Source organism: Nannocystis pusilla (assembly GCF_020073745.1).
Taxonomy (GTDB): domain Bacteria; phylum Myxococcota_A; class Polyangia; order Nannocystales; family Nannocystaceae; genus Nannocystis; species Nannocystis radixulma.
On sequence record NZ_JAIRAU010000005.1, the window covers coordinates 1 to 354,346 of the forward strand.

The 354,346-nt window shown below is 69.7% G+C and carries 285 protein-coding genes and 6 pseudogenes; 143 read left to right on the forward strand and 148 right to left on the reverse strand.

All coding sequences use genetic code 11. The annotated features are described in order from the left end of the window. Window positions 1–927 precede the first annotated feature (927 nt). The 7 genes from K7C98_RS07900 (at window position 928) to K7C98_RS07930 (ending at window position 6,532) form a co-directional block, all read left to right on the forward strand. Window positions 928–2,199, forward strand: coding sequence for a pectinacetylesterase family protein (locus K7C98_RS07900; protein ID WP_224190961.1), 1,272 nt, complete (start codon window positions 928–930; stop codon window positions 2,197–2,199). After that, window positions 2,196–2,672, forward strand: a complete 477-nt coding sequence (locus K7C98_RS07905; RefSeq protein ID WP_224190962.1) for a hypothetical protein — start codon at window positions 2,196–2,198, stop codon at window positions 2,670–2,672. The genes K7C98_RS07900 and K7C98_RS07905 overlap by 4 nt, the downstream gene beginning before the upstream one ends. 141 nt (window positions 2,673–2,813) lie before the next feature. After that, window positions 2,814–3,677, forward strand: coding sequence for a dienelactone hydrolase family protein (locus tag K7C98_RS07910; RefSeq protein WP_224190963.1), 864 nt, complete (start codon window positions 2,814–2,816; stop codon window positions 3,675–3,677). Between the two features lie 137 nt (window positions 3,678–3,814). Continuing rightward, the gene (locus K7C98_RS07915; RefSeq protein WP_224190964.1) at window positions 3,815–4,285 is read left to right on the forward strand and encodes a hypothetical protein; all 471 of its coding nucleotides are present in this window, start codon (window positions 3,815–3,817) and stop codon (window positions 4,283–4,285) included. Window positions 4,286–4,308: 23 nt separating this feature from the next. Further along, the gene (locus K7C98_RS07920) at window positions 4,309–4,467 is read left to right on the forward strand and encodes a hypothetical protein (protein WP_224190965.1); all 159 of its coding nucleotides are present in this window, start codon (window positions 4,309–4,311) and stop codon (window positions 4,465–4,467) included. Window positions 4,468–4,758: 291 nt separating this feature from the next. After that, complete coding sequence (locus tag K7C98_RS07925) at window positions 4,759–5,652, forward strand: PAS domain-containing protein (protein WP_224190966.1); 894 nt, start codon at window positions 4,759–4,761, stop codon at window positions 5,650–5,652. A gap of 70 nt (window positions 5,653–5,722) precedes the next feature. After that, window positions 5,723–6,532, forward strand: a complete 810-nt coding sequence (locus tag K7C98_RS07930) for a hypothetical protein (RefSeq protein WP_224190967.1) — start codon at window positions 5,723–5,725, stop codon at window positions 6,530–6,532. 9 nt (window positions 6,533–6,541) lie between these two features. Here the strand turns inward: K7C98_RS07930 and K7C98_RS07935 are convergent, their stop codons facing one another. Beyond that, a complete protein-coding gene (locus K7C98_RS07935; protein ID WP_224190968.1) occupies window positions 6,542–7,084 on the reverse strand; it encodes a YaeQ family protein in 543 nt (180 codons plus the stop codon). 82 nt (window positions 7,085–7,166) lie between these two features. Here K7C98_RS07935 and K7C98_RS07940 point away from each other — a divergent pair, with 82 nt between their 5' ends. Both K7C98_RS07940 and K7C98_RS07945 read left to right on the forward strand, forming a co-directional pair. Then, the gene (locus tag K7C98_RS07940; protein WP_224190969.1) at window positions 7,167–8,249 is read left to right on the forward strand and encodes a hypothetical protein; all 1,083 of its coding nucleotides are present in this window, start codon (window positions 7,167–7,169) and stop codon (window positions 8,247–8,249) included. 95 nt (window positions 8,250–8,344) lie between these two features. Continuing rightward, window positions 8,345–8,917: a hypothetical protein gene (locus K7C98_RS07945; RefSeq protein WP_224190970.1), complete on the forward strand. Its 573-nt coding sequence runs from the start codon at window positions 8,345–8,347 to the stop codon at window positions 8,915–8,917. Between the two features lie 28 nt (window positions 8,918–8,945). Here the strand turns inward: K7C98_RS07945 and K7C98_RS07950 are convergent, their stop codons facing one another. The 3 genes from K7C98_RS07950 to K7C98_RS07960 form a co-directional block, all read right to left on the reverse strand. Then, entirely contained in the window at window positions 8,946–9,656 is a 711-nt protein-coding gene (locus K7C98_RS07950; RefSeq protein ID WP_224190971.1) for a siderophore-interacting protein, read from the reverse strand. A gap of 182 nt (window positions 9,657–9,838) precedes the next feature. Continuing rightward, complete coding sequence (locus K7C98_RS07955; RefSeq protein ID WP_224190972.1) at window positions 9,839–11,284, reverse strand: ferritin-like domain-containing protein; 1,446 nt, start codon at window positions 11,282–11,284, stop codon at window positions 9,839–9,841. Window positions 11,285–11,329: 45 nt separating this feature from the next. Beyond that, window positions 11,330–13,417 (reverse strand): ATP-binding protein, encoded by a 2,088-nt coding sequence (locus tag K7C98_RS07960; protein ID WP_224190973.1) that lies wholly within the window; start codon window positions 13,415–13,417, stop codon window positions 11,330–11,332. Between the two features lie 374 nt (window positions 13,418–13,791). On the opposite strand from K7C98_RS07960, the gene K7C98_RS07965 reads away from it, so the two are divergent. Beyond that, complete coding sequence (locus K7C98_RS07965) at window positions 13,792–14,556, forward strand: SDR family NAD(P)-dependent oxidoreductase (protein ID WP_224190974.1); 765 nt, start codon at window positions 13,792–13,794, stop codon at window positions 14,554–14,556. Window positions 14,557–14,745: 189 nt separating this feature from the next. After that, the gene (locus K7C98_RS07970; protein WP_224190975.1) at window positions 14,746–15,231 is read left to right on the forward strand and encodes a hypothetical protein; all 486 of its coding nucleotides are present in this window, start codon (window positions 14,746–14,748) and stop codon (window positions 15,229–15,231) included. Window positions 15,232–15,283: 52 nt separating this feature from the next. Here the strand turns inward: K7C98_RS07970 and K7C98_RS07975 are convergent, their stop codons facing one another. Continuing rightward, window positions 15,284–16,609, reverse strand: a complete 1,326-nt coding sequence (locus K7C98_RS07975) for a radical SAM/SPASM domain-containing protein (protein WP_224190976.1) — start codon at window positions 16,607–16,609, stop codon at window positions 15,284–15,286. 57 nt (window positions 16,610–16,666) lie between these two features. Between K7C98_RS07975 and K7C98_RS07980 the strand changes: the two genes are divergently transcribed. Continuing rightward, window positions 16,667–18,640 carry a glycosyltransferase family 39 protein gene (locus K7C98_RS07980; RefSeq protein ID WP_224190977.1) on the forward strand — a complete coding sequence of 658 codons (1,974 nt, stop codon included), beginning with the start codon at window positions 16,667–16,669 and terminating at the stop codon, window positions 18,638–18,640. A gap of 153 nt (window positions 18,641–18,793) precedes the next feature. On the opposite strand, the pseudogene K7C98_RS45450 reads toward K7C98_RS07980, so the two are convergent. From K7C98_RS45450 to K7C98_RS08005, 4 genes and pseudogenes are all read right to left on the reverse strand, one after another. Continuing rightward, window positions 18,794–19,611: pseudogene (locus K7C98_RS45450) on the reverse strand (type IV toxin-antitoxin system AbiEi family antitoxin domain-containing protein). Window positions 19,612–19,646: 35 nt separating this feature from the next. After that, complete coding sequence (locus K7C98_RS07995; RefSeq protein ID WP_224190980.1) at window positions 19,647–20,951, reverse strand: serine hydrolase domain-containing protein; 1,305 nt, start codon at window positions 20,949–20,951, stop codon at window positions 19,647–19,649. Between the two features lie 15 nt (window positions 20,952–20,966). Next, window positions 20,967–21,524, reverse strand: a complete 558-nt coding sequence (locus K7C98_RS08000) for a hypothetical protein (protein ID WP_224190981.1) — start codon at window positions 21,522–21,524, stop codon at window positions 20,967–20,969. 10 nt (window positions 21,525–21,534) lie between these two features. Further along, window positions 21,535–22,092: an RNA polymerase sigma factor gene (locus K7C98_RS08005; protein ID WP_224190982.1), complete on the reverse strand. Its 558-nt coding sequence runs from the start codon at window positions 22,090–22,092 to the stop codon at window positions 21,535–21,537. Window positions 22,093–22,207: 115 nt separating this feature from the next. Between K7C98_RS08005 and K7C98_RS08010 the strand changes: the two genes are divergently transcribed. Both K7C98_RS08010 and K7C98_RS44655 read left to right on the forward strand, forming a co-directional pair. Next, entirely contained in the window at window positions 22,208–23,314 is a 1,107-nt protein-coding gene (locus K7C98_RS08010; protein ID WP_224190983.1) for a hypothetical protein, read from the forward strand. Window positions 23,315–23,347: 33 nt separating this feature from the next. Then, entirely contained in the window at window positions 23,348–25,162 is a 1,815-nt protein-coding gene (locus K7C98_RS44655) for a MutS-related protein (RefSeq protein ID WP_224190984.1), read from the forward strand. Between the two features lie 254 nt (window positions 25,163–25,416). Here the strand turns inward: K7C98_RS44655 and K7C98_RS08020 are convergent, their stop codons facing one another. The 4 genes from K7C98_RS08020 to K7C98_RS08035 are packed head-to-tail and all read right to left on the reverse strand — an operon-like array spanning window position 25,417 to window position 31,664. Beyond that, on the reverse strand, window positions 25,417–26,886 hold the full coding sequence (locus K7C98_RS08020; RefSeq protein ID WP_224190985.1) for a hybrid sensor histidine kinase/response regulator: 1,470 nt from the start codon (window positions 26,884–26,886) through the stop codon (window positions 25,417–25,419). After that, window positions 26,883–27,479 carry a chemotaxis protein CheB gene (locus K7C98_RS08025; protein WP_224190986.1) on the reverse strand — a complete coding sequence of 199 codons (597 nt, stop codon included), beginning with the start codon at window positions 27,477–27,479 and terminating at the stop codon, window positions 26,883–26,885. Before K7C98_RS08025 ends, K7C98_RS08020 begins: the two co-directional genes overlap by 4 nt. A 7-nt stretch (window positions 27,480–27,486) precedes the next feature. Further along, the gene (locus K7C98_RS08030; protein ID WP_224190987.1) at window positions 27,487–28,308 is read right to left on the reverse strand and encodes a CheR family methyltransferase; all 822 of its coding nucleotides are present in this window, start codon (window positions 28,306–28,308) and stop codon (window positions 27,487–27,489) included. Further along, window positions 28,305–31,664 carry a response regulator gene (locus K7C98_RS08035; protein WP_224190988.1) on the reverse strand — a complete coding sequence of 1,120 codons (3,360 nt, stop codon included), beginning with the start codon at window positions 31,662–31,664 and terminating at the stop codon, window positions 28,305–28,307. Before K7C98_RS08035 ends, K7C98_RS08030 begins: the two co-directional genes overlap by 4 nt. A gap of 479 nt (window positions 31,665–32,143) precedes the next feature. On the opposite strand from K7C98_RS08035, the gene K7C98_RS08040 reads away from it, so the two are divergent. The 3 genes from K7C98_RS08040 to K7C98_RS08050 all read left to right on the forward strand — a co-directional run bounded on the left by K7C98_RS08040 (window position 32,144) and on the right by K7C98_RS08050 (window position 35,277). Continuing rightward, window positions 32,144–33,016, forward strand: coding sequence for a TIGR02587 family membrane protein (locus tag K7C98_RS08040; protein ID WP_224190989.1), 873 nt, complete (start codon window positions 32,144–32,146; stop codon window positions 33,014–33,016). Beyond that, the gene (locus K7C98_RS08045) at window positions 33,013–33,405 is read left to right on the forward strand and encodes a hypothetical protein (RefSeq protein WP_224190990.1); all 393 of its coding nucleotides are present in this window, start codon (window positions 33,013–33,015) and stop codon (window positions 33,403–33,405) included. Before K7C98_RS08040 ends, K7C98_RS08045 begins: the two co-directional genes overlap by 4 nt. 267 nt (window positions 33,406–33,672) lie before the next feature. Beyond that, the gene (locus K7C98_RS08050) at window positions 33,673–35,277 is read left to right on the forward strand and encodes a hypothetical protein (protein WP_224190991.1); all 1,605 of its coding nucleotides are present in this window, start codon (window positions 33,673–33,675) and stop codon (window positions 35,275–35,277) included. Window positions 35,278–35,427: 150 nt separating this feature from the next. Here the strand turns inward: K7C98_RS08050 and K7C98_RS08055 are convergent, their stop codons facing one another. Genes K7C98_RS08055 through K7C98_RS08065 form a run of 3 tightly spaced genes read right to left on the reverse strand, consistent with a single transcriptional unit; the run spans window position 35,428 to window position 36,854 of the window. Next, window positions 35,428–35,832 (reverse strand): hypothetical protein, encoded by a 405-nt coding sequence (locus K7C98_RS08055; protein ID WP_224190992.1) that lies wholly within the window; start codon window positions 35,830–35,832, stop codon window positions 35,428–35,430. Beyond that, complete coding sequence (locus tag K7C98_RS08060) at window positions 35,816–36,361, reverse strand: RNA polymerase sigma factor (RefSeq protein ID WP_224190993.1); 546 nt, start codon at window positions 36,359–36,361, stop codon at window positions 35,816–35,818. The genes K7C98_RS08055 and K7C98_RS08060 overlap by 17 nt, the downstream gene beginning before the upstream one ends. A 13-nt stretch (window positions 36,362–36,374) precedes the next feature. Beyond that, complete coding sequence (locus tag K7C98_RS08065; RefSeq protein WP_224190994.1) at window positions 36,375–36,854, reverse strand: hypothetical protein; 480 nt, start codon at window positions 36,852–36,854, stop codon at window positions 36,375–36,377. Between the two features lie 605 nt (window positions 36,855–37,459). Here K7C98_RS08065 and K7C98_RS08070 point away from each other — a divergent pair. Together K7C98_RS08070 and gcvH are read left to right on the forward strand one after the other, a co-directional pair. Next, window positions 37,460–39,130 (forward strand): DUF4215 domain-containing protein, encoded by a 1,671-nt coding sequence (locus K7C98_RS08070; RefSeq protein ID WP_224190995.1) that lies wholly within the window; start codon window positions 37,460–37,462, stop codon window positions 39,128–39,130. Between the two features lie 317 nt (window positions 39,131–39,447). After that, window positions 39,448–39,828, forward strand: coding sequence for a glycine cleavage system protein GcvH (gcvH, locus tag K7C98_RS08075; RefSeq protein ID WP_224190996.1), 381 nt, complete (start codon window positions 39,448–39,450; stop codon window positions 39,826–39,828). 43 nt (window positions 39,829–39,871) lie between these two features. On the opposite strand, the gene K7C98_RS08080 is transcribed toward gcvH, so the two are convergent. Next, entirely contained in the window at window positions 39,872–40,789 is a 918-nt protein-coding gene (locus tag K7C98_RS08080; protein WP_224190997.1) for a LysR family transcriptional regulator, read from the reverse strand. A gap of 57 nt (window positions 40,790–40,846) precedes the next feature. On the opposite strand from K7C98_RS08080, the gene K7C98_RS08085 reads away from it, so the two are divergent. Further along, window positions 40,847–41,848, forward strand: a complete 1,002-nt coding sequence (locus K7C98_RS08085; RefSeq protein WP_224190998.1) for an aldo/keto reductase — start codon at window positions 40,847–40,849, stop codon at window positions 41,846–41,848. Window positions 41,849–41,854: 6 nt separating this feature from the next. Here the strand turns inward: K7C98_RS08085 and K7C98_RS08090 are convergent, their stop codons facing one another. Continuing rightward, complete coding sequence (locus K7C98_RS08090) at window positions 41,855–43,150, reverse strand: metal-dependent hydrolase family protein (protein ID WP_224190999.1); 1,296 nt, start codon at window positions 43,148–43,150, stop codon at window positions 41,855–41,857. Between the two features lie 681 nt (window positions 43,151–43,831). Between K7C98_RS08090 and K7C98_RS08095 the strand changes: the two genes are divergently transcribed. From K7C98_RS08095 to K7C98_RS08105, 3 genes are all read left to right on the forward strand, one after another. Then, window positions 43,832–45,358: a coproporphyrinogen-III oxidase family protein gene (locus K7C98_RS08095; protein WP_224191000.1), complete on the forward strand. Its 1,527-nt coding sequence runs from the start codon at window positions 43,832–43,834 to the stop codon at window positions 45,356–45,358. Window positions 45,359–46,341: 983 nt separating this feature from the next. Then, window positions 46,342–46,869 (forward strand): hypothetical protein, encoded by a 528-nt coding sequence (locus tag K7C98_RS08100; RefSeq protein ID WP_224191001.1) that lies wholly within the window; start codon window positions 46,342–46,344, stop codon window positions 46,867–46,869. 437 nt (window positions 46,870–47,306) lie between these two features. After that, complete coding sequence (locus tag K7C98_RS08105; RefSeq protein WP_224191002.1) at window positions 47,307–48,197, forward strand: hypothetical protein; 891 nt, start codon at window positions 47,307–47,309, stop codon at window positions 48,195–48,197. A gap of 14 nt (window positions 48,198–48,211) precedes the next feature. On the opposite strand, the gene K7C98_RS08110 is transcribed toward K7C98_RS08105, so the two are convergent. The 4 genes from K7C98_RS08110 to K7C98_RS08125 form a co-directional block, all read right to left on the reverse strand. Beyond that, entirely contained in the window at window positions 48,212–49,324 is a 1,113-nt protein-coding gene (locus K7C98_RS08110) for a M20/M25/M40 family metallo-hydrolase (protein ID WP_224191003.1), read from the reverse strand. 188 nt (window positions 49,325–49,512) lie between these two features. Beyond that, on the reverse strand, window positions 49,513–50,895 hold the full coding sequence (locus K7C98_RS08115; RefSeq protein ID WP_224191004.1) for a Ca2+-dependent phosphoinositide-specific phospholipase C: 1,383 nt from the start codon (window positions 50,893–50,895) through the stop codon (window positions 49,513–49,515). Window positions 50,896–51,439: 544 nt separating this feature from the next. Continuing rightward, entirely contained in the window at window positions 51,440–52,780 is a 1,341-nt protein-coding gene (locus tag K7C98_RS08120) for an aminotransferase class V-fold PLP-dependent enzyme (protein ID WP_224191005.1), read from the reverse strand. A gap of 155 nt (window positions 52,781–52,935) precedes the next feature. Then, entirely contained in the window at window positions 52,936–53,640 is a 705-nt protein-coding gene (locus K7C98_RS08125; protein WP_224191006.1) for a phytanoyl-CoA dioxygenase family protein, read from the reverse strand. 101 nt (window positions 53,641–53,741) lie between these two features. On the opposite strand from K7C98_RS08125, the gene K7C98_RS08130 reads away from it, so the two are divergent. Next, the gene (locus K7C98_RS08130) at window positions 53,742–54,968 is read left to right on the forward strand and encodes a hypothetical protein (protein WP_224191007.1); all 1,227 of its coding nucleotides are present in this window, start codon (window positions 53,742–53,744) and stop codon (window positions 54,966–54,968) included. A 70-nt stretch (window positions 54,969–55,038) separates the two neighbouring features. Here K7C98_RS08130 and K7C98_RS08135 read toward each other — a convergent pair whose 3' ends face one another. After that, window positions 55,039–55,350: a hypothetical protein gene (locus tag K7C98_RS08135; protein ID WP_224191008.1), complete on the reverse strand. Its 312-nt coding sequence runs from the start codon at window positions 55,348–55,350 to the stop codon at window positions 55,039–55,041. A gap of 215 nt (window positions 55,351–55,565) precedes the next feature. On the opposite strand from K7C98_RS08135, the gene K7C98_RS08140 reads away from it, so the two are divergent. Together K7C98_RS08140 and K7C98_RS08145 are read left to right on the forward strand one after the other, a co-directional pair. Next, entirely contained in the window at window positions 55,566–55,781 is a 216-nt protein-coding gene (locus K7C98_RS08140) for a helix-turn-helix domain-containing protein (protein WP_224191009.1), read from the forward strand. A 266-nt stretch (window positions 55,782–56,047) separates the two neighbouring features. Then, the gene (locus K7C98_RS08145) at window positions 56,048–58,651 is read left to right on the forward strand and encodes a tetratricopeptide repeat protein (protein WP_224191010.1); all 2,604 of its coding nucleotides are present in this window, start codon (window positions 56,048–56,050) and stop codon (window positions 58,649–58,651) included. A 104-nt stretch (window positions 58,652–58,755) separates the two neighbouring features. On the opposite strand, the gene K7C98_RS08150 is transcribed toward K7C98_RS08145, so the two are convergent. Beyond that, the gene (locus K7C98_RS08150) at window positions 58,756–59,511 is read right to left on the reverse strand and encodes a hypothetical protein (protein ID WP_224191011.1); all 756 of its coding nucleotides are present in this window, start codon (window positions 59,509–59,511) and stop codon (window positions 58,756–58,758) included. 497 nt (window positions 59,512–60,008) lie between these two features. On the opposite strand from K7C98_RS08150, the gene K7C98_RS08155 reads away from it, so the two are divergent. Then, the gene (locus K7C98_RS08155) at window positions 60,009–60,440 is read left to right on the forward strand and encodes a cupin domain-containing protein (protein WP_224191012.1); all 432 of its coding nucleotides are present in this window, start codon (window positions 60,009–60,011) and stop codon (window positions 60,438–60,440) included. Between the two features lie 129 nt (window positions 60,441–60,569). On the opposite strand, the gene K7C98_RS08160 is transcribed toward K7C98_RS08155, so the two are convergent. The 4 genes from K7C98_RS08160 to K7C98_RS08175 all read right to left on the reverse strand — a co-directional run bounded on the left by K7C98_RS08160 (window position 60,570) and on the right by K7C98_RS08175 (window position 63,417). Beyond that, a complete protein-coding gene (locus K7C98_RS08160; RefSeq protein ID WP_224191013.1) occupies window positions 60,570–61,112 on the reverse strand; it encodes a hypothetical protein in 543 nt (180 codons plus the stop codon). A gap of 20 nt (window positions 61,113–61,132) precedes the next feature. Beyond that, on the reverse strand, window positions 61,133–61,708 hold the full coding sequence (locus K7C98_RS08165; protein WP_224191014.1) for a serine hydrolase domain-containing protein: 576 nt from the start codon (window positions 61,706–61,708) through the stop codon (window positions 61,133–61,135). Window positions 61,709–61,789: 81 nt separating this feature from the next. Beyond that, window positions 61,790–62,260, reverse strand: a complete 471-nt coding sequence (locus K7C98_RS08170) for a hypothetical protein (RefSeq protein ID WP_224191015.1) — start codon at window positions 62,258–62,260, stop codon at window positions 61,790–61,792. Between the two features lie 245 nt (window positions 62,261–62,505). After that, window positions 62,506–63,417, reverse strand: coding sequence for a hypothetical protein (locus K7C98_RS08175; protein WP_224191016.1), 912 nt, complete (start codon window positions 63,415–63,417; stop codon window positions 62,506–62,508). Window positions 63,418–63,677: 260 nt separating this feature from the next. On the opposite strand from K7C98_RS08175, the gene K7C98_RS08180 reads away from it, so the two are divergent. The 10 genes from K7C98_RS08180 (at window position 63,678) to K7C98_RS08225 (ending at window position 75,888) form a co-directional block, all read left to right on the forward strand. Further along, window positions 63,678–63,938, forward strand: coding sequence for a hypothetical protein (locus K7C98_RS08180; RefSeq protein ID WP_224191017.1), 261 nt, complete (start codon window positions 63,678–63,680; stop codon window positions 63,936–63,938). 1,124 nt (window positions 63,939–65,062) lie between these two features. Then, a complete protein-coding gene (locus K7C98_RS08185; RefSeq protein ID WP_224191018.1) occupies window positions 65,063–66,607 on the forward strand; it encodes a prenyltransferase/squalene oxidase repeat-containing protein in 1,545 nt (514 codons plus the stop codon). A 1-nt stretch (window position 66,608) separates the two neighbouring features. Next, window positions 66,609–67,490, forward strand: coding sequence for a terpene synthase family protein (locus K7C98_RS08190; protein WP_224191019.1), 882 nt, complete (start codon window positions 66,609–66,611; stop codon window positions 67,488–67,490). Window position 67,491: 1 nt separating this feature from the next. Further along, a complete protein-coding gene (locus tag K7C98_RS08195) occupies window positions 67,492–68,883 on the forward strand; it encodes a cytochrome P450 (protein ID WP_224191020.1) in 1,392 nt (463 codons plus the stop codon). A 145-nt stretch (window positions 68,884–69,028) separates the two neighbouring features. Then, window positions 69,029–70,525, forward strand: a complete 1,497-nt coding sequence (locus K7C98_RS08200; protein ID WP_224191021.1) for an ATP-binding protein — start codon at window positions 69,029–69,031, stop codon at window positions 70,523–70,525. Next, complete coding sequence (locus K7C98_RS08205; protein ID WP_224191022.1) at window positions 70,522–70,965, forward strand: response regulator; 444 nt, start codon at window positions 70,522–70,524, stop codon at window positions 70,963–70,965. The genes K7C98_RS08200 and K7C98_RS08205 overlap by 4 nt, the downstream gene beginning before the upstream one ends. 118 nt (window positions 70,966–71,083) lie before the next feature. Continuing rightward, window positions 71,084–72,256 (forward strand): hybrid sensor histidine kinase/response regulator, encoded by a 1,173-nt coding sequence (locus K7C98_RS08210; protein WP_224191023.1) that lies wholly within the window; start codon window positions 71,084–71,086, stop codon window positions 72,254–72,256. Window positions 72,257–72,293: 37 nt separating this feature from the next. After that, window positions 72,294–73,481: an ATP-binding response regulator gene (locus K7C98_RS08215; RefSeq protein WP_224191024.1), complete on the forward strand. Its 1,188-nt coding sequence runs from the start codon at window positions 72,294–72,296 to the stop codon at window positions 73,479–73,481. Window positions 73,482–73,699: 218 nt separating this feature from the next. Further along, the gene (locus K7C98_RS08220; protein WP_224191025.1) at window positions 73,700–74,134 is read left to right on the forward strand and encodes an MgtC/SapB family protein; all 435 of its coding nucleotides are present in this window, start codon (window positions 73,700–73,702) and stop codon (window positions 74,132–74,134) included. Window positions 74,135–74,316: 182 nt separating this feature from the next. Continuing rightward, window positions 74,317–75,888 (forward strand): PQQ-binding-like beta-propeller repeat protein, encoded by a 1,572-nt coding sequence (locus tag K7C98_RS08225; RefSeq protein WP_224191026.1) that lies wholly within the window; start codon window positions 74,317–74,319, stop codon window positions 75,886–75,888. Window positions 75,889–75,945: 57 nt separating this feature from the next. Here K7C98_RS08225 and K7C98_RS08230 read toward each other — a convergent pair whose 3' ends face one another. From K7C98_RS08230 to K7C98_RS08240, 3 genes are read right to left on the reverse strand one after another with little or no spacing between them, the layout of a single operon-like run. After that, window positions 75,946–76,239 (reverse strand): hypothetical protein, encoded by a 294-nt coding sequence (locus K7C98_RS08230; protein WP_224191027.1) that lies wholly within the window; start codon window positions 76,237–76,239, stop codon window positions 75,946–75,948. After that, window positions 76,236–77,387: a serine hydrolase domain-containing protein gene (locus K7C98_RS08235; RefSeq protein WP_224191028.1), complete on the reverse strand. Its 1,152-nt coding sequence runs from the start codon at window positions 77,385–77,387 to the stop codon at window positions 76,236–76,238. The genes K7C98_RS08230 and K7C98_RS08235 overlap by 4 nt, the downstream gene beginning before the upstream one ends. Further along, window positions 77,387–78,028 (reverse strand): hypothetical protein, encoded by a 642-nt coding sequence (locus tag K7C98_RS08240; RefSeq protein WP_224191029.1) that lies wholly within the window; start codon window positions 78,026–78,028, stop codon window positions 77,387–77,389. The genes K7C98_RS08235 and K7C98_RS08240 overlap by 1 nt, the downstream gene beginning before the upstream one ends. A 241-nt stretch (window positions 78,029–78,269) precedes the next feature. On the opposite strand from K7C98_RS08240, the gene K7C98_RS08245 reads away from it, so the two are divergent. Both K7C98_RS08245 and K7C98_RS08250 read left to right on the forward strand, forming a co-directional pair. After that, window positions 78,270–79,739, forward strand: a complete 1,470-nt coding sequence (locus K7C98_RS08245) for a hypothetical protein (RefSeq protein ID WP_224191030.1) — start codon at window positions 78,270–78,272, stop codon at window positions 79,737–79,739. Between the two features lie 231 nt (window positions 79,740–79,970). After that, window positions 79,971–80,345: a cupin domain-containing protein gene (locus K7C98_RS08250; RefSeq protein ID WP_224191031.1), complete on the forward strand. Its 375-nt coding sequence runs from the start codon at window positions 79,971–79,973 to the stop codon at window positions 80,343–80,345. Window positions 80,346–80,804: 459 nt separating this feature from the next. Here K7C98_RS08250 and K7C98_RS08255 read toward each other — a convergent pair whose 3' ends face one another. From K7C98_RS08255 to K7C98_RS08270, 4 genes are all read right to left on the reverse strand, one after another. Further along, window positions 80,805–84,038, reverse strand: a complete 3,234-nt coding sequence (locus tag K7C98_RS08255) for a peptidoglycan DD-metalloendopeptidase family protein (protein ID WP_224191032.1) — start codon at window positions 84,036–84,038, stop codon at window positions 80,805–80,807. A gap of 20 nt (window positions 84,039–84,058) precedes the next feature. Beyond that, complete coding sequence (locus K7C98_RS08260; RefSeq protein ID WP_224191033.1) at window positions 84,059–85,414, reverse strand: formylglycine-generating enzyme family protein; 1,356 nt, start codon at window positions 85,412–85,414, stop codon at window positions 84,059–84,061. A 240-nt stretch (window positions 85,415–85,654) separates the two neighbouring features. Next, complete coding sequence (locus K7C98_RS08265; protein ID WP_224191034.1) at window positions 85,655–86,044, reverse strand: peptidoglycan-binding domain-containing protein; 390 nt, start codon at window positions 86,042–86,044, stop codon at window positions 85,655–85,657. A 259-nt stretch (window positions 86,045–86,303) separates the two neighbouring features. Then, window positions 86,304–86,693, reverse strand: coding sequence for a carboxypeptidase-like regulatory domain-containing protein (locus tag K7C98_RS08270; protein WP_224191035.1), 390 nt, complete (start codon window positions 86,691–86,693; stop codon window positions 86,304–86,306). Window positions 86,694–87,045: 352 nt separating this feature from the next. Between K7C98_RS08270 and K7C98_RS08275 the strand changes: the two genes are divergently transcribed. Further along, window positions 87,046–87,384 (forward strand): hypothetical protein, encoded by a 339-nt coding sequence (locus K7C98_RS08275; RefSeq protein ID WP_224191036.1) that lies wholly within the window; start codon window positions 87,046–87,048, stop codon window positions 87,382–87,384. Window positions 87,385–87,965: 581 nt separating this feature from the next. Here the strand turns inward: K7C98_RS08275 and K7C98_RS08280 are convergent. The 5 genes from K7C98_RS08280 to K7C98_RS08300 all read right to left on the reverse strand — a co-directional run bounded on the left by K7C98_RS08280 (window position 87,966) and on the right by K7C98_RS08300 (window position 91,979). Beyond that, complete coding sequence (locus K7C98_RS08280; RefSeq protein WP_224191037.1) at window positions 87,966–89,153, reverse strand: acyl-CoA dehydrogenase family protein; 1,188 nt, start codon at window positions 89,151–89,153, stop codon at window positions 87,966–87,968. A 142-nt stretch (window positions 89,154–89,295) separates the two neighbouring features. Further along, window positions 89,296–89,991 (reverse strand): hypothetical protein, encoded by a 696-nt coding sequence (locus K7C98_RS08285; RefSeq protein ID WP_224191038.1) that lies wholly within the window; start codon window positions 89,989–89,991, stop codon window positions 89,296–89,298. 64 nt (window positions 89,992–90,055) lie between these two features. Beyond that, window positions 90,056–90,697, reverse strand: a complete 642-nt coding sequence (locus tag K7C98_RS08290) for a hypothetical protein (RefSeq protein WP_224191039.1) — start codon at window positions 90,695–90,697, stop codon at window positions 90,056–90,058. Between the two features lie 48 nt (window positions 90,698–90,745). Next, window positions 90,746–90,886, reverse strand: a complete 141-nt coding sequence (locus tag K7C98_RS08295) for a hypothetical protein (RefSeq protein WP_224191040.1) — start codon at window positions 90,884–90,886, stop codon at window positions 90,746–90,748. Between the two features lie 154 nt (window positions 90,887–91,040). Continuing rightward, on the reverse strand, window positions 91,041–91,979 hold the full coding sequence (locus tag K7C98_RS08300; protein ID WP_224191041.1) for a hypothetical protein: 939 nt from the start codon (window positions 91,977–91,979) through the stop codon (window positions 91,041–91,043). A gap of 199 nt (window positions 91,980–92,178) precedes the next feature. Between K7C98_RS08300 and K7C98_RS08305 the strand changes: the two genes are divergently transcribed. Beyond that, window positions 92,179–92,727 (forward strand): hypothetical protein, encoded by a 549-nt coding sequence (locus K7C98_RS08305; RefSeq protein ID WP_224191042.1) that lies wholly within the window; start codon window positions 92,179–92,181, stop codon window positions 92,725–92,727. Between the two features lie 525 nt (window positions 92,728–93,252). Further along, complete coding sequence (locus K7C98_RS08310) at window positions 93,253–93,807, forward strand: ferredoxin (RefSeq protein ID WP_224191043.1); 555 nt, start codon at window positions 93,253–93,255, stop codon at window positions 93,805–93,807. Window positions 93,808–94,108: 301 nt separating this feature from the next. Here K7C98_RS08310 and K7C98_RS08315 read toward each other — a convergent pair whose 3' ends face one another. Further along, window positions 94,109–95,248, reverse strand: a complete 1,140-nt coding sequence (locus tag K7C98_RS08315; protein WP_224191044.1) for a DUF6183 family protein — start codon at window positions 95,246–95,248, stop codon at window positions 94,109–94,111. Window positions 95,249–95,716: 468 nt separating this feature from the next. Between K7C98_RS08315 and K7C98_RS08320 the strand changes: the two genes are divergently transcribed. Beyond that, on the forward strand, window positions 95,717–95,965 hold the full coding sequence (locus K7C98_RS08320) for a hypothetical protein (RefSeq protein WP_224191045.1): 249 nt from the start codon (window positions 95,717–95,719) through the stop codon (window positions 95,963–95,965). On the opposite strand, the gene istA is transcribed toward K7C98_RS08320, so the two are convergent. Further along, window positions 95,925–97,430, reverse strand: a complete 1,506-nt coding sequence (istA, locus tag K7C98_RS08325) for an IS21 family transposase (protein ID WP_224191046.1) — start codon at window positions 97,428–97,430, stop codon at window positions 95,925–95,927. The two genes, K7C98_RS08320 and istA, sit on opposite strands and share 41 nt — an antisense overlap. A 306-nt stretch (window positions 97,431–97,736) precedes the next feature. Here istA and K7C98_RS08330 point away from each other — a divergent pair, with 306 nt between their 5' ends. Next, a complete protein-coding gene (locus K7C98_RS08330; RefSeq protein WP_224191047.1) occupies window positions 97,737–97,943 on the forward strand; it encodes a hypothetical protein in 207 nt (68 codons plus the stop codon). 684 nt (window positions 97,944–98,627) lie between these two features. Beyond that, the gene (locus tag K7C98_RS08335) at window positions 98,628–99,005 is read left to right on the forward strand and encodes a hypothetical protein (RefSeq protein WP_224191048.1); all 378 of its coding nucleotides are present in this window, start codon (window positions 98,628–98,630) and stop codon (window positions 99,003–99,005) included. A gap of 453 nt (window positions 99,006–99,458) precedes the next feature. On the opposite strand, the gene K7C98_RS43420 is transcribed toward K7C98_RS08335, so the two are convergent. The 6 genes and pseudogenes from K7C98_RS43420 to K7C98_RS08360 all read right to left on the reverse strand — a co-directional run bounded on the left by K7C98_RS43420 (window position 99,459) and on the right by K7C98_RS08360 (window position 102,716). Then, window positions 99,459–99,581 (reverse strand): hypothetical protein, encoded by a 123-nt coding sequence (locus K7C98_RS43420; RefSeq protein WP_263429340.1) that lies wholly within the window; start codon window positions 99,579–99,581, stop codon window positions 99,459–99,461. 186 nt (window positions 99,582–99,767) lie between these two features. Then, window positions 99,768–99,938 carry a hypothetical protein gene (locus tag K7C98_RS08340; protein WP_346660273.1) on the reverse strand — a complete coding sequence of 57 codons (171 nt, stop codon included), beginning with the start codon at window positions 99,936–99,938 and terminating at the stop codon, window positions 99,768–99,770. 88 nt (window positions 99,939–100,026) lie between these two features. Then, window positions 100,027–101,265: a tyrosine-type recombinase/integrase gene (locus K7C98_RS44660; RefSeq protein WP_224191240.1), complete on the reverse strand. Its 1,239-nt coding sequence runs from the start codon at window positions 101,263–101,265 to the stop codon at window positions 100,027–100,029. A 39-nt stretch (window positions 101,266–101,304) separates the two neighbouring features. Continuing rightward, window positions 101,305–101,547, reverse strand: a pseudogene (locus K7C98_RS44665) (helix-turn-helix domain-containing protein); the annotation flags it as partial. Between the two features lie 193 nt (window positions 101,548–101,740). After that, complete coding sequence (locus K7C98_RS08355; RefSeq protein ID WP_224191050.1) at window positions 101,741–101,947, reverse strand: hypothetical protein; 207 nt, start codon at window positions 101,945–101,947, stop codon at window positions 101,741–101,743. Window positions 101,948–102,083: 136 nt separating this feature from the next. After that, window positions 102,084–102,716 carry a hypothetical protein gene (locus K7C98_RS08360; protein ID WP_224191051.1) on the reverse strand — a complete coding sequence of 211 codons (633 nt, stop codon included), beginning with the start codon at window positions 102,714–102,716 and terminating at the stop codon, window positions 102,084–102,086. Window positions 102,717–103,010: 294 nt separating this feature from the next. Between K7C98_RS08360 and K7C98_RS08365 the strand changes: the two genes are divergently transcribed. Then, on the forward strand, window positions 103,011–103,400 hold the full coding sequence (locus K7C98_RS08365; RefSeq protein WP_224191052.1) for a hypothetical protein: 390 nt from the start codon (window positions 103,011–103,013) through the stop codon (window positions 103,398–103,400). Between the two features lie 953 nt (window positions 103,401–104,353). Here the strand turns inward: K7C98_RS08365 and K7C98_RS08370 are convergent. From K7C98_RS08370 to K7C98_RS08460, 19 genes are all read right to left on the reverse strand, one after another. Then, window positions 104,354–104,641 carry a hypothetical protein gene (locus K7C98_RS08370; protein ID WP_224191053.1) on the reverse strand — a complete coding sequence of 96 codons (288 nt, stop codon included), beginning with the start codon at window positions 104,639–104,641 and terminating at the stop codon, window positions 104,354–104,356. A gap of 9 nt (window positions 104,642–104,650) precedes the next feature. Then, window positions 104,651–105,097, reverse strand: a complete 447-nt coding sequence (locus K7C98_RS08375; RefSeq protein ID WP_224191054.1) for a hypothetical protein — start codon at window positions 105,095–105,097, stop codon at window positions 104,651–104,653. 28 nt (window positions 105,098–105,125) lie between these two features. Continuing rightward, window positions 105,126–106,019, reverse strand: coding sequence for a peptidoglycan-binding protein (locus K7C98_RS08380; RefSeq protein WP_224191055.1), 894 nt, complete (start codon window positions 106,017–106,019; stop codon window positions 105,126–105,128). A 1-nt stretch (window position 106,020) separates the two neighbouring features. Beyond that, window positions 106,021–106,299, reverse strand: a complete 279-nt coding sequence (locus tag K7C98_RS08385) for a hypothetical protein (RefSeq protein ID WP_224191056.1) — start codon at window positions 106,297–106,299, stop codon at window positions 106,021–106,023. Beyond that, window positions 106,296–114,992 (reverse strand): SNF2-related protein, encoded by an 8,697-nt coding sequence (locus tag K7C98_RS08390; RefSeq protein ID WP_224191057.1) that lies wholly within the window; start codon window positions 114,990–114,992, stop codon window positions 106,296–106,298. The genes K7C98_RS08385 and K7C98_RS08390 overlap by 4 nt, the downstream gene beginning before the upstream one ends. Next, window positions 114,989–116,176, reverse strand: a complete 1,188-nt coding sequence (locus K7C98_RS08395) for a hypothetical protein (protein WP_224191058.1) — start codon at window positions 116,174–116,176, stop codon at window positions 114,989–114,991. Before K7C98_RS08395 ends, K7C98_RS08390 begins: the two co-directional genes overlap by 4 nt. 11 nt (window positions 116,177–116,187) lie before the next feature. Further along, complete coding sequence (locus tag K7C98_RS08400) at window positions 116,188–117,279, reverse strand: hypothetical protein (protein WP_224191059.1); 1,092 nt, start codon at window positions 117,277–117,279, stop codon at window positions 116,188–116,190. 3 nt (window positions 117,280–117,282) lie between these two features. Then, window positions 117,283–117,471: a hypothetical protein gene (locus K7C98_RS08405; protein ID WP_224191060.1), complete on the reverse strand. Its 189-nt coding sequence runs from the start codon at window positions 117,469–117,471 to the stop codon at window positions 117,283–117,285. Beyond that, entirely contained in the window at window positions 117,468–119,312 is a 1,845-nt protein-coding gene (locus K7C98_RS08410) for a hypothetical protein (RefSeq protein ID WP_224191061.1), read from the reverse strand. The genes K7C98_RS08405 and K7C98_RS08410 overlap by 4 nt, the downstream gene beginning before the upstream one ends. Continuing rightward, the gene (locus K7C98_RS08415; RefSeq protein WP_224191062.1) at window positions 119,309–120,352 is read right to left on the reverse strand and encodes a hypothetical protein; all 1,044 of its coding nucleotides are present in this window, start codon (window positions 120,350–120,352) and stop codon (window positions 119,309–119,311) included. The genes K7C98_RS08410 and K7C98_RS08415 overlap by 4 nt, the downstream gene beginning before the upstream one ends. Beyond that, a complete protein-coding gene (locus tag K7C98_RS08420; RefSeq protein WP_224191063.1) occupies window positions 120,349–121,245 on the reverse strand; it encodes a hypothetical protein in 897 nt (298 codons plus the stop codon). Before K7C98_RS08420 ends, K7C98_RS08415 begins: the two co-directional genes overlap by 4 nt. A 41-nt stretch (window positions 121,246–121,286) precedes the next feature. Beyond that, complete coding sequence (locus tag K7C98_RS08425; protein ID WP_224191064.1) at window positions 121,287–121,973, reverse strand: hypothetical protein; 687 nt, start codon at window positions 121,971–121,973, stop codon at window positions 121,287–121,289. Window positions 121,974–121,988: 15 nt separating this feature from the next. Next, on the reverse strand, window positions 121,989–122,855 hold the full coding sequence (locus K7C98_RS08430; RefSeq protein ID WP_224191065.1) for a hypothetical protein: 867 nt from the start codon (window positions 122,853–122,855) through the stop codon (window positions 121,989–121,991). 30 nt (window positions 122,856–122,885) lie between these two features. Then, the gene (locus K7C98_RS08435) at window positions 122,886–123,644 is read right to left on the reverse strand and encodes a hypothetical protein (RefSeq protein ID WP_224191066.1); all 759 of its coding nucleotides are present in this window, start codon (window positions 123,642–123,644) and stop codon (window positions 122,886–122,888) included. Window positions 123,645–123,781: 137 nt separating this feature from the next. Further along, complete coding sequence (locus tag K7C98_RS08440; protein WP_224191067.1) at window positions 123,782–124,120, reverse strand: hypothetical protein; 339 nt, start codon at window positions 124,118–124,120, stop codon at window positions 123,782–123,784. Beyond that, window positions 124,117–124,599 carry a hypothetical protein gene (locus tag K7C98_RS08445; RefSeq protein WP_224191068.1) on the reverse strand — a complete coding sequence of 161 codons (483 nt, stop codon included), beginning with the start codon at window positions 124,597–124,599 and terminating at the stop codon, window positions 124,117–124,119. Before K7C98_RS08445 ends, K7C98_RS08440 begins: the two co-directional genes overlap by 4 nt. A gap of 12 nt (window positions 124,600–124,611) precedes the next feature. Further along, a complete protein-coding gene (locus K7C98_RS08450; protein WP_224191069.1) occupies window positions 124,612–125,427 on the reverse strand; it encodes a hypothetical protein in 816 nt (271 codons plus the stop codon). Between the two features lie 1,021 nt (window positions 125,428–126,448). Beyond that, on the reverse strand, window positions 126,449–127,189 hold the full coding sequence (locus tag K7C98_RS08455; RefSeq protein WP_224191070.1) for a hypothetical protein: 741 nt from the start codon (window positions 127,187–127,189) through the stop codon (window positions 126,449–126,451). A gap of 636 nt (window positions 127,190–127,825) precedes the next feature. Continuing rightward, the gene (locus K7C98_RS08460; RefSeq protein ID WP_224191071.1) at window positions 127,826–128,719 is read right to left on the reverse strand and encodes a hypothetical protein; all 894 of its coding nucleotides are present in this window, start codon (window positions 128,717–128,719) and stop codon (window positions 127,826–127,828) included. 747 nt (window positions 128,720–129,466) lie between these two features. Here K7C98_RS08460 and K7C98_RS08465 point away from each other — a divergent pair. Then, on the forward strand, window positions 129,467–130,135 hold the full coding sequence (locus K7C98_RS08465; protein WP_224191072.1) for a hypothetical protein: 669 nt from the start codon (window positions 129,467–129,469) through the stop codon (window positions 130,133–130,135). A 148-nt stretch (window positions 130,136–130,283) separates the two neighbouring features. Continuing rightward, window positions 130,284–131,114 carry a PP2C family protein-serine/threonine phosphatase gene (locus tag K7C98_RS08470; protein WP_224191073.1) on the forward strand — a complete coding sequence of 277 codons (831 nt, stop codon included), beginning with the start codon at window positions 130,284–130,286 and terminating at the stop codon, window positions 131,112–131,114. A gap of 30 nt (window positions 131,115–131,144) precedes the next feature. On the opposite strand, the gene K7C98_RS08475 is transcribed toward K7C98_RS08470, so the two are convergent. Together K7C98_RS08475 and K7C98_RS08480 are read right to left on the reverse strand one after the other, a co-directional pair. Further along, a complete protein-coding gene (locus K7C98_RS08475) occupies window positions 131,145–132,680 on the reverse strand; it encodes a serine/threonine-protein kinase (protein ID WP_224191074.1) in 1,536 nt (511 codons plus the stop codon). A gap of 95 nt (window positions 132,681–132,775) precedes the next feature. Next, on the reverse strand, window positions 132,776–133,666 hold the full coding sequence (locus K7C98_RS08480) for a hypothetical protein (protein WP_224191075.1): 891 nt from the start codon (window positions 133,664–133,666) through the stop codon (window positions 132,776–132,778). A gap of 134 nt (window positions 133,667–133,800) precedes the next feature. Between K7C98_RS08480 and K7C98_RS08485 the strand changes: the two genes are divergently transcribed. Next, the gene (locus K7C98_RS08485) at window positions 133,801–135,519 is read left to right on the forward strand and encodes a hypothetical protein (RefSeq protein ID WP_224191076.1); all 1,719 of its coding nucleotides are present in this window, start codon (window positions 133,801–133,803) and stop codon (window positions 135,517–135,519) included. 3 nt (window positions 135,520–135,522) lie between these two features. Here the strand turns inward: K7C98_RS08485 and K7C98_RS08490 are convergent, their stop codons facing one another. Then, window positions 135,523–136,398 (reverse strand): hypothetical protein, encoded by an 876-nt coding sequence (locus tag K7C98_RS08490; protein ID WP_224191077.1) that lies wholly within the window; start codon window positions 136,396–136,398, stop codon window positions 135,523–135,525. Between K7C98_RS08490 and K7C98_RS08495 the strand changes: the two genes are divergently transcribed. The 5 genes from K7C98_RS08495 to K7C98_RS08515 all read left to right on the forward strand — a co-directional run bounded on the left by K7C98_RS08495 (window position 136,397) and on the right by K7C98_RS08515 (window position 138,098). Then, a complete protein-coding gene (locus K7C98_RS08495) occupies window positions 136,397–136,594 on the forward strand; it encodes a hypothetical protein (protein WP_224191078.1) in 198 nt (65 codons plus the stop codon). The genes K7C98_RS08490 and K7C98_RS08495 overlap by 2 nt on opposite strands. Before the next feature lie 125 nt (window positions 136,595–136,719). Next, window positions 136,720–136,896: a MerR family transcriptional regulator gene (locus K7C98_RS08500; protein WP_224191079.1), complete on the forward strand. Its 177-nt coding sequence runs from the start codon at window positions 136,720–136,722 to the stop codon at window positions 136,894–136,896. 13 nt (window positions 136,897–136,909) lie between these two features. After that, window positions 136,910–137,242, forward strand: a complete 333-nt coding sequence (locus K7C98_RS08505) for a hypothetical protein (protein WP_224191080.1) — start codon at window positions 136,910–136,912, stop codon at window positions 137,240–137,242. After that, the gene (locus K7C98_RS08510) at window positions 137,230–137,880 is read left to right on the forward strand and encodes a hypothetical protein (RefSeq protein WP_224191081.1); all 651 of its coding nucleotides are present in this window, start codon (window positions 137,230–137,232) and stop codon (window positions 137,878–137,880) included. Before K7C98_RS08505 ends, K7C98_RS08510 begins: the two co-directional genes overlap by 13 nt. 8 nt (window positions 137,881–137,888) lie before the next feature. Continuing rightward, window positions 137,889–138,098: a helix-turn-helix domain-containing protein gene (locus K7C98_RS08515; protein ID WP_224191082.1), complete on the forward strand. Its 210-nt coding sequence runs from the start codon at window positions 137,889–137,891 to the stop codon at window positions 138,096–138,098. Window positions 138,099–138,287: 189 nt separating this feature from the next. Here K7C98_RS08515 and K7C98_RS08520 read toward each other — a convergent pair whose 3' ends face one another. The 4 genes from K7C98_RS08520 to K7C98_RS08535 all read right to left on the reverse strand — a co-directional run bounded on the left by K7C98_RS08520 (window position 138,288) and on the right by K7C98_RS08535 (window position 142,422). Further along, the gene (locus tag K7C98_RS08520; RefSeq protein ID WP_224191083.1) at window positions 138,288–139,130 is read right to left on the reverse strand and encodes a hypothetical protein; all 843 of its coding nucleotides are present in this window, start codon (window positions 139,128–139,130) and stop codon (window positions 138,288–138,290) included. Window positions 139,131–139,142: 12 nt separating this feature from the next. Beyond that, window positions 139,143–140,207: a DUF4150 domain-containing protein gene (locus tag K7C98_RS08525; protein ID WP_224191084.1), complete on the reverse strand. Its 1,065-nt coding sequence runs from the start codon at window positions 140,205–140,207 to the stop codon at window positions 139,143–139,145. Between the two features lie 8 nt (window positions 140,208–140,215). Further along, on the reverse strand, window positions 140,216–141,151 hold the full coding sequence (locus tag K7C98_RS08530; protein WP_224191085.1) for a hypothetical protein: 936 nt from the start codon (window positions 141,149–141,151) through the stop codon (window positions 140,216–140,218). A gap of 77 nt (window positions 141,152–141,228) precedes the next feature. Further along, entirely contained in the window at window positions 141,229–142,422 is a 1,194-nt protein-coding gene (locus K7C98_RS08535) for a DUF2169 family type VI secretion system accessory protein (RefSeq protein ID WP_224191086.1), read from the reverse strand. 275 nt (window positions 142,423–142,697) lie between these two features. On the opposite strand from K7C98_RS08535, the gene K7C98_RS08540 reads away from it, so the two are divergent. The 18 genes from K7C98_RS08540 to K7C98_RS44670 all read left to right on the forward strand — a co-directional run bounded on the left by K7C98_RS08540 (window position 142,698) and on the right by K7C98_RS44670 (window position 177,449). Continuing rightward, window positions 142,698–144,002 carry a vitamin K epoxide reductase family protein gene (locus tag K7C98_RS08540; RefSeq protein WP_224191087.1) on the forward strand — a complete coding sequence of 435 codons (1,305 nt, stop codon included), beginning with the start codon at window positions 142,698–142,700 and terminating at the stop codon, window positions 144,000–144,002. Between the two features lie 309 nt (window positions 144,003–144,311). Then, window positions 144,312–145,094: a hypothetical protein gene (locus K7C98_RS08545; protein ID WP_224191088.1), complete on the forward strand. Its 783-nt coding sequence runs from the start codon at window positions 144,312–144,314 to the stop codon at window positions 145,092–145,094. Window positions 145,095–145,205: 111 nt separating this feature from the next. Next, window positions 145,206–146,219, forward strand: coding sequence for a TlpA family protein disulfide reductase (locus tag K7C98_RS08550; RefSeq protein ID WP_224191089.1), 1,014 nt, complete (start codon window positions 145,206–145,208; stop codon window positions 146,217–146,219). An 11-nt stretch (window positions 146,220–146,230) separates the two neighbouring features. Then, entirely contained in the window at window positions 146,231–147,679 is a 1,449-nt protein-coding gene (locus K7C98_RS08555) for a hypothetical protein (protein WP_224191090.1), read from the forward strand. 19 nt (window positions 147,680–147,698) lie between these two features. Beyond that, on the forward strand, window positions 147,699–148,772 hold the full coding sequence (locus tag K7C98_RS08560) for a DUF4215 domain-containing protein (RefSeq protein ID WP_224191091.1): 1,074 nt from the start codon (window positions 147,699–147,701) through the stop codon (window positions 148,770–148,772). Window positions 148,773–148,812: 40 nt separating this feature from the next. Beyond that, window positions 148,813–150,411 (forward strand): serine/threonine-protein kinase, encoded by a 1,599-nt coding sequence (locus K7C98_RS43430; protein WP_346660270.1) that lies wholly within the window; start codon window positions 148,813–148,815, stop codon window positions 150,409–150,411. 6 nt (window positions 150,412–150,417) lie between these two features. Next, entirely contained in the window at window positions 150,418–151,548 is a 1,131-nt protein-coding gene (locus K7C98_RS08580) for a hypothetical protein (protein ID WP_224191093.1), read from the forward strand. Between the two features lie 182 nt (window positions 151,549–151,730). Next, window positions 151,731–157,253 (forward strand): DEAD/DEAH box helicase, encoded by a 5,523-nt coding sequence (locus K7C98_RS08585; RefSeq protein WP_224191094.1) that lies wholly within the window; start codon window positions 151,731–151,733, stop codon window positions 157,251–157,253. Then, window positions 157,250–159,277: a 3'-5' exonuclease gene (locus K7C98_RS08590; RefSeq protein ID WP_224191095.1), complete on the forward strand. Its 2,028-nt coding sequence runs from the start codon at window positions 157,250–157,252 to the stop codon at window positions 159,275–159,277. The genes K7C98_RS08585 and K7C98_RS08590 overlap by 4 nt, the downstream gene beginning before the upstream one ends. Window positions 159,278–159,367: 90 nt before the next feature. Further along, window positions 159,368–160,387 (forward strand): ParA family protein, encoded by a 1,020-nt coding sequence (locus tag K7C98_RS08595; protein ID WP_224191096.1) that lies wholly within the window; start codon window positions 159,368–159,370, stop codon window positions 160,385–160,387. Beyond that, a complete protein-coding gene (locus K7C98_RS08600; protein ID WP_224191097.1) occupies window positions 160,384–161,289 on the forward strand; it encodes an SIR2 family protein in 906 nt (301 codons plus the stop codon). Before K7C98_RS08595 ends, K7C98_RS08600 begins: the two co-directional genes overlap by 4 nt. A gap of 113 nt (window positions 161,290–161,402) precedes the next feature. Next, window positions 161,403–164,222 carry a helicase-related protein gene (locus K7C98_RS08605; RefSeq protein ID WP_224191098.1) on the forward strand — a complete coding sequence of 940 codons (2,820 nt, stop codon included), beginning with the start codon at window positions 161,403–161,405 and terminating at the stop codon, window positions 164,220–164,222. A 12-nt stretch (window positions 164,223–164,234) separates the two neighbouring features. Further along, complete coding sequence (locus tag K7C98_RS08610) at window positions 164,235–168,950, forward strand: Eco57I restriction-modification methylase domain-containing protein (protein WP_224191099.1); 4,716 nt, start codon at window positions 164,235–164,237, stop codon at window positions 168,948–168,950. A 16-nt stretch (window positions 168,951–168,966) separates the two neighbouring features. Then, a complete protein-coding gene (locus K7C98_RS08615) occupies window positions 168,967–170,901 on the forward strand; it encodes an AAA family ATPase (protein ID WP_224191100.1) in 1,935 nt (644 codons plus the stop codon). Window positions 170,902–170,912: 11 nt separating this feature from the next. Further along, entirely contained in the window at window positions 170,913–172,991 is a 2,079-nt protein-coding gene (locus K7C98_RS08620) for a hypothetical protein (RefSeq protein ID WP_224191101.1), read from the forward strand. Between the two features lie 4 nt (window positions 172,992–172,995). After that, entirely contained in the window at window positions 172,996–174,594 is a 1,599-nt protein-coding gene (locus tag K7C98_RS08625) for a DUF2357 domain-containing protein (RefSeq protein WP_224191102.1), read from the forward strand. Continuing rightward, entirely contained in the window at window positions 174,591–176,393 is a 1,803-nt protein-coding gene (locus K7C98_RS08630; RefSeq protein WP_224191103.1) for a phospholipase D family protein, read from the forward strand. Before K7C98_RS08625 ends, K7C98_RS08630 begins: the two co-directional genes overlap by 4 nt. 135 nt (window positions 176,394–176,528) lie before the next feature. Continuing rightward, the gene (locus K7C98_RS44670) at window positions 176,529–177,449 is read left to right on the forward strand and encodes an HNH endonuclease (protein ID WP_224191104.1); all 921 of its coding nucleotides are present in this window, start codon (window positions 176,529–176,531) and stop codon (window positions 177,447–177,449) included. A gap of 273 nt (window positions 177,450–177,722) precedes the next feature. On the opposite strand, the gene K7C98_RS08640 is transcribed toward K7C98_RS44670, so the two are convergent. The 4 genes and pseudogenes from K7C98_RS08640 to K7C98_RS45455 form a co-directional block, all read right to left on the reverse strand. Further along, a complete protein-coding gene (locus K7C98_RS08640; RefSeq protein ID WP_224191105.1) occupies window positions 177,723–178,667 on the reverse strand; it encodes a tyrosine-type recombinase/integrase in 945 nt (314 codons plus the stop codon). Beyond that, window positions 178,664–179,203, reverse strand: coding sequence for a helix-turn-helix transcriptional regulator (locus K7C98_RS08645; protein WP_224191106.1), 540 nt, complete (start codon window positions 179,201–179,203; stop codon window positions 178,664–178,666). The genes K7C98_RS08640 and K7C98_RS08645 overlap by 4 nt, the downstream gene beginning before the upstream one ends. 470 nt (window positions 179,204–179,673) lie before the next feature. Beyond that, window positions 179,674–179,874 carry a helix-turn-helix domain-containing protein gene (locus tag K7C98_RS08650; protein ID WP_224191107.1) on the reverse strand — a complete coding sequence of 67 codons (201 nt, stop codon included), beginning with the start codon at window positions 179,872–179,874 and terminating at the stop codon, window positions 179,674–179,676. A 416-nt stretch (window positions 179,875–180,290) separates the two neighbouring features. Next, window positions 180,291–180,596, reverse strand: a pseudogene (locus tag K7C98_RS45455) (hypothetical protein); the annotation flags it as partial. 212 nt (window positions 180,597–180,808) lie between these two features. Between K7C98_RS45455 and K7C98_RS08660 the strand changes: the two are divergent. Then, window positions 180,809–182,164 (forward strand): hypothetical protein, encoded by a 1,356-nt coding sequence (locus K7C98_RS08660; protein WP_224191108.1) that lies wholly within the window; start codon window positions 180,809–180,811, stop codon window positions 182,162–182,164. Here the strand turns inward: K7C98_RS08660 and K7C98_RS08665 are convergent. From K7C98_RS08665 to K7C98_RS08675, 3 genes are all read right to left on the reverse strand, one after another. Beyond that, entirely contained in the window at window positions 182,158–182,769 is a 612-nt protein-coding gene (locus tag K7C98_RS08665) for a hypothetical protein (protein WP_224191109.1), read from the reverse strand. The genes K7C98_RS08660 and K7C98_RS08665 overlap by 7 nt on opposite strands. 1 nt (window position 182,770) lies before the next feature. Further along, window positions 182,771–183,418 (reverse strand): ParA family protein, encoded by a 648-nt coding sequence (locus tag K7C98_RS08670; RefSeq protein WP_224191110.1) that lies wholly within the window; start codon window positions 183,416–183,418, stop codon window positions 182,771–182,773. Between the two features lie 782 nt (window positions 183,419–184,200). Further along, complete coding sequence (locus tag K7C98_RS08675; protein WP_224191111.1) at window positions 184,201–184,776, reverse strand: hypothetical protein; 576 nt, start codon at window positions 184,774–184,776, stop codon at window positions 184,201–184,203. On the opposite strand from K7C98_RS08675, the gene K7C98_RS08680 reads away from it, so the two are divergent. Beyond that, complete coding sequence (locus K7C98_RS08680; protein ID WP_224191112.1) at window positions 184,775–185,659, forward strand: hypothetical protein; 885 nt, start codon at window positions 184,775–184,777, stop codon at window positions 185,657–185,659. The genes K7C98_RS08675 and K7C98_RS08680 overlap by 2 nt on opposite strands. A 7-nt stretch (window positions 185,660–185,666) precedes the next feature. Here K7C98_RS08680 and K7C98_RS08685 read toward each other — a convergent pair whose 3' ends face one another. From K7C98_RS08685 to K7C98_RS08700, 4 genes are all read right to left on the reverse strand, one after another. Beyond that, window positions 185,667–187,004, reverse strand: coding sequence for a hypothetical protein (locus tag K7C98_RS08685; RefSeq protein ID WP_224191113.1), 1,338 nt, complete (start codon window positions 187,002–187,004; stop codon window positions 185,667–185,669). Window positions 187,005–187,343: 339 nt separating this feature from the next. After that, complete coding sequence (locus K7C98_RS08690) at window positions 187,344–188,228, reverse strand: hypothetical protein (RefSeq protein WP_224191114.1); 885 nt, start codon at window positions 188,226–188,228, stop codon at window positions 187,344–187,346. A gap of 8 nt (window positions 188,229–188,236) precedes the next feature. Further along, window positions 188,237–189,817, reverse strand: coding sequence for a serine/threonine-protein kinase (locus tag K7C98_RS08695; RefSeq protein ID WP_224191115.1), 1,581 nt, complete (start codon window positions 189,815–189,817; stop codon window positions 188,237–188,239). Between the two features lie 19 nt (window positions 189,818–189,836). Beyond that, on the reverse strand, window positions 189,837–190,586 hold the full coding sequence (locus K7C98_RS08700; protein WP_224191116.1) for a hypothetical protein: 750 nt from the start codon (window positions 190,584–190,586) through the stop codon (window positions 189,837–189,839). 577 nt (window positions 190,587–191,163) lie between these two features. Between K7C98_RS08700 and K7C98_RS08705 the strand changes: the two genes are divergently transcribed. The 3 genes from K7C98_RS08705 to K7C98_RS08715 all read left to right on the forward strand — a co-directional run bounded on the left by K7C98_RS08705 (window position 191,164) and on the right by K7C98_RS08715 (window position 193,603). After that, a complete protein-coding gene (locus tag K7C98_RS08705) occupies window positions 191,164–191,412 on the forward strand; it encodes a MerR family transcriptional regulator (protein ID WP_224191117.1) in 249 nt (82 codons plus the stop codon). A 248-nt stretch (window positions 191,413–191,660) separates the two neighbouring features. Beyond that, entirely contained in the window at window positions 191,661–192,563 is a 903-nt protein-coding gene (locus tag K7C98_RS08710) for a hypothetical protein (RefSeq protein WP_224191118.1), read from the forward strand. A 515-nt stretch (window positions 192,564–193,078) separates the two neighbouring features. Then, complete coding sequence (locus tag K7C98_RS08715) at window positions 193,079–193,603, forward strand: hemerythrin domain-containing protein (protein WP_224191119.1); 525 nt, start codon at window positions 193,079–193,081, stop codon at window positions 193,601–193,603. 57 nt (window positions 193,604–193,660) lie between these two features. On the opposite strand, the gene K7C98_RS08720 is transcribed toward K7C98_RS08715, so the two are convergent. From K7C98_RS08720 to K7C98_RS08745, 6 genes and pseudogenes are all read right to left on the reverse strand, one after another. After that, window positions 193,661–195,265 (reverse strand): B12-binding domain-containing radical SAM protein, encoded by a 1,605-nt coding sequence (locus K7C98_RS08720; RefSeq protein ID WP_224191120.1) that lies wholly within the window; start codon window positions 195,263–195,265, stop codon window positions 193,661–193,663. Window positions 195,266–195,504: 239 nt separating this feature from the next. Further along, window positions 195,505–196,401 carry a hypothetical protein gene (locus K7C98_RS08725; protein ID WP_224191121.1) on the reverse strand — a complete coding sequence of 299 codons (897 nt, stop codon included), beginning with the start codon at window positions 196,399–196,401 and terminating at the stop codon, window positions 195,505–195,507. 390 nt (window positions 196,402–196,791) lie between these two features. Continuing rightward, the gene (locus K7C98_RS08730; protein WP_224191122.1) at window positions 196,792–197,886 is read right to left on the reverse strand and encodes an AI-2E family transporter; all 1,095 of its coding nucleotides are present in this window, start codon (window positions 197,884–197,886) and stop codon (window positions 196,792–196,794) included. Between the two features lie 433 nt (window positions 197,887–198,319). Continuing rightward, window positions 198,320–199,480 (reverse strand): carbonic anhydrase, encoded by a 1,161-nt coding sequence (locus K7C98_RS08735; RefSeq protein WP_431312827.1) that lies wholly within the window; start codon window positions 199,478–199,480, stop codon window positions 198,320–198,322. Then, a pseudogene (locus K7C98_RS08740) lies at window positions 199,472–200,568 on the reverse strand (SulP family inorganic anion transporter); the annotation flags it as partial. The gene K7C98_RS08735 and the pseudogene K7C98_RS08740, both read right to left, overlap by 9 nt. A 142-nt stretch (window positions 200,569–200,710) precedes the next feature. Continuing rightward, window positions 200,711–201,613 (reverse strand): bestrophin family protein, encoded by a 903-nt coding sequence (locus K7C98_RS08745; RefSeq protein ID WP_224191123.1) that lies wholly within the window; start codon window positions 201,611–201,613, stop codon window positions 200,711–200,713. A 463-nt stretch (window positions 201,614–202,076) separates the two neighbouring features. On the opposite strand from K7C98_RS08745, the gene K7C98_RS08750 reads away from it, so the two are divergent. The 5 genes from K7C98_RS08750 to K7C98_RS08770 all read left to right on the forward strand — a co-directional run bounded on the left by K7C98_RS08750 (window position 202,077) and on the right by K7C98_RS08770 (window position 210,674). Continuing rightward, on the forward strand, window positions 202,077–202,355 hold the full coding sequence (locus K7C98_RS08750) for a cation transporting ATPase C-terminal domain-containing protein (protein ID WP_224191247.1): 279 nt from the start codon (window positions 202,077–202,079) through the stop codon (window positions 202,353–202,355). 337 nt (window positions 202,356–202,692) lie between these two features. After that, window positions 202,693–206,778, forward strand: coding sequence for a chemotaxis protein CheB (locus K7C98_RS08755; protein WP_224191124.1), 4,086 nt, complete (start codon window positions 202,693–202,695; stop codon window positions 206,776–206,778). Window positions 206,779–207,181: 403 nt separating this feature from the next. After that, the gene (locus tag K7C98_RS08760; RefSeq protein ID WP_224191125.1) at window positions 207,182–209,263 is read left to right on the forward strand and encodes a copper-translocating P-type ATPase; all 2,082 of its coding nucleotides are present in this window, start codon (window positions 207,182–207,184) and stop codon (window positions 209,261–209,263) included. 84 nt (window positions 209,264–209,347) lie between these two features. After that, window positions 209,348–209,803 carry a WS/DGAT domain-containing protein gene (locus tag K7C98_RS08765; protein ID WP_224191126.1) on the forward strand — a complete coding sequence of 152 codons (456 nt, stop codon included), beginning with the start codon at window positions 209,348–209,350 and terminating at the stop codon, window positions 209,801–209,803. A gap of 721 nt (window positions 209,804–210,524) precedes the next feature. Then, on the forward strand, window positions 210,525–210,674 hold the full coding sequence (locus K7C98_RS08770; protein ID WP_224191127.1) for a hypothetical protein: 150 nt from the start codon (window positions 210,525–210,527) through the stop codon (window positions 210,672–210,674). A gap of 381 nt (window positions 210,675–211,055) precedes the next feature. Here K7C98_RS08770 and K7C98_RS08775 read toward each other — a convergent pair whose 3' ends face one another. Beyond that, window positions 211,056–212,495 carry a phospholipase D-like domain-containing protein gene (locus K7C98_RS08775; protein WP_224191128.1) on the reverse strand — a complete coding sequence of 480 codons (1,440 nt, stop codon included), beginning with the start codon at window positions 212,493–212,495 and terminating at the stop codon, window positions 211,056–211,058. A 389-nt stretch (window positions 212,496–212,884) separates the two neighbouring features. Between K7C98_RS08775 and K7C98_RS08780 the strand changes: the two genes are divergently transcribed. Both K7C98_RS08780 and K7C98_RS08785 read left to right on the forward strand, forming a co-directional pair. Next, window positions 212,885–213,757, forward strand: a complete 873-nt coding sequence (locus K7C98_RS08780; protein WP_224191129.1) for an acyl-CoA desaturase — start codon at window positions 212,885–212,887, stop codon at window positions 213,755–213,757. A gap of 227 nt (window positions 213,758–213,984) precedes the next feature. Next, complete coding sequence (locus tag K7C98_RS08785) at window positions 213,985–215,094, forward strand: chemotaxis protein CheB (protein ID WP_224191130.1); 1,110 nt, start codon at window positions 213,985–213,987, stop codon at window positions 215,092–215,094. Window positions 215,095–215,283: 189 nt separating this feature from the next. Here the strand turns inward: K7C98_RS08785 and K7C98_RS08790 are convergent, their stop codons facing one another. Then, window positions 215,284–215,946 (reverse strand): NAD-binding protein, encoded by a 663-nt coding sequence (locus K7C98_RS08790; RefSeq protein WP_224191131.1) that lies wholly within the window; start codon window positions 215,944–215,946, stop codon window positions 215,284–215,286. A 143-nt stretch (window positions 215,947–216,089) separates the two neighbouring features. Here K7C98_RS08790 and K7C98_RS08795 point away from each other — a divergent pair, with 143 nt between their 5' ends. Further along, window positions 216,090–217,535, forward strand: coding sequence for an IS1380 family transposase (locus K7C98_RS08795; RefSeq protein ID WP_431312826.1), 1,446 nt, complete (start codon window positions 216,090–216,092; stop codon window positions 217,533–217,535). 239 nt (window positions 217,536–217,774) lie between these two features. Here the strand turns inward: K7C98_RS08795 and K7C98_RS08800 are convergent. The 29 genes and pseudogenes from K7C98_RS08800 to K7C98_RS08945 all read right to left on the reverse strand — a co-directional run. Then, a pseudogene (locus K7C98_RS08800) lies at window positions 217,775–218,800 on the reverse strand (cation:proton antiporter); the annotation flags it as partial. A gap of 199 nt (window positions 218,801–218,999) precedes the next feature. Further along, window positions 219,000–219,194: a hypothetical protein gene (locus K7C98_RS08805; protein WP_224191133.1), complete on the reverse strand. Its 195-nt coding sequence runs from the start codon at window positions 219,192–219,194 to the stop codon at window positions 219,000–219,002. A gap of 433 nt (window positions 219,195–219,627) precedes the next feature. Further along, a complete protein-coding gene (locus K7C98_RS08810) occupies window positions 219,628–220,887 on the reverse strand; it encodes a tyrosine-type recombinase/integrase (RefSeq protein ID WP_224191134.1) in 1,260 nt (419 codons plus the stop codon). A 193-nt stretch (window positions 220,888–221,080) separates the two neighbouring features. Beyond that, window positions 221,081–221,425, reverse strand: a complete 345-nt coding sequence (locus tag K7C98_RS44675; protein ID WP_346660272.1) for a helix-turn-helix transcriptional regulator — start codon at window positions 221,423–221,425, stop codon at window positions 221,081–221,083. Window positions 221,426–221,597: 172 nt separating this feature from the next. Next, window positions 221,598–222,191, reverse strand: a complete 594-nt coding sequence (locus tag K7C98_RS08820) for a class I SAM-dependent methyltransferase (RefSeq protein WP_224191135.1) — start codon at window positions 222,189–222,191, stop codon at window positions 221,598–221,600. Beyond that, on the reverse strand, window positions 222,178–222,651 hold the full coding sequence (locus tag K7C98_RS08825) for an XF1762 family protein (RefSeq protein WP_224191136.1): 474 nt from the start codon (window positions 222,649–222,651) through the stop codon (window positions 222,178–222,180). The genes K7C98_RS08820 and K7C98_RS08825 overlap by 14 nt, the downstream gene beginning before the upstream one ends. 61 nt (window positions 222,652–222,712) lie before the next feature. Further along, on the reverse strand, window positions 222,713–223,564 hold the full coding sequence (locus K7C98_RS08830; RefSeq protein WP_224191137.1) for a hypothetical protein: 852 nt from the start codon (window positions 223,562–223,564) through the stop codon (window positions 222,713–222,715). Then, entirely contained in the window at window positions 223,557–224,843 is a 1,287-nt protein-coding gene (locus K7C98_RS08835; RefSeq protein WP_224191138.1) for a hypothetical protein, read from the reverse strand. The genes K7C98_RS08830 and K7C98_RS08835 overlap by 8 nt, the downstream gene beginning before the upstream one ends. A gap of 78 nt (window positions 224,844–224,921) precedes the next feature. Next, on the reverse strand, window positions 224,922–225,518 hold the full coding sequence (locus K7C98_RS08840; protein ID WP_224191139.1) for a hypothetical protein: 597 nt from the start codon (window positions 225,516–225,518) through the stop codon (window positions 224,922–224,924). Then, on the reverse strand, window positions 225,515–225,805 hold the full coding sequence (locus K7C98_RS08845) for a hypothetical protein (RefSeq protein WP_224191140.1): 291 nt from the start codon (window positions 225,803–225,805) through the stop codon (window positions 225,515–225,517). Before K7C98_RS08845 ends, K7C98_RS08840 begins: the two co-directional genes overlap by 4 nt. A gap of 2 nt (window positions 225,806–225,807) precedes the next feature. Beyond that, a complete protein-coding gene (locus K7C98_RS08850; RefSeq protein WP_224191141.1) occupies window positions 225,808–226,020 on the reverse strand; it encodes a hypothetical protein in 213 nt (70 codons plus the stop codon). Next, entirely contained in the window at window positions 226,020–226,697 is a 678-nt protein-coding gene (locus tag K7C98_RS08855) for an SDH family Clp fold serine proteinase (RefSeq protein WP_263429347.1), read from the reverse strand. Before K7C98_RS08855 ends, K7C98_RS08850 begins: the two co-directional genes overlap by 1 nt. Window positions 226,698–226,707: 10 nt before the next feature. Next, entirely contained in the window at window positions 226,708–227,061 is a 354-nt protein-coding gene (locus K7C98_RS08865) for a hypothetical protein (RefSeq protein WP_224191142.1), read from the reverse strand. A 32-nt stretch (window positions 227,062–227,093) separates the two neighbouring features. After that, the gene (locus K7C98_RS08870; protein ID WP_224191143.1) at window positions 227,094–227,987 is read right to left on the reverse strand and encodes a peptidoglycan-binding protein; all 894 of its coding nucleotides are present in this window, start codon (window positions 227,985–227,987) and stop codon (window positions 227,094–227,096) included. A 2-nt stretch (window positions 227,988–227,989) separates the two neighbouring features. Beyond that, window positions 227,990–228,199: a hypothetical protein gene (locus K7C98_RS08875; protein WP_224191144.1), complete on the reverse strand. Its 210-nt coding sequence runs from the start codon at window positions 228,197–228,199 to the stop codon at window positions 227,990–227,992. Between the two features lies 1 nt (window position 228,200). Beyond that, window positions 228,201–228,395, reverse strand: a complete 195-nt coding sequence (locus K7C98_RS08880) for a hypothetical protein (protein ID WP_224191145.1) — start codon at window positions 228,393–228,395, stop codon at window positions 228,201–228,203. Beyond that, entirely contained in the window at window positions 228,392–236,383 is a 7,992-nt protein-coding gene (locus K7C98_RS08885; RefSeq protein WP_224191146.1) for an SNF2-related protein, read from the reverse strand. The genes K7C98_RS08880 and K7C98_RS08885 overlap by 4 nt, the downstream gene beginning before the upstream one ends. Before the next feature lie 165 nt (window positions 236,384–236,548). Next, window positions 236,549–236,944, reverse strand: a complete 396-nt coding sequence (locus K7C98_RS08890; protein WP_224191147.1) for a hypothetical protein — start codon at window positions 236,942–236,944, stop codon at window positions 236,549–236,551. Window position 236,945: 1 nt separating this feature from the next. Continuing rightward, entirely contained in the window at window positions 236,946–237,728 is a 783-nt protein-coding gene (locus K7C98_RS08895) for a hypothetical protein (protein ID WP_224191148.1), read from the reverse strand. Window positions 237,729–237,739: 11 nt separating this feature from the next. After that, on the reverse strand, window positions 237,740–239,674 hold the full coding sequence (locus K7C98_RS08900; RefSeq protein WP_224191149.1) for a hypothetical protein: 1,935 nt from the start codon (window positions 239,672–239,674) through the stop codon (window positions 237,740–237,742). Continuing rightward, complete coding sequence (locus K7C98_RS08905) at window positions 239,647–239,964, reverse strand: hypothetical protein (protein ID WP_224191150.1); 318 nt, start codon at window positions 239,962–239,964, stop codon at window positions 239,647–239,649. Before K7C98_RS08905 ends, K7C98_RS08900 begins: the two co-directional genes overlap by 28 nt. A 52-nt stretch (window positions 239,965–240,016) precedes the next feature. Continuing rightward, entirely contained in the window at window positions 240,017–241,030 is a 1,014-nt protein-coding gene (locus tag K7C98_RS08910; RefSeq protein WP_224191151.1) for a hypothetical protein, read from the reverse strand. Next, window positions 241,027–241,872, reverse strand: coding sequence for a hypothetical protein (locus K7C98_RS08915; protein WP_224191152.1), 846 nt, complete (start codon window positions 241,870–241,872; stop codon window positions 241,027–241,029). The genes K7C98_RS08910 and K7C98_RS08915 overlap by 4 nt, the downstream gene beginning before the upstream one ends. Further along, the gene (locus K7C98_RS08920) at window positions 241,869–242,624 is read right to left on the reverse strand and encodes a hypothetical protein (RefSeq protein ID WP_224191153.1); all 756 of its coding nucleotides are present in this window, start codon (window positions 242,622–242,624) and stop codon (window positions 241,869–241,871) included. The genes K7C98_RS08915 and K7C98_RS08920 overlap by 4 nt, the downstream gene beginning before the upstream one ends. A 46-nt stretch (window positions 242,625–242,670) precedes the next feature. Then, window positions 242,671–243,396 carry a hypothetical protein gene (locus K7C98_RS08925; protein WP_224191154.1) on the reverse strand — a complete coding sequence of 242 codons (726 nt, stop codon included), beginning with the start codon at window positions 243,394–243,396 and terminating at the stop codon, window positions 242,671–242,673. A gap of 9 nt (window positions 243,397–243,405) precedes the next feature. Next, window positions 243,406–244,053 (reverse strand): hypothetical protein, encoded by a 648-nt coding sequence (locus tag K7C98_RS08930; RefSeq protein ID WP_224191155.1) that lies wholly within the window; start codon window positions 244,051–244,053, stop codon window positions 243,406–243,408. Window positions 244,054–244,149: 96 nt separating this feature from the next. Next, the gene (locus K7C98_RS08935) at window positions 244,150–244,560 is read right to left on the reverse strand and encodes a hypothetical protein (RefSeq protein WP_224191156.1); all 411 of its coding nucleotides are present in this window, start codon (window positions 244,558–244,560) and stop codon (window positions 244,150–244,152) included. Further along, window positions 244,557–245,003, reverse strand: a complete 447-nt coding sequence (locus tag K7C98_RS08940; RefSeq protein ID WP_224191157.1) for a hypothetical protein — start codon at window positions 245,001–245,003, stop codon at window positions 244,557–244,559. Before K7C98_RS08940 ends, K7C98_RS08935 begins: the two co-directional genes overlap by 4 nt. 13 nt (window positions 245,004–245,016) lie before the next feature. Further along, a complete protein-coding gene (locus tag K7C98_RS08945; protein WP_224191158.1) occupies window positions 245,017–245,589 on the reverse strand; it encodes a hypothetical protein in 573 nt (190 codons plus the stop codon). Window positions 245,590–245,899: 310 nt separating this feature from the next. On the opposite strand from K7C98_RS08945, the gene K7C98_RS08950 reads away from it, so the two are divergent. The 8 genes from K7C98_RS08950 (at window position 245,900) to drmC (ending at window position 263,843) form a co-directional block, all read left to right on the forward strand. Beyond that, entirely contained in the window at window positions 245,900–247,165 is a 1,266-nt protein-coding gene (locus K7C98_RS08950) for a hypothetical protein (RefSeq protein WP_224191159.1), read from the forward strand. A gap of 190 nt (window positions 247,166–247,355) precedes the next feature. Then, window positions 247,356–250,898, forward strand: a complete 3,543-nt coding sequence (gene drmD / locus K7C98_RS08955; protein ID WP_224191160.1) for a DISARM system SNF2-like helicase DrmD — start codon at window positions 247,356–247,358, stop codon at window positions 250,896–250,898. Window positions 250,899–251,395: 497 nt separating this feature from the next. After that, window positions 251,396–252,913, forward strand: coding sequence for a hypothetical protein (locus K7C98_RS08960; protein ID WP_224191161.1), 1,518 nt, complete (start codon window positions 251,396–251,398; stop codon window positions 252,911–252,913). 11 nt (window positions 252,914–252,924) lie between these two features. Next, window positions 252,925–257,103, forward strand: a complete 4,179-nt coding sequence (locus K7C98_RS08965; protein ID WP_224191162.1) for a DNA methyltransferase — start codon at window positions 252,925–252,927, stop codon at window positions 257,101–257,103. Continuing rightward, on the forward strand, window positions 257,100–257,708 hold the full coding sequence (locus tag K7C98_RS08970; protein ID WP_224191163.1) for a hypothetical protein: 609 nt from the start codon (window positions 257,100–257,102) through the stop codon (window positions 257,706–257,708). The genes K7C98_RS08965 and K7C98_RS08970 overlap by 4 nt, the downstream gene beginning before the upstream one ends. 35 nt (window positions 257,709–257,743) lie before the next feature. Next, on the forward strand, window positions 257,744–261,175 hold the full coding sequence (drmA, locus tag K7C98_RS08975; RefSeq protein WP_224191164.1) for a DISARM system helicase DrmA: 3,432 nt from the start codon (window positions 257,744–257,746) through the stop codon (window positions 261,173–261,175). After that, window positions 261,175–263,040 (forward strand): DUF1998 domain-containing protein, encoded by a 1,866-nt coding sequence (gene drmB, locus K7C98_RS08980; protein ID WP_224191165.1) that lies wholly within the window; start codon window positions 261,175–261,177, stop codon window positions 263,038–263,040. The genes drmA and drmB overlap by 1 nt, the downstream gene beginning before the upstream one ends. Continuing rightward, window positions 263,037–263,843, forward strand: a complete 807-nt coding sequence (drmC, locus tag K7C98_RS08985) for a DISARM system phospholipase D-like protein DrmC (protein ID WP_224191166.1) — start codon at window positions 263,037–263,039, stop codon at window positions 263,841–263,843. Before drmB ends, drmC begins: the two co-directional genes overlap by 4 nt. 21 nt (window positions 263,844–263,864) lie before the next feature. Here the strand turns inward: drmC and K7C98_RS08990 are convergent, their stop codons facing one another. After that, entirely contained in the window at window positions 263,865–265,715 is a 1,851-nt protein-coding gene (locus K7C98_RS08990) for a serine/threonine protein kinase (protein WP_224191167.1), read from the reverse strand. Between the two features lie 156 nt (window positions 265,716–265,871). On the opposite strand from K7C98_RS08990, the gene K7C98_RS08995 reads away from it, so the two are divergent. After that, window positions 265,872–268,124: a type VI secretion system Vgr family protein gene (locus tag K7C98_RS08995; protein WP_224191168.1), complete on the forward strand. Its 2,253-nt coding sequence runs from the start codon at window positions 265,872–265,874 to the stop codon at window positions 268,122–268,124. Between the two features lie 112 nt (window positions 268,125–268,236). Here the strand turns inward: K7C98_RS08995 and K7C98_RS09000 are convergent, their stop codons facing one another. Further along, a complete protein-coding gene (locus K7C98_RS09000; RefSeq protein ID WP_224191169.1) occupies window positions 268,237–268,866 on the reverse strand; it encodes an FG-GAP repeat protein in 630 nt (209 codons plus the stop codon). A 448-nt stretch (window positions 268,867–269,314) separates the two neighbouring features. On the opposite strand from K7C98_RS09000, the gene tnpA reads away from it, so the two are divergent. From tnpA to tnpC, 3 genes are read left to right on the forward strand one after another with little or no spacing between them, the layout of a single operon-like run. Further along, window positions 269,315–269,656, forward strand: coding sequence for an IS66 family insertion sequence element accessory protein TnpA (tnpA, locus tag K7C98_RS09005; protein ID WP_224191170.1), 342 nt, complete (start codon window positions 269,315–269,317; stop codon window positions 269,654–269,656). Then, complete coding sequence (tnpB, locus tag K7C98_RS09010; protein ID WP_224191171.1) at window positions 269,653–269,985, forward strand: IS66 family insertion sequence element accessory protein TnpB; 333 nt, start codon at window positions 269,653–269,655, stop codon at window positions 269,983–269,985. Before tnpA ends, tnpB begins: the two co-directional genes overlap by 4 nt. Before the next feature lie 30 nt (window positions 269,986–270,015). Continuing rightward, complete coding sequence (gene tnpC, locus K7C98_RS09015; protein ID WP_224191172.1) at window positions 270,016–271,716, forward strand: IS66 family transposase; 1,701 nt, start codon at window positions 270,016–270,018, stop codon at window positions 271,714–271,716. A 30-nt stretch (window positions 271,717–271,746) separates the two neighbouring features. On the opposite strand, the gene K7C98_RS09020 is transcribed toward tnpC, so the two are convergent. After that, window positions 271,747–272,916, reverse strand: coding sequence for an FG-GAP repeat protein (locus tag K7C98_RS09020; protein WP_224191173.1), 1,170 nt, complete (start codon window positions 272,914–272,916; stop codon window positions 271,747–271,749). A 585-nt stretch (window positions 272,917–273,501) separates the two neighbouring features. Here K7C98_RS09020 and K7C98_RS09025 point away from each other — a divergent pair. Then, window positions 273,502–273,852, forward strand: coding sequence for a hypothetical protein (locus K7C98_RS09025; RefSeq protein WP_224191174.1), 351 nt, complete (start codon window positions 273,502–273,504; stop codon window positions 273,850–273,852). 35 nt (window positions 273,853–273,887) lie between these two features. Here the strand turns inward: K7C98_RS09025 and K7C98_RS09030 are convergent, their stop codons facing one another. The 4 genes and pseudogenes from K7C98_RS09030 to K7C98_RS09045 form a co-directional block, all read right to left on the reverse strand. After that, on the reverse strand, window positions 273,888–277,949 hold the full coding sequence (locus K7C98_RS09030) for a DUF6531 domain-containing protein (protein WP_224191246.1): 4,062 nt from the start codon (window positions 277,947–277,949) through the stop codon (window positions 273,888–273,890). A gap of 30 nt (window positions 277,950–277,979) precedes the next feature. Next, window positions 277,980–278,555: pseudogene (locus tag K7C98_RS45460) on the reverse strand (PAAR domain-containing protein); the annotation flags it as partial. Window position 278,556: 1 nt separating this feature from the next. Then, window positions 278,557–279,834, reverse strand: a complete 1,278-nt coding sequence (locus K7C98_RS09040; RefSeq protein ID WP_224191175.1) for a hypothetical protein — start codon at window positions 279,832–279,834, stop codon at window positions 278,557–278,559. A gap of 35 nt (window positions 279,835–279,869) precedes the next feature. Continuing rightward, entirely contained in the window at window positions 279,870–280,430 is a 561-nt protein-coding gene (locus K7C98_RS09045) for a hypothetical protein (RefSeq protein ID WP_224191176.1), read from the reverse strand. Between the two features lie 413 nt (window positions 280,431–280,843). Between K7C98_RS09045 and K7C98_RS09050 the strand changes: the two genes are divergently transcribed. The 4 genes from K7C98_RS09050 to K7C98_RS09065 all read left to right on the forward strand — a co-directional run bounded on the left by K7C98_RS09050 (window position 280,844) and on the right by K7C98_RS09065 (window position 286,173). Beyond that, window positions 280,844–282,520, forward strand: coding sequence for a serine/threonine-protein kinase (locus tag K7C98_RS09050; RefSeq protein WP_224191177.1), 1,677 nt, complete (start codon window positions 280,844–280,846; stop codon window positions 282,518–282,520). 68 nt (window positions 282,521–282,588) lie between these two features. Continuing rightward, the gene (locus K7C98_RS09055; RefSeq protein WP_263429349.1) at window positions 282,589–283,782 is read left to right on the forward strand and encodes a vitamin K epoxide reductase family protein; all 1,194 of its coding nucleotides are present in this window, start codon (window positions 282,589–282,591) and stop codon (window positions 283,780–283,782) included. A gap of 23 nt (window positions 283,783–283,805) precedes the next feature. Beyond that, window positions 283,806–284,801 (forward strand): hypothetical protein, encoded by a 996-nt coding sequence (locus K7C98_RS09060; RefSeq protein ID WP_224191179.1) that lies wholly within the window; start codon window positions 283,806–283,808, stop codon window positions 284,799–284,801. A 157-nt stretch (window positions 284,802–284,958) separates the two neighbouring features. Beyond that, window positions 284,959–286,173 carry a TlpA family protein disulfide reductase gene (locus K7C98_RS09065; RefSeq protein ID WP_224191180.1) on the forward strand — a complete coding sequence of 405 codons (1,215 nt, stop codon included), beginning with the start codon at window positions 284,959–284,961 and terminating at the stop codon, window positions 286,171–286,173. Here the strand turns inward: K7C98_RS09065 and K7C98_RS09070 are convergent. Continuing rightward, window positions 286,170–287,378, reverse strand: coding sequence for a hypothetical protein (locus K7C98_RS09070; protein ID WP_224191181.1), 1,209 nt, complete (start codon window positions 287,376–287,378; stop codon window positions 286,170–286,172). The two genes, K7C98_RS09065 and K7C98_RS09070, sit on opposite strands and share 4 nt — an antisense overlap. Before the next feature lie 132 nt (window positions 287,379–287,510). On the opposite strand from K7C98_RS09070, the gene K7C98_RS09075 reads away from it, so the two are divergent. The 3 genes from K7C98_RS09075 (at window position 287,511) to K7C98_RS09085 (ending at window position 291,657) form a co-directional block, all read left to right on the forward strand. After that, a complete protein-coding gene (locus K7C98_RS09075; protein ID WP_224191182.1) occupies window positions 287,511–289,073 on the forward strand; it encodes a DUF4215 domain-containing protein in 1,563 nt (520 codons plus the stop codon). Then, window positions 289,070–290,620, forward strand: a complete 1,551-nt coding sequence (locus K7C98_RS09080) for a DUF4215 domain-containing protein (protein ID WP_224191183.1) — start codon at window positions 289,070–289,072, stop codon at window positions 290,618–290,620. Before K7C98_RS09075 ends, K7C98_RS09080 begins: the two co-directional genes overlap by 4 nt. A gap of 866 nt (window positions 290,621–291,486) precedes the next feature. Next, window positions 291,487–291,657, forward strand: coding sequence for a hypothetical protein (locus K7C98_RS09085; protein WP_224191184.1), 171 nt, complete (start codon window positions 291,487–291,489; stop codon window positions 291,655–291,657). Here K7C98_RS09085 and K7C98_RS09090 read toward each other — a convergent pair. After that, a complete protein-coding gene (locus K7C98_RS09090; protein WP_224191185.1) occupies window positions 291,654–291,980 on the reverse strand; it encodes a hypothetical protein in 327 nt (108 codons plus the stop codon). The genes K7C98_RS09085 and K7C98_RS09090 overlap by 4 nt on opposite strands. Before the next feature lie 359 nt (window positions 291,981–292,339). Here K7C98_RS09090 and K7C98_RS09095 point away from each other — a divergent pair, with 359 nt between their 5' ends. Genes K7C98_RS09095 through K7C98_RS09110 form a run of 4 tightly spaced genes read left to right on the forward strand, consistent with a single transcriptional unit; the run spans window position 292,340 to window position 297,065 of the window. Next, window positions 292,340–292,990: a hypothetical protein gene (locus tag K7C98_RS09095; protein ID WP_224191186.1), complete on the forward strand. Its 651-nt coding sequence runs from the start codon at window positions 292,340–292,342 to the stop codon at window positions 292,988–292,990. Between the two features lie 12 nt (window positions 292,991–293,002). Beyond that, window positions 293,003–294,523: a serine/threonine-protein kinase gene (locus tag K7C98_RS09100; protein ID WP_224191187.1), complete on the forward strand. Its 1,521-nt coding sequence runs from the start codon at window positions 293,003–293,005 to the stop codon at window positions 294,521–294,523. A gap of 8 nt (window positions 294,524–294,531) precedes the next feature. Continuing rightward, entirely contained in the window at window positions 294,532–295,365 is an 834-nt protein-coding gene (locus tag K7C98_RS09105; RefSeq protein WP_224191188.1) for a hypothetical protein, read from the forward strand. Window positions 295,366–295,391: 26 nt separating this feature from the next. After that, window positions 295,392–297,065 (forward strand): hypothetical protein, encoded by a 1,674-nt coding sequence (locus K7C98_RS09110; protein ID WP_224191189.1) that lies wholly within the window; start codon window positions 295,392–295,394, stop codon window positions 297,063–297,065. A gap of 7 nt (window positions 297,066–297,072) precedes the next feature. On the opposite strand, the gene K7C98_RS09115 is transcribed toward K7C98_RS09110, so the two are convergent. From K7C98_RS09115 to K7C98_RS09130, 4 genes are all read right to left on the reverse strand, one after another. Next, window positions 297,073–298,161 (reverse strand): hypothetical protein, encoded by a 1,089-nt coding sequence (locus K7C98_RS09115; RefSeq protein WP_224191190.1) that lies wholly within the window; start codon window positions 298,159–298,161, stop codon window positions 297,073–297,075. Window positions 298,162–298,614: 453 nt separating this feature from the next. Next, complete coding sequence (locus K7C98_RS09120) at window positions 298,615–300,072, reverse strand: glutamine synthetase family protein (protein WP_224191191.1); 1,458 nt, start codon at window positions 300,070–300,072, stop codon at window positions 298,615–298,617. Window positions 300,073–300,308: 236 nt separating this feature from the next. Further along, window positions 300,309–300,563 (reverse strand): TerB family tellurite resistance protein, encoded by a 255-nt coding sequence (locus tag K7C98_RS09125; RefSeq protein WP_224191192.1) that lies wholly within the window; start codon window positions 300,561–300,563, stop codon window positions 300,309–300,311. A gap of 68 nt (window positions 300,564–300,631) precedes the next feature. Next, window positions 300,632–302,533 (reverse strand): site-specific DNA-methyltransferase, encoded by a 1,902-nt coding sequence (locus K7C98_RS09130; RefSeq protein ID WP_224191193.1) that lies wholly within the window; start codon window positions 302,531–302,533, stop codon window positions 300,632–300,634. A 127-nt stretch (window positions 302,534–302,660) separates the two neighbouring features. On the opposite strand from K7C98_RS09130, the gene K7C98_RS09135 reads away from it, so the two are divergent. Together K7C98_RS09135 and K7C98_RS09140 are read left to right on the forward strand one after the other, a co-directional pair. After that, window positions 302,661–303,236: a hypothetical protein gene (locus tag K7C98_RS09135; protein ID WP_224191194.1), complete on the forward strand. Its 576-nt coding sequence runs from the start codon at window positions 302,661–302,663 to the stop codon at window positions 303,234–303,236. Between the two features lie 78 nt (window positions 303,237–303,314). Then, window positions 303,315–304,133: a hypothetical protein gene (locus K7C98_RS09140; protein WP_224191195.1), complete on the forward strand. Its 819-nt coding sequence runs from the start codon at window positions 303,315–303,317 to the stop codon at window positions 304,131–304,133. A gap of 131 nt (window positions 304,134–304,264) precedes the next feature. Here K7C98_RS09140 and K7C98_RS09145 read toward each other — a convergent pair whose 3' ends face one another. After that, window positions 304,265–305,533: a flavohemoglobin expression-modulating QEGLA motif protein gene (locus K7C98_RS09145; RefSeq protein WP_224191196.1), complete on the reverse strand. Its 1,269-nt coding sequence runs from the start codon at window positions 305,531–305,533 to the stop codon at window positions 304,265–304,267. 235 nt (window positions 305,534–305,768) lie between these two features. Here K7C98_RS09145 and K7C98_RS09150 point away from each other — a divergent pair, with 235 nt between their 5' ends. After that, window positions 305,769–306,281, forward strand: a complete 513-nt coding sequence (locus K7C98_RS09150) for a hypothetical protein (RefSeq protein ID WP_224191197.1) — start codon at window positions 305,769–305,771, stop codon at window positions 306,279–306,281. A gap of 104 nt (window positions 306,282–306,385) precedes the next feature. Here K7C98_RS09150 and K7C98_RS09155 read toward each other — a convergent pair whose 3' ends face one another. After that, window positions 306,386–307,924, reverse strand: coding sequence for a YifB family Mg chelatase-like AAA ATPase (locus tag K7C98_RS09155; protein ID WP_224191198.1), 1,539 nt, complete (start codon window positions 307,922–307,924; stop codon window positions 306,386–306,388). 241 nt (window positions 307,925–308,165) lie between these two features. Then, window positions 308,166–308,474 (reverse strand): SCP2 sterol-binding domain-containing protein, encoded by a 309-nt coding sequence (locus tag K7C98_RS09160; protein ID WP_224191199.1) that lies wholly within the window; start codon window positions 308,472–308,474, stop codon window positions 308,166–308,168. A 188-nt stretch (window positions 308,475–308,662) separates the two neighbouring features. On the opposite strand from K7C98_RS09160, the gene K7C98_RS09165 reads away from it, so the two are divergent. The 10 genes from K7C98_RS09165 to K7C98_RS09210 all read left to right on the forward strand — a co-directional run bounded on the left by K7C98_RS09165 (window position 308,663) and on the right by K7C98_RS09210 (window position 319,835). Next, window positions 308,663–309,529 carry an SDR family oxidoreductase gene (locus K7C98_RS09165; RefSeq protein WP_224191200.1) on the forward strand — a complete coding sequence of 289 codons (867 nt, stop codon included), beginning with the start codon at window positions 308,663–308,665 and terminating at the stop codon, window positions 309,527–309,529. Window positions 309,530–309,542: 13 nt separating this feature from the next. Continuing rightward, a complete protein-coding gene (locus tag K7C98_RS09170) occupies window positions 309,543–311,171 on the forward strand; it encodes an acyl-CoA carboxylase subunit beta (protein ID WP_224191201.1) in 1,629 nt (542 codons plus the stop codon). 61 nt (window positions 311,172–311,232) lie between these two features. Next, a complete protein-coding gene (locus K7C98_RS09175; RefSeq protein ID WP_224191202.1) occupies window positions 311,233–312,390 on the forward strand; it encodes an acyl-CoA dehydrogenase family protein in 1,158 nt (385 codons plus the stop codon). Between the two features lie 6 nt (window positions 312,391–312,396). Beyond that, the gene (locus K7C98_RS09180) at window positions 312,397–313,227 is read left to right on the forward strand and encodes an enoyl-CoA hydratase/isomerase family protein (protein WP_224191203.1); all 831 of its coding nucleotides are present in this window, start codon (window positions 312,397–312,399) and stop codon (window positions 313,225–313,227) included. Then, a complete protein-coding gene (locus K7C98_RS09185) occupies window positions 313,224–315,218 on the forward strand; it encodes a biotin carboxylase N-terminal domain-containing protein (protein ID WP_224191204.1) in 1,995 nt (664 codons plus the stop codon). Before K7C98_RS09180 ends, K7C98_RS09185 begins: the two co-directional genes overlap by 4 nt. A gap of 18 nt (window positions 315,219–315,236) precedes the next feature. Then, complete coding sequence (locus tag K7C98_RS09190) at window positions 315,237–315,569, forward strand: addiction module protein (RefSeq protein ID WP_224191205.1); 333 nt, start codon at window positions 315,237–315,239, stop codon at window positions 315,567–315,569. Window positions 315,570–315,591: 22 nt separating this feature from the next. Continuing rightward, window positions 315,592–315,984 carry a type II toxin-antitoxin system RelE/ParE family toxin gene (locus K7C98_RS45465; RefSeq protein ID WP_224191206.1) on the forward strand — a complete coding sequence of 131 codons (393 nt, stop codon included), beginning with the start codon at window positions 315,592–315,594 and terminating at the stop codon, window positions 315,982–315,984. Further along, window positions 315,866–316,732 (forward strand): 3-keto-5-aminohexanoate cleavage protein, encoded by an 867-nt coding sequence (locus tag K7C98_RS09200; RefSeq protein ID WP_224191207.1) that lies wholly within the window; start codon window positions 315,866–315,868, stop codon window positions 316,730–316,732. The genes K7C98_RS45465 and K7C98_RS09200 overlap by 119 nt, the downstream gene beginning before the upstream one ends. A 142-nt stretch (window positions 316,733–316,874) precedes the next feature. Continuing rightward, window positions 316,875–318,011 carry an acyl-CoA dehydrogenase family protein gene (locus tag K7C98_RS09205; RefSeq protein WP_224191208.1) on the forward strand — a complete coding sequence of 379 codons (1,137 nt, stop codon included), beginning with the start codon at window positions 316,875–316,877 and terminating at the stop codon, window positions 318,009–318,011. Window positions 318,012–318,047: 36 nt separating this feature from the next. Further along, the gene (locus K7C98_RS09210) at window positions 318,048–319,835 is read left to right on the forward strand and encodes an AMP-dependent synthetase/ligase (protein WP_224191209.1); all 1,788 of its coding nucleotides are present in this window, start codon (window positions 318,048–318,050) and stop codon (window positions 319,833–319,835) included. A 21-nt stretch (window positions 319,836–319,856) separates the two neighbouring features. Here K7C98_RS09210 and K7C98_RS09215 read toward each other — a convergent pair whose 3' ends face one another. Then, entirely contained in the window at window positions 319,857–321,446 is a 1,590-nt protein-coding gene (locus K7C98_RS09215; RefSeq protein WP_224191210.1) for a glycoside hydrolase family 10 protein, read from the reverse strand. A gap of 175 nt (window positions 321,447–321,621) precedes the next feature. On the opposite strand from K7C98_RS09215, the gene K7C98_RS09220 reads away from it, so the two are divergent. Beyond that, window positions 321,622–322,137: a hypothetical protein gene (locus K7C98_RS09220; RefSeq protein WP_224191211.1), complete on the forward strand. Its 516-nt coding sequence runs from the start codon at window positions 321,622–321,624 to the stop codon at window positions 322,135–322,137. A gap of 9 nt (window positions 322,138–322,146) precedes the next feature. Here the strand turns inward: K7C98_RS09220 and K7C98_RS09225 are convergent, their stop codons facing one another. After that, a complete protein-coding gene (locus K7C98_RS09225) occupies window positions 322,147–323,982 on the reverse strand; it encodes a UbiD family decarboxylase (RefSeq protein ID WP_224191212.1) in 1,836 nt (611 codons plus the stop codon). Between the two features lie 70 nt (window positions 323,983–324,052). Beyond that, a complete protein-coding gene (locus tag K7C98_RS09230) occupies window positions 324,053–324,973 on the reverse strand; it encodes a hypothetical protein (RefSeq protein WP_224191213.1) in 921 nt (306 codons plus the stop codon). 279 nt (window positions 324,974–325,252) lie between these two features. Here K7C98_RS09230 and K7C98_RS09235 point away from each other — a divergent pair, with 279 nt between their 5' ends. The 4 genes from K7C98_RS09235 (at window position 325,253) to K7C98_RS09250 (ending at window position 331,219) form a co-directional block, all read left to right on the forward strand. After that, a complete protein-coding gene (locus K7C98_RS09235) occupies window positions 325,253–326,119 on the forward strand; it encodes a nitrilase-related carbon-nitrogen hydrolase (RefSeq protein ID WP_224191214.1) in 867 nt (288 codons plus the stop codon). Between the two features lie 99 nt (window positions 326,120–326,218). Further along, window positions 326,219–327,592 (forward strand): dihydropyrimidinase, encoded by a 1,374-nt coding sequence (gene hydA, locus K7C98_RS09240; RefSeq protein ID WP_224191215.1) that lies wholly within the window; start codon window positions 326,219–326,221, stop codon window positions 327,590–327,592. Window positions 327,593–328,099: 507 nt separating this feature from the next. Continuing rightward, window positions 328,100–329,278: a hypothetical protein gene (locus K7C98_RS09245; RefSeq protein ID WP_224191216.1), complete on the forward strand. Its 1,179-nt coding sequence runs from the start codon at window positions 328,100–328,102 to the stop codon at window positions 329,276–329,278. Between the two features lie 834 nt (window positions 329,279–330,112). Beyond that, on the forward strand, window positions 330,113–331,219 hold the full coding sequence (locus tag K7C98_RS09250; RefSeq protein ID WP_224191217.1) for a DNA-methyltransferase: 1,107 nt from the start codon (window positions 330,113–330,115) through the stop codon (window positions 331,217–331,219). 97 nt (window positions 331,220–331,316) lie between these two features. Here K7C98_RS09250 and K7C98_RS09255 read toward each other — a convergent pair whose 3' ends face one another. The 3 genes from K7C98_RS09255 to K7C98_RS09265 form a co-directional block, all read right to left on the reverse strand. Beyond that, entirely contained in the window at window positions 331,317–333,653 is a 2,337-nt protein-coding gene (locus K7C98_RS09255; protein ID WP_224191218.1) for an ATP-binding protein, read from the reverse strand. A gap of 354 nt (window positions 333,654–334,007) precedes the next feature. Then, entirely contained in the window at window positions 334,008–335,150 is a 1,143-nt protein-coding gene (locus K7C98_RS09260) for an acyl-CoA dehydrogenase family protein (protein ID WP_224191219.1), read from the reverse strand. A gap of 22 nt (window positions 335,151–335,172) precedes the next feature. After that, on the reverse strand, window positions 335,173–335,652 hold the full coding sequence (locus K7C98_RS09265; RefSeq protein ID WP_224191220.1) for a thioredoxin family protein: 480 nt from the start codon (window positions 335,650–335,652) through the stop codon (window positions 335,173–335,175). Window positions 335,653–335,712: 60 nt separating this feature from the next. Here K7C98_RS09265 and K7C98_RS09270 point away from each other — a divergent pair, with 60 nt between their 5' ends. The 9 genes from K7C98_RS09270 (at window position 335,713) to K7C98_RS09310 (ending at window position 343,020) form a co-directional block, all read left to right on the forward strand. Continuing rightward, window positions 335,713–336,531: a L,D-transpeptidase family protein gene (locus K7C98_RS09270; protein ID WP_224191221.1), complete on the forward strand. Its 819-nt coding sequence runs from the start codon at window positions 335,713–335,715 to the stop codon at window positions 336,529–336,531. Between the two features lie 152 nt (window positions 336,532–336,683). Continuing rightward, window positions 336,684–338,342, forward strand: coding sequence for a ferritin-like domain-containing protein (locus tag K7C98_RS09275; protein ID WP_224191222.1), 1,659 nt, complete (start codon window positions 336,684–336,686; stop codon window positions 338,340–338,342). A 389-nt stretch (window positions 338,343–338,731) separates the two neighbouring features. Then, window positions 338,732–338,878, forward strand: coding sequence for a hypothetical protein (locus K7C98_RS09280; protein WP_224191223.1), 147 nt, complete (start codon window positions 338,732–338,734; stop codon window positions 338,876–338,878). Window positions 338,879–338,926: 48 nt separating this feature from the next. Continuing rightward, window positions 338,927–339,742 (forward strand): mechanosensitive ion channel domain-containing protein, encoded by an 816-nt coding sequence (locus K7C98_RS09285; RefSeq protein ID WP_224191224.1) that lies wholly within the window; start codon window positions 338,927–338,929, stop codon window positions 339,740–339,742. Beyond that, window positions 339,720–340,430 carry a metallophosphoesterase family protein gene (locus tag K7C98_RS09290; protein ID WP_224191225.1) on the forward strand — a complete coding sequence of 237 codons (711 nt, stop codon included), beginning with the start codon at window positions 339,720–339,722 and terminating at the stop codon, window positions 340,428–340,430. Before K7C98_RS09285 ends, K7C98_RS09290 begins: the two co-directional genes overlap by 23 nt. A 153-nt stretch (window positions 340,431–340,583) precedes the next feature. Continuing rightward, window positions 340,584–340,757, forward strand: coding sequence for a hypothetical protein (locus K7C98_RS09295; protein WP_224191226.1), 174 nt, complete (start codon window positions 340,584–340,586; stop codon window positions 340,755–340,757). A 6-nt stretch (window positions 340,758–340,763) separates the two neighbouring features. Further along, on the forward strand, window positions 340,764–341,516 hold the full coding sequence (locus K7C98_RS09300; protein ID WP_224191227.1) for a helix-turn-helix transcriptional regulator: 753 nt from the start codon (window positions 340,764–340,766) through the stop codon (window positions 341,514–341,516). A 346-nt stretch (window positions 341,517–341,862) separates the two neighbouring features. Then, window positions 341,863–342,495, forward strand: coding sequence for a hypothetical protein (locus K7C98_RS09305; RefSeq protein WP_224191228.1), 633 nt, complete (start codon window positions 341,863–341,865; stop codon window positions 342,493–342,495). A gap of 168 nt (window positions 342,496–342,663) precedes the next feature. Continuing rightward, on the forward strand, window positions 342,664–343,020 hold the full coding sequence (locus tag K7C98_RS09310; RefSeq protein ID WP_224191229.1) for an Mpo1-like protein: 357 nt from the start codon (window positions 342,664–342,666) through the stop codon (window positions 343,018–343,020). A gap of 95 nt (window positions 343,021–343,115) precedes the next feature. Here the strand turns inward: K7C98_RS09310 and K7C98_RS09315 are convergent, their stop codons facing one another. Next, on the reverse strand, window positions 343,116–343,847 hold the full coding sequence (locus K7C98_RS09315) for a metallophosphoesterase (RefSeq protein WP_224191230.1): 732 nt from the start codon (window positions 343,845–343,847) through the stop codon (window positions 343,116–343,118). A 108-nt stretch (window positions 343,848–343,955) separates the two neighbouring features. Here K7C98_RS09315 and K7C98_RS09320 point away from each other — a divergent pair, with 108 nt between their 5' ends. Then, window positions 343,956–345,086 carry a hypothetical protein gene (locus K7C98_RS09320; protein ID WP_224191231.1) on the forward strand — a complete coding sequence of 377 codons (1,131 nt, stop codon included), beginning with the start codon at window positions 343,956–343,958 and terminating at the stop codon, window positions 345,084–345,086. A 15-nt stretch (window positions 345,087–345,101) separates the two neighbouring features. On the opposite strand, the gene K7C98_RS43445 is transcribed toward K7C98_RS09320, so the two are convergent. Next, window positions 345,102–345,227: a hypothetical protein gene (locus K7C98_RS43445; RefSeq protein WP_263429351.1), complete on the reverse strand. Its 126-nt coding sequence runs from the start codon at window positions 345,225–345,227 to the stop codon at window positions 345,102–345,104. Window positions 345,228–345,645: 418 nt separating this feature from the next. On the opposite strand from K7C98_RS43445, the gene K7C98_RS09325 reads away from it, so the two are divergent. After that, on the forward strand, window positions 345,646–347,310 hold the full coding sequence (locus K7C98_RS09325; protein ID WP_224191232.1) for an alkaline phosphatase D family protein: 1,665 nt from the start codon (window positions 345,646–345,648) through the stop codon (window positions 347,308–347,310). Between the two features lie 85 nt (window positions 347,311–347,395). Here K7C98_RS09325 and preA read toward each other — a convergent pair whose 3' ends face one another. Together preA and K7C98_RS09335 are read right to left on the reverse strand one after the other, a co-directional pair. Then, window positions 347,396–348,688: an NAD-dependent dihydropyrimidine dehydrogenase subunit PreA gene (gene preA / locus K7C98_RS09330; protein ID WP_224191233.1), complete on the reverse strand. Its 1,293-nt coding sequence runs from the start codon at window positions 348,686–348,688 to the stop codon at window positions 347,396–347,398. Between the two features lie 33 nt (window positions 348,689–348,721). Next, the gene (locus tag K7C98_RS09335; RefSeq protein WP_224191234.1) at window positions 348,722–350,044 is read right to left on the reverse strand and encodes an NAD(P)-dependent oxidoreductase; all 1,323 of its coding nucleotides are present in this window, start codon (window positions 350,042–350,044) and stop codon (window positions 348,722–348,724) included. Window positions 350,045–350,313: 269 nt separating this feature from the next. Between K7C98_RS09335 and K7C98_RS09340 the strand changes: the two genes are divergently transcribed. From K7C98_RS09340 to rlmN, 5 genes are all read left to right on the forward strand, one after another. After that, entirely contained in the window at window positions 350,314–351,111 is a 798-nt protein-coding gene (locus K7C98_RS09340; RefSeq protein WP_224191235.1) for a PASTA domain-containing protein, read from the forward strand. Between the two features lie 132 nt (window positions 351,112–351,243). Next, the gene (locus K7C98_RS09345) at window positions 351,244–351,537 is read left to right on the forward strand and encodes a heavy-metal-associated domain-containing protein (protein WP_224191236.1); all 294 of its coding nucleotides are present in this window, start codon (window positions 351,244–351,246) and stop codon (window positions 351,535–351,537) included. 66 nt (window positions 351,538–351,603) lie between these two features. Further along, a complete protein-coding gene (locus tag K7C98_RS09350; RefSeq protein ID WP_224191237.1) occupies window positions 351,604–352,398 on the forward strand; it encodes a methyltransferase domain-containing protein in 795 nt (264 codons plus the stop codon). Then, window positions 352,395–353,291, forward strand: coding sequence for a serine aminopeptidase domain-containing protein (locus K7C98_RS09355; RefSeq protein WP_224191238.1), 897 nt, complete (start codon window positions 352,395–352,397; stop codon window positions 353,289–353,291). The genes K7C98_RS09350 and K7C98_RS09355 overlap by 4 nt, the downstream gene beginning before the upstream one ends. Before the next feature lie 33 nt (window positions 353,292–353,324). After that, window positions 353,325–354,346: 23S rRNA (adenine(2503)-C(2))-methyltransferase RlmN (gene rlmN, locus K7C98_RS09360; RefSeq protein ID WP_224191239.1), on the forward strand; the 1,022-nt coding region annotated here is incomplete at its 3' end.

The following is a 354,346-nucleotide window of genomic DNA, read 5'->3' on the forward strand; positions in this document are numbered from 1 at the left end:
TCCTCCGGGCGCTCGGGCCAGGGCCTGTAATTCAGCATCGGGGGGACTACGGACATTGACCGTGGCGCCCCGGACTCATTTTCGCTCGAACGTTTTTCGCGCGCGCTCCATGCTGCGCTCGCCCCATGTCGAGCGCAATCCATTCCGTGAAAGTGAATGCTCTCAAGGGCGCCGAGATCGAGCTGGCCGTTCGCGCGCTCGTCGACGACACTGTCTCGTTCTGCCCGCTCCTCGCGCTGTCGCTGCTCGAGGAGCTCGGCGCGACCGGGCCGGTCGACGAGGCCCGGAGCGAAGACTCGCGCGCGACCCGGGCGACCTCCACGCCCCCATCGCCGCCTACCTCGTCTCGGCCCGCAGCACTCCGCCGAAGAGGAGCGTGACGTATACGCTCGAGGTCCGCGACGTCATGCTCCTCGCCGTCGGCTCGCCGGCGACATCGCAGAGACCCGCGAGTTCAGGGGCACCATCGATCTCGCCGGCGGCTCGCTCGACCATCGGAGCTCCGACGACGCCTTCCTCATCACCGGCGACGTCACCGACATCCGCCAGCTCGGCGGCGGCCCGCCGAGCTCCGACGGCCGTGGCCTCGCGCCCTCCGGCGCGCACGTGTGGAAGCGAGGCGCCTCGGGGTGGCAGGATCGGCCACCGGTCGGGTCGGCGTCACCGGCCGCTTCCAGGGGGCATCAGCCTCGGCGACGGGCCGAACACATCTCGGGGCCGGTCCGATCGGCTCGACGGCGTGTTCGGGCCCTGACGCGCCCCCTCGCGCCTCGCGCAGCCGCACGCGCCACCTCGCCTCGGCCTGCCCGCTCTGCTATGCAGTCTACTCGCCGCGGCCTCGCGCCGCGCGACCTTCCTCGAGAGACAGATTACCCGCGCATGGGGCCGTCCGCCTCGCCCGTCCCCGCCTTCGCCTCGCACATATTTATGACCACCTCGTCGCGCGTCCTCCTCGCCACATCGTTCGCGTCGCTGATGCCCGCCGTCGCCTGCTCCGACCCGGACGCCGAGGTCGACACCGGCCAGCCCGGCACCACCAGCAGCACCGGCACCTCCGACAGCACGACCGGCACCGAGGCCGCCGACCCGACCACGAGCGGCACCACCGGCGCCACCACGACCGAGCCGACCGGCGGCGACGGCGAGGGCAGCAGCACCAGCACCGGCGAGTCGGCCGACCAGCCGGGGCCCGAGCAGTACGACGGCGAGCCGTTCGACTGGAACGGCTTCGGCTGGTGGGACTGGTACGAGTTCCCCGACGCGTTCTGCCGCGACGGCAGCAACGCCGGCGCGTGGGTCCGCTACGGCGAGGGCCCCGGCCTCGTCATCTACCTCGAGGGTGGCGGCGCCTGCTTCAACGCCCTGACCTGCGCCAACAACGAGGCGAGCTACGACCCGTGGGCCCTGCCCTCCGGCGGGGTGCTCGAAGAGGACCCCGAGATCAACCCGGTCGGCGACTGGAACTTCGTCTACGTGCCCTACTGCACCGGCGACGTGCACGCCGGCGCTCGCACCGACGTCGAGATCCCCGGCGTCGAGGGCGTGCAGCAGTTCGTCGGCTACCGCAACATCGGCGCCTACCTCGAGCGGATCGTCCCGACCTTCGGCGCCGCGCCCAACGTGCTCGTCACCGGCTCGAGCGCCGGCGGCTTCGGGGCCGGCGTCAACTTCGACCGGATCGCCCGCGCCTTCCCCAAGGCCCGCGTCACCCTCCTCGACGACTCCGGCCCCCCGCTCCCCGACGACGTGCTCGCCCCGTGCCTGCAGCAGCAATGGAGCGACCTGTGGGGCTTCGACGACACCCTCCCGCAGGACTGCGACGAATGCTTCCCCAGCGAGGGCGGCGGCATGGCCGGCCTGGCCCACTGGCTCGGCAAAAAATACTCCAAGCGCCAGCTCGGCCTCGTCTCCTCCACCGGCGACCTCATCATCCGCTTCTTCTTCGGCTACGGCAACGACGAGTGCATGCCGAAGACCATCAACCTCCCCGCCGCCCAGTTCGAGGCCGGTCTGGTCGACCTGCGCGACAACTACATCGCCGACCCCGCCGGCGCCTGGAGCACCTACCTCGTCGGCGACAACGACCGCCACGTCTTCCTCTTCGGCTCCGAGTTCTCGAACACCATCGTCGACGGGGTCGAGTTCCGCGAGTGGTTCCGCCAGCTGCTCAAGGGCGACGCCAGCCACGTCGGGCCGTGAAGGACGCATCGCGCAGCTCGCCGTCGCGTTTCCGTCACCCGGCCTCCCACGTGGCCGCCGCGAAGCAAATCCTCACAGGCGATGGCAATTCGCCCATGCACTCACGACGCACCGTTATCGGGCTGCTCATGGGCCTGATCTCACTGTCATGTGAGCACAGCATTCCGGACACCAGAGGCCCGACCCTGGCCATTCTCAAGCTCAATTCGAGATCACTCCATTTGAACTACACGGTCAAGGGCCTTTGTCCTCCCGTGGTCGGTGAAAACACATGGGAGATCACCCCCGAAAGCGAGCCATTTCGCACCGACGACGCCTGGGGTCGCCCCCTGGCGCTCAGGAAGGGCTCCTCCAAAGATATGCTCGTCCTGGGTTCTTTGGGGGTGGATGGAATCCCTGGCACACATGACGACATCGAGATCGAGATCGAGATGGCCGAGGGCTGTGGAGCTCGGCTGTTTACGGTAGATTAGCTCGACTCCGACGTCCGTCCTCTATCAAGATCTTCTCTCTAATTTTGAACTTCTGTCCGAGCGCGACATCACCAGCACGGCTCCACGTTCCGCGTCGGCGCGTGCGGCGTCCCGCGGACTCGGGCATCATGCCCTGCGCGCATGACCGCCAAGAAGAAAGCCCCCGAGGGTGACCTGTCGACCTACGCCTGCGAGTCGTTCGCGCGCGGCGGCGTCGTCCACCCCGTGTACCGCAAGGGCAGCGGTCCCGCCGTCCTCGTGATCACCGAGATGCCCGGCATCTCGCCGCAGATGCTGGGTTTCGCCGATCGGCTGGTGGCGCTCGGCTTCAGCGTCGCGCTGCCGCAGCTGTTCGGGGTGCCCGGCTTCGACCTCGCGCGGGCCGCCGCGCCTGCCCGCCTGCGGAGCGCCGCGCGGGTGGTCTACGACGTGTGCGTCAGCCGCGAGTTCACCATGCTGGCGACCGGCCGCAGCTCGCCCGTCGTCGACTGGTTGCGCGCGCTCGCGGTCCACGAGCACGAGCGCTGCGGCGGGCCCGGCGTCGGCGCGATCGGCATGTGCTTCACGGGGGGTTTCGCCCTCGCCATGGCGACCGAGCCGCGCGTGCTCGTGCCGGTGCTGTCGCAGCCCTCCTTGCCGCTCGGGCTCACCGCGCGGCAGCGGCGGACCATCGACTGCGGTCCGCACGAGCTGGCCACGGTCGCCGATCGCTGCGCCCGCGACGGCCTGCGGGTCCTCGGTCTGCGCTTCCACGGCGACCCGCTCGTGCCTGCCGAGCGGTTCGCGTTCCTGCGCGAGCGCCTCGGCGACGGCTTCGTCGCCGTCGAGCTCGACCAGCGCGACGGCCACCCCGAGGAGCTGCTGAAGAAGCACCACTCGGTGCTCACCGGCGGCCTCGTCGACGAGCCCGGCGAGCCGACCCACGCCGCGCTGCAGCAGGTGCTGGCGCTGCTGCAGCGCAAACTCCTGCCCGCGCGCCCGAGCGACGAGCCGAGCTCGGCCTGATGCGCGAGCTCTGCCAGCGCCGCCCAAGCGCACCCGATCGACCGCGCTCTCGTTCTTGCCCCGCTCGGGCCGCCACCGACCGTGTGCTCGCTGCCGGCCGGCGAGCGCCCCGCCGCGCGTGCTACCCTGCCATCACCATGCCCACGAAGCTCGTCCTCGCAGCGCTGCTCGCCGGCCTCTTCACCACCGGCTGCGAAACCCAGTCCTGCACGGCGATCGGCTGCGGCGCCGCGTTTCAGGTCGAGCTCCAGCGCGCCGCCTGGCCGGCGGGCGACTACGAGGTCACCGTGGTGGCCGACGGCGAGACGATCGAGTGCAGCGTCACGATGCCGCTGCAGTGCGACGCGCCGTCCCCGTGTCCCGAGTCCTCGCAGGTGATCCTCGGCCGCGAGGGCTGCGCGCTCGAGCCCTCGGCGCACAAGCTCAACTACGTCGAGCTCGCGCACGGCAAGACCCCGAAGTCGGTCACCGTCAAGGTCCAGCAGGACGACGCGCTGCTCGGCGAGGGCGTGTACGCGCCGGCCTACAGCGAGTCGCAGCCCAACGGCCCCGACTGCGAGCCGACCTGCAAGAGCGCCGAGTCGGTCGTGCTCGCGCTGACCAAGTAACCCATATTCTTTTTAAAAAGGACATGTCCGCTCGGACATGCGCGCTCGCGCTCCACTCTTTCATGTCGGCGTGCTTCATGCGCGCCTGTACGACCCAGACGACCTCGCTACGCAGCCCGATGAACGTGCACGGGCCGTCCGAGGGGATCAAGAGCCGCTTCGAATCGGCGGCGTGCCTGTGATCACGTCGCTCTGGTAACACTCCGCGGCATCGAGCCGAATTGACAGCACACGGCGCACGACCGTCACGCTGACCCTAGCATCCCGAGACACGCGCCGACACATGCCTTGCCTTGCGAAGGGTCACGCCGCGGCGTGAGGGACTCCTCGACGGAGTGCTCGATGCGGCCGCAATCTCGATGGTCTCGGAGCACACCTGAGCTCCTGGTCCTCGAGCCGACCGCCGGTGACCGCGGGACGTCGGCTGCGTCGCGCCGTCTCGCGCGTCGGACTGCGATACATTGCCGCCCGTCATGACCGACGTCGACCCCGTCGCCGACCCCGTCGCCGAGCTCGCGCGCGTACGCGGGCGCTTCGCCGAGCTCGAGCGCGAGGTCGCGACCTTGCGCGCCTCCGAGGCCGAGCTGCGGGCCATGTTCGCCGCCATGACCGACGCCGTGCTGGTCCTCGACCGCGACGGTCGCTACCTGCGGCTGCCCGAGACCGCGCCCGGCATGGCCTACAAGCCCGCGCCCGAGTTCCTCGGCAAGCGCATGCACGACGTCCTGCCGCCCGGCTCCGCCGACGCCTTCCTCGCCGACATCCGCCGCGCGCTCGCCGAGCGCCGGATCGTCAACATGGTCTACAGCCGGCACATCGCCGGCCAGGAGCTGTGGTTCAGCGCCAACGCCTCGCCGATGTCGGACGACGCCGTCGTCGTCGTGTGTCGCGACATCACCGAGCAGATGCGCCACGAGCAGGTGCTGCGCGACAGCATCCGTCAGCAGGAGCTGCTGCGCGAGCAGGAGGCCGCGCTGCTGCAGCTCTCGACCCCGCTGATCCCGATCCGCGACGACATCGTCGTCATGCCGCTCGTCGGTCGGCTCGACGCCGCGCGCATCGACCAGGCCCAGGACACGCTCCTGCAAGGGATCGCGGCCGCGCGCGCGAAGGCTGCGATCGTCGACATCACCGGCGTACCGGCGATCGACGTCGCGGCCGCCGAGGGCCTCGTCCGGATCGCGCGCGCCGTCCAGCTGCTCGGCGCACGCGTGGTGGTGACCGGCATCCGCCCCGACGTCGCCGACACGCTCGCGTCGCTCGGCGAGCTCGGCGGCCTCGTCACGCGCGGCACCCTGCAGGCCGCCATCCGCGACGTCGAGGCGGCGCTCCGGCAGCGCCGCCCCGATCGCCGCGCGACGACCTGAGTCGCTCTGCCGGGCTCGTCGGCGACCGATTGCCCGCACCAATCACCCATGATGTCGTAACTTCGCCCGCATGCGAACGAACTTACTGAACCTACTCCTCGTCGCGGTCGTGCCGGCCGCGTGCGGCCCGGGCAAGGGCGCCACCGACGGGGCGACCGAGTCCACCAGCGAGACCGACGAGACGACCGCGCCCGACCCGACCACGCAGGCCGATCCGACGACCTCGACGACCTCGACCACCTCGACGAACACCACCGAAGCGCCGACCGGCACGACCACCCCGGACACCACCGAGGGCGCCGACCCGCCCTCGTTCTGCGCGCCCAACCCGTGCATCAACGAGATCACGTACGACTGCGAGAGCGAGGTCGGCGGCCCCTGCGTCGACCCGTGCCGCAACCTCGAGCCGACCGACTGCGGCGGCCCCGACCTGTGCCCGCCTATCGAGATCAAGACCCAGGGCTCCGACGACTACGAGGTCGTCGAGAGCGAGGCCGACGCCCTGTGCGTGCTGCAGGCCCTGCGCGACCGCACCCCCGGGCGCCTGAAGATCACCTGGGGTGACCCGCAGGGCTTCTTCGGCGACTCGGGGATCGCCATCCGCGCGACCATCAGCCTCGTCGGCAGCGACGTCGTCCGCATGGACTGGGAGTGGGACTACAAGACCTGCTGCATCGCCACCTACGCGCGGTTCCGCCGCATGCAGCTGCAGCCGGCGCAGTTCTTCGACGACTGCCTCGCCGACCCCACGACCGCGAACTTGATCGCCTGCTTCACCGCCGGCTCGACCCCGTTCCAGCCCAACCCCGAGGGCTGGCTGCCGCCGTGGCTGCAGGACGTCGCCTGCGACCTCGACCTGCCCGACACCTGCGACGAGTGACGCGCGCCCTCACGCCTCGACGAGCGACTCGCGGGTGATCGGCCCCTCGATCGACGTCCCGCCGATCGTCACGTAGAGCTGCCCGTCGGTGCGCACGAGCTCGAGCTTGCACTTGCGGTCGATGCTCGCCTCGAGCGCGTCGAGGAACGCCGGCTCGAGCCGCCACACCGCGATCGTCTCGACCTTGTGGATCGCCGCCGCCTCGCGGCGCAGCTGCGTCAGCGGCGTCGCCGTGAACAGCGACACGCGGCGGGCCGCCTTCGTCGCCTTGTGCAGGCGCTCGGCCGACGGGCTGCCGACGTCGATCCACTCGAGCAGCACGCCGGTCGGGTCGCGCACCGCGATCGGCGCGTCGTCGGTCGAGGCGATGCCGTCCTTGCTGAAGGCGATGCCCTCCGCGAGGCTCAGGCAGTACGCGATCGTCCGCGTCAGCATGAAGCGCAGGCTCTCCGACGGGTGGCGTGCGAGCCGCAGGTCGAGGTCCTCGTACACCCCGCGGTCGACGTCCGAGAGGCTGATCTGCAGGTGGTAGAGCGTCGCCGTGAGGGCCATGCGGATCCCTACCACGGCGCGGGCGCGCGCGCGCAGGCGGCGGGCGCGGCGATGCCTTATCATCGCCGCCACGAGGTCGGCGATGCAGCGAGAACTGACGGGTGCGTGGATGGTCCTGGCCCTGGCGTGCGGTTCACCGGACGGGCGCGACACTTCGGCGACGGGGCTCGCCACCATGTCCGCGGAGACGCTCGGTTCGACGACCGAGCCGGTCACCCCGACCACCGGCACCACCACGAGCACCACCGGCAGCAGCACCGGCGACGACGCCAGCAGCACCAGCACGAGCAGCGGCCCGACCGGCGACGGACCGATCTTCGACCTCGGCGCGCTCCCCGACATGCCGGTCGCTCCGCCGCTCCCGTTGCCGCAGCTGTGGTACTCGGTCGAGGATCTGCTGGTCTACATCGAGCTCGATCCGGCCGACGGCGCCGTCGCGCAGCTCGTCACCAGCACGATCGTCAACGACCCGACGATCGCCGGCGTCGTCAACTCGTGCAGCCTCACCATGCTCGAAGACGGCTCGCTGCTCGGCGGGCGCGGCGTCGACGGGCAGACCCGGCTGTTCCACATCCCGCAGCCGCCGACCGCCGGCGAGGACGTCGAGCTCGTGATGCTCGGCGACATGCCCGACGGCATCTACATCGAGGCGCTCTACACCGACTGCGACGGCCGCGTCTACCTCATGGACACCGGCCTCGACAGCGTCAGCAACACCGGCAACCGCCTGCTGCGCTTCACCGGGGACTACCTCGCCGGCGACCTCGCCTACGAGGTGATCACCGACCTCCAGGTCGCCGTCTCGGCCGACATCGACGACATGGCCCCGGGCATCGACGCCGGCGGCAAGGTGATCGACAACCCCGGCTTCGGCATCGACTCCGGCGCGATCTACAGCCTCGATTACACCACCGGCACCGGCTCGATGCTCGGCACCGGCGGCACCTACGGGATCCACACCCTCGGCGGCCCGCTGTTCGACGACGCCGTCTCGCGCCTCTACGTGCTCAGCGTCGACGCCGAGGTGTACGAGGCCGACCCGCTGACGCTGATGCTCTCGCCCGTGCTCGCCACCGGCCCGACCCTCGCCAGCGGCAACCCGCCCGGCGACACCGGCTTCGCCGGCCCGCTCACCGACTGCCAGACCGGCTTCCCCCAGGGCTAGCTCGCTCCAGGCCCTCGAAGCGTGGGCCGATATCCCATGAGCCGGGTGGCCGTTGCGAGGACACGTGGCGATGGGGCGATGCTACATTCGCCGTGATGCCCGCCGCGCCCCTCGACAGCACGCTCGCCGCGCTTGCGCGAGGGGGGCTGAGCAACGTGCTCGTGCTCGGGCTCCGTCATTCAGAGGAGCTTCCGCTGCCATTCTACCGGCCGTATCTGCTCGCGGGGTTCTGGCTCGAACTCACCGACGGGGTCGTCTGGTTCGAGAACGCTCAGGGCGTCCTGACGGCGACCCCGGCCGCGCGCCTCGAGTTGCCCGTTCGGGTCGATGGCGGCAGCGCCGAAGACATGTGCATCCTCGGCGGCGAGGGCTTCATACTCGACCCCGCCCGCGAGCCCGCCCGGATCTCCGCGCTCGAGCTGGTCGCCCAGGACGAGGACGCCCTGCGCGAGGCCAGGATCGCGGCCGTACTCCTGCGCTGCAGCGACGGCGCCGAGCTGTTCGCGCACGCCTGGTCGTTCGAGGGCGTCGCCTTCGGCCGCGCACCGGAGTACGCGACCTGGCGCGAGGAGCATCCGCACTTCGCGGACTGGGCACGCTTCCGATGGGAGGGGGCGGACACGCCGTGGACGTGGGCCTCGCGGAGGACGCTCGGAATGCGCCCCTGATCGCCCGCGATCAACGGCCGTACGGACGTCAGTCGAGCCCGATCTTGCCGAGCGACCAATAAGCCTTGTTTGCGATCGGTCGCGGCAGCGCGCGCGCCTTGAGTCCGGCGCGCACCTTCTGGATCGCCTGCGCACGTCCGGTCAGCACCAGGCTCGCGCCCGGCTCGCGCGTGAGCTCGGCTTGCAATTGGTCGACGAGCTCGGGCAGGTGCTCCTCGTCGGCTCGCCGCCGCACCAGGATCGCGCGCGAGACATCGGCCCCGAGCGCGCTCCTCAGGTCGTCCTCGGCGCCGGTCTCGAACACACACACGAGCGCTCGCCCGTTCGCCGCCGCCGCGAACGCCCGCGCCACCGCGGCCGAGGTCTCGTCGCCGAACAGCACCACGGGCCCTGCCTCCGGCAGACGGATCGATCGCTGCGGGCCGACGAAGCGGCACGGGTCGCCGACCGCCAGCCCGCGGATCCACTCTCCCGCCGGGCTCGCCGCGTGGTGATACACGAGCAGCTCCGTCGCCCCCGCCTCGGCGTCCCAGCGCAGCGGTGTGAAGGTCCGGACGTCACGGCTCGGCAACAACATTTGGAGCTTGTCGCCGGGATGGAACGTCACGCCACGCAGCCCCGGCCCCACGAGCTCGACCCCGCGGAAGCTGCTCGCGACGTCGCAGATCGCCCGCACCGTGGCGTCGCGCAGCAGCAGACCACCGAGCGCGCCGAGAAGGATGCCTTTTCCGGATGCCATGCTGATTCATAATGAAATTGAAAAGCAAAGTCAAGACAAACACACAAATTCGGGCCCAGACGGCCCGATAGCGCGGGGCACGGCGCTCGCCTCGACCCACGCCGGTCGCCGGCCGGATTTCCCCGGACGACCTCGGGCTCGAGTTCGAGCGCGACCTCGAGATGCAGGTACGCGCCGGCTCCCTACGCCGCGCACAGCCCCGCCGCGGCCGGGCGGATCATCGCATCGAGGCCGCGGCGCCACACCGCCGCGCGCAGCGGCGCGTCGACCACCCCGTGGGCGCGCAGCTCCGGCTCGCCTGCATCTTCGGACATGCCCTGAAGTTCAGCATCCGCCTGCGCGATCGCGGCGGCGAACGCCTGCTGCGCGCGTGCACGGCCGGCCGGGCCAGCCCCCTGCAGGGCCCACTGCACGAACCGCCAGCCGAGCTCCGCGTGGCGCTGCTCGTCGCCGGCGATCCGCGTCAGCACCCGGCGCAGGCCCGGGTCGTGCGCGTGCGCGGCGGCCTCGACCAGCTCGAGTCCCGCCAGCGTCTCGGCCACGCAGGCCTCTGCGATCGCCGCGGCGATCAGCGCGTCGACGTCGCCGTCTCGCGTCGCCGCGGCCGACGCGAGCGGACCAGGCCCGATCCCGGTCCCCGCATAGACACTCGCCAGCGCGTAGCCGATCCGCGCGTGCTCGACCTCGTCGGCGAGCGCCTGCTGGGCCGCGAGCACCAATTCGGGCGGCGCGCCGATCGCCAGCAGCTCGAGGATGAAGCGGGCGAACGACGCCACCGACGCGTGCTCGAAGCTTGCGACCCGGGTCCAGTGGGCCGCCAGGCGCGAGCGCAGCGCGAGCGGGGCCGACGGCGCCGCCACCAGCCCGCGCCAGTCGTCTCGCGGCACCGCCGGCGCGTGCACCGGCGCGTCGTCGACGACGAAGGGTCGCCCGCACGCCCCCTGCTCGCACTGCCAGCGCATCGACTCGAACACGCACGCGACCCCCTGGCAGTCGGAATGCGCGTCGCACTCGTCCTGCGGCGTCTGGCACGCCAGCTCGCCGATTGTCTGCGTGCAAAAGTCCTCCGGCGAGAGGGCGCACAGCAAATCACCGCAGTCGGCGTCGGTCCGGCAGCCCGCGGGGATGCACCGCGTCGCCGTCCCGATCTCGTCGCCGGCGCACTGACACACCATCCCCTCGCCGCAGTCGTCGTCGGTCTCGCAGCCGTACACGCATCCGCACGTCTCGAGCAGGTCGAACGAGAACTGGCACGAGCCGAACGGCTTCTCGGTGCAATCGTCATTGGTCTTGCACGGCCCCGTCGCGTTCTCCGGGCAATTCGACGGCGTCTGCGGCATCACGCACGCGCGGGCCGCGGCGCGGTGGACGAGGCCGTCGTCGCACCGCTGATAGCCGGCGAGCGCCGGCGGATCGCTGTGCCGCTGCATGAGCTCGACCACCTCCCCCGCGCACCCCGCTAACGCCCCCGTGGTCGGCGTCGTGATCGTCGCTGTCGACGTCGAATTCGTGCCGGTGTCGCTGTCGCCGCCGCCCGGGCTCGGCCCGCACGCGACCAGCAGGCCGAGGAGCGAGAACAGCGAGCGACGCGCAGGTGCGATGTTCGTAAGCAGCAGTTTTGAAGCCATCACGGATGAGAGCACGCGCCGCCGCACCCGTCAAGCGGACCCGGCTCATGCCGCGAGCGGCAGCTCGACGGTGAAGGTCGAGCCTTGACCCGGGATGCTGGCGACCCGGACCCGGCCGCCGTGCGCCTCGACGATCGCGCGGGCGATGAACAGTCCGAGCCCCAGGCCGCCGTAGTGGCGCGTCGAGACCGCCCGACCGAAGCGCTCGAAGATCGCGGCCTGCGCCTCGGACGAGATGCCGATTCCATGGTCGGTCAACGTCAGCAGCGCCGTATCGTCGGTCCGTCCGACCCTGATCTCGATCGGCCGACCCGCGCCGAACTTCAGGGCGTTGGCCAGCAGGTTGATCACGGCCTGCTCCAGCCGCGCGCCGTCCCACGAGCCGACGACCGGCTCCTCCACCTGCACCGTCACCTCGCAGCCCGAGCGCGCGATGTCCTCCGCGAGCTGGCGCGTCACGTCCTCCGCGAGCGCGCCGAGGTCGACCCGACCGCGATGGAGCGCGAGCCGGCCGGCCTGGACGCGGCCGACCTCGAGCAACAGCTCGACCAGGCTGGCCATCCGCTGGCTCTGACGCGTGCAGACCTCCAGCGCGCGCTTCACCAGCGGCGACGCGCCGGTGCTGAGCTGGCGACCGAGCCGCTCGATCGCCAGCTGGAGGCTCGTCAGCGGCGTCCTGAGCTCGTGCGAGGCCACCACCAGGAACTCGTCGCGCAAGCGGACCGCCTCCTCTGCCGCGCCGCGAGAGCGCCGCTCGTCGAGCAGCGCCCGGTCGCGCTCACGCTCGGCGTGGACGCGGGTCGTGACGTCGCGGAAGCTCCAGACGCGCCCGACGGCCCGACCGTCGAGCTTCTGCGGCTGCGAATAGCGCTCGAAGATCCGCCCGTCCTTCAGCTCGATGATGTCGAGGCTGTTCGCGTCGGGGTGCGCGAGCAGCCAGCGGATCCGGGCGAGGTACGCCTCGGGCTCGCGCACCAGCCCCGCCTCGAGGACCGGACGCTCGTGTCCACGGCGCCGCAACATCTCGGCGCAGCTCGGCAGCATGTCCGCCAGCTTGCGGTTGAACTGGATCAGGCGCCCTTCGCGGTCGACGACCAGGATGCCGTCCGCCGTCGAGTCGAAGGTCGCCTCGAGCAGCGAGACGCTGCTGCGCAGCCGCTCCTCGGCCCGCTTCCGTCCGGTGATGTCGGTGGAGATCAGGCAGATCGCGCAGACTCGCCCCGCCGAATCGGCGACCGGGAACTTGAGCGAGAGATACGTCTGGAGCCCCTCGCCGAACTCGAACGTCTCCTCGACCTCGAGCGGACGGTTCTCGCGCAGCACCCTCAGGTCGCTGGCGCGGAAGATGTCGGACTGCTCCCGCGAGAAATAGTCATAGTCCGTCTTGCCGCGCATGCTCTCGACATCGGCGTGCATGAGCTCCGCGAACCTGCGATTGACGAGCAACAGGCGCCCCGCGAGATCCTTCATGCAGATCACCGCCGTCGTGTTGTCGATGATCTGCTGCAGCAGCGCGCAGCGCTCCTCGAGGCAGGCCTCGGCGCGGCGGCGCTCGACGTTCTCTTGCTCGAGGCGTGCGATCAGCTGGACGTTGTCGTACGCGATCGCGCCCTGGGCAGCGATCAGCTCGAGCACGGTCAGCCGCTCGTCGGTGAACCCCCCGCAGTCGCGCTCGTTCTCGAGGTACAGCACCGCGCACACCTCGGCCGCGCGCAGGATCGGCAGACACAGCAGCGACCGGGGGCGGCAGGCGCCGAAGTACTCGTCGTGGGCGAACGAGCCGCTCACGGCGGCGTCGGCGAGCAGCACTCGCTCCCGCGTGCGCCCGACGAATTGCACGACCGACGTCGGCGCCCGCCCCGAACCCGCCAGCGGGAGCGACGGGAGCAGCTCGGTCCGCACGCCGTGCTCGTCGGCCCTCCCGTCCGCCGCGACCACGAGCTCGCCTCGCTCGACGCCGATCAGACAGCCGCGGTCCGCCCCGCTCTGCTCGAGGCCGACCTCGAGCAAGCGACGGGCGAGGCGGTCCCAGGTGACCTCCTTCGAGATCGCCTGCGACGCCTTGACGACCGCGGTCAGCGCCTCCGGGACCGCGGGGGTCGGGGAAGCGACCGTATACGCCGGCTCGCCCACGCCGAAGATATAGCGCAGCAGTCTCGCCAGCCGCAGCGGCGAGACCGCCGGCGAGGCAACGACGCGGTCGCGGAGACCCCGGCCGCCGCGACCGCCTCCCGCGATCGAGCCCGAGCGACCGCCGCCGCTGCCGCCCGCCGCGGCGCATCCCGCGAGGCCCGCGACGATCGACGGAGCGCAGAGATCGCTGCAGGTGTACCGCGAGCGTCATCTCGTCCATGGATCCGGTGTGTAGATTGTCGCCGCGTCGCCGCAGCGCGGCGCCGACGAGGGACATCGTCCCAGGATGCGGAGGATCCCTGCCCGCCGCCGTCGATCTCGACGACCCATGGCGACCGCGCCGGCGGTTATACTCGCCGCGAGGACATCACTGCATGGTATCGCTGCGAGACAGGGTCGCGCTGGTCATCGGGGGTAATTCGGGCATCGGCAAGGCGTCGGCGTTCGCGCTGGCCGAGGCCGGAGCCAGGGTCGTGATCGCGGCGCGCCGCGAGCGGGAGGGCCACGCGGTGGTCGAGGAGCTGCGGGCGCGCGGCGCCGCGGCGCTGTTCGTCGCGCTCGACGTCACCGTCGAGGCCGACATCGTCGCCGGCGTCGCCGCCACCGTCGAGGAGTTCGGCCGCCTGGACTGCGCCGTCAACTCGGCCGGCATCTGCGAGGACTTCGGCCCCGTCAGCGACGTCGACGGCGCCGCCTTCGATCGCATGATGGCCGTCAACGTGCGCGGCACGCTGCTGGGGATGAAGCACCAGATCCGGCAAATGCTGGCCCAGGGCGGCGGCGGCAGCATCGTCAACATGGCCTCGTTCCTGGCCCACGCCGCCACGCCCACCGGCTCCGCCTACGTCGCCACCAAGCACGCCGTCCTCGGCATCACCCGCTCGGCCGCGCTCGGTTACGCGAAGGAGGGCATCCGCGTCAATTGCGTCGCCCCCACCGCGATCACCGGCACGCCGATGGTCGACGACGCGCTGGCCAACTACCCCGCCGTCATGGCCCCGGTGATCGCCGCGATCCCCATGGGCCGGCCGGGCCGCGCCGACGAGGTCGGTCGCGCCGTCGCGTGGCTGTGCAGCGACGAGGCGTCGTTCATCTCCGGCCACTCGCTGGCGATCGACGGCGCCCAGCTGGCCGGTTGAGCTCGGGGGCGTGTCCACCTCGTACCTCCACCGGTCGCGCGGCTGACGAATGCATGGACAGGGCGACAGCGCATTCTCGCCCGCCACGTGTCGACCGCGGCCCCCGATTCGGCGAGAGCGCGGCGAGTGCTCGTTCACGGCGCGACGCCGACTTGACGGGCCCGCGCCCGCTCCCGTAGCGTGGCGGGCATGAAGCCTTGTTCTCGTTGCCGCCGTCACCTCCTGAGCTCCGCGTCGCCCTGCCCGTTCTGCGGTCAGGACAATCGCCAGGTCGGCGAAGGCTCGGTGCTGGCGCTCGGGCTCGGGCTCGTGCTCGCGGCCGGCGGCGGCTGCAGCACCGGCGACAAGACCACCGAGAGCAGCACGAACACGCCGACCACTGACGGCACCATGACCCAGACCACGCAGCCCCCCCCGGACGACACCGACCAGGGCGGGTCGTACTACGCCGGCCCGCCGACCGACTCCAACATCACCCTCGACACCTCGACGACGACCACCACCACCACCGCCACCGACACCGGCAGCAGCACCGGCACCGGCACCGAGACCGACACCAACTCCACCGCCGACGACAGCCTGTCCGACTCCGGCGGCTCGTACTACGCCGGGCCCGCGACCGACACCAACGTGCTGTGGCACGAGGCCGACCCGGCCAAGCGCCCGGCGCCCTGAACTTTCCCTTGCAACATGTCCTCACGGACATGTCGCACGAATCCTCTGTCTCTCACACCTCCGGACGCCCGGGCCCGCTGGGCTCGACGAGGCGGGAGATCCGCGGCTCCTCGGTGGCGACCGGCCCGTGCTGGGCCCGCAGCTCGGGGTCCTTGTGCTCGCGGACCACGCGGAACAGCGCCGTCCCGAACGCGATGTCGGGCGCCTTGCGCACGAACTCGATGCGCTCGCGCAGGCCCATGCGGTCCATCTCGAGCGCCCGGTGGTGGCAGAACGGGTTGTTGCCGGGGCGGCCGAGCACCGGCTCGGACACCGCCGTGCAGCCGGCCATGCACACGCTCGCGTAGTAGCACTCGCGGCAGTAGCCCCACAGGTCGTCGACCGTGCGGGTGCGCAGCGCGGACATCTCGGGGGCGCGGGTCCACAGATCCCACAGCCCGTGGTCGCGCCAGCTGCCGCCGATGTTCGTCGGTCCGCCGAGGCTCGGGCAGTTCTTGATCTGGCCGTCGCTCTCGATCGCGATCGTCGACCTCCCGGCCTCGCAGCCGTTGTAGTGGCCGGTGCGGCGCTTCTGCTGGCCGCGCAGGCGCTCCTCGTGCGGCCCGAAGTAGCCGAGGTTGTTGGCCGGCCAGATCCGGACCTTCAGCGCCTCGGCGCGGGCCATCACCCGGTCGAGCGTCTCGAACAGCTCGAGGTACATGTACGGCTGCAGCAGGATCTCCGGGTGGTCGGCCGCGTTGCCGTGCGGCACCGTGATCTGCAGCTGCCACGAGTGCACGCCCTCGGCCGCGACCCGCTCGAGCAGCGCCTCGAGCTCGCGCAGCGTGAACACGTTGATCTGCGAATTGACGGCCACGCGCGCGCCCGCGGCCCGCAGGTGGCGCAGCGCCGCGAAGGCCCGCTGCCAGCTGCCGGGGCGGTTGCGCACGCGGTCGTGGCTCTCCTCGAGCCCGTCGATCGACACGCTGACGCTGCAGATCCCCGCCTCGACCATCGCCTCGGCGCGCGCCTTGCCGAGGTTGTAGCCGCCGGTGGTCATGGTGGCCTCCATGCCGCGCTCGCGGATCTTGCGGATCACGAGGATGAAGTCGTTGCGCAGGTAGGCCTCGCCGCCGATCAGCACGACCTCACCGACGCCGGCCTCCGCGAGCTCGTCGACGATCTTCAGCGCCTCCTCGGTCGTCAGCTCGCCCTCGCGCGCCTGGCCCGCCCGCGGCCCACAATGGATGCAGGCCTGATCGCACGCCAGCGTGAACTCCCACACCGCGAGCCGCGGGCGCGGCGTCTCGCCGCGCGCCACCGGCAGGATCGCCCGGGTGCGGTGTGCCGGCAGGGATGAGACCACCGGCAATCGCTTTCGCACGTCGTTCAGGCTCATGCGCGTATGATAGTCGCCTTGCCTCCGCTGCGGCAGCCCGGGTATGAGAAGCCGCGCGTGACTCCGGGGCCGTCCCGTCTCGACCGCGGCTGTGACCGCGCGGCCGCGATCCTGCTGCTGGCGGTCCTCGTCGTCGGCCTCGCCACCGTCGGCGACTACGGCGCGACCGTCGACGAACCGCTGCGCATGCGCTCGTCGTGGCTGTGGTGGGACGCGTTCGCGGCCCGCGACCTGTCGCGCGTGCCCGACGACGTGCGCGCGCACTACGGCGTGCTGTTCGACCTGCTCGGTCAGCTGGTGTGGCACGTGCACCGCAACTGGTTCGGCGGCGTCGACGAGTTCCTCGGCCGCCACGCCCTGTGCTTCTTCACCGGCTGGCTCGGGCTGCTCGGCACTTACAAATTGACGCGCCGCCTGGCCCCGCAGCCGGCCCCGCTGGTCGCGCTGCTGCTGCTGGTGCTGGCCCCGCGGTGGTACGGCGCGAGCTTCACCCAGCCGAAGGACATCCCGTTCGCGACCGCGTGGGTGTGGACGATGCTGGCGATGGTGCGGGCGATCGAGCGGCCCGGTGCGCGCGCGACGACGCGGGTCGCCGCGATGACGGCGCTGACCACCGCGGTGCGGCCGTTCGGCGCGCTGCTGCTGCCGCTGTTCGCCGGCGTGCTGGTCCTCGTCGCGCCAGGCCCCGACCGCCGCGACCGCCTGCGCTGGTCTTCGGGACAGGTCGCCCTGCTGTTCGGCGCCGGCGGCCTCTTGACCGTCGCCCTGTGGCCGGTGCTGTGGACCCGCGCCCCGTGGCACGTCGTCCGCTCGATCGCCGCGCTCAGCCAGCACGCCGCCGGCTCGCCGAGCCTGTTCTTCGGGACAGTTTATCCATACGACGCCGCCCCGGCCGCCTACGCCGCGGTGTGGTCGACGATCACCCTGCCGGGACCGACCCTCGTCGGGCTGGCGTGCGGGCTCGTGTTCGCGGCGCTCGCCGCCCGCCGATCGCCGCCGCGCGCGACCTGGCTGCCGTGGGCGCTGATCGGCCTGTGGATCGCCGTGCCGCTGGTCATGCCCGCGCTGCGGCGCACCAGCCTCTACGACACCTCGCGGCAATTGCTGTTCGTGACCCCTGCCCTGTGCGTCGTCGCCGGCGTCGGCCTGACGGCGGCGGTGCGACGATTGGCCCGACGCTCGCGCCGCCTCGCGCTCGCGGCCGGCCTCGCCCTCGCGCTGAGCGGCCTCGAGGTCGTCGCGCGCATGGTCCACCTGCACCCCTACCAGCAGCTGTACTTCGGGCCGCTCGTCGGCGGCCTGCCCGGCGCCCACGGCCGCTTCGACGTCGCCTACCACGCCGAGACCTACCGCGAGGCCCTGACGTGGCTGCGCCAGAATCGGGGCAAGCGGACCCACCTGCACCTCCTCGGCAACGGCAGCAACGTCGGCTCCTATTATTGCTGGCGGCTCAACATGCAGTTCAACACCCCCGTGTTCGATTACTACGTGTCCGAGGTGCGACAGGGCTGGGAGGACATCCTGCCCGGACAGGTGGTGCACACGATCGAGCGCGAGGGCGTGCCGCTCCTGGTCATCAAGAAGGTCGAGCCGATGGCCGAGCTGACGCGCGCCTGGCTGCAGCCCGAGGCGGGCGCCGAATGGCAGGCCCACCCCGCCGCGTGGGGCCGCGTCCCGACCGAGTCGCTGCCGACCTCGCCGACCGGCAAGCTGGCGTTCGCCCTCGACTCGCCCCGGGCCCAGCGCGCCCGCGTGTACCTGCGGATCCAGGGCCGCGTCCGCGTGCGCTGGCAGGGCCAGCCGCTCGTCGACTGGCCCTACGAGCCGTTCGTCTACCGGGCCTCGACGACCTTCCCGAGCCTGATCCCCCTCGACCTCGACCTGCCGGCCGGCCGCAGCTGGCTCGAGGTCGACCTCGAGCGCGTCAACGTCGCCAAGGGCGTCGGCCTCTACTTCCCCGCCGCGCTCGAGCTGACGACCCCGACCGACACGCCGCCGCCGAGTCTTCACATTCCCGCCAGCAGCGAATGAGCGCGGGTCGACGGCCCAGGTGCGTGCTCATGTGGAAGCCGCCAGCACTTTCATCAGCCGGTCGATACGCAATGCGCGGCCTTCTGGCGACAGCCGATCGAGATTTGTCTGCTTCCACCGCACGGCAGGAGCGCTGCCTGGCGCCGGTACTGTTCAAGCAGGGGCATCGAGGTCCTTCGGGACGGTGATCAGGTACTTCGGGTCGAGCTTTCCGCCCTTGACGAGCAAGCGTTTGCCGCTGCCAAGGTCGATGCAGCTCCGGTCGATGTGCTCGAGCCAGGCATGTCGGTGACGCTCGGCGAACCAAAAGAACAACCGCTTGACTTTGATGCTCCGGCAATCGACCAGTAGCTTCTGGAGTCGGCGCGGGCTGAGCGTGCGCAGGCCTTCCACGATCATGTCGACCTGGTGGAAGCTCTCGTGCTGGGGTAGTTCGTCCAGCATTTCCAGCACGGCGCGCTCCGGAGCGGACACGGTCAGGACCCGGTCGTCTCGTTGCGCGATCCCTCGTACCCCGCGGACTGCAGCCGCTCTTCCGGACCCGAGAGGTCCTGCACGACGGCCTCAGGCATGAACAGGACTTGCGCTCTGTGGAACTCGAAGCGCTCGTTCAGCGGCAAGTTGTTGAGCCACCCGGGCGGTGGGTGGGTCCCGTAGAGATGGATCACGGCCAGGCCTCTCGCCGCGGTGTAGTGCGCAAAGCCTTGCAGTTCCAGCGCCGTGCGCCCGCCGACCACGAGGGGCTGCTCCAGCAACGTCTGCAGCGAGAGCACGACGCCCTGCCAGCTCAGGGTACCCAACGGGCGCTTGTAGGTGCCCCGGGCGGGCTGAACCAGCCAGCCTGCCGCGACATATTGGCTCCGTAGGCTCGTCGAGTAGCCGTGCTGCTCCATCCAGCCGGAATCGACGAGCAGCCCTTCGGGAAGTGTCCGCTCGAGGAAGTTCAACTTCCTGCCGATTTGCTCAGCCACACTTAGTATGTGGCGCGCAGCCGAGCGTTCCTCGCTCACGGCTCGAGCTCGATGAGCGCTCCGAGGCTCATCTGTACCAGCTGGGCCAGGAGCGCGCTGTTGTTGTGGTTCCCGGCCGCGTTGGCCGCTACCGCCACCCAGGTGCGTCGCCCTGGCACCTCGCCGACGGCCGCCCCGAAGCCGAAGTCGTTGCGCCCGGAGTACGCGTGGGCCGGCTCCCCGTCGATCGTCAGCGTGCGTGCGCCGAGGACCTCGCTGCGGAACGCGTCGCGCGTGTCCGCGTCGAACAGCACCCCGGCCTCGACCGCCGCGGACCAGCGCACGAGGTCGTCGACGGTCGACACCAACCCGCCGTTGCCCATCAGCGCCCACGACGGCGCCGGCCAGCAGGCGGGCGAGTTGCAGCCGAAGCGGTCCTCGTCGTAGCCGACAGCGACCTGTCCCTCAGGCCATATGTCGTCACCGTACAGCCCTGTGCGCGTCATCATCGCCGGGGCGAACAGGCGCGCCTGCAAGTACTCGGGGAACGGCACGCCTGACGCCTCCTCGACGACCGCGGCGAGCAAGGTGTACCCCGAATTGGAGTACGCCTCCGCCGTGCCCGGCGCGAACCGCAGCTCCTGGGCGAAGATCCGCTGCAGCGCGGTCGCGCGGTCCATCGCCTCGAAGTCGCCCTGCGTGTCGTGGTACTCGTCGAAGCCTGCCCGGTGCGTGAGCACCTGCGCCAGCGTGATCGCGGCCTTGTCGGCCGGCACCCCGTCCAGCAGCTCGCCGAGCCTGTCGTCGCGCGCCAGCAGGGCCTCGGCCTCCAGCTGAAAGATGGCCGCCGCCGTCATCACCTTCATGATCGACCCGCAGTCGAACGCGGTCCGGCTGTCGTTCGCCAGCCCGCGCTCGCGGTCGGCCAGGCCGACGCCGCCGCGCCACACCAGCGCGCCGTCGCGGACGATCGCCACGCTGCCGGAGAAGCCGCGCTCGCCCGCCCGCTCGACCTGCTCGCGCAGCCGCTCCGCGGTCGCCGGTACGCCGACCTCGGTCGTCTCGCAGGCCAGGAGCCCCAGCGCCAGCGCCTCCTCCATCGGCGGCTCACATGTCCTCTGAGCCAGCTCGCCCTTCTCCGGCGTGTACGAGCCGTCGAACTCGACCTCGATGTCGCCCGCCACGCTGATCGTCAGGCGCGAGGCCATGAGCCCGAGCTCGGCGATGCAGTCGCGGTACACGCTCTCGGCCGCCGCGATCGCGCTCGGGCACTGCGGCGGGGGCTCGTTCGCCTCGCAGGCGGCCAGCAGCGCCCACGCGGCGGCGGGCGCCCACCTCGCGCCCCGGTTGTGTCGATTCATGGCACCTCCGCGACGTCAACGAGACCCGCCGCCCGGAAGTTCCGCCCGCGCCGCGATGATCTCCGCCTCGACGCGCTCGCAGTCGACGTCGTCCGTCGCGACGTCGACGCTCAGGAAGCTGCGCGTCACCGCCACGCGACCACACGCCCCGCCCAGGTCCTGCGCCTCGCCGCCGGCGACGACCTCGAGCTCGCCGCCCATCGTCATCCGACGCACCCAGACGACCCCCAGCATCACCTCGACCACGACCCCACCGTCGCCGCGGCGGCGCCACTGCACCTGCGAGCCCGGCTCGCCGACCACCTCGACGACGCCGGGGACCTGCAGGTGCGTGCGACCCGCGGCGCTGGCCGGCGCCGGCGCGGGCGCCTCGGGCCGCAGCGTCGCCGCCCCGCCGACCAGCAGCGCGCCGACCACACCGCCGAGCGCGAACGTCCGCGCCGGGGCCCAGCCCCGGGCAGCGGGCCGTGCGGGCGCGCCGGCGTCGACGCGCTCGAGCACGCGGTCGGCGAAGCCGGGCCGCGGCGCGGGCGCGCCCCAGCCGTCGAGCAGCCGCTCGACATCCTCGGACATGTCCTTCGGGTCAGCCAACCTGCTCCTTGATCAGCAGCTGCTCGAGCCGCGCGCGCGCCCGGTGCAGGCGCGACTTCACCGTCCCGAGATCGATCTGCAGCGCCTCGGCGATCTCCTGGTACTCGAGGCCGTGCAGCTGGCGCAGCACCAGCACGCTGCGCTGCTCGGCCCCGAGCTCGGCGAGCGCGGCCTCGACGCGCTGCCCGAGCCGGCGGAACTGCGCCAGCTCGTCGGCCTCGCGCGACGGCAGGCGGTGCACCGTCTCGTCGAACGACTCGAGCGGCACGCGTTTGCGCCGCAGGTGATCGATGGCCACCCGCGCCGCGATCGTCACGATCCACCGCCGCAGGTGCCCGGGCCCGCGGTCCTCGAAGCGAGGCAGCGCTCGATGCACGCGCAAGAACGTCTCCTGCGCCAGGTCGTCGACGTCCGCGACCGGGCCGCGGAACAGCATCTGCGCCAGCACTGCGTGGACCGCGTGCTGATGCGCGACGACGAGTGCACGAAAGGCCTCGCGGTCTCCCCGCGGGGTTCGCTTCCGCACGCCGGCCTCGGGCTCGTCGGACATCAGGGGCTCGCTCCAGGTTAACGTGACCGCCACGCTCCGAGTTCCGCCGTCTCCCACAACGCGCGGACCACTGCGGCGCCGAGCCCGCAAACGCGTCCTGGGCTACAAGCGCCGCATGCTGCTTATGCATCGCTTCACCATCCTCTCCAGCCTGTGCCTCGTCCTCGCCGCCTGCCCTTCCAACGGCAGCACGACGACCGACGGCGCCTCGACCGGGCCGGCCAGCACCACAGACGGTCCCGCCACCGATTCGACCCCCGGCACGACCGACGACTCCACCACCTCCGCCGCGCCGACGACCTCGAGCACCGGCGAGCCCACCACCACCACCGAGTCGAGCACCGACGCCACCACCGACGCCACCACCGGCGCCGTCGAGTGCGAACCGGTGACCGCGCAGATCGGCCCGGACGGCGGCGAGCTGTCGCTGTGCGGCGCGACCTTGCGGGTGCCGGCCGGGGCCGTCGCTACGGACGTCGAATTCGGCATCGCCGTCGTCGAGCCGCCGGCCGAGCCGCCGTTCGAGCAGGCGTTCGCCTCGCCGGTGTTCGAATTCACCGCCGGCGCCGACGCCTTCACCCAGCCGATCGAGCTGATCCTCCCGCACGAGCCGACCGAAGGCCGGCTCGCGCTCAGCCAGTACGACGCGCTCTCGAATCAGTTCTGGATCATCGAGGCCTGCGCCGTCACCGACACCACGATCTCGCAGAGCGTGTTCCAGCTCGGGGTCTTCGCCGCGCTGCGCGGCACCTACGACTACCCCGACAGCACCAACGGCCTCGGCGGCGGCTCGATCGAGCTCGAGCTGCTCGGCATGCCCGCGAGCTTCTCGCTCGACGAGCCGGGCAACTTCGGCATCTTCTCCGACGCCGAGGACGGCAGCCGGGGCCTCACCCTCAAGGCGATCCGCGAGATCGACGGCGGGCTCGAGTCGCTGCGCATCGACTTCGGCGTCGATGCCTCGGGCGAGACCGCGACGCTGACCGCGGTCGAATGGCTGTCCACCGTCACCAGCGAGGGCTACACCTACATCGCCGATCTGATCGGCTCGGACGGCGTCATCACCCTCGACCTCGTCGACGGCGATCACTACGTCGGTGAGCTCAGCGCCGTCACCTTCGGCGGCAACCCGCAGCACGACGAGATCTTGCACGCCACCTTCGACGTGACCGTCGAGAAGTTCGCCTTCCCGCCCGAGCTCGGCTGCTTCGGCGGGGAGTGAGCGTCCGGGCCGCAGGTGCGGCATCATTCGCGGGTGTCCGACCCCCGCACCGAGTACGAGCGCCGCCTCGCCGCGCGACAGGCGCTCGTCGCCGACGCCGACGCGCAGATCCGCCGGATCGCCAACCTGCGCTTCGTCGTGTTCTCGCTGTTCGCCGTCGCCTTCGGCTTCGGCCTCGCCGATCGACCGATCATGCTCGCCGTCTCGCTGGCGCCGCTGCTCGGGTTCTTCGCCCTCGTGCTCGTCCACGAGACCGCGCATCGCCGCCGCGCTCGCGCGCTGCTGGCCGTCGAGCACTACCGGCGGGCGCTCCGGCGGCTCGCCGGCGACTGGCGCGGCGAGGGCGTGCAACACCGCGAATTCGTGCCGGCCGATCACCCCTACGCGGCCGACCTCGACCTGTTCGGGCCGGCCTCGTTGTTCGCGCTGCTCTGCACCGCACGCACCCGCGGCGGCGAGGCGACGCTGGCGCGGTGGTTGCTGCACCCCGCGGCGCCGCCCGAGATCGCCGCGCGCCAGGCCGCCGTGCTGGCGCTGCGCGAGCGCGTCGACCTGCGCGAAGACCTGGCGCTGCTCGGCGGCGACGTGCGGGCCGCCGTCGCCCCCGAGGCGCTGATCGCCTGGGGCACCGCGCCGCCGCGGATTCCTGGCGAGCGCCTCGCGCCGCTGCGCCTGCTCGCGTGGGGCCTCGCGCTCGCGGCCACCGTCACCGCGGTCCTCGCCTTCACCACCGACCTCGGATTCTTGCCGCTGCTGGCCGTCGTCATGATCGAGGCCCTGGTGATGCGCTCGCTGCGACCGGCCACCGCGGCGATCACCAGCGCGGTCGAGGGCCCGCGCCGCGACCTCGACGTCATCGCCAGGCTGCTCGGCCGCGTCGAGCGCGAGCCGACCGGCGACAGCGCCAAGCTGGCCGCACTGGCCGCGGACTTGCGCGCCGGCGAGGTCACCGGCTCGGCCGCGATCGCCCGCCTCGCCCGCGTCGTCGACTGGCTCGAGGCGCGCAAGAGCGGCCTGTTCGCCCCGATCGCCTTCGCCCTGATGTGGGAGCTGCACGGCGCGATCGCGGTCGAGCGCTGGCGGCGACACCACGGCCCCGCCATCGCCCGCTGGCTGGCCGCGCTCGGCGAGCTCGAGGCCCTCGCCGCCCTCTCCGCCTACGCCTACGAGCGCCCCGCCGACCCGATGCCGACGATCGTCGACGGCTCGCCGCAGGTCCGCGGCGAGGAGCTGCGCCACCCGCTGCTGCCCGGCTGCGTCGCCAACTCGGTCGCGCTCGGCGAGCCGCTGCGCGTGTTGATGATCAGCGGCTCGAACATGTCGGGCAAGAGCACGCTGCTGCGCACGCTCGGGATCAACGTGGTGCTCGCGCTCGCCGGGGCGCCGGTGTCGGCGCGGTCGCTCGCGCTCACGCCGCTGCAGATCGGCGCGACCCTGCGGATCGAGGACTCGCTGCAAAACGCCCGCTCGCGCTTCTACAGCGAGCTGCGGCGGCTGCTGCTGCTGCGCGACCTGGCCCGCGCCGGCGATCCGCCGCTGCTGTTCCTGCTCGACGAGATCTTCCACGGCACCAATTCCCACGACCGCAAGATCGGCGCCGAGGCGGTGCTGCGCATGCTCGTCGACGCCGGCGCGATCGGCCTGTGCACCACCCACGACCTCGCGCTCGCCGAGTCGATCGCCGACCTCGGCGAGCGCGCCCACAACGTCCACTTCGCCGACCACGTCGAGGGCGACCGGCTGGTGTTCGATTATCGCATGCGCCCGGGCATCGTCGCCCGCTCCAACGCGATCGCGCTGATGCGCGCGATCGGCCTGCTCGCGCCGCACGACGAGCCCGCGGCGTGAATCACCCTCAAGGCAGGCCGCAGCTGGACGAATCCGCGATCGAAGCTCGCCAGGGTGCCCTTTCACATCTCGTCGACGCGGTCGGTCCCCAGCGACACGCGCTCGCCGTGCCAGGCGGGCGCCGGCAGATCGTCGCCGAGCAATCCGCTGGCGGGCGGACCGGTCGGCGTCTGCCGCGACAGGTCGTGAGGCGAGCGCCGAGCGAAGCGCGCTGATTCAGCACATGCACATCGAGACATGTCCCGATGTACACCTCACCCGCCGCGGCACAGCCGCGCCACGGTGTCGAGCAGCCGCGCCAGCTTGACCGGCTTCGGGATCAGGATCGCCCCCGCCGGAGCGCGCGCGGGCTCCGACGTCGACACGACCACGGGGATCTGCGCCAGCTGTGGGTCGGCCTGCATCGCCTGGTAGACGCGGCCGCCGTCGAGGACCGGCATCACGAGGTCGAGGATCACCACGTCGGGCCGGGCCTCGTGCATCAGCGTCTGCAGCGCCTCGCCGCCGTCGGCCGCGGTGATCGCCTCGTAGCCCTCGCCGGCGAACGCCTCGCGCAGCGTCTCGCGGATCACCTCGTCGTCGTCGACGACGAGCACGCGCGTGCGTCTCGGCCCGCGGCCTGGGGCCGGCGCCGGCGGCGACATCCGCGGCAGTCGCAGCGTGAACGTCGTGCCCGCGGCCTCGTTCGAGACCACCGACACCGCGCCGGCGTGGGCCTGGGCGATCTGCTGGGCGATGTACAGCCCGAGCCCGAGCCCGCGGGAGCTGGCGCGCGAGCCGGCCTGCGAGCGGCTGCGGAACGGGTCGAACAGCACCGGCAGCAGGTCGGCCGGGATCACGCCGAGGTTCCTGATCTCGACGGCGATCCCGCCCTCGTCGTCGAACACGCGGATCGCCACCGGGCCGCCCGGGAGGCCGTGCTGGAGCGCGTTGCCGATCAGGTTGGAGAGCGCCTGGACCAGGCGGTCGGGGTCGCCGGCGGTCGTCGCGGCGCCGCGGACCTCGACCCGGATGTCGCGCTGGACATGCGTCGTGCGCAGCTCGTCGACCGTGCTGCGCACCAGCGCGGCGACGTCGACCGGCCTCCGCACGCGCGCGAACCCGAGGCCGCCGGCCAGGCGGGCCCGCGTCAGATCGACGAGCTGCTCGATCATCTCGGTCATGCGGCTGCACGACGCCGACATCCGGCGCAGCACCGCCAGCTGCCCCTCGTCGGACACCCACTGCTCGAGCAGCTCGGTGCCGTTGGCGATCGCCGCCAGCGGCGTGCGCAGGTCGTGGCCGAGGATGCCCATGAACATCTCGTTGAGGCGGAGCGCGTGGGCGTAGTCGCGGCGCTGGCGCGACAGCTCGAAGAACACGTCGGCCTTGCTCTTGAGGATCCGCGGGTCGATCGGCTTGTGCAGGAAGTCGACCGCGCCGGACTCGTAGCCCTGGAACACGCGCTCGGCGTCGCGTCCGCCGGCGGTGACGAAGATGATCGGCACGTGCTTGGTGCGCTCCGTGCCGCGCATCAATTCGGCCAGCTCGAAGCCGTCCATCCCGGGCATCTGCACGTCGAGGAACGCCAGCGCGACCTCGTGGACGAGCAGCAGCTCGAGCGCCTCGACGCCCGACCGCGCGGTGAGGATCGTCAACTCGTCGCGGCGGAGCAGCGCCTCGAGCGCGACCAGGTTCTGCTCGATGTCGTCGACGATGAGGAATTTGAGCGGTTCCGCGATCATCGCGCCTCCTGTGAATCGGCCGGCGCCGCCAGGCGCGCGAGCAAGGGACCGAGCGCCGCCGCGGGCGCGACGTGGTCGGCCGGGCCGAGCTGCAGCGCGGCCCTCGGCATCACCGGGACCGCCGCCGTCGCCGGCGACTCGACGAGCGTGAGCCCCCCGCCGCGCCTGACCCGGGCCAGCCCGCGCGCGCCGTCTTCGCTCGCGCCGCTGAGCACGACGCCGGCCAGGCGCGGCCCGTAGGCCTCCGCGGCCGACTCGAACAGCACGTCGATCGACGGCCGCGAGAACAGGACCGGCGGGTCCACCGACAGCGCGAAGGCGCGTCGGCGCTCGACGAGCAGGTGGTAGTTGGGGGGGCCGACGTAGATCGTTCCGGGCACGATGGGCTCTTTGTCGTCGGGCTCGCGCGTGACGAGCCTGGTCTTCGCGCCCAGGACCTCGACGAGGCGGCTGGGCTGGGTCGGCGGCAGGTGCAGGATCACCGCGACGGGGAGCGCGAACGCCGGCGGCAGCGCCGACAGCAGCGCCCCCACGGCGTCGAGCGCCCCGGCCGAGCCGCCGATCACGATCATCTCGATCTCGCCGCCGGACATCGTCGCATCACCGCCTCTGGTAGATCCGGTCCTCGGGCACCAGCTCCGTGAACGCCTGCGCGTGCGCCGAGAACCGCAGCGTCTCCTTGGCGCCCAGGCCGAGGAACCCCTTGCGACGCACGCTGTCGCGCAGCACCCCGAGCGCCCGGTCCTGCAGCGGGCGGTCGAAGTAGATCAGCACGTTGCGGCACGACACCAGCTCGACCTCGGCGAACGCGACGTCGGTCGCCAGGCTGTGGTCGGAGAACAGGATCGCCTGCCGCAGCTTGCGGTCGAGGATCGCCGACGAGTACTGCGCCACGTAGTAATCGGACAGCGAGGCGCGCCCGCCCGCGAGCCGATAGCTCTCGGAGAACTTGGCGAACCGGTCGAGGCCGTAGACCCCCGCCTCGGCGATCCGCAGGCTCTCGGGGTGGATGTCGGTGGCGTAGATCAGCGTGCGCGCGAGCAGGCCCTCCTCGGCGAGGATGATCGCCAGCGAGTACGCCTCCTCCCCCGTCGCGCACCCGGCCACCCAGATCTTGAGCGACGGATAGGTGCGCAGGTACGGCACCACGCGCTCGCGGATCGCCCGGAAGTAGGTCGGGTCGCGGAACAGGTCGCTGACCTGCACGGTCAAGTAGCGCAGCAGCTCGCTGAACATCCGCGGCTCGGCGAGCACCCGCTCGCGCAGCTCGGCCAGGCCGGCGCAGCGCAATTGGCCCACGGCGGCGGCGACCCGGCGCCGCAGCGACGCCTCGGCGTAGCCGCGGAAGTCGTAGTGATAGCGGTGGTAGACCGCCTCGAGCAGCTCCGACAGCGCCGGATCGGACTCGTCGCTCCCCGTCATCTCGGCATCCATACCCGCGCCAGCGACACCAGCTTGTCGACGTCGAGCGGCTTGGCGATGTAGTCGTCGGCGCCGGCGGCCAGGCAGCTGGCGCGGTCGTCGGCCATCGCCTTGGCGGTCAGGGCGATGATCGGGATCCTGGCCGTCGCCGGGTCGGCGCGGATCGCCCGCGTCGCGGTGAGGCCGTCCATCTCCGGCATCATCAGGTCCATCAGGATGAGGTCGACGCCGGGCTTGCTCTGCAGGTGCTGCAGCGCCTCCTTGCCGTTGCGCGCGATCTCCACCCGGGCGCCGCGCGGCTCGAGCACGCTCGTCAGCGCGAACACGTTGCGCACGTCGTCCTCGACCACCAGCACCCGCCGGCCCTCGAACACCGCGTCGCGGTGCCGCGCGTCCCGCAGCATCCGCTGCCGCTCGGGCGGCAGGTCGGTCTCGACCTGGTGGAGGAACAGCGTGACCTCGTCGAGCAGCCGCTCGGGCGAACGCGCCCCCTTGATGATGATCGACTGCGAGAACCGGTGCAGCTGCTGCTCCTCGGCGCGCGAGACCTCGCGGCCGGTGTAGACGATCACGGGCGGGAACCCGTACTGCTCGCCCTGGGCCATCTCCTGCAACAATTCGAGGCCTGACCGATCGGGCAGGCTGAGGTCGACGATCATGCAGTCGAAGGTCGAGGACCTCAGCTCGCGCAGGGCCTCGGCCGCCGTGCCGACCGGCACCGTCTCGACGTCGTCGGCCGCCAGCAGCTTGCAGGTGCTGTCGCGCAGCGCGACGTCGTCCTCGACCACGAGGACGCGCCGCAGCACCTGCGTCGCCTTCGACTCGAGCTTGCGCAGCGCGTCGACCAGCTGCTCACGGACCACCGGCTTGATCGCGTAGGCGACCGCCCCCATCTCGAGCGCGGTGCGGGTGTGGTCGGTGGCGGAGATGACGTGCACGGGGATGTGCCGGGTCGCCGGGTCGTGCTTGAGCGCGTCGAGCACCGACAGGCCCGAGCGGTCGGGCAGCCCGACGTCCAGCACGATCGCGCTCGGGCGCTGCTGCCGGGCGATCCGCAGCCCGTCCTCCGCGGTGGTCGCGATCACCGGGTGGAACTCGAGCTCGCGCGCGAGGCCGGCGAGGACCTCGGCGAACGCCACGTCGTCCTCGACCACGAGGATCGAGCGCGCCGGCGCGGGCACGGGCACCACGGGCGGCCCGGCGCTGCGCGGCGGCGGGGCGACGCGCGGGGCCGCCGGCAGCGGCATCGACGTGCGCGCCGCCGGCTGGGCCGGGAGCGTCAGCGTGAAGGTGCTGCCGCGGCCGGGCGCGCTGGCCAGCGTGAGCTCGCCGCCGAGGAGGCGCGCCAGGTCGCGTGAGATCGACAGGCCGAGCCCCGTGCCGCCGTACTTGCGATTGGTCGTCCCGTCGGCCTGGCGGAACGCCTCGAAGATCAGCTCGTGCTTGTCGGCCGGGATGCCGATGCCGGTGTCGACGACGGCGAACTGGATCATGCCGCTCGCCGCGCGCACCGCCAGCGTCACGCCGCCGCGCTCGGTGAACTTGAGCGCGTTCGACAGCAGGTTGCGGAGGATCTGCGCCAGCCGCGTCGGGTCGGTGTGGATCGTCGTCGGCGCGTCCGGGCGGACCTCGAGGTTCAGCACCAGGCCCTTGTCGCGGGCCAGCGGGCGGAACGCCGCCATCAGCTCGTCGGTGAGCCGCGCCAGCGACACCGGCTCGGGCCGGACCTCGAGCATCCCGGCCTCGATCTTCGACAGGTCGAGGACGTCGTTGATCAGCGTCAGCAGGTCGTTGCCCGCCGAGTAGATCGTCTCGGCGAACTTGACCTGCTCGGCGTCGAGGTTGCCCTGGCGGTTGTCGGCCAGCAGCCGCGCCAGGATCAGCGAGCTGTTGAGCGGCGTGCGCAGCTCGTGCGACATGTTGGCGAGGAACTCCGACTTGAACGCGCTGGTGCGCTTCAGCTGGACCTGCGCCCGCTCGAGGCTGTCGCGCTCGGCCGCCAGCGCCTGCGTCTGCTCCTCGAGGTGCGAGTTGATCTGCTCGAGCTCGGCCTGCTGGCCGGCGAGGCGGCCGCGCGACTCCTCGAGCGCGCGCGTCTGCTGCTCGAGCTCCTCGTTCTGGACCCGCAGCTCTTCTTGCTGGGTCTGCAGCTCCTCGGCCTGGCGCTGGGTCTCCTCGAGCAGCGTCGCCAGCCGCTCCTTGTGCTCGGCCGACTGCACCGCCAGCGCGATCATCTCGCCGACGCGGCCGAGCAGCTCGCGCACCCGCGGCGCCGCGACGCGCACGAAGCCGAGCTCGATGACCGCGCGCGTCGACCCGTCGAGCCGCGCCGGCACCACGATCACGTGCGCGAGCGGCCGCTCGTGCGTGCCCGAGCGCAGGCGCAGGTCGGCCGGTGAATCTTGCACTTGCACGAGCCGGCCGGAGCTCGCGGCGCGGCCGACCATGCCCTCGCCCTCGGCGAACGAGCCCGGCCCGGCGATCCGCGAGTCGAGCCCGAGCGCGGCGCAGCGGACCCAATCACCGCCCGAGCGGACGAAGAACGCGGCGACGTCGGCGCCGACGTGGGCGGCGAGCGCCGCCAGGCAGTCGTGGCCGATCTGCGCCGTGCTCTTCTCGCCTTGCACGATCTCCGCGACCCTGGCGTGGCCCTCGCGGATCCACGCTTCCGCCTCGAGCGTGGCGCGGGCCTGCTGTTCGGCGTCCAGCGCGGCGCCGAAGGTCCTGGCGATCGCGCGCAGCTGGTTGCGCGACAGGAACGCCAGCAGCAGGGCCACACCCGCGAGCAGGGCCACGAACGCGGTCCTCGCGGCCGCAGTCGAGCGCTCCGAGGCGGTGACGCGGGCGCGCCGCAACTCCTCCTCGGCGTCGACCGCGACCTTCATCGCCTCGCGCACGCCGTCCATCTGCAGCCGGCGCTGGCGCATCGCGTCGACGCTGCGCGCCTCGTCGATGTCGCTGGCGTGCAGCGCCGCGTCGAGCGCGGCCGCCCAGCCGTGGTAGCGGCGGCGGACCTCGGCGAAGCGGTCCTGCTGCGCGGGGCTGCCGTCGACCATCTCCAGCAGCCGCTCGAAGCTGCCGAGCGGGTCGGCGCGCTCGAGGGGCGCGAGGAACTGGCGCTCGCCCGCGATCAGATAACCGCGCAGCGCGGTCTCCTGATCGACGATCTGCAGCATCGTCGAGTTGGCGAGCGAGAGGACCTCGTTGGTGTGATTCACCCAGCGGGCGTCCTCCGCCATCACCAAGATCTGGCGGCCGAGCACCACCCCGAGCAGCACGAGCAGCGCGATCGGAGTGGCGATCGCGACCGTCAGTCGCCGGCGCAGCGCGTGCTGGTCTTCTCTCGTGAGGTTCACGCCGCGCTCCGGCCCTGCTGCGGCGCGCCGGCGAGCCCCCTGCCCGTCCGTCCCGTGCGCTCACGATGATTGCGCCACCATGCCGTGTCCAAGGCGCCCGGAGCCCGCGTGCACATACCGGGAGCGTACCTCACCCGTCGATCGACATCGTGATGCTCAATGGTCGAGGCGCCGCGCCCCGCTCCGCGCAGTGGTGACATTCCGCATGACGCGTGGACGCGAGTCCTGCGATTCGTCGCCGTGTCCGCGCCGGGGCGCCGCTGCGGCGGTGAACCCGCGAGCGGGCTCTGCCGTGACGTCTCGCCGTCATGTGCCGCCGCCGACCGGACCACCGGCGCCGCGATCGATACGCACCGCGTCGCCTCGCGCAGCGAGTCGTCGATCGTGCCGGCACGCGCGTCGTCATCGGCTCGAGCTCGCGAGCCGCGTAACGAGTGTCCCGAGACGCAGGTCGCCGTGTTAGATAGAAGCGAGGCTTCATGGGCGCTTCGGCGGCGGACGATTCGGGCCACACCCGACCTCGGCGGGCGCCCGCGGTCGCGCGGTCGTTGCAGGAGTACGGCCGCGGCGTCGCGGGCGGCCTGCTGTTCAGCCTCCCGCTGCTGTACACCGGCGAGCTCTGGCGCGCCGGCGAGGCGCTGCGCCCCGATCGGCTGCTGCTCGGGCTGGCGGGCGTGTTCATCCTCCTGCTCGGCTACAACCGGCACGCCGGGCTGCGCGCCGACGCCGGCGCGCTCGAGGTCGTGATCGACTCGATCGAGGAGCTCGGCCTCGGGCTCGTGCTCGCGGCCGTGCTGCTGGTCTTGCTCGGGCGCATCGATCTCGCCATGCCGGCCTCCGAGGTCCTCGGCAAGGTGCTCGTCGGCGGCTTGGCGGTGGCGATCGGCGTGTCGGTCGGCACGGCGCAGCTCGGCGCCGGCGGCGACGACGACTGCGGAATGAGCGGAGAGCGCGAGGACCCCAGCTTCGTCGGTCAGATGGCGCTGGCGCTGTGCGGCGCCGTGCTGGTCGCCGCCAACATCGCCCCGACCGAGGAGATCCCCGAGATCGGCGGCGCGCTGCGCGAGTGGGCGCTGCTCGGCCTGACCGCGCTCACGCTCGGCGTCGGCGCGCTCGTCCTCCACTTCAGCGACTTCGTCAACACCAGCGCGCCCGGGCGCCCGCGCGTCGACGTCCTCGTCGGCTCGCTGGCGAGCTACGTGGCCGCCATGGCCGCCTCGGCCGCGCTGTTGTGGTTCTTCGGTCGCTTCGACGGCTGCGACCTCGACGCCTGTCTGGCGCAGGTCGTCGTCCTCGGGCTCCCCACCGCCATCGGCGCGTCCGCCGGGCGCCTCCTGTTGCAACCGCGATGACTGTCCACAAAAACTGGCTCGAATGGAGCGTGTTCGCGGCCGGCCTCGCGCTGGTGCTCGCCATCGTCGGCTACCTCGTGGTCCAGCTGGTGCGTCACGGCGACGCGCCGCCGCGGCTGTCGGTCCGGCTCGGCGCCGTGACGCGCTCGGACGACGTCGAGCCGGCCCACTTCGTCGTGCCGGTGACGGTGACCAACCACGGCGACCGGACCGTCGCGGACGTGCACGTCGAGGTGACGCTGATGAAGGACGGCGTGCCGCTCGAGCGCAGCGAGCTGCACCTGGCCGAGGTCCCGCGCCGCTCGAGCCGCGCCGGCGCGTGGACGCTCGAGCACGAGCCCGCGCCTGAGCGGCTGCGCGTGCGCGTGCTCGGCTACAGCGAGCCGTGAATCCGCGCGCCGCCGCAGGATTGCCATGACATGTCCGTTTCGCCATGTCCTTCCGAACACACGCCGTCCGGGCCGGCGCGACCGCGCGTCCGGCCCGCGGCGGTCTCCCACTTCGGACCACCGACCGGTGAGTTAGCGCTCGGCGCGCGCACGAGAGCCGGCGGCCGTGCGAGTCGTCCGGGCGCCGATCGCTCGCGCGCCTGGCGTACCCTTGGCGGCGAAGCCCCTCCGGCCAGCAGGCGCCCCGGGCAGGGAAGGAACCTGTTCATGTCGACATGTCCCCGCACGTCCGCGTGGAGCGCCGCGCTGGCGCTGGTGCTCGGCGCTTGCTTCAATCCGACCGGCCAGAGCACCGACGCGACCTCCGACGCGAGCCCGCTGACCGGCGCCGGGCCGACCGAGGGCCAGACGGCGGACACCGTCGCGCCGACCACCGGCACGACGCGGGAGCCCACGACTTCGACGAGCGGCAGCGAATCGATCACCGGCGAGGTCGACCCGACGGTCGGCCCGTGCGCCTGCGAGCGGCCGACCCCCTACTGCGCCGGCGACGGCTGCGTCGGCTGCCAGGACCTCCCCGCGCACGGTCTGAGCTGCGCCGACGTCGATCCGTCCCGACCGCATTGTGACAGCAGTGGCGAGTGCGTCGCCTGCGTCCTCGACGAGGACTGCGGGCAGTTGTACAAGTGTCACCCCGAGCTGAAGACCTGCGTCGCCTGCGTCACGCACAGCGACTGCGGCGGCTCGCTGACCTGCGACGCCGGCCAGTGCCTCGGCTGCGTCACCGGCGATCAATGCCCGCCCGGGCTGCCGGTCTGCGAGGCCGGCGCGTGCCGGACCTGTCGCGCGCACGGCGAGTGCCCCGTGACCGCGTGCGAGCTCGACGTCGGCACCTGCTTCCCGCCGAACGAGACCGAGCACCACTACGTCGATCCAAAGTTGCCGTGCCTGGACAGCGCGTGCGGCCCCGACTCGCCGTGCTGCGCCGCCTACGAGGCGGTCGAGCAGGCCACCATCGAGGCGGCCGCCTATCACGTCATCCACGTCAAGGGCGGCCTGCAGACCGCGCCGATCCGGCTCTCGGCCCCGGGCAAGCGCGTCGCCATCCTCGGCGAGTTCGACGACTCCGACGTCGAGTTCGCCGTCGAGACCAACCAGGCGATCGCCCTCGGCGACGACATCGGCATGCAGTACATCGACAGCAAGCTGTTCGTCGCCGGCGTGCGCGTCAACGCCGGCCCGACGACCAGCGCCATGGTCTGCTCCAACGCCGCGCACCTGTGGCTCGACGAGGTCACCGTCACCGGCACGCAGGGCCCCGCGCTGCACACCACCGGCTGCACCCTCACGGCCCGCCGCTCGCTGTTCCTCGGCAACAGCTCGGCCGTGAGCTCGGCCGCCGGCGGCGTCGCGCGCCTCGAGAACAGCATCGTCGGCGACACCATCGGCGGCGCGCCGCTGCAGATCGTCGACGGCGGCGCGCTCCACCTCCTCTACACCACCGTCGTCGACAAGGGCAACGTCGGTGAGGGCGTGCTCAAGTGCATCACCGAGGCGCCCGTCTCGATCCGCAACTCCATCCTCGTCGGCGTCGGCGGCGAGATCCAGTGCATGCCCGGCGGCCCCTCGATCTCGCACACCGTGACCACCGTGACCGGCTGGCCCGGCGAGGGCCTCACCGAGGTCGAGGTCGACGCCGTGTCCGACCTCTTCGCCGATTACGCCGGCGGCGACTATCACCTCGGCCTGGGCGCCGCCCAGCTCGGAGCGTCGGCCCTCCGCCTGGCGAGCGACCCGCTCATCGACTTCGACGGCGAGGCCCGGCCGCCCCGCGACGGCGTCCCCGACTTCGCCGGCGCCGACCGCCCGTGAGCCCGCGCAGTCGGGCTCGGCGTCGCACGCCTGCAATATGCAGTCGCACGCCTGCGACGCCCTCCATGCAAAGACGAGCTCATGGCAGTCACGCTGGCGCTCTCGCTGCGGGCCCGGCTTTCACCTGCCCCCCAGGACAGGCGCCCGGCCTCACCGGCCGGCGCGCCGCGGCGCTCGCCCGGCCTCGGCGATCCACCACAGCAGCGGCAGCGCGACCACGATCAGCGACAGCCCCAGCGGCGCCCAGGCGAGGCGGGCCGCCAGCTCGAGGGCGCCGCGCAGGTGGCCGAGCGGCGCGAGGACGACGAACAGCTGCAACCCGACCGCCGCCGCCGCCGCGAACGTGACGATCTCGAGCGCGAGCGCCGGGACCAGCACGCGGCGCTCGCGGGCTCGCAGGTCGGCGAGCGCGTCGACCAGCGGGGCGCGGCGGATCAGCAGCGCCGGATCGACCGCGCGCGGCCGCGGGCACGGGCTGCGGGCGAGGCTGTCCATGAAGACAGCCACCGCGCGGTCGCGCGGGTCGGCGAGCTCGCGGTCAGTCGCGGGAGCCATGGCCGCGGGGTGCGAGGGCGGGAGAGAACGCATGTTGGCCTCGGGTTTCGGGTGGCAAGAGGTCGGCCAGGCGGGCGCGGGCGCGGCTCAGGAGCACGCGCACGCTCGTCGGGCGCACGTCGAGGATCTCGGCGATCTCGCGGTGGTCGTGGCCGTCGACGTAGGCGAGCCACAGCAGCGCCGCGTCGCGGCGCGGCAGCCGGTCGAAGATCGCCTGCAGGTCGCGGCCCTCGCCGGGCTCGCTCGTCCGCGGCGGCGCGGCCTCGTGGACCAGCAGCAGCTCGCGCAGGCGGGCGAGCAGGCGCGTGCGCCCGCGGTGGTGGTCGGTGACCAGGTTGGTGGCGATCCGGTACAGATACGCCCGCTCCGAGCCGGCGGCGACGCGCCCGGCCGGCAGCTGGAACAGCCGGCAATAGCTGTCCTGGACCAGGTCGTCGGCCAGCGCGCGCTCGCCCGTGAGGCGGTAGACGTACGCCCACAGGCGGGCGTGCGTCGCGGCGTAGAGCGCGTGGAATTGGGCTTCGTCCATGAATGCCCCGACTTCACGAGGCCGGCAGATCGCGGTAGGGCCCCGCTCTGCGGCCGCGGCTGCGCTCGCCGAGGAGCTCCCACCGCAGCGCCAGCTTGTGCGCCACGAAGGCGCCGCCCAGCAGCGACCCGCCGAGGCACAGCAGCAGCATCCCGGGGATCACCATGTCGATGTAACCCTCGAGCACGCCGGCCAGCACGAGGAACGCGAGCCCGAGCGCCCCCAGGGCGATGCCGCCCTGGACGCTGCGCAGCAAGCGGCGCTGCAGCGGCGGCTCGCCCTGGTCGAGCAGGCGCAGGAACTCCTGGCCGGCGACGCCGCTGAGGAATTTTTCCAGGGCCTCGGGGTCGCTGAAGCGGTCGAGGGTCCGCACGCCGAGCTCGAACCGCCGCTGGGTCTCGTGCTCGGCCCGCAGCCGGCTCTGGCGAATGATGAACCCGACCAACAAGAAGAAGGTCAGCGGGATCAGGATGGCTTCGAGTTCGACTTCCATGAGGGCTCCGTACCGCCAAGACGCCGGCCGACCCGCCGAGGTTAACAGCGCCCCTCGCGGCGGCGCGCCCGCCGGGCCGCGAAGCGGACCCTGCTCGCACGTCCAGGGGTCCTGACCCGCCCGACGCCCCGGCCCTCCCCCGTGATCCGAGCCGCCATCGCGACCGGCGAATCGCGGATTTCACGAAAATACCGCGACCTCGACGTCCGCGAAGTCCCCACACGGGCCCACGCCCGGCCGCGCGAGCTCACGCGACGGGTCGTCGGAGAGCCTCGCGCGACAGCGGGGCGGGACCAGTCGGGCCGGGGCGGTGGCCACAATGCGCCGCCTCGTTCATGCGCCTCGATCGCGCGACCTCACGGCGCCGGCCCATCCATCACACGAACGATCGCGGCGCGTCATCGCCGATACCCGGCCGCGTGCGGCGGTCCCGTCGCGTCATCGCTCGGGCGCGAGCTCCGGGCCCGCGCAATGGACTCGTCGCGGCGCCTCGGGCACGCTGGCTCGCGACGCTGACCATCTCTGTCACGACGTCGCGCTGCGCCGGCGTCCGCGGCCCGACGGGCTGTTCACACCTATCGGTATCGATCGAAAGCAGTGAGTTCATGAACACGAACGTCCTTCGTCCCATTCGCGCGCTCCGGCGGGCCTTCGCGGCCGCGTTGCCCCTGCTGGTCCTCGCCTGCGACTCCAACGTCGACATCACCGTCAACCTCAACACGTCCACCACGCCGGCTCTCGAGAGCTGCGGCGACGGGGTCCTCGACCCCGGGGAGCAGTGCGACGACGGCGGCGAGAACGGCGACGGGGGCGCCTGTCGCGTCAACTGTATGATCAACGTGTGCGGCGACGGCGACGTCGGCGCCCTCGAGGAGTGCGACGACGCCGGCTTCAACCACGACAACGGCGCCTGCCGACCCGGCTGCATCCTCAACGTGTGCGGCGACGGCCACGTCGGCCCGGCCGAGGGCTGCGACGACGGCAACGAAGACGAGCTCGACGCCTGCGACAACGCCTGCGTCCCGGCCAGCTGCGGCGACGGCATCGTCCAGCAGTTCGAGCAGTGCGACGACGGCAACGACGACGAGACCGACGAGTGCCGCAACAACTGCCTGTGGGCGCAGTGCGGCGACGGCATCGTCAACGGCGACTGGGAGGTGTGCGACGACGGCGCCGACCACGACAACGACGACGAGTGCACCGACTGGTGCACGGTCCCGGCCTGCGGCGACGGCATCACCCAGCCGATGCAGGGCGAGCAGTGCGACCTCGGCATCAACAACGACGACAGCAGCGGCCAGTGCACCGCGTCGTGCAAGCTCCCCCACTGCGGCGACGGCCTCAAGAGCCCGTACGAGCAGTGCGACCTCGGCCTCGCGAACGACGACAACGGCGAGTGCACGACCTGGTGCAGCCTGCCCGTGTGCGGTGACGGCTTCACCCAGCCGGGCGAGGAGTGCGACGACAACGACGGCATCCCGTGGAACGAGTGCACCAACACGTGCACGCTGCCGGCCTGCGGCGACCTGATGGTGTCGATCGGCGAGGCGTGCGACGACGGCAACCTCGTCGACACCGACGCCTGCACCTCGACCTGCCAGCTCGCCGTGTGCGGCGACGGCATCGTCCATGTCGGCGTCGAGACGTGCGACGACGGCAACAGCGACGACGGCGACGGCTGCAGCAACACCTGCCAGGTCGCCGTGTGTGGCGACGGCATCATCCAGCCGGGCGAGCAGTGCGACGACGGCAACGCCTACGAATTCGACGAGTGCAACAACGCCTGCATGCTGGCCCCCTGCGGCGACGGCGTCACGCAGGGCACGGAGGAGTGCGACGACGGCAACGCCAGCGACACCGACGCCTGCACCAGCGCGTGCAAGCTCGCCGCCTGCGGCGACGGCTTCGTCCAGGCGGGCGAGGACTGCGACGACGGCAACTTCAGCAACACCGACGCCTGCACCAACGCCTGCCAACTCGCAACCTGCGGCGACGGCTTCGTCCAGCCCGGCGAGGACTGCGACGACGCCAACCCCGTCGACGACGACGCCTGCACCAACACTTGCCATTCGCCGGTCTGCGGCAACGGCGTGCAGGAGGGCGCCGAGGAGTGCGACGACGGCAACATCAGCAACACCGACGCCTGCACCGAGCAGTGCAAGGACGCCGAGTGCGGCGACGGCTTCGTCCAGCCGGGCGAGCAATGCGACCTCGGCGCGAACAACGGCCAGCCCGGCCAATTCTGCTCCGCCGGGTGCGTCATCCTTCCTCCGTGAGCCGGGCCGTCACCGCGTCACGTGACGGGCGAGTCCCGGCGGAGCGCTCACGGTCCTCCGGGCTCGCCCGAGCAAGCATTCGCACGACCCCACGCCTTGCACCGGGGCGATTGGTCGCGCCTCGGCGATCACGGGCGTGCAGATCGGGGCCGCGAGAAAGCACGCCGCATGAGCGAGAACGTACCCAGGAGCGGCAATCCGCCGGGTCCGGCGCGAAGCCGGCGCAGAAGCGCGCGAGCTCGCAGGACGTGGTTCGCCGGGCCGCAAGTTTGGTGATTTCGCCCCGCCCTACTGTTAGCCTGGCCAGGGAGCCTTCGATGAGCAAAGTCCCGGCCGATCTGAAATATACAAACGAACACGAGTGGGTTCGCACCGAGGCAGACGGGACGTGGACGGTCGGCGTGACCGACCACGCGCAGCAAACCCTCGGCGACATCGTCTTCGTCGACTTGCCCGAGGTCGGCCGGACCGCGTCGACGGGCGACGCCGTCGGCGCCGTCGAGTCGGTGAAGGCGGTGTCCGAGATCTATTCGCCGGTGGCGGGCAAGGTGATCGCGGTGAACGAGGAGGTCTCCGACTCTCCCGAAGAGATCAACGAAGATCCGTACGAGGCCTGGCTCTTCAAGATCAAGCCCGAGGCGGGCGCGTCGACCGACAACCTGCTCGACGCGGCGGCCTACGAAAAGCTGATCGGCTGACCCACGAACCATCGCCGCCACCTGCACGCGGCCGCTCGCGACATCACCCCTTCGCCGCCAGCGTCCGCGCGAGCCGCTGGATGTGCGCGCGGACGAAGCGACACGGCGGGTCGTCGTCGCTGGTGACCGGCCACAGCAGCTCGATCCACGCGGTCGGAAACGCGAACGGCAGCGGCGTGGTGCGCAGGTGCGGCCGGACCTTGCGGATCTGCGCCGCGACCATCGCCGGGATGGTCGCCAGCATCGCCGTGCCGTCGATCAGCGCCCCGAGGTTGGCGAACGAGGACACCGAGCAGCGGATGTTCCGCGTCTTGCCGAACGAGTCCTCGACGACCCCGCGCAGGTCGCCGTTGTACGACACGATGATGTGCTCGCGCGCGAAGTACTCGCGCTCGCTCAACGGCTTGCGCAGGCGAGCGTGGCGCGGATCGTACAGGCAGGTGAAGCTGCCGGCGATCAGGCGCTCGCGCCGGATCGTCGCCGGCAGCTCGTCGGCGACGGTGACCGCGGCATCGAGCCCCGCGGCGAGGGCGGCGCCCACGGTGCGGAACTGGACGGGGAGCGCCACCACGCGCATGCGCGGGGCCTCGACGGCGAGGACCTGCAGCAGGCGGGGCAGCAACCACAGCTCGGCGGAGTCGGACAGGCCGAGCCGCAGGGTCCGCTCGCTGGTCGACGGGTCGAACACGGGAGCCGCGAGCGCGGCGTCGACGAGCGCTTGCAGGTGCGACGCGATGCCGACCCGCAGCCGCTCGCCGCGGCTCGTCAAGACCAGACCGCGACCGCTGCGCACGAACAGCGGCGCGCCCACGGCGGCGGTCAGCCGCCGCAGCGCCGCGCTGACGGCCGGCTGCGTCAAGTACAGCCGCTTCGCCGCCTCGGTCACGCTGCCGACCTCGGCGACCACCGCGAACACGCGCAGGAGATTGAGGTCGAGGTCCCTTCCATAAATGCCGGGCATGTGTCGCATTCATCCTATTCACTGGGAGGATGCGACGCCAGGGGCTACGTTACGGCCATGACGACTCGCACGACGAAGCTCGGTACCCACGGACCCGAAGTTTTCCCGCTCGCTCTCGGCTGCATGGGCCTCGGCGCCGGCAGCTGGTACGGCAAGCGCGACGACGCCGAGGGCGTCGCCACCATCCACGCCGCCCTCGAGCGCGGCGTGAACCTGCTCGACACCGGCGACTTCTACGGCATGGGCAAGAACGAGCTGCTGGTCGGCCAGGCGATCGCCGGCCGCCGCGACCGCGTGCTGCTCAGCGTGAAGTACGGCGGCCTGCGCGGGCCCGACGGCGCGTTCCTCGGCTTCGACGCCAGCCCGGCCGCGAGCAAGAGCGCCCTCGCCTACAGCCTGACGCGCCTCGGCGTCGACTACATCGACATCTACCGCCCGGCCCGCCTCGACCCGCGCGTGCCGATCGAGGACACGATCGGCGCCCTCGCCGAGATGGTGAAGGCGGGCTACATCCGCTACATCAGCCTGTCCGAGGTGGGCGCCGAGACGATCGCCCGCGCGGCCGCGGTGCACCCGCTGTGCGACCTGCAGATCGAGTACGGCCTGGCCAGCCGCGGGCCCGAGGCGACGATCATCCCGGCGCTGCGCGCCCACGGGATGGCGATGACGGCCTACGGCGTGCTGTCGCGCGGCCTTTTGACCGGCAGCAAGCCGACGGGCGACGACCTGCGCGCGCACCTGCCCCGCTTCAGCGGCGACAACGCCCGCAAGAATCAATCGCTCGTCGACGCCCTGCACCGCCTGGCCGCCGCCCGCGGCGTCTCGCCGGCGCAGCTGGCGATCGCGTGGGCGCGAGCCAAGGGCGCGGCGCAGGGCGTGACGGTGATCCCGACGATCGGCTCGCGCACGCCGCAGCAGATCGACGACGCGATCGCGGCGGTGGCGATCGAGCTGACGCCGGCCGAGGTCGCGGAGCTCGAGACGGCCGTGCCCGCGGCCGCGGTGGCCGGCGAGCGCTACCCGGCGCCGATGATGGCGCACCTCGACAGCGAGCGGTAGCGCCGCTCAGCGGCGGTGCACCACCCCGCCCTTCATGACGAAGCGGACCTGCCGCAGCGCCCCGATCTTCTGCGTCGGGTCGCCCTCGACCGCGACCAGGTCGGCCAGCAGCCCGCGCTTCACCTGCCCGATCCGGTCGGCCATGTGCAGCATCTTCGCGTTGACCGTCGTCGCCGCGCGCAGCGCCTGCGCCGGCGTCATGCCGTAGTCGACCATCAGCTCGAGCTCGCGGACGTTGTCGCCGTGACTGAACACCCCGACGTCGCTGCCGTTGCAGATCGGCACCTTCGCCTTCAGCGCCGCCTGAAAGCTGGCGCGCTTGTCCTTGATCGAAGCCGGCTCGGGCTGCACGCCCTTCTTCCACCCGCCGTACTGCGCCATCGCGTCGCTCGCGGCCAGCGTCGGGCACAGGTACACCCCGTGCTTGGCCATCAATTTGAACACTTCGGCGGTGCCGTGATCGCCGTGCTCGATCGTCTCCGCGCCGGCGAGCACGGCCCGGCGCATGCCCTCGGGGCTGCTCGCGTGGACCACCACCGGGCGCTTGCCGTCGCGCGCGGTCTTGACGATCCGCTGGACCTCCTCGAGCGAGAACGTCGGCAGCTCCTCGCCCTTCGGGCCCCAGCGGTAATCGCCGTAGACCTTGATCCAGTCGGCCCCGCCGGCGATCTGCCCGCGGACGACGCGGATCAGCGAATCGAAGTCGGCCTCCTCGGCACCCTGCGGCACCTGCCATTCCGGCGCGAAGCCCCTGGGCGCGTAGGTCCCGGTGGCCACGATCGCCCGCGTCGTCGCCAGCACCCGCGGCCCCGGGATGATGCCCTGATCGATCGCCTGCTTGACCCCGACGTCGGCCTCCGCCGCGCCCTCCGTGCCGAGGTCGCGCATCGTCGTGAAGCCCGCGAGCAACGTGGCCCGCGCGTGGTTGGTGGCCCGCGCCACGCGCAGCGCCAGCGGCTCGCGCAGCACCTGATCGTTCCACGAGGTCTCGTCGTACGGATGGAGCAGCAGGTGCGAGTGCCCCTCGATGAGCCCCGGCAACAGCGTGGCCCCGGGCAGGTCGACGAGCTCGGCGTCGGCCGGCGCGTGGACCTGCGCCGCGGGGCCGACGTCGGCGATCGTCTCGCCGGTGACGAGCACGACCCAGCCCTCCATCGGCTTGTCGGCGATCCCGTCGAACACGCGGGCCGGCCGCAGCAGGTACGACTTGACGACCTTCGGCGGCTCGGCGTCCGCGCGCGGTGCATGTCCGAACAAACATGTGACGAGGGACAGGACGACGAGGAGGCGCGAGGCGAGCATGGCAGTCCGGGGCGCTCCGAAGGTAGCGCGGATCGGGCGCACCGGAGCGGTCCGCGGCAGCGAGCGCTGTTTCCTCGGCCGCATGGCCCGCCCGCCCGCGACCGGGGCCGGCGACGACCCGCGCCAGGAGTGCGTGGCCGCCTCCTCGAACCCGCCGCCCGGGCTCGAGCACGTGGGCCTGTACCAGCTGCCGGGAACCTGCCCCCGTACGTCCGCCACATCGCGGACGGGCGCGGGCGGCACCGGCGAGACCGGCCCGGACGCGAGCGGTGTGGGCGAGGGCGGCCGCGGCTGCGACGCCCCTCGGCCCCCGGCCCATTCGCCGGTGGTCCAAACGGTGCGCCGCTCAGCCCGCTGGACGGCGGCGATCTGGACGATCTCGAGGTCGGTCACTCCCTTGCGGGGCGACCTGGAGATCGGGAATCAACACACCGCTCCTATCAACGACGCTCGGCGACCGGCACTCGACCCAGCCACGCTCAGCTCATATTCGCGCAAACACGCGTGCGTTTCTTCATATTTGCCATTCACCACCGCACTCAGGGTCCTGCCAAGCTGCGCGAGCGACCATCCCATCTCCGAATTCCTGCTCCGACCCACCTCGCCGCGGGCTGACTCATGGCAGTAGCGACCCGGGCCTTCCTGCCCAACGTCATCAAGTTCTTCCCGTTTCCGGAGCTCGTGCCGGCGGCGCCGCGCGTGCCTCTCGAGGAGGCCGAGCCGTGGCACCCGCCGCCGGACGTCGCCCGCCTGCGCGCCGACCCATCGTTCGTCGCGGACGGCGCGCTGCTCTACGTGCACGTCCCCTACTGCGATTTCTTCTGCCACTATTGCCCGCTCTACAAGACCCTCGCCCCGGACGACTACCGCCCCTCGGAGCAGGCACGCTACGTCGACGCGCTTTGCAAGGAGATCGCCGCGTACGCGCGCCGTGTCGCGCCGGGCCGGGTCTTCCGTGCCGTGTACTTCGGCGGTGGCACCCCGACCTCGCTCCCGGCGCCCCTCTTCCGCCGGATCATGGCCTGCATACGAGACGAGACGAACCTCGCCTCCGACGCGGAGATCACGGTCGAGGGCATCCCCACGCACTTCGCGCGGACCGATTGCGTCGCCGAGCTCGTCGGTCTGGGCGTCAATCGGCTGAGCTTCGGCGCGCAGTCGTTCGAGCCCACGGTCCGCAAGCACCTCGGGCGGCGCGACACCGCCGAGGAATGCGCCGCGGCGATCGAGCGAGCGCGGGCCGCGGGCATCGAGCACGTGAACGTGGACATGATGTATGGCTACCCGGGCCAGACGCTGGAGATGTTCGAGCGCGACGTGCTCGCCGTGAAGGCGCTCGGCCCCGACTCGGTGGACTTTTATTATCAGATGCAGATCATGGGCACGCCCTACCGGCAGATGATCGCGAAGGCGCGCCTCGGCTCCTCGGACGCGGTCATTCCCCTCGCCGGGATGCGCGCGCGCCTCCTCGATCTCTGCTCCGACTGGCTGCAGGTCACCGCCGAGTGCTTCTCCCGCACGAGCCCCGTCGTACCGCGCATCTGGTCGCACACCTTCGGCGGTGAGAGCGGCGCCGCCGAGGTGATCGCGGTCGGTCCGTCCTCGTACGGGCAGGTCGCGGGCCACTACTATTTCAATCACGCGACGCTGGGACCCTGGCAACAGGCGATCGAGGCCGGCCACCTGCCGCTTCGCGGGCGCCTCGCGCTCGGCGGGCGGACCCTCGCGCTCCGCGTCCTCTTCGGCTCCATCCTCCTCGGCCGGATCCCAGCGAGGCTCGCGGCGCTCTTCCCCCGCGATCTGCAGCGACGCATCGCCTCGTGGACGGAGGAGGGCCTGCTCGAAGCGGTGGAGAGCGGACACCGGCTCAGCCGCGCCGGGCAGGAGCGTTTCCAGATGCTCCAGTGCGCCTGCGTCCCGCCGCTCCAGGCATTCGTGATGATGCGGACCTATATGATGACGTTCGAGGAGCAGCGCAAGTTGCTCTTCAAGGATACGGACTTGCTGTATGCGCGCTCCGTCGCCGCCATGGTGCGCGGGTCGGGGCGGACGTTCGGCGGCCTGCGGGGCCTCGCGTACCGGCTCCTTCTCCGGCTCCCGGATCGCGTGCTCGAGCAGCTCGTCGCGCTCGTGCGCCGGCTCGTGGCCGGCCCTGCTCCCGACGAGAGGATCACCCTGAACGATCGGCCCCGCGCGTCGCTCCCCTGAGCCTGCAGGTCGAAGGCGACGCGCTCGCGGCTCTCCACCGCTTCATGGTGTCGGGCCTGCCGTCTTCGAGCTGCGCCACCGAGACGGCACCTCCGTCGCGGGGCCGCGGTCGAGTCGGGCCCGACCGACAGTTCGGGCCGTACGACCACGGGGGCGATTCCCCGCGCGCGCAGGCCCCTGTGCGCGTATACGACCCTCCCCGCGGTTCATGACCCGCTGTCTCGTTCGCCGCGCCTCGCCGGGCAGCGGCGCCGTCAGGTGGGGGGTCAGGCGCCCGTCCCTGTCCGGGCCCGGGCCGGCTCGACCGTGACGGTCTCTCCGTCATGTGAGTGAAACGAGTATTCGCCCTCCGCTCCGCCGGCTCGACCCATCCTTGATCCATCGAGCGGGCTCGCAGCGGCGAATCGCGGCGGAACTCCGTACGATCGCACGCATACACCATTCGCTCGCGCACCGGCGTCCGCGCGGCGGCAGTCGCAATCTTTTCGTGCTCTGCCGCAGTCCGACGGTGTTCACCGGAGTCCCCGCCCGCGCTCGGAAGCGTCCATCCTCTCCGAATGAGCAGAGCGGCCCGAATCTACATCGTTCCCCCATTGTGCCGACACGAAGATGTTCGACGTTCTCCGCGCCTCGCTTACGACGAGGGTTGTTCGCCGCTTTCACGGCAGCGGAGAAATGACTCGAGGATGCGACGTCGAGGCGGGACGGCCTCGGAACGCGACCCGTGTTCATTCCGCGGCCGCGACGACGCCGTATCGCTGCAGCGGCCGGCAGCACGCGACACGATCGGTCAGGCGAATTCGAGCAGAGGGCAATCCCCTGCGGCCTCGCGTCACCGCCTGGTCGTCGCATTCGTATCACCGTCAACAATGGTTAAACCGCTTGACACCGTCGGCGCCGACCTCTATTTACCCAGGTGCGAATCGGCGGTTGGGCCGAGCGCATTCACGGCCCGGCGGCTCGCCGGGCGGGGAGAGATCATCATGGCAGTGTCGAACGTCAGCGTCTTCCGTCCCTTCCTCACCGAGGCGCAGTGGGCCAAAGAGACCATCGGTCAGATCAACGAGTACAAGTCGCGCAATTGGGCGATCGGCCTCAACGGCGACACCGGCAAGCCCGACGGCTTCACGGTCTCGTTCGCCGAGCGCGACATGAACTTCGTCACCTACATCCGCGGCGCCGGCCTCTCGATCGGCAGCCCGGACGCGTACGGGCAGAACATCGCGATGGTGACCGCGTACATCGAGCGCGAGCGGCAGGAGGAGGTCACCCTCGTCAACAGCATCATCGCCCAGCTCGTCGACTACAAGTCGCGCAATTGGGCGGTCGGCCTGTCCTGGCCGGACGGCCAGCCCGACGGGTTCACCCGCTTCTTCGCCGTCCGCAGCCTGCCGATCTCCTACTACCTGCGCGGCAACATCTCGGTCGGCGATCCCTCCGCCTACGACGCCAACATCAAGACCCTTCAGGGCTACCTCGAGACCATCGGCAGCACACGCGTGGCGAGCTGACGCGCCTGCGGTGGCGAGCCGCGGAGATCGGCGAGTGGCGCCGAGTCGAGTAGAAGAAGCGAATGATTGCAGCGACGCTCGGAGCGGTCGATCCGGCGCTGGGAGGGCGTGGGCGAACCGGACGATTCGGCGCATCACGAACTGCCACCGAGCGGTCGCGCATCCGTCACCACGGACGGTGACGGCCAGGTCTCACGCGATGCCTGCATTCGCTATCTAAAGTCTGCGCGCGCAGCTCTCGCCGTGCTCGAGCGGGTGGCCGCCAGGCGAGGAATGCCGAACAGCGCGTCGCAGGACGCGCGAGGCGAGGCCGCCCGCGCAGATTCGCGCACGCGCAAGGCGCAGGAGGCTCGAGAGAGCGCGATGCCGCGCCGTCGCTCACGCCGCCACGGCGATCCGAGCGAACCGCGCAGTAGCGTCATGGCAAGATGCTCGCCGTGAATCACAAGCTAGCGAGCCTCTTTTCCCTGCTCCTCGCCTGCGGCGACGACGGGCCGATGAACACCTCGGCCACCGCGCCCACGACCGCGCCGACCACCAACAATCCGCAGACCACCAGCGACCCGCCGGCCTCGGACACCGACGACGGCACCAGCTCGCCCGCGACCGACGCGACGAGCACGCCGACCAGCACCACGTCCACCGGCGCGAACGCCCCGGTCTTTCTCACCCTCAGCACCAACCCCGGCGAGCTCACCGAGGGCGACAGCCTCATCGTCACCGCCATCCTGACCGACCCGGACGGCGTCGACGACATCGTCGGCGGCACTCTTTTAAACGAGGACGGCTCGACCGAGTTCGGGCCCTTCGTCGCCACCGGCCAGGAGGGCTCGTATTCCTTCATGCTCTCGTGGGCCCAGATCCACGAGGCCGACCCCATCCATTTCGAGAACATGGCGGAGAGCCGCGTCTTCAGCGCCCGCTTCTTCGATCAGGCCGCCAACAGCAGCACCAGGACCGTCGCCGTCACCCTCCAGTGCCCCGGCGGCTCGGCGTGCGGCGGCGCCTGCACCGACCTCGCCGTCGACGCGGGCAATTGCGGGACCTGCGGACACGCGTGCTCGCTCGCCTGCGACGACGGCACGTGCGGTCCGGCGTGGAGCGAGTGCATCTGGTCGGGGGACGGCTTCATGACCTGCGATCAGGTCTGCCAGAGCATCGGCGAGACGTGCGCCGAATCGCAGTGCGGAAAGGCGACCGTACAATCTTTCGGCGACCTGGAGTGGTGCATGAACGACCAGCATGCCATCGAACTCGATGAGCCCTGCGACAAGGCGCAAGATTGGGTGACCTCTGCCATCAAGTGCTGCTGCACCACCTCCGGATGAGATGAGTTCATCCTTCACATCCCGAGCGCCAGCGCGCTGGCCTCGGTGGTCGCGCGGGTCACACCCGCCGCGAACTCGAGGTCGAGGTCGGCGACCTCGTCGGGACCGGCCATGCAGTGATAGTCGAGGTTGCGGAACTCACCGGTGTCGGTGAGGAACACCGCGGGGAAGCCGGCGGCCCAGAACGCCGCGTGGTCGGAGCGGCGCAGGTCGGCGAACAGCTCGGAATTCTCCTGCCCGCCGGGCAGCTCGATGATCGCCTGCGGCAGCGAGATCCGGTCGCTCGCGGCCGCCAGCGCCACCGCGTGGTCGTGCGCCGACGCGCTGGTGACCAGGGCGATGAAGTCGCCGCGGAACATGTTCGCCTCGAGCTGCGCGTACGTCTCCGAGAACACCAGCTCGAAGCCGGCGGGCACCGTCTGGCTGTTGGGCGCGTCGGAGGTGAAGCCGATCATATCGAAGTTGAAGTTGATGACGATGTCGTCGCCGGCCGCCGTCGCGGCGGCCACGTAGGCCTCGGCGCCGATGAGCCCGTCCTCCTCCTCGTCCCAGCAGGCCACGTGCACCGTGCGCTCGAACTCGACCTTGGCCAGCAGCCGCGCGATCTCGAGGGTCGCCGCCACCCCGCTGGCGTTGTCGTCGGCGCCGCGGCAGTCCGTGATATGATCATAGTGAGCCGCCACCACCACGATCTGCTCCGGGTTCGTGGTGCCGAGGCGCCGGCCGACGACGTTGACGCCGGTGCCGTAGTCCATCAACACGACCTCGTAGCCGAGCTCCGCCAGCCGGTCGGCGCACAGGTCCTGCACGGCCTGCCAGTGCGGCGTCCCCGGCGTGCGGATGTCGGCGATGAACTGCAGGTCGTCGGCGTAGGCCTGCGGGTCGACGCAGTCCGCCAGCGCCTGCGGCGACTCGGCGCACGGGTCAGGCTCGCCCGTGGTCGGCTCGCCCGTGGTCGGCTCGGTGGTCGCGTCGCCCGTGGTCGTCGGCGCGGCTGTCGAGCCGCCGGTGGTGGTCGTCATCTCGGCGGTGGTCGACGCGCTCAGCGTGTCGCTCCCGCCCGGCTGGCCGCACGCGAGCCCGCCCAGCAGCAGGAGCCCGCAGATCCGTCGCAGATCGTTCGTCATGGCGGCGCCGAGCGTACCACGCGCGCACGGCCGGCTCCCCGCGGCTTCCCTCACACGAGCGCGAGCGCGACCTGCTCGCTCCGGCGGCCCGCGTGCTCGACGTCATCCACCCGAGGACTTCGACGTGATCGACGTCGGCGGGCCGAAGATGGGCTACGACTGGGTGCGCAACCTCGACCGGTGAGGGCTCACCAGTTCAAGTGGAAGCGCTGGGCGCCGGTGCCGTTGCAGTCGTAGTGCCACAGCTGGACGCCGTCGTCGACGCTGCTGTTCGGCACGTCCATGCAGCGCCCCTTCATCCCGACGAACGACCCGTGCTGGTCCAGGCGCCACTTCTCGCTCTCGCCGCCGTCGCACTTCCAGATGTGGTGCCGGTCCTCGAGGTCGCCGTCGCCGCCCTCGATGTCATAGCAATAGGCCGTGTTGCCCAGCGACCGCAGCTGCGTCTCGCCGGTGTAGATCCACGTCTGGTTCGGGTCGCCGTTGCACGACCACTGGATGATGTCGCTGCCGTTCTGGTACGACCCGTTCCACACGTCGAGGCACTTGTTGCTGTTGTCGTTGACGATCTCGAACTCGACCGGCACCGAGCGCCGCAGGCCGATCAGCGGCAGCTTGCCGCCGAAGGTCTCGGCGTTGCCGCGGCTGATCATCGACGCGCCCCAGCCGATCGCCAGGTACATGCGGTGGAACAGGTCGTGCTCGTAGCTGCTGCTCCACAGGTTCATCAGCTGGCGGTTGTCGTCGGCCCGCGCCGCCACGGCGTGCCAGCCCGACGGCGAGCCGACGTTGCCGCAGATCACCCACTTGTTGGTCCCGTACTCGTCGAAGTCGTTGGCGTTGCCCCACCAGTCGAAGTCGGCCGGGCTGTCGGCGTTGGGACAGACGAAGAAGTTCGCGTTGTAGTTGTAGCGGCGGACGTAATTCTCCTGCATGTCGTTCTTGTCGCCGAGCGGACCGCCCATGATGAGGACGATGACCTTGCCCTGCAGCGCAGCGAGCGACGGCCAGCCCTGGGTGGCCACGCCCTGGCGCAGGCTGTCGTAGCCGGTCCACGCGCGCAGGTCGTTGGGGCGGTACAGCTTGTTACCGAGCACCTGGGCGACCTGCGCGTGCAGCTCGTCGTACTGGGCGTCGCCCCAGGCGTACGGGCTGATCGCCTTCAGATCGATCTGCACCGTGATCGGCAGGTGCCCCGGGTTCCAGTCGCTCCAGTTGCGGATGTCGTTCAGACAGTCGCGCAGGTACCCGCCCGCGCCCCAGCGACAGTTGTTGCCGGTGTCGCTGTTCCACGAGTCGTGCTTGACCGGGAATTGCGGCACCCCGCCGACCAGCTTCGATTCGTGGATGTCGAGCTCGAGCGCGTGGAAGCCGCCCCACAGCGCCCAGTCGAGGCTCCCGAAATGCTCCCTCTGATACGTGTTGTGCGGCCGGGCGAAGTACACGTCGTTGTAAGCGTCGTTCCACGACCAACCGAGCGCAGCGGGAGCGTCCGCGCGAGCGGTCTCGGGGAGAGCGGAGAAGGCGACGGCGCCGGCGAGCAGGGTGAGCGAGACGATCTTCGAGTTCATCATGGTATTTTTGGCTAGGGAAGGAGAAAAGGGGTTCGTCGCGGCGCAGCGCTCCGTGGCGCCCGGCGCCCGACACCGGCGACGACTCGCGGTCGTACGTCGGTCCCGGGCGACGGCAGGGGCGCGTCGCCGAACGGCAAGCTCCGGGCGAGAGGACAGACCTCGCGGACCCGAATGTCGCAGCCGGATGGTGAGCGTCGGTCCCGGCGCCCGCGGATCACGGGAGGCGCGCCAGGCATGCTCCCGAGCACGTGGTGAGCGCGCGCATCCGCCTCACGCCGAAAATCGCGACGCCGGTGAAACCCGCGGCGGAGCGGGGATCTCGCGCCGACAGGCGCGGACCTCGAGGTCGATCCGGGGACACGCGTCGCGACGCCGGGCAATCATCACATCACGCTCACGACCTCCCCGCCGCGATTGTCGACACCGTGCTCACGCGCCATCGTCGGCGACGACGACGAACGGCCGGAACGGATCGGGGTCATGTCCCGCTGAACCTACCACTTCGGCGCTGCGGCTGCGCCCGTGCGCCCGCGCGCGCACATCAAGCGGACCCCGCCAGCGCATGCACGGCCGCGACGGTCGCCTCGACCTCCGCCGGACAGTTCATGACGCCGCCGGCGACGCGCACGAAGGAGACGGCGTAAGGGCTGACGGTCGCGTGGATCCTGCGCTCCCGCAGGCGCGCGACCACGACCTCCGGGGCGAGCCCATCGATTTCGAAGGCGACGATACCGGCAGCGAGCGAGGGATCGCGCGGGGTGTGAACGACGACGCCCGACAACTTCGCCAGCTCGTCGCGGAAGCTCTGGTTGAGCTCGCCGATCCGCCGGGCGACGCGGTCGCGGCCGAGCGCGCGGTGGAAGGCGATCGCCTCGGGCACGGCGAACACGTGCTCGTAGGCCAGGAACCCGCCGGGCGAGACGTGCGAGGCGCGAGTCACCGGCAGCGGCGCGCGATCCAGCCACGCCGCCCACACCGCGGGATCGGCGAAATCGAAGGTCGGCACCGTCGCTCGCACCTCGGGCCACGCGTCGGCGCGACCCCAGATGAAGCCGGTGCCGCGCGGGCCGAGCAACCACTTGTGCGCCCCTGCGATCACGAAGTCGGCGCCGAGGCGCGCCGCGTCGACGTCTTCGACGCCGACGCCGTGCACCGCGTCGACGATCAACAAGCAACGCTCATCGCCGCTGCGGCTCGCATTGACGCGCGCGACCACGCCGGCCATCTCGGCGATCGGCAGCTTCAAGCCGGTCGACGAGTGCACCCACGTCAATCCCACGGCCCGCGTCTCGGGCCGGATCGCCCGCTCGAGCCTGGCGACCAGTTCACCCGCGGAGGTGCGCGAGCTGCCGCGCGGCATCTCGTGCAGCGCCACGAAGCGCACGCCCGCGCCGGTCCGCTCGGCCGCCCTGCGGATCGACTCGTGGTGCGAATAATGGTCGTGCGCGGTGGTCAGCACCTCCTGCCCGGGCCGCAGGCGCAGGCCGGCGTACACGAGCGCGAGGCCGGTGGTGGTGTTCGGCACGAGCGCGAGCTCGTCGGCGCGACCGCCGAGGTAGCCGGCGAGCGCCGCCTTCACGTCCTCGAGCGGGCGCTCGCCTCCGGGGGCCAGCAGCAGATCCTCGATCAGCAGCGGGTTGTCGTCGATGCGCCGGCGCCAGCCCTCGATCGCCGCCCGCACCTGCCGCGGATGCGAGACCAGGAAGAAGCTGCTGAGGTGAATCCACGACGGATCGAGCGCGAACTCGTCGCGCACGGCGGACCAGTCGACGGCGCCGTCGCGCGCGCCCCCGGCGAACGCGGCCGAGCTGTCGCTCGCGGCGGCACCGGCGGCCACGCCGCTGGCGAGGATGCGGAGGAACGAACGACGATCGAGGCTCATGATCGACTCCGGCGACTCTGACGATGCGTCGAGTGTGGCCCGACGCGGGCCGCCGCGCTCGCGCGCCGTCGCGGCCCCCGCGCTCACAGCCCTGCGCGTTTGCTGCGTCCGCTGTGCCGCCGCGCCGGCGCCCCCCGCGAGCCCGTCGACCGGCGTCAGCGGCCGCGGCTGGCCACGGATTGATCGAAGGAATAGCGCGACGTGGCCATCATCCGCATGTTCTTCGTCGAGTTGATGGAAGGGGTATGAAGCACGCGCATGTCCATCAGAAAGACGTCGCCGGCCCGGCCTGACATCTCGACGATGCCAAGACCCATCGCGCGGAGGCTGGCCGCCAGATCGGTCGAGGTTCGCAACACTTCACGCAGCTCGGGGCCCGGTGCTCGGTGCGACCCCGCCAGGGCCAGCGTCGCGCCCCCGCGCGGGGCCACGTCGTCGATCAGGACAAAGGCCTGAATGCCGTGCGCGCGCTCCCCCGGCGCCGCGGCCATGTCGACGTGCCAGTTCAATCCATGCAGGGTCCAGTCGCCCTGCTGGGGCGGCGACAGCAGCAGTTGAATGCCCTGCCCGGGGGACGGCGCGCGCCCCGCCAATTCGATCATGACAGCGAGGAGCTCGCGGGTCATCAGGGCGTCCTGCAGGCCCGGGACCGTGACGAGCGACGAGAGCTTCCCGATCTGCTGAAAGGCGGGCAGGCCCTGCAGTCGATTGGACAGGCTCTTGCCGGCCCCCCAGACCTTCAATCGCTTCAGCTCGTCGAGCACTCGCTGCTTGATCGGCGCCATCCGTTTCCTCGGGTGGAAGCCATCCAGGCGCAGACAGCCTTGCTCACGGAAGATGTCGAATTGCGCTGCTTCCATACGCCTGTCGCGGGCTCGCCGGCCGAGGATAGCGAATGCTCTGCCGGGATGCTCGGCTATCGTCGGCCGCGCCGCAGGATGGGACGCGGCGAACGATTACCGTGAACAAACACACACCGTTCAAACCGCCGATTGTCGCGCCGGAGGCGCATCCTGGCAGCTCCGTCTGGACGCGAGGTTGCGGGCTTCCGGATACTTCGAGAGCGAGGACGCGAGCCACGCCGTCACCATCCCACGCCTCCACGTCACGCGAGCGCGGCGGACTCGCGCGCGCGTGGCCGACGGCGCTCGTCGTCGTCCTGATCGCCGCCTGCCTGTGGTTCTACGGCCTCGGCGCGGGCGGGACCTTCTATTTCAAGGTCGCCCAGGCCCCGCTGCGTCCCGCGGCCGACGCCCCGTACTACCGCGAATCGCTGCTGCACGTCGGCCTCGCGCACCTGCTGGGATTCAGCGGTTCGCTGGTCGCGTTCCGCCTGTTCGTCCTGAGCGCCTTCTGGGCCGCGTGGCTGTACCTCGCCGCGCTCGTGCATCGCCGCCTCTCCCCGGTTCATGCCGCGGTCGTGCTGTGCGTGCTGGCGTTTCATCCCTCGGCGATGATCGCCCACGCGTGGACGTGCCACCCGGACGCGCCGACCTACCTGCTCACCGCCCTGCTGATGTTCGCCCGCCGACCCGCCGGGGCCGCCGCAGTCGCGGCGATCGGGGCGTGGAACCACGCGGCGATGTGGCTGGTGATCTGCGTGCAGACGATCCTGCTGTGGTCCGCGTTCGCCGAGCCGCGAGCGCGCGCGCGGGCGCTGGCCGTGGGCCTCGGATACCTCGTCGGCGTCGCCAGCCTCCGAGGAGCGCTGGCGCTGAGCGGCGTGCAGATCGCCGCCGATCGCCTCGCGCTAGCGACGAGCCAGAGCGTCGCCGCGCTGGCCCGCCAATTCACCGACGCCGGCTGGCCGATCGTCTACACCCTGCACTTCGCCCACCTGCTGTGGCTGCCGTCGTTGATCGTCGTCCTCGCCCGGACCGACCGGCGCGCCGGCCTCGCCGTGCTCGCCGCGCAGGTTCTGGCGCTCGCGGCCGCCTCGGTCACCGAGGACACCACGCGGGTGTTCGCCTTCCTCGCCTGGGGCTCGCTGCTGTACGGCCTCGTGCACGCGCTGGACCGCGAGTCACCCGCCGCTCGCCGGCCGACCCTCCTGCCGTGGCTGCTCGCCGTCGCCGTCGCCGTCACGATCGCCGCGCCGAAGCTCTTCGCCTGGCGAGGCGCCCTCCACGACACCTCCCGCGCGCGCGAGCACCTGCGCGCGCTGCTGTCCGGCGCGCGCGATCGCTAGCGCCAGAGGACATGTCCTCTCAGACATAAGCAAAAGGACATGCCTGGGCAGGCATGTCCCGGAGATCTCTCTACGCCTCGACGCCCGCCCGCTCGGGCTCGTCCTCGATCGCCTCGCCGACCTCGATGCGGATCGTCTGGCCCTTCTTGCCGCGCGCCTGGGTGCGTTGCAGCAGCATCGCGCTGGCGCCCCCGGTGTTGATCCACCCCTTGTCGGACTCACGCACCGTGCCGCCCAGCCCGGTGACGATGCGCAAGGGCATCGGCGGCGTGACCCGCAAACCGTTCAGTTGCCAGTAGAAGAACGGGCTGTACCACAACGTGTCGATCGTCTCCCACTCGCCGTCCGTGCGGAAGGTGTGGGTCGTGATATGGAGCTCCATGGCTGGTCCCTCCGTCGCCGAGTATGTGATTGCGCTCCGACGCTGTCACTGCGACGGCCCGTCGCAGCCGCCTCGCGGGGCCTTCACGCGTTCGCCGCGATCGCGGCGCGGCGGACGATCGACCGGCGTCGGGCTCCGCGGCGGGACAATCGGCGTGCCGGGCGAGCCCGGCGCTTGATCCGCACCAGACCAAGGTCGCGCAGTACAAGGTCGTCATGCCTCAGCTCATCCTCGACACCTTCAATCTCGAAGCCGCTCAGCGCCGCCTCTGCACCGAGGCCCTCGACCACGCCGGCAACATCGTCGGCGCCGCCAGGCTCCTCGGCATCACCCGCCACGCGATGAAGCGCCGCATCATCAAGCTCGGCATCACCCGCACCCGGCCCGCCGAGGCGCCGGCCCCCGCGCCGTCGCTGTCGGCCTCCGCGTAGCGACGTGCAGCTCACGGGGCCCGCGCATTCCTCACCCGCGGGCCTTCGCATCGGCATTCGTCGGCTTACGACCCTGCGCCCTGGACTACTGTCACATTCGTAGAATTTGAAACATGAAGACCGGCGCCGCGCTCGCCGCCTCCGGGCTGCGCGAACGCGAGCGCCCGCGCGTGCGTCTGCGCGCGGCCCGGCGAATACCGCCAGGGCCGCGCCGACGCACCGATCGCGTGACGCGGACGCGGCGGTCCGTCACTATCCTGCCGGGAGTGACGGACCTCGCCGAGAGCGCCGCGCCAGTCGCCTCGCTCGCCGAGGCGAAGACAGTGGCCGCGGCTGCGCTCGCCGACACGGCGACGCCGACCTCGCAGCGGCCCGGCGCCGCCCTGCTCGAGCTGAGCTCGGGCGAGACTGTCGATCGCTACATCGTCCTCGCGCGGGTCGGCGCCGGCGGAATGGGCGTCGTCCACGCCGCCTACGATCCCGAGCTCGATCGCAAGGTCGCGCTCAAGCTGCTGCCCACGCGCAGCGACGAGGCCGACGCCCGCGCCCGCCTGCTGCGCGAGGCCCAGGCGATGGCCCGCCTGCAGCACCCCAACGTCGTCGCCGTGTTCGACGCCGGCGCCATCGCCGGCCACGTGTGGGTGGCGATGGAGTTCGTCGACGGCCAGGTGCTGTCGGCCTGGTCGGCGGCGGCGCGGCGCTCGTGGCGAGATGTCCTCGAGGTCATGTGCGCCGCGGGCCGCGGGCTCGCGGCGGTCCACGCGGCCGCGCTGGTGCACCGCGACGTCAAGCCCGACAACGTCATGGTCGGCGGCGACGGCCGCGTGCGTCTCATGGACTTCGGCCTGGCCCGCAGCGGCGGGCCCGAGCCGGCGTCCACCAGGCCGGGCCGCAGCGATCGCATCGACGACACCCAGGCCGGCGCGATCTTCGGGACCCCCGCGTACATGGCCCCGGAGCAGTTCGCGGGCCTGCCTGCCGACGCGCGCACCGACCAGTTCGGCTGGTGCGCCACCTGCTGGGAGGCGCTCTACGGCCAGCGCCCGTTCGCCGGCGACGACATGATCGAGCTGGCCACGGCCGTCACCGCCGGCGCGATCCGTCCGCCGCCGCCGTCGCCGGTCCCGCGCTGGCTGCGACGCGCGCTCGAGCGCGGCCTGCAGCCCGATCCGCAGGCCCGCTTCGCCTCGATGGACGCCCTGCTCGCCGAGCTCGCGCACGGCCAGAGTCGCGCCCAGCGGTGGCTGCAGCGACTCGCGCTCACGGCCGCGGTCGCGGGTGCGGCCGGGGTCTACGGCGCGCGGCAGCTCGAGTCGGCGCGGGCCGTCGCCGCCTGCGACGCCGCCGGCGGCGCGCTCGAGCGGGTGTGGAACGACGACGTGCACGCCCGGATGAGCGCCGCCTTCACCCGCGCCAGCCCGGGTCTCGCCGACATCGCCGCCTCACGCACCACCGCGTGGCTCGACCGCTACGTCGCCGACTGGCAGCAGATCCGCGTCACGGCCTGCCGCGAGGCCACCATCGAGCACGCGCACGCCCTCGACGTCGCGGCCGGCGTGGCCGCGTGCCTCGACGAGCGGCGCATCGACCTCGAGGCCGTCGTCGGCGTGCTGGTCGAGGCCGACGCCGAGGTCGTGCAACGCGCGGCACACCTCGTGTCGGGATTGACGCCGGCGTCGACCTGTCCGCTCGAGGCCCGGATCGTACGCACGCCCAGCTCGCTCGCCGACGCCGGCCTGCGCACGCGCACCGGCGAGCTGCGGCGTCGCCTCGTCCGCGCGGTCGCGCTCGAGGACACCGGCAATTTCGCCGAGGGTCTCGCCGCCGCGCGCGACGTCCTGTTCGAGGCCGAGCGGTTCGGCCTGCACGCCCTGCGGGCGGAGGCGCAGATGCGGATCGGCAACCTCCACGAGCGGCGCGGCGACTTCGCGGCGGCCGAGCGCGCGCTCGAGGACGCGGTGTGGATCGCCAGCGGCGCCGGGCACGACGAGACCGTCGCCGAGGCCGCCTCGACGCTGGCCTTCACCGTCAGCTACCGCCTGGGCCGCCACGAGGACGCGCTGCGCTGGGCGCGGCTCAGCCAGGCCGCGCTCCATCGCCTCGGCGCCGAGGACTCGCTGCGGGCCGCGCGGCTCTACAGCGTCCTCGGCACCGTGCATCGCCTGCGCGGCGACCTCGAGCGCGCCCGCGAGCTCTCGCTGCGCGCGCTCGCCATCCGCGAGTCGCTCCTCGGGAGCGAGCACCCCGACGTCGCCCGCTCGCTCAACACCCTCGGCAACGTCGCCCTCGCCGACGGCGAGTACGACCTGGCGATCCAGTATCACGAGCGCGCGCTCGCCATCCGAGGCAACGCCTACGGCGTCGACAGCCACGACGTCGCCACCTCGATGAAGAACCTCGGCGACGTCCACCTCGCCCGCGGCGCCGCCGACGACGCGTTCTACTACCACAACGACGCCCTGGCCCTGCGCGAGCGCCTGCTCGGCCCCTCGCACCCCGACGTCGCCTCGGCCCTGATCGACCTCGGCCGCACGCACCGGGCCCGCCGCGACGATCGAGCTGCCCGCGCCGCCTTCATCCGCGCCGCCGAGCTGCGCGAGCGGAGCGCCGTGAGGCCGCTCGTGGTCGCCGAGGCGTGGACCCACGTCGGCGAGGTCGACCTCGCCCTCGGCGACGTCGACGCCGCCGTCGTCGCCCTCGAGCGGGCGCTCGACCTGCAGGGCGCCTCCGGTCCGCCATCCCCGCAACGCGCCGCGACCCTCGCCGCCCTCGCCGAGGCCCTGCGCGCCCGCGGCGACATCACCCGCGCCGACGCCACCGCCCGCCTCGCCGACGACGAGGCCGCCCGCGCCCACCGCGACCGCGGCTGACATTTCTCTCGAAATATAAGCGCTGAATCGTCGGCCCTTCACCCGGCCGACGGACGGGGCACCGATCCGCGAACCGGCGTGAATGCGCCCGGTCGAGCGGACCCCTATCCGAAGCGCCAGCCGATGAACGCCCGCGTGCGAAACAGAATGAGCACACCAGGCCACGTGAAGTCGAAGGACGGCTCGACGCCCAGCAAGAACCGTCGCCGGGGACCGAGCGCCCCCTGGACGCCCGCACCGAGCGAGAGCAGAAAGAACAGCGCCGCCCGCTGGAAGTACACGTCCTTCGGGATCACCGCGATGTCGAGGCCGGTACGTATCAGCCCGTAGCCGAACACGCGCTCGTTGCTCGCGCCGATCCGGAACTCCCCGCCGAGGCGCAGCAGATCGACCGCCGGATCGCGCGGGCCCGCCAGGTGCTCGAAGAAGCCGCCCAGCTGCGCGGCGAATCGGCGGCCGCGAGCGACCGAACGCCCACCGCTCACCCCCCACGCATATTGCCGGTACCCCGGGTCCAGGACGTTGAATGACGCGATGCCCGGAGCGACGTGCAAATACGTGCCCGGCCGGCGAAAGCCCTCCGTGAGCAGGGGCGCCTCGGGCTGGGCCGGCGCGCGGGCAGGACTTGGTTTCTCGTCGTCGGTCGCGCTCGCCACGGGCGGAGGAGACGCGGCGATTTGCGCCGGCTCCCCGGTCGCCGCCGCCTCGGTGGCGTCCGGCGACTCGACGTGCTCCGCCGGCTCGAGCTCCGCAGATTCCCCGCTCTGGACCGCCGAAGGCGCGCTCTCGGCCGGGGGTACGCTGGGCGCCGATTCACCCGGCGCACGGCTCCACACGGCAAGGACGAACAGGATATGCATGTACAGAGCCGCATCGTAATCGATGCCCGGCTTTGCGTCAACGACCCACGGCCTCACGCCAGGCCCTGCCCGGCGTGATCGCATCGGCGCGACAAGGTCTGGCCGGACACCACGCTCGCATGGGTCGAGGCCAACGGGCGCACCGGCGTCCTCGTCTCGCGAGGCGACACCGCGATCGCCCTGCCGACGATCAGCGCCTCGGACGAGGGCATCGATCGGCTGGTGTGGATCCTGAATCCGACCGAGCTCGCCGCGTTCGCCCGCTCGCTGTCTGGCGCGCCGCCCCGCCTGAAGCGCTTCCGTCGCACAACCATGCGGCCGGCGGCCCGCCGCCGCCCATGGGTGCCGGGGAGACGACGCGGTGCGTCCCTCCACGTGCCTACCGCCCGGGCGGCATCGTCGCGCTCGCGGATTGAATCACACCCATCAATCTCCACGACATCGCCGGCGCCCCCTCGCCGGCAGACCCCCCATCGCTCTCACAAGGAAACGCTCCAATGCTCCACTCCAGCCAAAGACTCGGTACTCTCATCGGCCTCGCCGCGCTCCTCGTCGCCTGCGCGGGCAGTGCGAAGCTCGCTCGGCCCGACACGGCTCCTGCGGAGGCCGTCGTCACCGAGCTCATGACGAAGCCGCTCGCCGACATCCCGGGCAAGGAGGCCCTGCTGATCCGGGTCGACTATCCGCCGGGCGCCGTCGACCCCGTGCACCGTCACGACGCCCACGCCTTCGTCTACGTGCTCGAGGGCTCCATCGTGATGGGCGTGAAGGACGGCGAGGACGTCGTGCTGAAGCCGGGGGACACCTTCTACGAGGGCCCCGACGACATCCATACCGTCGGCCGCAACGCCAGCAGCACCGAACCGGCGAAGTTCCTCGTGCTGCTGATCAAGAAGCCGGGCACGCCGGTGTTGATCCCGGTCCAGTGAGCCCCGGCGGAGCGACCAGCCGCGGCCCGACCCAGACGTGGGCAACACCGGGCGCCTGGGAGCTCCGCCGCAGGTCGCTTGCCTGTCGCTTCCACGGTCGGCGCCCCGATCGGCCGGCAGCGGCGCGCTTCAGGAGATACGCGCCGCGGCCACTGCCACGAATTCCGGGTAGGGCGCGAGCGCGGACGCCAGTGCGGCGTCGAGCGCGTCGTTGCGAAACTCTGCGTCGGCGGCGGCCCGGCTCGCCGACGTGAAGAAGGCGTGACCCACGCGCAAGCTGGCGTGACTCGCGGCGACAAACGCGTCGCCGGGCTGCGCGTCGTGGACACCAGCGGCGAGCTGTTCGAGAACGCCGCCGCGTTCACGGTAGCAGCGCGCACCGCCGGTGGCGGCCACGTGCGCGACCGCGTCGAACAGAAGCACGACTGCCACGCCCGCGGCATAGGGCGGCGGTGGTGCCGCTGCTGCGAGCGTCGCGGCGGCGCCGTCGGTCACGCGAGCCAGGCGTGCGAGGGCGCCCTTGACGCTCTCGAGCGAAGGGGTGGCGAGATTGCCCTGCACCGCGACCAGCGCGACGACAGGTCCGCCCTCGATCGGGCGTGTCTCGACGGTGGACGCCACGTCGGTGTCGACGCGCCGCCCGTGCACGATGGCCCCGTACTGTCTTCCCATGGTGCTCCATCGTACCCGGATCAGGGGCCCCGCGGAAGGCGATGCTCCAATTTCTGCCGTGGCGAGCGGCGCGCTGTCACCGTTCGGCGCTCTCCCCAGCGTCGGCATAGCTCGCTTCCATCAGCGCGTCGCCGAGCTGGCCGAGCTTGGCATAATCGTAGCTCGCGTTGGTCATCACGATCACGGTGGCGCGCGGCGAGTATCTCGTTCGGGAGGCCGCTCGAATGGCTCCTCAGCCGCCGCAGCGTGAGCTTCGCCCCGGTGTCGGCGCGGTAGTCGGAAAGGTAGCGACTGATCGGCGCGTCGAGGTCGAGCTTCCCCTGGTCGACCAGCTTCATGACGACGATCGCCGCGATCCATTTCGAGATCGAGCCGACCTCGAACCGCGTGTCCCGCGTCATCGGCACGCCATGAGCGACGTCGGCCGCGCCCCGCGCCTCGAGCGCGTCGATGGTTTTGCCACGCCCCACCAGCGCGACGCCGTTGAAGCCGTCCCCCTCGACCGCCCGGTCGACGATGTCGCGGGCCGGCTCGGCGCCGGCCGGGAGCGGGAGGAGCAGGAAGAGAGCGGCGACCGCCGGGAGAAATCCTCTCATGCTCGGAACTATAATTTACACGGCGCGCGCCCGTCACACCGACCCGCGAGCAGCAGCTCGCGCCTGGGCTCGGGGGGCGCCTCAGAAGGTGCAGATGCCGACCACGACGCCGACCTGCGGCACCGGAGCACCCTCGCGGTGGGCGAAGTCGTAGCCGAGGCGGACCATCCCCGCGACGATGCCGCGGCGGCGCGAGCCGAAGCGGAGGCCCACCCGGCCCTCGGCCTCGACCATGGGCGAGAAGAAGCGGACCGCGAAGCCGCCGCCGACGCTGGCGAAGCCGCGCCCGCGCGCGCCGAAGCTCGTCAGGCCGGTGACGTGATAGCGGTGGGTGAGGAGCCCGGAGAGGTAGCGCTCGGCGAACCCGACCGACACGGTGAACTGGAAGCCCAGCGCCCACGGGCTGTGCTTCAGCCGGGCGCCGAAGAAGAACGGCAGGTTCGCGGAGGGGAAGAAGTGGAGCCCGTACGTCGGCCCCGGCAGGAACGCGAACACGAACCGCGGCTTGTTCGCCGGCGCCGGCGCAGGAGGATAGGCAGGCGGATAGGACATGTCCTGATGGACATACGCAGGCGCGGGCTGCGGGGCGGCCGAGGGATCGGCGGTCCCCGCGAGCGGGGCCGCCCCGGCGGCCGCGGGCGCGGTCCCAGGCGCAGGCGCAGGGGCGGCCGGGCCGGGAGCGGCTGCCGGAGCGGGCGCGGCGGGCGGCGGGACGGCGACGCCGGCGTCGGCCACCGGGGTCGGATCCTGCCCCCAAAGACTTGTCGAAAGAGCCATGTTCAAAAGGACATGAGAAATCATGACGCACCTCCGGCGGCGCGACGGCGGCGGCCCAGCGTGCCGATCCACAGCAGCGGCGCGAACAGCCACAGCGCCAGCGGCGACGCGTGGCCGGTCACGGCGCAGGGCGTGTAGATGAGCTCGCGGTCGTACTCGTCGCGGTCGAAGCGGCGCGTCTCGCCGCGGGTGCCGTCGGCGGCGACCGGCGTGAGCTCGAGGCCGTCGGTGGTCGGCGGCATCTCGATCGTGCCCGACCAATTGCCGGGCTCGCGGACCGCGAACACCTGGCCGTCGTCGTAGAGCACCTCGACGTAGCCGCCCTCGCGCAGCCACGGCTGCTCGAGGTCGAGCCGCAGGTCGAGGTAGCTGCCGGTCTCGCAGCAGCCCTCGTCGCCGCGCTTGAACTCGAGCTCGATGTCGTCCAGCGAGCCCGGCGCCGCGGCTGGCGTGGGGTCGAAACGCGTGCGCACGAACGTGTATTGGCCCTGCTCGTCGTTGGGCGCGGGGCCGTTGTCGTCGCACACGAGCACATAGGACCGGTCGGGGATGAGCGGGCGCTCGGGCACGTAGCGGACGATCGCGTCCGGGTAATTGTCGCCGCCGACGTACGAGGGCTCGACGTTGCAGTGCTCCGCGCCGTCGACCTCGACCGCGACCGGAATGACGTCGTCGCCGCGCTCCAGCCGGCACTCCGAGGGGTGGGCAAAGTCGTACGCGCAGCCGCGCAGCTCCCAGAATTGGGCGTCGACCGGGAACTCGGCGGTCGAGTCGCGCAGCGAGCCGGGCATCGACCACTCCGCCTCCCACGGCGGACCGTCGCACGAGAGCGCCGCCGCGGGTCGCTCCGGCAGGACGAACAGCGCTGCGCCGGCCAGCCCGGCCAGGGCTCGCGCTCGCGTCGTCGAAGAGATGTTCGCTGTGCTGTACATGATGAGCGTCACCGTTCGGACCTGGAGTCGCCGCAGGCCCCCGAAAAATTGCGAGGGCCGAAAATTGGCCACTCGCGCGGCCCTGGCGAGGTTTGGCGGGGTGGCCTGGCGGGATCGCGCACGCCCATCGCGCCCTGCGCGTCGGGGTCTGGCGGAGTTGTCCCCGCCCGCGAAGCCCGGGCAGCTCCTCGAACCTGTCTCGCCAGTCATGAACATTAGAACATGTCGAAATGGACACTCAGGACGCCGACGGCGCGTGGATGGCCGACTCGATCGACACGAGCGATGCGGGCTCTTCGAGCGAGCCGCGCCGTCGAACCCCGCTGACCCGCCGCCTCGCCCTGGCCATGACACCCGGTACACCGCCGCCCCCGCAGGAAGGCATCGGCTCGACGCGCCGCTCCTCGATCGTCGTCGAGCTCGAGCATCTGCGCCGGGCCTCGGCGCTCGCCCCGGACGACGGCGCCGCTCTGTTCATCGTCCGGCTGGGCAAATGTCATGACTGCGGACCTCTCGGGTGAAGGTGCCGCGGCGACCGCCATGGAGAGCGGGACCCCTCTCGTGAATCTCCGGGCGCGCCGGCTGGTGGGGACCCGCCACGAGAGAGCGCGTCGGCCCTGTGTGCATTTGGGTACCTCCTCGTCCGTTCTCACCGTGCACACGAGAGCGGGGCGCCCGCAATCGGGATGGACGAGCCGCTGGTGACTCCGTGGATCCAGGATCCTCATCCGACCGAGCAGCGAACGGCGCCCTCTCCGGCCGACGCGGGGCCTGCCGACGGTGATTGCGCATGGTGTGAAGCAGCCTGCTCCCGCGGTTGTGAACAGCGTACGCCGGGGGCTCCCCGACGGCGACCGAGGAACATCGATCTCCCGGTTCGTGAGGCTACACGCGCCGGGCGGCGATCTCCACCGTCCTCGCCGGCAGCAGTGCACCTGCCGATGCGGCAGGTCAGGCGGAGCGGTCGGCCAAGAGGCTCGACAAGGCTTCTCTCGGGTCGGCCCCGTCGGCATCGGGCTTCGCGCGACGCCGGGCGATTCACTCTACCATCAGCCCGCAGATTCGCGTCGCCTGCGTAGATCGGGCCGTCCCCGCCTCCTCCGCCGGGGGGCCTCGAGGTTGGCATCATGAATGACGCGGCCAGCATCTGCCATCGTGGGGCCCAGGCGGAGCGGGGGGATGCCCCGGCGGAGGACTCTCCAGAACGCGGCACCGAGCATACGAACACCCTCTGAACATTGTTCATAAGACGAATGGTTCCCGCCCTGCGACCCGTCACCTACGATTCTCACCGACGCCGCGGTGTTGGCGCTCGATTCGTGGGACGATAAAAATTGTCGCCGGAGCGTGATCCGTGAGAGCATTTCGGTCACTCTTAAGAGGAGTGACGGCGGTGGGGCGGGCCTCGGGCTCGCGGCTTCGCTGCGCTGGAGTGAAGATTAGCGTTCGGACTGGTTGCTCAACCAACATTGGACTCGCTCGACCACTCAAGCGAATCTGGATCTCACTTGACAGTTCTGAACCACCCATGCGATAGGACCATCTCGTGACAATCAACGCGCGGAGTCCTCGCGTCAGCATCATTCGGCACCAATCTCCTTCCGTCGAAGGGAACGGCGAGGGTTTACAATCATCATCGCAGCTCGTGCACCCCCTGGGTGAGCGGGTCTCGGCGTGCGTGGACCTGGCGGTGGAGCATTGCATCGCCCTGCAGCGACCCGACGGGTCGTGGGAGGTGGCGCCGGACGGACGGATCTTCGAGACTGCGCTGGCGGGATACGCCCTGGCCCACACGCCCGGGCGGCTCGATCGGGCCGCGGTGGCGCGGGCGCGGGCTTGGGTCGAATCGGCGGCGCCGCAGGATCATCACCCCGTGTCTTTTCTATTGGAGGACACGCTGCGGCGGATCCTCGTCGGCGCCGGCGGGGTCGTCGACCTGACCGCGCCCGAGCTCGACGCGCCGGTGCTGGCCAGTCGGACGATGTTGCTGCACACGCTGGCCTTGCACGCCGGGCTCGAGGTGCGGGCCCGCAGGTCCGAAGAGGAACTGCGGGAGGTGGTCGCCCGGGAGTACGAGCGCTGCACGCAGGCCAAACACAAGCAGTGGAGCAAGGTCGAGCTGATCGCGCTGCACATCCTGCTGCAGGCGCGAGCCGGTCGACAGACCGCGGTCGAGGCGGCGGGCTTCGACCTGGTCCACGTGCAGGCGCCGCGCTCCGGGTTCTTCTTCAACCCGATCAGCACCGCCCTCGCCTACATCGCCCTGTGCATCGCGGGGCCGACCTCGGACCCGTGGTTCGTGCTGCGATCGCAATTGCTCGAGCATCAACAGGCCGACGGCAGCTGGCGCTTTTGTACCAGCGACGTCTGGGACACCTCGCTGCTCGTCCGCGCCTTCGCCGGGCACCCCACATTCGTGGAGACTGCCCTGCAACCCGCGCTCGACTTCTTGCAGGCGACCCAGAACGTCGACGGCGGCTGGCCCTTCCGCTCGGGCGTCGAATCCGACAATGACACCACCGGCGCGGTGATGCTGGCGCTGCGCGGCACGCTGCAGGGGGAGCGCACGCGGGACCGGGCGCTCGCCTATCTCGCGCGGGTGCAGATGGACAACGGCCTGTGGCGCACCTGGCAATTCCGCGACGACCCGCCCGTGGAGGACGTCGTGGCGCACGTGCTGTCGGCGCTCGACGCTTACCGCGGGCGTCACCGGATCGCGGTGACTGCGGCGCGGCGGTGGCTGGCGGCGGAGGTCGAGCGGCGGGGGGTGTGGTCGGCCAGCTGGTACCGCGGGGAGCCGTACGCGGTGGCGGAGATCGGGCGCGCGCTCGGGCCGGACCACCCGCTGGCGCGCCGGGGCGTCGACGCGCTGGCGGCCAGGCAGAACGACGACGGCGGCTGGTCGCCGGAGGACGGCGGCCCGAGCACGGCCAGCGCGACCGGTCTGGCCTTGCAGGCGCTCGTCGATCGCCACCCCGCGCGGGTCGATCGGGCCCTGCAGTACCTCGTCGACACGCAGCGGGCCGACGGGACCTGGCCTGGCACTCCGGACATGTTCGGTCCGCGCCCGCTGCTCAGCCACTTCACCACGCACACCCAGGCCTTCGTGGTCGGCGGGATCATGGCCGTGCTGCGCCGCAATTGGCCGTGGCAGCCGCGGGTCGCCGCGGTCCCGGAAGGAGCGGCGTGACATGAGCCGGATCGCCGCCGCCGTCGACCAGGCCATGTTGGCCCGCATCATGGCCTGGGCCGCCGACTTCGAGGACTTCGCCGTGCACCACGCGGCCGACGGGCTCTACGTCGCCGAGGCCTGCGTCGACCCCGACGTCGACGGCCGCGAGGAGGTGTTCGCCATCGCCCTCGTCAGCGCCTTCTGGTTCTGGTTCGACGATCGCAGCGACAAGTTCCTGCGCGAGGCCGAGACGCCGGTCGACTGGGACACGCTGATCGCCTACGGCGACGACGAGCCGCCGGTCGGCGCCGCAGACACCCCGGAGGTCCGCTTCTTCCAGCGCCTGTGCGACCTGCTCGCGCCGCTCGCCGAGCGCCCCGACGACCACCGGTGGTTCCGCGTCGGCTCGGCCAAGGTGTTCCGGGCCATGTTCGCCGAGGAGCGGATGTCGCGCGACGCCGAGGCGCGCTCGCTGGTCGAGTGCATCGAGACGGGCGCGCACAGCACCACCCTGCCGAGCATCCTCACCGCGGCCTATCTGGTGCGGCGGCTCGATCGGCCGCGGCGCCTCGACGACCCGCGCGTCGCCAACATCGAGCGCTACCTCTACCTCTCGCAGCGGCTGCTCAACGACCTCAAGAGCGCCGAGAAGGAGCGCCGCGAGGGGCACGCCGGGCGCGTGTCGAACTCGGTGCTCCTGCTGGAGCGCGACCTCTCGCCGGCGCAGGCGCGCGCGTTCGTCGAGGCGCAGCGGCGCGGCTACGAGCGACTGCTGCAGCACAACCTCGATCGTCTCGGGACCTGCGATCCGTTCGCGGCCACGCTGTCCCGGCTCGTCCGTTGCATTCAACGTTGGTACGCCACAGGGCCGCTCCGCTTCGAGACCGACCCAGCGAGGTGACATGAATACGATCCTGCATCCACGAGCGGAGCAAGCGCTCCGATTGCCCGGTCCTGTCGGCTACCCGTTGGTCGGCGCGCTCCCTGCCATCCTCCGCGAGGGGATCTTCGAGTACGTCGAGCGCTGCTGGCGAGAGTACGGCGATCTCTTCCAGATCCCCACCGGCGGCCGCAGTCGGATCATCTTCACCGCCCACCCCGACGCGATCGAGCGGATCCTCCACGGCGCTGTCGACAATTACTACAAGGGCAAGGGCTACGACCCGATCCGTCCGCTCCTCGGCAACGGCCTCGTCACCAGCACCGGCGATTTCTGGGTCCGTCAGCGCAAGCTGACCCAGCCGGCCTTCCACATGGACAACCTGCGACGAATGGTGCCGGTGATGGCCCGCTGCGTCGAGGACATGATCGGCGAGTGGGAGGCGCGCGAGCGCGACGATGCGGTGATCGATCTGCACGCCGAGATCATGCACCTCACCCAGCGAATCGTCGGATTTACCCTGTTCGGCATGGACCTCAGCGATCGCGAGGCGGCCTCGTCGCGGGCGGTCACCGACAGCCTCGAGATCGCCGGCCAGCGGATGAACCGCGGGGCGCTGGCCCTGCCGCTGTCGGTCCCGACGCCGGCGAACCTGCGGTTTCGCCGGGCGCTGCGGACCCTCGACGGCATCGTCTACGACATCATCGGGCACGCGCGGAAGGCCGGGCCCGAGTCGCAGCCGACGCTGCTGCGGCTGCTGATGGAGGCCCGCGACGACGGCACCGGCGACGGCATGAGCGACCAGCAGCTGCGCGACGAAATCGTCACCCAGTACGTCGCCGGTCACGAGACGACGGCGCTGATCCTGACCTGGACGCTGTGGTTCCTCGGCTCGCACCCGGACGTGTACGCGAAGGTGTGCGAAGAGATCGCGGGGCTCGGGTTGACGGGCGCACCTACCATCGAGGACCTCGATCGACTCACCTACACGCGAATGGTCTTCGACGAGGTCATGCGCCTGCGGCCGCCGATCTGGGCGCAGACTCGGGTGAGCCGCGAGGACGACATCCTGCTCGGGTACCGGATCCCGGAGGGCAGCTTCGTCATGTTTTCGGCCTATTTCTGCCACCATCACCCCGAGTTCTGGGACGAGCCGAGGGCCTTCCGCCCCGAACGATTCGCGCCGGAGAAGGTGCGGGCTCGCCACCGGTATGCACACATCCCATTCAGTGCGGGGGCGCGCGCGTGCATCGGCAAGCGTTACGCGATTTACGAGCTGAGCACCGCGCTGGCCCTGATCCTCTCGCGATTCCGAATCGACGTGTTACCGGAGCAGAGCGTCGGAATTCGCCCGACCGCAACGGTGCACCCCGATCGCCCGATCTACGCGCGCTTGCGCGGTCGAGGCCGCTGATCGCCGGCCCGGGAGACGGCGATGCGGCAATCATCCGGTCGCAAGCGCGCCGCGCACTGCGACTCACCGCACTCGAGCGCGAGGGTTCGGTGCTTCTCGAGCCCGCGGAACGCTGGTATAGAGGACGGACGTAAGGGAGGCTTCGTTGCCCGACTACTCCGCGCTGTTTGCCCTCGCCCACGAGCCGTTCATCTGCGTCGATAGCGAGGGTCGGATCGCCGCGGTCAATCAGGCCGCCGCGCAATTGTTGGAGGGCACGAGCGCCGAGTTGGTCGGTCAATCCTTCTCCGATCAGGTCCATCCCGAGGATCGGGAGCGGGTCGCTACCGGGCTGAGGACGGCCGGCGAGGGCGGGACGGCGCAAGAGCTGACGTGTCGCCTGCGCTGCGCCGGCATCAGCCCTCGCCCGGCGGTGCTGCGGTGCGGCCGCGACGGTTCCCACGATCTGGTGGTGGTCGCGGTCCGCGAGCTCACCGATCTCGACGAGCTGCGCCACCAGCGGGACGACGCCCGGCGCCGGCTCGCCGCGGTGTTCGAGACGATGCACGACATCGTCTTCACCACCGACGAGCACGGCATCCTCAACGGCGTGAACCGGGTCCCGCCCGGCCTCACGCTGCAGCAGACGCTGGGCACGCCGATGCTGGCGTTCGCCGCCCCGGAGGAGCAGGAGCCGATGCGCGCCCGCTACGACGCGGTGCGCGAGACGGGCAAGCTCATCACGTACGAGACGGTCGCGCTGTACCCCGACGGCCGCAAGGAGAACTACGCCAGCCGCCTCGGTCCGATCATGGACGGCGACCGCTCGATCGGCGTGGTGCTGATCACCCGCAACGTCACCCAGGAGCGGCTGGCCGAGGAAGCCAAGCGCTACGCGGAGCAGCAGCTGCGCGACTACATGCAGCAGCTCGAGCGCAGCAACCGCGAGCTCGAGCGGTTCGCCTCGGTCGCGTCGCACGACCTGCAGGAGCCGCTGCGCAAGATCCAGGCGTTCAGCGACCGCCTGCGCGACAAGTACGAGCCCGAGCTGGGCGAGACCGGCCGCGACTACCTCGAGCGGATCCGCAGCGCCGCCAAGAGGATGCAGGATCTGATCAACGACCTGCTGATGTTCTCGCGGATCTCGGCCAAGGAGCAGGCCTACACGCGGGTCAACCTGGGCAAGATCGCCAAGAGCGTGCTCTCCGACCTCGAGGTGCGCATCGAGGAGAACGAAGCCGAGGTCAAGCTCGGCGAGCTGCCGACGGTCGACGCCGACCCGGTGCACATGCGGCAGCTGCTGCAGAACTTGATCGGCAACGCGCTGAAGTTCACGCGGCCCGACGTGCGACCGGTGGTCGAGGTGACCTCCGAGCCCCTGCCGGACGCCGAGCGCGGCCCCGACGACCCCGAGATGGTGCAGATCCACGTCAAGGACAACGGCATCGGCATCGAGCCGCGCCACCACGACCGGATCTTCAGCATCTTCGAGCGCCTGCACGGGCGCGGCAAGTACGAGGGCACCGGCGTCGGTCTGGCGGTGTGTCGCAAGATCGTCGAGCAGCACCGCGGCTCCATCAAGGTCGCGAGCGTGCCCGGGGAGGGGACCACCTTCACGATCGTGCTGCCGCTCCGGCAGCCCGAAAGGAGCCAGCGGACGTGAGGACGCGTCGACCGATCACCATCCTCATCGCCGACGACGACCCCGAGGATCGCATGCTCGCCGAGGAGGCGCTCCGCGAGAGCCGCCTCGTCAACGACATCCGCTTCGTGGACGACGGCGAGGACCTGCTCGAGTACCTGCAGGGCCGCGGCAACTACGCCGGCGGCGACAACCCGCGGCCCGACATGATCCTGCTCGACCTCAACATGCCGCGCATGGACGGCCGCGAGGCGCTCAAGGTGATCAAGGGCGACCCGGAGCTGCGCCGGATCCCGGTGGTCGTCCTGACGACCTCCAAGGCCGAGGAGGACATCTACCGCACCTACGACCTCGGCGTGAATTCGTTCATTATCAAGCCGGTCACCTTCGACTCGCTGGTCGACACCATGAAGGTGCTCGGCGCTTACTGGTTCCAGATCGTCGAGACGCCCTCGACGTAGCGGCTCCCTCGCCGCCAGGCGGTCGGCCGACTTCATGGGGCCGGCTGTCCACGTCGTGACCTGTCCGCGCCCCGCGGTCGCCGGAACGGGGGTAGTCTGGCGGGCGAGGCCGGCGACTATGAGGCAACGAATTTCGGTGCTGCTCGTCGAGGACGACGAGGACGACTTCATCATGACGCAGGCGCTGCTCTCGGAAATCGACGAACCGGACTGCTCCCTCACGTGGGCGCAGACCTTCGAGGAGGGGCTCCAGCGCCTCGTCGACGGGTCGTTCGACGTCTGTCTCCTCGACTACGCGCTCGGCGACCGGACGGGGATGGAGCTGCTGGCGCAGAGCGCGAGCGCCGGCGTCGAGGTGCCGATCATCTTCCTCACCGCGCAGGACCAGCGCCGGCTCGACGTCGAGGCCACGGGCCTGGGCGCGGCCGACTACCTGGTGAAGAGCCAGATCCGCGCCGACCTGCTCGAGCGCTCGATCCGCTACGCGCTCGAGCGGGCGCGCTCGATCTCGGCGCTCCGACTGTTGAACCGCGAGCTCGAGCTGACCCGCGACCAGGCCGTGCGCGCCAACCAGGCCAAGAACGACCTCCTCACGGCCGTGAGCCAGGCCTACCGCGAGTCGCTCGGGACCATCATCGCCTGCACAGACGCGATCGAGGCCCGCCTCGACGGGCGCGACGCCGTCGCGGAGGGCTACGCCCGCGACGCCCGCGAGGCGTGCAGCACGCTCGCGCGGCTGTTGTCGGACGTCCTCGACCTCAGCACCAGCGCGAGCGAGGAGCCGGCCGTCCAGCTGCGGCCCACGGCGCTGGCGCCGTTCGTCCAGGAGGTGGTGGCGGCGATCCGCCCGCTGGTCGGGCACAACGACAACACGCTCGAGGTCAGCTGCGCCGACGACGTCGGCTCGATCGAGACGGACCCGGCGCACCTGCGGCGAGTCCTGCTCACGCTGCTCGGCAACACCTGCAAGTTCGCGCGCCGCGGCCGCATCCGCCTGTCGATCGCGCGCCAGCCGCAGGACGGGGTCGACGGCGTCGAGCTGGCGATCCGCGCCAGCGGTCTGTGGATGACGTCGGCGCAGCTCGAGCTGTTGTTCGCCAGCATCCCCCAGGCCGACGCCGGCGTGGCGCCGCGGGGCGACTGGGCGGAGTCGGGGATCTCGGGCAGTCGGCGGGTGTGTCGATTGCTCGGCGGCGAGCTGTTCGTCGAGACCGAGGGCGTGCGTCGGTCGGTGCTGCGCGTGTGGGTCCCCGACGGGCGCGCCGTCGGAGGCGAGCATCGGCCCGCGTGACGGGCCGCGGAGGTCATGCGTGCACACATCGGTGTCGGTGTTGCTCGTCGAAGACGATCGGGACGACTATTTGCTGACCTCCGAGCTGCTCGAGGAGATCGGCGAGGGGACCTACGTCCTGCAGTGGGCCGACTCCTACGAGGACGGCGTCGAGGCGCTGTTCTCGGGCGCGCCCGACCTGTGCCTGCTCGATTACCGCCTCGGCGAGAAGACCGGGCTCGAGCTGCTGCGCGAGGTGGTCGCGCGCGGCTGCACGACCCCCATCGTCCTGCTGACCGGGCAGTCCGAGCGCTCGCTCGACGTCGAGGCGATGAAGGCCGGCGCGGTCGATTACCTGGTCAAGGGCGAGTTCGGCCCGCGTCAGCTCGAGCGCTCGATCCGCTACGCCATCGAGCGCAACCGCTCGCTCAAGGCGCTGCGCGAGCTCAACGCCGAGCTGCAGCACGCGCGCAACCAGGCGACCGCGGCCAGCCACGCCAAGAGCATGTTCCTCGCCAGCGTCAGCCATGAGTTCCGCACTCCCCTCAATGCGATCCTCGGCTACAGCGAACTCGTCCACGAGCAGCTGGTCGAGCGCGACGTCCACGAGCTCGCCGAGGACGTCCGGCGGATCCACGCCGCCGGCACGCACCTCCTGTCGCTCGTCAGCGACATCCTCGATCTGAGCAAGATCGAGGCCGGCAAGCTCGACCTGGTCACGCACGCCTTCGACCTCGGGGCGCTGGTCGTCGAGATCAACGAGGCGATCCGGCCGCTCGTCGGGCGCAACGAGAACAACTACCGCTGCCGCTGCGACGGCGTCGGCGAGATGGTGTCCGACGCGACGCGCCTGCGTCAGGTGCTGCTCAACCTGCTCGGCAACGCCTGCAAGTTCACGTCGCGCGGGACCATCGAGCTGGTGGTCGAGCGGAGGCCGGGGTGCGCCCGCGACTTCGATCCGTCGGCCGCCGATGCGCCGCTCCCCAGCGTCGAGTGCGTCGAGTTCACGATCCGCGACACCGGGATCGGCATGACCGCGGCGCAGATGGAGCGCCTGTTCACCGGCTTCTCGCAGGTCGACGCCGACGTCACGCGCCGCTACGGCGGCACCGGCCTGGGCCTGGCGATCAGCCGGCGCCTGTGCCACATGATGGGCGGCGAGATCTTCGTCGACAGCGAGTTCGGCGTCGGTTCGACGATCCGCGTGCGCCTGCCCGCGCGGCTCGTCGCCATCGTGCCCGCCTGACGAGTGGGTCGAGCGGAGCGGGTCGATACCCGCGACGCGCCATCGCCGCTGCCCGGGGAAACGACCCGCCCACGGTCGTCCGACCGTGAGATCTGGAATCCGAGTACACGCCGGCTGGGTGTCGCTCCACGGCGTGATGGAGGACGCCGCGACCGCCGAGATCGCGCGCGCGCAGGTGTAGCATCGATCCACACCGGCCGGAGTAGAGTTCGCGCCGCATGGACACCATCCTCATCGGACACGAGCTCGACTTCCTGATCCGCATCGCCGTGTGCCTGGTCTGCGGCACGATCATCGGCGTCGAGCGCGAGCTCCGCAACAAACCCGCCGGCATCAGCACGAACTGCTTCGTGATCGCCGGCGCGTGTCTGTTCACGTTCATCTCGCAGCAGGCCGACCCGAACAGCCCGGCCCGCATCGCCGCGCAGGTCGTGTCGGGCGTCGGCTTCCTCGGCGCCGGCATGATCCTGAAGGCCGCCGGCGACAAGATCACCAATCTGACCACGGCCGCGTCGGTGTGGTTCGCGGCCGCGATCGGTATGTCCATCGGCATGGGCTGGTACATCGTCGCCGCGGTCGCGACCGTCTACGCCGTCCTTGTACCGCGTATCCCGCACGTCAAGTCGTGGCTGAAGGAGACGCCGGACGAATGATCACGGGTGCAGTCCGGCCGGATCCTCGTCATGATGCCAGCACACGGGATAGCGCCGGTCGACGACTGTCCCGGGGCTGGAGAAGACGGCGGGGCGAAAGCACCCGTCTGTCGTTTGTGTGGGCTCGCGTCGCGCCGACGTTCGTCGGGATCACGCGCACGCCGCTGTGGCACGATCGCCGGGTGCCGCGTCGTCTCCTGCTCGTCGTCGCCCTCGGCGTCGCGTGCACCCGCCCGCTCCAGCCCGCGGCGCCGGTGCCAGCCGTAGGTCTCGAAGAACATGTCCGTGAGGACATTTTACAATCGCAAACCGTGCCCGACGAGGCCCCGTCGCCTGCGACGCCGCCGGCCGAGGCGCCGAAGACCCCGCCGCTCGCGCCGCTCGAGGCCAAGCCGGGCGCCAAGGTCGTGCTCGAGCTGCGCGGCTGGGAGGTCACCGCCCTGCCCGATCGCGTGGTCGTGCTCGACACCGACTTCCTCCACCTGAGCGCCCACGACCCCGTCGGCGGCGCCGAGCTGTGGCGCACCAGGGTCCAGGAGCGGGCCCGCGGCATGCACACGCTCTACAGCGTCGGCGAGCGCGTGCTCCTGCACGCCGGGAGCGACCTGATCGCCGTCGACGGCAAGACCGGCGCGCTCGTCGGTCGTCACCCCGCGGGCGGCTTCAACGGCGGCGACGACAAGTGTCACCTCGGCATCATCCAGGGCCTCGACGACGGCTTGCCCGGGCACACTCCGCTGGCGCCGGCCACCACGGTGTGCGCGACCACCTGCGAGTGCAGCCTGATGCTGTTCCGCTGCGACACCGGCGAGTCGTTCGGCGAGCGCATGAGCGGCAGCGTCACCCACCTCTATCACAGCCTCGGCGAGCCGCACGACAACGTCTGCTGGACCCCGCCGCGCCTGATCGGCCGGGTCAAGGGCCGCACCCTGCTGGCGCTCGAGCAGGACGGCGGCCGTGATTACGTCGCCAGCGCCGCCGACGACGCCGGCAAGACCCTGTGGCGCCGGCCCGAGCTCGGCGACGCGGTGCGTCGCTTCCGCCCGATCGACGGCGACCCCGCCAGCGACACCTGCTGGTCGATCGACGAGGCGGACATGTACGTCTGGACATGCTCGACAGGACAGCTCAAGTGGCGGGCCAGGTACCCCGAGGAGGACGGCCACGTGCGCACCGACGCGCGCAAGCTCGACGGCGATCGCATCCTCGTCCGCCGCCGCTCCCCGCGCGCCACCAGGGTCGAGCTCAAGACGCTCGCCGGCGGCAAGCGCCTGTGGCAGCGCGAATTGCCGGCCGACCGCGTCGCCATCACGCCCGGCGAGGATCCTGCCGGCCTCACCTGGGACAGCCCGATCGTCTACGCCTGGATCGACCCGGTCAGCGGCGCGCCGCTGCGCGAGCAGGCGATCGCCAGGGACCAAGCGCTGCTCCGCGACCCGCGCGGCGGCGGCTACTTGCGGATCGGCGGCGCCGATCACACCGAGCTCGGGCGCGACGGCCGGCTCACGCGAACTGTCCCGAAGGACATCAGCAAGTCCGTTCATCTCGGCGAGCGCCTCATCGCCACGCTCGACGAGCGACGGCTCACCGTGCTGCGCCGTCCGGGCCTGGAGCCCGTGCTCGAGTCGAGCGGCAACTTCTACCCCGACGAGGCCACCGGCGCGCTCGGCCCGGCCGCGCTGCTGCTGGTCGAGCACCGCGGTCGCGAGCCGCTCCGCATCGTCTTGCTGCGCGCGACCGACTCGGCGCCGTAGCAGGTGCCTGTACTTGCATTTGCCCGCCCGGCCGCGACTCGGCGCATGCGCCCGCGGTCAGTCATGGACGCAGCCGTGGCGGCCGTCGAAGCGGGCGTCGGCGGCCCAGAAGCCGAGCGCGACCGCGTGGACGCGCTTGTTCTGGCGGTCGATCGTGGCCCTGGCGACGTTCGGGGAGACGCGGGTCCACGCGGCGCACTCCTGCTCGGTCAGCTCCATCACGAACAGGCAGGAGCACATCTCCTTGGCCTTCTGGCGCACGGCGAGCTCGGCGTCGTTGTTGTCGTAGGCCTCGGCGTTGCACGCGGCGAGGGCGAGGGCGAGGAGGACAGGCACGGCGCGGCGGGTCACGGCGAGTCCTCCGCGGCGAGGGCGAGGGCGAGTTCGAGGTAGCGGTTCTGGTCGAACACCCCCGATTCGCGGTCGTCGGCGGTGCGCACGAGGACGAGGTCGGCGGAGGGGACGACGAAGATCGTCTGACCCCAGTGGCCGAGCCCGGCGAAGGTGTCCGGGGGCGCGGCGGGCCACCGGCGCTCGTGCGCGAGGTCGGGGACCGGCAGGTTGAGCCACCAGTGGCGCCCGGGCACGGCGTCGCCGTCGCGCAGGAAATGTTCGTAGGACTTGCCCATCTGAAACGACGGGTTGGGCTGCGTGCTGGCGGCGACCCAGCCCTCGGGGACGAGCTGCTCGCCGTCCCAGCAGCCGTCGCGCAGGAACAGGTAGCCGAAGCGCGCCAGGTCGCGCGGGGTCGCGTAGACGTAGGACGAGCCGACGTAGGTGCCGGCCTGGTCGCGCTCGAACATCGCGCTCGTCATGCCGATCGGGTCGAAGATGAATTCCCACGGGTAGTCGTCGGCGAGGCCGGGGCCGAGGGCGCCGGCGAGCACCGCGGACAGCAGCACCGAGTCGCCGGAGCTGTAGCGATAGATCGTGCCGGGGGCGTCGACGAGGCCCTGCGCGGTGACGAACGCCGCCATGTCGCCGGAGCCGACGCCGTACAGCATGGCGATCACCGACGACAAATAATAAGGGTCGTCCTCGTAGCCCTCGTTCCAGTAGAGCCCGGAGGCCCAGTCGAGCAGGTCGCCCACGGTGATGTCGCACAGCTCGGTGTCGGCGTCGTAATGATCGCAGATCGAGTCGTCGACCGTGAGGGCGCCGCGGCCGACGCCGACGCCGACCATGGCGTTGAGGAAGCTCTTGGACACCGACCAGGAGAGGTGGCGGTTGTGCCGCGCGTAGCCGCGGGCGTAGCGCTCGTAGATGATGCGGCCGCGGTGGACGATGACGACGCCGTCGGTGCGGAGCCCCTCGCGGTCCTCGTCGCGGCCGGTCAGCGTGAACAGGAACTCGTCCGTCGCCGCGACGGTCGGGCCGCTGGCGAGCGCCTCGGGCCAGTCGGCCGCCGGCCAGGTGACGCCGGCCGGACAGGCCGCGGCGGCCTCGCGGGCGGCCAGGAGGGACGCGACGGTGCAACAGGACAGGATCAGCCGCTGCATCAGAACTTGAACTCCAGGACAGGTACGATCACCTCGGTCGTGGCCGTCGCCGGCGTGGGGCGCGGCCGGCGAGTCAGCTCGGCGGTCATCGTCGCCAGTCCACTGTTGAGGAACGCCTCGCCGAGCACGATCGCGGTCGCGTGGCCGATGTTGCGAAAGTCGGCGCCGCCGACGACCGCGCCGATGAAGATCCCGAGGTGCGAGACCTGGTTGACGAGGAAGCCCGGCCAGAAGCGATCGCGGCCCGGGGCGACCGCGCGCCCGACCGCCCACTGCACGGTGTAGTTGAGGATCGGCGGCAAGAAGGCGCCGAGCACGAGGGCGCCGACCGCCGGGCCGAGGCCGTGGCCGGTCTCGCCGACGCGGGTGGCGATGAAGTAGGTCGCCGGCTGGATGATGATCGTGCTGAACACGCCCGCGCTGAAGTGCGAGAACACGAAGTTGCCGTCGCTCGGGCCGCGCTCGCGGCGGCGTCGCTCGTGACGGGAGGGCGCGGCGGCGGGGGCCGGCTCGCAGGAGGTCGGGGCCGCGGCGGCGACGGCGGTCGGCATCGGCACCGTCGTCTCCGGCTCGCGCAGCTCCCCGGCGCACGCGCCGAGCGCGAGGCAGACGGCGAGGAGAGTGGAACGGTGCCCCTGCATGCGGCCCAGGGTACCGCAGGCCGCCGTGCGCCAGAAGGACCGCCGCGCGCGGGAGGCCTTCGCGTCACCGATCCGCGGCGTCGGCGAGCCCACCGTCTTCGCGCCCGGTCGACCTCGGGCCGAGCCGGGCCCCGGGCGGCGCCGCGGCCCGATCGAGCCGGGGCCGCGGGCCACGCAGTGGACGCCGCGAAGCCGCAGGGTGTACCGTGGGTGCGTGCATCGATGTGACGATCGACTTCGCATGCCTACCGCCGCCTCCTGGCGGGCGCTCTCGCTGGTCTCGGCGCTCGCCGCCGGCTGCTCCGACGACGGCTCGGGGCAGACCGCGACGCAGGGGAGCTCGCCGGGCACCATGACCACCCTCCCGAGCACTTTGTCGGAGGGCACCACGACAGGCACCTCGACGGGCACCCCGACGAGCACCTCGACGACTTCGACGAGCACCACCGGCGACGACACGCCCACGACCACCGACGCGCTCACGACCGTGAACCCCACCGGTCCCAAGTTCGACCTCGGCGGCGCGGACCTCGGCGGCGGCGACACCGACGGGTGCAACTTCAGCCCCGACGCCGAGCTCACGGGCACGGTCTTCGCGCCGAACCTCGAGCTCCCGATCTCCGGCGCGCTGGTCTACGTCACCAGCGATCCGGTCGAGCCGCCCGTCGACGGGGTCTACTGCGCCGAGTGCGTCAAGCTGGCCTGCGACACGCCGAGCACGTTCACGGGGCCCGACGGGAGCTTCTCGTTGCCGGTGGTCTCGGGCCCGAACCAGAAGCTGGTGGTGCAGAAGGGGCAGTTCCTGCGCGTCGTCGATCTCGAGATCGCGCCAGGCGCGACGGCGCTGCCGCCCGAGCAGGTCAACCTGCCCGGGCAATGGAATCCGGCCGCGGGGATGTGGATCCCGCGCATCGCGGTGTACGACACCGACCCGGACAAGGTGAAGAACGTGCTGGCCAAGTTCGGGCTCGGCCAGGTCGCCGCCAACGGGGCCCTGATCGCCGGGACCGAGAACTTCACGCTCATCAGCGACGACACGCCGGCGTTCCTCGAGAACCTGGCGGAGATGAACAAGTACCACATCATCTTCGTGCCGTGCGCGACGACGAAGTACTGGCCGGGCGCGCCGACGGTGCCGGAGTCGCGCCGTGAGAACGTGAAGGCCTACGTCGCCGCCGGCGGCAAGTGGTACGCCACCGACCACTCGAACGAGTACATCGAACAGCCGTTCCCCGACTACCAGGAGTTCCACGCGCCGGGCATGCCGGACATCCAGCCGGCCTACAACTCCAACGGCCTGGTGGTCGACCCCGACATGCTCGCCTGGCTGCAGGCGCTGCCCCCTGCCCTCAAGGACATCGGCGGCGGCAACCCGACGCTGAACAACCTGCCGGGCATCCTGACGCGGCTCAACTACTCGGGCATCGACGTCGTCTCGCCGGTCATCGTCCAGGACATGGAGGGCAAGGACGTCGACGTCGGCCACCACACGTGGGTCGAGGGCCCGTGCGCGAGCTGCTCCGACCCGCAGATGATCCGACCGATGGCGATCACCGGTCAGTACGGCTGCGGCCGGATGATGTACAGCACCTTCGAAAACTCGAGCGACAACCACCCGGGCCTGAACCCGCAGGAGCTGGTGCTGCTCTACATGATCCTCGAGATCGGCGTCTGCTTCGAAAAGCCGCCGCCGCCGCCTCCCCCCGGCTGAAGCCGCAGGGCCCGGTTCCCGGAGGCCGGGCGACCCGTTCGCTCGCACGCCGAACGGCGGTGACCGCGAGCACGCAGTGCGCCGAGTCGGTTGCACCAGCCCGGCGCCCGAGCCATGGTTCGAGCGGGCTGGAGTCCACGGCTCGTCGTCATCGAAGAGGCCGCGATGTCGTCGGTGCCTCGGCTGCATGCGACGACCGGGCGCCGCAGCGCGGCAGAACCGAGATCTGCGATGAATGACAGCAATGCCGCGACCACGCACGTGATCAGGCCGGCGGACATCGTCTGGCACAAGACCGAGCTCGGCCGGGAGTTCTGGCTCAGCCAGGATCTGGTGGCGACCGACTATACCTCGCGCTTCAGCGCCCAGGTGACCCGTTTCGGCCCGGGCGGCGGCTCCCCGCCGCATAGCCATACGTACAACCACGCGTTCTACTTCCTGAGCGGCACCTGCAGCGTGCAGATCGGCGAGCAGACCTGGCACATCGCGCCAGGCACGTTCGTCAAGGTCCCCGCGCACGCGCAGCACCGCGTCACCAACACCGGCACGGAAGACCTCGTCTTCCTCGTCATCTACGACCCCCCCCACAGCGACGGGACGCCCTAATCCTCCGACCGTGACGTAGGGATCTGGTCGAGTTTGAACATCGCTCGGGCTTGCTCCTTGGTAAACCGCCAAGTGATCTTCCGCCGGCGGCCGCCCGATGTTCGAGTACATGCCTTCGAACACCGGCGCGAGGTCCTTCAGCGCCGCATCGACCAGCTTCTTCACCGCGCGCAGCGGGTGCCGCTCGGGGATCCTCGACTCGGGCGAAACGAGGCAGATCATGCTGGACTGAGGGGCCTTGGTGCCGCGCATACGACCAATGTACGAAATCGCGCATCGCTCGCAAGGCCTTCAGTCGGGTCTCCGGCGTGTGGTTACGCCGTCCTTTTTCAGCATCCTGCTAGCGTTCGTCGGAGACCTGCCTGGAGGTTTTGCGCGATAGTGAACCCGCGCGCTGCCAAGCACCAATCGGTCGCGCGCGCGAGCGTGCTTCAGGTCGGCGGCCCGTGCTCGTCGCCGTCAGATCGTCACCTCCGTCGTCGGCTGCCGGGCGTCGAGGTCGAGCTTGCGGCTCCCGAGCACGAGCTTGTACTCGCCGCGATCGATCCGGAAGGCCGTCTTTCCAGAGGCGTCGGTGGTGAATGAGTGCTGGAGCTTGCCCTTCTTGTTGAACAAGGCGCCGGCGGTGCGCACGCCTCCGTCGTCATAATAGACGACGACGTCGCTCCACGGGCGCGGGACCGTGACCCTCACCTTCGCCTGCTTCTTGCCGTCGTACTTGATGAACTCGTTGATCTCGACGCGATCCTCCGCTTCGGCCGGCTCCTTCGGGTAGACGATGTGCAGGTGATATTCGCCGGCCTGCAGATCGTCGAACACCGCCGTCGACTTCTTGCCGACCCGGAGCTCCCCGAATTCGCGGTCCAGGTTTGGCCCCTGGATCGTGACCGCGGCGCCCACGGCCGCGCCGCCGCTCGCCTTGCGCACCCACACCGTGAGCTGGCCGCGCGTCTCTGGTTGGCCCGCGAGCTGGGTCTCGAGCAGGACCTCTCGGTCCCAGTAGCCCCCGACGTGGGTCGGTTGTCCGACCCCCTCGACCTCCTGCAGGTAGACCTCATAATCGCCGACCGGGAGCTTGTCGAAGCGGGCCACGCCGCCCTTGTCGGTCTCCTGCCAGTCGCCGACGCCCTCCTCGTTCGACACGACGACGGTCACGGTCTGCTTCGGCGGCATCCCGTTGGCGCCGGCGACGTGGACGATGAGCTTGCCGTACGTCGCCGGGTCCAGCGGCTTGGCCGGCGGTTCGGATCCCGGCTCCGGCGCCGGCGGCGGCTTCATGCTGTCGAGGATCTCCTGATAGACGCGGAAGAACTCGATCGGGTTGTAGTGCCAGACGTGGTTCACGTCGGGCAGCACATCGCGGGCCCGGTCCCACCATTGATAGGGCTCGAGCGCCTCTGCCAGGCCCATGGTGTTGAATTGTAGCTCGTCGAGCCGGGCGAGCGTCTGGTCGAGGTCGAGGTTCCACTCGCTGCGGAATCGGCACGCGGTGCGCCGGAGCGGGCGGCAGTCCTCGCTCTGATAGAACATGAAGATCTCGGGCGCGGTCACGATCTTGTCGGGCACGAGGTCGACTCGCTCCATCAGCGTCGCCGGGAGGTCGGCGTGGAGGTCGTCGTCCTTGTCGTCGATTACGTCCCAGCCGGAGAGCAGGAGCTCCTCGGAGAAGACCTCCCAGTGGATCTCCTGGCGGAATCCGTCCTCGCCGGCCTCGTTGAAGCTGGCGGCGCGGCCGGACTTCCACAGCGGCTCGCCTCCCGTGACCCGGATGTCGAGGCCCGACACGACCTCCGCGAGCCCGAACCGGTCGAGTTTCGCCACCGCGGCCGCGAACGCCGGGTCGATCGCGTCGGCCTTCTTGGCGCTTGCCGGCGCAGCCTGATCCTGGGCGGCGAGCTCGAACGCGGTCTTGCGCAGGAACTTGTCGGTCTTCCCGCCCCTCGACACGATCCCGTCGCAGTTCGCGGGCTTGGTCGGCCACGGGTGCTCGGCCTGAAACGCCTTGATCGCGGCGTCGAGGTCGCGATCCGCGACGCTCGTCGGCTCGCTGTGCGTCTTCAGGAAGCCGAGGGTGATCAGGCGCCGCTCGACCCATTCGATGTCGGCCGTATCGGTCGACCCGAGCGCCACGTCGTGCTTGATCCGGTGCGATTCGGCCTCCTCGCGGTCGCGCAGGTCCTCCTTCGGCGCCTCCTCCTCGACCGGAGCTTCCGTGGGCGCGTCGGTCGCCAGCTTGACCTTCTCGATCCACTTGATATCGGCCGCGAGCGCCTCCTTCAGCGTGAGCGGCTGGAGGTGCATGAGGAGGACATAAATCGTGCGGTTGGGATCGGTGGCGGGCTTCTGCGGCTCCGCCGGCGCGTCGCTCGCCTCCTCGGGCGGGAAGAGGTGGCTCCACGTGTGGCCCGGGATGTCGATGACACCGTCCGGCCACTTCTCCGGGTATTTTTTATAGGGGTTCGGGATCGTCCGCTGAAACGCCTTGATCGCGTCGCCGAGCGCGGCCTCGACCTTGCCGTCGCTCAGCCGGGCGGGATCGTCAGGGGTGTAGTGCCCGAGCTCGTGCAGCCGCGCCTTGGCCTTGTTGACCGCCGCGGGATCGGTGACCTTGTAACCGACGCCGATCTTCCCGCTGTAGGTCTTCGTCGGCTCCGGGCCCGGCGTCGGCGCGTCGGAGCCCTGCTGCATGCGCTCGAAGACCGACTGCGGGACCTCGTGGCGGATCAAGATGAAGCTCGTGTGCCCGAAGATCCAGGAGCCCGACGCCTCAGTCGGCGCGAGCCGGACGGCGACGATCGTGCCGTCGCACGGGGCGTGGATCAGGCTGCCCTCGGCGGCCGGCAGATGCATCCCGCCGTGCCAGAAGTTGTTCGCTCCCAACGGGAAGTAGCCGCCGTAGGACTCGACCTCGACCTGGTGGTGACGACGCTCGGTGACCTCTGAGTCCAGCTGCTCGCCCAGGGGCTCGAAGACTTGCCGGGGCCCCCAGGGGCCGAGTTGCTCGAGCACTTCGAGGGGATCGAGCCTCGGGCTCTCCTTCTTGCTCCCGAGCTCGCGCTCCCAGGACTCCCCGCCGATGACTCTGGTGTACTTGGGGTCCCCGGTCTTGGGGTCCCGCGGCGAATCAATGACCTCGAAGTGGAGGTGAGGCGCTCCTGCCTTCCCGGTGTTCCCGACCCTGGCAATGATTTGCCCCTCGACGACCTCGTCGCCCGGCTTGACCGTGACGGACCCCTTCTCGCAATGCGCGTACCAGAACAGGCGCTGGCCCGCTCGGTCGTAGATCGCCACGGAGGTCCCGTAGCCGCTGGACTTGTCGTCCCACTCCTGCCGGTATGTGACGAGCCCGCTGGTGACGGACACGATCGGCATGCCCGCCGCGCCTTCCTTCTCCGGGAGGCTCTTGACCCCCGGCTCGAGCCACCCGAGGTCGATGCCCTGATGGAAATGAAAGTACTTGTCGCTGAGCTTGCGCGGATAGAGGAAGGCTCCACCCTCGCACCCGTTGCCCCCCTTGTTGGGGCACGTGAATTTGACCCCCTTCGTCTGGATCGCGCGGTACTTGTTGCGGCAGGTGCTGCCGAGGAGCTTGTCCGGGTCCAGCGTCGTCGGGTCGAGGTCGATGCACGGCAAGGGCCGTTTCATGACGGTCCCCGGCACCGGGTTGCGATAGATGACCCTCTTCGGCGGCATGGTCGTCTCCCCCCGTCACCTTAGCCCTGCGGCGGGACGGCGTTGACGGCGCGCGCGCAGCGGAACCCGCGCTCGTAGGACTGGCTTCTCTTCTCGCAGCCCCGAGGCAAAAACGGCGGAAACCAGGCGTCGTCCCACCCCGACCCGCGAATCACTACGTTGTCTGGGCAATCGCTCTCGTCGTCCCGTCCGGACACGCCCACGTGGGTGGCGAGCTCGCCGACGTTGCTCATCATGTCGCACAGCCCCTGCTCTGTATTGTCGTCCGGGAAGCTACAGACGCTCTTCGTGTCCCTCCCCTGGAAGAACCCGAAGCGGTCACAGACCAGCTTGCGATCGAGCCGGCCGCCCCACGAGCAGGCGTACTCGGGGTTTCGGCTCCTGGCCGCAAATTCCCACTCGACGGCGGTCGGGAGGCGTTTCCCGACCCAATCGCAGTATTTCTTCGCCTCCCAGCCCGCAACGCAATTCGCTGGGTGATTCTCACGACCCGGCTTCGGCGTGTGCAGGCCTTGAGAGAACTCGAGGTTGCACAGATGGCGATAAGCTTTGCTCGGCAACCGAGTGCTCCCCGAGAGCACGGGTTCGTTACCGCAGAATCCGGCCTTGTAGCACGCGTGGTACTGTTCCGCCGTGACCTCGGTGCGGTCGATGTCAAAGGTCTCGACGTCCACCTCGTAGGTCTTGATCTCCGGCCACCCCTCAATGTGCTCGAGGTTTCCGACCTCTGTTTGAAAGTTCGGGTTGTAGTGATCGGGCCCCGGCGGCCCGATGCGGAAGTGGCCGCCGGCGATCCGCACCATGTCGGGCCCGGGCGCCAGGGACAGCTCGCGTACGTACGACTTGCCAGCCTCGAACTCGATGTCCTCCACGAAACCCCCAAGGCCCTCGGGAGGGACGACCCGCAGGCGCAGCTTGCACGCCGGGATCGCGGTCGGCTCGGCGGCCGCGCCCGGCACCTCCCAGTCTCCGAGGAATACGGTCTGGTTCGCGGGCTTCCGCTCGGGCGTCCTGGCGATTACGGTCAGCTGCGCGACCTTCAGTCCCGCGAACTCCTGCGCGCTCACGGTGGTGAGCGCGCCGGCCGCGGCCTCGACCGTGGCGCTCGCCTTCCCGCACGGGCTGTCGACCTCGACCGTGTGCTTGCCGGACGAGACGACGAGCGGCTCCGGCGAGGTGTTGCCCCGCGGCTCGCCGTCGACGGCGATAGCGAGCCCGGACGGAACATCGAGCACGAGTCGCGTCTCAGCGGGGCCCGTCGGCCCGGCGGTGCCGGACTTCGCCTCGCCGGTCGATCCCGCGTCCGAGCGTTGCACGCACCCACTCACGGTCAGGAGCGCGAGGAGAAGGGGGGTTCGAGCGTTGAAATCATGCATGCGTGACCTCCTGGTGCTTCGTGCGCGGGATTGATCGCTTGCGTCGATTGCCAAGACGGGAAATAGTGGCAGGGATGCCGGAGCCGAAAGACCCAGATCCGAGCGAAGATTCGCACGAGCCCGAGCTCACGGAACCCGGGCTCATCGGGACCTTCGCGGCCGCTCGCTCGGACCGCGCGCGTGACACCTTCAATACGCTCGAGGTCGGGCCGCGCTGGACCTTCTCTTCCTGAGCTCGCGTCAGCACCCGTGAGCCTCCTGCAGGGCGGCGCTCGTCGGCCCGTCTAGCGCGCCCGTCACCTCGAGGCGGCGCAACGCCTGAAAGCGGCGCAGGGCCCGGTGGAAGCCCTCGTCCGGCGCCGAGGGCTCGGCGCCGTACAGGCCGAGGCTTCGCAGGCGCTGGGCGGCGCCTCGCCAGTGGTTCGCAGGTTCGAGGTGCCCCAGCGTGAACTCGTCCTTCTCGCCGCGCTCCGGGACCACCAGCGTCGCCCGCGTGACGTCGGCCGGGAGCGCGACCTCGAGGCGTCCCTCGTCGTCCGCCGAGCCCGCGTGCGTCTGGCCGCCTGCCATGAGTTCGTAGCGCGCGCCGGCCAGAGGTTTGCCGTTGGGCTGGAGCCGCAGCCGAAACATCGCCTTCGGGGCGCGTCACGCGGAAACAATGCGCGCCGTCGGTCCCGACCTCGAAGGTGCGCGGATCCGGCTGCGGCAGCGAGACGTCGTCTCCGGACGCGAGGACGTTGGGATCGCGTCCGGCCTCTCGCAGGGCGGCGTTGCCCGGGTCGTTCCAGATCATATCGAAGGGGAGCCACGTTCGCTCGGCGATGGAGCGGATGCACTCTCCTGGCTTGATCTTGTGGGTGAGCATCACTGAACGCTCGAGGTCAGACTGTCATTCGGGCGCGGCGGCGTCACGCGGGCCCGGGCTCGCCATCAGCTCGCAGACGCTGCCGTCGAGGTCCGGAAAGGACACACGACAGACGCCGGGCGGCAGACGTGTAATTCTCGCCGAGCCGAGCGAATCGGTGTAGCCGCGATGCTGGTGCCCGCCGGGGTCGGTGACGAGATAGCGCTGACCGGGGATCACCGCATCCTCGTCGTCGACGAGGCGGATCTCGATCCAGTGGGTCGCGTCGACGGACGGCTCCAGCGGGCGATCGTCGTCATCGTTCTCCGGTCGCTCTGCGCGCCGAGCCGCGGAATAACCCCACTGCCGCGGGGGGTCGACACGGACCAGGACGAGCCGACCGGAGTCGATGGCGGCGACGAGCCGCGCGAGCACCTCGCTATCGCCTCGCGGCGACGCCACGGACGCGAACTCCGCGGCGAGGAGGCGCAGCGTCCTCGCGTCGAACGCGTCAGCGAACAGTGGCGCGAGCAGAGCCGCCGCTCGCGGGCCGCGGACCGCGAGGCGGGGCGCGTCCGCTGCCACCGCGCTCGCAGGCACGAGCAAGAAGCTCGTGCCCTGGCTGCGGAACGGTCGGTGAAGCGGCATATCGTGAAGCTAGCGGGTTCTGACGGGCGTGCCAAGCGGCGGAGCGCTCCGCCGCGCGCCAACTCGGCACGAGCATCGGGACGAAAGAGGACGCGGCTTGCCCGGGTTCGCGCTCACTGCCCCTGCCTCTCGGTTGAGCTTGATCTTCGAACCCTTGATCGCCACCTCGCCGCTCGATGAGCCGCGCGCGGTGCCGCCGAGCCGCTCAGAACTGCGGGATGCGCCGGTGCCCGTGTCTGTGCCAGCGCCTGGTTGGCGCCGTGAGGCGGCGATCGTGATGGTGACGGCTGCGGCGCTGTTCGGAGGGGCGTGGTCCCTGGCGCCGATGGAGAAGCCGGGTCGTGGCGGATCTGGACGGGTGTTGCTGTCCGCCGTGCGACCGACGCCGACGCACCAGATGCTCGTGCGCGAGGCGATGATCGCCGAGGACAGAATGCGTAAGCCCGTCGTGGATGCGGCGGATGAGGGCGCGTGGTGAGGGTGGAGCGCGTCGAGGCCCCGGGCGAAGGTCTGGTGCGTGAGGCTCCGCCAGCGCCCGTGGGAGAGGTGGGGGCTCCGGCCGCGCCGCCGCCCCGCCACGCCAGGGCCGTTGCGAGCGTGGGCACGTCGGCGCAGTCGGCCGACAGCCGCGACGACAGCTGCGTCTGCAGCGGGGATGACAGGACCGCCGCGCCGTTCGCGCTCGAAGCGTTCCCACGGTTCTGCGCGCAGGCTGGCTCCTGGCTGTCACGGCAGGGCCGGACGCTCCGCCGTAGACCCGAGGGCGGCCTGCCGCGGCGTCCGGGCCCACCGCGAGGGCGCCCTGCAACGCGCGTGCGAGCGCCTCGACCTGCGAGGGGCGCGTGGGGTCCAGCCGGTCAGGCGGCTTTGGCAGGTGCCAGCCAGACCGCACGCACGGCACGCAGGCGCCCGCCCCTCGCCAGCGGGTCGCGTCGCGCAGATCGCCGCGGCGCCGCCCGGCGGCCCGACGATCATCAACGATTGTGGGTAGTGCGTCGCCGCGGGTGCCGGCGACCGGCGCGGCGAAGGCAGCTCAAATCGCGGGACGAGCCGTCGCGATCAGGGCCCCTCGTCGTCGAGCGTGCCGGCGATCTCGCGGCCGATCACGAGCCGCTGGATCTCCGAGCTGCCCTCGTAGATCCGCGCCACGCGAGCGTCGCGGTACAGCCGCTCGATCCGGTACTCGCGCGAGTAACCGTAGCCGCCGTGGAGCTGCAACATGCGGTCGACCGTGCGGCCGCAGACCTCGCTGGCGAACAGCTTGGCCATGCTCGTCTCGGCGGGCGCGTGGCCGTCGCGGTCGAGCAGCCGCGCGGCCCGCAAGGCGAGCAGCCAGGCGGCGTCGAGCTCGGTGCGGGTGTCGGCGAGCACGAAGCGCGTGTTCTGAAAGTCGAGGACGCGCTCGCTGAAGGCCCGGCGCTCGCGGGCGTAGGCGGCCCCCTCGGCGAACGCCTCCTCGGCGAGCCCGAGGCAAAGGCCGGCGATTCCGACGCGCCCGCCGCCGAGCGCGGACAGGGCGATCTTGTAGCCGGCGCCCTCGCGGCCGATCCGCTGCGAGACAGGGACCCGGCAGCCGTCGAAGTGCAGGGCGACGGTGCCGCTGGCGCGCTGACCCATCTTGTCCTCGTCGCGGCCGACGGCGAGCCCGGGCGTGCCGCGCTCGACGAGGAAGCAGGAGATCCCGCGCGCGCCGACGTCGGGCCCGGTGCGCGCGAAGACAATGTGAAGACCGGCGTGCGCGCCGCTGGTGATCCACATCTTGCTGCCGTCGAGCACGTAGTCGTCGCGGTCGAGGACCGCGGTGGTGCGCAAGGCCGCGGCGTCGGAGCCGCAGTGCGGCTCGGACAGGGCGAAGCTCGCCGGTCCGAGCTGCCCGTCCGCGTACGGCCGCAGCCAGCGGTCCTTCTGCGCCGGCGAGCCGTGCTGTCCCAGGATCCAGGTGGCCAGATTCGAGGAGGCGAGGATCACCGCGGTCGACGCACACCCGCCGGCGATCGCGGCCATCGCGAGCAAGTAGCCGACGTTGTCGAGGCCCGAGCCGCCGTCCGCGACCGGGACCTTCATCGCCAGCAGCCCGAGAGCCGCGAGCTCGGGGATGAAGGCGAGCGGAAACTCCCCCGTACGGTCACGCTCCGCGGCGCCCGGCAGCAGCCGCTCGCGCGCGAACTGCCGCGCTGTGCGCAGCGTGAGCTCCTGGTCCTCGGTGAGCTCGAAGCCAAGGCGAGCGGGACGGTCGAGCGGGTTCATGGGGACTCCTCGCGAGGGTGCGGCATGCGGGGATCGGTAGCACAAGACGCGGCCCACGGAGCGGCGATCCGCGTCGGGGATCGGCGAGGAGGCCCGCATCGAAGCCAGGCAGATCGCTGCGCCCCCGGCGGCTGGGCGCGGGTCACTCGAGCACGAGCGTCACATCGGTCGTGTCGGGATAGGAGAACGTGACCTCGACCGGCGGTTCGGTCGGTCCGAGGCGAAGCCCGTTTGTTTCGGCGATGATGCACCACCCCTCGCTCGACGCCTCGCACGAACACAAATCGGGGCTGCACGGGATGGACTTGCTATACCGACTGGCGAGCGTGTAGGTCCCGGCAGGCGCCTGCTCCTCGATCTGGCAGGACGTGGCCTCGCACCCGTCGGGGAGGCACGTGGCCGGCAGCATCGCCGTCCCGTGCACGGCCCCGGACCACGCGCTGTCGTACACCCCGCCGGGCGCGATGCGAACCACGGAGACCGGACAGACACCCACGTTCGAGCACTCGCACCCGCCGTTCTCGAGGACGTTCCGGCACGACGCCGGGCAGACGTCGGACTTGGATTGCACCACCGCGTCGTTCGCATCGCGGAGATCGTACGGTGTCGCGCCAGGGCATCCGCTCAGCGCCTCGACGAAGATGTTCGCGTCGCCGTCATTGCGCAGATGCACCGCGACCACGGGCCCGATCCCCACGTCCGACGGATCTTCGCAGACATCGCCGGCCCCTCCGCTCGTCGGCTCGGTCGGGTCCGTCACCTCCGACGTCGCACCGCTCGTCGAGCCTGTGCCGGTCTGGTCCCCGACATCGTCGCCGCACGCGATGGCGAGCGCCACGAACACCCAAATCATGCGCGACGGGAGAGCCATGCGACCATCTTGCCCGAGCCGAACGGATCCGTCACCCGGCTGAAAGCCGGCGTCGGCCCTGGGTCTGCGCCCGCAACTGCTCGTACAGCCGCTCGCCCGGGGTCGGACCCTCGGGCACCGGGTCCGGTTGCCCGGGCAGGACCACAGATACGTTCATGGAGTTGGTCGCTTCGTACCACGCGGGGAAATCGAGGACCTCGATCTGCCCGTCGCGCACGCGGAGCTGGCCCTCGCTGCTGGTGAACCGCTCGTGTCCGCCATCGGCGCTCGTCCCGAGGACCATGACCTCGACCTGAACGTACCCGTCCGGCAGCCGCGGCATGGCGATCTGCCACGGCCGATTGGTGGACTGGGCGCGCACCCGGACCTCGGGGCCGAGGACCGCGGGGAGGAGCTCCTCGCCGCGCCCATCGACGATCATCATGCCCGTGGCGAACACGAGGTCGCTGTCGGTGTTGTTGGTGATCTCGGAGGTCACGGCGGAGGCCGTGAACACGGAGCACATGACGAGATCGGCTCGCGCGCCGGTGCAGGCGTGCGCGAGCTCGAGGCTCGCCGCGCACATCGGCTCATCGACGGGCAGGACCGGCGGGGGCTCCGGCGCCGGTCGCCGCATGCACGCAGCACACGCGACGAGGACGAAGATCGCACGCGTCTCCGGGCGCCACGGCATCGCCGATCAACTTCACACACGGCCGCGCCGCTGGTCAATCGCCGCAGCTCACAGTCTCCGGCGCGCCGGCGCACGGGCGTCGCAGCGGCGGCGGTGGAGCACGGCGTCGCGCACCGTGCTGAGGATGCGGCCGGGCTTGATGCACATCTGGAGCGCGAGATCGATGGCGCGGAAGCTCGGGCCGCGCACGAGCACCTCGCGGCCGGCTGGCGGACGCAGTGCATGAGGCTGTCGAGCTCGTCGCGCTGCGCGTCGGTGACGGCGTAGGCTCCGACCGGGTCGGGCGTGACGAAGGTGGTCGGCCAGTTGCCGGTCCGGCGGTGAACGAGGACCTCGGATCTGCTCAGGGCGCGGCCATGCAGAGGCCCAGGTCGGGCGGGAGACACTCGGCGTGGAAGTCCGGGTTCACGGTGGGCCACGCGGCGCAGACGGTGCCCGGGTAGGCCGCGTCGCACGGGTCGGGTTGGCTCAGGTCGCAGACGGGAGCGCAGCAACTCTCGCCGGCGCAGGACGGGAGCATGTTCGCCGGGAGGCAGGCCGTGCCGGACTCGCAGTCGGACGGACCCACGCAAGGCGCGCCGGCTCCCGGGGCACCTCGCACGAAAGATGAGCAGAAGAACCGCGGCTCGAAGACGTACGTGGTGCAGCCCAAACCTGCAGGGCAGTCGTCGGCGAGCGGATTGCAACGGGCCGGGCACACGCCGAAGAGCTTGTTTCCATACTTCATGCACCCGCTGCAGACATCGGCGCAGGACGACGCTTCGGGCGTGCCCTCGCACAGAGGTGTGCAGCGCAGGCTGTCCTGGCCCTGCAGAAAGCCGAAGCACATGGTGCCGTCGGGGCAATCGTCGAAGAGCGCGAGCTCGTCGCTTTCACACGCCTCGCCGACGCCGGCGGGGTCTTCGTCGATGTCGGCGCACACGGCCTCCCAGCCGTCCCTGTCGTTGGGCTTGCACTTCTGTCCCCGAGGGCAGGTGTCGTTCCACGGGTCGCAGGCGACCGGCGGTGGCAGGTCGGGCTTCATCACGAAGCCCTGAGTGTCCGCGGAGCCCGTGGTGGTGGCCGGACCGGCGTCGCTGGACGCGGAGCTCGTGGTGGTGGTCGTGGCATCGGTGCCGGTGGTCGGCGAGGTGGTGGTCGCAGAGCCAGTGCTCGGGACCGAGGTCGTGGTGGTCGCGCCGGACGCGTCGGTGGTCGCGGTCTGCCCCGGGCTCTCCGGGCCGCACGCGATCACCGCGATGAAGAGGGAACAGAGTGAGATGCGAGGCTCGCGGCTCGGCATGGGTCGAAGGATCCGCCCTGGCCACGGCAAGGGCAATATGCGCGCGCTGCGGGACAAGCCGCGCCTCGTTCCGCGCCTCGGGTATCGCTGTGAGAAGCGCCCGAGCAGTCGAGGGTCCAGGTCCCGGCTGGAGGCCATCAGCATCGCGGCCAGCTCGAGGGCGATTGACGGGGGCCGCGCGCTCGCATAGGGTCGCTCCATGTGGCCTCGCCGACCGCGAACGACGGCCGTGTGCGTGTGGTTGCTCGCTACGGCCTGCGACGCGGCCCCCACGCCCCGGGGTGAACCGCGCAGCTATCCGCTGATCCACATGGAGACGACCGGCCTCACCACCGCCCTCCACGTCGACGGCAAATCGGTGACGATCGCCTGGGACCCCGCCTCGAACGAGCAGGCGCTCGCCGAGCTCGACGCGCTCCAACCCGAGACCTTCCTGGGGCTCACCCGCGGCCGCGCGCTGCACGTGGTCGGCTCGCTGTCGCCGGAGATCCATCAGACGCCGTCCGGCCCGGGCCGGCCGACCAGCGAGCCCTATCACTCGTTCACGCTGCACGACTGGTATGTCGTGCCGCCGTTCCGCCGCCTCGTGCCCGCGAGCGACGACCCGCTGGACGGCATGGTCCCGGGACCGCTCGTCGAGCAGCTCTCCCTCGAGGACTTCAGGGCCTTGCCCGACGGCCGCGCGCTCGACCCCCGAGCCCACGAGCGCGCGACGCGAGACGAGCAGCAACCTGCCGCCGCGGGCTGAGCACCCGGCAGCTCGCAGGCACACGGGCCGCGCGATCGATATCCAAGGTGGCCAGGTACCCACCGAGACAAATCGTGACAGAGGGCGGCCAGCGATGGTCGCGTTGACGGTGAGCCTCAAGAAGTCGATGGCGCCGCTGGTCGGCACTACGCCAGCGACTGCTGTCGGGAGCACTGAAGCTTTGCGAGCTGGAGGGTGATGGTAGCGGAGTCCGCGACCGTGACCTCGACCCGCTCGTTGGCCCCGTTGTCCGTGACGCTGACGGCGCGGTGCTCGGTGTCGAGTAATCAGGGGGCCATCGACGCGGACACGACGATATTACTATCCGGGATAATTTCAGCCCCGGCCACGCGGACGAGAACCACCTGCAACGCTGGCGTCGGGTCTTGCTGCTCGCTCGCATCCCTCTGGGCCGAATGTACCGCGCCGATCCGACCACGTGAGATCGCTGCAGGAACGGCGGGCCACGGCCGCGCTCACACGTCTGGAGGGCTGCGCTCGCTTGACTGCTGCACGCTTTGCGGTGTGCCCGACACGGAGGCCCCGGACCTGTTCGCTGCGGCAGAAAGTCACTGCTACGTCCGCCGCCAGCCGACTACGCCCGAGGAGCTCGAGCGGATGCTGTCGGCGATCAGCTGCGCAGAGTTCAACTGCATCCGCTATGCGGGCGATGACCCGGCGATCCTCGAGCAGCTCGCCCTGTTCGGCGAGGCCGCCGTTTGTGACTCGATGCCCCCGCACATCGCCGCCCTCCGGCGCGACCATGTCAGCTTCGAGCTGACGTCGCCGTCCGGAGCACGCGATATCCTCGCCCGCCTCGTCGACCTCCTCCAGGTGCGCGGGGTCGCCCTGCCCGTGTCCGAGCTCGCGGGCGACGCCGATCGTGCGACGCTGGCGTGTACTTGGTCGTCGGAGCTGCTCGTCCTCGAGCGCGTGCATCCCAGGGGTCGCTGGTTGCTGCGAGGCGCCTGGGGCGAGCTCCACTCCTGGCTGGCGACGCTCCCCGACTGCACCGATATCCGCTGGTACAGTCGCGGTCAGTGGGAGGCCGGTGGTGCCTGGCACGCGGCGCCTTGGTGAGGCCCCGGACATGGGTCGTTGGGGACGACATCGCCGGCTCTCGCCTGCTCTCTACATTTGTAAGCGTCCATTAGATTGCGTCTCGTGGACGCCGTGTGGTTCAGTTAAGCGATGCCGGCCTACTCGCCGAGCGCGATGCGACGGGTCGCTGCCCATCACCTGCTTGACCACCTGCGCCAGCATGTCGAAGCCGCGCCGCATGTCCTGCGGCTCCGTGCGCCGCGGCCGAGGGCAGATGACGACGATGAGCCGGTCGGCCCCGAACGCCACATGCACCGGACCGCCCCTGATCGCGTGACAATCAGTCGGTGTCGGTGCCGGCGAGCACGGCGATCGATCGACCGTCGGCGCGGACGGCCACCAGGCCGAGGTCGGTGATCACGTGATTGAACCACGGCGAGTCGCTGGTGAAGTGCGCGAAGCCGCCGGCCCGCTCGACGGCGCGGGCCTCGGCCTCGATCGCCTCCAGCGGCGCGTCCGCGGGCGCGTCGACCAGCCCGCCGAGCGAGCGCCACGCGTGCAGGCGGCCGTACGCGCCGCTGATGCCGGTGTTGTAGTCGCCGCCGTTGGCGCCGAACGCGAGCAGCAACGCGAAGAACTGCGCGACGGACAGCGCCCGGACGTCGACCCGCGTCGCGCCGGCGAGGACGCCGAGCGGCAGCGATCGCAGCAGCGCCGGACACGGCCCCTGCACCGCGCGATCGAAGCGGAACATCCGCGCCTTGACGCGGCCGTTGGACACCTCGCAGTGGCTGGTGAACACGCTGGCGATCCGCCGCCCGTCGGCTGGCTCGCCGACGGCGACAATTTCGGGGAGCGTCGCCGCCGGCGCGATCGTCGGGCCGGTCGGCGCCGACCAGCCCCAGCAGCCGAGGCCGCCGACGCGGTAGGTCGCCGCCGCGGTCTCGCTCCCGACCTCGAGCGCGAGCCGGTGCATCGGTAACGACGCGAGCGGGTGATCGTGAGCCGCCAGTGTCTTGAGGAGGACGTCGATCTCCGGTCCGGCGAGCGCGGCCCCGCGGATCACTAATTCGTGCGCCCAGCAGGCCAGCAGCGACATCAGGTCGTCGGGCACGCCGAGCGCCTCGATCGCGCGGACGAGCGCCGCCGGTCCGTGACGCGTCGCCAGCGCTCCGGCGAGGGCCCGCGCGCCGGCGTCGTGATGCTGCCGGCCGCTGCCCGCGGGCGGCCCGAGCTTCTCGTGTCGGCGCAGCGCCTCGATCGCACGCACGACCGTCGCGTCGCCGCGCACGAGGACGAGGGCTTGCAGCGTGACATCGAGGTACGTGGATCGCTGGCGCGTGAGCAGCTCGACGAGCTCCGCGAGGAGCTCGAGCTCGCCGTCGTCGACGGCCCGCTCGAGCCGCGCGAGCCACGACGACCAGGCCCGCGGATCGGCGGCGAATCGGGCCAGCGTCTCTGCCTCGGCAGTGACATCCACCGCGCGAGCATACCGGGTGCGTCACGCCTCGGCGAGCGCGCCTCGGCGAGCATGCCCGACTGGCTCGCCGGGCGCAGCTTGGCGCGGCTCGACCTCGCGGCTCAGCGGCGCGCCCTGGGCTGCTCGCCTCGGCACGCGCGCTCGCCGAGGCGCACCAAGCGACGATTCTCGCCCTGCGCTGCGAGGTACCGTTCTCCGACCCGCCGAACCGCTCGCCTGCCTCGCGCGCGAAGGTCTGCGCCCGCCAGCCGAGCCGCTGATCGTCCGTGCGGGGGGCTCGCGCGCTGCGGCTGCCTGTGCGAACCGACCGGTCCGAGCTCGGCTTGTCTCGGACCCATCTTTGAGCCGGAACAACACCCCTCGCGCCGAGAACGCGCTCGGATCTCGAACTAGTGCTCCGACCATAGCGTAGCGATCTGAACGATGAGCGAATTTGCGCTCTGGCCGAAAACCTGATCTACAGGGGTCATGCGGCGGAAGAAGCCAGTCGAATTCGGCGAGCGGCTTGATCGCGGAGAGCTGCGCGTCGCGGAGGCGCCGCTCGTAGTTCCGGCGCTTGCGTTCGACCTCCTCGATCTCGATGAGGCGCTGCAGCCACGGTTCGCGCGCGTGGGTGTGCCAGTGCGTCAGCACGCCGTGCAGCCCGAGCGCGGCGGCGCGGCGGCGGAGAGGGTCATCATGGTTCGTCGTCATCGTTCTCCTGGTCGGTGCCGGTGAGGAGGTCGTAATCGGCCAGCGCGTGCGGTCGCACGACGATGTCGCGGAGCCGCGGATCTTGGGGCTGGGCGCCGGGCAGTCGCGGGACCGCGTGCCGGTCCTGTTGCAGCAGCTGGCGGACGGCGGGGATGTGGACGACATCGCGCTGGACGCACTCGGCGATCGCCTGTTCCAGAGGACAGGCGCCGTATTCGTCGAGCAGGCGCAGGAGCTGGGCGACGGCGGTGCCGAGGTTGTGGCCCCGCTCGGCGACGCGGATCAGAAACGTCCCGGTGCTGGGCGCGGCGACGACGAGGCGATCGGTGCCGCGGTGCTGCTTGGCGGCGGCCTTGTGCTCGAGGAGCGCGCTCTCGTGGCGCGGATCTTCGACCCGCGCGCCGCGGTCGTAGCTGCGTGGGTGATCGGCGACGACGTTCACGCCGTCGACGATTCGGATCCGGTCGATGCCGGTGACGGCGATGAGCTCGCTCTCGACGTGGCGGTGCGGGACCGAGTAGTCGTTGAGGTCGAAGCGGATATAGGGCGTCTTGCCGACCTGCACGGGCACGTGCGTCTCGCACGGGAAGGACGCGTCCGGCAGCGGCAGTAGCCGCGGCTGCTCCTCGGCGAAGGCCTCGCGAACGGTGCGAGTCTGATCCTCGGGCCAGCGCCGATCCATCGCGGGGCCGTCGCAGAAGGCCTCGAGCTGGGCGTTGAGGTCGTCCAGTCCGTCGAAGGGTCGGGCCGCGAAGAAGGCCTCACGAAGGTAGCGGATCGCACGCTCGACGCGCCCCTTCTCGTTGCCTCGCCGCGGCCCGCAGGCCCGCGGGGCGAAGCGATAGTGGGTGGCGAGGTTCAGCAGCGTGGGGTTGAAGCGAATGGCGTCACCCCGTCGCTCGACCACGGCGCTCTTGAGGTTGTCGTAGAGCAGTTCTCGCGGCACCCCGCCGAGACGCTCGAGCACGTAGACGTGGCCGGCGAGGAAGACCGGCATCTGCGACCCGAGGTAGAAGCGCGCGATCAGTCGACGCGACCAGCTCAGGACGACGACGAATGCCATCAGCGGGCGCTCGGCGCGGCCGATCTTCAGCGTCCCGAAGTCAGCCCAGTCGACCTGCGCCTGCTCGCCGGGCAAGGTCCGGAGTCGCAGGTATGCCTCGCCCTTCGGGCGGGCCCGCAGTCGCGCCACGACCTCGCGCAGGCGCGACTTCTGGCCGGGATAGCCGCGCTCCCTGAGCATGACGAGCAGCCGGCTCGAGGACAGGGTCGGGTACGCGGCGAGCGTCTCGCGGATGAAGGGGAGGTACGGATCGACGATCGACGGCCGCTCGCTCAGCGTCGGCCCCATGAGCTCCTTGCGGCCGAGCACGCGACGGACGACGCTGTGATGAATCGTGAGCTGACGAGCAATGGTCCCGATCGGCCAGTGCTCCGCAGAGTGGAGACGCACGATCTCCGCCTCGATCTCGGGGGTCATGCGCTTCATCGCTCACCTCGGTCCGTCACGCGGACGCCGATCGACGCCCGTACCAGGGGACTTGGGGGCACGAGGAGCCCGGGGACGGCGCGGGCGCTGCCGGATCCATCCGTCAGACCCGCGTCCACATCGCACGCAAGCATGAGCGGCGGGCCTTGCCACAAGGCCAGGCCCTCCAGGATGTGCCGCAGCGCCAGCCTCTCCTCGCCCAGGTACGGCAGGTCCGCTTCAAGCAGTCGCCGCGATCGCGAGCTCACGGTCAGCCTCGCTCGGCTGTCCTTCAGGACAAGTTCCGAGCGCCATGGTCTTTCCAGCATGTGGTTCCTCGCTCCTGCGCGCGCCGACCACCTCCGTGGTGGTCTCGGCCGCGTCACCCCGGAGCCTGCCGACGCCCTCGCTTGCGGGAAGACCCTGATGCGTCACTTTCTGCCGGAGCGCTTCGCGGTACCGTCGCTGGCGCGCGGCGTGTCGATGGGCGCCTGCGGTGGTTTGTTGGTATCGGCGACCTGCCAGGCGCACTGACTCCCGCCGCTGCGCCTCGGCACAGACTGGCCCACAGTACACGTCACCTCGATCACACCGGCGGCACAGCACGATAAGCTGTCGGCACCGCCCGCACAGAAATGCTCGGAATCCCCGCTCGTCCTCGTCGATGGCGTCGCCACTCCGCCGCCGACATCCGCTTGCCTTCCTGAAATCGCCGCGGTACCTTCACCCCGTCGATCCTCGTCTGGCCTTTGGGCCATCTTCGACACCGAGCGCTGCGGGCTGCCACACACCGCAGCGCTCACCCTTTTCTGGACGGCTGCACCTCTCTACCCGCAGCGCCGTTCCCGTCCGCGAATTCAACCCAAGGACCAGCTGGTCTGGTTCACCCTCGGCCCGCTTGGTTAGCTGGCTTACACATCAGGCAAGAGCCGCCGAGCCGCTGCGTCACCGGTCGCATGTCTCGTCGGCGAATTCACGCGGATCCTGGCCGGCGCTAACATTACGCGGCCCGCGGTGTTTGTTCGGCGTGCCGCGGGCGAGGTGTTGTTCGCCGTGTGGGTGATCGCCGTGTGTTGCTCGGCGTGGGGGTGTTGCACCAAGCAACACCCGCGTGCCATGCAAATACTACGACCTCGGGCCGGTCGCAGGCGTTATCGTCACCGTGTTCCAGGCCCGTGCGAAGGGTTCGCCGAGCCGCACGCCCTGACAGGCCCCGTCATGGACAAGATCATCCGCTTCGCCCGTTCCTTCCCGACCCTCGCCGACGCTCCGCTCGAGCCGTGGGACCCGTTCAAGTTCGACGCGTGGGCTGCAAGTCGGGGTGGTACGACTGGCTTTCGTCGCGCGGCCTCACTGCAGCACGCGAGCGCGTGCGTGCTCGCGGTCTGGAGTACTCGGCAGGACGTCGTCGAGGCTCTGCAGAGCGCGTTCACGGAATACCGGCAACCCTACGTGCTCGAGGCCATGCATGAGCTCGCTATAGCGAGGAGGAGGTGGCGCGTCGGCGCCTTCCACGTCATCACGGCGCTGGCGGTGTGGGACGACGAACACCGTGCGGCGTTCCTGGCGTGGGCCCGCGAGCCGTGGTGGTGTTGAGCGATGGACTTCCGCACTGCCCACGACGTCCCGCTCGATCCGGCACGGGTCCCCAAGTCGAGATCGAGCCCGGCCGCGGGGCCTTTTCCGCTCCGGGAGAAGAACTGGAACAGCGGCAGAGAACGCGGTTCCACTTGGAACGCGCGGGGCGGCCTACAACCGGGCTTGAGCCACAGTTACGCGAAGAATTTGGTGAAATCATGTACGGGCGGCGCTGGACCCCCCTACGGGCTCCTTTACGGTGGGACGTCTCGAAAAGAGCCAAATTCGCTACGAGATCGAGACGAAATTCGAGACAACCGGGGGATCGCGCCATCGCGCATACGGCCTTGGGAGTACGCAGGGGCCTCCGCCGGACCAAGCCCTCGGGCCGCGGGCCCGGCGGCCGTCGAGACAAGGTCCTCCGTGTTGCGGAGGGGCGATCTGTACTTTGCGACATGCCGCCCTGGGCAACTACTGCGGGGTAACCATGAGCGCGATCCGGTGGCCGAGCAGCGGCTTGATCGCGCCATTGGGCTTCTGGCACAGCGTCGTCATGCCATCGCCGACACCGAGCTCACGATCGGCGTTCCACATGGGGAACGAACGCGCCGAGTTGGTGCCCCCCCGAGGTACGGCATGAACGTGAGCTTGGGCGCGGTCTTCCCCGCGGGGGTGATCATCAAGCCGTAGCCGTCGCCGAGGTCGGTGAGACAGGTCGGGTCCTGCGGGTCGCTCGGCTTGGCGGTCTTGGCAAACAGGTACAGCCGGTCGGTGTTGTTGTTAAGGGAGATCAGCGTGTGCTGCTGAACGGTCCACTGCTGGCTCGCCGGCGACGCGCTGGTCAGGGCGGCGTCGGTGGCCGTCGCCACAGGTGTTCTTGCTGCATGCGTTGGTGCACGCGTCAGCGTCGTCGCCGTTGCCATCGTCGCACTCCTCGACGCCCGCGTGCACGAGCCCGTCGCCGCAGCTCGCCGGCTCGCAGTTCGGCAGGCACGCGTCCGTGTCGATCTGGTTGCCGAAGTCCAAACCTACCCGTAACTCACGTCAGGAGCGTGAATTCCGGGGTGTTGCCACGAGTTGCCTTGGCGTTGCCGAAGGCGTCGGGGTCCGCGAGCGCCGCGACGGCCTGCGCCGCGAGCTCGCCCTGGTTGAGGTGGATGTAGTACTTCATGGTCGTCGCCATCCGTGCGTGGCGGGCGAGCGCCTGAAGCGCGTACGGGCTCACGCCCATGCGAGCGAGCAAGGTCAGCACGCTGTGGCGGATCCGGTGCGGACCGTAGACGGCCAGGCGCGCGAGACCCTGCGCGCGTCGCACTCGCATCCCGAGCGTGCCCTCGAGGACATACTCCCTGCGTTCCCGAGGGAAGCTGTGGGGGCTGTACTCGCCGTCCGGCACGAACACGAAGTCGCCGCGCGGGCGGTAGCCCCGCAGGGCTTCGACGAGTCGGGGCGAGAGGGGTACCACACCGTCCTCGCCCTTCGCCGTGTCTTGCAGGACGCCCCTGGAGACGCACCGCGTGACCTCCATCGTGTGCTCGCTCAGGCTGATGTCCTTCCACATCAACCCGGCGCACTCGCCGATCCGCAGCGCGCCATCCGTGAGCAGCAGGTGCAGGGCCCGTTCCTCCTCGTTCTTGGCGACCGCGATGAAGCGCTCGAGGCCCTCGCGGGAGTAGACCTCGACTTTCGGCTTGCGCTGCTTGGCCCACGTGAGCTCAGGCAGGTCGTGCCCTTTCGGGAGCTCGCCCTCGCTCTGCGCGTAGCGGAGCGCGACGGAGACCGACTCGCAGATCTGGCGCGTGTAGGAGTACGACAAGTTCAACTCCTGCCTCATGCGCTTGCGGAGACGCGAGAGGAGCTTCTCGTCGATCTCGTCCAGCCGGATCGGTCCGAGGACCTCACGAATGTGAAGCGCCCAGGCGGACTCGTAATTGAGCTTCGAGCTGTGTTTGAGCTCGGCGACGTGGCCAGCCAAGAACTGGGGCCAGAACTCCGCGAGGGTCTTGACGGTGTTGTGATTCGGATGCTTGGGACTCTCTCCTTCCTTTCTCTCGACATTGTCGACCTTGGCGGGCTCACGGCACAGCTCCCGATAGAGCTTGAACGCCTCGGCACGCCCCCACTCGGTCGCGGCGACCGCGTCCATCCCGACCGGGGCCACGATGCGGCGACGGACAGGCTGGGCGGGGTCGAGCGGGTGGGTGAGATGGATGTCGACATGCTGGCGGGTTCGGTCTTTGAAGTATGGGCGGCAGGTGACTTCCAGTTCGTCTCGCACGCTGGACTCTTTCCGCCCCCTCGCTTCCTGTTCCGCCAGCCAGCGTACGAGATCGCGCCGCGCGTACGCAATCCTGCGGCCCATGCGCAGCACGGGTGGGCCGGCCCCCTCTGAACGCCATTTCTCCAGGGTCCGCGGGCTCAGTTTGAGAAAATTCGCGGCATCCTCTGCCGTGAGGACTGCATCAGAATCGCATATGTCGAGAGATCTCTCTCGTGCAATACTCCTAACGCCCACAGCCCCCCCTTTCACCTGTTGTGGCCCACCGTCCACTGCGATCATCCGATTCCGAGCGCCATCAAACGCCGAATGCTTCCGGACGCTCGTGCCCGCGGTGGCTATCTCCGCGAGATCTAGCGAGCCGCAGGTTCTCGCGGTCACGTTCGCTCGAACAACCGAATCGGAGGATCCCCGCGACGTAGTCGATCATTACATCAAGCGAACCCAACTCCGGTCATTGTCGGGCACCGTTTGATCACTTCATCATCTCACGGGCACGATGCATCCCGTTCCGACTTCCCAGAAGGTATCCGGCGAGGCCGAAAAACACCCCGGAGATGCCCATGCCGACGAGCGTTGTCTGGGCGTTACTGGCTCGCACTTGCGCTACCGCCTGGGTGCAGCGCACCAGAGACAGCTTCAGGGTCGTTACCTCTCGCTCCAACTCTTCGATTGTCGCCATCGTCGCTTCTCTCCGTTTCTATCGGCGGTATTGTCCGCCGGACAGTACTACCCCCCCAGTGCGATACTCCTCGATGTGTTTGGGATGTGCCTCCTGACTGCTGCTCGAACGAACGCAGCTCGATCCATGGCGAGTATTACCTCCGCAAGACCCATATTCCACCGATGACGACGGCGCCGATGCTGAGGACGCCGACGCCGATCATCAGCGCCCTGCCGACGCCCTCGCCGACGGCGCCGACGCCCTCGCCGAGGCCCTTGCCGATGTGCTCGACGGCACCGAATACATGCTCGCTCGCGGCTCTGCCGGCCTCACCGAGCGCATCGAGGCGCGCACCGAGCCAGGCCTGCCAGCCCTTCGCGTCCGCGGCGACAGCGAGATCGAGCGCGTCGATCTTGTCAACCCACGCGGCGACGGGGTAGCTGCGGGCGATGAGGCTCGGTACCAGCGGGTCGGCGCCGAGGAGCAGCTCACCACGCAGGCCCCACTCGCGGGGCGCCGCCATGATGAAGTTGAGGACCTCGAGCTTGCGCGTATGGGTCAGGAGCTCGTCGATGAAGATGTTGATCTCGCCGCGGAGCGTGCGCGAGGCGTATTCATCGGCGGCGGCCTCGGTCGCGCCGTGCTTGATCGCCGTCTCGCGGCTCTCCTTGTGCTTCTGCTGAAGAAGCTGCCAGAGCTTGAGGCGGTTCGCGCGATAGTTTTTGGTCTGCGGGCTCGTCTCCATCTCCAGCAGGCCCGGCGGATCTTCGGGAGTCGGTTGTGCCATGACATGTACCTTCCGGGGCTAACCCAGCGATTGAGCAATGCAGCGGCAGCGGTCGGTGTCTACCAGGCAGCGCCGAGGCGTGCTCGGATGATGATGACTTCAGAACATCCTGTGCGCGGGCTCGTGCGGCGGCGAACCGCGGGCATCGCTCGCGGGCGAGGAGGCGTCGACGCTCGCCCGCTGCGACGTGTTGGGATCGGGACGGGCCAGTCTGACGACTGCACGGCCATCTGGCTCTTCAGACAACTTCGGCGGTGGCTCGGGGTCAGGGTGCGAGCGCGGCGGTCCCGAGATTTGCTGGCGGAAGAGGTCGCGGAGGCCGCAGAGCGCGGTCTGAAGGATTCGGTGCTGCTCTGCGGCGATCTGTGCGATCTGCTCCTGCACCCGGCTCGCGTCGTCCCTCATCGTCGCCTGGACGACGTCGAGTACCCGGCGCAGCTCCGCGCGGTGTTCGGAGTGGATGCGTTGGAGTTCGGCGCGGTGCTCAGCGTGGACGCGCTGGAGCTCGGCCCGATGCTCGGCCTGCTGGCGCTGGTGTTCCGCGTGGTGCTCGGCCTGGAGGTCGTGGAGGATGGCGTGCAAAGATTCGAGCAGAGCGGCCACCTGTTCGGCCGGGTAGCCCCTGGTGCCCGCGAGCATCTCGACGTGCTGACGAATGGGCTCGGGCGTGGGCGCCGGACGTAGGGGCGTGCTCAAGAGCGAGGCCCTGAGCGCGTCCCGCTGCGCGATGAGGGTGTCGATGTGCGCACTGAGCATATCGAGCTCGCGCTCTCCTGTCGGGTCGCCGGCTGATGGGACGGCAGCTCCATCGGTGCGAGGTGCGGCGGCGGGGCTCGTGGCCGCCGCCCCAAAGGACAGGTTCCCCGCGGTCCAGATCGGGGCGGTCACCTGCGCCGGTGAGCTGTCTCTTGGAGCAGCTCTGTTCGCGGCCTGAGCGGAGGCCGATGATGGAGCCGGGGTCGGTTGAACAGCGGCGGATCCAGGAGATGCGGGACTGGCGAAGAATCCGAGGAACGGCGCGCCAGGCGGATTGCCGGGCGCATGCTGGAATTGTGTCGCCACAGGCGCGGCGGCTGCGGGCGGACCGGGGTGTCCCATGGGCTGCACGACGTACGGATATGCGGGCTGGTGTGCCAGGGCTGGCTGGATCTGGCCGGGCGTGTCCGGGGTGAACCCCGAAGGCGATGGGACGAATGGATGCCCCTGCGTCTGTGCCGGCGCGGGCGGGGCGGCGGCGGGACCCGCGGCCTGGGGCTGCGCGAACGTGATCGGCGCGATGAACCCAAACGGCGACGCCATGTGCGGCGGGACCGGATGCTGCCCGGGCATGAGCGCCGCTGGACCGGGGTGAAACCCGAAGGGAGGGGGCTGCATCGGCCAGGGCTGCAGTGCGCCGGCGAAGCTGAGTGAGCTACCGACAGGAGCGGTCGGCGGCCGCATAACCGGAGCCTGGCCCGAAAGCAAGGCGGTGATCTGCGGCCCGTAGGGCCCGCTGAGCAAGGCGGCCAGGTCCGCGCCGGCGGCCGGCGGTGGGCTCGCGGACGCTTCCTGGCGACGCGCGGGCCTTCGTGCGGCGGCGAGCATGTGGAGGATGTTCTGCACCGAGGACGAGGGTGTCTGTTGGGACATGTCTTCTCCTACATTCGGGCTTGCCGCGCGCCGCGCAGGCCGAGGGTGTTCTGCTCCGCGACGACGGTGTATGTGCCGGGGTTGACGACGAAGATCGGGGCGCTGGGTGTGGCTACGAGCTTGAAGGTGGCGGGCTCGCCGGCTCGCTGCCGGGTGATGAGGATTTGGCCGCGGACGACGATGAACGCGAGCGCCTCACCGGGCTCGACGACCTCGACGCAATGCTCGCCGCGCGCCATGACCAGCGCGCCGAGGTTGTAGCGACCGCCGCGGACATTGGTGAGGCCGAAATGCATGGTCGTCCTTCAGGAGAGGTCTTCGGCCGACGTCGATCCTTGCGCGGGGGTACGCGAGCCTCCGCTGCGCTCGTCGGCGGGTTGTCGGCCCGACGCGGCCTCTTCCCCCGCGCACGAGCTCGTCGCCCCTCTCGCGCTCGTCCCCGCCTTCGCGCGGGCAGCGGGATCCGCCGCGCGCATGAGGCTGTGCATCAGGCTGGCCTCGACCTGGACCCCGTCGCGCATGTGCTGCAGCAGTGCTTGCCTCACCGCCGCTGGATCGGCGTCGCTCGCCAGCGCGAGCTGAGCCGAGCACAGGATGTTCGAGAACGAGGTGATCTTCGTGCAGGCGAGGTCGAGCCACAGATCGAGCGGGCGCTCGACCTGGGACGGGGGAGCCGCCTTGTCGCGGAGGTCCTTGAGATCGCGGAGAGTGATTCGCAGGGTGTGAATGATGTCGTCGAGCTGGATATACATGTTGATTCCTTGTGCCGCCAACGCGGCGTCATCGAGATTCAGAGCTGCTCATGATGAACGCGGCGGCGACACCCGCGAGTGTGAGGCCAGCGACCACGCCGCCGATGATCTTGAGCGAGGCGAAGAGGTCCGTCGATTTCGAGGGCATGCCCTCGGGGACAGCTTCGCTATTGCAGTCTTCCAACGAGCCGCAAGGGGCCTGGGCCTTGAGTGCGGTCTGGATCGCGTCCTCGGTTTCGGGGCCCCACTTGCCGTCGACGCTGATCTTGAGAGCGGTCTGCGCGGCCTTGAGGGCCTCGATCGCGGCTGAGCCCCACGCGGCGCCGACGTCGCCCTTGTAGAAACCGAGGTCGGCGAGCGCCTGGAGGCGCTGGCGCGTCTGCAGCAGCGACATGTTACTGCCGACCATTCGCTCGATGTAGTTGGTGGGGTTCAGTAGACCGGTCGGCGGCGGATCGTCCTTCCACCAGCGCGAGTTCGCGGTGCGGGCCGGCTCGGCCTTGTACGCCTCGAGGTGCAGCATGCCGTAGCCGCCCACGATCCTGCCGAGCTTGTCGCCCTTCTTGACGCGCTGGCCGTGAACGAGCCCGAACTCCTTGTGGGACCCGGCGATGACGCCGCCGAGCACGAGGAAGAGGCCCGAGTCCGTGCGCAAGAAGACGGCACGCGTGCCGTCGGTCCAGCCCTTGTCGAGGCCGGCGATCATGCCGTCCTCGGGCGCGATCACGAGAGCACTGTTCGGCGCGTCGGTGAGGTCGACGCCGGCGTGCCAGCGCTGACAGGTCTGTGTGGTGCAGCCGAAGGGGCGACCGCCGCCGAGACTCCACGTAGCGAACTTTGGCGTTACCGTCGGCAGTGGCCACGCGGGCTTGTCGGCACCGCCGGCCATCGGAATCTTCTCCCAGTCGGGCGAGCGAGCCATGTCAGTGCGTCCTCCCTTGCCCCCGGTCGCCGGCGTAGACAGCCTCCATGTCATCCACGTGGGCGTCGATGTAGACCTCGAGGAGCTCGTCGGCGGCGCGTCGCGGATCCTTCTCGGAGGTGAGGCTGAGGCCAATCGCCTCCAGCGTCTTTTGGGCGACGAGATCCGCGAGCGCGTCGCGGCGGCAGGTTTGAAAGAGGCAGCATGCGAGGACGCGGCGCTCCGGCGAGAGCGCGTCGAGCGCGGCTGCGGCGGCGGCTTTGAGATTTTCTTGCTTCACTGTGATGTCTCCGGATTGCGGTCGCGCACGATGAGCCGTCCGTCTCGAGTGCGAGGTCGGTACCCCGCGGCCATAAGCACGTCGCGCGCGCGATCGAGTTGCTCAGGATCGGTGCAAGCAAGGACTGCGAGATCGCCGATCCGTTGGATAGGAACGCCCGAAATCGGGGGCACAGCGCGCTCCAGGGCACGTACGACGGTCATCGGCTGCTCCTCGGGCACGGTGGCGAAAGCCCCTCGCGCTCGGACCTCCGACAGCATGCGGGCGACGGTGTCGCGCCCGAGTCCACGGGCGTTAAGCGTGCGGAGGCGTCGTGCGGAGACCGGCCTACTCGTGGGCGCTTGCACGATTCCGCCGGGTGGCGAGATGGAGAGCGGGGTGGCGATCGTCGGAGCAGCAATGCTCACCTGTCCTTCGGCGCAGCTTTCGGCGACCTTCGCGGCGGCGGTAGCGACATGGACTGCGACCTGGCGAAGTTGCTCGAGGGCGCGAGCGGGGCGGCCCTCGATGACCTGGCGGCGAGCGTCGTCGTAGACGGCGTACGCCTGGTTGAAGGCCACGAGCGCGTCGTCGCGGGTCGAGCCCTCGCAGAGCGGGGCGTTGAGGAGCTGGCCGGCGAGGTGCAGGAGCCGGCGCGCGTCCTCGAGGAAGGTCGGCGTCTTCTTCAGCGCGGTCTCGAGGGCGTCGACGCGGGCGCGGAGCTCGCCGGCGATGCGCTCGTCCACCTCGGCGTCGTAGACCTGATCGCCGGGGTGCAGGGTCCCGGTGCGGAGCCGTAACCGCGCGTGGTTGGGCTTGCCCCGCTCGGGCGGGAGGAGTTCGATGTCCACGCGCACCGGGCCGAGAGTGCTGTCCTTGACGAGGTAGTGGTCGGGCTCCTCGCCGCGGACGGCATGCGTGGCGACGGAGAGGGACTCGGACTTGCTGTTGCCGGCCACGCGCCAGCGCGGGTAGAACTTGTCGAGCTTCTCTCGAAATTCCTCGAAGAACTCGGTCTGCGGCCGCTCTGGCGAGTAGAGGTAGGCGCCAAGCTCGGCGGCGAGGTCGTAGAGCTGCTGCTCTTCGAGCCAGGCCATGACCTCGCGCGGGGTCGGCGACGGCGGCTCGGCGGAGTCGCGCACGAGCTCCCAGAGCTCGCGCCAGCCGGGTTGTCCGCCTCGCCGCTCGCGACCGCCGAGCTTGGCGACGCGGACGCGGAGCTGGTCGAGCAATGGAGCGAGCTCGCTGGGCTCGGAAGCGACGCGCCCGGCACCCTTGACGGCCTCGATCGCTCGATTCAGGCGAGCGAGGATGACGGACTGTCGCGCCGGACGATTCTCGTACATCAGCCATCGGACATCTTCGATGGTGAAGCCGGGCGAAAGGTCGATCGACACGACGGCGTCCTCGGGCGCGTCGTCGTTGTATGCGACGAGCACGAAGCCCTGGCCTCGGGTGCGCCCCAGGCGAAGTCGCGGATCATCGGGCGACTGGTTGAAGAGGCGGACGATCTCCTGGACGCCATCTTGCGGCCGGATCCGGGCTTGCTCGAGCGCGGGTGCGGGGCGCGCGTCAGAGCTCGACGAGGGCTCCTTGACCCGCACGGGGCGCAGCAGAGCGGCGAGACGCTGCGAGCTGAGCTCGCGCATGAAGCCGAGCGCCACGTCGGATTGACTGAACGCGTGCGTCCTCCGGTCCTTCTCGTTTCTGAGCTCGCCGCGTGCGTGGTAGATCTGCGCGCCCGTGCGAGTGATTTGGATGCGCAGGGTCGGCGAGGCTGCGGCCTTGCGCGGGCGATCGGCCCTGTAGACGACGGTGAGCGCCGGGCCGTCGAAGACGGTCTCGTGGGCGCGGAGGTCGTAGCCCGCGTCTAAGAGGTCGAAGCTCGCGGGGACACCAGCATCGAAGGTCCCGCGGGCGACGTGGGCCTGTGGGTCGGGCACGGGCTGGCCGTTCTCCCGCGGGAACTCGGGCAAGATGTCGGCACCGCGGCTGAGGGCGAGGTCGCGGACGAAGTCGAGGAAATCGGTCGCATCGGTGAGCGAGGCGATGAGTTCGGCGGACGCGATCTCGTCTGCCTTTCCGAACATGTCTCGAAGGCGCTCCTCGAGTTCTTCGACGCGCCCATCCCACGCGCTCTGGTCCTCTCCAGGCGTGACGCCGCGCCAGAAGTCCTCCTCCAGCGCGATGATCTTGTCGGCGAGGATGCGCGCGGCCTTGTCGAGGTCGTCGCCCGGGGGCCACTCGAACGCGGAGAACTTGCGCGCGATGGCGCGGTGGTAGAGCTGGCGGCGGCCCTCGCGGAGGCGCTCGGCTTTGGCGGCGTCGAGAGCCTCCTGCGACGCAGGGGGCGCTGCGCTGGGCCAATCCATCCCCTGCGCAGGCTCGTGGATCCTCTCGAACGACGGCCAGACGCCGACGAACTTCGCGCGACCGCTGTCCACCTCCGCGGCGAGGGTCTTGTTGAGCGCGAGCGGTCCGCCGTCGTGGGTGAGGAGGTAGAGGCTGCCTCGCTGCTGCGGTAGGACCTCTTCCGTGGTCTGACGAGCGACAGAGATTGAGCCGCCGGGCGGGCCGACGAGGTAGTCGATCTTGCCCATCGGCTTCGTCTCGCCGGGGAAGAGCGAGAGGACGGCAGCGTCGGCATAGAGGTGATCGCCGATCCTGTAAATGTGGGCGAGCTCCGGCGATTCGGAGGTCGCATTCGGAGCTTCGGGCGCCGTGGACTGCGAGGGAGGCATCGCGTCGTCGAACACGGACCACGTGCCGACATGCTCGACCGCGCCCGCGCCGACCAACTTTGCGATCCTGTCCGAAAGTACATCCCGGCCGCCGGAGGAGGACAACCTGTGCAACCGACCTTCTTGCTTGGGGACGATCGTGTCGTCGGTGTGGCGGGTGATCGAGAGCTTGCCCTCCGGGAAGTCCACTCCGAAGTCGCCGAAGCCGACGTGGCGAACTCCGGGCAAGACGCGGATGAAGTCGGTGTCGCCGTACCAATCGCCGGCGATCTGGTAGACGTGTCCACGCCGATCCTCGGAAGCTGCCTGCGCCGAAGCCGGCGTCGGTGCCGGAGCGGCCGGTGGCGACGGAGCGCCGGGCGGCAGCGAGGTGGGGCGCAGCGGCGAGGTGGGCGGCGGGGTTGAACCGTGCCCTGCCTCCCGCGCAGCGCGCCACAGAGCCCGGATGCCGTCCTCGGTGACGCCCCGGGCACCCGCCATCGCCATCGCGTCGCCCATGGCGGCGTGCTGCAGGAAGATGTTGTCGAGGACGCGCTGATCGATCTCCTCGTCGGTCCCGGTCGTCGGGGTGGCCGAATCGACGAACTCTTGGAGCCGGCGGGTGGCCTCGGGTGAGAGCACCTGCACGACCGTTCGGGCCGTGGATGCCCCGCGCTCTGCTGTTTCGCCGTCTGCCTCCGCTTCCTCCTCGGCGGCCTCGCGGGCCTCACGGTCCTTGGAGAGGAGGTTCTGGGGGATCTTGCGGCCCCACCAGTGCTGACCCGCCTCGCGCAGTGCGGCGAAGGCGAGGCCGCTGGTCGGGGCGAGTTGCAGGTATTGCTGCCAGCCGGCGCGCGTGGGCGGGAGCAGCGCGCCCTCGCGGAGCGCTTCGCCTGTCGCAAGGACCAGCTTGCCATCCAGCACGACAGGCGCCTTCTCCCGCGCGTAGGCGCTCGCCATCTTGTCCGCGATGGTCTCGGCGAAGCGGGGCCACCAGCGCTCGAGCCAAGCGTCGGCGGCGCCGCGCCACCCGAGGTTCTCGAACTTGCCGTAGCGGAGCGACGAGTCGATTTTCTTCTCGATCGCCTCGCCGGTCGACAAGTCGTCGTCCGCCGGCCATGCCGGACTGCCCTCGCGGGGGAAGTGCTCGGGCAGGAGCGGTGCGCCGCCGAGGAGGCCGTCCTTGTAGGCGATGACCTGCCAGCTCGGCGAGCCGGCCGCGCGTAGGCCGATGGTGTCGCCCTGCTCGTCGCTCGTCACGCGGCCGAACTCGAGGTGCTCGAACTGGTCGGTGTGGCCGGCTCGCGGCTTGGCGATCCGCAGGCCCTCGTAGACCGGAGCGCCGCCGTTCTCAGGGATCAGGACGTCCTTGTCGCGCACCGCATACATCCACGGCGCCCAGGGCCACGCCTCGGGGTCCATGCGCTCGAGGTCGGCGAGGCGCTGCTCGCCCTCCTCGCGCAGTTTGGCCGCACGCTCGGGCTCCGTGGAGCGGCGTGCGTCTGCGAATCGGCCTGCGGCCTGGCGGAGGAGGCGCGCGGACTCCTTGGCGATCTTCGCGCGAGCCTCGGCGATCTGCCTCGCCTTCTTGTCCTCGAGGAGCTTCTTCGTCTTGGTCTTGTCGCGCGAGATCATCAGCAGGATGTCCTCGGGCGTGAGCTGCTGCTGCGCGGCGGGGTTATTGGTATCGCGCGCCTGGGTCTTGATCAGGTCGGCGAGCCAGGTCGCCTTGCCGTCGATCAGGCTGAAGCGATAGCCGTCAGTCGAGCCGTCGGCGAAGTAGTAGTAGATCTGCACGGTGCCGAGCGTGTTGCCCTGGCGGACGGCGCGACCGTTGCGCTGCTCGAGATCGGCGGGCGTCCACGGCAGATCGAGGTGGTGGATTGTGCAGGTCCGAACTTGCAGGTCGACGCCCTCGTAGGCGACCGAGTTGGCGATGATGACGTCGTACTTCGGGGCCGTCTTGCTGTCGGTCGGTCGGGTGCAAGTGCCGGGCGCGGGTGGCTCGGAAGCCAGGCCGTTGAACTCGCGGGCGATCCGGATCCGGTCGGCCGGCGCGGTCTCCTCGGCGTTAAGGATGGCGATCCGCTCCCGTGGCACCCCGTGGCTGACGAGGACCTCGCGCATCCACAGATGCACCGTCGTGGGCTCGCAGAAGATGATGTGACCGCAGTGCGCGCTCGCAGCGACGCGCTTGGCGCACTCCAGCAGCTTGGGGCTCTCGTAGGTCGGCTTCGAGAGGCGGCGCTCGAGGAGCTCGACGCTGCCGTCGGCGTTCGTGACCTTCTTCTTGACGATGCCGCCCTCGAGCGCGGTCGCGTAGGAGTACCCGTCCTCGAGCGAGGCGTGGAGCGCGACCAGCGAGAGGCGGGCGAGCAGCCCGAGGATGATGTTGCTCGGGCCGTCCGGGCTCGGGTTCTCGAGGATGTACTCGATCTGCGCGACGTACTTGCGGTATCGCCGCTCCTGCTCCTCGTCCATGGCGATCGTGATGGTCTCGACCACGGCTTTGGGAAGCTCGAGGTTTACCTCGGCGGCGGTGCGGAACTCGCCGTAGGTGAAGATGATGGTGCGCAGGTCGTCGAGGTTCTTGAAGCCGGTGACGGCGGGCTTCATCGTCACGTCGAAGGCGGAGTCGAGGACCTCGCGGTACTCGATCTTGAGGAAGCGATCGATGAACTGCTCGGGATCGTGGATGCCGGCGCTGGTGAAGGCGGCCGGATCGATGAACTGGATCAGGTTGTAGAACTCGAGCGGGCTGTTCTTCGCGGGGGTCGCGGTGAGCAGCACGATGCCGGCGCCGCCGGTGTTCTTGCGCACCGCGGCGGCGCGGAAGTCGACCTGCCAGGCACGATCGCTGCCCTCGCCGCCGCCGCCCATGAACTTCGGCACGCCGTCTTCGCGCGCCTGAGGCATGTGCAGGTTCTTGAAGGCCGCTGCCTCGTCGATGACGAGCATGTCGATGCCGAGCTCGTCCCAGGCGACGCCCGGGTCGTACTCGTAGCCCTCGGGCAAGGTGAGGATCTCACGGACCCACGCGCGGACGCCGTGCTCGAGCAGCGCCCGCTCCCGCTCGCTCATCTTCTCGCGGCCCTTGCGGCTCTCGGCCTTCTCCTCGAGGTTGCGCTTGCGCAGCGCGATGGCTCGCTCCACGGACTCGACCTTGGCGATGTAATCGAGCACCGCGTTCTCGTTCATCCGCGTCCGCGCGAGCGCGTCGAAGCTGAGGACGACCACGTCGACCTGACCGCTCTGCAGCGCGATCCACTTGGCGGCGCGCTCCTGCGGCGTATCGGTCTCCGAGGTGAGGACGTCCTTGCGACGACCGCGGGAGATCCGCTTGCGCTTCGAGCCGATCACCGCGACGCGGTAGTCCGGTAACGTGCAAAGGATGTCGTCGTGCCATTTCCACACGAGCGAGCCAGGCACGAGGATGACGGGTCTGCGGACCCAGCCCTCCTGGCGGGCGCGGGCGATGATCGCCAGCGCCGTGTAGGTCTTGCCTACGCCGACGTCGAAGGCGACGAGACCGCCGCGTGCCGCGAGGACACGCCGTGCGCCGGTGATCTGGTGGGCCTTGAGCTTGGGCGCCTGGGCGCCCCAGCGGGCGATCTCGAGGGGCTCGGGGGTGAAGGTCGGGACGATGCGCCCGCGGGCAGCGCGGTTGTAGGCGTGGACGAAGCGGTCTTTGCGGGCGTCGTCAGCGGCGAGCCAGTCGCGGAACGACTTGGCCCACTGGTTCGCCAGCTCCATGCGCCGCTCGGCGAGTCGCTTCTTGTTCTCCTGGCGCTCTTCCTTGCTCGGCGGAGGGTCGTTGCGGTCTCGTTTCTCGCGTGGGGGCTGGAAGAGCGCCGGGTCGTGGTTGTAGTAGCCGAGGAACGCGAGGGTCTCTGGCGAGAGGCCGACCGTGTTCTTGCTGTCGACGTAGTCGACGCCGACCGCCTGGACGAAGCCACCCTGGCGCTCGAGTCGCACGGGGCCGTACTTGCTGTTCAGCGTGGCGGAGAGCCAGCCGGCCAGCAGCTCGACGTCGTCGTAGACGTTCTGCGGGTTGATGTCCTGGATGTCCTCGAAGACAGCAGGCTTGATGGCGTCGAGGAGTCGCCGGGTCTGGATCTTCGCCTGCTCGTCGCCACGCGCGGCGCGAGCCGCGGCGCGATCGTACCTGTCCCAGAGTTGATTGCCGGTGAGATAGGCGTCCTTCGGCAGGAGCTGATCCCAGGCGTCACCGTCGAGGTTCCACTCGGCGGAGAGCAAGGTCTCGACGATCTCTGCGCGGCCAAGTTCGCCGCCGACCTGCTTGTGGAACGCCTCGAGCTGGCCGATCGAGAGGGCGCGCTGCTGCCGGAAGAGTTGCTCGGCCTCGGCGATGACGTCGTCCGGGCGGCCGGTGTACTTCCGCTCGATCTCGGGCGGGGCTTTGAGGGCCGCGACGGTCTCGCCGGTCTTCGTGAACGCGCCGAGGATCTGCTGGGCCGCGACGAGCTCGCGCTTGTCGGCGAGCTCGCGCAGGAGCTTGTGGCGCCAGGGGTTGCCGAAGGAGGCCGTGAAGGACTCCAGCGCCGCGTGGAGCTCGGGCCAGAGCTGGGCGGCGCGCTCGGCCTCGTCGGCGCCGAGAGCGGCGAGGTAGCGGCCCACGCGACGGCCGAGGAGGAGCGCGCCGCGCACGTCCTCGCCGATGTCGTCAGGCAGGCCCTCCTCGGCGCGCGCCAGCGCCTGGTACTGCGGTGCTTCGCGGCGGATGATCGGACCGAGGATGCAGGCGGTGCAGAGCGGCCGCTCGGTGAGCTGCGGCAGCCCCGCGAAATCGCCGATCACCTGGTAGCGCCAGGTCGTCGCCGTGCCGGCCTCGTCGTCGCCGGAGAAGCTGCCCTGCTCGACGCCGAGGAGGCGCTGCGGGAACTCGGCGAAGTAGTTGCCGGCGAGGATGAACTGGTCGTCGGCGTCGACCTCGGCGAGCTCGCCACCGCGGCTGCGCCAGAACAGGATGTCCATGACGACATTCGCGCCAGGGACGAACTCGCGGCGGTCCTTGGTGTGGCTCGGGAGCCGGTAGGCGCCGGCGAGGTGATGACGGCGCAGGAGCTTCTCGCGGATCGTCCGGTTGCTGACGCCGCTCAGGAAGCCCGCGGGGACGAGGAAGACGCCGAGACCGCCGGGGACGAGGAGATCCAGCGCCCGGCGCATGAAGTAGGCGTAGGCCGTCTTCTCGCGGTAGAAGGCGTCGGTGTCCTCGAGCGCGAACTCGCCGCGGTCGCCGTAGGGCGGGTTCGAGAGGATCAGGTTGATCGTGCCGGTGTGGCGCGCGCCGTGGAGGCGGATCCACCGCTCGAATGGCATGTGAAAGTGCGTCGCCGCCGGGAATGTCGCTTCGAGCATGCGCGACGAGACCTGCGAGAACTCGACGGTCGTCCACTGCACCCGCTTGACTTCGGCGGTCGGGAAGATGCAGCGCGGCGGGCCCATCGCGCGGACGAGGCGACCGATGCCGGCGCTCGGCTCGAGTGCGCGGACGATGCCGTCGTTGCCGGCGAGCTGCGCGAGCAAGGGGCAGACGACCTCCGCGATCGCCTCGGCGACGACGGCCGGCGTGTAATATTCGTGGATCAGCCCGAACGTCTCGGGTGCCAGATCCTTGGGAAACTTGTCCTGATTGTCCTTGATCGACAGGCCGCCCCATCCCGAGTACCTGAGGACGGAGCGCCGCTCGTCCGCTGTCATCTCGACCGGCGAGCGGTTGGCGACGATGCGCATCGCCTCGAGGTTGGCGCGCGTGCGCTGGGCCCGAGTCCAGAGATCCGGCGGGAGCTCGTGCGAGCTCGCGGCGGCCTTCTTCTGCGCGCGCCGATCGAGCCAGTCACCAAGCATGGCCTCGAGCGCGCTTCGGTTCCTGCGGACGAAGCCGTCGAAGTAACGGGGCGAGATGTTGGCCGGTAGCTTCGTCCGCCAGACCGGGATGAGCTTGTCGAGGAATGCGCCGGCATGAGTGGTCATGGGGACTCCTTGGGGCTGCCGAGCCGGATGCCGGGCTCAGAGAGGAGCGCTTCGACGACGTCGAGGATGGCGTCGGTGTCCCGGGCGGTGACCCGCAGCTCGAGGACGCGGATCGCCGCGAGTACGGCGCGCTCCAAGCGGAGGAAGAAGAGATCGGTGAGCGGCTCGACCTTGTTCGAGGCCAGGATCTGCGCCACCGCGGCGGCGAGCCTGTCGAGGCTCGCACGAGTCAGTTGTTCGAGATCGTGCTGCTCATAAAGGATCTTGGCGATCAAATGCTCCTGGTCGGCGACAGGTGGAAGGATCCGCGAGCGCTGCCAGGTTCGGCAGGCAGGGCAACGAAGGTTGGTGCCGAGCGCGTACGGGCAGGTCTCGCAGGTGCCGGTCTCCGCGTCGGCGGCGACCTCGGCCGCGGCCCCCCACGCGAATGCACCTGCGCTGCGGTGCGGGGGCGAAACTGGATGCGCGGGGGCGCCTCGGGACGCCTGAGCGGCGAGAGAGACGGCGCGACGCACAAGGTCCTCAAGCAGGTGCGCCCGACGCCGATCGAGCATCGCGGACCACCGGATCGTCGGGCGGCGCTCATGCAGCACGACATGCCCGACCATGGTGCCCGGAGTGAAGTCCGGAAATCGCATGACTTCCCGGATGCACTCGTGGAAGCGCCCCGCGGCCCATTCAGGTGCTACGACGCCCTCGTACGGCACATGAATAGAGAGCGTGCTCTCCCCATCTTGATGCGCGAGGAGAGTGCCGAGGCTCTCGCTCATGATGAGGCGCATGACGTGTCCGAGCACGTCGTGCTGGTCGCCATCCGCGGGGTTCTTTCCGCAAGGGCAAGCGCCTCCGCGGCTGCACGAGCTGCAGCCGCAATCCTCCTTGCTCGCGCGACTGTCGGTCGTCGTGGGTATACCGACTTCGCCGGAGCGAGCGGCCATAGCGACGAGCCTTCCGTCCTCCGGTCCTTTTCCGCAGAAGAAGGCTGGACCGATTTGCTGCGGAAAGGCGCGCTGTACGGGCCGGCAGTGGAGTGTCGCCTGTCCGGCGGTCCTGATTCGATAACCGTCCCCGGAATCCCACACCACGATGCCGGGATCGCGCGAGGCATTGCGGATGAACTGGGCGTCGACGAACCACTCGTCGCCGGATTGGTAGTAATGCCCCTTCTCGTCGTTGGTGGTCATCGTCGGCTCCGTCAGATGTCCATCGCGGCGAGCGCCGACTTGAGCGACTCGGTGATGCCAGCGTCCTTGTCGGGGTCGACGGGTTCGTCGGCGTCCTCATGGACTTGTTCGGCCGGCACGGGCGGAGGCGTTGCCAGCTCGCGCTCGCGCCTGGGCGGACGCCTGGGCTCCGGCTCGGCGGGGGGCGCCTCGGGCTCAGGCGCCCGGGGCGTCGGCGCCGCCGAGGTCGTGCACGCCTGCCGTGCGACCTCTTCGGTCAGGCTGCTCTCCGGCTGGCTCGGGAGGCCCTTCGCGGCGTGCTCGCCGGCGAAGTTCTCGAGGTCCTCGAGCGTGCCGCAGCCGAGGTAGATGTATTTGCCGTTCTTCCATTCGTAGTACAGCGCATAGCGATCGCCCGCCACACGCAGCAGCTTGTACGCGCCGCCGCGGAAGGTGGCGCGGAAGCCCCGGCGGCCCGCGTCCATGACCTCCTCCCACTCGAGCTCGACCGCGGGGGCCTTCAGCTTGGGCGGCGGCGCGGGCTCAGACGTCTTGCCCTTGCGGTCGCTCTTGCGACGGTCGGCCTTCTCGCTGCGCTCCGCCTTCTCGCTGCGCTCCGCCCTCTCGCTGCGCTTTGGCGCCGCGTCCTCGGGCTCCGCCGCAGCGCGGGCGTCCATGGCCTCGCGCGCCCAGTCCGCCGGCGTGTGGTCGCCGCGGGTGCTCGGCGGCTCACCGATCAGGCGCTTGGCCTCGGCCTTCATGTCGGCGAGCGGGCCGCAGGCGATGTCGCGCCATGTCCCGTCGCCCGCGAAGTAGAAGAGGCCCCAGGTGCCCTTGCCGGGGCACTTGGCCTTGAGGAGCTGGAAAGTGCCGTCGCCGTGACGGGCTTCGTAGGCGGGCCTTCCCTCGCGCTCGGTCTTGCCCCATTCGAGCTCTGCGGGCGTGGGCGGCTCGCGAACCGCTGCCGGCGTGGCCTGCGTGCCGACGGCCTTGCCGTTCATCTCGACGGTCCAGGGGCCCGGCCCGCGGAGGTCGAGCTCGTGCAGCTTGCCGGTGTTGTGGTCGCGCAGGCGCAGGTGCCACGCGGTCGGGTGCAGCTCTTCGATGGTGAGTTCGCGTGCCATGGTTCACCTCGTGCGTTCGTCGTCAGAAAATTCGCGCCGCGGTCGCAACGCGACGGTCAAGAGGGCGCCGAGCCCGAGGCCGGCGGTCCCGGAGATCGCGGCGATCCATCGCCAGCGCCGCTGGGCGCGCGAGGCGTACTCGCGGAATTGGGTATAGCTGTCGAGACACTCTTGCAAGGTCGCGTCCGTCATCGCCGGGTCTCCTTCCGGTCGCGCGCGCGCCGGTACATCCAGTAACCTGTCCCGGCGGCCAGGGCCGTGCCGCCGAGGATCCCCGCCGCCCGCAAGCCGTTGCGCTGCGTCCCGCAGTCGCTACCGCACCGCTGCGGGTCGGCGAAAGGCATCGCCAGCGTGGCCTCGGGCACGATCGGCGCAGGGTCCTTGGTGGGCTCGAGCGATCCGGGGCTGAGCTTGAGGCCCAGGACGCCGGGCGGCCGATCCTGAACGCCGGCCTTGCGGAGCAGGTCCTTCCAATCCTGGCCCTGGAACTTCTCGCCGATGGGCACGTCGCTCAGATCGACGAGCCGGCGATCGGGGTGCTCCAGTAGCAGCGCTCGCATCTGATTCAACAGTGTCATCATTTTGCCGTCCTTGAACGCGTCCCAGCTCGACCTGACGTAGGCGCACTGCAAGGAATGGCGGAGGCAGTGGATCTGCCGCGCGCGCACCATGTCGAGCGTCGCCTTGATGTGCGAGTCGTACATGCTGACGAGGCAGAGCTCCCCCTTGCCGATCGCCCGTGTGAGGTTCGGGTGGAGAACACAGCCGTACATCGGGCTGAGGCCGTCGAAGCGGCCCATGTCCCTGCGGACGTGGCCCGGGAGGAGGCGGCCGTACTTGGGAGAATAGGTGGTGCCGCCGGAGACGTAGCATTGCCAGGCGCCCACGGCGCAGCCGATCGAGCTGCCGTACACGTAGCGCAGATCGTCGAAGCGCTTGCCGCCCTCGGCCCACGCCTTCCCGTTGTCGCGCAAGAAGCGGACGCCGCCGTCGCAGTAGCGCTTCCAGCGGGCGTGTAAGTCCGCGACGTGGATCTTGAAGAGGTCGAGGCTCTGCTCCTGCTGAGTGGCGAGCGCCCAGGCGGTGGCGCCGAGCCGGCCGAGGTTGATGTAGAACTGGCCGACGTCGACGACGTGCTCCTGCTTGATCGGCCAGGCGTAGCTGCGGTCGGCGTTGAAGGCGGCGATCTCGGGGCCGAACGGATCGAGGCTGACCTGAATCACGGAGGTGATCTGGTCCATGCCGGGGAGGACCCCGAGGCCCTCGCCGGGCTCGAAGATCGCTACGTCCTCCCCTGCCTCGTCCTTGCCCCCGGTGGACTTACCGGGCGCGAACGCGTAGCCGTGCTTGCGCTTGACGCCGACCCACTCATCGCCGTCGAAGCGTGGGGCGAAGATCTTGGTCCAGGCGCCACCGGCGAGGATCGGTAGGAGCGCGGTGTTGACGAGGTAGTCGTCGGTGTCCTTCGAGGGCTGCTGCAGCGGGGGCATGCGCGCGAACACGGCGCGCCGAGCCTGCTCCTCGCTGATCTTCGCGGCCTTCTGGCGCGCGGCGTGAGCCTGGCCGATGGCGACGCCGAAGCCGACGATCGCGGCGATGACCTTGCCGACCGGGCCGGTCGCGCCGAGGGCCTTCATGCCGGCGCCGAAGGCCGCGTCGGTGAGCGCCTTGAGGACCATCTCCTCGTCCATGAGGTCGGGCAGCGAGAAGCGCGTCATGACGAGGTCGATGGCGCCGTCGAGCCCGCGCAGCACACCGTTGGTCTGGAGCGCGCCGAGGTCGATCGACTCCTTCGCAGCGGTGACGATCCGGTGGACCATGTACTGCGCGCCGAGCTTGAAGTCGCGGGTGCCGATCTGGTTCTGGAGCTTGCCGTTCAGCAGCCGATCGAGGTTGGTGTCGCACGAGCTCGGGTCGCTCAGGCAGGCGACCATGGCCTCGTAGGGCGTGCCGGCGCTGGTGAAGGCGGTCGTGGCGAACGGGTGGTGCCCGAAGATCTTGGCGTAGCGGTCAGAGGTGACGTCGATGATCACGGCCGCACCTCCGCTGTTGCGAGGCCCTTCGGGGCGAAGGCGCGGAGGCATGGATCGGGGTTCTGGGCGACGAGGGCGGCGAGCGCGGGGCTGAGGCGCGTGGCGTCGCGGAGGAGCGCACGCCGCAGCGCGAAGAAGGCGGCGAAGCGGCGGACGATGTAGTTGTGGGCATTGCCCGCGAGCGGCCCGAGCGGCGTCTGCACAGTGGCGAGCTCGAGGCTCGCTTGCTCGACGTGCAGCAAGAGGCCGCGGCGATAGAGGCGGCCGGGGACGAGCCTCCTGGGGTCGTAGAGCGGGAGGTCTCGCAGGACGAGGTCGACCGCTTCGCGGAAGTGCCGGTAGCGGTAGACCACCGTGCGCGCGTCCTGGCGGAGGTTGCCCTCGGGCTGCCACATGCTCGCGCACAGGCGCATCGCCGTGACGGCGGGGTTGTGGGTGGCGGTGGCGTCCCAGTCGAGGGCCGGCGGTGTCCGATACAGCCGCCCGCCGTAGACCCATGGGAATGTCCCAAGGGACAGGAGCACGGGTCCGCCCCATCCGCACGCGGTCGTCGCTTCGACGCTGCGATTCTTGTGGAGGAGGTTCACAGGGGCGTCGTCGAGGAAGGCGCGACCGCTGAGCGTGGTGGCGCCACGGTCGAAGCAGGCGCTGCCGCGCAGCGATGCGGGTTGCTGATCGAGGAACCAGAGCTCGCTGGAATGGGCGGCGGTGTAGCCGACGAGGACGTCGTGGCGGACCTTCGCACGGGCGGAGCGGACAGCAGCCGGGATCGCCGGAGAGAGGTTCCGCGGGCGCTCGCGGTGCCAGGTCTCGAAGGTGGCCAGCGCGGCCGCATGCAGGTTCGCAGGGCCTTGCCGGGCCTTCAGCAATGCACCGGCGGCCGTCTGGAGCTGCGTGACGAACCCGAGCGTTTCGGCGATGTCTGTCCACTGGGACAGGTTGAAGAGCGACAGGGCGTCGGCGGAGCGCGCGTCGAAGTCCGGCACGAGATCGGCGACGGCCTCGAGGTCGGACCCGTAGCAGGTAGTCAGGTGGCTCATACGAGGGCCTTCGGGACGGGGAGCTGGCCGACGAGCTTCTGGAAGACAGCACCGACGCCGGGCCAGTTGTCGGCGCGCATCTTGGTGGGGATGGTGGCGACGTCACCGAGATCGATGCCGACCGTCTTGGCGTCCTCCCAAAACTGCGAGCGGATCTTGTTGTAGGTGTCGCCGTCGCGGCCGGGTGGGATCAGAAGCGAGATGCTGCCCCAGCCGACCTTGATGTCCGCGACGTCGCGGATGTCGTAGTTCTTGAGGAGGCGCTGCAGGTAGACGGTGGCCGCGAAGGCCGCGACGCGCGGGAGGAACATGATCCGCGGATCGGAGGCGAGCAGCGGTGCCTTGTCCTTGAGCTCCTGCACGCCTGTCCACAGGAAGTACGGCGCGAGCGCGCCGAACAGGCCGCCGCTGCCGAACGCGGCCGCCGCGTCGCCGTGCATGAGCGTCGGGTTGCGGCCCTTGTTGTTGTGATAGGCGTTGTAGGAATAGTTGCGCTCGGACTGCTCGCTCTCAGCGTCGCCGTTGTGGGCCGCGGGGATGAAGCGGGACTCGCGGTAGGCGATGACCGCGAGGATCCGCCCGGCGCCGACAATGCCGCTCGCCTCCTCCGCGAGCAGGAAGAGCGGGCGCAGATCGGCGGGCGTCGTGCCCCAGTTGCGACCGAGGTCGCCCTTGATGTCGGCGGCGGTCGGCAGCGGCAGCGCGCCGTCCCAGGCGATCGGGCCCGTGCTGGTGGGCTTGGGCGCCGGGATGGTCTGAGGGTCAGGCGCGGGCGTCTGAGGGGGATCCCCCGCGGGCTGCGTGGCCTGCCGGCGCGCGAAGTAGGCGCCGGCGGCGACGACGAGGCCGCCGGTCACGGCGGTGCCGAGGGCGTATCGGAGGAGTGTGCTCATGGAGTGGCCTCGTGTGGCTTTGGGGACATGCTCGAAGGGGATCAGTCGGAGATCAGGCGTGCGAGGCCGTAGACGGCCGCGCCGGTGGCTGCGGTGCCGGCGACGACACCTGCGACGCGCAGCGCCTTGGCGCTGTGCTCGTCGAGATCGCGGCCGACATCTGCGGCCTTCGTCGGCGCGCCGGCGCCGGCGGGCGTGCCACCGGCCGGAGTCGAGGACCGGGCGATGACGACCTGCGAGGGCGCGAGCTCGACGAGCGCGCCCTGGTCGCGCGGGATGCCGAAGTCGTCGGGCGGGAGGACCCAGCCGCTGGCGTCGATATGGTGCTCGATCACTGCGATGTCCCAGCTATCGAGCGCGGCGTAGAGCAGCCGCCACGGCGCGCCTTCCTTGGCGTCGCGGTCCGGCAGACGGTTGCCGTCCTCCGCGGCGTCGGGGTCGTCGTCGAGCTGCCCGAGGACGAGGAGCAGGACGGGCGGCGCTGAACCGCCGAGCGTGACCTGGATCGGCGCTGCGGGTCGTCGCACGGCCGCCCACGGCTTGCTGCCCGGGGGGACCTGCCCCATGCGAAGCGCGAAGCTCTGGCGCGCCGCCGCCGTCGCGCCGGCGTAGAGGGAGACAAGGAGCGTTTCGAGCGCGTCCTTGTGTGCGACGCGGTCGGCCTCCGAGCCGTCGGCGATCTGCGACAGCCGCAGGAGGTAGGCGATACGGTGGCGATCGAGGAGCATGGCAGGTCCTTCCGATTACTGGCTGTTCGCGTAGCGGCCGCGCAGGCGATCGCCGGGCTCGACGCGCACGACCTCGATGTCGCAGATCAGCTTCTCGCCGACGGCGAATGGGGTCGCCTCGAGCGCGATGTGATCGTCATGGCTCACGTACTGCACCGCCGACCAGCGGACATCGACGTTGTTCGGCTGCGCCATCCAGGCGCGGCGTGTTGTCGCGTCGACGACATGGAGCTTGCCGTCGTTGTTGCTGCCGGCGTAGCGGACGGCGAGGAAGCACCCGAACTGTCGAGGGTACGGGCACAGCGCGGAGAGGGGGATTGGGCCGGAGCCGACGTCGTCGGTGACGTGCAGGATGTGGGTCGACGGGTCCCAGATGAAATTCGGGATCCACGGCGTGCCGGTCAGGTTCGGCACGAAGGCCGCGCCCGCGCTGCGGATGATCCGCAGGCGGATGCGATTCGCCGCGGCGGGGCGAGTCAGCGCCCACTGCATGTGGTCGGACTCGCTGGCCTCGTTGACGACGAGATCGATCAGGCAGCGCCCGCCGTTGCGCGTGAGGATGGCCAGACGATCTTTACCGTCCAGGAGCACGTACTGGGGCCGCGGGTTGAGGCTCAATTCCTCGCGAATGAGCCCGCCCGAGTCGATGATCCGGGCGACCGACCTCGGGTTGTGTCCGCTCGCGGCGATGCCGAGGACCTTCGGGGCCTCCGGCGCGAAGAGGCCGAGGATGTCGGCGCCGACGATGCCGGCGCTTCCGGCGATGTGGCCGGTGTAGTGGCGCTGGCCCTCGACGGTGAGAGCGTCGCGCGTGAGCGTGATCGGGGTGGTGCCGTCGAGGTCGAGGTCGGTGGTCAGGCGGATTTTGATCGGTTCAGCCATGGCGATGCCTCCATTCATGCGGGTTCGTGGCTATCGCCCGCAGGTGGAGCCGTTGCAGTCCGGTTTGCAGCCGGGCTTGCACACCTCGGTGCGGCACATCTCGTAGAAGCGGTTGTTGTCGTAGACGATGACGACCTGCGCCGACTCGAGGTTGACGCCGCCGCTCCTGTTGGTGATCTCGACGGCGAGGCGCTCGAGGCTGCCGACGTCGATCGGGTCGTTCTTGTACTTGGGGAACGGGACGATGATCTGGCCGCCGTCCTTGTTCAGGAACTGGTTGCCGCGGAAGGTCGGGCCGATCTTCTTACCCGGGAGGTCATCGCCCGGCCCGAGGTAGAACTCGACGAAGAAGTCGAGGTAGTTGTTGGCGCCGCCGGCGAGGTTCATGTCGATGCGGATCTGGTTGGGCGTCCAGCCCGGCCGCGAGGGGTGCTGCATGCGGATCGTCTTGCCCGGCGTGACCGGGAAGGCGTTGACGTAGTCGCCGCCCAAGCCGGTGACGATCTGCTCGAGGTTGACCTGCGAGTCGTCGCTGTACTCGTCGATGGTGATCTTGGAGAAGTTGATGTTGGCGCTGCAGCAGACGTGGCGGACGAGACGCATGAGGACCTCGCATTGGCCCTCGAGGGACTTGCAACGCTCCTCGAGGCGGCCGTAGCAGCCGGACAGGCTGTTGGTGGACTCCGCGCAGCGCAGGACCTCGGTCCAGCGCTCGGGGCTGCATCGCAGGGCGCGGAGGAGTTGGTGGAAGACCGCCGGGTCGTCGATGGACATGGACTCGTGAGGCATGGATTCGAACTTGATCAGACTGCCGGACATGGAACTTCTCTTCCTGGGCGTGACACCGCCCGGACCGCGGGCATTGCACGCGGAGGTTGGAGGTCGGATTGTGAAGACAGCGAGCGAATGTAATGAGTGGCGCAGGTTCAGCCGCCGCTGAGCCGGCCGGGCTGGAGGCCGAGCAGCGACTCGAGATGGCGCGCAGCCGTGTCGGTGGTCGAGCTCGTGGCGGAGCTGGCCTCCGGCTGTGTCGTGGGAGCGGCCGGGGACACTTCGGGACCGCTCGGCTCGGTGCTGGCGAGGTCGTCTGGGAGCGCGTGGACAGACCACTGCAGGACGAGCACGTGGCCCGGGACGACGCTGCGAACGGCGTCGACGGGGACCTCGAGCTTGTGCTCGTGGCCGTGCGCGTCGGCGGCGTGCAGCAGCGCGGTCGGCGAGTGGCCGGTCAGCACCCGGAGCACGCGGGCGATCACCGTGTTCACGGTGCGCCTCCGTTCTGGGCGTCGGGCGCGGCCGGCAGCGGGTGCATGTACGCGTAGGCGATCGTGCCGATCGTGAACATGGTGCCGCCGACAGCGAAGAAGGCGCGGGTGGTAAGGCTCTCGTCGATGGCGGCGCCGGCCGCGATGCCGCCGAGGCCGAGCACGCCCATGACGGGGACGCCGGCGACGCGCACGTCGGCGACGCCCTGCGCGACCATGCCGAGGCCGACGCCGGCGACGGCGCTCGTGCAGATGGCGCCGAGCTGGTACCAGCGGCCGCGGCGGAACTCGGCCATCCGCTGCATGCGCTCCTCGAGCGTGCGGGCGCTGCAGATCCGCTCGACCTCGCTGGCGTCCTGGTCCGCGCGGGCGCCCTTGCGGGCGCCTCGCAAACGATCGCCGTAGCTCTGGGCGAAGCCCTGTTCGAGGCCGTTCATGAAGGCGCCGGGGGAGCCTGTTGGTTGTTGCGGTGCATCCATTCGTCTGTCTCCTTATTTGGGGTCTTGATCTTGCGGGACGAAGAAGTCGAGGACGCCGTCGAGGAATTCGCTCCAGCGCGAGCCGCGGTACTGGCGATGGGCCATGGCCATCATCTCGGCGTCGTAGGTGGCCTGCTGGTGCTGGAGCTGGTGCGCGAGCTGCTGGTACTCGAGCATGCGCCGCTCGGCCTCGAGGAGGTCGACGCTCTCCATGGCCTCCTGGAAGCGGTCCTGCAGGTGGCAGGTCTGCTCGGCCAGGCGCTGGTTGTTGGCAAGGAAGCCCTGGACTGCGTCGTTGACCTGGCCGAGGACCTGCGCCTGCACCTGCGCGGCGCGGGCATAGCTGTCGCACAGCATGTGGTGCGCGAGCTGGGCGACGGCGAGGACGTCGCGCGTGTCCTGCGAGACGGGTTGGTTCATGATGGTCTGTAGGGTCGAAGACGACGGGAGCTGCGCAGCGACGACAGCTCGGCTGCTGGGCGGACGTGCTTGGGGCGCCGCCGGGGGTGGCGGTGGCAGGGCCGACCGCGCGGCGGCCGAGGACATCGCCGCCGGACGCTCGACGACCTCGGCCGTGACGGCCTCGCGCGGAGACTCGGCCGGCGGGGCATTATCGGCGTCAGCGGGCTCGTCCTCGGCGGGTTCGGTGTAGAACTCGCCGTCGAACAGATAGCGGTACATCCGCCCGCGGTTCTTACGCGCGTGGATCTTGAGCCTCCTGTAGAACGCGACGAGGCTCGTGAACTGTTCGGTGACGAGCGGGGCGCCATCGCTGCTCAGGATCACGAGCGTGTGGACGCGAGGTTCATCGGTCGATTGTCCAGCCATCACATCCAAGGCTAATGGGCCGACCCTCCGAGGCAAGGCGAGGCGAGAGAAATTTGTCGCCGCGCCGCCCGGCTCCATTGATGGCAGTATGGACAATGCGATGTCATGAGCCTCCGCGCTGTCCCCATTGCTGTCACTGTGATGTCCGGTTCTGCGTGACAGCGACTGTCTTGTGTCGCGTGACAGCGGACTGTCCGCTGTCACCTCCGGGCGCACGCGGCCGTGTAAGCCACCGTGGCTGCATTTCCGCGGGCCGGCGCGAACCTGGGCGGCACAGCGACGGGGCGGAGGCACCACCAGGGGCGACGCGGCAATGCGGACACACGCTGTCCCGTCGAACGCCACGCGCTGGAGCGCACACTCGCGGCACCGGCCGGCAGTGTCGTGGAGGCGCGACGGCGACCTCAGTCAGGCCCCGGCCTGTCCGTTGTCGACCAGACACCTCGCGCTCGCTATGACCGGGCCGGAGCAGTCCCCGGCGGTTGTGCGGGAGGAGTGGACCGCAGTCTGGTCCATTCGAGAAAAATCCCACTTCTGACAGGTGATCGGTGGCGTGGGGTCGGCGACCCGCTAACGTAATCCACCGCATCTGCGTATGCAGGATCCCTCTCCCAGCGCTAGAGCCGAGAGAATCCGCGAGGCGGCGACCCGAGGGCTTGCCGCATGGCGACTACATCGAACCCAGCGGCGCAAGATCGAGCTGACGTGGTCGATCTGCGGCGCGGGGATCGGGGCCGATGTCCCCGAAGGTCGCTTTTGCGTGCTGCCCGTGGAGAGCGAGCCAGGGTGGGTCCTGACCTTCTGCTTCCGCGGCGAGGCTGGGTGGCGGCGGCTCGCGGAGGGACGCCGCGACGCGCTCATGCGGCGGGCCGAGGAGCTGGCGCGGCGGCCGGTGCTCGTGACGGTGCCCGATCCGCAGACCACGCCGCAGAAGTGGCGGCCGGCGGGCCCAGGCTGGTGGCGGTGCGTGGCGACGTGCGGCGAGTTCTGGCTCCGTGAGGCTGCGGACGGGGGCTGCGCGCTATTCCACGTCGACGGCGCCCTGGGCCTCTCGGCGCTCGCGGAGGGACGGCGGGAGGAGCTGATCTTCGACGCTCACTTCCTTCAGCGCACGCACGCAGGACACCGCATGGGACTCGGGCGCGGCGATCAGCGGGTCGGGTTCGAGCCCGTGCTCGTCGACAACGTGGTCGGTGCCGTCCGGATCGAAGAGGACGAGTTTATCCTGATCCACGCGGGCGTCGACGGCTTCGTGATTCTGCGGACGCGCGACGACCTCGTCGTCGTAGCGGATAGGATGGCGCTCGAGGACCTGCGCCGCGTACGGGACCCACCCAAGGTGCGGGCGCCGACAAACACTGATGATTCGCCACGCTCCGCGAGCGCGCACACGATATCGCCAGGGAACGTGGAGATCCTGAAGTGGGCGATGATGGCCCTCTCCAAGCAGTCGGTGGGCCAGAGACGAGGCGCCGGACAGGCGCGCAAGGCCTTCGCGCAGACGCCCATGGCGGCGAGTCGTCGCCCATGCCGACTCGATGGTCGTCGTGGCAGCGTGATCACCGAGCTCGGCGATTTGGCGGGGACGTGCTTGAACGGGTGCGACCGCACGCAACGCACCGCCTACACGCTGATGCACCGGCTCCTCCCGGAGCTGTTCGAGCTCGACCGTCACGTGGCTGCCTTCCGCGGCGATCGGCTCGCGGATCCCGCGGACCCGATCTGGGGACGACTGCGAGCGCTTGCGGCCGAGGCTGGTCACCGCGAGCCCGCCGCAGGGACAGATAGCGAGGAGATGCTGGAGGCCAACCGCGTCCTTCGACGCCGCAACGAGCAGCTCGAGGACGCGCTCGCAGCCGCACTACGCGCGGGCCCCATGTTGGAACTGCCGCCCGAGGCCCGCCCTCCCCACGATGCGCCCCACCGACCGACGACAGTGCCGCCGCAACCAGGATGGACAGCGGCCCGAGCGCCGAGCGCCGGAGCGGAGCCAGGCCCCGCGGGAAGGCGTCCTACAGACCCAACCCTGACGACCTTTGACGATCTGGACGACTCGGTCGCGCTCCCACGAGCGCCGACCGCGAGCCCTGGGCGGTGGGATTCACCGAAGCCAGCGTCATCGACAATGCAGGCACGCGCCTTCGAGCCGAACGCGGATACTCGTCCCTCCGCTCAAGGGTCGGCGAGCGGAACAAGGCCGCGCGATCGAACCCTCACGACCTTTGATGACCTGGACGACGAGTTCGCGCGAGCACAAACTCGACCGTCACGCGACCCGGCGAGCCCCATCACGGGGCCGCCCGCAGCGGGTCCGGCGGTGCGACCACGGGATCGATAGCGCTGTTATGCCAAGCTCGTTTCACGACCTGGCAGCGCAACGCCAAGCGATCGCGGCGGCCTACAACGTTCCATCATCGGTGCACCCCCAGGCTTCCAGACGCAGCGTCCAATCCCAGGCCCAGAAGGTGCCGGAATCCGAGCGGCGCAGGTTCCAGTAGCGTCCCTGGGTGAGCTCCAGCAACAGCTCCTTGTCGATGATCTGCTGGGCGTTGAGGAGGTAGTCGTCGGTATCGAGCGCGAGGAGGCTCATGATCAGCGACGCGACCGCGCTGCCAGGGACGGTCCAACCGCCCTCCAGGCCCGGAATCGGGATACCACCGACCCCCCCGACAAGTTCGGCGGCGGCCTCAGCGAGCTGGTTGAACCCGTCGGCTTGGTCCGACTCGAAGCAATCGTAGTTGATGTGCATGTTGCCTCCTGGGGGAGCGAGCTTGTTGTCGGCACCCCAGATGATGCCGGCCGTGGTGCCGTAGTTCTGGGTGTCCCCTTCGTCCAATTCGTTGGTGGGGGGCAGGAGGTGTAGTTCCGAGGCCGTCTCGGCTTCGGTCGTGATGATGCAGTACACGACATCGTCGGCGACGTCGTCGTAGTCCTCGTTCACGGTGAGCGAGGCGACACGGATCCGCAGGCGCGGGTTGTCGCAGACCGCGGTGGGGGGCGTTGGCTGGCCCAGCGTCCGATCGTCGACGTCCAGGGGATGCTGATCGCGGTACTGCTCCACGGAGTACATGCCGGCCCGGTGTAGAGCGCTGCGTATCCGCATTTCCAGCGCCGGGTGGGCCGATAGGCGCGACCGAAGGCGCGTGACCAGGTTCGGCTCATCCAGGAGCGGCGACGCGAGGGCGTGCGCGAGCAGGCGGACCGACGCATCGGCGCCCTCGATCCGCGCCGAGACGCGACGCAGAATGTCCTGCATCGTCAGTAGCGACATCTCCGTCATCAACTCCGGCATCGGCTCCGTGATCGTGGGCGGCTGGAGGTTCCCCGCGCAAGCCGGTGCCTGATCGCACATCGCACACGCGCCACAATCTTCGGGACAATCGGCGCATCCTTCCCATACGTCGCAGGTACCGTCGCCGCAAGCCCCCCCGGTCCCGCTCTCCCCTTCTTCCGCGCCCTCTCCACCCGTCGGATTCGTGCCCGTGACGGTGTCCGAAGTCCCGGCCGAGCTGCCCACCGAACTGCCCACCGAACTGCCCACCGACGCATCCGAAGTCGCGCCGGGGTCGTCGTTCTGGCAGGCGGCTGCGACCACAAGGATCGCGGTACCGAGGCAGGGCAGCAGTGAGCGTGGCGATGAGAACATGCTTCGATGCTTGCACTTACAGCCAACCAGTACAAGACGGACCGCCCCGCTCGCGTTCCCGTGGCTGAATCGTCGGCCCGGAACCGAAGAACACGAGAACAATGTTTCGGCGCCGAATATCTCGAGAGTCCTGCTGGGCGAAGGCGAGGCGACCGGGACGACGCTGCTCGGCGCTGACGGACCGATACGGTACGCGACTCGACCAACCCATACCTGGCCTCCTTGGCGGGGCGCAGCCTGGCTGGCGGTGTCGCTCAGGTCAGCTCTCTGTGGCGGGCACGAGCTCGTCCCGAACACTCGGCCGAATCAGCACCGGGGGAAGGCGTGAGATGGGTTCGCTGGCACGCATCGGCGGGGCTTTCGACCGTCCACGAGTTCGGGCACGATGACGCCGTGGGATTCATCCAAACCATCCAGAAAGCCCTGCAGGAGTCACTCGCCGCACAACAGCGCGCGGCCCTCGCGCAGATCCTTCGCCAGCGCGCATCGACCATGACCTTCGATGACCTCCGGCAACTCCTCTCGAGCCCGATCGGCCGGGGACTCGGCCCGATGCGGATCGCGGAGGCGTTCGGCGCACCATCGTCGGAACCGTCCGCTGCGCCGGTCGAGCCGACGCATACGTCGAAGCCGACGGCCAAGGCCAAGAAGACAGGGACCAAGCGGAAGCGCGGCAAGGCCGAGGCCGCGGCGGCGAAGGAGCAGCCGGGCGCGAGCGGCGAGCGCAAGCGGAAGCCCACCAGGGCGAAGAAGAAGGCCACACGAAAGGCCGCGCAGAAGAAGGCCGGCCGCGCATCGGCGGCACCGACGAACGCGGCAAAGCCCACCCCTCCGGGCGTGTCCCCGGAGAAGCGGGCAGAAAAGGATCGTTACGAGGCCGCGGTCCTGGCCGTCATTCGCGAGGCTGGCGACTGGATCGCCGCCGGCGATGTGCGCCCGCGCGTCGGGGGGAACGGCGAGGCGCTGCGGCTCGCGCTCAAGCGACTCGCAGAGCGCGGCGCCATCGTGCGAACCGGCGACCGGTCGAAGACGCGGTACAAGATCGCGGATCGGGCGCAGTGATCGTGCTCGAGAGCGGCGGCGGAGTGCGTGCCGCCGCGGTTGCCCCAACGTGTACCGCCGACGACGAGCCTGCGTAGCAAGGGAGTAGCGCCGCCGACCATCGACGAGGCGGCGCCGCCGCGCCCCGCAGTTGTTGTATGTTCACGCTGTGCGGACCCGTCATCACGGCGCCAGCGACGTCGGTCGACGCCGGAGCCAGAACGAGGACGCCTTCTTCGGCGCCGACGATCTCGGCCTCTTCGTCGTGTGCGACGGCGTCGGCGGGCGCGCCTGTGGCGAGGTCGCCTCGCAGATGACGGTCGACCTGATTCGCGAGTGGGTCTGCGACGAGGCCGAGCTCGTCCAGGCGGCCGCCGAGGAGGCCCGCATGGCGCGTCGCATGGTCATGCACGGCCGCTCGAGCGGCGCGTCGCAGGTCCGGCTCGGCGCCGAGACCGTCGCCCGCCTGGGCGCGCTCGTCCGCGGCGCGGTGCAGAACGCCTGCTACATCGTCCACGGCATGGGTGAGGTCGACGCCCGCTTCTCGGGCATGAGCACCACCGCGTCGGTCGTCCTCGTGGCCGGCGATCTGGCGATCGTCGGCCAGGTCGGCGACTCGCGCGTCTACCTCGCGCGCGGCGACGACGTCCGTCAGCTCACCGAGGACCACACGCTGCTCAACATGCAGGTCAAGCAGGGCCTCATCGACGCCGACAAGGCGCGCGGGCGGAAGAGCCTCATCACCCGCGCGGTCGGCCTGCGTGAATTCGTCGAGGTCGACATCACAGCCTTCCCGCTGCAGGCCGGCGACCGCCTCCTGCTCTGCTCCGACGGCCTCCACGAGTACCTCGACCGCGCCGCCGACCCCCTGATCGACCTATTCCGGCTCGACCCCCGCGTCGCCGCGCCGGCGGCGATCCGCTACGCCAACCTCTGCGGCGGCAAGGACAACATCACCGCGCTGTTCGTCGAGCTCCTCGAGGTCACCCTCGGCCGGTGATGTCCAGTTCGGCCTACCGCCGGTGCATCGCTACAGCTTGAAGCGCTCGGGTCGTTTCGGCGGGTGCTTGGCCAGCGCCTCTTCGATACAACGTCCGAGCTCACCACGCGCGGGACCGTCGTTGATCGTCACCGCCTTGCCCGGCGCGACCTCGATATCCAGCCGTGCGCCTGCAGCACTCTTGCACGCTACGAGCGCACGGCGCAGCGCGGATGATGGTGCTGTTGTATTGCGCTTCGGTGACGGCGAGTTGGCGAGGATGGTCTCGTCCGAGGTCTGCCAGGTCGACGGCGCCGTCGGCGGGCTTATGTCTTCCGCGGGGAGGACCGGCGGGGCGGGATCCGGAGCAGGTTGCGGGAGCGCTGGAGCGGATTGTGCGACGGCCGGGGCTGGTTCTGCGAGAATCGGCGGGGCTGTCTCGACGTTCTGCGTCGCCGCCGCCACGAGCGAGGGATCGGGGCAGCGAAGGACCGCAGGCAAGAGCCAGGCCGCGACGACACCGACGGCCAGGGCTGGCGCGAGGACCACGGCCCGCCGCGTCCAAAGCGACCCGCCTCGAGTCTGAGGCTCCTGCGCGTCGATCTGCTGCAACGCGTCGCGGATGGCCCTGAGCATCGAGACCGCGCTGTGGTGCCGCTCCTTGCGTGGGGCCAGCGCTCCGCGCAGCACGGCGACGAGAGGCTCGGGCATCGGCAGGGGCAGGACGATCGGCGTGAACGCCTCGTCGAGGCCGGCCGGATCGAGCGGCGTCCTGCCCATGAGCATCGCGTACCACACCGCGCCCATGGAGAAGATGTCGGCGCGGTAGTCGCCGCGTCCGCCGTTCAGACGCTCGAGCTCGATGTAGCCCTCCGTGCCGTAGATGATCTTGGATTTACTTTTGGGCTGCATCGCGATGTCGAGGCGGCCGCGCTTGTCGAGCAAGCGCGCATAGCCGAGATCGATGAGCCGCCCGCGCTCTCCGTGCGCCGTGTCGACGAGGCAATTGACGGGCGAGATGTCGCGGTGCGCGACGCCGGCCTCGTGCAGCGCGGCGAGCCCCGCGAGCAGGTCGCAGATGAGCGCAGTGGCGCGGCGCCATGGGAGCGGCTCTTCGGTGATCAGGTCGTGGACGGTCGGCCCATCCACGAGCTCGAAGACGATGAAGCGCTTGCCACCGAGCCAGCCGAAGTCCAGGGCGGGGACGAGGTTCTGGTGGCGCACTTGCGACGCGAGGCGTGCTTCTTGCGCGAAGCGCCGCGCGAGGTCGGAGTTCTTGTTGTACTCGGGGTGCAGCACCTTGACCGCGACGGTCGTGCCCAGGCGCCTGTCCTTCGCGCGGTAGAGCGTCGAGACAGTGCCGACCGAGATGCGCTTCTCGAGGAGGTAGCGATGGCCGAGCAACTGGCGGGAGAAGTCGTTGTCGAGCGGCTTGAGGTAGGCGACGTCGTGGCCTCCGTTCTCGTCGATGGTGTCGGCGGCGCCGTCATCGTCGCTGGAGTCGCTGATCCCCGCGGGGTCAGTGCTGCTCGCGGAATCGGCGGTGCCGGCGGTGCCCTCGGTGCTGGTGCCGTCGTGCTTGTCCAACTTCTCGCGCGAGAAGTTGAGGTAGACGACGTGGCCGTCGTCCTTGTCGGAGGGCCCGGCGGCCTTGTCGGTGTCGTCGGTGTCGTCGGACATGGTTAGAACTCCAGCCTGAAGCGAAGGCCAGCGGCGGGGAGGATCGATGGGCTGAGCGCGAACCGGCGGCCGTTCTTGGCGCGATACGCATCCACGGCGAGGAGGGTGCTGCCAGCGATGATGACGGCAGGGCCAGCGATGAGGAGTCCGATCGCAAAGCGATCCGCTCGTTTACCGGCTTCGGGGTCGACGGCTTGGTCTTGGGGGATACCGTTGCTGCCGTAGGTGGCGTTCAGGGCCTCGACGCGCTCGTGCAGGACGGCGCCGTGAGCGAGCGCCCCGACGCCGCCCAGACTAAGGCTGAGTCCGACGCCGAGCGTGGTCCAGCCCGCGATGCGAAGCGGACGGCGGGTCCGAGCCGGGGATGCGGCGGCCGCCCGGGGCGCCGGAACTGGCTCGGAGCTGGGCGGACGCGGCACGGGCTTGACGAGCTCCGGAGACGCCTCGGTTGATCTCGCGGCCGGCGCGTGGTCCGTATCGACAGCCGGCGCGGGTGGCGAGGCCTCGGGCTCGCAGGTCTGAAGCGTGGCGATGTCCTTCAGCGCCTCCTGCACGTCCTCGCGGTCACGCAGGCGCTCTCCCGCGGACAACGTCGCGAGCGACGCCGCGAAGGCTTCGAGCACATGCTTGGCGGCGCAGAGCGGGCGGTCGGCGCCGCCGGCCTCGTGCGCCTTGCGGTAGATCCTCTCGGCCTCGAAGGCGAGGTAGGAGCGCCGGTCAAACGCGTCGACGGGCGTGGCCTCGAATTCCTCCCGACAGGCGTCCGCCGCCGCTGCCAGGGCCCGACCCCGCTCCTGGGGATCGACTCGTCCCGCCGCGGTGTCCCGGGTGTGGCACACGCTCTCGGGCGACGGGGCCATAGCCAGGACCAGGGACAGGGTGACGGGGCTCATACAGGCTCATCCTACCCGAACCCGCCGCCGGAGAGGAGTTAGGCCATGATAATTAGATGTAAGTGGGTAACTGACCACAGATCTAGCCGCAGCGCCTCGACCGCCACCGGCGGATCTTCTGGTACCATGGGTCCATGTCGGTTCGCCGGTCTCTCGCCGCGCTCCCCTTCCTCAGTAGTATCGTTGTCGGCTGCTACGGCGACATCGAGCTGCAGGCGTGCACCTACGTGGACGACCCAACCGGATGCAGCGACGGCCCGGGGGCGCCGACAACGGTAGGGTCGACGAGCGGCGGCACCGAAGGGGGCGACACTGAAGGGGGCGGCGCGAGCGAGGGCCCCGCGCCAACGACCTCCGCGCCGGGCGTAACGACGGGAAACGCCTCGGAGACGTTCGGCACGCCCGAGACTGGCGATCCGGTCGACGATCCGCCGTGGGTCGCGGAGATCGTCTGCGACCCGGAGATCGCCAAAGAGGTCGGGCCGACACTCGTCACCTACACGGCCAGTGCCGACGCGGTCGAGGCGGAGCTGCTCGACGACGGGGTCGTGATAGCGACCGCGCCAGTAGGCGAGCCGCTCGTCTTCCCGGTGATCGGCGCCGCGACCAACAACCCCGGGAGCGAGCTGACGGTCCGCGTGCGCGACGCGGGCGGGCAGACGGCCGAGGCGTCGATCTTCCAGCCGAGCGTGGTCGGCCCGCCTGGTGGTGAGATCTGGAAGACGATCGAGCAGAACGACGGCCAGCAGAGCATGGGCGTCGGCGTGGCTCAGCAGGACGGCCTCGCGCTGTCGGCCGGCGTCGTGTGGGACGGCATGCAAGTCCTTGGCACGCTCCGCCGCTTCGATGAGGGCGGGAAGTGGTTCGGGGTGCCGGGCGCGTGGACCAAGGCACACCCGACCTGGACGGGGATCGCTCCACTCAAGCCGGAGAACGTCGGGCCCACCGCGCTCGCGGTCGACGCGGAAGGCTTCATCGTCTTCGCCGCGACCGCGATCATGCTCGGCGAGCCGCGCATGTACGTCGTGCGGTTCTCGCCCGACGGCGAGTTGGTCTGGGAGCTGCTGCACAACCCGGGCACCGAGGCGCGCGGCGTAGGCGTGATGCCGGACGGGACTATCTACGTCACTGGCGGGATCCGGACGAACGATGCACCCGAACTATGGGACATGGCGACGTGGGTCTACGGCGCCGACAAGACAGCGCATGGGGTCGACGTGTTCCGCGAGTCGAAGGCGTTGGACCCGGCGAACGAGTGGAGCGAGCGCGGCCGCGGCGTCGCCGTGCTGAAAGATGGACGCGTGGGGGTCGTGGGGACGCGCGAGATTTGGGACCCGATCACCAACAAGCTCCTTCTCCGCGGAGTCGTCCTGCTCTACGAGGCCCACGCCATCCGTGTCGGCGAGTGGAGCTCGACCGGCAACCTGGGCCTTCAAGACGCGCTGCTCGCGGTGACAGCGACGGACGACGGTCTCGCCGCCTGCGGCTACGTTCAGGCGGACCCCAACGCGAAGACACAGCTCGTCGTGCGCTGGTTCGACGACGCGCTCCAGGAGCAGGCACCGCGCGTCGAGACCTCGATGGGGGCGTCGACGTGCAACGCGGTCGGCTATGCGCGCGAGGGACGGACGATCGTAGGGGGCTCGCTCGTCGAGACCGGCTTCGGCGCAAACGCCTGGATCTTCGCTGTGGAGGATGCTGCCTCGCCGCTCGTCGAGTACCTGAAGCTGGACGGACCCACGCAGGGCACCGATCAGGTGGCCGCCCTGGCCTGCGACTACACGTGCGCGTGGACCGGCTCGCTGCAGGTCGGCAACCACTTCCAGTGGATCACCGGCATGTTCCGCGGCTGAATTTCACTGAGGGATCAGCAGCGAGCACTGCTCGAGGATCATCGCGGCAGCCTCGTCGAAGTACGGGACGTAGCTGGGGGCGCAGGTGCTGCCGAACACGCCGTGATCGGCCTCCTCTTCCGCGAGGATGCGCAGGTAGTTGGTGCCCCCCACAAGAGGCTTGCAGTGGCCCTCAGGCAACTCGTTGTCGTTCGAGATGACGAGCGTGACGATCGCGTCGCCGTTGCCCTTCTTCGCGTTCTTTATCCTCTTGTACCAGTACCACGGCTCGTAGTTCGGCATGTTCTCCGCGCCCGGCGACAAGACGATGACGGCGAGCAACGCGTCCGGGCGGATGAAGCCCGCGTTGCACCCGTCCAACATCTCCGGCTCGAACGCGGAGATCAGCGCCGTTTCCGTGATCGGCCATTGCGGCCCTGCGCCAAGGGTGGAGATGCAGTTGAATGCGTTGATGAAGTTGTCGCCCTCCTCCGACGTGATGAAGCGGTTGCCCCCCGCGAGCTCGCACCGCTTGTTCGAGCCGTCCCAGTTACCGATGAACGTCACGCCCGCCCCCATCTTCACGTCGCACTCGACGAGCTCCTCATCGCACGGGTAGTCCTCCGGCCCGCCGAAGTCGCCGCAGCCGGGCTTGGCGCAGTCGTCGCACATGTAACAGGGGGCGCAGTACGGGAGATACGCGAGCGACGCGCCGGTGACCATGATGTGGTAGTCGAAGTCGGCGAAGTCGCTCTTGATGGTGTCGATGAAGTGCGGGAACAGCTCCTGGATCGCGGCCTGATAGGGCAGCGTCTCCGCGCCGTTCGAGATGATGAACAGGAAATCGATCTTCCCCTGGCAGCCCGGCGGGTTGCCGCCGAAGTCCGGGATCGGGCCCATGTCCGGCACGCTCGTCCCGCTCGCGCTGGCGGTGCTGTCCTCGCTCGAGCCCGTGCTCGTCGAGCCACCGCCGCTGCCGCCGCTGTCGCCCGAACTGCTCGACGACTGCTCGCCGGTCGAGCTGCTCGCCAGCGGCATCGTCGTCATGGCCGGCGACGATGTGAAGCCCGTCATCGCGGACGCCTGGAGGGCCTGAAGCTGGACGAGATCCTCGAGCTGCTGAAGGCCGAGGATGGCGCCCCGCCGCGGCGCAAGGTAGCCTCGCGCCGTGCTGCTACGACCCCGAGCAAGCGTCGCCGTTGACCGGGTGAGCGCGTCGACATGACCGACCAGAGAATCGTCGATCCGGCCTTCTGCACGACCCAGGACCTCATGGAGGCCGCCGGCGTCACGACCCTCACCGTGCGCAACTGGGTCGAGCGCGGGCTGTTGCCGAAGCCGACGGCGCTTGCGCGGCGCTTGCGATGCGTGTACATGTTCCCATGGACTATACGCTGAGGAGTCAAAACAGATGAACCTTGCCCTCTTGCACACTCTCCCGCCTAACCAATGTTCAGCCCCAAACCCGGCCAGTGCGGGCCCGGCTCTCGCCGACATCGAGTGCGACGTCGTCGAGGTCAAGGCGCGCCAGCGCGGCTTCTACACCGCCGGCTTCCGCCACTACTACGTCGACTCGGCCGGGCACGTCATCCTGATCCGCGGCCCCGGCGGCGCCACCTTCCAGCGCATCGATGACCTGCCGGACGACGCCGAGGTCGACCGCAACGCGCCGGCCGATGACGTCCTGTGGCACTTGGGCACCGTCGCGGAGCTGGAGGCGGAGGGATCGTCATGCAGCCGTTGACCCGAAGCGCCGCCCGGAAGGCCGAGATCAGGCGGGATCACGAGGTCGTCAAGGCCGCGCTGAACGCGGAGCTCAAGCAGATCTTCGACGCCGCGCGCGTCGCACCCGAGATCAGCCTCCAGGACGTGTGGCTGAACGTCCACAGCGCGGCGTCGGCGAGCCAAGACGTTGCCCGGGCCCTGGAGAGCCTGCGCGGGACCCTGCTCGGCAACGGGTCCGTGAAGTACACCGACTCGGTCCCGCTGTCCGAGGTGCTGCGGTGGTTCCGTCACCGGGGGAACTATCACGGCGTCTACGACTCGCTCCGCGAGCTCGGCAACATCCTGCGCCCGGCGCTGCGGATTGTGCTGGGCCTGACGCCAGACGCCCGCATCAACGTCGCCCGCACGCTCCACCTGCGCGGCGAGCTGTGGACCTACGAGCACGACGGGCAGCTCCACGTGTTCGCGCGCCCCGACAGCACCGTCGACAAGTTGCTGGCGAGCGAGCGCCCGCGCGTGGTCGACCCGCCGCTGGAGCTGCCGTCGAAACTGAGGCTGGTCGTCGCGCCGGCTCCCGCGCTACCGAGCGAGCGCGAGCCGGACGCGCCCGTTTGTCGATCCACGCCCCGCTCGCGCGCCGTGTCGGCGCCGGGCTGAGGAGAACTATGTCGCAGCTCATCCTGGAAGACTTGAACCTCGAGGCCGCGGAGCGGCGCCTGTGCTCCGAGGCGCTCAGCACCGCTGGGAATATCACCGGCGCAGCCGGGCTGCTCGGCATCGACCGCCACGCGCTGAGGCGGCGCATCAAGAAGCTCGGCATCGACTGGCCGCCCATACGCGTGGCCGTTGCCGCCAAGCCCACCGTCGGGCAATAGCGCATTCGGGGCTGATGCGCAGCCCTGTCGACGATCGCCGTGGCGTGCTGGTACATGCTGAAGGCCAATAGCGTCAGCAGCGGCAGAACGACGGGCTCGGTCGCAAATGCGAGGTCCGGGCCGGCGAGCTTCCGCTCCTTGGCGCGCGCGTCGTCCATACGAAGGCGGCGGCGCGTCTGAGCGTCCTGCTCAGGATCTGCGGGGGATCTTGTGCCCGAAGAAGTAACGTTCGCCGGGCTCGAAGCGGTCCGGAGCGTCGCTCTCGAGCCAGGCCTCCAGGCGCGCCGCTGCGGTGAGCGGCTTGAGGTCGCCGTTCGTCTCGAAGAAGTCCGAGCAGTCGATGCCTGTGCATGCCTCGAAGCGCTGGCGCAGGTACGGCTTCATCATGTTCTCGTAACTGCTGGTGCCGAGCATCTGCAGGAAGCGCTCCGCAACCCGGCGGACGCTGAAGGGCCCGCCGAAGAAGGAGTAAGCGCTCGGCCCGCCGAGCTCGATGAGCCGGCGCTGCCAGAGCTCGCGGACCCCTGTCTCGTAGGCGAGAAACGCCTCGAGCGTGTCCTTGCGCGGATAGTTTGCGGCCGCCCCGAACTCGGGCTCGAGCATGGTGGTCAGATAGGCGGGGATGCCCTCGGCGCATTGACCGGGGAAGTTGCGATCGTAGGCCCAGAGGATAGCCTTGACTGCGGACAGACGACCCCAAAGGCCGAGTGCGTGGCACAGCTCGCACATGCTGTCGATGTCCCAAACGACCTCGAGAATGAAGGTCTCGACCGCCTGAAGATGTTCGTCGGTCCCGGCGTCGCCGAGCAGGTTGCACGCGAACATGCGAGTGGCGTGACTCTTGAGACTGGGGTAAAGCTCGAGCAGACCGTCGAGGGCCGCGAACTCGCCGCGACGGACGCGTGCGAAGCGCTCGCGGAGGATGCGCCACTCCTCGACCTCGCGTTCGACCTGCGGCGGCAGCGCCTTCCAGAGGACCGGGGTGAAGTAGCACCGCTTGCGCGGCTCCATGAAGGTGGGCACCTCGTACATCTCGTCGATCCTTTACCACGTGTCCGTCATGAACTGATCGATCTCCTGGCAGGCCAGGCAGAGCCGCTGTTGCGGCTGCAGGTTGTCGGGGTTGGTGGGGCAACCACCGTACTCCTTGGGCGTCAGGTGATTGATCCGCTCGAGCTTTCTCGCGTCCGCCTCGATCCGATCGCGCTGCTGAGCCAGCTTGTTGCCGGCGCGCTGTTGCCTCGAGAGCGTGGTGGTCCGCGCCATCGCGGCCTGCGTCGCCTGCGGATACACTGCCAGCATTTTCTGCATGAAATGACGCATCCCGTGAAGTTCGACGTCGTAGGTCTCCTTGTACCACTCCTTGTATTTATCTCGCGCTTTGTCCCACTGGCGTTCGATGTCCGTGTGTCGCACTGGATCGGGCTTGCGGAACACGTCGCAGGGCGGCGAGGGAAAGGTCTTGCCGTCGCAGGTGCACTCGGTCTTCTTCACCGAGCGCAGCAGTTTGTACTCCTCCGCGCGTTTCGGGCTGTAGTTGGGCGCTTTCGGATCGATCCTGAGGGCTTCCCGCATCGACAGGGGCTCCTCGCCCTCCTTGAAGGCGGCGGCGCAATCCCGGGAGCCGCAGCACGGGCACTGCTTGGCGGCGATCCGATCGAGCGCGAGCCGGTGCATCTCGCTCATGTTCGGGATCGGCGGCGTGCCCCCCGGGTAGCTCGCGTGGTTGCTGGTGGTGAGGTCCAGGTGCCGGCAGACGTTCTTCCCCTCGACAAGCACGTCCATCGAGTGCGCCTGGAAATACGTTTTGCCTGAGATCGTGTGCGTCAATACGCTGCCGCCGAAGTTTCGCGTGGCGGCCTCGTCCCCGAGCGGCTTCGAGGTGTAGAAGCTCTGCCCGCGGAGGGCGAGCGGCTTACCGCCGATCACCACCGCGCGGCTGCCCTGCTTGAGATCTCGGGCGAACGAGCTGTCTGGATAGGGCACCGGTATTGGACCCGTCGGAGGCGGAGGCGGGCTCAGACAGACGTCGGGGAATGCCGCCATCACCTTCGCGTCACCGGCCTTGTGCGCGATCTCCATCCCGTTCGCGTAGACCTTCTTGCCCATACCTCCTCCTATCCCGCGCTCTCGATCACCACCGCTGCGCGCCCGCCAGCCTCGTCGCCGGCGAACCCGATCGCCCGCGGTCCCGGGGCGTACTTGCGCGCCCAGCCCGCCATCGCCCACAAAAGGCCGCACAATCCCGCAGCGGCGCCGGTGTCGCCGAGCGTCTCCGCCGGCAGCCACAGCGGGAACTCGGCCTTGCGCTCGCGGAGAAGCCGCGAGACGAGGAGGGCCTGCTCCTTGAAGTAGAAGCTCTCGCCCGCCGCGTCGGAGAGCCGGAAGTCGACCTCGTGGGGGTGCAGGCCGGCCTCGAGCAGCGCCGCGCGGGCCGCTCCGAGCAGGCCCTCGGCACGCAGCGGGACGTCGTTGTCGAGCGACGAGGGCTCTCTGGCGAAGCCGAGCCCGCGGATGCGCGCCAGGGCGTGTCGCCTGTCCCCGGTCAGCAGGACGGCAGCCGCGGCCTCGCTAGGGATCACGCCGTCGGAGTTGCCCTCGACCAGCAGCCTCTGCTTTTGTGACAGGGCGAGCAGCGTGCGAGCGGTGAGTAAGGATTCGGCGGCGGCGACGATGCTCGGTCGCCCGGCACGTACGCATGCGCGGCCCTGCTCAAGGGCGACGTATCCGCCGTAGGCGCCCTCGCGGAGGACATGAACGTCTTCGGGAAGGATCCGCGTGCCGAGCGTCTGCGTCAGGACTTCGGCGAGAGAGCTGGGAGAGCTGCGCTCGAGGGCAAAGCGGCCCAGGGCCAGGAAGACGGACGGGCGCTCGAGCGCAGCGAGGCCGTTCCCCCGTGCGAGATCGGCGAGCGCGTAGATCAGCAGCTCGAGCCAGCGCTGCCCCGGTGGGACATCTTCGCGGATGACGCCCTGGAGACGCGACGTGACGATCTCTCGGCCGTCGTCGTCGTGCTGGCCGGAGAAGCTCTTCCGTGTGATCCCGGCGCGCATGGCAGCGCACGCGGACGGCCACGTCAGGCCCACGGGACAAGCCATTCCGGCCGTGCGGATGAACGTCGGGCGCTCGCTCATGGCTTGCCTCCGCGGCGCAGCCAGTCGAGGGTCGCGGACAGGCCGGCGAAGACCGGCTTACCGTCGCGGTAGCCGACGAGGGAAGCGGCTTCACGTCCCGGTCGCTCACCGACCAGGATCTCGCGGAGCGCCGTGAGCTTCTTGCGAAGCGGCACGCTCGCGCGCCATACGAGCGTGGCGAGCTCGAGGTGTGGTTCGAGCGTCACCGTGTCGAGCACCCCGCTCCGGACGACCGAGTCGTCATCGAAACGAAATTCGACGGGTACGTGCAGCGAGGGGATGACATAGTGGACCGCCTCTCGCTCGGCCATATGGATGCAGCGGATCTTCTCACCGCCCCGAAAATGCGGAAACTGCTGCTCGATCGGCGCGCACTGGAAATAGCGGCTGTCGAAGTCCTCCGGTAGAAAAGGCGCCCGCTCGTCGCGCCAACGCGCGTCGTACGTGCCCGCGAGTGCGACCCGCGGCTCCCAAGCGCGACCGACGCAGCCGAGACCGGCGGGCCCCTGGCGGTCGCGGGGCGAGGACACGGGGCGGCTCAGGAGCTCGATGTTGGGAACGGGCCGGCCCTCGATGTCTCGCGCCCTGCGACGGGGATGGAACCCCAGGCCGACGGGGTTGCGCGTCTCGACGACCACCCGCTCGGGGCCGTCGCTGTCGTCCATACCTCCGAATGCGCGGTCGAAGGTGATCGGCATCTCGGTGAAGGGAATGGCATCATTAGCCCTGATGCCCATGGCGTTCGTCCAGCGCCGATCGCCGTGAATCATGAGATCCTTGACGCGATCGTGCACTTCGAGCCGCACGGGCAACTTCTTTACAGGCCGGCGTCCAGGGACGACGGCCATTCCGACCACGATGACGTCGGTCAGCGGCTTCTCGAGTGCGAAGTCGCATTCATGACGCACACTGGTGGTCGCGGGATCGCCGTGGTGCTCGTCCGCCGCGACGATGGGCCGCTGCTCCTCCGCGAGCGTCAGCTCGCCGCGGTCGTCGGTGAAGAAGGTGCCCTTGACAACGACGACGCAGCGGTCTCTCGCATCCCGGTCGGCCGCCACACACAGGCCGGCGAGCATCCCGGTTGTGTTGGAGGCGATCTGCATCGGGGGCGGCGACAGGCATATCATGCCGTGAATCTTTCCCACACGAGGATTGGCCTCGCGCTTCCGCCCGCTGTCAGCCGCCGCCATCGTCGAGAAGCTCTTGGGCCAGCCCCGCGGCGGGCAACGTTGCCGTCTGGGTCCGCTATTTCTTCGGCCGTCCGCTCTCCCGTGACGAGGGGCGAGCGCGAGAGCTGCGGCTCGCGCCGTCGGGAGACGGCTTGAGGCCAGACCCAGCGCGGGGGTGCCGGAACTGAAGGTCGGGCGGGGCGGCAAGGCGAGCGCGAACACGCCCAGCCGGCCCAAGGGACGGCAGAACCACGCACGCCTGCCCCCTACGAGGCTTTTTCGGTATCCTCCCGGCCATGCACCCCGTCCCCGAGCCCGAGCGGCGTCTCTCGGCGATCACGGGGGCCGTCTTCTTCTGCCTCTTCTCGGTCCTCGGCGTGCTCGTGAGCGGTTTCTTGACCATCGTCAAGTTCCGGTCCGCCGTGCAGTGCGACGAGTCGTTCCTGTCGGCGTGCCAGCTCGGCTCGTGGTTCGACTGTAACACCGTTCTCACCAGCCCATGGTCGACCTGGTTTCAAGTCCCGATTTCGGTGTTCGCCACGGCATTTTACCTCGCCGGTCTCTGGCTGGCGGCCCGGCTCCTGCGCAGTCCGGACGAGCACTTGCCGGCCTCCCGGCCGCTCTTGCTCCTGTTCGGGTGGGTGGGAGTTCTCGTCATCGTCCCGCTCGCCTGGTACGCAGCCTTCGAGATCGGGAGTTTTTGCACGTTCTGCGTCCTGGTGTACCTGGTCAATCTCGCGCTCTTCCTCGCCGCGTGGCTCGCCAACCCTCGCGGTCCGATCCGCGGTCTGACGAGCCTCGCCCCGACGGGAGATGCGCGGCCGCTGCCGGTGTTCGTGACCACGGTACTCTTCTTTTCGGCGGCCCTCGCCGTGCAAATGGCGATTTACCTGCGGAATGAGGTCAACGTCGAAGTCGAGACGCAGTGCATCAAAGAGGGCGGCCGGCTCCCCAATCCTGCGCTCGTGCTCGGAGCTGCCAAGCCCGAGGCCGAGATTGCGCTCTTTGTCGACTTCGCCTGCCCGGCCTGTCGCAATGAATACCTCCACTGGAGGGACGACATCCAAGCCGCCGGCGAGCGCTACCGCCTCTCGCTGTATCACTTCCCGCGGGAGGGCGAATGCCTGGCGGGCGGCACGTCATTCAACCCCAACTCGGTCCACCACCACGCCTGTCGCGCCGCCCGGGCACTCGAGTGCGTGGAGCGCCTGAAGCCTGGCGCCGGCTGGGCCATGGCCGATGCCCTGTTCGCGGCCCACGACCAGTACGACGGCTCGCTCTTCACCGGCGCGCACCTCGCCGAGATCGCAGGCACCGCCGGCCTCGTCGTTGATGCCGACAACAGCCAGGATCCATTCTTCACCTGCATCGAAGATGACGACGCCGTCCTCCCGCGGATTCTCGAGCACGCCCGGTTCGCCCTTGCCCGAGGTCTTACCGAGACCCCGGGCACGTTCTTCATCTTCTTCCACGCCGACGGCCGCCCGTTCGAGAAGATTCCTCTCGTCAAGGGTACCAAGCGCTACCTCGACGTCGACGACTACATCATGCGAACGCGTGAAAAGGTCGAAGACGAAATCGAGAACGGCATGACGCTCTGACCCTCTATTCCCGTGCAGGCTGCCATGGATCCCCGGATCTCGACCTCCATGCCCCAACCGACCCTCTCGCCGGAGGATATGGCTGTCCGACAGCGCAGGCTCGACGAACGCGACGGCCGCCTACTCGTCGGTCTCACGGTACTGAGCGCCCTGAGCGCCGCCCTGGGCCTCGTTCTCGCGTTCCAGGTCTCTCAATACAACGCCGGCCGTCAGAGCAGCGCGGTCCCCCAGGTGTCAGTGGCGGAGTGTACCGAGGGGGAGTTGCCGAGTCGGTGCCAGCCCGGCGAAATCTGCCAGGACGGCCTCTGTGTGCCTCCAGGTGCGCCGACCCGCTGCGAGCCCGGGGCGCTCTGCGGCACCTGCGAGTGCGAGCAGCCGCTCGCGTGCGACGCTCAGAACGTCTGCGTCCTCCCGCGCAACCGGGGCGTCTGCGACGACGCGGACGTGATCAAGTTCCTCAGCGTGCTCAAGGAGAAGTGCGGCAACGCCCGGAAGTGCGAGAGCAAGGACCTCGACAAGTACGCCATCAACTACGGCGACTTCCTCAATCTGATGGTCCAGTTTCCGAGCACCCTGGCGATCCACTTCCCCGACGGCGAGCCCTCGCCGATGTCGACGCGGCGGTGGCCGCGCGCAGCGGAGAGCGAACACTACATCAATCGGATCCGCAGCGCGGCCCTGGAGGAGCTCAAGGAGGCCGATCGGGTGATCCTCGTGGGCCTCGCCAGCAGGGGGCGGAAAATCAAGGATCGCGACGTCAACACGGCGATCACGCTGCAACGCTTGATCGCCACCCAGGATCTGATCCGCAGCGCTGCCGCCTCCGTGCTCACTCCCGCCGAGGTGGACGGGATCGAGGAGAAGATCAGCTTCATCCACCTGGGCGACTGGCGGCCGATCGACGCCCGCTTCTATGGCAAGCAGTACGGCAACCGGCCGATCGCGTGGGACCGCGGCACCGAGGAGCATCTCATGAGCCTGGTGGAGCAGGGCGACGTCGCGGGCTCACCGGAGGATCTCCGCTGGCGCGATCGGCTGCTCAACCAGGTCGTCTTCGTCGTCCCGATCCCGTGCAAGCGCCCGGGGGGCTGAACCGTCATGCCGTCGCACGCTCCGCCCCCGTCCGACGATCAGCCGCGCTCCGCGGAGACGGTCGCCATCGTCGAGCTCGACACTCCGCCGAGCTCGGTCGCGGTCTCCGACGTGCCCCCAGTTCTGCGCGATCCGAGCAGCCGCTCCACGAACGTGCGCCCAGTTCAACCACCACGCGGGCTCCGATCGCGCGCTGTCCGTGCGACCTTCCTGGCCGCCCTCGTCGCCAGCCTGGCATGGGGTGTCCTCGAGATTCGCCACTGGCTCAGCATCAAGCCCAAGCCGCCCCGTGCAGGCACGACGGCGACCACCCCGAGCGCGACCGGCACAGGGCTGGCTTCGCCTTCCCCCGTCGAGGCGACGGACACCGCCGATTTCGACGACGACGATGATGCCACCTATCTGGGCCTGCGTGCCTTCTCCTTCCTTCGCACCCATGTCCGAAAAGATCAGAAGGATGGAGAGGGGCCGAGCGTCGAGCTCGCCAACGCGATTGCTCCGCAAGCGGTCACCGTGGTCAATCTGTGGGCCACCTGGTGCGGCCCCTGTCGCTCCGAGTTCGCCGGCTTCAAGAAGATGTTCGAGCTCAACCAGCGCGATCAGGCGTGGGGCGCCGAGACCCGGTTTGTCCCGATCCTCGTCGACGACGCCGAGAACGTACGCACCGCCTACGCGACGTACAGCGGCGACATGCCGAACATCCACGCCCCTCTGATCGACCTGAAGCTCGACGGCGGCGGCGTTCGCGGCGCGTTCTCCGATCTCAAGCTGCCGGCCGATACCGGACTGCCGGTCACGCTCCTCTTCGACTGCCACCGCCGACTCCGCTGGTCCAAGGCGAGCGCGCTCGACGAGGCCGCCTTCGCGGCTCTCGCCGACGAGATCGACAAACTGCGCGCCGAGCTCCGGCAGGACAAATGCAAGCCCCGGCGACCCGCCCCGGCGGAGGTGCCGAATCCTGAAGCCGCGTCGACCGATCCCCCTCGAAAGTCGTCTTGCAATCAGAACGACAAGTGCGACCCCGGCGAGGACTGCGGTCGCTGTCCTCGAGAGTGCCGCTGCAAAGACGGCGAGAAGTGCAACATCCGCCCTGACGGCCACGGCGTATGCAAAGAGAACATCTAGCCCCCCGAGCTATGCCCAATTTCCGCTCAAGACTCTCCCGCGCTGGCATCGCGCTCGTCACCGCCCTGAGCCTCGGCTCGAGCTCGGTCCAAGCAGCGGAGCCCGCCGCAAACAATCCAGAAGAGGCGCGCCGGTTCGAGGAAGCCCGTCAGCGCTACGCCGACGACCAGTATCTCCCGGCGGCCGAGCTCTTCGAGGCGCTGCATCACGACACCGGCAATTCGCTGTATCTCTATTACGCCGGGCTCGCACGCGAGGGCGCCGGCCATGACGCTCACGCCGCGTTGCACTGGCGGCGCGCCCTCAGTGCGGGTCTCGACGAGACGTTCGCAGCGAAGGCCCAGGGTCGACTCGATCAAGTCAAGGCGCGGACCACGGCATTCACCCTCACCGTGACGCCGGCTCCCCTCACGGATGGCGCCAGTCTCGAGCTGCGCTACCGCGGCGCCGGCGAGCGCCGGCCGCTCGTCGTGACGCAAGGCGACCTCCCGCTCCACCTCGAACCGGGCGACTGGACCGCCACGCTCACCGCGAAGCATCCTGGGTTCGAAAGCCTCGCCGTGCCCCTCAGCGTCGCACGTGGTACGCCGCAACTCGCGCAGGCGTTCGAGCTGCGCCCCATCGAGCACCCCGCGACTTTCGAGCTCGGACCCGAGGAGGCTGTCCGCGCCGGCATCGTGCTGACGCTGCGCGACCCCGACAATCTCGCCCCTGAGCGGCGCGAGACCCTCAGCAACGCCCGATTCACGGCTCCGCTGCGGGCCGGCGTCTGGAACTACACCCTCGAGGCGCCGGGGCATCGGAGTCAGTCCGGCACGCTCACGGTGGGACCGGGTGCCCCGCCTCTCACCATCATGCTGGCCCCTGCGACACCAACACCGCCGATGACGAGCGACGCGCTCCTCGCACCGCCGATGCGCCGCCGCCTCGCACTCGGCTACGGCATCGCCTCGATCGTCCCAGCCGTCGCCGGCGTCACCCTCACGGCGCTGGCGGCGAAGACCGATGTCCCGGCAGATCCGAACGGCAACCTCGCCGAGAACTCGCTCAAGCCCGTCAATGACCGCTTTCTCGGCGGCGGGCTCCTCCTCGGCACCACCGTCGGACTCTGGACCGGCACAGTCCTGACGGCGTTGCCCCTTCGCCGCCGCGCCTGGTACTTCGTCGTCGGGGCGGGCGGGGCGCTCGCTGTCGGCGGTCTGGCCTGGAATCTCGGCACATACGCGGCGTTCCGCGACGAGCACTTCACCGATGGCGGCCAGGGCAGCCCTTGCGATCTCTGCGGCTCGCTCTCCCCGGAGGAGTGGAAACGCGACCGCTCGCACCTCCTCGCGTCCACCCTCGTCCTCGGCCTTGGTGCTGGCCTCCTGCTCACGGCCGCGACCAACCTCATCATCGCCCGTCGCCGTCCCTCGCTCGCCCTCCGACCTGCGCCGACCGGCTTCTCGATTCGCTTCTAACCCCTCCGAGACCTCGATCATGCATCGCTCGTCCCTGTTCTCCCTCGCCGCCCTACTCACGCTGAGTGTCGCCTGCGCCCGCCCCAGGGGCGAGGACTCCTCGACGAGTTCGACCAGCACCACGGATTCGACCGCGTCGGAGACCACCGACACGACCGCGACCACGAACACGACCACGACCACCGAGACGGACACGAGCACCACGTCCACCACGACGCCCCCAGCCGAGTGCGGCAATGCGATCGTCGAGGGCGCCGAGGAGTGCGACGACGGTAACGAAGACGACACCGACGACTGCACGATGTTGTGCAAGAGCGCGAGTTGCGGCGACGGCTTCGTCCAGGCTGGCGTCGAGGACTGCGACGACGGGAACGACGACGACAGCGATACCTGCGCGTTGTGCAAGCCCGCGGCCTGCGGCGACGGCTTCGTCCAGACCGGCGTCGAGGACTGCGACGACGCCAACGCCGACGACACCGACGCCTGCGTGGGCATGTGCAAGAACGCGACCTGCGGCGACGGCTTCGTCCAGACCGGCGTCGAGGACTGCGACGACGAGGACGAGGATGATGCCGACGAGTGTAGCAACGCCTGCGAGGCTCCGCGGGTGATGTTCGTGACGAGCACGAAGTTCGACGGCAACCTCGGCGGTCTCACCGGCGCAGACGCCCTGTGCCAGGCCGCCGCCGACGCTGTCCCCGCCCTGCAAGGTAAGACCTTCAAGGCCTGGCTCAGCGACGACACCGATTCGCCGAGCACCCGACTCGACGTCAATTTCGGCGGCCGCTACGTGCTCGTGAACGATACCACCGTCGCCACCGGCTGGACCGACCTGACGGACGGGATGCTCGCCCATGCCGTTGATATGACGGAGACCGGGATGATGGTGGGTTCAGGACCATGGACCAATACGAAGGCTGACGGAACGGTGCTAGGCGCCGAACACTGCCAGAACTGGACCTTCGGCATGGTTGGACAGAAAGGCGCTTACGGCTTCACCACCGTCACGGACGCGACTTGGACGGACGCGGCGGATTCTAATTCATGCTCTGCGGCTTCACCCCTCTACTGCCTTGAGGACCCCTCGTCATGACTTGTAGCGACCACGCCCGACGACAAGAATGGGAGGACGCGTGATCCACGACTTCTCGGGCCGCACGCTCTCGCGCAAGTTCGTGCTCCACCGCCGGATCGGCTTCGGCGGCATGGCCACGGTCTACGAGGCCACGAACCTGCAGGTCGACAAGCGCGTCGCCGTCAAGGTGCTCAACCCCGAGTTCGTCACGCACGAGACCGTGTTGGTACGCTTCCGCCAGGAGGCGAGGAGCGCCGCGCGGCTCAGTCACCCGAACATCGTACAGATCCACGATTACGACGTCGACGGCGATCTTCCCTATATCGTGATGGAGTACCTCCACGGGTGCTCGCTGAGCGAACTACTCCGCCAGGGGTCCGGTTCGCTCGCCTGGCGACGCGTCGCGCTCATGTGTGCTCAGGTCTGCAGCGCGCTCCAGTATGCCCACGACCGGCAGATCCTGCACCGCGATATCAAGCCGAGCAACGTCTATCACCTGGAGGACTCCGAGCACGCGCCTGACCATGTCAAGCTCCTCGACTTCGGGATCGCCAAGGTACACTCGCTCGACCAGCACGAGCCCCACCCCCTGACCCGCCCATCGCAAGTTCCCGGGACTCCTGAGTACATGGCACCGGAACAGGCCCAGGGGCACCCTTGCGACGCGCGCACGGACATCTATGCCCTCGGCGTGATGATGTATCGAATGCTCGTGGGCCGGCTGCCATTCTATGCTGCCACGCCGACCGAGACCCTCGCGCAGCACGTCCTTCGCGCGCCGACACCACTGCGCCAAATAGCACCGAACATCGATATTCCACTGGAGCTCGAGGCGATCGTGCTCAAGGCTCTGGCGAAGTCCCCTGACCATCGGTGGAATACGGCCCAGGCGCTGCGCGACGCGCTGTTCGCCGTACTCGACGACCCTCACCGGACGCTCGTGCGCATCTCGCAGCCCATGTCGACACGCTCGTCCGCCGAGGCGCCCGCGGTCGAGGGGGTCGCTGTGCCGGCCTGGACCACCCTGCAGACCATCGAATGGCGCGACATGTTTCTGCGCCAGCGCCGAGTCGCGGGGGCCTTCACCGGCATCTCTGTCGGGCTCGGCGCCTTCATGTTCTTCTCGCTCTTTCCGCTGCCCGGCGTCCAGCTCATCGCCGGCGGCGCAGCCCCGCCTCCCTCGCCAGAGCGGCCCCGCACACGTGTCCGCCCGACGCCGCCCCCGCCGCTGGTCGCAGGCTCTCCCGTGGCAGCGCAGTCGATCGTCGCGCCCCCGCCGCCTGAGAGGGAGGCCGTCATCATTCCTGACATTCCTTCGGCCGAAAGTCCTCCCACGCCCCCCGTCACCAAGCAGCCGCCGCCAGCGGCGCGTCCACCTGCACCGCCTCCGGATCCCAAACGAAGCATCGAAGGCTTCCTGCGGCGAAGCCGCGCCAAGTTCCGCGAGTGCAGCGAGATGATCCCCTTCAACGAGCCCACCACGCTCCGGATCGACCTCACCCTCGAGCCGAGTACGGGGCGCGCCTTCGACGCCGTCGTCGCTGGCGACCTCAAGAACAAGCCCTTCGCCGTCTGCGCCGTCAAGGTCCTGCGCGGTCTGAAATATCCGCGCTACGCGGGCGAGGGCCAGCTCAAGAACCTCGAACTCAAGCTCTGAGCCGCCATGAAGCTCCTCTTACCGACGAATCTCGGGGTCGCCGTCGCGTTCGCGTCCTTGTTCCTCGCCTCACCCGCGCGCGCCGCTGCGCCGGCCCTCGGTCGCGAGGACCTGGCCCCGGTGCACAAGCTGGCAAACACGATGAAGGGGCAGCTCGAGTGCAACCCGGTCGAGCCTGGAGTTGCACCGCCCGCCGCGAATGTCGAGGCCGCGGCTGAATATGCACACATCGCCGGCATGTTCGCCTTCGCGGCTCAGCACTACCCCGCCGACGAGAAAGGCGACCGGGTCAGCCAGATCAACGCTCTGATCGACGACGCCAGCCTCGCCTACGAGCGCGCCTACGATTGCGCCCCCAGTCTGTCAAACGCCTTCTATCTCCTCCGCGCGATCGAACTGCTGGGCTCGCGGGTGGTTCACCTCGTTCAGGTCGAGAAGCTCGACGAGAGCGCTCCTCGCGTCCAGGAGCTCGTCGCCCGACGCGACCGGCTCCGCGACAAGCTGCCGTCACCGCCTCAATGTCCCGTCTGCATCAAATGCGAGACCTGCCCGAAGCCGCCCCCACCTCCGTCCGGTTATCGTGGCCTCTACACAGGGCGCCTCGCGCTGAGCCTGGGCCTCGGTGGCGGCCAGGCCCGGCTTGGCGGCGAGAGAGCCGGAGTAATCGGACATTTGACCCTGCGCACCGCCTTCGGGGCTCGATTCGTCCTTGGCAAGCAGGAGCGGCATCTCCTGACCGCTGGCCTGCATTATGCACTACAGGCTGGTCTCAGCTACGCGAGCGATTCCCTTCCAGCCGCCCGTCCGCCACGCCCTTCCGCGATCCACCAGGCCGGCCCATACCTCGAATACGCGTTCGCCCCCCACCCTCACTTCTCGGTCCACGGCCACCTATCCCTATCGATCAGCGCCGGTGTCGTCTGGTTCGAAGCCGCGGGCGGACTGCGCAATTTGGGCTTCAGCTCCCTCACTCCCGGCGGCGGCGGCGCCATCTGCACGCTCCGCGGTGTGTTATGCGCGCGCGGGCACGGCTATGGGAGCGTGCTCCAGAAGAACTCCCTCACTGGCTACGATCTCACCCTCGCTGTCGACCTGTTCCGTGTCACCGACGCGCTCCTCGCACGCCGGGACCGATGATCAAGGTGTCGATTTGCTCCGGCTCGGACTCACGCGTGCGGGTGGTCCGACGCAGAGCCAGCCCTCAAGGCGTTAGAGGGGTGACGAGGACAGGCCACTTCAAAGTGAGTTATGTCTCACAGGCAGGACACTTGGGGGGCGCCGTTGTCGCGGCTTGAGGCCTGGAGTATCCTGCCGCACTCATGGATGTGTTCACCCTGCGAGATCAGGTCCTGGACGACTACCAGGGCTACATCCGCAGCTTTTTGACTGTCCGCGACCAAAAAATCGCCGCCCTGATCGAGCGCGAACTGCGCGAGGGGCATCTGTGGCCGAAACCGCTCCTCCAGATCAACCCCGCCTTTGAGAGCGGGGACAGACTCGACGAGCTGATCGCCGACGGCACGCTGCACGCGGCATGCGACCGCATTTTTCGTGACAAGCCAGACCCTGACGTAGACCGGGGCCCACTTGGCCTCTACCGGCACCAAGTCGACGGAATCCGCGCCGGCCGGGCAGGGGATCCTTTTGTCGTCACGACGGGAACCGGCTCTGGCAAGAGCCTCTCGTACATCGTCCCGATCGTCGACCACGTCCTCCGCGAACGACAGAACGCACCCGAGCGCCGGATCCGCGCGATCATCGTCTACCCAATGAACGCGCTGGCCAACAGTCAGAAGCGCGAGCTTGAGAAGTTCCTCGAACACGGCTATCCCGACGGCCCACCCGTCACGTTCCGGTGCTACACAGGCCAGGAGAAGCCCGAGAAGCGCAAGGAGATTCTCCAAAACCCTCCCGACATCCTGCTGACGAATTTCGTCATGCTCGAGCTGATCCTCACTCGGCACGACGAACGTCGGTTGATCGACGCCGCCCAGGGTCTCCGCTTCCTGGTCCTCGACGAGCTACACACCTACCGCGGCCGCCAGGGCGCCGATGTCGCCCTTCTCGTGCGGCGCGTTCGTGAGGCGTGCCGGGCGAGCGACCTCGTATGCATCGGCACCTCCGCCACGCTCGCAGCGAGTGGCACTTGGCGCGAACAGCAGACCGAGGTCGCCCGAGTTGCCTCCTTGATCTTCGGCGCCTCAGTCCGCCCGCAGCGCGTCATCGGCGAGCACCTCCGGCGCCGCACGAGCCCGCTCGACCTCGACGACCCGACCACCCGCGCACTTCTCCGAGCCCGCGTCGAGCAAGGCCCGACCCCCAGCCTCGACGCGGAAGACCCGCTAGCCGCCTGGATCGAGAGCGCCCTCGGTCTCGATCTCGCTAGCGACGGCCGTCTCGTTCGCCGCAAACCGCGAACACTCGAGGGCGTCGCCGACGAGCTCGCCCGCGAGCTCGACCTCCCGCCGGCTACCTGCACCCGGACGCTCGCCGCCGCCCTGCTCGCCAAGACCGCCGAGGCCCGCCCGTTCTTCGCCCTGCGCGTCCACCAATTTCTCTCCAAGGGCGACACCGTCTACGCCGTACTGCAACCCCAGCAAGAGCGACACCTGACCCTGTACGCCCAGCAATTCGCCCCCGGCAGCGGCGGAGCCGAGCGGCTCTATCCTCTCGTCTTTTGCCGCGAATGCGGCCAGGAGTATTACGCCGTCATCCGGCGCTCCAATGAACAGGGCGTCACCTATCTTCCACGCCCCCGCGACCTGCCCGACAATCCCGACACAGAGATAGGCTACCTCTACCTCAATACCAGCGATCCTTGGCCTGACCATCCCGACGACCTCCCGCGTCTCCCCGACGCCTGGATCGAGTCCAAGGATGGTAAGCTCCGCCTCCGCCGTGAGCGCCGCGACGACGTCCCGCGCCCCTGCTTCGTCGCCCCCGACGGCCGCGAGGGTCACGGCGACCTCCGCGTCCACTACCTCCGGGCTCCCTTCCGCTTCTGCCTGCAGTGTGGTGTCCAGTACAGCGCCCACGCCCGCTCGGACTTCGGCAAGCTCGCGACCCTCGGCACCGAGGGCCGCAGCACGGCAACCACCCTGCTCAGCCTTTCAACGGTCCGCCGTCTCCGCCGCACGAAGGATCTCGATCCCGTTGCCCAGAAGCTCCTGAGCTTCACCGACAACCGCCAGGACGCCTCGCTTCAGGCCGGCCACTTCAACGACTTCGTCCACATCGCCATCGTTCGCTCCGCCCTGTGGCGCGCGGTCGCGGCCGCCGGCCCCGCGGGTCTCACCCACGAGAACCTCACCGACGCCGTCTTTCGCGCCCTGGGTCTTCCGCTCGCGCTCTACGCCAGCAACCCACAAGTCGAGTACCGCCAGCGCGAGGAGACCGACCGGGCTCTCCGCCGCGTCCTCGGCTACCACGTCTACCGCGACCTCAAGCGCGGCTGGCGACTCGTCGCGCCCAACCTCGAGCAGTCCGGCGTGCTCGTCCTCGACTACAGCTCCCTCGCCGAGTTCAGCGCCGACACGCCGAAGTGGACTCAGCACCACCCGGCGCTAGTCCGGGCCCACCCCGAGCAGCGTCAACAAATCTGCCGGATCCTCCTCGACCACCTGCGCCGCGAGCTGGCGATCCGCGTCGAGTACCTCGACGAGACCCGTCGTGACGCGCTCCTGCAGATGTCGAGCCAGTACCTCAACGACCGCTGGCGGATCGACGACTTCGAGCGTAACCTCGAGCTGGCCAGCGTCGCCTTCCCCTGCGGCGAGCACCCGCGGATCCGCAACCCGCGGGCGCTCTTCGTCTCCCCACGCGGCGGCTTCGCCCGCTTCGTCCGCCACAGCTTGCGGACCGAGCTCAAGACCGACGACCTTGAGCACATCCTCGGCGAGATCTTCGAGGCGTTGCTGATTCCCGGCCTGCTCGACCGCGTGCAGCCAGCCCGCGACGGTGCTCCGCCGGGCTACATGGTCGCGGCTTCGGGCTTGATCTGGCGCGCTGGTGACGGCGAGGAGCGCTCCTGGGATCCCATGCGCGTTCCTCAACCCCCCTCGCACGGTCTGCGACCGAACGAGTTCTTCACGAACTTCTATCGCGGCACAAACCACGACCTTCACACCCTCGAGGCCCGCGAGCACACCGCCCAGGTCAGCAACGCCGAGCGCCAGGAGCGTGAGAACCGCTTCCGCAGCGCCGAGCTCCCGATCCTGTACTGCTCGCCGACGATGGAGCTCGGGGTCGACATCCGCGACCTCAACGTCGTCAACATGCGCAACATCCCGCCGACCCCGGCCAACTACGCCCAGCGGAGCGGCCGGGCAGGGCGCAGCGGCCAACCGGCGTTCATCTACACCTACTGCACCGCCACCAGTCCCCACGACCAATACTTCTTCCGCCGCCCCGAGAAGATGGTCGCGGGCGTCGTCAGCACCCCACGGATCGACCTCGGCAATGAGGATCTCCTGCGAGCCCACGTCCACGCGATCTGGCTCGCCGAGGCCGACCTCGATCTCGGAGACTCGCTCGGCCAGATCCTCGACATCGCCGGCGACCGGCCGACCCTACGCCTTCTGCCCCACGTCGAGGCCAAACTCGCCGATCAGCCCGCGCGCGAACGCGCCCATTGGCGCGCGGCCACTGCCCTGCAGGATGCTCTGCGCGACTACCTCGCGCAGCGTGGCATATCCGTCGACGCCTGGCTCGGCGACATCTTCTCGAACCTACGGGACAACTTCGACGCCGCGTGCGACCGCTGGCGCAGCCTCTTCGCCACCGCGAAGGCTCAGCTCCAGCGGCAGCACAAGATCGCCGAGGATCACTCCAGGCCCGCCTTCGAGCGCGACCAGGCCAAGCGTCTGCGCGAGGAGGCCGACCGCCAGCTCAGCCTGCTCGTCGACCACGACCCGGACCAGCAGCACTCCGACTTCTACCCCTACCGCTATTTCGCCTGCGAGGGCTTCCTCCCCGGTTACAACTTCCCCAGGCTGCCGCTCTCGGCCTATCTGCCCGGCGCTCGAAAGCGCCGCCGTGGCCAGCGCGACGACGAGTACCTGTCCCGGCCGCGCTTCCTGGCAATCTCCGAGTTCGGCCCGCGCGCGTTTCTCTATCACGAGGGTTCGCGCTACGTGATCAACCGCGTACTTCTCTCGGCGGACAGCGCCGAAGGCGCCCGGCGCCTCAAGGTCCGCGCCGCCCTCTGCCAGGCGTGCGGCTACCTCCACCAGCTCACCGACGAGCCCGCGCCCGATCTCTGCGTCCGTTGCCACGCCCGCCTCGGTACGCCCTTCACCAACCTCTTCCGCATGCGCCATGTCGCCGCGCGCAGGCGTGACCGGATCACCTGCGACGAAGAAGAGCGCCAGCGCCTCGGCTACGAGCTCAAGACCGGCGTCCAATTCGCCGGTCAACGAAGCAGCCGCCCCGACGCCCGCGCCGCCGTTCTGTACGGCGAAGACAACGTCCCGCTCGCTGATCTCATCTACGGCCACGCCGCGACCGTCTGGCGGATCAACCTCGGCTGGCGTCGCCGCAAGCCCGATCAACCTCTCGGCTTCGAGCTCGACACCGAACGCGGCTACTGGGCGCGCAGCCGCCCCGACCAGGAAGACGACCCCGATCCTGACGACCCCGCCTCGCCGCAGCAGGAGCGCGTGATCCCCTACGTCGACGACACGCGCAACTGCCTGCTCCTCCGTCCGATCGGAAATGTAGACGACGCCCTGATGGCCTCGCTGCAGGCCGCGCTGAAGACCGCGATCCAGCTCCACTTCCAGCTCGAGGACCGCGAGCTCGCCGCCGAGCCTCTCCCGTCCACCGGCGATCGCCAGCAGCTCCTCTTCTACGAGGCATCCGAGGGCGGTGCCGGCGTCTTGCGCCTACTCGTCGAAGACGAGGGCAAGCGGGCCCTCGCCAAAGTCGCCGAGACCGCCCTCGAGCTGTGCCACTTCGACGTCCACGACGGCGTCGATCAGGGTCATGCCCCCGGCGCCCGCGAGCGATGCGAGGCCGCCTGCTACGATTGCCTCCTGTCGTACTCTAACCAGTACGACCACCCGATCCTCGATCGCAAGCTCCTACCTGAGCTTCTGCTCCGCTGGTCGAAGGGCCATGTCACGGTCGAGGAATCCGCCCCTCCGAGCAGCCAGGGCGAACGTACGACCTCCCTCGCCGGCCAGAGCACCTCCGACCTCGAGCGCCGATTTCTCGACCTCCTCGTCGACCTCGGTCTCGCTCTCCCGGACGCCGCGCAAAAACACCTCGCAGTCGGGCAGTGCACCGCGAGCTTCTTCTACTCGGCCCACGGCCTCGCTGTCTTCATCGACGATGCCAGCCATGACAGCCCCGCACAGGCTCGCCTCGACCAGGCCGCTATCGAGCGCCTCGAGGACGCCGGCTACGGAGTGCTGCGCTTCCACCATGCCGCGGACTGGACCGCCATCCTGCATGCCAACCCGAGCATCTTCGGCACCGGAAGCACGAGCCCGCGACCAACGACTGCACCCGCGCCCGCTGCGCCGCAGGCCCTCACGTCCGACCTCGACCTCGACCTCTACCCCAGCGCCTGGCATCCCGTCCTGCAGGCGCTCGCGGGCAGTCCCGGCGTCACCATCGAGCCCGGCAGCGAGGTTACCGACGCACGCGGTCGCGTCGTCGGCAGCTTCATCGCCACGCTCGCCCGCGGACCCGCCCTCGTCCATCTCGTCGACGGCGCGGACTCCGACTCGTCTCGCGTCAAGAAGGCCCTCGCCACCGCGAGCGCCACCGTCGTCGCCCTCACTGCTGAAGAGGCCAACCGCCTCGGTCCCGACTCACTCCTCGCACGGGTGTTCGCATGACCGCCTTCCTCTTCGCCAACAACTTCTTCCCCGAGCTCGACCACTTGAGCGCCGACGACCGCGGCGCTGTCACGACCTTCATCGGCGAGTTTCAGCGCAACCCCAAAAGTCCCGGCATCAGCCTCGAGCGCCTGCAGAACGACCTCTGGTCCGGTCGCGTCACTCGTGACCTGCGCGCGATCCTCCACAAGGACGGCGACATTTGGGTTTTCCTCCGCGTCGATCACCACGACGACGCCTACCGCTGGGCCGAGCGCCGCCGTGCAGGCCGCCATCCGACCACCGGCGCCCTGCAAGTCGTGGAGACCGTTGTCCGCGAGGTCGAGCGCCCGGTCGAGCCGGCGGCCCCACCGCTCTTTGCCGAGCGCTCCGACAGCTACCTCCTCAGCCTCGGTGTACCGAGCACGTGGCTTCCGACCCTCCGGGAAATCCGCGACGAGCAAACCCTCCTGGGCGTCCTCGCCCATCTCCCACAGGACGTCGCCGAGCTTCTGCTCCGCCTCTCCACTGGCGAGCTCGTCACGCCGCCCGAACCCATCCCCCCATCGACCCCGATCCTCGATGCACCCGCCGCCCGCCGCGATTTCGAAGTCATCGGGGACGAAGCCACCCTGCGTCGCGCCATGGAGGCGCCCTTCGAGCGGTGGATCCACTTCCTCCACCCCTCGCAGCAGGATCTCGTCACCGCAGGCTTCTCAGGCCCTGCGAAGGTCTCCGGCGCGGCCGGCACCGGCAAGACCGTCGTCGCCATGCACCGGGCTCGCCACCTCGCGCGCCAGGGCAAACGTGTCCTTCTGACCAGCTATGTCAATGCCCTCTGTGGCAACCTCGAGCGCCAGCTCCGCCAACTCTGCACCCCCGACGAGCTCGCGCGGATCCGCGTCTCCACCGTCCACAACCAGCTCCTCGTTGTTCTGCGCAAACAGGACCCCGACCTGCACTGGGCCGACGACGGCGCGATCAAGAGTGCGCTCGCCCGTGCCGCCCGTGAGGTCCCCGGAGGTTTCGACGTGGATTTCCTCGCCGCCGAGTGGGCCCATGTGATTCAGCCGCAGGGCATCGTCACGTGGGAGCAGTACCGCGACGTCCGCCGCACCGGCCGCGGCCGGGCGCTCAGCGTCCGGGAGCGCAAACAGATCTGGCAGGTCTTCGTCCGCCTGCGCGAGCACCTCGCCGGCGCACGCAAAGGCGACCGCGCCGCCCTCTGCGCCCGCGCCATCGACCTCCTCGCCTCCGGCAAGGTCGCCAGCGAGTTCGACGCCGTCCTGGTCGACGAGCTCCAGGACTTGCAGGCCGGCGAGCTCCGCCTCCTCAAGGCCCTCTGCAAGAGCCCCGGCGACCTGATGCTCGTCGGCGACGCCGGCCAGCGGATCTACGGCCCTGGCTTTAGCCTTAGTGCCCTCGGCATCGAGGTCCGCGGCCGTTCCTACATCCTCAAGGTCAACTACCGGACCACGGAGCAGATCCGCCAACATGCCGACCGCGTCCTCGGCGACCCGGTCGACAACCTGGACGGCCACACCGAGACCCGCCGCAACACCCGCAGCCTCGTCCAGGGTCCCGTCCCCACCTTCCAGGCCCACCGCAGCAGCAAGGCCGAGGTCGAGGCCGCCGCCGCCTTGGTCCGCCAGTTCATCGCCGACAAGTTCCCTGCCTCCGCGATCGCCATCTTCGCCCGCACCAACAACCAGCTCGACGCCGTCGACGCAGCCCTCGCCGCCCTCCAACTCCCCTCGTACCGCCTCCGCGATGACGACGACCGCGACAACGCAACCGGCGTCCGCCTCGGCACCATGCACGGGGCCAAGGGTCTGGAATTCCGCGCCGTGATCGTCGTGGGCTGCAGCGACAGGTACCTCCCCCACGCCGCGGTGCTCAAGGATATCCAGGACCCCAACGACCGCGAGCACGCGATCCAGAGCGAACGCCAGCTCCTCTACGTCGCCATGACGCGCGCCCGCGAGCGCCTGCTCCTCTCCTGGTCCGGCGCGCCGAGCCGTTTCCTTATTCCTGTCCCAGTGTAGGTGGCCATCTGAGTGCGGCCCTCAGAAGGCTGTCCAAACGCACAGTGTTCAATCCCGCAGATTTCGACCAGAATCCTGATCAGGAGCCAGATGCAGACGAAGAAGTCGATCGCGTTCTTCAACAACAAGGGCGGAGTGGGAAAGACTACGCTGGCCTGTAACTTCGCCGCATATGCGGCAGCGCAAGGCATTAGTGTTGCGATAGTTGACCTAGATCCGCAATGCAACGCGACTCAACTTCTCTTGAGCGACGAGCAATGGGAGGCATTGTTTGAAGACCGGTCTCGCGCTGAATCTCTCACTGTACTCCATGCTCTCAGCCACATCCGTCTCGGCGACTCTGATACCGTCACGGATCTTTCGTCGATGGAGTCGGAGCGTTTCGGAGTCCATGTCATCCCCGGCCATCCTAGCCTTGCAGTTGTTGAAGACAAGTTGAGTTCCTCGTGGTCTGAGTTCGAGCGCAAAGATCTGGGTGGCGCACGTAGAACATGCTGGGCCCGCAACCTCATTCGATCGCTAAATACATCCTTCGATCTCGTCATCATCGATGTAGGACCGAGCCTGGGCGCACTCAATCGATGCGCATTGATCGCCGCCGATACGTTCATCACTCCCATTTCCTCTGACCTGTTCAGTCTCTACGCCCTTGAAAACATTGCACTTTGGCTATCTGACTGGTTAGTAACCTACCGAGATGCCTACGACGGAGTGGCAAGGAAGATGCCCGCAGATCTTGCAAAATTTCCGGAGATCACCCGGCAACTTCCACTGACACGAGGTTATTTGGGATACACAACGCAGCAGTACGTGACCAAGACATCAGCAGGGGAGCGTCGAAAGACTCAGGCATACGAACACTTCAGGGAACAGGTCCCAGAATCAATCGAAAGTCTCACTGCAATGGGGGTCGTAAGGGAACCTGATCTCGATCTTGGCATCATTCCCAACATGTTCTCGATGGTCCCGCTCGCTCAGGCTGCGCATGCGCCTGTAAGCGCCCTGACCAAGGAAGACGGACTGCGCGGTGCACAATTCTCGCAGCAGGAAAAGTACGTCGATGAACTGAATCGCGTTTTCGCAAAGATCCTCGATCGGGCATCTCGATGAACAGCACACAATTCCGACCTGAGTGGCGAGCGGACTTCATCGAGCAAGTCGCCCGCAAGCGTTACGTCGTATTCATAGGAGCAGGCGCATCCGCAAGCTGCAAGAACGACGCCGGCCATTCTCCGCCCACGTGGGGAGAACTTCTCCTTGAATGCGCAGCGCGCCTCGCTGACTCCAACACCAGAACCACCGCAAATCAGCTTATTCATAGCGGAGAATACCTCCTAGCCGCAGAGCACATCTACGCTTCGTATCGTAGACTAGGCCTCCTGACTGATCTCTGGCGCCTGATCGAAGAGAAAGTTGACGGACCCAAGAATGCACGACATCTCCCGTCAAACGTATACAAGCAGCTGCTCAGGCTCGAGCCAGATGTCGTTGTTACCACAAATTTCGATCGCATCTTCGAACGGGCAACAGGGGGAAATGACAATTTCACCGTATTCACATGGGTAAAGAAATCAGGGCAACAAGTTACCCTGGCAGACCGCATTCGTGCAGGAGACCCGGTTCTTATCAAAATCCACGGGTGCATGTCTGAAGCATCATCGATAACCCTAACCCGCAGCCTATATGCTATTACGCGGCGCGAGGGGGCGGACACTTTTGCCGCCGTCAAAGCACTTTGCATGACCAGACCAGTGCTGTTTGTGGGCTATCGGTTGGCCGACCCAGATATTCAGCTCCTTCTGGAAGACTCGGGCGTTGGAACGTATTTTCATGCTGGTCACTATTTGATTACTGAGGAGCAACCCACCGAAGCTCATGCGAGGGCGCTCGAGAGCTCATTCGGGATTCATGTGCATTATTACCCAAAGGGAGCGCATGAAGAGCTGCCGCTCATCCTTGAAGACTTGGCGAACAAGGTAGACAGTTGGCATGCGAGCCGCCGTCTTCCGTGAAAGCAATATGAAGGCCGAGAAATGCACTTCGGGCATTGAACGGCTGGACCGCTCAGCGTTTGCATGGTTGTGGCGGTTCCCCCGCTGGGTTATCGTCTCCCGGACCCGTCCCCATGCCCTTCGCCACCGGCTCCCTAGTCCGCGCCCGCGGCCGCGAGTGGCTCGTCCTCCCCGAGTCCGACCCCGCCGCGCACCTCCTCGTCCTCCGCCCCCTCGGCGGCAGCGATGACGAGGTCGCAGGGCTCGACACCCGCCTCGAGCCCGTCGAGCCGGCGACCTTCGCGCCGCCTGACCCCGCCCGCGAGCTCGGCAACCACCGCGCCCTCACGCTCCTCCGCGACGCTGTCCGGCTGGGCTTCCGCGCCGGCGCTGGCCCCTTTCGCAGCCTCGCGCGGATCGCCGTCGAGCCGCGCCCGTACCAGCTCGTCCCCCTGCTCATGGCCCTGCGCCAGCCGACCGTCCGCCTGCTCGTCGCCGACGACGTCGGCGTCGGCAAGACGATCGAAGCCTGTCTGATCGCCCGCGAGCTCCTGGACCGCGGAGAAGTCCTGCGCACGGCCGTCCTGTGCCCCCCACACCTCGCCGAGCAGTGGCAGCGGGCCCTCCAGCAACAGTTCCACATCGACGCCGCCCTCGTCCTCGCCGGCACCGCGGCCCGCCTCGAGCGTCGCTGCGCCCCCGGCCAGTCGCTCTTCGAGCGCCACCCACACGTCGTCGTCTCCCTCGACTTCATCAAGTCCGAGCGCCGCCGCCACGAGTTCCTCCGCGTCTGCCCCGAGCTCGTCATCGTCGACGAGGCCCACACCTGCGCCGCTGGGGCGGGCGCCTCACAGCGGCGGCACGACCTCCTGCGCGAGCTCGCGCGCGACGCCGAGCGCCACCTGATCCTCGTCACTGCCACCCCGCACTCTGGCGACGAGTCGCAATTTCGCTCCCTGCTGACCCTCCTCGACCCGGCCCTCGCCGAGCTTCCACAGGACCTCTCCGGCGACGCCCACCGCCGCGATCGCGAGCGGCTTGCCACCTACCTCGTCCAGCGCCGTCGCGGCGATCTCACCGCATATCTCGGCGCCGAGTCTCGCTTTCCCGTCCGCGAGACCTCCGAGCGCACCTACCTCCTGACCCCCGCCTATCGCCGCTTCGTCGACCGCGCGCTCGCCTACTGCCGCGAGCGCGTCCGCGACACCGAGGGCAGTCGGCACCGCCAGCGGATCCGCTGGTGGTCCGCGCTCGCCCTGCTGCGCTCGCTCGCCTCGAGCCCGGCCGCCGCCGCCGCCACTCTGCGCAATCGGGCCGCCAGCGCGGACACCGACGACGCCGACGAGGCCGACGTCGTCGGTCGCCGCAGCGTCCTCGACCTCGAGGCGGACAGCGCCGAGACCCTCGACGTCGCCCCCGGCACCGCCACCGAGGAGGGCGACGAACACCCCGAGCGCCGCCGCCTCCTCGACCTCGCCCGCGAGGCCGAGAAGCTCGCCGGCTCCGACGACGCCAAGCTCGCCCGCGCCGCCGAGGTCGTCGACGAGCTCCTCAAGGCTGGTCATTCCCCGATCGTCTTCTGCCGCTTCATCCCGACCGTCGCATATCTCGCCGGCCATCTTCGCAAGCGCCTCAAGGACGTCCACGTCGAGGAGATCACCGGCGAACTCCCGCCCGAGGAGCGCGAAGATCGCGTCGATGGCCTCGACCAGCACGAGCGCCGCGTCCTCGTCTGCACCGACTGCCTGAGCGAGGGCATCAACCTCCAGGACCTCTTCGACGCCGTCGTCCACTACGACCTCTCGTGGAACCCGACGCGCCACGAGCAGCGCGAGGGCAGGGTGGACCGATACGGCCAGCCGAACCCGCAGGTCCGCGCCGTCACCCTCTACGGCAAGGACAACCCGGTCGACGGCATCGTCCTCGACGTCCTCCTGCGCAAGCACCAGGCGATTCGCAGTCAGCTCGGGATTTCCGTACCTGTCCCGATGGACACCGACGCCGTCGTCGACGCGATCTTCGAGGGCCTCCTCCTCCGCAGCGACGCCAGCACCGACCAGATCAACTTCGACTTCGCCGAGCCGCAGCGCCGTGAGGTCGAGCTCGTGTGGGAGCGCGCCCGCGAGCGGGAGAAGCGCTCCCGCAGCGTCTTCGCCCAGGCCAGCATCGACGTCGCCGAGGTCGCCGCCGAACTCGACGCCGTCCGCGAGGCGATCGGCGCCGCCCCCGACGTCGAGCGCTTCGTCCGCACCGCGCTCGCCGGCCTCGGCGCCCACCTCACCACCTTGCCCAAGGGACAGCTCCAAGTCTCCGGCCTGCGTCAGCTCCCGAGCGGCCTGCGCGACGCCCTCGGCGCACAGACCGACCTCACCGCCGTTTTTCAGCCGCCGGCTCCCCGCGGCGCCCAGGTCCTCACGCGCACGAGCCCACTCGTCGAGGGTCTCGCCGGCTTCGTCCTCGAGACCGCCCTCGACGCCGCCCGCGTCGGCGACCCGCGCTTCGCCGAGTCTGCCCGCCGCTGCGCCGCCCTGCGCACCGCCGCCGTCCAGTCGCGCACCGCCCTCTACCTCCTCCGCCTGCGCTTTCACCTCGTCCACCGCGGCCCCGACGGCCAGCTCCACGAGCTCCTCGCCGAGGACACCGCCCTGTGTGGCCTCTCCAATTTCGCGAGCGCCCCCGAGCGACTCGCGGCCGACGACCTACACGCCCTCCTGAACGCCGAGCCGAGCGGTAACATCGCCGCCGACCTCGCCCGCACCAACGTCCAGCGCGCCCTCGCCCCCTTGCCGAACGACCTGTTCGCCATCGTCGCCCGCGAGCACGGCGAGGCCCTCCTCGCCGCCCACCGCCGCGTCCGCAAGGCGGCCGGCCTCGCCCTGCGCGCCCTCAAGGTCGAACCGCACCCGCCCGACCTACTCGCCCTCTGCGTCTACCTCCCTCCGGCCCCGACCTGACCTGAAGTTCCTGTGACCCGCCTCGCGCGCAAGACCAATTTCCAATTCCCCACGCTCCGCAGCGAGGGCAACCTCTTGCCGGACGACCTGCTGCAGCGGGTCGCCGCCCAGGATCCGCGCCTCCCGGGCCTGTCCCCCGAAGCCTATCACCTGCTCCCGGGTGAGACCCTCCGCGAGGCGATCTCCCGCGCCTGGCTGCGCCTTCAGGGCGTCTGGACCAGCTTCCAGGCGGCGCTCGCACGCCTCCCGCCCGACGATCGCGCCACCACCGTCACGCGTGACCGTTGGCTCCTCCCGCTGCTGCAGGAACTCGGCTACGGCCGACTCGTCGCCGCCCGCCCGCTCGAGATCGGTGATCGCAGCTTCCCGATCTCCCACGCCTATCAACATTCCCCGATTCACCTGCTCGGCTGGCGCGTCGACCTCGATCGCCGCACCGAGAAGGTCGCCGGTGCCGCCCATTCTGCCCCCCACAGCCTCGTCCAGGATCTCCTCAATCGCTCCGACGATCACCTGTGGGCCCTGCTGAGCAACGGCCGGACCCTCCGGCTCCTCCGCGACAACATCAGCCTCGTACGCCAAGCGTACCTCGAGTTCGACCTCGAGGCGATGATGACGGGCGAGCACTTCGCTGACTTCGCGCAACTCTGGCTCGTCTGCCACCAGAGTCGCGTCGAGGCTGCGAAGCCGAACGAGTGCTGGCTCGAAAAATGGTTCCTCCACGCCCGCGATGAGGGGATCCGCGCCCTCCACCGCCTGCGAGGCGGCGTGCAGAGGACAATCGAGCTCCTCGGCAGCGGCTTTTTGAAGCACCGCGCCAACGCGCCCCTCCGCGAGTCCCTGCAATCCGGCAACCTCGACGTCCAGGATTTTTACCGCGAGCTGCTCCGCCTCGCATACCAACTAATCTTCCTCTTCGTCGCCGAGGACCGCGGCCTGCTCCTCGACCCCGCCGCGCCCGAGGCGGCCCGCGAACGCTACACCCGCTATTACGCGACCGCCCGCCTGCGCCGCCTCGCCGAGCGCCGGCGAAGCGGTCCGCACGGCGATCTCTGGCAGGGCCTCCGGCTCGTCCTCGGCAAGCTGTATGCCGGATGCCCCGAGCTTGGCCTGCCGGCGCTCGGCTCCTTCCTCTGGAGCACCCGCGCCACCCCGCACCTCGACCGCGCCGAGCTCGCCAACGAGGACCTACTCGCGGCCTTCCATGCCCTCGCGCGCGTCGACGACGAGCGCGGCGTCTCCTACTCCGTGAGCTGGCAAAGCCTCGCCGCCGACGAGCTCGGCAGCGTCTATGAGGCCCTGCTCGAGCTCCACCCCCGCCTGCACACCGAGACCGGCCTCTTCGAGCTGGCGACCGCCGCGGGCAACGAGCGCAAGACCAGTGGCAGCTACTACACCCCCGAGGAGCTGGTCGAGCGCCTACTCGACTCCGCGCTCACGCCCGTCCTCAACGCCGCGACTCTGGGCAAGCCTCGCGACATCGGTATCGCGGCGCTCCTCGACCTCAAGGTCTGCGACCCTGCCTGTGGCTCGGGCCACTTCCTCGTCGCCGCCGCCCGCCGGATCGCCCGCCGCCTCGCCTCGCTGCGCACGGGTGACGACGAACCTGCCCCTTCGGCCATGCAGGCGGCCCTGCGCGAGGTCGTGGGCCGCTGCCTCTTCGGCGTCGACATCAACCCGATGGCCGTCGAGCTCTGCAAGGTCTCCCTGTGGATGGAGGCGCTCGATCCCGGCAAACCGCTGAGCTTCCTCGAGTCCCACATTCAGTGCGGTAATGCCCTCCTCGGCGCGACGCCGGCGCTGCTCGCCCGCGGAATCCCCGAGGACGCCTTTGCCACGGTGCTCGAGGGAGACGACCGCGAGGCCGCCAAGAACTTGCGCAAGCGCGACCGCGACGAGCGCAAGGGCGCGCGCGCGACCCTTGACCTCTTCGCCGCCCAGTCCCCCGCCGCCGCCCCGACGAGCGCCGACGCCGACCTCCTGCGCACCAGGGCCCAGCAGGTCGATCGCGCCGCCGACGGCTCGCTTCCTGCCGTCGAGGCCAAGGAATCCGACTTCGCCACCTGGCAGGCGTCCCCCGAGCAACGCCGCGCCGAGTTCCTTGCCGACCTCTGGTGCGCCTCCCTCGTCTGGCCCAAGACCCCCGAGCTGATCGACGCCGCCCCGACCACCAGCGAGTGGCTGCACCTCTTACGAAAGCCCGACGGCGCCAAGCCCACGACGCTTCAGACCCTCGCCGAAGCCAAGAAGCAGTACAAGTTCTTCCACTGGCACCTGCGCTTCCCCCAGGTCTTCGCCCCTGCGACCGAGAACACGGCGCCCGACGACCCCTGCGGCTGGACCGGGGGCTTCGACGTCATGCTGGGCAACCCGCCTTGGGAGCGCGTCAAGCTGCAAGAAAAAGAATTCTTTGCCGAACGTGCCCCCGAGGTCGCCGCCGCCGACAACGCCGCCCAGCGCAAGCGCCTCATGGCCGAGCTGCCTCGCACACAGCCGGCCTTGTGGGCGGCATGGCGCGCGGCCACGCGGGCGAGCGATGGCGAGTCGTTGATCTACCGCACTTCGGGCCGCTTCCCCCTGTGCGGCCGTGGCGACGTCAACACCTACAGCATCTTCGCCGAGATCAACCTGCAACTGCTTTCACCTTGGGGTCGCTCCGGCTTCATCGTTCCGACAGGGCTGGCGACTGACGCCACCACGAGCCCCTTCATCGCTCATCTCGTCGACCGCGCCGCACTCGCATCTCTGGTCAGCTTCGAGAACTTCGGCACCACCTTCGCCTCGGTCAACAACCGCCAGTCGTTTTGCCTTGTCACGCTCTCGGCTGCACCCGTGGTCGCGATGCGCTTCCAGTTCAACGTCAACCAGCCCGACCGGGAGGTGGATCTCGGGCCCACCGAGTACACGCTCCAGCCGGCCGACTTCCGCCTGCTGAACCCGAATACGCTCAGTTGCCCGACCTTCCGCACAAAGCGCGACGCGGACATCGTGAAAGCGATCTATCGCCGCGTCCCGGTACTTTGGCGCGAAGACGCGGCTGACGGCAACCCCTGGAACCTGTCGTTCCGGGCCATGCTCCACATGGCCAACGAGTCCGGCCTGTTCAGGTCGCGCGAGGAGTTGCTGCACGACGGCTGGCAACTCCGCGGTGCGATCTTCGCCCGCGACGACAAGCAGATGCTGCCCCTTTACGAAGCAAAAATGGTCCAGCATTACGATCACCGCTTCGCGTCACTGATCGAAGGCGATCCCGGCGGCCGTCCCTCGCGCAAGTTCGAGGGCTGGTACGGCGCGGACACCAGAAACCCCGAAGAGTTCATTACTCCCCGCTACTGGGTCGACAGCACCGAAGTTGCCAGCCTCATCCACGAGTTCCCGGCCTCCTGGCACCGGGGATGGTTCATTGGCTTTCGCGACATCACCCGTAGCACTGACGCACGCACCGTCATCGCCAGCGTTGTTCCGCACACGGCTATCGGTCACACTTTGCCACTCGTACTGCTTGGGTCTGACTTCATCCCATCCTCATGCGGTTTCCTGGCATCTCTTCTGAGCTTCGCCCTCGACTACGTCGTGCGGCAGAAACTTGGCGGCACTCACTTAACGTACGGATACCTCAAACAGCTCCCGATTCTCCCTCCAAAAACCTATAATAAGGGTGTAACCTGGGACAATCGCGCGACCAAATTGAACGACTGGCTTCGCCCGCGCGTCCTTGAGCTCGCCTACACCGCCTGGGACCTCGAACATTTCGCCCGAGACCTAGGCCACGAGGGCCCACCGTTCCGCTGGGACGACACTCGCCGCTTCCTCCTCCGCGCGGAGCTCGACGCCGCCTTTTTCCACCTCTACGGAATCACCCGCGACGACGCCGCCTGGATCCTCGACACCTTCTGGGTCATCCGCCAGAAGGACGAGAAGGCCCACGGCGAATACCGCACCAAACGCGTGATCCTCGAGCGCTACGATGCCATGGCCCAGGCGATCGCCACCGGCCATCCGTACCAGACCATCCTAGACCCTCCGCCCGCCCACGCGAGCCTGACACACCCCCCGCGTCCTCCCGGCGCCCCCATCTGGCCGCTCCCACCGGCGCCGCCCGAAGTCGTCGTCGACTTCACCGCCGCCCCCGAAGAGCTCATCCCCAAGGCCACGGCAGCCAAGCCCGAGAAGCCCCGCAAGCAGCGCTCCACCGCAGCCAAGCCCGAGAGACCCGCGAGCAAACCCGCGGACGACTTCCGGCTCACGAACCCGCCGCACACCCCCCAGCTCGGTCTCACCTTCGGCGCCTCGCCGGAGCCCCCTCCGCCTCCCGCATCCGACTTCCAGCTCAGCGCGCCAGCCCCCCAACTCGGTCTCGGATTCGCATCCACAACCCCTCAGCCCGCCCTGCCGGTCACCGCCCAGGCTTCCGCCTCGACGACGACCCCGCAGCCAAGTTCCGCTCTGGATGCCGCTCCAGCAGCCCCCCCAACGTCGGCCCGGACCGACGATGACCCTCCACGCATCCGCGCCCTCCGCGACGCCGGGGGCAAACTCGCGCGTCCCGAGGTTCTCGCGGTCCTCCGCGCCCTCCACCGCGCGACTGATCCGCTCTCCAAGGACCAGATCCTCGTCGCCACCGGCATCGACGACAAAGCCTGGCCCGCCCTGATCAAGTTCCTACTCGAAGCCGACCTCGTCGCCGCCCAAGGCCAGCGCCGCGGCACCCGTTACACCCTCTGCTGACTCCAAAGGCTGCTTCATGATCAAGAGCATCCGCTTCAAGTTCGGGCCCACACCGGATGCGGAGCCCACCAGTTTCCGGCCGAGCCCCATGACCGTCATCGTCGGCCCCAACAACTCCGGCAAGAGCCTCACGCTGCGGGAACTCAAGAAGAGCCTATCCAAGGGCACTCCTGACTGGTCGAACGAGAAATGGCTCGTCCTCGCGGACATCGAGCCCGGCCTGCCCGAATCCGGACCTACACACGAAGGGATGGTGCAGGAGGTCGAGGAGGATTTCGCCTCGCTTCGCAACCTCGACCTCGGAGATCCAGGCCTCGAGTTCCTCTTCAACCTCGTCGGAGGTCGCAGCGAAGATCTCGGCGAGCTGCCACCGCTCCTACTGGACGCCGTCAAGCGAGTGTTGATGCTTCTTTCCAAGCGGAAGATAGCGATGCAGCTAGCCAGCGACGGCAAACTGTCGAACCCGATCGTCTCCATGGAGGCTCTCGTTCCGGATACGCCGATCGTCGAGCCGACGGACATGGACGATATTATCCTGGGGAAGCTCGACGAGGTCGTCGCTCTCCTCAAGCACAGCCACAAGGGTCTTCTGCACCTGCTGAGCAACGTACAACAGCGTCCAGCCGCCGAACTGATCCGTACGGGGATTGTCAACCTCCGCGGCTACTTCGAGCACATCCAGGGCCCAGTCGCTTTCCTGGACGGCAAGACTAGACTATCCTTGATTCAATCCGAGCGGACCGGCAGCCTGCGGACTCGGCGTTCCGAGGAAGGGATGTTGATGTCCCTTCGCAACGATCGCAAACAGCTCGACCGCCTGCGGAAGTATGTTTTCGAGGCCTTTGGTCGGTATGCCGTCCTCGACATCCTGGACCTACACGAGTTAAAGCTCGTACTTTCGGACGCGCCACCGCCGCCGGGTATCGAAGATCGCCTCGACGATGAAGCACGCGCCTTCTTTCAGGAATGCAACGGACTCAGCGAGTTCAGCGATGGCGTGAGAACCTACATCGGACTGCACGCTCACCTGCTGAGCCAGGATTGCAACTATGCCATGATCGATGAGCCGGAGGCGTTCCTGCATCCCCCGCTCGCCCGACGGCTCGGCGCAAACCTGACCTCGCTGGCGGCCGAACGCGGCACGTACATCTTCGCTGCCACTCACAGCCCGGACTTCGTCATGGGGTGCCTCTCGACGGGCCACCCGGTCAACATCATCCGCCTCGGCTACAAGGACGGCCGCGGTAGCGCTCGACTCCTCGACCCCGCGCGCCTTGCGGAGATGATGCAGGATCCCCTTGTACGCTCCACCGGCGCCTTGAGCGCGCTGTTCCATGAGGCGGTCGTCCTCTGCGAGGGTCCCAGCGATAGGGTCTTCTACTCGGAGATCAACGATCGCCTCGTACGGCATGATCCAGCATACCCCCGGCGCATGCAGAGCTGCCTGTTCTTGGAGGTCGGCGGCAAAGAAGCCGTCCCGAAGGTGTTCGAGCCTCTGATCCGCACTGGCGTCCCCGTCGCCTGCGTGATTGACCTCGACCTCCTGAACGCTTCGAATGTTCTCAACAAGTTACTGAAAGCTCGCGGCGCGCACGACACTCTTGTCGGCTCTCTCACCAACATGCGCGGACAGATCCTTACCATCTTCAAGGACCGCAAAGAACTCTTGAAGAGGGGCGGGCTCGCCGCGCTGACCGATCCCGCGGAACGCGAAGCGCTCCAGACCTTCCTCGACAACCTCGCTCGCTTCGGCATCTTCCTCCCCGAACGAGGAGAGGTCGAGACCTGGCTCCCCGCCCTGGAATGTCTGAACGTGGGCAAGAGCGGCTGGTTGCCCACGATCCTGGAGAAGATGGGGATGACCGACGGCGGTTTGACTCCCGCGCGGGACGATGTCTGGGCATTTCTCCGCAAAATCGCCGCATGGCTCGATCAACCACTTGCGTCTTGAAGTGAACGCCGATGCCCCCCGTCGACCTCAGCGCCCCGGCCCCCTCCTACTGGAAGATCGCTCCCGGCGAAAAGGCCGTCAACTGGCCCGATTGCCTCAAGGGCGGCTATATCTCGATCGGCTACTATGAGCTCGGCGACCTCGCCGGCCTGACCAAGGCGCAGTTCGAGGCTCGGCGCGACGATCTCTTGCAGAACGACCCCGGTTATGCGGACTTCTCGAAGTTCGGCATCAACATGGTTTGGCGCTTCGCTCAGATCCCCGTTGGCGCTCGCGTCGTCGCCAACCGCGGCCACTACGAGGTCCTCGGGATCGGCACCGTGATCCGCCCCTACTACTACGAGGAAAGCGCCGAGTTCCCGCATCGACTCGGCGTCCGCTGGGACGACACGACGCGGCGCAGTGTCGCGTTCACGCACTGGAATGCCACGCTCATCGGGCTCAGTCGTGACGATTTCCTCAAGATCCTCGCGGCGCCGCCCAGCGATGGTCAGCAGTCCGCTTCGCTCAGCATGGCGGTCCTTGGCACAGTCATGCGCCCGCGCTCCCGCAGCGCTCCGCCGCTCACCTTCGAGCGAATCACCCAGGCCCTCGCTCGCGGCGGCTACCACTTCCCCGACGAACTCGTCGCCAGCTATCTGCTCGCCCTGCAGACCAAGCGCTTCGTCATCCTCTCCGGCATCTCCGGTACGGGCAAGACCCAGCTGGCCCTTCAGGTCGGCCGGGTAATGACTCCTTCGCGGCTCGCCGCCCTCAGCGAGGACGATCCGCCGCCGAAGCTCGCCTTGACCCGCGACGACCTCGACCGCGCCCGGATCCCGCTTCATCCCGACATTCTGGCGCGTTTCCCTCGCTTCGTCGCCGCCCTCGAGCGCAACGCCGAGGTCATGCTCAGCACCCACGACGACACCCGCGAGCAGAGCACCCTGGTCGACCGACGCGTGCCGCATCGCCCCGTCCTCGTCCTGCAGGACGCCGCCGCCGAGTGGCTGACCTCCACCTTCCGCCCCGGTCAGCTCCTCGCGCTCGACATCGACGAGGACGCGACTCCACCCTCCGTCTTTCTCCTGCCTGCGTCACCTACCGATGCCGCGCGCACCGTCGAGGTCGTCACCGTGCGCCCCGACTGGACCGACCACCGCGGCCTGCTCGGCTTTTACAACCCGCTCACCCAGCGCTACCAGGCGACGCCCTTCCTGCGGCTGCTCCTCGCCGCGCGCGACGAGCTCGACCTCGCCGGCAAGCAGAACCGCCTCCCACGGCCCTTCTTCGCCATCCTCGACGAGATGAACCTCGCCCGCGTCGAGCACTACTTTGCCGACTTCCTGTCGTGCCTCGAGTCTGGCGAACCCTTGCACCTGCACGACGACCCACGCCTCGCCAGCGGCGACATCGATGGCGCTGAGTTACTCCCGACCCACCTCGAGATCCCGCGCAACGTATTCATCACCGGCACCGTCAACGTCGACGAGACCACCTACATGTTCAGCCCGAAGGTGCTCGATCGCGCCTTCGTGTTCGAGTTCAACGCCGTCGATCTCGGCGCCTACGCCCGTCCCAGCTCCCAGACTACGACGCCCCTCCGTCTCACGCGCGCGTTCCCCGATCCCTTCACATTCTCCGGCAACCCCACCCCGGACGACTGGACCAAACTCGTCCGTCTCCACGGCAACATCACGCTTCGCCCGCTTCAGGCCGTTCACGACGCGCTGCGCCGCGACAACCGCCACTTCGGCTTCCGCGTCGCCAACGAGATCGCACGCTTCGTATTGCTCGCCGCCGAACAGGCCAATGACGCAGCGCTGCAGACCGCCCTCGACATCGCGGTCCTCTCCAAGGTCCTCCCTAAGCTCCATGGCACCCAGCAGGAGCTCGGCGAGCTCATGACGCGCCTCTTCGCAATTTGCGTCAACCCCGAGGATCCGAAGTCCGCCCCGCCGATCGACCAATGGGAGCCTCTGCACGATCGGATCATTCCTCGCCAGGCGAACCTCAACCCGCTCCTGGCTAAACTCCCCCGCAGCGCCGCCAAGCTGTGGCGCATGCACCGGCGTCTAAATCAGCAGGGCTTCGTCTCGTTCATCGAGTAGGTGCATGGCCCCGCGACTGTTCAGCCCGGACGACCCGCGCACCCCGCTCGCCCATAGCGACGGCCTTCTGCGCCTCCAGGCCGAGCTGACTTACACCGTCGAGGGAGAGCCCGCCGACCTCGAGGCCATCGCTGACGCCCTCCCCCCCGACCTCACCAGGCGCTGCACCGACCGCACCTTGCAGCTCGCCTTCGGCAACGCTGTCGGCCGCTTCGACCTGCCGCACCTCGGCGCCGTCAACGTCTTCACCGGCAAGTTCGGCGAGGACGACTACACGCGCATGATCGAGCAGCTCGCGGACGAAATTGCCGAGCTCCCCCTCGAGGCCGGCACCGCCGCCCACGGCATGTTCGAACGCGACGAAGATCCCGCCCGACTGCGTTATCTCGCCTTCCTCTACCTGCGCCTGATCACCAGCGACCAGGCCCCCGCGCACCTGCAGCTCGTCCCGGCGCTGCAAGTCATCCTGCATCACCCGCACCGACGGCTCATGCGCGAGGCGCAGTGGGTTCCGCTTGAGCGCACTCGTCACGTCGACCCCGGCAGCCTCCACCAGCTCCTCACCACGCGTGCTGGCCTCGCCCGCAGCCCGAGCAACCTCGCCCTCGCCTCCGCGCTGCGTGGCCACCTCCCGACCTATGTTGAGGAGGCCGTCCCGCGGACCGACCTAGACGTACCGGAAAACCGCTTCGTCCGGCACGTCCTCGACCTCGCGCAGGATCTCGTCCGCACCTTCCGCGCCCTCGCGCGCGATCGCCCGTTGCACTTCCGCCGCCGCCTGGAGGCCGATTGCGACCAGATTGCACGCGCCTTGGCTCCGATCAACTGCCACCCGCTTTGGGCCGGGCTCAGCCCGATGGCACGGCTTCCCTTCGATTCCACAGTCCTTCAGAGCGCCCGCGGCTACAAGGACATCTTCCGCCACTACCTCCGCCTGCGCCAAAGCACCCGAGTTCCGCTTGAGCCAGCCCGCGCCGCCGAACTGCTCGAGCTCAAGGACATCGCCACCCTTTACGAACTCTGGACCTATTTCACCGTCGCTCGGACGCTCGGCGACATCCTGGGACCCCCCAGCTCAGCGAGCGGGTTCATCTGGACCGAGTTTAGCGCCAGCGCCAGGCGTGGCTTCCAGATCACATGGCCCAAGGGCCATGTCCTCTACTACAACTTGACCTTCTCACGACGCTCGGAGCGCTTCTCGTACTCGGTTCCACTCCGGCCCGACATCACCCTCGATCTTGCTAGCGGCCCGAATGCCGGCCTCCACATCTTCGACGCCAAGTTCCGCCTCTACCGCGTCGATGCTCCTCTCGCTGACGACGGCGACGTCGACCAGGCGACCTTCCGCCGCGACGACATCCACAAGATGCACACCTACCGCGATGCCCTCGGCGCCCGCACCGTCTGGATCCTTTACCCGGGCACTGTCTTCAAGTTCTACCCGACAGGCCGCGAGTACCCCCTCGCCAGCACGCCCTCGAAGCTCTCTCCAATCCCTGGGGGTGTCGGCAGCATCCCTCTCATCCCCGCCGAGCTTCTCGCCCCCGACCTAAGTGCGACTCTGCTGCACCTGCTCGGGCCCACCACAACAGCAATTCCATGACCCGTCAGCATTTGTTCGATTTTCCCGGGCACCCATCCTCCCAATTCGACGTACATGCCACGTGGTGTCGTTCGGGAAGCACGAATGCACACAAGTCACTCTGGGGCCCAGTCGAAGGTGCGGAGCATTTCATGCTGATATCCTGTTTTGTCAGCCAGAGCGGGTGGTCGGCCATCGCCCGCTTGCTCCGAGAAGAGGCAGCCCGAACGCCGAGGTTTCACGCACAACTCATCTTTTCTCTGCACGGCTTGGATCGGGTGGGCGGAGCCGGACTCCTCCAAAATTTCAAGGATTTTGCGGAGCGCGACGAACACCGCGAGCGAATCCAAGTGTTCGTCGTCGAGGACTCGCAGAAGGAACTCTTTCACCCGAAAGGACACGCATCCTATGCGGGAAGCATCGAGCGGCACTCGCGCGTCGTCGTTGGCTCGGCCAACCTTACGCGCAGCGGAATGACCCATCACGACGAGATGATGTGCGTGTTCGAAAACGAACCTCGCATTTACAGCCAGTTTTCTCGCGCGTTCGAGGCACTTCGCAAACGAGCCTGCCCTGTCCGTGGGGAGAACATCAACCGTATCGAGCGGAAGCTCCTGTCCAGGCCGGGCAATCCCTCGACTTCATCGAATACCACGCCGCGAGCAGCGACGCCTGACCCTATTCTGAACCTCGATCCCGCGGGCCCCGAGCTGTTCGTGCCGACGACTGCGTCCTTTGAGCGAACGCTGGAGTCTGTGGCCGCGCTCCTGAGACAAGGCGTCCAAGTCATCCGCAATGATCGGTATGAAGAGCTCTCCGTGTCCGTGAGCCTTCGCCGCTTCGTATCGGCCAGAATCATCCCGGGTCTCCGCACGACGGCTATCGCGGACGGTGTTTCACTATCTCGAGGGTCAGGCGTGAACGGGCTGAATGTCCATTTTACACCGGATGTGATGACGGCCAACCTTCACAAGCTCAACCGCGACCTGGGACGCCTCCTCGGGTACTTCTCGCTTGAGGTTGGCGGCCTGCGCTGGATGCCCTCAGAGTGGTGGAATCGTTTCATCGACCTCTGGGACGACTATGTCGCTTTCTACAAAGTGTCTCGAGACCACGACGACGTTGAAAGCCACCTTACGGCGCTGCGTTCGCTCTTCACCGGCAGTTCTCCCAGAACGAGCGCTCTCAAGGCCAAACTTAGGCTATCCTCCCCGGGAGGGTGGGACATTTCGGCAGCGGAGAAACTCCTGGGCACGATCCGCGAATCGGACCTACAGGACGCTGACGCGCTGAAGAGCCGGGCTTTTGGCACAATCTTGCGGCACTGTCAGGAAGACCTCAATCGACATCTAAACCTGGATTTCGTGATCGCTCAGGTCAGCCGAGCCGGGATGAGGGCCCGTCCCGACCATATTGACGCCACCCGTCTATCCCTCGCCATCGACGCTCTCGCCGATCTTGCCATGGCCGGAATCAATCACGCTTTCAAGACGGACAAGGCCGATCGAGTCACCGGCAACGCTGTTACGTCTGTCTTGGCTGCGCGGATCAAACAAGGAGTGGACCCGAGGGACGTATACAATACCGCAGCAACTTGGAAGAATGCCCTACTCAGCGAGCAAACGGAACATGCCACTCGTTCAGAACTATTGATCGCTGCATGGCAGTGTTTTCTCCGGTGGTTCCGTCTCGAGCCGGAGACCACGGACTGGCACCTTAACATTCCTCAATGGCGCCGTCCCTCGGAGAAGAAACAATCCGACATACCGGACAACAAGCGCCCTGAGAAGAGTCCAAAGCGGCGGCCGAGACAGCGGTGACAGAGCCACCCGTGTGTCGATCGGCCTTACATAGCATCCGAGCGGATTCGCTCGATTAACTTTCGAGAAGCGTTCGGACGGCAGGCATGATGGTTACAGGATGACATCCCGTCTCCCGCGGGATATCCTGGCCATGTGGAAGGCTTCGTTGCGGTCACCGACCCCAGCTGGTACGAGCGCCTGTGCAGAAAGCCGGGCCCTTGCGACGCGAACTTTTGGCGCCCTTCGACCCGCCGCTTCAACCTCGCACCTGGTACCCCCTTCTTCTTCAAGCTCAAGGCGCCCCACCACGCGATCGCGGGCTTCGGCTTCTTCGTCAGCTTCACGGTGCTCCCCGACTGGCTCGCCTGGGACACCTTCGGCGACGCGAACGGCGTCGACGATCTCGACGCCCTGCGCGCGCGCCTGCAGCGTATCCGAGAAGGCGCACGCATCGCAGCCGACCCACTCGGGCAGATCGGCTGCTGTCTGATCGCCGAGGCGACGTTTTTCTCACCCGAGACGTGGGTCGTCCCGCCCGACGACTGGTCCCCACGCACTCAGACAGGCGCCACCTACTCGCTTGACGCCGGTGAGGGCCAGCGGATCTGGCACGAGTGCCTCGGTCGCGTCGGCCTCCCCGCGAGACGCACTCTGCCAGGCGTGCCCGAGCGGCCTCGATACGGTGCACCGACGCTGCACCGGCCTCGGCTCGGCCAGGGCATCTTCCGTGTGCAGGTCCTCGACGCCTACGGTCGGGCGTGCGCGGTCACGCACGAGCACTCACTCCCTGTCCTTGAGGCCGCGCACATCCGGCCGTATGCCAAGGGAGGTGAGCATACCGTGGCCAACGGTCTCGCGCTGCGGACCGACCTGCACCGCCTGTTTGACCGCGGATACATCACGGTTGACGACAACCACCGGCTCATCGTCGGCAAACGGCTCCGCGAAGACTTTGCCAACGGACGCTCGTACTATGCGCTCCACGGACAGCCTGTAGAGACGCCCGTTCATCCCGAACTCCGTCCGGCGCCCGTGGCGCTTGCCTGGCACCGTGAGCATACGTTTCTAGGCTGAGGCCAGCGGGCTTCGTGCGGGTGATTTCGCGCGCATTCGACCGCGACGGTCGACTCACGCATTACCTACGCCCTGCCAATCACGAGATCAGCAAGGCGAAGCATGATGCCTGTCTGTTAAGGCAGCGCGGTTAACACGCACTTAACAAAAATGGGGCGCCGAGGGGCACGCAGAACCCCGTTGGAGAGCAAAGGACGGGCGTTTGACGGTTTGCCGGGTTTTAGCGGGAGGTGGCCGGCGGGTCAGAACTTGTTCCACAGGTCGCAGCTTGGCCTAATTCGCCAACGTGGCCGCGTTCTCGGCCATTTGGAGCTTTTTGGGGCAGTTTTGGGGCACGGGGTCACCCCACATGGCGGCGGCCTCCAGAGCCGCCTGCTCCCTCGCCAGGTGGATGTACTTCTGCGTCGTCGACAGTCGGGAGTGACGCGCGTGCGCCTGTAGGCGGTATGGATCCGTCCCGCGTCCGGCGAGGAGCGTCAGGCAGGCGTGACGGAGCCGATGCGGCCCCGACTTCTCCAGCCCAGCCGCCTCCTGCAGCTTGTTGAGCTTGTAGGTGATCGTATTGGGCGTGTGGTACGAGACCTGGCCCTTGAGCGGCCCCTCGCGCACCACGCGGTTCAACACGTGGTCGTCCTTGTGCCCCCGAGGCAGAGCTCGGAGCGCCGCGGACAGCTCGGGTGACATCCCGACCGGAGCGGCGACGCCCCCCTTGGGCGTGGCGTCCTCCCCGTCGCTGTAGTTGTGCTGGATCTTCATGATCCCCTTGCGGAGATCGATGTCGCCCCAACGCAGGGCTCGGGCCTCCGATGATCGGAGGCCGCCGTGGAGCAGGAGAAGCACCAGAACGGGTGCATCCCCTCCCTCCCGCTTCGCGGCATCGATGAGGCGTTCCGCTTCCTCCTCGGTGTACACGACCGGCTCGGCACGCTTCGGGGCCTTCTCCATCTTGATCTTGGGAGCATCCTCGAGCAGGGCCCAGTCCTCCGCCTGTCGCAGCGCCGCCCGGAGCTTTCCGAGCAATTCATTGCGACTCTGCGGCTTCATCTTCCCGAGCTTCGCCCGAAGCTTCCCGATCGCTTCGCGGTCGATTGCATCGAGCGGGAGATCGCCGAGGACGGGGCGTATGTAGCGGCGCCACGCAGTCGAATAGTTCTTCCGCGTGGCCGGCTTCTGCTGCGAGAGGTACTCGGCCTCGAACCTCGTCCAGAACCCTTTCAAGGTCTGGACAACCGTCTGGGTCTTCTTGACGCTCCAGGGCGCGGGAGCGGAAGCCGCAGGGATTGTCTCTTCTGCAGGATTCTCTCCTTTCTGCTCTCACCGCCCATGAGCTCGCTCCACACCTCGCGCTTGAGGGTTTCCGCCCACGCAAACGCGCCAGGCTTGTCCAGGCCCTCAGGCGCGACGCGCTTGTGACGCAGGCGCGGGAGGCCCTTGGACTTGTCGGCGGGGATGGTGAAGGTGACGAGCATTCGGGCGCTGTTCTTGTAGTTGTAGGGGCTGACGTTGATGTTCACGGCGGGGCGCTTTCCGCCGCGGGTCTCCGCCTCCAAGTCCACCAAATCTTGCCTCACCCAGCAAGAGCGGCCCCCGATCCTCCGCAGGGGCGGCAGACGCCCCCGCGAGATGGCCGCCCTGACAGCCTTCTCGCTCCGCCCGAGGATTTGGGCGATATCCTGCACGTAGAGGATCGGCGGCAGGTCCGGGCGCGAACTCACGCTGTCGGAGCAGTGTTCGCCCGCGATCGCTCCACCCATACCGGCAGGGACGTGCCTCGCCGGATGAGCAACTATATTGTAGAGACAGGTGTTATCGACGACCCCACCTTGCCCTTTACCCCTTGCCACGCCCACCTCCTGACGTGTTATTCACATCTTACGAATGCTGAGCCCGATAGCCCAGGCCACACAATGCGGAGCCGATGCAGGTCGGCGCCCGAGTTAGCGCGCGCTCTCCCCGGCCCCTGCAACCTCGAGAGCCCACTCCAAAGTCAAATCGCTATTGCCTTACTTCCATCCGTTCAGGCGATCCACAATCATCGCTCACTGGACCATTCCTATCTTCACCGTTCCATCTCTCGCACCGCGCCGGAGCTCGCGGCATGTACCGGGCATCACCGGAGCTCTTGCACGTAGGATGCAGAACAGCGAGTTCTTCGGCCGTCGAGCGTTGGCGCCTCGGTGGCCAGCCTCTCGGGTGCGGGCGTCCCGAAGTGCCGACGAGCGGTTCAGGGCGCGGCCCGCGATGGGGCCAGCATTTTGTCGCGCCAGGCGATGAGGGTCTCGCGGTGGAAGACCCAGCGATGGATCGCCCGAACGCACGGGATGTCGCCATGCTTGACCCGGCGGTAGAAGGTCGTCCGGGACAAGCCGATGATTGCCATGGCCTCGGCGGACCCGATGTACTCCCGGGTCGATTCAGCCGGCATGGGCCTCTCCTTGCGGCTTCGTGCCGCGGTGCGAGCGCACAAGGGGAGACGATGCCGCCAAGCGCCGCGCCGGTGAGCAGGCCGGCGGCGACGAGGCCGGACGCGCGGCGCAAGGCAGGATCCGCGGCGAACACCGCGATGCCGAGGCTTGCTGCCCCGAGCACACCGCACCCAATGGACGCGGCGCGAGAATCCCCGAACAACTGCGGAAGCAGCGCTGAACCCGCCATGGTCGCACCGAAGGTGCCGACCTGGCCCCAAGCAGCGCCCTCGTCTCCCAACGAGGCCTCGCTGTGCCCCTGGGATCCTTCTTCCACCTTGATGTCATCGAGGTTGCTCGCGGACTGGGAGACGACCTCGAGCGGAAAGTCGAGCCCGATCGCCAGGCGAACGATGGTCTCGAGCATGGGGTTGGCGTCGTCGCCGAGCAACGCGATGATGTGTCCGCGCGACACACCGGATCGCCTCGACAGCTCCTGCTTCGAGACGCCGGTTTGCACTCGCACTTGCTCGAGCAGGTCGATCACGTCGACGAGCGTGTTCCCGCGGGCGCCGCGGAGCTTGCACTTCGACGCTTCCAGCTCAGCCAGAAAGACCGCAAGTGGCTGCCGGCGCAGCCCTTCCAGCATCCGCGCTGTCACCATATCGATGTCAAGGCGCTCGCCCCGGATCACCCCCCGGACGTACTCAGTTAGCGTCTTGAATCCTGCTTCACTCATCATCCCCAACCTCCCGATGTGATGAGCATAGGATCTCGATCGCCGAGGTCCCGATGCCTGCCAGCGTCTATTTTCGCTCGCTGCATTATCTACCGGTCCCAATTTGCCTGAATTCGCGCGATATATGCGCGTTCGAGCGCATGACACGACGAAGCTGGCAGGTAAAAGTTCGAGGATGCTAGAGTTCCTCGATACTTGCCGAAGAGGCGATCTCCGTGTCTCCACTCAACGCCGACGGGAGCGCATCCATCATGCTCGAGATCCAGCAGCGGCTCCGCGAGCTCTTCAGGCTCCCGGCCGAAGAAGAGCCGTTCGCATATCTGCTGCGGTGCTGGCAGGCGTTCACCTCGCAGGCAGTCTCACTCGAGTGGGAACGCCACGGGAGCGACTACTACGCGTGGTGGAAGGACTTCGGCATCAAGATTGAGTCGGGGCGCGCGCGGAGCCGCGAGATGAAGCTGCGGTTTCGATGGCCGCGTGGTGGGTCTCGCATCGTCAGCCGCGGCGAGCTCCAGGCGCTGCAGGCTCGCGCGGCGCTGCTCTGCCGGCGGGGGGGCCCGCACGGCGCGCCGGTCGTCGCCGAGGCCGAGCTCGCTCGACCCGGGCGCCCTCAGCGCCGGCTGCACCTGACGCAGTTCAAAAGGGCGAAGACCCACGAGTATGCGCTCTCGCAAACGTTCGGCGCCGGCTACGAAGCGCGTGTGCGCCCGGTCGGAGCTGACCTGGAAGGCGACCATTGTCTCTTCCTGGTCAGCCCCACGGGGTCGTTTATCCTGGTCGACTTCGGGCCCGACTACAACCTGACACCGCTCGCGAACTTCTGGCGCGCCAACCTGGCCGACGAGTTCGCGGGCGACCTGCACGACGGCGACGAGCCCTTCGCCGTTCGCATCCGCGGCGTCCCGCACCGGCTCGAGTACGTCCGGCTTCCGGGACTCGCCGGATACGTGCAGACGTCGCTCGGCGAGGTTTACCTCTGTCTTTTGGGCCATAACGACGTCGCGCTCCTCCTGGTCGGCGAGGACGGGGCCCCACGGTGCCTGTTCCGAGGGACAGCAAGCCGGGCGAACGGCCTCGAGCTTCTGCCGGACGAGGTCCCTGTCGCGCTTCTGGAGCGGCCGAGACCCTTCACGCCCGAGCACGTCGCCGACGCGGTCGGTCGGCAGCCCAAACTGGACCCAGCGATCCGCGACCACCTCGCAGCGATCGTGCGCGACGCGCGGGACGAGATCGGCACCGAGTACGCGCGGCACCTGGTCTGGGCGCTCGTGGCAGCGCACGCACGGGGCCACCGGACCGCCGTGGTCGGCACCCATACGCAGGTCTTCACCTGGGTCCTCGAGCAGGGCTACATGCGGGCGCCGCCGAAGGACCGCGCCGGCCGCGGCGCATTGCACTGGCTCGCCGCCCGTTCCCCGCTGTTCGAGCGCGCGACTGTCAAGCGGATCGCGTTCTGGAAGAACCACGTCGAGTGGTTCAGCGCTCCGAGCGCGACGTGCCTCACGCGAATCGCGGCAATTTCCGCGAAGCCCGCGGAAGAAGCCCACATTGCCGGCCGTGGCGGTCAGTGAGGGGTGGCGCCCTGCTTGGCGTTCCGCGCCTTTTTTCGGCGAAGGCGCTGCCACTCCGCACGGATCGCCGAGCACACGACGTGCGTCCGCGTGCAGTCGAACGCCGCGGCGAGCGTGTTGAGGCAGTCGTCGATCTCTTCCGGAAACCGGAAGTGATGCGAGCGTGGCCGCCGTTTTTGGGTCCCGCTCGGCGGCAACTTGTAGTTATCGGAGGCTCGCCGCGAGCGTCGTCGGCTCATGTCCCCGGGCGCCTCGCCAGGAGCGCCCGCGTTCGCCCGTGACACGCCCGCCGGCCGCGTCCCGGCCGCTCCCTGTAGAAGCTCCGACTCGATCGTCGGCTCAGGAGTCGTGGCCATGTGCGATCGTTCGGAGACCGCGGTGACAGGTCTCTTCGGGACGTCTGTCGCCGTGGTGTCGAAAACGGGCCCGACGATGGGTGACTCGCCGGCTTGTGGCGCGGCTGGGGCACGAGTCTCCTCGCGGATATTCCCGTCTTCCCTCAAGGCCAGGATGGCCGCGGGATGAGCCCCTGCGGGTTGCCTCGCGTGCGCGAAGCCCGTCATGCCGTAACGAAGGCCGTCGCTCTTGGAGGGTTTCGATGCCATGTCACAGCCTCCCCCCGAAGCCACATGACACCAGCACGTCGCTGCACATCGCCTGCATCGCGCGGTCCCCTTGGGTGTCCTTGCCGTACGGCACCTTCCAAACCGGTCGGAAGTATTCGGACGCCTTGGCGATCGCCGCCGACGAAGGGATCGGCTCGTCCCGCACTGTGGCGTGCGGGATCTGGTGCGCGGCCTCGCGAAGTCCCTCGAGCGCGCGTTTGCCGATGAGGTCGCAGCGGTTCAGCACGATCATGATCGTACCCTCTGCTCGCCGCAGCGTCGTGTAGACGTTCCCCATGTTCTCCATCGCCAGGCGCCCGTCGATCGGGACGAGCCACAGATCCGCGTCCACCTGATCGACGATCTCAACGTGCGGCGGGCAATCCGCGATCACGAGGTCGAAGTTGGTGAGGTCCTGCGGCAGCTCCATCGGGCTGTAGAGGACCTGCAGGTACTCGTTGACGCGAAAGATGTGCCCGTTCATCAGGTGCTCGTCGCCGCCGGAGAGCCAGCGGCAGATGTCGCCCTGTCGATCGAGCCCGACCACGAGGGTCTTGATCCGCCGCTCCGAGGCAAAGAGCGCGAGGTGGACAGAGCAGGTGGTCTTACCGATGCCACCCTTGTTGTTATAGACGATCACACGTTTCATGCCGTCATCCTGATGATGGATACGCCTGTCCGCCAGGATTGTGTGGCCGCTTCGCGATCGCGGACCATCACGGTGCTGCCCAAACGTCCCACGCGCGCGGCATCACGATCGTGCCCAAACGTCCCAGCGAGCGCGCGTTGGGGGCCCGCTGAACGCACTGGTGACACCGCATTTCCTTGCATGGACGCACCACCGCTGTCACCTTGCGAGGTGCAAGGCGCGTTCTGCGCCGAATCTCTGCGCGACGTGACCGATGGCCGCCACGACGTCCCCGCGGCTCGTGCAGCGAAAGCCGCGCTGAGGCGTCCCCAGGAGCCCGTCCTCCTGCCGTGCGACACCCGCCCATGCGCGCCGTGCAGGCGGGTGGCTTCGTCGCTGCGCCGCACCAACTGGCGGATCGCATCCGTCGCTGCGATGCCGCGCGCAGCCGACACCCAGCGTGCGCTCGAAACTTCCAGCCGTACGACGACGAGGCGCCCCTCACCGTGCCGTCAGGTGCGCATCGATCAGCCAGCGATCGCACGTGATTCGCAGCCAGGTGACACTGCTGTTGGTCGGCGTCGTACGGCAAGATCACGCCCGGCAGGGGGGTCAGATGACAGGCAGACGCCGCATGTAGGGCCCCTCCGACGGACTACACCGGTGGCTACTATGGAGGCCACGCGCAGGGCGGCTGAGGATCCACAGGCGTGGCGCCCCCCGTCGCCAGACCGTGGCGGTGACGTTGTCGACGCGGGGGCGCCATCACGATGGCGACGAGCGTGGCCCTCAGCAGGAACCGATCAAGCACCCCTGATACTTCGACAGCCATGCGGCGCGGGCGGGCGTCGCTCTCGACGGCCGATCGCCTGCAGGACCGCCGGACGCACCGACTCGGTCCCAATCGGCAGTTCCGCCCGCAATCCTGCGGTGATCAGCCGCAGACCGTAGCCGAAGCGCGCCTCGAGGTCGCCGTCGATCATGCCCTCGACGCAAGGAAGGCCGCGCTCGAGCCCCAGCGCAGACCGGGACCCGTGCCGTCGAGGCGCGAGGCGTAGCGCGTGCCGAGCTCGCCCCAACAGGACCTCTGTCCGCGCCATGGACCGGATCGGCGTCAGGCGCGGGACAAGGCGCGGGGTCCGGTGTACGCTTGTGCCCATGCGCCGCCTCGCGCTCGCCGTCGCCGCTGCCGCACTCGCCTGCGGCACTGAAACGCCGCCGGCGTTCTCGACGGGGCCCGGCGTGACGTCCGTGACGACGCCGGACGCGTCGACCTCGACGTCCACCAGCTCGGCCGGCTCGTCGTCGTCGACCTCGACGTCCGGCGGCGCCGAGGACAGCGGCGCCGCCAGCACCGCCGGCGTCTCGACCTTCGACATGGACCCCGCGCCAGATCTCGGCGACGTGCAGCCCGAGGGGTGCAAGGGCAAGGTCGATTTCGTGTTCGTGATCTCGGCGCTCTTCACCATGCGCCACGAACAAGATCAACTCGTGGCGAGCTTTCCCGGCTTCATGGAGACCTTAGAGTCGAAGTTCGCCGGCTTCGACAAGCACGTGATCTCCGTGAACACGGACGAGTTTTGGCGGGGCCTCGGCTGTGAAGAGCCCGAGCACTGCGGGAACGAGGGCAACTGCGGCCCGTACGCGATGGACTACGTGTGCGGCTCGTACGCCGACACCGTGTTCAAGTGCGACCGAACGCGGGGCGCCGGCCTGCTCTACAACGCCGGCGCCTACGCCACGAACCACGTGTGCGAGCTCGACGGGGGGAACCGCTACATCATCGAGGGCGAGACCGATCCGGACGCGTTCGCCTGCATCGCACAGGTGGGGACCTTCGGCGCCAATTCGCCGATCGCCGACACGCTCGTCGCGGCTGTGTCCGACGAACTCAACGGCCCGGGCGGCTGCAACGAGGGTTTTCTCCGCGACGACGCCCTGCTCGTGTTCGTCCTCATCATGGACAACGAGGACGAGCAATCGATCCTGAGCGCGAAAAAAGTTCATGACGCGGTGGTGGCCGCCAAGGGTGGCGACGAGCACGCGGTCGTCGGCTTGGTGATCATCCCGCAGCCGCTAGAGGGCGAGCCCGAGCCAGATTGCGTGTACGACGACGGCGTTTGGCAGCAACACCTACGCGAAGTCGCCCAGACCTTCGACTACCACCGCGAAGGCAACATCTGCGCCGACAGCTACGACGGGTTCTTCAGCGAGGCCGCCGATCTCGTTCACGAGGCGTGTAACGCCTTCATCCCTCAGTGAGCCGCGCTCACTGCCGCACGAGCGCCGCCCGGGCGTATTGAACACCAGCGGAGGTCAGCTCGCCGACCGAGAACACTTGATCCCACGGGTCGACCGCGACGCCGTAGACCGCGGACGCCTCCGGGCCGGACGAGACTTTGTGCTCGTACACAAGACCCTTGCGCCCGAGCACGACGCCGCGAAGCACCCCGCCGACCTTCACCACGCCCCCGGCGATCACCCCGCCATGCGCGCTCACGGCGACACCGGTCCCGTACGCGACATCAGCGGCCGCCTCGGGTACCCACCAGATCCGGGCCCCGCTGGCGTCGTAGAGCGCCAGCTCGATCCGCTGCGACGTCCCGTCGCTCGTCGAGCCGTAGCCGACGACGACCACGCCGTCCGGGTGTGCCGCGGCGCCAAGATACATCCCGTGCCGCCAGCCGCCGCTTGCCTCTTGCACGCTCACCGGGTCGAGCCGCGCGCCGGTCTCAAGATCCAGCGGCACGAGGACGCCGCGTGACTCCGTCCAAACCCCGTCGTGTTCCCCAACGCTCGCGCCTGCGACCCATGCGACGCCGTCCTTGATCACCACGTCGAACGCGAGGTCGTCGAACGTGTGTTTCAAGGCTTCATTGCCGTTCGGCGCGTGGTCCCACCCCTTCGCGCTCACGACTGCGACGCCCTCGGCGGTCATGCGCCAGACCTTGATATCCGTGTCGCCGTAGCCCGAGCCCCCGAAGCCGACGGCGATGCAGCCGCCCGCGTCGTCGCTGGCGATGCCCCGCACCGTCGCCCCCGCATCGGTCGGCATCTCGACGCCCGTCGCGTGGCCCTCTGCGTCGAGCAAGAGGATCCGCGGCCGCCACTTGTTGTCCGCCTGGCGGACGTTCATCGCGACCCAGATCTCGCCGGTCGGCGTCAGCGCGACCGCATCGACCGCGCCCTCGCGCGAGTCGAGCACGATCGTTCCCTCGGCCCAGATCTCCGCCCCATCCTCGCCTCGGCGCTTCCGGATCGACGGACGCAGCGCGCCGTCGATCAAGACGGCGCCGACCTCGATCGCGTCCCCCTCGGGGGTGGCGACGACGCGCCGCGAGGTCGAGCCGCTCGGCCCGAGCCTGCCCCACGCGAGATCGCCGGGCGCGGGCGCGGCGACCTCGAACATCACCGGCGGCCACACGTGCGCGAGCGGCCCGCGCGTAGCGGTCACTTCGAGCACGTGCGCGCCGTTGTCCACGGCGCCGAAGCAGGGCGCGACGCCGGTCCACACGCCGCCGCCCTGGTCGGTGAACGGCTCCAGCTCGGCGCCGTCGAGCGTGGCGCGTAGGAGGCTCGCCCCCTCGGTCGTCACCGTCACCGGCACCGGGCCGGCGAGGTGGACTTTCGCCGGCACGTCGACCGCGAGGATCCGCGGCGGGACGAGTTCGGCGTCGCTGGCCGTGCTGCCGGCCTCGCCCGTGCTCGTCGCGTCCGTCGTGTCCTCGGGTTCGCCGGTCGCCGGGCTCGGCTCGTCGATCGTGCTCGCGTAGCCGGTCGTCTCCGCCGCTCCCCCGTCGCTGCTCGTACCTGTCCCGGCGGTCATGTCGTTGGCCACGAAGGCGGCCCACGACGGCGCGTGATCGGCACAGGCGCCGAACACGAAGAGCATGCAGAACGACAAAGCGCGAGCGCGGTTCATGGCGACCTCCGAGCGCAAAGGGGCTCAAAACGAGTATACAAGGCCAGCGCCGCCGGCGCGCGCTCTCGCGCGTGAGCCTGCGCGGGTCGGCGCGAACAGGACTGCCGCGCTTGTAATCACGCTTACACATCCGACCGCGAGCAGGGCCGGCCATGTCGCATCAAGCCGGACATAGCGGTCGTCAGCGTCGCGTGCCGCGGCCCGCTCGGCGGCCGTGTACTCGCGGCCCTGTGTGGCGTCGACGATGGCGGCGAGCTCGGCTTCCGCCTGATCCCGCCGCACGAACGCGCCGGCCATGCCCCCGAGCAGGCCGAGCCCGATTCCGCCGAGCACGGAGGCCGCGATCACGCGGCCGCGAGGTCTCCACGGCGGCCTGTCCTTCGCGCCAGGCTCGGGCCTGCTGTCCTTCGCGCCAGGTTGCGGCGCCGGTCCTTCGGCTCGCGGCCCGGTCGTCGGCGTCGGCTCGGTCGTCGGCTCGGTCGTCGGCGTCGGCTCGGTCGCCTGCGTCGGTTCGCTCGTCGGCGTCGGCTCGGTCGCCTGCGTCGGTTCGCTCGTCGGCGCGGGACACTTCGCGCCGACCTTGCCCACGAGGGCCGCGTCGGTCGCTTCCAGCTCGACCCACGAGACCCGCTCCTTCTCGCTGGCGAAGCCCCCTCGCGCGAGCAGGCCGCTCGCCACCTCGTGAGCCTCGCACAGGTAGGCGACATCGCCCGTCGTGCGGTAAAGAGCGCGCAGGCTGTCGTGGACCCCGTAGAGCGCCTCGGGAGCGTGGACACCCGGAGCGGCGGCCCGCTCGCGGTGCAGCTTCAGCGCGAGCTCGAGCTTGCCCGCGTTGAAGGCCGCGACAGCCTCGGCCTCGGAAGGCGGTGGGGCGAGCATGGTCAACACGAGGACGAGGCGCAGCAACATGGGACCTCCTACCGAGCGAAAAAGGTGTGTTGCCGCTGCCCCTTGACGACCTGGAGATCGTAGTGATCCAGGGCCTCGCGGATGCACCGCGTCTCCGGCGAGTCCGAGGCGACACCTCGAACACTGGCCGGCTCGCCGGCGGCGATAGTCGTCAAGAGCGGTTCTGCATCGAGGCTCGCGCGCTTCAGGCAGGCCCGCGCGCGAGCCTCGGCCCGGCGCATGCGGGTCGCCCACGAGGCCGGCGTGCTCGTCGATCCCGGCAACGCGGGGGGCGACGGCTCGACGGCGGGCAGCAGCTCGGCCCGCGACGGCTCGGGCGGCGGCGGCTCGACGGCGGGCGGCGGCTCGGGCCGCGGTGGCTCGACGGCGGGAGGCGGCGGCTCGAGCCGCCGCGGCTCGACGGCGGGCGGCGACGGCTCGGGCCCCGGCGACTCCACGGCGGGCGGCGCGACGGCTAGCGACGGCTCCACGCCGGCGCTCGCGGCCGCTGGCTCGACCGGCGCCGGCGCCCGCAGCAGGGTGACGGTTGCTCCGACGCCGAGGATGAACGACGCGGCCGACGCGGCGAGGACGAGCGGCAGCGAAGGTCGGCGCGCCGGGCCAGCGAGGCGGGACCGCACGATCTCGAGTGCCCGCACCAGCTCCGCCATGCTGCGGTGACGCTCGCCCACCCGCGAGACCCCGCGCCGAAGCTCGGCCACCAGCGGCCCGAGCTCGGGCGCAAACTCCTCGGCTTGGATCTCTCGGTGCCGGTACACCTCCCGGGCATACAAGGGCCGGCCGGTGATCATCTCGTACAGGACCACGCAGACCGAGAACACGTCCGTCGCCGGCGAGACCTTGCCCTCGTTCATCCATTGCGGGCACATGTAGGCCACGTTTCCGATCCACTCGACCTGTGCGGTTCGCCAGCGCTTGCCGACCGCAGTCACGTCGCGGAGGTGGGGCTGCTCGTAGTAATCCGCTGTCAGCAGGGCCGCCCCGAAGTCGATCAGGCGCACGCGCTCGCCTTCGAGGATCACGTTGTCCGGCTTCACGTCGCGGTGGATCACGCCCGCGGCGTGGACCGCCATCAACACGCGCCCGAGGTCGATCGCCAGCGCAAGCGCTCGCGCTGGCGGGATGGTTTTCTCGCGGTTCAAGCGAGCACGGATCGTCTCGCCCGAAATGATCTGCATGGTGAAGTATGGCTCGCCGGCGGAGGTCTCTCCGATGTCGTAGATCGCCGGGACGCCGGTGTGCTCAATCGCAGCGAGGGCGCGGTATTCCCTCCGAAAACGCTCCGTGAAGCTCGCGTCCGCGTAGCTCGGCCGGATCCGCTTGATCGCCACGTTGCGACGGGCGGTGCGGTCGTACGCGAGCTGAACGACCCCCATTCCCCCGGCGCCGAGTGTGCGCAGCAGCGTGTAACGCTCGGCGAAGGGACCGAGCGGCAGCGACGCCACGACCTCCCCGTCGTCCTTGTCATCCACGTCGAGCGCAGGGCTCACGTCGAGCGGCTCGACCAGGCCGAAACGCAACTCCCGGACCGGAGGGCTGGCGTCGGCGGGATCGAGCGGGGGGAACGGGCTGTCGGCGAGGGCGGTCACGGGAAAGGTCCAGGCCCTCTCAGGGAGGCGGCGGCAGCTTGGGGTAAAGGGACTCGACGTCCTGGTGTGCTTGCCCGATCAGGGGCCGATCGCCGTCGAGGTCGTCGCGGTCGGGCCAGGTGACAAACCCCCGCTCCACTGCCCCGGCCAGCCGGTTTCGACAGCGACAGCCGTTGCCGGGGTCGATGTGTTCGCAGATTGGCGTGAGCGAGTCCCTCAAGTCCCGAAGGGCGCGCCCGCCATTGGTCTTCACCGCCTCTACGGTGCCGAACACCTCGGCGATCTGGTCGTCCGACAGACCCAGGATCCAGCGAAGGACGAAAGCCGCGCGTGGGCCCGCAGCGAGGTTCCCCAGCGTGACGGTCAAGCATTTCCGCTGTAGCTCGCGCTGGAGCACATGCAGCCGACGGACGTCGCCGCGGATCCACGGGTGCTCCATCCCGAGCTGCGTCGTCCCGTCGAAGCGGCCCAGGCCCTCGTCCAAGTCGATCGGCTTCTCACGCGGCGTCATGAACCACCGCACCACCACAGCCAGCCGTGCCGTCAGCGGCGACGTGGGTTCCAGGCGCGGGTTCTTGCCCTTGCCCAGGTGATCGCGCCGGCCCCACACGCCAGACGGCTCCGCGGTACTCTGAAGCATCGCGCGCCCCGCTTGCTGCGAGCCGGCCATCCAGGCGGCGAACAGCACCACAAGCGGGTGTTCGCTGTCTGCGGCGGCCTCGTGAGGGGTTGCGGCGGAGCCCGAGGCTTCAAGGGTCGGGGTTTCCATCGACGTCCGATGTTGCAGCGGAAGCGCGCTTCCGTCCAGCCGGCCGGCCGGCTGGGGAGCGGACGCGCACCATGGCCGGGCCAGGAGCGGCTATCTTCAGTCTATCATCGGTCCATCCTCTGTTCAACCGCTGTTTGCGTGCGCTGCCGCGATGCGCGCACCCGCCCACAGACCGAATAGTTCGCGGTTGCGCGAGGAGCAGGCCGGCACCGTGACCGAGTTTTCGAGGAGCTGGCCTCACGTCCATCACGGGGAACGGACCCGTCGCCGACCGATTCGAGCTGAACGCGGATGCTTTCGGCGTGAGCCGAGCAAGAACGTGTGGCCCCGCGAGTTGGCGCGCCTCTGGCTCGCAAAACTCCACGGACGCCGCCTGCGCCGGGGAGTGATGTCCCAAGTTTGCGGAGGCGTGCCGCGGGCGAAAATCGCAGCGCCCGCCGAGCCGCAGACAACCCCCACGCGAGCCCAAGCACGCCCGCCTGTCGCGTCATCTCACGACCGGCGGCCGCCGGCTCGATCTCCCGGCTCAAGCCGGAACCCTTGCGGCAGCGTCGACGCGTCCGGTACCGTCCGCCCGGTGTCCTTCCCGCTCACAACCGAGGAATTGGCGAAAATGGCCAACCTCACCGTGCCCACCATTCGGGAATGGCGAAAGCTCGGGCTGTTCGTCGGGATCAAGACGACGAAGAAGGGCGGAAGCGGTGGGGTGCGGATCTTGTGGGCGGCCTCGGCTGCGGACAGGGTGGCGGAGATCGTGAAACTCAAGGGCGAGGGTTGGGGTACCGACGCACTGCGCGAGAAGTTCGCGGCAGAGGCGCAGGTGTGACAGAACGGGCTCATCGAGGTCGAGGAGGTAGAGCGCCAGCGCCAGAACTACGAGCGGCGTCTCCGCACGTGAGGCGTCAGCCTCGCAAGAGCCGGCCGCGTCTTTCATGGCCGCAATCGACGCCAGCCCGTGGCTCCGCCGCGACACCCAGCAAGCCCGAGCTCGGACTGGCTCTGCAGCGATGAGCGGTCAGCCGCGCTCGCGCAGCTGGCCCGCCGGTCAGTGGCCCACACGGCTTCGCCAGGCGAGTGGTTGAGGTCGGGCGCCGGGACATCCGAGCGGCCGCCCATGATCTCAGCGAAGCGATCGCGGGCGGGGCCCTGGACAGCCTCACCGAGGAAGAGCGGGTGCGTCGTATCGGCGAGGCCAGCAATACCTACGTGCAGGCGATTTCGGCCGCGGTCGGGCGGGCGCTCGGCGAGGACCTCTCGCCGGCGGTCATGAAGAGCGCCGAACGCGTCGTCTCGGCCGCCGTGGCCGGAGCGCTAGATCCGGAGAACCAGCGGCTCACGCGGCGATTCATCGACGACCTGACGCGGAGCACCATCGCCGGTTTCACGCGGTCAACCGCGCAGGGTCTGCGAGACGACCTCGGGCCAGCGCTCGGCGAGGTCGTCGCCAAGGACCTCGGCCCGGCGGTACAGCGAGTGGTCGAGGATAACCTCGGCCCCGCCATGCGAAAGGTGATTGAGCAGGACCTGCGGCCCGCAATGCTGGCAGCGACGGCTGGGGAGCACGGGGGCGCATCCGGCCTGTTCGCCCGCGTCCTCGCCAAGCAACTCGTGCTCGGGGTCAACGACGGCATGAGCGAGCTCGGCATGTCCCTCAGCCCGAATAAGCAGGACGGCCTCGGGCTCCTGGGGTGGCTGGCGCTCGGCCTCGGCGTTCTGCTGCTGATCGTGAGCGGCCTGCTCGTCCGCATGTTCTACGTCCGCCGGTCCCTCGCGCAGGAGCGCGCACGCAGCGAGGAGCTGCTGCTCAGCGTTCTGCGCGCGATCCAGTCCCCCACCGAGGATCCGAATGTGCTGCCGGACCTCGACACGGTGCTCTCACGCGCCCGCCAGTATATCGAGGAGCGCGACCGCAATGCTTCCTATCTGGCAACCCTGGTGGCTCGCGCACAAGTCCCGTTCCGCAAACCCGGCGCGTGATGCCCAACGGAGCGATGTCGATCGGCTGGTGGCGAGCGTGGAGCCTCAGGTGCGTCCTCGATGGGCGCGTCGTCGGCGAGGAGCATGCCGAGGAGCTGCATCGACAGCCGCCCCATCGCCCCTCGGCGACCTCCGCGACCTCTTCTGCCTGCTGCCGTCCTCGCACTCTGCGCCCCACCCTCGACAACGGCCGTGGAGCTATCAATCTTCGGGGCGCCCCCCGCGCACAGTCCCAGCGACCGCGACAGGTCGCCTCAATTATCGAGATCGGTTGTCCCGCAGACTCTACCGAATCACGCCGTCGTGGTGAAGTCGCCGGCGCGCGAGCGGCGGCTAGCGACCGGCCTCTTGCGGCGCCGCAGTCGCGCTTGCCGGAGCGATGCGACTGCGCCCATGCTCGTAGTCCCATGCGAAGTTTGCCCTCCTTCGCACCAGGGGGCCGTGGCAGCCGCGAGAACGCACCGCGGACCGGGTGCGCCCTGGGTTCGTGATGGGGCGGCCGAGCCGGGTGCCTCGTGGCCCGACGGCGCACTGAACTGGAGGCTCCTGTCATGGTATCGATCTTTGAACACCTGCTCGCGGATCATCGGCGGATCCGACAGACACTGGTCCAGCTCCGCGCCGTGATGCTCGACGGCGATCCACAGGAGCACCTGCACCGGCTCCTGCGCCAGTACACCGCCCACGCGCGGGCCGAGGAGCAAGTCTTCTACAGCTACCTGATCCACGCGAAGGGCTTGCAACAGCGGGCTCTCCGGGGGATCGAGGATCACCTGCGTCTCGAGTCGCTGCTGCGGGAGATCGAGCCGATCGCGCGCGACGATCCGCGCTGGAACACCATCCTGGTCTCGCTGTGCGAGGCGCTCGAGCAGCATCTGCGCGACGAGGAGCGGAACATGTTCTCGCTCGCGCGCAGCGCCCTCAGCGACCGCGAGGCCGCGGAGCTCGGCGCCCGCTTCGTCGCCGAACGGGCCCGTCTGCGCCGCGACCTCGGGGCCCTGGGCGGGCCCGCCGCTCGCGCGGCGGCAGCGGGACGTTGAGCGCAGCGCTCGGGCCGATCGCGGCGCTGGCGTGCGCCCGGCGCAGGACGACCTCGCTCACCATGCGCCCGCGTCCGCCGTGGTCCGCGAAAGTCGCGCCCTCGCGCGGCCGGCGTCCGGCCGCGACTGACGGACCTCGGCGAGGGCACGCTCGATCCGCGGCAGCAGGTCCGCCTCGGTGTAGCGAATCAGGTGCTCGCCCTGGATCGCCTTGACGATCGCCCACGGCACGAATCGCGGCGATCGCCGGAGGGCCTCGGCGACGAGCGACCAGAACATCTGGCGGCGTGGGCTGGCGACGCCCAGAGTCGTGAGCGCGCGGGCGAGGATCGGGATCCAGTTGCGCTGGTGGTAGAGGACCGCCGGCTCCGGCAGCATCGCCAGCGCCGCCCGGCAGCGGCGCAGGTAGCCGTCGACCGAGTAGAGCTCGCGCAGGAGGTCGGCGTAGCCGGCGAGGAGCGCCTCCTCGTCCATCACCGGCACGAAGTTCGGGCGGGTCATCTGATCGCCGCCGGACTCGTGTCGCAGACGGCCCTCGGCCTCGAGGCGTCGCCACAGTTGGGTGTCGGGCAGCGCGGTGAGCAGGCCGACCATCGCCAGCGGGATCGGTGCGTCGGCCAGGAACTGCCGCTGCACCTCGAAGGCCGACGCATCGTCGCTGTCGAACCCGACGATGAAGCCGCCCATGACCTCGAGGCCGGCGCGGGTGAGCGCCTCGACCGCGGCGACCAGATCGACGCGGAGGTTCTGGGTCTTCTGCGTCTCGGTCAGCGCCTCGGCCGACGGCGTCTCGATGCCGAGGAACACCGAGGTGAAGCCGGCCGCGATCATCGCGCTGACCAGGGCAGCATCGCGGGCGAGGTTCAGGCTCGCCTCCGTGTACAGCTCGAACGGGTGGCCGTGGGTCTCCTGCCACGCGCGCAGCTCGGGGAGGAGCTGGCGGACCCGTTTGATGTTGCCGATGAAGTTGTCGTCGACCACGAACACCGCCCCGGTCCAGCCGAGCTTGCGCAGCGTCTCGAGCTCGGCCACGAGCTGGGCGGGCGTCTTCGTCCGCGGCACCCGGCCGAAGATCTCGATGATATCGCAGAACTCGCAGCGGAACGGGCACCCGCGCGAGTACTGCACGCACATCCCGGAGTAGGCCGAAAGCTCGAGGAGGTCGAATCGCGGCACCGGCGACGACGTGACGGACGGACGCGCGTCCTTGCGGAGGGGCACCAGGATCTGCCTCGCCCCGTCGACCGGCCGCCGCGCTGCCCGGGGTGCGATCAGGGCCATCAGTTCGGCCTCGCGGTCCTCAACCTCGCCGCCGAACACGACGTCGGCCTCGGCGAACTCGCCCGGGGACGTGCTCGCTGCCGGACCGCCGACCACAGTGCGACGACCCAGGGCGCGAGCCCGCCCCACCACCGCGCGCATCGACGGCGCCTGGATCAGCATGCCACCAACCAGCACGGCATCCGCCCACATCAGCGCCTCGTCGTCCAGCCGCTCGACGTTCATGTCGACGAGCCGGAGCTCCCACTCCGCCGGCAGATGGCTCGCTACCGTGACGAGCCCGAGCGGCGGCAGCGACGCGCGCTTGCCCACGATGCGGAGGCTGTACTGGAAGCCCCAGTAGGTCCGGGGGAACTCTGCGTAGACGAGGAGGATGCGCATGCTGGCTCCTTGAACGAGAATTCGGAGCGACAAGCCCGGCAGGTGGTCGGCGAATTGGTCAGAACTGGACGGCCAATCCGCCGGGCATGAACCGCAAGCGCGCTACTTCGCGCTCCTTCTTGTGGCGGACGATCAGCGTGATGCATGAGCGAAACAGCATAATGCGCTCTCAGTTGAATGCCGTGTGGTCTTGCGGGGGGATGGGTCTGCCGGGTCGAGCCGCGCGATTCAGGCGAGACTCAGCGCATTGAGCTGCGATAGGACGAAGTGGCCGCCAGCGCTGCGCGCTTCGAGTTGTGTCGGGCGCCCAGCACGACGCCTGCGACTGCCGCCGCCAAGCCGAGCAGCATCGCCAGAGTCAAGCCGAGCAGCCCCTTACCGACGGCGTCGGCAGCCTCGAGCGCCTTCTGGCCTGCGGCTTCGACCCATTCATCGTAACGCTGCTGGATCGACCCCGCAATGTCGGCCGCCTCGGCGGGCGACAGCGCAGTACTCCGCGCCAGCGCGTCGACGACGATCTGGCGATCCATCCGCCCCGCTTGGATCGATGACCGCAGGGCCTCTCGCGTGGCCGTCATCAGTTGTTCGCTCGTGATCGGCGGCATGCCGTCGGCTTTCAGGCGCTGATTCACCGGAGCCAGCAGTTCGTCGGGCGCCAGCCCGAGGACCTCCGGGGTGATCTCGTTCGCCGCCCCGACCGCCCCCATCGCGCCGCTCGCAGTCGCCGATGCCACGGTCGCACCCGCTACGAACGCACCGCCGACGATCGAGCTCAGCATCGTCCACAGGAGACTGATCGACGCGACGGTCGTCAGCGTCCAAATGATGGCACCATGGATGGCGCCGGTCATGCGGTCCAGCGGCCCGGAGAGCCGGCCCGTCGCCAAGCCGCCGACCAACAGGGCGATGATCGGAGCGATCAACGTCCAGATGCCGGCCCCGATCCCGACTCCCCGTAGGGTGCCCATATCCTCGGGGTTGATGGCGATGAGTCCGACGGACATCCCCAGCACGTGAAGAAGGAGCCACATACCCGCCGCCACGAACGTACCGGCAAATATGGCCCCCCAGCGCATTACAGGCGCCACAGGCGCCGGATGCGGCCCCACGGTCGAGATTGCATCGTCGTGGCTCATACGCGAGTCACTAACACGTGAGCACGTAGATGCAAGAACGATGGCAGCAGCGCCGACAGCGCGATTGACTGTGCCAGAGGCTCACCCGACTCATGCGGGCGACTCTCGCCCCGCTCGCCCGCCTGGGAGCGTTGCGATCGCCCGGCGTGCGGGCACGCCGACACGTTCTGCCGGCCGCGCTGCGGACTTCCGGTGTGTCACGCCATCGATGAATCGCCGCGTGAGCAGATGGTTCTCCGGCGCAGCGCGCCGATCATGGCAGCGGCGGCGATGCCTTCGATGCTCTTTGTGACGGCAGGCGAGATGTCCTCGCCGAACGCCCGCCCGACCTGGATGTCTGCTCCTGCGGCAGGCGGCGCAGGCGCTCTTTGGTCAGCGGCTCCGGGGCCATCAAGGATGGTCGGCCGGACGGCTGAACTCGGCGGATGAAGCCGGGGCATCTCCGGGGTGACGAAAGGCTTCAAAGAGCGAGAGGGCGATTGCCAGCACCACCGGCCCGAGCACGAGGCCGATGAGCCCGAAGAGCTGCAAGCCGCCCAGCACCGCGAAGAAAATGAAGAGTTCGTGCAGCTTGGCCCGCTTGCCGACGAGCCGAGGTCGCAAGAAGTTGTCGACCAGGCTGATGACGAAAATGCCCCAAAGGGCGAGCAGGACGGCCTTGATCCAGGCGCCGGACACGGCGAGGTAGATCGCCGCCGGGATCCAGACCACGAACGCGCCGGCTATCGGGATGAGCGACAAGAAGATCATGGCCACGCCCCAGATGATGGCCGAGGGCACGCCCAGCACAGCGAAAGCCACGCCGCCGAGGACGCCCTGAAGGGTCGCTATGACGAGCACGCCGTTGACGCTAGCTCCGACGACTTCGCCGATCCGCCTCAGGATCGCGCGACTCTGGCGGTCGTGCAGCGGGATCGCGCTCGCCAATGCGTCGCGCACCATCCTCCCGTCGCGAAACAGATAGAACATGACGAACACGACGAACAAGGCCCGAACGAACAGGCCGAGCACGTTGCCGAGGACGCCGAGCGTCCTGTTGGCGAGCTCCAAGCCGAGATTTCGCAGCTGTTCGCTGATCTGCTGACGGATCTGCTCGAGGTCGACGTGCCGTCCCAACCACCGCATTGCAGGCCCGGTGAGCTCGGACTCGGGGTCGAGGAGCTGGCCGAACACCGTCTGCAACATCCCGACCGCGGGCATGATCTCGCGGACGATCGCCCAGATCACGAGACTTATCGGCACGCCGATCGCCACGACCACGAACAGGGTCATCAACGCCGCGCTCAGGTTGGGCCGCTTCGTGCGCGCGAGGATTCGCCGGTGCACAGGATCGAAGGTGAGGATCAAGACGCCGGCCCACAGGAGCACGTCGACGAAGGGCTTGAGCATCAACCAACAGAGATAGAGCGCGCCCACCACCGTCGCCAGCAAGATAAGCCAGCGAGCCTGCTCGCGGCGGTCCAGGTTCGTTTCTGCTTCATTCATCGGCACCCGTCGCCTCCTCGGCCTCAAGGGCTCGGATCGGTCGCGGCGGCTGTCGCAGGCCGTGACGGCCGCTCAGCGACCTCGACGCCCGAAGCTGGCGGCGCTGCCGGAGCGGAAGTGGTGAGCGCGAGCGTGGTTGTGATGAGCGCGGCATGATTCTCCACCTCAAGCCCGTTTGGCGGCGCAAGCTCAATCTGGCAAGATCGGTTGGCGAAGCTGGCGCGCCGGGGCTCGGGGGCCCTGGGTACGCTGTGCTGCACGGATCGCCCGAGCTCGCTGGCGAGGCGCCGCGGCGACCGCCGGCGCTCCCGCCGCTGGCGCACGACCTCTCACCGGTCCGGCACGTTTCGCTCCGCCGGGACTGATCTTTTTCGGCGAGTCCGCCTCCCATAACTCGATGACCTCCGCACCCGCGGTCGCGTGAAGCGTCGGCTCAGCACCGATGGGCAGACGCAGACGAGCGAATAGGCGAGACGAGCGGCACGAACTGCTCCGCGACGTCGTCCCACGCGGACAGCGCGCCCGCCCCGATGTCGTAGTACCAGCCGTGCAGCCGCAGCTGCCCGGCGACGAGTCGCTCGCGCACGATAGGGTACGTCCGGAGATGCTCGAGCTGGAGCACGACGTTGGCCATCGCGGCATCGCCCGGCGTCGCGTCGTCGGGCAGCCGGGCGAGCAGTGCCGCGGCCGGGCGGAGCCATTCCGCGACCGACGGCATACCCACCGCAGGATCCCGCGCGAGCAGTGCCGTCATCGCGCCGCACCCCGAGTGCCCGCACACGACGATCTCGGTGATGTGAAGGCGCGTCAGCGCGTACTCCACGGCGGCGCCCTCGGCGGGCATCGCGGCGCCGCCGGACGGCGGCACGATGTTGCCGAGGTTGCGGACTTGGAGCAGTTCGCCCGGGTCCGTCGAGGTGAGCAGCGTCGGGACGACCCGGCTGTCGGCGCAACTGACGAACAGGGTGTGTGGGTCCTGCGCCTTTGCGAGCCGCTCGACGAGCAGGCGGCGCCGGCCGGCGCTCTGCTGGAAGCGGCGCACGCCGGCGATCAGCCGCTCGATCGGTCGAGTCACCCGGCCCGGGTTGAGCAGCCGCAACACGTCGATCTCGGTGGCGGCGATGCGTGCGGCGACGCGACCGCTCGGGTCGGCCGCGACGAGCTGCGCGACGTGCGGCTCCGCCACGCCCACGAGCGCGATCGGCGTCCCGCGCGCCTCGATGTCCGCAAACAACCGCGCGAGCAGCTCCGCGCCCGCTACGTCCAGCGCCGTCACCTGGCGCAGCTCGAAGATCATGGCCTCGCCGGCGGGAAGCAGCTCGATCTTGGCCCGGAGCGCCTTGACGTACAAGGACGACATGCGCGTGAGCGATCCGCGGAGTATCACGCGAGTCGTATCGGGGTGATCGGCGGGTTCGAGCTCCGCCTTGACCTGACTGATTCGGAACGCCGCGATCGCGAGCGCCGCCACGAGGCCCGTCTGGACGCCGAACAGCAGGCCGCCGAGCACGATCGCCGCGAAGGCGATGGCATAGATCGCGGCTTCGGTCCGTGATGTCCGCAGCAGTCCGACGAACTCGCGCGGGTTCAGCATCCGCAGCGCGACGGCGAGGAGCACCCCCGCGAGCGCGGCGAGAGGGATCCTGCCGATCGCCGGCGCGAGCGCAAGGACCGTCGCGAGCAGGGCGACGGAATGCACGACGGACGCCCGACGAGTCCTGGCTCCGGCCTGGACGTTGAGCTCTGTGCGATGATTCCGCTGATCGGGAGTCCGCCGAGGAACGCGGCGGCGAGGTTGCCGAGTCCCTGGCCGATGAGCTCCTGGTCGGGGTCGTGATGTGTGCCGGGGACCAGCTTGTCGGCCGCTGCTGACGAGAAGAGCGTCTCGATCGACGCCAGGGCGTAGATCACCAGCGACGCGGTGAGCAGCGACAACAGGCCCTCGACCGGGAACGCGGGCGATTGTGGCGCGAGGAGCGACGGAGGGAGCGCGTCGATCGTCGGCGCATCGAGGCGCATGCTCGTGGCGAGCAGCGTCGGGATCACGACGGCGACGAGCGCTGCGGGCACCCGCGGCAGCCACCAGGGCAGGAGGACGCTGAGCGCCGCGGCCGTCGTGCTCAGCACGATTGCCGACACCTCCGTGTCGCCGACGTGCCGGCCGATGTGGCGCACGACGTCGACGACATGCGAATCGTCGGGCGGTGGCAGGCCGAGCGCCCGCGGCAATTGCCCGATCAAAATGATCGCGCCAACGCTCGCGGTGAATCCCGCGACGACGGGAATGGGTACGAACCAGACGAGGTGTCCGAGTCGGAACACCCCGGTGACGAGTTGCAGGACGCCGCAGGCGAACACGGCGGCCATCACTCCGCCGACCCCGTGCGTCTCGGCGATCGCGGCGGTCAGCACGGCCGTCACCACGGCCGGACCGCTGACGGAGAGGCGCGTGCCGCCGAACAGGGCACAGATGACGCCTGCGACGATCGCGGTGACGAGCCCGGCGTGGGGCGTGACGCCGGATGCGAGCGCGATTGCGAGGGACAGTGGCGCCGCAGCGCATGCGACGGTCACGCCGGCGACCAGGTCGGCGCGGAGGTGCTCCCGCGAAAACAACGGCGGCCACTCGTGCCGCAGCAGGCTGCGCAGCCCCAGGTCCCAGCGGGGACGCAGCCATTTCATCGCGGGCTCCTCCGGGTGCCGTGACGGCGGAGTGCCTCGTGCAGGCAGCGGCTTCGCGGGGCTTCGGCTCGACGCGTCCTGTGCCGGGCCGAGCTCGTCGCTCGCGCATGGCGGTCGCTCGGCTTCCGTTCGCCCGCGGGAATCATGCTTCGGGGCATTCGTCGTCCGCGAGCAGCGTCATCAAATCGGCTTCGATCGTGCCGCAGATCGCTCGCAGGGGCAAGTGGCTCGCGCGTCCGGTGTCGAAGGGGTTCTCGAGCTCGTGTCCGATCTGGTCGATGGCGAACAGGAGATACGCGACCAGCATCGTGAGCAGCGGCCTCATCCAAAGTTGGGAGATCTCGAGCGCGAGCGGCAAGGCGAGCAAATAGAGGAGGATGAACCTGCGGAGCTTGATGCTGTGAACGCGCGGGAGCGCGGTCCGCAGGATCCGCTCGCAGCTGCCGACGTGGTCGATGAGCGCCGCACGCTCGCGGTCGATCGCAAGCATGGCGAAGCCGTCGAGGCCGCCCTGCTCTCGAGCCTGGCGCAGCTGCCGGGCGAGCCGGCCGGCGACGCGGATCGGCTTGTGTTCGGCGGCGAGCAGCTCGCGGACGGCCCGGGGATCGCCCAATAGCCGCTCGAGCGCCTCTACGTCGCGCTCGCCCGTGAGGTTCTGACGGGCAGCGTGACAGAAGGACGCGGTCCACCGGATGAACTGATGGCGCCAGACGCGATCCTTGGGTCCGTATGCCAACGCGCCGATCGCGAGGTTGCGCGACTGGTTGACGATCCCGCCCCACAGCTTCCGCGCCTCCCACCAGCGGTCGTATCCGGTGCCGGTACGCAGCGTGAGGAGCAGCGCGAGAAATCCGCCGGTGTAGCCGAGATGAATCGGGTCGGCTCCCGCCCAGTGGTACCGTCGGTGGACGAGCGCGACGAGGAACGCGTACGCGCCGAACAGCGCGATCCTCGGCAAGATCTTCACCGTGATCGCTCCCCGCCAGGCGAGCGCGTCCTGCCAGAACGCGAGACTCTTTGTCGGATTGGGCTGGGCCTTCTGCACGAGGAGTAACTCCCCCGGCGAGCGCGGGGAACGGTCGACGACCGCGTCTGCGACTCCAAGTGTGACCAAGCAATCCGATGCGTCCAGCGCCGAGGCACGGAGCGATGCATCCGTTCGTCGCTCCGCCCCGACGTGCAGCACGAGCGAGCAGCGGTCCCGCATCCGCCGCTCGGGCCTTCTCCAGACCTGGACGCAGAGCCCGCCGAGGCCCGCGCGAGCACCTCATGATCCGGGGATCTGCGGCGTGCATGGGAGCCTATCGGCGCAGCAAACGCCGTGGAGCTGGCCGCGCAGCCTGACGGCACGACCGTGTCGCCGTGCCGCGCGGACCCTCGCGCCCATGCAGGGATCGGCCTGCTCTTGCTCTTCGGCGCGTTCGTCGGCTCCCACGAACTCACCGTGCCGCTGGGCCCGTTCGTGGCTGGGTTCGGCCGCCCCACGACGCACGGTCCACGGCCGCGGGTTGGCCCGCCTCGACGGGGGCGGCTGGCAGCGCATCGTCGCCGAGGCCGGCGTGTTCGCCCGGGTCTCACCGCAGCACAAGCTGCGCATCGTCGAGGCCCTGCAGGCCCGCGGCGAGGTCGTGGCGGTGGCCGCCGTCGTCACCTGCGTGGCTCTGCAACTCGCCGCGGTCTACTGGCGGCCGCTGCAAGTCGTCTTGCACACCGTCCCGCTCCGGGGCGTCGACTGGGCGCTGGTGCTCGGCTGGCCCCGGTGGCGACGGTGGAACTCGTCAAGCTGACCGCGCGAGGAGCCGCTCGTCGAGCGCAGGTCGGCGAACGTGACGACGCGGAAAGGTCCTGAGCGACCGGAACAGTCTGCGGCGTGCAAGTGACGCCATGTCTTCGTCGACTCGAGCACAGCTTTTTTCGCCTGGGGCGTGCGAGCCCCGCCTACGGACGCGGGGTCGACCATCCTTCGCGTCTTTGTTGCGGTTGCGCCCCTGTCGACGGGGCTCGCACGCGAAAGCGGCCTGAGCCCTGCGTCCGCGCTTTCGATTGCGTCGGGGGACATCCGCGTGCTATGCGATCGGGTTGCTCTGCTGCACGCAGACGACTGACCCCCTCGAGGAAGTGCACGTGCCGACCTCTATTCGCCTCGGCAGTTCGGAGGAACGCTCGGCTCTCGTCCCCGTCGTCGGTATCGGCGCCTCCGCCGGCGGCCTCGAGGCCCTTGAGCAACTGTTCGCCCACGTGCCGCCCGAGCCAGGCGTGGCCTTCGTCGTCGTCTCGCACCTCGCCCCGCACCTCCCGAGCCTCATGCCCGAACTGCTCGCCAAGCAGACGGCGCTGCCGGTGAGCGCGGCAGAGGACGGAGCGCCCGTCGAGCCCGACCACGTGTACGTCATCCCTCCGAACGCGGCCCTCACCCTCGAGCGCGGCGCGCTTCGACTCGAAGCGCGAGACGACCGCACCAACCTCATCGACACGTTTCTCCGCTCTCTGGCCGAGGAGCGAGGAGAGCGAGCGATCGGCGTCATCCTCTCCGGGACCGGCAGCGACGGCAGCCTCGGCCTCAGGGCGATCAAGGAGCACGGCGGGGTGGCGATGGCACAGGACCTCGCTTCCGCGAAGTACGACACGATGCCCCGCACCGCGATCGACGCCGGCCAGGTCGACTGGATCCTCCCGGTCGAGGCGATGCCCGCCAAGGTGATGGAGTACGTCGCACGCATTCAGAACACCAGCGCACGCCCGGCCGACGGCGCGCACGACCCGACCAGGGCCGGCGAGCACGACATGCTGATGAATCAGCTGTGCGCGCTCATCCACCGCAGAACCGGGCGCGACTTCAGCCGCTACAAGCGTTCGACGATGGAACGACGGGTGCAGCGGCGAATCCACGTGCTCCAGCAGCGCTCGCTGGAAGATTACGTCGACCTGTTGAAGAACACGCCCGCGGAGGTCGATCGGCTGTTTCAGGACCTGCTGATCAGCGTGACCCAATTCTTCCGCGATCCCGAGCTGTTCGAGGCGCTGGCTCGGGACGTTTTGCCGCGGATCCTCGCGGACAGGCCGACCGACGACCCCGTGCGGGTGTGGGTCCCCGGTTGCGCCACCGGCGAGGAAGCCTACTCGATCGCGATGCTCCTGGCGGAGGCGCCGAAGACGGCGGCCCTCGGCGCCAAGATCTTCGCCACCGACATCGACGACGAAGCGCTGGAGATGGCGCGAGCCGGGCGATACCCGGAGACGATCGCGGACCGAGTCTCCCCGGAGCGGCTCGAACGATTCTTCGCTCCCCGACCGAACGGGGGCTGGCAGGTCCGCAAGGAGATCCGGGACATGTGCGTCTTCTCGACGCACAGCATCATCAGCGATCCACCGTTTTCACGGCTCGACCTGATCTCGTGCCGGAACGTGCTGATCTACCTCGAGAGCGATCTGCAGCGGACCGTCATTCCGTTGTTCCACTACGGTCTCCGTCCGGGCGGCTTCCTTTTGCTCGGACCGTCCGAGAACGTCACGGCCCACCCCGAACTGTTCACTGTCGTCGATGCGAAGCAACGGATCTTCCAGCGGAAGGAGGCGAAGGTCTCCGTCAGGTTTCCGGTCGGGGGGCTCGGCCTGTCCGGTCGTCGGATCGCCGAGGCGCCGCAGGGCTATGAGCCGGCGGCCCGGGATCAGAGCCTCACCCGGACGCTCGAGCGCCTGATCCTCGCCGTCTATGCGCCCCCCGCCGTCATCGCCCGCGGTGACGGCCGGATTGTGTTCGTCTCGGGGCAGACGCGAAAGTTCCTCGAGCTCGCGCCGGGCGCGGCGGGGATCAACGTGCTCGAGATGGCCAGCAAGGAGCTCCGGCCGCACTTGCACGTGCTGCTGCGCGAGGCCAACAGCAAGCGCCAGGAGCGGATCCAGCGCGGTGTCTCGCTCCCCGTCGACGGCCGCATTCAGCCGGTCGACATCGTCGTCCGGCCGCTCCTCGAGCTCGGCGCGGACTCCGATCTGTACGCCGTGATCTTTTACGAGGCAGGCGCCTCCCTGAGCTCCGAACAGGCGGAGGCCGATGGCCGCACCCCCGCGATCGGCGACGCGCACGCCGTGGCGCTGGAGACCGAGCTGCGCAGCACCCGGGAGAACCTGCAGACGGCGGTCGAGGAGCTCGAGGTCGCGAACGAGGAGCTGAAGTCGACCAACGAGGAGCTGCAATCGTCCAACGAGGAGCTCCAGTCGGCCAACGAAGAGCTCCAGACCTCGAAGGAGGAGCTGCAATCGATCAACGAGGAGCTCCATACCGTCAACGCCGAGCTGAGCCGCAAGCTCCAGGAGCTCGACAAGGCCAACAGCGACCTGCAAAACCTGTTCACCAGCAGCCGGATCGCCACCGTGTTCCTGGCCGGCGACCTCACCATCAAGCGCTTCTCGCCCGAGGCGAGCCAACTGTTTCGGCTGATCGACAGCGACGTCGGGCGAGAGATCACCGACATCGTCCCGAAGTTCGCCGGCGCGGACCTCGTCGCGGACGCCGAGCGGGTGCTGCAGACCCAGTCCCCGTTGCAACGCGAGGTCCACCTGCTGGACGCGGATGTCTGGTACCTGCAGCGGATCCAGCCCTACCGCACGACCGACGACGTGGTCATCGGGGTGGTCATCACATTCGTCGACATCACCGATCTGAAGTCCGCCAGGGACTCGGCGCGCCGGCTCGCGGCGATTGTGGAGTCGTCCCACGACGCCATCCTGGCGCTCGATGACCGCGCGGCGATCGTGACCTGGAACCACGGCGCCGAGCTGATGTTCGGTCACACTGCGAAGGAAGCCGTCGGGCGAACGATCGACTTCCTCGCCGCTCCCGACGAATCGTCGCCGTTCGCCTCGGCCTTTGGCGCGGCCCTCCGCGGTGAGCGCAGTCCGCCGATCGAGGCGTTCTTGCAGCGAAAAGACGGCTCGCCGGTGCGGGTGCTGGCGAGTCTGTCGCCCATCACTGACACCCAGGGCAGCCGGGCCGCGGTCTCGTGGATCGCGCGCGACATCACCGAGCATGCGCGCGACCGACAGGCCCTCCGCGAGAGCCAGAAGCGCTTTCACGAGGTCAACGCGGCGGACCGGAAGAAGACCGAGTTCCTCGCGCTGCTGGGCCACGAGCTGCGAAACCCGCTCGCGCCGATCCGCAACGCGATTCATTATTTGCGGCGGGCCGTGCCGGCCCCCACCCCCGAGATTCAGCGGGCGGTGGACATGGTCGATCGCCAGGCCGCGCACATGGCCCGGCTGATCGACGATCTGCTGGACGTCTCCCGGATCTCCAGCGGGAAGATCCTCCTCAAGAAGCGGCGCGAAGACCTCGTCGCCGTGGTCCGCACCGTCGTCGAGGATCACCGCGCCGAGGCGGCCCGCGCCGGTGTCTCCGTGCAGTTCACCGCCCGCGAGCCTCTCCCGGTGAACGGAGACGCCGTACGGCTGTCGCAATGCATCAGCAATATCCTCGGCAACGCGTTCAAATTCACCGACCCCGGCGGTCGGATCTCGGTCGTGCTCGAGCGGCGAGGCGACACCGCGGTCGTGCGGGTGAGCGACAACGGCGTCGGCATGGACCCCGAGACCCTGGTCAGGGCCTTCGAGCCCTTCGCGCAGTCCGACGTTCACCTCGCACGAGGGCGGGGCGGCCTCGGCCTCGGCCTGTCGCTCGTCAAGGCGCTGGTCGAGCTGCACGGGGGCACGGTCACGGCGACGAGCGCGGGCCAGGGTCGTGGTACGGAGGTCTCGATCCGTTTGCCCCTCGTGGCTTCGGCTCCGCCCGACACGGAAGCGGACGCGCCGGAGCTCCCGGGCGGCCCCGACGATCGGCGGCGCGTGCTCGTGATCGAGGACAACGAGGACGCCGCCCAGAGCCTCGGCATGTTGCTCGACATGTGGGGTCATACCGCCGCGATCGCCGACTCGGGCGCAGCAGGGGTGGAGGCGGCGCTCGCAGATCCACCCGACGTGGTCCTGTGCGACCTCAGCCTCTCCGGCTCCATGGACGGCTACCAGGTGTGCCGGGCCCTCCGCGCGGCCTCGTCGACAGCAGGCGCTCTCATCATCGCCATGACCGGCCACGGCCTCGCATCGGACACGGAGAATGTCAAGAAGGCCGGCTTCGATCTGCATTTGATCAAGCCGGTCGACCCCGAAGCGCTCGCGCGAATCATCCATGCCTCGCCGCTCGTGCATGCGCCCGGCTGACATCGGCAGAAAGCGTGGCGCCCCTCCGCGGGCCCGCCGCGCCGGGCCCGACCGCGCGAGGCTCACGACGGCGCCACGCGCTGCCGGGCTCTCGCCCTGCGGACGACGATGTATCTGACGATCATGCCGAGCGCCGAGTACTCGACGCGATGCCACCGCCGAGCTTGCGGTCGGCTGCCTTGCCGCCCACAAGAACCTCATGGCACGCGTGCCAGGAAATCCGGCGCCCCGAGCGCCCTCTGCGGGTCGGGACCCGATCCCAGGAACATACACCTGCACCAGCCATGCGGAGGTGCGCCAGCCGGCCCGGGGGACCTGCCCCAAGTGCGGCGTGCCGCTCGAGCCAGTCGGGTCCTCGGCCGCCCTGAGTCGCCTCGAATGGGTGTGCCCGGTGCATTCGCACATGCTCCGAAGCGAGCCCGGCATCTGTTTCCTCTGCGGCACGGCGCTCGAGCCGCGTGGGGTTCCTCGCCCGGGGATCGAAGAGAGTGGCGATCTGCGGGCGACGAAGCGACGATTGTGGGTCGCCGCGCTGCTGACGATCCCGCTCCTCCTCCTCGCGGTTCATGACCTCTCTTCGACGCGTGCGGCGCTTCAGTGGCCCGGCACCCCGGTGCTTGTCCAGGTCGTGCTGGCGTCGCCGGTGTGCACGTGGGCGGCGTGGCCGTTCTATGCCAGGACGGCGCTGGCGTGGCGCCGCCGCCGCCTCGATGTCTCCACCCTGGCGGGGCTCGGCGCAGCGGTGGCCTATGGCTACAGCCTGGTCGCAGCGTTCGTGCCGCAGATCTTTCCATCCGCGTTCCGGGACCAGGACGGGCAGGTCGCCGTGCACTTCGCGGCCGCGTCTGTCTTTGTCACGCTCGGGCTCCTGGGACGGGTGTTGGAGCTGCTCGCCCGCCACCGGCCCGGGGCTGCGGTCCGCAGGATGCTCGACGTGGCGGCGCAATCGGCCCGCCGGCTCGCCCAGGACGGCCGCGAGGAGGAGGTCCCGCTCGAGGTGGTCCGCGTCGGCGATCGTCTGCGGGTCAGACCCGGCGACAAGGTCCCGGTCGACGGCATCGTGCTCGAGGGGCACAGCTTCGTCGACGAATCGATGGTGAGCGGTGACCCGATTGCGGCCGAAAAGCACGCGGGAGACTTCGTCATCGGCTCCACTCGCAACGGCGGCGGCCCGCTCCTCGTTCGCGCGGAGCGAGTGGGCGCGGACGTGTTGCTCGCGCGCATCGTGGCGATGGTCGCCGAGGGCCGGCGAACTCGCGCGCCCATCCAGCGGCTCGCCGACGTCGTCGCCGCATACCTCGTGCCGGTCCTGGCGGGCCTGGCGGGCCTGACTTTCCTCGTGTGGGGCGCGTGGGGTCCGGAGCCACGAATGACCTACGCCCTGATCCATGCGGCTTCGGTGCTGATCGTCGCCTGTCCGTGCGCGCTGGGACTGGCGACGCCGATGTCGATCATGGTCGCGACCGGACGCGCAGCGACCGCCGGCGTGCTGTTCAAGAACGCCGAGGCGATGGAGATGATGCGGCGCGTCGACACCCTCGTCGTCGACAAGACGGGCACGCTGACCGAGGGGAGGCCGAAGCTCGCCGCGATCGTCGCCACGGCGGAGATGGACGAGGCAGGGATCCTGCGGCTCGCGGCGAGCCTCGAGCGCGGCAGCGAGCACCCGGGGGCGGCGGCGATCGTCGAGGGGGCAGCATCCCGCCGGCTCGAGCTCGCCGCCGCGGAGCAGCTCACGGCCATACCGGGCGAGGGCGTCACAGGCGTCGTCGACGGACGTCGCGTCGCGGTCGGCAACCTGGCGCTGATGCGCCGCCTCGGCGTCGCGCTTGGATCGAACGTCGAGCACGCCCATACGCTCCGCGGCGAGGGACACACCGTCATGCTCGTCGCAGCCGACGGGGCGATCGTCGGCCTCGTCGATGTCAGCGATCCGATCAAGGCGAGCACCCCGGAGGCGATGGCGGAGCTGCGCGCCGAGGGTCTCCGCGTGGTGATGATCACCGGCGACGATTGGACGACCGCCGACGTGCTGGCGCGCGAGCTCGGCATCGATGAAGTCATGGCCGGAGTGGAACCGGATCAAAAGGCAGGCGCAGTCGCCCGACTGCAGGCGCAAGGTCGGCGCGTCGCCATGGCCGGCGACGGCATCGACGACGCGCCTGCGCTGGCACGCGCGCAGGTCGGCGTCGCAATGGGCACAGGTGCGGACCTGGCGAGGGACAGCGCGGACATCACGCTGGTCAAGGGCGACCTCCGCAGCGTCGTGCGTGCGCGTCGGCTCAGTCGGGCAGCCGTCGGCAACGTCAAACAGAACCTGATCCTCGCGTCGGTCTACAACGCCGCGGCCGTCCCGATCGCCGCAGGCATTCTTCACCCGGCGTTCGGACGCTCGCTCGACCCCGGCGTCGTGCTCGCGGTCATGTTGCTGAGCTCGGCCTCGGTGATCGTCAACGCGCTCCGGCTGCGTCGGCTGAAGGTTTGAACAGAGTGGGGCGCCAGGCGCTGGGACGCACGTTACGACGCGTCGCACCTCGCGCCGCTGCTTGACGGCGAGCAACCGTGCGACATGGCCGCCCGCTGGCGCGCGCAGGATTCGCGGCCACACTTCGCCGCGGACGCGTCCGATGCAGCGAATGACCGGACTCGACGCGAGCTTCCTTTACATGGAGTCGCCGTCGGTGTCGATGCACAGCTATTCATGAACCAGGTGCTGCCCCGCCTGCCGCGACCGCCGGTCAACCTCGTGATCTCGAAGGTGCGCGGGGCGAGGGAGACACAATACCTCGTCGGCTCCGCGCTCGACAGCGTCTACCTCGGCGGGCCGCTGCTCGAACAGATCGGACTCAATCTGACGGTTTGGAGCTACCGCGACACGGTGCATCTCGCCGCGGTCGGTTGCCCCGACACCATCCCCGATCCCCGCCTCCTGCTCGCAGAATGCGAGCACGCGCTCGCCGAGCTCGTCGTCGCGGTCCAGCGCTCAGGGCCGGAATGCGGTCATCTCGTCATGTCCCATGAGTGAAGACGAAGATCTCATAGCGATCCTGTTGCTCTCGGTGCTGACGGCGCTCGCCACGGGCACCGGCCTGTCCGTGGCTCAATTTGCGCTGACCCTCGGCAGGCTCACGCCGACCCGGAGCCTTGAGGCACGCCTGGTCGGCGCGCCGACCCGGAGGCGCCGCGACGACGCCTCGAGTCCGCTCGCAGAGGGGCATCGGCGCGATCGGGCGAGGACGAGGCCATGGTCAAGAACTCAGCAGCGTCGCAAGAAGACCGGGCGGCCTTCGCGGCCTGCGGGACCAGCCCTCGAGAGGGAGCCGATAATTCGCGTCGTGAGGATGCGCGGTTTCCAGTATTCTGTGAATAGGGAGCTGATTTCATGCAGTTCACCGCTGGCGGGAGCGCCGCGCGAGCTTTGGGGTTTGACTTTCCATCCTATCCCTCGAAAACTCGCAATGACTCGCGGCCTTGAGACCGCTGCGGCGAAGCGGTCGAACGGGACGAACGATGTGGAATTTTTTCATCCGCGTGCTCATGCGGGTCTGGGCCTCGTTGTGGGCCAGTAAACCTCCGTTGGAAAGCCGGCGAAGCGCTCGGCGCCTGCGGGAAGCCCAGTACGGCCGGGCCCTGCTTGCGGCGGAGTTTGCAAGGCGTCGCATAGGCCGCTACTGACGGCCTACGAAAGTCAGGTCATGTTCGGCAAAATTCGACGCAGGTACAGGCTCGCCGCCGCCGAGCAGAGGATGACGGTCGCCGAGGGCGAGTTGACAGTTGCGATGGCCGAACTCGTCGTCACGGAGCGGGCCGAGAAGCAGATCGTGGGGGAGCGGCTGCGCAACGCGATGGCGGAGCTCAACGCGGCACGAGACGAATTGTCCCAGCTCATGCGATGACGATGCAGCGGTTTCGGCTGTCGGCACAAACGAGCTCGTTCCGGCGACGTTGATGGTGCAGTGCCTGCTCTACTGCGACTTCGTTCGAGCCGGCGCGGGCGGCGAAGCATCGTGAAATCTCCGGCCACCCGCAAGCAGAGTCGCTGACTGCGCTCGGGCCAGCGACTCGCCGGCTGGGCTCGCGGAGGTTGCCCCGACCGGAGCAATCTGTCCTTACGGGCGACAGGCGCAGGTGGTGTTCCTTGTCGCGGCGGCCAGTTGGCTGGCGGCCTCGCGGCTTGGTGCGAGGGGTGTCCGCGTCCGGCTTGGAGCCCCCGATGCGCGGCGGGGAGCGTGGTGCCCCTCCGCGGTTCCGCCGCGCCGGGCCCGACCGCGCGAGGCTCACGACGGCGCCGTGCGTCGCCGCGATCTCGCCCTGCGGACGACGCCGATGTATCTGACGATCACGCCGAATGCCGACCACAGCGCGAGTGCGGCGAGCGGCCAGGCCAGCGCCCGCGGCCAATACAGAGCGACCCCTGCGGTGGCCAACAGCACCAACGCCCCCCCGAGCAAGATCCCCGCCTCCGAGCTCCCGAGGACCCGACGATTCGTGATCGCGGCGCCCACAGTATTCGCCAGGCGCAAGGCACCCGCGGCGGCGCCTCCAGACCCCGCGCTCGGCCCGGACCCCTTGGCCTGACCGCGGCGGCGCGAACGGAGCACGACCTCGGTCGCCCCGCGGAGGTCCTCCTCGTACTGCGCCTCCATGCGCCGCGCGAACGCCTCGTCCTCGAACGCCACGTCGAGCTCGCAGTTTCCCATCCAGCTGGCGATGTTGAGGTTGCTCGAGCCGACCCGCGCCCAGCGGCCGTCGACCACCGCCGACTTCGCGTGAAGCATCGGCCCGTTCCACTCGTAGACGCGGACCCCGGCCGCGAGCAGCGAGCGAAAGCCCGTGCGTGACAGCGCGCCGACGACCGGCAGGTCGCTCGAGCCCGGCACCAGCAGGCGCACGTCCACGCCGTCGCGTGCGGCGGCCGCGAGCCCCTGCACGTACGGTGAAGTGCCGATGAAGTATGCGTCCGTCAGCCACAGCGTCCGCCGGGCCAGGGCCGTGAGCATCTGATCGAGGCGATAGAGCCCAGCCGTGCTCGGTAATGTCGCCACCACGCGCACGGCGGTGTCGCCCGCGATCGGCGGCGTCTCGCAGAGGAGCGACAACCCAGCGGGCAGCCTGTCCCCGAGGCTCGCCCAGTTGTCGGCGAAGGCCACCGCGAGGTCGCGGACCGCCGGCCCGCGCAGGGCGATCCCGGTGTCCCGCCAGGCCGCCATCCCGCGTGCCGGATCGCCGAGCCACTCCTTGCTGATGCACACCCCCGAGACGAAGCCGACCTCGGCGTCGACGACCAGCAGCTTGCGATGATCGCGGGAAACCCATCCGAATGGACTGGCGACGCTGAACGGGTTGTACGTGCGGACCTCGCCCCCGACCATGCGCAGCGCCCTCCAGATGTGATCCCGTGATTTGCCGAGGCATCCCAGCCAGTCGCGGATCACGCACACTCGGACGCCCGCCGCCGCGCGTTCGGCCAGCGCATCGCGGAACTCACGGCACAACGCGTCGTCGTCGAAGATGTAATTCTCGAGGAGGATCGACGTGCGCGCCGCGCGAATCGCCGCCAGCCAGGCGTCGAAGTTGGCCCGGCCGTCGATCAGCAGTTCGACGGCGTTGCCCTCGATCAAGGGCGCACCGGCGACCCGGCTGAAGGTCTGTTGCGCGAGCAGGCGAACTGCCGCCTCTTCGCGAGAGGCAGGCGCCACGGGTCGGTCGGCAGTCATCGTCATGATCATGATGGAGAACCGGCCGAGCGCGCCCCGGTGAGCGGTTCGCGCACGCCGCGAGGCGTGCAGCGGACGCCGTGCGGGACCGCTGCGCTTCACCAGCCATGCGCTCCACTCGATCCGCAGACCGCGGGTTTGGCGCCCCGCTCTCCCTCGAGCGCAAGACCCGCCTTCATGACTACAAACGGCGGGGTCCTGTCTTTCGAATCAGATTTCGACTCAACCAAGTCTTTCTGTCTGCGGCGCCCGCTGCACAACCTCGAATCGGCGACCTCGACGACACAACGGCGACGCGTGGTTACGCAACGACGACGGGCGCGGCAGCGGTGGTGACGCACAGTGAGGGTACTTTGCCGATGCCCGATCAAGCGCTCCCGTCGATATCCATGGACCCGGCCCTGCACCGCGAGCGAGGCTACGACTGGGTGGGCTTTATCCCCTTCATCTCGGTCCACTTGCTCTGCTTCGCCGCGCTGTGGACCGGCGCGCGGCCGATCGACTGGATCGTGTGTGCGGTGCTCTACTTCGTCCGGCTGCTCGGCGTGATGGCGGGTTATCACCGCTATTTCTCGCACCGGACGTTCAAGACCAGCCGGTGGTTCCAGTGCATCCTGGCGATCGTCGCCGAGAGCACGATGCAGAAGGGCGTACTATGGTGGGCCGCGCATCATCGAAACCATCACAAGTACGCCGACGCGCCGCGGGACGTGCACTCGCCGGTGCAGCACGGATTTTGGCACTCGCACGTGCTCTGGCTGGCTGAGCGCGGCAGTGAGGTCCGGGCGCACCATCGGGTCCGCGATCTGGCCAAATTCCCCGAGCTCGTCTGGCTCGACAAGCACTGGCTGGTGCCACCGCTGGGCCTCGGGCTTGTCGTGTGGCTCGCGCTCGGGTGGTCCGGCCTGTTCGTCGGCTTCTTTCTCAGCACCGTCCTCGTCTGGCACGCGACCTTCCTGGTGAACTCGCTCGCCCACGTCGTGGGCAAGCGGCGCTTTGCCACCGCTGACACCAGTCGAAACAACTGGCTCATCGCCCTTTTCACCCTCGGCGAGGGCTGGCACAACAATCATCATCACTACATGGGCGCCGCGCGCCAGGGCTTCTACTGGTGGGAAGTGGACGTGACGTTCTATGTCCTGAAGTGCCTCGAGTGGTGTGGAATCGTCTGGGAGCTCCGACAGGTCCCTGACGCCGTACTCGCAGAAGGGCGCACCTCGAACTTGAACCAAAGGCTCCGCGGTGACGCGATCGGTCGCTAGCCGGTGGCCCCGGGGGACCACTGCCAAGCGCGTATCCGATGAGCCCGGTCGATGCGCGGGCCGGCACACGCTGTCGTTCGACGGCGGCGCGATTTGCGGCGGCCGCCGCAACGGGGCGACTCGCGCGCCGGGGGTGGACTCACGTCGCCGTAGATCGGCATTCGCCGGCAGGGCCGGGCGGTGGGCGCCAGGCTCGAAGAGCGGCGCAGCGGACGCCACGGCTGGTCATGCCGTCGGCGACGGCGTGGCTGCAGATCGGTGGCATCCATCGTATTCACTACACTTCCCCCGGAGCAGTTATGGAACCGAGTTCGAGCATCATCGTCGTCGGGGCGTCCGCCGGCGGCGTCACGAGCCTTGAGCAGCTCGTGTCGGGTCTGCCGACGGACCTCCTGGGCGCCGTCTTCGTCGTCCTGCATATCCCTCCGGATGCAGTCAGCCGTCTGCCCCAGATCCTGAGCCGGAGTGGGCCGCTGTCGGCCGTCCATCCGCAAGACGGGGACAGGATTCGGCCGAGGCAGATCTATGTCGCGCCGCCCGACCACCATCTGCTGATCGACGGCGACCGGATCGGCGTCAAGAAGGGCCCACGGGAGAACCGCTTCCGCCCCTCGATCGACGCCTTGTTCCGTTCGGCTGCGTACACGTATCGCACCCGGGTCATCGGCGTTGTCCTGTCGGGTGTCCTCGATGACGGCACCTCGGGGCTTTGGAGCATCAAGCGGCTCGGCGGCATCACGGTGGTTCAGGACCCCGAGGATGCCGCTCATAATGCGATGCCGCTGAACGCGCTGGAGCAGGTCGAGATCGACCACTCCCTGCCGGCCCGCGACATGGGACCCCTGCTCGCTCGTCTGTCGCGCCAGGGGCCCGCGGCTGCGAGTGAAACTGCCCGCGACCCCGACAGGCAGATGGAGATCGAGGTCGCTGTCGCCGGCGGCGGCAATGCATTCGCGCGAGGTATCATGGAGTGCACGGAGTTGAGCCCGTTCACCTGCCCCGAGTGCCACGGCGCTCTGGTCGAGCTCAAGGAAGGTAACGTGACGCGGTTCCGTTGCCACACCGGGCACGCCTTCAGCAAGAGCGCGCTGCTCGCCGGTGTCACCGAGGCCGTGGACCACAGCCTCTGGCAAGTGACCCGGGCGCTCGAGGAATGCGTGATGTTGCTCGAACAGATGGCTCGGGACCTCCAGGAGCGCGGCCAAACCGCCGAAGCCGACCGGGTGCTCCGGAAGGCACGTGATACCGAGCGGCGTGCAAGCGCGCTACAAGTGATCACGCTGCAACACGAACATCTCAGCGAGGAAGCGTTGCGCGATCCGCCCGAGGCGAAGTGACGGCGCGGGGAGCCGTTCGACGCCGACTGCCTGCGCGCGGCGGATCTGGGCTATGCAGATCGGCAGAGACCACCCCACATGAAGCACACATGGCGGGCGCTTCATCGCCATCCCGGTAATTGTTCGGGCTGGCCCACCTGGCGCGCAGACGCGGGGGGCCGCTGACGCCCCGGTCCACTTCGACGTCGATCAGCCAGCGTTCGTAGCGGGCGAGCTCGGTTTGTTGCGATCGACCTGTAGCGTCTCCGCGGCGGCCTCCGCGAGGTGCTGGGGGGCGCCGAAGCAGTTGAGCGCGTAGCGGATGAACCCGAGCGCGACCTCCCGCTCGGCGACGACCACTCGCGCCACCCCGTTGCGTTCGAGGTAGTCGCGCTCGGCGTCGCTATGCGTGCGCACCACCATGTCGATCCGCGGGTTCTGCCGCAGGGCGTGCTCGACAATAAGCCGAGCCTGCAGCGGATCGGAGGTAGCGACCATGAGGAGTCGGGCGCGCTCGATGTGCGCATGCACGAGGATCTCGACCCGGGTCGCGTCGCCGTAGATCGCCGGTACGCCGCGTCCACGCAGTTCCTCGACCGCTTCGCGGTTTTGCTCGACGACGACGTGCGGAAGCCCCTGGCGCGCGAGCTCCCTGGCGATCGGCTCGCCGACCTTGCCGTATCCGATCAGGACCACATGGTCGTGGAGCGCCTGCGGCTCGACGGCCGGGGGCAGCTCGGCGAGCGGGCCCGCTGGGCGCTCGAGCCACCGTACCAGGCGCGGTCGCTTCTGGATCGCGCGCTCCATCGGGCCGATCGCTGCGAACACGAGCGGGTTGAGGGTGATCGTCAGCAGCGCCCCGGCGAGCAGCAATTGTTGGCCCGCGATCGGGAGCAGTTGGAGCTCGACGCCGAGCCTGGCGAGGATGAACGAGAACTCACCGATCTGAGCCAGGCTAGCCCGGATTTCTCACCACGGATAGGAATTCCGGCCGTACTTCCCGAGTTAGAGCGGGTGTGAAACGAGATGCTCTCACCAAGTGGTACGGCCGGAACGCGACAAGGTGTATCCGCGCCGAGTTCGATTTTCAACCTGCCGGTCGACGCCGTGTCGAGGCGGCGTTCGACGCGGGACGGGTCAGCTCGGACGGCGGTCTGCTGCTGCTGCGCGAGCTGACCAAGAGTTCAGGTGTGTTTCGAAGGTTTGCGTCCTGCTTCCGGGACCACCGCGATCCGAGCCGCATCGAGCACACCGTCGAGGAGCTGCTTGCGCAGCGCGTGCTGGGTCTGCTGTGCGGCTACGAGGATCTGAACGACCACGACACACTCCGCGACGACGCCTTGCTCGCGCTGGCGGTCGGCAAGGCCGATCCGACTGGCGAGCAGCGCAAGCGGGAGCGCGACCGGGGTCACGCGCTGGCGGGCAAGAGCACACTGAACCGCCTGGAGCTGGCGACGCCGAGCGTCGCGGGAGACGAGCGTTACAAGAAGATCAGTTACGACGACCACGCCATCCAGCGCCTCTTCGTCGATACCTTCCTCGCCGCGCACGCTGAACCGCCGGCGGAGATCGTCCTCGATCTCGACGCGACCGACGACCCGGTGCACGGTCAGCAGGAGGGCCGCTTCTTTCACGGCTTCTATGACGGCTACTGCTACCTGCCGCTGTACGTCTTCTGCGGCGACTTCCTCCTCGGTGCCGCGCTGAACACCGCCAACGAGCAGCCGGCCAGCCACGCGGTCGAGGAACTCGAACGGATCGTCGCGCAGATCCTCGCGCGCTGGCCAGGCGCGCGGATCATCGTGCGCGGCGACTCGGGCTTCTGTCGGGACGACATCATGCGCTGGTGCGAGGATAACGGGCTCTTCTTCGTCCTGGGCTTGCAGAAGAACTCTCGCTTAATCGCGGAGATCGACGACGACATGAACGAGGCCCGCGCCATCGCCGAGCGCACCGGCAAGAACGCACGTGTCTTCAAGGATTTCCGATACGAGACGAACCGGTCCTGGTCCTGCGAACGTCGCGTGATCGGCAAGGCCGAATACACGACCGACAAGGAGAACCCGCGCTTCGTCGCCACCAACCTGTCCTGCGACGAGTACGACGCCCGCGGCCTCTACGAGGACCTGTACTGCGCCCGCGGCGACATGGAGAACCGGATCAAGGAGCAGCAACTCGGCCTCTTCGCCGACCGCACCAGCGCGCACACGCTGCGGGCCAATCAACTGCGCCTCTGGCTCTCCTCGGTCGCGTACATGATCCTGAACGAGCTCCGCCGAATCGCCCTCGCCAGCACCGAACTCGCGCACGCCCAGGTCTCCACGATCCGCACGCGGCTGCTCAAGATCGGTGCGATCGTCACGACCTCGGTCCGCCGCATCTGCGTTTCCCTCAGCTCGGTCTTTCCCTTCCAGCATGTCTGGTGGCGAGCCCTCGACAACCTCCGCCGAGCTCACTCATGAAACGCTGACGGCCTCGACAACATCCCGCGTGATGGATGCGCCTCTCTGCGCAGGAGGTCGTCTGTCCTCATGGACATGTCGCTCGGAAGGCGCCCGCCGGACTTGTAAGCCGGCATACAGCTCGATCTCGCGCGCTCGCCGTCCGTCGCTTGCGGCTCATGTCACCGCCGTCCGAGCGCCCCGCGCCAGGTCGACGGCGGCCGCTCAGCAGGCTCCGCTGTGCGTGGTGAGAAATCCGGGCTAGCGGCCACAATCAACGCCGTCCGGAGCGGGTAGCGAAACGCGAGCACGATCCCGAGCGCCACGATCGACTTGCCGAGCAGGACGATCAGCACCACATACAGCACATGGAGGGGCTGCTCGAACACGATCGCCGGGTCGAACAGCATGCCGACGGAGACGAAGAACAGCACCGCGAAGGCATCCTGCATCGGCAGCGCGTCCGCGGCGGCCTGACGGCTGATGTGCGACTCGCTGATCACGACGCCCGCAAAGAACGCTCCGAGAGCGAACGACACGTCGAATAGCGTCGCGGCGCCGACGGCGATGCCGAACGACAGCGCGAGCACGCTGAGCGTGAACAGCTCGCGTGACCCGGTCCGGGCGACGAAAATCAGCAGCCATGGCGCAGCGCGGCGGCCGACATAGAACATGAGCACGAGGAACGCGAGCAGCTTGGCGAAGGTCGTCGCCAACGCGACGAGCAGCCCGACCTCGTCCGGGCCGCCGCTCGCGCCGCCGAGCGGGCCCGAGAGGGCGGGCAGCAACACGAGCGCGAGGACCATCGCCAGATCTTCGACGATAAGCCAGCCGATCGCTATCCGGCCGTCCGCGGACGACAGCAACTCGCGTTCCTCGAAGGCGCGCAGCAGCACGACGGTGCTGGCGACCGAGAGCGCGAGCCCGAACACCAGACCGGCGCCCCACGACCAGCCCCAAGCGAGCGTCAGGCCGACTCCCATCGCGGTGGCGGCGAAGATCTGGACCACCGCGCCGGGTAACGAGATCTTCCGGACGGCCAGCAACTCACGCGGCGAGAAGTGCAGGCCGACCCCGAACATCAGCAGGATCACCCCGATCTCGGCGAACTGATCGGCGACCTCGGCGTTGCCGACGAAACCGGGTGTATACGGGCCGACTGCAATGCCGGCCAGCAGATAACCGACCAACGGCGGGACGCCGACGCGGCGCGCCGCTAGCCCGAGCAAAAAGGCGAGGCCGAAGCCGGCCGCCATCATCGCAATGAGTGTCGTCTCGTGCTCGATGACGTCTTCGTGGGCGACGGCGGCAGATATGCAACCGCTGCGCGGCCCACTCGCGTGTGCTGGCGGCAGCGTCCGCGCCGCCGCCGCGTACAAGCGGAAGATCGTCGGCCAGACCGACCAGGCCAGCGAGGGGCAGATCGGCGCCATCCTGCCCAAGGAGCGCCTGTACAGCTCGCTGTTGTCGACCTGGAGGCGACCGTCAGCGTCCGCACCTGCGATACGCGGTCCGCACGAAACCGAGCTCGAAGTCCCCGCACCCCGCGAAGCCCTCGAGCTCGGCCTTCACGAAGTCCGGCAGCCAACCCTGGCCACGCTCCTCGATGCGCGCGAGAAAGCCTGCCAGGTGCCGGCATACGAGCACCGCCGCATCGCACGCGTGGGTCGGGCGCGGCATGTAGGTGCCAGGCCTCGCGCATGCGGGCATGCCGCCCACCCCTGCATTTCGCTCGGCCGGGCCCGGCAGCTCACCAAGTCGGCGAGATTGAAACGGAAGCGCCTGCGTGGCCGACCTCCCCGGTCAGCGGCCGGCCACCCGGCCCGTGCGCTGGACGGCCCTGCGACCCGCACGGACGTGTCCCCCCCATCCGCCCAGCATGACGACTGCAGGGCTCGCCGGCCGGGACTATTACCCGAAGTCGTCCGGGTTTTGGGGCAGATTTGTGGCAACCAGAGGCACCCAGAGGCAACCCGTGGCAAGTCGCCCTCCCCGCCCAAGCCCCTCCGGGTGGAGATCCGCGGCGTTTTGGCAGCGGAGGGGCTTTTGGCGAGGACGGCTCAGAACTTGTTCCACAGATACTGATTCGATTGTCACGAGCGATTAACGCTAATCACTTGTGATCCCTTCGCTTTTTGGGCCTTCCCTTACCGACGTGTGGCCGGGTCCGAGGCGCCCGTGACGGATCCGTGACAACTGGCGCCGCCGACGCCCGCGCCTTCTGGAGGGCCGTCACCGCCCGCCCCTGCGCGTCGCCGGTGTCGTGGAGGTACGCGGCGACCGTGGTAGCCAGGTGTTGATGGCCGAGCAGCTTCTGGACCGACACGAGATCGGCGCCGCCGGCCAACGCCGAGGTCGCCGCGGAGTGGCGCAGAGCGTGAGCACCCTTCGTCGGAAGCCCGACCATGGCCTGCACGCGCCCGAGTCGGTGGCGGACCCCCGATCGGCTGATCCGACCACCGTCGCGTCCCTCGAACAACGGGGCACCCTTCATGCGTCCCTCGACGAAGGGCACGAGCACGGCCGTCAGCCGTTCGGTCATAGACAGCGTGCGCGTCTCGCCGCTCTTCGGCGGTGTGACCTCCCCAGCCGGACTTACCGATCGCTCGACTCGGAGCGTGCGATGCTCGAGGTCCACGTCACGGATCTCGAGCCCGATGAGCTCACCGACCCGCAGAGCCGTCTCGCCGCCCACGAGGTAGAGCGCCGTGTACTCGGGGCCCAACTCCGTGGCGGCGGCGACGAGGGCTTCGAAGGTCGCGTCGTCGTACGCCTTCGGGATCGGTTGCTGACGATCCCTGATCTTCTCAAGCTCCTCCGGCGGGGTGGTCCGCAAACGCAACGCATGGCAGCGCTTCAGCATCATGCCGAAGACGTTCATCGCCTGATTGATGGTCGTGGCCGCGTAGCCCTTCGCCCGCATCGCCGCGCGGACCCTGCTCGCTTCGGCCTCTCCCGACGCAGCCACCGGCTCATCGCCCACGATAGCGACGACATGCTCGAGCTTGAGCCGCTTCGCCTCGATCGTCGAGGCAGCATTGCCTCGACCTGCACAGTCGGCGAGGTAGGTCTCCACGGCCTCCCGAATGGTGGTGGGCCGCTTCTCCTCCTGCGCCTGCTGAACCGCCGCCTCGCGCTCGACCTTCTCCTCGACGGCCTTCGTCTTGCCGTCTCTGCTCTGCGGGGGCAGCCTCCCGGCTTCGATCTCTCGGCGGACCTGCTCGCCCCACCGTAGGGCCGCCGACTTGCTGGTGATGGATCGCGGCGCCGTGTACCGGTACCGCTTCGCCTTGAGCGCGCCGAGCGGCATGGCCTTGATGTCTACCTGCCAGGCAGGCTCCTTCGTGTCCGTTCGCTGTCGCACCTTGATCATCTGCGCGTCTCTTTCCGCGCAGCCCTGCAACTGAGGTAACTCAGGGCAGGGCCGCAATCAAGCACGAGTTGATCAATCCTGAAAAATCGGTAGAGAATGAACGCGCCGGCAACTCGGCTGCCAACCGAACTGCCGCGCAAGTTTGAGCTTCGTCAGGGCTACTGGAGCCTCGTCCAGCCCCTCCCTCCAGCATCTAACCTACCGCTCCATGCCGCTCCCCGAGCTGGGCGAGCCATTTCTCGAGGTCGGTTCTGCGCCATCGCACGCCGAGTCCCGGGACTTTGATGGGGGGCGGAAGTTGGCCGCGAGCCCGCATGTTCCTCACCTGCGCCTCGGTCGAGCCGATGAGTTCGGCGACCTCCGCGGCTCTCAACAACGCCGAAGAAGAGCCACCCGCTTGCTTTGCGCCCCCTTTTGCGGGAGCGGTCAATAAGCTTCCCGCTCGATCATATCCTGTCTTCACGCCCACCTCCCAATCGCTCACGTGCCGTTCGCGCCTTACTTCCTCCGAACACTCAAGCCGATCCCCACACCACACAGTATGCCGAGAGCACCTGACACAGCGGCGCAGACCAGGGCCCGGTTCTGGTCGGCGATGCCCAGCCGGTGCAGGTCCGCACGGGCCTGGCGGAGCTGATCGGAGAGCGCCCGGGCCTCAGCCCGCGCGAGCTCGAGGGCCTGCTCGATGTTGGAGGTCGTAGCCATGGCCGTCATTTCCGTCCCTTCGGCCAGAACGCGGCCGCGAACGCGAGGCCCAGCGCGCCGGTGACGGCGAGCTTCTCCTCGAGGGCGACCGGCTTCATGTCGACGGCCTGCGCCCCGGCGACATTGCTGACGGTGCCGCGCCAGCGCGCGCCAGGGTACAGGCGCGCGGTCAAAGTCCAGGGCTGCACCGTCACGACGAACACGTTCTCGGCGCTACCGGCAATCCGCGCGATCTCGCGGAGGGCGGCGTGCAGATCCGACACGTACTCGAGGACGCACGAGACGAACACGACCGCCGAGTCGTCGGGGATGTCGGCGACCGGGCCCTTGGTGATGTCGGCGACGATCGTGATCGGGCAGCCCGGGCAGCCGTTCATGTCGATGCACACGTCGCCGCAGCCGTAGGCCCGCATGAGACGGGTGTGCATGCCCGCGTCGGGATCGCCGATGACGACGAGCCGGCGTCCGAGAGCCGTGGCGCGTTCGGCCGCCATTTGGAAGGCCGTCGAGCGCTCCCGGAAGCGGATGAGCGCGGCCGTCCCTTCGACCAGCCCGACGTAGCCGAGGACGACGCGCGCGGCGAGTTTAGGCAGCGACATGGCGGGGCTCCTGGTTGGCGTTGGGAACGGCCTGTGCGCGTGCTAGGGCGGGAAGCGCCGCCTCCCACCGGCGCTTGTCACGGATCGCCATCGAGTCACGGGGGCGCGAGGCGCAGCTCCAGGACCAGCCACGCACCGCGGCGACCTCGCGCCAGCTCGCCGCGCCGAGCGATGCACCTGGCTCGGAGGACAGGGTGTAGGTGACGAGGCGCCGGTAGCCGAGGGCATGCGCTCCCCGGCGGCACGCGGACAGCAGCATCGAGCAGGCGTTACGCGCGCCGTCGGCGCAGACCCGCGTCACCTCGGCGGTGTGGCCATCCTGCAGCTCGCGGGCGCGCCGACGGCGAAGAGCCCGCTGACCGGTGGCGCGAGATGGCGGATCGGGAAGAGCGCGCACAGGTGCACCGCGTCGATCGTCGTGCCGATACCGCTCACAGGGTTTGTAGAACGCGATGACCATCCCCACTCCTCCCTTCGCGCCGCGCCGGCGCATGTCGTCTGTGCTCGTCGTCGTCCCGGGCTCACCGACGCGCGGCGACCAGGACCGCCGTCGTCAGGCCGAGGACGGCGATCCCCGCGACGACGTAAGGGGCCCACTTCAAGATCGTGGCGATGCCCTTCGCCGCTTCGTTGGCTCCCGACGCGACTTCGCCCGCCGTCTCCGCCGCCGTCGCGGCGGCTGATTCCACGGTCAGGTAGAGCTGGCTCAGCGGGTTGTCGCGCAGGAAGTCGACGTCCCAGGTGCGTATCGCGTCGGCCCAGCCGAACTTGATCTTCTCCCAGGTCTCGTCGTCGGACGGGTCGTCGTGCCAACTGCCGTCGTGGGTCGGACCCTGGTTCTCGATCAGGATCGAGACCGGCGGCGGGTTGCCATCGTGGGGCAGCACCGTCAGCCACGGGTCCCGGAACCACTCTTTGGAGATCCCGCGCATCGTCGTGATAAACAGGTCGCGCGCGTCCCCCCGCGCGCCCGCGTACGCATCTGCCTCGAAGGCTCGCACGAGGTCCGTCAGCGGCTCGCGATCGGCGGGCGCGATGAACTGGAGCGTCTGAAGGCGCGCGCGGAGGTCGCGGACCGGGTTGTCCAGCGCGCTCTCGAGAGCGTGTTTGATCGCCGGGGCTTTGCCGTCGTCGGTGCGCAGCAGCCACTTCGGGTGGAGCCTCGACAGGATTCCCTCCTGTTGGATCTGCGCGCCCCAGCGGGCGTCCTTGTCGGCATGGGCCCTGGCGATGCCATCGGGTGAGGCCGAGCTCATCACGGCGTTGACGATCAGCAGCGCCTCCCACTTGCGCGCCTCAAGCTCGTCGGGCGTGAGCGTCGTGAGCTCGTAGACCTTCTTCGCCAGGACGGCGACGTCCTTGTTGTCAGCCATGGACCGCGTCCGCTCCCTCGGGCTGCGCCTCGCCGTCAGTGTCCTCGCCCCCCGCGTCCGTGCGCGCGACCAGGACACGCATCACATGGAGCTCGTGCTCGACCCGGGTGAGACGCGCGGCGCTCTGCCGGTGTTGCGCCTCGTTTTCGTCTCCGAACGCGCCGACGAGTTCGACGGCGCTGGCGACTTCGTCCTCGGTCGCCGCGAGCAGTAGCGGCTCGGCGACATCTTCGATCCGCTCGACAGCGCCTTCGGCCGCGGGCAAGCGCTCGGGCATGTTCGTGTGCGCGGGTGCAACCGGCGGCTCTTCGACCGTGGGCGCATCGATGGCGGCTTGCACGGGCGAAGGGACAGGCTCCATCGTCTGCGGTGGCACCGCGCGCAGGGGCAGCGGCCGTCGGGCGGCGAGAAGCTCGCGAAGCCGCTCCCGCAGGGCATCGAGCTCGAACTCCGCGCGAGCGAGACGTTCGTCGATCTCGGCCTGGTGTGCCACCATCCTGCGGCGCAGCGCGGCGAGCTGGTGCTCGACCATCTCGATCAGCGAGGGGCGGGAGACGGCGGGCTCGGGCGACCTGGGCGCACTCGTGGGCGGAGAAGCGCTCGCGGTGGCCTTGGCGGGCTCGGGCGACCTGGGCGCACTCGTGGGCGGAGAAGCGCTCGCGGTGGCCTTGGCGGCCTCGCGGGCTTCGCGGGTGAAGTCCGCCCGAAACTGTGGCGGGCGCAAGGCGGATGCGTCGGTGGTGTTCGCGGCGGCCTCGCTGGCCTTGCGGGTGAAGTCCGCCCGAAACTGCGGCGGCTCCGTGAGCGCCGGCGCTGTCATCGTCGGTGCGGTCGGCTGTGTCGCCATCCTTGGGGCTGGCGGCGTCGATGCGGCTGGCGGGCGCGTCGGCGACACGGCTGGCGGCGCCGTCGATGGGGCCGGCGAGGACGTCAGCTCCGCCTCGGTGGTGATCTTGAGCCCGAAGTGCTCGGCGAACTTCTGCAAGAGCACCGCGGGGTCGGGGTTGTTTACGAGCAGCTCGGCGGCCTGCTTGGCCTCCTCGGTGCCGCCCATCAGCTGCTCGAGCGCCTCCTCGATCCCCGGGATCCGAAGGCCCGACTGCTGCATCACCTGATCGAGTGTCGTCGGCCTCGTCTTCCCCGCCTCGCTGGCGAGCCGCTCGTCGCGGCTCTTGCCCGCCTCGATCAGCGTGTTGGCGATCAAGAGCGCCCACGAGATCGCACCTTGCATGGTCGGACTCAGAGCCGGCTTCAGCTCGACACCGTCAAAAATTCTCATGACTATCCTCCTTCCCTCCTTGCCCGTCTCCCGCGCGCGCCGGCGGCCGAATTCCTGCGCGCTCGCTCCTCGGGCCCGTTACTCCCTCGTCGCCGCCACGACGATCGTGGTGGCGCTGATCATCGCTGCGGCGCTGGCGAGCCACGGGGCCCACCGTCGCAGCGACCAGGTCTGCTCCTTCGCTTCGGAAATCGTGGAGGTCGCCGGCTCAGGGGTCAGTGCCTTCCCTGCCGCGGCTTCTGTGGCGCCCAGCGCTGCGGCCCAAGATGTCGCCCAAGCCGACCACTGCGCGTCGTCCTCGGCAACTTGCGGGCTCAGGGGCCCGAGCTCGGTCCAGGTTGGTCGCGGGTATGCGCTGTCGATCAGCTCCGTAACCGCGTCGCTCCGCTGAAACAGCCGCTCGCCGGCTGTGCCCCAGTCTCGGCCGGCGGTTAGGAACTCGAGCAGTGCCGGGACCGGCGCGAGCGTCAAGAGCTCCGACATGAAGGCGCGGATGTCCCCGCGGACAGATCTCGCGGCGACCTTGCGTGCCTCCTCGTCCTCGAGGCCGAGCATCCGCGCGCCGGCCACCGCCTCCTCGTACCGAGCGCGGACCACCTGCCACATCCTGCGGCGGGAGTGCCGGAAGCTCGCCGTCTCCGGCGCGGCCTCCATCTCGCTCGCATCGACGGTCAAGGCGTACCTCCCGTCCGCAGCATCCGCAAGCCGACGACCTGATCCTTGGCGACGACGCAGTAGGTCCCCGGGCTCGTCAGCCACACGGGCTCGCCGAGGCGCGGCGTCAGGTGCAGGCCGACCCGCGCCCCGACGCGCTGGCGCGACACTGTCGCGGTACCGCGTAGCACGAGGAACACGGCCATGCCGCCCTCGTCGATCGTCTCGATGAAGGTCTCACCGCGCATCAGCACCAGGGCGCCGACTTGGTGCCGGCCCGTGAGCAGGTTGAGCATCGAAAACTGCACCGCTACTCCCTCCCCCTGCGCAGGCCGAGGACGTAGCCGATGCCCACGCCGACGATCGTGCAGAAGACGCCGGTGGTGATCGCGCCGGCGACGACGGCCTGCCGCAGCTCGGACGCCGAGCATAGCGACTCGCTCAGCACTTCGACACGCGGCTCATCTTCACCCGGCGCCTCGCAAGCCGCCTTCACGACAGATTGATCAATCACGCCCGACATCACCACCACCTCTTTCGAGACGCATCGACCATCTCGGCCCACGAGCGCGCCGCCGGGCCGACCGGAAGACCGAGCGCCTCGACCTCGGGCCGGCGGATCGGCCATTCGTGCGGCGCGTGCTCTCCCATGAACACGCCCATCGCGCGCTCGATCGCGGACTCGCCCGCGCCGGTCAGCCGCGCCGTCAGCGTGTCCCGCACGTAGCCGGCCATGGCGACCTCGTACTCGCGGGCGAGCGCGGCAATTCCGTTCGGCGGTTCGTCGTCGGGCAGGTGCCGGGCCCGCTGGCCGTGGACGATCGGGTCGACCGCCGAGAGCGACGCGCTGCGACCCATCTGGAGCTGCCGTGCGTTGAGGGCGATCAGCGTGCCGCCCGATAGCGCCATGTAGGGGACGATCGCCGTCGAGCGCTCGAACTCCCGCAACGCGTTGGCGATCATCACGCACGACGTCACGCACCCGCCGGCGGTGTGCAGGAGCAGCGTGACTTCGTCTCCGCGGAGCTGCTCCATCACCCCGAGCACGTCCTCCGCCACGCCGACGTCGATCACCGGCGTGACGATCGGGATGATGCTGGACGGCAGCGCTCGTGCTCGCGGCCGGCTGCGCAGGAGATAGCCGGCGCCGACCAGCGCTGAGCCGGTTACGAGGGCGGTGAGGAGGATCGCACGGTTCATGGCCAAGACCTCATTCCCGGCGGATGTCGACGACGACCTCGACTGCGCATTGAGCCGATGCATCGAACCACCACTCCTCGTCGAATCGGTCGAGTGATTCGTTGGCGTCTGGATCATCCGCGGCTACGACGATCTCCACAACTACGCCGTCATCCACGGCGGTGTATGTCCCGGAGCTGGGGCATAGCCGAAGTTGCTTGACCGCGTCTCTCCTGAAGAAGCGCGGGACTTGCTCCGCGATCTGCAGCAGTAGCGGAGCGAGCGTCGGGTGCCTGCTCAAGACGCCGGCGAGGTGCTCGGGTTGCAGGCAGGAGAACGCCGACAGGTCTGTCGAGCAGAGAGGCGTGCGGTGCTGTTCCTCCATGTCTTTTCCTCCATCCATCCGCGAGCCACGCGCTACTGCTCGCGCGCTCGCATCGCTACCGCCAAACCCACGGCGACGCCGACGAAAGTCGCCCCGCCGATGATCCACCAGCCGAGTCGGCCGATGGCGCTCAGAGGATCCGAGCTCGCACCCCCTGTGACCGCGCTGCCGCTCGAGGGGCTGCACTCGTCGGCGGAGCAGCCCTGGAGCTTGGCCAGGGCGCGCTGGATCGCGTCCTCTGTCTCGGGGCCCCACTTGCCGTCGACGCCGATCCCGAGGGCCGCCTGCGCGGCGCGGAGCGCCTCAGTGGAGGTCGCGCCCCACGTCGCGCCGACGTCGCCCTTGTAGTAACCGAGGGTCTTGAGCGCCTCGTGTCGCTGCCGTGTCTGGAGCAGCGATACCTTGTCGCCGACCATCCGCTCGACATAGTTGGTCGGGTTCAGCAGGCCGTCCGGCGGCGGCTCGGTCCTCCACCACACGGAATTCGCGGAGCGCGTCTCGGCGGCGTAGGTCTCGAGGTGGATCATCCCGTAGGAGCCGAGCACGCGCCCGAGCTTGTCGCCCTTGCGCACCTGCTGGCCGGTCGTGATGCCGTACTCCTTGTGCGAGCCGGCCTTGAATCCCCCGAGCACGAGGAACAGGCCCGAACTGGTGCGCAGGAACGCCGCCTTGGATCCCTCGCTCCAGCCGCGATCGATGCCGACGACCAGCGCGTCCTCGGGCGCGAGGATCAGCGCTCCGTCAGGCGCGCCGGTGAGGTCGACGCCCGCGTGCCACCGCTCGCACTTGTCGGTCGCGCAGCCGTAGGGCCTGCCGCCGCCGAGGCTCCAGGTCGCGAACTTCGGCGTCACGGTCGGTAGCGGCCACGCGGGTTTCGGGTCGCCCTGTGCCATCGCCAGCTTCTCCCACTCGGATGAACGGGCCATGGTCAGCGCCTCCTCCGTGATCCGACGAGCGCACCGAGCAGGCCGCCGAGCACGAGGCCGGCCGTCGTGGCGATCGTGGCCTCGTGGACGATCTTGCGACGGATGGTGTAGATCGCGTCCCCGTAGTTGGCATCGAACGTTCGCTGCTGGTCGGTGGCGTCGAACAGCACGTTGTCGAGCTCCGACTGCGACCTTGTGAGTGTATCGGCCATCTCACCGCCTCCCGATCTGGTAGCCGACGCTCAGACCGAGGCCGAGCGCGAGCGTACCCGCGAGGATGTTGAGGCCCATCCGCAGGCCGTGTATCTGCCGGAGGTCCGTCGCCAGCCGCTCATGGAGGCGCCGTTGCTCGCCGCGGAGCTGCTCGAGACGCTCCTGCGTCCGCTGCATGAATTCCTGGTCGGTCATGGTCTCTCCTCCACCTGGCCGCCGGTGATCGCGGCCTTGTCTTCGGGGGTGACGGGCAAGTGCGGCGGCGTGACGGCGATGTCGATCTGGCCCTCGCCGCAGCTCCGGGCGATCTCGGCCGCGGCGGCGCTGATTCGCCGAAGTGCCTCCTGCATGCGGCGGACCGCGTCGACGCTGAGGCCGTCCAAGAGCCGGCGGCGAGCCGTGTCGTAGTACTGCTTCGCCTGCTCGAAGGCGGAGCTCGCCCGTGCCTTGACATCGCCCTGGCACGGAGGCGCGTCGAGCATGACCGCGGTCCAATACAGGAGCATGCGGACGTCCTGAAGCGTCTTCGGCGCAACGACGAGGTTGTGATGGAAGGCGCGGAGCTTCCGGTACAGGTGGTCGAGGACGGCCACGTCGCGGCCGCGGAGGTGAACGAGGGCGCCCGGGGTCAGCCGATCGGTCGGGTCATCAATGGCCACGGTGCCGTGGGCCTCGTCGCCGCGCGTGACCCGGATCGTTCGCATCGAGGCGCGGTCGCCTTCCATGACCCGCTCGAGGATCGTGTCGCGGCCCGAGATGTCATAAATCGCGTTCTCCGGCACGCGCAGCACGCCGTCAACTTCGTCGACCTCGGCGACCTCGAACGTGTCGAGGACACTGTCCCACAGCTCCTGCATCAGCCGAGCGACCGGGACCGGCTCGACGCGGGCGCGAGCGAGGATGTCACCAGCGTCCATCAGGTGATGCGACTCGAGCCAGGTCTGGAGCTCCTCGGCGCTGATCCCGGACGGCACGGCGAATTCCTCGAGGGCGCGTGCGATCTCCTGGTAGCCGTCCGTTCGGCGCAAATCGCGGCTCAGGTCGGGATGCGCCCCGAGGGTATCGAGCGCGGCGTCGAGGATCCGGCGAGGCGGCCGCGCGGCGGGAGCTGCATCGCGCCCCGTCGTCTTGGCGCCTTTACCTGCTGTGAGCTTCTCGGCGGCCTTACGCGCCCGTTCGATGATCGGCAGGTAACTCTTGCCACTGGCGATCGCCTCGTCCACCTGGCGGAGGTACTTGACATGTTGTTTGACGGGCAAGCCGAGCACCTTGATCGCGCTGCGGGCCTCCTCGTGGGTCCGTTCGACCGTCCGCGCCGGCGGCTCAGAGCGCTCGCCCTCATCAGGCGCGTTGGTCGTTCTCGGGTCGAAGACGACGCGCCCCTCGCTCCACACTCGGCCGTTGTACGAAACTTGGTATCGCTGGCCATCCGACAGGATCACCTCTCCAGAAGGAAACGTGGACGCTCCCTCACCGCTGGCATCGACCGCGGCGCGGTACTCGTGGCTCGCCTCGTCGAGCGAACCGACGCGCTTGCGAATGTCGATCGCCCGGATCGTCGACGTTGCGGCACGCTCAATGCGGAGGGTCATCGCCGCATCCCCCGCCTCGGCGGTCTCCTGCGTCAGCGAGCGAGCGCGGCGCCAGATCGCCAGCATCGCCGTGTCGTCGAGCGTCTGTCCTTTTCGCTCCTCTCGCATGATCGCCTGCACGACCTTGTGCGCGTCGACCAGGTCGCGCTCGAGTCGGGTCAGCGTCTCCGCGTCGACCTCCGGCGCGAGGAAGAGTCCGTCCGGCAGGACGACACGAGCCGCGAGGAGCTGGCCGCCGTGTCCGATGACGTTGAACGATCGCGCGCCGTTGCCGGCGAGGCTCACCACGTATCCGCGACCCCGCAGGATGCTCGCCTCGGCGCGCAGGACGGTGATGACTTCGGCAGTCTTGGCTCCCTCCATCGCCTGTTTCTGACGATCGGCCTTCCCGACGCCGCCCATCATCAGGGCATCGGACATGGCGGCCCGCTGGAGGAACAGGTTGTCCACGACCCGCCGGTCGACATCCTCGGGCGGCTCGGAGCGGTCCTGCCTGGCGTCTCGATCGAGCAGCGCCTGCATCTGCTCGCGCTGCTCGTCGGTCAGGCGTGGCCTCTCCGATGAACCCGACGCACGACCCTCGCCACGCTGCTCTTGCTTCTGGTCGTAGGTCGTCGTGAAGGACTGCTCGTGGAGCGAGCGACGAAACGCCTCGTCGTCCGCGTAGCGGCGATACAGCTCGCCGTGCTTCTCGGGGTCCTCGTTGAACAGCGCGAGCATCACGCGGCCGAGGGCCTTGTCGTGTTCGATGCGCGCGTTCTGGGCGTCCGAGTGCTCGCGGGCGTTGCGGTACGCTTGATCCTCGAGCAGGCGCGGCACGATGAGCTCGCGCAGGAGGTTGCGCTCCTTCGAGAGCAGGTCCTGCGGGACCTTGCGGTCCCACCACGCGAGGCCGATGTCCTTCAGGTTCGTAAAACTCTCGCCGCTCGCGGGCGCGAGCTCGAGGAAGCGCTGCCAGCCGGCGCGAGTGGGCGGCAGGATCGTCGCGCCGCGGATCTCCGCGCCCGCGGCGATCGCCAGACCCTCCTCGTCGACCACTGGCACCTTCTCGCGGTGGTGCGACTCGGCGAGGCCCCCGGCGATCTCCCTCTCGAAGCGAGGCCACCACTTCTCCAGCCAGGCGTCGCTGGCGCCGCGCCAGCGCAGGTCCTCAAACTGCATGTAGCGGAAGACCTCACGGATCTTCTTCTCGATCGCCGCGGCGGTGCGCGTGTCGTCGTCGTCGGGCCACATCGGGCCCCCGTCGCGCGGCATCTCGCCGGGCGCGATCGGCGAGCCGTTCAGCGTGCCCGTGTAGGCGACGAGCTGCCAACCCGGCGAGCCTGCGGCGCGCAGGCCGATCTTGTCGCCCTCCTCGGTACTGACGATCTGGCCGAACTCGAGGTAGTCGAACTGGTCCGGCGCGCCGGCGCGGGGCCGGGCGACGCGCAGGCCCTCGTACACGGGCGCGCCCCCGTTCTCGGGCACGATCATGTCGACGTCGCGGGCGGCGTACATCCACGGCGCCCACGGCCACGCGTCGGCGTTGACCGACTCGAGATCGGCGAGGCGCTGCTCGCCCTCGTCGCGTAGGCGGGCTGCCCTCTCGGGGTCGGTGGCCGCTCGGGCGTCGCGGAAGCGGGCGGCGGCCTGGCGGAGCAGCCGCGCGGCCTCCCTGGCGATCTTGGCGCGCGCCTCCTCGACCTGGCGCTTGCGCTTCTCCTCGAGCAGCGCCCGCGTCTTCTCCTTGTTGCGCGAGATCATCAGGACGATGTCCTCGGGCGTGAGCTGCTGCTGCGCGGCGGGGTTGTTCGTGTCGCGGACTTGCGACTTGAGCAGCTCGCCGAGCCAGCCGGCCTTGCCGTCGATCAGGGAGAAGCGGTAGCCGTCGGTGCTGCGGTCGGCGAAGTAGTAGTAGATCTGCACCGTGCCGAGGGTGTTACCCTGGCGCACGGCCCGGCCGTTCCGCTGCTCGAGGTCGGCCGGCGTCCACGGCAGGTCGAGGTGGTGGATCGTGCAGGTCCGAACTTGAAGGTCGATCCCCTCGTAGGCGACCGAGTTGGCGATCACGACGTCGTACTTCGGCGCGATCGCGCTGTCGGTCGGGCGCGCGCAGGTGCCGGGCGCGGGCGGCTCGGAGGACAGGCCGTTGAACTCGCGGGCGATGCGGATCCGGTCGGCCGGGCCGGTCTCCTCGGCGTTGAGGATGGCGATCCGCTCGCGCGGGATTTCGTGCTTCACCAGCACCTCGCGCATCCACTGGTGGACCGCCGTCGGCTCGCAGAAGATGATGTGGCCGCAGTGCGGGCTGGCGGCGACTCGCTTCGCGCACTCGGTCAGCTTCGGACTCTCGTAGACGGGCCGCCCGAGACGGACGGTGACGTCGACCGGCTCACCGTCCTGGTAGACGCGCTTTTGGGCCGTGCCGCCTTCGAGCGCCGTCTTGTAGGAGTAGCCGTCCTCGAGCGCCGCGTGCAGGGCGATGAGCGACAGGCGGGCGAGGAGGCCGAGGATCGCGTAGCTCTCGCTGCCCTCCGGGTTGGGGTTGTCGAGGATCTTTTCGATCTCCGCGACGTAGCGGTCGTACTTCGCCTCCTGGACCTCGTCCATCTGGATCGTGATCGTCTCGACCAGCGGGCGCGGGAGCTGGAGACCGACCTCGGCGGCGGTGCGGAACTCCGCGTAGGTGAACAGGATCGTCCGCAGGTCGTCGAGGTTCTTGAAGCCCGTCACCGCGAGCTTCTTCGTCGGATCGAGCGTCGAGTCGAGCACCTCGCGGTACTCGATCTTGAGGAAGCGGTCGATGAACTGCTCGGGGTCGCGGATCCCAGCCTTGGTGAAGGCGGCCGGGTCGATGAACTGGATCAGATTGTAGAACTCGAGCGGGCTGTTCTTCGCCGGCGTCGCGGTCAGCAGGACGATGCCGGCGCCCCCGGTCTTGCGCCGCACGGCGGCCGCGCGGAAGTCGAGCTGCCACGCGCGGTCGGAGCCCTCGCCACCGCCGCCCATGAACTTCGGCACGCCGTCCTCGCGCGCCTGCGGCTTGTACAGGTTCTTGAAAGCGGCCGCCTCGTCGATGACGAGCATGTCGACGCCGATGTCGTCCCACGAGACGCCGGGGTCGTACTGCCAGTCCGAGGGCAGCGCGAGGATCTCCTCGACCCACGCACGCACGCCGTGCTCGAGCAGCGCCCGCTCGCGCTCGGACAGCTTCTCCTTCTGCTTGGCGTTCTGCGCCTTCTCCTCGAGCGTCCGCTTGCGCAGCGCGATCGATCGTGCGACGGCCTCGACCTGCTCGACGTAGGCCATCACGGCGTCCTCGTTCATCTTCGTCCGCGCGAGCGCGTCGTAGCTGAGGATGGCGACGTCGGCCTGGCCGGTTTGGAGCAGGGTCCACTTCTTCGCGCGCTGCTCCGGCGTGTCAGTCTCGGAGGTGATGACGTCCTTGCGGACGCCGCGAGTGATCCGCTTGCGCTTCGAGCCGATCACGACGACGCGGTAGTCGGGCAGCGTGCAGAGGATGTCGTCGTGCCACTTCCACACGAGCGAGCCCGGCACGAGGATCACGGGGCGGCGGACCCAGCCCTCCTGGCGCGCACGGGCGATGATCGCCAGCGCCGTGTAGGTCTTGCCGACGCCGACGTCGAAGGCGACGAGGCCCCCGCGCTGCGACAGCACACGCCGGGCGCCGGCGAGCTGGTGGGGCTTCAATTTCGGCGCGCCGGAGCCCCAGCGGGCGATGTCGAGCGGCTCGGGCGTGTAGGTCGGGACGATGCGGCCGCGAGCGACACGGTTGTACGCGTGGACGAGCTGCTCGCGCCGGCCCTCGTCGGCGGCGACCCACGCTTTGAATGACTCCTCCCACTGCTTCGCCAGGGCGAGCCGCCGCTCCGCGAGGCTCTGCTTGGCAGCCTTCCGCTCTTCACGACTCCGCGGCCCGGCGTCGCGGTCGCGCTTCTCTTGCGGGGGACGGAACAGCTCGGGATCGTGGTTGTAGTAGCCGAGGAAGGCGAGGGTCGCGGGGGAGATCGCGGGCGCTTTCTCGCTGGTGTAGTCGTGGCCCTTGAGCTGCACGAAGCCGTCCTTGCGCTCGAGCTCGATCGCGCCGTAGCGGCCGTTGAGGGTGGCGGAGATCCAGCCGGCGACGAGGTCGAGCGGGACATAGCCGTGCTGCGGGCTGATGTCGGTGAGGTCGTCGAAGACGGCCGGCGCGATCGCCTCGAGCAGCCGCCGCACCTGCACCTTCGCCTGCTCGTCACCCTGTGCGGCGCGGGCGGTCGCGCGGTCGTGCCGGGCCCACAGATCATTGCCAGTCAGGTACGCGTCGCGCGGGAGGAGTCGGTCCCACGCCTCGCCGTCGAGGTTCCACTCCGCCTCCAGGAGCGCCGCGACTGCGTCCGCCGAGCTGAGCGAGCCGCCCTGCTGCTTGTGGAAGGTCATGAGCTGCGCGAGGGTCAGCGCGCGCTGCTGGCGGAACAGGGCCTCGGCCTGCGCGACGACGTCGTTCGGCTGCCCGGAGAATTTCGGCTGCACCGCGGGCGGCTCGCGCAGCGCGGGGGCGATGCTGCCGGACTTCTCGAAGGCGTTGAGGAGGTGCTGGGCCGCGGCGAGCTGGCGGCGGTCCGCGAGCCCGCGCAGGGCCTTGTCCCGCCAGGGGTTGCCGGCGGTCGCGGCGAAGTCGCGCAGCGCCGCGTGGAGCTCGGGCCAGAGCTGCGCCGCCCGCTCGGCCTCGTCGGCGCCGACCGCCGCGAGGTAGCGACCGACGCGACGGCCGAGCTCGAGCGCCGGCCGCAGGTCGTCCTCGACGTCCGCGGGGATCGCCTCATCCTCGCGTGTGACCTTTTGAACAGGTCCGACCTCGCGCTGGACGATCGACGTGAGCACGCAGGCCGTGCAGATCGGGCGCGGCGTGAGGGCGGGCAGGCCGGCGAAGTCTCCCGTCACGGTGTACCGCCAGCTCCGCGCCATGCCGGCCTCGTCGTCACCGGCGAACGCGCCGTCCTCTCTGCCGAGGATGTGGTCCGGGTGGTGCTTGAAGTAGTCGCCATCGAGGATGAAGTCGTCGGCCTGGTCGACCTCGGTCAGCTCGCCGCCACGGCTGCGCCAGAACACGACGTCCATCACGACCGCTGCGCCGGGCACAGTCTCGCGGCCCTTCTTGTCGTGGCTCGGCAGGCGGAAGGCGCCGAGCAGGTGATGACGGCGCAGCAGCTTCTCGCGCAGGCCGCGGTTGAGGTTGCCGCTGAGGAAGCCCGCCGGGATCAAGAACACACCGACGCCGCCCGGCACGAGCAGGTCGAGCACGCGGCGCATGAAGTAGGCGAAGGCGCGCTTCTCTTTGTAAAATTCGTCGGGGTCCTCGCGGGCCATCGCGCCGCGCTCCCCGTAGGGCGGGTTGGAGACGACGAGCCCGATCGTGCCTCGGTAGCGCGGGCCCTCGCTGACGACCCAGCGCTCGAACGGGCCGTGGTACACGTCGGCGTCGGGCCGAAGCGCGCGCAGCAGCGTCGAGCTGACCGTGGAGAACTCGACCGCGGTCCAGGCGATCTTTTTAATCTGGCCGCCGGCTTCGAGCTCGAGGCAGCGGCGCGGGCTGAATGCGCGGATCAGCCGGCCGATACCGGCGCTGGGCTCGAGCGCCCGGACGACGCCGTCGTTGCCGGCGAGCTCGGGCAGGAGCGGGCACAGGGTCTCGGCGATCGCCTCGGCGATCGCCGTCGGCGTGTAGTACTCGTGGATCAGGCCGAACGACTCCGGCGTCAGTCCGGGCGGGACCAACTTCTTGACGTTCTCGATCGAGAGGCCGCCCCAGCCGGAGTACTGCGCGAGCGCCCGAAGATCCTCGGCCGTGAGTTCGCCTGGCTCTTTGGACAGGGCGAGCCGCATCGCCCGGAGGTTGGCGTCGGTGCGCCACGACTTGTCGCGCAGGTCCGGCGGGGTCTCGATCTCAAAGGGCGCACTTTTAGGTCGGGCGCCGGCGGCCCGCGCACGCGTCCACAGCGCGGCGGCGTAACGATCGAGCCGCGCCGCGTCGGCGATCCCGTCGCGGAGCTGGGCGACCCGCTCCTGCACGGCCTTCAGGTCGGCGCGCAGCCTCTCGTCGGAGCCCTCGGAATAGATCGGGTTGAGATGAAGCTCCCCCGAGGCGTTACGTACGATGAAGGGCGAGCCGGACTCAAGAATCACCAGGGCGGGCCGGCGCAACAGCAGCGGGACAGCGTCCCATCCGATCTGCCGGAGGAGGATCGCCTCGGCGCGGATCTCGGCGAACTCGACGCCGAACGCGACCGCCCCTTCCTGGCCGTCCGGGCCGGGGTCGCGCGCGAGCATCTTGTCCATCCGCTTCATGATCCGCTTGATCACGGCGGCGTCGGGCTCGGCGTCCTTCGGCCGCTCGCGCGCGGCGAGCTTCGCGTAAGCCGCGAACTCCTCGGCAGTCTTCGGCGGCTCGCCGCGCTTCATGCGGCGCAGCATCATCGCGCGGGCGACGACGGCCTCGAGCGCGTCACGGTTGCGCTGGATGAAGCCGTCGATGAACTCGGGCGAATAGCTCGGCGGCAGCTTGGCGCGCCAGCGCGGCAGGAGCTTGTCGAGGATGACAGCAGGGGTCATGGGGATCTCCGTGTGCGAGGAGGAAGGAAGGCGACTGGCCGCCGTCAAGCGGCGCATGCGTGCATCCAGAGGGATTCAGCGAAGCGCTGCAGGCGCTCCTTGGTGTCGGGCTCGGTGTCGATGGTCTCGTGACATTCGATGATTTCTACTCGGCCCGGGTCTCTCCTACGAATGCTCTTCGCCAGCGGCGTGCTTGAGGCGGCAGGGGCCGCAGCCGCAGGTCTTGCCGCAACCGCCGCAGCCGGTCTTCGCCGGCGGTTCGCCGGGCCAGGTGTCGAAGGTGCCGCCGGGCTGGACGAGGCCCTGGGAGAGCCAGGCAGCTCGCTGGGCCTTGAGGCTGGCGCCACCCTCGGCGGACAGCTCGTAGAGAGCGCCGCGCTGGCGCGGGAGCTCGGGGCGGTCCTCGACGCGGGCGCAGTGAACCGCGCCGGCGCCGACCATGACGCGCCAGCCGTCGTGCTGCGCGACGACCTCGTGCGCGTCGGCGAGGTTGAAGACGGCCTGGCTGTCGACGTAGCGCCGGCCGCCGATCTTGTAGATGGAACCTGGCTGATTGGACATGTCAGTCGTCCTCATCCTCGTCGAGCACGGCGTCGAGCTCGCTGCTGAAGCTGCCCATCAGCTCCTTGTCCTGGGCCGCCTTGCTCGGGCCCTCCGGCTCGGGCTTCGGGGCGGCCGGCTTCTCCTCGGTCTTCGGCGCGGGCTTCGAGGGCTTCGGCGCGGCCTGGATCTCCTCGTCCCTCACACGCTCCCTCAGCGGCGCCGGGCAGGCGCGAGCGACCTGACCCGCCGTGACGGGCCCGAACTCGGACTCGGGCCAGCCGGCGTCGTGGAGCTCCTGCGCGCGCTTCTTCGCCATTTCGACCTTGCGGAAGCAGCCGATGTGTTGGGGCCAGGTGCCCTTGAGCTCGTAGAACAGCGCCCACTGCGTATCCTTGGCGATCAGCGCTTTGAACTGACCTGCGGCGGAGGGGGCAGCGAAGCCGTCGTAGTCGTGATCCTTGACGGGCGTCCACTCGAGCGACGTGCCGCGGCCGCCGCTCCGCGATCCCGCCTTGGGTGAGGCGCGGAGCTTCTTCGCGGCGGCTTTGGCCCTCGACTTGTCCTCGGACGCTTGCGCCTCACGATCGCGCCGCTTCTCCGCCGCCGGCTTCGCGGGGGCCTGGATGAGCGCCTCGGACTTGTTCTTGGCCGCGCGCGGCGGCTGGTTCGCCGCGCGTTCGGTCTTGCTCTGCTTCCCGCGTTCACAACTGACGCGGCCGTCCGAGCTCTGCTCGATGACGACGGTCTCCCCTGATTCGCTCTCCTCGAGAGTCACCTTGAACTGCTGAAATCCCCAATTCACATTCCACCTTCCTATCGTGCATTGGTTCTTCTGCTCCGCGCGACGCCGACCGCGACGGCGATCGTCGTGGCGAGCGCGGCGCCGCCGAGCACCGCGGGGCCGAGCCATCCGGGGCCGCCGCGGTCCTGCTCGGGATCCGGGTCAAAGGGTAGTCCGCCCTGCGGCGGCACCGGCCGATCGGGGGCCGGCGCCTTCGGGTCGAGCGCCTCTGCGCCGGCGGAGCCGCGCAGCCCGAATTTGGCCGCTCCGCGCTGGATCGCGTTGGTCGGCACGCCGGCGTCCTTGAGGGCGCTGGCGTACTCCGGGTCGACCTCGCGGGCTGTCTCGTACTCGACCATCATCCGCGACGGATGCTGAAGCAACCGCTTGCGCATCTCGATGCAGTGGGCGCGTAGCGAGGCGTCGCGGAAGGCCGCATAGGCCGGCTTGTCGCCGACGGCGTCGGGGCGGACGTAGGCGCAGTCGAGGCTGCGCGAGAGCCTGCGCCGCTGGAGCTGGGCGACCGCACGAACGGCCGGGAGCACGATCGCGTCGTCGGCCCGCCTGTACTTCGAGAGCAGCAGCTCGCCGGGCGGCCACGGGACGCAGGTCATGCCGGGCCCGCGAGTCTGGGCATAGAGCGGCGGCGCGATGTACTCTTTGGTCTTGGCGTCGCGCGACCACTTTTGCGGCAGATATCCGCTCTGGGTCCGCGGCTTACCCTTGAGCACGAGGTCGCTGTACATGCAGCTCGTCCGCGAGCGCGGGGTCGCCAACGCCCCGTTCTGGAAGGTGCCGCGGGTAACGAGGGGAACGGTCGTGCCGTCCGTGGCCTCGGCGCACAGGACACCGGAGGCGCTGGCCCCGAACCGCCACTCGCCGTGGACCTCGCGCGCGAGGTAGCCGAGGAGCCAGTCTCCGTGGCCCTGGTCCATCGCCGAGGTGTAGAGCGCCGTGAACCAGTCCCGCCACAGCTTCTCGAGCGCGACGCAGTCCACCTTGTAGCTGTCGGGGCCGCCCGCCGCGATCTGCTGCCAGGTCGTGCCGGCGAGCTGCTGCAGCGAGGGGTAGAAGTCGCCGGTCTGCGTGAAGTCGCCGTAGAGATGGATCAGCGTGCCGTCGCTGTAGAAGCGGAGCGCTGAGTGCGGCGGCTGCGGGCGACCCCGGTATTGGAGAATCCCCGCGACGCGAAAGGTGCCGGGCAGGCAGCCGTAGGCGCCGTTCCATGCGACTGACTTGCCCGAGAACGGTGCGAGGACCTGGCCGATGATGTCGCTCTCGTCATCCACGCCGTCAGCGAGAGCCCAAGGGCGAGCGTCGGTCGGCGGCGAAAACATCGGTGTCCAGTCGACGCCGGCGGCCTCAACCTGTACGAAGGCTCGGACCCACTGCTGATCAGTGTCGCTGCTGTACCGCCGCCATGGCAGGATGGCTCGGCGTTCCGGTGGCACGCGATCCCCATCCAGCAATCCCTCGAACAGGGGAATGAGCGCCTGCCCGATGCCCGCCACGATTCCCACGATCCATCCGACCACGGGGACCGCCGTCACCGCGTCGAGCGCTGCATCGAGTGCCACGGAGGCGATCGACGCGACCAGCTTCGCCGGGTCCGTGGTCAACGCGAAGGGCACTTCCGCAAGTACGCCTGCGATGGTGTCCTTCTGAGTGTCGATCCAGGAGACCTTGGACCAGATATCAGAGAGCAGATCGCCTGCCTGCGTCGCCTTTGTCTTCCAAAGGATTTGGGTGGCGCTATTCCATGCCTGCCCTCCCGCCCGAGTGAGAAGCTCGCGGCCGACGGTGCGAGAGCCGCTCCCGGACGCGCGCTTCATCAGCGCCTGAAATGCATCATCGGCGTAGGAGTCAGCGCCCGGAAATGGGCTGACGAAGAGATCTGGAACACGGTCGAAGAGGCGGCTGTTCGGATCGATGAGCATGATCAGTCCGATTTCGTCGCCGCGCACCATTCGGTGATGCATGCGAGCGGCGTGGCCAGGGTTTGGGGGCAGGCGCCCTGATCGTCACATGCGATCTGGCATTGCCCGGCATGACACTCATGCTTCCAACCTTCGATCGGCTGGCAGTCCGAGTCCTCGACGCACTCCTCCTCGCAATAGCCTGCATAGCAGGAGAGGCCGTCGTCGCAGACTTCGGGAGCACATGGCTCGCCAAAACTGTTGCGGTCGTCTTCCTTGCAGCCGATGCTGTCGGCGACGAGGAGCAGGAGGACGGGGACGATGATGTTGCGAGCATTCATAGGCGCAGCGTAGACCAGCGCGCTTCCGCTCGTCGAGCCACCGGGACAGCGTTCAGCCAGCACGCGCCACCTCCTCGACGTGCTGTCGCAGGCATGGGTCGGCCGAGCTCTCGGCGATCCGCTGGACGTCGGACGGCAGCGCGACCAGGGCCCGGAGCGCCGCGCGGCGCACCGCGAAGAAGCAGGCGAAGCGACGCAAAGAGTAGTTGTAGGCCGGCGCGGCGATGCGTCCGCGAGGACCGCTGATTCCCTCGAGGTGCAGGCTGCCTTGATGGACATACAGGAAACCGGCGCGGCGGTAGAGCTGTCCGGCTACGGCGCGGCCGGGCTGGTAGACCGGCAGGCGGGCGACGAGCGGCGCGGTATGGGCGGTGAAGTGCTCGAAGATCGCCGCGACCTGGCGGGCATCCTGGCGGAGGTTTCCGCCGGGCTCGAGCAGCCGCGCCATGGCCCGCATGCCGGTAAGGGCGGGCATGGCCGCGCCCGCGGCCCAACGCGCGCCGACGCCGGGCCCGTCGATCCGCGAGCTGTACACCCACGGGAAGGTGCCGAGGTGCAGCACGAGCGGCGTGGTCCAGCCGCACGCGCTCTCCGCCCGCGGCGGGGGGCCGTTCCAGCCGTCGCCGAAGTAGCCCGGCGCCGTATCGGGGTAGAACGCGCGGCGGAGCTCGTCACCATCGTCGTAGCAGGCGCCCGCGGCGAGGATCGTCGGGTCGGCCGACACGCGCCACAGCTCGCCTCGCTCTTGGCCCGCGGCGAGGAGCTGCGCGAGCACGGCCTCCTGCGTGCGCGCATGGCTGTCGGAAAGGCCAGGTCGCTGCGCGCGGAGCCAGCGTGCGAACGCGTCGACGCCGGCCTGGTTGGTGGCGGTCACCCGGTCGCGGACGACGCGGAGCGGGGCGAGCGTCGCCTCGAGCTCCTGCGAGAAGCCGAGCAGCTCGGCGATCGCCTGCCACTCCACGCGGTACCAGGCATGTACGTCCATCGGCGAGCGCAGGTCGAAGTCGCCGACGAGGTCGGCGACGCCGCGGATGTCGTCGCCGTAGCAGGTGAGGTCGGGGGTCATGCCAAATCCTTCGGGAGAGCGCCGACAAGCCCGGCGAACACGGCCGGCACGCCGGGCCACGCCGAGGCGTCGAGCTTCGGCGGGATCGTCGACGTGTCGAACAGGTCGATGTTGAGAGCGACCGCGTCGGTGAGGAACCGGGCGCGGACGTCGTGGTACTTCGTCCCCCCGCGCCCGCTGCCGAGCAGCGACGGGTTGGCCCAGCCGACCTTGATATCGGCGATGTCGTCGACGCGGTAGTTCCTCAAGATGCGCTGCATGTACACGGCAGCGCCGAAGGCCGCGGCACGTGGCTGAAAGACCAGCTCGGGCGGCGCGTTCAGGAGCGGGGCCTTGCTGCCGACCTCGGGCACGCCCGTCCAGAGGAAGTACGGCGCGAGCGCCCCGAACAGGCCGCCGCTGCCGAACTCTGCGGCCTGCGGGCCGTAGCGCAGCGGCGGGTTCTTCGCCTTGTTGTTGTCGTAGGCGAGGCGCGAGCCGTCGCGCTCGTCCTGCTCGCCGGTCGCGTTGCCGTTGTGCGCCGTCGTGACGAAGCGCGACTCGCGGTAGGAGATCGTCGCGAACACACGGGCCGAGCCCGGGATCTTCGCGACCTCTTCCATCAGGACGTACAGCGGCCGGAGGTCGACCGGCGTCTCGCCCCAGTTGGTCGAGAGGTCGCCCTTGACGTCGGCGGCCCTCGGCAGCGGCGCCAGCTCGATCGCCGGCGCAGGCCCGGGACCGGGACCGGGCGTGGGTGTTGGCAGGCTCGCCGCGCTCGCGCGACGGCTGTAGAGGAGCGCCCCGCCCACGCCCACGACGCCGAGCGCGGTCCCCAGCGTGACCCAGATCCCGCGGTTCACGGCTGCTCCTCCTGTTGCGAGAGCACGTCCTCGAGCTCGCGGCGGCTGCGGCTCTGGCTGACGGCGTAGACCGCCACGCCGGTGGCGACGACGACGGCGGCCCCCGCCGCGAGCACGGCGGGGTGCTTCCACGTGATCTCCGCCGGCGTCGCCGGTGGTTGCGGCGCAGGCAGATCCTTCGTCGCGGGCTCGGTCGGTCCGGGCGACGGCGACGGCGCCGGGGCGCCGCTCGTCGCGCCGTTCGTGTCCTCCGGGACCTGTCCCGAAGTGTTGCCGATCATGCTGACCCACCCCTGCGGGCCGATCGATTTCGTGATCGTCTGCGTGTCCCAGGTATCGAGCGCCCTCTGCAGCGGCTCCCATTCAGCGAACTCGGGCGAGCCCGTCTCGGGGAGCCGATTGCCTGGGTCGAGGTCAGCCGAGTCCGCCTGGCCGCGGATAAGCACGAGCAGCGCCGGGGCCAAGGCGGGCCTCGGTACCGCGACGACGCTCCCGAGGCTGCCGCCCGTGCCCCCACCGCCACCGCGCGGCGTCATCACCTGGACGGCGGACCAGGGCCACGCGCTCGTCGGCACCCTCTGCACGCGAGCCATGAAGTCGGCGCGCGCGGCATCCGTGGCGTCGTCGTAGGCCGCCTTGATGAGCAGCTTGACGTCTTCCTCGCGTAGCAGGCGCTCGGGCCCCTTGAGGGTGCGCTCGGCCGCCGACAGCTCCACGAGCCGGGCGACGCGATGTCGATCGATTACGGCCATGGTGATGCTCCTTGACAAATGGAGGGAGTCTTGGCGCGCGATTGGATCAGTCGGCGACCCAGGTCCACTGCTCGCCGTTGTTCATGATGATCCCGCTGCGCTGAATCGCCTGGCCGATCACGCCGCCGGCGAACGTGTCGCCCGCCGCGGCGAGGAGCGTGGGCATGCCGACACCCTTGCGAGTGACCGTGAGGACCGCGTCGAGAGGCACGATCGAGCGCGTCGGCAGGGTGATGTTGCCGGCGTTGGCGCTGTCGTAGATGAGATGGAGCGTGCCGAGCCATCCGGGCAGCGCAGCGCTGGCGGAGAAGCGCGCGACGCGGACGCCGGTGTCGCGCGCCCTGAACGCCGCATCGGACCACTCGTGCAGGCGCGAGCCGAGCTCGTTGACGCCGCCGATGCTCTCGATCAGCAGCTCGAGCTTGACGATCCCCTGCGGCGGCGTGAACACCCGCAGCTCGTCGCTCGGCCGGACGAGGGTGAGCCGCATGTTGTCGGCGCTGGGGGTGTACTGCGCGCGGATCTGGGTCGGTGCGCCGGTCCTCAACTCGATGAAGGTCTGCGGGTCGATCGGCTGGGTCGTCAGGATGCACGCGTGCAGGACGTAGGGATCGCCGGCGGGTACCTGTCCCCAGAGCCCGGCGGGCAGGATCCCCGCGGGGGCCGACAGCTCGGCCTCGTTCCAGCCTTCGACCAGGCGGAACGTCGGCGCCTGCGTGACCGGCGTCTGCCCGTCGAAGCCGCCGCGGATGATGAGCTTGATCTTGTTCATCGCGGCCTCCTACTTGGCGGTGGCGTTCTTGCACCCGCTCTGGCACCGGTGGCCGGTCGCGCACGCGCTGCAGCACTTGACCGCGTTGGCGTGCTCGACGTGGAGGCGGATGTTCTCGATCTGGTTGGCGTTGCCGGTGTGGGAGATCCGGACGCGCAGGCGGTTGTTGCCGCCGATGCAGCAGTGCTCGCCCAGCGCGAGCGGGATCGGGAGCTTGCCCTCGCCGATCACGGTGTTGTCGTTGTTGTAGATCTCGCTGCCGTACTGGATCGCGTCGAGCGGCTCGGTGTCGACGAACCACTCGATCTTGATCTCGTCGTGGTTATTGCCATTGTTGGCCAGGCGGTAGCGCAGGACGTAGCAGCCCGTGGCCCACGGCGGGTACGCCGCTTGCGACAGCACGATGGACGAGCCGGGGGCGACGGGGACCTTGCCCTCCACGACCTGATCGATGTTGGTGCGGCCGCCGCGGTAGAAGCGGGCCACCGTGATCGGGGCGTACAGCAGGTTCTCGCAGCCGATCTTCGGCACGCCGAGGCCGCAGGCGGGCTGCTCGGTCTGTCCGGCCGGAAGCATGGCCGCGCCGCCCGAGATGCCGAGTCGCCTGCCGAGCTGCTCGGCGAGGTAGTCCAGATTCTCTTGTGTGCTGGTGTCCATCGTGTCTCCTGATTTCTGAGTATGAGCGGTCCTGGCCCTCGCCCGAATGGGTGAGGGAGCGGTTGTGAGATGCCGTAAGGGTCAGGTCAGGTCAGATCAGACGCGCCTCCCGCCGAGCAGTTCGGCGAGCCCCTGTCTGGTGCGATTCGTGGCGGAAACAGGGGTGTTCGAGGTCTCGGCGGCGGACGCGACGGTGGACGTCGAGCCGCGACCCATCAGCTCCATGAACGCCTGGTCGACCGCGCTCGGCGTGGAGCTGCGGGTCGTCGCCGTCGAAGGAGATTCGGCCGGCGTCGGTGCCGTCGCTGGCTCAGCGGCTCGGGGGCTCACCTCGAGCGACCACGAGAGGACGAGGACGTGGCCCTGATCGAGGCTGACCCCGCGGACAGCTTCGACCGGGACCTCGATCTTGTACTCGAGGCCGGCGTCGTCGACTGCGTGGACGAGGGCGCGGCCCTCGGGGCTGGTAGCGACGCGCCGCACGAGCGCGAGGACCGTGCCCTTCACGGTGCGGCCTCCGGCTTCGGCGCCAGCATGCTGTAGATCACCGCGCCGGTGATGTACGACAGGCCGCCCGCCGCGAGCATCGAACGGCCGGACAGGCTGATCGGCGCCGCGAGGCCGGCGATCGTCGGCACGGCGCCGAGGGCGGTCACGGGCGGCACGCCGCCCACCGTCGTGTTGCTCACGGCCTTCTGCGACAGCGCCCCGGCGATCACGCCGAGGGCCGCGCTGGAGGCGACCATCAAGACCTCGTGGACGCGGCCCTGACGGATCGCCGTGACCAGTGCGGCGGCCTCGGTGTCGGTGTCGACCTTGCGGATCGCCTGCGCCGTGCCGAGGTCTTGCCCCTTGTAGTAATTGGCGACGGCGACCCGCAGCGTCGTGCCGATCGAGCCCTCGGCCTGGGCAAGGACCTGTCCTGCGGACCATGATGTCTTTTGAGCCATCTTCGTTCCCTCCCTATTTCTGCTTGTCGCCAGCGACCGCTCGCACGAGCCCCGCGACGTAGTCGGTGAGCGTCGGGCCGCTCTGCGCGAGCGCCCGCGGCTTCATCTCGGCGGCGAAGCCGCTCAGGAGCTGGGTCGTCGTGACGCTCCGCCTCAGCAGGTCGACGTCGGCGAGGCTCTTGTGGGTGAGGGCCCGCTGCTGCGCGACCTCGTCGGCGAACCGCCGCTCGTTGTCGAGGCACATTTCGCGGTAGCGCCGGAAGACGTCGTGCAGGTCGTTCATCGACTGGACGTAGCCCTTGCGCAGATCATCGAAGAGCTGCGCGAGCACCTGGCCGTACTCCTTCAGCCTCTCCGCGTCGGGCGGCGGCGCGGCGACGCGGGCCGGCGCGGGTGCTGCCTCTCCGGACAGGGCTGCGAGGGCCGCCAGACGGGCCTCTTCCGGAACGAGCTGGCCGTCGAGGTAGATGGCGGCGTCAGGTAGCACTCGGTAGCAGTCAACGAGCGCGCCGACGAGCTGAGCCTCCGCGACATCCTTCTCCGTAACGAAATCACCACACGCTGTGCTGACGACCATGCGCCGCATCGACCTCACCCCTCCGCTGCGAACCCAGACAAGCCGATCATCGAACCGCGTGCAACCAGATTTTTTCGATATTCGAATGCTCGGGTGCGAGCATTTCTGGATACGGGTCGACGCGACTGTCCCGATATTGTCCCGATGCTGTCCCGATGTTGTCCCGATGCTGGCTGGCTCTCGGCACGGAGTTGGTCCCAGAAGGGGCCGCTCGTAACCCGTGCAAAACGAGTTATCCGCGCCCTGGGGCAGGTAGGACATCGGGACGAGCTTGGTACAAGCAAACAACTTCGCAAATCCCCGTTGGGGGGCTAACCTCATGAAGCGCCCCGCTGCTCGCGCCCTTTCGCGTGCTATCGTGACAGTGCGAGGGGATGTGAGGGCGGCGGAGGCGGGGCTCGATGAATGGGCGATCGACCAGGCGTTCGCGGAGTACGAGGCGTACTCCGAGGGCGAGCAGCTATCGATCGTGGTCGACGAGTCGACCGTGGCCGCCGGGATGAACCCCCCGGAGCAGCAGGTGCAGCGGTTCAGGTTCGTCTGGCCCGCGGGGGGTGAAGTGCACTTCTGCGGGGCTCCGGCCGACGAGGCCCACTGGCATGCCGCGTATGTCGGCGAGGCCGGTCAGGTTGTCACGCCGCTGGCTGTCGGCGAGCTCGCGGATGTGAAGACGACCTGGGCGCGGATCCGCGACGCCGTCGATCCGCATCAGCTGCCGGCGCCCGCGGTTCGACTCGGTGACGACGTGCGCCGGCACTTCAAGCCGGCTTGCGGACGTTTCCTCGTCGGCGTCGTGCAGGAGGGCCCCACCACGATCTTGCTGGTGGCGCTCGCCCGGCAACTCGCGGTCGTCCTCGTCGAGGGTAAGCGCCGGGTCGTGCTCGACATCAAGTCGCCCCTCGACCTCCGCGACGTGCTCGTCGATCGCATGCGCAGCTTCCAGCGACCTGCATCCGCGAGGAGTTCGCGGCCGCGGGAGGTCGACCAGGCACCTGTCTCATCAGCCACTCGGGCCCACTACATCCGGATCGTCGACGGCCTGCCGACCGAGGTCGCCGGCGGCCCCTCGATCCCTGACGTCGTCTGGCGCTGCTTCAAGGGCCTCGAGCACCGGGCGAAGGCGCTGCGCTCCGCGCCTGCGCTCCCCAGGCCCGAGCGGGTCGATCACGCTGCCGATCCGTTGGTCCAGCCGGAGAGGCCGCTCCGGCGGCTCAAGGGCAAGAAGTACCTCCACCTGCTGCTGCGCGCGCTGTTTCGATGCAGCCTCAAGGGTGCCGACGACCTGGTCGGATTGATAGGCGCGATCCACAGCGAGATCGAGCGTCACGACCCGTCGCTGGTGATTACCCGCGAGGCGCTCGCGGACACACTCAACCTTCTGTGCGCGACAGGCACCTGTCTCGTCACGCGCGCCGAGGGCGAAAGGATCTGGCACGTCCACCTCGTCGGCCTGAACGACCCGTCTTCTGCGCTCCACCGCCGGCTGCTAGCCGAGACGCCGATCCCGTTCCGCTTCCCGGCGTCGGCGACCACCGACGTGTTGGCGGGCGACGAGGAGGCGGCCCCGGCGGCCGACCCGACGTAGCAGGAAGATCGGGGTGAGGTCGGCGCGGTCGCTCAAAGCACGCGCAGTTCGGCGCGCAGGGGATCGACGGCGAGGCGCCAGGCACCAGCGCGGCCCTCCGCAGCGCCCCCGATCCCCCTACTCGAGAACGTCTTTTCGGGCCGCCCACCTTTCCCTAAAATGCGGCTCCGACTCAGAGGTCCGCGCCCCCATGACTCAGCCCCGGCCTAGCACCGCGAGCGTCCTCGGCGCCCTCACCCGCGAACGGCTCTTCGACCTCAGCCGCGTCTTCGGCGCCGGGTTACGCGCCTCGCGGCAGAGCAAGGCGCAGGTCGCCCAGCTCCTTGCTGCGGTGCTCGGTGACCGGCGGATGCTCGACGTCCTCCGCGAGCTCGGTCGCGACGAGCTGCGGACCGTGTGTCGCGCGCATGGCCTGCGCGACGATTTCGCCGCCCGCCAGGAGCTGATCGTCGAGCTCGCGGTCGCCGCCGGGCTCGATCTCTCGCAGGAGGCGGCGCCTGCGCCGACCACTCGCGACGGCGTCCCGCAAGCGGGCCAGGTCCTTTCCGCCCGCGGCCGGCAGTGGCTCGTCGAGGCCGTCGAGCCCGGCGAGCACCAGGAGTCGCCGCTCTTGCGCCTCGCCTGCCTCGACGATGACGCCCCGGGTCGGACCCTCGAGCTCCTCTGGGACCTGGAGATCGGCGCCCGCACGATCGAGCCCGAGGCTCACGGCCTCGGCAAGCCGGCGCGTCTCGACCCGCCCTCGCACTTCGGCGCCTACCTCCACGCGCTCAAGTGGACCGCCGTCAGCGCCGCCGACCCCAACCGCTTCCAGGCTCCGTTCCGCGCCGGCATCAAGCTGATGGCCCACCAGCTCACGCCGTTGATGAAGGCCCTCGAGCTCCCGCGCGCCAACCTCTTCATCGCCGACGACGTGGGCCTCGGGAAGACCATCGAGGCCGGCCTTGTCCTGCAGGAGCTCATCCTGCGCCAGCAGGCCGGCTTCGTCCTGATCGTCTGCCCGGCCTCGGTCAGCCTCCAGTGGCGCGACGAGATGATGCGCCGCTTCGGCCTTCGCTTCGAGGTAATGAGCCGTCAATTCATCGGCAGCCGTCGTCGGGAGCGCGGCTTCGGCATCAATCCCTGGGCCACGCACAATCGTTTCATCGTCAGTCACCCGCTGATTCGCCGCCCCGAGTACCGGGATTCGCTGCTCGCCCACCTCGGCCACCGCGCCGAGAAGGGCCTCCTGATCCTCGACGAGGCTCACGTCGCGGCCCCCGCGTCGGCGACCAAGTACGCGCTCGACAGCGACACCACCCGGGCCATCCGCGACCTCGCGCCGAAGTTCGACAACCGCCTCTTCCTCAGCGCGACGCCCCACAACGGCCATTCCAATTCGTTCAGCGCGCTGCTCGAGATCCTCGACCCGATCCGCTTCACCCGCGGCGTCCCGGTCGAGGGCGCCCAGGCGCTCGCGCCGATCATGGTCCGCCGGCTCAAGCGGGACCTCCGTCAGCTCGGCGTCGAGCGCTTCCCGCGGCGGATCCTCACCAGCATCGCGCTCAAGCACGATGCGCGCGGCTGGTCGGCCAGCGCCGTTCGTTACGACGCCGAGGACAACAGCCGCGAGGCGTCGACGATCCTTGCCGAGGGCACGGGTGGTGAGCCCCACGAGCTCGAGCTCGCCGCTCTTCTCGCGCGCTACACCGAACTGTGCGCTCCGGCGAGCGGGCGCGGCCGACTCGTCTTCATCAACCTGCAGAAGCGCCTGCTCTCGAGCCCGGAGGCCTTCGCCCGCACCCTCGAAGTCCATGCCGGCGCGGTTTACCGCGCCGGCGGCGTCAAGGTCGTCGCGTCCGTACAGACCGAGCTGCTCGCCGACCCCGAGACCCACGGCACCGACGACGAAACCCTGGCCGCCGAGGACGACGCCGAGGTGCGCGCCGCCTCCGCCGCGCTCCCGTCGCCCTCCGTCGAGGCGACCGACCTCCTAAAGCGCATGCGCGCGCTCGCGGACAAGGCCCGCCGTCAGCCCGACGGCAAGGCGCGCGCGCTGCTCGCCTGGATGCGCGCCGCGCTCTGCCCCGGCATCGGCCAGGACGGCGACCTCCCGCAGAAGAGCCGCGCCTGGTCCGACCGCCGGGTCATCCTATTCACCGAATACGGGGACACGAAGCGCTATTTGCAGGAGATCATCACCGAGGCCATCGCCGGCACCGACCGCGCCGACGAGCGGGTCCTCGTCCTCCACGGCGGCATGGGCGACGAGGCGCGCGACGAGGTTCAGCGGGCCTTCAACGCCGACCCCGGCCAGCATCCCGTGCGGATCTTGATCGCCACGGACGCCGCCCGCGAGGGCATCAATCTCCAGGCCCATTGCGCCGACCTGTTCCACGTCGACATCCCGTGGAACCCCGCGCGTCTCGAGCAGCGCAACGGCCGGATCGATCGCACCCTTCAGCCGGCCCCCGAGGTCCGGTGTCATTATTTCGTCTACGAGGATCGCGCCGAGGACCGCGTGCTCGAGACCCTCGTCCGCAAGATCGACACCGTCCAGCGCGAGCTCGGCTCGATCGGCGCGGTCTTGATGGACGAGATGGAGCAGACCCTCGAACCCGGCATCACCACGAAGACCGCCGCGACGCTCGAGGCGATCGGCGCCGACGCTCGCAGCAAGACGGCCGACGCCGAGCTCGAGGGCCAGCGCGAGAACCTCGACCGGCTGCAGGCCGAGGTCCACGCGGCAGGGCAGCGCCTCGAGGAGTCACGCAGGGCCCTCGAGGTCAGCCCCGACGCCCTCCGCGGCGTCGTCGACATCGGCCTCGGCCTCGCCGGCGCCGCCCGGCTCGGAGACGGCCCCGCGACCGCAGGCGGCCGTCGCAGCTTCATCCTCCCCGAGCTCGACCGGTCCTGGCAGTCGACCCTCGACGTGCTGCGTCCACCTCGCGGCCGCGACGAGCCGCTCTGGGAGTGGCGCCAGCGCCCGCCACGGCCCGTCACCTTCGAGCCGCTCGAGCGCCTGAGCGACGACGCCGAGCAACTCCACCTCGCCCACCCCTTCATCAAGAGAATCCTCGACCGCTTCCTCGCCCAGGGCTACGGCGCGCACGACCTCTCGCGCGTCTGCGGGGTCGTCGTCGCCGGCGAGAACGTCGCCCGCGTCCTCGCCTATGCCCGCCTCACCCTCTTCGGCCCCGGCGCCGCCCGACTCCACGACGAGCTGATCGCCGTCAGCGCCCCCTGGCCGAAGACCGACGCCGAGGTCACGCCCTACAAGGACGCGGCCGCCGCCGCTCGCGCCCGCGAAGTCAGCGAGCATGCGCTCGCTACCGGCGGTCGCGCGCTCCCCACCAAGGTCGCCGAGCAGGCGCGGACTCGGGCCCCCGAGCTGTTCGCCGCACTCTGGCTCCACCTCCGCGTCGAAGCCGACGCCCGCGGCGTCGAGGCCCGCAACAGCCTGGCCCGGCGCGCCCGCAAGGAGAGCGACGAACTCCGCGACCTGCTCGAGCGCCAGCGCACCGCCATTCGGGCCGCCCGCACCAGCCTGCGCCAGACCGTCCTCCCCGACGTCGGCGATCAGGCCCAACAGCGGCAGATCGAGCTCGACCTCGAGCACCTCGGCAACCGCGAGGCCCGGATCGCCACCGAGCTCACCGAGGAGCCGAAGGCCATCGAGAACCTCTACGCGGTCCAGATGACCCGCTTGACCCCCGTCGGTCTCGTCATCGCCTGGCCGGAGGCGATGACGTGAAGCCTGCGGCGCGCTATCCGTTGCACGCACAACCGGGCGGCACGTGGCACACCCGGTCGACCGCGATGCATGTGTTCCCGCAGGCCTTCCCCTTGTGGCAGGTCCGACAGCACGATGTCTGTGGCGCCCGTTCGGGACGCGACGGTACACTCCAGGACCTCGGAAGCTCGGATGGGGTCTCCGTCTTGACCTCCGTCTCCCACGAAGTCGAACGGCCTTCGATGACCCACTCCGACTCTCCGGAGCTCACCTCTTGCAACGGCTGGCGCGGTCGCTCCGGCGCGACCGCGGCCGGCTCCACCGGCTCCGGCTCCACCGGCTCCGACTCCACCGGCGCCGACTCCGGCATCGCCGCCTCTCCGCGGCCACGACATCCCGACTCGAGCGCTGTGAGCACAATGACGGTCGTGAATCCTCGCATGACACGCTCGCCGAGCGACCGAACCGAGCCGGGCCGGAACTCGCCGCGCGTGGCGACCTTGGGGAGCGTCCTCACGATGCTCTTATCACTGGCTGCCTGCGGCGGTGTCAACACCGGTCAATCTCTCGAGGTTCCCGCGCCACCCGAGGCCCTGCTCGGACACGGCTTCGACTCCCTCTCCGGCTTGACTCGTGGCGTCTGCATCGACTCCCGGCCCGTGGACCGATTCGAGCGGCGCGGAGCAAACACGGTGACCCAGGTCTTTTACGCCCGGAGCAAGGAGGAGATCATCCGTGAGATCGGCTTCTCGGGCGGCGTCAGCTTCGGGCTCGCCGGTTTCGGGCTCAACCTCGGCTTCGAGGCCCTGGACCGCGACGCCCAGCAGTCGACGACGACCTTCGCCGTGATCCGGATTCAGATCGAGACGCCGAGCGAGACCCTGCGGGACTATCGCCTCGACGACCATGCCGTCCAGACGCTCCGGCGCGAGGGAGCGGGCAAATTCTACGAGAAGTGCGGCGACGGCTTCGTTACGGCGATTCGGCAGGGCGGATTCTTCCTGGGGATCGTCGCTCTCGACACAATCGCGAACGAGGATGTGAAGCGCGTGTCTGGTAACGCCGGCGTCTCGTTCCTGGGTATCGGCGTCCAGGGCGGGGCGAGCTCGGAAGCTCGCGCTTTCCTCGAGAGACACCGCGCCCGCTATTACATCATCCAGAACGGCGGCAAACCGGGCGGATGGGCCTCGGTGAAGCAGCTCGAGACCATCGACCACCTCCTCCAGCGCGCGGAGGACTTCACGCACTCCGTCGCCAGCGGGAGGAGCGTACCCACGCGTCTCGTCGTGCGCCCCTATCAGGTCGCGTCCAACCTGCCGCGCAAGGCGAACCTCTGGAACGTGATCGAGCAGAGCCGCTTCCTCGACGAGCTCGCGGTCAAGTACGGCGAGGTCAAGCGAGCGAGCGCCGAACTGCACGACAAGCTGGCCACGAGCACTTGCACCAACCGCCGTGAGGCCAAGGAGCTCGAGCAGCTGAAGACGCGATACACCGCCCAGATCACGGCCATCCAGCAGCGCGCCCAGGACTGCTTGAACGACCCCCAGCGCAGGTGCACGGATCACAGGTTGGACACCGTCGATGCCCGCGCCCACCAGGCCGCCCTCGAGCTCTGCAAGAGCTCGCCGGGCCTCGCTGGAACCTTCCGCCCCGAACCTCCGCGTCCACGCCAGCAGCCGGGCAAGGACACGGAGTGCAAGCTCTGGCAATTGTCGTCCCTCTCCGCGCAGGCTCCCCCCCGCCCGAGCCGCAACGGCGAGGCGCAGCCGGAGCCGTTCGTCACGCTCATGGTCGATCGGAAGCCAGTGCCGATCGCCGCCAAGGCCCCGGGCGCTACGAGCCGGCAACTGAACGATGTCTACCTCAAGCCCGGTGCGAAGTTCCTGGCCCGAGTGGGACACCACGGCGGGTTCCTGGGCATCGGGGGCTCCTCGGAGACGCTCTCCGGCGAGCTCCCGGCGACGCTCCCCCGCGGCACGTGGACGCTCGAGAAGGGTCAGACCAGGGTCGTCTTCCAGACCAGGTGCGTCGAGTGATGTCCGGATCGATGCAAGACAGGCAGACGCGCTTCCACGAGGAGTGGCTCGGCCTCGCCCAGCCGGTCGAGGGCCTCGTGTTCTCGTTGCCGGTCCTCGTCGACGCCCAGATCGCGCCGGAGGTCGGCTCCGAGCTCACCGCCCGCTTCCGCGAACTCCTCTCCCACGACCCGGACGTCCGCGCCTGGTCCGCCGACCTCCGCCGCCTCCTCGCGGACTTCCTCGGCTACGACCGCGACGGCATGCTCGTCCCGCGTGACCGCCTCCCCGAGACCTTGCGCTTCTACGCCGAGGAGGGCCGGCAGGAGCTGCGCCCCAGCTTCGCCATCGCTCGTGGGCCCTTCACCGCGCCGGCGGACGACCTCTTCGGCGGCTTCGGGCACGACCCGGACGCTGCCCCGACGACTCCGGCCGCCGACGGCGCCCATCCCTACATCGCCCTCGTCTGGGACCTCCGCGACGACGGCGCCCCGGTCGGCCTCTCGCTCGACAAGCCCGAGGATGCCACCGGGACCTGGCGCTATCCGCCGACGGCGAAGTTCGAGCGGCTCCTCCGCCACAGCGGCGTGCCGATCGGCCTCCTCACCAGCGGCCGCGAGCTGCGCCTGATCTACGCCCCCACCGCCGAGTCCACCTCGCACCTGACCTTTCGTTTCAATGACATGGTCGAGCCCGCAGGGCGCCCGATCCTCGCGGCCTTCCAGCTGCTCCTCGGCGCGCGTCGGACCTACGAGGCCGCCCCCGAGCACACCCTCGAGGGCCTCCTGCGCGAGAGCCGGCGCCGCCAGGCCGATGTCACCAAGGAGCTCGCCGCCCAGGTGTTCGAGGCCGTCGAGCTGCTCCTCGAGGGCTTCGAGCAGGCCGCGCTGCGCGACACCGGCGCCGACCGCCCCGACTGGCTGCGCGCCGCCGTCGAGGCCCCGCACGACCACCTCTACCGCGGCGTCCTCAGCGTCATCCTCCGCCTGGTCTTCGTCCTCTACGCCGAGGATCAGGGGCTGTTCCCGATCGGCCACCGCGTCTACGCGGCGCACATGAGCGTCCAGGGCCTGTATTCCGACCTCGTCGAGGACGCCGGGATGCACCCCGAATCGATGCACCACCGCTTTGGCGCCTACGGCCGCCTGCTCGCCCTGTTCCGCGCCGTCTTTCTTGGCGTCCGCCACGGCGACCTCCTGCTCCCGCCGCGCCAGGGCCAGCTCTTCGACCCCTCGAGCTTCCCCTTCCTCGAGGGCGGTCTCCCAGGCAGCACCGCGGCGATCAGCCAGCCCGAGGCTCGCGCCGAGGTCCGCCCGCCCCCCGTCGACGACGGAGTGATCCTCGCCGTCCTCCGCCGCTTGATCCTGTTCAAGGGCCAGCGCCTCAGCTACCGCGCCCTCGACGTCGAGCAGATCGGCTCGGTCTACGAGTCGCTGATGGGCTACCACGTCGTCCGCGCCGGCTCGCCGGCGGTGCGCCTCGGCAAGAGCGCGGTGTGGGTCGAGACCGCCGCGTTGCGCCAGCACAAGCCGGCCGACCGCTCGAAGTGGCTCGACGAAACCTGCGACCTCACCGCGGCGCAAAAATCGAAAGTCGAGGCCGCCCTCGCCGAGCACACCGACGACGAGGCGCTGGCCGAGGCGCTCCTCGGCCTCGCGCCGGGCGGAACACGCGAGCGCGAGCGCCACCGTGCCCCGGCAAGGCGCCTGGTCTTGCAGCCAGGGGACGAGCGCCGCCACTCGGGCAGCCACTATACCCCGCGCACGCTGACCGAGCGGATCGTCCGCCGCACGCTCGAGCCGATCCTCGCCTGCCTCGGCGAGGCGCCGACCGCCGAGCAGCTCCTCGCGCTCAAGGTCTGCGACCCGGCGATGGGCTCGGGCGCCTTCCTGGTCGAGGTCTGCCGCCACCTCGCCGATCAGCTGGTGGCCGCCTGGACCCGCGCCGGCATCGTCGCCGCGCTCACCGAAGCCCACGGCGACGCCCACCTCCATGCCCGCCGCCTGGTCGCCCAGCGCTGCCTCTACGGCGTCGACAAGAACGACGCCGCGGTCGAGCTGGCCAAGCTGTCGCTGTGGCTGGTGACGATGAGCCGCGAGCTGCCGTTCACCTTCGTCGACCACGCGCTCCGCCACGGCGACTCGTTGGTCGGCCTCGACCTCGACCAGATCTCGGCCTTCGACTGGAAGCCCGGCAAGCAGGTCTCCCTGTTCAGCGCGGTTGTCAAGGACGCGCTCGACCAGGCGATCGCCCACCGCCAGGAGATTCACGACCGCGCCGAGCGCGAGGACAACGCCAACCAGCAAGAAAAGCGCCGCCTCCTCGACCACGCGGAACACGCGACCGAGCGCGTGCGCCTGATCGCCGATCTCTGCGTCGGAGCCTTCTTCAAAAATTCCGCCGACAAGGCCCGCGAGGAGGAACGCCAGCGCCGGCAACACCTCGTCGAGCGCTGGCTCGCCGGTGAGGACGCGCTCGAGCCGGACATTCGCGGCCTCGCCGAGGAGATCCGCGAACAACACGCGCCCTTCCACTGGTGGCTCGAGTTCCCTGAAGTCTTTTATCAGGAGCGCCCAGATCCGCTCGACGGCGGGAAGATGAACGGCGCAGCGTACATGGAGGCCTTCGTCGGCAATCCGCCGTTCGCCGGCAAGAATACGATCACCAGAGCTAACGGGGCTGGCTACCTCGACTGGTTGATGGTAAAGCACCCTGAGGTCAAGGGACGGCCGAATACAGACCTCTGCGCCTACTTCTTCCGTCGCGCCGCAGAGCTGATCGGCCCCAACGGTACCCTGGGATTCGTGGCAACGAACACGATCTCGCAGGGCGACTCGCGTTTGATGTCTCTCAAAGCGCTCGTCGACGCGGGTGGAGTGATCTACGATGGCGTCTCGAGCTTCCCCTGGCCCGGCGCCGCGGCTGTCACGACAGCGACCGTCCACCTCGCGCTGGGAGCGCCAAGTGGCGTCGGCGTCGCCCTCGAACTCGATGGACAGCCGGTCACAGCGATTAACACACGCCTGCGACCGAAGCCCGAGCGCCCCGAAGTCAAAAATCTCGCGGCAAATGCTGGTCTGTCGTACATGGGTGGCAAACTCATCGGCATCGGATTGGCCGTATCCATCGAGGAGTACGAGGCCCTCGTCAGGGCTGACCGATCCAATGCCAAGATTCTTCGACCCTATCTTGGCGGTGAGGATCTGAACAGCAACCCGTCCGGGAGTTTCTCTCGATACGTGATTGACTTCACGAAATATGACCTTGAGGAGGCTCGCCGCTGGCCGAAACTGCTCAAAATAGTCGAAGAACGAGTGAAACCGGTCCGAATGCGGGATAACCGGGGCACGTATAAGACCTACTGGTGGAAGCCTGGGGAAAGTGGAGGAGCGCTGCAACAGGCGCTGGCCGGGCTCCAGATGTGCTTGGTGACCGCCCGCGTCACCAAGCACCTGTGCTTCTCTTTTCAGAGCACTGATCAGTTCATGAACGACAAGGTGTATGTGTTTACCTTCGACGCATTCACCTCATTTGCTGTTCTTCAATCGCGCGTACACGCGCCATGGGCCTGGTTGTTGTCATCGACTCTTGACCAACGGCTTAACTACACCGCCTCGGACTGCTTCGACACTTTCCCCTTCCCGCGCCCTAACCCGCGCGAACCGATCCCCGCCGTCGAGGCCGCCGGCAAGGCCTTCTATGAGGCCCGCGCCCGCTTCATGCTCGACACCGAGCAGGGCCTGACCAAGACCTACAACGCCCTCAAGGACCCCGAGAACAGCGACCCCGCCGTCCTCGAGCTCCGCCGCCTCACCGAGGCGATGGACCGCGCCGTCCTCGACGCCTACGGCTGGACCGACATCGTGGTCCCCCCCTACTGCCCGCGCACCGACGCCGAGCGCGAGGCCGTCCAGGCCTTCGAGGATGAGGTCATCGACCGCCTCTACGTCCTCAACGCCGAACGCGCCCGCGAAGAGGAGCGCCTCGGCCTCCGCAAGGACAAGAAGGGCAAGCAGCTCAAGAAAACCCCCGCCCAGCCCGCGGCCGATGCCCCCGATCCGGCCGCACCCGCGCCGAGCAAGAAGGCCGCCAAGAAGCCCCCCGCCGACCCCTCCACAAAGAAGACCGCCAAGAAGGCAACCAACAAGAAGGCCGCCAGGAAGGACACGGACGCCGAGCAGGCGGACCTCTGGCGCAAGGATCCTAAATGACTACCGCGAATATCTCCACGCCGTCCCAACACTTTGTCGACCTGGACGCTCTCCCCGACTTCAACCAAGTGGAAGCCGACGCAAGGCGCGGCGTTAAGGTCATCGACCTCGACACGCTCAAGCATCGCATTAGATTCGCGGCGCTCACCTTGCTCATGAAAGATAGCTACATCCTTGCTGCCGGCGAGAATGGTTCATCGGAGCGCAGCGTCGTCTTCCGCCTGGGCATCTATTTAGACTCACTGTTCCCCGACTGGAACGTCGACGTGGAGTACAACAGGGACCTGGCTAGTCCTAAAGCGCGGGCAACCGGAGACAGAGTTTTTCCCGACGTTATCATTCACAAGCGGGGGCAGCAAGGGAGCAAAGGCAATCTGGCCATCTTGGAGGCCAAGAAACGTTGCCAAATCAACGGCGTGCCTGGAGACATCGAGAGGATGCGAGCTATCATGAATACATCGAGCTTACGGCATCGCTTCGGTTGCTACCTGCTGCTCGACAGGACCTGGGTGGACGTCGCGTTTTGGTCGAACGGTATGAGCGGGGTCCCCGAGCACCCGGAGTTTGCGACCGGCCGTTTGACTACCCTAAGCCCTCCGCGATGACGCCTGATATCACGAAGTCGGTCCAAGGAGCCCACGTGACCCCCGCAGACGTACGCAAGCGCCTCGTCGAGGCCCTCGAGGCCGACCTCGTCGGCCCCTTCACGGCCGAGCACCTGCCCGGCGGCGGCCAGGAGGTCCTCCCGCTCCCGCCCTCGCGCTGGTACCTCACCGGCTTCCTCGCCCCGCAGTTCGACCGCGCCCCCGACGCCGATGACACCGACGCTGTCGGCGAACTCGCGGCTGGCAGCGAGAGCCAGGCCGAGGACGCCGGCAGCGACGAGCCGGAGGCCAAGCGGCCGCACCGCTTCCCGGCCTCGATGGGCCTCTCCGTGTTCCTCCCCGCAGCCGCGCCCGGCAGCGAGGTCGACCACATCGAGGTCGAGATCGCCTACGCCGAATACATCAAGGAAGAGCTCGCCGAGGACAACGAGAAGAAGACCAAGGCCGGCTGGCGACGCGTCCCCCACGGGCCCTACCCGGTCCAGGTCCCCCTCGATCCGCGGGCCCTCGGCGGCCGGGACGGCATCTGCTGGCCCGAGGCGGCGGCCCTGCGGCTCCGCGGCGAGCTCCGCACCACCGACATCGACGGCCTTCCGCCGGGAGCCCGCGTCCTCAGCCTCTTCCTCGTCAACGAGCGGCCGCCGCTCGACCGCGACCGCGACCTCAACTTCATCTTTCAGGTCCGCCTCGTCCTCCGCTACCCGCGCGGCTTCCTCGCCCGCCCCAACCACCGCGGCGAGGACGCCAACGACGACGACCAGCGGGTCCTCGCATTGACCTTCCGCGACCGCTTCGAATGGGCGGTCGGCCACAACACCAGCGTCGAGATGCCGCGCCCCGACGCCGACGGCAAGGTCCGCGAGCTGCGGACCACCCAGCTCCCGCGCTACGAGGTCCGCTCGGTCCGCCACGAGACCGCGAAGGACAAGATCGGCCTCGAGATCACCGAGATGCGCCAGCTCGCCGCGCTCGACGGCCCCGGCCTGGTCGGCGCCCTCTCGCCGCTGGTCGACGCCTACGGCGCCTGGATCGAGCGCCAGCGCGGCAAGCCGATCCGCGGCAAGCTCGAGGACACCCGCACCGAGCTCGTCGACGAGGCAGAGCAAGCCCGCACGCGGATCCGGGCGGGGATCGATCTACTCGGCCGTAACCCCGAGGTCCGCGAGGCCTTCAAGCTCGCCAACCTCGCCATGCACGCGCAGGCGCTGCAGGCCGACCGCTGGCGCGAGGACAGGCGCTACAAGGGCGACGCCCAGCCGCGCTGGCGCCCCTTCCAGCTCGCCTTCGTCCTCATGGCCCTCGCGTCGATCACCGACCCGACGCACGACGATCGCAAGATCGCCGACCTGATCTACTTCCCGACCGGCGGCGGCAAGACCGAGGCCTACCTCGGCCTCATCGCCATCACGCTGATCCTCCGCCGGCTCCGCGGCAAGAACCGCGCGGACGAGGGCCGCGGCGTCGCCGTGGTCCTCCGCTACACCCTCCGCCTCCTCACCCTCGACCAGCTCGGTCGCGCGGCCACGCTGATGTGCGCGCTCGAGGAGATGCGCCGCCGCGACCCCAAGCGCCTCGGCAACGCCCGCTTCGCCGTCGGTTTGTGGGTGGGCCAGAGCGCGACCGCCAACCGCCTCAAGGACGTCCACGCCGCGCTGCACGACTTCACGCCCGGGCGCACCGACTCACCGTTCCCGCTGACCACCTGCCCGTGGTGCGGCGAGGACATCAAGATCCACAACATCAAGCTGGTCGACGACGACGGCAAGCCGAGCAAGACCCGCTTCACGCGCGCGGTCGTCTACTGCGAGGGCCGCGATTGCCTCTACACCGAGAGCAAGCGGCCGGGGCAAGGCCTCCCCGTGCTCTTCGTCGACGAGCAGATCTACAAAGAGCTGCCCGACTTCCTGGTCGCCACCGTCGACAAGTTTGCGATGATGCCATGGCGCGGCGAAGCCGGCATGCTGTTCGGCCGCGCGACCCACCTCGACGACCTCCGCGCCTACGGGGTCATGCACGACCCGCCGAAGGGCGCGCGACCGCTGCCGCAGGGGCTCCACCCGCCGGAGCTAATCGTCCAGGACGAGCTCCACCTGATCTCGGGCCCGCTCGGCACCATGGTCGGACTCTACGAGACCGCCATCGACTACCTCTCGGCGCGCAACGTCGACGGGGTCCTGCGCGCGCCGAAGATCGTCTGCTCGACCGCGACGGCCCGCCGCGCCCGCGAGCAGATCCAGGCGCTGTTCGACCGCGACATGGCGATCTTCCCGCCGCGCGGGATCGACGACGGCGACAACTTCTTCGCCACCGTCGACCAGGACAGCCCCGGGCGGCTCTACGTCGGCGTCGCGGCCCCGGGGCGCGCGCTCCGGGCGGTCATTATCCGCACCTACGCGACCGTCCTGGCCGCCGCCCAGCTCCACTTCGACCCCAAGGGCCCGCTCGACCAGCCGGCCGACCCTTACATGACGCTGGTCGGCTACTTCAACGCCTTGCGCGAGCTCGGCGGCATGCGCCGCCTGGTCGAGGACGAGGTCAAGACCCGCGTCAAGAGCTTCGCGGAAGGCAAGAAGCCGCATCACCACGTCGGCCCGCACCCCTGGGCCGCGTCTCGCAACCTCGGCCTTCCGGCGGAGCTGACCTCGCGCGAACCGACCGAACGCGTCAAGGAGACCAAGCGTCGGTTGGCCACCCGCCGAGCCGCCGCCGACACCGACAAGAGCGCGGAGCCGCTCGACGTCGTCCTCGCCTCGAACATGATCTCCGTGGGCCTCGACGTCGACCGGCTCGGCCTGATGGTCGTCGCCGGCCAACCGAAGACCACCAGCGAATACATCCAGGCGACCAGCCGCGTCGGTCGCTCGTACCCCGGCCTGGTCCTCACCTGCCTCAACGCCTCGCGCCCGCGCGACCGCTCGCACTACGAGCGCTTCGTCGCCTATCACGAGAGTTTCTATCGCGAGGTCGAGGCCACCAGCGTCACGCCATTCTCACTCCAAACCATCGATCGTGGCATCGTCGGCACCCTGATCTCGATGATCCGCCACGGCCTCCTCGACATGGAACCCCCGCGCGGCTTCATGCGCCTCCATCACAACCGGGCGCTCGCCGAAGACGTCCTCGAGGTCCTGGTGACCCGGGCTCGGCGCCACCGCGAGTGGCACGACGAGACCGCCGAGCGGCGGATCCAGGACGAGCTCCGCGCGCGCGGCCGCAGCTTCCTCGACGCCTGGGAGCGCGTGATCTCCCGCGCCGCGAGGCTCGACGCCGACGGAGGCGCCGCCCAGCGGATCTACAGCGACCTCGATCGCGCCAAGCACGAGGGCAAGCCGGTGATGTACTTCGCCACCGACGATCCCCCCCACGACCACGACGAGCGGCGCTTCGTCGCCCCGACTTCGATGCGAGACGTCGAGCCCAGCACGCATATCTGGCTCCGCTTCGCCCACCTGGATGAGAGGCGCTGATGTCCAAGTCGAAGAGCGACGTCCCCAAGCGCGCTGACGGCCAGATCCGCCAGAGCCAGATGATCAGCATGTACGGGCCCGGGGCGATGGTCGACCTCGTCGATCGGGCCGTGGTCATCGGCGGCCTCGAGCACTGGAGCTACGGCAGCGAGGGCTACAGGCGCCTCGACGAGCCCCGGCTCCGCCGCTCGCTGGTCCCCCGTCTCAAGGCGCTGGACCCCAACCTCGACCTCGCCGCCGAGGGCTACTTCCGCCTGGCCCCCGCTTGCGACGCGCGCGACCCCTCGCCGAAGGTCGGAGTGCGCGCGCTGGAGTTCCCGCGGTGGTTCGTCTGCCAGGGCTGCCGCCGCCTCGCCCGCGCCGCCGACGCCTTCGAGACCAAGAACAACCGCTACCGCCACCAGTGCGAGCGCAACCGCTGGGCCCACGCGGTCCCGGTCCGCTTCGTCGCCGCGTGCAGGCGCGGACACCTCACCGACTTCCCGTGGATCCCCTTCGCCCATGAAGAAAAAGCCTGCGACCGCCCCGAGCTCTATTTGCGCGAGGGCGCGACCGGCGACGTCGCCCGTATCATCGTCGAATGCCGCAACTGCGGCTCTTCGCGGCCGCTCAGCCAGGCGACCGTGCTCCCGTTCCCGTGCAACGGCGACCGCCCGTGGCTCGGCGGAAAGGCCACGAACGAGACCTGCGACCAGCAGCTCAAGCTCATGGTCCGCACCGCCTCCGACGCCTACTTCGCCCAGGTGGTGACCGCCCTCCGCCTCCCCGAGCCCGACCCCGACCCGTTGCTCCTGAAGCTGCGCGAAAAGGATGTCTGGGACATCCTCCAGCACGTCACCTCACTCGACCAACTCCGCACATTCGCCGTGATCCCACGGATCGCCAGCGCGATCGAAGGAGTCAGCCTCGACAAGGTGCTGGCGACGGTCGAGGCCGAGCGAAGCGCCGAGCGCGGGAAGGTCGAACGCCCGCTGCGCACCGCCGAGTACGAGCGCCTGACCCACGCGCCCGAGGAGGTCCTCGGCGTGCTCGCTCCACAGGGCGTCGAGTTCGCTGCGTTCGAGATCCCCGATGCTCGCGCAGATCTTCCTCGCGGTGTTTCTCGACTGGTCGTCGTCCCCGAGCTGCGCGAGGTCCGGGTCCAGATCTCGTTCAGCCGCTTCGCCGCCCTCAGCGCCGACCTCCAGGGCGAATACGACTTCAGCCGCGCCAGGGTGCGCCCCGCGGTGTTGACGTTGCCGACCGGCAACGAGAAGTGGCTCCCTGCCGCCGAGGTCCGCGGCGAAGGCATCTTCTTCGAGCTCGACCTCGACGCCGTCCTCGCCTGGGAGGAGCACGACGCCGTGCGCGAGCGCGCCGATGCCCTCCTCCGCGCCTTTCAGGCCGACGGCCAGGGCGGTGAATTCCCCGGGATCCGCTTCTACCTGCTGCACTCGCTGTCTCACCTGCTCCTGACCGCGATCAGCCTCGAGTGCGGCTACGCGGCCAGCTCGATCCGCGAGCGGATCTACTGCGAAGCCGCGCTCTCGAACGACAGGAAGGGCATGGCCGGCGTGCTGCTCTCCACCGGCACCACCGGCGCGGAGGGCACTCTCGGCGGCCTCGTCGAGGAGGGCCGGCGGCTCCGCCACCACCTCCGCGAGGCGTGGGAGCTCGGCCGCCTGTGCTCCAACGACCCGGTCTGCGCCGCCCACAACCCTGTCGCCGAGGGCAGCGACCGCCGCCTCGAGGGCGCAGCCTGCCACGGCTGCCTCTACGTCGCCGAGAGCTCGTGCGAGCGCTTCAATCGCTTCCTCGACCGCGCGTTGGTGGTCCCCACGATCGGGAACGACCCCGCGCTCGCGTTCTTCCGGGAGCGGCCGTGAGCGGCGGGCTCGCCGGCGTCAGCACCACCAGCCTCGAGCGCCTCCGCGCCGGACTGGCCAGCGGCCGTCTGAAGGCGCCTCTCTCGCAGGCCCGGCTGATCGCCTTCGGCTTCCGCGCTCAGCTCGACGTCCTCGCCACCGCCCTCGCGGGCCACTCCCGCGAGGCATGCCTGGCGGTCATCGAGGCCGTGCTCGCGGAGCGCGCCAAGTACGAGCGGCCCGCGCCCGAACTCGTATGGACCGGTCCCGAGGACACCCGCGCGACCGCCCGCGACACCGCCGTGATCCTCCGCGAGCTCTTCGAGAACGCCCAGGAGCGGGTCATCCTCGCCGGCTACAGCTTCAAGAACGCGACCGAGGTCCTCGGCCCGCTACACGCCTCCATGCGCGAGCGCGGCGTCGAGGCCCTCTTCTTCATCGATGTCGCCCAACTCGAGCACTCCGTCGCCGCGCCGGAGGCCGCCCTCCAGAATCAGCTCCAGAGCTTCGTCGACACCAACTGGCGTTTCGGCCCGCCGTTCCCAGCCATCTACTGCGACCGCCGCGCCCTCCGCCCTGGCCCGCCCTGGAGCAGCCTCCACGCCAAGTGCGTCGCCGTCGATGGCAAACGCGCCTTCGTCTCGAGCGCCAACTTCACCAGCCGCGGCCAGGACCGCAACATCGAGGCCGGCGTGCTCCTCCATGACGCGACCTTCGCCGCGCAGCTCGAGCGCCAGTGGCTCGGTCTGATCAAGGCGGGATTGGTCCTGCGCTGGGATGGAGACGGTCAGCGGGCGTCACGCCACTCGACAAGCCAATCGTGACGCGCGGTCGAAAGCCTTGCCCTACTTTGTGAGGTTGCAGACAATGACGAGAAGCACCAGAGATACCAATGCTATACTTACAGTCACCAGCACCCGTGAGAGTTTGGGCGGGGCTGAGTCTTGTTGAACCTGAAGATCCGCCGACAGCAGCGGCGCCCCCTGCGGGCGCTCAAACGCGAGCGTGATGTCGTCGGGCGGGGCCGACTGTACAATTCGTGGTGAGAAAATCGCTTGTGGAAGCGCGAGGGTGGTGTCCTGCGTCGTTCCAGAGGCTATTCTGGGTAGTGCCTCGGTCTTGTCCGCGGGTGGCTCAGCTGGACGGCCGAGCACTTCGATCTTGTCAGCAGAGCGGCGGACAGGAGGACCGAGCACTTCTGTCCGCTCGCCAGGGGGATCGACAGGCGCGCGGAGCGCCTCGGTTCTCTCGATAGACGGATGGACAGGTGAGCGGCGAGTGAGCACCTGGGTCCTCTCGTCGGGCACAGGAGGGTGGAGAACCTCGGCCTTCTCTATCGATGAACGGAGAGGTAGGCGGCGAGTGAGCACCTGGGTCCTCTCGTCGAGCGCATCCGTCTTCTGGTCCTCGCGCAGAAGCGGGGCACGGACGAGAGTCTCGGTCTTGTCCGCCCTGGGCTGAGACGGAGTACGCTCGAGGGGTTCGGTCCTCTCCGCCGGGGAATCGTCACGCCCTCGGCCCACCGCTCCGCCGTTTGACGCAGGAGGGAGCTCCAGGGTGACATCAGCCAAGACGGGCATCTGCGCTCGTGGCTCGCGGCCACTCGCAGACGTTGACTTGGCGGGCAGTGCAGTGGCTCGGATCGGGCCTGGGCGCGCAGGCTCAGCCTCGGGCAAGCGCAGGGTGCTCTCCTCGGGGGGAGGAGAAGTCAGAGAGCGCGCCGATACGCGCGCGCCAACACCGGCCTGTGGGGTCGAACTCGTCGGCGGAGGCTCGCCAGCCGGCTGTGCGTCGCCGGGGCTCCGAGCTGGACCATGAGAGACGGGAATGCTCTTCGCGTGGGTTCCTTGGGGATTGCTGGCCGGCAAACGGTCCGGAGTTGGTCCTGTCTTTGCCGGCTCCGGGCGGGGAACCGGGGCCAGGCCGAGGGCTTCGCGCATCGCGGCCCGCATCGCGTGGTGATCGACGTAGCGATGCTCTGGATCCTGCGCAAGCGCCTTGGCGAGCAGAATATTGACATTGAACGGGACAGGGACCAGAAGGCGCAACTGCGGCAATTCCGTCGTCGACGGGTGCTTCCCTGAGATCAGCTCGAAGAGGATGGCCGCGACGGTGTAAATATCACTACGCGAATCTCCGGGTCCGTGCTGCTGCTCCGGGGCACGGTATCCAATGTCATCGCTGGGCGCTTCTCCGAGTTCGATCTCGGCGACGCCGTAGTCGAGCACCTGCACTTCATCGCGCGCCGAGACGATGCACCTGGACGGCGCCAGCGCGCGGTGCGCCACCTGCGTCGCGGCGTACGTATTGGAGAGAATCTCCAAGATTCGCTCACCGAGTATCAAGGCCCGACGCCACGGAAGCGAACCGTCTTGAGCACGCAGACGCTCGAGGTCTCGCCCGACGTGTGGCGCGGAAACGCACCAGGGAGGATTGGGCCGCGTCGAGCTCACGCCCTGCGGGAGGACCAGGCCGGGGATCTTGGCAGCGGTGGCTACGCCGATGAGGCGGGCGAACGCGCTCCACGCGCTCGAATGCGCGCAATCAGGGTCGAACAGAATGAGCGTAGATTCGCCGCCGGTCTGACGATCGAGCGCGGCGAAGCCCCAGGTCGCCCCGCTGTGGCGCAGCAGCACCTTGAGCTCGAAGCGATCGGCGACATTGTCGCCAACGCGTGGTGAGAATGCCTCGGACACCGACGCAGTCGCAGGGTACACGCGAGGCCACGGGACTGTCCATGGTTGGCCGCATCGGTCGATCTCGCGCAGCCCTTCCATGAGCTCCGAACCCGGCCGTTGACGTGCGAAAAGGCATGCGCTACCGTCGCATCGGGCCTGCCTGGCCAACATTACATGTCCATTCAGGAATCGATCTTGGGCGCCACCGATGCCATTCGAGGAGCGAGCCTCGGTCGACCGATCTTCTCCCTGTCGACCGCCGGTACACCGTTACGGGTAGTCCGCTTCGCCGGCCAGGAGGGGCTATCCAGCCTCTTCGAATTCCGCATCGAGGTCGCCAGCGAGGGCGAGGATCTCGAGGCGCTCCTGGGCCAGCCTGCGCGGTTTCAGATCGAGGGGAGCGAAGCCCCCCGGCTGGTGCATGGGATCGTCTCCGAGGCCGAGTATGTCGGACATACACGAAGCCTGGATCTCTACGAGCTGACGATTATGCCGTGGGCGCATCGCCTGCATCATCGCTCGGGGATGCGGATCTTCCAGGACAAGACGACCGAGCAGATCATCGCAGAGGTGCTGACGAAGGCCGGATTGCCGCGCAGCTGGTTCCGCTTCTCGTTGAACGAGACGTATGCGCCGCGGAATTATTGCGTCCAGTACCGAGAGACGGATCTTGCCTTCTTGTCCCGGCTGATGGAGGAAGACGGGATCTTCTATTTCTTCGAGCACGAAGCAAACAAACATGTCTGGGTGATGGCTGATCATCACCGGGCATGTACTGCGATTCCAGGCGGGCCCGCTCTGCGCTTTCAACCTCCGCTCGGAAGCCTCGTTCAGGATCGCGAGAGCGTGCGCCAGTTCCGCTTCGGTGGACGCACACGGCCGGGCAAGGTGACGCTGCGCGATCTCAACTTGCACAAGCCGGATGAGAACATGGAGGTTTCGGAGGCGAGCAAGCTCGAGGCGGAGCTGGAGTTCTATGATTTTCCGGGAGAGTATCAGAGCCCTGGGCGGAGCGGCCCGCATGAGGGCCAGTCGCTCGCCAAGATCCGGCTCGAAGAGCTGCGGGCGACCCGGCGGTCGGGGCATGGGGAGAGCGATTGCCCGCGACTCGTCCCGGGCGGGGTGATGGAGTTAGTCGGGCATCCACGCGCGGAGCTCAACGCAGCTTATCGGGTGATGCGTGTGAGTCATTCCGGGTCGCAGCCGCAGGTGCTCGACCAGGATGCCTCGGGCGAAAGCACGTACCAAAATTCGTTCGTGTGCATGGAATCGGAGCAGCCTTACCGGCCGGCGCGGGTGACGCCGCGGCCGGTGGTCCGCGGGCTACAGACGGCGACCGTGGTGGGCCCAGACGACGAGGAGATCCACACCGACGAACATGGTCGGGTCCGGGTGCAATTTCATTGGGACCGGGAAGGAAAGCACGACGAGAACAGCACTTGCTGGGTCCGTGTCAGCCAGCTCTGGGCGGGAAACGGCTGGGGTGCGCTGTTCTTGCCGCGGATCGGGCACGAGGTGCTCGTCGACTTCCTCGAGGGAGATCCTGACCGACCGATTGTTACGGGTCGCATCTATCACGGCAATCATCACGCGCCCTACGCGTTGCCGGATCACAAGACCCAGAGCGGGATCAAGACGGAATCCTCGCCGGGCGGCGGCGGCTCGAACGAACTTCGCTTCGAAGACGCGAAGGGCCGCGAGGAGGTCTACCTGCATGCCCAGAGGGACCTCACCGAGAAAGTCGAGAACGTGCATAGCACGAGCGTCGGAGCCGACCAGAGCAACTCAGTCGGGGGGAGTCAGGTCAACGCGGTCACGGGCGACCAGACAGAGTCGGTCGGCGGCAAGCAGACGATGACCATCGACAAGAATCGGAAGGTCACGGTTGCGGGTAGCCAGAGCGTGCAGATCAAGGGTGTCACCCCCGAAGACGGCGTGAGCGGCTCGAAGCTCGACATCACCGGCGATTACAAGATCGACGCGTCGAATACGATCGAGGTACAGGCGCCGACCCACATCAGGCTCACGTGCGGCGGAAGCACGATTACCATCGAGCCCCACAAGATCACGCTGTCCGCCGGCGGCAAGGCGCAGTTGGTGCTCGATGTCGCGGCCCTGCTCAAGTCGGCCGAGAATTCGCACGTCAAGCTGGACGCTGACGCACTGTCGAAGGCGAGCAGCGGCGCTCAGGTGAAGCTCACTGCCGATGTCCTCGCGCAGTCGAAGGCCGGCTCGAAGATGAAGCTCGACGCCGAGGCGTTGATGAGCAGCCCCAAGGGCGCCTCCGTGCAGGCTCCCACCGCGACGCTGGCCGGCGCCGGAGGCATGGTGGAAGCCGCGGCGGCGGGCCTCTCCTGCGCCGGTACGCGGGTCGAGGTCTCTGGCAGCGTGGTCAACGTCGCCGGCAGCGTGGTCAAGATCAACTGAGCCGGTCCCGACTTGATGGGCGGTGGCGGGCGGCAAGGCGGGCTCGCCCTGGGCTGCACCAACGACCCAGGAGTGTTCACCGAGCACGGGCGCGACGCGGGCGCGGCGAGAATCAATAGAGGTAGACCGCGCCGGCGCTGATGGCCGAAAGGTTGGTATGGTCGCCGCCGACACCGACGGCGCCGCTGTCCTCGCCCTCCGCGCCGACGGCGAGGGTGTTCGCGTCGGCCGACAGCGCGAGGCTTCGGCCAAAAAGGCCGTAGGTGCCGGAGTTCTTGGGCTTGACGTAGGCGCGTTGCGCCCAGACGTCCTCGGTCCGGACGAACGCGTAGGCCGCACCGGCGGCTAGGAGGGAGTCGTCGGCCTGCTCGCCGTCGATGCCGGTGGCGTTGCTGGCCTCCTGCAGCGCGCCGACGGCGAGGGTGTGGCCGTCGGCCGACAGCGCGACGCTCTGGCCGAACTCGTCGCCCCCGCCGGGGTTGGAGGCCTTGACGTAGGCCCGCTGGAACCACACGCCCTCGGTGCGGGTGAAGACATAGACGGCACCGGCGGCTGAGCAGGCGTCGTCGGTCTGGTCGCCGCCGACGCCGGTGGCGCAGCTGCTCTCACCGGATGCGCCGACGGCGAGGGTGTGGCCGTCGGCCGACAGCGCCACGCTCTGGCCGAAGAAGTCGTTCTGCTCGGTGTTGGAGGCCTTGACGTAGGCCTGCTGCGACCAGATGGCGTCGGTCTGGACGAACACGTAGACGGCGCCCGCCTCGGTGGCGGAGGTGTCGCCCTGATTGCTGTTGATACCCTTCGCGGCGCTTCTCTCGCACGGGGAGGCGACGGCGAGGGTCTTGCCGTCGCTGGCGAGCGCGAGCGCGCTGCCGAAGCAGTAGAGGGCGCTGGTGTTGGAGGCCTTGATGTACGAATGTTGGTATCCGTCCGACGTAGTGCGTCGTGACCGGCCTCCGCCGAGGCTCTACAAGGGCTCGCGGAGGATCGATGACCTCGAAGAAGAACGACGACTCGGACACGCGCGGCGCGGTCGTGGTGCAGCCCAGAACACCGCCTCGAGGAAGCTTCTCGTTGCTGCTGCCCCCCAACATGGTGTGGGAGGAGCACCCCGTGGCGGGTGGGATCCGACTGGACTTTCGGATTGCGACGGCGAAGGACATCGTAAAGCGGATCCGGGAGCGAGGTGATGGGTGAAGGCGCTCGAGACGAGCTCCGTATGGCGGGAGCGGGTCGAGGCATGGGCCCGGAGCGGCCTGACGTGCAAGGAGTACGCGGCGAAGATCGGCGTCAACCCGCATACGCTCGCAGGCTGGCGGTGGAAGCTGCGACGGCGGACAGCGGCAACCGCATCGACGAAGACTCGCGCGCCGGCCGCTGATCTCGTCGACGTGACGGAGCAGGTCGCGGCTGCGCTGGCGAAAGAGGTCGGAGTCATCGAGGTCGAGCTCGGCGGAGCGCTGGTCCGGGTCCGCGGCGAGGTCGACGCTGAGATGCTCGTACGATTGCTGAGCGCGATCGGAGGTCGTCGATGATCCCCTCAAACGTGCGGGTCTTCGTATGCCCGGAGCCGCAGGACATGCGGCGTGGCTTCGATCGGCTGGCGCTGACGGTCCGTGCAGAGATGGGCGGCGATCCGCGGAACGGTGCATTCTTCGTCTTCGTCAGCCGGCGCGGTGATCGGCTCAAGCTCTTGTGGTGGGACCAGACCGGCTACGCGCTGCTGTACAAGCGGCTGCATCGCGCGACGACGCAGGCGCCGAGAGCCACCGACGCGTCGCAGCGGGCGATCGAGATCGACCAACGCAGCCTCGCCGCGCTGCTCCGGGGCGTCCCGCGAGAGGCGGTGCGAAAACGCTCTTGACGTGGACGCGCGGATCCGTACAACGAGCGCGTGACCGAGGCCGAGGCCGAGCAACTCCGAGGAGAGCTCCACGCGCTGCGCGAGGCGCTTGCGAATGCGACCTCGGACCGAGAGCGGTACCGGGCGCTCTACATGCAGCTCCTGGAGCGCTGCCGGCTGCTCGAGCGAGGCATCGTCGTCGGACAGAAGGCGGAGCGTGACCGCGGTGGCGATGAGGCGCAGCTGTCGATGCAGCTGCTCGGCATGCTGCTGAGCCCGGACGAAGCCGAGGCGGTCGCCGAGGACGACGGTCTGGACGACGCGCTGAGCGACGCGCTCGACGAGGACGACGGCGCCGGCGACGGTGACGGTGACACCGGACCGCGTGACACGTGTGCACCGCGGCGGCCCCGTCGCGGGCGGCGCAAGCTGCCGGAGGCGCTGCCCCGGGTCGAGATCGAGGTCCTGCCGCCGGAGGTGCTGCAGGAGGGCCTGTCGAGCTTCCGGCGGATCGGCGAGGTCGTCAGCGAGGTGGTCGAGCGTCGTCCGGCCTCGCTGGTGGTCGCGCGAATCGTCCGGCCGAAGTTTGCCCGCAAGGACGATCCGGCGGAGACGATCGCAGAGCAGCTGGCCCAAGAGACAGCCGCGAGCCCGACCGTGGTGATCGCGCCGCCGCCGGAGCGGCCGATCGAGCGCGGCCTGGCCGGCCCCGGCCTCCTGGCGCACACGATCGTCCAGCGCTGGCAGGACCACATGCCGAGCAACCGCCAGGAGGCGATCTACGCCCGCGAGGGTCTCGTGCTCTCGCGCCAGACGATCTGCAGCTGGCATCAACAGCTCGCCGACCTCGTCGAACCGCTGGTCGAGGCGATGCTGGCCGACGCCTTCCGGTCGCCCTACCTCTGCGTCGACGCGACGGGGGTGCTCGTGCAGGCGTCCGAGCAGTGCCAGCGAGCTCACTTCTGGGTGCTGATAGCACCCGGCCGGCACGTGCTGTATCGATTCTCGCACAAGCACGACAGCGAGGCCGTCGATCGCCTGCTCGCGGGCTACGAGGGCTACCTCGTCGCCGACGCGCACTCGGTCTACGATCACCTCTACGCCCGTGGCAGCGTCGTCGAAGTCGCGTGCTGGTCCCACTGTCGGCGCTATTTCTACAAGACGCTGGGCACCGAGCCGGAGCTGGCGAGGCACGCGCTCGGGCTGATCCGCAAGCTCTTCAAGGTCGAGGAGAAGCTCGCCGACGAGGCTCGCAAGAAGCGCGAGTCGGTGCGCCGGAAGGTCTCGGCGCCGATCGTCGACGCCTTCTTCGCATGGTGCGACACGCAGGCCGAGGCCGCCCTGGACGGCTCGCCGCTGGCCGCCGCGCTGACCTACGCTCGCAACCAGCGGGCGGCCCTGCGCCGTTTCCTCGACGACGGCCGCCTGCCCCTCGACAACAACATCTCCGAGCGCGCGCTCCGGCGCGAGGCCGTCGGCCGCAAAAACTGGCTCTTCGTCGGCAGCGACGACGGCGCGCGCGCCAACACCGTCTTCGTGTCCCTGCTCGCAAGCTGCCAGATGCACGCCATCGAGCCCCTCAGCTACCTCCGCGACCTCCTCTGCCTGCTGCCCTCCTGGCCGCGCTCCCGCGTCCTCGAGCTCGCCCCCGTCTCCTGGCGCGAGACGCTCCAGAAGCCAGAGGCTCAGCAGCGGCTCGCCGCCAACGTCTTCCGCCGTATCGCGCTCGGCGAGCATCCGCTCCCGGTGTAGCCGACCCGCCCCGCGTAGAGCGAGACGCAGTCAATCGGACGCATACGAATGTTGCGACCAGGTGCCGCTGGAACGGGTGAAGACGTAGACTGCCCCGGCGTCGACGGCGGTTCCGTCGAGCTGGTTGCCGTTGATGCCGGTGGCCCCGCTGTCCTCGTACTGCGCGCCGACGGCGAGGACGTTGCCGTCTCCCGACAGCGCGACGGCCGTCCCGAAGTTGTCGCCTTCGTCGGAGTTGGAGGCCTTGACGTAGGCCTGCTGCGACCAGTCGTCGCCGATGCGCAGGAACACGTAGACGGCGCCCGCACCATAAGCGGAGTCGTCGGTCTCGTCGCCGTTGATGCCGTCGGCGTCGCTGGCCTCCACGCTGGTGCCGACAGCGAGGGTGCTGCCGTCGGCAGACAGAGCGAGCGCCTGACCGAAGCGGTCCCCGATGTCCGGGTTCGAGGCCTTGATGTAGGCCTGCTGAGACCAACTGTCGTCCACGCGGGTGAACACATAGACGGCGCCGGCGGAGTCGAGGCTGTCGTCGGCCTCGTCGCCGTTCACGCCAGTCGCGTCGCTGTCTTCCGACATGGCCGCGACGGCGAGGGTGCGGCCGTCGGCCGAGAGCGCGAGGCTGCGCCCGAACTCGTCCAGCGCGTCGGTGTTGGAGGCCTTGAAGTACCCGACCGCCTCGACCATCGAATCGACGACGTCGACCGGCTCGGAGTCGGTGCAGCCCCCGGCGTTACAGGCCTGCAGGACGTAGCTGGCGCCGATTCTCAGGTGCAGCGGCATCTCCAGCGCGATCGACTCGCCGGCGATGTCCTCGCCGAGCTGGACGTAATCGGCGGACCCGGGCAGGCGCTCGCGCAATCGATAATGCGTGGCCCCGACGGTCGCGGACCAGCTGAAGTCGAAGCGCTTGATCGGCGAGAAGCCGAGCTGCAGCGCGGCAGCCTCGGGGAGGTCGGGGAGCGGCGGGGTGCCCGTGGTGGTGGGGACCGTCGTCGTCATCGTCGTCGTCATCGTCGTCGTCGGAGTGGTCGGGCTGGTCTCGTCGGTCGCGCCCGTGCTCGTGTCGGTGGCAGCGCCCGTCTCGCTCGAACTGGCGTCGGTGGCGACCTGGCCGACCTGCGGATCGGAAGAACACGCGGTGGTGCCGGCGCAGGTCAGCGCGAGGCCGAGCCCGCGCTTCAAAGTCTTCGTGGTGGCCATGTCGGGCGATTGTAGGGCACGAGGCCGACCGGCGCAGCGACGAGCTCGACCTCTCCGCCGCCGCGAACGACAGCGCAGCCCCGCCTGCATCGCCGGCCCGCCCGGCCAAGCGGGGCCCGACAAATCTCACGGTCGGAGGTCCGATTTCGAACGCAGGTTCAGCACGTGATCGCGCCGCGTGGCTGAGGACGGCGGGCGGTGTAGCGGATGAGCGCGGCGACCAACTCGGCGGTCCACGGGATCTCGCCAGGCGACGGCGACCACCTCGTTCGATGAGCTCGGTCAGAGAAGAAGCGAATCGAGGAAGCGAGCACTTCAACCGCCAACTCAGCTTCGGCGAGGCATTACGCGCCGTCTAGGCCGGCGAATTCCCCGACGTCCCGGTCACTGACTGGTACATCGACCCCTCCGTCGACCCGCCCCTGCGCGATGCCCAGGGCCGCCAGGGCTCGACCCTCGTAGAGCGGAGGCGCTGTGCGCGGCGGTTGCCGAGAGAAATCAGATGGCCTAATATTGGAGATCTGCGAACCGCAACCTTGCAGATCGTAAGCGAGACACCCAGCAGGATCACGCCAGGAGCTACAGATGCACGTCGAATGGAATAAGGGCGACCATGCAATTCACATCGACGGGCGTTCCCATCTGCTCCCGGGTCGGGTCGATCAGGTGATGGAGTGGCCGGATCGCCCCCTCATCGCCATCCTGCTCGAAGACAGCGCGGGTCCGCAGCGACTTCTGGTGCTCGATGAACACGGTCAAACGCGGGCGAGGCTTGGCTCGCCCGCCGGGTTCGATCTCTACTATCTCACCCCCAATTCACGCTATGGTATAACGGCCGTATGCACAACCGAGCCGCCGGTCGACGGCTGGCGGGACTGGCAGTTCGCTATCTCGCTCGAACGCGGGGAGCTCGTTCGCGTCAGCCCATCGAGGTGACACGTGTGTCCTGCAGCCGGGACATTTCGGCGCTCCTAAAGGGTCCTCTCACTCACGACCCGAAGGTAGTCCATCCGTTTGTCGCGTGGAACGACCATCTCGATTTGGCTGCCCCCGCCCGGCAAGTAGGCTCCGGTGGCGTGGTCGACCTGGGGTCCAACCGGGCCGACCTTGGCGGGCAAGGGCTGGGTAACCTCGTAGGTGACGACGCGTTCGATGCTTTGCTTCCATTCTTCGGTTACCGCTAGTTGCTGGCGCACGTAGGCCTGATTCGGGATGTGGTCCTGGGTCCCAAATCCGCCCGGCCGAGTCGATTCCTGCCCCTGGCTCACAGCCATGTGGAATTGTGTGCCGACTGGCAGCACCATTGCGTGAGGCGTGTAGCCCTCGGGCCAGGGGCTCTGCCCGTGATAGAGTCTCTTGTACGCGGCGGCCGCTTCGGCGCGGCTGCCGAACTGGCCAGCGGTCGCCCGCTGAAACATGTTCCAGGCGTAGAATTGCAGACGAGAGTTGCAGCCGCCTGCGGTGAGGCCGAGCGGATCGGCGAAGGTGAGCGGATCGCCGCAGTAGGCGTACGGCCGCATGCCGCCGTCGAGGCCGAGCGGATCCGGCGAGACGTACACGCCGGTGTCGGGATCGTAGTAGCGGTAGCGGTTGTAATAGAGGCCCGTCTCCTCGTCGGCGTACTGGCCGGGCCAGCGTAACGGGCAGGCGCCGGGATCACCCTCGACGACGGTGGCGTTGCCGTACGTGTCGAACGCGGCCGACCACACCCGCTCGCCCTCAGCGTCGAGCATGGCTACGGGCATGCCGAGGAAGTCCGTGACGATGCTGAAGCAACGACCACCGACGAACTTGGCGGCCGGCACGAAGCTGTCCGGGTCGAAGACCCAGGTGATGAGCGCGTCCGCGGGCGGGCCGTGGATCGGATGGGCGCGTACGGCAGCCTCGCGCTCGTCGTCGGCGATCGGCTCCTGGTCGGGCGGGTCGTCTGGCTCCCGCGCGGCGTCGTGTCGCTCGTCCTCGACCCACTCGTGGAGCGGCACATGGCCGTCCCACACCCAGCGGGTCAGCTTGCCGCGGTAGCGCTTGCTGATCCGGCGCCCGAGCGGGTCGTAGGTGAACTCGACACAGTCGCCGTCGGGGCGGTCGACGCGCACGAGTTGGCCACGATCGTTCCAGTGGTAACGCCACGTGCCTTTCGGGCCGTGCTTGACGACCAGGTTGCCGTCGGCGTCGTACTCGTGGCGGACCGAGCCGTTCGGGCCGTGGCTCAGCTCGAGCCGACCGCCGGGGCCGTAGTGGCGATCGCTGCGGTCCTCGCTACGATAGACGTTGCCGAGGACGTCGGGCGCTCGAACGTCGAGCCTGCTGCCGTCGCAGGTTTCCGTGCGGGCCCAGGCGAGCCTGCCTCCGAGGTCGTGGCCGTACCGGGTGACGCCGAGCTCGGCGTCGACGACCTCGCGCAGGCGCATGCGGTCCCAGGTGTAACGGCGGTCGTGTAGCGGGGCGTCCGCCGTGGGATGACCGCCAGCGTCGAAGCGGCGAACGAGGTGATGGGTCGGGCGGCCGATCTCATCGCGTTGCCACGAGCTGCGCACATGGCCCGGCAGCATGCGCTCGAGCTCCTGGCCGAGCGCGTCGCGCTCGATCTGGGCCGACCAGGTCGCGGGCCCACCGATGGCGTCGCCGGTCCAGCAGCGAAGGGCTACGACGTCACCGGCCGCACCGCGCTCGATCTTCTGGGCCGCCCCCAGCGAGGACTCGAGGCCGATTCGAAGGCCACGGCGATCGTAACGGGTCTCGACCCAGTGCTCCCCCTGGATCTCGCGGAGCACTCGCCCGCGGACGTCGCGTTCGAAGCTGACGCTGGCGACTTCGTTGTGGGCCTCGATCAACTGGCCGTCCAAACGGTACACGAAAGTCTCGCGCCCGCCGTCCGAGTGCTGCGCGGCGATGAGGCGGTCGACCGGGTCGTACTGGAACTCGGACACGCGCCCCGAGGCGCGACGAATCGCGGTGACACGGCCCTTGGCGTCACGCTTGAGGGTGCGGCGCACGCCGGTGAAGCCGATCTCGGCGACGACCTGCCCCACTGCGTCGAGCTCGAATCGATCGACCTGGCCCTTCTCGTCGATGACCGAGGTGAGCCGCTCTTCGCGGTCGTACTCGAGGCGGATGCTGCGGTCCGCCTCGCGCCGGGACGCCAGGCGACCGGTGCCCTTGTAGGTGAAATGGACCTCCCGCGCGCCGTCTCGAACCCTCACGACGTTGCCCATCGGGTCGTACTCGAGGCGGCGCACGCTGCGATCGGTGTCGTGCACCTCGATGACGCGCCCGAGGGAGTCGAAGCGGCGCCGCTGGACTTGCCCGAATGGATCCGTGGCCGCGATCGCCCGGCCGAGCCCGTCGAAGTCGTAGCGTATGGTCCCGCCGTCGGGGGTACGAATGCTGACCAGGTTCCTGTGCTCGTCGTAGCCGAGGGTGGTGCGCTGGCCGGCGACGTTGACCATCGCGGTGAGCAGGCCGCGCTCCCACACGAAGCCCACGCTGCCGTCCGGCCCGTCGCGCTGGATCAGCCGGCCTGATGGGTCGTGGTGCCACTGCCACCACGCGCCCATCACGTCCGTGGCGCGGACCAGGCGGTCGGATTCGTCGAAATGCAGCGACAGCACGCTGCCATCGGGGCCGACGACGCGGGTCCGGTTGCCGCGCTCATCATAGGCGTAGTAGGTCGTGTGGCCGAGCGCGTCTGTCTCGACCACCAGCTGGTGGAAGTCATTGTAGGTCCAGCGCTCGATGCTTCCGAGCGCGTCGGTACGCGCCAGCGCGAGGCCGTTCTCGCCCCGCAGGTAGACCGTAGGACGGCCGTAGGAGTCGAGGACCGTGGTGGTCCTCGCCAGGTCATCATACGCGAGGCGATGGTCGTGGATGCCGCCGTCGCCCCATGTGTGAATGCAGCGAGCCTCGCTATCCGGGCCGTCGTATTCGAAGTGGAAATTGAGGCCGTTGCGATCGGTCTCACGGACGAGGAGGTGGTTGCTGTAGCGGTAGCGGGTCGGCTGATCGAGGACGTCGCGGACTTCGACGAGATCGCCGTGCCGATCGTAGGTGTAGCGGACCCAGGTCATGCGGCGGTCGCCCTGGGGCGTGGGGCCGTGGATCGCTACGATACGCCCGTCGTCGTCGTTCTCGACGTCGAAGCTGCGTCCGCCCGAGTCGACGATCCGGGTGAGGCGACCGGCGACAGACCAGCTCAGGCGGATCTGCTGACCCGCGACGTCGGCGATCGCCTGCAATGGAACCGCCGCGCCCTCGACCGGCAGTCCGAAGCGATACTCCAGGCCATCCGCGAGGCGCAGGCTGTAGCCGCCACGGTCGCGCACGAGAGTGGCGCGCTCGTCGCGGTCGAAGCTGGTCTGACCGGGGTGTAGGGCGTGGAATGCGAGGCTGCGGCCATCGGCAAGGCGCACGGCCACCGCGCCATCGGCCTCGCACAACGCCATGTCGAAGCTGTGGTGCCAGTTGCGGCCGAGAGGTCCGGCATACGTGTCCGCCGAGTGGTACTCGCGCTCGAAGCGGAACGGCAGCGGGCCCGCGAGGTTGAGGTCGACGTCGGCAGTGAAGACATTCCCGGTGATCACGTCGACCGGGTGACCGGTGACGAAGCAGATCGCGCGAGCGACCTGGCGCCGCACGTTGCGCGAGACGCCAAGCCGCCGCATGGCGGTCGACGCGCGGCGGCGCGCGCTGTTGGATAGCCGCTGCCAGAAGCGACTGTTGCGCTGGAGGTCGCGCAGGCGCTTGAGGCCCTTGGTGATCAGCTTGAGAAGGCCGCCGATCAGCTCGAGCAGGTCGGGCATCGGGAAGCCGCCGATCAGCACCGACGGATTGCCCATCATCACCACGCCGATGCCGGGGGGGATGCCAGGGTCCTTGCCGAGCAGGGCCTTGATCGCCATCGAAGCCGCGTCAGCGGCCGCCTGCGCCGCGGCCATGGCAGCCCCGAGCGCGTTGCCTGCGGTCGCCTGGGCGCCGGCGCCGACCGCTCCCATCGCCACGCCGACGGCGTTCAGCGCCTTGGCGAAGCCGTTCATCGCCGACAGCGGGTTGCAGTGGCGGGTGATGTCGAACATCCGCGCCGCCCGCGAGCCACCGATGAAAGTGTTGCTCGACCCCGTGAAGATCTCGAGGCCCGGCGAGAGCGAGCCGCAGGTGAGGGCCAGGCCGACGTCGCTGGCGCGAGCCGCCGGTACGCCACCGTGCAGCACGCTGACGCATCCCGGCGCCAGGACGGTGCCGATGCTGGGCAACGGGACCGGCGGCGCCGGCGGGATGAGGCTCGGCGGGTGCAAGTGGGCGTGCAATGGCCCGACGTGCGGCATCAAGAGGGTCGCAGCCGGTAGGCCAGGCATCAGCGCCGCCAGCGGCGCGGTGACCATGGCGAAGCCGGTGTCGAGCATTTCAAAGGGCGCGGACAGGAGGCCGAGCGCACCGCCGACGTATTGCTGAATCACCCCGCATGCCCCCTGATTGGGGTCGGGTGCGCTGCGGAATGGCGTGACGGCGCGATTGACGACGTCGGCGACGGCGTCGATCGTCGTATTGCCTGACGGGCCGATCAGCGGCGGCGGTGCCTCCACCGGAGTGTCCACCGGTCGCGGCCGCGGGAGGCCCTTGATCGCGTCGACGGTGTTGCTCATGTCAACGCGACGGGGAGGTGGGTTCGGCCCGACGGCCGACCTGCGTCAGATCGTGTCGGGCTTTCGCGGCGTCAGCTTGACGACCCGCGCGCTCGTGTTGCTCGATGAGCGCGGTCAGGCTCTTGCGCTGACCGTCGTGGTACTCGAACGTCGCGGCGAGGGTGGCCGCTTGCCGCCAGCTCGCCACGGCCTCGGTCGGCTTGCCGCCCCCGAGCTGGGCCCTGCCCTTGTCGTGCAAGGCGTCGCAGCAGGCGGTGTGGTTGAGGCCCTTCCTGGCGAGCTCGGCCGCGTTCCCGAGGTAGACCTCGGCCTCGGCGTAGTCGCCGATCCGCAGCGCCGAGCGACCTGCGCCCAGCATCGGGTTCAGCATCAACGGCAACACGCCGGTCGGAGCGACGAGCGCGAGCGCCTGGCGGTGACGGGCGAGCGCGGCGTGATGGTCGCCCTGCGCGTCAGCGACCTCGCCGGCGCCGCTCAGACACAGCGCCTGCATGCCCGGCTGCTCCTTACCCTCGAAGTACTCGTAGACCGCAGCGTACTTGGCGAGCGCGTCGGCATATCGCTTGTATGCCAGGTCGACAGCAGCGAGCTGGAACAAGCCGAGGATGCGCTGCTGCGGCGGCTTTGAGCGGTCGGCGACCGAGGCGACAAGATCGTCGTGCATGCGCTCGGGGCTGAAGTCGAGGTCCATGGCCAACACGGCCTTGACCTTGAGCTGCTCAAGTCGTGGAACGAGCACGGGCGCGACTCGGTTGTCGCGGATGAACAGCCGATGGCGAGGCGCGAGCTCGGGCTGCAGGAGGCGGACGACGAAGTCGGTGTAGGCGCCCGGATCCAGGAGCTTGAGCGGCATCAACGACCAGACCACCCGATAGTCGCCAGCCGGCACGAGCGCATCGACATGGGTGAGCAAGGCATGGAAGCGCGCGACGGGGTCGCGCCGTGAGTCCGTGACCGCGGGCGGCGGTCGACGCCACGGATCGAGTGCATACACACGATCGGCTTCGAGGTGCTCATCCCCACGCTCGACGCGGACTCGCTTGTCGGCCTGCATCGCCGCTGCGGCCTCGATCTGGCCGAGCAGCCCACGGACGACCTCGTCGACCCAGCTCTGCGACGCGCGAAACTCGTGGGCGAAGGTCAGGTAGATTGCGTGCTCGCTGTCTCGGTCGAGCCCGTCGAGAGCCTTGAGCGGGTAGAGCAGGTCGTCGTCGTCGGCCGAGAGCACCATGGCCCGGTAGTCGTCCTGGCGGACGAACTCCTCCATCGCCTCGGTCATCGCCTCGACACGCTCGGACATCCCCTCACCCTCCCCTAGTTGAGCCGGATCACGTGCGAGCGGACGATCATGTCGCCGTCCGTGCGGATGTCGACGCCGCCATCGCGCGCGTTGAGCTCGATGCGGTCGGCTCCGAAGCGGAGGCAACCGGCGACCTCGACCGCCGTGTTGGCCTGCATCAGCCGCAGCTCGGGCCCGTTCACGGTAGCAGCGATCTGCAGCAACGGCCGGCCGTCCGGGCCCTTGACCGTTAACGACTCGCCGGCGCCGAGGCGCAGCTCCGGGCCCGATTCCGCCGGGAGCGTCGGCCCAGCGCTCGCCGGCTCATGCACTCGGCCCGCGAGCACGCCCACGACGACCGGCTCGGGCCAGTTGAGGGGCTTGCTGACCAGCACCTGTTGGCCCGCTCGGAGCCGCAGGTCCGCGAGGGTCGGGAGCCACGCAGCCGGCGCCTGGCCGTCGGCGCCCTGGAGTTGCACGAATACTCGCCGCGGGAGGTGGGGGTGATGAGTATCGAGGCACTCGCCAATCAGGGTGCCCGCCCCGAAGCCAGCAGCCTGTACCTGGGCCGCGTGCTCGAGGAGCTCTTCGAGCATGGCCGTGTCGGAACCCGCGGATGAGAGAGCCGAAGCCGAGGCGCTCTCGGGCGCGTGCTCAGTGGGTGACTTCACGACAGACGCCTCCAGCACGAGGAGGGAGGCGAGTGCTCTGGACAAGGGCGAGACCAGAAAGGGGGTCGCCTCAATCGGAGCGTCATTGATACGATGGTACGATCGAGCATTTGGCCGCGGCAAGACGCATCCGAGCGCTTAATCGCGCTTGGCCAACTCACGCATTCGAACATGTTGCGCGCTGGATTTCCTGCAGCGCGGAATTGGCCTCTTTTCGGAGCGTCTTTACGGATCGCAGCCGTCGGGCGTTTCGCGCAAGGACAAGTCGGTCTGCCACGGGCCGCGGCCGGCCCGCCGGCCTACTTTACCGGGCGTGGCCTCACGGTTAGCTTCGCCTGGTGAAGTTCACCGAGGAAGAGCTCGGCGAGGTGGAGCGGACGGAGGCGCACGATGCCTCGACCGTGCACCAGCCGTCGCGGGCGGATACGCGGGCCGGGCTCCTGGTGGCCGAGCGCTACCGGATCATGGAGCGCCTGGGCAAGGGCGGCATGGCCGCCGTGTACCGTGCTGTCGACCGCGAGTCGGGCGTGGAGTACGCGGTGAAGTTCCTCGACCGTCGATTCACGGCCGACCCCGACATGGGGCGACGCTGTCAGCGCGAAGCGCGGACGATGGCCGAAATCGAGAGTCGTCACGTCCCACGCGCATTCTTGGTCGGGACGACGCCAGAGAAAGAGATCTACTTCGTGATGGAGTTTCTGCGCGGGCGCGATCTCGAGCAGGTGCTCGCGCGCGAAGGCCCGCTCGCGTGGCGCCGGGCCGCGGCGATCGGACTCCAGCTGTGCGAGGCGCTGGCAGCGGCCCACGCCCGCAACATCATACACCGCGACGTCAAGCCGTCGAACTGCTTCCTCGTCGAAGGCGGCGACGCAGGCGACGATCTCGTGAAGTTGATCGACTTCGGGATCGCCAAGGACCTCGACGCGAGCGGCGAGCAGACCAGCCTCGGGCTGGTGCTCGGGACGCCTGGTTACGTGGCTCCGGAGTTGCTCGCAGGCGAGGTGCGGCCGTCGCCGGGGACCGACGTGTATGGCCTCGGCGTGACGATCTACAAGTTGATGACCGGACGGCTGCCTTGGCGGCCGGGTAGCGCAGGTGAGGTGACGTACGCGCAGATGCACGAGCCGCCGCGGCCGCTCCACGAGCACGTGCGCGGGACGATGCCGCCGAGGGTCGAGGCGGTGGTGATGCAGGCGTTCGAGCGCGATCCGTCGCGGCGCTTCCGCTCGGTCGACGAGGTGATGGCTGCCCTGCGGCTGGCGCTCGATGAGCCGCGCGCGGTGCCGCCAAGCGGCTCGGCGCTGCGGGAGGCGCGGGCGCCGGTGTCTGCGCCAGCGCCTGGGTGGCGTCGTGAGACGGCGATCGTGATGGTGACGGCTGCGGCGCTGTTCGGAGGGGCGTGGTCCCTGGCACCGACGAAGAAGCCGGGACATGGCGGATCTGGACGGGTGCTGCTGTCCGCCGTGCGGCCGACGCCGACGCACCAGTTGCTCGTGCGTGAGGCGACAATCGCCGAAGACAGAATGCGCAGGCACGTCGTGAACGCGACGGATGAGGCGGCGCGTGGTGAGGTGGAGCGCGTCGAGACCCCGGGCGAGGGTCTGGCGCGTGAGGCTCCGCCGTCGCCCGTGGCGGAGGTTGCGGCTCCGGCCGCATCGCCGCCCCGAGAGCCGACGCCGGTGCCGGCGCGGCCGTTCTCTGCCAACAAGGTGCGCGCGCAGCTCGATCGGCGCCTCGCCGATCTGCGGGTGTGCGCGATGCCGGGCACGGACCGACTGCGCTTCACGTTGAAGGTGAGTCCGGAAGGTTCGGCGGACGAGGTGCAGGCATCGCCGGCGTCGTTTCGTCAGTGCGTGCTCGATCAGCTCGACGGGGCGTCGTTTCCGGCGAGTGACGACGGCGGAGAGCTGACGTACACGTTCACGTCCAAGGACGCGCCGAAACCGGCGACGAAGAGCAAGAAACCTTCCAAGAGCGACCCGACGGACGACCTCCTGCCGGTGGGGGGAAAGTGACGGCGCCGACGATGGTCGCTCCTCCCGAGCTCCCTCGACGGGTCCGCGTCGGGGCGGGTTTGACGCTCTTGTCTGGGGTCGTCGGGCTCGGCGTCAGCGCATGGCTGGTGCGGCTCAAATTCGGCGCCGACTACCTGTGCGACGCGAGCGGATGCACCGGCGGCGACGACGGGCCGTCGTGTGCCGAGGCGCTGAGTAGCGCGTGGTCGGAGCTGCTCGGGCTTCCGCTTGGCGTATGGTCGATCGGACATGTTCTCACGACCATGATGCTCGCGGCGGCCCTGCTGCGCGGGCGCGGTCCGCTGGCCGAGGTCGCCCCGCGCGGACTGCTGGGGCTCGGCGCGTTCGGTATCACGGTGTCGGCGGTCCTGGGGACCTACGCGTTCACCCAGTTCACGCACATGTGCCCGTTCTGCATGGCGCTGTACGCGACGCTGACGCTGGCGTTCGTCGGCGCGTGGCTGATCCATGGGCCCTCGGACCAGAGCGCCGGCGGGCAGCGGATCCGCGGGACGTTCTGGGCGGCGATGATCTGGGTGCTGACGACCGGCGGGCTCGCGGTCGGCTATCAGATCGCGGCGCGCAGGGCGAGTTGCCCGCCGCCGCCGCCCAATCCGCCGCCGGTCACGCTCGCAGCGACGGTCGACGCGCCGCGCTCCGCGGTGATGCTGTTCGTCGACCCGACCTGCCCCCTTTGTCGGCGAGAGCTGCACTACTTGCAGCAATCGCTGCCGCGGTTGCACGCGCACGGGGCCGAGCTGTGGGTGTACATGTTCCCGCGCGCGAGCTGTGACGAGCGGTTCCTGCCGTCGCACGAGTTCGTCGACACCGAGGGAAGGCCGCAGGCGCACGGCGAGGCGCGCGGCAACAATGCGTGCCTCGGGGCGCTGGCGGCGTTGTGTGCGGAGCAGTTGGCTCCCGGGCGCGGGCTCGAGGCGCTCGCGGCGCTGTTCGACCTGCAGGACACGGAGGCGCCGCGGTTCACGATCGAGAAGGTGGAGCGAGCGCTCGGCGAGGTCACGGAGACGCTCGGGCCGGGCGGGAAGCTGCGCACCTGCGTCGACGGTGAGGCCGCGGCGGCGACGCTGGCGGCCCAGCAGCGCTACTTGCTCTCGTGGGTGAAGGCGCGAGGCGGACGGGTGAGCGTTCCGCAGGCGTTCGTGGTTCCCATCGTCGATGAGACGCTGCACCTCGACGACGCGATGCCGACAACGAGCGCCGGAAAGATCCTCAAGCTCATTGAGACGCCCGGGTCGAAGTAGATATGGCGATGTCGTTCCATGGGTTGGCCAAGGTCGTGGGCGCGCTGGTGGCGGCGGTCTGGGCGACGGCGCTGTTCGTCGCATACATGGTGGTCGCGCTGCGCGGAACATCTGTCGACACGAGCGACGGGGCACGGGTCTGCGACCCGCGCCAGCCGGACGAGGAGCAATGTCCCGAGGGCAACTGGTGCGTCCATGGGGAGTGCACACCGCGCGAGGAGCCCCAGGTCGCCCAGCGGGGCGAGCAGTGCCGCGATTGTCCGTGCGACGTCGGCTTGCAGTGCGGCGCAGATCTTCGCTGCCGCCCGCGCAACGAGCCAGAGCCCCCCGCGCCCACGTGTGGTGATCCTGCCGTCGAGGCGGCGGTCGCCCGCTTGACCCAAGCGTGCCTACAGCGGCGACACAGCGTGCAGGACCAGGTCGAGAACGGACAAGGGTGCAGCGCCGACGAATGGCGGGCGCTGCTCGCCGACGACGAGCAGATGAATACGCTGCTCGCGGCGTTCCCGGACCGGCTGGCGGTGTTCTTCCCGTCGGGCGAGCCGCGCGCCCGACAGCCGTGGCCGGACGCGCTGACGCGGGCGCACATGGTCGGGGAGTTGGCGCGCCACGCCGAGGCACTGAGCAAGGCGAAGATGTTGTTCGTGCTCGGCCGAGCGAGCCCCGACGGCAACCCGGCCGACGATTACGCGCTGGCGCTGCGGCGGATCAACGCGGTCGAGCGGCTCATCGATGTCGCGCTCGGCCGCGAGAAGCCGAGCGAGCGGGGCGCTGGCCCGATGCTCATCGGCTCGGGTGCGCCGAGCGATCGGCCGATCGCGCTGGAGGCGTTCGTCCGCAACTACGCGGGTACGCAGACCCCGATCGCGACGTCGCGGGCGGAGAGCGAGCGGCTCGCCGCCGCGTTCGCGGCGATCCGCGCGGGTGAGCCAGTGCCGGGGCGGCGCTCGCTGGAACGCGATGTCAATCGCATGGTCCTGGTGATCCCAGTGCCGTGCGCGGGGACGAAGGAGGAGTGATGACTTCAACGACAGTACTACGCTTGTTGCTGGCCGCGGCGCTCGCAGCGACGTTCGCCGTGTTCACAGCGGCAGTCGCTGTTTGGCGCATCATCGGCGTCGAGAACGAGGTCCTGGGGGCGCGCAGCGCCTGCGACTGCTGCGAGGAATCAGGGCGGTGATGACCGCGAAGACACCCGTCGAGCCCGAGGGCCTGCGCGTGTTGCTGCGGTGGACTGTAGTGCTCTTGCTCTCGACGGCAGTGCTCTCTGGTCTGACGTACATGCTGACGTGGCGGTTCCAGGAGCAGGTCGAATTGCTGAGGGACATACGCGCGCGCGCGGCTTCATGCCCCGCGCCCGTGCGCTCGTCCGCGGAGCGCCACGTTGAAGTCGAGGCAGCTCCGCCGCCCCCGAGCGAACCGCTCGGGTCCGGCTCCTACGTCGCGGCGGGCGTCGACATCGGGCCGCTGATGCACCTGCGGCTCGAGCGGGTGCGCCAGAACGCACCCGCAGGGACCGTGCGCTTCGGCTCGTCGGAGGTGCTGTCGCCGCGCTCCGTGCACGTCATCAGCCTGTGGGCGCCGTGGTGCGTCGCCTGCAAGGAGGTCTTGCCGGATCTGCGCGAGCTGTTCGAGCGGCGCGGCGCGAGCTGGGGTGACTCGGTTCGCTTCCTGCCCGTGCAGGTGCTCGACCCGACCGCGCCCGAGGACGCGATCCGGACGTGGGGGCCGCTCATGCCCGCGAGCGCTGTGCAACTCGCCGATCGTTCGCTCGCGGACAGCTTCGTCGCCGCGCTGCGCGACGACTCGCGCCGCCTGTACCAAGGGACGTTGCCCGTGACGCTGGCGCTCGACTGTAATCGCCGTGTCCGATGGGCCAGGATCGGCGTGCCCGGCGAGGCCGAGCTGAAGGAGCTCGAGGACTGGCTCGACACTTTCCGCGCCGAAATGACCGACGGCGATCCGCGTTGCCGCCAGGTCTGGTGCGGCAACGGCCGCTGCGAGGCCGGAGAGTCCGGGCGCTGCGAGGAAGACTGCGGCACGCCCGCTGAAACAGCGCCGAGTGAGCGCCCAGTGTCGGGACCGACCGAGGTCGCGGTCGGGCCGAACGAGATCGTCCCGGACGTTCCTGTTACGCATGCATCCAAGCGCGCGAAACCGTGCCCGCAAGAGTGCTCTCGCTGCGACGAGAAGGGCCGGTGTTTGACGATGTGGGCCGGGTCGGAGCCGCCGGCGACCTCGACAACCGTCTGCGGCGATGGTCGCTGCGAGCGCGGCGAGGACACGAAGACCTGTTGCCGTGACTGCGGGTGTACTGGGTCGCTGCAGTGCCGACGCGGCGAAGATGGGCAGGACGTCTGCGCCCCCGCGAACGAAATGTGGTCGGACTAAAACCGGCCCTCGACGACGAGGGCGCCACCGCCGACGCGGACTTGTGGCCCCGCCGACACGAGGAAGCGGCCGCTTCGATCGAGCATCAGACCCGTGATTGCGCTGGCCAGGCTGCCGGCGCCGAGGCCCAGGAACGTGGCGCCGATCGTGTGTGCGGCGCCGGCGCCGGCGATCGCTCGGCGATCGTCGTCTGTCCAGGGGGATGGGTCGTGGTGCCGGCCCGATGCCTGGGCGCCGAGGCCGAGGGCGACCGCGCCACCGATCGTCGACAGGCCGCCGACCGAGGCGGCGATGATCCAGCCGACCCGACGCTTGCGGGGCTCCTTGACCTGGGCGACAAGACCTCCGATCAGCGCGCCGGCACCGACGCCGAGCACGGCGGCACCCGAGGCTCTCAACGTCTCGGCCGCATCAAGGTCACGGCGGCACGTCTCGACGGAAAAGAGAGGGTCGCCGCACCCCTCGACGGGGCTGTTGAGCCGCGACGACCATCGGCCCTGCCCGATGCCGAGCAGGGTCCCGCCGACGACGATCCCGGCCGCGCCGGCGCCGCTCCAACCGAGCGTGAAACGCCGGAGCGCGCGGGCGTCCTGGCGCGGCCGGAGATCCAGGACCGCCGCGGGCGCCTTGGCTGCCTCGACCCGGATCTCGTCCGTGATGGGCTCGAAGCGTGGATCGTCGACGCGGATCTTCCACCCGCCCGGATCGAGCGCTAGCACGGTGTGCGCGCCCGGGCGGACCGCGACGGTGAGATCCGGTCGAACGTCGGACGCGAAGGCGGAGACGAACGTGAGGGTGACGGAGAGCGGTGCGTCAAGCGGGCGCTGCGTTCGCAGCTCGAGCGGCACCGGCCTGGTCTCCGCGCGGACGGTCCGCAGGAGGGCCGTTGCTTCCTCGCGCTGGGCGGCGGTCAGACCAGGCAGCGCCAGCAGGGCTTCGAGGTGAACGACCGCGTGGGCATGGTGGCTGAGGGCGACACGCGCGAGTGCTGCATTGAATAGGTCGGATGCCGCATGTCCTTCGCGCCACAACGCCTCGAACTCCAGCGCCGCCTCGCCGAAGTGCCCGAGCTTGAACGCTGCGCGGGCACGAGTGCGGCGCTCGTCGGTGTTCCCGGCGTCGCTCACGCCTGCGGCCGGCGATGCGGAGCCGGTGGGGAGGGAGGGCGCCTGGAGCAGGAGCGCGGCCAGGAGGACGCAGACCATGGGCCCGGGAGTGTACGGAAAACGAGCGACGAACGCGAGGCCCAACCGAAGTTGGCGCCCCACCCATGGGCGGGGGCGCAGACGCACGTGTGCGCCGTTGATCGCCCGAGATCCATGTTTTAAAGTCAGCCGATGATGCGCGTCGACGTGCGACTCGGCCTCGTGCTCGCCCTCGGTGGTCTGAGCTGCTTCAAGACCGGCATTCCGCCCGCGGAGGATCCGTACTGGCAGTGCAACGAGGACCACGTGTGCGACGCGGACGAGAATCAGGTGTCCTGTCCGTCGGACTGCGTGTGGAGGGACGAGACGGGCGAGGGCCCCGCGGCGGCGGTGTGCGACGCGCAGGAGAACTGGACCTTCGTCCAGGCGTGCCTCGGCACGTGCGGGAACGGCCAGGAGGACGAGGACGAGACGGCGGAGACGTGCCCGCGCGACTTCCCGGGGCCCGGCTGCGGCGACGGCGTGTGCGCGCCCGACGAGGACCCCGCGCACTGCCCGACCGAGTGCCACGCGGGGAGCTGCGGTGACGGGACGTGCGAGCTGCACGAGAACGCGGCCATCTGCGCCGAGGATTGTGGCGCCGGGTGCGGCAACGGGGTGTGTCAGGCGGGCGAGGAGGTGACGTGCCCGCGAGACTGCACGCCGTGCGACAGTGATTCATGTGTCTGCGGGGACATGGTCTGTGGGACAGGCGAATCGATGACGAGCTGCCCCGAGGACTGCACCGAGGCGTTCTGCGGCAACGGGGCCGTCGAGGACGGCGAGCCGTGCGACGACGGGAACGACGTGGACACCGACGCCTGCACCAACGCATGTGCCGTGGCGACCTGCGGCGACGGCATCGTATGGACCGGCGAGGAGCAGTGCGACGACGGCCCCGACAACGGCCCCGGCAAGGCGTGCAGTGCGGCGTGCGAGCTCAACGGCTGCGGCGACGGCGACATCGGCCCCGGCGAGACGTGCGACGACGGCAACACCGACGACACCGACGACTGCGCGGCCTGCCAGCCGGCGAGCTGCGGCGACGGCTTCGTGTGGACCGGCGAGGAGAACTGCGACGACGGAAACGACATCGACACCGACGACTGCACGAACGCCTGCGAGCCGGCGGACTGCGGCGACGGCATCGTCTGGGAGGGCGAGGAGGAGTGCGACGACGGCAATCAGACCGACACGGACGGGTGCTCGAACGCGTGCCTGAAGCCGCGGCGGGTAATCTTCGTGACGAGCGCGATGTTCCAGGGCAACCTAGGCACCATCGACAGCATCGACCTCAAGTGTCGGACGGCGGCGATGGACGCGGGTCTAGCGAACGCCACAACTTTCAAGGCTTGGATCTCGACCGACGAGACCTGGCCGGCGATGAGGATGGACACCAGCTATCTCGGAAAGTACGTCCTCGTGGACGGGACTCCCGTCGCAGAGAACGGCTGGACGGACCTGACCGACGGGGAGCTCTCACACGCGGTCGACCACACTGAGGTGGGGACGAGCGTGGACTCGGTTCCATGGACAAACACAAAGGCCGACGGGACGCCCGCCGGGTCGGCTCACTGTAACTTCTGGACCAGCCTCGGCGGGATGAACAACGGTCATCACGGATTCACCGTCGCGACCGACGCGACCTGGACCAACGCGATGGGCACGGTTCCGTGTTCTGCCCCGTCCCCCATCTACTGCATCGAGGATCCATGACGCGCCGCCTGCCCCTCCGGACATGTCTCTTCGCGCTGACCCTCACGCAATGCGCCCGCGAGTTCGAGCACCCGCCCTGGCAGTGCAACAACGACTTCGTGTGCGACGCGGACGAGAATCAGGTGTCCTGTCCGTCGGACTGCGTGTGGAGGGACGAGACGGGCGAGGGCCCCGCGGCGGCGGTGTGCGACGCGCAGGAGAACTGGACCTTCGTCCAGGCGTGCCTCGGCACGTGCGGGAACGGCCAGGAGGACGAGGACGAGACGGCGGAGACGTGCCCGCGCGACTTCCCGGGGCCCGGCTGCGGCGACGGCGTGTGCGCGCCCGACGAGGACCCCGCGCACTGCCCGACCGAGTGCCACGCGGGGAGCTGCGGTGACGGGACGTGCGAGCTGCACGAGAACGCGGCCATCTGCGCCGAGGATTGTGGCGCCGGGTGCGGCAACGGGGTGTGTCAGGCGGGCGAGGAGGTGACGTGCCCGCGAGACTGCACGCCGTGCGACAGTGATTCATGTGTCTGCGGGGACATGGTCTGTGGGACAGGCGAATCGATGACGAGCTGCCCCGAGGACTGCACCGAGGCGTTCTGCGGCAACGGGGCCGTCGAGGACGGCGAGCCGTGCGACGACGGGAACGACGTGGACACCGACGCCTGCACCAACGCATGTGCCGTGGCGACCTGCGGCGACGGCATCGTATGGACCGGCGAGGAGCAGTGCGACGACGGCCCCGACAACGGCCCCGGCAAGGCGTGCAGTGCGGCGTGCGAGCTCAACGGCTGCGGCGACGGCGACATCGGCCCCGGCGAGACGTGCGACGACGGCAACACCGACGACACCGACGACTGCGCGGCCTGCCAGCCGGCGAGCTGCGGCGACGGCTTCGTGTGGACCGGCGAGGAGAACTGCGACGACGGAAACGACATCGACACCGACGACTGCACGAACGCCTGCGAGCCGGCGGACTGCGGCGACGGCATCGTCTGGGAGGGCGAGGAGGAGTGCGACGACGGCAATCAGACCGACACGGACGGGTGCTCGAACGCGTGCCTGAAGCCGCGGCGGGTAATCTTCGTGACGAGCGCGATGTTCCAGGGCAACCTAGGCACCATCGACAGCATCGACCTCAAGTGTCGGACGGCGGCGATGGACGCGGGTCTAGCGAACGCCACAACTTTCAAGGCTTGGATCTCGACCGACGAGACCTGGCCGGCGATGAGGATGGACACCAGCTATCTCGGAAAGTACGTCCTCGTGGACGGGACTCCCGTCGCAGAGAACGGCTGGACGGACCTGACCGACGGGGAGCTCTCACACGCGGTCGACCACACTGAGGTGGGGACGAGCGTGGACTCGGTTCCATGGACAAACACAAAGGCCGACGGGACGCCCGCCGGGTCGGCTCACTGTAACTTCTGGACCAGCCTCGGCGGGATGAACAACGGTCACCGCGGGTTCACGGCTGCGACGGACGCGACCTGGACCGACGCGATGAGCGTGAACGCATGCTCTTCTCCGTCGCCCCTCTACTGCATCGAGGACCCGTGACGCCCCGCCTGCCCCTCCGGACATGTCTCTTCGCACTGGCCCTCACGCAATGCGCCCGCGAGTCCGAGCACCCGCCCTGGCAGTGCAACGATGACTTCATGTGCGAATTTACCGCCGTGACGGACGCAACCTGGGCCGACGCGATGAACCCGAACTCGTGCCCCAGTCCCGCCCCCCTCTATTGTGTCGAAGATCCGTGACACGCCGCGGTCGCCACACGCGCCGGCCAACATTCCCCGCGCCGGCTAACACAACACCCGGCTGCCCCAAGCTTGACCGTCTCGGCCCGCTGCAGGGGATGGGCGCACGCCTCGACACAACGGCCGGGCTCACCTGTCGGACCGTCGCCGTCGATCTGGACCCTCTCGCGCGGGTTGATCCTGATCTCGATCCGGGCAGTCGGCTTGCACTTCGCCAGGGCTCCCGGCCGAGATGGCGACGCAGCGAATGACCATGAGTCGGGCCGTGCTGACCTTTGAGGCGCGGTATCGTCCATTGAACCTAAAATGAGCCTGAGATAAGACGCAGATGGGAGGTGTGAGCGAAAATGAAACCCACCACGCGCGAGAATATGTCCAGGCCTCAGTGCGCGGCGTCGCCGCCCGACGACCTCGACGTCGAACTGGACGTCGCTGACCTTCGGAACGCCGATCCGCGGCTGCGCCACGAGTTGTCGGGCGTGATCGAGTGCGACGCCCACCAGACAGAACGTCGCTTCCGGCGGCGCCCGTCCGTGATCCTGGCGGTGGCGGGCGAGCACCGGCCGGCGCCGCGGCGTCCGACTCCTCCCCCGGTCCTTGCACGCCCCGTTCGGCGGCGCTGGAGGCCGCATGCTTAGGCCGGCAGCCTCAAACCCGCTGGGGCCGATGGCCCAGTACGCCGCGGTCTACGCCGATCGCCTCGCGCTGCAGGCGATCCTGGAATGCTGCGTCGGCCCTGGAAACGGCTACGCCCCGGTTGGCGAAGAGCAAGAGCAGGGCTTCGAGTCCCTGCGCGTCCGATACGAGCGTTTGTTCGGCCCGCTCCAGAGCGTTTAGTCTTCCCCGCGTTCGGGGGTCGCGGCGGGTGCAGCCGCGAAGTGCTTGATCAGCGCCTCGCGGTCGTAGCCGTCAGCCTTCAGCCGCACGATCTCGCGGACGCGGTCCGCGGCTTCAGGCTGCCAAAGCCGCCGAACGCCCTTGCGATCCCCGCCTTGCTTCGTCGTGGCGATGCCGTGGAACAGCCCGATCGTGCGCCATTCGAGGATCGTCGCGGGCTCTACCTTGGCGATTTCCGCCAGGTATGCCGTGGTGTGGGGATACTTCACGAGCGCGACCGTACCGAGCAGGCTGCCCTGGTGGCAAGAGCCGATGCTGCTCACTTGGTAAGCTCGCTTACCAAACGTTCGATGATGGGCGCTTGCGCACAAGATCTCATCCCCGGAGGATCATTTGTGAGTTTTCGCGCACCTGGAAGCGTTCGCCGCCGGCCTCGAGAGCGCGTCCGGATCACGATCTGCTCGTGGCCTGGCCGACGCGGGAAGCCCCACGAACGAGGGGCCGCCGCAGAGCTGACGATGATGACCGCGCCTCGATGGCCGGATCGTGAAGGCTTCACCACGCGAGCGCGTGTTCGAGCATCTACGCTCGAATACGCCCGCCAGCATTTGAGCCTCATCACCAGCTTATTTCCGGTCCATCGCTGGACCGCGGCGCGCTTCCGCGGCAAAAATGGGCGCCTATGAGCGCGCATGACCATCCCGACGTGGTCGGGTTCGTCGCCTGGATGACGGGCTCGAAGAGAGCGGGCGCCGATGTGCTCGCCGAGGTTCCGCGCAGGGGTGAGCCCGACGTGGACGCGCGAGTCCGGGAGATCATCCGCTGGTTCATGGATCGCCGCCTTCCCTCGCGAGGGCGCGGTGCTTCGGTCAATTTGGACGCGATCCTGCGTGGAGACACGATCCCCCTCGACATGAGCCACCCGCTGATCCGCGGCGATGCACGCCGCCTGAACGTCTTGCAGCGGGCCTTGCAGTCGAAATGCTTGCTCACGGCGCTGTGCAACGTCGCCCCCGGGCCGCGCGCCGCGTTCATCCTGCGGGAGCTCATGGGGTGGTCCGCCAGGCGCCTTGACGGCGTGTTCGAGACGCCGACCGCCGCGCGGGTGAACCACACGCGCGGGGTCGCCAACCTCGACAAATACCTCGGGGTCCGGTGCGAGCACATGGACCCCGGGAACCCGTGCAGGTGCCACGTTCGCCTCGGTGCAGCGCTGGCCCAGGAGTTCATCACCTGGCCCGGGTACGACCGTTTCGACTCCGAGAAGCCTCTCACCCCCGGCAAGCCCCAGACGATCCACAGCCTCATGCGAAGTCTGCAGCCGCCCGCGTGAGTGAGGTGCGCGATGTCCTCGCCTTCGCCTGAAGTGTCCGCGCAGCAGCCCGCCGACGCCACCGCGACGAAGCTGATCGCCGGTCGCTACGAAGTGATCCGCGAGTTGGGGCACGGCGGCATGGGCGTGGTTCACCTCGCCTACGACAAGACCTTCTGCCGCAACGTCGCTCTCAAGCAGACCAAGGTCAGGCGCGACGGCCACCTCGAGCGCTTCCGCCGGGAGTATCGAGCGCTCGCCGCCGTGCGCCACACCGGCGTGCCCGCCATCTACGACAGCGGCGACGATCACGGGCCGTTCTTCACCATGGAGATCATCACCGGCCCCACGATTGCTGACCTGGTGAAGAGAGGCCCGCTTCCGCCTGCGCGCGCGCTGGCGCTGGCGATCGAGCTCGGTCGTGTGCTGATGGCGGTTCACGCGGCCGGCGTGATCCACCGCGACGTGAAGCCGGCGAATGTGATCGTGGAGCCCGGCGATCGTGTGCGGCTGATCGACTTCGGCGCGTGCTTGCTGACCGACGAGTATTACAAGGCGCCCCACCTGCGCGACGTAACCGCCGAGGGCGAGCGGTGGCACACCTCGGAGCACGAGTTCATCGGGTCGATCGCCTACGTCTGCCCGCAGTACTGGACCGAGGGCCTGGTCGCGCCGCAAACCGATGTCTTTTCCGTGTGCGTGGTCCTGTACGAGATGCTGACCGGCCGCGCCTTGTACGGCGAGGCCGGCGGCTTCCGAAAAATCACCGCGGCAGAGTTTCCGTCCAGGCTCGCGCCGCTCGTGGCGGAGCTTGAAATCGGCTTGGCCGGCGCCGAGGATCGCCACGAGACCATGGCGGACCTCGTCCGCGCCCTCGAAATCGTCCGCTCCAAGCTCGCGGCGCCCCGTCGCATCGGCGTCATGGCGGTCGCGTCGGTCGCGTCCTTCGTGCTCGGTGCCGTGCTGGCGACAGCCGTCCCGAGCGAGCGGTTGAGCGAGGTCGCGGCGACGAACGATGCGGGGAACCCAACCGAGCGGTCGAGCGAAATCGCGGCGGCCGTCCCGAGCGAGTTCGTGGCAGCTGTCCCGAGCGAGGTCGCGGCGGCTGTCCTGAGTGAGAGGTCGAGCGAGGTCGCGGCGGTTGTCCCGAACGGGCGGTCGAGCGAGGTTGCGGCGGCGACCTCCGCGACTGACGAGAGTTCGAGCGAGGTCGCGGCGGCGAGCGACGTGGCTGGCAAGAGGTCAAGCGAGGTCGCGGCGGCGAGCGTGACGCGCCCAAGCCCCCCAACGGCGGCGTCGCCGAAGCCGAAGAAGCCACCGCCATCGACCTGGGACGAGCGCCTGAGCAAGGCGGACACGCACGCACGCCGGTGTCTGGAAAAAGCCGGGCTCAAGGTGTCGCCTCGCTTGACCACGATCCCCGCGGGCGAGCCGGCTCGCGTCCGGGGCGTCGCCTCCGACTCGCGCGAGGCGAGCTGCATCCGCGAAGCGCTCGACCGCTTCGGCGTGCGCGTCGCCGAAGGTCAGCGGCAGCACACCTTTTTCGCCGAGTAGGAGTCGTCATGTTCCTGCGCTGCGTCCTCGTTCTGACGATACTCGCTCCGCCGCCCTCGGAGGCCGACGCGATCGCGGCCTACAACCGCGGCGATCTCGATCTCGCCCTCAAGCTGTATCGCGAGCGGGCCGCATCGCCGGGCGTCTACCTGCCCGACGCGCTGTATGGCGTCCACGACGCCCTGCGCGCGCTCTACGACCGGAGCGAGCGCAAGGATCTCGCGCGGCTCTGCGAGGCCCACGAGCTCGCGCGCGGACTGGTGGCCGGGGGCAAGTTCGCCAGCGAGGCCGAACGCGCGGCCTGGGTCGAGCAAGAAGCCGCCGACGCGAAACTCTTGAGCGAGGCCAGCGCGACGTGCCCGGAGCCGGCGTCCGCGACCGACGATGCTCCGCGCGGCGTGACGCCCGAGCTTCCCGCCCCTGTCCCGAAAGACAGCCCGGCGCGTACCGAGGGCTCGGGCTCGCCAACTGCCCCGAAGGACAGCCCGGAGCCATGGCGCCCGCGCGGGCGTGTCGTCGGGGGCTCGGTCGTTGCCGCCGCGGGCGGGGTCATGCTCGGCGGGATGGCCATCGCGCTCGCCGGTCGGTCGAACGCGAACGACACGATCGCCAGCATCACCGCGGCCGCTCGCACCGAGGATCGCGACTTCACGCCGGACGAAGAGGCGGACGCCCGCGAGGCCGATCGTCGGTTTGGCCAGCTCGGAGGCGTCGCCGTCGTGCTTGGCGTCGCCGGTTTTGTAAGCCTGGTTACAGGTCTTGCAGTGATCCTGGCCCCGCCACGCGACGCCTCACGCGCGCGGGTTCGCGCTCAGGGCGCCGGGTTCGTATATTCGTTCTGAGCAGCTCCGCCGCTTTGGAGGTCCCCATGCTCCGCCGCACCGCCGCCGCCATCACCCTGACCGCCCTCGCAGCGTGCTCCGGTCATGCGCCAGCGTGGGCGGACTTCGCGGCCCATGATGCCGCCCACGATTCGGAGATGTCCGTGGGGACAGGTAGCACCACGGCCGATCCGTCGACGACGGACGGCAGCCAGGGGAGCGCGACCACCGACGCGCTGCCGATGACCGCGACGGGCGAGCCCGAGGATACTGCCACGACGGGCGACCCAACCTCGGACGGCCCGACCTCATCAGGCAGCGAGTCCCTGCTACAGCCAAGGATCCTCGAGGTCGGCATGCCCGCGATCGTTCACCTCGCCGGCCCCGTGGACCTTCAGGTCTCGACGCGGGATGCGAGCCGCGTCCGGGTCAAGCTCGACGGCGTCGAGCTGGACGAACTGGTCGACCAGGGCGCCGGCGTGTTCGCGGGGACCGTCCCGTGCTTCGGCTCGGTCGACAATGGCGCCCACACGCTCGACGTGATCGCGCTGAACGACTCTCTCGCCGATTTGCGCGCCATCGACTTCCAGGTCGCCGCGCCGCCGGCCGGCGATCTGGCATGGGCCGTCCCGTACCCGATCGGCTCCAGGGCGCGCCGCATCGTCGTCACCGCCGAAGGCGACGCGATCGAGGTCGGCGCGATCGAGGTCGACGGCGCGCCGCGTCCGTCGATCCGCAAGCGCTCGGGCAAGAACGGCGCCGAGGTGTGGGCCGAAGGAACGATCGTTCTCGACTCCCGCGAGGGCTCGGTCGACGCGGCCGCCTTGACCCCTGACGGCCGGATCTGGGTCGCCATGAACGTCCGCCAGGCGGACAAGGCATGGCGGCCGCGGATCCTCCTGCTCGATGCCGACGGCCACGAGACCGGCATCGAAATGCCCACGGAGGCGGGCGCGACGGTGGGGGGGATCGCCGCGGACGGCGCGGGCGGGTTCTTCGCGGTCGGCTTCGCCGGAAGCGGGCTCGGCGACATGGACGTGGTGATCTGGCGGATGAACGGCGAGCACGTCGCCGTCTTCAGCGCCAAGCCGTGGGACTACGTCCCGAACGGAGACAAGAATCTAGCGCACAGCTTCAGCGACTTCGCCTTCGACGTGGTGATCAAGGGCGCCGCCGCATGGGTCGTAGGCGCGAGCGCGGGGAAGCACGAGGGCAACGAGACACAGGCACGGGGTCTGCTCGTGCCGCTGGACCTGGAAACCGGCGCGCAGTTCGACCCGGTGATCGTACAGGTGCCGAGCGGCGGCTGGCGGCAAGGAATGTACCTCGGCGCCGCCGCACACCCGGACGGGATCGCCGTCGTCGGCTACGGCGCGACGGCCGACAGCACTTCGCAGCGCATCGAGATAGCGATCTACGACGCCAGCGGCTCGCGGATTTGGTTTCAGCCGGAAGCGGCCGCGGATGTGGCCTACGGCACGGCAGTTGCGGTGAACGCCCACGGCGGAGTCATCGTTACGGGCGTCGTGCGAGACAAAGACGTGCTCCGCGGGGTCCTGCTTGGGCGCAAGAGCACGCTCTACGATCACAAATTCCCGCCGAGCGCCGAGCCATCCGCGGCATTGGGGCTCGCGCTCGACGCATGGGATCAGGTATTCGTGATCGGCGAGGTGACCGCGGGAGGCATGCGTCACGCCCGGGTGGCCTTCGTGCGGCAGTGAGCGAGGCTCACTGCGGGATGAAGCTGCTACACGCCTCATGGACGAGGTCGGCGGCCTCGTCGAAGAACCCGTCGTAACTGTCGGCGCAAATATCGCCTTCGTGGTGATACGGGAACGATTCGATCACCGCGACGAGGTGCTGCGCGATCGGAGGATCGTTGTAGACGCAGTCGGCGATCGGCTCGCCCACAAGCGGCTGCGGGACGATTGCCAGCCCGACGATCGCGTCCTCGTCCCCGCCCTTGGCTGCGACCACCGCATCGTGAACCTTCTTCGCGCTGAGGACTGATTTCTCGTCCTCGTTGTCCATGATGAACACGAACACGAGCAGCGCGTCGTCGCGTAAAAAGCCCTCGTTGCAGCCACCCGGGCCGTTGAGGTCGTCGGACACGGCGGCGACGAGGGTGTCGGCGAGCGGCGGATCGGCGCCGAAGGTGCCCACGCGCGCGATGCACTCGAAGTCGTCGGGGTCGGGCTCGATCATGTAGCGGTGGCCCCCGGCGAGCTCGCACACGTGGTTTGTCGCATAGGGCCCGGCGTTGTAGAGCAGGCCGGCGCCACGCGTCCGGTCGCACTTGAAGACGGTATCGGCGTAGGAGCCGCAGACGTAGTCCATCGCGTACGGGCCGCAGTTGCTTTCGTTCCCACAGTGCTCGGGCGTCTCGCAGCCGATGCCGCGCCAGTGCTCGTCCGTGTTCACGGAGATCACGTGCGTGTCGAAGTCGGCGAACTTCGTCCCGATGGTCTCCGTGAACCCGGGAAAGCTCGCTACAAGCTGATCCTGCTCGTGCCACATCGTCCCAAGCGCCGAGATCACGAACACAAAATCGATCTTCCCCTTGCACCCCTCGGGCTGTGGATCGCCGAAGTCCGGCATGTCGACGGGGCCCGGGTCGGTGCTGGCCGCGCTGTCCTCGCCGCCGCCCGTCGAGGTCGTCCCCGACGTCGAGCTCGACCATGTCGAAGTCGTCCCGGTCGAGCTCGTCGAGGTCGAGCTGTGCGCGACGGACGTAATGCCCGGACCCGTCGACCAGGCGGGCGAGCTGTCGTTGTTGCACCCGGCACCGAGTGCCGCGGCGAGCAGAAGGCGGCGCACGTGCCCATACTAGCGCGTGCGCGCCAGGTGGTTCGCCGGTGTTCCACGAGCGCGGCGGGGAGCGACCGCCTGCCGCTCCCCCGCGTCGATGGTGACGACCAGCGCCCCTCGTCTCGCGTACGCTTCCACACGCGCCGGACCGGCTGCGAGCGCCCGTGCTGGGGAAATGGCGGCGCCATGAGCCGATCTCGGTCTCTCCGCCTGGTAGGTTCGCCGGTCTCGTCGCACTGGCGTTGCCGGCCGGATGCGGGCCCATTCGACGTTCGGCCCCAGGGCGGGAGCAGCAACCCGCGCCACTTGCGCAGAGTCTGTCACAGGTCGAGGCCTGTGACAGACTCTGGGACGAAACGCGACCAGCGCAGATAACCGCAGAACAAACCGAGCATCTTCAACCCCGCGCGCATTTTCGAGAATTCAGGGCTGCGCTGTCTTTGGCGCGGGGTTTGCTGATGCTCAAAACTTGTTCCACAGATACTGATTCGTCACCTCATGGTGAAACTGCACCTCGGCAGCCTTGATGAGTGACCCGAGCGCGCGCGGGCAGCGTTCGGCGGACGCTTGTTTGACCTCGGCGAAGCGGGTCTGGACCTGTTCGCCGAGCAGGTCGGCGACGAACTTGGACGACTTGAACAGGCGGATGGCGTCGTTGATGTTGTCGGGGAGGAAGCGGGTGCGAGCGCGCTTGTTGGCGATCTCGGCCTGGTCGGGCAGCGGGCCTTCGAGGCCGGTGCGGAGCAGGGTGTAGACCGTCATGTAGGGGTTCGCGTCGGGGGCGACGCTGCGGACCTCGATGCGGGCCGAGCGTTCGTTGCCGAGGGGGATCCGGACCATGCTGCCGCGGTCGGTGGCGGACGCCTTGATCTGATTGGGGGCCTCGAAGTGGGGGTCGAGGCGGCGGTAGGCGTTGACGCTGGCGTTGAGGATCAGGCAGATGTCGGGCGCGCTGTTGAGAATGCGCTCGGTGAAGCTCCAGCCGGCGGCGGACAGGCCGCTGTCGCCGCTCTTGTCGTGGAACAGGTTGGTGCCCTTGCGCGCCAGCGAGATGTTGGTGTGCATCCCGTTGCCGTTGATCCCGGTGACCGGCTTCGGCAGAAAGCTCGCGGTCATGTCGTAGTTCTGCGCGACCTGCCGACACAGCAGCTTGTACAGCTGGACCTGGTCGGCGGCCACCAGCGCCTCGGTGTGCATGAAGTTCATCTCGAACTGCGAGGGCGCGACCTCCGGGTGGTCCTTCTCGTTACAGAAGCCCATCGCCCGCTGCACCTCGGCCGCCGAGTCGATGAATCGCCGCAGCGCATCACCCGGCAGCGAATGATAGTAGCCGCCGGTCGAGATGAACTCGAACGCGCCGCGCTCGGGGTAATTGCGCTCGGCGTCGCGGCCGTGGAACAAGAAGCCCTCGATCTCGTGGGCGAACTGGGCCACGAGGCCTTCCTTCTCGTAGAGCCCGGCCGTGTAGTCCTTGAGCCGCGCGCGCATGTCGGCCTGGTACGGCAGCCCGTCCTGCCCGCGCACCTCGGCGAACACCAGCACCTTGCCGGGGCCGAACACGTCGGACGGCAACCAGTAGAACGCCGCCCAGTCGATGCTGAGCCGCAGATCCGACTCGTGCTGCTGCGAGAACCCGCGCACCGAGCTGCCGTCGAAGGTCAGGTTGTCGGCAGAGCGCAGCAGGAACTTCTTGTCGTAGTCGAGCATGTGCAGCCGACCCTCGAGATCGGTGAAGCACACGGTCACGGCCTTGATCCGCTTCTCGTCGGTGAGGTACTTGACCCGCTGTTCGCGCACCTGGTCCGCCGGCACCCGAGCGGTACGCGCGTTTTTGACCTCGAGGTTCAGCTCCTCGAGGCGGTCATAGGGAATCTCCAGGAAGTCGCGGAGAGCGGCGGTCGGCGCTTCAGGGCGGGGCATGAAGGCTAAATAGACCCTGAACTAACCTAATTTCAAGGGTCACTAGCCTAATTCCCGAGCAAGAGGTGTGCGCCAAGTCGCAAAATCGCGCGCCCACCGCGCCCCACTCCACCTTTTTTCGCGTCCCGCTCCAGCTCGAGCCGCGCGCCGCGCCGGCGTGGCGCGCGGCTCTCCTCGCGTCGTGCGGGTCGATGCCGGAGCCGCCGCCGCGTCTTGCGAAGATCGATCTCGGCGCCTCAGGCGAGGAAGCCGTGGAGCTCGTCGCCGCCGAGGATCTCGAGCGTGAGGTCGGAGTACTCCTCCTGCGACAGACCGAGCGCCGCGGCGACCGTGCGCAGATAGATATCCTCGGCGAGGTCGAGCTCCTCGTCGGCCTCGTTGACGCTGGCGACCAGCTCGAGCAGCTTGCGCTTGTCCTCGACCGGCAGGCCGTCGAGCCCGCTGGCAGCCTGTTGCGGGTTGAAGGCCGCCGGGCTGAACGTGTTGACCAATCTAGCGAATATACAGGTCATCGAATGGGCAGAATGGGCAGAACACCGGAACTCGCGCGAGGCTTCGATCAATCGATCGCCCGGGTGCTGATTCGCCCCGCGACGTCGACCGCCTCGATCACCACCCTGCCCTCGCCCGCGATCGCCTGCGAGACCAGCGGCATCACTCCGTCGCGCCCGCGCTGGGTCGACCACCGCGGCGCGAACACGGCTGCGTCGCCGCGGTCGTCGAGGGCCCACTCGACGAGCGCGTCGACGCCGAGCTGGGCCCAGTTGCCGTCGCTGTCGACGGCCGCGTAATTCGTGATGCGGATCGTCCGGCCTGCGGGTGTCGCCTCGACCACGAGCGAGAGCCGGGGCGCGCGCGTCGGCCTGGCCTCCTCGCCCTCCGCGAACGCGCGAGGGATCTCCCACAGCGTCACCGCTGGCGCGTCGACGTCGTGCGCCGACGGGTCGAACGTCCACGCGATCACCTCGAGGGCCGCGGCGCCGGCCGCCCGCGCCGCGCCGAGCCAGCCGGCGATGTCCGCGGCAGTCGGGCGCTCCTCGGGCGCCGCGACGACCACCGCCGCCTCGCCGCGTCGCCCATGCAGCTGTCCTTCGGAGCTCGTCGCCGCCCCATGCAGCTGTCCTTCGGGCCATGTCGTCGCGCCGTCCAACTGGCCCTCGGAGCAGGTCGTCGCGCCGCTGGGCTGGCCTTCGGACCACCTCGTCGCCCCGAGCAGCTGTCCTTCGGACCAGGCCGTCGCCCCATGCAGGGCGAGCACGCGGCGGCGCAGCTCGGCCTCGTCGACGCGCTCCACCAGCCCGCGGCGCATCGCCGGCGCGGCGTCGAGCACCACGAACGGGCCGGCCTCGCCGCTGCGGGTCAGCGCGCGCAGGCGGCGGCGGCTGACCGTGAAGGCCGGCTGCGAGCGATCGATCGCCACCCAGCGTCGGCCGCAGCGGGCCGCGACCGCGGCGGTGGTGCCCGAGCCGCTGAACGCGTCGAGGACGAGGTCGCCCGGGCGCGAACACATGTGCACGATCCGCTCGAGCAGCGCCTCCGGCTTCTGCGTGTCGTAGCCGACGCGCTCGACGTGGGTGCCTTGCAGCGCGCGGATGTCGGCCCACACGTCCTGCAGCGGCACGCCCTCCTGCTCGTCGAGGTAGTGCTTCTGCCGCGGCACCGCGCCCGGGCGGCTCTGGTAGACGCGTCCGCTGCTGTGGAGCGCCTCCATCGTCGCCTGGCCGTAGCGCCAGAAGCGGGGCACCCCGAGGAACTCGTAGTTGGGGTTGCCCTTGGCCGCGCCGCCGGGGGCCGTGAGCGGGCTCGACATGAAGCGCCGACCGGTGCCCGGCTCGACGTGGCGGTACCACTTGGCCACGTAGTCCTTGTCGTAGGGCGCGCGCAGGGTCGTCCACGTGCGCGTCTGGCTCATGCCGTAGAACAGCAACACGTCGTGCACCGCGCCCAGCCGGCGCGCGCCCTGGCTCGCGTCGTTGTGGGCCGAGTAGCGCTTCCACGCGACCTGGTTGATGAAGTTGTCGGCGCCGAAGACCTCGTCCATCACCACGCGCACGTGGTGGCACACCTGGATGCCGACGTGGACCACGATCGTCGCACTCGGCTTCATCAGCGCGCGCAGCAGCGACAGGCGCGGGTACAGCATCGACAGGTAGGCCGGGCCGCCCCACGTGTCGCAGTAGGCGAGCACCTCGACCTCGCCCTTCCTTAAGTAGTGGGACGTGCCGACGTCGAACGGCGGGTCGATGTACACGAGGTCGACCGCTGCGCCGAGCTCGGCGTGCAGCGCGGCCAGGGCGTGCGAGTTGTCGCCCCACACCAGGCGGTCGGCCCACGCGTCCGGCTCGCCGACCCGCTCGCGCACGACGAGCGGCTCCACAGCGACAGGGACGGCGGGAGGCGCGACCTTGCCGGGCCACGTCAGCTCCACGCGCGCCTCGGTCGGGGTCGTCCGCCTGGGCATCGACGGGCATCGTACCCGAGCGCAACCGGGCCCAAAACGCCTTCTGGCCGCGAATTCGGGCTCCTGGTGCGAAACCGCGCCGGCTCTTGGCGGCCCTGGCGAGATCGCGCACACTCTCGGGCGGGCCATGACGACCGCCGCCGCGCCTCGTTATTACTGCGACGCTGCCGAGCACTTCGTCGGCGCCAGCGGGGTCGAGGCCGACCCGGTGTACGCCGGCTCGCGCGGCGCGTCCGGGCGCATCGACGGCCCGCGCCGCAAGGCCCGCTTTCACGGCCCGCGGGCGGTGACCGAGGCCGGCGTCTCGCTGCTGCTGGTCGCCGACACCGGCAACGGCGCGGTCCGCAGCATCGACACCCGCGCCGGCGTGGTCAACACCGTGATCACGCTCGAGGACATCTGTTCGATCGAACATGTCCAGGAGTTCACCCCGAGCGGCCTCGCCTGCGACGGCGAGCTGCTCGTCATCGCCGACCCGCGCAACCACGTGGTGTGGAGCTACGAGCTGCGCAGCTATCGGCTCGCGCTGCTGGCCGGCAGCCCCGGGGCGCACGGCGACGTCGACGGCGCGGCCGGTCAGGCCCGCTTCTGGTTGCCGATCGGGGTCTCGCTTGCGAGCGACGGGCGCGGCTTCATCGTCAGCGAGGCGCGCGGGCACCGGCTCGTCAGCCGCAGCGGCGACGTGCGCACTCTCGGCCGCTGACCTCCTCGCAGGTGCGCGAGCCTGCGCACCTGCGACCGCGGGTTTGACACCCGCGACCGGCCCGTGAAACACGAGGTCATGCACGCGCTTCGCTTCGGCCTCGCCCTCGCCGTCCTCTCCGCCTGCGGCCCCTCCGGTCGCGCCGACGACTCCAGCACCGAGACCACCCCCGCCACGCAGACCGGCGCCACGGTGACGGCCTCGACCTCGAGCAGCAGCGGCGACGTCGCGCCGACCACCACGGGCGACGCGAGCACGACGACCACCAGCGGCACGACAGACGCGCCCGGCACGATCACCGCCGTCACCTCGACGACGGAGCCGGTCACCTCGACGAGCACCGGGCCCGTCGATCCCTCGACCACCACCGACGGGCCCAAGCTCGACCTGCCGCCGGAGATGCCGATCCCGGTGGCCGACATCCCCGGCCTGGTGTCGATCACCTTCTACGAGTCGACCAGCGGCGTGATGGAGTACACCTTCCTCGTCGACGGCCCCGAGCTGAACCAGCTGCTCGTCGACCCGCTGAGCAACGCCAACCGCGACATCGAGGGCACGAGCGTCGAGTTCTACGACGTGTACTACAGCGATGTGGACGGCGTGTTCGACCCGCAGGGCAGCTACCTGACGATCGCGGGCTCGTTCGGGGCCAAGCTGCCCGCCGGCGGCGGGCTCAACCTCGCCGAGATCTCGCTCAACTTCGACAACAACGAGCTCGAGTTCGGCAGCTTCCTGGCCAGCTTCGTCGGCCTCGGCGACAACTACGTCGCCGGCTCCGAGGTCAACGCGATCGACAACAACCTCGACACCCACACGACCATGGGCAACACCGTCGACACCCCCGGCCAGCGGCTGCGGGTCACGCTCGGCTTCAAGTCGTCGCTGATGCCGGGCTGACGCCTGCTCGATCGGGCATGTCCTGACGGGCATGCGCCGACGGCCCACGCGCCCGCCGGTCACATGACCGATCGGGCATGTCCCGATCGCCACCCGCCGGGCGCTCGTGCGGCCCGGGGGCCGGAGCGGCGCTACGTCGCCATGTCGGTGGCGTCGACGGCGAAGTCGGTGAGCTCGACGCCGGTGAGGCGGAGCGAGGTGCTGAGCACCGAGTAGATGAGGAAGGCCGCCAGGGTCGCGCGGCTCTTGACCCACGCCGGCTCGAACCGCGGCGGCGCCAGCGCGCCGGCGCGGAAGAACGGGTCGAGCTCGATCGCGTCGCCGAGAGCCATGCGGCCGGAGAACAGGTGGTGCAGCAGCTCGGGCCGGCCGCTCTGGATCGCCTTGAGGAAGAAGGTGTGCACGCCGAGGAGGCCGCGCAGGTAGACGATGTCCTTGGTGAACACGACCTTGCCGGCGACGTCGCCGCCGCGGAACACCCGCGCCGCCGAGTGGAAGCTCTCGCCCGGGTCCTGGCCGGCGTCGTGGAAGAAGCGGAACAGGTCGATGAAGTCGGCGCCGGACAGCGCGAGGTCGACGGCCTTGACGCGCAGCGCGAGGCGGCGGAGGCGGGACAGGTCGATCGCGTTGGTGATCATCTCGGCGAAGGTCGCCAGGCCCTCCTGAGTGGCGGTGGTCCGCGGCGCCCCGAGGCCGAGGGAGCGCACGTGCGGCTGCTCGCGTCCATTGAGGGCGGTGAGCGAGTGGACGAACACCTCGTGCTCGACGAGCTGGGCGACGTCGTAGGTGCTGAAGGAGGTCGCGCCGCGCAAGCGCACGCGGGTCGGACCGGCCGCGGCCTTGGCCGCCATGTCGGGGTCGACGACGACGGCGAGCGGGAGGTCGCCGAACACCGGGGAGATGCGCTGGCGCAGCGCGTCGGCCGCCTGTTCCGGCGAGACGGAGAAGTCCTGCTCGGGGATGTAGCCCTCGGCGCGGAAGTCGTCGGTGAGCGCCAGGAATTGTTCGGCGGCCGAGAGGTTGCTGACCTGACCGGGCCCGACGGGGTCGCGCGGGCCGCCGTACAGCTCGATCGAGCGGACCGTGAACTCGGGCGTGCCGACCTGCTCGATCATCGCCGCGGCCAGCTTGTAGCTGCGGGCGGTGCGGTAGAGATAGCGGCCGACGGGGTGGTCTCGGTCGCACTCGCGCATGATCGAGGCCAGCGCGCGGATGTTGGAGTCGAAGCGCACGCGCGGCGGCTCCACCGCGGGCAGCCGGGGATCGCCGGCGTGCCAGCCGGCCAGGAATTCGGCGCCGACGTGCGCCGGCCAGGTCAGCTGGCTGAGCACCTTGATGTCCTTGGCGGCGTCGACCAGGCGGCCGTCGAGGTCTGCGAATTGTTCGAGCGCGGTGTCCACGAGCCTCCTCGGTGCTTGAAGATCGCACGCACCGGCTCGCTTCCCAAGGCCGCGAGTCGCGCCGATGACGCACCGGCGCTGCGCCGCACGACGCGGCGACGAGCGCCGTCGACCGTGTCTCGCGGAGCGGGCGCCACCCGCCTGCGGACACGTGTCCTCGCCGAGCGCTCCTCAGCTCACGTGGAGCCCTTGGCCGTCGGCGCGAGGCTGCATTACTCTGCTGCTCGGTCAATCCATGGTTTTCAAAGTCGGCGGAGACATCGACGCTTATTGCACCAAGTGCCGCCTCGACACGATTCACGTCGTCGTCGCGCTCAAGCCCGGCAACGAGGGACCGAAGCGGGTCGAGTGCAAGAGCTGCGGCGGGCAGCACATGTACCACGCGCCCAAGCTGCCCTCTCGGACAGAAGCGCCGAGCCAGCCGGCGGTGGTCAACCGCAGCGCGGCGGCTCGCAACCCGCCGCCGCCCAAGCCGCCCAAGCCGCCCAAGCCCGCGGCGGCCAAGGCCGCGCTCTCCGCTCCGCCGGCCGGCGCCGGCGCGCGCGAGTGGCTGCGTCGCATGGAGGACCTCGCCCACCAGGGCGGCACGCCGATCCGCGCCTACTCGATGCGCGAGACGTTCGCCGCCGGCGATCCCGTGTCGCACCCGAAGTTCGGCAAGGGCGTGGTGCTCGAGGTGATCGAGGCCAAGAAGTGCGCCATCCTGTTCGAGGAGGGCCGCAAGGTCCTCGCCATGGGCGGCACCTAGCCGCTCCTTCGGCCATGTCCTCTGCGACATGGCCGTAAGCACATGTCCCCGCGGACAGCCTCGGCTCCGAGGCGCGGCGCTCGGCTCGCGGACGGCCCGGCGCATCACCCGGGCTCCGGCAGCGCGCGCAGGTGGAGCGCCTGGGCCACGTCGGCCTCGGTCGCCGGGTCGCGCGGGCAGCGGTCGTCTTCGGCGAGGTCCGCCAGGGTGCGGGCGACTCGGCGCAGGCGGTGCTGCGCCCGCAAGCTCCAGCCGCGCCGCTCGGCGGTGGCGGCCAGGAGGCGCTCGGCACTCGGCGTCAGCGCGCACAGGCGTTCGATCGATCCCGCGGCCGCCGGCACCTCGGCGTTGGTGCGCCACGGCGTCCCGCGCAGCCGCGCCGCCTGGCGGGCTCGCGCCGTCGCCACGCGGGCCCGCACCGTCGCGGTGGTCTCGGGCGGGTCGGCCGCCTGCAGCTCCTCGGGCTTGCTCGGGGTGACCGCGACGGCCACGTCGACGCGGTCGAGCAGCGGCCCCGACACGCGCTGCTGGTAGCGCGCGACCGCACTCGGCGCGTCGACGCAGGTGCGGTCGGGGTGGCCGAGGAAGCCGCAGGGACAGGGGTTCATCGCCGCCAGCAGCTGAAAGCGAGCGGGGAAGCCGACGCTCCCGCGCGCGCGCACGATCCGGACCACGCCCTCTTCGAGTGGTTCACGCAGCGCCTCGAGGCAGCCCCGCGAGAACTCGGGCAGCTCGTCGAGGAACAGCACCCCCCGGTGGGCCAGGCTGACCTCGCCGGGGCGGAGGAATGGTCCGCCACCGAGCAAGCCGGGGACGCTCACCGTGTGGTGCGGAGCTCGCAACGGCACCTCGCGCACGAGCCCCTCGACCGCACGCAGACCGGCGACGCCGTGGATCTTCGTCACCTCGAGCGCGGCCTCGTCGTCGAGCGGCGGGTAGAGGCCGATCGCCCGCCGCGCCAGCATCGTCTTGCCGACACCGGGCGGTCCGTGCAGCAGGACGTTGTGGCCACCGGCGGCCATCACCTCGATCGCTCGCCGCGCGAGGATCAATCCCCGCACGTCGCCGAGATCGTACGGCTCACGGCGGGGACGGGGCGCCGGGTCGTCGGCCGAGTATGTATTGATCTCACGATCGCCGCGCAGGTGCGCGACCAACTGCGGCAAGTCGCGCACCGGCAGCACCGCCAGTCCGCCGAGCACCGCCGCCTCCTCCGCGCTGGCCTCGGCGACGGCCAGTGCTGTGAAACCCTGGCGGCGCGCACAATCGGCGATCACCAGAGTACCGGCCGCCGGGCGCAGCGAACCGTCGAGCGACAGTTCACCCCACAACATCAGTCCCTGCAGTCGATCGGCCGGCACGATCTCGTGACTGGCCAGCAGCGCGCATGCGACCGCGAGATCGATCCCCGGGCTGTCCTTGCGCTCGTCGGCAGGCGCGAGATTGACGACCTGCTTGCGCGGGTGCAGCTTGTGCCCGCAGTGGCCGAGCGCGCTGCGGACGCGCTCGCGCGCCTCCATGAGCGCTCCCGTCGCCCGACCGACGAGGGTAAGTCCTGGCAGTCCGAGCCCGACGTCTGCCTCCACGGTGACGACAAAGCCTTCGACGCCGAGGACGCTTGCGGAGTACGAACGAGTCAGCACACCGCGACTGCTTTCATTCGCCGTGCGACCGCCGTGGCCGAGCGATATCAACGACTTGAACGACGCGACGCGACGTTGGCGTCCAGCCGACGGGACACGACGTCCCGCCCGCTGGCCGTGTCCTCGTCGCTCGGCCGCGAGGACGAGCTCGCGGCCGCGACGATGCGCCTCGAGGCCGAGGCGCAGCAGCGGTGATGCGGGCGACGCTCGCGCGCCGCACCGAGCCGCGCCCGCGGAGCGTTCAGCTGAACAGCTTGCCGAGGCGCATGGCGACGCCCATGTCGCCCTCGATCTTGATCTTGCCGGTCATGAACGCGGTCGTCGGGTCGAGCTTCTTCGCCGCCATCTTGGCGAAGTCGTCGAGCGAGACCTTGACGGTGCACTTGGCCGGGCGGTCGGTGTTGTCGACGGTGTTGGGCGTGCTCTCGCCGTCGATGTAGAGCACCTGATTGTCGGCGAACACGAACTTGATCGTCGCCTTCAGGCCCGAGTCGGCGCCGACCTTCGCGCGGATCTCTTCGGTGAACTTTTCCAGGCTGATGTCGCTCATGACGCCTGCCTACCACAATCCTCCGGCGCCTTCGACGCCCCGGACGACCCCGGCGAGGTCCGCGAAAATCTACTCGCCGCGCCGGAGTCGTTCCATCGTCCCCCCACGTCAGCGCATACGCCGTTTGCCGGCGACCCCGCGCAAATTCCTGCTTCCCCTGGTCCCGCGCATGTGTACGATGCGGCGCCATGAGCGGATACCGTTCCGTCTTTCGTCCGGGGCTGTTCGCCGGACAGACGATCGTCGTCACCGGCGGCGGCAGCGGGATCGGTCGCTGCACCGCCCACGAGCTCGCCGCGCTGGGCGCTCACCCGGTGCTCGTCGGCCGCAAGCTCGCCAAGCTCGAGGCCACCGCCGCCGAGATCGTCGCCGACGGCGGCGAGTGCTCGTTCCACGCCTGCGACATCCGCGAGGAGGCGCAGGTGCGCGCCGTGGTGGCGGCGATCGTGGCCGCGCGCGGGCGGATCCACGGGCTCGTCAACAACGCCGGCGGGCAGTTCCCGGCCCCGCTGGCGGCGATCTCGCAGAAGGGCTTCGAGACGGTGGTGCGCACCAACCTCGTCGGCGGCTTTTTGTTCGCCCGCGAGGTCTACACGCAGTGCATGTCCGAGCACGGCGGCGCGATCGTCAACATCGTCGCCGACATGTGGCGGTCGATGCCGGGCATGGGCCACTCCGGGGCCGCGCGGGCCGGCATGGTCAACTTCACCCAGACCGCCGCGGTCGAGTGGGCGCCCTCGGGCGTGCGCGTCAACGCGGTCGCGCCGGGGTGGATCGCCTCGTCGGGCATGGACAACTACGACCCCGCGATGTTGAAGGGCCTGCTCCCGCGGCTCAAGGCGGCGGTCCCCCTGCACCGGCTCGGCACCGAGGCAGAGGTCAGCGCCGCGATCGTCTTCCTGCTCAGCGAGGCCGCCGCGTTCATCAGCGGCGCCACGCTGCGGGTCGACGGCGCCGCCCCCAATTCCAGCGCCGTGTGGCCCGCCAGCGAGCACGACCGCTCGAGCGCGTACGAGGGCTTCCACCGCGCCGAGCTCCCCGACAACCTGCGCTAAAGGCCAGCCAGTCATGCCCGTGCTCTCGTCCAGCATCGACCTCCAAGGCGACCAGTTCCAGGCGAACCGCGCCGCCCAGCTGAAGCTCATCGACGAGTTCCGCGCCGCCGAGAAGCGGGTCCGCGACAACTCCGGCAAGCAGGCCGAGAAGTTCGCCAAGCGCGGTCAGCTGCTGCCGCGCGACCGGGTGGCCCGCCTGCTCGACCGCGGCGCGCCGTTCCTCGAGCTGTCGACGCTGGCCGGCTTCAACATGCACGACGACGACGGCAAGGGCGACGCCAGCGGCGGCGGCTGCATCGTCGGCGTCGGCGTCGTGTCGGGCGTGCGGTGCATCGTCAGCGCCAGCGACAGCGCGATCAAGGGCGGCGCGATCTCGCCGATGGGCCTGCGCAAGAGCCTGCGGGCCCAGGAGATCGCGCTCGAGCACAAGCTGCCGATCATCTCGTGTGTCGAGAGCGCCGGCGCCAACCTCCTCTATCAGGCCGAGATCTTCGTCGACGGCGGGCGCGTGTTCGCCAACATGGCGCGGCTGTCGGCCGCCGGTGTCCCGCAGGTCACGATCGTCCACGGCAGCAGCACCGCCGGCGGCGCCTACCTGCCGGGCCTGTCGGACTACGTGATCGCGGTGCGCGGCCAGGCCAAGGTGTTCCTCGCCGGCCCGCCGCTGGTGGAGGCCGCGCTCGGCGAGATCGCCACCGACGAGGAGCTCGGCGGCGCCGAGCTGCACGCCACCGTCACCGGCACCGCCGAGTACATGGCCGAGAACGACGCCCACGCGCTCCACCTCGCGCGCGAGCTGATGGCCAACCTGCAGCGCGCCCCGCTCGGCCGCTTCACACATGACCTTTCGACCAGGCCGCACCGGCCGCCGCGCTACGACGTCGAGGACCTGCTCGGCATCGTCCCGGTCGACTTCAAGAAGCCGTACGACGTCCGCGAGGTGATCGCGCGCCTGGTCGACGACAGCGAGTTCTTCGAGTTCAAGGCGCTGTACGGCGCGCAGACGGTGTGCGGCCACGCCAGCATCGAGGGCCACGCGGTCGGCGTCCTCGGCAACAACGGCCCGATCAACCCCGACGGCGCCACCAAGGCCGGGCAGTTCATCCAGCTGTGCTGCCAGAGCGGCACGCCCCTGGTCTTCTTGCAGAACACCACCGGCTACATGGTCGGCACCGCCGCCGAGCGGGCCGGTATGGTCAAGCACGGCTCGAAGATGATCCAGGCGGTCGCCAACGCCGACGTCCCCAAGCTCACCGTCATCCTCGGCGGCAGCTTCGGCGCCGGCAACTACGGCATGTGCGGCCGCTCCTACGACCCGCGCTTCGTGTTCGCCTGGCCGGGCAGCCGGATCGCCGTGATGGGCGGCGAGCAGGCGGCCAAGGTCATGGAGATCATCACCACCGCCAAGTTCGCCCGGATGGGCCTGAAGGCCGACCCCGACGCGATGGCGCAGATGGGCAAGTCGATCAAGGACCGCCTCGACGCCGAGTCGACGGCGCTCTACGCCACCGCCCGGCTGTGGGACGACGGCCTCATCGACCCGCGCGACACCCGGCGCGTGCTCGCGCTGGCGCTGGCCGTCTGCCGCGAGGGCGAGGCCCGGCGCGTCCGCCCCAACACCTTCGGCGTCGCCCGCCTGTAACTTCCACGACTCCGTCGTCTCCTGTCCCTTCGAACACCCTGACCCGAGAGCCAGCTCAAGCATGCCGCTGTTCACCGACGAGCACGACCTTCTGCGCGACAGCCTGCGCAAGTTCATCGCCCGGGAGATCAACCCCTTCTGCGACGAGTGGGAGGAGGCGCGGATCTTCCCGGCGCACGAGCTGTTCAAGAAGCTCGGCAACGAGGGCTTCCTCGGCCTGACCAAGCCGACCGAGTACGGCGGCGCCGGCCTCGACTACTCCTACGCGCTGGTGATGGCCGAGGAGCTCGGGCGCGTCGACGCCGGCGGCGTGTCGCTGGCGATCGGCGTGCAGACCGACATGTGCACGCCGGCGCTGGCGCGCTTCGGCTCGGACGAGCTCAAGAAGGAGTGGCTGGCCCCGTCGATCGCCGGCGACCTGGTCGGCTGCATCGGCGTGTCCGAGGTCGGCGCCGGCTCCGACGTCGCCAGCCTCAAGACCTACGCCCGCAAGGACGGCGACGACTACGTCATCACCGGCGGCAAGATGTGGATCACCAACGGCATCCAGGCCGACTGGATGTGCTGCCTGGCCAACACCAGCGACGACAAGCCGCACAAGAACAAGACCCTGATCGTCGTCCCGCTCAACTCCAAGGGCGTCGAGCGGGCCCGCAAGCTGCACAAGCTCGGCATGTGGTCGTCGGACACCGCGCAGATCTTCTTCGACGAGGTCCGCGTCCCGCAGCGCTACGCGATCGGCCCCGAGGGCGCCGGCTTCATGCTGCAGATGCTGCAGTTCCAGGAGGAGCGGCTGTGGGGCGCCGCCAACTCGCTGACGGCGATGGACACCGCGATCGCCGAGACCATCAAGTACACCCGCGAGCGCAAGGCCTTCGGCAAGTCGATCCTCGACAACCAGGTCGTCCACTTCCGCATCGCCGAGCTGCTGACCGAGGTCGAGGCGCTGCGCGCCCTCGTCTACCGCGCCGCCGAGCTGTTCATCTCCGGCAAGGACGTCACCCGCCTCGCCTCGATGGCCAAGCTCAAGTCCGGCCGCCTCGGCCGCGAGGTCGCCGACAGCTGCCTGCAGTACTGGGGCGGCATGGGCTACATGTGGGAGTCGAAGATCTCGCGCATGTTCCGCGACTCGCGCCTGATCTCCGTCGGCGGCGGCGCCGACGAGGTCATGCTCGGCATCATCGCCAAGCTCGACGGCATCCTGCCCGGGAGAGGCTGAAGAGACATGTCTGAAACGACATTGCCCGAGTGCCAGACGCTGCTGCTGCGCCGCGAGGGCTGGCGCCTGCACGTCACCCTCAACCGCCCCGAGGCGCGCAACGCGATGTCGTTCGCGATGGTGCGCGAGCTCGGCGAGGTGTTCGCCGCGATCGCCGGCGACCGCGGGGTGCGGGCGGTGATCCTGCGCGGCGCCGGGGGCAACTTCTGCGCCGGCGGCGACATCAAGGACATGGCCGGCGCCCGCGGGGCCGAACCCGGCCCCGACGGCAAGGACCCGCTGGCGACCACCAACCGGATCTTCGGCGGCATGATGCAGCAGATCGAGGACGCCCCGCAGGCGGTGGTCGCCGTGCTCGAGGGCGCCGTGATGGGCGGCGGCTTCGGCCTGTGCTGCGTCAGCGACGTCGCCGTCGCCGCCGACGACGCCAGGCTGCGCCTGCCCGAGACCGGCCTCGGCGTGCCGCCGGCGCAGATCGCCCCGTTCATCGTCCGCCGCGTCGGCTACAGCGCCGCCCGCCGCCTCGCCGTCACCGGCGGGGCCCTCGACGCCGCCGAGGCGCTGCGCCTCGGGCTCGTCCACCACGTGACCGATCGGGCAGGTCTCGACGGACAGGTCGCCAAGGTCCTGGCCGACATCGCCCGCTGCGCCCCCGAGGCGGTCGCCACCACCAAGCGCCTGGTCCTCGCCGCCAGCGGGGCTCCCCACGGCGCCGCCCTGGCCGCCCTGCTCGACGCCGCCGCCGACGACTTCGCCCGCGCCGCTCGCGGCCCCGAGGGCGTCGAGGGCATGCTCGCATTCATTCAGAAGCGCAACGCCGCCTGGAACGACACATGACCTTCTCCACGATCCTGATCGCCAACCGCGGCGAGATCGCCTGCCGGATCATCCGCACCGCCCACGCCCTCGGCTACCGCACCGTCGCCGTCTACAGCGACGCCGACGCCGGCGCCCCGCACGTCGGCCTGGCCGACCGCGCGGTCCGGATCGGTCCGCCGCCGGTGCGCGAGTCGTACCTCGACGTCGCGGCGCTGATCGCCGCCGCCAGGAAGTCCGGCGCCGACGCGGTCCACCCCGGCTACGGCTTCCTGTCCGAGAACGACGGCTTCGCCCAGGCCTGCCTCGACGCCGGCCTCGTGTTCATCGGCCCCTCGCCGGCCGCGATCCGGGCCATGGGCAACAAGGCCGCCGCCAAGCGGGCGATGATCGCCGCCGGCGTCCCGTGCATCCCTGGCTTTCAGGACAGCAGCCCCGAGGGCCAGGCCGACGCGCGCCTCGTCGCCGAGGCCGAGCGGATCGGCCTGCCGCTCCTGATCAAGGCCGCGGCCGGCGGCGGCGGCCGCGGCATGCGGATGGTCCGCGAGTGGAGCGCCCTGCCGGCCGCGATCACGTCCGCGCGCAGCGAGGCCGAGAGCGCGTTCGGCAGCGGCGAGCTGATCCTCGAGCGCGCGATCACCAGCGGCCGTCACGTCGAGATCCAGGTGTTCGGCGACGGCCACGGCCACGCGATCCACCTCGGCGAGCGCGACTGCTCGGTCCAGCGCCGCCACCAGAAGGTCGTCGAAGAGTCGCCCTCGCCGGCCGTCTCGCCGGCCCTGCGCGCCGAGATGGGCGCCGCCGCCGTGCTCGCCGCGCGCTCGATCGACTACGTCGGCGCCGGCACCGTCGAGTTCATGCTCGATGCCGACGGCAAGTTCTACTTCCTCGAGATGAACACCCGCCTGCAGGTCGAGCACCCGGTCACCGAGCTCGTCACCGGCCTCGACCTCGTCGCCTGGCAGCTGCGCGTCGCCGCCGGCGAGCCGCTGCCGCTCACGCAGGAGCAGGTCGAGCTGCGCGGCCACGCGATCGAGGTCCGCCTCTACGCCGAGGACCCGTACGCCGGCTACCTGCCGCAGGCCGGCGAGATCGTCGCGTGGCGCCCGGCCGGCGGCGACGGCGTCCGCGTCGACCACGGCCTCCACCCCAAGCAGACCATCTCGCCCTACTACGACCCGATGATCGCCAAGGTCATCACCCACGGCCGCACCCGCGACGAGGCCCGCCGCCGCCTCGTCACCGCGCTCGGCCGCAGCGTCCTGCTCGGCCTGCCCAACAACAAGCGCTTCCTCGCCGACATCCTCCAGCACCCCGTGTTCGTCGAGGGCGGCGCCACCACCCGCTTCCTCGACGAGCACCTGCCCGCCCCCGCGCGCCCCGAGCCCGACGCCCGCGCGTGGGCGATCGCCGCCGCGATCTGGACCTTGGGACATGTCCGCGGGGACTACAGCCCGTGGCGCAGCGCCGGCCGGGCCGCCTTCCCCCTGACCCTTCGGACAGGTGAGAAGGAGCGCGAGCTGGCCGTCGACCTCGAGCCCGGCGGCATCACCACGGTCACCGTCGACGGCGCCGCCCTGCCCGTCCGCGTGCTCGCCCGCGCCGGCGTCGAGGTCCGCGTGCTCGTCGGCGACGTCCAGGAGACCGTCCACGCCGCCCTCGTCGGCGACAGGCTGTTCCTCGACGCGCGCGGCGTGCAGGCCGAGTTCGTCGAGCCGCCGCCGAAGGGCGCCGAGGCCGAGGCCAGCGCCGGCGGCGACGGCACGCTGCACGCTCCCACCAGCGGCCGCGTCGTCGCCGTCCACGTGCAGGTCGGCGACCGCGTCCGCCGCGGCCAGACCCTCGTCACCCTCGAGGCGATGAAGATCGAGAACGCCCTCGCGGTCGCGTGCGGCGGCGTCGTCACCGAGGTCAAGGTGAAGCCCGGCGACCAGGTCCCGCAAGGCCGCCTCCTCGCCGTCGTCACCCCCGACGACGGCCCCGAACCCGGCGCCGCCTCCGCCGCCGCGTGAGCGTGCTAGAGTGCCCTCATGGACCCCGCGCGCATCCTCGACGAGCTCCTGAGCCTCCCACAAGCGGAGCGCCTCGTCATCACTCGCGAGCTCTTCGCCAGCATCACCTCTCCGGAGTACGCGGCGCGGATCCTCGCGGCCGCGCTGCCGCTGCCTCCCGAACAACGGCGCGCGGTCGTCGATCAAATGCTCGCAGCATTCGAGACCCCGCTGGAACCCACGCGCGAGGACAAGTGGTTGGCCGAGGTCGAGCGTCGGTGGCACGCCGTCGAAACAGGCGTCGAGGAGACCGTGGAACACGACGAGGCACTCGAGTTCGTGTTCGGATCGCCACACAAAAAGGCCGTGTGAATCGTCGGAGCGCCTACGATGGATGGTCCGCGCACGCAACGAAGCTCGCGCAGCCTCGGACTGGTATCGAGAACAAAACCCGTACGCGGCAGAGCGGTTCGAAGGCACCCTCCGCGCCGCACTCGCAGACATCTGCGAGACGCCGCAGCGGTGGCCCGCCTGGCGCGCCACGCAGTACCGCCGGTACATCGTCCTGAACTTCCCGTACTCGATCATCTATCGCTTGCTCGATGACGGTCGCGTGCTGTGGTGGCGATCCTCCACCACGGCCGCGATCCCGACCGCCGCCTCCCGCCATGACCCACGACAAAGCGATCGTCACCTGCGCCCTCACCGGCGTGCTCACCAACCCCAAGCAGCACCCCGTGCCGGTCACCCCGGAGGAGCTCGCGCGCGCGGCCCGGCAGGCGCGTGACGCCGGCGCCTCGGTCGTGCACGTGCACTTCCGCCGGCAGGAGCCGGGCATGGGCTTCTTGCCGTCGTGGGAGCCCGAGGTCGCGGTCGCCGTGCGCGAGGCGATCCGCGCCGAGTGTCCCGACCTGATCTTCAACATGACCACCGGCGTCGTCGGCGAGGACATCAGCGGCCCCGTCGCCTGCATGCGCGCCATCAAGCCCGAGATCGCCGCCTGCAACGCCGGCAGCCTCAATTACCTCAAGGCCAAGAGCGACGGCACCTGGGCCTGGCCGCCGATGGTGTTCGACAACCCCGTCGAGAAGGTGAAGGCCTTCCTCGACGTCATGGCCGAGTGCGGCACTGCCCCCGAGTTCGAGTGCTTCGACCTCGGCATCGTCCGGTCGGTCGGTCTCTACGTCGACGTCGGTCTGGCCAAGCACCCGCACTACAACTTCGTCACCGGCGTCGCCTCCGGCATGCCCACCGATCCCGACCTCTTGCCGTTCCTGCTCAAGTACATCAAGCCGGGTTCGCGCTGGGAGGTCACCGCCATCGGCCGCGAGGAGATCTGGGCCATCCATCGCCGCGCCGCGGAGCTCGGCGGCGACCTGCGGACCGGCCTCGAGGACACCTTCTATTTGCCCGACGGCAGCCGCGCCACCACCAACGGTCAGCTCATCGACGCCCTCGTCGCCGGCGCTCGCGAGGTCGGCCGCGAGATCGCCTCGCCGGCAGAGGCTCGCGCGCGCATGCATCTGCCCGCGTGAGCCGCTGCGGTCCCACGCGCCGCGGCATCTCGAGTCGTCCTCATGCCGCGAGCGTGCGGCCTGCCCGCAGCATCTCGGCCAATAGGCCGACGAGGTGCTCCGGTCGCGGCAATGGCCCGCGGCGTGATAAAGTCGCCGCAAAATGTCCATGCTCGACGACACCGACCGGGACGCCTTGCGGGGCACCTTGCGCGCCTTCATCGAGCGCGAGGTCATGCCTCACATCGACGCGTGGGAGGAGGCGGGCGGCTTCCCGCGCGAGCTGTACCAGCGGGCCGGCGAGCTCGGGATCCTCGGCCTCGGCTTCCCCGAGGAGCTCGGCGGCACCCCGGGCGACAGCACCTCGATCATCATCCTCTGCGAGGAGTTCGCGCGCACCGGCGCCGGCGGACTGATCGCCGGCCTGTGCTCGCACGGCATCGGCGTCCCGCCCATCCTCAACCTCGGCAGCGACGAGCAGAAGCGGCGCTTCATCCCCGACGTCCTGGCCGGTCGAAAGATCGCCGCGCTCGCCGTCACCGAGCCCTCCGGCGGCTCCGACGTCGCCAACCTCAAGACCGTCGCCCGCCGCGACGGCGACCACTTCGTCGTCCACGGCAGCAAGACCTTCATCACCTCGGGCATGCGCGCCGACTACGTCACCATCGCCGTGCGCACCGGCCCGCCCGGCCTCGGCGGGATCTCGATGCTCGTCGTCGAGGCCGGCACGCCCGGGTTCACCCGCACCGCCCTCGACAAGAAGATGGGCTGGTGGTGCAGCGACACCGCCACCCTCTACTTCGACGAGTGCCGCGTCCCCGCCGCCAACCTGCTCGGCGAGGAGAACCACGGCTTCCTCGGCATCATGCAGAACTTCAACCGCGAGCGCCTCATGCTCGCGGCCATGGCCGTCGCCTTCGCCCAGGTCTGCCTCGACGAGTCGGTCGCCTACGCGCGCCAGCGCGAGACCTTCGGCAAGCCGCTCATCACCCGCCAGGTCATCCGCCACAAGCTCGTCGACATGGCGACGCGGATCCACCCGGTGTGCACCTGGCTGTACGAGCTCGCGCGGCGGGTCGACGCCGGCGAGTGGCCGATCGCCGAGATCTGCATGCTCAAGAACGCGGCGACCCAGTGCGTCGAGTTCTGCGCCAAGGAGGGCGTGCAGATCTTCGGCGGCGCCGGCTATCTCCGCGGCGCCAAGGTCGAGCGGATCTACCGCGAGACCAAGGTCCTCGCCATCGGCGGCGGCGCCGAGGAGATCATGAAGGACCTCGCCGCCAAGCAGCTCGGTTTCTGACGACCTCTCGCTCGGACTCTCACCCGCAGGAGCACCGTGGCCGCCGACACCATCCCCGCTCGTTTCTTCTCCCAGGGCCGGGCCCGTCCCGAGAGCCCGGCGTACTTCGTGCGCAAGGACGGCGCCTGGCGGCCGACCAGCTGGCGCGCGTACAACGACCAGGTCCGCACCGCCGCGCGGGCGCTCATCGCCCTCGGCCTCGAGCCCGGGCAAGGCGTCTGCATCCTCGCCTACAACCGCGCCGAGTGGGCCATCACCGCCTTCGCCGCCATGGCCGCGGGCGGCGTCCCGGCCGGCATCTACACCACCTGCTCGCCCGTCGAGGTGCAGTACATCGTCGACCACGCCGAGGCCCCGGTCGTCGTCGTCGAGGACCGCGTCCAGTACGACAAGCTCCGCGACCAGCGCGAGCGCCTGCCCGGCCTCCGCCACATCGTCCTCATGACCGGCGCCGCGCCTGCGGACGACCCCCGCGCCCTGACGTGGTCCGAATTCCTCGCCCGCGCCGACGCCGTCCCGCACGAGGCGCTCGAGCAGCGCCTGTCGGGCCTGCACGAGGACGACACCACCACGTACATCTACACCTCCGGCACCACCGGCCCGCCGAAGGCCGTCATGCTGACGCACAGGAGCATCCTGTGGACCTCCGAGGTGCTGTCGACGCTCATCGCCATCGCCCCGACCGACCGCCTCTTGTCGTACTTGCCGCTGTCGCACATCGCCGAGCAGATGCTGTCGATGCACGGCCCGGCCTGCTTCGGCCACGCGATCTACTGGGCCGAGGCGCTCGAGCGCGTGCCCGACAACCTCAAGGAGGTCCAGCCGACCGTCTTCTTCGGCGTGCCGCGGATCTGGGAGAAGTTCCACGCCGCCGTCTCGGCTCGCCTGTCCCAGGTGACAGGTACGAAGAGGAAGCTGTTCGACTGGGCCTCCGGGGTCGCCCGCCGCTACCACGCGCTCGCCAGCCGCGGCCGGCCGGTCCCGCTGGCCCTGCGCGCGCAGCACCGCCTCGCCCAGCGCCTGGTGTTCACCAAGCTCAAGGCCGCGCTCGGCCTCGGCAGCGCCCGCGCCTGCGTCTCCGGTGCGGCGCCGATCGCCGCCAACGTGCTCGAGTTCTTCGCCGGCCTCGACGTCGTCGTCGCCGAGGTCTACGGCCAGTCCGAGGACTGCGGCCCGACCACCCTCAACATCCCCGGCGCCACCAAGTTCGGCAGCGTCGGTCGACCGATCCCCGGCCTCGAGGTCAGGCTCGGCGAGGACGGCGAGATCCTGGTCCGCGGCCCCAGCGTGTTCAAGGGCTACTTCAAGGACCCGGCCGCCACCGCCGAGGCGCTGCAGGACGGCTGGCTGCACTCCGGCGACCTCGGCGCCTTCGACGAGGCCGGCTTCCTCCACATCACCGGCCGCAAGAAGGAGATCATCATCACCGCCGGCGGCAAGAACATCGCGCCGAAGAACCTCGAGGCCGCGCTCAAGGACAGCCCGCTGATCGAGGAGGCCGTCGTCATCGGCGACCGCCGCAAGTTCCTCAGCGCCCTGCTGGCGCTCGACCGGGCCGCCGCGACCCGGTGGCTCGCCGCCCAGGGCCACCCCGCCGACGAGCCGCTGCACGAGCACCCCGCGCTCGTGGCGGAGATCGGCCGGTGGGTCGAGAAGTCCGGCGAGCAGTTCGCCCGCGTCGAGCAGGTCCGCAAGTTCAAGCTGCTGCCGCGCAGCCTCAGCACCGACCACGGCGAGCTCACGCCCACGCTCAAGCTCAAGCGCAAGGTGATCGAGAAGCAGTGGGCCTCGCTGATCGAGGCGATGTACGACGGCGCGGACTGACGCCCGCCGCCGCGGCCGGGCTCAGGGCACCGTCACCAGCACGCCCTGGCTCTCGACCCCGTGCTTGCCCGCGGCGCTGATCGCCCATGTCCCCGGGGACAGGTCGATCGTCGCGGTCGCGGCCGGGACGACGCGGTCGATCACGAATTCCTGGCCCGACTGGGCGTACACCACCCACGCGCGCAGGCCCTCGGGCGCCGCGTGCGACAGCGACACCTGCGGCCCGTCGAGCGCCACGTCCGGTGGTTCGACGGCCTGGCCGGCCAGCGCCGCGATCGGCGGCGTCAAGGCCGGCGACTGGTAGAACTCGGCCTTGAACGCGTCGGTGACCCCGAGCAGGTTCTCCTGCAGCGGCGCGATCTGGAAGAAGATGTTGCCCTGCGAGCCCGAGCCGGCGAACTGGCGGCTGAGCACGATCTCCTGCTTGAACTCGTCGAGCGACCACTTCGCCTCGGTGCCGAGCTTGCTGAGGTAGTTGCCGGCGAAGATGTAGCGCCCGCCCGTGGTGATGCTCGACCACCACTCGATCAGCGTCCCGTAGGCCTGGGCCTGCTGCGTCGTCGGCCAGTACAGCTGCGGCGCGAGGTAGTCGAGCCAGCCCTCCTGCATCCACAGCAGCGGGTCGGCGTAGAGCCCCTCGTATTGGTCGAAGCCGGAGATGCCCGCGGGGATCCCGGGGCGGTAGATGCCGAACGGGCTGATGCCGTAGCGGACCCACGGCTTGATGTCCGCCACCGTGATCCCGACCGTCTCGACCATCGCGTTGACGTTGTCGCGGCGCCAGTCGGCGCGCGACAGCTGGCCGCCGCCTGCCTGATAAGCCTCCCACGTCGAATCGTCGGGGAACTCGACCCCGTCGACCGGGTACGGATAGAAGTAATCGTCGAAGTGAATGCCGTCGATGTCGTAGCGGGTCACGAGGTCGGCCACGACCGCGACCAATTGATCCTGCACCTCCACGGCGCCGGGGTCCATCCAAAGCGCGGTCCCGTACTTGTAGGCGTACTGGGGCAGCTCGGCCGCGATATGGCTATCGGCCAGCACGCTGTTGAGGCTGGCCTTGGCCCGGTATGGATTGAGCCACGCGTGGACCTCGATCCCGCGGGCGTGGCCCTCGTCGACCAGAAATTGCAGCGGGTCGACCCCGGGATCCTCCCCCTGGGTGCCTGTGAGGTAACGGCTCCACGGCTCCAGCTGCGACGAATAGACCGCATCGCCCTCCGGCCGCGCCTGGAAGACCACGGCATTGAGGCCGGCCGCCTGCACCGTATCGAGGATCGCCAGCAATTCGTCCTGCATCGCCCCCGCCGACAGCCCTTGTCCGCTGGGGAAGTTGATGTTGGAGACCGTCGCCACCCACACGGCCCGGAGCTCGCGGGCATGTGACACCGGGACCAGCTCCGCCGGCTCGTCGCCGGTTGTGCCAGTGGTTGGATCCATGCTCGTCGGGACGTCGGTCGTCGTCGTCGTCGTCGTCGTCGCCGACGACGTCGTGATCGGCGAATCGCTCGTCGTGGCCGTGGGCGAGCCGGTCGTGCCCGGATCGGTGGACGTCTCGGTGCTCGTCGCCGGGTCCTCGCCGCAGCCGGCGAGCGCCGACAACACGACCACAAATGACAATCCTGTCGAGCGAAACAGCGCCATGGCTCCCTATAACACGAGCACGCCCCGCCGGAGTTATTCAATCCGGGGGGCCTTCGAGCCCCGCCGCAAATGTGGGCGAACGCGCTTGCGCCCCCTGTCACAATTCTCCCCCTTGGTCCCCGGCTTGAGTAGGATGCCGCGCATGCGCAAGTACCCCTCCCGCATCTTCGCGGCCGTCGCGGCCGCCGGCCTCATGGCCTCCCTGAGCGCGTGCCAGGTCAAGCCCGGCGAATACCGGATCTACAAGATCACGTCGCTGCCCGAGCAGCAGGGCGCCGACTGCGGAGCCAATCCGGATCCGCGCGACACGACGACGTTCTTCGGCGCCGAGACGATCGCGCTGTTCGCCACCGACCCCGACGATTACTTCCTCGAGTTCAAGGAGTGGGTGGTCATCGGCGAGCGCTCGGGCACCGACTACACCTTCCACGGCGAGACGGTCGCGGTCGACGATCCCGGCGACGCCACGGTGACCGACAGGATCACCCTCGACGTCGCCATCTCGATCAAGGGCTACAAGATCACCGGCGACTGGGTCGCCTTCCAGTCGAAGCAGTGCCAGGGTGACTGTGACCTGCACCCCGCCTACCAGTGCACGACCACCGGCTCGTTCTTCGGCGCGGAGATCAAGGACGTCGAGCTCGAGCGCGGCGTCTGAGCCCCCCTCTCAGTACAGCCCGTGCAGCGGCCCGCCCGGGGCCGCGAGTTCGAGGACTCGGCGGGTCACCGCCGGGTCCTCGAGCAATTGCGGGGCGTGATGCGGCTTGCGCCGCGCGTCGACCACCAGCGACCCCTCGCAGCCCCAGTGCTTGTGGACCGTGCGCGCGGCGACCCCCTCGATGTCGACCGCCGGGTTCATGCGGGTGAAGGTCACCCACAGGAAGTTGTTCAGCGTCCGCGCCGCGAACTCGCTGTCGTCGACCAGCACCACCAGCGGGAAGCGGTTGATCGCGTCGTCGACCGCGAGCGCCGCGCAGAACCGCTGCGGCGCGCCGTCCCCGGCCTCCGCGCACGCGGGGCTGGCGACCGCCAGCACGCCGGGCAGGCACACCCGCGGCGCCGAGAAGCCGGGCGGCAGCCGCAGGTCGGGCGGCACCTCGACCGGCAGCGCGCGCCGCTTCGGGCCCACCGCGGCGATCACCACCTTGCTGCCGACGTTGAGCCCGGCGCCCGAGTAGTCGAGCGTGTCGATGGTCGTCTCGGTGTGGAAGTGCAGGTCGCGGCGCCAGTCGACGCGCTCGAGGACATGTCCGAAGAAACCTGGCACATCGTGCAGGTCGAGCCCCGGCGCGTCGTCGGCGGCGGCGATCACCAGCACCTTGGCCAGCGACATCTGGCCCTGGCCGAGGATCGCGCTGGCCTGGGTGAGCAGCTCGGCCGGGCGCTCGCGCGGCGCGTAGGGCGTGTAGCGCTCGCTGCCCAGCGCCAGCAGCAGCGGGTGGACGCCGGCCGCGTCGACCGCGTGGACCCCGTGCACGCCGGGGATGACCGCGGGGATCGCCGGCCCCGTGATCTCGTGGATGATCGCGCCGAACTGCGTGTCCTCCTGCGGCGGGCGCCCGACCACCGTGAACGGCCAGATCGCGTCCTCGCGGGCGTAGACCCGCTCGACCCGCAGCACCGGGAAGTCGTGCGCCAGGCTGTAGTAGCCGAGGTGGTCGCCGAACGGCCCCTCGGGCAGGCGCAGCTCGGGATCGACGGTGCCGCAGATGACGAAGTCGGCCTCGCCGGCGAACGGCAGCTCACCTGGCCTTTGGACCATCCGCACGCGACGCCCGGCCAGCGCCCCCGCGAACGCCAGCTCCGGCAGCCCCTCGGGCAGCGGCATCACGGCCGCGAGCGTCATGGCCGGCGGCCCGCCGACGAAGATGTTGACCCGCAGCGGCTCGCCGCGGCGGATCGCCGCCGCGTGGTGGACCCCGATCCCGCGGTGGATCTGGTAGTGCAGCCCGATCTGGCGGTCCTGCGCGTAGCGGCCCCCGGCCAGCTGCACGCGGTACATCCCGAGGTTGCTCTTCATCCACCCGGGCCGCTCGGGGTCCTCGCTGTACACCTGCGGCAGAGTGATGAACGGCCCGCCGTCGAGCGGCCACGACACCTGCTGCGGCAGGTCGGAGATCCGGATCTCCCGCGCCATGACGGGGCCCGAGCGGACGAACTTGGGCCGCGCGTGCCAGCCTGCGCGTACCAGGCCGACGTAACGCCACGGCCGGCGCATCACCGCCCCTGGGTCGCCGCGCAGCGCCACCAGCTGCTTCACCCGCTCCAGCGTGTCGCGGAACAAGAACCGCGTGCGCGTGGCCGTCCCGAACAGGTTGCTGACCATCGGGAAGGCGCTGCCCTTGACCCGCGTGAACAGCAGCGCCGGACCGCCGGCCTCGTAGACGCGGCGCTGGATCTCCGCGGCCTCGAGGTTCGGGTCGATCTCGACGTCGATGCGCGCGAGGTGGCCGTGCCGTTCGAGGTCGGCGACACACTCGCGCAGCGATCGATACACGCTCATTCCGCCGTCGTGGCAGTACGTGGATGCGCAGGCGGCGCCTATCCTTCAGGACAGGCGCCGCGGCGCGCGCCTAGCCCATGCAGACGGAGCCGACCAGCGCGCCCATGTCGAGGTCGACCGAGGGGTCGGTGCAGGTCTGGCCGGGGTCGCAGTCGGAGTCGGCGTTGCACTCGCCGCACACGCCGAGCTTGAGCAGGCCCATGACGCTGGCCTCGCCGCAGAAGCCCGACATGCAGGCCTTGTTGCCCGCCGGGTTGCCGCCGTCGTCCTCGAGCGAGCAGCCGTTGTTGTTGGCGATCGAGGCGTCGGCCACGCAGTCGAGCTTGCCCTTGAAGTTGGGCACGTCGTAGGTCGGCGTGCAGTTGGCGAGGGCCGCGTCGGTGCAGTCGGCGTTGACCTTGCACTGGCCGCAGGTGGCGACGGTGATGATGCCGGGGACCTCGAGCAGCGTGCCGCAGATGCCGTTGGCGGCGTCGACGCAGACATCGTCGCTCATGCAGCCCTCGCCCGGGCCGCCCTCGTTGCAGGTGGCGCCGACGCCGGCGATCGGGTTGGGCACGGAGCAGCCGCCGGGCGAGCAGTCGGCGTCGACGAGGCACTCGCCGCAGAAGCCGCCGAGCGCCGGGACGACGAAGCACTTCTCGGTGTCGCAGCCGCAGCCGGACGGGTCGGTGCACGGGCTGTTGACCGGCTGGCCCTCCATGTCCTGGCAGGCCGGCGGCTCGGTCGTCACCGTGGTGTTCGTCGTCGTCGTCGTCGTCGTCGGCTCCGCCGTCGTCTCCGTCTCGCCCTCGGTCGTCGTCGTCGTCGGCTGCGTCGTCGTCGGCATGTCCGACGTCGTGTCGCCCACGGTCCCCGTGGAGGTCGTGGGCATCTGGCTGGTCGTATCGGTAGCCGAGGCCGAGGTCCCCTTGTCGTCGCCGCAGGCGACCGTGGTCAAGGAAAGCGCCAGCGCGCTGGCGAAGAGGAAGCGCAGGTTGGTACAGGTCATCGCGGTCTCCGTTGGGGTAGGTCCCCGAACTCGATTAGGCTGCTCGTGTCGTGAGGATTCGGTGCAAGGGCGTCTGGCGCGCTCAACCGTGAACTTCAGGCCTGCAGAGGGCCCTCGGGGCCGGCGGGGCCGTGAACGCTTCGTCATGAAACGGGGCCGAGACGGGGCCCTTGTGGGATCTTCGCCTTAGTACTCCGCTCCTCACCGCCGGGCAAGTCCTTCTCCGAAAGCCCCGCGAACCGCGCGCGACCGGAGCCGACTTGAGCTAGAGTTTTGCCGATGAACCCCACCGTCCGCTGCGGCCTCATCCAGTGCAGTAACCCCATCAACGACGAGAGTGTCCCGGTCAAGCAGATCCAGCAGGCCATGCTCGACAAGCACCTGCCCTTCTTGAAAGAGGCCGGAAAGCGCGGCGTGCAGATCCTCTGCCTGCAAGAGATCTTCAACGGGCCGTACTTCTGCCCCGGTCAAGATCGCCGCTGGTACGCGGCCGCCGAGCCGATTCCGGGGCCCACGACCGCGCTGATGCAGGAGTACGCGAAGTCACTCGGCATGGCCATTGTCGTGCCTCTCTACGAAGAGGCGATGCGCGGCGTCTACTACAACACCGCGGCGGTGGTCGACGCCGACGGCACGTACCTCGGCAAGTACCGCAAGCAGCACATCCCGCAGACCTCGGGCTTCTGGGAGAAGTTCTTCTTCAAGCCCGGCGACCTCGGATACCCGGTCTTCCGCACCCAGTTCGCCACCATCGGGGTCTACATTTGCTACGACCGCCACTTCCCGGAGGGGGCGCGAGCCCTCGGTCTCAACGGCGCCGAGATCGTGTTCAACCCGAGCGCGACGGTGGCGGGATTGAGCCAGTACCTGTGGAAGCTGGAGCAGCCGGCCCACGCGGTCGCCAACGGTTATTACGTCGGCGCCATCAACCGCGTCGGCACCGAGGCCCCGTGGAACATCGGCAAGTTCTACGGCCACAGCTACTTCGTCGACCCGCGCGGCCGCTTCCTCGCCGAGGGCAGCGAGGACAACGACGAACTCGTGGTCGCCGACCTCGACCTCGCCGTCATCGACGAGGTCCGGCAAGTCTGGCAGTTCTACCGCGACCGTCGCCCCGAGACCTACGGCGACCTCACGCGCCTGTGAGCCTCGTCGCGTCCCCTGGGCCCGGGCCGTCCGGTTCGCTCCTGCACCGCCCTCGGGCCCGCACCGCCCATCGCAACCCCATCCTCCCCGAGGTCTCGCATGCCCGGCATCGTCATCCGCAACGGTCAAGTCGTCACCGCCCTCGATCAATACGTCGCCGACATCTACTGTGACGGCGGCAAGATCGTCGCCATCGGCGAGCGCCTCGACGTGCCCGCCGGCACCGAGGTCGTCGACGCCTCCGGCCAGTACGTGTTCCCGGGCGGCATCGACGCCCACACGCACATGGAGCTGCCGTTCATGGGCACCGTCAGCTCCGACGACTTCTTCACCGGCACCGCCGCCGGCGTCGCCGGCGGCACCACCACGATCATCGACTTCATCATCCCGAGCCGCAACCAGAGCCTCATCGAGGCCCGCGACTTCTGGATGAACAACGCCAAGAAGGCCTGCGCCGACTACGGCTTCCACATGGCCGTCACCTGGTACGGCGAGCAGGTCGAGCAGGAGATGCGCCGCGTCCACCGCGAGGACGGCATCTCCTCGTTCAAGGTGTTCATGGCCTACACCGGCGCGATCGGGGTCGACGACGACGAGATGATCGGCGTCATCGACACCGCCGCCGACCTCGGCGCGCTGGTCACCGCCCACTGCGAGCACGGCCTCGCCGTGCAGGCCCTGCAGCGCAAGCTGGTCGCCCAGGGCAAGACGGCCCCGCGCTACCACGCCGAGAGCCGCCCGTCGTGGGTCGAGGGCGAGGCGACGAACCGCGCGATCATGCTGGCCAAGTGCTCCGGCCAGCCGATCTACATCGTCCACCTCACCTGCAAGGAGTCGCTCGACGCGGTGGTGCGCGCGCGCCAGGAGGGCCAGCTGGTCTACGTCGAGACCTGCCCGCAGTACCTCCTGCTCGACGACAGCGTCTACGACAAGCCCGACTTCGAGGGCGCGGCCTACGTCATGAGCCCGCCGATCCGCCCGAAGGGCCACCAGGACGCGCTGTGGCACGCGCTGTCGTGCGGCCTCATCCACCACGTCGCCACCGACCACTGCCCGTTCCGCCAACATGACCAAAAGGTCATGGGCCTGCACGACTTCACCAGGATCCCCAACGGCGCCGCCGGCATCGAGAACCGCATGGCGCTGATGTACACCTACGGCGTCGCCGCCGGCCGCCTCACCCTGCAGCAGCTCGTCGACGTGTGCTGCACCCAGCCGGCCAAGATCTTCGGCCTCTACCCGCGCAAGGGCGCGATCCGGGTCGGCTCCGACGCCGACCTGTTCGTCTACGACCCCGCCGCGCGCTCGACCATCAGCGCCAGCACCCACCGCCAGCGGGTCGACCGCAACATCTTCGAGGGCTTCGAGATCCGCGGCGCCGTCACCAGCACCGTGGTCGCCGGCAAGCTCGCGTTCACGAACGGCGACCTCCGGGTCGAGCGCGGCGCCGGTCGCTACCTCCACCGCACCTGAGGCCGCCTGTCCTTCGGGTCCTGCTCTTTAAAGCAGGCCCGATAGGACCTGCGCCTTCAGCCAGTCCCGATCCGTCGCCCGGGCCCGCGCGCTGGCGCGCCTCCGTCGCATGTCCCTCGCAGCAGGTCCGGAGGACCAGCTCGACCGACGAGCGCCGCGCCATCACCACGGCCGCGGCGCTCGTGCGCAGGCGCGGACCGGCGAGCGGATGTCCGTCGCAGCAGGCCCGGAGGGCCAGCTCGGGCGCCGGTCCGAGCGGCGACCGACGAGCGCCGCGCGAAACGCCACGGCCGCGGTGCGCAGGCGCGGACCGGCAGCCGGATGTCCTTCGCGGCAGGTCCGGAGGGACAGCCTCGGTGTGGGCTCGCGCGGGTGCACGACGCCTCGCCGCTCCTGCCGGCCGCAGCAGCGCCCCGCGGCGTGAATTTTGCGGATCGGCGCGTCCTGTCCCCCGGACCATCCTCGTTCATGCCCATCGCGGCTGTCACTTGCGGTATCGTGCTCCGGATGCGTGTCTCGCAAGTCTGGCCTGCTGTCCTGGTATCTCTGCTCTCGTCCGTCGCGCTGGCGCAGCCGTCGCCGGCCATCTCTCCAGGACCGCGGGGCGAGCCGGCGCCTGCGGCGGCGCCCGACGCCGAGCCGGAGCCCGCGCCCGAACCGGCCGCGGTGGAGCCCGAGGGGCCGGCGAGCGAGCCCGCCGACGCCGCTGCCGAGCCCGACCCCGCCCCGGCCTCGTCGCCCGAGGGCGTCGCCGACTCCTCGCGCACCGCCGTGGTCGAGCCGCGGGCCAAGCCGGACGCCGCCGGCCAGCTGCCGCCGCTGCCGGCCCGCTATCGCCTCGTCTACAGCAACCTGCTGGTCCTGCGCGTCAACCCGCTCGGCGCCGAGGACCGCTTCACGCTCGGCTACAACCTCCGCCTCTACAACAACCCCAAGCCGCTGTTCCGCGACGCCTACTTCGGCGTCGGCTTCAGCCCCACCTTCTCGCCGTCGATCACCCGCATCGGCGGCAACATCGACTTCGCCCCGCTGACGATCCTGCGCTTCCGCGGCGCCTACTACCTCGCCACCTGGTACGGCAGCGATCGCTTCAAGGCCCACCCCTACTCGTCGCCCACGGCCGCCTACGGCCCCGAGACGCTCAAGTCGGAGCCCGGCGCCAACGTCCTCGGCGGCCAGGCCGAGCTCAGCGCGCTGTTTCAGGTCCGCGTGAAGATGATCGCGGTCCGCAACGAGGTCACCTTCTATCACAACAACATCCGCCTGCCGACCGGCAGCGACGTCTTCTACGACCTGCGCCACGACGTCATCGTGCCCGGCAAGGGTTGGTTCCTCACCAATGACACCGACCTGCTGTTCATGACCAAGTTCGGCCTCAACGCCGGCGTGCGCAACTCGCTGGTCCACGTGTTCTACCCGTCGACCGTGTACGGCCCCGGCGAGGACGCCGCGGTCAACCCCAACACGCCGATGGACCGCTTCGGCCCGGTGCTCACCTACACCTTCTTCGATCGCCCGGAGAAGCGCTTCAACAAGCCGACGCTGGTGTTCGCCGCGCAGTGGTGGCTCAAGCACCGCTACCGCGCCCAGGGCGGCGCGGACATGTACGACCAGATCCACCAGGGCATCCCCCTCGTCCTGCTCGGCTTCTCGTTCACCGGCGAGCTGGTGAAGAGCAAGCACTGACCGCCGACCTCCGCGACGCCGACGAGCCGTGCTCGCCGGCGTCGTCGCGACCGCGCCGGCCTGCGACCCTCGTCCGCGTCATGACGACCCGCGACTCGCCGGCGAGGCAGCCACGCGAGCGCTCCCCGACCTGCCGCGCTCCGTGCTGACATCGTTCCTGCTCGGCCTCGCCGAACGCAGGGCCCGCGCCCGCGACCCGGCCGACGCGCTGCGACAGTGGGAGAGCGACACCTTCACCGGCCTCGCCGCCGTCGACCTGCGCCGGCTGCTCGCGGCCTCCGCGTTCGCGGCCGTCGAGCCCGGGCCGCTGGCCCCATTGGCGACCTGCGCTTCGGTCGGCCCGACCAGCCAGAACAAGATCGTCACCACCATGCGCGTCCGACTCGAGCGACGTCCTCGCGCTCGAGTGCGCCCGTCGGCTTCGGCGCGGCCCCGTTCGACCTGTCCGATGGGCCACCTGCCAGCGCGTCGTGCCGGGCCACGCGCATCACTTCGAGCTGCGGCCGCGAGACGAGGGATCACGGCTTTCTGGTCGGCGCCGTCGTCGAGCATGTGCGGACCTTGCTGGCCGGCTTCGACGAATTGACCCAGGAAGGCTACACATTCGGACGGCGCCCGATCCATCTGCTCGCGACCGGCGGGCGCCGTCGCCGACCGCATCGCCGAGCAATTGTCACCAGTCGTCGAGGTCGTGCGGGAGCCGCTCGATCACCCGTGTTACGCCGGTCTGCGCTTCATGATCGAGGTTTCGCCGGCTGACGGCAGCGTCGCGCCGATGGTGGCGCCTTCGACTGGGTCGCGCGCCTGACCGCCAACCGTCCTGTCGTTCGGGCGGTGAGTCCGCCCCTTTACACCCGCGAATCCGACAGCCATCATTCGCCGGGCGTGGCGGTGGATCCATCCGACCCCGATCGGCCAGGTTCTCAGGACCGCGCTCCCGACGGTCCCACCCGCTCCGACGGCGCATCGGCGCGCGCCTCGCCGCCGGCGACGGCGCCGCCGGGTCGAGTCAATGGCTCGCAGGACCTGTCCGAACCGCCATCTATCAATATTGCCCACCCGCTGCGCCCGCTGCTGCGATCGGGCGCGGCGCGGGTGGCCCCGCGGCTGTCCGGTCCCGAAGCACATGTCCCCTGGGCCATCCTCCACGCCGACGTGCGCGACGGCCTGGCGGCGCTGGCCGACGACTCGGTCGCCTGCATCGTCACCAGCCCGCCGTACTTCTGGCAGCGCGACTACGGGGTCGCCGGCCAGCTCGGCCACGAGCCGACGATCGCCGCCTACGTCGCATCGATGCGCGAGGTGTTCGCGGCGGCGCGGCGGGTGTTGCGGAAGGACGGCGCGCTGTTCCTCAACCTCGGCGACACCTACTACTCGGCCAAGGGTCGGCCGCACGGGCGCGACGACAAGCACCGCGGGCGCATGCTGGCGCGCAGCACCCTGCGGGCGGTCGACGGTCCCGGCCTCGGCCTCCCGCGCAAGAGCCTGATCGGGATCCCCTGGCGCGTCGCCCTCGCGCTGCAGGACGACGGCTGGACCCTGCGCAGCGACATCATCTGGAAGCGGCCGGCCACCATGCCCGAGCCGACCGCCCGCGACCGCCCGTGGAACACCCACGAGCACGTGTTCCTGTTCTCGCTCGCCCCGCGCTACCACTTCGACCGCGGCGGCCTCCAGGGCGAGGAGGACATCTGGCAGATCACCGCCCGCCCCGACAACCCCGCCGCCCACTTCGCCCCGTTCCCCGCCGCCCTCGCCGAGCGCTGCATCCGCAGCGGCTGTCGCCCCGGCGGCGTCGTCCTCGACCCCTTCGCCGGCTCCGGCACCACCCTCCTCGCCGCCCGCGCGCTCGGGCACCCGTCCGTCGGCATCGAGCTGTCGCCGAGCTACTGCGACGCCATGGCCACCGCCCTCGGCGCCGCCGCGGCGCCGTGGCGCTGAGCGGCAGCCCAAAGAGACATGTCCATCCATACATGTCGAAAAACACATGCTGTTTCAGACATGCCCTGACGTTCATCGCCGGAGCGGGCCGCGCGCCCTACGCCGCCTGGCTCGCCTCGGGCGCCCGCGGCAGGACGCAGCGGAAGCACGTCGTCGCCCCGGGCGTGCTCTCGACCCACAGCCGGCCGTGATGCGCGTCGACGATCCCGTGCGAGATGTAGAGCCCGAGCCCGAGTCCGGAGACGGTCCGCTCCTGGCGCGCGCGGACGAAGCGATTGAACAGCTGCTTCTGCTGCTCCGCGGAGATCCCCACGCCATGGTTGGTCACGCGGATCTCGACCTCGGCGCCGCGGTCGCTCACCTCGACGCAGATCTCCCGGCCCGGCTCGCCGTACTTCACCGCGTTGGACAGCAGGTTGTCGAGCACCTGCTGGATCCGGTCGGGGTCGACCCAGGCCATCTGCGGCCCCTCGGCGACCAGATGGATCACCGCCCCCGGCGCCGAGTCGCGGGTCTGCTCGACCACCGACGCCGTGAGCGCGGCGAGGTCGACCATGCGCGGCATCAGCGTGAGTCGGCGTGACTCGATGCGCGACGCGTCGAGCAGGTCGTCGATCATCCGGGCCAGCCGCTTCGACGCGGTGTGGATCCGCTGCAGCCCGCGTCGCTCGCGTTCGCTGGCGTCCGCGAAGCCGCCGACGCGCAGCAGGCCCTGCGCGGTCAGGGCGATGGTCGCCACCGGCTGCCGCAGGTCGTGGGCGACGATCGACGTCCACTCCTCGCGCCGGCGCTCGAGCTCCTTGAGCGGCGCGATGTCCTGGAACACCACCGCCACGCCCGCCAGCGACCCGTCGACGACGATCGGCGTGGCGCTGACGAGGACCGGGACCCGTCGCTCGCCGGCGGCCATGACGTACTCGGCGCCGACGACGTGCTCGCCGCGGAGCGCCCGCGCGGTGGGCATCTCGCTGAACGGCACCGCCCGGTCGGCGGTGTCGCGCAGGTCGTAGAGCCGCTCTTCGGCCGAGTAGTTCGTCCCCGGTCGCCGCGCAAGCCCGGCCGCCGCGCGGTTCATCAGCTCGACCGTCCCGGTCCGGTCGAGGACCACCACCCCTTCCGGCAGCTGGTCGATGACCGTCTGCAGCCACGCGCGCTGGAACGACTCGCCGGCGTAGAGCGTGGCGATCTCGAGCGCCGCCCCGGCCCGCGCCGCCAGCACCTCGATGAGCCGCTGGTCCTGAGCCGAGAATTCCGCCCCGCCGATCTTCTCGGTCATGAAGATGTTGCCGACCGGTCGGCCGTGGAAGCGGATCGGCACGCCGAGGAAGCTGTGCATGTCCGGATGGCCAGGTGGGAACCCGCGGAACTCGGGGTGGCGCTGCAGGTCCGCGGTGCGGATGGTCCGGCCGTCGCGCGCGACGGCGCCGAGCAGCCCGACGGCCCGCGGCTGGCGGCCGATCTGCCGCTCGACCGCCTCGGGCACGCCGATCGCCACCCACGGGTCCAGCGTCGCGTCGGACTCCCGGCTCAGCCCCACCGCGACGTGGCGCGCCTGCGTCAGCACCTGCGCCTGGCGGGCGATGACTCGCAGCACCGTCGTCACATCCGAGTGCGGCAGATCGGCGACCGCCTCCGAGACCGCCGTCGTCGCCCGCGTCAGCTCCTCGAGCTCGGCGCGCAGCCGCCGTTCGCCGGCGTGCGCCCGCCGCAGCGCCTCGGTCGCGCGCTTGCGCAGGGTGATGTCCTGCGTCGTCCCGATGCACCGCAGCGGTCTGCCGTCCGCGTCGAGGTCGATCTCGGCGCGCTCGCGGACCCACTTCACCTGGCCCTCCACGACCATCCGGTGCTCGACGTCGTAGACCGCGCCGGCGAGGGCCGCTTGCCACGCGCGCTCGACCCGCTCGCGATCGTCGGGATGGACGATCTCGAGGAACGCCTCGTACGGCATCGGCGCCCCGGTCGCGACCCCGAAGATCCGGCAGCACTCCGCGCTCCACTCCACCTCGTCGGCCGCGAAGTCGAGGCGCCAGCTGCCGACGTGCGCGATCGCCTGCGCGCGGTCGAGGTCCGCCCGGTGCTCGTGCAGCGCCTGCTCGAGGCGCGCGCGCTCCCGGTCCCGCTGCGCCGCGGACCCGTCGCTCCGCGCCCGCCTGTGGAGCACGGACAGCGCCACGCCCACCCCGCCGAAGATCATGCACGCGACCACGCCGGTCCGCTCGACCTCGGCGAACCGGTGCCCCGGCGCGACGAAGAACCACCACGCCAGCGCCACCGACCACGCCGTCGCCCCCAGGCCCACGCCCGCCCCGCCGACCCACGAAGCGAAGCTCACCGCCGGGTAGAAGCACAGCGGCCACGCCGTCGGCGAGACCACCGGCCGCAGCAGCCATTGCACCGCGAGCGCCACGAGCGGCGCCAGCGCAGCCACGGCCACCCGCCTCACCCGTACCCGCGCGGCCGCGGCGGTCACGGCGCGTCCTCATTCCCGCGTTGCGGGCCTGGCTCCTCGTCGGCGCCGCTGACATCGCTCGCCATGCCTCAGGTGTGAATCCGAACGCTCTCGGGCGCCGGTCCGCGCCGCCCGGCCTGCGACGCACGTGAAGTCGATCGCAGCCGCAGCGACCTCCGGCCTCTCACGCCGCCGCGCCCGACGGCCGCGTCGACGACCAGCGTCGCGGACGCCGCAGGCACGGCTGCGACCGCGTCCCTCTTGCCCGACGTGCCACCCGCAGCGCCGGTCGCTCGCCTCCCGGCGCGACGACCGACCTCGCCGCCGGGCCCGGCGCTGCTACAGCCCCATCTGCTTGGCGATGATGATCTTCATGACCTCGTTGGTGCCGGCGAAGATCCGCTGCACCCGCGCATCCATGTACGCGCGCGAGATCGGGTACTCGAGCATGTAGCCGTAGCCGCCGAACATCTGCAGGCAGGCGTCGACCACCCGGCCGAGCATCTCGGTCTGCCACAGCTTGGCCATCGAGCACTCCTTCACCAGGTACTCGCCGGCCACGTGCTCGGCGATCAGGCGGTCGAGGAACACCCGGCCGACCTCGACCTCGGTCGCGCACTCGGCCAGCTTGAACTGCGTGTTCTGGAACTTGGAGATCGGCCGCCCGAACGCCTTGCGCTCGTTGACGTAGGCCAGCGTGTCGGCGAGCACCACCTCGGCGCCCGCCTGCGAGCCGATCGCCACCACCAGGCGCTCCTGCTGCAGCTTCTGCATCAACATCAGGAAGCCCGCGCCGGGGCTGCCGAGGATGTTCTCCGCCGGGATCCGGCAGTCCTCGAAGAACAGCTCCGAGGTGTCCTGCGAGTACATCCCCGCCTTCTTGAGCTTCTTGCCGCGGACGAACCCCGGGCGATGGCCCTCGACCACGAACAGCGACAGGTTCTGGTGCGGGTTGTCCGAGCTCTCCGAGCGGGCCGCGACCACGCACAGGTCGCACAGGATCCCGTTGGAGATGAACGTCTTCGCCCCGTTGATCACGTACTCGTCGCCCTCGCGGCGGGCCGTGGTCGCGATCGACGCAAGGTCCGAGCCCGTGCCCGGCTCCGTCATCGCGATCGCCGTCACCAGCTCGCCCGACACGCAGCCCGGCAACCACTTCTTCTTCTGTTCCTCGCTGCCGAACGAGACGATGTAGGGCACCACGATGTCGCTGTGCAGCGGCAGCGCGAAGCCCGACTCGTGCACCCGCGCCAGCTCCTCCATCACGATCACCGAGTGGAGGAAGTCGCCGCCCGGCCCGCCCAGCTCCTCCGGCAGCCACGGGCACAGGAGGCCCGCCGCGCCGGCCTTGTGCCACGCCTCGCGGTCGACGATCCCGGCCTCCATCCACCGCTCCTGGTGAGGCACCACCTCGCGGGCGAAGAACTCGCGCGCCGTCGCGCGGAACAGATCGTATTCGGGGGAGAAGAGGTTGCGCTTCATCGTCGCGCCTTTATCCCACAAATCACAGGAACGGGGCGACCACCGCTTCCAGCTGCGGTCCGAACACCGCACCCGGCTGGCGGAACGCGAGCTCACCGCCCTGGTACACGCACAGCGTGGGGATCGACCGGATCTGCAGCGCCCCCGCCGTCTGCCGGTGCTCCTCCGTGTTGACCTTCAGCACCAACAATTTCCCGGCGTGCCGCGCCGCCAGCTCGGCGATGTGCGGCGCCACCTGCCGGCACGGCCCGCACCACGGGGCCCAGAAGTCGACCAGCACCGGCACCGGCGCGCTGGCCACCGCGCGCTGCAGCTCCGCGTCGCTCACGTCCTGCGGCTGCCCGGTGGTGTCGAGCTTCTGCTTGCAGCGCCCGCACTTCGGGGCGTCGAAGCGGCGCTCGGCCGCGATCTTGTTCAGCTGCCCGCACGCCCCGCATCGGAAGAACAGCGCCTCGCTCATCATCACCCCTTCGCGCGTCTGCGCGCCCGGGAAGCTAGTCACCGCCGCCGTCGCTGGCAACTCGATCGAATCGCCGGAGCCGCGTGCGCGTACCACTCCTTCGTGCCCCGCCTCAGTTCGGTCGTCGCCGTCCTCACCGCGCTCGTCTGCACCGCCCCGCCGTTCGCCGCCTCGGAGGCCCGCGCCGGCGAATTCCTGGCCCGTCAGCGCCGCTACCCGCGGGTCAAGGCCGCGCTCGCGCAGCACCAGGCCACCATCGAGGACAGCTTCCGCGCCGCCGGCGCGGCCTGGCCGCCGCGGGGTCTGTTCATCCGCAGCTTCAAGGACGAGGCGGTCACCGAGCTGTGGGCCGCCGCCGAGCGCAGGAGCGAGCCGCACGTGCTCGTGCGCACCTTCCCGGTCTGCCGCGGCAGCGGCGAGCTCGGACCCAAGCGGCGCGAGGGCGACTCCCAGGTGCCCGAGGGATTCTACCGCGTCAGCCTGTTCAACCCCAACAGCAGCTATCACCTCTCGCTCGGCGTCAGCTACCCCAACGCCGCCGACCGCTTCCACAGCGCCGGCCGGCCGCCCGGCGGCGCCATCATGATCCACGGCAACTGCGTCACGATCGGCTGCATCCCGCTGCAGGACGGCCCGATCGAGGAGCTCTACGTCGCCGCGGTGCTGGCCCGCGACGCCGGCCAGACCGACATCCCGATCCACATCTTCCCCTGCCGCCTCGACGACCCGAACTGCCAGGCGCGCCTGGCCGCCGAGGCCGCCTCGCGGCCCGAGCTCGCCGCGTTCTGGGACGGCCTCGTGGCCGGCTACCTCGCCTTCCTGCAGACCGGCGCCCCGCCGCGCGTCGACGCCAAAAAGGACGGCACCTATCACCTCGACCCGCCGCGCGAGCGCCGGCCCCTGGTCGCGGCCGGCGAGTGATATGCCCCGAGGGACATGTCGCTTGACACATGTCCTCGACCCTTTGTTTCACGCCACACCGCCCTCGCGCGCGTTCAGGAGCCCCCTGACGGCCACGACTGGTGCAGGGACCGGGCTTGCCTCGACCCTCGAATCGGGCCAGCATGCCCACCATGCTTGTTGGCCTCCATACACGTATAGAGCCGCTGCGGCTCTCGATCTTCCTGGCGATGGGTCTGCTCGGCGCGTGCGGCGACAGCGGTGGCAACACCGCTGCCGGCGACACGCAGACCGGCACGACGCAGCAGACCGGCACCGACGGCACCGGCACGCCCACCAGCACCGGCGACACCACCACCGGGCCGACGACCGGCATGACCGGCACCTCCGCCACCGGCACCGACACGACCTCTTCTCCCACCACCTCGACGAGCACCACCGGCGAGACCACCGCCGTCAGCGCCACCACCGGCGATACCGACACCGGCAACACCTCCACCGCCGAGTCGACGACGACGACCACGACCACCACCGGCGACACCGACGGCCCCGAGCCCGAGTGCACCCAGCTCATGCAGGGCTTCACCGACCCGCCCGTGCCCTCGGGGTGGGTCACGTGCGGCGGCAAGCTGCCCCACCGCGTCGAGGCCGAGGTGTGCCTGGTCCCCGCGCCGCCCTCCAACTGCAACGTGCCGGACCAGCCGTGCCAGACCAACGACGACTGCAACGAGTTCCCGTTCGGCTCGTGCCAGCAGATCAACGTCGGCCTCATCGGCTGCGGCTGCAACTACGGCTGTGAGACCGACGCCGACTGCGACCCCGGCTTCGTCTGCCGCTGCGCCGGCGACGTGCTCGGCCCGGTCACCCGCTGCGTCCCCTCCGAGTGCACCGACGACGGCGACTGCGGCGACCAGCTGTGCCAGTTCTCGACGTCTCAGGGCTACGACTGCGGCCCCGAGGTCGTCAACGGCGCCTGCACCACGCCCAACGACCTGTGCGACACCGACCCGCCGTGCGGCGACACGCCGTGCGCCCACAACACGGACAACGACGTGTGGGAGTGCTCGCTGGTCGCCTGCGGCCGCCCCTTCATGGTCGACGAGCACGCCGTCACCGCCCCCCCCGCCGCGCGCGACGACTGGCGCACCCTCGCCGCCGTCCGCGAGGCCCCGGAGGCCGTGCGCGCGGCCCTCGCCGCCCACTGGACGCAGATCGCCCTGGCCGAGCACGCCTCGGTCGCCTCGTTCGCGCGCCACATCCTGCAGCTGCTGGCACTCGGCGCGCCGCCGGAGTTCGTGCTCGACACGCAGCGCGCCCTCGCCGACGAGATCGAGCACGCCCGCCTGTGCTTCGCGCTCGCCAGCGGCTACGGCGGCAGCGGCGTCGGCCCGGGCCCGCTCGCGCAGGCGCACCAGCCCGGCGCGAGCGACCTCGAGTCCGTGGTCGCCGCCGTCATCCGCGAGGCCTGCGTCGGCGAGACGCTCTCGGCCCTCGAGGCCCGCGAGGCCGCCGAGCGCGCCGAGGACCCGGGCCTGCGCCGCGTCCTCGCCCGGATCGCCGACGACGAGCAGCGCCACGCCGAGCTCGGCTGGCGCTTCGTCCGCTGGGCCCGCCAGCAGCTGAGCGCCGACGCCCGCGCCCGCACCGACGCCGCCTTCGCCGCCGCCGTCGCCGACGCGGCCGTTGCCGCAGGTCACATGGCCCAAGAGCCAGGTACCCCCGAGCTCCGCGCCCACGGCGTCGTCGACACCCCCCTGCGCGCCGCCGTGTGGCTGCGCGGCCTCGAAGGCCTGGTCCAACCCGCCGCCACCGCCCTCCGCGCGGCCGCCTGAACGCCCTGCCCAAGAGGACATGTCTTAGAAATCATGTCCTCCACGAACTGGCCGATCAGGCATGTCCTAACGACCAGCCGACTCCCCGCCGGCACCTCGGCCAGCACCGACCGGCCCTCGATCTGCGATCGCGCCGCTCGTCGCGGTGCGGACGTCGTTCCCTGCACAAAGGCCCGCGTTCGCCCGCCGCAGAAACCCGTGCCCGCTGGCCTCGGTGCCGCCGGCGGTGCGATCGGTGCAGCCTGCAAGGGCAGGACGGCGAGGTGCCGGCGGGCGAGCGATCGGCGAAAAATCAGCACTTTCGAGGCCCCCTTCATCGCCCGCGCGATCGGCGGCATCGCCGACATCGCCCCCTGGACCCGCGCGCTGTGGGCATCGACAGCGCCGCCGTGCCCACCACCGACACCCCGCCGCCCGACGGCGAAGATCCCCACGGCGCGCCGCGCCGGCTGCCCGGCGCCGCGGGGATGCTCGGCAGGTCCCCGCGCACCGGCGTCGACGAGACCTTCCGCGACGGCGTCTGCGACCCCGGGTGAGCGCCCGCGAGCGGCGTCACCTGCGAGCTTCATCCTCCCCTGCGATCCATGGCATCCTCGGCCCGACGGATGCTCGTCGCCCAGGCCATCGACCCGCTGAGCGCCTCGACCTCGCTGATCGCGCGATTGTTTCCGGTCGTCTACCTCGGCGGCCTCGTCGCGCTCGGCCTCCTGATCTCGTTCGTGTTGCGCAGGCTCGCCACCGTCGAGACCTTCCGCCAGATCCACCCGTGGATCCCGCTGCTGCACCTCGCGGTGTGGGTCCCGCTGATGTGGCTCCTGCAGCACCGCTTCGTCCCCGCGGCCACCGGCGCCGAGTGGTGGTCGCGCGGCCTGTGGCTGCTGGTGTTCGCCGTCGCCGGCCTGCCGTGGCTGCGCAACGTCTTCCTCGGCGTCGTGTTCGCGCTCGAGGCCCGCTACAAGCTCGGCGACGACCTCCGGGTCGGCGACGTCGAGGGTCGCCTCACCCGCATCGGCCTGCGCGCGATCACCCTGCGCGGCCTCGCCGGCGTCGACACCACCGTCCCCTACGAGCGCCTGCTCCGCGAGCCCGTCGTCCGCCTCAACCTCGGCGAGCACGACAGCCCGTGCGACCTCGTCCTCGACGTCCCCGCCGGCCTCGCCCCTGCGCGCGCCGGCGAGCTCGCGCGCCAGGCCGCCGCGCTGAGCCGCTACGCCTCGCCGCGGCGCCCGCCCGAGGTCTTCCTGGCCCCGCGCGGCGGCGACCCGCTGGCCTTGCAGATGCGGATCCGCGGCTACCTGTACGACCGCGAGCACGACGACCGCTTCCGCAGCGACCTCGTCGAGCGGCTCCACGCCGCCTTCACCGGTGAACTCGACCATGCGGCTCGCCGCGCTCAGTGACTTCCACATCGGCGCCCGTGCCGGCATGGACGAGTTCCGCCACGACGAGCAGCGCTTCCTCGAGCGCCTCGCCCGCGTCGTCGCCAGCCACGACCGCGTCGTCCTCGTCGGCGACATCTACCAGACCGACCACGCCCTGTTCACCGGCCCTCGCGCCGCCGCGCGGCAATTGCAGCTCGCCCGCCGCCGCCTGCCCCGGCTCGCCCGCGCCCTCGACCGCCTCGACTACGTCCACGGCAACCACGACTTCATCGCCCGCGACGAGCTCGGCGCCGCCACCGAGCTGCGCGTCGAGGCCGACGGCTGCCGCGTCCTGTTCACCCACGGCCACCAGTTCGACCCCGTGTTCGCCCGCGCCTACGCGGCCGCCCGCGCCGCCACCTGGTTCACCGGCCGCCTGCGCCGCGCCGGCCTGCGCCCGCTCGCCCACTACTTCGAGCAGAAGGACGTCGCCGTCAAGCACCGCCGCTTCGGCCACGCCGCCGGCCCCTACGCCGCGGCCGCCCGCGCCCTCATGCGCGACCGGGGCGCCGAATTCGTCGTCATGGGCCACACCCACGTCGCCCACGCCCACCGCCTGTCCGAAGGGACAGTCGTCAACACCGGCACCTGCAGCGGCGGCCGCTTCACCGTCGTCACCATCGACACCGCCGCCCGCACCGCCACCATCGCCCACGACCCGCAGTGACATGTCCGCGAGGACATCTCACCCCCGTCGCCGCCCGCGGTGCGCAGTGACATGTCCCGTGGGACATATCGATCCCAGGGCTCGTGACCCGGTCCCGGCGACATCGCACCGGACGCGCCCCGGACGCCGCGGGAAGGTGCTATGGACCAGCCCGTGAACGGCAAGACCACCGTCGTGTTCACGGTCGCCACCGCCGGCATCGGCCGCGGCCGCGACCGGGCCGCCCTCGCCGAGCTGCGCGGCGAGGCCCGGGCTCGCCTCGCCGCCCCGCAGCGGCTCGCGCTCGACCGCCGGCACGACGGCCCCTCCATCACGATCTCCGCCTGACCCGGCATGCAGCTCCCGGTCGTCACTGCCGCCGGCGTGTGGCCCCCCGTGCTCGTGACCACCGGCCCCGGGGCGCGCAGCGAGGCCCACGCCCACCACGCCATGCACCTCGTGCTCGCGCGCAGCGGCACGCTCGCGGTCACCACCGCCGCCGCGCTCGTGCGCGCCGCCGGCATCGTCACCGCCCCCGACGTCGAGCACGCCCTCGACGCCCGCGGCGTCGACATCGTCCTCGTCTTCTTCGACCCCGAGAGCGACGCCGGCGAGCGCCTGCGCGCCGGCCTGTCGGCCCCGATCCGCGCCATCGACCCCGGCGAGCGCGCGGCCCTGCTCGCCGACCTGCCGCTCCGCGCCACTCCGGAGCAGCTCCACGCGTGGGGCCACGCCGCCGCCGATCGGCTGTCCCGAGGGACAGACGCTGCGCGCGTCATCCATCCGCGCGTGCGCCGGCTGCTGCGCGCCCTCCGGAGCGCGCCCCCCGGGTCCGACACCTCGCTGCCCGCCCTGGCGCAGCTCGCCGGCCTGTCGGAGGGCCGGCTCGTCCACGCCTTCCGCGACTCGGTCGGCATCCCGCTGCGCCCCTACCTCCTGTGGCAGAAGCTGCAGCGCGCCGTGATCGCCATGGCCGCCGGCGAGCCCCTGGCCCGCGCCGCCCAGTCGGCCGGCTTCGCCGACGCCGCGCACATGAGCCGGACCTTCCGCCGCATGTTCGGCATGACCGCCTCCGAGCTGCAGCGAAGCATGCCGCGCGCGCCGTAGCGCCGTCCCGCGAGCTGCAGCATCCGATCGAGCTCGCGCGCGATCATCGGCCGCGCGTCGACGGCTGCTCGTCATGGCGCACGCTCGGGGAAGACACAAACGCCGCTGCGTCAGCCGGCCCGGCGCGCGCGGCCGCCCCTCGCCTCTGGGTACTGGCCGAGCCGCCGGCGATCGTTCAACATGAACCTGTCAATGAAGTAACGTTCATTGACGCTGTTCGTCGACCGAGGAGACCGCCATGGCCCGCCTGCTCCGGTTCGCTTCCGTCTCGCTGTGTCTCTGTCTGTCGACGGCCCTGGCGACGCCGGTCCAGGCCTCTCCACACGCGAGGGTCCCGTCCGGCCGCGTGAACGCTCCTTCATCCAAACCCCAGACTTCGAGCGAGACCGCGCCCAACACGACGCCGGGGATCCGGTTCGCGCCGACCGGCTCGCGATGGCTGCAGCCGCGGGTCCGTGTGCATTACGAGGCGATCGATCCCGCGGCCCCGGCGACGCCCTTCCTGGTCGTGCGATCGGCCACCGGCGGCGAGCCGATCGTGCTCGCCGTGACGCCGCCGGGCGAGGGGCTGCCGCCCCCGCCCCGCCGGCAGCGTCGCCTGACGCCGACCGCCGTGTTCGCCGTCGGCCTCGCCATGTTCACCGTCAGCTACATCGCCAGCGGACTGACGGCCGCGTACGTGCGGCGCCACTGCGTCGAGGACAGCCAGGCCACCTGTATCCGGCGTGCGGGCACGCTGACGATCCCGGTCGCCGGTCCGTTCCTCGTCGCCAGCCGAACGCGGGACCCGCGGGACTACGCGCTCGGCGTCGTGCAGGGCGCCGGCCTGCTGCTGGCGGCGATCGGCGGGATCTTCGCCCTGACCGAACACCACCAGCGTGCCGTCGACGAGCGCGGGATCAGGCTCTCGCGCAACACGAGGCTCCGGCCCGAGGGCGGACCGGCCGGCGCACAGCTGACGATCGACGCCCGCTTCTGACGGTGCACACGCGACCGCTCGACTCGCTCCCGACGAACGTCCCCGGCAAACGTCAGTTCGGGCTCGCCGAAGCGTCACCGAAAAACACCGCGACGTGCCCGCACCCCCGCGACGATCGTAGCCAGTCCGTTCAAGCCCCGCTGCCGGGCGCCGCGGTACACCGCCCGCATGCGCACCGACCTCCTCGCCTGGCAGTTCGAGCACTACTCGCAGGGCCACGCCGACCGCACCAACCTGCTCCTGCACGCCGTGTCCGTTCCGCTGTGCGTGCTCGCCCTCGCCGGCGTCCCGCTCGCCCTCGTCGCCCTCCGCCCCGGCCTCGCCGCCCTCGCGCTCGCCCTCGCGGCCCTCGCCGTGGCCGCCCAGGGCCGCGGCCACCGCCGCGAGCGCCACGCCCCGGCCCCCTTCCTCTCGCGCGGCGACCTGTTCGCCCGCCTCCTGGCCGAGCAGCTCGTCACCTTCCCGCGCTTCGTCCTGTCCGGCGGCTTCGCCCGGGCCTGGCGCGCCGCCGGCCGCCGCGAGTGACCTCGGGATTACCGCATGGCCCTTCGGACATGCTCTGCAGAACAAGCCCTTCCGGCCATGTCCCCGAGGGCATGCCCGAAAGGCCACACCCGCGCTCACGACCCTCGCGCCGGCACCTGGACCACGCGGTCCTCCTCCTGGCACCACGCGGTCAGCTTCCCGCCATACACGCAGCCCGAGTCGAGCCCGATCGTCTTCGCCCCGCGGTAGTGGCCGCGCCAGGCCCAGTGGCCGTGGACCACCAGCGGCTCGCCGCGGTAGAACTCGTCCCACGGGCGGTACGGCGGCGGGCAGTCCTCGGCCTTGCGGTCGAATTTGCTGCGCTCGCCCGCGGCCGTACAGCAGCGCACGCGCGTCATGAACGACAGCTCCTGCGACTCGAGCCACGCGTCGTCGTGGGGCGCCGAGTTGACGCGGGCCGCCAGCGCGTGCAGGTCGGTCCAGCGCGGGTTGAACCCGGCGTGGACCGCCCACGCGTCCTGCCCCTTCGAACCTGGCGCTGCGGGCAGGAACTGCAGGGCCGGCATCGCCCGCAGGCGAGCGAGTAGCTCGGGCCCGTCGGGCGCGGCGAGCAGCGGCCCGAGCGTGTCGTGCTTGCGCGGCCATCGCCCGGAGGCGACCAGCAGCGCGTAGACGTCGTGGTTGCCGATCACCCCGTGCCCGCCGATGTCTCGCCACAAGCGGACGGCCGCGAGCGAATCCGGGCCGCGGTTCACCAGATCGCCGACGCACCACACCTCGTCGGCCTGCGGATCGAAGTCGATCTTCCGCAAGAGGTCGTCGAATTCCCGGGCGCAGCCCTGCAGGTCACCGATGAACCACCGCATCGTCGCGCATTGTAGCCGCCTTCCCCCACCGCGGTCATGCGGCGCCGCGGCAGATGCTTGCCGTCGAACGGGCTCGGCTGTATAGGCCATCGAGGAGGCGAAGACCTGATGCGACCCGTTCGATCGATCCCCGGCGGCCTTGTCCGCGCGTTCGCAGGCCTCGCCGTCGTCCTCGCGGCTTGCGGTGACGACGCCGGGAATTCCGCCACCGCCGGCATGCCGACCAGCGCCCCCACCTCGCTGCCCCCGATTACCACCGACGGCACCGATGGATCGCCCGGCACCACCGACCCGGGCACCGGCAGCGCCACCGAATCGGGCGGCCTGCCCACCTCGACCGGCGTCCCCACCACCACCGGCGCCAGCGACAGCGGCGGCATCAAGCTCGACCTCGGCCAGCCCGACTTCCCGAACGACCCCACGGCCGACACCGACGGCGCCAAGGGCTGCACCGCCGTCGACCTCCTGTTCGTCATCGACAACTCCGCCTCGATGGGCAAGCACCAGGAGGATCTCAGCGCGGTCTTTCCCGACTTCGTCGACGCGATCATCGCCGCGCTGCCGCCGGGCACCGACCTCCACGTCGGCATGACCACCACCTCCTTCTACGACGGCAGCTGCTCCGAGAGCACCGTCAACTGCGTCAGCCAGTCGAGCGAGCAGGAGATCCTCCAGCACTACGTCGCCCCGCCCGCGACCACCGGCGAGAACGGCGGCCAGGGTCGCCTGTTCGAATGGCAAGGTGAGCACTACTTCGCCCTCAACACCGACGACGACCCGGCCGCGCTCAAGGCCTGGTTCACCGCCGCCGCCACCGCCGCGGGCGAGACCGGCTGCTCGTTCGAGATGCCCGCCGCCGCCGCCGGCTGGGCCGCCGACCCCGCCACCGCCCCGACCAACGCCGGCTTCATCCGCGACGCCGGCGCCGTGCTCGTCGTCTTCGTCCTCACCGACGAGCCCGACAAGTCGCCCGAGCCCGTCAGCCAGTGGGTCGACAAGCTCGTCGCCGCCAAGCAAGAGTGCGGCGGCAAGAACTGCATCCTCGCCTCCGGCCTCGTGCCCGACTTCTGCTACGCCAACCCCGGCGACACCACCCTCAAGACCTTCCTCGAGTCGTTCTCCGCCCCGCCCTTCACCGGCAACATCAACGGCGACCCCAGCGACTACGCGATGGTCGTCGGCGACGCCCTCGCCGGCGTGATCCAGGAGAAGTGCGAGGAGATCGAGCCCCCCGCCTGACGCCCTCGCCTGTCCTCACGGACATGTTTTATCATCGGCGCGCACGCCCACCCCCACGCCGAGCAGCGCCGCCGCCAGCACCACGGACGTCCCGCCGCGCCCGAGGTCGTGATGGCCCTCCGCGCCGTCCGGCCGAGACATGTCCCCCGGGACAGACGAAGCCGCCGAGCCCTCCGGAGCCGCGCGCCCGCGGCCGACATGTCCCCGGGGACAGGCATCTCGCTACCCCGCCCGCTCGCGCCTCGCCGCACCGCGCTCCGCCTCGTCGCTCGCGGCGCCGGCCGCATTCGCGCGCACCTCGATCGACACCCCGGGCGTCCGCGCGCCCGCGATCGCCCGGCGCCCAACCATATGGCCCAAAGGACATCTGCTTGCAGAAGAAGCAGGAACAGCGCGTGCGGCCGCGGATCGGCGTGCACTTTCAAGCTGCCGCCGCAGGGCGCCCGCGAGCGGGCCTGCGTCGGCGGTCGCCGGGCGAATGCGCGCTCATGATGTCTGCTTCACGCCCGCGTCACCGGTTTGCAACGATCTCGCCTGACGCACTACGCTCGAGCGTTCCATGAGCACGCTCCGTCCGCCCGGTCTCGGTCCGATCGTCGGCCACACCACCGACCGTTCCTGCCGCCTGTGGATGCAGGCCGCCGCGCTCGACGACCCGCGCAAGGCCGTCGCCGACGAGGACCGGCGCACGGTCGGCGTCCTCGTCGTCATGCAGAAGGGCGATCACGTCATCCCGGCGCCGGTGCGCCCCGTCTTCTACTTCCGCCTGCAGCGCGAGTTCGATCGCACCGGCACCTTCGTCCTCGGCGTCGAGGCCGGCCTCGGCGGCAACCCGGGGCCGTTCGCGCTCGAGCCCGACACCACGTACCGCGTGCGGCTCGCCTCGCTCGCGCTCGACGACGCCGAGGACAACGAGCTGCGGGCCAGCGACGACGAGCTCGCCGCCACCTTGCCGAACCCGCAGGTGTGGGCCGCGCAGATCGAGCGCCTGCCCGAAGTCGCCTGCGAGGCCGTGTTCCGCACCTGCGGCGCGCTCAAGGCCGCCGCGCCGGCGATCTCCTTCCTGCTCGGCTCGTGCCGCTATCCCGGCCTGATGTGGAAGGTCAAGGAGTCCGACCGGATCTTCGGGCCGATGTTCACCGAGCTCGGCGTCGAGAAGCAGGGCGCCCGGCCGAGCCACGTCATCATGTGCGGCGACCAGATCTACGCCGACACCTTCCACCGCGCCGTCCCGGTCGGGCTGGCCGACACCCACGCCGAGTTCACCGAACGCTACCAGCAGGCGTTCGGCTCGTTCAACATGCGCAGGCTCTTGCGACATGTCCCGACGTACATGATCCTCGACGACCACGAGATCGAGGACAACTGGGCCCAGGACCGGATCAAGGCGCCGGGCAAGAAGATGCTGTTCAACCTGGCGATCGGCGCCTACCTCAGCTACCAATGGAGCCACTCGCCGCGCAACTACGGCCGGCGCCTCTACTACAGCTTCTACACCAGCGGCTACCCGTTCTTCGCCCTCGACTGCCGGACGCAGCGCTACATGGACGACGTCCCGGACACGGTCGACGACAACCACCTGCTCGGCCGGCCCTCGCTCGACCCCGACGAGCCGAGCCAGCTCGACGTCTTGTGCCACTGGCTCGCCGACCAGCAGGGCGACCGCGGCAACATCCCCAAGTTCATCATCAGCGCCAGCGTGTTCGCGCCCAACCCCGTGTTCGCGATCAACGGCGCCAGCGTCGCCCACCTCGAGAAGAGCGACGCCTGGCCGGCCTTCCCGCAGACCCGGCGCACGCTCCTGCAGACCATCGTCGACCGCAAGGTCCAGAACGTCGTGTTCCTGTCGGGCGACGTCCACAGCGCCTCGGTCGCGCAGCTCGAGTTCCGCGGCGACGGCAGCGAGGCGCTGCGCGCCTACTCGCTGGTCTCCTCGGCCTTCTACTGGCCGTTCCCGTTCGCCGACGGCGACCCGGCCGAATTCGTCCACGACTCGCGCGACCCCCGGACCCCGGACACCTTCGAGATCCGCCCCGGCGTGACGATGGACTACCGCGCCTGGAACTTCTGCAACGACGACAACTTCGCCCGCGTCACCGTCGACCGCGCCGCGCACTCGCTGACGATGGAGCTGATCGGCCGCGACGGGCAGCCGATCCGCACCCGGGGCCCGTACAAGAAAGACGTCGACCTCACCAGCCGGCTCGACCTCGCCCCGTGGTGACGCGCGCCCGCGGGGCGCGGCCGCGATGGACATGTCCATCAGGACATGTCCAGGCGACCAGCCTAACCTGTCCCGCAGGACAGGCTCAGTGCGCGCCCTTCTTCGGGCGCAGCGTCTTGCCCTCGGACACGAACTCGTTCCAGGTCGCCGGCTTGAAGCCGTTGTCGACCGCCGCCATCGTGATGCAGTCCGGCACCGGGCACACGATCTGGCACAGGTTGCAGCCGACGCACTCCGACTCGTCGACCACCGGCACGCGGGTGCCGGCCTCCTTGGGCGCCGGGTGGATGCACTGATGCGCGCCGTCGTGGCAGGCGACCACGCAGGCGTGGCAGCCGATGCACTTGGCCGGGTCGATCTTCGCCACCGTCTCGTAGTTGAGGTCGAGCTCGCCCCACTCGGAGAACTGCGGCACCGCCTTGCCGCGCATCTCCTCGATCGTCGAGAACCCGTGCGAGCGCATGTACTCGGTCAGGCCCTCGATCATGTCGCCGACCACGCGGTAGCCGCGGAGCATGACCTCGGTGCACACCTGGACCGACGAGCAGCCGAGCAGGATGAACTCGACCGCGTCGCGCCAGTTGGCGACCCCGCCGATGCCGCTGATCGGCAGGCCGAAGTCGGGGTCGCGAGCGAGGCAGCCGATCATGTGCATGGCGATCGGCTTGACGGCCGCGCCGCAGTAGCCGCCGTTGGTCGACAGCCCGCCGACGCGCGGCTCGGGCACGAAGCGGTCGATGTCGACGCCGATGATGCTCTTGATCGTGTTGATGAGCGACACCCCGTGGGCCCCGCCGCGCTTGGCGGCCAGGCCGTGCGGGTTGATCTCGTCGACGTTGGGCGTCAGCTTGACCAGCACGGGCACGGTCGAGAACTCGACCGCCCAGCTGGTGATCTTCTCGTTGAGCGCCGGCTCCTGGCCGACGGCCGAGCCCATGCCGCGCTCGCACATCCCGTGCGGGCAGCCGAAGTTGAGCTCGAGCCCGTCGGCGCCGGCGTCGATGGCCCGCTTGATGATGTCGCGCCACTCGTCGCGCGTCTCGACCATCAGCGACACGATCACGCCGTGCTTGGGGTAGCGCTTCTTGACCTCGGCGATCTCGCGGAAGTTGACCTCGAGCGGGCGGTCGGTGATGAGCTCGATGTTGTTGAAGCCGATCGCGCGGGTGCCCTTGAAGTGGTGCGCGCCGAAGCGGCTCGACACGTTCTGGATCGGCGTGCCGAGCGTCTTCCACACCGCCCCGCCCCAGCCGGCGTCGAACGCCCGCATGATCTGCGCGCCCGAGTTGGCGGGCGGCGCCGAGGCGAGCCAGAACGGGTTGGGGGTGACGATCCCGCCGGTGTTCGAGGTCAGATCGACCGATGTCCCGAAGGCCATGTTGATGTTGATCCTTTCAGAGGGGCCGTGCGGCTACTTGCTCGCGCCCGCCGTGAGCGCCCGATCGATCGCCTGCGCCGCGCGCTTGCCCTCGGCGACGGCGTTGACGACCTCCTTGCCGCCGTTGGCGCAGTCACCCCCCGCGAACACGCGCGAGTGCCCCGTCGCTCCGTCGGCGTCGACCACGATCCGCCCGCCCTCGAGCTGCACGCCCTCGAGCCCCGCCACCAGCTCGCCCAGCCGCGCCTGCCCGATCGCCAGCAGCACCAGCTCCGCCGGCACCTCGAGCACCTCGCCGGGCAGCGGCCGCTTGTCGGCCCCGAGCTTGACGCAGCGCAGCCCCGCGACCCGGCCGCCGCGGCCGAGGTACGCCGTCGGCTGCGTGTGCCACAGCGCCCGCACGCCCTCGACCTTGGCCGCGTTCCACTCGTGTTCGTAGCCGCTCATCGCCGCCTCGTCGCCGCGGTAGAGCATCGTCACCTCGGGCACCCCGAGGCCGACCAGCTCGCGCACCGCGTCGATCGCCGTGTTGCCGCCGCCGACCACCACCGCGCGCTTCACCGCCGCCAGGTCGACGCGGCCGAGCTTGAACTTCTCGATGAACGCGACCGCACCTTCGATGCCCGCGAGGTCCTTGCCGGGGATGTCGAGCGTGCGATCGGCCCCGAGGCCGACGCCGATGAACAGCGCGTCGTGACGGGCCAGCAACGCGTCCCAGCCGACGTCGCGGCCGACCTGCACGCCCGACTCGACGGCGATCCCGCCGATCCCGAGCACGTACGCGACCTCGGCGAGAGCGTCGTCGGCGCGCAGCTTGTACGGCGCCACGCCCGTGGTGTTGAGCCCACCGAGCCAGTGGCCGGCGTCGTAGATCGTGCACGCGTGGCCGCGGCGGCGCAGCTCGTGGGCCGCCGCCAGCGACGCCGGCCCGCCGCCGACGAGGCCGACCGAGCGCCCGCTGTCGGGCCCGGCCTCGAAGTAGCGCCAGTTCTCGGCCAGCGCCGCGTCGGTGGCGTAGCGCTGCAGTCGGCCGATGGCGATCGGCGGCGCGTCCATCTCGTTGTACACGCAGCCGCCGACGCACAGCACCTCGACCGGGCAGACCCGGGCGCAGCTCATGCCGAAGATGTTGGCGTCGAGGATGGTGCGCGCCGAACCCTTGAGGTTGCCGGTGGAGATCTTGCGGATGAACTCCGGGATATCGATGCCGGTCGGGCACTTCTGCACGCACGGCGCGTCGGCGCAGTAGAGGCAACGGTTGGCCTCGGCGAGCGCCTGCGCCGGACCGAGCGCGGGCTTGAAGTCGCCGAAGCCGGCCTCGGAGCGGTCCTCGGGGAGCTTGTGCGGATCGACCATCGGGCCCGCGAGCATACACCCGCTCGCCCGCCGGCGCGCCTTTTCTCGCGCGCCGGCACGCCCGAGGGCCGCCTCCACGCCCGCGGGCCTCCACCGGGGCCTGCGCAGGTCCCCGGCCGCCGCCGCGGCACCGTCCCCGCGCCGGCCCTGAAGCGAACTTCGGCGCCACCGCCGGCCTCGCCGGTCTTTTGCGGCCCGGCAAGTCTTTGCGGCCAGACCGCCGGCCGGGGTATGCTTGTGAACGAGCCTTACGCCCCGCGCGGACGCCCATGAACGACACCGTCAAGATGTTCCTGATCTCGCTGATTACGGCCGTCCTGGTCCAGGTCCTGCTGGGGCCGCAGATCCAGCGGATGCAGCAGCAACAGCAAGGCGTCCCGGTGGCGACGGCGCCCGTGCAGGTGCAGCCGGCCCCGGCCCAGCCGGCCCCGCAGGCCCCGATCCAGCCGGCCCCGCAGGCCGAGGCCGCGATCCCGGCGCCCGAGTTCGTCGGCACCACGATCAAGGACGCCCGCAAGATCGCCGTTTCGCAGAGCATCATCATCATCCAGGACGGCGACCGCGAGACCCCCGACAAGACGCCCGGCGAGATCCTCGAGCAGAACCCGCCCGCCGGCACCATGCTGACCAGCACCCGCGAGATCCGGGTCGTCGTCGCCCGCGCCCGCGAGGCCAAGGTCCCCAACCTGATCGGCAAGCCGATCGGCGAGGCCAAGGCCACCCTCCAGGGCCTCGGCGTCGAGTTCACCGAGCAGCAGAAGGACTCGAGCAAGACCCCGGGCACGGTCCTCAGCCAGAAGCCCGCCGCCGGGGTCAAGGTCCAGCCCGGCACCAGCGTCGAGCTGACGATCGCCGCGCTGCCCCTCATCGAGGTCCCCGCCGTCACCGGCAAGTACCTCAACAAGGCCAAGACGATCCTCAAGGACTCGGGCCTCGACGCCGGCGACATCAAGCGCGTCGAGCACGAGGAGCACGGCGAGAACTACGTCCTCAAGCAGGACCCTGCCGCAGGCGCCAAGGTCCCGTTCGGCACGACGATCACCCTCACCGTGGTCGCCCCGAACTGACGCGCCGCCGGCCCCTGCGACAAAACGCCGCCTCGCTCGCGAGGCGGCGTTCTTCGCGAGGCGGCGTGGCCGAGGACACGCGCGGAAGGGTCGAAATGCCCCGACCGAAGCACTAGTATCGTCAGCCACGCCATGCGCCGCGTCGCCGCCCTCGTCCTCACCCTCGCCGCCGCCTGCGCCGGCGAACCGCAGGTCCGCACCACCCGCTTCAGCGTCGGCGGCATGGTCTGCCACTCGTGCGAGGAGGGCATCTGCGCGTCCGTCCGCAAGCTCGACGGCGTCCTCGAATGCACCGCCGACTTCAAGGCCGGGGCCGCCGAGGTCCGCCACGACCCGGCGCGCGTCCCGGCCGCCGAGATCGCCGGCGCGATCACCAAGCTCGGCTACACGGCCTCCCCCGTCGACGCCCCGCCGGCCACGGACTGACCTTTCAGACCTGTCCCCGGGGACCTGCCCCTCGGGACCTGTCCTTTTCGACCTGGCCTCCACGACATGTCCCTCCCTCTCGAACTGTGCTGCCCGGCCTGCCGCGGCCCGCTCGCCGCCTGGGGCGTCGGCGCGGTCTGCCAGGCGTGCGACCGGCGCTACCCGGGCGACCGCGGCTACCTCGACTTCCTGCCGGAGCTCGGCGCCGCCGCGGGCGACGGCCTCGGCCCGCGGCTGATGCACAGCCGGGCGCTGGCCCGCGTGTACGAGCGGGTGTGGCGGCCGATCTTCATCGCCGCGGCCAGCGGCGGTTTGCCCGACTACCGGGCCGAGTTCGAGCTCGTGCTGTCGGCGCTGGCCACGGCCGAGGGCGGCGCGGTCGTCGACCTCAGCTGCGGCCCGGGCTTCACCGGCCGGCGGCTGGCCGAGTCGGGCCGGTTCGAGCGGGTGTTCGGGCTCGACTGGTCGCTGGCGATGCTGGCCCGCGCCGCCGCCGACAACCGCGGCCTGATGCGGCTCGTCCGCGGCGACGTCGGCCACCTGCCCTTCAAGACAGGTTCGATCGCCGGCGCCCACGCCGGCGCGGCCTTCCACATGTGGCCCGACCCCTCGGCCGCCGTCGCCGAGGTCGCGCGCGTGCTCCGGCCCGGCGGCGGCTTCGTCGCCAGCACCTTCGCGTACACCCGCGGCCTGCGGCGCAAGTTCGAAGCCATGCTGTCGCAGGTCGGCCAATTCCACGTGTTCGAGGCGGACCAGCTGCGCGGCATGCTGTCGGCGCACGGCCTCGTCGACTTCGACAGCGAGCGGCGCGGCTCGCTGATCTTCTTCTGGGCCCGCCGGGCCGGGGCGCCGGCGGCGTGATCGCCGAGCACCGCGTCCGCGCGAGCGACGGCTGGCGCCTCTCGGTGCTCGACCTCCAGCCGACCGCGCCCGCGTGGGGCGTCGTCGTCGCCGGCCACGCGATGATGGTCGACCGCCGCACGCTCCACCGCGAAGGTCGTCCGTGCCTGGCGCGCACCCTGTGCGACGCTGGCCTGCGCGTGCTGCTGCCCGACCTGCGCGGCCACGGCTCGAGCGGCCCCGGGCCCGCGAGCGGCGGCGACTGGTCCTACGATCAACTCGTCGAGGACACCGCCGTCTACCTCGAGCTGGCCCGCCGCCTCGCGCCCGACCTCCCGGTCGCCACCCTCGGTCACTCGCTGTTCGGCCACTCGACCCTCGCCTGGATGACCGGCGCGCTCGGGCGCGACCTCGCCCCGGCCGCGCACGTGGCCCTGTGCTGCGAATTCTGGCTGCGCGCCACCGACGACCGCCGGCTCGTGTGGCCGCTCAAGGCCGGCCTCACCCGCCTGATGGTCGGCCTCACCGCCGCGCTCGGTCACCTGCCCGCGCGCCGCCTCGGCGTCGGCAGCGCCGACGAGGCCTACACCTACTTCGACGACTTCCGCCGCTGCGTCGCCGCCGACGCCTGGCGCGCGCGGGACGGCCGCGACTACCGGGCCGGCCTCGCGGCGGTCGACACCCCGGTCCTGCTGGTCGTCAGCGACGGCGACCGGCTGGCCCCGCCGCGCACCGCCCTGCGCTTCTGGTCGCCCTTGCCGCGGCGCACGACGATCCGCCTCGGCGCCCGCGAGTTCGCCGACCTCACCCCGGGCCGCCGCGCGCCGGGACACATGGCCGCCGTCACCGACCCCGCCAGCGAGCCGGTGTGGCGGGCGATCGCAACCTGGCTCAAAGACCAGCTGGTCGCCTGAACCGCGGCGGCTGTGCTATCTCCGGGGGCACCGATGCTGCCGCGCGACGACCACGGACGGATCTTGCTCAAGGGCGTGCCCCGGCCGCAGCTGCTCGCGTGGGCCGGCGAGCACGGCCTCCGCCCCGGTCAGGCCGACCAGCTGTGGGCCGCGCTGTACCGCACCCTGCGCGGCGAATTCGCCGTCATGCCCGAGCTCGACCGCCCCGCGCGCGAGGGCCTGGCCGCGGTCGCGCGGCTCGACGCCCTCCGCCTCGAGTCGGTCAAGCGCGCCGCCGACGGCACCTGCAAGCTGGTCTTTCAGACAGACGACGGCGCCGCCGTCGAGTCGGTCCTGATCCCCGGCAAGGAGCGCGCCACCCTGTGCGTGTCGAGCCAGGTCGGCTGCGCGATGAACTGTCAGTTCTGCCTGACCGCGACCATGGGCCTCGCGCGCAACCTCGGCGCCGCCGAGATCGTCGACCAGCTGGTGATCGCGCGCCGCCGGTTCCCCGACGTGTGGATCTCCAACGTCGTGTTCATGGGCATGGGCGAGCCGCTGCACAACCTCGACCAGGTGCTGCCGGCGATCGACGTCATGGTCGACGACCACGGCCTCGGCCTGTCGCACCGGCGCGTCACCGTCTCCACCTCGGGGCTGGTGCCGCAGATCCGCCGCCTCGTCGCCGAGAGCCCGGCGCAGCTGGCCGTCAGCGTCAACGCCACCACCGACGAGGTCCGCGACGCGATCATGCCGGTCAACCGCAAGTACCCGCTGGCGGCGCTGTTCGCGGCCCTGCGCGAGCTCCCGCTGGCCCGGCGGGCCCGCGTCACCCTCGAGTACGTCCTGCTCGCCGGCGTCAACGACAGCCTCGCCGACGCCGAGCGGCTGGCCGAGCTGGTGCGCGGGCTGCCGTGCAAGCTCAACCTGATCCCGTGGAACCCGCACCCCGGCAGCGAATTTCGCCGTCCGGAGCCCGAGCAGGTGGCGCGCTTCAAGGCCCGCCTGCAGGAGCTGCGGCTCAACACCTCGATCCGGGCCACCCGCGGCGACGACACCATGGCCGCGTGCGGCCA

Bases quoted from the DNA above. Each gene is read 5' to 3' on its own strand.
- K7C98_RS07900 (WP_224190961.1), top strand. From the start codon at position 928: ATGACCACCTCGTCGCGCGTCCTCCTCGCCACATCGTTCGCGTCGCTG.
- K7C98_RS07910 (WP_224190963.1), top strand. From the start codon at position 2,814: ATGACCGCCAAGAAGAAAGCCCCCGAGGGTGACCTGTCGACCTACGCC.
- K7C98_RS07915 (WP_224190964.1), top strand. From the start codon at position 3,815: ATGCCCACGAAGCTCGTCCTCGCAGCGCTGCTCGCCGGCCTCTTCACC.
- K7C98_RS07920 (WP_224190965.1), top strand. From the start codon at position 4,309: ATGTCCGCTCGGACATGCGCGCTCGCGCTCCACTCTTTCATGTCGGCG.
- K7C98_RS07925 (WP_224190966.1), top strand. From the start codon at position 4,759: ATGACCGACGTCGACCCCGTCGCCGACCCCGTCGCCGAGCTCGCGCGC.
- K7C98_RS07930 (WP_224190967.1), top strand. From the start codon at position 5,723: ATGCGAACGAACTTACTGAACCTACTCCTCGTCGCGGTCGTGCCGGCC.
- K7C98_RS07935 (WP_224190968.1), bottom strand. From the start codon at position 7,084: ATGGCCCTCACGGCGACGCTCTACCACCTGCAGATCAGCCTCTCGGAC.
- K7C98_RS07940 (WP_224190969.1), top strand. From the start codon at position 7,167: ATGCAGCGAGAACTGACGGGTGCGTGGATGGTCCTGGCCCTGGCGTGC.
- K7C98_RS07945 (WP_224190970.1), top strand. From the start codon at position 8,345: ATGCCCGCCGCGCCCCTCGACAGCACGCTCGCCGCGCTTGCGCGAGGG.
- K7C98_RS07950 (WP_224190971.1), bottom strand. From the start codon at position 9,656: ATGGCATCCGGAAAAGGCATCCTTCTCGGCGCGCTCGGTGGTCTGCTG.
- K7C98_RS07955 (WP_224190972.1), bottom strand. From the start codon at position 11,284: ATGGCTTCAAAACTGCTGCTTACGAACATCGCACCTGCGCGTCGCTCG.
- K7C98_RS07965 (WP_224190974.1), top strand. From the start codon at position 13,792: ATGGTATCGCTGCGAGACAGGGTCGCGCTGGTCATCGGGGGTAATTCG.
- K7C98_RS07970 (WP_224190975.1), top strand. From the start codon at position 14,746: ATGAAGCCTTGTTCTCGTTGCCGCCGTCACCTCCTGAGCTCCGCGTCG.
- K7C98_RS07975 (WP_224190976.1), bottom strand. From the start codon at position 16,609: ATGAGCCTGAACGACGTGCGAAAGCGATTGCCGGTGGTCTCATCCCTG.
- K7C98_RS07995 (WP_224190980.1), bottom strand. From the start codon at position 20,951: ATGAATCGACACAACCGGGGCGCGAGGTGGGCGCCCGCCGCCGCGTGG.
- K7C98_RS08000 (WP_224190981.1), bottom strand. From the start codon at position 21,524: ATGTCCGAGGATGTCGAGCGGCTGCTCGACGGCTGGGGCGCGCCCGCG.
- K7C98_RS08005 (WP_224190982.1), bottom strand. From the start codon at position 22,092: ATGTCCGACGAGCCCGAGGCCGGCGTGCGGAAGCGAACCCCGCGGGGA.
- K7C98_RS08010 (WP_224190983.1), top strand. From the start codon at position 22,208: ATGCTGCTTATGCATCGCTTCACCATCCTCTCCAGCCTGTGCCTCGTC.
- K7C98_RS08020 (WP_224190985.1), bottom strand. From the start codon at position 26,886: ATGATCGCGGAACCGCTCAAATTCCTCATCGTCGACGACATCGAGCAG.
- K7C98_RS08025 (WP_224190986.1), bottom strand. From the start codon at position 27,479: ATGTCCGGCGGCGAGATCGAGATGATCGTGATCGGCGGCTCGGCCGGG.
- K7C98_RS08030 (WP_224190987.1), bottom strand. From the start codon at position 28,308: ATGACGGGGAGCGACGAGTCCGATCCGGCGCTGTCGGAGCTGCTCGAG.
- K7C98_RS08040 (WP_224190989.1), top strand. From the start codon at position 32,144: ATGGGCGCTTCGGCGGCGGACGATTCGGGCCACACCCGACCTCGGCGG.
- K7C98_RS08045 (WP_224190990.1), top strand. From the start codon at position 33,013: ATGACTGTCCACAAAAACTGGCTCGAATGGAGCGTGTTCGCGGCCGGC.
- K7C98_RS08050 (WP_224190991.1), top strand. From the start codon at position 33,673: ATGTCGACATGTCCCCGCACGTCCGCGTGGAGCGCCGCGCTGGCGCTG.
- K7C98_RS08055 (WP_224190992.1), bottom strand. From the start codon at position 35,832: ATGGCTCCCGCGACTGACCGCGAGCTCGCCGACCCGCGCGACCGCGCG.
- K7C98_RS08060 (WP_224190993.1), bottom strand. From the start codon at position 36,361: ATGGACGAAGCCCAATTCCACGCGCTCTACGCCGCGACGCACGCCCGC.
- K7C98_RS08065 (WP_224190994.1), bottom strand. From the start codon at position 36,854: ATGGAAGTCGAACTCGAAGCCATCCTGATCCCGCTGACCTTCTTCTTG.
- K7C98_RS08070 (WP_224190995.1), top strand. From the start codon at position 37,460: ATGAACACGAACGTCCTTCGTCCCATTCGCGCGCTCCGGCGGGCCTTC.
- gcvH (WP_224190996.1), top strand. From the start codon at position 39,448: ATGAGCAAAGTCCCGGCCGATCTGAAATATACAAACGAACACGAGTGG.
- K7C98_RS08080 (WP_224190997.1), bottom strand. From the start codon at position 40,789: ATGCCCGGCATTTATGGAAGGGACCTCGACCTCAATCTCCTGCGCGTG.
- K7C98_RS08085 (WP_224190998.1), top strand. From the start codon at position 40,847: ATGACGACTCGCACGACGAAGCTCGGTACCCACGGACCCGAAGTTTTC.
- K7C98_RS08090 (WP_224190999.1), bottom strand. From the start codon at position 43,150: ATGCTCGCCTCGCGCCTCCTCGTCGTCCTGTCCCTCGTCACATGTTTG.
- K7C98_RS08100 (WP_224191001.1), top strand. From the start codon at position 46,342: ATGGCAGTGTCGAACGTCAGCGTCTTCCGTCCCTTCCTCACCGAGGCG.
- K7C98_RS08110 (WP_224191003.1), bottom strand. From the start codon at position 49,324: ATGACGAACGATCTGCGACGGATCTGCGGGCTCCTGCTGCTGGGCGGG.
- K7C98_RS08115 (WP_224191004.1), bottom strand. From the start codon at position 50,895: ATGAACTCGAAGATCGTCTCGCTCACCCTGCTCGCCGGCGCCGTCGCC.
- K7C98_RS08120 (WP_224191005.1), bottom strand. From the start codon at position 52,780: ATGAGCCTCGATCGTCGTTCGTTCCTCCGCATCCTCGCCAGCGGCGTG.
- K7C98_RS08125 (WP_224191006.1), bottom strand. From the start codon at position 53,640: ATGGAAGCAGCGCAATTCGACATCTTCCGTGAGCAAGGCTGTCTGCGC.
- K7C98_RS08135 (WP_224191008.1), bottom strand. From the start codon at position 55,350: ATGGAGCTCCATATCACGACCCACACCTTCCGCACGGACGGCGAGTGG.
- K7C98_RS08140 (WP_224191009.1), top strand. From the start codon at position 55,566: ATGCCTCAGCTCATCCTCGACACCTTCAATCTCGAAGCCGCTCAGCGC.
- K7C98_RS08150 (WP_224191011.1), bottom strand. From the start codon at position 59,511: ATGCATATCCTGTTCGTCCTTGCCGTGTGGAGCCGTGCGCCGGGTGAA.
- K7C98_RS08155 (WP_224191012.1), top strand. From the start codon at position 60,009: ATGCTCCACTCCAGCCAAAGACTCGGTACTCTCATCGGCCTCGCCGCG.
- K7C98_RS08160 (WP_224191013.1), bottom strand. From the start codon at position 61,112: ATGGGAAGACAGTACGGGGCCATCGTGCACGGGCGGCGCGTCGACACC.
- K7C98_RS08165 (WP_224191014.1), bottom strand. From the start codon at position 61,708: ATGAGAGGATTTCTCCCGGCGGTCGCCGCTCTCTTCCTGCTCCTCCCG.
- K7C98_RS08170 (WP_224191015.1), bottom strand. From the start codon at position 62,260: ATGTCCTATCCGCCTGCCTATCCTCCTGCGCCGGCGCCGGCGAACAAG.
- K7C98_RS08175 (WP_224191016.1), bottom strand. From the start codon at position 63,417: ATGTACAGCACAGCGAACATCTCTTCGACGACGCGAGCGCGAGCCCTG.
- K7C98_RS08180 (WP_224191017.1), top strand. From the start codon at position 63,678: ATGGCCGACTCGATCGACACGAGCGATGCGGGCTCTTCGAGCGAGCCG.
- K7C98_RS08190 (WP_224191019.1), top strand. From the start codon at position 66,609: ATGAGCCGGATCGCCGCCGCCGTCGACCAGGCCATGTTGGCCCGCATC.
- K7C98_RS08195 (WP_224191020.1), top strand. From the start codon at position 67,492: ATGAATACGATCCTGCATCCACGAGCGGAGCAAGCGCTCCGATTGCCC.
- K7C98_RS08210 (WP_224191023.1), top strand. From the start codon at position 71,084: ATGAGGCAACGAATTTCGGTGCTGCTCGTCGAGGACGACGAGGACGAC.
- K7C98_RS08220 (WP_224191025.1), top strand. From the start codon at position 73,700: ATGGACACCATCCTCATCGGACACGAGCTCGACTTCCTGATCCGCATC.
- K7C98_RS08235 (WP_224191028.1), bottom strand. From the start codon at position 77,387: ATGCAGCGGCTGATCCTGTCCTGTTGCACCGTCGCGTCCCTCCTGGCC.
- K7C98_RS08240 (WP_224191029.1), bottom strand. From the start codon at position 78,028: ATGCAGGGGCACCGTTCCACTCTCCTCGCCGTCTGCCTCGCGCTCGGC.
- K7C98_RS08245 (WP_224191030.1), top strand. From the start codon at position 78,270: ATGCCTACCGCCGCCTCCTGGCGGGCGCTCTCGCTGGTCTCGGCGCTC.
- K7C98_RS08250 (WP_224191031.1), top strand. From the start codon at position 79,971: ATGAATGACAGCAATGCCGCGACCACGCACGTGATCAGGCCGGCGGAC.
- K7C98_RS08255 (WP_224191032.1), bottom strand. From the start codon at position 84,038: ATGCCGCCGAAGAGGGTCATCTATCGCAACCCGGTGCCGGGGACCGTC.
- K7C98_RS08260 (WP_224191033.1), bottom strand. From the start codon at position 85,414: ATGCATGATTTCAACGCTCGAACCCCCCTTCTCCTCGCGCTCCTGACC.
- K7C98_RS08265 (WP_224191034.1), bottom strand. From the start codon at position 86,044: ATGTTTCGGCTGCGGCTCCAGCCCAACGGCAAACCTCTGGCCGGCGCG.
- K7C98_RS08280 (WP_224191037.1), bottom strand. From the start codon at position 89,153: ATGAACCCGCTCGACCGTCCCGCTCGCCTTGGCTTCGAGCTCACCGAG.
- K7C98_RS08290 (WP_224191039.1), bottom strand. From the start codon at position 90,697: ATGCCGTGGCGCCCGGAGACGCGTGCGATCTTCGTCCTCGTCGCGTGT.
- K7C98_RS08300 (WP_224191041.1), bottom strand. From the start codon at position 91,979: ATGCCGAGCCGCGAGCCTCGCATCTCACTCTGTTCCCTCTTCATCGCG.
- K7C98_RS08305 (WP_224191042.1), top strand. From the start codon at position 92,179: ATGTGGCCTCGCCGACCGCGAACGACGGCCGTGTGCGTGTGGTTGCTC.
- K7C98_RS08320 (WP_224191045.1), top strand. From the start codon at position 95,717: ATGCGGCGGAAGAAGCCAGTCGAATTCGGCGAGCGGCTTGATCGCGGA.
- istA (WP_224191046.1), bottom strand. From the start codon at position 97,430: ATGAAGCGCATGACCCCCGAGATCGAGGCGGAGATCGTGCGTCTCCAC.
- K7C98_RS08330 (WP_224191047.1), top strand. From the start codon at position 97,737: ATGTGGTTCCTCGCTCCTGCGCGCGCCGACCACCTCCGTGGTGGTCTC.
- K7C98_RS08335 (WP_224191048.1), top strand. From the start codon at position 98,628: ATGGACAAGATCATCCGCTTCGCCCGTTCCTTCCCGACCCTCGCCGAC.
- K7C98_RS43420 (WP_263429340.1), bottom strand. From the start codon at position 99,581: ATGTGGAACGCCGATCGTGAGCTCGGTGTCGGCGATGGCATGACGACG.
- K7C98_RS08355 (WP_224191050.1), bottom strand. From the start codon at position 101,947: ATGGCGACAATCGAAGAGTTGGAGCGAGAGGTAACGACCCTGAAGCTG.
- K7C98_RS08360 (WP_224191051.1), bottom strand. From the start codon at position 102,716: ATGGCACAACCGACTCCCGAAGATCCGCCGGGCCTGCTGGAGATGGAG.
- K7C98_RS08370 (WP_224191053.1), bottom strand. From the start codon at position 104,641: ATGCATTTCGGCCTCACCAATGTCCGCGGCGGTCGCTACAACCTCGGC.
- K7C98_RS08375 (WP_224191054.1), bottom strand. From the start codon at position 105,097: ATGTATATCCAGCTCGACGACATCATTCACACCCTGCGAATCACTCTC.
- K7C98_RS08380 (WP_224191055.1), bottom strand. From the start codon at position 106,019: ATGGCTCGCTCGCCCGACTGGGAGAAGATTCCGATGGCCGGCGGTGCC.
- K7C98_RS08390 (WP_224191057.1), bottom strand. From the start codon at position 114,992: ATGACCACTCATGCCGGCGCATTCCTCGACAAGCTCATCCCGGTCTGG.
- K7C98_RS08395 (WP_224191058.1), bottom strand. From the start codon at position 116,176: ATGACCACCAACGACGAGAAGGGGCATTACTACCAATCCGGCGACGAG.
- K7C98_RS08400 (WP_224191059.1), bottom strand. From the start codon at position 117,279: ATGGCACGCGAACTCACCATCGAAGAGCTGCACCCGACCGCGTGGCAC.
- K7C98_RS08405 (WP_224191060.1), bottom strand. From the start codon at position 117,471: ATGACGGACGCGACCTTGCAAGAGTGTCTCGACAGCTATACCCAATTC.
- K7C98_RS08415 (WP_224191062.1), bottom strand. From the start codon at position 120,352: ATGAGCCACCTGACTACCTGCTACGGGTCCGACCTCGAGGCCGTCGCC.
- K7C98_RS08420 (WP_224191063.1), bottom strand. From the start codon at position 121,245: ATGAGCACACTCCTCCGATACGCCCTCGGCACCGCCGTGACCGGCGGC.
- K7C98_RS08425 (WP_224191064.1), bottom strand. From the start codon at position 121,973: ATGCTCCTCGATCGCCACCGTATCGCCTACCTCCTGCGGCTGTCGCAG.
- K7C98_RS08430 (WP_224191065.1), bottom strand. From the start codon at position 122,855: ATGGCTGAACCGATCAAAATCCGCCTGACCACCGACCTCGACCTCGAC.
- K7C98_RS08435 (WP_224191066.1), bottom strand. From the start codon at position 123,644: ATGCCTCACGAGTCCATGTCCATCGACGACCCGGCGGTCTTCCACCAA.
- K7C98_RS08445 (WP_224191068.1), bottom strand. From the start codon at position 124,599: ATGGATGCACCGCAACAACCAACAGGCTCCCCCGGCGCCTTCATGAAC.
- K7C98_RS08450 (WP_224191069.1), bottom strand. From the start codon at position 125,427: ATGGCTGGACAATCGACCGATGAACCTCGCGTCCACACGCTCGTGATC.
- K7C98_RS08460 (WP_224191071.1), bottom strand. From the start codon at position 128,719: ATGCCGGAGTTGATGACGGAGATGTCGCTACTGACGATGCAGGACATT.
- K7C98_RS08480 (WP_224191075.1), bottom strand. From the start codon at position 133,666: ATGAGCCCCGTCACCCTGTCCCTGGTCCTGGCTATGGCCCCGTCGCCC.
- K7C98_RS08485 (WP_224191076.1), top strand. From the start codon at position 133,801: ATGTCGGTTCGCCGGTCTCTCGCCGCGCTCCCCTTCCTCAGTAGTATC.
- K7C98_RS08495 (WP_224191078.1), top strand. From the start codon at position 136,397: ATGTCCGGCACGCTCGTCCCGCTCGCGCTGGCGGTGCTGTCCTCGCTC.
- K7C98_RS08490 (WP_224191077.1), bottom strand. From the start codon at position 136,398: ATGGGCCCGATCCCGGACTTCGGCGGCAACCCGCCGGGCTGCCAGGGG.
- K7C98_RS08500 (WP_224191079.1), top strand. From the start codon at position 136,720: ATGACCGACCAGAGAATCGTCGATCCGGCCTTCTGCACGACCCAGGAC.
- K7C98_RS08505 (WP_224191080.1), top strand. From the start codon at position 136,910: ATGAACCTTGCCCTCTTGCACACTCTCCCGCCTAACCAATGTTCAGCC.
- K7C98_RS08510 (WP_224191081.1), top strand. From the start codon at position 137,230: ATGCAGCCGTTGACCCGAAGCGCCGCCCGGAAGGCCGAGATCAGGCGG.
- K7C98_RS08515 (WP_224191082.1), top strand. From the start codon at position 137,889: ATGTCGCAGCTCATCCTGGAAGACTTGAACCTCGAGGCCGCGGAGCGG.
- K7C98_RS08520 (WP_224191083.1), bottom strand. From the start codon at position 139,130: ATGTACGAGGTGCCCACCTTCATGGAGCCGCGCAAGCGGTGCTACTTC.
- K7C98_RS08525 (WP_224191084.1), bottom strand. From the start codon at position 140,207: ATGGGCAAGAAGGTCTACGCGAACGGGATGGAGATCGCGCACAAGGCC.
- K7C98_RS08530 (WP_224191085.1), bottom strand. From the start codon at position 141,151: ATGCGCGCCGGGATCACACGGAAGAGCTTCTCCGGCCAGCACGACGAC.
- K7C98_RS08535 (WP_224191086.1), bottom strand. From the start codon at position 142,422: ATGGCGGCGGCTGACAGCGGGCGGAAGCGCGAGGCCAATCCTCGTGTG.
- K7C98_RS08540 (WP_224191087.1), top strand. From the start codon at position 142,698: ATGCACCCCGTCCCCGAGCCCGAGCGGCGTCTCTCGGCGATCACGGGG.
- K7C98_RS08555 (WP_224191090.1), top strand. From the start codon at position 146,231: ATGCCCAATTTCCGCTCAAGACTCTCCCGCGCTGGCATCGCGCTCGTC.
- K7C98_RS08560 (WP_224191091.1), top strand. From the start codon at position 147,699: ATGCATCGCTCGTCCCTGTTCTCCCTCGCCGCCCTACTCACGCTGAGT.
- K7C98_RS08580 (WP_224191093.1), top strand. From the start codon at position 150,418: ATGAAGCTCCTCTTACCGACGAATCTCGGGGTCGCCGTCGCGTTCGCG.
- K7C98_RS08585 (WP_224191094.1), top strand. From the start codon at position 151,731: ATGGATGTGTTCACCCTGCGAGATCAGGTCCTGGACGACTACCAGGGC.
- K7C98_RS08590 (WP_224191095.1), top strand. From the start codon at position 157,250: ATGACCGCCTTCCTCTTCGCCAACAACTTCTTCCCCGAGCTCGACCAC.
- K7C98_RS08595 (WP_224191096.1), top strand. From the start codon at position 159,368: ATGCAGACGAAGAAGTCGATCGCGTTCTTCAACAACAAGGGCGGAGTG.
- K7C98_RS08600 (WP_224191097.1), top strand. From the start codon at position 160,384: ATGAACAGCACACAATTCCGACCTGAGTGGCGAGCGGACTTCATCGAG.
- K7C98_RS08605 (WP_224191098.1), top strand. From the start codon at position 161,403: ATGCCCTTCGCCACCGGCTCCCTAGTCCGCGCCCGCGGCCGCGAGTGG.
- K7C98_RS08615 (WP_224191100.1), top strand. From the start codon at position 168,967: ATGATCAAGAGCATCCGCTTCAAGTTCGGGCCCACACCGGATGCGGAG.
- K7C98_RS08620 (WP_224191101.1), top strand. From the start codon at position 170,913: ATGCCCCCCGTCGACCTCAGCGCCCCGGCCCCCTCCTACTGGAAGATC.
- K7C98_RS08625 (WP_224191102.1), top strand. From the start codon at position 172,996: ATGGCCCCGCGACTGTTCAGCCCGGACGACCCGCGCACCCCGCTCGCC.
- K7C98_RS08630 (WP_224191103.1), top strand. From the start codon at position 174,591: ATGACCCGTCAGCATTTGTTCGATTTTCCCGGGCACCCATCCTCCCAA.
- K7C98_RS08645 (WP_224191106.1), bottom strand. From the start codon at position 179,203: ATGGGTGGAGCGATCGCGGGCGAACACTGCTCCGACAGCGTGAGTTCG.
- K7C98_RS08650 (WP_224191107.1), bottom strand. From the start codon at position 179,874: ATGCCGGCTGAATCGACCCGGGAGTACATCGGGTCCGCCGAGGCCATG.
- K7C98_RS08665 (WP_224191109.1), bottom strand. From the start codon at position 182,769: ATGGCATCGAAACCCTCCAAGAGCGACGGCCTTCGTTACGGCATGACG.
- K7C98_RS08670 (WP_224191110.1), bottom strand. From the start codon at position 183,418: ATGAAACGTGTGATCGTCTATAACAACAAGGGTGGCATCGGTAAGACC.
- K7C98_RS08680 (WP_224191112.1), top strand. From the start codon at position 184,775: ATGGACCCCGCGCCAGATCTCGGCGACGTGCAGCCCGAGGGGTGCAAG.
- K7C98_RS08675 (WP_224191111.1), bottom strand. From the start codon at position 184,776: ATGTCGAAGGTCGAGACGCCGGCGGTGCTGGCGGCGCCGCTGTCCTCG.
- K7C98_RS08690 (WP_224191114.1), bottom strand. From the start codon at position 188,228: ATGTTGCTGCGCCTCGTCCTCGTGTTGACCATGCTCGCCCCACCGCCT.
- K7C98_RS08700 (WP_224191116.1), bottom strand. From the start codon at position 190,586: ATGGAAACCCCGACCCTTGAAGCCTCGGGCTCCGCCGCAACCCCTCAC.
- K7C98_RS08720 (WP_224191120.1), bottom strand. From the start codon at position 195,265: ATGCGCATCCTCCTCGTCTACGCAGAGTTCCCCCGGACCTACTGGGGC.
- K7C98_RS08725 (WP_224191121.1), bottom strand. From the start codon at position 196,401: ATGAGCCACGACGATGCAATCTCGACCGTGGGGCCGCATCCGGCGCCT.
- K7C98_RS08730 (WP_224191122.1), bottom strand. From the start codon at position 197,886: ATGAATGAAGCAGAAACGAACCTGGACCGCCGCGAGCAGGCTCGCTGG.
- K7C98_RS08735 (WP_431312827.1), bottom strand. From the start codon at position 199,480: ATGCTGAACCCGCGCGAGTTCGTCGGACTGCTGCGGACATCACGGACC.
- K7C98_RS08760 (WP_224191125.1), top strand. From the start codon at position 207,182: ATGCTCCGAAGCGAGCCCGGCATCTGTTTCCTCTGCGGCACGGCGCTC.
- K7C98_RS08765 (WP_224191126.1), top strand. From the start codon at position 209,348: ATGGCCGCCCGCTGGCGCGCGCAGGATTCGCGGCCACACTTCGCCGCG.
- K7C98_RS08770 (WP_224191127.1), top strand. From the start codon at position 210,525: ATGACGGTCGCCGAGGGCGAGTTGACAGTTGCGATGGCCGAACTCGTC.
- K7C98_RS08775 (WP_224191128.1), bottom strand. From the start codon at position 212,495: ATGACTGCCGACCGACCCGTGGCGCCTGCCTCTCGCGAAGAGGCGGCA.
- K7C98_RS08780 (WP_224191129.1), top strand. From the start codon at position 212,885: ATGGACCCGGCCCTGCACCGCGAGCGAGGCTACGACTGGGTGGGCTTT.
- K7C98_RS08785 (WP_224191130.1), top strand. From the start codon at position 213,985: ATGCCGTCGGCGACGGCGTGGCTGCAGATCGGTGGCATCCATCGTATT.
- K7C98_RS08805 (WP_224191133.1), bottom strand. From the start codon at position 219,194: ATGCCGCGCCCGACCCACGCGTGCGATGCGGCGGTGCTCGTATGCCGG.
- K7C98_RS08810 (WP_224191134.1), bottom strand. From the start codon at position 220,887: ATGATCAAGGTGCGACAGCGAACGGACACGAAGGAGCCTGCCTGGCAG.
- K7C98_RS08820 (WP_224191135.1), bottom strand. From the start codon at position 222,191: ATGTCGCTGCCTAAACTCGCCGCGCGCGTCGTCCTCGGCTACGTCGGG.
- K7C98_RS08825 (WP_224191136.1), bottom strand. From the start codon at position 222,651: ATGGTCATCGCGTTCTACAAACCCTGTGAGCGGTATCGGCACGACGAT.
- K7C98_RS08830 (WP_224191137.1), bottom strand. From the start codon at position 223,564: ATGGCTGACAACAAGGACGTCGCCGTCCTGGCGAAGAAGGTCTACGAG.
- K7C98_RS08835 (WP_224191138.1), bottom strand. From the start codon at position 224,843: ATGAGAATTTTTGACGGTGTCGAGCTGAAGCCGGCTCTGAGTCCGACC.
- K7C98_RS08850 (WP_224191141.1), bottom strand. From the start codon at position 226,020: ATGTCGGGCGTGATTGATCAATCTGTCGTGAAGGCGGCTTGCGAGGCG.
- K7C98_RS08855 (WP_263429347.1), bottom strand. From the start codon at position 226,697: ATGAACCGTGCGATCCTCCTCACCGCCCTCGTAACCGGCTCAGCGCTG.
- K7C98_RS08865 (WP_224191142.1), bottom strand. From the start codon at position 227,061: ATGGAGGAACAGCACCGCACGCCTCTCTGCTCGACAGACCTGTCGGCG.
- K7C98_RS08870 (WP_224191143.1), bottom strand. From the start codon at position 227,987: ATGGCCCGTTCATCCGAGTGGGAGAAGCTGGCGATGGCACAGGGCGAC.
- K7C98_RS08875 (WP_224191144.1), bottom strand. From the start codon at position 228,199: ATGGCCGATACACTCACAAGGTCGCAGTCGGAGCTCGACAACGTGCTG.
- K7C98_RS08880 (WP_224191145.1), bottom strand. From the start codon at position 228,395: ATGACCGACCAGGAATTCATGCAGCGGACGCAGGAGCGTCTCGAGCAG.
- K7C98_RS08885 (WP_224191146.1), bottom strand. From the start codon at position 236,383: ATGACCCCTGCTGTCATCCTCGACAAGCTCCTGCCGCGCTGGCGCGCC.
- K7C98_RS08890 (WP_224191147.1), bottom strand. From the start codon at position 236,944: ATGTCCAATCAGCCAGGTTCCATCTACAAGATCGGCGGCCGGCGCTAC.
- K7C98_RS08900 (WP_224191149.1), bottom strand. From the start codon at position 239,674: ATGGTGCGCGGCGACGAAATCGGACTGATCATGCTCATCGATCCGAAC.
- K7C98_RS08905 (WP_224191150.1), bottom strand. From the start codon at position 239,964: ATGAATGCTCGCAACATCATCGTCCCCGTCCTCCTGCTCCTCGTCGCC.
- K7C98_RS08910 (WP_224191151.1), bottom strand. From the start codon at position 241,030: ATGACCCCCGACCTCACCTGCTACGGCGACGACATCCGCGGCGTCGCC.
- K7C98_RS08920 (WP_224191153.1), bottom strand. From the start codon at position 242,624: ATGGCCGTAATCGATCGACATCGCGTCGCCCGGCTCGTGGAGCTGTCG.
- K7C98_RS08925 (WP_224191154.1), bottom strand. From the start codon at position 243,396: ATGAACAAGATCAAGCTCATCATCCGCGGCGGCTTCGACGGGCAGACG.
- K7C98_RS08930 (WP_224191155.1), bottom strand. From the start codon at position 244,053: ATGGACACCAGCACACAAGAGAATCTGGACTACCTCGCCGAGCAGCTC.
- K7C98_RS08940 (WP_224191157.1), bottom strand. From the start codon at position 245,003: ATGGCTCAAAAGACATCATGGTCCGCAGGACAGGTCCTTGCCCAGGCC.
- K7C98_RS08945 (WP_224191158.1), bottom strand. From the start codon at position 245,589: ATGCGGCGCATGGTCGTCAGCACAGCGTGTGGTGATTTCGTTACGGAG.
- K7C98_RS08950 (WP_224191159.1), top strand. From the start codon at position 245,900: ATGAAGCGCCCCGCTGCTCGCGCCCTTTCGCGTGCTATCGTGACAGTG.
- drmD (WP_224191160.1), top strand. From the start codon at position 247,356: ATGACTCAGCCCCGGCCTAGCACCGCGAGCGTCCTCGGCGCCCTCACC.
- K7C98_RS08960 (WP_224191161.1), top strand. From the start codon at position 251,396: ATGCTCTTATCACTGGCTGCCTGCGGCGGTGTCAACACCGGTCAATCT.
- K7C98_RS08965 (WP_224191162.1), top strand. From the start codon at position 252,925: ATGCAAGACAGGCAGACGCGCTTCCACGAGGAGTGGCTCGGCCTCGCC.
- K7C98_RS08970 (WP_224191163.1), top strand. From the start codon at position 257,100: ATGACTACCGCGAATATCTCCACGCCGTCCCAACACTTTGTCGACCTG.
- drmB (WP_224191165.1), top strand. From the start codon at position 261,175: ATGTCCAAGTCGAAGAGCGACGTCCCCAAGCGCGCTGACGGCCAGATC.
- K7C98_RS08995 (WP_224191168.1), top strand. From the start codon at position 265,872: ATGTCCATTCAGGAATCGATCTTGGGCGCCACCGATGCCATTCGAGGA.
- tnpB (WP_224191171.1), top strand. From the start codon at position 269,653: ATGATCCCCTCAAACGTGCGGGTCTTCGTATGCCCGGAGCCGCAGGAC.
- K7C98_RS09020 (WP_224191173.1), bottom strand. From the start codon at position 272,916: ATGGCCACCACGAAGACTTTGAAGCGCGGGCTCGGCCTCGCGCTGACC.
- K7C98_RS09025 (WP_224191174.1), top strand. From the start codon at position 273,502: ATGCACGTCGAATGGAATAAGGGCGACCATGCAATTCACATCGACGGG.
- K7C98_RS09030 (WP_224191246.1), bottom strand. From the start codon at position 277,949: ATGAACGGCTTCGCCAAGGCGCTGAACGCCGTCGGCGTGGCGATGGGA.
- K7C98_RS09040 (WP_224191175.1), bottom strand. From the start codon at position 279,834: ATGACCGAGGCGATGGAGGAGTTCGTCCGCCAGGACGACTACCGGGCC.
- K7C98_RS09045 (WP_224191176.1), bottom strand. From the start codon at position 280,430: ATGCTCGAAGAGCTCCTCGAGCACGCGGCCCAGGTACAGGCTGCTGGC.
- K7C98_RS09070 (WP_224191181.1), bottom strand. From the start codon at position 287,378: ATGGTCTGCGTCCTCCTGGCCGCGCTCCTGCTCCAGGCGCCCTCCCTC.
- K7C98_RS09075 (WP_224191182.1), top strand. From the start codon at position 287,511: ATGATGCGCGTCGACGTGCGACTCGGCCTCGTGCTCGCCCTCGGTGGT.
- K7C98_RS09080 (WP_224191183.1), top strand. From the start codon at position 289,070: ATGACGCGCCGCCTGCCCCTCCGGACATGTCTCTTCGCGCTGACCCTC.
- K7C98_RS09085 (WP_224191184.1), top strand. From the start codon at position 291,487: ATGGCCCAGTACGCCGCGGTCTACGCCGATCGCCTCGCGCTGCAGGCG.
- K7C98_RS09095 (WP_224191186.1), top strand. From the start codon at position 292,340: ATGAGCGCGCATGACCATCCCGACGTGGTCGGGTTCGTCGCCTGGATG.
- K7C98_RS09100 (WP_224191187.1), top strand. From the start codon at position 293,003: ATGTCCTCGCCTTCGCCTGAAGTGTCCGCGCAGCAGCCCGCCGACGCC.
- K7C98_RS09105 (WP_224191188.1), top strand. From the start codon at position 294,532: ATGTTCCTGCGCTGCGTCCTCGTTCTGACGATACTCGCTCCGCCGCCC.
- K7C98_RS09110 (WP_224191189.1), top strand. From the start codon at position 295,392: ATGCTCCGCCGCACCGCCGCCGCCATCACCCTGACCGCCCTCGCAGCG.
- K7C98_RS09120 (WP_224191191.1), bottom strand. From the start codon at position 300,072: ATGCCCCGCCCTGAAGCGCCGACCGCCGCTCTCCGCGACTTCCTGGAG.
- K7C98_RS09130 (WP_224191193.1), bottom strand. From the start codon at position 302,533: ATGCCCAGGCGGACGACCCCGACCGAGGCGCGCGTGGAGCTGACGTGG.
- K7C98_RS09135 (WP_224191194.1), top strand. From the start codon at position 302,661: ATGACGACCGCCGCCGCGCCTCGTTATTACTGCGACGCTGCCGAGCAC.
- K7C98_RS09140 (WP_224191195.1), top strand. From the start codon at position 303,315: ATGCACGCGCTTCGCTTCGGCCTCGCCCTCGCCGTCCTCTCCGCCTGC.
- K7C98_RS09150 (WP_224191197.1), top strand. From the start codon at position 305,769: ATGGTTTTCAAAGTCGGCGGAGACATCGACGCTTATTGCACCAAGTGC.
- K7C98_RS09160 (WP_224191199.1), bottom strand. From the start codon at position 308,474: ATGAGCGACATCAGCCTGGAAAAGTTCACCGAAGAGATCCGCGCGAAG.
- K7C98_RS09165 (WP_224191200.1), top strand. From the start codon at position 308,663: ATGAGCGGATACCGTTCCGTCTTTCGTCCGGGGCTGTTCGCCGGACAG.
- K7C98_RS09170 (WP_224191201.1), top strand. From the start codon at position 309,543: ATGCCCGTGCTCTCGTCCAGCATCGACCTCCAAGGCGACCAGTTCCAG.
- K7C98_RS09175 (WP_224191202.1), top strand. From the start codon at position 311,233: ATGCCGCTGTTCACCGACGAGCACGACCTTCTGCGCGACAGCCTGCGC.
- K7C98_RS09180 (WP_224191203.1), top strand. From the start codon at position 312,397: ATGTCTGAAACGACATTGCCCGAGTGCCAGACGCTGCTGCTGCGCCGC.
- K7C98_RS09185 (WP_224191204.1), top strand. From the start codon at position 313,224: ATGACCTTCTCCACGATCCTGATCGCCAACCGCGGCGAGATCGCCTGC.
- K7C98_RS09190 (WP_224191205.1), top strand. From the start codon at position 315,237: ATGGACCCCGCGCGCATCCTCGACGAGCTCCTGAGCCTCCCACAAGCG.
- K7C98_RS45465 (WP_224191206.1), top strand. From the start codon at position 315,592: ATGGTCCGCGCACGCAACGAAGCTCGCGCAGCCTCGGACTGGTATCGA.
- K7C98_RS09200 (WP_224191207.1), top strand. From the start codon at position 315,866: ATGACCCACGACAAAGCGATCGTCACCTGCGCCCTCACCGGCGTGCTC.
- K7C98_RS09205 (WP_224191208.1), top strand. From the start codon at position 316,875: ATGTCCATGCTCGACGACACCGACCGGGACGCCTTGCGGGGCACCTTG.
- K7C98_RS09220 (WP_224191211.1), top strand. From the start codon at position 321,622: ATGCGCAAGTACCCCTCCCGCATCTTCGCGGCCGTCGCGGCCGCCGGC.
- K7C98_RS09225 (WP_224191212.1), bottom strand. From the start codon at position 323,982: ATGAGCGTGTATCGATCGCTGCGCGAGTGTGTCGCCGACCTCGAACGG.
- K7C98_RS09230 (WP_224191213.1), bottom strand. From the start codon at position 324,973: ATGACCTGTACCAACCTGCGCTTCCTCTTCGCCAGCGCGCTGGCGCTT.
- K7C98_RS09235 (WP_224191214.1), top strand. From the start codon at position 325,253: ATGAACCCCACCGTCCGCTGCGGCCTCATCCAGTGCAGTAACCCCATC.
- hydA (WP_224191215.1), top strand. From the start codon at position 326,219: ATGCCCGGCATCGTCATCCGCAACGGTCAAGTCGTCACCGCCCTCGAT.
- K7C98_RS09245 (WP_224191216.1), top strand. From the start codon at position 328,100: ATGCGTGTCTCGCAAGTCTGGCCTGCTGTCCTGGTATCTCTGCTCTCG.
- K7C98_RS09260 (WP_224191219.1), bottom strand. From the start codon at position 335,150: ATGAAGCGCAACCTCTTCTCCCCCGAATACGATCTGTTCCGCGCGACG.
- K7C98_RS09275 (WP_224191222.1), top strand. From the start codon at position 336,684: ATGCTTGTTGGCCTCCATACACGTATAGAGCCGCTGCGGCTCTCGATC.
- K7C98_RS09285 (WP_224191224.1), top strand. From the start codon at position 338,927: ATGGCATCCTCGGCCCGACGGATGCTCGTCGCCCAGGCCATCGACCCG.
- K7C98_RS09290 (WP_224191225.1), top strand. From the start codon at position 339,720: ATGCGGCTCGCCGCGCTCAGTGACTTCCACATCGGCGCCCGTGCCGGC.
- K7C98_RS09300 (WP_224191227.1), top strand. From the start codon at position 340,764: ATGCAGCTCCCGGTCGTCACTGCCGCCGGCGTGTGGCCCCCCGTGCTC.
- K7C98_RS09310 (WP_224191229.1), top strand. From the start codon at position 342,664: ATGCGCACCGACCTCCTCGCCTGGCAGTTCGAGCACTACTCGCAGGGC.
- K7C98_RS09315 (WP_224191230.1), bottom strand. From the start codon at position 343,847: ATGCGGTGGTTCATCGGTGACCTGCAGGGCTGCGCCCGGGAATTCGAC.
- K7C98_RS09320 (WP_224191231.1), top strand. From the start codon at position 343,956: ATGCGACCCGTTCGATCGATCCCCGGCGGCCTTGTCCGCGCGTTCGCA.
- K7C98_RS43445 (WP_263429351.1), bottom strand. From the start codon at position 345,227: ATGTCTCGGCCGGACGGCGCGGAGGGCCATCACGACCTCGGGCGCGGC.
- K7C98_RS09325 (WP_224191232.1), top strand. From the start codon at position 345,646: ATGAGCACGCTCCGTCCGCCCGGTCTCGGTCCGATCGTCGGCCACACC.
- preA (WP_224191233.1), bottom strand. From the start codon at position 348,688: ATGGCCTTCGGGACATCGGTCGATCTGACCTCGAACACCGGCGGGATC.
- K7C98_RS09335 (WP_224191234.1), bottom strand. From the start codon at position 350,044: ATGGTCGATCCGCACAAGCTCCCCGAGGACCGCTCCGAGGCCGGCTTC.
- K7C98_RS09340 (WP_224191235.1), top strand. From the start codon at position 350,314: ATGAACGACACCGTCAAGATGTTCCTGATCTCGCTGATTACGGCCGTC.
- K7C98_RS09345 (WP_224191236.1), top strand. From the start codon at position 351,244: ATGCGCCGCGTCGCCGCCCTCGTCCTCACCCTCGCCGCCGCCTGCGCC.
- K7C98_RS09350 (WP_224191237.1), top strand. From the start codon at position 351,604: ATGTCCCTCCCTCTCGAACTGTGCTGCCCGGCCTGCCGCGGCCCGCTC.